The 452512-nt window shown below is 71.5% G+C and carries 422 protein-coding genes, 2 tRNA genes, 3 rRNA genes, 2 other RNA genes and 2 pseudogenes (2 of these 431 only partly in view); 253 read left to right on the forward strand and 178 right to left on the reverse strand.

The features are described from left to right. Positions 1–271, forward strand: partial view of an ATP-binding protein gene (locus ACFPLC_RS19450; RefSeq protein WP_378195008.1) — the final stretch only. 1013 nt of this gene lie to the left of the window's left edge; only the last 271 of its 1284 coding nucleotides appear in the window; the start codon falls outside the window, past its left edge; the stop codon is at positions 269–271. Here ACFPLC_RS19450 and ACFPLC_RS19455 read toward each other — a convergent pair. From ACFPLC_RS19455 to ACFPLC_RS19480, 6 genes are all read right to left on the reverse strand, one after another. Next, positions 268–891, reverse strand: a complete 624-nt coding sequence (locus tag ACFPLC_RS19455; RefSeq protein WP_378195011.1) for a helix-turn-helix transcriptional regulator — start codon at positions 889–891, stop codon at positions 268–270. The genes ACFPLC_RS19450 and ACFPLC_RS19455 overlap by 4 nt on opposite strands. 94 nt (positions 892–985) lie before the next feature. Continuing rightward, positions 986–1630 (reverse strand): response regulator, encoded by a 645-nt coding sequence (locus ACFPLC_RS19460; protein ID WP_378195014.1) that lies wholly within the window; start codon positions 1628–1630, stop codon positions 986–988. Between the two features lie 19 nt (positions 1631–1649). After that, positions 1650–2498, reverse strand: a complete 849-nt coding sequence (locus ACFPLC_RS19465) for an NAD(P)H-binding protein (RefSeq protein WP_378195017.1) — start codon at positions 2496–2498, stop codon at positions 1650–1652. A 10-nt stretch (positions 2499–2508) separates the two neighbouring features. After that, positions 2509–3798, reverse strand: a complete 1290-nt coding sequence (locus ACFPLC_RS19470) for an MFS transporter (RefSeq protein ID WP_378195020.1) — start codon at positions 3796–3798, stop codon at positions 2509–2511. 232 nt (positions 3799–4030) lie between these two features. Then, positions 4031–4558 carry a GtrA family protein gene (locus ACFPLC_RS19475; RefSeq protein WP_191312006.1) on the reverse strand — a complete coding sequence of 176 codons (528 nt, stop codon included), beginning with the start codon at positions 4556–4558 and terminating at the stop codon, positions 4031–4033. 84 nt (positions 4559–4642) lie between these two features. Beyond that, the gene (locus ACFPLC_RS19480) at positions 4643–6883 is read right to left on the reverse strand and encodes a sigma-70 family RNA polymerase sigma factor (protein ID WP_378195023.1); all 2241 of its coding nucleotides are present in this window, start codon (positions 6881–6883) and stop codon (positions 4643–4645) included. Positions 6884–7154: 271 nt separating this feature from the next. Between ACFPLC_RS19480 and ACFPLC_RS19485 the strand changes: the two genes are divergently transcribed. The 5 genes from ACFPLC_RS19485 to purE all read left to right on the forward strand — a co-directional run bounded on the left by ACFPLC_RS19485 (position 7155) and on the right by purE (position 12316). Next, positions 7155–8000 carry a GGDEF domain-containing protein gene (locus tag ACFPLC_RS19485; RefSeq protein ID WP_378195026.1) on the forward strand — a complete coding sequence of 282 codons (846 nt, stop codon included), beginning with the start codon at positions 7155–7157 and terminating at the stop codon, positions 7998–8000. A gap of 71 nt (positions 8001–8071) precedes the next feature. Further along, positions 8072–9421, forward strand: coding sequence for a glycosyltransferase 87 family protein (locus tag ACFPLC_RS19490; protein WP_378195029.1), 1350 nt, complete (start codon positions 8072–8074; stop codon positions 9419–9421). Then, a complete protein-coding gene (locus tag ACFPLC_RS19495; RefSeq protein ID WP_378195032.1) occupies positions 9396–10610 on the forward strand; it encodes a glycosyltransferase 87 family protein in 1215 nt (404 codons plus the stop codon). Before ACFPLC_RS19490 ends, ACFPLC_RS19495 begins: the two co-directional genes overlap by 26 nt. Positions 10611–10623: 13 nt before the next feature. Then, entirely contained in the window at positions 10624–11808 is a 1185-nt protein-coding gene (locus ACFPLC_RS19500; protein ID WP_378195035.1) for a 5-(carboxyamino)imidazole ribonucleotide synthase, read from the forward strand. A 10-nt stretch (positions 11809–11818) separates the two neighbouring features. Continuing rightward, positions 11819–12316 (forward strand): 5-(carboxyamino)imidazole ribonucleotide mutase, encoded by a 498-nt coding sequence (gene purE, locus ACFPLC_RS19505; RefSeq protein ID WP_191316420.1) that lies wholly within the window; start codon positions 11819–11821, stop codon positions 12314–12316. A 49-nt stretch (positions 12317–12365) separates the two neighbouring features. Here the strand turns inward: purE and ACFPLC_RS19510 are convergent, their stop codons facing one another. Beyond that, positions 12366–14039 carry a class I adenylate-forming enzyme family protein gene (locus ACFPLC_RS19510; RefSeq protein WP_378195038.1) on the reverse strand — a complete coding sequence of 558 codons (1674 nt, stop codon included), beginning with the start codon at positions 14037–14039 and terminating at the stop codon, positions 12366–12368. Positions 14040–14144: 105 nt separating this feature from the next. Between ACFPLC_RS19510 and ACFPLC_RS19515 the strand changes: the two genes are divergently transcribed. Beyond that, positions 14145–15302: an acyl-CoA dehydrogenase family protein gene (locus ACFPLC_RS19515; protein ID WP_378195041.1), complete on the forward strand. Its 1158-nt coding sequence runs from the start codon at positions 14145–14147 to the stop codon at positions 15300–15302. 30 nt (positions 15303–15332) lie between these two features. Here the strand turns inward: ACFPLC_RS19515 and ACFPLC_RS19520 are convergent. Further along, positions 15333–16369: pseudogene (locus ACFPLC_RS19520) on the reverse strand (helix-turn-helix domain-containing protein). On the opposite strand from ACFPLC_RS19520, the gene ACFPLC_RS19525 reads away from it, so the two are divergent. From ACFPLC_RS19525 to ACFPLC_RS19535, 3 genes are all read left to right on the forward strand, one after another. Continuing rightward, positions 16332–17249: an alpha/beta hydrolase gene (locus ACFPLC_RS19525; protein ID WP_378195044.1), complete on the forward strand. Its 918-nt coding sequence runs from the start codon at positions 16332–16334 to the stop codon at positions 17247–17249. The pseudogene ACFPLC_RS19520 and the gene ACFPLC_RS19525 overlap by 38 nt on opposite strands. 87 nt (positions 17250–17336) lie before the next feature. Next, a complete protein-coding gene (locus ACFPLC_RS19530; protein ID WP_378195047.1) occupies positions 17337–18266 on the forward strand; it encodes an esterase/lipase family protein in 930 nt (309 codons plus the stop codon). A gap of 68 nt (positions 18267–18334) precedes the next feature. After that, positions 18335–18760, forward strand: coding sequence for a hypothetical protein (locus ACFPLC_RS19535; protein ID WP_086844791.1), 426 nt, complete (start codon positions 18335–18337; stop codon positions 18758–18760). Here the strand turns inward: ACFPLC_RS19535 and ACFPLC_RS19540 are convergent. Then, a complete protein-coding gene (locus tag ACFPLC_RS19540; RefSeq protein WP_378195051.1) occupies positions 18757–19152 on the reverse strand; it encodes a hypothetical protein in 396 nt (131 codons plus the stop codon). The two genes, ACFPLC_RS19535 and ACFPLC_RS19540, sit on opposite strands and share 4 nt — an antisense overlap. 82 nt (positions 19153–19234) lie before the next feature. On the opposite strand from ACFPLC_RS19540, the gene ACFPLC_RS19545 reads away from it, so the two are divergent. Further along, positions 19235–20050, forward strand: a complete 816-nt coding sequence (locus tag ACFPLC_RS19545) for a DUF1206 domain-containing protein (RefSeq protein ID WP_378195053.1) — start codon at positions 19235–19237, stop codon at positions 20048–20050. Between the two features lie 113 nt (positions 20051–20163). After that, positions 20164–20604, forward strand: a complete 441-nt coding sequence (locus ACFPLC_RS19550) for a DoxX family protein (protein ID WP_378195056.1) — start codon at positions 20164–20166, stop codon at positions 20602–20604. Positions 20605–20687: 83 nt separating this feature from the next. Here the strand turns inward: ACFPLC_RS19550 and ACFPLC_RS19555 are convergent, their stop codons facing one another. Continuing rightward, on the reverse strand, positions 20688–21392 hold the full coding sequence (locus ACFPLC_RS19555) for a TIGR03089 family protein (protein ID WP_378195059.1): 705 nt from the start codon (positions 21390–21392) through the stop codon (positions 20688–20690). Positions 21393–21498: 106 nt separating this feature from the next. Between ACFPLC_RS19555 and ACFPLC_RS19560 the strand changes: the two genes are divergently transcribed. Then, the gene (locus tag ACFPLC_RS19560) at positions 21499–22335 is read left to right on the forward strand and encodes an NAD(P)H-binding protein (RefSeq protein WP_378195062.1); all 837 of its coding nucleotides are present in this window, start codon (positions 21499–21501) and stop codon (positions 22333–22335) included. 40 nt (positions 22336–22375) lie between these two features. Here the strand turns inward: ACFPLC_RS19560 and ACFPLC_RS19565 are convergent, their stop codons facing one another. Both ACFPLC_RS19565 and ACFPLC_RS19570 read right to left on the reverse strand, forming a co-directional pair. After that, positions 22376–23632, reverse strand: coding sequence for an LCP family protein (locus ACFPLC_RS19565; protein ID WP_378195065.1), 1257 nt, complete (start codon positions 23630–23632; stop codon positions 22376–22378). A gap of 37 nt (positions 23633–23669) precedes the next feature. Then, positions 23670–25187, reverse strand: a complete 1518-nt coding sequence (locus ACFPLC_RS19570) for an LCP family protein (RefSeq protein ID WP_378195068.1) — start codon at positions 25185–25187, stop codon at positions 23670–23672. 136 nt (positions 25188–25323) lie between these two features. Between ACFPLC_RS19570 and rfbB the strand changes: the two genes are divergently transcribed. Beyond that, positions 25324–26313: a dTDP-glucose 4,6-dehydratase gene (gene rfbB / locus ACFPLC_RS19575; protein ID WP_378195071.1), complete on the forward strand. Its 990-nt coding sequence runs from the start codon at positions 25324–25326 to the stop codon at positions 26311–26313. Between the two features lie 11 nt (positions 26314–26324). Continuing rightward, entirely contained in the window at positions 26325–27212 is an 888-nt protein-coding gene (gene rfbD / locus ACFPLC_RS19580) for a dTDP-4-dehydrorhamnose reductase (RefSeq protein ID WP_378195074.1), read from the forward strand. Between the two features lie 49 nt (positions 27213–27261). On the opposite strand, the gene ACFPLC_RS19585 is transcribed toward rfbD, so the two are convergent. From ACFPLC_RS19585 to ACFPLC_RS19595, 3 genes are read right to left on the reverse strand one after another with little or no spacing between them, the layout of a single operon-like run. Next, a complete protein-coding gene (locus tag ACFPLC_RS19585; protein WP_378195077.1) occupies positions 27262–28347 on the reverse strand; it encodes a glycosyltransferase family 4 protein in 1086 nt (361 codons plus the stop codon). Then, entirely contained in the window at positions 28340–30910 is a 2571-nt protein-coding gene (locus tag ACFPLC_RS19590) for a glycosyltransferase (protein ID WP_378195080.1), read from the reverse strand. The genes ACFPLC_RS19585 and ACFPLC_RS19590 overlap by 8 nt, the downstream gene beginning before the upstream one ends. 33 nt (positions 30911–30943) lie before the next feature. Continuing rightward, complete coding sequence (locus tag ACFPLC_RS19595; RefSeq protein ID WP_378195083.1) at positions 30944–31879, reverse strand: glycosyltransferase family 2 protein; 936 nt, start codon at positions 31877–31879, stop codon at positions 30944–30946. A 9-nt stretch (positions 31880–31888) separates the two neighbouring features. On the opposite strand from ACFPLC_RS19595, the gene ACFPLC_RS19600 reads away from it, so the two are divergent. The 3 genes from ACFPLC_RS19600 (at position 31889) to ACFPLC_RS19610 (ending at position 35235) form a co-directional block, all read left to right on the forward strand. Then, positions 31889–32965 (forward strand): glycosyltransferase family 4 protein, encoded by a 1077-nt coding sequence (locus ACFPLC_RS19600; protein WP_378195085.1) that lies wholly within the window; start codon positions 31889–31891, stop codon positions 32963–32965. Between the two features lie 84 nt (positions 32966–33049). Then, positions 33050–34180 carry a glycosyltransferase family 4 protein gene (locus ACFPLC_RS19605; RefSeq protein WP_378195464.1) on the forward strand — a complete coding sequence of 377 codons (1131 nt, stop codon included), beginning with the start codon at positions 33050–33052 and terminating at the stop codon, positions 34178–34180. A gap of 197 nt (positions 34181–34377) precedes the next feature. Continuing rightward, positions 34378–35235: a glycosyltransferase family 2 protein gene (locus ACFPLC_RS19610; RefSeq protein WP_378195088.1), complete on the forward strand. Its 858-nt coding sequence runs from the start codon at positions 34378–34380 to the stop codon at positions 35233–35235. On the opposite strand, the gene ACFPLC_RS19615 is transcribed toward ACFPLC_RS19610, so the two are convergent. Next, positions 35232–35684, reverse strand: a complete 453-nt coding sequence (locus ACFPLC_RS19615; RefSeq protein WP_378195090.1) for a hypothetical protein — start codon at positions 35682–35684, stop codon at positions 35232–35234. The two genes, ACFPLC_RS19610 and ACFPLC_RS19615, sit on opposite strands and share 4 nt — an antisense overlap. Before the next feature lie 141 nt (positions 35685–35825). On the opposite strand from ACFPLC_RS19615, the gene manB reads away from it, so the two are divergent. Then, positions 35826–36914, forward strand: a complete 1089-nt coding sequence (manB, locus tag ACFPLC_RS19620; protein WP_191316442.1) for a mannose-1-phosphate guanylyltransferase — start codon at positions 35826–35828, stop codon at positions 36912–36914. A gap of 4 nt (positions 36915–36918) precedes the next feature. Next, complete coding sequence (locus tag ACFPLC_RS19625) at positions 36919–37815, forward strand: DNA-3-methyladenine glycosylase family protein (RefSeq protein ID WP_378195093.1); 897 nt, start codon at positions 36919–36921, stop codon at positions 37813–37815. Between the two features lie 112 nt (positions 37816–37927). On the opposite strand, the gene ACFPLC_RS19630 is transcribed toward ACFPLC_RS19625, so the two are convergent. From ACFPLC_RS19630 to ACFPLC_RS19660, 7 genes are read right to left on the reverse strand one after another with little or no spacing between them, the layout of a single operon-like run. Next, positions 37928–38269: a hypothetical protein gene (locus tag ACFPLC_RS19630; RefSeq protein WP_378195096.1), complete on the reverse strand. Its 342-nt coding sequence runs from the start codon at positions 38267–38269 to the stop codon at positions 37928–37930. Further along, positions 38269–38634: a GntR family transcriptional regulator gene (locus ACFPLC_RS19635; RefSeq protein WP_191316445.1), complete on the reverse strand. Its 366-nt coding sequence runs from the start codon at positions 38632–38634 to the stop codon at positions 38269–38271. Before ACFPLC_RS19635 ends, ACFPLC_RS19630 begins: the two co-directional genes overlap by 1 nt. Beyond that, positions 38631–39089, reverse strand: a complete 459-nt coding sequence (locus ACFPLC_RS19640) for a hypothetical protein (RefSeq protein WP_378195099.1) — start codon at positions 39087–39089, stop codon at positions 38631–38633. Before ACFPLC_RS19640 ends, ACFPLC_RS19635 begins: the two co-directional genes overlap by 4 nt. Before the next feature lie 27 nt (positions 39090–39116). After that, complete coding sequence (locus ACFPLC_RS19645) at positions 39117–39662, reverse strand: NUDIX hydrolase (protein ID WP_378195102.1); 546 nt, start codon at positions 39660–39662, stop codon at positions 39117–39119. Beyond that, positions 39659–41053 carry a coenzyme F420-0:L-glutamate ligase gene (locus tag ACFPLC_RS19650; RefSeq protein WP_378195105.1) on the reverse strand — a complete coding sequence of 465 codons (1395 nt, stop codon included), beginning with the start codon at positions 41051–41053 and terminating at the stop codon, positions 39659–39661. Before ACFPLC_RS19650 ends, ACFPLC_RS19645 begins: the two co-directional genes overlap by 4 nt. Next, a complete protein-coding gene (gene cofD / locus ACFPLC_RS19655) occupies positions 40989–41978 on the reverse strand; it encodes a 2-phospho-L-lactate transferase (RefSeq protein WP_191316449.1) in 990 nt (329 codons plus the stop codon). Before cofD ends, ACFPLC_RS19650 begins: the two co-directional genes overlap by 65 nt. Next, positions 41975–42799, reverse strand: a complete 825-nt coding sequence (locus ACFPLC_RS19660; RefSeq protein WP_378195108.1) for a GNAT family N-acetyltransferase — start codon at positions 42797–42799, stop codon at positions 41975–41977. The genes cofD and ACFPLC_RS19660 overlap by 4 nt, the downstream gene beginning before the upstream one ends. A 60-nt stretch (positions 42800–42859) precedes the next feature. Between ACFPLC_RS19660 and ACFPLC_RS19665 the strand changes: the two genes are divergently transcribed. The 3 genes from ACFPLC_RS19665 (at position 42860) to dapC (ending at position 44560) form a co-directional block, all read left to right on the forward strand. Then, on the forward strand, positions 42860–43042 hold the full coding sequence (locus tag ACFPLC_RS19665) for a hypothetical protein (protein ID WP_378195111.1): 183 nt from the start codon (positions 42860–42862) through the stop codon (positions 43040–43042). A 109-nt stretch (positions 43043–43151) separates the two neighbouring features. Continuing rightward, the gene (gene fdxA / locus ACFPLC_RS19670) at positions 43152–43472 is read left to right on the forward strand and encodes a ferredoxin (protein WP_003083029.1); all 321 of its coding nucleotides are present in this window, start codon (positions 43152–43154) and stop codon (positions 43470–43472) included. Then, positions 43469–44560, forward strand: coding sequence for a succinyldiaminopimelate transaminase (dapC, locus tag ACFPLC_RS19675; RefSeq protein WP_378195116.1), 1092 nt, complete (start codon positions 43469–43471; stop codon positions 44558–44560). Before fdxA ends, dapC begins: the two co-directional genes overlap by 4 nt. On the opposite strand, the gene ACFPLC_RS19680 is transcribed toward dapC, so the two are convergent. Continuing rightward, positions 44554–45177 (reverse strand): TetR/AcrR family transcriptional regulator, encoded by a 624-nt coding sequence (locus ACFPLC_RS19680; protein ID WP_378195119.1) that lies wholly within the window; start codon positions 45175–45177, stop codon positions 44554–44556. The two genes, dapC and ACFPLC_RS19680, sit on opposite strands and share 7 nt — an antisense overlap. An 81-nt stretch (positions 45178–45258) precedes the next feature. Between ACFPLC_RS19680 and ACFPLC_RS19685 the strand changes: the two genes are divergently transcribed. After that, entirely contained in the window at positions 45259–46665 is a 1407-nt protein-coding gene (locus tag ACFPLC_RS19685) for an FAD-dependent monooxygenase (protein ID WP_378195122.1), read from the forward strand. An 83-nt stretch (positions 46666–46748) separates the two neighbouring features. Here ACFPLC_RS19685 and dapD read toward each other — a convergent pair whose 3' ends face one another. Both dapD and ACFPLC_RS19695 read right to left on the reverse strand, forming a co-directional pair. Further along, entirely contained in the window at positions 46749–47732 is a 984-nt protein-coding gene (dapD, locus tag ACFPLC_RS19690; RefSeq protein WP_378195125.1) for a 2,3,4,5-tetrahydropyridine-2,6-dicarboxylate N-succinyltransferase, read from the reverse strand. Positions 47733–47760: 28 nt separating this feature from the next. Next, complete coding sequence (locus ACFPLC_RS19695) at positions 47761–48171, reverse strand: hypothetical protein (protein ID WP_378195467.1); 411 nt, start codon at positions 48169–48171, stop codon at positions 47761–47763. Positions 48172–48215: 44 nt separating this feature from the next. On the opposite strand from ACFPLC_RS19695, the gene dapE reads away from it, so the two are divergent. From dapE to ACFPLC_RS19710, 3 genes are all read left to right on the forward strand, one after another. After that, entirely contained in the window at positions 48216–49286 is a 1071-nt protein-coding gene (gene dapE, locus ACFPLC_RS19700; RefSeq protein WP_378195127.1) for a succinyl-diaminopimelate desuccinylase, read from the forward strand. A gap of 150 nt (positions 49287–49436) precedes the next feature. After that, entirely contained in the window at positions 49437–50234 is a 798-nt protein-coding gene (locus ACFPLC_RS19705; protein WP_378195129.1) for a DUF3152 domain-containing protein, read from the forward strand. 21 nt (positions 50235–50255) lie between these two features. After that, positions 50256–51359, forward strand: coding sequence for an NADAR family protein (locus tag ACFPLC_RS19710; protein ID WP_378195132.1), 1104 nt, complete (start codon positions 50256–50258; stop codon positions 51357–51359). A gap of 39 nt (positions 51360–51398) precedes the next feature. Here the strand turns inward: ACFPLC_RS19710 and ACFPLC_RS19715 are convergent, their stop codons facing one another. From ACFPLC_RS19715 to ACFPLC_RS19740, 6 genes are all read right to left on the reverse strand, one after another. Next, positions 51399–52442 (reverse strand): chitinase, encoded by a 1044-nt coding sequence (locus ACFPLC_RS19715; RefSeq protein WP_378195135.1) that lies wholly within the window; start codon positions 52440–52442, stop codon positions 51399–51401. 137 nt (positions 52443–52579) lie between these two features. Then, positions 52580–54184 (reverse strand): M28 family peptidase, encoded by a 1605-nt coding sequence (locus ACFPLC_RS19720; RefSeq protein ID WP_378195137.1) that lies wholly within the window; start codon positions 54182–54184, stop codon positions 52580–52582. A 122-nt stretch (positions 54185–54306) separates the two neighbouring features. After that, a complete protein-coding gene (locus ACFPLC_RS19725; protein WP_378195140.1) occupies positions 54307–56571 on the reverse strand; it encodes a M4 family metallopeptidase in 2265 nt (754 codons plus the stop codon). 308 nt (positions 56572–56879) lie between these two features. Beyond that, positions 56880–58145 carry a helix-turn-helix domain-containing protein gene (locus ACFPLC_RS19730; protein WP_378195143.1) on the reverse strand — a complete coding sequence of 422 codons (1266 nt, stop codon included), beginning with the start codon at positions 58143–58145 and terminating at the stop codon, positions 56880–56882. 71 nt (positions 58146–58216) lie between these two features. Then, on the reverse strand, positions 58217–60235 hold the full coding sequence (locus tag ACFPLC_RS19735; RefSeq protein WP_378195146.1) for a M4 family metallopeptidase: 2019 nt from the start codon (positions 60233–60235) through the stop codon (positions 58217–58219). A gap of 305 nt (positions 60236–60540) precedes the next feature. Further along, positions 60541–61824 (reverse strand): helix-turn-helix domain-containing protein, encoded by a 1284-nt coding sequence (locus tag ACFPLC_RS19740; RefSeq protein WP_378195149.1) that lies wholly within the window; start codon positions 61822–61824, stop codon positions 60541–60543. Between the two features lie 120 nt (positions 61825–61944). Between ACFPLC_RS19740 and ACFPLC_RS19745 the strand changes: the two genes are divergently transcribed. The 8 genes from ACFPLC_RS19745 (at position 61945) to ACFPLC_RS19780 (ending at position 72520) form a co-directional block, all read left to right on the forward strand. Beyond that, positions 61945–63780 carry a glycoside hydrolase family 9 protein gene (locus ACFPLC_RS19745; protein WP_378195152.1) on the forward strand — a complete coding sequence of 612 codons (1836 nt, stop codon included), beginning with the start codon at positions 61945–61947 and terminating at the stop codon, positions 63778–63780. A 9-nt stretch (positions 63781–63789) separates the two neighbouring features. After that, the gene (locus tag ACFPLC_RS19750) at positions 63790–64575 is read left to right on the forward strand and encodes an LOG family protein (protein ID WP_191314151.1); all 786 of its coding nucleotides are present in this window, start codon (positions 63790–63792) and stop codon (positions 64573–64575) included. Next, positions 64575–65159: an LOG family protein gene (locus ACFPLC_RS19755; RefSeq protein ID WP_191314150.1), complete on the forward strand. Its 585-nt coding sequence runs from the start codon at positions 64575–64577 to the stop codon at positions 65157–65159. The genes ACFPLC_RS19750 and ACFPLC_RS19755 overlap by 1 nt, the downstream gene beginning before the upstream one ends. Before the next feature lie 554 nt (positions 65160–65713). After that, positions 65714–67348: a glycosyltransferase family 4 protein gene (locus tag ACFPLC_RS19760; RefSeq protein WP_378195156.1), complete on the forward strand. Its 1635-nt coding sequence runs from the start codon at positions 65714–65716 to the stop codon at positions 67346–67348. Continuing rightward, complete coding sequence (locus ACFPLC_RS19765) at positions 67336–68244, forward strand: glycosyltransferase family 2 protein (RefSeq protein WP_378195159.1); 909 nt, start codon at positions 67336–67338, stop codon at positions 68242–68244. The genes ACFPLC_RS19760 and ACFPLC_RS19765 overlap by 13 nt, the downstream gene beginning before the upstream one ends. Positions 68245–68308: 64 nt before the next feature. Next, entirely contained in the window at positions 68309–70243 is a 1935-nt protein-coding gene (locus ACFPLC_RS19770) for a hypothetical protein (protein ID WP_378195162.1), read from the forward strand. A 43-nt stretch (positions 70244–70286) separates the two neighbouring features. Beyond that, positions 70287–71615 carry an acyltransferase family protein gene (locus tag ACFPLC_RS19775; protein WP_378195165.1) on the forward strand — a complete coding sequence of 443 codons (1329 nt, stop codon included), beginning with the start codon at positions 70287–70289 and terminating at the stop codon, positions 71613–71615. A 41-nt stretch (positions 71616–71656) separates the two neighbouring features. After that, positions 71657–72520, forward strand: a complete 864-nt coding sequence (locus tag ACFPLC_RS19780) for a class I SAM-dependent methyltransferase (protein WP_378195168.1) — start codon at positions 71657–71659, stop codon at positions 72518–72520. Between the two features lies 1 nt (position 72521). Here ACFPLC_RS19780 and ACFPLC_RS19785 read toward each other — a convergent pair whose 3' ends face one another. Next, positions 72522–73196: a lysophospholipid acyltransferase family protein gene (locus tag ACFPLC_RS19785; RefSeq protein ID WP_378195171.1), complete on the reverse strand. Its 675-nt coding sequence runs from the start codon at positions 73194–73196 to the stop codon at positions 72522–72524. 51 nt (positions 73197–73247) lie between these two features. On the opposite strand from ACFPLC_RS19785, the gene ACFPLC_RS19790 reads away from it, so the two are divergent. After that, positions 73248–74150: a glucosyl-3-phosphoglycerate synthase gene (locus ACFPLC_RS19790; RefSeq protein WP_378195174.1), complete on the forward strand. Its 903-nt coding sequence runs from the start codon at positions 73248–73250 to the stop codon at positions 74148–74150. On the opposite strand, the gene cydC is transcribed toward ACFPLC_RS19790, so the two are convergent. The 4 genes from cydC to ACFPLC_RS19810 all read right to left on the reverse strand — a co-directional run bounded on the left by cydC (position 74086) and on the right by ACFPLC_RS19810 (position 79448). Beyond that, complete coding sequence (cydC, locus tag ACFPLC_RS19795; protein WP_378195470.1) at positions 74086–75678, reverse strand: thiol reductant ABC exporter subunit CydC; 1593 nt, start codon at positions 75676–75678, stop codon at positions 74086–74088. The two genes, ACFPLC_RS19790 and cydC, sit on opposite strands and share 65 nt — an antisense overlap. A gap of 62 nt (positions 75679–75740) precedes the next feature. Continuing rightward, positions 75741–77306 (reverse strand): thiol reductant ABC exporter subunit CydD, encoded by a 1566-nt coding sequence (gene cydD / locus ACFPLC_RS19800; RefSeq protein ID WP_378195177.1) that lies wholly within the window; start codon positions 77304–77306, stop codon positions 75741–75743. Positions 77307–77315: 9 nt separating this feature from the next. Continuing rightward, positions 77316–78284: a cytochrome d ubiquinol oxidase subunit II gene (locus ACFPLC_RS19805; RefSeq protein WP_378195180.1), complete on the reverse strand. Its 969-nt coding sequence runs from the start codon at positions 78282–78284 to the stop codon at positions 77316–77318. Positions 78285–78287: 3 nt separating this feature from the next. Next, the gene (locus ACFPLC_RS19810) at positions 78288–79448 is read right to left on the reverse strand and encodes a cytochrome ubiquinol oxidase subunit I (RefSeq protein ID WP_378195183.1); all 1161 of its coding nucleotides are present in this window, start codon (positions 79446–79448) and stop codon (positions 78288–78290) included. A gap of 60 nt (positions 79449–79508) precedes the next feature. Between ACFPLC_RS19810 and ACFPLC_RS19815 the strand changes: the two genes are divergently transcribed. The 5 genes from ACFPLC_RS19815 to ACFPLC_RS19835 are packed head-to-tail and all read left to right on the forward strand — an operon-like array spanning position 79509 to position 81822. Then, positions 79509–79826: a helix-turn-helix transcriptional regulator gene (locus ACFPLC_RS19815; RefSeq protein ID WP_091304396.1), complete on the forward strand. Its 318-nt coding sequence runs from the start codon at positions 79509–79511 to the stop codon at positions 79824–79826. Beyond that, entirely contained in the window at positions 79823–80491 is a 669-nt protein-coding gene (locus ACFPLC_RS19820) for a permease prefix domain 1-containing protein (protein ID WP_191314141.1), read from the forward strand. The genes ACFPLC_RS19815 and ACFPLC_RS19820 overlap by 4 nt, the downstream gene beginning before the upstream one ends. After that, on the forward strand, positions 80488–80811 hold the full coding sequence (locus ACFPLC_RS19825) for a DivIVA domain-containing protein (RefSeq protein WP_191314140.1): 324 nt from the start codon (positions 80488–80490) through the stop codon (positions 80809–80811). The genes ACFPLC_RS19820 and ACFPLC_RS19825 overlap by 4 nt, the downstream gene beginning before the upstream one ends. Continuing rightward, on the forward strand, positions 80808–81266 hold the full coding sequence (locus tag ACFPLC_RS19830; protein ID WP_378195188.1) for an SRPBCC family protein: 459 nt from the start codon (positions 80808–80810) through the stop codon (positions 81264–81266). Before ACFPLC_RS19825 ends, ACFPLC_RS19830 begins: the two co-directional genes overlap by 4 nt. Next, complete coding sequence (locus ACFPLC_RS19835) at positions 81259–81822, forward strand: DNA-3-methyladenine glycosylase I (protein ID WP_378195191.1); 564 nt, start codon at positions 81259–81261, stop codon at positions 81820–81822. The genes ACFPLC_RS19830 and ACFPLC_RS19835 overlap by 8 nt, the downstream gene beginning before the upstream one ends. 56 nt (positions 81823–81878) lie before the next feature. Here the strand turns inward: ACFPLC_RS19835 and ACFPLC_RS19840 are convergent, their stop codons facing one another. Next, positions 81879–82673, reverse strand: a complete 795-nt coding sequence (locus tag ACFPLC_RS19840) for an enoyl-CoA hydratase-related protein (protein ID WP_378195193.1) — start codon at positions 82671–82673, stop codon at positions 81879–81881. Between the two features lie 199 nt (positions 82674–82872). Between ACFPLC_RS19840 and ACFPLC_RS19845 the strand changes: the two genes are divergently transcribed. Next, the gene (locus tag ACFPLC_RS19845; protein ID WP_013222969.1) at positions 82873–83040 is read left to right on the forward strand and encodes a DUF3117 domain-containing protein; all 168 of its coding nucleotides are present in this window, start codon (positions 82873–82875) and stop codon (positions 83038–83040) included. A gap of 90 nt (positions 83041–83130) precedes the next feature. Continuing rightward, positions 83131–84582: a leucyl aminopeptidase family protein gene (locus tag ACFPLC_RS19850; RefSeq protein ID WP_378195196.1), complete on the forward strand. Its 1452-nt coding sequence runs from the start codon at positions 83131–83133 to the stop codon at positions 84580–84582. Between the two features lie 397 nt (positions 84583–84979). Here ACFPLC_RS19850 and ACFPLC_RS19855 read toward each other — a convergent pair whose 3' ends face one another. After that, positions 84980–85876 (reverse strand): LysR family transcriptional regulator, encoded by an 897-nt coding sequence (locus tag ACFPLC_RS19855; protein ID WP_378195473.1) that lies wholly within the window; start codon positions 85874–85876, stop codon positions 84980–84982. 65 nt (positions 85877–85941) lie between these two features. Here ACFPLC_RS19855 and ACFPLC_RS19860 point away from each other — a divergent pair, with 65 nt between their 5' ends. Next, positions 85942–87120 carry an MFS transporter gene (locus tag ACFPLC_RS19860; RefSeq protein WP_378195199.1) on the forward strand — a complete coding sequence of 393 codons (1179 nt, stop codon included), beginning with the start codon at positions 85942–85944 and terminating at the stop codon, positions 87118–87120. 36 nt (positions 87121–87156) lie between these two features. Here the strand turns inward: ACFPLC_RS19860 and ACFPLC_RS19865 are convergent, their stop codons facing one another. Beyond that, complete coding sequence (locus tag ACFPLC_RS19865) at positions 87157–87801, reverse strand: O-methyltransferase (protein ID WP_191314133.1); 645 nt, start codon at positions 87799–87801, stop codon at positions 87157–87159. 190 nt (positions 87802–87991) lie between these two features. On the opposite strand from ACFPLC_RS19865, the gene sigE reads away from it, so the two are divergent. Beyond that, a complete protein-coding gene (sigE, locus tag ACFPLC_RS19870; protein ID WP_191314132.1) occupies positions 87992–88603 on the forward strand; it encodes an RNA polymerase sigma factor SigE in 612 nt (203 codons plus the stop codon). Continuing rightward, entirely contained in the window at positions 88600–89253 is a 654-nt protein-coding gene (locus ACFPLC_RS19875; RefSeq protein WP_378195203.1) for an anti-sigma factor family protein, read from the forward strand. The genes sigE and ACFPLC_RS19875 overlap by 4 nt, the downstream gene beginning before the upstream one ends. Positions 89254–89661: 408 nt before the next feature. Here ACFPLC_RS19875 and ACFPLC_RS19880 read toward each other — a convergent pair whose 3' ends face one another. Continuing rightward, complete coding sequence (locus ACFPLC_RS19880) at positions 89662–89811, reverse strand: hypothetical protein (RefSeq protein ID WP_378235878.1); 150 nt, start codon at positions 89809–89811, stop codon at positions 89662–89664. A gap of 239 nt (positions 89812–90050) precedes the next feature. Between ACFPLC_RS19880 and ACFPLC_RS19885 the strand changes: the two genes are divergently transcribed. The 4 genes from ACFPLC_RS19885 to ACFPLC_RS19900 all read left to right on the forward strand — a co-directional run bounded on the left by ACFPLC_RS19885 (position 90051) and on the right by ACFPLC_RS19900 (position 94106). Further along, a complete protein-coding gene (locus ACFPLC_RS19885; RefSeq protein ID WP_378195206.1) occupies positions 90051–91568 on the forward strand; it encodes a S1C family serine protease in 1518 nt (505 codons plus the stop codon). 77 nt (positions 91569–91645) lie between these two features. Further along, complete coding sequence (gene tatB / locus ACFPLC_RS19890; RefSeq protein WP_191314129.1) at positions 91646–92059, forward strand: Sec-independent protein translocase protein TatB; 414 nt, start codon at positions 91646–91648, stop codon at positions 92057–92059. Between the two features lie 109 nt (positions 92060–92168). Beyond that, complete coding sequence (locus ACFPLC_RS19895) at positions 92169–92504, forward strand: GNAT family N-acetyltransferase (protein ID WP_378195210.1); 336 nt, start codon at positions 92169–92171, stop codon at positions 92502–92504. Between the two features lie 549 nt (positions 92505–93053). After that, positions 93054–94106, forward strand: a complete 1053-nt coding sequence (locus tag ACFPLC_RS19900; protein WP_378195213.1) for a hypothetical protein — start codon at positions 93054–93056, stop codon at positions 94104–94106. A 6-nt stretch (positions 94107–94112) separates the two neighbouring features. On the opposite strand, the gene ACFPLC_RS19905 is transcribed toward ACFPLC_RS19900, so the two are convergent. From ACFPLC_RS19905 to ACFPLC_RS19920, 4 genes are read right to left on the reverse strand one after another with little or no spacing between them, the layout of a single operon-like run. Further along, positions 94113–95258, reverse strand: a complete 1146-nt coding sequence (locus ACFPLC_RS19905; RefSeq protein WP_191314127.1) for an Mrp/NBP35 family ATP-binding protein — start codon at positions 95256–95258, stop codon at positions 94113–94115. Between the two features lie 10 nt (positions 95259–95268). Continuing rightward, the gene (locus tag ACFPLC_RS19910; protein WP_378195216.1) at positions 95269–95769 is read right to left on the reverse strand and encodes a DUF1003 domain-containing protein; all 501 of its coding nucleotides are present in this window, start codon (positions 95767–95769) and stop codon (positions 95269–95271) included. Beyond that, positions 95762–97039: a magnesium transporter MgtE N-terminal domain-containing protein gene (locus ACFPLC_RS19915; protein ID WP_378195218.1), complete on the reverse strand. Its 1278-nt coding sequence runs from the start codon at positions 97037–97039 to the stop codon at positions 95762–95764. Before ACFPLC_RS19915 ends, ACFPLC_RS19910 begins: the two co-directional genes overlap by 8 nt. 10 nt (positions 97040–97049) lie before the next feature. Beyond that, on the reverse strand, positions 97050–97961 hold the full coding sequence (locus ACFPLC_RS19920; protein WP_378195221.1) for an aminoglycoside phosphotransferase family protein: 912 nt from the start codon (positions 97959–97961) through the stop codon (positions 97050–97052). Positions 97962–98054: 93 nt separating this feature from the next. Between ACFPLC_RS19920 and ACFPLC_RS19925 the strand changes: the two genes are divergently transcribed. Beyond that, positions 98055–98930, forward strand: coding sequence for a slipin family protein (locus ACFPLC_RS19925; RefSeq protein WP_378195224.1), 876 nt, complete (start codon positions 98055–98057; stop codon positions 98928–98930). Between the two features lie 4 nt (positions 98931–98934). Here the strand turns inward: ACFPLC_RS19925 and ACFPLC_RS19930 are convergent, their stop codons facing one another. Further along, positions 98935–99594, reverse strand: a complete 660-nt coding sequence (locus ACFPLC_RS19930; protein ID WP_378195227.1) for a DUF4190 domain-containing protein — start codon at positions 99592–99594, stop codon at positions 98935–98937. A 165-nt stretch (positions 99595–99759) separates the two neighbouring features. Between ACFPLC_RS19930 and ACFPLC_RS19935 the strand changes: the two genes are divergently transcribed. From ACFPLC_RS19935 to ACFPLC_RS19960, 6 genes are all read left to right on the forward strand, one after another. Then, complete coding sequence (locus tag ACFPLC_RS19935) at positions 99760–100956, forward strand: acyl-CoA dehydrogenase family protein (protein WP_176172957.1); 1197 nt, start codon at positions 99760–99762, stop codon at positions 100954–100956. 180 nt (positions 100957–101136) lie between these two features. Further along, positions 101137–101661, forward strand: coding sequence for a YflT domain-containing protein (locus ACFPLC_RS19940; RefSeq protein ID WP_167455155.1), 525 nt, complete (start codon positions 101137–101139; stop codon positions 101659–101661). Between the two features lie 244 nt (positions 101662–101905). Continuing rightward, a complete protein-coding gene (locus tag ACFPLC_RS19945; protein ID WP_378195232.1) occupies positions 101906–103228 on the forward strand; it encodes an ABC transporter substrate-binding protein in 1323 nt (440 codons plus the stop codon). After that, positions 103225–104196: a carbohydrate ABC transporter permease gene (locus ACFPLC_RS19950; RefSeq protein WP_378195236.1), complete on the forward strand. Its 972-nt coding sequence runs from the start codon at positions 103225–103227 to the stop codon at positions 104194–104196. The genes ACFPLC_RS19945 and ACFPLC_RS19950 overlap by 4 nt, the downstream gene beginning before the upstream one ends. Next, the gene (locus ACFPLC_RS19955) at positions 104196–105035 is read left to right on the forward strand and encodes a carbohydrate ABC transporter permease (RefSeq protein WP_191314118.1); all 840 of its coding nucleotides are present in this window, start codon (positions 104196–104198) and stop codon (positions 105033–105035) included. The genes ACFPLC_RS19950 and ACFPLC_RS19955 overlap by 1 nt, the downstream gene beginning before the upstream one ends. A 4-nt stretch (positions 105036–105039) precedes the next feature. Further along, positions 105040–106221, forward strand: coding sequence for an ABC transporter ATP-binding protein (locus ACFPLC_RS19960; RefSeq protein ID WP_378195240.1), 1182 nt, complete (start codon positions 105040–105042; stop codon positions 106219–106221). Positions 106222–106283: 62 nt separating this feature from the next. On the opposite strand, the gene ACFPLC_RS19965 is transcribed toward ACFPLC_RS19960, so the two are convergent. Continuing rightward, positions 106284–107129: a hypothetical protein gene (locus tag ACFPLC_RS19965; protein WP_378195476.1), complete on the reverse strand. Its 846-nt coding sequence runs from the start codon at positions 107127–107129 to the stop codon at positions 106284–106286. A gap of 287 nt (positions 107130–107416) precedes the next feature. On the opposite strand from ACFPLC_RS19965, the gene ACFPLC_RS19970 reads away from it, so the two are divergent. From ACFPLC_RS19970 to ACFPLC_RS19980, 3 genes are all read left to right on the forward strand, one after another. Continuing rightward, the gene (locus tag ACFPLC_RS19970) at positions 107417–107611 is read left to right on the forward strand and encodes a PspC domain-containing protein (protein WP_191314116.1); all 195 of its coding nucleotides are present in this window, start codon (positions 107417–107419) and stop codon (positions 107609–107611) included. A 182-nt stretch (positions 107612–107793) separates the two neighbouring features. After that, a complete protein-coding gene (locus ACFPLC_RS19975) occupies positions 107794–107943 on the forward strand; it encodes a hypothetical protein (protein WP_378195243.1) in 150 nt (49 codons plus the stop codon). A gap of 85 nt (positions 107944–108028) precedes the next feature. Further along, positions 108029–108304, forward strand: coding sequence for a hypothetical protein (locus tag ACFPLC_RS19980; RefSeq protein WP_378195246.1), 276 nt, complete (start codon positions 108029–108031; stop codon positions 108302–108304). Positions 108305–108365: 61 nt separating this feature from the next. On the opposite strand, the gene ACFPLC_RS19985 is transcribed toward ACFPLC_RS19980, so the two are convergent. Continuing rightward, a complete protein-coding gene (locus tag ACFPLC_RS19985; protein ID WP_378195249.1) occupies positions 108366–109031 on the reverse strand; it encodes a TetR/AcrR family transcriptional regulator in 666 nt (221 codons plus the stop codon). A gap of 119 nt (positions 109032–109150) precedes the next feature. Here ACFPLC_RS19985 and ACFPLC_RS19990 point away from each other — a divergent pair, with 119 nt between their 5' ends. Further along, positions 109151–110650 (forward strand): MFS transporter, encoded by a 1500-nt coding sequence (locus ACFPLC_RS19990; RefSeq protein WP_378195252.1) that lies wholly within the window; start codon positions 109151–109153, stop codon positions 110648–110650. Between the two features lie 31 nt (positions 110651–110681). Here the strand turns inward: ACFPLC_RS19990 and ACFPLC_RS19995 are convergent, their stop codons facing one another. Genes ACFPLC_RS19995 through ACFPLC_RS20005 form a run of 3 tightly spaced genes read right to left on the reverse strand, consistent with a single transcriptional unit; the run spans position 110682 to position 113304 of the window. Further along, positions 110682–111341 (reverse strand): response regulator, encoded by a 660-nt coding sequence (locus ACFPLC_RS19995; protein WP_378195255.1) that lies wholly within the window; start codon positions 111339–111341, stop codon positions 110682–110684. Continuing rightward, a complete protein-coding gene (locus tag ACFPLC_RS20000) occupies positions 111338–112474 on the reverse strand; it encodes a sensor histidine kinase (RefSeq protein WP_378195258.1) in 1137 nt (378 codons plus the stop codon). Before ACFPLC_RS20000 ends, ACFPLC_RS19995 begins: the two co-directional genes overlap by 4 nt. Further along, the gene (locus ACFPLC_RS20005) at positions 112471–113304 is read right to left on the reverse strand and encodes a CPBP family glutamic-type intramembrane protease (RefSeq protein WP_378195261.1); all 834 of its coding nucleotides are present in this window, start codon (positions 113302–113304) and stop codon (positions 112471–112473) included. The genes ACFPLC_RS20000 and ACFPLC_RS20005 overlap by 4 nt, the downstream gene beginning before the upstream one ends. A 157-nt stretch (positions 113305–113461) precedes the next feature. On the opposite strand from ACFPLC_RS20005, the gene ACFPLC_RS20010 reads away from it, so the two are divergent. Further along, the gene (locus tag ACFPLC_RS20010) at positions 113462–113950 is read left to right on the forward strand and encodes a SigE family RNA polymerase sigma factor (protein WP_378195264.1); all 489 of its coding nucleotides are present in this window, start codon (positions 113462–113464) and stop codon (positions 113948–113950) included. Further along, complete coding sequence (locus ACFPLC_RS20015; protein ID WP_378195267.1) at positions 113950–114660, forward strand: hypothetical protein; 711 nt, start codon at positions 113950–113952, stop codon at positions 114658–114660. Before ACFPLC_RS20010 ends, ACFPLC_RS20015 begins: the two co-directional genes overlap by 1 nt. On the opposite strand, the gene ACFPLC_RS20020 is transcribed toward ACFPLC_RS20015, so the two are convergent. Then, positions 114657–115703: a zinc-binding dehydrogenase gene (locus ACFPLC_RS20020; RefSeq protein ID WP_378195269.1), complete on the reverse strand. Its 1047-nt coding sequence runs from the start codon at positions 115701–115703 to the stop codon at positions 114657–114659. The two genes, ACFPLC_RS20015 and ACFPLC_RS20020, sit on opposite strands and share 4 nt — an antisense overlap. A gap of 68 nt (positions 115704–115771) precedes the next feature. Here ACFPLC_RS20020 and ACFPLC_RS20025 point away from each other — a divergent pair, with 68 nt between their 5' ends. After that, complete coding sequence (locus tag ACFPLC_RS20025) at positions 115772–116533, forward strand: helix-turn-helix transcriptional regulator (RefSeq protein WP_378195272.1); 762 nt, start codon at positions 115772–115774, stop codon at positions 116531–116533. On the opposite strand, the gene ACFPLC_RS20030 is transcribed toward ACFPLC_RS20025, so the two are convergent. From ACFPLC_RS20030 to corA, 3 genes are all read right to left on the reverse strand, one after another. Then, positions 116519–117358: a chromosome partitioning protein ParB gene (locus ACFPLC_RS20030; RefSeq protein WP_378195275.1), complete on the reverse strand. Its 840-nt coding sequence runs from the start codon at positions 117356–117358 to the stop codon at positions 116519–116521. The genes ACFPLC_RS20025 and ACFPLC_RS20030 overlap by 15 nt on opposite strands. Continuing rightward, positions 117358–118005, reverse strand: coding sequence for a metallophosphoesterase family protein (locus tag ACFPLC_RS20035; protein ID WP_378195278.1), 648 nt, complete (start codon positions 118003–118005; stop codon positions 117358–117360). The genes ACFPLC_RS20030 and ACFPLC_RS20035 overlap by 1 nt, the downstream gene beginning before the upstream one ends. 182 nt (positions 118006–118187) lie before the next feature. Further along, a complete protein-coding gene (gene corA / locus ACFPLC_RS20040) occupies positions 118188–119270 on the reverse strand; it encodes a magnesium/cobalt transporter CorA (RefSeq protein ID WP_378195281.1) in 1083 nt (360 codons plus the stop codon). Positions 119271–119590: 320 nt separating this feature from the next. Here corA and ACFPLC_RS20045 point away from each other — a divergent pair, with 320 nt between their 5' ends. After that, positions 119591–120094, forward strand: a complete 504-nt coding sequence (locus tag ACFPLC_RS20045; RefSeq protein WP_378195284.1) for a MaoC family dehydratase — start codon at positions 119591–119593, stop codon at positions 120092–120094. A gap of 7 nt (positions 120095–120101) precedes the next feature. Next, positions 120102–121196, forward strand: a complete 1095-nt coding sequence (locus tag ACFPLC_RS20050) for a DUF2332 domain-containing protein (protein ID WP_378195287.1) — start codon at positions 120102–120104, stop codon at positions 121194–121196. On the opposite strand, the gene ACFPLC_RS20055 is transcribed toward ACFPLC_RS20050, so the two are convergent. Next, positions 121197–121610 (reverse strand): NUDIX hydrolase, encoded by a 414-nt coding sequence (locus tag ACFPLC_RS20055; RefSeq protein ID WP_378195290.1) that lies wholly within the window; start codon positions 121608–121610, stop codon positions 121197–121199. Between the two features lie 186 nt (positions 121611–121796). On the opposite strand from ACFPLC_RS20055, the gene ACFPLC_RS20060 reads away from it, so the two are divergent. The 7 genes from ACFPLC_RS20060 (at position 121797) to ACFPLC_RS20090 (ending at position 128129) form a co-directional block, all read left to right on the forward strand. Further along, entirely contained in the window at positions 121797–121961 is a 165-nt protein-coding gene (locus ACFPLC_RS20060; RefSeq protein WP_167379843.1) for a hypothetical protein, read from the forward strand. A 21-nt stretch (positions 121962–121982) separates the two neighbouring features. Continuing rightward, the gene (locus ACFPLC_RS20065) at positions 121983–122543 is read left to right on the forward strand and encodes a PH domain-containing protein (RefSeq protein ID WP_003095467.1); all 561 of its coding nucleotides are present in this window, start codon (positions 121983–121985) and stop codon (positions 122541–122543) included. A gap of 53 nt (positions 122544–122596) precedes the next feature. Beyond that, entirely contained in the window at positions 122597–123460 is an 864-nt protein-coding gene (locus tag ACFPLC_RS20070; protein WP_373309118.1) for a PHP domain-containing protein, read from the forward strand. A 1-nt stretch (position 123461) separates the two neighbouring features. After that, positions 123462–124082 (forward strand): MarC family protein, encoded by a 621-nt coding sequence (locus ACFPLC_RS20075; protein ID WP_191314099.1) that lies wholly within the window; start codon positions 123462–123464, stop codon positions 124080–124082. 125 nt (positions 124083–124207) lie between these two features. After that, a complete protein-coding gene (locus tag ACFPLC_RS20080; RefSeq protein ID WP_378195294.1) occupies positions 124208–126670 on the forward strand; it encodes an alpha-L-rhamnosidase-related protein in 2463 nt (820 codons plus the stop codon). Between the two features lie 82 nt (positions 126671–126752). Further along, positions 126753–127604, forward strand: coding sequence for a RecB family exonuclease (locus ACFPLC_RS20085; RefSeq protein ID WP_191314161.1), 852 nt, complete (start codon positions 126753–126755; stop codon positions 127602–127604). 12 nt (positions 127605–127616) lie between these two features. After that, positions 127617–128129: a hypothetical protein gene (locus tag ACFPLC_RS20090; RefSeq protein WP_378195296.1), complete on the forward strand. Its 513-nt coding sequence runs from the start codon at positions 127617–127619 to the stop codon at positions 128127–128129. A 421-nt stretch (positions 128130–128550) separates the two neighbouring features. On the opposite strand, the gene ACFPLC_RS20095 is transcribed toward ACFPLC_RS20090, so the two are convergent. Both ACFPLC_RS20095 and ACFPLC_RS20100 read right to left on the reverse strand, forming a co-directional pair. Next, positions 128551–129894 carry an Rv3212 family protein gene (locus ACFPLC_RS20095; RefSeq protein ID WP_378195299.1) on the reverse strand — a complete coding sequence of 448 codons (1344 nt, stop codon included), beginning with the start codon at positions 129892–129894 and terminating at the stop codon, positions 128551–128553. A 24-nt stretch (positions 129895–129918) separates the two neighbouring features. After that, a complete protein-coding gene (locus ACFPLC_RS20100) occupies positions 129919–131385 on the reverse strand; it encodes a DEAD/DEAH box helicase (RefSeq protein ID WP_378195302.1) in 1467 nt (488 codons plus the stop codon). Positions 131386–131939: 554 nt separating this feature from the next. Between ACFPLC_RS20100 and ACFPLC_RS20105 the strand changes: the two genes are divergently transcribed. Beyond that, a complete protein-coding gene (locus tag ACFPLC_RS20105) occupies positions 131940–132593 on the forward strand; it encodes a ferritin-like fold-containing protein (RefSeq protein ID WP_378195305.1) in 654 nt (217 codons plus the stop codon). Between the two features lie 119 nt (positions 132594–132712). Beyond that, a complete protein-coding gene (locus ACFPLC_RS20110; protein WP_013223016.1) occupies positions 132713–132943 on the forward strand; it encodes a DUF3107 domain-containing protein in 231 nt (76 codons plus the stop codon). Between the two features lie 49 nt (positions 132944–132992). Here ACFPLC_RS20110 and ACFPLC_RS20115 read toward each other — a convergent pair whose 3' ends face one another. Next, the gene (locus ACFPLC_RS20115) at positions 132993–133349 is read right to left on the reverse strand and encodes a YybH family protein (protein WP_378195308.1); all 357 of its coding nucleotides are present in this window, start codon (positions 133347–133349) and stop codon (positions 132993–132995) included. Between the two features lie 24 nt (positions 133350–133373). Here ACFPLC_RS20115 and ACFPLC_RS20120 point away from each other — a divergent pair, with 24 nt between their 5' ends. Beyond that, a complete protein-coding gene (locus ACFPLC_RS20120; protein ID WP_378195311.1) occupies positions 133374–133748 on the forward strand; it encodes a winged helix-turn-helix transcriptional regulator in 375 nt (124 codons plus the stop codon). Here the strand turns inward: ACFPLC_RS20120 and ACFPLC_RS20125 are convergent. Both ACFPLC_RS20125 and ACFPLC_RS20130 read right to left on the reverse strand, forming a co-directional pair. Continuing rightward, positions 133738–134055, reverse strand: coding sequence for a DUF4873 domain-containing protein (locus tag ACFPLC_RS20125; RefSeq protein WP_378195314.1), 318 nt, complete (start codon positions 134053–134055; stop codon positions 133738–133740). The two genes, ACFPLC_RS20120 and ACFPLC_RS20125, sit on opposite strands and share 11 nt — an antisense overlap. Further along, positions 134052–134822, reverse strand: coding sequence for a TetR/AcrR family transcriptional regulator (locus tag ACFPLC_RS20130; RefSeq protein ID WP_191314093.1), 771 nt, complete (start codon positions 134820–134822; stop codon positions 134052–134054). The genes ACFPLC_RS20125 and ACFPLC_RS20130 overlap by 4 nt, the downstream gene beginning before the upstream one ends. A gap of 55 nt (positions 134823–134877) precedes the next feature. Here ACFPLC_RS20130 and ACFPLC_RS20135 point away from each other — a divergent pair, with 55 nt between their 5' ends. Continuing rightward, positions 134878–135786, forward strand: a complete 909-nt coding sequence (locus ACFPLC_RS20135) for an AurF N-oxygenase family protein (RefSeq protein WP_378195318.1) — start codon at positions 134878–134880, stop codon at positions 135784–135786. Further along, a complete protein-coding gene (locus ACFPLC_RS20140; RefSeq protein ID WP_378195321.1) occupies positions 135783–136673 on the forward strand; it encodes an alpha/beta fold hydrolase in 891 nt (296 codons plus the stop codon). The genes ACFPLC_RS20135 and ACFPLC_RS20140 overlap by 4 nt, the downstream gene beginning before the upstream one ends. 63 nt (positions 136674–136736) lie before the next feature. Here ACFPLC_RS20140 and ACFPLC_RS20145 read toward each other — a convergent pair whose 3' ends face one another. Continuing rightward, positions 136737–137363 carry a TetR/AcrR family transcriptional regulator gene (locus tag ACFPLC_RS20145; RefSeq protein ID WP_003095505.1) on the reverse strand — a complete coding sequence of 209 codons (627 nt, stop codon included), beginning with the start codon at positions 137361–137363 and terminating at the stop codon, positions 136737–136739. A 113-nt stretch (positions 137364–137476) separates the two neighbouring features. Between ACFPLC_RS20145 and ACFPLC_RS20150 the strand changes: the two genes are divergently transcribed. The 12 genes from ACFPLC_RS20150 to ACFPLC_RS20205 all read left to right on the forward strand — a co-directional run bounded on the left by ACFPLC_RS20150 (position 137477) and on the right by ACFPLC_RS20205 (position 152107). After that, on the forward strand, positions 137477–138454 hold the full coding sequence (locus ACFPLC_RS20150) for an alpha/beta fold hydrolase (RefSeq protein ID WP_378195324.1): 978 nt from the start codon (positions 137477–137479) through the stop codon (positions 138452–138454). An 81-nt stretch (positions 138455–138535) separates the two neighbouring features. Beyond that, positions 138536–139702 (forward strand): DUF3152 domain-containing protein, encoded by a 1167-nt coding sequence (locus ACFPLC_RS20155; protein ID WP_378195327.1) that lies wholly within the window; start codon positions 138536–138538, stop codon positions 139700–139702. A 94-nt stretch (positions 139703–139796) separates the two neighbouring features. Beyond that, the gene (gene moeZ, locus ACFPLC_RS20160; protein ID WP_378195330.1) at positions 139797–140972 is read left to right on the forward strand and encodes an adenylyltransferase/sulfurtransferase MoeZ; all 1176 of its coding nucleotides are present in this window, start codon (positions 139797–139799) and stop codon (positions 140970–140972) included. Positions 140973–141059: 87 nt separating this feature from the next. After that, positions 141060–141857, forward strand: a complete 798-nt coding sequence (locus ACFPLC_RS20165) for a TIGR02569 family protein (RefSeq protein WP_378195332.1) — start codon at positions 141060–141062, stop codon at positions 141855–141857. A 51-nt stretch (positions 141858–141908) separates the two neighbouring features. Next, positions 141909–142334, forward strand: coding sequence for a hypothetical protein (locus ACFPLC_RS20170; RefSeq protein WP_378195335.1), 426 nt, complete (start codon positions 141909–141911; stop codon positions 142332–142334). Between the two features lie 195 nt (positions 142335–142529). Then, entirely contained in the window at positions 142530–144578 is a 2049-nt protein-coding gene (locus ACFPLC_RS20175; RefSeq protein ID WP_378195338.1) for a molybdopterin oxidoreductase family protein, read from the forward strand. Further along, positions 144575–146002 (forward strand): FAD-dependent oxidoreductase, encoded by a 1428-nt coding sequence (locus tag ACFPLC_RS20180; protein WP_378195340.1) that lies wholly within the window; start codon positions 144575–144577, stop codon positions 146000–146002. Before ACFPLC_RS20175 ends, ACFPLC_RS20180 begins: the two co-directional genes overlap by 4 nt. After that, entirely contained in the window at positions 145999–147393 is a 1395-nt protein-coding gene (locus ACFPLC_RS20185; RefSeq protein WP_378195343.1) for a nitrate/nitrite transporter, read from the forward strand. Before ACFPLC_RS20180 ends, ACFPLC_RS20185 begins: the two co-directional genes overlap by 4 nt. 1 nt (position 147394) lies before the next feature. Beyond that, positions 147395–149902 (forward strand): nitrite reductase large subunit NirB, encoded by a 2508-nt coding sequence (gene nirB / locus ACFPLC_RS20190; protein ID WP_378195346.1) that lies wholly within the window; start codon positions 147395–147397, stop codon positions 149900–149902. Continuing rightward, positions 149899–150243 (forward strand): nitrite reductase small subunit NirD, encoded by a 345-nt coding sequence (gene nirD / locus ACFPLC_RS20195; protein ID WP_191314081.1) that lies wholly within the window; start codon positions 149899–149901, stop codon positions 150241–150243. Before nirB ends, nirD begins: the two co-directional genes overlap by 4 nt. After that, entirely contained in the window at positions 150240–151343 is a 1104-nt protein-coding gene (locus ACFPLC_RS20200; protein WP_378195350.1) for a uroporphyrinogen-III synthase, read from the forward strand. Before nirD ends, ACFPLC_RS20200 begins: the two co-directional genes overlap by 4 nt. A 101-nt stretch (positions 151344–151444) precedes the next feature. Next, the gene (locus ACFPLC_RS20205) at positions 151445–152107 is read left to right on the forward strand and encodes a DUF4097 family beta strand repeat-containing protein (protein WP_378195353.1); all 663 of its coding nucleotides are present in this window, start codon (positions 151445–151447) and stop codon (positions 152105–152107) included. A gap of 410 nt (positions 152108–152517) precedes the next feature. Here the strand turns inward: ACFPLC_RS20205 and ACFPLC_RS20210 are convergent, their stop codons facing one another. Both ACFPLC_RS20210 and ACFPLC_RS20215 read right to left on the reverse strand, forming a co-directional pair. Then, positions 152518–153612, reverse strand: coding sequence for a DNA glycosylase AlkZ-like family protein (locus ACFPLC_RS20210; protein WP_378195356.1), 1095 nt, complete (start codon positions 153610–153612; stop codon positions 152518–152520). Between the two features lie 9 nt (positions 153613–153621). Further along, the gene (locus ACFPLC_RS20215) at positions 153622–154020 is read right to left on the reverse strand and encodes a DUF3224 domain-containing protein (protein WP_191314075.1); all 399 of its coding nucleotides are present in this window, start codon (positions 154018–154020) and stop codon (positions 153622–153624) included. Between the two features lie 63 nt (positions 154021–154083). On the opposite strand from ACFPLC_RS20215, the gene ACFPLC_RS20220 reads away from it, so the two are divergent. Beyond that, on the forward strand, positions 154084–155052 hold the full coding sequence (locus ACFPLC_RS20220; protein WP_378195359.1) for a helix-turn-helix transcriptional regulator: 969 nt from the start codon (positions 154084–154086) through the stop codon (positions 155050–155052). After that, on the forward strand, positions 155045–155854 hold the full coding sequence (locus ACFPLC_RS20225; protein WP_378195362.1) for a uroporphyrinogen-III synthase: 810 nt from the start codon (positions 155045–155047) through the stop codon (positions 155852–155854). The genes ACFPLC_RS20220 and ACFPLC_RS20225 overlap by 8 nt, the downstream gene beginning before the upstream one ends. A 22-nt stretch (positions 155855–155876) precedes the next feature. Here ACFPLC_RS20225 and ACFPLC_RS20230 read toward each other — a convergent pair whose 3' ends face one another. Beyond that, a complete protein-coding gene (locus ACFPLC_RS20230) occupies positions 155877–156725 on the reverse strand; it encodes a siderophore-interacting protein (RefSeq protein ID WP_378195365.1) in 849 nt (282 codons plus the stop codon). A gap of 28 nt (positions 156726–156753) precedes the next feature. After that, entirely contained in the window at positions 156754–157077 is a 324-nt protein-coding gene (locus ACFPLC_RS20235) for an MGMT family protein (protein ID WP_360183937.1), read from the reverse strand. A 162-nt stretch (positions 157078–157239) separates the two neighbouring features. Between ACFPLC_RS20235 and ACFPLC_RS20240 the strand changes: the two genes are divergently transcribed. Together ACFPLC_RS20240 and ACFPLC_RS20245 are read left to right on the forward strand one after the other, a co-directional pair. Beyond that, on the forward strand, positions 157240–160413 hold the full coding sequence (locus tag ACFPLC_RS20240; protein ID WP_378195479.1) for an ATP-dependent helicase: 3174 nt from the start codon (positions 157240–157242) through the stop codon (positions 160411–160413). A gap of 133 nt (positions 160414–160546) precedes the next feature. After that, entirely contained in the window at positions 160547–163786 is a 3240-nt protein-coding gene (locus ACFPLC_RS20245) for an ATP-dependent helicase (RefSeq protein WP_378195368.1), read from the forward strand. A 166-nt stretch (positions 163787–163952) separates the two neighbouring features. Here ACFPLC_RS20245 and ACFPLC_RS20250 read toward each other — a convergent pair whose 3' ends face one another. After that, positions 163953–164315 carry a DoxX family protein gene (locus tag ACFPLC_RS20250; RefSeq protein ID WP_378195371.1) on the reverse strand — a complete coding sequence of 121 codons (363 nt, stop codon included), beginning with the start codon at positions 164313–164315 and terminating at the stop codon, positions 163953–163955. Between the two features lie 79 nt (positions 164316–164394). Between ACFPLC_RS20250 and ACFPLC_RS20255 the strand changes: the two genes are divergently transcribed. Further along, on the forward strand, positions 164395–165474 hold the full coding sequence (locus ACFPLC_RS20255) for a potassium channel family protein (protein WP_378195374.1): 1080 nt from the start codon (positions 164395–164397) through the stop codon (positions 165472–165474). Positions 165475–165555: 81 nt separating this feature from the next. Continuing rightward, positions 165556–165975 (forward strand): hypothetical protein, encoded by a 420-nt coding sequence (locus ACFPLC_RS20260; protein WP_378195482.1) that lies wholly within the window; start codon positions 165556–165558, stop codon positions 165973–165975. Here the strand turns inward: ACFPLC_RS20260 and ACFPLC_RS20265 are convergent. Then, complete coding sequence (locus ACFPLC_RS20265) at positions 165968–166990, reverse strand: neutral zinc metallopeptidase (protein WP_378195485.1); 1023 nt, start codon at positions 166988–166990, stop codon at positions 165968–165970. The two genes, ACFPLC_RS20260 and ACFPLC_RS20265, sit on opposite strands and share 8 nt — an antisense overlap. Positions 166991–167240: 250 nt before the next feature. On the opposite strand from ACFPLC_RS20265, the gene ACFPLC_RS20270 reads away from it, so the two are divergent. The 5 genes from ACFPLC_RS20270 to ACFPLC_RS20290 are packed head-to-tail and all read left to right on the forward strand — an operon-like array spanning position 167241 to position 172458. Next, positions 167241–168431 carry a hypothetical protein gene (locus tag ACFPLC_RS20270; protein ID WP_378195377.1) on the forward strand — a complete coding sequence of 397 codons (1191 nt, stop codon included), beginning with the start codon at positions 167241–167243 and terminating at the stop codon, positions 168429–168431. After that, a complete protein-coding gene (locus tag ACFPLC_RS20275; protein ID WP_378195379.1) occupies positions 168425–169066 on the forward strand; it encodes a DUF4129 domain-containing protein in 642 nt (213 codons plus the stop codon). Before ACFPLC_RS20270 ends, ACFPLC_RS20275 begins: the two co-directional genes overlap by 7 nt. After that, positions 169063–170202, forward strand: a complete 1140-nt coding sequence (locus ACFPLC_RS20280; RefSeq protein WP_378195382.1) for a DUF4350 domain-containing protein — start codon at positions 169063–169065, stop codon at positions 170200–170202. Before ACFPLC_RS20275 ends, ACFPLC_RS20280 begins: the two co-directional genes overlap by 4 nt. After that, on the forward strand, positions 170199–171164 hold the full coding sequence (locus ACFPLC_RS20285) for an AAA family ATPase (protein ID WP_191314064.1): 966 nt from the start codon (positions 170199–170201) through the stop codon (positions 171162–171164). The genes ACFPLC_RS20280 and ACFPLC_RS20285 overlap by 4 nt, the downstream gene beginning before the upstream one ends. A 1-nt stretch (position 171165) precedes the next feature. Continuing rightward, entirely contained in the window at positions 171166–172458 is a 1293-nt protein-coding gene (locus ACFPLC_RS20290) for a DUF58 domain-containing protein (RefSeq protein ID WP_378195385.1), read from the forward strand. Here ACFPLC_RS20290 and ACFPLC_RS20295 read toward each other — a convergent pair. After that, positions 172455–173462, reverse strand: a complete 1008-nt coding sequence (locus ACFPLC_RS20295; RefSeq protein WP_378195388.1) for a stage II sporulation protein M — start codon at positions 173460–173462, stop codon at positions 172455–172457. The genes ACFPLC_RS20290 and ACFPLC_RS20295 overlap by 4 nt on opposite strands. Before the next feature lie 34 nt (positions 173463–173496). On the opposite strand from ACFPLC_RS20295, the gene ACFPLC_RS20300 reads away from it, so the two are divergent. Next, on the forward strand, positions 173497–174408 hold the full coding sequence (locus tag ACFPLC_RS20300; RefSeq protein WP_378195391.1) for an RDD family protein: 912 nt from the start codon (positions 173497–173499) through the stop codon (positions 174406–174408). Between the two features lie 6 nt (positions 174409–174414). Here the strand turns inward: ACFPLC_RS20300 and ACFPLC_RS20305 are convergent, their stop codons facing one another. Then, entirely contained in the window at positions 174415–175887 is a 1473-nt protein-coding gene (locus ACFPLC_RS20305) for a neutral zinc metallopeptidase (RefSeq protein ID WP_378235879.1), read from the reverse strand. A gap of 110 nt (positions 175888–175997) precedes the next feature. Here ACFPLC_RS20305 and ACFPLC_RS20310 point away from each other — a divergent pair, with 110 nt between their 5' ends. The 6 genes from ACFPLC_RS20310 to ACFPLC_RS20335 all read left to right on the forward strand — a co-directional run bounded on the left by ACFPLC_RS20310 (position 175998) and on the right by ACFPLC_RS20335 (position 184290). Further along, positions 175998–177704 (forward strand): DUF2207 family protein, encoded by a 1707-nt coding sequence (locus ACFPLC_RS20310; protein ID WP_378195396.1) that lies wholly within the window; start codon positions 175998–176000, stop codon positions 177702–177704. A 2-nt stretch (positions 177705–177706) separates the two neighbouring features. Further along, the gene (locus tag ACFPLC_RS20315; protein ID WP_378195399.1) at positions 177707–179227 is read left to right on the forward strand and encodes a DUF2207 family protein; all 1521 of its coding nucleotides are present in this window, start codon (positions 177707–177709) and stop codon (positions 179225–179227) included. Positions 179228–179290: 63 nt separating this feature from the next. Beyond that, positions 179291–180583 carry a M16 family metallopeptidase gene (locus tag ACFPLC_RS20320; protein ID WP_378205286.1) on the forward strand — a complete coding sequence of 431 codons (1293 nt, stop codon included), beginning with the start codon at positions 179291–179293 and terminating at the stop codon, positions 180581–180583. Beyond that, positions 180580–181959 (forward strand): M16 family metallopeptidase, encoded by a 1380-nt coding sequence (locus ACFPLC_RS20325; protein WP_378205283.1) that lies wholly within the window; start codon positions 180580–180582, stop codon positions 181957–181959. The genes ACFPLC_RS20320 and ACFPLC_RS20325 overlap by 4 nt, the downstream gene beginning before the upstream one ends. Next, entirely contained in the window at positions 181959–182975 is a 1017-nt protein-coding gene (nudC, locus tag ACFPLC_RS20330; protein WP_378205280.1) for an NAD(+) diphosphatase, read from the forward strand. Before ACFPLC_RS20325 ends, nudC begins: the two co-directional genes overlap by 1 nt. Positions 182976–183195: 220 nt before the next feature. Then, positions 183196–184290 (forward strand): hypothetical protein, encoded by a 1095-nt coding sequence (locus ACFPLC_RS20335; protein ID WP_378205276.1) that lies wholly within the window; start codon positions 183196–183198, stop codon positions 184288–184290. Between the two features lie 71 nt (positions 184291–184361). On the opposite strand, the gene ACFPLC_RS20340 is transcribed toward ACFPLC_RS20335, so the two are convergent. Next, positions 184362–184784: a DUF7660 family protein gene (locus ACFPLC_RS20340; protein WP_378205273.1), complete on the reverse strand. Its 423-nt coding sequence runs from the start codon at positions 184782–184784 to the stop codon at positions 184362–184364. A 33-nt stretch (positions 184785–184817) separates the two neighbouring features. Beyond that, positions 184818–185300: a hypothetical protein gene (locus tag ACFPLC_RS20345; RefSeq protein WP_378235880.1), complete on the reverse strand. Its 483-nt coding sequence runs from the start codon at positions 185298–185300 to the stop codon at positions 184818–184820. 212 nt (positions 185301–185512) lie between these two features. On the opposite strand from ACFPLC_RS20345, the gene ACFPLC_RS20350 reads away from it, so the two are divergent. From ACFPLC_RS20350 to ACFPLC_RS20375, 6 genes are read left to right on the forward strand one after another with little or no spacing between them, the layout of a single operon-like run. Next, positions 185513–186724, forward strand: coding sequence for an ROK family transcriptional regulator (locus ACFPLC_RS20350; protein ID WP_378205289.1), 1212 nt, complete (start codon positions 185513–185515; stop codon positions 186722–186724). Positions 186725–186735: 11 nt separating this feature from the next. Then, positions 186736–188094 (forward strand): extracellular solute-binding protein, encoded by a 1359-nt coding sequence (locus ACFPLC_RS20355; protein ID WP_378205267.1) that lies wholly within the window; start codon positions 186736–186738, stop codon positions 188092–188094. Next, complete coding sequence (locus tag ACFPLC_RS20360) at positions 188091–189077, forward strand: carbohydrate ABC transporter permease (RefSeq protein WP_378205264.1); 987 nt, start codon at positions 188091–188093, stop codon at positions 189075–189077. The genes ACFPLC_RS20355 and ACFPLC_RS20360 overlap by 4 nt, the downstream gene beginning before the upstream one ends. Next, positions 189074–189964 carry a carbohydrate ABC transporter permease gene (locus ACFPLC_RS20365; RefSeq protein WP_378205261.1) on the forward strand — a complete coding sequence of 297 codons (891 nt, stop codon included), beginning with the start codon at positions 189074–189076 and terminating at the stop codon, positions 189962–189964. The genes ACFPLC_RS20360 and ACFPLC_RS20365 overlap by 4 nt, the downstream gene beginning before the upstream one ends. After that, the gene (locus ACFPLC_RS20370) at positions 189961–191226 is read left to right on the forward strand and encodes a 6-phospho-beta-glucosidase (protein ID WP_378205259.1); all 1266 of its coding nucleotides are present in this window, start codon (positions 189961–189963) and stop codon (positions 191224–191226) included. The genes ACFPLC_RS20365 and ACFPLC_RS20370 overlap by 4 nt, the downstream gene beginning before the upstream one ends. Continuing rightward, entirely contained in the window at positions 191223–192191 is a 969-nt protein-coding gene (locus ACFPLC_RS20375; protein ID WP_378205256.1) for an N-acetylglucosamine kinase, read from the forward strand. The genes ACFPLC_RS20370 and ACFPLC_RS20375 overlap by 4 nt, the downstream gene beginning before the upstream one ends. Before the next feature lie 52 nt (positions 192192–192243). Here ACFPLC_RS20375 and ACFPLC_RS20380 read toward each other — a convergent pair whose 3' ends face one another. The 4 genes from ACFPLC_RS20380 to ACFPLC_RS20395 form a co-directional block, all read right to left on the reverse strand. Next, a complete protein-coding gene (locus ACFPLC_RS20380) occupies positions 192244–192756 on the reverse strand; it encodes an SRPBCC domain-containing protein (protein ID WP_378205253.1) in 513 nt (170 codons plus the stop codon). Beyond that, positions 192753–193076 carry an ArsR/SmtB family transcription factor gene (locus ACFPLC_RS20385; RefSeq protein WP_003092533.1) on the reverse strand — a complete coding sequence of 108 codons (324 nt, stop codon included), beginning with the start codon at positions 193074–193076 and terminating at the stop codon, positions 192753–192755. The genes ACFPLC_RS20380 and ACFPLC_RS20385 overlap by 4 nt, the downstream gene beginning before the upstream one ends. Positions 193077–193195: 119 nt before the next feature. After that, positions 193196–194563: a GntT/GntP/DsdX family permease gene (locus tag ACFPLC_RS20390; protein WP_378205250.1), complete on the reverse strand. Its 1368-nt coding sequence runs from the start codon at positions 194561–194563 to the stop codon at positions 193196–193198. Next, positions 194560–195057, reverse strand: coding sequence for a gluconokinase (locus ACFPLC_RS20395; RefSeq protein WP_378205247.1), 498 nt, complete (start codon positions 195055–195057; stop codon positions 194560–194562). Before ACFPLC_RS20395 ends, ACFPLC_RS20390 begins: the two co-directional genes overlap by 4 nt. A gap of 102 nt (positions 195058–195159) precedes the next feature. On the opposite strand from ACFPLC_RS20395, the gene ACFPLC_RS20400 reads away from it, so the two are divergent. Further along, the gene (locus ACFPLC_RS20400) at positions 195160–195864 is read left to right on the forward strand and encodes a FadR/GntR family transcriptional regulator (RefSeq protein ID WP_378205244.1); all 705 of its coding nucleotides are present in this window, start codon (positions 195160–195162) and stop codon (positions 195862–195864) included. 42 nt (positions 195865–195906) lie between these two features. Next, complete coding sequence (locus tag ACFPLC_RS20405) at positions 195907–196791, forward strand: cobalamin biosynthesis protein CobD/CbiB (RefSeq protein ID WP_378205241.1); 885 nt, start codon at positions 195907–195909, stop codon at positions 196789–196791. A 155-nt stretch (positions 196792–196946) separates the two neighbouring features. Here ACFPLC_RS20405 and ACFPLC_RS20410 read toward each other — a convergent pair whose 3' ends face one another. From ACFPLC_RS20410 to ACFPLC_RS20425, 4 genes are all read right to left on the reverse strand, one after another. Beyond that, complete coding sequence (locus tag ACFPLC_RS20410; protein ID WP_378205238.1) at positions 196947–197567, reverse strand: FMN-binding negative transcriptional regulator; 621 nt, start codon at positions 197565–197567, stop codon at positions 196947–196949. Positions 197568–197617: 50 nt separating this feature from the next. Next, a complete protein-coding gene (locus ACFPLC_RS20415; protein WP_378205235.1) occupies positions 197618–198448 on the reverse strand; it encodes an SURF1 family cytochrome oxidase biogenesis protein in 831 nt (276 codons plus the stop codon). Between the two features lie 49 nt (positions 198449–198497). Then, the gene (locus ACFPLC_RS20420; RefSeq protein ID WP_378205232.1) at positions 198498–198959 is read right to left on the reverse strand and encodes a low molecular weight protein-tyrosine-phosphatase; all 462 of its coding nucleotides are present in this window, start codon (positions 198957–198959) and stop codon (positions 198498–198500) included. Between the two features lie 471 nt (positions 198960–199430). Next, positions 199431–199991: a chorismate mutase gene (locus ACFPLC_RS20425; RefSeq protein ID WP_378205229.1), complete on the reverse strand. Its 561-nt coding sequence runs from the start codon at positions 199989–199991 to the stop codon at positions 199431–199433. A gap of 31 nt (positions 199992–200022) precedes the next feature. Between ACFPLC_RS20425 and ACFPLC_RS20430 the strand changes: the two genes are divergently transcribed. The 5 genes from ACFPLC_RS20430 to ACFPLC_RS20450 all read left to right on the forward strand — a co-directional run bounded on the left by ACFPLC_RS20430 (position 200023) and on the right by ACFPLC_RS20450 (position 206177). After that, positions 200023–200844: a Nif3-like dinuclear metal center hexameric protein gene (locus tag ACFPLC_RS20430; protein WP_378205226.1), complete on the forward strand. Its 822-nt coding sequence runs from the start codon at positions 200023–200025 to the stop codon at positions 200842–200844. 10 nt (positions 200845–200854) lie between these two features. Then, positions 200855–201592 (forward strand): zinc ribbon domain-containing protein, encoded by a 738-nt coding sequence (locus ACFPLC_RS20435; RefSeq protein WP_378205223.1) that lies wholly within the window; start codon positions 200855–200857, stop codon positions 201590–201592. Further along, entirely contained in the window at positions 201589–202797 is a 1209-nt protein-coding gene (locus tag ACFPLC_RS20440) for a bifunctional RNase H/acid phosphatase (protein WP_378205221.1), read from the forward strand. Before ACFPLC_RS20435 ends, ACFPLC_RS20440 begins: the two co-directional genes overlap by 4 nt. Before the next feature lie 184 nt (positions 202798–202981). Continuing rightward, a complete protein-coding gene (locus ACFPLC_RS20445) occupies positions 202982–204724 on the forward strand; it encodes a hypothetical protein (protein ID WP_378205218.1) in 1743 nt (580 codons plus the stop codon). Between the two features lie 211 nt (positions 204725–204935). After that, complete coding sequence (locus ACFPLC_RS20450) at positions 204936–206177, forward strand: SLC13 family permease (RefSeq protein ID WP_378205215.1); 1242 nt, start codon at positions 204936–204938, stop codon at positions 206175–206177. Positions 206178–206179: 2 nt separating this feature from the next. Here the strand turns inward: ACFPLC_RS20450 and ACFPLC_RS20455 are convergent, their stop codons facing one another. From ACFPLC_RS20455 to ACFPLC_RS20465, 3 genes are read right to left on the reverse strand one after another with little or no spacing between them, the layout of a single operon-like run. Further along, positions 206180–208972, reverse strand: a complete 2793-nt coding sequence (locus ACFPLC_RS20455; RefSeq protein WP_378205213.1) for an AAA family ATPase — start codon at positions 208970–208972, stop codon at positions 206180–206182. 31 nt (positions 208973–209003) lie between these two features. Beyond that, on the reverse strand, positions 209004–209459 hold the full coding sequence (locus tag ACFPLC_RS20460) for a hypothetical protein (protein WP_378205210.1): 456 nt from the start codon (positions 209457–209459) through the stop codon (positions 209004–209006). Beyond that, on the reverse strand, positions 209456–210034 hold the full coding sequence (locus tag ACFPLC_RS20465; RefSeq protein ID WP_378205207.1) for a sigma-70 family RNA polymerase sigma factor: 579 nt from the start codon (positions 210032–210034) through the stop codon (positions 209456–209458). The genes ACFPLC_RS20460 and ACFPLC_RS20465 overlap by 4 nt, the downstream gene beginning before the upstream one ends. A gap of 248 nt (positions 210035–210282) precedes the next feature. On the opposite strand from ACFPLC_RS20465, the gene ACFPLC_RS20470 reads away from it, so the two are divergent. From ACFPLC_RS20470 to ACFPLC_RS20520, 11 genes are all read left to right on the forward strand, one after another. Further along, a complete protein-coding gene (locus tag ACFPLC_RS20470) occupies positions 210283–210951 on the forward strand; it encodes a DUF4142 domain-containing protein (RefSeq protein WP_378205204.1) in 669 nt (222 codons plus the stop codon). Between the two features lie 7 nt (positions 210952–210958). Then, complete coding sequence (locus ACFPLC_RS20475) at positions 210959–211771, forward strand: ferredoxin (protein WP_378205201.1); 813 nt, start codon at positions 210959–210961, stop codon at positions 211769–211771. Then, positions 211768–213003: an NAD(P)/FAD-dependent oxidoreductase gene (locus ACFPLC_RS20480; protein ID WP_378205198.1), complete on the forward strand. Its 1236-nt coding sequence runs from the start codon at positions 211768–211770 to the stop codon at positions 213001–213003. The genes ACFPLC_RS20475 and ACFPLC_RS20480 overlap by 4 nt, the downstream gene beginning before the upstream one ends. Positions 213004–213023: 20 nt before the next feature. Beyond that, positions 213024–213416: RNase P RNA component class A (gene rnpB / locus ACFPLC_RS20485), an RNA gene on the forward strand. A 304-nt stretch (positions 213417–213720) separates the two neighbouring features. Continuing rightward, positions 213721–214575 (forward strand): SCO6745 family protein, encoded by an 855-nt coding sequence (locus ACFPLC_RS20490; protein ID WP_378205195.1) that lies wholly within the window; start codon positions 213721–213723, stop codon positions 214573–214575. Positions 214576–215029: 454 nt separating this feature from the next. Then, positions 215030–215299, forward strand: a complete 270-nt coding sequence (locus ACFPLC_RS20495) for a hypothetical protein (protein WP_191315119.1) — start codon at positions 215030–215032, stop codon at positions 215297–215299. 10 nt (positions 215300–215309) lie between these two features. After that, on the forward strand, positions 215310–215795 hold the full coding sequence (locus tag ACFPLC_RS20500; protein WP_191315118.1) for a hypothetical protein: 486 nt from the start codon (positions 215310–215312) through the stop codon (positions 215793–215795). Between the two features lie 3 nt (positions 215796–215798). Next, positions 215799–218750: an ATP-binding protein gene (locus ACFPLC_RS20505; protein WP_378205191.1), complete on the forward strand. Its 2952-nt coding sequence runs from the start codon at positions 215799–215801 to the stop codon at positions 218748–218750. A 109-nt stretch (positions 218751–218859) separates the two neighbouring features. Next, positions 218860–220929, forward strand: a complete 2070-nt coding sequence (locus ACFPLC_RS20510; protein WP_378205189.1) for a magnesium transporter — start codon at positions 218860–218862, stop codon at positions 220927–220929. A gap of 3 nt (positions 220930–220932) precedes the next feature. Next, positions 220933–221535 (forward strand): hypothetical protein, encoded by a 603-nt coding sequence (locus ACFPLC_RS20515; RefSeq protein WP_378205186.1) that lies wholly within the window; start codon positions 220933–220935, stop codon positions 221533–221535. A 17-nt stretch (positions 221536–221552) separates the two neighbouring features. After that, the gene (locus ACFPLC_RS20520; protein WP_417281640.1) at positions 221553–222539 is read left to right on the forward strand and encodes a C40 family peptidase; all 987 of its coding nucleotides are present in this window, start codon (positions 221553–221555) and stop codon (positions 222537–222539) included. A 1867-nt stretch (positions 222540–224406) separates the two neighbouring features. On the opposite strand, the gene ACFPLC_RS20525 is transcribed toward ACFPLC_RS20520, so the two are convergent. Continuing rightward, positions 224407–224844, reverse strand: a complete 438-nt coding sequence (locus tag ACFPLC_RS20525) for a hypothetical protein (protein ID WP_378235881.1) — start codon at positions 224842–224844, stop codon at positions 224407–224409. A 313-nt stretch (positions 224845–225157) separates the two neighbouring features. Then, the gene (locus ACFPLC_RS20530; protein ID WP_378235882.1) at positions 225158–225535 is read right to left on the reverse strand and encodes a hypothetical protein; all 378 of its coding nucleotides are present in this window, start codon (positions 225533–225535) and stop codon (positions 225158–225160) included. Between the two features lie 366 nt (positions 225536–225901). Here ACFPLC_RS20530 and ACFPLC_RS20535 point away from each other — a divergent pair, with 366 nt between their 5' ends. Continuing rightward, complete coding sequence (locus ACFPLC_RS20535) at positions 225902–226099, forward strand: hypothetical protein (protein ID WP_191315113.1); 198 nt, start codon at positions 225902–225904, stop codon at positions 226097–226099. Here the strand turns inward: ACFPLC_RS20535 and ACFPLC_RS20540 are convergent. Next, a complete protein-coding gene (locus ACFPLC_RS20540; RefSeq protein WP_378205181.1) occupies positions 226096–227040 on the reverse strand; it encodes an ATP-binding protein in 945 nt (314 codons plus the stop codon). The two genes, ACFPLC_RS20535 and ACFPLC_RS20540, sit on opposite strands and share 4 nt — an antisense overlap. 130 nt (positions 227041–227170) lie before the next feature. Here ACFPLC_RS20540 and ACFPLC_RS20545 point away from each other — a divergent pair, with 130 nt between their 5' ends. Both ACFPLC_RS20545 and ACFPLC_RS20550 read left to right on the forward strand, forming a co-directional pair. Next, entirely contained in the window at positions 227171–228577 is a 1407-nt protein-coding gene (locus ACFPLC_RS20545) for an RNB domain-containing ribonuclease (protein ID WP_378205178.1), read from the forward strand. Continuing rightward, positions 228574–229347: a helical backbone metal receptor gene (locus ACFPLC_RS20550; protein ID WP_378205175.1), complete on the forward strand. Its 774-nt coding sequence runs from the start codon at positions 228574–228576 to the stop codon at positions 229345–229347. The genes ACFPLC_RS20545 and ACFPLC_RS20550 overlap by 4 nt, the downstream gene beginning before the upstream one ends. Here the strand turns inward: ACFPLC_RS20550 and ACFPLC_RS20555 are convergent. The 4 genes from ACFPLC_RS20555 to gabT are packed head-to-tail and all read right to left on the reverse strand — an operon-like array spanning position 229322 to position 232943. After that, a complete protein-coding gene (locus ACFPLC_RS20555; RefSeq protein ID WP_378205173.1) occupies positions 229322–229606 on the reverse strand; it encodes a hypothetical protein in 285 nt (94 codons plus the stop codon). The two genes, ACFPLC_RS20550 and ACFPLC_RS20555, sit on opposite strands and share 26 nt — an antisense overlap. 42 nt (positions 229607–229648) lie before the next feature. Then, on the reverse strand, positions 229649–230158 hold the full coding sequence (locus ACFPLC_RS20560) for an HAD domain-containing protein (RefSeq protein ID WP_378205170.1): 510 nt from the start codon (positions 230156–230158) through the stop codon (positions 229649–229651). Between the two features lie 5 nt (positions 230159–230163). Further along, positions 230164–231591, reverse strand: a complete 1428-nt coding sequence (locus tag ACFPLC_RS20565; protein WP_378205168.1) for an aldehyde dehydrogenase family protein — start codon at positions 231589–231591, stop codon at positions 230164–230166. After that, positions 231588–232943, reverse strand: coding sequence for a 4-aminobutyrate--2-oxoglutarate transaminase (gene gabT, locus ACFPLC_RS20570; RefSeq protein ID WP_378205165.1), 1356 nt, complete (start codon positions 232941–232943; stop codon positions 231588–231590). The genes ACFPLC_RS20565 and gabT overlap by 4 nt, the downstream gene beginning before the upstream one ends. Positions 232944–233042: 99 nt before the next feature. On the opposite strand from gabT, the gene ACFPLC_RS20575 reads away from it, so the two are divergent. Further along, entirely contained in the window at positions 233043–234488 is a 1446-nt protein-coding gene (locus ACFPLC_RS20575) for a PucR family transcriptional regulator (protein WP_378205162.1), read from the forward strand. Positions 234489–234513: 25 nt separating this feature from the next. Continuing rightward, complete coding sequence (locus ACFPLC_RS20580; protein WP_378205159.1) at positions 234514–234888, forward strand: hypothetical protein; 375 nt, start codon at positions 234514–234516, stop codon at positions 234886–234888. Here the strand turns inward: ACFPLC_RS20580 and ACFPLC_RS20585 are convergent. Together ACFPLC_RS20585 and ACFPLC_RS20590 are read right to left on the reverse strand one after the other, a co-directional pair. Beyond that, complete coding sequence (locus ACFPLC_RS20585) at positions 234885–235595, reverse strand: cache domain-containing protein (RefSeq protein WP_191315104.1); 711 nt, start codon at positions 235593–235595, stop codon at positions 234885–234887. The genes ACFPLC_RS20580 and ACFPLC_RS20585 overlap by 4 nt on opposite strands. Before the next feature lie 33 nt (positions 235596–235628). Further along, positions 235629–236363, reverse strand: coding sequence for a FadR/GntR family transcriptional regulator (locus tag ACFPLC_RS20590; protein WP_378205156.1), 735 nt, complete (start codon positions 236361–236363; stop codon positions 235629–235631). 110 nt (positions 236364–236473) lie between these two features. Here ACFPLC_RS20590 and ACFPLC_RS20595 point away from each other — a divergent pair, with 110 nt between their 5' ends. The 6 genes from ACFPLC_RS20595 to ACFPLC_RS20620 all read left to right on the forward strand — a co-directional run bounded on the left by ACFPLC_RS20595 (position 236474) and on the right by ACFPLC_RS20620 (position 242933). Then, a complete protein-coding gene (locus tag ACFPLC_RS20595; RefSeq protein ID WP_378205153.1) occupies positions 236474–237895 on the forward strand; it encodes a gamma-aminobutyraldehyde dehydrogenase in 1422 nt (473 codons plus the stop codon). Next, the gene (locus tag ACFPLC_RS20600) at positions 237892–238971 is read left to right on the forward strand and encodes an ABC transporter ATP-binding protein (protein ID WP_378205150.1); all 1080 of its coding nucleotides are present in this window, start codon (positions 237892–237894) and stop codon (positions 238969–238971) included. Before ACFPLC_RS20595 ends, ACFPLC_RS20600 begins: the two co-directional genes overlap by 4 nt. 18 nt (positions 238972–238989) lie before the next feature. Beyond that, positions 238990–240192, forward strand: a complete 1203-nt coding sequence (locus ACFPLC_RS20605; RefSeq protein ID WP_378205147.1) for an ABC transporter substrate-binding protein — start codon at positions 238990–238992, stop codon at positions 240190–240192. Positions 240193–240267: 75 nt separating this feature from the next. Then, positions 240268–241107, forward strand: coding sequence for an ABC transporter permease (locus tag ACFPLC_RS20610; RefSeq protein ID WP_378205145.1), 840 nt, complete (start codon positions 240268–240270; stop codon positions 241105–241107). 8 nt (positions 241108–241115) lie between these two features. Beyond that, positions 241116–241904, forward strand: coding sequence for an ABC transporter permease (locus tag ACFPLC_RS20615; RefSeq protein WP_191315098.1), 789 nt, complete (start codon positions 241116–241118; stop codon positions 241902–241904). A gap of 148 nt (positions 241905–242052) precedes the next feature. Then, a protein-coding gene (locus tag ACFPLC_RS20620) for an IS5 family transposase (protein WP_417281639.1) occupies positions 242053–242933 on the forward strand; the annotation gives its coding sequence in 2 pieces (ribosomal slippage) (positions 242053–242446 and positions 242446–242933; 882 coding nt in all). Between the two features lie 18 nt (positions 242934–242951). Here ACFPLC_RS20620 and ACFPLC_RS20625 read toward each other — a convergent pair. Next, entirely contained in the window at positions 242952–243731 is a 780-nt protein-coding gene (locus tag ACFPLC_RS20625; protein WP_378207745.1) for an SDR family NAD(P)-dependent oxidoreductase, read from the reverse strand. 59 nt (positions 243732–243790) lie between these two features. Between ACFPLC_RS20625 and ACFPLC_RS20630 the strand changes: the two genes are divergently transcribed. Next, positions 243791–244342: a TetR/AcrR family transcriptional regulator gene (locus tag ACFPLC_RS20630; protein WP_378207742.1), complete on the forward strand. Its 552-nt coding sequence runs from the start codon at positions 243791–243793 to the stop codon at positions 244340–244342. Here the strand turns inward: ACFPLC_RS20630 and pip are convergent. Then, positions 244328–245272, reverse strand: coding sequence for a prolyl aminopeptidase (gene pip / locus ACFPLC_RS20635; RefSeq protein WP_378207739.1), 945 nt, complete (start codon positions 245270–245272; stop codon positions 244328–244330). The two genes, ACFPLC_RS20630 and pip, sit on opposite strands and share 15 nt — an antisense overlap. A 370-nt stretch (positions 245273–245642) precedes the next feature. On the opposite strand from pip, the gene ACFPLC_RS20640 reads away from it, so the two are divergent. Then, entirely contained in the window at positions 245643–246569 is a 927-nt protein-coding gene (locus tag ACFPLC_RS20640; protein WP_378207738.1) for an undecaprenyl-diphosphate phosphatase, read from the forward strand. Between the two features lies 1 nt (position 246570). Beyond that, positions 246571–247419 (forward strand): cytochrome c oxidase assembly protein, encoded by an 849-nt coding sequence (locus ACFPLC_RS20645; protein WP_378207736.1) that lies wholly within the window; start codon positions 246571–246573, stop codon positions 247417–247419. Between the two features lie 14 nt (positions 247420–247433). Here ACFPLC_RS20645 and panB read toward each other — a convergent pair whose 3' ends face one another. After that, positions 247434–248297, reverse strand: a complete 864-nt coding sequence (gene panB, locus ACFPLC_RS20650) for a 3-methyl-2-oxobutanoate hydroxymethyltransferase (protein ID WP_191315094.1) — start codon at positions 248295–248297, stop codon at positions 247434–247436. Positions 248298–248535: 238 nt separating this feature from the next. Here panB and lysX point away from each other — a divergent pair, with 238 nt between their 5' ends. The 3 genes from lysX (at position 248536) to ACFPLC_RS20665 (ending at position 253147) form a co-directional block, all read left to right on the forward strand. Then, on the forward strand, positions 248536–251859 hold the full coding sequence (gene lysX / locus ACFPLC_RS20655) for a bifunctional lysylphosphatidylglycerol synthetase/lysine--tRNA ligase LysX (protein ID WP_378207751.1): 3324 nt from the start codon (positions 248536–248538) through the stop codon (positions 251857–251859). Positions 251860–251922: 63 nt separating this feature from the next. Beyond that, a complete protein-coding gene (locus tag ACFPLC_RS20660) occupies positions 251923–252489 on the forward strand; it encodes a hypothetical protein (protein WP_378207733.1) in 567 nt (188 codons plus the stop codon). A 73-nt stretch (positions 252490–252562) separates the two neighbouring features. Continuing rightward, a complete protein-coding gene (locus tag ACFPLC_RS20665; RefSeq protein ID WP_378207731.1) occupies positions 252563–253147 on the forward strand; it encodes a DinB family protein in 585 nt (194 codons plus the stop codon). Positions 253148–253370: 223 nt separating this feature from the next. Here the strand turns inward: ACFPLC_RS20665 and ACFPLC_RS20670 are convergent, their stop codons facing one another. Further along, a complete protein-coding gene (locus tag ACFPLC_RS20670; protein WP_378207728.1) occupies positions 253371–253904 on the reverse strand; it encodes a methylated-DNA--[protein]-cysteine S-methyltransferase in 534 nt (177 codons plus the stop codon). A gap of 84 nt (positions 253905–253988) precedes the next feature. Between ACFPLC_RS20670 and ACFPLC_RS20675 the strand changes: the two genes are divergently transcribed. Together ACFPLC_RS20675 and ACFPLC_RS20680 are read left to right on the forward strand one after the other, a co-directional pair. Beyond that, positions 253989–255326, forward strand: a complete 1338-nt coding sequence (locus ACFPLC_RS20675) for a S8 family peptidase (protein WP_378207725.1) — start codon at positions 253989–253991, stop codon at positions 255324–255326. Positions 255327–255333: 7 nt separating this feature from the next. After that, positions 255334–255948, forward strand: coding sequence for a VOC family protein (locus tag ACFPLC_RS20680; RefSeq protein WP_378207723.1), 615 nt, complete (start codon positions 255334–255336; stop codon positions 255946–255948). Here ACFPLC_RS20680 and ACFPLC_RS20685 read toward each other — a convergent pair. Further along, on the reverse strand, positions 255945–257666 hold the full coding sequence (locus tag ACFPLC_RS20685; protein ID WP_378207720.1) for an NAD+ synthase: 1722 nt from the start codon (positions 257664–257666) through the stop codon (positions 255945–255947). The two genes, ACFPLC_RS20680 and ACFPLC_RS20685, sit on opposite strands and share 4 nt — an antisense overlap. A 100-nt stretch (positions 257667–257766) precedes the next feature. After that, complete coding sequence (gene secA2, locus ACFPLC_RS20690) at positions 257767–260106, reverse strand: accessory Sec system translocase SecA2 (protein ID WP_378207718.1); 2340 nt, start codon at positions 260104–260106, stop codon at positions 257767–257769. Positions 260107–260261: 155 nt separating this feature from the next. Here secA2 and ACFPLC_RS20695 point away from each other — a divergent pair, with 155 nt between their 5' ends. Then, positions 260262–261818 carry an alpha/beta hydrolase gene (locus tag ACFPLC_RS20695; RefSeq protein ID WP_378207748.1) on the forward strand — a complete coding sequence of 519 codons (1557 nt, stop codon included), beginning with the start codon at positions 260262–260264 and terminating at the stop codon, positions 261816–261818. Here ACFPLC_RS20695 and ACFPLC_RS20700 read toward each other — a convergent pair whose 3' ends face one another. After that, positions 261819–262439, reverse strand: a complete 621-nt coding sequence (locus ACFPLC_RS20700) for an LppX_LprAFG lipoprotein (protein WP_378207715.1) — start codon at positions 262437–262439, stop codon at positions 261819–261821. Positions 262440–262526: 87 nt separating this feature from the next. On the opposite strand from ACFPLC_RS20700, the gene ACFPLC_RS20705 reads away from it, so the two are divergent. The 6 genes from ACFPLC_RS20705 to rrf all read left to right on the forward strand — a co-directional run bounded on the left by ACFPLC_RS20705 (position 262527) and on the right by rrf (position 272346). Further along, positions 262527–263807 carry an MFS transporter gene (locus ACFPLC_RS20705; RefSeq protein WP_378207713.1) on the forward strand — a complete coding sequence of 427 codons (1281 nt, stop codon included), beginning with the start codon at positions 262527–262529 and terminating at the stop codon, positions 263805–263807. A gap of 61 nt (positions 263808–263868) precedes the next feature. Beyond that, the gene (glnA, locus tag ACFPLC_RS20710) at positions 263869–265212 is read left to right on the forward strand and encodes a type I glutamate--ammonia ligase (protein WP_086676528.1); all 1344 of its coding nucleotides are present in this window, start codon (positions 263869–263871) and stop codon (positions 265210–265212) included. After that, complete coding sequence (locus tag ACFPLC_RS20715; protein ID WP_378207710.1) at positions 265212–266768, forward strand: amidase; 1557 nt, start codon at positions 265212–265214, stop codon at positions 266766–266768. The genes glnA (ACFPLC_RS20710) and ACFPLC_RS20715 overlap by 1 nt, the downstream gene beginning before the upstream one ends. A 436-nt stretch (positions 266769–267204) precedes the next feature. Beyond that, positions 267205–268725, forward strand: a 16S ribosomal RNA gene (locus ACFPLC_RS20720). A gap of 310 nt (positions 268726–269035) precedes the next feature. Then, a 23S ribosomal RNA gene (locus tag ACFPLC_RS20725) occupies positions 269036–272156 on the forward strand. A gap of 73 nt (positions 272157–272229) precedes the next feature. Beyond that, a 5S ribosomal RNA gene (rrf, locus tag ACFPLC_RS20730) occupies positions 272230–272346 on the forward strand. The 16S, 23S and 5S rRNA genes sit together here, the layout of an rRNA operon. Positions 272347–272485: 139 nt before the next feature. On the opposite strand, the gene ACFPLC_RS20735 is transcribed toward rrf, so the two are convergent. Continuing rightward, positions 272486–272938, reverse strand: a complete 453-nt coding sequence (locus tag ACFPLC_RS20735; RefSeq protein ID WP_378200843.1) for an Lrp/AsnC family transcriptional regulator — start codon at positions 272936–272938, stop codon at positions 272486–272488. A gap of 111 nt (positions 272939–273049) precedes the next feature. On the opposite strand from ACFPLC_RS20735, the gene ACFPLC_RS20740 reads away from it, so the two are divergent. The 5 genes from ACFPLC_RS20740 (at position 273050) to ACFPLC_RS20760 (ending at position 278910) form a co-directional block, all read left to right on the forward strand. After that, on the forward strand, positions 273050–273472 hold the full coding sequence (locus ACFPLC_RS20740) for a rhodanese-like domain-containing protein (RefSeq protein WP_378200840.1): 423 nt from the start codon (positions 273050–273052) through the stop codon (positions 273470–273472). Between the two features lie 15 nt (positions 273473–273487). After that, positions 273488–274234 (forward strand): type 1 glutamine amidotransferase, encoded by a 747-nt coding sequence (locus ACFPLC_RS20745; RefSeq protein WP_378200837.1) that lies wholly within the window; start codon positions 273488–273490, stop codon positions 274232–274234. 94 nt (positions 274235–274328) lie between these two features. After that, a complete protein-coding gene (locus ACFPLC_RS20750; protein WP_378200834.1) occupies positions 274329–275462 on the forward strand; it encodes an inorganic phosphate transporter in 1134 nt (377 codons plus the stop codon). A gap of 29 nt (positions 275463–275491) precedes the next feature. Then, entirely contained in the window at positions 275492–278467 is a 2976-nt protein-coding gene (locus tag ACFPLC_RS20755) for a bifunctional [glutamine synthetase] adenylyltransferase/[glutamine synthetase]-adenylyl-L-tyrosine phosphorylase (protein WP_378200831.1), read from the forward strand. Between the two features lie 14 nt (positions 278468–278481). Further along, the gene (locus ACFPLC_RS20760) at positions 278482–278910 is read left to right on the forward strand and encodes an acyl-CoA thioesterase (RefSeq protein ID WP_378200828.1); all 429 of its coding nucleotides are present in this window, start codon (positions 278482–278484) and stop codon (positions 278908–278910) included. A gap of 13 nt (positions 278911–278923) precedes the next feature. Here ACFPLC_RS20760 and ACFPLC_RS20765 read toward each other — a convergent pair whose 3' ends face one another. Further along, positions 278924–279505 carry a hypothetical protein gene (locus ACFPLC_RS20765; protein WP_378200825.1) on the reverse strand — a complete coding sequence of 194 codons (582 nt, stop codon included), beginning with the start codon at positions 279503–279505 and terminating at the stop codon, positions 278924–278926. Positions 279506–279662: 157 nt separating this feature from the next. Then, complete coding sequence (glnA, locus tag ACFPLC_RS20770; RefSeq protein WP_191315410.1) at positions 279663–281087, reverse strand: type I glutamate--ammonia ligase; 1425 nt, start codon at positions 281085–281087, stop codon at positions 279663–279665. A 269-nt stretch (positions 281088–281356) separates the two neighbouring features. On the opposite strand from glnA (ACFPLC_RS20770), the gene ACFPLC_RS20775 reads away from it, so the two are divergent. Next, positions 281357–281746 carry an RDD family protein gene (locus tag ACFPLC_RS20775; protein WP_191315464.1) on the forward strand — a complete coding sequence of 130 codons (390 nt, stop codon included), beginning with the start codon at positions 281357–281359 and terminating at the stop codon, positions 281744–281746. A 166-nt stretch (positions 281747–281912) separates the two neighbouring features. On the opposite strand, the gene ACFPLC_RS20780 is transcribed toward ACFPLC_RS20775, so the two are convergent. Beyond that, positions 281913–282641, reverse strand: coding sequence for a DUF4191 domain-containing protein (locus ACFPLC_RS20780; RefSeq protein WP_378200822.1), 729 nt, complete (start codon positions 282639–282641; stop codon positions 281913–281915). A gap of 56 nt (positions 282642–282697) precedes the next feature. On the opposite strand from ACFPLC_RS20780, the gene ACFPLC_RS20785 reads away from it, so the two are divergent. From ACFPLC_RS20785 to ACFPLC_RS20815, 7 genes are all read left to right on the forward strand, one after another. Beyond that, positions 282698–284794, forward strand: a complete 2097-nt coding sequence (locus ACFPLC_RS20785; RefSeq protein ID WP_378235883.1) for an ATP-dependent DNA helicase UvrD2 — start codon at positions 282698–282700, stop codon at positions 284792–284794. 207 nt (positions 284795–285001) lie between these two features. Further along, a complete protein-coding gene (locus tag ACFPLC_RS20790; RefSeq protein WP_378200816.1) occupies positions 285002–285268 on the forward strand; it encodes a hypothetical protein in 267 nt (88 codons plus the stop codon). A 151-nt stretch (positions 285269–285419) separates the two neighbouring features. After that, entirely contained in the window at positions 285420–285776 is a 357-nt protein-coding gene (locus ACFPLC_RS20795) for a WhiB family transcriptional regulator (protein WP_229903048.1), read from the forward strand. Next, positions 285773–286027: a hypothetical protein gene (locus tag ACFPLC_RS20800; RefSeq protein ID WP_378200813.1), complete on the forward strand. Its 255-nt coding sequence runs from the start codon at positions 285773–285775 to the stop codon at positions 286025–286027. Before ACFPLC_RS20795 ends, ACFPLC_RS20800 begins: the two co-directional genes overlap by 4 nt. Before the next feature lie 132 nt (positions 286028–286159). Then, positions 286160–286429, forward strand: coding sequence for a hypothetical protein (locus ACFPLC_RS20805; RefSeq protein ID WP_378235884.1), 270 nt, complete (start codon positions 286160–286162; stop codon positions 286427–286429). 8 nt (positions 286430–286437) lie between these two features. Then, entirely contained in the window at positions 286438–287304 is an 867-nt protein-coding gene (locus ACFPLC_RS20810; RefSeq protein ID WP_378200811.1) for a class I SAM-dependent methyltransferase, read from the forward strand. Further along, positions 287301–287486: a hypothetical protein gene (locus ACFPLC_RS20815; protein WP_378200808.1), complete on the forward strand. Its 186-nt coding sequence runs from the start codon at positions 287301–287303 to the stop codon at positions 287484–287486. The genes ACFPLC_RS20810 and ACFPLC_RS20815 overlap by 4 nt, the downstream gene beginning before the upstream one ends. A 32-nt stretch (positions 287487–287518) precedes the next feature. Here the strand turns inward: ACFPLC_RS20815 and ACFPLC_RS20820 are convergent, their stop codons facing one another. The 3 genes and pseudogenes from ACFPLC_RS20820 to ACFPLC_RS20830 all read right to left on the reverse strand — a co-directional run bounded on the left by ACFPLC_RS20820 (position 287519) and on the right by ACFPLC_RS20830 (position 291015). After that, positions 287519–288406: a hypothetical protein gene (locus ACFPLC_RS20820; protein WP_378200858.1), complete on the reverse strand. Its 888-nt coding sequence runs from the start codon at positions 288404–288406 to the stop codon at positions 287519–287521. A gap of 162 nt (positions 288407–288568) precedes the next feature. Then, positions 288569–289909, reverse strand: a complete 1341-nt coding sequence (locus ACFPLC_RS20825; protein WP_378200805.1) for an ABC1 kinase family protein — start codon at positions 289907–289909, stop codon at positions 288569–288571. Between the two features lie 60 nt (positions 289910–289969). Next, positions 289970–291015 (reverse strand): annotated as a pseudogene (locus ACFPLC_RS20830) (ThiF family adenylyltransferase). A gap of 230 nt (positions 291016–291245) precedes the next feature. On the opposite strand from ACFPLC_RS20830, the gene ACFPLC_RS20835 reads away from it, so the two are divergent. Next, positions 291246–291755, forward strand: coding sequence for a M48 metallopeptidase family protein (locus tag ACFPLC_RS20835; RefSeq protein WP_013223146.1), 510 nt, complete (start codon positions 291246–291248; stop codon positions 291753–291755). A gap of 345 nt (positions 291756–292100) precedes the next feature. On the opposite strand, the gene ACFPLC_RS20840 is transcribed toward ACFPLC_RS20835, so the two are convergent. Beyond that, complete coding sequence (locus ACFPLC_RS20840) at positions 292101–293462, reverse strand: zinc-dependent metalloprotease (RefSeq protein ID WP_378200802.1); 1362 nt, start codon at positions 293460–293462, stop codon at positions 292101–292103. A gap of 191 nt (positions 293463–293653) precedes the next feature. Between ACFPLC_RS20840 and ACFPLC_RS20845 the strand changes: the two genes are divergently transcribed. Further along, positions 293654–294658, forward strand: coding sequence for a YlbL family protein (locus ACFPLC_RS20845; RefSeq protein WP_378200855.1), 1005 nt, complete (start codon positions 293654–293656; stop codon positions 294656–294658). Here the strand turns inward: ACFPLC_RS20845 and ACFPLC_RS20850 are convergent. Beyond that, entirely contained in the window at positions 294655–295194 is a 540-nt protein-coding gene (locus tag ACFPLC_RS20850) for a PPA1309 family protein (RefSeq protein ID WP_191315420.1), read from the reverse strand. The two genes, ACFPLC_RS20845 and ACFPLC_RS20850, sit on opposite strands and share 4 nt — an antisense overlap. 149 nt (positions 295195–295343) lie before the next feature. On the opposite strand from ACFPLC_RS20850, the gene ACFPLC_RS20855 reads away from it, so the two are divergent. Both ACFPLC_RS20855 and ACFPLC_RS20860 read left to right on the forward strand, forming a co-directional pair. Next, the gene (locus tag ACFPLC_RS20855; RefSeq protein ID WP_378200799.1) at positions 295344–298340 is read left to right on the forward strand and encodes a UPF0182 family protein; all 2997 of its coding nucleotides are present in this window, start codon (positions 295344–295346) and stop codon (positions 298338–298340) included. A gap of 67 nt (positions 298341–298407) precedes the next feature. Next, a tRNA-Met gene (locus ACFPLC_RS20860) sits at positions 298408–298481 on the forward strand. Between the two features lie 132 nt (positions 298482–298613). Here the strand turns inward: ACFPLC_RS20860 and ACFPLC_RS20865 are convergent. Beyond that, positions 298614–300032, reverse strand: a complete 1419-nt coding sequence (locus ACFPLC_RS20865; RefSeq protein ID WP_378200796.1) for an FAD-dependent monooxygenase — start codon at positions 300030–300032, stop codon at positions 298614–298616. A gap of 97 nt (positions 300033–300129) precedes the next feature. Here ACFPLC_RS20865 and ACFPLC_RS20870 point away from each other — a divergent pair, with 97 nt between their 5' ends. The 8 genes from ACFPLC_RS20870 (at position 300130) to ACFPLC_RS20905 (ending at position 306082) form a co-directional block, all read left to right on the forward strand. Beyond that, a complete protein-coding gene (locus ACFPLC_RS20870) occupies positions 300130–300714 on the forward strand; it encodes a TetR/AcrR family transcriptional regulator C-terminal domain-containing protein (protein WP_378200793.1) in 585 nt (194 codons plus the stop codon). Positions 300715–300791: 77 nt separating this feature from the next. Then, positions 300792–300868 (forward strand) — tRNA-Met (locus ACFPLC_RS20875). A 379-nt stretch (positions 300869–301247) separates the two neighbouring features. Next, complete coding sequence (locus ACFPLC_RS20880) at positions 301248–301748, forward strand: PadR family transcriptional regulator (protein WP_191315423.1); 501 nt, start codon at positions 301248–301250, stop codon at positions 301746–301748. Between the two features lie 63 nt (positions 301749–301811). Continuing rightward, positions 301812–302909 carry a peptide chain release factor 2 gene (gene prfB / locus ACFPLC_RS20885; protein WP_378200790.1) on the forward strand — a complete coding sequence of 366 codons (1098 nt, stop codon included), beginning with the start codon at positions 301812–301814 and terminating at the stop codon, positions 302907–302909. 112 nt (positions 302910–303021) lie between these two features. Then, positions 303022–303711, forward strand: a complete 690-nt coding sequence (ftsE, locus tag ACFPLC_RS20890; protein ID WP_003082104.1) for a cell division ATP-binding protein FtsE — start codon at positions 303022–303024, stop codon at positions 303709–303711. A gap of 48 nt (positions 303712–303759) precedes the next feature. Then, positions 303760–304653: a permease-like cell division protein FtsX gene (gene ftsX, locus ACFPLC_RS20895; RefSeq protein ID WP_378200785.1), complete on the forward strand. Its 894-nt coding sequence runs from the start codon at positions 303760–303762 to the stop codon at positions 304651–304653. A 44-nt stretch (positions 304654–304697) separates the two neighbouring features. Next, the gene (gene smpB, locus ACFPLC_RS20900; protein WP_191315426.1) at positions 304698–305180 is read left to right on the forward strand and encodes an SsrA-binding protein SmpB; all 483 of its coding nucleotides are present in this window, start codon (positions 304698–304700) and stop codon (positions 305178–305180) included. Next, positions 305177–306082 (forward strand): amidohydrolase family protein, encoded by a 906-nt coding sequence (locus ACFPLC_RS20905; RefSeq protein WP_378200782.1) that lies wholly within the window; start codon positions 305177–305179, stop codon positions 306080–306082. The genes smpB and ACFPLC_RS20905 overlap by 4 nt, the downstream gene beginning before the upstream one ends. 24 nt (positions 306083–306106) lie before the next feature. On the opposite strand, the gene ACFPLC_RS20910 is transcribed toward ACFPLC_RS20905, so the two are convergent. The 5 genes from ACFPLC_RS20910 to ACFPLC_RS20930 form a co-directional block, all read right to left on the reverse strand. Then, positions 306107–307411 carry an acyltransferase family protein gene (locus ACFPLC_RS20910; protein ID WP_378200779.1) on the reverse strand — a complete coding sequence of 435 codons (1305 nt, stop codon included), beginning with the start codon at positions 307409–307411 and terminating at the stop codon, positions 306107–306109. Between the two features lie 97 nt (positions 307412–307508). Continuing rightward, positions 307509–307733, reverse strand: coding sequence for a hypothetical protein (locus tag ACFPLC_RS20915; protein WP_191315429.1), 225 nt, complete (start codon positions 307731–307733; stop codon positions 307509–307511). A 115-nt stretch (positions 307734–307848) separates the two neighbouring features. Beyond that, positions 307849–308490: a response regulator transcription factor gene (locus ACFPLC_RS20920; protein ID WP_191315430.1), complete on the reverse strand. Its 642-nt coding sequence runs from the start codon at positions 308488–308490 to the stop codon at positions 307849–307851. A gap of 39 nt (positions 308491–308529) precedes the next feature. Then, positions 308530–309663: a sensor histidine kinase gene (locus ACFPLC_RS20925; protein ID WP_378200776.1), complete on the reverse strand. Its 1134-nt coding sequence runs from the start codon at positions 309661–309663 to the stop codon at positions 308530–308532. Beyond that, positions 309660–310334: a sensor domain-containing protein gene (locus ACFPLC_RS20930; protein ID WP_378200773.1), complete on the reverse strand. Its 675-nt coding sequence runs from the start codon at positions 310332–310334 to the stop codon at positions 309660–309662. The genes ACFPLC_RS20925 and ACFPLC_RS20930 overlap by 4 nt, the downstream gene beginning before the upstream one ends. A 152-nt stretch (positions 310335–310486) precedes the next feature. Between ACFPLC_RS20930 and ssrA the strand changes: the two genes are divergently transcribed. From ssrA to ACFPLC_RS20945, 3 genes are all read left to right on the forward strand, one after another. Further along, positions 310487–310854: a transfer-messenger RNA gene (gene ssrA, locus ACFPLC_RS20935) on the forward strand. Between the two features lie 134 nt (positions 310855–310988). Further along, positions 310989–311228: a hypothetical protein gene (locus ACFPLC_RS20940; RefSeq protein ID WP_378235885.1), complete on the forward strand. Its 240-nt coding sequence runs from the start codon at positions 310989–310991 to the stop codon at positions 311226–311228. 605 nt (positions 311229–311833) lie between these two features. Beyond that, positions 311834–312046, forward strand: coding sequence for a hypothetical protein (locus tag ACFPLC_RS20945; protein WP_378200771.1), 213 nt, complete (start codon positions 311834–311836; stop codon positions 312044–312046). Here the strand turns inward: ACFPLC_RS20945 and ACFPLC_RS20950 are convergent, their stop codons facing one another. From ACFPLC_RS20950 to ACFPLC_RS20960, 3 genes are all read right to left on the reverse strand, one after another. Further along, complete coding sequence (locus tag ACFPLC_RS20950; protein ID WP_378200768.1) at positions 312047–313285, reverse strand: GGDEF domain-containing protein; 1239 nt, start codon at positions 313283–313285, stop codon at positions 312047–312049. Positions 313286–313424: 139 nt separating this feature from the next. Continuing rightward, entirely contained in the window at positions 313425–314642 is a 1218-nt protein-coding gene (locus ACFPLC_RS20955; RefSeq protein ID WP_378200765.1) for an MFS transporter, read from the reverse strand. Between the two features lie 121 nt (positions 314643–314763). Beyond that, positions 314764–315546: an IclR family transcriptional regulator gene (locus ACFPLC_RS20960; protein ID WP_378200762.1), complete on the reverse strand. Its 783-nt coding sequence runs from the start codon at positions 315544–315546 to the stop codon at positions 314764–314766. Between the two features lie 83 nt (positions 315547–315629). Here ACFPLC_RS20960 and hutH point away from each other — a divergent pair, with 83 nt between their 5' ends. From hutH to hutI, 5 genes are all read left to right on the forward strand, one after another. After that, entirely contained in the window at positions 315630–317153 is a 1524-nt protein-coding gene (gene hutH, locus ACFPLC_RS20965; RefSeq protein ID WP_378200759.1) for a histidine ammonia-lyase, read from the forward strand. A gap of 57 nt (positions 317154–317210) precedes the next feature. Next, entirely contained in the window at positions 317211–318863 is a 1653-nt protein-coding gene (hutU, locus tag ACFPLC_RS20970) for a urocanate hydratase (protein WP_378200756.1), read from the forward strand. Next, positions 318860–320056: an allantoate amidohydrolase gene (locus ACFPLC_RS20975; protein ID WP_378200753.1), complete on the forward strand. Its 1197-nt coding sequence runs from the start codon at positions 318860–318862 to the stop codon at positions 320054–320056. The genes hutU and ACFPLC_RS20975 overlap by 4 nt, the downstream gene beginning before the upstream one ends. Before the next feature lie 113 nt (positions 320057–320169). Then, a complete protein-coding gene (locus tag ACFPLC_RS20980; protein ID WP_378200750.1) occupies positions 320170–321402 on the forward strand; it encodes a formimidoylglutamate deiminase in 1233 nt (410 codons plus the stop codon). After that, positions 321390–322538 carry an imidazolonepropionase gene (gene hutI / locus ACFPLC_RS20985; RefSeq protein WP_378200747.1) on the forward strand — a complete coding sequence of 383 codons (1149 nt, stop codon included), beginning with the start codon at positions 321390–321392 and terminating at the stop codon, positions 322536–322538. Before ACFPLC_RS20980 ends, hutI begins: the two co-directional genes overlap by 13 nt. On the opposite strand, the gene ACFPLC_RS20990 is transcribed toward hutI, so the two are convergent. After that, positions 322522–323388 carry an esterase/lipase family protein gene (locus ACFPLC_RS20990; RefSeq protein WP_378200744.1) on the reverse strand — a complete coding sequence of 289 codons (867 nt, stop codon included), beginning with the start codon at positions 323386–323388 and terminating at the stop codon, positions 322522–322524. The two genes, hutI and ACFPLC_RS20990, sit on opposite strands and share 17 nt — an antisense overlap. An 81-nt stretch (positions 323389–323469) precedes the next feature. Beyond that, on the reverse strand, positions 323470–324888 hold the full coding sequence (locus ACFPLC_RS20995; protein ID WP_378200741.1) for a nitrilase-related carbon-nitrogen hydrolase: 1419 nt from the start codon (positions 324886–324888) through the stop codon (positions 323470–323472). 193 nt (positions 324889–325081) lie between these two features. Between ACFPLC_RS20995 and ACFPLC_RS21000 the strand changes: the two genes are divergently transcribed. Continuing rightward, the gene (locus ACFPLC_RS21000) at positions 325082–326209 is read left to right on the forward strand and encodes an inorganic phosphate transporter (protein WP_378200738.1); all 1128 of its coding nucleotides are present in this window, start codon (positions 325082–325084) and stop codon (positions 326207–326209) included. Positions 326210–326217: 8 nt separating this feature from the next. After that, positions 326218–326439: a hypothetical protein gene (locus ACFPLC_RS21005; protein ID WP_191315444.1), complete on the forward strand. Its 222-nt coding sequence runs from the start codon at positions 326218–326220 to the stop codon at positions 326437–326439. On the opposite strand, the gene ACFPLC_RS21010 is transcribed toward ACFPLC_RS21005, so the two are convergent. Continuing rightward, on the reverse strand, positions 326421–327167 hold the full coding sequence (locus ACFPLC_RS21010) for a hypothetical protein (RefSeq protein WP_378200734.1): 747 nt from the start codon (positions 327165–327167) through the stop codon (positions 326421–326423). The two genes, ACFPLC_RS21005 and ACFPLC_RS21010, sit on opposite strands and share 19 nt — an antisense overlap. Further along, positions 327164–327373 carry a hypothetical protein gene (locus ACFPLC_RS21015; protein ID WP_003082038.1) on the reverse strand — a complete coding sequence of 70 codons (210 nt, stop codon included), beginning with the start codon at positions 327371–327373 and terminating at the stop codon, positions 327164–327166. Before ACFPLC_RS21015 ends, ACFPLC_RS21010 begins: the two co-directional genes overlap by 4 nt. Before the next feature lie 110 nt (positions 327374–327483). Here ACFPLC_RS21015 and ACFPLC_RS21020 point away from each other — a divergent pair, with 110 nt between their 5' ends. Continuing rightward, positions 327484–329052: a sensor histidine kinase gene (locus ACFPLC_RS21020; RefSeq protein ID WP_378200730.1), complete on the forward strand. Its 1569-nt coding sequence runs from the start codon at positions 327484–327486 to the stop codon at positions 329050–329052. Further along, a complete protein-coding gene (locus tag ACFPLC_RS21025) occupies positions 329049–329723 on the forward strand; it encodes a response regulator transcription factor (protein ID WP_378200727.1) in 675 nt (224 codons plus the stop codon). The genes ACFPLC_RS21020 and ACFPLC_RS21025 overlap by 4 nt, the downstream gene beginning before the upstream one ends. Here the strand turns inward: ACFPLC_RS21025 and ACFPLC_RS21030 are convergent. After that, positions 329668–330801, reverse strand: coding sequence for an FAD-dependent monooxygenase (locus tag ACFPLC_RS21030; RefSeq protein WP_378200724.1), 1134 nt, complete (start codon positions 330799–330801; stop codon positions 329668–329670). The two genes, ACFPLC_RS21025 and ACFPLC_RS21030, sit on opposite strands and share 56 nt — an antisense overlap. A 60-nt stretch (positions 330802–330861) precedes the next feature. On the opposite strand from ACFPLC_RS21030, the gene ACFPLC_RS21035 reads away from it, so the two are divergent. Further along, entirely contained in the window at positions 330862–331395 is a 534-nt protein-coding gene (locus tag ACFPLC_RS21035) for a TetR/AcrR family transcriptional regulator (RefSeq protein WP_378200852.1), read from the forward strand. An 82-nt stretch (positions 331396–331477) separates the two neighbouring features. Here ACFPLC_RS21035 and ACFPLC_RS21040 read toward each other — a convergent pair whose 3' ends face one another. The 8 genes from ACFPLC_RS21040 to ACFPLC_RS21075 all read right to left on the reverse strand — a co-directional run bounded on the left by ACFPLC_RS21040 (position 331478) and on the right by ACFPLC_RS21075 (position 343348). Beyond that, positions 331478–332263, reverse strand: a complete 786-nt coding sequence (locus ACFPLC_RS21040) for an ABC transporter permease (RefSeq protein WP_378200721.1) — start codon at positions 332261–332263, stop codon at positions 331478–331480. Then, positions 332260–333174: an ATP-binding cassette domain-containing protein gene (locus ACFPLC_RS21045; protein WP_378200718.1), complete on the reverse strand. Its 915-nt coding sequence runs from the start codon at positions 333172–333174 to the stop codon at positions 332260–332262. The genes ACFPLC_RS21040 and ACFPLC_RS21045 overlap by 4 nt, the downstream gene beginning before the upstream one ends. A 78-nt stretch (positions 333175–333252) precedes the next feature. Continuing rightward, positions 333253–333678 carry a DUF4231 domain-containing protein gene (locus tag ACFPLC_RS21050; RefSeq protein ID WP_378200715.1) on the reverse strand — a complete coding sequence of 142 codons (426 nt, stop codon included), beginning with the start codon at positions 333676–333678 and terminating at the stop codon, positions 333253–333255. 13 nt (positions 333679–333691) lie between these two features. After that, the gene (locus ACFPLC_RS21055; protein ID WP_378200712.1) at positions 333692–335161 is read right to left on the reverse strand and encodes a radical SAM protein; all 1470 of its coding nucleotides are present in this window, start codon (positions 335159–335161) and stop codon (positions 333692–333694) included. Between the two features lie 73 nt (positions 335162–335234). Further along, the gene (locus ACFPLC_RS21060) at positions 335235–338087 is read right to left on the reverse strand and encodes a tetratricopeptide repeat protein (protein WP_378200710.1); all 2853 of its coding nucleotides are present in this window, start codon (positions 338085–338087) and stop codon (positions 335235–335237) included. Continuing rightward, positions 338087–339940, reverse strand: a complete 1854-nt coding sequence (locus tag ACFPLC_RS21065) for a TIR domain-containing protein (RefSeq protein ID WP_378200707.1) — start codon at positions 339938–339940, stop codon at positions 338087–338089. Before ACFPLC_RS21065 ends, ACFPLC_RS21060 begins: the two co-directional genes overlap by 1 nt. Before the next feature lie 196 nt (positions 339941–340136). Further along, the gene (hrpB, locus tag ACFPLC_RS21070; RefSeq protein ID WP_378200705.1) at positions 340137–342521 is read right to left on the reverse strand and encodes an ATP-dependent helicase HrpB; all 2385 of its coding nucleotides are present in this window, start codon (positions 342519–342521) and stop codon (positions 340137–340139) included. Next, a complete protein-coding gene (locus ACFPLC_RS21075) occupies positions 342518–343348 on the reverse strand; it encodes a glutamate ABC transporter substrate-binding protein (RefSeq protein ID WP_378200702.1) in 831 nt (276 codons plus the stop codon). The genes hrpB and ACFPLC_RS21075 overlap by 4 nt, the downstream gene beginning before the upstream one ends. 87 nt (positions 343349–343435) lie before the next feature. Here ACFPLC_RS21075 and ACFPLC_RS21080 point away from each other — a divergent pair, with 87 nt between their 5' ends. The 9 genes from ACFPLC_RS21080 (at position 343436) to ACFPLC_RS21120 (ending at position 350785) form a co-directional block, all read left to right on the forward strand. Continuing rightward, complete coding sequence (locus ACFPLC_RS21080; RefSeq protein ID WP_191315472.1) at positions 343436–343942, forward strand: MauE/DoxX family redox-associated membrane protein; 507 nt, start codon at positions 343436–343438, stop codon at positions 343940–343942. A 66-nt stretch (positions 343943–344008) separates the two neighbouring features. Beyond that, positions 344009–344755 (forward strand): DsbA family protein, encoded by a 747-nt coding sequence (locus tag ACFPLC_RS21085; RefSeq protein ID WP_378200849.1) that lies wholly within the window; start codon positions 344009–344011, stop codon positions 344753–344755. Between the two features lie 109 nt (positions 344756–344864). Beyond that, positions 344865–345194, forward strand: coding sequence for a hypothetical protein (locus tag ACFPLC_RS21090; protein WP_378200700.1), 330 nt, complete (start codon positions 344865–344867; stop codon positions 345192–345194). Beyond that, positions 345191–346321, forward strand: a complete 1131-nt coding sequence (locus ACFPLC_RS21095; RefSeq protein ID WP_378200697.1) for a C40 family peptidase — start codon at positions 345191–345193, stop codon at positions 346319–346321. The genes ACFPLC_RS21090 and ACFPLC_RS21095 overlap by 4 nt, the downstream gene beginning before the upstream one ends. A 3-nt stretch (positions 346322–346324) precedes the next feature. Then, complete coding sequence (locus tag ACFPLC_RS21100; protein ID WP_378200694.1) at positions 346325–346708, forward strand: YbaB/EbfC family DNA-binding protein; 384 nt, start codon at positions 346325–346327, stop codon at positions 346706–346708. Further along, a complete protein-coding gene (locus ACFPLC_RS21105) occupies positions 346705–347208 on the forward strand; it encodes a YbaB/EbfC family nucleoid-associated protein (protein ID WP_378200691.1) in 504 nt (167 codons plus the stop codon). Before ACFPLC_RS21100 ends, ACFPLC_RS21105 begins: the two co-directional genes overlap by 4 nt. Positions 347209–347324: 116 nt before the next feature. Next, on the forward strand, positions 347325–349151 hold the full coding sequence (locus ACFPLC_RS21110; RefSeq protein WP_378200688.1) for a glycoside hydrolase family 3 protein: 1827 nt from the start codon (positions 347325–347327) through the stop codon (positions 349149–349151). A 29-nt stretch (positions 349152–349180) separates the two neighbouring features. Continuing rightward, complete coding sequence (locus ACFPLC_RS21115) at positions 349181–350449, forward strand: ThuA domain-containing protein (RefSeq protein WP_378200686.1); 1269 nt, start codon at positions 349181–349183, stop codon at positions 350447–350449. 96 nt (positions 350450–350545) lie between these two features. Next, positions 350546–350785: a hypothetical protein gene (locus ACFPLC_RS21120; protein ID WP_378200683.1), complete on the forward strand. Its 240-nt coding sequence runs from the start codon at positions 350546–350548 to the stop codon at positions 350783–350785. A gap of 21 nt (positions 350786–350806) precedes the next feature. Here ACFPLC_RS21120 and ACFPLC_RS21125 read toward each other — a convergent pair whose 3' ends face one another. The 3 genes from ACFPLC_RS21125 to ACFPLC_RS21135 all read right to left on the reverse strand — a co-directional run bounded on the left by ACFPLC_RS21125 (position 350807) and on the right by ACFPLC_RS21135 (position 356986). Continuing rightward, on the reverse strand, positions 350807–353293 hold the full coding sequence (locus tag ACFPLC_RS21125; protein WP_191315462.1) for a DNA gyrase/topoisomerase IV subunit A: 2487 nt from the start codon (positions 353291–353293) through the stop codon (positions 350807–350809). Positions 353294–353321: 28 nt separating this feature from the next. Then, on the reverse strand, positions 353322–355373 hold the full coding sequence (locus tag ACFPLC_RS21130; RefSeq protein WP_378200680.1) for a DNA gyrase/topoisomerase IV subunit B: 2052 nt from the start codon (positions 355371–355373) through the stop codon (positions 353322–353324). Between the two features lie 134 nt (positions 355374–355507). Further along, positions 355508–356986, reverse strand: a complete 1479-nt coding sequence (locus ACFPLC_RS21135) for a phospholipase D-like domain-containing protein (RefSeq protein ID WP_378200678.1) — start codon at positions 356984–356986, stop codon at positions 355508–355510. Positions 356987–357093: 107 nt separating this feature from the next. On the opposite strand from ACFPLC_RS21135, the gene ACFPLC_RS21140 reads away from it, so the two are divergent. Beyond that, a complete protein-coding gene (locus tag ACFPLC_RS21140; protein WP_378200675.1) occupies positions 357094–358182 on the forward strand; it encodes an LLM class flavin-dependent oxidoreductase in 1089 nt (362 codons plus the stop codon). After that, on the forward strand, positions 358179–358766 hold the full coding sequence (locus tag ACFPLC_RS21145; protein ID WP_378200672.1) for an FMN reductase: 588 nt from the start codon (positions 358179–358181) through the stop codon (positions 358764–358766). The genes ACFPLC_RS21140 and ACFPLC_RS21145 overlap by 4 nt, the downstream gene beginning before the upstream one ends. A 733-nt stretch (positions 358767–359499) precedes the next feature. On the opposite strand, the gene ACFPLC_RS21150 is transcribed toward ACFPLC_RS21145, so the two are convergent. Next, positions 359500–360735 carry an HNH endonuclease signature motif containing protein gene (locus ACFPLC_RS21150; RefSeq protein WP_378200669.1) on the reverse strand — a complete coding sequence of 412 codons (1236 nt, stop codon included), beginning with the start codon at positions 360733–360735 and terminating at the stop codon, positions 359500–359502. Positions 360736–360812: 77 nt separating this feature from the next. Between ACFPLC_RS21150 and ACFPLC_RS21155 the strand changes: the two genes are divergently transcribed. From ACFPLC_RS21155 to ACFPLC_RS21170, 4 genes are all read left to right on the forward strand, one after another. Then, complete coding sequence (locus tag ACFPLC_RS21155) at positions 360813–361220, forward strand: hypothetical protein (protein WP_378235886.1); 408 nt, start codon at positions 360813–360815, stop codon at positions 361218–361220. Between the two features lie 147 nt (positions 361221–361367). Beyond that, positions 361368–362795, forward strand: coding sequence for a serine hydrolase domain-containing protein (locus tag ACFPLC_RS21160; RefSeq protein WP_378200663.1), 1428 nt, complete (start codon positions 361368–361370; stop codon positions 362793–362795). Then, entirely contained in the window at positions 362762–363190 is a 429-nt protein-coding gene (locus tag ACFPLC_RS21165; protein ID WP_378200660.1) for a PGPGW domain-containing protein, read from the forward strand. The genes ACFPLC_RS21160 and ACFPLC_RS21165 overlap by 34 nt, the downstream gene beginning before the upstream one ends. Positions 363191–363200: 10 nt before the next feature. Next, the gene (locus ACFPLC_RS21170; protein WP_378200657.1) at positions 363201–363851 is read left to right on the forward strand and encodes a TetR/AcrR family transcriptional regulator; all 651 of its coding nucleotides are present in this window, start codon (positions 363201–363203) and stop codon (positions 363849–363851) included. Between the two features lie 79 nt (positions 363852–363930). Here the strand turns inward: ACFPLC_RS21170 and ACFPLC_RS21175 are convergent, their stop codons facing one another. The 5 genes from ACFPLC_RS21175 to ACFPLC_RS21195 are packed head-to-tail and all read right to left on the reverse strand — an operon-like array spanning position 363931 to position 370984. Continuing rightward, positions 363931–366390 carry a LamG-like jellyroll fold domain-containing protein gene (locus ACFPLC_RS21175; RefSeq protein WP_378200654.1) on the reverse strand — a complete coding sequence of 820 codons (2460 nt, stop codon included), beginning with the start codon at positions 366388–366390 and terminating at the stop codon, positions 363931–363933. 29 nt (positions 366391–366419) lie between these two features. Beyond that, positions 366420–367394: an ABC transporter permease gene (locus ACFPLC_RS21180; protein WP_378200651.1), complete on the reverse strand. Its 975-nt coding sequence runs from the start codon at positions 367392–367394 to the stop codon at positions 366420–366422. After that, complete coding sequence (locus ACFPLC_RS21185) at positions 367391–368341, reverse strand: ABC transporter permease (RefSeq protein ID WP_378200648.1); 951 nt, start codon at positions 368339–368341, stop codon at positions 367391–367393. The genes ACFPLC_RS21180 and ACFPLC_RS21185 overlap by 4 nt, the downstream gene beginning before the upstream one ends. Then, the gene (locus ACFPLC_RS21190; RefSeq protein ID WP_378235887.1) at positions 368322–369914 is read right to left on the reverse strand and encodes a sugar ABC transporter ATP-binding protein; all 1593 of its coding nucleotides are present in this window, start codon (positions 369912–369914) and stop codon (positions 368322–368324) included. The genes ACFPLC_RS21185 and ACFPLC_RS21190 overlap by 20 nt, the downstream gene beginning before the upstream one ends. Then, positions 369911–370984, reverse strand: coding sequence for an ABC transporter substrate-binding protein (locus ACFPLC_RS21195; RefSeq protein ID WP_378200642.1), 1074 nt, complete (start codon positions 370982–370984; stop codon positions 369911–369913). Before ACFPLC_RS21195 ends, ACFPLC_RS21190 begins: the two co-directional genes overlap by 4 nt. Positions 370985–371137: 153 nt before the next feature. On the opposite strand from ACFPLC_RS21195, the gene ACFPLC_RS21200 reads away from it, so the two are divergent. Beyond that, a complete protein-coding gene (locus ACFPLC_RS21200) occupies positions 371138–372142 on the forward strand; it encodes a LacI family DNA-binding transcriptional regulator (protein ID WP_378200639.1) in 1005 nt (334 codons plus the stop codon). A gap of 18 nt (positions 372143–372160) precedes the next feature. Here ACFPLC_RS21200 and ACFPLC_RS21205 read toward each other — a convergent pair whose 3' ends face one another. Both ACFPLC_RS21205 and ACFPLC_RS21210 read right to left on the reverse strand, forming a co-directional pair. Further along, complete coding sequence (locus tag ACFPLC_RS21205) at positions 372161–372961, reverse strand: SDR family NAD(P)-dependent oxidoreductase (RefSeq protein ID WP_378200636.1); 801 nt, start codon at positions 372959–372961, stop codon at positions 372161–372163. A 15-nt stretch (positions 372962–372976) separates the two neighbouring features. Beyond that, the gene (locus ACFPLC_RS21210; protein ID WP_378200633.1) at positions 372977–373699 is read right to left on the reverse strand and encodes an SDR family NAD(P)-dependent oxidoreductase; all 723 of its coding nucleotides are present in this window, start codon (positions 373697–373699) and stop codon (positions 372977–372979) included. Between the two features lie 154 nt (positions 373700–373853). Here ACFPLC_RS21210 and ACFPLC_RS21215 point away from each other — a divergent pair, with 154 nt between their 5' ends. Further along, positions 373854–374867: a sigma-70 family RNA polymerase sigma factor gene (locus tag ACFPLC_RS21215; RefSeq protein ID WP_378200630.1), complete on the forward strand. Its 1014-nt coding sequence runs from the start codon at positions 373854–373856 to the stop codon at positions 374865–374867. A 10-nt stretch (positions 374868–374877) separates the two neighbouring features. Here the strand turns inward: ACFPLC_RS21215 and ACFPLC_RS21220 are convergent, their stop codons facing one another. Further along, on the reverse strand, positions 374878–376038 hold the full coding sequence (locus ACFPLC_RS21220; protein WP_378200627.1) for an AAA family ATPase: 1161 nt from the start codon (positions 376036–376038) through the stop codon (positions 374878–374880). A gap of 53 nt (positions 376039–376091) precedes the next feature. Next, complete coding sequence (locus ACFPLC_RS21225) at positions 376092–376577, reverse strand: winged helix-turn-helix transcriptional regulator (RefSeq protein WP_378200624.1); 486 nt, start codon at positions 376575–376577, stop codon at positions 376092–376094. Positions 376578–376678: 101 nt separating this feature from the next. On the opposite strand from ACFPLC_RS21225, the gene ACFPLC_RS21230 reads away from it, so the two are divergent. Both ACFPLC_RS21230 and ACFPLC_RS21235 read left to right on the forward strand, forming a co-directional pair. Further along, positions 376679–377383, forward strand: coding sequence for an SDR family oxidoreductase (locus ACFPLC_RS21230; protein WP_378200621.1), 705 nt, complete (start codon positions 376679–376681; stop codon positions 377381–377383). 82 nt (positions 377384–377465) lie between these two features. Next, complete coding sequence (locus ACFPLC_RS21235; protein WP_378235888.1) at positions 377466–378068, forward strand: TetR/AcrR family transcriptional regulator; 603 nt, start codon at positions 377466–377468, stop codon at positions 378066–378068. Here ACFPLC_RS21235 and ACFPLC_RS21240 read toward each other — a convergent pair. The 4 genes from ACFPLC_RS21240 to ACFPLC_RS21255 all read right to left on the reverse strand — a co-directional run bounded on the left by ACFPLC_RS21240 (position 378061) and on the right by ACFPLC_RS21255 (position 382552). Next, the gene (locus ACFPLC_RS21240) at positions 378061–378546 is read right to left on the reverse strand and encodes a GNAT family N-acetyltransferase (protein WP_378200615.1); all 486 of its coding nucleotides are present in this window, start codon (positions 378544–378546) and stop codon (positions 378061–378063) included. The genes ACFPLC_RS21235 and ACFPLC_RS21240 overlap by 8 nt on opposite strands. Positions 378547–378607: 61 nt before the next feature. After that, entirely contained in the window at positions 378608–379480 is an 873-nt protein-coding gene (locus tag ACFPLC_RS21245) for a phosphotransferase (protein WP_378200612.1), read from the reverse strand. A 67-nt stretch (positions 379481–379547) separates the two neighbouring features. Beyond that, positions 379548–380282, reverse strand: a complete 735-nt coding sequence (locus ACFPLC_RS21250) for a siderophore-interacting protein (RefSeq protein WP_378200609.1) — start codon at positions 380280–380282, stop codon at positions 379548–379550. Next, positions 380279–382552 carry an ATP-binding cassette domain-containing protein gene (locus tag ACFPLC_RS21255; RefSeq protein WP_378200606.1) on the reverse strand — a complete coding sequence of 758 codons (2274 nt, stop codon included), beginning with the start codon at positions 382550–382552 and terminating at the stop codon, positions 380279–380281. Before ACFPLC_RS21255 ends, ACFPLC_RS21250 begins: the two co-directional genes overlap by 4 nt. A 76-nt stretch (positions 382553–382628) precedes the next feature. On the opposite strand from ACFPLC_RS21255, the gene ACFPLC_RS21260 reads away from it, so the two are divergent. Continuing rightward, positions 382629–383423, forward strand: a complete 795-nt coding sequence (locus tag ACFPLC_RS21260) for a TetR/AcrR family transcriptional regulator (RefSeq protein WP_378200603.1) — start codon at positions 382629–382631, stop codon at positions 383421–383423. Here ACFPLC_RS21260 and ACFPLC_RS21265 read toward each other — a convergent pair. Genes ACFPLC_RS21265 through ACFPLC_RS21295 form a run of 7 tightly spaced genes read right to left on the reverse strand, consistent with a single transcriptional unit; the run spans position 383401 to position 390285 of the window. Then, on the reverse strand, positions 383401–384141 hold the full coding sequence (locus tag ACFPLC_RS21265) for a methyltransferase domain-containing protein (RefSeq protein WP_378200600.1): 741 nt from the start codon (positions 384139–384141) through the stop codon (positions 383401–383403). The two genes, ACFPLC_RS21260 and ACFPLC_RS21265, sit on opposite strands and share 23 nt — an antisense overlap. Before the next feature lie 10 nt (positions 384142–384151). Continuing rightward, entirely contained in the window at positions 384152–384382 is a 231-nt protein-coding gene (locus ACFPLC_RS21270; RefSeq protein ID WP_378200597.1) for a putative acetyltransferase, read from the reverse strand. Continuing rightward, positions 384379–384609 (reverse strand): glutaredoxin domain-containing protein, encoded by a 231-nt coding sequence (locus ACFPLC_RS21275; protein ID WP_378200594.1) that lies wholly within the window; start codon positions 384607–384609, stop codon positions 384379–384381. The genes ACFPLC_RS21270 and ACFPLC_RS21275 overlap by 4 nt, the downstream gene beginning before the upstream one ends. Continuing rightward, on the reverse strand, positions 384606–386711 hold the full coding sequence (locus ACFPLC_RS21280; protein ID WP_378200591.1) for a phage holin family protein: 2106 nt from the start codon (positions 386709–386711) through the stop codon (positions 384606–384608). The genes ACFPLC_RS21275 and ACFPLC_RS21280 overlap by 4 nt, the downstream gene beginning before the upstream one ends. Beyond that, positions 386708–387289 (reverse strand): DedA family protein, encoded by a 582-nt coding sequence (locus tag ACFPLC_RS21285; protein WP_378235890.1) that lies wholly within the window; start codon positions 387287–387289, stop codon positions 386708–386710. The genes ACFPLC_RS21280 and ACFPLC_RS21285 overlap by 4 nt, the downstream gene beginning before the upstream one ends. Beyond that, positions 387286–388068: an MBL fold metallo-hydrolase gene (locus tag ACFPLC_RS21290; RefSeq protein WP_378200586.1), complete on the reverse strand. Its 783-nt coding sequence runs from the start codon at positions 388066–388068 to the stop codon at positions 387286–387288. Before ACFPLC_RS21290 ends, ACFPLC_RS21285 begins: the two co-directional genes overlap by 4 nt. 60 nt (positions 388069–388128) lie before the next feature. Continuing rightward, positions 388129–390285 carry a terpene synthase family protein gene (locus tag ACFPLC_RS21295; RefSeq protein WP_378200846.1) on the reverse strand — a complete coding sequence of 719 codons (2157 nt, stop codon included), beginning with the start codon at positions 390283–390285 and terminating at the stop codon, positions 388129–388131. A gap of 202 nt (positions 390286–390487) precedes the next feature. Between ACFPLC_RS21295 and ACFPLC_RS21300 the strand changes: the two genes are divergently transcribed. Both ACFPLC_RS21300 and ACFPLC_RS21305 read left to right on the forward strand, forming a co-directional pair. Further along, positions 390488–390784 carry a GNAT family N-acetyltransferase gene (locus tag ACFPLC_RS21300; protein ID WP_378200583.1) on the forward strand — a complete coding sequence of 99 codons (297 nt, stop codon included), beginning with the start codon at positions 390488–390490 and terminating at the stop codon, positions 390782–390784. A gap of 152 nt (positions 390785–390936) precedes the next feature. Next, entirely contained in the window at positions 390937–391953 is a 1017-nt protein-coding gene (locus ACFPLC_RS21305) for a S1 family peptidase (protein WP_378200580.1), read from the forward strand. Positions 391954–392054: 101 nt separating this feature from the next. On the opposite strand, the gene ACFPLC_RS21310 is transcribed toward ACFPLC_RS21305, so the two are convergent. Then, positions 392055–392678 carry a class I SAM-dependent methyltransferase gene (locus tag ACFPLC_RS21310; RefSeq protein ID WP_378200577.1) on the reverse strand — a complete coding sequence of 208 codons (624 nt, stop codon included), beginning with the start codon at positions 392676–392678 and terminating at the stop codon, positions 392055–392057. A gap of 76 nt (positions 392679–392754) precedes the next feature. Further along, entirely contained in the window at positions 392755–394326 is a 1572-nt protein-coding gene (locus ACFPLC_RS21315; protein WP_378200575.1) for a discoidin domain-containing protein, read from the reverse strand. A gap of 170 nt (positions 394327–394496) precedes the next feature. Between ACFPLC_RS21315 and ACFPLC_RS21320 the strand changes: the two genes are divergently transcribed. From ACFPLC_RS21320 to ACFPLC_RS21335, 4 genes are all read left to right on the forward strand, one after another. Further along, complete coding sequence (locus tag ACFPLC_RS21320; RefSeq protein ID WP_378200572.1) at positions 394497–395225, forward strand: SDR family oxidoreductase; 729 nt, start codon at positions 394497–394499, stop codon at positions 395223–395225. A 97-nt stretch (positions 395226–395322) separates the two neighbouring features. Next, the gene (locus ACFPLC_RS21325; protein WP_378200569.1) at positions 395323–396522 is read left to right on the forward strand and encodes a cytochrome P450; all 1200 of its coding nucleotides are present in this window, start codon (positions 395323–395325) and stop codon (positions 396520–396522) included. 72 nt (positions 396523–396594) lie between these two features. Beyond that, the gene (locus ACFPLC_RS21330; protein WP_378200566.1) at positions 396595–397422 is read left to right on the forward strand and encodes an SCO6745 family protein; all 828 of its coding nucleotides are present in this window, start codon (positions 396595–396597) and stop codon (positions 397420–397422) included. A 62-nt stretch (positions 397423–397484) separates the two neighbouring features. Beyond that, entirely contained in the window at positions 397485–398240 is a 756-nt protein-coding gene (locus ACFPLC_RS21335; protein WP_378200563.1) for an SDR family NAD(P)-dependent oxidoreductase, read from the forward strand. A gap of 87 nt (positions 398241–398327) precedes the next feature. On the opposite strand, the gene ACFPLC_RS21340 is transcribed toward ACFPLC_RS21335, so the two are convergent. After that, positions 398328–399191, reverse strand: a complete 864-nt coding sequence (locus ACFPLC_RS21340) for an IS5 family transposase (protein WP_378235762.1) — start codon at positions 399189–399191, stop codon at positions 398328–398330. Between the two features lie 131 nt (positions 399192–399322). Continuing rightward, positions 399323–399877: a CGNR zinc finger domain-containing protein gene (locus ACFPLC_RS21345; protein ID WP_378203990.1), complete on the reverse strand. Its 555-nt coding sequence runs from the start codon at positions 399875–399877 to the stop codon at positions 399323–399325. Between the two features lie 97 nt (positions 399878–399974). On the opposite strand from ACFPLC_RS21345, the gene ACFPLC_RS21350 reads away from it, so the two are divergent. Together ACFPLC_RS21350 and ACFPLC_RS21355 are read left to right on the forward strand one after the other, a co-directional pair. Further along, positions 399975–400829 (forward strand): alpha/beta fold hydrolase, encoded by an 855-nt coding sequence (locus tag ACFPLC_RS21350; RefSeq protein ID WP_378204002.1) that lies wholly within the window; start codon positions 399975–399977, stop codon positions 400827–400829. Between the two features lie 122 nt (positions 400830–400951). Then, positions 400952–403009: a PQQ-dependent sugar dehydrogenase gene (locus tag ACFPLC_RS21355; RefSeq protein WP_378203987.1), complete on the forward strand. Its 2058-nt coding sequence runs from the start codon at positions 400952–400954 to the stop codon at positions 403007–403009. A 35-nt stretch (positions 403010–403044) separates the two neighbouring features. Here the strand turns inward: ACFPLC_RS21355 and ACFPLC_RS21360 are convergent, their stop codons facing one another. Beyond that, positions 403045–404070, reverse strand: a complete 1026-nt coding sequence (locus ACFPLC_RS21360) for a carbohydrate kinase family protein (protein WP_378203984.1) — start codon at positions 404068–404070, stop codon at positions 403045–403047. A 159-nt stretch (positions 404071–404229) separates the two neighbouring features. Here ACFPLC_RS21360 and ACFPLC_RS21365 point away from each other — a divergent pair, with 159 nt between their 5' ends. Further along, the gene (locus ACFPLC_RS21365) at positions 404230–405510 is read left to right on the forward strand and encodes a 6-phospho-beta-glucosidase (protein ID WP_378203981.1); all 1281 of its coding nucleotides are present in this window, start codon (positions 404230–404232) and stop codon (positions 405508–405510) included. Here ACFPLC_RS21365 and ACFPLC_RS21370 read toward each other — a convergent pair. Together ACFPLC_RS21370 and ACFPLC_RS21375 are read right to left on the reverse strand one after the other, a co-directional pair. Next, a complete protein-coding gene (locus tag ACFPLC_RS21370) occupies positions 405507–405917 on the reverse strand; it encodes a RidA family protein (protein WP_378203978.1) in 411 nt (136 codons plus the stop codon). The two genes, ACFPLC_RS21365 and ACFPLC_RS21370, sit on opposite strands and share 4 nt — an antisense overlap. A gap of 55 nt (positions 405918–405972) precedes the next feature. After that, positions 405973–406674 carry an SDR family NAD(P)-dependent oxidoreductase gene (locus ACFPLC_RS21375; protein ID WP_378203999.1) on the reverse strand — a complete coding sequence of 234 codons (702 nt, stop codon included), beginning with the start codon at positions 406672–406674 and terminating at the stop codon, positions 405973–405975. A gap of 196 nt (positions 406675–406870) precedes the next feature. On the opposite strand from ACFPLC_RS21375, the gene ACFPLC_RS21380 reads away from it, so the two are divergent. Together ACFPLC_RS21380 and kstD are read left to right on the forward strand one after the other, a co-directional pair. Next, a complete protein-coding gene (locus tag ACFPLC_RS21380; protein WP_378203974.1) occupies positions 406871–408061 on the forward strand; it encodes a cytochrome P450 family protein in 1191 nt (396 codons plus the stop codon). 269 nt (positions 408062–408330) lie between these two features. Further along, on the forward strand, positions 408331–410055 hold the full coding sequence (gene kstD, locus ACFPLC_RS21385; protein WP_378203971.1) for a 3-oxosteroid 1-dehydrogenase: 1725 nt from the start codon (positions 408331–408333) through the stop codon (positions 410053–410055). Here kstD and ACFPLC_RS21390 read toward each other — a convergent pair. From ACFPLC_RS21390 to ACFPLC_RS21400, 3 genes are all read right to left on the reverse strand, one after another. Beyond that, on the reverse strand, positions 410052–411074 hold the full coding sequence (locus ACFPLC_RS21390) for an LLM class flavin-dependent oxidoreductase (protein WP_378203968.1): 1023 nt from the start codon (positions 411072–411074) through the stop codon (positions 410052–410054). The genes kstD and ACFPLC_RS21390 overlap by 4 nt on opposite strands. Before the next feature lie 11 nt (positions 411075–411085). Beyond that, complete coding sequence (locus tag ACFPLC_RS21395; RefSeq protein ID WP_378203965.1) at positions 411086–412225, reverse strand: Glu/Leu/Phe/Val dehydrogenase dimerization domain-containing protein; 1140 nt, start codon at positions 412223–412225, stop codon at positions 411086–411088. A gap of 565 nt (positions 412226–412790) precedes the next feature. Then, positions 412791–414497: a TIGR03086 family metal-binding protein gene (locus tag ACFPLC_RS21400; protein WP_378203962.1), complete on the reverse strand. Its 1707-nt coding sequence runs from the start codon at positions 414495–414497 to the stop codon at positions 412791–412793. Between the two features lie 86 nt (positions 414498–414583). Here ACFPLC_RS21400 and ACFPLC_RS21405 point away from each other — a divergent pair, with 86 nt between their 5' ends. Both ACFPLC_RS21405 and ACFPLC_RS21410 read left to right on the forward strand, forming a co-directional pair. Next, a complete protein-coding gene (locus tag ACFPLC_RS21405) occupies positions 414584–415228 on the forward strand; it encodes a TetR/AcrR family transcriptional regulator (RefSeq protein ID WP_378203959.1) in 645 nt (214 codons plus the stop codon). A gap of 178 nt (positions 415229–415406) precedes the next feature. Next, positions 415407–416234: a hypothetical protein gene (locus tag ACFPLC_RS21410; RefSeq protein WP_378203996.1), complete on the forward strand. Its 828-nt coding sequence runs from the start codon at positions 415407–415409 to the stop codon at positions 416232–416234. A gap of 73 nt (positions 416235–416307) precedes the next feature. On the opposite strand, the gene ACFPLC_RS21415 is transcribed toward ACFPLC_RS21410, so the two are convergent. Further along, on the reverse strand, positions 416308–417081 hold the full coding sequence (locus ACFPLC_RS21415) for a trypsin-like serine peptidase (RefSeq protein ID WP_378203956.1): 774 nt from the start codon (positions 417079–417081) through the stop codon (positions 416308–416310). A 108-nt stretch (positions 417082–417189) separates the two neighbouring features. Continuing rightward, on the reverse strand, positions 417190–417837 hold the full coding sequence (locus tag ACFPLC_RS21420; protein WP_378203953.1) for a rhomboid family intramembrane serine protease: 648 nt from the start codon (positions 417835–417837) through the stop codon (positions 417190–417192). A 96-nt stretch (positions 417838–417933) separates the two neighbouring features. On the opposite strand from ACFPLC_RS21420, the gene folP reads away from it, so the two are divergent. Further along, positions 417934–418803 (forward strand): dihydropteroate synthase, encoded by an 870-nt coding sequence (folP, locus tag ACFPLC_RS21425; protein WP_378203950.1) that lies wholly within the window; start codon positions 417934–417936, stop codon positions 418801–418803. Between the two features lie 293 nt (positions 418804–419096). Here folP and ACFPLC_RS21430 read toward each other — a convergent pair whose 3' ends face one another. Continuing rightward, complete coding sequence (locus tag ACFPLC_RS21430; RefSeq protein WP_378203947.1) at positions 419097–420158, reverse strand: methyltransferase; 1062 nt, start codon at positions 420156–420158, stop codon at positions 419097–419099. Between the two features lie 171 nt (positions 420159–420329). On the opposite strand from ACFPLC_RS21430, the gene ACFPLC_RS21435 reads away from it, so the two are divergent. The 3 genes from ACFPLC_RS21435 to ACFPLC_RS21445 are packed head-to-tail and all read left to right on the forward strand — an operon-like array spanning position 420330 to position 423204. Beyond that, positions 420330–421457 (forward strand): hypothetical protein, encoded by a 1128-nt coding sequence (locus ACFPLC_RS21435; RefSeq protein WP_378203944.1) that lies wholly within the window; start codon positions 420330–420332, stop codon positions 421455–421457. Further along, complete coding sequence (locus tag ACFPLC_RS21440) at positions 421454–422365, forward strand: ABC transporter ATP-binding protein (RefSeq protein ID WP_378203941.1); 912 nt, start codon at positions 421454–421456, stop codon at positions 422363–422365. The genes ACFPLC_RS21435 and ACFPLC_RS21440 overlap by 4 nt, the downstream gene beginning before the upstream one ends. After that, a complete protein-coding gene (locus tag ACFPLC_RS21445) occupies positions 422362–423204 on the forward strand; it encodes an ABC transporter permease (RefSeq protein ID WP_378203938.1) in 843 nt (280 codons plus the stop codon). The genes ACFPLC_RS21440 and ACFPLC_RS21445 overlap by 4 nt, the downstream gene beginning before the upstream one ends. On the opposite strand, the gene ACFPLC_RS21450 is transcribed toward ACFPLC_RS21445, so the two are convergent. After that, positions 423194–424000 (reverse strand): lipase family alpha/beta hydrolase, encoded by an 807-nt coding sequence (locus ACFPLC_RS21450; RefSeq protein WP_378203935.1) that lies wholly within the window; start codon positions 423998–424000, stop codon positions 423194–423196. The genes ACFPLC_RS21445 and ACFPLC_RS21450 overlap by 11 nt on opposite strands. 293 nt (positions 424001–424293) lie before the next feature. On the opposite strand from ACFPLC_RS21450, the gene ACFPLC_RS21455 reads away from it, so the two are divergent. Beyond that, positions 424294–424458, forward strand: a complete 165-nt coding sequence (locus ACFPLC_RS21455; protein ID WP_229903222.1) for a hypothetical protein — start codon at positions 424294–424296, stop codon at positions 424456–424458. Here ACFPLC_RS21455 and ACFPLC_RS21460 read toward each other — a convergent pair. Further along, on the reverse strand, positions 424455–425639 hold the full coding sequence (locus ACFPLC_RS21460; protein WP_378203932.1) for a glycoside hydrolase family 64 protein: 1185 nt from the start codon (positions 425637–425639) through the stop codon (positions 424455–424457). The two genes, ACFPLC_RS21455 and ACFPLC_RS21460, sit on opposite strands and share 4 nt — an antisense overlap. 37 nt (positions 425640–425676) lie before the next feature. Further along, the gene (locus ACFPLC_RS21465; protein ID WP_378203929.1) at positions 425677–426591 is read right to left on the reverse strand and encodes an EamA family transporter; all 915 of its coding nucleotides are present in this window, start codon (positions 426589–426591) and stop codon (positions 425677–425679) included. Positions 426592–426667: 76 nt separating this feature from the next. On the opposite strand from ACFPLC_RS21465, the gene ACFPLC_RS21470 reads away from it, so the two are divergent. Further along, the gene (locus ACFPLC_RS21470; RefSeq protein ID WP_191317083.1) at positions 426668–427165 is read left to right on the forward strand and encodes a MarR family winged helix-turn-helix transcriptional regulator; all 498 of its coding nucleotides are present in this window, start codon (positions 426668–426670) and stop codon (positions 427163–427165) included. Here ACFPLC_RS21470 and ACFPLC_RS21475 read toward each other — a convergent pair. After that, positions 427162–428106 (reverse strand): MBL fold metallo-hydrolase, encoded by a 945-nt coding sequence (locus tag ACFPLC_RS21475; RefSeq protein WP_378203926.1) that lies wholly within the window; start codon positions 428104–428106, stop codon positions 427162–427164. The genes ACFPLC_RS21470 and ACFPLC_RS21475 overlap by 4 nt on opposite strands. 338 nt (positions 428107–428444) lie before the next feature. On the opposite strand from ACFPLC_RS21475, the gene ACFPLC_RS21480 reads away from it, so the two are divergent. Genes ACFPLC_RS21480 through ACFPLC_RS21495 form a run of 4 tightly spaced genes read left to right on the forward strand, consistent with a single transcriptional unit; the run spans position 428445 to position 432258 of the window. Beyond that, positions 428445–428921 carry a PTS sugar transporter subunit IIB gene (locus tag ACFPLC_RS21480; protein ID WP_378203923.1) on the forward strand — a complete coding sequence of 159 codons (477 nt, stop codon included), beginning with the start codon at positions 428445–428447 and terminating at the stop codon, positions 428919–428921. 18 nt (positions 428922–428939) lie between these two features. Further along, positions 428940–430550, forward strand: coding sequence for a PTS system mannose/fructose/sorbose family transporter subunit IID (locus ACFPLC_RS21485; RefSeq protein ID WP_378203920.1), 1611 nt, complete (start codon positions 428940–428942; stop codon positions 430548–430550). Between the two features lie 11 nt (positions 430551–430561). Continuing rightward, complete coding sequence (locus ACFPLC_RS21490; RefSeq protein WP_378203917.1) at positions 430562–430951, forward strand: PTS sugar transporter subunit IIA; 390 nt, start codon at positions 430562–430564, stop codon at positions 430949–430951. Beyond that, positions 430948–432258 carry a hypothetical protein gene (locus ACFPLC_RS21495; protein WP_378203914.1) on the forward strand — a complete coding sequence of 437 codons (1311 nt, stop codon included), beginning with the start codon at positions 430948–430950 and terminating at the stop codon, positions 432256–432258. The genes ACFPLC_RS21490 and ACFPLC_RS21495 overlap by 4 nt, the downstream gene beginning before the upstream one ends. Before the next feature lie 8 nt (positions 432259–432266). On the opposite strand, the gene ACFPLC_RS21500 is transcribed toward ACFPLC_RS21495, so the two are convergent. Beyond that, the gene (locus ACFPLC_RS21500; RefSeq protein WP_191317077.1) at positions 432267–433037 is read right to left on the reverse strand and encodes a GntR family transcriptional regulator; all 771 of its coding nucleotides are present in this window, start codon (positions 433035–433037) and stop codon (positions 432267–432269) included. 126 nt (positions 433038–433163) lie between these two features. Continuing rightward, the gene (locus tag ACFPLC_RS21505; RefSeq protein WP_378203911.1) at positions 433164–436235 is read right to left on the reverse strand and encodes an AfsR/SARP family transcriptional regulator; all 3072 of its coding nucleotides are present in this window, start codon (positions 436233–436235) and stop codon (positions 433164–433166) included. A gap of 87 nt (positions 436236–436322) precedes the next feature. Between ACFPLC_RS21505 and ACFPLC_RS21510 the strand changes: the two genes are divergently transcribed. The 11 genes from ACFPLC_RS21510 to ACFPLC_RS21560 all read left to right on the forward strand — a co-directional run bounded on the left by ACFPLC_RS21510 (position 436323) and on the right by ACFPLC_RS21560 (position 447504). Next, positions 436323–436931 (forward strand): thioesterase II family protein, encoded by a 609-nt coding sequence (locus tag ACFPLC_RS21510; protein ID WP_378203908.1) that lies wholly within the window; start codon positions 436323–436325, stop codon positions 436929–436931. A gap of 527 nt (positions 436932–437458) precedes the next feature. After that, positions 437459–438703 carry an MFS transporter gene (locus ACFPLC_RS21515; protein ID WP_378203905.1) on the forward strand — a complete coding sequence of 415 codons (1245 nt, stop codon included), beginning with the start codon at positions 437459–437461 and terminating at the stop codon, positions 438701–438703. Positions 438704–439193: 490 nt separating this feature from the next. Next, entirely contained in the window at positions 439194–440174 is a 981-nt protein-coding gene (locus tag ACFPLC_RS21520) for an ABC transporter substrate-binding protein (RefSeq protein WP_378203902.1), read from the forward strand. 235 nt (positions 440175–440409) lie between these two features. Continuing rightward, entirely contained in the window at positions 440410–441216 is an 807-nt protein-coding gene (locus ACFPLC_RS21525) for an ABC transporter ATP-binding protein (RefSeq protein ID WP_378203899.1), read from the forward strand. Beyond that, entirely contained in the window at positions 441209–441916 is a 708-nt protein-coding gene (locus tag ACFPLC_RS21530) for an ABC transporter ATP-binding protein (protein ID WP_191314551.1), read from the forward strand. Before ACFPLC_RS21525 ends, ACFPLC_RS21530 begins: the two co-directional genes overlap by 8 nt. A gap of 28 nt (positions 441917–441944) precedes the next feature. Next, positions 441945–442796 (forward strand): branched-chain amino acid ABC transporter permease, encoded by an 852-nt coding sequence (locus tag ACFPLC_RS21535; RefSeq protein WP_103336336.1) that lies wholly within the window; start codon positions 441945–441947, stop codon positions 442794–442796. Then, on the forward strand, positions 442793–443863 hold the full coding sequence (locus ACFPLC_RS21540; RefSeq protein WP_378203894.1) for a branched-chain amino acid ABC transporter permease: 1071 nt from the start codon (positions 442793–442795) through the stop codon (positions 443861–443863). The genes ACFPLC_RS21535 and ACFPLC_RS21540 overlap by 4 nt, the downstream gene beginning before the upstream one ends. Next, positions 443850–445163 carry an ABC transporter substrate-binding protein gene (locus ACFPLC_RS21545; RefSeq protein WP_378203891.1) on the forward strand — a complete coding sequence of 438 codons (1314 nt, stop codon included), beginning with the start codon at positions 443850–443852 and terminating at the stop codon, positions 445161–445163. Before ACFPLC_RS21540 ends, ACFPLC_RS21545 begins: the two co-directional genes overlap by 14 nt. A gap of 59 nt (positions 445164–445222) precedes the next feature. Next, positions 445223–445789 carry a TetR/AcrR family transcriptional regulator gene (locus ACFPLC_RS21550; RefSeq protein WP_191314555.1) on the forward strand — a complete coding sequence of 189 codons (567 nt, stop codon included), beginning with the start codon at positions 445223–445225 and terminating at the stop codon, positions 445787–445789. Further along, complete coding sequence (locus ACFPLC_RS21555; protein ID WP_378203888.1) at positions 445789–446265, forward strand: HPF/RaiA family ribosome-associated protein; 477 nt, start codon at positions 445789–445791, stop codon at positions 446263–446265. Before ACFPLC_RS21550 ends, ACFPLC_RS21555 begins: the two co-directional genes overlap by 1 nt. 126 nt (positions 446266–446391) lie before the next feature. Further along, positions 446392–447504, forward strand: a complete 1113-nt coding sequence (locus ACFPLC_RS21560) for an MFS transporter (protein ID WP_378203993.1) — start codon at positions 446392–446394, stop codon at positions 447502–447504. A 15-nt stretch (positions 447505–447519) separates the two neighbouring features. Here ACFPLC_RS21560 and ACFPLC_RS21565 read toward each other — a convergent pair whose 3' ends face one another. Both ACFPLC_RS21565 and ACFPLC_RS21570 read right to left on the reverse strand, forming a co-directional pair. Then, a complete protein-coding gene (locus tag ACFPLC_RS21565; RefSeq protein WP_378236310.1) occupies positions 447520–447762 on the reverse strand; it encodes a hypothetical protein in 243 nt (80 codons plus the stop codon). Beyond that, complete coding sequence (locus ACFPLC_RS21570; protein ID WP_378203885.1) at positions 447707–448852, reverse strand: MFS transporter; 1146 nt, start codon at positions 448850–448852, stop codon at positions 447707–447709. The genes ACFPLC_RS21565 and ACFPLC_RS21570 overlap by 56 nt, the downstream gene beginning before the upstream one ends. 81 nt (positions 448853–448933) lie before the next feature. On the opposite strand from ACFPLC_RS21570, the gene ACFPLC_RS21575 reads away from it, so the two are divergent. Further along, complete coding sequence (locus ACFPLC_RS21575; protein WP_378203881.1) at positions 448934–449353, forward strand: MarR family winged helix-turn-helix transcriptional regulator; 420 nt, start codon at positions 448934–448936, stop codon at positions 449351–449353. Here the strand turns inward: ACFPLC_RS21575 and ACFPLC_RS21580 are convergent. From ACFPLC_RS21580 to ACFPLC_RS21590, 3 genes are all read right to left on the reverse strand, one after another. Continuing rightward, complete coding sequence (locus ACFPLC_RS21580; protein ID WP_378203878.1) at positions 449350–449544, reverse strand: hypothetical protein; 195 nt, start codon at positions 449542–449544, stop codon at positions 449350–449352. The two genes, ACFPLC_RS21575 and ACFPLC_RS21580, sit on opposite strands and share 4 nt — an antisense overlap. A 71-nt stretch (positions 449545–449615) precedes the next feature. After that, positions 449616–450272, reverse strand: coding sequence for a response regulator (locus tag ACFPLC_RS21585; protein ID WP_378203875.1), 657 nt, complete (start codon positions 450270–450272; stop codon positions 449616–449618). Next, entirely contained in the window at positions 450260–451459 is a 1200-nt protein-coding gene (locus ACFPLC_RS21590) for a sensor histidine kinase (RefSeq protein WP_378203873.1), read from the reverse strand. The genes ACFPLC_RS21585 and ACFPLC_RS21590 overlap by 13 nt, the downstream gene beginning before the upstream one ends. A gap of 124 nt (positions 451460–451583) precedes the next feature. Between ACFPLC_RS21590 and ACFPLC_RS21595 the strand changes: the two genes are divergently transcribed. Together ACFPLC_RS21595 and ACFPLC_RS21600 are read left to right on the forward strand one after the other, a co-directional pair. Then, a complete protein-coding gene (locus ACFPLC_RS21595; RefSeq protein ID WP_191314560.1) occupies positions 451584–452318 on the forward strand; it encodes an ABC transporter ATP-binding protein in 735 nt (244 codons plus the stop codon). Next, on the forward strand, positions 452312–452512 hold the beginning of the coding sequence (locus ACFPLC_RS21600; protein WP_378203868.1) for an ABC transporter permease. It continues 2340 nt past the right edge of the window; only the first 201 of its 2541 coding nucleotides appear in the window; it begins with the start codon at positions 452312–452314; its stop codon lies beyond the right edge, outside the window. Before ACFPLC_RS21595 ends, ACFPLC_RS21600 begins: the two co-directional genes overlap by 7 nt.

The following is a 452512-nucleotide window of genomic DNA, read 5'->3' on the forward strand; positions in this document are numbered from 1 at the left end:
CGGCGACGCCGAGGGCACGGTGGTGATCGAGGTGAGCGACACCGGCCCCGGCGTCCCGGACGAGCTGGCTCCGCACATCTTCGAGCGCGGCTTCTCCGGCGGCGGCTCGACGGGCGTGGGCCTGGCGCTGGCGCGGGCCCTGGTCGAGGCCGACGGTGGCCGCCTCGAACTGTCGAACCGCCGTCCGGCGGTGTTCAGCCTGTTCCTCAAGGTGCCGCGGCCGAGCGACGTCCCCGAGGTGCGCTGGCCCGCCGAGCGCGTCCCGCGTTAGATCAGCCCCTCCCGCAGGGCGTAAGCGACCGCGTGCGACCGGTTCCGCAGCTGGAACCGGTTGGTGACGTCGTGGAGGATGCTCTTCACCGTGCGCTGCGAGTAGCACAGCTCGTCGGCGATCTCCTGCGTCGAATACCCCGCCGCGACGAGCCGGAGCACGTCCGTCTCCCGGTCACTCATGCCGCCCAGGCGCAGCCCGCGAGGCTGGAGCACCTGGCGCTGCAGGCGCGAAACCCGGTTCAGCAACCGGCCGAGCAGGTCGGGCGGCAACGCGCCTTCCCCCGCCGCCGCGGCCTTGACGAGGCGGACGAGGACGTCGGGCCCCGCGTCGGCGCGGCGGGCGACCGCGCAGACGCCGTGTTCGACCGCGTTGAGGATCTCGTTGTCGTCGACTTCGCCCGCGATGAGCACGATGCGGGTGAAGCCCTGGTGGTGCAGCGCGGACAGCTGCTGGGTCATCGTCTCGTCGATCCGGTCGGCGACCAGCAGGGCGACCAGTGCCGTGCCGTCGTCCACCACCCGGACGTCGTCGCGCGAGCGCAGCGCCATGCAGACGCCGTCGTGCAGGATCGGATCGGTGGCGCGGACCACCACCGGGGTCCGGTCGGGTGCGGACATCGTTCCCCATTCCCCTCGAACGGTGCAGGCTGCCCAGCCTGCCCGCCCGCGTGTCCCGGGCGCATGGGACCGGGGTCCCGAAGTTGCCCGGCCTTCAGGACCGGCCGAGGCCCGCGTCCCTGGCCCGGACGATCGCCTCGGCCCGGTCGGCCACGTGGAGCTTGGCGAAAACGTTCGAGATGTGGTTGCGCACGGTTTTCGGGCTCAGGCACAGCGTGCTCGCGATGAGGCTGTTGCTGTGCCCGGCCGCGATCAGCGCCAGCACCTCGCGCTCGCGGCCGGTCAGCTCGGGGAACACCGGTTCGCTGGCCGGCGGCCGGCTGAAGTAGGCGAGCACGCGGTTGGCGATGTCCGGGCCGAAGATCGCCTCGCGCCGGGCGACCGCCTGGACGGCGCGGATGATCTCGTCCGGCTCGGCGTCCTTGAGCAGGTAGCCGCGGGCACCGGCGCGCATCGCCGCGAAGACCGACTCGCTTTCGTCGGCCATCGTCAGCATCAGCACGCCGGTGCCGGGGTTCGCCGCCACGATGTGCCGGGTCGCCTGGATCCCGGACAGGTCGGGCAGGTGCAGGTCCATCACGACGACGTCCGGCCGCAGAGCGGCGGCGGCGGTGACCGCGTCGGCTCCGCCGGCGGCCTCGCCGACGACCTCGATCCCGGGTTCGGCGGCGAGCAGCGTGCCCACGCCGATCCGGAACAGGGGATGGTCGTCCACGACGAGGACACGCAGGTCGCCCATCCGCCTCACCTCGCCCTCGTCACTTTTGGTGATGGTACGCGGACGCGTTCTCCCGTGCCCAGGTCACGAAGGTCCGCGGCGGCCGGCCGAGCAGCCGCTCGACCGTGTCGAAGACGACGCGTTCGTGCGGGGCGGACTCGCGCTTGAGCGCGAAGAGGCCGTCGATGGCCTTCGCGGGCCAGCCGTACATCCGGATCAGGCGGTCCTTCGCGGCGCTTTCGGTCTCTTCGACGTACTTCAGCGGACGGCCGATGGCTTCGGCCAGGATGGCAACCTGCTGCTCGGCGGTGAGGGCTTCGCCGCCGGTGAGCCCGTAGGTCGCGCCTTCGTGCCCGGACGTCGTCAGCACGAGCGTCGCGACCTCGGCGATGTCGCGGACGTGGATCAGCGCGGACGGCGGGTCGGTGTCCGGCACGTACACGGCGTTCTCCGCGCGGATCGAGCCGATCCAGGCGAACCGGTTGTCCATGAAGGCCCCGGGCCGCAGGATCGTCCAGGCCGGTCCGGCTTCGCGGATCGCCTGCTCGGCTTCGGCGTGAGCGCGGGAAATCGCGTCCTTCTGCCCGAAGTGGACACCCGTGGTGGACAGCTTGACGAGGTGGGTGACGCCGACCTCGGCGGCGGCCCGCGCGACCGCCGCCTCGCGGTCGGCGTTGTGGCCCTGGGTCAGCACGAACACGCGGTCCGCGCCATCGAGCAGGGCGGGCAGGTCCGACGTGTCGAGGTCACCGCGGACCACTTCGGCGCGCGGGTCGATCCGGGCCTTCGCCGGGTCGCGGGTCAGCGCGCGGACGGGCGCGCCGGCGTCGAGCAGGGCGGGGACGAGGTGGCGGCCGACCTTGCCGGTGGCGCCGAGGACGAAGATCATCGTGGTTCTCCTAGCGGGAAAGCGGGACGTGGGGGAGCGCGAACGCCGTGACGAGGGCGAGCGCGAGGACCGGCAGCAGCGCGAGAAACACGCTGTGGGTGCCGGCTTGGTAGGCGAAGTCGAGCGCGACCGGGCCGAGGGCCGAGCCGAGCGCGCGGGCGAGGTTGACGCCGGCGGCGACCGCACCGCGGTCCGCGGCGGGGGCGGTGTTCTGCGTGGCCATGGCCAGGACCTGCAGGTTCAGCCCGGCCGCGACGCCGAAGACGACCAGGCAGCCGAGGATGGCGGGCAGGCCGTGCAGGGTGAGTAGGCCGAGCACCGCCAGCAGGCCGAGCGCCATGCTCAGCCGCGGCGCCCACCGGTAGTGGCCGGTGCGGGCGATGACCTTGCTCGTGACGAGGGAGGCGGCGGCCACGGCGAGCGTCATGGGCACCAGCCGCAGCCCGCCTTCCGCCGGTCCGGCGTCGGCCTGCAGCAGAACCGCGATGTAGTTGACCGAGCCGAGGAAAGCGAACCCGGCGAGCACGCTGAGCAGCACGGACACGCTGAACGTCCGGTCACGGAACAACCGCAGCGGCAGCACGGGAGCTTCGGCTCGGCGTTCGACGAAGACGAACGCGACGGCGGAAGCCGCGCCGAGGGCGACCGACCACGGCGTGAGCAGGGTGAACCCGGTGATCGCCGTGCCGAGCAGGAACACGCCGACGAAGTCGAACGGCGCTTCCCGGTGTCGTGTCGACAGGTCGAGCGTCTTGAGGCACGCCAGGGCGACGAGCCCGAGCGGCAGGTTGACCAGGAAGATCGACCGCCATCCGGCGAGCCCGGTGAGCAGGCCGCCTACGACCGGTCCGGCGAGCGAAGCGACGGCGAAGCAGATCGAGAACCAGCCGAAGTACTTCGCGCCTTCGCGAGGCGAGAACATCTCGCCGAGCGAAGCGCCGACGGAGACGAACAGGCCACCGGAACCGGCGCCCTGCAACACGCGCCCGGTGATCAGCAACGCGGCCGACGGCGCCAGGCCGCAGGCGAGCGAGCCGAGCAGGAACAGGGCGAGTGCGCCCAGGAGCACACGTTTGCGGCCGAAGACGTCACCGAGCTTGCCGTACAGCGGCGCGGTGGCGCTGCCGGCGAGCAGGTAGGCGGTGGTGACCCAGGCGTAGGCGCCGGTCCCGCCGAACTCGGCGGCGATCCGGGGCAGCGCGGTGGCGACGACCTGTGCGTCGAGCATCGCGAGGAAAACGGACAGGAACAGGCCCGTGAGGGCAGGTTTGAGGGCGCGCTGAGGCGCGATCGTGCTCAAGAGAAAACCCTTGTTTCGTCAGAAGGGACGAGAGATGCGGACGCGCGAGAAACGCGTCCCGTCGAGTCGGGAAAAGGCTCCATCGTCATCCGCGAACGGATGCGACCTCTTCGCGCTCGGAAACCACCTCGAATCGTCCCGCTCGCCCGGCCGAACCCGGACGGCGTCCTCTACGCAGGAACACTGACGAAGATGACTATATACAATTACATGTCGGTAGACAAGTAGTTTCTCAGGGCAGGCGGCTGACCTGGTCGGTGTCCCGCCGCCGCTCGCCCAGCTCGTCCGGGAACACCCACTTCTTGAAGCCCCAGAACCGGAAGAACATGGCCAGCAGCATGCCGATGATCGAGCCGCTCGCGAAGTCCGCGATCTCCTGGACCAGGAACGTCACGTGCGGGACCTCGAGGTCGAGCACGTACCGCGAGACGATCAGCGGGATCAGGTTGACGCCCACCGCGATGCCGCTGATGACGAAGAACAGCGCGGCTTCGTGGTGCCGCTCGCGTCCGCCGCGGGTCCGGAAGGACCACTCGCGGTTGAGGATGTAGGACACGATGGTCGCGACGATGATCGCGATCGCCTTCGCCGTCGTCGGTTTCGGCTCCAGCACCGTCAGCTTCAGCGTGTACCAGACGCCGTTGTCGACCAGGAACGTCGTGCCGCCCACGATCGCGAACTTCAGCAGCTCCCGGTGCTTGATCAGCACCGAACGCAGTGGCTCCGGCGTGCGCTTGAGCACGGTTTCCACAACGGTCACACCACGCAGTCTAGGAGAACATCGCGGTCACCCGTGGTGCAGGCGGCTCAGCTGTCGTGAATGTCCGGATATCGAGTGGGCTCGTCAGCCGGTCAACCAGCCGAAGAGTTTCTCGGGGGTGACGGTCGGCGGCTTGGCCCCGGGTTTCCCGCCGGACCGCGGCGGTGCGCTCGTCGTGGTCGAGGACACCGGCGGCTCGCTCGACGGCTCCTCCGTCGTCGTCACCGGTGGTTCCGACGTCGGCTTGGTCGGCGTCGGCTTCGGCTTGGACGGGGTCGGCTTCGGGATCGACGGCGTCGTCGGGGGCACCGGGTCCTTGCCGCACCAGTGGCGCCAGCAGCCGAAGTCCACCGTCACCGGCGGGGCCATCGCCCGGCCGAGCTGGGCGTTGATCGTCACCCGGCCGTCGTTGGGACGGCCCTTCAGCCGCACCCACAGGTTCACGTGCTGGCCCGGCGCCACCGCGCTCTTCGTCGTACAGCTCGCGGCGACGTCGGTCGTCGTGCAGGGGAAGCCGCGCAGGCTCCACCACTGCAGGAGCGGGGCGTCGAAGGTGACCGTGACCGGCTTGGTCGTCTCGCCGGTGTTGCGGACGCGCACGTAGACCAGCGGGTGGTGGTTCCAGGGGAACGCCGAGAGCCCGTCGCCCTGGGCTTCCAGGACCACGGCGTCCGGCGGGACCTTCACGGTGACCTTGACGCTCACGTCGACGGAGATCTGCACGCCGGCCGTGACCGACCCGGTCACCGTGCCGCCTTCGGCGTCTTCGTCGGCCTGCAGGCGGAAGTTCAGCGTCGCGCTCTGGCCAGGCTGCAGACCGGCGCCGGTCATGCAGGTGACCGTGCCCTCGCCGCCGGGGCAGTTCACCGAAACCGGGCCGGGGACCTGCGCGCGGGCCGCCGGCGCGCCGCCACCGCCGGTGCCGACCGCGCGCACGCCGCGCGGCAGCTTCAGCGCGACGGCCACCGGCTCGGACACGCTGCCGCCGTCGTTGCGCACGGTGATCGGCAGGTTGGTCGCGGTACCCGGGCTGAGCTCGACGCCGCCGGGCGGGGTCGTCGCGGACATCGACGGCGGCGCCGGTGCGGGCGGGGCCGGCGGGGCCGGCGGTGCGGGCGGGGCCGGGGCCGGCGGGGCGACCGGCGGGGGCGCGGGCTCGACGGACGGCGCCGGGGGCGGGACGACGGGTTCCGGAGCTGGAGCCGGAGCCGGGGGCTGGGGCTGCGGCTGTTCCGGTGCGGGCGGCGCCGGGGGCTGCGGCTTCGGGGCCGGCGGTTCGACCTGCTGGGCCGGCGGCGGCTGCTGGACGGCGACCGGGATCTCCTGCGCGCCGCCGCCCGCGGTGAGCGCGATGACGACGGCCGCGACGATTGCCGTGCCCGAGGCGGCGACCCCGGCGAACTGGCGGGGTCCCGCGGCCGCGGCACCCGCGGACGCGCCGGCCTTGCCTGCGGCCGCCGCGGTGCCGGCGGCGGCCGCACCCGCGGTGGCGGCCGTGGCGGCGCTGGCCTTCGCGGCGCCGATGGTGGCGAGGTAGCCCAGCGCGGCGCCGCCCAGGACGATCGGGGCGATGATCGCGCGCAGGCCGCCGTTGACGTCGGCCAGTTCGGCGGCCAGCGCCCGGCACCGGTCGCACTCGTCGAGGTGGCTTTCCACCTGGGCGCGTTCGCGTTTGGACAGCCCGTCGCGGGTCCACGCACCGAGCCGCTCGGCGCAGGCGCGGCAGCGTTCCTCGGCGTTTTCCTGCAGGTGGACCTGCAAGTACGCCTGCCGGAGCCCTTCGCGGGCGCGGTAGGCGAGCGCGGAGACGCCGTTCGCGGTCAGGCCCAGCAGCGGCGCGACCTCGGCCGGGCTCTGCTGCTCGATCTCGGTGTGCCAGAGCACCGCCTGCCAGCGTTCCGGCAGCCGCGCGAACGCCTTCGCGGCCATCGTCCGCTCGAGCCCGGCGACCGCGGTGTCGGAGAACGGCACGGTCAGCGCCTCGGCCGCGGCGCCACCGACCTCGGTCATGTCCTCGTTGAGGTCGACCCGGCGTTCCTTGCGAGTGCGGTCGTACGCGGTGTGACGCAGAGCGGTCAGCAGGTACGCCCGGAAGGCTGTGTTCGGACCCTTGCCGCCACGCAGCGTGTCGAGCACCTTGGCGAACGCCTCGGACACGAGATCGTCGGCTTCGGAGCTGGAGCGGGCCAGCTGACGGGCCAGATTCCGGGCCGCGCCGGTGTGCCGTTCGTAAAGCGTCCCGTACGACTCGAGCTGCCCGGAGCGGACCTCCGCGATCAGCTCGGCGTCACTCTTTCCGCTGAGATCGGCGGGAACGGTGGACACGGCACTCCTCGGTCGGCTAGAGCCAGGACCTGCCATTACAGGCCGATCCGGGACGCGAGACCAGTGTGACTGACCCACCTCCGGCGGTCACGTCGTGGTGGGGGTGATGACTCCGTCGGCGGAGCAAAATCACCCACCCCCGGGCCGGGCCGGGGAAAAGGTCCACGACAAAAACCTGGTCAGTACGCGTCACGGGGTACCCCGGGGTACGTCCTCATCGTGAAGCACTGGACAAGATCGTTGCGAACCGGACGAAAGGGGCGGGTGGCCCGTGGATGTTCCGGCTGCGCGTCCCGGCTCCGGTGACACCCCGCCCACGCAGGCCGAGCGAGACGCCTCCCTGCGTGCGCTGCGGGCTCGCTGGCGCACGGCCAGCCTCGCCGCGGGCTGGCGGTTCCCGAGCGACTGGGCCCTGCCCGAGGTCGACGCCGTCTGCGCGGCGGTGATGGCGAAGGGCCGCGTCGAAGCCGCCGAGACCGCGCTGGCCGGCCTGGCCAGGGCCCGGGCGGCGGCCGGTGCGGGGCTCGCGGAGACCCTCGCCGACCTCGCCGCGCTGCACGCCGTGCTCGGCCACAGCGGCGACGGGTTCGTCTCGCCGGACGTCGACGCCACGCCGGCGCGGCTGCTCCGGACCACCGCGCTGGCCTGGGCGGACGTCGCGACCGACCAGCTCGTGCACACCGAGGTCACCGACCCGCTGACCGGCCTGCCCACGGCCGCCTACCTGCGCACGCGGCTCGCCGAGGTCTACCGCGCGGCCGAGGCGCGCGAGCGGCCGGCCGCCGAGGACCACGTGCTGCTCGTCGTCTCGCTCGACCTCGCTGCGGTCGCCGGCTTCGCGCGGCTGACCGGGATGATCCTGGTCGCGGACGCGCTGCGGACGGTGTTCGACAGCGGGCAGAGTGTGGCTTCGCTGGGGCCGTCCGTCGTCGCGGCCCTGGTCCCGAAGGACGAGCGGGTCGCTTCGCACGGCGTCGCGCTGCGAAGAGCGTTGCACGAGCGGCTGTCGGTCGACGCCCAGCTCGCGGACGTGGGCAGGCCCCGCGTCTCGGCGGTGCGGCTGCCCGCCACCCACGAACTCGCCTGCGACCTGCTGGCCCAGCTGGCGCGCGCGTAGAACACCCGAAAAGCCCGCTTTCGCCAGGACCCTTCGGACCACGACCGGGCCGGTCATGATTTCCTGGTGCGGTGACCCGGACCGTATCCACCGACGTCGACGGCGAAGTCGCGGCCAGACCCCAGCACCGGCTGGCCCTGCGGAAGTCACTCGCCCGCCTGTCCGTCCGACCGCGGTCGATCCTGATCCTCGCGGTGATCCCGCTGGTCGCGATCGGGTACGGCATCTACGGCTGGCAGCACGACTGGGTGCTCGGCGTCGACAGCGCGGTCTACCGGGCCGGCGCGCTGACGCTGCTGAACGGCGACTCGCTCTACGACGCCAACACCCTGCCCAACGAGCCGTGGTGGGCGCTGCTGCCCTTCACCTACCCGCCGACGGCCGCGCTGATCTTCATCCCGCTCGCCGCGTTCCCGACGCAGATCTCCTGGGGCCTGATCACCGCGGTTTCGCTGGGCGCGATGGCGCTGTCGATCCGGATCGCGATCGGCGCGCTGCCGCGGCCCGCCGCCGACGGACCGCGCTGGTGGGCCTCGCCCGCCCGCTCGACCATCGTGTTCTTCCTGGTCTTCCTCGCCCTCGAGCCGGTGTGGCGGACGATCTTCCTCGGCCAGATCAACCTGATCCTGATGGCCATGATCCTGCTGGACATGCTGGTCATCGGGGCGCGGGGGAGCCGCTGGGGCGGCGTCCTGGTCGGCGTCGCGGCGGCGATCAAGCTGACGCCGCTGGTGTTCCTCGGGCACCTGTTCATCACCGGCCGCCGAATGGACGCCCTCCGCGGGTTCGCGACGTTCCTGCTGCTCCAGGGCCTGATGTTCCTGATCAACTCCCACGACGCCGCGAAGTACTGGACGGTCACGCTGCCGGACACCGGCCGGATCGGGCCGGTGCACTGGGCGGGCAACCAGTCGCTGAACGCGCTGATGAACCGGGCCACCGACCTGGCGCCGTGGGCGTCGAAGGCGGCGATGGGCATCGGGTTCCTGCTCGCGATCCCGGCGCTGTGGCTGCTGCTGCGCTTCCACCGCAAGGGCCAGGCGCTGGCCGCGCTGCTCGTCACCGCGTTCTGGACGCTGCTGATGTCGCCGATTTCGTGGACCCACCACTGGGTGTGGGTGATCCCGCTGATCGTGCTGCTGGTCTCGCGGCTGCCGAAGACGACCCCGAAGACGGCGTGGCGGCGCTGGGTCGGGACCGGCCTGGTCGCGTTCGTGTTCGTCAGCTGCGTGCTGCTGATCCTGCCGAACGGCCGCAACGTCGAGCTGCACTGGAAGGTGTGGCAGAACGTCCTCGGGGACGCCTACATCCTGATGCCGGTCGTGCTGGCCGTGGCGCTGATCCTGCGCTGGGGCCTCCTCCGCCGAGCGCGGAACCGGACCGCATCGGACGAGCATGTCGAGCTCAAGTCCGGCGTCTGAGGCGCGCACCGGCCGCTTTCTCGCCGGGGGGATCGCGCTTCTCGTCCTCGCTTTCGGGGTGGTCGGCTGGCTGGCCGGGTGGCACCTGGGCGCGGACAGCGCCGTGTACCGCGCGGGGGCGTTGACGCTGCTGCACGGGGACCCGCTCTACACGCGGGACGTGCTGAGCGCGCTGCCGGACTGGGTGCGGCTGCCGTTCACCTACACCCCGGCCGCCGCGCCGCTGTTCCTGCCGCTCGCCCTGGTGCCGTCCGGCCTGGTCTGGGGCGTGATCGCTTTTTTGTCGGTGGTGGGTCTTATCGTCGTCATCACGGTGGTTTCGTCCCCGCCGGGGGGCTCATCGCTTCTGGGAAGAAGCTGGTGGGCGCTGCCGGCGGGAACGGCCGTCGCGCTGGCGCTGGAACCGGTGTGGAAGACACTGTTCCTGGGCCAGATCAACTTGATACTGATGGCGTTCGTGGTGCTGGACGTGCTGGTGCTGTCTCTTCGCGGGTCGCGCTGGGCGGGCGTGCTGATCGGCGTGGCGGCGGCGATCAAGCTGACCCCGCTGATCTTCGTGCCGCACCTGTTCTTCACGGGCCGGTGGAAGGACGGGCTGCGGGCCCTGGGCACGTTCGCGGCGCTCGAAGCGGTGATGTTCGCGGTCATCCCGGTCGACGCGGTGCGGTTCTGGCGGGATTCGGCGACCGACCCGAGCCGGGTCGGGTCGGTGCACTGGATCTTCAATCAGTCGCTCAACGGGCTGGTCAACCGGGCTTCGGCGCTGGCGCCCTGGTCGCTGGCGGTGGCGGTGGCGGTCGGGGTGGCGGCGGTGCTCGCGGTGCCCGCGGTGTGGCTGGTCGTGCGGCTGCACCGGCGGGGCGAAGACGCGGCCGCGCTGCTCGTGACGGCGTTCTACGGGTTGCTGCTGTCGCCGGTGTCGTGGTCGCACCACTGGGTCTGGTGCGTGCCGTTGATCACGGTGCTGCTGGTGAAGGCCCGCTGGTGGGCCGCGGCGGCGGTCACGGCGCTGTTCGTGTCGCAGGTCGTCATGCTCGTGCCCAACGGTGGGGACGCCGAGTTCCGCTGGGGCCTGGGCTGGTCGGTGCTCGGCAACGGCTACGTGCTCGCGGCGGTGGCCGGGATCCTCGGGCTGGCGGCGCGTGAGCTTCGCCTGGTCCGGCGGTCACCCCAGGTCGTGACCGTTTAGGCTGACTGGCGCTATGGACAAACACACCGGTCTGCCCGTCGTGGGCATGGTGGGCGGCGGCCAGCTCGCCCGGATGACCCACCAGGCGGCGATCTCCCTCGGTCAGTCCCTGCGCGTGCTCGCCGTGGGCGAGAACGAAGCCGCGGGGCTCGTCGTCGGCGACGTCATGCTGGGTCACCACACCGACCTCGACGCGCTGCGGAAGTTCGCGGCATCGGTCGACGTGCTCACCTTCGACCACGAGCACGTGCCGGGCGAGCACCTGCTCACGCTGGCGATGGAGGGCCACGTCATCCGGCCGGCGGCGACCGCGCTGGGATTCGCGCAGAACAAGCTCGTGATGCGCGAGATGATGGCGGGCCTCGGCGTGCCGGGCCCGGCGTTCGCCGAGGTGTCCTCTGTGGACGACGTCGTGGCGTTCGGCGGCGAGCACGGCTGGCCGGTGGTGCTCAAGGCGGCGACCGGCGGGTACGACGGCCGCGGCGTCTGGATGCTCGACACCGCGCAGCACGCGCGGGAGACCGTGCCGGAACTGCTGGCCGCGGGCACCTCGCTGCTGGTCGAGGCGAAGGTGGCGATGCGGCGGGAGCTGTCCGCGCTCGTCGCCCGCTCGCCCTTCGGCCAGGGCGCGGCGTACCCCGTGGTCGAGACGGTGCAGACCGGCGGCATCAACACCGAGGTCCTCGCCCCGGCGCCGGGGCTCGACGACTCGCGGGTGCACGAGGCCCAGGACCTGGCGCTGCGGATTGCGGCGACGCTGGACGTCACCGGGCTGCTCGCGGTCGAGCTGTTCGAGACCGACACCGGGCTGCTGGTGAACGAGCTGGCCATGCGCCCGCACAACTCCGGGCACTGGACCATGGACGGCGCGCGCACGTCGCAGTTCGAGCAGCACCTGCGGGCGGTGCTCGACTACCCGCTGGGCCGGACGGACCTGGTCGCGCCCGCGTGCGTGTCGGCGAACGTGCTGGGTGCCCCGGAGCTGCCCGAGATGGGGCCGGACGAGCGGCTGCACCACCTGTTCGCGCGGTACCCGGAGGCGCGGGTGCACCTGTACGGCAAGCAGGAGCGGCCGGGTCGCAAGCTCGGGCACGTCAACTTCACCGGCGAGCGCATGGAGGACCTGCGCAACCGCGCGCTGCTGTCGGCGCACTGGCTGTCCCACGCCGTCTGGCTCGACGGCCACGAAATCCACTAGGAGATCAGCTATGGCGCCGCAGGTGGGCGTGATCATGGGCAGCGACTCGGACTGGCCGACGCTGGAGGCGGCGGGCGCGGCGCTGGACGAGTTCGGTGTCGAGTACGAGGTCGGCGTCTACTCGGCGCACCGCACGCCGCAGCGCATGCTGGACTACGCGACGTCGGCGGCGTCCCGCGGCCTTCGCGTGATCATCGCCGGGGCGGGCGGCGCGGCCCACCTGCCCGGCATGGTGGCGTCGGCGACGGTGCTGCCGGTGATCGGCGTCCCGGTCCCGTTGAAGTACCTGGACGGGATGGACTCGCTGCTGTCGATCGTCCAGATGCCGGCGGGTGTCCCGGTGGCCACGGTCTCGGTGGGCGGCGCGCGCAACGCGGGCCTGCTGGCGGTCCGCATCCTGGCGGCGTCCGACGAAGGCCTGCGCGCGAAGATGGCGAAGTTCCAGGCGGACCTGGAGAAGCTGGTCCTCGACAAGGACGCGGCGCTGCGCGAGAAGACCGGCCACTGACGGCTCCGGCCGGTCTGGTCCCGCCGCGGGGCGGCCCGGCCCGGCGGCGCTAGTCCAGGTCGCCGGTGAGCTGCTGCCTCAGCTCGCGCTTCAGCACCTTCCCGGCCGCGGACACCGGTATCTGCTCGACCACGTGCACTTCCCGGAGCCGCTTGTACGGCAGCACCTTCTCGTTGACCGCGGCCATCAGCCCGTCGGCGTCCAGGTCGCCCCGGGGCACCACGAACGCCACCGGCAGCTCGCCGACCTCGGTGTCCGGCCGTCCGACCACCGCGGCCGCCGCGACGCCCGGCATGGTGATGAGCAGCTCCTCGAGCTCGCGGGGGAAGACGTTGTAGCCCTTGTACAGCAGCATGTCCTTCTTGCGATCCACAATGGACAGGTAGCCGTCCTCGTCGAGGATGCCGATGTCGCCGGTGTGGAGCCAGCCGTCCACCAGGGCGGCCGCCGTCTCCTCGGGGCGGTTGCGGTAGCCGAGCATGATCTGCGGCCCGCGCAGGCAGACCTCGCCGCGCTCGCCCGGCGGTAGGGGGTCTTCGCCGCCTTCGGCCGGGACGACCTTCACCTCCGTGTCGAAGATCGGCACGCCCACCGAGCCGACCTTGCGCACGCCCGAGCGGTACGTCGGCGAGATCACCGCGCCCATCGTCGCCTCGGTGAGGCCGTAGCCCTCGGTGACCACCACGTCCGGGAACCGCTCGCGCAGTGCGTTGATCATCGCGTGGTTCATCGGCGCCGCCCCGGAGCCGATCGAGCGGACCGAAGACAGGTCGGCGGTGTGGAACGACGGCGTCGCGAGCAGGGCCGCGAACAGCGCCGGCGCGCCGCCGATCCCCGTGATGCGGAGCCGCTCGGCGTCGGCGACGTACGCCGCCGGGTCGAAGCGCGTGTGCAGGACCATCGTCGTCCCGGCGAGCACCGCCGCGTTGAGGCCGCCGATGATGCCCATCGCGTGAAACCACGGCGTCAGGTTGATCGCGACGCCGGTGCCCAGGCGCGACGGCCACTCGTCCTCGCTGCCGATCTGGTCGATCGTGACGTCGCCGCGCGCGTCGAGCGCCGGGACCGAGCCGGTGCCCCAGCAGGCGTGCTGGAGCGTGTTGACCACGACGTTGCGGTGCGACAGCCGCACGCCCTTGGACCGGCCGGTGGTGCCGCCGGTGTAGGCGAGGTGGGCGAGGTCCCGGTGGATGTCGACGTCGACGGGCGGGGGCGTCTCCGGCTGGGCGGCGTGGAACGCCTGGAACTCGACCGCGCCCTCGGGCAGGCCGTCGACCGGCTGGACGACGACGGTGAGCCGCGCCGGGATCCGGTCGGCGACGCTCGCCAGCGCGCCCGCGACCGGGCCGAACGTCACCACGGCGGCGGCTTCGCAGTCGGTGAGCTGGAAGGCGAGGTCGTCCGGCGGGAGCAGCGGGTTCGCCGGGCTGAAGGTGGCCCCGGCCAGCAGTGTTCCGTAGTAGGCGACCGGGAAGGCCAGGCAGTTCGGCAGGTGCAGCGCCACGACGTCGCCGCGGCCGATGCCGCGTTCGCGCAGCGCGTTGGCGAACCGGCAGGCGGCGCGATGGGTTTCGGCGAAGGTGAGGCTGTGGCCGTCGTGGGCGAAGGCCGTCCGGTCGCCCCAGCGCGCGGCACCCGCCGCCAGGATCGAACCGACGGGGACTTCGGGGTAGTCGAGGGTGGCAGGCAGACCGGGCGGCGGCGTCGGCGCGGTGATCGGCATCACCCGACCATACGAACGGTGCGGTCAACGCCACAAGGACGACGCAGGTGAACGAGCGCTAACATCGACAGATCCCTCCCGACGTCGTAGAGAAGGTGACCGGAAGTGACCGACGGCCTGTACCAGCTTGCCGAGGAGCACGAGGAGCTGCGGGCCGCGGTCCGGGCCCTGGCCGAGAAGGAGATCGCGCCGTACGCGGCGGAGGTCGACGAGAACGAGCGGTACCCCATCGAGGCGTACAACGCGCTGGTCAAGTCGGGCTTCAACGCCGTGCACATCGGTGAGGAGTACGACGGCCAGGGTGCCGACGCCGTCGGCGCGTGCATCGTGATCGAAGAGGTCGCGCGGGTCGACGCGTCCGCGTCGCTCATCCCGGCGGTCAACAAGCTGGGCACCCAGCCGATCATCCTGTCGGCTTCGGAGAGCCTGAAGAAGCTGGTGCTGCCCTCGATCGCCTCGGGGGAGGCTTCGGCGTCGTACGCGCTTTCGGAGCGCGAGGCCGGCTCGGACACCGCGTCCATGCGGACCCGGGCCAGGCTGGACGGTGACCACTGGGTGCTCAACGGCACCAAGGCGTGGATCACCAATGCGGGGGAGTCGTCCTGGTACACCGTGATGGCCGTGACCGACCCCGAAGCGGAGAAGAAGGCCAACGGGATTTCCGCGTTCGTCGTGCACAAGGACGACCCCGGGTTCTCGGTGGGGCCGAAGGAGAAGAAGCTCGGCATCAAGGGGTCGCCCACCCGGGAGATCTACTTCGAGAACTGCACCATTCCCGAGGACCGGATCATCGGTGAGCCGGGCACGGGGCTGAAGACCGCTCTGCGGACGCTGGACCACACCCGGCCGACGATCGGCGCGCAGGCTCTCGGCATTGCCCAGGGTGCTTTGGATGCTGCCGTCGCTTACGTGAAGGACCGCAAGCAGTTCGGCAAGTCGATCGCCGAGTTCCAGGGCGTGCAGTTCATGCTGGCCGACATGGGGACGAAGATCGAGGCCGCGCGTCACCTGGTGTACGCCTCGGCTGCCGCTTCCGAGCGGGGGGACAAGCGGGCCGGGTTCATGGCTTCCGCGGCGAAGGCTTACGCGTCCGACATCGCCATGGAGGTGACCACGGATGCCGTTCAGCTCTTCGGTGGGGCCGGGTATACGCGGGACTTCCCGGTTGAGCGGATGATGCGGGACGCCAAGATCACGCAGATTTACGAGGGAACCAACCAGATCCAGAAGGTGGTTATGGCGCGGGCTCTGCTGAAGGGCTGAATCTCCGGGTTCCGGTGTGGCCGAGTCCGGCTATCGGGTGCGGTTCGTGTTCTCTTCCGCAGCCCACGCGGTAAGGATCAGGAGGGCGTCGTGGTCCGGCGTGCCCGGTTCGGCCGTCAGGACCATCAGGCGCTGGCCTGAGCCGTCCGGGCTGGCCCACGTGTCGCAGTCCAGGGTCATGCTTCCCGTCAGCGGGTGGCGGTAGCGCTTGGTTCCGTACGTGGCGCTGTTCACCTGGTGCTCGGCCCACCACCTGCGGAAGTCCGGGTCCTGGACGGACAGGTCACCGACCAGGCGGGCCAGGTCGGGGTCCGTGGTGTCGGCCGCCGCTTCCATGCGCAGGGCCGCCACCGCTTCGCGGGCGTCGTGCGGCCAGTTCTCGTGCATCGTGCGGACCTGCTCGTCGGTGAAGAGCAGGCGCAGGTAATTGCGCCGGTTCGGGGGATGGCCTCGAAGTCCGTGAAGAGGGCCGTGGCCGCGGGGTTCCAGGCCAGGATGTCCAGGCGCCTGCCCAGTACCAGCGCCGGGGTTCCGGTGAGCTGGGCCAGCAGCCTGCGCATCGCCGGACGTACGCGCTGCTGCGGACCGCGCCTGCGGGGAAGGTCGTCGGCCCGGCCGGCCAGCTCGTACAGGTAGCGCTGCTGGTCTTCGTCCAAGCGCAACGCCCGGGCCAGGGTGATCAGCACCGGCGCCGACGCCCGGACGCGGCCCTGCTCCAGGCGCGTGTAGTAGTCCACGCTGATCGACGCCAGCAGGGCCACCTCCTCGCGGCGGAGACCGGCCACCCGGCGAGCGGACTCCGGCTCGGGGAGGCCGCAGTCCCGCGGGGTCAGCTGGGCGCGGCGGGCCTTGAGGTACGCGCCCAGCGCCCGGGGATCGGAATCCGGCGTCATGCTCTCCAGTGTCCCTGCGCCCGGACGGCTGAAGGGGGGCAGGTTCTTTCCCAGGCAGAAACCTGTCTCTCCCGCCCCCGAGGAATCCGGCGGACTGTGGTGGAGCACCAGCCACCACATCCCGAGGAGCGCCCCGATGGCCATGACCACCGTCCGGTTCGACAGCGCCGGCATTCCGCTCGCCGCCCACCTTCACACGCCGGACTCGGCCGGGCCGTGGCCCGCGCTGGTCGTGGGGCACCCCGGGACCGGGGTCAAGGAGCAGACTGCCGGGACCTACGCCCGGCTGATGGCCGAACGCGGCTTCGTCACGCTCGCCTTCGACGCCGCCTACCAGGGGGAGTCCGGTGGGCTGCCCCGCGGGCTGGAAGACCCCGCCCAGCGCGTCGAGGACTTCAAGGCCGCCGTGTCCTTCCTCAGCACCCGTCCGGACGTCGATGCGGACCGGATCGGGCTGCTCGGCATCTGCGCCTCCGGTGGCTACTCGCTCGCCGCCGCCGGGGGTGATCCGCGCGTGCGGGCCGTCGCCACCGTTTCCGGGGTCGACGTCGCCCGTCAGTTCCGCTTCGGGGCCGACGGGACCCAGGACCCCGCCGTCTTCCAGGGCCTGCTCGGGCTCGCCGCGCAGGCCCGGACCGCCGCCGCGCGCGGGGAGGATCCCGGTGTCATGACCATGTTCCCCGAGACCGCCGAACAGGCCGGGGCGCTCGGTGGGCAGCACGGGATCGAGGGGTTCGAGTACTACTGCACCCCGCGCGGCGAACACGAACGGTCCGCGAAGTTCCTCGCCTGGCCGAGTGTCGACAAGCTGGCCTCGTTCGACGCCTTCCACGCCGTCCCGCTCACCGCGCCGCGTCCGCTGCTGCAGATCGTCGGCAGCCGGGCCGTCACGTCGTGGATGGCCGTCGAGGTGCACCACCGGGCTGCCGGGCCCAAGGAGCTCCACTGGATCGAGGGCGCCAGCCACGTCGACCTCTACGACAAGAAGGAGTTCGTCGACGCCGCCGTTGAGAAGCTCGACGAGTTCTTCTGCGCCGCCTTGGACCGGAAATAACCCACCCGGGTGAAGTCTGCGCAAGCTACTCGCGCGTTAAACCTGCGGTGACGCAGGTCACCATCGGTTCACAGAGAGGTGAAACGGATGGGCGCAACGACGCGCAGGTGGCTCACGGCCGCCGCGGCCACGATGGCGGTGCTCCTGCTGGGGGCCGGCACCGGTCAAGCAGCCGAGCGGGAACCGACCGGGCCGGTGCAGCCCACCATCCTCACCGCGGCCGTCTACTCGCTCGCGGCGCCCACCATCGCGCCGCCGGGGGCGAACGACTGGAACTGCCGGCCCAGCGCGCAGCACCCCAACCCCGTGCTGCTCTCCAACGGGACCACCGCCAACGCCTACGAAAACTGGGCGAACCTCTCGAAGAAGCTGGCGAACGCCGGTTACTGCGTCTTCGCCGGCAACTTCGGCGGTGCGCCCGGCGCCTTCCTGCAGACCGTCGGGCCCGTCGCCGACACCGCGAAAGCGCTTGCCGCCTTCGGGGACCGGATCCTCGCGGCCACCGGGGCGGCCAAGCTCGACGTCGTCGGGCACTCGCAGGGCGGGATGAACATCCGCTACTGGATCAAGTACCTCGGGGGCGCGGACAAGATCAGCCGGCTCGTCGGATTGTCGCCGTCCAACCACGGCACGGACCTCTTCGGGCTGCTGAGCACCCTCGAAATGATCCCCGGTGTCCCGCCCGCGCTCGGGACCGTCTGCCAGGCCTGCAACGACCAGGCCGTCGGCTCGGACTTCCTCACCGACCTCAACGCCGGCGGGGAAACCGTGCCCGGCATCCAGTACACCGTGATCCAGACCTGCTACGACGACGTCGTGACGCCGTACACCAGCGCCTTCCTCGAAACCGCTCCCAACGTCAGGAACATCCTGCTGCAGAACGTCTGCGGGCTCGACTTCACCGACCACCTCGGCATCACCTACGACCCCGTCGCGCAGGGGCTGGTGCTCAACGCGCTCGACCCCGCGCACGCCAAGACGCCGCCGTGTGTCTTTGTGCCGCCCGTCATCTCCTGAATTTCGCCACATGAGACATAACCCACCGGCGGGGCGGTTTTCCGCTCCGCCGGTGTCACCCTCGAAGCATGTATTGGCCGGTTCCGGCGTCTTGGACGCCCCACGACGAAGCCGAGCTGGTCGCCGGCTGGCGGCTGTGGCTCGAGCTGTCCGATCGCGCCTGGCCGACCGCCGCCTGGGACGGGACCCCGGCCGGCGCCGTCCGCCAGCTGCGTGACCTGCTCGCCGCGTGCGACGAGATCGAGACGGCCTACCGCGCGGCCGCCGACGAGCCGTCGCCCGGGTTCCTGAGCCTGACCCAGGGGCTCGCCGTGACGGCCGGTTCGGCCATCTCGCTGTGGTTCGACGACTTCGACCAGCTCGACGGCGAGCGCGCGGCCCTGCTGCACGAGGACCTCGCGCGGTTCGCCGAACAGGCGGAACAGGTGCTGACGCTGCTCGCGGTCAACGGCGGCTGGGCCGGCCTCGACGAGGTGCGGCGCCGGCCCGCTTAACCGGCGTCCGTCGGATCGGTGCCGCCGTTCGCGACGGGCCGGAAGCGCGTGCCGCAGAGGGAGGCCAGCGGGCGGGCCAAGGTCAGTTCCGAGTTCGGTTCGATCGCCCAGCCGACCTCGACGACGCTGTCGGCGTCCTCCCGGTACTCGACGTGGTGCGTGACGTCCCCCTCGGCCACCGACCACTCGCCGCCGACGGTCAGGTGCAGCCGGACGGCCAGCACCCCCGGCGCCGGGACGTGCCAGCGGAACCGGTGGACGAGGAACTCCTTGCTCCAGCTCGCCCAGTACATCCAGCCCGAACCGTCCGGGCGGAAGCCCAGGTCGGCGTACTCGGGCGAGCCCGGGTAGACCTCCTGCTCCGACCAGTAACCGACCAGTGGCGCACTCACGAGCGCGATCGTCCCAGGTACAGCAAGTGATTAGGCCGCTTGGCCCAGCGGATCCGGTTCGGATTTGGGTACTACAGCAGGCATGAACCGGACAGAGGCCACCGCCGAACGAGGCGAGAAGAGCAACACCGCGCAAGTGCTCGGCCGCGCCGGCATGGCGTGCTACGGGGTCGTGCACCTGGTCATCGCGTACCTCGCCCTGCAGGTCGCCTTCGGCGACAGCGAGCAGGCGGACCAGAAGGGTGCCCTGCAGCAGATCGGTTCGACGGCGTTCGGGCAGGTCCTGCTCTGGATCGTCGCCGTCGGCCTGATCCTGTTCGGGCTCTGGCAGTTCCTGATGGCGGCCACCGGGTACGAGTGGGTCAGCGGGGGCAAGCGGACGCGCAAGCGGATCGGCGCGGCCGCGCGCGGGGTCGTCGTGATCCTGCTCGGCATCACCGCCATCCGCATCGCCACCGGCAGCGGGGGCGGTGGGTCCAGCAACCAGAAGCAGCAGGAGTTCACCGCAGAGCTGCTCAAGCTGCCGGCCGGGCCCGCGCTGGTCGTGATCGCGGCCGCGGCCGTTCTCGGCGTCGCCATCGCGGCGGCCGTCAAGGGTGCGAAGAAGAAGTTCCTCCAGGACCTGAACACGTCGGAGCTGCCGGGGAAAGCCCAGCGCTGGATCGGCACGATCGGGACCATCGGCTACCTCGCCAAGGGTGTCGTCCTGGCCATCGTGGCGATCCTGGTGGCCATCGCCGGGTTCACCGCCGACCCGAACAAGGCCGGCGGCCTCGACGCCGCGCTCAAGACGCTCTCCGCCCAGCCCTTCGGCACCGTGCTGCTGATCGTCGTGGCCCTCGGCCTCGCCGCGTTCGGCGTGTACTGCTTCGGTGCGGCCCGGGCGCACAAGCGCTGAGAGGTGCCTGTCGGTTTCCTGTCGATCACCGTCCGGAGCTTCGGGTTCGGGTGCCGGGTGCCCTACTTTGGGTCGGGTCAGTTGAAATTTCACCTACCCGGGAGCTGAAACCGATGTTCGGACGATTCAAGGACGTGGCCCTGTTGCTGGGGAGGATCGGCGTCGCGGTCGTCTTCCTCGCACACGGGCTCCAGAAGTGGAACAACGGCATCGACGGCACGGCGAAGTTCTTCGAGATGACGGGCATCCCGCTGCCCACGGCCGCCGCGGTCTTCGCGATGACCGTGGAGATCCTCGGCTCGGTCGCCTTCATCGTCGGCTTCCTGCTGCCGCTCGTCGGCATCGGGTACGTCGTCATCTCGGTCGGCGCGCTGCTTTCGGTGCACATCGACAACGGCCTGACCGGCCAGGGCGGCTACGAGCTGGTCCTGGTGCTGGCCCTCGCCGGGCTCGCGCTCGGCTTCAACGGCGGCCGGCTCTCGCTCGACCACCTGCTGTGGGGCCGCAAGCGCGCCCGCCGCGACACCGAGGTCGGCGAACTGCAGAACGCCTGAGTCCCCACCCTGCCGCGGCTGGTCGTGAGTGAGAAACAGGGTTAGAACACTGTTTCTCACTCACGAGGGCTGCGGCAGGGTGTTCAGGCGGGGAGGTCCGCCGTGGTGCGTTCGGCTTCGCGGCGGGCGTCCAGCTTGGCCGGGTCCGCGTTGCTGATGTGGACCAGGTGGGCGCCCGCGGCCAGGGGGACGAGCAAGCCGTCGAGGATGCCCTCAGGTCCGCTCCAGTCCCGGGTGGACAGCACCCGGTCGGCCGAGCTGAGGCCGAGCTTCGCCGCGCGGGCCCTGGCTTCGGCCAGCAGCTCGTCCACAGTGGACTCGAAGAGGGCGGCCGTGTCGCCGGGGATCGGGAACAGTGGGCGGAACTGGTCGCCCGCCAGCCGGGCCTCGGACAGGTAGTCGAACGCGCCGCCGCCCGGCGGCTCGGCGAGGCCGCGGCCCATCGGGTCCAGCGTCACGACGGCGGTGGCCGCCGCGCCGGTCGGTTCCGGGTCGTCCGGCCCGACGAACGCCACCCGCGCGCCGGCGCCCTCGCTCACCACGCGTGCCCCGCACCACCACGCCCCGAGCAGCACGCCGACGGTCTGCCAGTGTGCCGGGAGCTGCACCGCCACGGCGTCGCCCGGCTCGATGTCGAACTCCTCGGTCAGCCAGTTGGCCGTCTTCGCCGCCCAGTTGGCGGTGGTCGCCACGGACAGCTCGACGCGGCTGCCCAGCTGGTCGTCGTAGTGGGTGATCAACGGTTGGGCGGCCGGCAGCGGGCGCAGCAGCTCGTCGGTCAGGCTCATGGGGACAAGGCTAAAGCGCGGACCGCGCGCGGCGCCGGTTGACACCGGAAGAGCGTCCTCAGTACGTTTGCTTTAAAAGCAAACGCATCTCGGAAGCTGGGGAACCATGACCATTCTCGTCACCGGAGCCACCGGTCACGTCGGGCGCGCGGTGGTCGACGCGCTCGTCGCCGCAGGTCAGGACGTCCGGGCCTCGAGCCGTAACGCCGCGAAGCTCGACGTGCCGGACGGTGTCGCGAAGGTGAGCGCGGACCTGGAGGACGCCTCGACGCTGGAGCCCGCGCTCGACGGCGTCTCCGCGGCCTTCCTGTACACGCGGCCGCACGGCATCGAAGGCTTCGTGAAGGCGGCGGAAGCGGCCGGGGTCCGGCACGTCGTCCTGCTGTCGTCGGCCGCGACGCTCCAGCCGGACGCCGCGCAGAGCCGGATCGCGGGGCTGCACCGCGCGGTCGAGCAGGCCCTGGCCGCCGGGTCGTTCGCTTCGACGGCGCTGAACCCGGGCGCCTTCGCGACGAACGTGCTGGGGTGGCGCGAGGACGTCGCGGAGGGCGTGGTCCGCACGGCGTACCCGGATTCGCGGATCGGGGCGATCCACGAGCGGGACATCGCCGACGTCGCGGCCCGGATCCTGATCGACGGCTCGCACGACGGGGAGTCGCTCGCGCTGACGGGTCCGGAGCCGATTTCGTTCCGGGAGCAGGCCGCGGTGCTCGCCGACGTCCTCGGCCGGCCGCTGCGGGTCGAGGAGCTGACGAAGGAGCAGGCGATCGAACGCATGCTGGCGCTGGGCTGGCCGTCGGACGTGCCGGCGTCAATCCTCGGGGCCTGGGCGCGGACGGTGGAGGAGCCGTCGCCGGTGACGGACCTGGTCCGCGAGGTGACCGGCCACGCGCCGCGGACGTTCCGCCACTGGGCCGAGGAGCACCGCGCCGACTTCGCCTGACGAGAAGCGGCACTTTCGTAGGGAAAGTGCCGCCTCCGGGTCAGTTGACGCAGGGCACCCCGGGGGAGTCTCGGAGCAGCGGCGCCGCGGCGGGGGCGGCGCCGCTGCCCGAGCCGCCACCTCCCGACGCCTGCGGGGCCGGGCGGCCCGCCAGGTTCGCCACGAACTCGCGGACCGCCTTCAGGTCGACCTGCACGATGCTCTGCCCGTCCGGACTCCGCCCGTTCGCCGTCACCACCGGGATCGTCGCGAACGTCAGGTCGCCCGACGCGATCCCCTTCGCCTGCTGCGCGAACTGCAGCAAATCGAGGCCCGGGTCCAGGGTCAGCGACCGGTGCACCGCGTCCATCAGGTCGTTCAGCGTACCCGGGCTGGTCAGCGTGCCCGCCGAGAGCAGCTGGTGCAGGGCCGAGGACAGGAACGCCTGCTGCCGCACGATCCGGTCGAGGTCGCCGCGCGGCAGGTTCTTGCGTTGCCGGACGAACGAAAGCGCTTCGCCGCCCGAAACCGTCTGCTCGCCGCGGCGGAAGTTCGCGCCCGAATCCTTGTCCTCGGTCGCGTGGTTCAGGCACACCTTGACCCCGCCGAGCGCCTCGGTCAGCAGGTAGAAGCCCAGCAGGTTGATCTCCGCGTAGTGGTCGATCCGCACCTGCGTCAGGTCCTGCAGCGCCTGGACCAGCACCCGGCGGCCCTCGGTGTCCGAGTCGCGCTCGATCTTCGCCTGGTCGCGCTCGCCCTGCGCGCGCAGCGCCTGCGCCGCGTGCGCCTTCGCCACGCCGTACGCCGAGTTGATCTTCGCCTCGCCGCGGCCCGGGATCGCCGTCCAGGTGTCACGCGGGATCGAGACCGCCGACGGCTTGCCGCCGTTCTTGGGGATCCGCAGCACGATCATCGTGTCCGTGTTCACCGCGCCGTCGTTGGCTTCGGTGCGCAGCTGCCGGAGCACCCGCGTCGGCAGCGCGTTGCCCTGGGCGTCCGTGCGCGCGTCGCTGCCGACGAGCAGGATGTCCTCCGCGCCGTCGTCCGCGGGCGGCGGCGCGGGCTCGCCGGCGCGCGGGGTGAGCGCGTCGGTCGTCGGGACCGTGCTCTGCAGCTGGTCCTTGGTGACGTAGACGTACCCGCTGGCCCCGAGCGCGAGCAGCGACACCAGGCCGACCGCCACCCGGCGTGTCACCCGGCCCACGCGACGGATCCGCGACGGCGCCGGTGCCTGCCGCGGGAACGGCGACGGCTTCCAGTCGTCGCTGTGCGTCACCGGGTCGGCTGTCTTCTCCGGTTCTTCCTGGTCTTCTGCCACGCTGGCTTTCCTCCCCCGAACACCCTGCGTACCCAGTCTAGTTGACGCAGGGCACGTCGCCCGCCGTGATCGGCGGTGCGGCGGGGGTGGCCGGAGCCGCCGGCGGCTTGGCGGCCGTCGACGTCGGCGCGCCACCCGGGCCGGCGGCGGAGTTCCGGAGGTCCTTGCCCAGCAGGACGCGCACGTGCCCGGCCGGGACGTCCCGGTCCGGCTCGGCCTGCACGACGGCGCCCAGCGCCTGCTTGACCAGGCCAAGCGCGGTGTCGTCGGCCGGGTTGTACCGGACGACCGTGGTGGTGCGGGCGCTCAGCCGCTGGTCGGCGGCGAGCGTGAAGCCCTTGCCCTCCAGCATCGCGTGCGTCTGGGCGGCCACCGACGGCGAGCCCGAGCCGTCGAACAGCTCGACCGTGACGGCCTTCGCGCCGGGTAGCTGCGTCGACGTCGGGGCCGCCGGGGTGTCGCCGTCCGACGTCAGCCGCGCCACCTCCGCCGCGACCTGGGCCGGGTCGACGCGCAGCACGTCGGCGCCGCCGATGGTGGCGTTGCCCAGCGTCGGGATGGTGTGGAACTCGATGTTGCCGCCGGTCAGGCCGCGCATCTGGGCGGCGAACTCGGTCAGGTCCCAGCCCTGCGACAGCACGACGGACTTCTTCACCGCCGCCACCAGGTCGGCGATCTTGCCCGGGCTGGTGAGCACGTCGGTCGAGAGCACCTTGCGGGCCAGCCCGGACAGGAACGCCTGCTGCCGCGCGATCCGGTCGAGGTCGTAGTTCGGCAGGCCGTAGCGCTGGCGGACGAAGGCGAGCGCCTGCACGCCTTCGATCGTCTGGCGCCCGCCCGGCAGGTCGACGCCGGACTTCGTCTCCTTGACCGGTCCCTTGAGGCAGACCTCGACGCCGCCGATCGACTTGGTGATCTCGTAGAAGCTCGCCAGGTTCACCTCGGCGTAGCGGTCGATCATGCCCGGCTTGCCGATGAACTTCTCGAGCGTGGCGATGAGGTTCTTGCGCCCGGCGACCTTCGCTTCCTGGTCGGCCTGCTTCAGGTCGGTCATGCCCTGGCGCTGCAACGCCCGGTAAGTGTCCGTGTACGCGTAGACGAACGCGCTGTTGAGCTTGTGCTTGCCGAAGCCGCCGGTCAGTTCCACCCACGAGTCGCGGGGGAACGAGATCGCGATCGCGTGCTTCCCGTTCTGGGGGATGTGCACGAGGATCATCGTGTCGGTGTTCAGCTCGCCGTCGGAGACGCCGGCGTGCAGCATGTCCAGCACCTCGCGCGGCAGCGGGTTGCCCTGCGCGTCGGTGCGGCTGTCCTGGCCGACCAGGAGGATGTCGACCGCGCCGTCGAGCGGCTTCGCGTGCGCCTCGGTGTCGGCGAAGACGTTCGTGGTGGTCAGGCCGGTGTTCGGGTCGCCGATGAAGTGCCAGCCGTAGAAGGTCAGGGCCAGGACGGCTACCGACAGCAGGGAAACCACGACCTTGCCGCCGCGGCGGGCGAAGACCGCGACGCCGTGGTCACGGCGCGCCGGGATGATCGGCGCAGCCTGTTCGGTCACGCGCTTCCTCCCCTGTGACCCCGTACTTCCCCCAGGGCACCAGCGTGCCTCCACCGAGACTCTACTGAGGGTGTTGTAGGACCTCCGTAGGCTGGGGGCGGATTGCCCCTCCGGGGCGCGAGGGAAAGGCGGGAAGATGCGGGTCCTGGTCACCGGTGGTGCCGGCTTCATCGGGTCGCACTACGTCCGGCAGGTGCTGACCGGCGCCTACCCGGCGTTGCGCGACGCCGAGGTGGTGGTGCTGGACAAACTCACCTACGCGGGCAACGAGGCCAACCTCGCCCCGGTCGCCGCCGACCCGCGGCTCGAGTTCGTCCGCGGTGACATCTGCGACACGGCCCTGGTCGCCGAGGCGATGACCGGCGTCGACCTCGTCGTGCACTTCGCCGCGGAGTCCCATGTGGACCGCTCGATCCTCGGCGCCGCCGACTTCGTGCTGACGAACGTGCTCGGCACGCAGAACCTGCTGCAGGCGGCGCTGCACGCCGGCGTCGGCAAGTTCGTGCACGTGTCGACCGACGAGGTGTACGGCTCGATCGAGCACGGGTCGTGGACCGAAGACCACCTGCTGGAGCCGAACTCGCCGTATTCGGCGTCGAAGGCGTCGTCCGACCTGGTGGCGCGGTCGTTCTTCACGACCCACGGGCTGCCGGTGTGCATCACCCGGTGTTCCAACAACTACGGTCCGTACCAGTTCCCGGAGAAGGTCATCCCGCTGTTCGTCACCAACCTGCTCGACGGGCGGAAGGTGCCGCTCTACGGCGACGGGCTCAACGTCCGTGACTGGCTGCACGTGGACGACCACTGCCACGGCATCCAGCTGGTCGCCGACGGCGGGCGGCCGGGCGAGATCTACAACATCGGCGGCGGCACCGAGCTGACGAACCGGGCGCTGACGGAGAAGCTGCTGGCGGCGGTCGGCGCGGGCTGGGACAGCGTCGAGCCGGTCGAGGACCGCAAGGGTCACGACCGCCGGTATTCGGTGGACATCACGAAGATCGGCGACGAGCTGGGGTACGCTCCGCGCGTGTCCTTCGAGGACGGTCTGGCCGAGACGGTGGCGTGGTACCGGGACAATCGTGCGTGGTGGGAACCGCTGGCCGAGCGGGCCGCGCTGAAGAAGTAGGGGAAGTTTCTGTGCCGCTGACGGTGCTTGTGCCCGGGGGTTCCGGGCAGCTCGGCCGGGATCTCGCCGCACTGGCGTCCGCTTCGGTGGACGTCGTGGCCCCGGGGTCGGCCGAACTGGATGTGACGGCGACGGGCCAGGTGCTGGCCGCGGTCGGCGCGCTGGCCGAGCGGGCCCGGGAAGCGGGCTCGGCGCCGGTGGTGATCAACGCGGCGGCGTACACGGCGGTCGACGCGGCGGAGACCGACGAGGAGCGCGCGTTCGCGGTGAACGCGGACGGCCCGCGCGTGCTCGCGGCGGCCTGCGCGTCCCGGCGGGTGCCGCTGATCCACGTGTCGACGGACTACGTGTTCCCGGGCGACGCTTCCGCGCCGTACGAGCCCGCGGACGAGCTGGGGCCGCGGTCGGCGTACGGCCGCACGAAGGCGGCGGGCGAGGACGCGGTGCTCGGGTCCGGGGCGTCGTCGTGGGTGGTGCGGACCGCGTGGCTCTACGGGCGGTCCGGCTCGAACTTCGTGAAGACCATGGCACGGCTGGAGTCCTCCCGCCCGGAGTTGTCCGTTGTGGACGATCAGGTCGGCGGTCCTACGTGGACTCTGGACCTGGCCGGCGGGCTGCTGGAGCTGGCGTCGCGGGTGGCGTCGGGCGACGGGCCGCCGCAGCGGATCCTGCACTGCTCGAACGCGGGCGCGGTGAGCTGGTGCGGGTTCGCGCAGGCGATCTTCAAGCACCTGGGTGCGGACCCGTCGCGCGTCCGTCCGTGCACGTCGGCGGAGTACCCGCAGGCGGCGACCCGGCCGGGGTATTCGGTGCTGTCGCCGAAGTCGTGGCTGGACGCCGGGTTGACCCCGATGCGGTCGTGGGAAGACGCGCTGGACGCCTACTTCGCGGCTGAGTAGGCCCGGACTCAAGCGCCCCAAGGTGGCCTTGGGGCGCTTGGGGCCCGGGTCAGTGGCGTCCTGAGGCGAGCCGGTACGCGCCCACCGTCAGCTCCGCGCACGTGCGCCACGTGAAGTTCGCCGCGTGTGCGCGCCTCGATGCCGACGTGGCCACCGCGTGCGGGTCCGTCACCGCCATCCGCAGGGCCTCGGCCAAGCCGTCCACATCGCCGTACGGGACCAGGCTGGCGCACTCGCCCGCCACCTCGCGCAGCGCCGGGATGTCCGTGCAGACCACCGGGACGTCCGAGGCCATCGCCTCCAGCACCGGCAGCCCGAACCCCTCGTCGCGCGAGGGCAGCACCAGGGCCGACGCGCCCGCCACCACCGTCCGCAGGTCCACATCGGACAGATAGCCCGTCTGGAACCGGCGGGCACCCCGCGGGAACGGGCCCGGGCCCGCGAACACCAGGTCGGGCAGGTCCGGTGCGGCCTCGTGGGCCCGGGTCAGCCAGTCCAGGCCCTTCCGCGGCCCGGCGGCCCCGGCGAACAGCAGATACCGCGACGGCAGCCCGAGGCGGGCCCGGCGCTCGTCGTCCGGGGGACGCGCGGTGAACCACGCCGGGTTCACGCCCAGCGGCGTCACCACGATCTTGTCGCGCGAGACGTCGAGACGCTCCGCCACCGCGTCCGCCACCGCCGCCGTCGGGGTGCAGATGACGTTCGCGCGGCGGGCCCCGCGGCGGACCAGGTCCGGCAGGCCGCGGTCGCTCGGGGCGAGCTCCGCGGGATTGTCCAAAAAGGCCAGGTCGTGGATCGTCACCACGCCGGCCGCGCGGAAGCGGCCCGGCAGCACGAAGTTCGTGCCGTGCACCACGTCCGTCGGGCCGGCGAACAGCTCCACCGGCGGGAAGTCCGACCGCAGCCACGCCGCCCGCAGCAGCCGCGCCGCCACCGGCATCCCGCGGGCGCGGGCGCCGTACGGGAGCACGTGGCGCAGCCGCCGCCAGCCGCGGAGGGTGAACGCCACCGCGCGCGTGTCGACCTCCGGGATCGACACGAGTTCTTCGCTCAGCGCGGCCGTGTACCGGCCGATCCCGGTGCGCGCGCCGAGCAGCGGGGTGCCGTCGAGGAGGACGCTCAGTGACCTAGCCACGCGGTGACCTCCGGGGCCGAGCCCCGGACCCCAGCCGGGGGACAAGCCCCCCTGGACCCCCCGACAAGCGTTGGCGCGCGACCTTCACCGCGCGACCACCCACGCGGCGGGCCAGCTCCGCGGGGCCGCCGGCGTCGAGGTACTCGCGGATCAGGTCCAGATCCCGCCGCAGCATCGCGCGGCCGCGCACCGGCGGCGTCGTCACCAGGTCCGCCGAACCGGGCAGCCGGTCGGCCGCCGGGCGCGGGTCGCGGCAGAACTCCACCAGCGGCTTCAGCGCCTCGGGCCACGCGAACCGGTGCGCGACGACGGCGAGCCGTTCGACGCAGCCCGCCGCGAACTCCTCGTCGTACAACGCCTTTTCCAGCGCGTCGGCCAGCGCCTCGTCGTCCTCGGCCGGGACGACGACGCCCAGCCGTTCCGCCCGGATCAGGTCGGCGAAACTGTCGCCGTCGGTGGTGACGATCGGCAGCCCCGCCCACAGGTAGTCCAGCACGCGGGTGCGGAACGCGAACGTCGTCTCGACGTGCTCGTAGTGCGTGGTGACGCCGCAGTTCGCGTCGAGCAGCCAGTTCTGGCGCTCGTGGTAGGGCACCCACTGCTCGTTGAAGTAGACGTGCTTGCCGGTCAGCCCCAGCGAATCGGCCAGCCGGATCGTCCGCGTGCCGATGTCCATCTCGGCGACTTCGGGGTTCGGGTGCTTCATGCCGAGGAACACGAGCCGGACGTCGCCGCGGCGGCGGCGCAGCTTGTCGATCGCGCGCACCAGGGTCAGCGGGTCGAACCAGCTGTACACCCCGCCCGCCCACAACACGACGTGGTCGGTGCCGCCGATGCCCAGCGCCGAGCGCAGGCCCGGCCCGGTGCGCACCGGCGGCTCCGGCGACAGGCCGAAGGGGACGACCGCGAGCAGCGACTGCGTGGTCGGGTCGGCGTCGTAGAGCCGCGGCGAAAGCCGGCCCAGCGCGGCGAGGTGGCCCAGCCAGAAGTGCCGCTGCCGCTCGGACGCGCAGAGGAAGAAGTCGCCGCGCTCGAGCTGGGCGTCGAGGACGCGGGTGACGCCGGCGAGGTCGGCCGCGCGCTGGTCGTCGGGGATGCCCTTGCCCTGCTCCAGCAGCTCCAGGTGCATCGGGTCGTACAGGTCGGCGACGACGATCTTGCCGCTGTGCTGCTTCTTGAGCGACGGCGCCAGCTCCAGCACGTGCCCCTGCAGGACGACGACGTCGGCCCAGGCGATCGGCGCGTCGAGCTCGCGGTGCTTGCCCGCGCTGACCCGGAACGGCGACGGCGGCGGCGTCGCCAGGGGGTTGGTGGTGGTGAGGTGGACGTCGTGCTCGGCGGCGAGCGCGAGGGCGATGTTCCAGGCGCGGATCGCCGGGCCCGCCATCCGCTCGGTGAGCGCGTCGCCGGTGAGCACCAGGATCTTCCGGCGCTGCCCGAACGCCTTCTCGATGCCGAACGCCTCGACGAGGATGTCGTGCGCGGCCAGATAGCGCGGCAGCGGGTAGGCGGGTTCGAGGGCCTTGCGCAGCAAGGGAAGCAGATCGGCGTCGGTGCGGACGCGGGCGGCCTGCTCGGCCGCCCGGGATTCGGCGAGCGAGGGCAGCTGCTCGACGAACTGGTCGATGGCCAGCAGCCCGGCGAGCGTGGTGCGGGGGATGCTGACGTCGGCGGACTCGATCGGGGCGACGCCGTGTTCGAGGTCCAGCTGCGTGGCGTCGAGCTCGCCGCGGGCGGTGGCCCGGCGCACGGCCAGTGCGAGCGCCGCGGGCAACGCGCGGGCCAGCGTCTCGTCGGAGAGGTTCTTGTAGAGCGCGGCCAGGGCGTTGCGCTCCAGCAGGAACGTCTCGCGGCCGGTTTCGGGGGTGTCGACCGAAGCCATCGTGGCGTGGTGGCGGTGGTAGGTGAGCGACTCCGGCACGTACCGGACGCGCCAGCCGCGCAGGTTGAGCCGCCAGCCGAGGTCGACGTCCTCGTAGAACATGAAGAACCGCTCGTCGAAGCCGCCGAGCTCGGCGAACACGCTCGCCCGGACGAACAGCGCCGAGCCGGTGCCGAACAGGACGTCCTTCGCGACCTCGTGCTCGGCCGCCGGGACGTCCGCCAGTGGCGTGCCGGCGTGGCGCTTGTAGCCCATGCCGAACCAGGTCAGGCCGCCGTCGACGAAGTCGGTGCCGGTGCCGTCCCAGTCGAGGACCTTGCTGGCCACGGCGGCGACACCCGGCTGCGCGCGCAGCTCGGCGACGGCGGCGGAGACCCAGCCGGGCGCCGGGCGGGCGTCGTTGTTGAGGAAGGCGAGGACGGTGCCCTTCGCGTGTTTCGCCCCGAGGTTGCAGCCGCCCGCGAAGCCGGTGTTGCGCCCGGCCTCGACGAGCTGGACCTGGGGGACGGCCTCGCTGATGCGGGCGGCTTCGGCGCTGTCGGCCGAGTTGTCGACGCAGATCAGCTCGAGCTCGGGGTAGTCGTGCTCGGCGAGCGCGCGCAGGCAGGTGATCGTGTCGTCGGCGCCGTGGTAGTTGACCACGATCACCGAGACGAGCGGTTGCGGATCCCCCTGCGCCAAAGCCAGCTCCTCGTCGTCGATCCTGGCGCAAGCTTAAAGGCCTGCCCATGCCTCCCAGACCGCGCCTCGGCCGAGCGCCGCGCGGCGGGTGATCTTGCGCCGGGTCCGCAACGTCGCTGGTAGCCGCACGGCCACCTCGGCCAGCACCCGGCAGCGCAGGCCGAACCGGAAGTTCGCCGCCGCCGGGCGTCCGGGACGCAGCGGCAGCACCGCTGTCAACACGGCGAACCGGAGCAGCTGGTTCACCGCGACTCCCCGGGGCGCGCAGCGCAGCAGCATGAGCAGCCGGTTGCGCTCGTTCCAGCGGTGGAACTGCGGCGAGCCGAGCTCGCTGCTGACGCCGTGGGCGTGCTGGACGCGGGCGCCCGGCGCCGCGACGACGTCCCACCCGGCCAGCCGCAGCCGCCACGCCGTGTCGGTGTCCTCGTAATAACAGAAGAATTCCGCCGGGACGCCGTGCACGTCCTTCAGCGCGTCGGTGCGCAGCAGGGCCGCGCCGCCGCAGAAGCCGAAGACCTCGCCGGCGGGCTCGGTGACGTCGGTGCCGTGGCCGTCGGCGGTCAGCCGGACCCCGGCGGACTGCGTGGTGCCGTCGGGACGCACGAGCAGGGACGTCGCCGCGGCGGCCAGCGGCGCCTTCTCGAGGGTGTCCTCGAGCGTGGCGAGCCAGTCCGGCGCGGGTTCGGCGTCGTCGTTCAGCCACGCCATGAGCGGGGTCTGGACCTTTTCGAGGGCGGCGGCGAGCGCGCCCGCGTAGCCGGTGTTGCGCGGAAGGCGGAGCACCTCCGGGCGGGACGGGTGGGCCGCGAGCAGGGCGGCGGTGCCGTCGGCGGAGGCGTTGTCGACCACGAGCGTCCGATGTGGACGCGTCTGCGCGGCCAGTGCGTCGAGGCAGGCCGTGATGTGCCCGGCACCCCGCCAGGTCACGACTACCACCGTGGTGGCGGGATTCGCGGTCACGTCCCGCACAATAGCCGCGTGCCCGAACTGGTCGTGCTCGCCGAGCAGCTCCTCGCGCCCGTGCCCGGTGGCACCGGGCGCTACACGGCCGAGCTGATCCCCGCGCTCGCGAAGACCGCGCCACCGGGCTGGACGGTGTCCAGCGTGGTCGCGCGGCACGCCGACGTCGACGCGGCCCGGCTGGACGGCGTCGAGGGCCCGCGCGTGCTGCGGATCCCCCCGCGGGCGCTGGTCGCCGCCTGGCAGCTGGGCCTGCGCTGGTGGCCGGGCGGTGACGCGGTGCACGCGCCGACGCCGTTCGCGCCGCCCCGCGCCCCGGCCGGGAAGTCGCTGAGCGTGACCGTGCACGACACCGTGCCGTGGACCCACCCGGAGACGCTGACCGCACGCGGGGTCAGCTGGCACCGGTCGATGATCGCGCGAGCCGCGCGGCGGGCGTCCGGGCTGGTCGTGCCGACCCGGGCGGTCGCCGACGAGCTCGCGGTGCTCATCGACGTCGACGTCCCGGTGCGCGTGGTGCCGCACGGCGTGCGGGTGCCGTCGGGCTCGGCCGAGCTCGACCTGCCCGCGCAGTACGTGCTGGCCGTCGGCACGATCGAGCCGCGCAAGGGCATCGACGTGCTGGTCGACGCGGTCGCGGCGCTGGAGGGCACGGTGCTCGTGCTGGCCGGCCAGCCCGGCTGGGGCGGCGTCGACCCGGTGGCGCTGGCCCGGGAACGCGGCCTGCCCGCGGAGCGGCTGCGGGTGCTCGGGAAGGTGTCGGACGCCGAACTGGCGAGCGCGTTGCGGCACGCGAGCGTGCTGGCGGTGCCGAGCCTCGCCGAGGGGTTCGGGCTGGGCCTGCTGGAGGCGATGGCGGCCGGGGTCCCGGTGGTGCACACCGACGTCCCGGCGCTGGCCGAGGTCGCGGGCGGGGCCGGGCTGATGGTGCCCCGCGGGGACGCGACGGCGCTGGCGGCCGCGCTGCGGGAAGTGCTCGGTTCACCCGCGCGGGCGGCCGAGCTGACCCGGGCGGGGCGGGACCGGGCGCGGACCTTCACCTGGCGTCGCGCGGCGGAAGCCGTGTGGGCGATCCACCGCCGCGCGCACGACTGAGGCGCTCACCTGCCCGGTTTGCCAGTTCCTCACCATGGCGCGGGGGTGCCGCCGTACCCTGCAGGGGTGAGCGAAGACCCCCGGGTGCTGATCGACGCGACCGCGGTTCCCGCGGACCGCGGCGGCGTCGGCCGGTACGTGGATTCGCTCGTCGCCGCCCTCGACGCGGACGGGGCCCGGCTCACCGTCGTCTGCCAGCCCCGCGACCTGCAGCTTTACGACGAGCTGGCGCCGCGTTCCCGCGTCGTGCCCGCTTCGCCGGCCACGACCACCCGCACGGCCCGCCTGACCTGGGAACAAGCGACCCTGCCGCGACTGGCGCGCCGCCTCGGCGCCGACGTCGTCCACTCGCCGCACTACACGATGCCGCTCGCGACTTCAGCCGCCTCGGTGGTCACGCTGCACGACGCGACCTTCTTCACCGACGCCGTCCTGCACTCGTCGGTGAAGGCCCGCTTCTTCCGCGCTTGGACGGCGACGGCGCTTCGCCGCGCGACGCTGTGCGTGGTGCCTTCGGCGGCAACGGCCATCGAGCTGGCCCGCGTCGGCCCGGTGCGGCACGCTTCCCTGGAAGTGATTCACCACGGCGTCGACAGCGAGCGCTTCCACCCGCCGTCCCCCGAGGAGGTCGCGGCGGCCCGCGCGGCCGTCGGCCTGGGGCGGACGCCGTACGTGGCGTTCCTCGGGGCGCTGGAGCCGCGGAAGAACGTGCCCGCGTTGATCCGCGGGTTCGCGCGGGCGGTGGCCGGGCGTGCCGACGCGCCGGCGTTGGTGCTGGCGGGGCAGCCGGGCTGGGACACCCAGGTGGAGCGGGCGCTGGACGCCGTCCCGCACCGCCTGCGCGTGATCCGGGCGGGCTACCTGCCGTTCGGCACGCTGGCGGGGTTCCTGGGCGGGGCGGAGCTGGTGGCGTACCCGTCGCTGGGCGAGGGGTTCGGGCTCCCGGTCCTGGAGGCGATGGCGTGCGGCGCGTGCGTCCTGACCACCCGCCGGCTGTCACTCCCGGAGGTCGGCGGCGACGCGGTGGCGTACTGCGGCGTCGGCGCGGGCGACGTCGCGGCGGCGTTGGGCGAGCTACTGGCCGACCCGGGACGCCGGGCCGAGCTGGCCACGGCCGCGCAGCAGCGCGCGAAGGAGTTCTCCTGGGCCACGACGGCGGAGCGGCACCGGGAGGCGTACGCCAAGGCCTGGTCCCGCCACCTCCGCACCCGCTGAACCGTGATCCGACGGTCGACTCGCGTGATTGAAGGGCCGACACGCGTGATTGAAGGGTCGACACGGCAGCGGCAGCCTCGCGCGGCGTGTCGTCCCCGCAATCACGCGTGTCGGCTTCCTGATCACGCGAGTCGGCTCTTCCGTCACGGGCTTCGGGGTGGCGGGGTTGCGCTGGGTGACGAGTGGACAATGGCCGGGTGACTGAGGCATCCCGCTACGGCGACGAACTCGGCGTCGTGACCGTGACGTACTTCTCCGGCGACACCCTCGAGCGCTTCCTCGACACCCTCGAGAAGGCCACCGAGCGGCCGGTCCAGGTGGTCGTGGCCGACACCGTCTCCACCGACGGTGCTCCCGAGAAGGCCGCGAAGCGCGCGAACGTGCACCTGCTCAGCATCGGCGAGAACGTCGGCTACGGGACCGGCTGCAACCGCGGTGTCGCCGAACTGGACGACTCCTACGGCTGGATCGTCATCGCCAACCCCGACCTCGAATGGGAGCCCGGCTCGCTCGACGGGCTGCTCGAGGCGGCCAAGCGGTGGCCGCGCGGGGGCGCCTTCGGGCCGCTGATCCACGAGCTCGACGGGACCGTCTACCCCTCCGCGCGGGAGCTGCCCTCGTTCGGCCGCGGCATCGGGCACGCCGCCTTCGGCAAGGTCTGGCCCGGGAACCCGTGGACGCGGCAGTACCGGCAGGAGACCGGCACGCCCGTCGAGCGCGTCGCGGGCTGGCTGTCCGGCTCGTGCCTGCTGCTGCGCCGGGAGGCGTTCGAGTCGGTCGGCGGCTTCGACTCGCGGTACTTCATGTACTTCGAGGACGTCGACCTCGGCGACCGGCTGGGCAAGGCGGGCTGGCTGAACGTCTACGTGCCCTCGGTCGGTGTCATGCACCTCGGCGGGCACTCGACGTCGCAGGCGTCGAAGAAGATGCTCGCCGCGCACCACGCCAGCGCCTACCGCTACCTCGCCGACCGCCACCAGGGGCTCGCCTGGAAGCCGGTGCTGGCCGCCGTGAAGCTCGGCCTCGCGCTGCGGCTGAAGCTGGAAACCCGCTAGATCCCGTCGAGCCGGCGCGAAAGGTCGGACTTGCCGATGTTCTGCGTCACCGTCGGCACCAGGCCGGTGTCCTCCGGGTCCGGCTCCTTCAGCGGGCTCGTGATCTGCTCGGCCTGGGGCCGGCGGGACAGCGGGGTCGGCATCGGCGTCGTCGGCGACGGCGTGCTCAGCGGCGTCGTCGGCTGCGTGCGGCGGCCGCCCTGGGCCTCCATCCGCCGGGTCGGCGCCGAGCCGGCCAGCGGGTGGTCGTTCTCCTCGATCAGCGACGCCGGGAGCTGTGTGGTCGTGTCCGGGTCGCGGCTGCGGTCGAGCCCGTCGATCTGCGCGCGCGGGATCTGCTGGGTGTTCGCCGAGTCCATCGGTGACGTCGCGCTGTCGGGTGTCACGACGAACACTCCGCGCGCCTGGGCTCGTGCGAGCAGGGCGTCCGCCCGATCGCGGGGGTCCATTCCCTCGGCCTCCCGACTGACCCGGGGCCCTCTGGGGAAAGGCCCGCCTGTTTCCTGTCTAGGGTAGGCCCTCCGGGCGACCTCCGTCAGGGTTTCCCGCGGCTTGTCGCTCAGCGGTGCGTGATAAAAGAGGAGATTTCCGTGACGTCCGAGGTCCGAACCGACGCCGTCGACGCCGTCGTGCTGGTCGGGGGCAAGGGCACGCGCCTCCGGCCATTGACGCTGTCGGCGCCGAAGCCGATGCTCCCCACGGCCGGGACGCCGTACCTGAGCCACCTGTTCTCGCGCATCCGCGAGGCCGGCATCCGGCACGTCGTGCTGGGCACGAGCTACCGTGCGGAGGTGTTCGAGGAGTACTTCGGCGACGGCCAGTCGATCGGCCTTGACCTGGAGTACGTGGTCGAGGAGGAGCCGCTCGACACCGCGGGCGCGATCCGCAACGTGTACGACAAGCTGCGCGCCGACCACGTGATCGTCTTCAACGGCGACATCATCTCCGGCTCGGACCTCGGCGAGCAGCTGCGCGTCCACCGCGAATCCGAGGCCGACGTCACCCTGCACCTGCAGCGCGTGCCGGACCCCAGCCGGTTCGGCTCGGTGCCGACCGACGAGACCGGCCGCGTCCAGGCGTTCCTCGAGAAGACGCCGAACCCGCCGACCGACCAGATCAACGCCGGGTGCTACGTGTTCCGCCGTCCGGTGATCGAGGCCATCCCGACCGGGCGGCGGGTGTCGGTCGAGCGCGAGACGTTCCCGCAGCTGCTGGAGCAGGGCGCGCACATCCAGGGCTTCGTCGACGAGTCGTACTGGCTGGACGTCGGGACGCCCGAGGCGTTCGTGCGCGGCTCGGCCGACCTCGTGCGCGGCCTGGCGCCGACGTCGGCGCTGCCGGGCCGTCCCGGTGACTTCCTGGTGCTCGACGGCGCGTCGGTGGCCGAGGACGCCCAGCTGTCCGGTGGGTCGACGATCGGTGTCGCCGCCGTGGTCGGCTCGGGCGCGAAGATCGACGGATCGGTGCTGTTCGACGGCGCGGCGGTCTCCGAGGGCGCGATCGTCGAGCGTTCGGTGCTCGGGCACGGCGCCCGCGTCGGCGCCGGCGCGGTGCTGCGCGGCGTGGTGCTGGGTGACGGCGTGTCCGTCGGGGCCGGCTGCGAGCTCCTGGACGGCGCGCGCGTCTGGCCGGACGTGGTGCTGCCCGACGGGTCCGTCCGCTTTTCGAGCGACGCGTAGCCCGATGTTCTGGCGTCCCGCGTTCGAAGTCGACCTGGACCGGGTCCTGCGTCCGCTGAAGCGTGGGCGCGGGTCGCTCAACATCCTCACCGACGAGCGCGGCATCACCTGGCTCACCTCGAATACGCCGGACGGCCCCGGCACGCTGGCGTTGCGGCGGCATTCCGACGGCCGGATCGAGGCCGCGGCCTGGGGTTCCTCGAAGGACCGGCTGCTCGCCGGCGTGCCCGCTTTGCTGGGGGCCGACGACGACGATTCGGGGTTCGTCGCGCACCACGACGTCGTCGCGCGGGCCCGGCGGGCGAATCCCGGTCTGCGGCTCGGGGCGACCGGGGTCGTGTGGGACTGGCTGGTGCTCGCCGTGCTGGAGCAGAAGGTGGCGGGCAAGGAGGCGATCCGGTCGTGGGCGGAGCTGTGCCGCCGGTTCGGCACGCCCGCCCCCGGCCCGGGTCCCGAGCGGCTGCGCGTGCCCCCGGGGCCGTCGGCACTGCTGGCGCTGCCGGACTGGCACTGGCACCGGGCGGGCGTCGACATCAAGCGCCGGACGGCCCTGGTGAACGCGGCCCGGATCGCCGGTCATCTGGAGCGCGCGGTGGAGCTGGGCGGGCTCGAGGGACGGCACTGGCTGCGCCAGGTCCCGGGCATCGGGGTGTGGACGGCGGCGGAGATCGCCCAGCGCGCCTGGGGCGACCCGGACGCGGTGAGCTTCGGCGACTACAACATCCCGTCGATGGTGGGCCACGCGGTGCTGGGCACGAAACTCGACGACGCGGGGATGGCCGAGGTGCTGAAGCCGTACGCACCGCAGCGGCAGCGGGCCGTGCGGTACCTGGAGGCGGCCGGGCACACGCGGCCGCGGTTCGGGCCGCGGATCGAGTTGCGCGACTACCGCGCGATGTAGGGGCGCCTTCCGGACGTCATGAATGAGTCATTCACGGCTTGTGGCGCCATGAATGAGTCATTCAAGACTCGCGGGGGCGGCGGCGACCGCGGAAGTCCTTGAAGGCCGCGAACTACTGCTGCGGGGGATAACCACCCGGCGGGGGCGGGTACGGCGGTTGCTGGCCCGGGAAACCCGGCGGTTGCTGGCCGGGGAAGCCCGGTGGCTGCTGGCCCGGGTAACCCTGCTGGCCGGGATACCCCTGCTGCGGCGGGTAACCCGGCGGCTGCTGCCCCGGAAAGCCCTGACCCGGGAAGCCTTGCTGCGGCGGATATCCCGGCTGCTGCTGGTACCCCGGGTACTGCGGCGGGTACGGCGGCTGCTTCGGCTTGTTCCCGTTCACGACGAGCAGCACCACGCCGACGACGCCGGCGATCACCAGCAGGATGATCAGCAGCATCAGGACGCTCACCATCAGCCGTTCCCCTCGTCGAGTGCCGCGCGGACGATCGACAGCGCCTCGGCGTCGTCGAGGCCGAGCTTACGGGTCGTCTTCGCGTACTCCGCCGCCGCCTGCTGGGCTCGGCGGCGGGTCTGGTCGCCCGCGGCCGCGACGAAGCTGCCCGCGCGGCCGCGGGTCTCGATCAGGCCCGCTTCCTCCAGCTCGCGGTACGCGCGCGCCACGGTGTTCGGGGCGATGCCGAGGTCGGCCGCGAGCTGCCGGACCGTGGGCAGCTTCGTGCCCACGGCCAGGCTCCGGTCGTTGATCCGCGCCGCGAGCCCGCTCCGGACCTGCTCGAACGGCGGGACCGGCGAACTGCTGTCGAAGGGGACGATCACCAGCTCTGCGGACCCGCTCCCGGGCCCGGCAGCTGCTGCTGCGGGAATGACGGCCCCTGCGGCGCGTACTGCTGCGGCGCCGGCGGATATCCCGGCTGCTGCGGGAACCCCTGCTGCGGCGAAGGCGGCGGGTACCCCGGCGCGAACCCGGGTGGCTGCGCGAATCCCGGCGGCGGACCCGCGGGGGCGAAACCCTGCGTCTGAGCTTGACCCGCCGGCGCCGGGAAGCCCGGCTGCGCGAACCCCTGCTGCGGCGGGAAACCCGGGTTGGGCGGGAACGGCCCGCCGTTCTTCATCGCCTCTTCGCGCCGCATCTTCGACACCCGGACGATCACCGCGATGACGAACACGATGACGCCCAGGATGATCAGCCCGAGCACGATGTACCCGAACACGCCGGTGTCGCCGCCACCGCCGGAGTGGTAGTGCACCCGCTCCGGGAACTGTGTAGCCATGTGGTCCCTCCCTGTCCGCGGACCAGGTTATCGCCCGGCACCGACAGGAACGGCGGCTTTCACCAGATCGGCGAGATCCTCCGACCCCGCGGGCAGCGCGTCCGCCGGCCACCACCGCAGGTCGTCGGACTCGTCGCTGCGCACCGGCGCGGCGCCCGGCGGGGCGTGCACCGCGAACCGGACGTCGAAGTGCCGGGTCGGCACCCCGAGCGAGCAGGTGATCGGGTGGACGTCCAGGTGCACCGGCTCCGCGGAGATCCGCAGCCCGGCCATCCCCGACTCCTCGGTGGCCTCCCGCAGCGCCGCGCCGGCCAGTGACTCGTCCGACGGCTCGCAGTGGCCACCGAGCTGCAGCCACCGCCCGACGCGCGGGTGCAGCGTCAGCAGCACCTGCGTGCCGGTGTGGTCCAGCACCACCGCCGACGCCGTCAGGTGCCCGGCCGCGCAGGAGCGCTGACACGCATCGTCACGCGCGGCCAGGAAGCCGAGGAAGGCCTGGCGCAGCGACTCCTGGGCCGCCACGGCAGGCCGCCACGACGAAAGCGTCGCGACGGCGTCCGCGTGCAGGCTCACAGCTCCAGCAGCCCTTCCCCGGCCAGTGCCGGTCCCCGCGGCGCCGGCTCGGTGAGCGGCACGCCGATGGCGACCGAGCCCAGCGGCTGCCAGCGTTCGTCCAGGCCGAGGACCTCGCGGACGACGTCGGCGGCGAAGATCGTCGAGCCGATCCAGCACGAGCCGAGGCCCTCGGCCGCCAGCGCGACCAGCAGGCCCTGGACCGCGGCGCCCCCGGCCACGGTGAACATCGTCTTCTCGCAGTCGTTGCGGCGGTCGTCGCGGTAGGTGTGCGCGCCGTCCGGCACCAGGAACGGGATGACGACTTCCGGGGCCCGGTACAGGATGTCGCCCCGGCTGAGCCGCTTCGCGATCTGCTCCTGCGTGAACTCGTCGGACTCGAGGTCGGCCCGCCACGACTCGCGCATCGCGTCCAGCAGCTTCTGCCGCAGCCCGGGATCCCGCAGCCAGACGAACCGCACCGGGTGCGTGTGGTGCGGCGCGGGCGCGGTCAGCGCGGAACCCACCGCCCGCCGGATGGAGGTGGGGGAGACCGGCTCGTCCGCGAACTGCCGCACCGACCGCCGGGCCGGGACGGCCTCCCGACGGCCCTGGGCGACGGCTTCGTTGACGCCCAGCCGGAAGAGGTCCTCCTCCAGCGGGCGGATCAGGTCACGCGCGGACGAGCCGTCGTCCTCGATCGAAAGCCCGCGCACGACCGCGACCGGCGTCCCGCCCAGCTTGCCCTTGACCAGGTCGGCGGCCGCGGCGAGCTCGTCGGCGACGGCCACCTCGGTGACGGCCAGCTCGTTGCCCTGCCCGTCGACCTGCCCGCGGTAGGCGTGCAGCACGCGCAGCCCGGACGAGCCGATCGCGGCGTCGGTCTGCCCGACCCGCCAGGCGCGGCCCATGGTGTCGGTGACGACGACGGCGACCTCGACGCCGAGCCGTTCCCGCAGCCCGTTGCGCAACGCCAGCGCCGACGCGTCCGGGTCCGCGGGCAGCAGCGCCACCTCGTCACCGGCCACATTGGACGCGTCGATACCGGACGCGGCCTGCACGATCCCCAGGTGGTTCTGGGTGATCACGGTGCGCGCGATCCGCGCGACGACCCGCACGGCCTCCTGCTCGACGAGCTTCCGGCGTTCGGCGTCGCGGGCTTCGGGGTCCGACGGCACGCGCACGAGCCTGCCCTCGGCCTTCGAGACGATCTTGCTGGTCACGACCAGGACGTCGCCGGAGCGCAGCCAGGGCGCGGCCTCGACGATCGCGCCGGTCAGGTCGTCGCCCGGGCGGAACTCGGGCAGCCCGGTGACGGGCAGGATCTCCAGCTTGGGCGAGGCATGGTCAGACAACGGGGGCTCCAGCCAGGTCGAGGGCGGCGCGGGCCATCGCCGCGGTCGCGTCCACATCGGACATCAGCAGCGGCACGTCGCGGACGGTCACACCCGGCACGTCCGCGGTCTCGCCTTCGGCGATCAGCCAGCCGTCCAGCACGCCGCCGTCCTTGCGCGAGCCGTAGTGCCGGCCCACCGCCTCCGCCGACGTCTCGACGCCGATCGCGGTCAGGCACGCGTCGGCCATCCCGCGCAGCGCCTTGCCGCCGATGATCGGCGACACCCCGACGACGCCCGCGGACGTCTTGCGCAGCGCGTCCCGGACCCCGGGCACGCCCAGCACGGTGCCCACCGAGACGACCGGGTTCGACGGCGCGAACAGCACGGCGTCGGCGTCCTTCAGCGCCTCCAGCACCCCCGGTGCGGGCTTGGCCTCGTCGTTGCCGACCGCGACGATCGAGTGCGCCTTCGGCTCGGCGCGGTAGCGCACCCACCACTCCTGGAAGTGCACGGCCTTCTGCTGCCCGTCCTGCTCCGGGTCGTCGATGACGACGTGCGTCTCGACCCGGTCGTCGGACATCGGCAGCAGCCGGACGCCGGGCTGCCAGCGGTCGCACAGGGCCTCGGTGACGGCCGAGAGCGGGTAGCCCGCGCGCAGCATCCGCGACCGGATCAGGTGGGTGGCGATGTCCTTGTCGCCGAGGCCGAACCAGGTCGGCTCGGCGCCGTAGGCCGCCAGCTCCTCCTTGACCACCCAGGTCTCGCCCGAGTGCCCCCAGCCGCGTTCTTTGTCGATCCCGCCGCCGAGGGTGTACATGCAGGTGTCCAGGTCGGGGCAGATCCGCAGCCCGTGCATCCAGACGTCGTCGCCGGTGTTCACCAGCGCCGTCACCTCGTGCTCCGACTCGGACGCACCCTCCGGGGACATGCCCAGGGCCGCCTTGACACCCAGCAGGAAGCGGGCCCCGCCCACTCCGCCGACCACTACCACGATCTTCACGACGTCGAATCCTCGCACGAGCCGGGTGCGGGCACCCAGTACCGGTATCTGTGGTGCGGGGCGTAGCCGAGCCCCGCGTAGAGCGCGAGCGCGCCCGAATTCCCCTCCGCGACCTGCAACACCGCGTGGTCCGCTCCGTGTTCCACGCCCCACGCCTGCACCGCGCCCATCAGCGCCGACGCCAGCCCGCGGCGGCGGAAGGCCGGGGCGACCTCGAGGCGGCCGACGTGCAGCCAGCCGTCGACCAGGGCCCCGCGAACGACGCCGGCGACACCGCCCTCGGCCGTCGCGACGCCGTAGCCGACCTTCCCGGAGGTCAGGACCTGCCGCGCGGCCGCCGAGTCCTCCCCCGGTCGCATCACCAGCTCCCACCACCCGGGCGGCGGCTCATCGGTCACTTTCACGTGAAAGCTCCGCTCCGGAGACGTCACTTTCATAGGGAAAGTGGCGTCCGGAGGGCCCGAGGCGTCACTTTCGTAGGGAAAGTTGCGTTTCGGGGTCAGGGGTGCGGTGAGGACGACGACCTCGTGGCCGGCGCCGTGGCCGGTGGCCGGCACCCACCCGGCCGCGGCGATCGCGTGCTCGTTCGGGCTGTCCCGGACCACCTGCACCATGGGGGTGATCGCCCGGTCGTGGGCGAAATCACACACCGCGCGCAGGGCCTCGCCGAGAGGACGGCCGGGGTCGCCGACGGCGAGTGCGCTGTTGGCCCGCCCGGTGAAACCGTCCGCCCAGCGCAGGCGCCAGTCGCCCAAGGGATCCTCGACCAGCGGCGGCCATGCTCTGCTGCAGGTGATTTCGAGCTTCTCGCGGGCGTTCACCGCTAGATTGTGACGGAGACGGTGAAAGTCACGGGAGCGGATTTCCGCAGGAGGTGAGCCGTGGGTATCCAGCGCAAGGACGAGCGGCACAACGAGAAGCTCGTCGACGAGATCGCCGAAGGGTTCAACCGAGCCGTGGGGGAGAAGAAGCCCGAAAGTGACACAGGCGAGGCACCCACGCCCCGCTTCGTCATCACCGGTGACGCCCGGGCCACCCCGCCCCCGCGCCGCCGTCAGAGGTGAGTGCCATACCCGGGGTATGGCTAAGGCTTGCCTCACCAACCGAACGGGTGCCGACGCCGCGTAATGTCGGCACGGACTGGCTGTTTGCAGAGAAAAGCAGGAGTGCGCAGTGACCTACGTGATCGCCGAGCCCTGCGTCGACGTGCTCGACAAGGCGTGTATCGACGAGTGCCCCGTGGACTGCATCTACGAGGGCGAGCGGATGCTGTACATCCACCCCGACGAGTGCGTCGACTGCGGCGCCTGCGAGCCGGTCTGCCCGGTCGAGGCGATCTACTACGAGGACGACGTCCCGGACAACTGGTCGGACTACACCAAGGCCAACGTCGACTTCTTCGACGAGCTGGGCTCGCCCGGCGGCGCGTCCAAGGTGGGCAAGACCGCGCACGACCCGGCTTTCATCAAGGCGCTGCCCCCGCAGGGCGAATGAACCGGATCGCGCTGCCCGACTTCCCCTGGGATTCGCTCGCCGAGGTCAAGGCCACGGCGCAGGCGCATCCCGGCGGGGTCGTCGACCTCTCCATCGGCACGCCGGTCGACCCGGTCCCGGACGGCATCCGCGAGGCCCTCGCGTCGGTCTCGGCGATCCCCGGGTACCCGACGACCCACGGCATCCCGGCCCTCCGGGACGCCGCGCGGGGAGCGCTGGCGCGGCGGCACGGCGTCGACGGCATCGAGCCGGACGCCGTCCTGCCGACGATCGGGTCCAAGGAGGCCGTGGCCTGGCTGCCGCGGCTGCTCGGCTTCGGCCCCGGCGACGTCGTCGTCATCCCGGAGCTGGCCTACCCGACGTACGAGGTCGGGGTGCTGCTGGCGGGCGCTTCGGTCCTGCGTGCCGACAGCACGGTCGCGCTCGGGCCGCAGAAACCGGCGATGATCTGGCTGAACTCGCCGTCCAACCCGACCGGCCAGGTGCTGCCGGCCGAGCACCTGCGCAAGGTCGTCGAGTGGGCGCGCGAGCGGGACGTCGTCGTGGTCTCCGACGAGTGCTACCTGGCGCTGGGCTGGGAGTCCGACCCGCTGTCGATCCTGCACCCGGACGTCTGCGACGGCCGGACCGACGGGCTGATCGCGGTGCACTCGCTGTCGAAGTCGGCGAACCTGGCCAGCTACCGCGCCGGGTTCCTGACCGGTGACCCCCGCCTGATCAAGCAGCTCCTGGAAGTCCGCAAGCACGCCGGCATGATCGTGCCGCGCCCGGTCCAGGAGGCGATGGTCGCCGCCCTGACCGACGACGAGGCACTGGCGACCCAGCGCGAGCGCTACGCCCGGCGCCGGCTCGTCCTGCGGAAGGCGTTGCTGGACAACGGCTTCCGCATCGACCACTCCGAAGCGGGGCTCTACCTCTGGGCCACCCGCGACGAAGACGCCGCCGCGACGGTCCGGTGGCTGGCCGAGCGCGGGATCCTGGTCGCGCCCGGGACGTTCTACGGCCCGAAGGGCGGCAAGCACGTCCGCGTCGCGCTGACCGCGACGGACGAGCGCGTCGACGCCGCCGTGGAGCGGCTGACTCAGTAGTCGCGGCCGGTGAGGCCCCGGTAGACGAACCGGGTGAGCAGTTCGATCGCCTCTTCGTCGGTCGGCGGTGTCCAGCCCGCCGGCGCCGGTGCACCGTGCAGCCAGGTCGCCGCGAAGGCGTCGACCAAGTTGTAGATCAGCATGCCGCAGCGGTCCGGGTCCGTCGGCAGCCGCATTCCGGCGCGGGTGATGTACGCGAGGTGGTCGTCGAGGTCGGCCGCCTGGGACGCGCCGAACTGCGCCACCGTGCGCGCGAACGACTCGCTGACCATCGCCGCCTGGCGCAGGGCCAGCATGGTCGCCGCGTTGTCCCGGTAGAAGTCCCAGTACTGCTTGACGTGCCAGCGCACGGCGGCGGGGTTGCTGAAGTCGGCCAGGTGGTCTTCGCTGTCGGCGCTCTCGTCGCCTGAGGCCGCGATGTCGGCCATGAGCGCTTCCAGCAGCTCTTCCTTGCCCGCGAAGTGGTTGTAGAACGAACCCGCGGCCCGGCCCGCTTCGGCCGTGATGTCGGTGATCTTCGTGTTCAGGTAGCCCTTCCGGGCGAAGACGCGCTTGGCCGCGGCCTTGAGCGCGGCCTCGGTCTCCGCGGCCTTTTCCTTGCGGCTCGTCGCCGTCATCGCCACCTCCCTTGACACGGAACGCTAGCAGCGCCATTCTGAATTCAGATTCACTGAAATCAAATTCACTGGGAGGGTGACATGGACACTCGGGTGCTGATCGCCGGAGCGGGGCCGACCGGGCTGACGCTGGCCATCGAGCTGGCGCGGCGGGACGTCGCCGTGCGGATCATCGATAAGGCTTCGGAGTACTTCGTCGGCTCGCGCGGCGACGGGATGCAGCCGCGCACGCTGGAGGTGTTCGAGGACCTGGGCGTGCTCGACGCGGTGCTGGCCGCGGGCATGGCCCCCGTGCCGATGCAGATCCACCTCGGCGGCGAGGTCGTCGGCGAGCGGATGATGTTCGACCCGGTCGAGCCGACGCCGTCGCGGCCGTACCCGACCGGCTGGTTCCTCGGCCAGTCGCAGACGGAGGGGATCCTGCGCGACCGGCTGGCCGAGTTCGGCGTGCGCGTGGAGCTCGCGACCGTGCTGACCGGCTTCGAACAGGACACCGACGGTGTCACGGCGACCTTGAGCACGGGGGAGACGGTCCGCGCGGAGTACCTGGTCGGCGCCGACGGCGGCAAGAGCTTCGTCCGCAAGACGCTGGGGATCGCGTTCGAGGGCACCACCGACGAGTCGATCCGGATGCTGCTCGGCGACGTCGTGGCCGAGGGGCTCGACCGGAACTACGGCCACTGGTTCGCGACGCCGGACGAGCCGATGAGCGGCATGATGTTCAGCCCGCTGCCGGGTACCCCGCACTTCCAGTTCGGGGCGGCGCTGGGTGAGGGCGAGACCGACGTCGAGACGGCGTTGCCCGCGGTCCAGGCCCGGCTCGACGCGCTGAGCGGCGGCACGGTCAAGCTGTCCGGCCTGGCCTGGTCGACGGTGTGGCGGCCGAACATCCGCCTGGCGGCCCGCTTCCGCGACGGCCGGGTGTTCCTGGCCGGCGACGCGGCGCACGTCCACCCGCCGACGGGCGGGCAGGGGCTGAACACCGGCGTCCAGGACGGCTACAACCTGGGCTGGAAGCTCGCCGACGGGTCACCGGAGCTGCTGGACAGCTACGAGATCGAGCGGCGCACGGTCGCGGCCCGGGTGCTGGGGGTCTCGGCGGGCCTGCTGCAGAAGTACGTCGACGGCGACGAGGACGCCCACCGGCGCGGGGAGGACACGCAGCAGCTGGACATCACCTACCGCGGCGGCCCGCTGTCCCCGGCGGGGACCGGCGAGCTGCGGCCGGGCGACCGGGCGCCGGACGCGCCGCTGGTGGACGCGAACGGAAAGCGGGTGCGGCTGTTCGAGCTGTTCCGCGGCCCGCACGCGACGGAGCTGATTTTCGGGGACGGTCCTGGTTCCGGCTACCGGATCCTGCCGGCGGGGAGTGTGGCGACCGGAGCGGACCTGGTCGACGAGGGTGGCCACGCGTACGCGGCCTACGAGGCCACGAACGGCCGCCGGGTGCTGATCAGGCCGGACGGGTACGTCTGGTCGATCTCCTGAGGGGGCGGCCGGAACGCAGTGAATGACTCATTCCTGGCGTCGGATGCCAGGAATGAGTCATTCAAGACGTTCGGCGCGGGGGCTCAGTCGTTGGCGTGCAGCGCGGCGTTCAGCTCGACGCCGGCGCCGGTGCGCGGCACGACCTCGACCGCGCCGGTGGCCGAGTTGCGGCGGAACACCGCGCCCGAAATGCCGTTGAGCTCGCGGGCCTTGACGACCTTGCCCTCGACGACGACCTTCGTGCCCGCCGTCACGTACAGGCCCGCCTCGACGACCGTGTCGTCGCCGAGCGAGATGCCGACGCCGCCGTTCGCGCCGATCAGGCAGCGCTCGCCGAGGGAGATCGTCTCCTTGCCGCCGCCGGAAAGCGTGCCCATGATCGAGGCGCCGCCGCCGACGTCCGAGCCGTCGCCGACGACCACGCCCGCCGAAATCCGGCCCTCGACCATCGACGCGCCGAGCGTGCCGGCGTTGAAGTTGACGAAGCCCTCGTGCATCACGGTCGTGCCGGACGCCAGGTGCGCGCCGAGCCGGACGCGATCCGCGTCACCGATCCGGACACCGGACGGCATGACGTAGTCGACCATCCGCGGGAACTTGTCGACGCTGTAGACGGTCACCGTGCCGCGCGAGCGCAGCCGCAGCCGGGTCGTCTCGAAGCCCTCGACCGGGCACGGGCCGTGGTTGGTCCACACGACGTTGGCCAGCAGGCCGAACATGCCGTCGAGGTTCTGGCCGTGCGGGCGGACCAGCCGGTGCGAGAGCAGGTGCAGCCGCAGGTACATGTCGTGGGTGTCCGCGGGCGCGTCGGCGAGCCTGCCGATCGTGGTGCGCACGGCGACCACCTCGACCCCGCGGTCGGTGTCCGGGCCGAGCAGCGCCGCGGCGGCGTCGCCGAGCAGCTCGGTGGCCTCTTCGGCGCCGAGGCGTTCCGTGCCGGGGGTGCCGCTCTCGACCAGCTTGGGGTGCGGGTACCAGGTGTCGAGGACCGTCCCGTCGGTCGTGACGGTGGCCAGCCCGACGCCGCTGGCGCCGGTCGTTTCGGGGTTCGGGCTCTGCTCGCTCACGCCCGACACGGTAGCCGAGTGACGGCGATCAACCACTCGTGGGCCGCGCGTCTACCTGCTTCTTCAGGCCCGAAAGGGCGGCGGCGATGTCGACCAGCGCCTGCGAGCAGGGCCCGCCCGCGGCCGGGACGGTCGTGCAGCCCGCGCTCCGGAACTCCCCGACCGCCTGGTCCAGCTTGGTGGCCTCGGCGGTCAGCTGCGGGTCGCGGTCGTCCGCGCGCTTGCGGGCCGCGCCCGGCACGTTGCCGACCTCGGTGACGTACTTCTCACAGCCCTTCGGCAGCTGGGTGCGCGGGCTGGCGTAGCACTGGTCGACGGTCAGCGCGTCGAGCTTGGTCGGCAGCGCGTCCGGACCGGGCTCGCCGCCCCGGCGCGGGGGCGTGGGCCCGGCCTCGTTCCCGCAGCCCGACAGGACCAGGACCAGCAACGCGCCGCCCACGGCGACTCCGAACCTGCGCACACCCCCACGGTAGCGTGCGGGGCATGAGCCTCGACCTGCACGCCGACCCCGTGGACCTGACCGCAGCGCTGGTGGACATCTTCAGCGTGTCCGGCGCCGAGGCCGAGATCGCGACGGCGGTGCAGGAAGCGCTGCAAACCCAGGCCCCGCACCTCGAGGTCGTCCGCAACGGCGACGCCGTCCTCGCGCGGACCGACCTCGGCCGCGGGTCGCGGGTCGTGCTCGCCGGGCACCTGGACACCGTGCCGGAAAACGGCAACCTGCCTTCGCGGCGTGAAGGCACCGGCGACGAGGAGATCCTGCACGGTCTCGGCACGGTCGACATGAAGGGCGGCGACGCGGTCTTCCTGCACCTCGCGGCGACGCTGCCGTCACCTCGGCACGACGTCACCTTCGTCTTCTACGACAACGAAGAGGTCGAGGCGGTCAAGAACGGGCTGGGCCGGATCGAGCGCGAGCTGCCCGAGTGGCTGGCGGGCGACCTGGCGATCGTCGGCGAGCCGTCGAACGGCGTGATCGAGGCCGGCTGCCAGGGCACCATGCGCGTCGAGCTGCGGCTGGCGGGGAAGCGGGCGCACACCGCGCGGGCGTGGATGGGCGAGAACGCGATCCACGCGCTGGCCGAGCCGCTGCGGCGGCTGGGGGAGTACACGCCGCGGATCGTCGACATCGACGGCCTGACCTACCGGGAGGGCCTCCAGGCGACGTCGATCAGCGGCGGCGTGGCGGGCAACGTGGTCCCGGACGCGGCGGTGCTGACGGTGAACCACCGCTTCGCCCCGGACCGCGACGCGGCGGCGGCCGAACGCCACCTGCGCGAGGTTTTCGACGGTTTCGAACTGTCCGTTGTGGACATGTCGCCGGGCGCGCTGCCGGGCCTGTCCGCCCCCGCGGCGGCGGAACTGGTGGCGGCGGCGGGCGGCCGCGCGGCGGCCAAGCTCGGCTGGACGGACGTGGCCCGCTTCGCGGCGCGCGGCATGCCGGCGGTGAACTTCGGCCCGGGCAACCCGACTTTGGCGCACACGAAGCAGGAAAACGTCCGGACGGCGGAGATCCGGCAGGTCACCGAGGTGCTGCGCAAGTTCCTGGCCTGAACCCGCTGCACCGAACGTCGCAGCGGTGCTGTGGTCGTCGTCACACTCAGGGGCCTGAGCTGCGGTGACGCTGCGCAACCGCAGGTCACCGCAACTTTTCCCGGCCGCGGCCCGTATGTCCTTCTGAAGCCGCGCACCCCGGGAGGACCCATGCCGAAAACCGCACGACGAGCCGCGGCGGTGGCCGTGCTCGCCCTGGCGGTGGCCGGCTGTGGCGGGGAGCGGCAGCCGATCGCCGCGCCCGCGGCCGGGCCGGTCCTCACCGCGATCGGCGAGGCCACCTCGATCCCGCCGCCGCCCGCCGAGCGCGAGCCGGTGACGCAGAGCGCGCCCGTCGAAGCCGCCATCAGCTTCCCGCGGACGGGGTCCGGCCAGTGGATGTTCACCCCGGGCAGCGACGAGGTCGCCGGGAAGTCGGGCCGGCTGATGCGCTACCGGATCGCCATCGAGACCGACATCGACGGCGTCGGGTCCGCCGAGTTCGCCAAGGACATCCGCGCCATCCTCGGGGACCCGCGCGGCTGGACCGCCGGCGGGCAGTGGCGGCTGCAGCAGGTCGGCCCGGCCGACATGGCCGACTTCACCCTCTACCTCGCGACGCCGGCCAGCCGCGACAAGCTGTGCGGCGGCACACCGGACAGCTACACCTCTTGCCGCAACGGCAGCAACGTCGTGCTCAACGTCGCCCGCTGGGCCAACGCCGTCCCGAACTACGGTGCCCCGCTCGACGTCTACCGCCAGTACATGGTCACGCACGAGACCGGGCACCGGCTCGGCCAGGGCCACGAGCTGTGCCCCGGCCCGGGCAAGCCGGCGCCGGTGATGGAGCAGCAGACGCTCGGGCTGCACGGCTGCGTCCCCAACCCGTGGCCGTTCCCGGACGGCGCCCGCGAGTACGCCGGCCCGCCGGGCGAGTACAACGACCCGATCCCGGCGGGCGACTCCTGATCCCCGGCTAGGCTCGCCGGCATGCCGGACAGCACCCCGACGTCGCGCGTGGTCGGCGGCGATGTCGTCGGAGGGCGGCAACGCCTCGTTTTCGTCCGCCACAGCAGCTACTACGTGCTCGACACGCTCGCCGTCTTCGCGGACGGCGCCGTCCTCTGGAACTACGAAGCGACCGATTTCGACGGTCTCCGCGCCGCGTTCGACGACGGCACGCTGACCCTGACCCCGCCCGAGGGCGTGCCACTCGTCATCACCGGCGCGGCCAAGGGAACCGTGCCGGCGCTGGAGTCGTGGCTGACTCCGGAGCTGCTGATCGGCGAGCTCGCCGACGAGGTCGACAAGCTCAACGACCGGCCGGATTCCTCCCGGCGCTGCTGGGACGCCTCGGTGGCGTACGCCGCGGATCCGACCGGGGCCAACCTCGAGCTCGTCCGCGAGGCCTACCACGCGGTACCCGAGCACCGTCGGATCTACCTGCTCGGCGACATGGACCAGAACGACGTCCCGGTGCGGATCCTGCTCGCCGAGGTGGGCGAGACGATCCCGGCCCGGGACGAAGGCCGGACGCTCACGGTGACCCCGGAGCTCCGGGAGTGGGCCCTCGGCTACTTCCGCCGGAGCGAGGCCGGGGTCGCCGGAGAACAGGCGCGACGGGTCGCGGACGGACCGGAGACGACCGTCCCGCTGGTGGTGGGCGGGCGCGTGTACCCGAGTGGCTGGCCCGATCCAGCGGGTCCGGAGGTCCTGCAGATCGACTACCCGGCGGCGGTGACCCACGGCGGCCGGGAGTACGCGAGCGTCATGCACGCCTACTGGGCGCTGTCCACCGACGACGCCGGTTGGCGCGACCGGATCGCCGCGGCCGCCCGGGGCATCGACGCGCGGAGCCTCGGCGAGGAGGCGCCCCGGCGGGCGGGCTGGCCGGCGGCCCGGCTGGGCGTGATGGCCGCGCTGCTGCGGGACAAGTTCGAGCGCCACCCGGCCATGGCGGCGACGCTGCTGGACACGGGCGACGCCCGCCTGCTCTACAGCGACTGGGCTTCGAAGTACTGGAGTGCCGGCGGCGCCAACTGGCTGGGCCGGCTCCTGGAACTCACCCGCTCCGAGCTGGCGGCTCGTGAGTGAGAAACAGTGTTCTAACACTGTTTCTCACTCACGAGGGTGTCAGCGGCCCTGGAGGGACTTGACGTTGTCGCCGAACGTCCAGCCCTTCGAGCCGTCCCAGTTGATCGACCAGTCCATCAGGCCCTTCAGGCCCGGAACCGACCGCCACGCCTGGGAAACCAGGCTCGGCGACAGGTACCCGCCGCCCGCGCCCGGCTGGGCGGGCAGGCCCGGGACCTGCTTGTCGTAGGGCACCCGGATCGTCGTGCCCTGCACGACCAGGCCGTTGTTCAGGCACTGCGTCTGCACGGTGAAGCCCTGCACGGTCCCGGCCTGGTACGAATCGCCGGAGCAGCCGTACATGGAGCCGTTGTAGTACTGCATGTTCAGCCACCACAGCCGGCCGTTGTCCGCGTACTTCTTGATGATCGGCAGGTACGCACCCCAGATCGAGCCGTAGGTGATGCTGCCGCCGGTCACGTACGCGGTCTCCGGCGCCATCGTCAGCCCGAAGCCCGCCGGCATCTGGGCGAGCACGCCGTCGATGATCCGGATCAGGTTGGACTGCGACGCCGAGAGCGTCTTGATGTTCCCGCTGCCGGTCAGCCCGGTCTCGATGTCGATGTCGATCCCGTCGAAGTTGTACTGCTTCAGGATCGGCACGACCGTGGCGACGAACCGGTCGGCCACCGCCGAGGACGACAGGTCGATCCCGGCGGCCGCGCCGCCGATGGACAGCAGGATCGTCGCGCCCGCGGCCTTGGCGGCACACATCTCGGCGGGCGTCGACACCTTGACCCCGGCGTCCATCCCGTTCTCCCACAGCACGGTGCCGTCGGAGCGGATCACCGGGAAGGCGGCGTTGATGACGTTGTAGCCGTGCTGGGCCATCCGGCTGTCGGTGATCGGGATCCAGCCCATGCCGGGGTGGACGCCGTTCGCGGCGCCGTCCCAGTTTTCCCAGTACCCCTGCAGGACCTTGCCCGCGGGGCGTGGTTTCACCGCGCACGTGTCGGCCTGCACCGCCCCCTGCGCGGGGGCCGACACGAACAGCGGGACGGCCAATACCGTGGCCAGCAGGGTGGCGAAGAAGCGACCGGACATCCCGGCTCCCATCGTCATTGAAGGGTGGACGCGGCGTGTCCGCCCAACATAAGCGCCGCGGGGAACCGGTGACTACCTACGAACGGGTGGTCTAGACAACTCGGGGGCGCCCGCGAAGGACGCCCCCGAGCGGCCGGTCAGACGGTCAGCGTCCAGGAGGACAGGTAACCGGTGTCCGCAGGGCCGACGTCCCGCAGCCGCAGCTGCCAGGCGCCGTTCGCGGCTTCCGAAGAGGCGTTGACGGTGTAGGTCGTGTCGAGGTTCGGCGTCGAGTCGCTGCTGGAGTTCTTCAGCCGGTACGCCGTGCCGTCCGGGGCGACGAGGTCGATGACCAGGTCACCGCGGTAGGTGTGGGTGATGTGCACCTCGACCTTCGTGGTGCCGGACGCGTTGCGCGCGCAGCCCGCCACGTTCGCGGTGCTGTTCACCGCCGCACCCGGGTAGTCCGGGATGTCGAGCCGCGTCGAGTTGGTCACCGGCGCGCACGACGAGCTGCCGACGCCGAGGGAGAACGTCGCCGTGTGGTCGGCGTTCGCGCCGTCCGCGGTCACCGTGATGGGGAAGGTGCCGGTCGGGGTCGACGCGGACGTCGTGATGGTCAGCGTCGAGCTGCCGCCGGACTGGACGGTGGCCGGGCTGAAGGACGCCGTGGCGCCCGCGGGCAGGCCGGAAGCGGACAGCGCGATCGACTGCGCCGAGCCGGACGTCGTCGCGGTGTTCACGGCCACCTGCAGCGACTGTCCTGGTTGGACCGTGCCGGAAGTGGGGTTCAGCGAGACGGAGAAGTCGTTGCCCTGCGTCGGGGCGACGGCCAGCTTCCACAGCGCGTACGCGATGGCGTCGCTGTTCTTCTCCAGCGGCGGGTCCGGGATGTTGGATGTCGTGTCGCAGGCGCGGTGGTAGCAGTTGTCGAACGGCGAACCCGCCGTGCCGCCCCACTTCTGCGCCTGTGCCGAGCTCTTGATGTCGCCTGCCCCGGTGGCCAGGCCGCCGACCGGGATGCCCGCGCTCTTGAAGGACGCGTGGTCGGATCGGCCGTCGCCTTCGCTGTCGCCCTCGGTCTGGATGCCGATCGAGGCGAAGTACTCGTCGAAGATCGCCTTGATCGAAGCGACGTCGTCGTAGACGAAGTAGCCCCAGTTCTTCGAGCCGATCATGTCGAAGTTGAGGTAGGTCTTGATCTTCGTGCGCTCGCTGCTCGGCAGGTTGTTGACGTAGTACTTCGAGCCGACCAGGCCGGACTCCTCGTCGGCCCACCAGCCGAACCGGACGCGCTTGGCCATTGCCGGGTTCGTGCGGGCCAGCGTCAGCGCGACCTCGAGGATCGACGCGCTGCCCGAGCCGTTGTCGTTGATGCCGGGGCCGGCGCTCACGCTGTCGAGGTGTGCGCCGAGCATGATGACCTGGCTCGCGTCGCCCTGCGGCCACTCGGCGATCAGGTTCTGCGACTGCCCGAGGCAGCTGGTGCAGGTCTGCCGGGTGGTCGTGTAGCCGGCGTTCTTCAGCAGGTTTTCCACATAGGACACCGAGGCCGCGTACCCGCCGCCGCGGGCCGATCGGGTGCCGCCGTTGTTGTTGGCGATGGCCTGCAGCTGGTTGAGGTGGCCCTTGATGTTGGCCAGCGAGATGTCCGGCGCGGCGAGCGCCGCGGCGGGCGCGGCGGTGGCCGCTGGCGCCGATACGACGCCCAGCACGGCGGCGAGGGCGGTGACCCCGGCGCCGAGTCGTGTCTTCCACTTCATGGCGGTGAATTCCTTCGGTGGGGGTTGGGGAGAACGCCGAAGGCGTCACTTTCCTAGGGAAAGTGACGCTTCTGCGGCCCGAGAGCGGCACTTTCCCTACGAAAGTGCCGCTCTCGGGGGTGTTAGACGGTCAGCGTCCAGGAGGACAGGTAACCGGTGTCGGCGGGGCCGACGTCTCGGATGCGGAGCTGCCACGCGCCGTTCGCGGCCTCGGAGGAGGCGTTGACGGTGTAGGTGGTGTCGATGTTCGGGGTGGCGTCGCTGCTGGAGTTCTTCAGCCGGTACGCCGTGCCGTCCGGGGCGACGAGGTCGAGGACCAGGTCACCGCGGTACGTGTGGACGATGTGCACCTCGACCTTGGTGGTACCCGACGCGTTGCGGGCACAGCCGCTGACGGTGTTGGTGCTGTTGACCGCGCTCGCCGGGTAGTCCGGGATGTCCAAGCGGGTCGAGTTGGTCACCGCGGCGCACGACCCGGTGGTGCCGACGGACAGCGTGTACGTCGCGGTGTGGTCGGTGCTGGCGCCGTCGGCGGTGATGGTGACGGGGTAACTGCCGGTCGGGGTCGACGCCAGAGTCGCGATGGTCAGCGTCGAAGAGCCACCGGACTGAATCGTGGCCGGGTTGAACGTCGCGGTCGCGCCGGCCGGCAGGCCCGAGGCGGACAGCGTGATCGACTGCGCCGCGCCCGAGGTGATCGCGGTGCTGATCGTGGTGGTCGCCGAGGCACCCGGCTGCACCGAACCCGAAGCCGGGTTCAGCGCGACCGAGAAGTCCGGCCCGCCGCCGCTGCACGAGGTGGGCTCACCGCTGACGGTGGTGACGGAGACGGCGTCCCACGCGGCCTTGGTGGCGTTGTACTCGGTGCAGCTGCCCGGGAAGAGCGCGATCGCGGCTTCGAGGGTCGCCTTGCGGGCGGCCTTGTGGTTCCACGACGAGGTCTTCTTCAGCAGGCCGTTGTAGAAGATCTTGCCGGCCTTCTGGATGCCGACGCCGGTGACCGACGAGTTGTTGCAGGTCGGGCTGGACGGCTTGCCGCCACCCGGGTTCGAGCCCTCGGCCAGCAGGTAGAACCAGTGGTTCTGCGGGCCGGCGGCCGCGTGCACCTCGGTGCTCGGGATCGACGACGAGTAGCAGTTCGGGTCGCCCACCTTGGACGGCTGGTACATGTAGCGGATCGGGCCCTGGCCGACGAGGTTGACGCCCTCGCCGACCTCGTAGTCCGGGGTGTCCTTGGCGTTGTTCGCGTACGCCTCGGTCAGCGCGCCGAAGATGTCACCGGTCGACTCGTTCATGCCGCCGTTCTCGTTGCCGAAACCGGCGCCGCCCGGGGTGAACTGGAAGATGCCGTGGCCGAACTCGTGGCCGACGACGTCCATCGACGTGGCCTGGCGCTGGTTGTCCTGCGAGTGGCCGAAGTGCGTCGAGGAGCCGTTCCAGTACGCGTTGACGTCGTTGAGGCCGACGGACGCCGGGTAGCCGGTGCCGCTGCCGTTGATGCCGTTGCGGCCGAGCCAGTCGGCGAGCATCTTCCACTCGGTCTGGACGCTGTAGAGGACGTCGACGCAGCCGGTCTCGAGGTCGGTGCCGGAGCCGTTGCCCCAATTGTTGTCCGGTCCACTGTAGACGGATCCGCCCTCGCGGCCGCAGCTGATGCCGGTGCGGCCCGGGTCGCGCAGCGTGTAGGTGCTGCCGGACTGCGTCGTGTCGATGGACACGTTCCCGACGTAGTAGCTGTTGCCGGTGCCGGCCACGTTCACCGTCGCGGGCTGGGCCTGGGTGCGAGCGCCCGAGGCGAACGTCTTCACGTCGTCCCGCTTGTCGAGCACCGCGCCGGTCGCCGCGTCGACGAACACGTGCAGGTTGCTCGGCGCCGTGGCGGTGCGCCCGGCGACGACGACCTCGTAGGCCAGCTTCGGGCTCGCCCCGGCCAGCACCACCTTCTCCGGCGTGCTCACACTGTCCACAGTGGGCAGTTGAGCGCGTGCCGTGGCGGCCGCCTTGGCTGCGTCAACCAGCGCCTGGGTCCCGACCGTGATGGCGGCGGTTTCCGCGGCGCTGGTGCCGCGGACGCGCCCGGCACCGTCCGCGACGACGACCGCGTCCCCGCCCACGACCCGCAGGCCCTGGTAGGTGCGCTGGTAGGCGCCGTAGAAGAGGCCACCGCCCCCGGCGGTCAGGCCGATGCGCTGGAACGATTCGGCCGGGCCGCGGCGCAGGGCGTCGAGGCCGCTGGCGGCCGCCTGGTCGGCGGCGCGAGCGGCGGCCACCTCCGGAGCGGCGGGCTGGGCTGAAGGCGCTGCGCTCGCCGGGGTCACCGGTAACGCGAGCGTCATGGCGAGCCCGGCGGCGGCCGCCAAGCCCGTGCTGAACCCACGATGGGTCATCGAGGTCTTCCTTCCATGAAGGCAGAATCGAGGTCCGGTAAGGGAAAGGGGAGAGGTGTCCAGGCGGCTAACTGCAGGTATGCGTCCGGACGCATCCGAGTAAAGGATCAGCGGATCGGGGCGTCAATGCGCCGAACGGGCCAACGGTGCGTTCCGGATTATCGAATCAATTCGTACAAACCCCGCCGCAGCAGGGGATTCTCCCCGCGTTCCGTCCCGGAACGACTTTCGTAGGGATTGTCGGCGACACCATCCGAACGCCGGACGATCTCGATCATCGGGATTCGTTAGTACTGCTCAGAAAAGGGTTACCCGTCTTCCGCGCCCAGCGCGATCAGCCCGTTCCGCAGCACGTCCGCGGCCTCCGTCTTCTTCCCGGTCTCGCCGAGCAGCTCGCTCAACGGCCGCAGCGCGCGGACCAGGACTCCGCGCGCGCCGAGGCCGGTGGCGAGCTCGACGGCGGCCCGCAGGTCCTCGGCCGCGCGCCGGGCGTCGCCGCGGGCCCGGGCCAGCGAGCCCAGCTGCAGCCGCAGTTCCGCGGCCAGCGGCGTGCCCGCCACGACGGCCGGGCGGACCTGGTCGAGCAGCGCCGCCGCCGTCTCGAGCCGGCCCGCCGCGAGGTACTCCGCGGCGAGCTCGACGGTGATCGCCGGGACGTCGTCCGGCCACGCCGTCTCCCGCGCGGCGGCGAGGTCGGCCAGCGCGCCCTCGGCGTCGCCCGACCGGCCGCGGACCCGCGCCCTGGCCAGCAGGCAGTACGCCATCGCCGGGTGCAGCGCCCGTTCCTGCATCAGGTCGTAGGCCGCGGCGACCGACGCGGCCGCGTCGGCGAACCGGTCCGCGGCCAGGTGGCTGCGGCAGACCTCGACGTGGCTGCGGGTCAGCTCGGCGAGCACCGCCGGGGCGCCCCGGGTGAGCCGCAGCGCCGAATCCGCGTACTCGGCCGCCCGCTCCAGGTCGCCCTGGCGCAGGTGCCGCTCGGCCAGGCAGGCCCGCAGCGTCAGCAGCATCGACGGCTGCGGGTAGCCGTCGCGCAGCAGTTCGGCGTGGCAGGTTTCCAGCAGGTGTATCGAATACTGCACCTCGCCCCAGCCGGTCAGCACGGCCGCGCGCAGCGGCACGACCATCGCCCGCACCGGCGGCGGCTCGCTCGAGAGGGCCGTTTCGGCGTCCGCGACGTACTTCGTGCGGATGTCGCCGGTCGAGTACCCGGCCAGCCACAGCAGCGCGATCCCGGCCTGCCGCGGCCGGTCGAGGCGCTCGGCGCGCCGCCGGATCCGCTGCATCCGCGGGGTCGCGCGGCGGGCGTCGCCGGCGAGGAACCGCTCCGCCGTTTCGATGAGCTCGAGGTCGAGCTCGATCAGCTCCCGCGGGGACCGGCCGCCGAGCAGTTCGTCGGGGTCGATGCCGAGCTGCTGGGCGAAGAACCGCAGCGCGTCCCCCGACGGCGTCCGCGCGCCGGTCTCGACCGACGACACGTACGCCGCGGAGTACTGCGGCCCGGCGAGTTCGCGCTGCGTCAGCCCGCGTTCGATGCGCAGCTCACGCAGGCGTTCGCCGACGCTCTCGCTCACACAGGCCGCCTTTCCACCGGTTCAGGGTAAGCCGCGCGGTGGCGGGGTCCGCCACCGCGCGGCACGGGTTTTCAGCAGGCGCCGCCGTCACTCCAGACGGCCCAGGAGCCGGGCGCGCCGGGCTCAGCGCCGGTGGAGTACCACAGCGAGGTCCACTTGTGACCGTTGTGGCCGACGACGTCGTTGGGCACGTACGCCTTGGCGGAGTCCCACTCGGCGAGCCCGTCACAGCCGGTCGGCGGGGTGCCGGTGCCGACGGTGAGCGAGAACTGCGCGGTGTGGTCGGCGTCGGTGCCGTCGCCGGTGACCGTCACCTGGCTGGTGCCCTCCGGCGTGGTCGCCGACGTGGTGATGGTCAGCGTCGCGGTGCCGCCGGACTGGACGCTCGCCGGGCTGAAGGTCGCCTTCGCGCCTTCCGGCAGGCCGGTGGCCTGCAGCTGCACGGTCTGGGCGTTGCCGGAGGTGATCCGGGTGGTCACCGTGGTGGTCGCCGTCTGTCCGGGCTGGACGGACGCCGACGTCGGCGACAGCGTCAGCGAGTAGTCGTTGCCGGCCGGCGGCTGGCCGGTGCACGTCGGCTCACCGCTGACCGCGGGCACGCTCACCGCGTCCCACGCGGCCTTGGTGGCGGCGAATTCGGTGCAGCTGCCCGGGAACAGCGCGACCGCGGCTTCCAGCGTGGCCTTGCGGGCCGCGCGGTGGTTCCACGACGACGTCTTCTTCAGCAGGCCGTTGTAGAAGATCTTGCCGGCCTTCTGGATGCCGACGCCGGTGACACTCGAGTTGTTGCACGTCGGGCTGCCCGCACTGCCCTGGGACAGCAGGTAGAACCAGTGGTTCTGCGGACCCGCGGCGGCGTGCACCTCGGTGCTCGGGATCGAACTCGAGTAGCAGTTCGGGTCGCCGACCTTCGACGGGTTGTCCATGTAGCGGATCGGGCCGTTGCCGACGAGGTTGACGCCTTCGCCGACGATGAAGTCCGGGGTGTCCTTCGGGTTGTTGGCGTAGAACTCGGTCAGCGCGCCGAAGATGTCACCGGTGGACTCGTTGAGCCCGCCGTTCTCGTTGCCCGACCCCGCGCCGCCCGGCGTGGTCTGGAAGATCGCGTGGCCGAACTCGTGGCCCACGACGTCCATCGGCGTCGCCTGGCGGCGGTTGTCCTGAGAGTGCCCGAAGTGCGTCGAGGAGCCGTCCCAGTAGGCGTTGACGTCGTTGAGGCCGACACTGGCGCGGAACCCGCCGCCTGCCCCGTCGATGCCGTTGCGGCCGAGCCAGTCGTTGAGCATCTTCCACTCGGTCTGGACGCTGTAGAGGACGTCGACGCAGCCGGTCTCGAGGTCGGTGCCCGAGCCGTTGCCCCAGGTGTTGCTGCTCTTCGTGAAGATCGAGCCGCCTTCGCGGCCGCAGGCGATGCCGCGGCGGCCCGGGTCGGTCATCGAGTAGGAGCTGCCGGAGCCGGAGGTGTCGATCGAGACGGTGCCGGCGTAGTAGGAGTTGCCGGTGCCGGCCTCGCGGACGTCGTCCCGCTTGTCGAGGACCTTCCCGGTCGCGCTGTCGACGAAGACGTGCAGCCGGGTGGGCTTGCCGTTCGTGCGGCCGCTGACGACCACCTCGTAGGCGAGCTTCGGGGCGTCCCCGGCCAGCACGACCAGCTTCGGTGTCCCGGTGCTGTCCACTGTGGAGACTTCGGACCTGGCGATCTTCGTGGCCTGGTCGGCCTTCAGGGCGGCCTGCGTGCCGACGGTGATCGGCGCGGTGGGCGCGGCTTCGGTGCCGCGGACGTGCCCGGCGCCGTCGGCGACGACCACCGCGTCGCCGCCGATGACCGGCAGGCCCTGGTAGGTGCGCTGGTAGGAGGCGTAGTAGAGCCCGCCGCCACCCGGGGTGACTCCGGTGCGGACGAAGGCCTCCCCCGCGCCCTTCGCGAGCCGATCGACGCCGCTGAGGGCGGCCTGGTCGGCGGCGCGGGCGGCGAGCGCCTCGGGCGGGGTGGCGGCGGGAGGTGCGGAAGCGGCGGCGGCCGGGATCGCCGGCACCGCGAAGGTGAGGGCCAGGCCGGCGATCGCCGCCAGCCCACGTGGGGATCTCATGGGGAACCTTTCCGGGGACCGGGGAGGAGTGTGCCCGGGTGAATAACTGCTGTTATTGCGCCGGACGCGTCCGAGTAAAGGTTCCGCCCGCTGGCGGGTCAATGGGCCGAACGGAGCAGCGCCCCTCGCCAGCGATCGCCCGTTCCTTGGCAAATCCGCAGGTCGGGCTGCGGTGCTGGACTGGTCTGAACCAATTCACAGACTTTCGTAGGAAAGTTTGCTTTGGTTCGGACCACCAAGCCCACTGGTCCGTACTCGAAGGGTCGGCTTGTGTACACCGACCCTCTGAGTACGGGGCGACGCGGTCAGGTGTCGGTGGCGGCGGAGTCGAGGCCGCGGCGGTAGGCCTCGATGGCCTCGTCGAGATGACCACGTTGTCGGAGCGTGTCGCCGAGCCGCAGGGCCGTCGAAACCGCCGCGCCGTGCAGGGAGGCCGCCGTCTGGATCTCGAAGGCCTCGCGCAGCAGGCGGGTGGCCGCCTCGACGTCTCCCTGGGCCTCCGCGATCTGGCCGCGCAGCCCCGTTGCTTCGCCGAGGGCCTCCACATCGCGCGCCAGCAACGGCCACACCGACGAAACGAGCGCCGCCGCTTCCGAGGGCGCGCCCTGGCGGAGGCGGACCTCGGCCAGCTCGAGCGTCGCCCCGGCGACGCCCTCGTCCGCGCCGATCGCCGCCAGCTGGTCGCGGGCCACCGTCAGCTCCGCGCGGGCCTCGTCGAGACGGCCCAGGTGACGCAGCAGGTAGCCGCGGGCCCAGCGGCAGCGGGCCGCGTCGCGGTCGAACCCGACCGACGCGAACAGCCGGCACGCTTCGGTCAGGTCCTCGTCCGCCCGGTCCGCGCGGCCGGTCGCCTGCCACACCTGCGACGCCTGCCGGTGGAACCGCGCGACGAAGTCCGGCCGGGTCGCCGCCCGCGCCAGCCGCCGCCCGTCCTCGGCCGCGCGGCGGGCCCGGTGCAGGCCGCCCATCTCCATCAAGGGGTGGATCAACGCCGTGAGCAGGCACAACTCGGCGTCCGGGTCCGACGGCCGGGCCGCCAGCTCGGCCTCGATCCGCGCGATCGCCGGGCCGGGGTCGCCGCTCTGGAACCGGCACCCCGCCCACCGGTGCACGATCATCGCCCGCAGCCACGGCGGTGCCGCGCCGGCCAGCTCGTCCGCGTGCTCCAGCGCCTGCTGCGCCCCTGAGACGTCGAAGAGCTGCCACTTCACCTCGGCCCGGCAGAAGCGCGCGTAGCACTCGACGTCGTCGAGGTGGTAGCCCGCGGCCCGCTTGCCCACGGCGGCGAACCGCTCCTCCGCGGCCGCGATCCGGCCCTGCTCCAGATCGCGGTAGCCCTCGTCCAGCGCCGCGCGCAGCTCCTCGGCGACACCGGGCGGGCGGCCGAACCGCAGCTCGTCGACGGTCAGCCCGAGCCGCCCGGCCAGGTAGGCCAGCATTTCCTCGGACGGCGGGCGGCTGCCGGTCTCGACCTTCGCCAGGAAGCCCCGGTCGTAGCCCGGCTCGGCCAGCTCGCGCTGGGTCCAGCCGCGGCCGGTGCGCAGCCGCCGGATCCGCGCTCCGAGCGGTTCGGCGGGGGCGCTGGTCATCTCCCCACGGTAGGTCATCGGGGCGGCCGCCGCGGAAACGGACATATTGACGCCTCCGGCGGCACCGGGATAGCGTTCTCCCCTAGATAGGAAACTTTCCTAACAAAGTGGAGGCCGATCATGCGCCTGCTTCCCCTCGCGACGGCGGCCGCGCTTGCCGTGCCCCTCGCCGCCGCCCCGGCCGAGGCCGCGACCGCCCCGGCGGAGGTGCGGGTCGACCAAGTCGGCTACGCGCTGGGTGAGGCGAAGCACGCGTACCTGCTGGGCGGCGCGGCGGGGAAGTTCGCCGTCGTCGACGAACGCGGCCGCACCGTCCGCGAAGGCCGCACCGGCGCGAGCCTCGGCGCCTGGAACGCCCGCTACCCGGCGGTGTTCGACCTGGATCTGTCCGTTGTGGACAGACCGGGCGTCTACCGGGTCAAGGCGGCGGGCGCGACGTCGCCACCCTTCCGGATCGACACCGCGCGCCGCCTGTTCCGCCCGCTCGTCCGCGCCACCACCGAGTTCTTCCAAGCCCAGCGCGACGGCCACGACGTCGTCCCCGGCCGGCTCGGCCGCAAGCCGTCCCACCTGGCCGACCGGACGGCGACCGTCTACGCGGAGCCGAAGTTCGAGGGCGAAGGCGGCGACGAGATCGTCGAACCCCTGAAGCCGCAGGGCGGTCCGGTCGACGTCGAAGGCGGCTGGGTCGACGCCGGCGACTTCGTCAAGTTCACGTCCAACACCGCGTATTCGCTCGCCGAGCTGGGTTTCGTGCTGCGCGAGGACCCGGATGCGGTGCTGGCGAAGGAAGTCCGCTTCGGTCTCGACTGGCTCGATAAGGTCTGGGACGGCCGGACCGGGACGCTCTACGCCCAGGTCGGCATCGGCACGGGCAGCGAGGAGTTCGGCTTCCTCGGCGACCACGACGTCTGGCGCACCCCGCAGGACGACGACGCGCTCGACGTCAAGCCGGGCGATCCGGCCTACTTCGTCAAGTACCGCCCGGTGTTCCCCGCGGCCCCGGCGGGCGCGCCGCTGTCGCCGAACCTGGCCGGCCGCGTCGCCGCGGCGTTCGCGCTGGGCGCGCAGGTGCACGCCCACCGCGACCCGCGGCTCGCCCGCCACTACCTGGCCGAGGCCGCGGCCGTCTTCGCGCAGGCCAAGACGACCGGCGTCGGCGAACTCGTCACCGCGTTCCCGCACGCCTATTACCCGGAATTCTCGTGGGAGGACGACCTGGAGCTGGGCGCGACCCAGCTCGCCTTGGCCGCGCGGGCGCTCCACGACCCCCGCGCCGACGGCTGGGCCCGCGACGCGGCCAAGTGGGCGAAGGCCTACATCGGCAGCGGCGACACGAGCACGCTGAACCTCTACGACACCAGCGCGCTCGCCCACGCCGACCTGGCCGGCCTCCTCCGCACCGGCGTCCCGGGCGCGGCGCTCGGCGTCCGGGACCTCGCCGCCGACCTGCGCCGCCAGCTGGACTCCGGCGTCGCCGCGGCGAAGACGAGTCCATTCCGGACCGCCGTGGACATCACCGGCTTCGACGCGGCCAGCAAGAGCTTCGGCTTCGCCGCGACCGCCCGGCTCTACCAGCGCGTCACCGGTGACCGGCGGTACGCCGCCTTCGGCGCGCAGCAACGGAACTTCACCCTCGGCGCCAACGCCTGGGGCGTCTCGCTCGTGGTCGGCGTCGGCACCACGTTCCCGCAGTGCCCGCACCACCAGGCCGCGAACCTCGCCGGACCTTCGAAAGTGCTGTATGGCGCGGTGGTGAACGGCCCCAACGGCGCGGGCAACTTCGCCGATCTGCCGTTCCCGGCCGGAGCCCAGGAGTGCACTCGTCCGTATGAATCCTTCGACGGGCAAGGAAGCCGCTACGCCGACGACTTGAGTTCATGGCCCAGTAACGAGCCCGCCATCGACTTCACCTCCACCGCGCTTCTCGCATTCTCGCTGGCGGCGAGGCCGTAGCATGGCGTAGTGAGTGAACAGTCTGAATGGCCGGACGGCCAGTACCCCGAACGCCCGGTGGAGCGGCACAAGGGCCCGGTCGTGCTGCGCCGCGACCGCCGCGAGCAGGGCAGCACCACCGACCAGCGGCTCCTGGACTCGCGCGGCCCGAGCGACTGGGTGCACACCGACCCGTGGCGCGTGCTGCGGATCCAGGCCGAGTTCGTCGAGGGCTTCGGCGCGCTCGCCGAGGTCCCGCGCGCGGTCACCGTGTTCGGCTCGGCCCGCACCAAGCGCGACAACCCGGAGTACGAGCTCGGCCGCAAGATCGGCGGGGCGCTGGCCAACGCCGGTTTCGCGGTGATGACCGGCGGTGGGCCCGGCGCGATGGAGGCGGTCAACCGCGGCGCGGCCGAGGCCGGCGGCTTCTCCGTCGGCCTCGGCATCGAGCTGCCATTCGAGCAGGGCCTGAACCCGTGGGTCGACCTCGGCGTCAACTTCCGCTACTTCTTCGCCCGCAAGACGATGTTCATCAAGTATTCGCAGGCCTTCATCTGCCTGCCCGGCGGCTTCGGCACGCTCGACGAGCTGTTCGAAGCGCTGACCCTGGTGCAGACGAAGAAGGTCACGAAGTTCCCGGTGGTGCTGTTCGGCAGCGACTACTGGGGCGGCCTCTACGACTGGATCAAGAACTCGGTGATGGCCGAGGGCAAGATCAGCCCGGGCGACCTGGACCTGCTGCACCTCACCGACGACATCGACGACGCCGTCCGCGTGGTCCAGGAGTCCTACAAGGCGTGGGAGGACACCCACTGATGCGCCGGATCTGTGTGTTCTGCGGCTCGTCGATGGGGTTTTCGCCCCGGTACGCGGAGCAGGCGGCGGCGCTCGGGAAGCTGCTGGCCCAGCGCGGCATCGGGTTGGTCTACGGCGGGGCGAGCGTCGGCACGATGGGCGTGGTCGCCGACGCCGCGCTGGCCGCGGGCGGCGAGGTGATCGGCGTGATCCCGGAGGCGCTCTCCAGCGTCGAGATCGCCCACGCCGGGCTGACCGAGCTGCACGTCGTCGCGGACATGCACGAGCGCAAGGCCAAGATGGCGGCCCTGTCCGACGGCTTCGTCGCGCTGCCGGGCGGCGCGGGCACCCTCGAAGAGCTGTTCGAGGTCTGGACCTGGGCCCAGCTCGGCCTGCACGGCAAGCCGATCGGCCTGGTCGACGTCGACGGGTACTACGCGCCCCTGATGACCTTCGCCGACCACATGGTCACCGAGGGCTTCCTCAAGGACGGCTACCGGCAGCTCCTGCTCACCGACGCCGACCCGGCCGCGCTGCTCGACCGGTTCGAGACGTACGAGCCGCCCGCGCCGCCGAAGTGGGCGAAGGAAGCGCCGGGGATCTGACCGCCGTGGCCGGGGTCACGGACCGGGGCCGGAACGTCGGTTCCGGTCCGGGGGACTGCGGTCGATGATTCGGCGAGGTTGCCGCCGTGTTTCAGTAACGCTGTTGTGCAATTCGTGCACGGCAAATCCGCGTGAGTTGTCCGGCGGCAACAAAGTTTCCGCGACTCCGGCCGGGCCGGGAGCCGCGGCGAGTCGGCCGTCAGTGTGTCCGGTCCCGGCGCCCGGCCCCGCGAGCAGGCCGGTCACGGCGGCGGACGTCCAGGTCGGGGCCTCGGGGAGGGCGTGCTCCCGCGCCCGGAAACGGGCCGCGAGTCCATTCGGGTAGCATCCCTGGTGGTTTGGTGAGCCGAATCCTCCTGTCACCCTGTGCAACGGGAACCCGCGTGCAGATGGGTGACTTTTGACCCCTATAGTGTGGTTCTGCGTAGCGTCGTCGGGGGTCAGTTCGGCGCTTGCCCGAAGCCGGGGAACCGATTTCGACCAGCTTCGTGGAGCAGCAATGTTTCATGGTTGGTCAGAGCTTTCCGAAAGGGAAACAGACTGATGGGGCGGGCGTGAGTACCGATTTGCTGGCTGAGACGTTCGAAGTTGTCGACGACCGTGGCGTCGGTCTCGTCGGGGACGGTGCCCTCGACGAGCGCGAGCGTCGGCTGGTCATCGGCGCGGCCAACTACCACTCCCTGGTGCGGCGCGGCGCGACCCTGCGCCTGACCGTCGTCCGGGCGCTGCACCACGGCTACCCGTCGCTGACCGACGAGCGCTGCCTGCACATCGGCTGGACCCAGGACCGCGAGTCGGTCGGTTCGGTGGTCGTGCGCAGCCTGGTCGCTCCCGAACCCGGGGCGTCGGCTCCGGGCGGGTTCGTCGACCTGGTCATCGACGTCGGCGGCAAGCCGATCGTGCAGAACAGCTACCAGCAGCTCAACGGCCCGATCGGCAAGGCCAAGAAGCTGGTCCGGTCGCGGGTCCCGTTCCAGTACGACCACCTGCGCCAGCTGCGGACCGACGTCGTCGAGCGGCGCATGCGGTCCACGCAGCTGCCGCGGCGGCTGCCGGTCGCCGGCAACACGAACTACCACCGCGCGGCCACCACCGCCCGGCCCGCCATCCTGTTCGGCCTGCACTGGCTCGAGCTCGGCGGCGCGGAGCGCTGGGCGCTGGACTGCATCCAGCTGGCCAAGGAAGCCGGGTTCGTCCCGATCGTCGTCACCGATCGCGACTCGGCCCACCCGTGGATCACCCGGCCCGAGTTCGACGACACGGTGTTCATCCCGATCACCCACCCGATCAAGCTCGGCACCGATTCCGCGTTGTTCAACGGGCTGTTCTCCGCCTTCGACATCCGCGGCATCCACGTGCACCACAACACCTGGCTCTACGACCGGCTGTCCTGGGTGAAGTCGGTCTGGCCGGACGTCCCGGTGGTCGACTCGCAGCACGTCCTGGAGTGGCGGACCGGCGGTTTCGTCGACCACGCCGTCCAGGTGTCGGCGATGATCGACCAGCACCACGTGATCTCCCCGCAGCTGCGCGACTACCTCGTCCACCGGCAGAGCATCCCGGCGGACAAGGTCGTCCTCGCCACCCTCGCGAACGCCACCACCGCCGGGATCACCCCGGACACCGCCGCCGCCGAGGCGAAGTCCACGCCGTTCACGGTGACCTTCATCGGGCGCTTCCACCAGCAGAAGCGTCCGCACGTGTTCCTGAAGCTCGCCGCCGAGCTCAAGAAGTCGTCGCCGGCCCCGGTGCGGTTCATCATCCAGGGTGACGGCCCGCTCGCGGACGAGGTGCACGCCCTGCGCGGCCGGCTCGGCCTGACCGACGTGCTCGAGGTCCGCGCGGCGGACCACCCGGTCAAGGAGACACTGGCCGAGTCCGACGTCCTGGTCGTCACCTCGGAGAACGAGGGCCTGACCCTGACGACCTTCGAGGCGACCGCCGCCGGCGTCCCGGTGGTCTCGTCCGACGTGGGCTCGCAGGCCTCGGTGGTCCCCGAAGGACTGCTGTGCCCGCGGCACCCGTACGCTTTCGTGCGGCAGGCGGCCGAGAAGATCCGGACCATGATGTCTTCGCCGGACCAGCGCAAGCGCTGGTTCGAGGAGCAGGCCGCCAAGAACGAAGCCTTCGCCAAACTGCCCAAGGCCAGCGCCTGGGCCAAGGAGCTGTACCAAGGGTGGAAGCAGTGAACAAGGTCGCCGCGGTCGTCGTCACCTACAACCGCAAGGACAAGCTCCGTAAGGTGCTCGACCACATCCTGGCCCAGAGCCTGGCCCCCGAGTGGGTCGTGGTCGTCGACAACGCGTCCACCGACGGCACCGAAGAGGTGCTCGCGTCGTACCAGACCGACCCCCGGGTCACCGTGCTGCGCCTGTCCGAGAACACCGGCGGTGCCGGCGGCTTCTCGGCGGGCATGGCCAAGGGCTACGAGCTGGGTGCCGACTTCCTCTGGATCATGGACGACGACTGCTACGCGCAGCCGGACGCGCTCGAGGAGATGGTCAACGGCCTCGACAAGGCCGAACAGACCCTCGGCCACCAGATGCCCTTCGCCTGCTCGCTGGTGAAGTGGACCGACGGCGGCATCTGCGAGATGAACAACCCCGGCACGACCTGGGACTGGGGGCGGCTGATCTCGCTGGGCCAGCAGGCGGTGCTCGTCAACCACTGCTCGTTCGTGTCCGTGCTGATCCCGCGCTGGACGCTGACCCGCTTCGGGCTGCCGCTGACCGACTACTTCATCTGGTTCGACGACATGGAGTACACCCTGCGCGTGGCACAGGCCGCGCCCGGGCTCCAGGTGCTGACCAGCGTCGTCGTGCACGACCTCCCGGAGAACCGGGGCGTCAACTTCGGCATGATCAACCACCAGAACGTGTGGAAGTACGAGTACGGCGCCCGCAACGAGCTCTCGTACCGGCTGCACCACGAAAGCCCGTTCGCCGCCCTCGGGTTCGCCATGCGCGTGCTCCGGGGCATGGCGCAGGGGCACGTTTCCCGGTCCCTGCGGCTGCGCATCGTGAAGGCCATGGCGCGCGGGGTGAAGTTCGACCCGAAGCCGAAGTTCCCGCGCTCGGTGCTCTGACACCCGCTCCGATCCGCCACCGCGGCCGGTGCCGCGAGTCGTGCCGTCGTTCAGGAGAACCACGATGAAAGACCTGGTCAAGGACCCGACGCCGGTGACCGGCCAGGACGCCGAGCCGGCCGGTGCCGAACCGGCGGGCCCCACCGGGCCGCGCCGGCTCGGTGACCGGTTCCGCGCCTGGCGGCTCGTGGCCGAGGCCCCCTCGCGGGCGACGCTCCTGCTCAGCGGCCTGCTCACCATCCTCACCTGGCAGGTGCCGGCGTTCTCGCCCATCGAACCCAAGGGCGACTACGACTACGGCCTGCTGATCGCGATGGCCCGGCACTTCGGCCTGAGCTTCGGCGACCGGATCGCGACGACCTACGGGCCGCTGTACTTCCTGGCGATCCCGTCGACCACCGTCCGGGCCGAGGTGCTCGTCGGCTTCCTCTTCTGGTTCGTGTTCACCACCGGCTGCATCGCCGCCTGCTTCCAGGCGTTCCGCGGCCGGATCGGCACCGGGTGGGCCTGGGCCGCCTGCGTGGCGATCGCGGTGAGCTTCAGCATCGTGCCGCTGACCAGCGTCATCACCGCCACGCCCGGCTTCGTCGTGGTGCTGGCCGTCTGCCACGCCCTCGGCGTGCTGCCGAAGTGGGCGGAACGCTCGTTCCCGGTGGTCATGGGCCTGCTGGTGGCCGCCATGCTGCTGACCAAGTTCTCGGTCGGGCTGATGTGCGGCCCCATCGTGCTGGGCGCGGTGCTCGTCCGGCCCGGCAGGCGGCTGCGGGAGTTCGCCGAGTTCGCGGTCTCCGGCCTGGTCGGCCTGGTCCTGCTCTGGATCGTCGCGGGGCAGCCGCCGACGCAGGTGGTGCAGTACGTCGTCCGCGCGCTTTCGGTCGGCAGCGGGCACGCGCAGTCGATGGGCCTGGAACCGACGAACGCGGCGTGGGAGTACCTGGTCGCCGCCGCGGTGACGATCGTGCTGGCCGTCGCGCTGGCCCGGATCAAGATGGACGGCCCGCGCTGGCCGCTGTGGCTGGGCCTGCTGGCCGGGACCTGGCTGCTGTTCAAGCAGGGGTTCGTGCGGCACGACTCGCACTCCGCGCAGTACTTCGCCGTGCTGTTCGCGCTCGCCGTCCTGGTCGCCGTGCTGCGGCGCAGCGCGGTGCTGGCCGTGGTCGCGGGCATCTCGCTGCTGGCCCAGGCGGCCAGCTTCGGCGGCGGCCTGTGGGTGATCGACCCGGCGCGTTCCCTGCACACCTTCGCCGACGGCGCCACCGTCGTCGTCTCCGGCTCCCACCGGGACGCCGTCCAGGAGGAAGCGCGGGCGGAGCTGCGCAAGCGCACCGACATCCCGCAGCGCTTCCTGGCCCGGATCGGCACGCAGTCGGTCCGCTCCGAACCGTTCGACCAGGCCATCGAGTGGACCTACGGCCTGAACGCGGCCATCCCTCCGACGCTGCTGAACTACGGCGCCTACACCGAGCTGCTCGACAAGATGAACGAGTCGTGGATCGCCGACGACGCCGAGGCGCCCCGGTTCATCATCCGCGAGAACACCCGGACGACGCTCGACGGCCGGTTCGCGCTCTGGGACCCGCCCCGCACGGAGCTCGCCGAGACCTGCCGGTACAGCCTGGTCGACTCCACGGACCACTGGCAGCTGCTCGAGCGCGGCCCGAACCGGTGCGGTGCCGAGCGGGAGCTGTCCAGCACGCAGGTGGCCGCCGGGCAGTCCGTCCCGGTGCCCACGGCCGCCGACGGCGTGGTCGTCGCCCGGGTGTACCCGGAGCAGTCGCTGGCCGAGCGCGCCTGGGGATTCCTGTTCAAGCCGGACGAGCTGCACGCCAGCCTCGACGGCGAGGCGTTCCGGCTGCCCTGGACGCACAGTGACGCGCCGCTGATGGTCGCCGCGCCGCAGGAACCGTCGGTCGCGCTGGCCGGACGGCCGCTGCAAGCACGGACCCTGTCGATGAGCGCGCCGGGACGTGTGGTTTTCTCCGTGGTCAGCCGGCACTGACCCGGCCCCAGATCGAACACCGGAACGCGGAGGAAGTCCGACGATGGACGCAGAGAACGGCCGTGTGCTGACGGCGCCCCCGGCCGGGGCGCCGGCGGTGGCCGTCGCCGCCGACGGGGCCGCCACGCCGAAGACCGAGGCGAAACCGGCCAAGTCCGCCAAGCCGGGTGCGCACATCGGCCAGCTCACCGGCATCCGCGCGGTGGCCGCGCTGTGGGTGCTCGCCTTCCACTTCCGGCCGGAACTGCTGAAGTCGTTCGGCTTCCTGTACCCGCTGGTCCCGCTGTTCAACGTGGGTTACCTCGGGGTGGACCTGTTCTTCGTGCTCAGCGGGTTCATCCTGACCTTCACCCACCTCGACCGGATGGCCGAGGGCTGGGGACCGAAGAAGATGGCCGGGTTCCTCTGGCTGCGGCTGTCCCGGATCTGGCCGGTGCTGTTCTTCATGCTGCTCGTGTGGGGGGCCTACCACGCCTTCTCGCTGGAGGCGAACAACGACGGGCGGCTGCAGGCGGCGCTCGACCCGTCCCGCTTCCTCTCGCACGTGTTCCTGGTGCACGCCTGGAGCACCGCACACCACGACTGGAACCCGGTCGACTGGTCGCTGAGCGCCGAATGGCTGGCCTACCTGGCCTTCACCGTGCTCGTGGTGGTGCTGGCCCGGATGCTCGTCCACGTCAGCAGCCGCGCGCTGCTGGTGACCGCGGGGATCCTCGTGGTGCCGATGGTGGTGATCGGCATGGGGTTCCAGGACGGCAGCGACCTGCTGTGGAACGGCGACACGATCGTCGCGGGGATCGTCCCGTTGCGGGTGCTCACCGAGTTCTTCGCGGGCGCGGTGGTCGCCCTGCTGGTGATGCGGCACGGCGCAACCGTGAAGCTGCCGTGGTTCCTGAAGCCGTCCGCGATCCTGGTGGCGATCGTCGTGGTCGTCTACGCCGTGCAGCGGTGGGACCCGGCGCCGCGGTTCCGCTTCGACCAGGACTGGCGGATCAACGGCCACCTCATGTGGGGTTCGACCGAGACCGTGGTCGTGGTGCCGCTGTTCCTGCTGCTGATCGGCTCGCTGGCGGTGAGCCGCCGGGACCCGGCGACGAAGGTGCTGGCCAGCCGGGTGCTGGTGTGGGGCGGGAAGATCTCGTTCGCCCTGTATATGGTGCACTGGTTGTTCCTCGACCTGGCGCGCAAGGTGATTTCGACGAAGTTCGTCATCCCCGACGAGCTCTCCGGCTGGCAGAGCTGGCCGTACCGGCTTACCGTGCTCGTGGCGATCGGGCTGGCGGTGCTGAGTGCCCACCTGGTGTACCGGTTCGTCGAAGAGCCCTGCCGCCGGATCATGCGGACCCTGCTGCCCTCCTCGATGAGGGTGTGAGCGCAGGCCGCGGCCTGGACGTGAATCGGAAGGACATTGCCATGCGCGACCTCATCCGCCGGAGCCTGCGGGCCGACCGGCTTCGGCGTTCCCTGCGCGACAAGGTCGCGCGGGCGGTCGAAGAAGCGGTCGGCCGGCACTTCGCGGAGCAGTCCGCCAAGCTGGACGACCTGAGCCGGGAGGTCGCCGAGCTGCGGCGGCAGGTGCCCGCGGAAGCCGGCGTCCAGACCGAGCGGGTCGTCGAGCGGGTGATCGAGCACATCAGCCACGTCGAGCACCGCGTCCGCCGGGACCTGGAGTTCGCGGGGGAAGCCGAAGCCGCGTCCCGCAGTGCCGCGTTCGTCCGGGACCACATGAAGGCCGCCCGTCCGTTCCCCTCGCCGCACAGCACGCTGGAGTACGGCCTGTCGCTCGCCCCCGCGGGCGGCCTGGCGCTCGAGTTCGGCGTGTACTCGGGGACCACGCTGAAGATCATCGCCAACGCCCGCGGCGGCGAGTCGGTGTACGGCTTCGACTCGTTCGAGGGCCTGCCGGAGACCTGGCGCTCGGGTTACCCCGCCGGGACGTTCGACATGGACAGCCTGCCCGACGTGCCGGGCGCCGAACTGGTCGTCGGCTGGTTCGACGACGTGCTCCCCGGCTTCCTCGAGGAGCACCCCGGGCCGGTGGACCTGCTGCACGTGGACTGCGACCTGTACTCCTCGACGAAGACCGTCCTCGAACTCGTCGGCCCCCGCCTCCGGCCGGGGTCGATCGTGGTGTTCGACGAGTACTTCAACTACTCCGGCTGGCAGGAGCACGAGCACCGGGCGTGGCTGGAGTACGTCGAGCAGGCCGGGATCAAGTTCGAGTACCTGGCCTACACGGTCGACCACGAGCAGGTCGTCGTGAAGGTGCTCGGCTGACTCAGGCCGCGCCTTCGCTCGGCCGCTTGTGGTAGGTGTCGACGTACTCCTGGCCCGAGATGTCCAGGATCGCGTACATCACCTCGTCGGTGACCGACCGGCGGATGGCCGGCGCGTAGTCCTGGCCTTCGTAGCGCGAAAAGTCCAGCGGCTTGCCGAACGTGATGGCGATCTTCGCCAGACGCGGGATCTTCGCACCCTTCGGCTGGAGGTTTTCGGTGCCGGTCAACGCGACCGGCACCACCTTCGCGCCGGTCGCCAGCGCCAGCGCCGCGACACCGGTGTGGCCGCGGTGCAGGCGGCCGTCCAGGGAGCGGGTGCCCTCGGGGTAGATCGCGAAGACGCCGCCAGCGTCGAGCACCTTGCGGGCCGCCTCCAGGGCGGCGAGCCCGGCCTGGGCGTTGCCGCGCTCGACCGGGACGTACCCGAGGCCGCCGAGGAACGCGGCCAGCGCCTTGCCCTTGAGGCCCTTGCCGGCGAAGTACTCGGCCTTGCCGAGGAACTTGACCTGCCGCGGGGTCGCGAAGGTGATCACGCCGGTGTCGAGGGCGGCCCGGTGGTTGGCCGCCAGGAGCACCGGGCCGCTGAGCGGCACGTTCTCCACGCCGTGCACTTCGGGCCGGTACACCGCCCGGACGAGCGGGCCCAGCACGAACCGGACAAGCAGCGCGATCAAGTGATCCTCCTCCTCGGTGGCGACGCCCCCAGCATGGCACGATCGCTACTCGTGAGTTGGTTCGAGCGGCGTACGTGGCAGGAGCCCGGTTGGACGCCCGAAGACATCCTGGCCGCGAAGGGTGACCGGACGGTTTCGGTCGTGCTACCGGCCCTGGACGAAGAGCGGACCGTGGGTGAGGTCGTGGCCTCGGTCCGCCCGCTGGTCGGCTCGGTCGTCGACGAGCTGGTCGTCATGGACTCGGGTTCCACGGACGCGACCGCCGAAACCGCCTCGGCCGCGGGAGCGCGGGTCGTGCGGCGCGAAGACCTCCTGCCGGACCTGCCGCCGGTCCCCGGCAAGGGCGAGGTGCTCTGGCGGTCGCTGGCCGCGACCAGCGGCGACTTCGTCGTCTTCCTCGACTCCGACCTGGTCGACCCGGACCCGGCGTTCGTGCCGTCGCTGCTCGGTCCGCTGGTCACCGGAAGCGGCGTCCACCTGGTCAAGGGCTTCTACCGCCGCCCGCTGCGGCTGGAGAGCAGCGGCGGCGGGCGCGTCACCGAGCTGCTGGCGCGGCCGGTGCTCTCGGCGCTGCGTCCCGCCCTCGGCGGGCTGATCCAGCCCCTCGGCGGCGAGTACGCGGGCACGCGCGAGTTCCTCGAGTCGGTGCCGTTCGCCGCGGGCTACGGCGTCGAGATCGGGCTGGTGCTCGACGCCGAAGCGCGGTACGGCCTCGACGCGCTCGCCCAGGTCAACCTGGGCGTCCGCAAGCACCGGAACCGCTCGCTGCACCAGCTGGGCGCGATGTCCCGGCAGATCCTCGGCACGGCACTGGACCGCTGCGGTGTCCCGGCCGCGGACGCGCCGTTCACGCAGTTCGTGCAGGTGGACGAGGAGTGGCTGCCGGACGTCACGGACGTCCGCGTCGCCGATCGGCCGCCGATGCGGGAAGTGCTCGCCCGTCCTCGAGGGTGAGGACCTCGTCGAAGCCGTCGAGGTGTTCGGGGCGGTGGGTGACGAGGACCACGCTGCCGGTCGCCTGCGCGAGGACCCGGTTCAGGACGGCGTCGCCGTGCGCCGGGTCGAGCCCTTCGACGGGTTCGTCGAGCACGAGGACGTCCGGCGCGGCCAGGACGGCCCGGGCGAGGATCAGCCGCTGCCGCTGACCGCCGGACAGCGATTCGCCGTCCGGGCCGGTGTCGCGGTCGAGGTCCAGGTCGAGCCCGGCGGTCTCGCAGGCGTGTCCGAGTTCTTCTTCGGTCGCGTCCGGCTTGGCGAGCAGGAGGTTCTCGCGGACGGTCGTGTGGAAGACGTGGGCGTCGGCCTCGGCGCCCGAGATGACCGCCGGCAGGCCGGTGTACTCGCCGAGCGGGTGGCCGTCGAGGGTGACCCGGCCGTCGGTGGGGGACTGGCTGCCGAGCAGGAGGCGGAGGAGGGTGGTCTTCCCGGCGCCGCTGGGGCCGAGGATCCCGACGCGCTTGCCGGGCGACAGGTCGAGATCGACGTCCTTGAGGGCCGGTGGCCGCCCCGGATGGCGGACGCCGGCTTTCTCGAGCCGGAAATGGCCTTCCCCCGGGGTGCGGGTCCCGGCCGGGACGGCGGGTTCGCTCAACACGGCGCGCACCCGGGAGGCGGCGGCCCGGATCTCGGGCACCCGCCGCGCGGCCCCGATCAGCGGGAGCACGACCTCGAAGGTGCTCACGGTGCCCAGGGTGAGGGCGGCGGTCCACGGCACGGAGGCGTGGCAGAGCACCCCGACGGCGACGGCGGTGACCAGCTGGACGAGCACCCCGGCGGCGGTGAGCAGGGCGGTCTTGCCGGAGGCCGCCCGCTCGTTCCCGGCGATGTCGTCGACGACCCGGGTGGCGGCACGCCGGTGTTCGTCGAGCGCCCCGGCGGCGACGAGTTCCCGCCGCCCGGTGACGAGCTCGACGGCCCGTTCGGCGAGTTCGGCCCGCTGCGGGGCACTTTCCCGCGCGGCGGCCGTGGTGAGCCGGACGACCAGCCACGGAAGAAGGACCCCGGCCACGACCAGCCCGCCGCCGAGCACTCCGGCGGCGGGCGGCGACGCGGTGGCCGTGACGACGACGGCGAACGAGCCCACGATCCCGGCCACCCCCGCGGGCAGCAGCCACCGCAGGACGGCGTCCTGCAGCGCGTCCACATCGGACACGAGCCGGGTGACGAGATCGCCGCCGGAGTACCGGGTGCCGGGGACGAGGGCCTGGTAGACGCGAGTCCGCAGCTCGCCGAGCCACCGGAGGACGACGTCGTGCCCGGCAAGCCGTTCGGCGTACCGCAGACCACCGCGCAGCAGGGCGAGGGTCCGGACGGTAACAATGGCAAGGGTGAGCGCGGCGAGCGGCGGTCGTTCGGCGGCGCGGAGCAGCAACCAGGCGGCGGTGGCCATGAGCGCCAAGGCGGCGAGCTCGGCCGCGGCTCCGAGGAGGGCGGCGCGGAGGAGGCGGAAGAGATCCTTTGTGGACACGGCCCAGAGGCTCAAGGCGGCTCGTCGGGGCGTCATGAATGACTCTTTCCTGACATCAGACGCAATGAATGAGTCATTCATTGCACTATCGGCTCGACGCACTCGCGTACCCGGCCGCCGCGAAGCTCGATCACCCGGTCCGCCAGCGACACCATCGCCGGGCGGTGGGCCACCAGTACCGCCGTCCGTCCCGGCAGCAACCGCCGGGTGGCCGACAGCACCGCCTCCTCCGTCCGGGAGTCCAGCCGCGCCGTCGGCTCGTCCAGCAGCACCAGCCCCGCCGATGTCCGCGCCAGCGCCCGTGCCAACCCCACCCGCTGCCGCTGCCCGGCCGACAACACCTCGCCCAGCTCACCCACCGGCGTCTCGTACCCCGCCGGTAGCCCCGCGGCCACCGAATCGAGCGCCGCCGCCCGGGCCGCCGAACGAACGTCGGCCGCAGGGAGGCCGAGGCGGATGTTCGAGGCCAGTGATCCCCGGAACAACGTCGGCCGCTGCGGGACCCACGCCACCTCGGCCAGCCAGTCCGGCGAAGACAGCGAGCGCAGGTCCACGCCGTCCACCAGCACCCGCCCCGACGAAGGCAGCACGAACCCCAGCAGCACCGCCAGCACCGTGCTCTTCCCCGACCCGCTGGGCCCGATCAGCGTCACCCGCGCGCCGGACGGCACCGAAAAGTCCACATCGGACAATGCCGGAACCCCGTCGTACGCCACCGACACCCGCTCGAAGACCACCGAAGGCGCGCCCCGCCGCCGGGTGAGAACGGCCGACCGCGCACGAACGACCGGCACGGAGAGGGCCTCCCGCAACGCCGCCAGTCCCTCCGCCGCCGCGTGGAACTTCGCGCCCGCCGACCGCAGCGGCAGGTATGCCTCGGGCGTCAGCAACAGGATCAGCAACGCCGTTCGCGCGTCCAGCCCACCCGACAGCAACCTGAATCCGATCGGGACCGCGACCAGCGCGACGGACAGTGTCGCCACCAGTTCCAGCACCAGCGCCGAAAGGAACGCCACCCGCAGCGTCTTCATCGTCGCGTCGGCGTGGGCGGCGGCCATCGAACGCACCGTCGCCGCCTGGGCCGCCGCCCGGCCGAACACCTTCAACGTCCCGAGGCCGCGGACGACGTCCAGGAAGTGCCCGCCCAGCTTGGTCAGCAGCTCCCACTGGACCGCCGCCTTCGCCTGCTTCCCGACCAGGATCGCGAACACCGGGATCAGCGGCAGTGTGAGCGCCACGACGAGCGCGGACGCCAGGTCCGCCACGAACAGCCGCACGACCACCGCGGCCGGCACCACCACCGACACGACCAGCGACGGCAGGTACCCGGTCAGGTAGCTGTCCGTGGCGTCGACACCGCGCGTGACCTGCGTCGCGACCACCCCGGCGCGGTCCGAAGTGGACCCGAGCAGGCGAAGCCGCAGCGCACCCCGCACCGACGCCGCAAACCGTCCACTGAGGACGCCGTGACCGCAGGAAAGCCCCACCCGCGCCGCGATGGCCACGACCAGGGCCAAGGAAATCCCGCCACCGGTGAGCAGCGTGGCCAGCCCCTCGGCTTGGAGGAGCACCGAACCGGCGGTGAACACGCCGAGCAGGCTCAAGAAGAACAGATACCGCCGGAGTCCGGGCAGCGCAGGCACGGCGTCCCCCTAGAAGTGCAGCAGCGAACGCTGGTCGACGGGACGGCGGTGCGCCCGCCAGGTCAGCCACTGCACGACCAGCAGTACCACCAGGGCCGGGGCCGCGAACCAGGCCAGCACCGCGAACGTCTCCGGCGCCGTCGCCGCCTCCGTCACGTCGAGCGGGCCGGCCGGAGTCACCACGACGGTGGGGAACCGCAGGAGGCCGACGAGCAGCGCCGGGCACGCCGACAGCACCATCGACCCGACGAGCGCCACCCGGTGGCGGCCGGTCCGGAGCCCCAGCCACGTGCCGCCCCAAGCCAGGAAGGCCAGCGCCGAGACTCCGGCACCGAAGGCCGTGACGCCGCGCAAAGCGAAGAATCCCCAGCCCGCGGCGATCACCAGGAAAGCCAACGCGGGCGCGGTGAACGCCCGGGCCAGGCGCACCGCCCGGCCGGTCAGCTCGGCCGGCGCGCGCACCGCGAGGAAAGCCGCACCCTGCAGGCAGAACAACGCGACGAACCCGAGTCCCCACAGCGCGGCATACGGGTTGAAGAGCGCGAGCACATTGGCGACCGGCGGCAGCCCGATGACGAGGTTGCCCAGGAACAGGCCCCACGACAACGCCGTCACCAGCGCGCCGCCGACGATGCCCGCCGTCCAGGCGCCGCGGCGCGCGTCCGGGCGGCGGCTGCGCAGCTGCATCGACGCCGTGAACGTCACCAGGCCGAGCAGCAGCGTCACGACCAGGACGTACGCCCCGGCGAACACCTTGCCCTCCAGGTGCGGGAACGCGCCGAACAGCAGCCCGACGGCGGCCACCAGCCACACCTCGTTCGCCAGGAAGAACGGCCCCAGCGCGCCGAGCGTCTGGCGCCGCCGCCGCTCGTCGGCCTCGAACGCGGGCAGCAGCATGCCGACGCCGTAGTCGTAGCCCGCGAGCGCGAAGTAGCCGCAGGTCAGCAGGCCCAGGACGCACCACCAGAAGGTCGTCATCGGTCAGACTCCGCTCAGGACGGGCAGTTCGGCGGGCGCTTCGACCGGCTCCGGGCCGCGCTTGGCGACGCGCGCCATGAGCACCCAGTCGGCCACCGCGAGCGCGGCGAACAGCAGCGTGAAAGCGATGAAGGAGAACAGGATCTGGCCGGCCGGGACGTCCGCGATCGCGTCGGCGGTGCGCAGCTTCCCCCAGACCAGCCACGGCTGACGGCCGAGCTCGCGCACCAGCCAGCCCATGATCGCCGCGACGAACGGAAGCGGGATCGCCGCGACCATCAGGTAGTGCAGGAACCGCGCCTTGGTGAGCCAGTTCCGGATCAGCAGCAGCGCACCCAGCAACGCGCACAGGAACATGACGAACCCGAGCATGATCATCAGGCCCAGCGGCAGCCCGACGCCGGTTTCCTTCAGCTTGTCCGGCTGGTACTTCGCCAGTTCGCCGAACTGCGCGAAACCCTGGTTGACCACGAAGATCGAGCCGACGAGCGCCGCGACGACACCGATCCGCATCGAGCGGCGGAAGAACTCGACCTCGCCGGTGCGCTTGAGGAAGTGCCACGCGCTGACGCCGACGACGAAGAACCCGCCGGTCACCAGGGCGGCGCTGAGCACGTGCGGCAAGGACGCGGCCAGCGCCGGATTGGCGAACAGCGCGCCGAAGTCGTCGAGGCGCAGCCTGCCGTTCTCGACGCGGCTGCCGACCGGGTTCTGCAGGAACGAGTTGGCCAGCATGATGAACAGCGCCGACGCGTACGCGGTCAGCGTGACCAGCCAGAGCAGCGTCAGGTGCAGCCACTTGTTCAGCCGCCCGAAGCCGAAGATCCACAGGCCGAGGAACGTCGACTCGAGGAAGAACGCGACCAGCGTCTCGATGGCCAGCGGTGCGCCGAAGACGTCGCCGGCGAAGGCGGACAGGCCGGTCCAGGTCAGCCCGAACTGGAACTCCATCACGATGCCGGTGACGATGCCGAGCGCGTAGTTGATCACGTACAGGCGGCCCCAGAACCGCGTCATCCGCAGGAGCTCCGGCTTGCCGCCGAGCGTCCAGCGCGTCTGCATCACGGCCACCAGCGTGACCAACCCCAGCGTGAGCAGCACGAACAGGAAGTGCAGCGATGTCGTCGTCGCGAACTGGAGTCTCGCGACCGGGAGTGCGTTCATGTAGCCAGGCTACACATAGCCTGCCTACATGTAGCAAGGCGACGTGTAGACTGCGTACTCATGAAGGCGGACACCCTGCGCGGGCACCTCGACGCGTTGCTGCTGGCCGTGCTCGACGGCCGGAAACTGCACGGCTACGCGATCATCGAGGCGCTCCAGCTGCGCAGCGACGGTGCGCTCGACCTGCCCACCGGCACCGTCTACCCGGCGCTGCGCCGGCTCGAGCGGGCCGGCTGGCTGGCCAGCGAATGGGACGTCGTGTCCGGCCGCAAGCGCCGCACGTACCGGCTCACGCGCTCCGGGGAGCAGGCCCTGGCGGCGGAACGCGCCGAGTGGCGGGAGTTCACCACGGTCATCGGGGGAGTGCTGGGAACGTGATCGACGCCTACCTGGGGGAGCTGGACCGCAGGCTGCACGGCTGCGGGCGGTTCAAGGCCGACTTGCTGGAAGAGGCCCGCGACGGGCTGCACGACGCCGCGGAGGCCTACCGGGCGGGCGGCTGGACCGACGAGGAGGCCGAACGCCGAGCCGTGGCCGACTTCGGCCCGGCGGCGGTCGTCGCCCGCGACTACCAGGCCGAGCTGGGCATGCTCAGCGGCGTCCGCACCTTGTGGAAGCTCGTCATCGGCGTCCCGGCCATGCAAATGCTCTGGGACTACGCGCGCATCCTCACCTTCGGCGAATGGACGAAGCTGTCGACGCCGACCCCCGGGTGGTACAAGGTCGTCGCGCACGTCTCCCACGGCGCGGTGTTCGTCGTGCCGGTGATCGGCGTGCTCGCGCTGCTCGGCATCCGCTGGCTGAGCCGCCGTCTCGACGGCACCGGCCTCGCCCGGTTCTGCGGGGTCCTCATCGCGCTCGCGGTCGGCGTCAACCTCGCATCCGTCGGCCTGCTGATCGCGGCGACCGGCGTCGTCGACGTCTCGAGGCTGTTCCTCAGCGTCCCGTGCGCGCTGCTGATGCTCGCCTGGGTGGCGCTTTCCGTCCGGCTCGTCGTGCTCGCGAGACGTTCCTGGGGTGGGTATGCCACGATCGTCGCGTGACGACCGCGCTGATCTACCTCGTAGTCATGCTGCTGGTGGCCGCCGTGGTGTTCCTGCTCGCCGCGGTGGTGTTCGGCCGGGGTGAGGAGCTCGCCCCGCTGCCGCCGGGCAGCTCGCCCACGCGGCTGCCCGCCGAGGACATCACCGGCGAGGACCTGGCCGACGTCCGCTTCCAGCTGGTGTTCCGCGGCTACAAGATGTCCGAAGTGGACTGGGTGGTGCGGCGGCTCGGTGTCGAGATCGACGAGCTGCGCGCCCGCGTCGCCGAATTGGAGCAGCGCGAACGCGAGCGGGAGAGCTCGCCAGAGGCTTCCCCGTGACGGATCTGATCCTCTCGGTCGACGTCCGCGCCCCGGCGGGGACGACCTGGCTGGCGCTGACGGACTGGGCGCGCCAGGGCGAGTGGATGCTCGGCACCGAGGTCGAGGTGGTCGAGGGCAACGGCCGCAGCGTCGGTTCGCGGCTGTCGGCGTTCACCGGCGTGGCCGGCCTCGGCTTCACCGACACGATGGAGATCACCAGCTGGGAGCCGCCGGTGCGGTGCGGGGTCCGGCACCTCGGCAGCTTCGTCCAGGGCACCGGCGTGTTCCAGGTCGTCCCGAAGGGCGCGGCGCGGTCGACGTTCGTCTGGGCCGAGCACCTGCGGCTGCCGTTCGGGCCGGTGGGGCGGCTCGGCTGGCCGGTCGTGCGGCCGGCGTTCGCGCTGGGGGTGCGCCTGTCGCTGCGGCGGTTCGCGCGGTTCGCGGAGAACTATTCGGTGGGTGGGGATGAGTGAGCTGATCGGCGCCGACGGCGTCGCCCGGTGCAGCTGGGGCAATTCGACCCCGGACTACGCCGCGTACCACGACGAGGAGTGGGGCACGCCGCTGCACGGGCAGGACGAGCTGTACGAGCGGCTGTGCCTGGAGTCGTTCCAGTCGGGCCTGTCGTGGATCACGATCCTGCGCAAGCGCGAGGGCTTCCGGAAGGCGTTCAAGCAGTTCAAGCCGGCGAAGGTGGCGAAGTTCGGGGACGCCGACGTCGAGCGGCTGATGCAGGACGCGTCGATCGTGCGGAACCGCGCGAAGATCCTGGCCGCGATCAAGAACGCGCAAGCGATCGCGGCCTTGGACACGCCGCTGGACGACCTCCTGTGGTCGTTCGCGCCCGCTTCGCACCCGCGCCCGGCGACCATGGCGGACGTCCCGGCCATCACCGACGAGTCCAAGGCGATGGCCAAGGAGCTGAAGAAGCGCGGCTTCGTCTTCCTCGGCCCGACGACCTGCTACGCCCTGATGCAGGCCACCGGCATGGTCGACGACCACGTCCAGGGCTGCTTCCGCGCCTCGTGAGTGTTTAGGCGGGTTAGAACCCGCCTAAACACTCACGACCAGCTGCGGCAGACCGCTTACTTGCCCTGGAAGGACGGCTTGCGCTTGCCGACGAAGGCCTCGACGGCCTCGGTGTGGTCGGCCGTCGCGCCCAGCGCCGTCTGGGCGGCGTCTTCGGCGTCGAGGGCTTCCTCGAACGTCGACTGCGCGGCCAGGTTGAGCACGCCCTTGATCTTCGCGTAGGCGACGGTCGGGCCGGCCGCCAGCTTCGCCGCGACCTTCTGGGCGCGGGCGGCGAGCTCGTCGTCCGGCACGACCTCGCCGACCAGGCCGAGCCGCAGCGCCTCGGCCGCGTCGACGGTGCGGGCCAGCAGCATCAGCTCGGCAGCGCGGCCGTAACCGACCAGCCGCTGCAGCGTCCAGGACGCGCCCGAGTCCGGGCCCAGCCCGACGTTGGCGAACGCCATCAGGAACGACGACGACTCGGCGGCGATCCGCAGGTCACTGGCGTAGGCGAAGGCGGCCCCGGCGCCGGCGGCGGTGCCGTTGACCGCCGCGATCACCGGCTTCGGCATGGCCACGATCGCCTTGACGATCGGGTTGTAATGCTCTTTCACGGTGTGTAGCGGGGCGGGGTCACCCGCTTGCAGCAGCCCCACGTGTTCCTTCAGGTCCTGCCCGGCGCAGAACGCCTTGCCCGAACCGGTGAGGACGACCGCGCGGACTCCCTCGTCGTCCGCCGCCTCGCGCAGCGCCGCGAGCAGTGCTTCCTTCAGCTCCACGGTCAGCGAGTTGTACGCCTGCGGCCGGTTGAGGGTGAGGGTGCGCACCCCGTCGGCATCGGCGGTCAACAGGACGTCGGATGTGGTCACGTCTTCTCCTTGCGCGGAAAACTTCGGTCGGCCGAGAGTCTTTCACCTCGCGCGGGCCGCATACCAGCACCGATACGGCGGCAAAAGATCCCCTCCGCTGATGCGCCCGGCCGCTGATGAGGGACAATGGACAGCAGACCCGGCTGGCTTTCACGCGAGCGCGACCCGGGCGCGCCGGTTGAGACGGAGGGAGCACGCTATGGCGGCCATGAAGCCCCGGACCGGAGATGGTCCCCTCGAAGTGACTAAGGAGGGGCGGGGCCTCGTGATGCGCGTACCGCTCGAGGGTGGTGGGCGACTCGTCGTCGAACTCTCCGCGGAAGAAGCGAAGGACCTCGGCGCCGCACTGGCGGAGGTCACCGGCTGAGCCTGCCTTCCCGATCCGTCCTTCCGTCGCACCCCGGTCTCCCTTCGGAGGCCGGGGTCGCGGTTCCTCTGCGCCCGAAGGTTGCTCACTGTGCGTAATCCGCTACCGCCCGTTCCGGCTACGCTGCTCGACCTCGAGGTCGCGGGACAGCTCCGCCGCGGCGTCCCGACGGCCCGGCTGGTGGCCGCGCCCGACAACGATGACGTCGAGCCCTTGGAGATCGAGGGCGTCCGGATCACCGGCAAGGCAGGCGACGTCCAGACGGTGCCGGGCGACGGACCGCGCTGGGTCGCGGGCCTCGGCGGCGGTGAGCCGAAGGAGTACCGCAAGACCGGCGCGGCGCTGGTCCGCGCGGTGAACGCGGCGCTGGCCGAGGACGTCGAACACGGCGGCAAGGCGTTCCGCGCGGTGCAGCTGGAGCTGCCCGAAGAGGCCTCGGGGGAGCACGTCACCGAGCTGGCGCTGGGCCTCCTGCTGGGCGGCTACCGGTACAAGGTGACCGGTGCGGACCCTTCGCCGTCCGTGCGGACGGTCCGGCTGGTGGGCGACGACCCCGCGCTGCCGTCGCTGGTCGAGCGCGCTTCGGCACTGGCGGCGGCGACGGCGCTCACGCGTGACCTGGCGAACACGCCGTCGAACGTGAAGACACCCGCTTGGCTGGCGGAGACGGCGGCGCGCGTCGCCGGCCCGCGCGTCGAGGTGACGGTGCGGGACGAGAAGTGGCTCGCGGCGGAGGGCTTCGGCGGTGTCCTGGCGGTCGGCGGCGGTTCCGCGCGCCCGCCGCGGCTGATCGAGATGGCGTACAAGCCGTCGGGGGCGTCGTCGCACCTGCTCCTGGTCGGCAAGGGCATCACGTTCGACACGGGCGGCCTGTCGATCAAGCCGGCCGACGGGATGCACCTGATGCGCACGGACATGGCGGGCGGCGCGGCGGTGATCGCGGCGATCCGCGGCATCGCGGCACTGGGCCTGCCGGTGCGGGTGACGGCGCTGGTCCCGTGCGCGGAGAACCACGTGTCGGGCTCGTCGTACCGCCCGGGCGACATCGTCCGCCACTACGGCGGCAAGACGACCGAGGTGGGCAACACGGACGCGGAGGGCCGGATGGTCCTGGCGGACGCGCTGGTCTACGGGATCAAGCGGTTCACGCCGGACTTCGTGGTCGACGCCGCGACGTTGACGGGCGCAATGAAGGTCTCGCTGGGCCTGCGCACGGGCGGGTTGTTCGCCTCGGACTCGGCGCTGGCGGCAGCGGTGATTTCGGCGGGCGAGCGCGTGGGCGAAGCGTGGTGGCGCATGCCGCTGGTGGAGGACTACGCGGAGAACGTCCGCGGCGAGTTCGGCGACGTCCGCCAGACCCCGGGCGGCCCGGGCGGCATCACGGCGGCGCTGTTCCTGCGGGAGTTCACGTCGGGGTTGCCGTGGGCGCACCTGGACATCGCGGGGCCGGCGCGGTCGGAGAAGAACTACGACGAAGTGGTCCCGGGAGCGACGGGGTTCGCGGCGCGGACGCTGGTGGAGCTGGCGGCTTCGCTGGCTTGAGTCCGGGGTTGTCCACAGTGCGGCTGAGCTGTAGACAAGTCGCTGGTCAGGGCGGTTTTGTCGGTGGGGGCCGGTAGACTGGAACTGGGGACGCCCCCCGTGGAGGGCGGGGGAGTTTCCGGGGCTGCGCGGCGGCCTCACCTGGCCCGCAAGGCCGGCTGATAGCCGAACCTGCACCCCGCCCAGACCTCCCCCACCGCCCCGATCCGAAGCCGTAGTCACAATCGCGGCTTCGGGGTGGTGGGCACCCGCTGTCAGGCAGCCAAAGCGACCCGGCTCGCCGCCCGAGGCGACCTGACATCACCCCAGTCGTACCTTCGGAAGGAGCCCGACCGGCAGACCCCCGGGTTTCCACTACGGAACACCGCAACAGCGACCGAATTTGCTGGCAGAGCCGTCAGCTCTTGGCGGTCGCCAACACGTGGTCCCGGAACCCCGTCACCGCCGGCGTCATCGGTTCCTCCGCCCGCCACACCAGCCCGATCGTCCGGAACGGCGGCGGCGACAGCGGCACCTCTGCCACCCCGGCCGGCGTGCCCGGCCCGAACCGCGGCAGCAGCGCCACCCCCAGCCCCGCCGCCACCAGCCCGCGCACGGTGTCGGACTCCTGGCCCTCGAAGGCGATCCGCGGCGTGAAGCCCGCCGCCGCGCAGAGCTCGTCCGTCAGCGTCCGGACGCCGTAGCCCTGCTCGAGCAGCACGAACTCCTCGTCCGCCAGTTCCGCCACCCGCACTTCGCGGCGCCCCGCCAGCCGGTGGCCCGCCGGGACCGACAGCAGGATCTCCTCGTCCACCAGCCCCGCGCAGGCCAGCGCCGGGACGTCGGGCAGTGGCGCCACCAGCGCCAGGTCCAGCTCACCGGCCGCCAGCCGGTCGACCATGTCCTGCCGTGAGCCCTGCACCAGCGTGAACCGCACACCGGGGTAGCGCGCCCGGTACCCGCGCAGCAGCGAAGGCACCAGCGACCGTCCGAGCAGGTGCAGGAACCCCAGCACGACGTGCCCCGACTCCGGCGACACCTCCTCGCGCGCCAGCCGGACGCCCGTGTCGAGCGCCGCCAGCCCGCGTTCCGCTGCCTCGGCGAGGAGTTCCGCCGCGCGCGTCAGCCGGATGCCGCGGCCGGCCGGGACGGTCAGCGGCGCACCCAGCGCGTCCGCCAGCGCCGCGAGACGGCGGCTGACGGTCGGCTGCGGGACGCCCAGCAGTTCGGCCGCGCGTGTGACGTTCCTCGTCTCCCGGAGCGCGGCGAGCAACGGCAGGTGCGGCGCGACCTGCGCGGACAGCGAATCATGCATCACTGGATCAATTCTGCCACCCAAGTGCATTAGACGTATTGATTAGGGCTGCTTACTTTCAGGACGTGACCTCCACCCGCCGAGTCAAGACGGCCGTCGCCGCAGCCGGGATTTCCTCGTTCGCGCTGCTCTACGCGCCGCAGCCGGTGCTCCCGCAGCTGGCGGCGCAGTACCACCTCGATCCCGGCGGCGCGGCGCTCGCGGTCAGCGTCGCGACCGGCGCGCTCGCCATCGCGGTCCTCCCGATCGCGGCGCTGTCCGAAGTGGTCGGCCGCCGTCCGGTGATCCTGACGTCGGTCGTCGCGTCGGTCGTGCTCGGCCTGCTCCTGCCGCTGATGCCGACGTACCCGGCGCTGCTCGTCCTGCGCGCGCTGCAGGGCGTCGCGATCGCCGGGTTCCCGGGGGTGGCGGCCGCCTACCTGGCCGAACGCCTCGGCCGGGCGGGCGTCGCGGCGGCGGTCGGCGCGATGATCGCGGGCAACACGGTCGGCGGCATGCTCGGCAGGTTGGCCAGCGGCTTCACGGCAGGCCCCCTCGGCTGGCGCGGCGCGCTGCTGGTCGTCGCGGGCGTGGGGGCGGTGTGCTCGGCGATCACGGTCGTGACGCTGCCACCGGGCGTGCGCCCTGGCCGCGTCGGGGGCGTCGGACGCGGGCTGCTCACGGCGCTGAGCAAGCCCGTCCTGCTGGCGCAGTACGCGGTGGCGCTGCTGGCGATGGGCTCGTTCGTCGCCCTCTACAACGCGGCGGGCTTCCGGCTGACCGGTTCGCCGTTGAACCTGTCACCGGCGGTGGCATCCCTGGTCTTCTTGGCTTACGCGACGGGCTCGGTGTCGTCCGCGGCGGCGGGGCGGCTCGTGGCGCGGGTGGGCCGCCGCCGGGCGTTGATCGGGGCGCTGCTGCTGACGGCGACGGGCGCGGCGCTGACACTGCCGGACTCGTTACCGCTGGTGATCACCGGGTTTTTGGTGCTGACCTGCGCGTTCTTTGCGGCACACGCGGTGGCGAACGGCTGGGCGGCGGCCGACGCGCCGGAGACCGCCCGCGGCCAGGTGGGCGGGATGTACACGGCGACGTACTACCTGGGCAGCAGCGTCGGCGGGGCTGCTGGGGCTTGGGTGTACGGGCATGCGGGCTGGTCGTGGCTGATCGCGGTGGTGGCGGTGTGGCTGCTGCTGGCGGTGGTTGCGGTGAGGGTGGGGACTCGGGTTCGGGGTGAGCGGCTGGAGCTGGTGAAGGCCGGGTGAGCCGCCGGGGGGCGTGGTGGTCCTGCCCGGCCTCGGTCAGGTAGCGGCCCCGACCAGCAGGCCGCCACCCACTGGCAGGAGCGCCGGGACCAGGCGTTCGTCCTCACGGAATGCCCGCGCCACCTCGCGCAGGGCCATCGTCTCGGGATCCCGGTGGGCCGGGTCGATCACCCGGCCGCCGGCCAGCACGTTGTGGAACGCGATGATCCCGCCGCGCCGCAGCAGCGACACGCCCAGCTCGTAGCACCCCGGGTACTCGATGTGCGCGGAATCGACGAACACCAGGTCGTAGCCACCCGGCGTGAGGCGCTGCAGCACGTCCAGCGCGCGGCCGATGATCAGCCGCGTGCGGCCCGGCGCGAAGCCGGCTTCGCGGAACGTCGCCCGCGCCGCTCGCTGGTACTCCGGCTCCACGTCGATCGAGGTCAGGACGCCGTCGGGGGCCATGCCGCGCAGGAGGCTGAGCCCGCTCACCCCCGCGCCGGTGCCGACCTCGACGACGGCCTTCGCGCACAGCGTCGCGGCCAGGAAACGCAGCGTCGCGCCCGCACCCGCGCTGAGCGGGGTGCAGCCCAGGTCCTCGGCCCGTGCCCGCGCCGAAGACAGCACCTCGTCGTCGGGCAGGTACCCGTCGACGAACCCGGAATCGGCCGGTGCGGCCGCAGGGGTGGGCGTGTTCACGCACGGAGGTTAGCGTTGGTTGTCGATAAATCCGCGCAGGCTCCCTGGTAAGCACCCGGGAAGAAGTTCTCAGCCTGCTCTCAGTCCAGTCTCACTAGAACCATAAGGAGTCCGGAGAGACTGAAATCCGAACACACGGGAACACCGTGACGAGGACCCGCGTTGGGTGGAGCAGACAGGAGAAACGCTGATGGAGGTGCCTGCTCCCGCGATGCAGAACGCCGTTGCCGACGCCGGGGCCCAGCCCGTGACCCTGGACGAAGCGGCCTGGACGCCGCCGTCCTGGGACGAGGTCGTCCGTGAACACGGCGACCGGGTCTACCGGCTCGCCTACCGCCTGACCGGCAACACCCACGACGCCGAGGACCTCACGCAGGAGACCTTCATCCGGGTGTTCCGCTCGCTGGCGTCCTACAAGCCCGGCACGTTCGAGGGCTGGCTGCACCGGATCACCACCAACCTCTTCCTGGACATGGCCCGCCGCCGCTCGCGCGTGCGGATGGAAGGCCTCCCCGAGGACACCGACCGCATCGTGGGCGACGACCCGAGCCCCGAGCAGGTCTACTCGGATACCCACCTGGACCCGGACCTGCAGGCGGCGCTCGACGAGCTGCCCCCGGAGTTCCGCGCCGCCGTGGTGCTGTGCGACGTCGAAGGGCTGTCGTACGAGGAGATCGGCGCCACGCTGGGTGTCAAGCTGGGCACTGTCCGCAGCCGCATCCACCGTGGGCGTCAAGCGCTGCGCGCGTCGCTGGAGCGTCGTCGCGCTCACGCACCGCAGTCTGCGAAGGTGACGGTATGACCGCACCGCGAGGCTGGGCACTCCCCGAGTCGCACCTGCTGCCGGACGTCGTGGTGGCGTTCGTCGACGGCGAGCTGTCCCACGGCGCCCGCGACCGGGCGGCGTCGCACATCACCCGCTGCACCGCGTGCGCGGCCGAGGTGCGCGCGCAGCGTCAGACGGTCGAGGCGATCCGCCGCGCGGGGGCGCCGTCGATGTCGGCCGGGTTCCTGGCGAGCCTGCAGTCGATCCCGCAGCACACGGAGCTGCCGAGCACGCCGGACAACCTGGCGATCACCGCGGACGGCCAGCTGGTCGCGGTCCAGCGCCCCGACCGGGTCGCGGGTCTGCGTGATTCGGGGGTGCTGGGTGGTGTGGCGCCGTTGGGATCATCGGCCCCGCTGGGCCAGTCCCCGAACGTCCTCGGCGGCGGCCGGTTCAAGCGCCGCGCCGCGCAGGGGGCGGGCGTGGTGGTGTCGGGTCTGGTGCTGAGCGCACTGGCCCTGGTGGGCACGTCGGCGGACGGAGACGGCGCACCTGAGACGGGCGGCGGAGCGCCGCAGCCGGCGAACCTCCTGCCGGCCCAGATGGCGGTGCCCCAGCAACCGGTGGCCCCGGCCTCGACACCGGTGAGCACGACCCCGGTGGCGGTTCCGGCGGGCATCCGCTGAGTGGACTTTGAAGGCCGCTGCGAATCTGTTCGCGGCGGCCTTCGGTGTGTGCTGGGTCGGGTGAGTTCGACGGGAACACCGGGCTCTCCATGAATGACTCATTCATGGCATCCGACGCCATGAATGAGTCATTACTAGCCAGGCCCACACCCACCCCAGACCGGTTTGTCCGATTCGACGGCGCTTCGTGTCGTGCCATGACCACGGCTGCATCCGCCCATGAGCAGCGACGCCGCCGGAAACTCTCCGAGCCCGCTACGCCCGCCTCGTCGGCGTGAACGAAAGCTCACGGCTTGACTTGCACCCCCATCCAGACCTGCCCACCGCCCCGATCCGAAGCCAACACACGGCCGGTAGTGCCGGGTCAAGGCACGCTTTCCCGCCTTGACCCGGTGCTGCCGGTCGTAGTCACAATTGCGGCTTCGGGGTGGTGGGCACCGAGCTGCCAGTCGGCGAGGACGCCCCGGCTCGCCGGCCGAGGGAATCTGGCAGCACCCAGGTCAGCCGCACCTTCGGACCGAGCCCGGCCGGCAGACCCTCGCTTCCACCACCCAGCACCGCGACAGCGACCGACTTTGCGCAGCCCCCGCCCTCTCCGGGGGCGTCCCCAAGTCCAGTCTATCGGCGGTGGCCGACAAAACCGCCGTTCAAGGCGCCGCAGGGCCGTCTTGTCCACACCTGCCCCACCTTGTGGACAAGCGGCTCAAGAAACAGCCACTTCACCCGTGGACCGGCAGACTCGGAGCACCGGGCTTGGGTATCGTCACGCCCAGCCACCTGATCTTCTGCACCGGGGAATGATGACCGAGCCGAACGTGAATCCCGAGCAGCCCGACGCGCGCGAAGCCGACCGGCTGGGCCCGCGGCCGCTCGCGCGGCCGGCCGTCGATCCGGCGCAGGCCGCCGTGTTCGGCAGGCCGCAGGGGGTCGATGGGGCGTTCGACAAGCTCTACTCGCCGCAGAAGACCAACGGCGTCAACCTCGCCCCGCCCGCGCCCGAGTCGCTCGCCGAGGCGTTCCGGCGGCCGCCCGGGGCCGAAGGGGTGCTGCTTGAACGGCCTCGGGAAGCCACCGGTGACGCGCCGGAGGTCGAACCGCCCCTGTGGACCGGCACCCGTGACCCGTGGCGTGATCCCGGGGCCGCCGCGGTGCTCGCCGGGCCCGCCGTGCCCGCCGAAGACGAAGAAAAGCCCGCCAAACGGCCGCCCGGCGCGCTGCTCAGCCTGCCCGAGGTGCTCTTCGGACGCCGCGTGCAGCCGAAGGCGCTCGTCCTGCTCGGCGTCGTCGCGCTGCTCGTCGGCGCCGCCGGCGGCTTCGTCGGCTGGTGGGTCGGCGACACCGGTAACGAGCTCACCGGCTCCGCCACCATCGCCGAAGCCGAGGCCGGCAAGGAACGCCCCGCCGGGTCCGTCGCCGAAATCGCCAAGCGCGTCGCACCCGCCGTCGTTTCGCTCGAGGTGTTCAAGCCCGGCGCCGAATCCGGCGAGCAGGGCTCCGGCGTCATGATCGATCCGCAGGGCTACATCCTCACCAACGAACACGTCATCGCCTCCGCCGCCGCGGACCCGGGCGTCAAGATCACCTCCGTCTTCATCGACGGCACCCGCACCGAGGCCAAGCTCGTCGGCGCCGACCAGAAGACCGACCTCGCCGTCGTGAAGATCAACGTCACCAACCCGACCGTGCTGCAGGTGGGCAAGTCGGCGGACCTGCAGGTCGGCGACACCGTCATGGCGATCGGCTCGCCGCTGGCGCTGCAGAACTCGGTGACCGCCGGCATCGTCAGCGCGCTGAACCGGCCGATCACCGCGGGCGGCGACAACGGCGCCCCGCCGGTCACCTACGAGGCCATCCAGACCGACGCCGCGATCAACCACGGCAACTCGGGCGGCGCGCTCGTCGACTCCACCGGCGCGCTGGTCGGGATCAACTCGTCGATCCGGTCGGCGGGCGCGGACGGCGGCAGCATCGGCATCGGCTTCGCCATCCCGAGCGACTACGCGATCAAGATCGCCAAGGCGCTGATCAAGGACGGCAAGGTCCAGCACGCCGACATCGGCATCAACGCGTCGTCGACGGTCGCCGGCTCGTCCACGATGGGTGCCCAGGTGAAGAACGTCGCGCCCGGCGGCCCGGCCGCGAACGCGGGCATCAAGGAGGGCGACGTGATCACGAAGATCGGCAACCGGCTCGTCCGCGACTCCGCGGAACTGACGGTCGCGGTCCGCGCGCACGACGTCGGCGAAGTGGTCCCGGTGTCGCTGGCCCGCGACGGCGCGAGCTTCGTCGTGGACGTAACCCTGGCTTCCGACTGAGTTCCCGCTTTCGGCCTGCCGGAGCGCGGCGGGGGGCGGGTACCCTGGGCGGGTAGGTTCCGAGTGGAGGTAGACGGGTGTTCGACAGTGTCGGATGGGGGGAGATCCTCGTCCTCATCATCGCCGGTCTGTTCATCCTCGGCCCGGAACGGCTGCCCGAGGCGGCGTCCTGGCTCGCGAAGAGCGTGAAGAAGGTCCGCGACTTCGCGACCGGCGCGCGTGAACAGCTCCGCGAGGAGATGGGCCCCGAGTTCGACCAGCTGCGCAAGCCGCTGGAAGACCTCCGCGGACTGCGGAACTTCGACCCGAAGCGCGTGGTGACGCAGCACCTGTTCGACGGTGACGCCGACCCGCTCGGCCTGAAGGGCATCACGAACGGCAGCAGCACGCCGTCGAACGGGACCAACGGCTACCTGGCCGGCCAGACCCAGTCCGCGCCGGAGCCGCTCAAGCCGGGCGAGCGCCCGCCGATCGACCCGGACGCGACATAGTCGACATCGGGTTTCTCACCGAGTCCGACCGCGCCCGCTGGGAGGAACTGGCCCGCGGCAAGGACGCGTACTTCGCGGTCGAGCGCCCCGACGACGCGTACGAGCGGACGTGCGGCGCCTCCTCGACGACGACCGGATCCGCGGAATCGCCGCCCGGCTGGACGGCCGCATGATCGGCACGGCGCACTATCTGTTCCACGCGAGCATCTGGTACGCGGGAAAGTGCTACCTCGCGGACCTGTTCGTGGACGGCGAAGTCCGGCGGCAGGGCGTGGCGACGGCGATGATCGAATGGGTGGCGCGCGACGCGGAGGAGCAGGGATTTCCCAGCCTGTACTGGAACACGCTGGAGAACGCCCCGGCCCGCGCGCTGTACGACAAGGTGGGCAAGTTCCACGAGGGCTTCATCCACTACAGCTACCGCCGATCCACAACGCGGCGGTGATGTGGACAGCTGCCCGGGGGAGCGGCTTTCCGGCGGGTTTTGTCACCCGCCGCCGATAGACTGGACTTGGGGACGCCCCCCTGGGAGGGCGGGGGAGTTTTTCCGGGCCGCTGGCTGTGTTCCCCGCAGGTGCCCCACTCGGCGTGGACGGGACGTTGACGCCCAACCCGCACCCCACCCAGACCCCTCCCTGCACCCCGATACGAAGCCAGAACACAGTCGGCAGTGCCGGGTCAAGGCACGCTTTCCCGCCTTGACGCGGTGCTGCCGGCCGTAGTCACAATTGCGGCTTCGGGGTGGTGGGCACCAAGCTCGTCGGCCAAGACGCCCGACATCCCCCAGCCGCGCCTTCGGATTGCAGACCCCGGCTCCCCACGCCAACACCGCAACAGCGACCACCTTCGCCAAACCCGGCAGGGGAGGGCAAGCGCTGTCCGTTTCCGGTGGTTTCCCTAGACCCCACTCACCACCCCCGCCCAGCCGATCGCTTCCTCCCTACGGTCGACCCGGGGACGGCTGCCCGCCGTCCGCAGTCGAAGGGGGAGAACCGTGAAACTCAAATCGCTGGGCTGCGCCCTCCTCACTCTGGCCCTGCTGACGCTGAGCCAAACCGCCGAAGCCGCCACAACCGCCGCCTGTAGCTGGACCTCCACCGCTCTGGGGGCCGGGAGCAACGTCAGCGCCAAGGTGACCGCCACCGATGGGCGGGGCGGCTTCGCCGGCTGGGCCCTTCCCACCGACCGGCTCGGCGAGACCGTCCGGGCCGCCGCCTGGCGGAACGGGACCTACACCGACCTCGGGACCGCCGGGACCAACGGGGCCGGGGTCACCGCCGAGAACCGCTCCGGCGCCGTCGCCGGGACCGCCTTCCGTTCCATCACCGGGGTCGTCATCGAGAAGGCCTTCAAGAGCTCCGGCGGGACACTCGTGCAGCTGCCCTTCCCGACGTCGAGCCAGCTGCCCGCCGGCTACACGCGCTCCGCCGCCGTCGGGATCACCGACTCCGGGGACGTCATCGGCGTCGTGCGGAAGCAGGACGGGTCCGGGGTGATCGCCGTCCGGTGGGCCGCCGACCGGCCGGACGCCGTGACGCTGCTGACCGGGGCGCCCTCGTCCGGCATCGGCCCGGTCGCCGTCGACAGCGATGGCTCGATCCTGCTGAACAGCTCCGAAATCTGGCGCGACGGCACGCTGATCCGGCTCGGCACCCTGCCCGGCCTGAAGTACGCCTGGCCCGAAGCCATCAAGAACGGCCACGTCGTCGGCTACGGCGTCTACAACGGCAAGAGCGTCGGCGTCTACTGGGACCAGCAGCACGCGGCCCACGTCCTGCCGAACTCCAGCTACAACCTGTCCAACGGCAACCCGCAGTTCTCCGTCAACGCGAGCGGCCTGATCACCGGACGGCTCGACGAGGCGAACGGCGGCAACGACCTGGCGGGCACCGGCTACGGCCTCTGGGACCGGGGCACCTTCGTCGCGAAGTTCGGTGACCTCAAGGCCGACCTGCCGGTCGTCGTCGGCGACGACGGCTCCGTGGGCGGCTACCGCTACGACTCCGCCACGCGGCACTCGACCGCCTACGTCTGGCGCTGCTCCTAGGACCGCTCAGCGGCCGGCCGGGGTGACGTTCAGCATCATCCCGGCCAGCCCACGGGCTCGCACCGTCAGCTTCTTGGCCGCTTCCTGCAGGACGACCGACGCCGGCGCCTCCGGAGCCGCCAGCACCAGCGGCTCGCCGGCGTCACCCTGCGAGACCATCCGCGGGTCCATCGGCACCTGCCCGAGCAGCGGCACCTCCGAGCCGATCGACTTCGACAGCGACGAAGCCACCGCCTGGCCGCCGCCCGAGCCGAACAGCTCCAGGCGGGAGCCGTCCGGCTGCTCCAGCCACGACATGTTCTCGATGACGCCGGCCACGCGCTGACGCGTCTGCAGCGCGATCGCTCCCGCCCGCTCGGCCACCTCGGCCGCCGCCTGCTGGGGGGTGGTCACCACCAGGATTTCGGCGTTCGGGATCAGCTGGGCCACCGAGATCGCGATGTCACCGGTGCCCGGCGGCAGGTCCAGCAGGAGGATGTCCAGGTCACCCCAGAACACGTCGGCCAGGAACTGCTGCAGCGCGCGGTGCAGCATCGGGCCGCGCCACACCACCGGCGTGTTGCCCGGGGTGAACATGCCGATCGAGATCACCTTCACGCCGTGGGACTGCGGCGGCATGATCATCGTGTCGACCTTGGTCGGCTTCTCGCGCGCGCCCAGCATGCGGGGGATCGAGTGGCCGTAGATGTCCGCGTCCACGACACCCACCGACAGCCCGCGCGCGGCCATCGCCGCCGCCAGGTTGACCGTCACCGACGACTTGCCGACGCCGCCCTTGCCCGAGGCCACGCAGTACACCCGGGTCATCGAGCCCGGCTGCGCGAACGGGATCACCGGCTCCGCCGCGTCGCCGCGCAGGGACTTGCGCAGTTCGGAACGCTGCTCGTCACTCATGACGTCCAGCTCCACGCGAACGTCCACGACGCCCGGGAGCTTCGAAACGGCGTCGCGGGTGTCGTTGGTCAGCGTCGCCTTCAGGGGGCAGCCCGCCACCGTCAGGTAGATCCCGACCGTGACGACGCCGTCGTCGCCGACGACCACGTCCTTGACCATCCCTAGGTCCGTGATGGGTTTCCGGATCTCGGGGTCTTGCACGCTCTTCAGCGCGCTGCGGACGTCGTCGACGCTGGGGAGCTGCTGCGTACTGGTCACCCAGTCCATGTTACGAGCCGGTAGGAGTGCGGGACTTCCTGGGCTGGATGGACAGGTCCTCCCGGAGCCGGTCCAGCTCGGTGCGGAGGTAGTCGCGCGTGGCCACTTCGCCGATCGCCAGCCGCAGCGCCGCCAGCTCCCTGGCCAGGTATTCCGTGTCCGCCTTCGTCTGCGCCGCGCGGTTCCGGTCCTCTTCCAGGGAGACGCGGTCGCGGTCGTCCTGCCGGTTCTGCGCCAGCAGGATCAGCGGCGCCGCGTACGCCGCCTGCGTCGAAAACGCCAGGTTGAGCAGGATGAACGGGTACGGGTCCCACTGCAGCGACACCGCCGTGATGTTCAGCACGATCCACACCACGACGATCAGCGTCTGCCAGAACAGGTACTTCCCGGTGCCCAGGAACCGCGCGATCCGCTCGGTGAACCGCCCGAACGAATCCGGGTCGATGTTCAGCCTGAACCGGTTCTGGCCGCGGGGCTGGTCGAGCCGCCGTCCCGAAGTCAGTTCAGGCACGGTCTTCCTCCAAGGTGTCGTGCAGCCCGGTCTCCCGCCAGTCCTCCGGCAGCAGGTGGTCGAGGACGTCGTCAACGGTCACCGCGCCGATCAGGTGGTCCTCGGTGTCGACGACCGGCCCGCAGGTCAGGTTGTAGGCCGCGAAGTACCGCGTGACCTCGGCCAGCGACGCCCCGGGCTTCAGCGGCGGCAGCCCGGTGTCCACGGCGCTGGCCACCAGCTCGGCCGGCGGCTCCCGCAGGAGGCGCTGGAAGTGGACGACGCCGACGTAGCGCCCGGTCGGCGTCGCGGTCGGCGGGCGGCAGACGAACACCATGCTCGCCAGCGCCGGCGGCAGCTCGGCGTTGCGGATGTGGGCCAGGGCCTCGGCGATCGTCGTGTCCGGGGTCAGCACCACCGGCTCCGGCGTCATCAGGCCGCCCGCGGTGTCCGACGAGTACTCCAGCAGCCGCCTGACCGGCGCGGATTCCTCCGGCTCCATCAGCTCCAGCAGGCGGCTCTGGTCGGCCGGGGCCAGCTCGGCCAGCAGGTCGGCGGCGTCGTCGGGGTTCATCGCCTCCAGGACGTCGGCCGCGCGCTCCTCGGCCAGGTAGGCCAGCAGCTCCTTCTGGTCGTCGTCCGGCAGCTCCTCGATGACGTCGGCGAGGCGCTCGTCGTCCATCGCGTCGGCGACCTCGTGCCGCCGCTTGAGCGGCAGGTCGCGCACGGTCGCGGCGATGTCGGCCGGCCGCATGGTGTCGAACAGCATGAGCAGCTGCCCGGCCCCCTGCGGCTGGCGGGCGAGGTCGGCGAGGCCGAGCCCGGCCACCTCCGACCACGGCAGCACCTGCATGGCCGAGCGGCGGCGGCCCAGCCCGAGCCGCCGCTCGCGGATGGCGAGCTTCGCCAGCACCCAGTCGCGGGTGCGAGTCGGCTCCATCCCGGCGTCGACGACGGTGATCCGGGTGTCCGAGCCGGCCAGCGTGGCGTGCGCGTCGAGCAGCTGGCCGAGCACCAGGACCTCGTTGGGCCGCTGGTTGAACTGGCGCATGTTGACCGAGCCGGTGGCCAGGGTCACGGCGGACGGCTCGATCGAGGTGACGCGCAGCATCGGGACGAAGACGCGCCGCCGGGTGCTCAGCTCGACGACCAGGCCGAGGATCCGCGGCGGCTGGGCGTCCAGGCGCAGCCCGGCGACCAGGTCGCGGACGCGGCCGATCGACTCGCCGTCCGGGCCGAATACCGGCAACCCGGACAGCTGAGCTGCGAAAACCCTGTTGACCGCGGCCATGCTGCTGACACTATCGGCTGGCTGCCCAGGGAGCGATTTCCGCCACTGTGACGAAGGCCGGGTCGTCGCTGTCTTCGCCGGTCTCTTCGTACTCTTCGAGCATCCAGATCCAGTTCTGCACCGCGCGCACAAGCGTCCACGCCCGCGCCTTCTCGGCGTCCAGCTCCTGCGAAGCGACGATCAGCGCGAACCGTTCGTCCAGAGTGGACTCGGTGAAGCGGTTCCAGAACAGCGGGATGACACCCCACTCGAGGTCGCCGGCCAGTGGCTTGGGGTCGATCACCAGCCACGGCTCGCGCGTGCCGGCCAGGACGTTCTCGAAGTGCAGGTCCTCGTTCACGAGCAGTTCACCGGCCGACGGCCCGAGTTCGCGGCAGATCGCGACGGCGTCGTCGACGAGCCCCTTCTCGAACGGCTCGCCGAGTTCGGCCCAGCGGCGGGGAAGTTCTTCGGTCAGCCGCGCCGCCTCGGACTGCAGCCGCCGCCGCATCGACACCGGTGCGGGGACGGCCAAGCGCCGCGCCAGGCCGCCGATGAGCGGGATCGCCGAGCGCAGCGGGAGGTCGTCGAGGGTGCGGTCGGGGTCGAGCCGTTCGAGCAGCAGGACGCCGTCGTCCGGCGCGGACTCCAGCAGCAGCACCGCACCCCGGCCGGCCCATGTGGACAGTGCGAGCGGCTCGTCCGCGGACTCCTCGTCGCGCCAGCCCAGCTTCAGCACCACGGGTGTGCCGTCGGCCAGGCGCGCGGGCTGCACTACGCCGACGTAGCCGTGCATCGCCTCACCTTCGAAGGTCAGGCCCCACTTCCGGGTGTACTCCGCGGCGAGCTCGGGCAGGGCAGCGAGCCACGGGACGGCCTCCGGCCCGAGCACCTTCGGCGCGCGGGCGGCGAACAGCGGGGGAACGCGAAGATCGGTCACCACCCCATCCTGGCCGCCGCGTCCAGCGCATTTCGTCAGCTGCCAGGCGGGCGTACGCTGGGCTTTCGAGGGGAAACGCAACCCCCGGGAGCAGCCATGGTGGTGGAGATCCTCAGCGCCGTCGTCCTCGCGGGCGGAGTCTGGCTCGCGTCGAGCGTGCGCGTCGTAAAGCAGTACGAACGCGGGCTCATCTACCGGTTCGGGCGGGTGCGGTCCCGCGTCCGCGAACCCGGGCTGGCGGTGCTCGTGCCGTTCGCCGACCGGCTCCAGAAGGTCAACATGCAGATCGTGACCATGCCGATCCCGGCCCAGGACGGCATCACCCGCGACAACGTCACGGTCCGCGTCGACGCCGTCGTCTACTTCAAGGTGATCGACCCGGTCGTCGCAGCGGTCAACGTGCAGGACTACCGGTCGGCGGTCGGCCAGGTCGCGCAGACGTCGCTGCGCTCGATCATCGGCAAGAGCGAGCTCGACGACCTGCTGTCCAACCGCGAGCGCCTCAACGAGGGCCTGGAGCTGATGATCGACAGCCCGGCGCTGGACTGGGGCATCCACATCGACCGCGTGGAGATCAAGGACGTCGCGCTGCCGGAGGCGATGAAGCGCTCGATGTCGCGGCAGGCCGAGGCGGAGCGGGAACGGCGCGCGCGGGTCATCTCCGCCGACGGTGAGCTGCAGGCGTCGCACAAGCTCGCGCAGGCCGCGGCGACGATGGCCGACACGCCATCGGCGCTGCAGCTGCGGCTGCTGGAGACCGTGGTGCAGGTGTCGTCGGAGAAGAACTCGACGCTGGTGCTGCCGTTCCCGGTGGAGCTGCTGCGATTCCTCGACGCGCAGACGCCGAAGCGGGCCCCGGCCGCCGAGCCGGAGCCCCAGCCGGAGGTGGCCGAGGCGAAGCCGGAGGTGAACGGCCACGCGGCGCCGTCGCCGCGCAGCCCCGGCGACGCCGTGCTGCCGTCCGCGGACTGACCGCTCAGGGGGCCGTCGTGCTCAGGATGATCAGGGTCGTGAGGAACCCGACCCACAACGCGATCACGACGTAGCCGACGATCACCGCGGCCGTGGCCAGCCCGCGGCCGCCCGCCTCGCCGCGGTTGGTCTTGCTCAGCGCGATGTGGCCCATGACGAGCCCGGCGATCGCGGTGATCCCGGAGCAGAAGCCCAGGATCGAGCACACGAGAGCGCCGATGGCCAGCGCGTTGTCCTTCGTGCGCGGGGCCGCGTACGGCGAGCCGTACGGGAGGGGCTGCGCGTACGGCGCCGAGTACGGCTGTCCGTAGGCGGGCGGGTACTGCTGCTGCGGGTAGGGCTGGCCCGGAGTCGTGTAGGGCGTGCCGGGGATGTACGCGGCCGGCGTCTCGTACGCGCCGGGCGGCAGCTGACCGGTCTGCTCGGGGGCGACGGGCTGCTCGGCGGCGGCAGGCGGGACGTCCGCCGCGGTGGTGGTGTCGGCAGGAGGGGCGTCCGCGGTGGCGGTCGTGCCCGTCGCGGACGCGTCGGCGCCGGTGGCGTCGCCGGCCGGCGGGTCGTAGTTCTCCGGCTCGTACGGCGCCGGGTCCGCCGTCGGCGGCGGGTCGTACGCCGCGGTCGGGTCGGTGGCCGGACGGTCCTTTTCCCCGGACGGGTCGGTCATGGCGGGTCCCCTCGTGCGTGTGGGGACCACGTTAGCCGGGGACGTCCCGGCCCGGTTCGGTTCCCCGGAGCGTGAGCGCCCTCATAGCAGGGTTTCGGCTTTCGGGTCATACTCACCGGTAACCCAGCGCCGGGAGCGGCGTCGTACTCCGGAAAGGGAGCCGTGATGGCCCGTCTCGCCCAGACCGCCGGCCTGACCGACGTGCAGTCGGAGATCCTCGCGACCGTCCGCCAGTTCGTGGACAAGGAGGTCATCCCGCACGCCCAGGAGCTCGAGCACGCCGACACCTACCCCGCCGACATCGTCGCGGGCATGAAGGAGATGGGCCTGTTCGGGATCACCATCCCGGAGGAGTACGGCGGGCTCGGCGAGTCGCTGCTGACCTACGCGCTGGTCGTCGAGGAGATCGCGCGGGGCTGGATGAGCGTGTCCGGCGTGATCAACACCCACTTCATCGTGGCGCACATGATCTCCCGCCACGGCACCGAGGCGCAGAAGCAGCACTTCCTGCCGCGGATGGCCACCGGCGAGGTCCGCGGCTCCTTCTCGATGTCGGAACCCGACCTCGGGTCGGACGTCGCGGCCATCAAGACCAAGGCGAAGAAGACCGATGACGGCTACGTCATCGACGGCTCGAAGATGTGGCTGACCAACGGCGGGTCGTCCAACCTGATCGCGCTGCTGGTGAAGACCGACGAAGGCGCCGAGAAACCCCACCAGAACCTGACGACGTTCCTGGTCGAGAAGCCGGAGGGCTTCGGCGAGGTGGCGCCCGGGCTGACCATCCCCGGCAAGATCGACAAGATGGGCTACAAGGGCGTCGACACAACCGAAGCGGTCTTCGACGGCTACCGGATCGGTGCCGACATGGTGCTCGGCGAGGCGCCGGGCAAGGGCTTCGCGTACATGATGGACGGTGTCGAGGTCGGCCGCGTCAACGTGGCCGCACGCGCCTGCGGCATCGCGATCCGGGCGTTCGAGCTCGCCGTGGAGTACGCCCAGCAGCGCAAAACGTTCGGCAAGGCGATCGCCGAGCACCAGGCCGTCGCGTTCAAGCTGGCCGAGATGGCGACCAAGGTCGAGGCGGCGCACCTGATGATGGTGAACGCGGCCCGCCTCAAGGACTCCGGCGCGCGCAACGACGTCGAAGCCGGGATGGCGAAGCTGATCGCGTCCGAGTACTGCGCGGAGGTCACGCAGGACGCGTTCCGCATCCACGGTGGCTACGGGTACTCCAAGGAGTACGAGATCGAGCGGCTCATGCGCGAGGCGCCGTTCCTGCTCATCGGCGAGGGCACCAGCGAGATCCAGAAGACCATCATCAGCCGCGGCCTGCTGCGGGAGTACAAGTCCCGCTCCTGAACCCGCCACTTTCACGGGGAAAGTGGCGCCTCGGGAGCTCGAGGTGGAGCTTTCATAGGGAAAGTGATAAGCGACTTGTCGCTCTGTCGACATATTGCGCCCGGCCTTTCGGGGTAAGCGGCTCGCACCGCCGGTGGGTTCTTGACAAGATGGACGCCCAGGACCACGAGTGCGCAGGTGATGATGGTGAGTAGTCCCTTTGGCGGGGGGCGGGCGCCCGGTGGCCTGCCGCGGCTGCCGACCCCGCCGACCGGCTGGCCGATCGGGTCGTACGCGACCTACGGCGAGGCGCAGAAGGCGGTCGACTTCCTCGCCGACAGCGAGTTCGCCGTCGGCGACGTCACGATCGTGGGCGTCGACCTGATGCTCGTCGAGCGGGTGATCGGCAAGCTCAGCTGGGGCCGCGTGCTCGGCACCGGCGCGGTGTCCGGGGCCTGGTTCGGCCTGTTCGCGGGGCTGCTGCTGGGGTTGTTCGTCAACCAGGGGTTCGCGCTGCAGGTGCTCACCGGGCTGGTGCTCGGCGTGCTGTCCGGGCTGATGTTCGCCGCGATCGGGTACAGCATGTCGCGGGGCCGCCGGGACTTCTCCTCGGCGAGCCAGCTCGTCGCCGGCCGCTACGACGTCCTGTGCCAGCCGCGCTCGGCGGAACAGGGCCGGGAACTGCTCGCCAAGCTGGCGCTGAAACCGCCGTCCGCGAACCCCTGAAAAACCCGGGCTTTAGCACGGGAAAATCACGATTCGGCGCGCGGTGCGCTGAATCGTTACCGATACTGCTTGCGGGGTGTGATCGCCCGGCATAAGTTGGCCGACACCAGTCGGGCGGCCCCGCCCTGCAGCGCGGCGGCCCGAGCACTAGCACGTCGGGGTGCTGGCGCGGTTTCGCCTCATCGCGTCGCGGTGCCCACCGGGGTTCCGCGGTAACCGGCGTGCACGCGGGTGAGGAGGCCTTATGGGGAAGAGGATCGGCGCGGGCAAACGAGGACGGTCGCCCGGCCGCACCGCCGTCCTGCTGGGGGCAGGGGCATTGGTGACCGGCATGCTCGCCGGTTGCGCGACGAGTTCCGGGCTCAAGATCAACATCTACATGTCGCCCGAGGACAACTTCCAGAAAGTGGTCGACGGCTGCAACGTGAAGGCCGCCGGCCGGTACGAAATCGTCTACAACAAGCTCCCCCGTGGAGCGGACGACCAGCGGCTGCAGATGGCACGCCGGCTGGCGGCGGGTGACACCGCCATGGACATCCTGGGCCTCGACGTCACGTGGGTCTCGGAGTTCGCCGAAGCCGGCTGGGCCGAGGAATGGACCGGCGAGAACAAGGCCGAGGCGTCGCAGGGTGTGCTGCAGGGGCCGCTGGACACCGCGACCCACAACGGGAAGCTGTACGCGGCCACGAAGAACACCAACGTCCAGCTGCTCTGGTACGACGACCGGGTGACGCCGAAGCCACCGGCCACCTGGGACGAGATGATGCAGAAGTCCCAGGAGCTCAAGGGGCAGGGCAAGCCCTACGAGATCGTGTTCACCGGCGCGCAGTACGAAGGCCTGGTCGTCTTCTACAACACGCTGGTGGCCTCGATGGGCGGGCACATCCTGTCCGACGACGGCAAGTCCGTGGTGATGGACGAAGGCGCCGTGAAGGCGCTGGAGCTGCTCAAGAAGGTCTCGACCTCGGGGCTCACCGACCCGTCGCTGAGCAACATGAAGGAAGACGACATCCGGCAGGCGTTCCAGCGCGGCCAGGCCGCCTTCCAGCTCAACTGGCCGTACGTCTACGCCGCCTACGCCAAGGACAAGAAGGCAGACCTGCCGCACTTCAAGTGGGCGGTCTACCCCGCGGCGCAGGCCGGGATGCCGGCCAAGACCACCATCGGCGGGTTCGACCTGGCGGTGAGCACGTATTCGCAGCACAAGCCGGAAGCCTTCGAGGCGGCGCTGTGCCTGCGCAGCCCGGAGAGCCAGAAGATCTCCGCGATCAACGACGGGGTGCCGCCGAGCATCGAATCGGTGTACCACAACGACGTTCCGCTCGACCCGGGCAAGCCGGCTTCGGCCGACAACCCGAACATGGCGATCCAGTACCCGATGCGCGACGCCATCCTCGCCGCGCTGAAGACCGCCGCGGTGCGCCCGCTGACCCCGGCGTACCAGAACGCCTCGACGGTCATCTCGAAGGTGCTTTCGCCGCCGTCGGACATCGACCCGCAGGCCACCGCGGCCAAGCTGCGCGAGCAGCTCGGTGACGCGCTCCAGTCGAAGGGAGTGATCCCGTGACCGTCCAGGACTCGACCCCGGCCGGGACCGCCGGGGCCCCGGTCGCCGAAGGGGCGACGGCCCACAAGCAGGGCAAACCCGCCCTCTCCGAAGGGAAGAAGGCCGAGCGGCGGCTCGGGCTGTGGCTGTGCGCGCCCGCGTTCATCGTGATGATCGCGGTCACCGGCTACCCGATCCTCTACTCGATCTGGCTGTCGCTGCAGCGGTACGACCTGCGCTTCCCGGCGCAGCAGCAGTTCGTCGGCTTCGACAACTACGCCGCCGTGCTGTCCAGTTCGTACTGGTGGACGGCGTTCGGCACCACGATGTTCCTGACCGTCGTGTCGGTGGCGATCGAGTTCGTGCTCGGCATGGCGCTGGCGCTGATCATGCACCGGACGCTCGTCGGCCGCGGCCTGGTCCGCACCGTCGCGCTGATCCCGTACGGCATCGTCACGGTCGTCGCGGCGTTCTCGTGGTACTACGCGTGGACGCCGAAGACCGGCTACCTGGCGAACATGCTCGCCTCGGACGCGGCCCCGCTCACCGAGCAGTGGCCGTCGCTGTTCATCATCATCGGCGCCGAGGTGTGGAAGACCACGCCGTTCATGGCGCTGCTGCTGATGGCCGGCCTGGCGCTGGTGCCCGACGACCTGCTCAAGGCCGCGGCGATGGACGGCGCGAGCGCGTGGCAGCGGTTCACGAAGGTGATGCTGCCGGTGATGAAGCCGGCGATCCTGGTGGCGCTGCTGTTCCGCACGCTCGACGCGTTCCGCATCTTCGACAACATCTACGTGCTCACCAACGGCGCGCAGGACACCGGGTCGGTGTCCATGCAGACCTACGACAACCTGGTCAAGGGCCTCAACCTGGGCATCGGGTCGACGATGGCGGTGCTGATCTTCATCACGGTGGCGATCATCGCGTTCATCTTCATCAAGGTGTTCGGCACGGCCGCACCGGGTTCGGACAACGGGGGTAAGCGCTGATGGCGATGGGAACCGTCACGACGGGCCGCAAGGTCAGGTGGGGCCTGGTCGACATCCTCGTGCTGGTGTTCGCGCTGGTGCCGGTGCTCTGGGTGGTTTCGCTGTCGTTCAAGACCAAGGACACGATCACCGACGGGTCGTTCATCCCGCAGTCGTGGACCTGGCAGAACTACGCGGACATCTTCCAGACGTCGGAATTCCTGCTGGCGCTGGTCAACTCGATCGGCATCGCGATCATCTCGACCGTGATCGCGGTGGTGCTGGGCACGATGGCCGCGTACGCGGTCGCCCGGCTGGACTTCCCCGGCAAGCAGGTGCTCGTCGGGCTGTCGCTGCTGATCGCGATGTTCCCGCAGGTGTCGCTGGTGACGCCGCTGTTCAACATCGAGCGGAACATCGGGCTGTTCGACACGTGGCCGGGGCTGATCCTGCCCTACATCACGTTCGCGCTGCCGCTGTCGATCTACACGCTGTCGGCGTTCTTCCGGGAGATCCCGTGGGAGCTGGAGAAGGCGGCGAAGATGGACGGCGCGACGCCGGCACAGGCGTTCCGCCGGGTGATCGCGCCGCTGGCCGCGCCGGGCGTGTTCACCACGGCGATCCTGGTGTTCATCTTCTGCTGGAACGACTTCCTGTTCGCCATCTCGCTGACGTCGACCACGGCGTCGCGCACGGTGCCGGCGGCGCTGTCGTTCTTCACCGGGTCCTCGCAGTTCGAGGACCCGACCGGGCAGGTGTGCGCGGCCGCGGTCGTGATCACCGTCCCGATCATTGTGTTCGTGTTGTTCTTCCAGCGTCGCATCGTGGCGGGGCTGACCTCCGGTGCGGTGAAGGGGTAGCGCTATGGCAGAGATCGTGCTCGACAAGGTGTCGAAGAAGTACCCCGACGGCGCTCTCGCCGTGTCCGAAGTGGACATCACCATCGCCGACGGCGAGTTCATCATCCTGGTCGGCCCGTCCGGCTGCGGGAAGTCGACGACGCTGAACATGGTGGCCGGCCTGGAGGACATCTCCTCCGGCGAGCTGCGCATCGACGGCCAGCGCGTCAACGAGAAGGCCCCGAAGGACCGGGACATCGCCATGGTGTTCCAGTCCTACGCGCTCTACCCGCACATGAGCGTCCGGGAGAACATGGCCTTCCCGCTGCGGCTGGCCAAGGTCGACGACAAGACGGTGCGGGCGAAGGTCGAAGAGGCGGCCAAGATCCTCGACCTGACCGCGCACCTGGACCGCAAGCCGGCCAACCTCTCCGGTGGCCAGCGCCAGCGCGTCGCGATGGGCCGGGCGATCGTCCGCAGCCCCAAGGCGTTCCTGATGGACGAGCCGCTGTCCAACCTGGACGCCAAGCTGCGCGGCCAGATGCGCACGTCGGTGTCGAAGATCCAGAAGCAGCTCGGCACGACCACGCTGTACGTGACGCACGACCAGACCGAGGCCATGACCCTGGGCGACCGGGTCGTGGTGCTACGGGCCGGATACGTGCAGCAGATCGGCTCGCCGCAGTTCCTCTACGACAACCCGGCGAACCTGTTCGTGGCCGGGTTCATCGGCTCGCCGTCGATGAACTTCGTCCCGGCGACGTTGGAGAACAACGAGCTGCGCAGTGCCCTGGGCACGACGCCGCTGACCGACCGCGTCCGGCAGCTGGTGGAGCGGGCGAACGCGCCCCGCGACGTGCTGGTCGGCATCCGGCCGGAGCACTTCGAGGACGCGGCGCTGGTCGAGGCCGGGCAGAAGACGGGCGGCGGCACGTTCACCGCGCACATCGACGTGCTCGAGTCGATGGGCTCGGAGAAGTTCGCCCACTTCACGCTGGAAGGCGAGACGGCGACGTCCGAGGAGCTGGCGGAACTGGCCGCGGACAGCGGTTCGTCCGACGTCCCGGGCGCGGAGTCCCAGATCGTGGCCCGGTTGTCGGCGGAGTCGTCGGCGAAGGAGAACGCGGACCTCGAAGTCTGGTACGACGCGGACAAGATCAAGGTGTTCGACCCGTCGAACGGCAAGAACCTCACCTACGAGGACTGACTCTGCCGCCGCCCTCGTGAGTGGGAAACAGGGTTAGAACACTGTTTCCCACTCACGAGGCGTCAGGGGAGGCGGGGGAGGATCGCGTTGGCCGCGCTGCGGGCGAGGGCGCAGGTGGCGTCGCCCGCGGTGCCGGCCGTCTCGACCACGCTGATCTCGGCCAGTTCGCGGCGGCCCGGCAGGCCCGGGGCCGGCTGGGTCGTGTCGACCAGGCAGAACGCACCCGAGAGCCGGACGCGGGCGTCGCGGCCGCCGAGCTTTTCGGACGGCCCGTCCGGCTCCGCCGTCTCCACCGTCAGCTTGAAGCTCACCTTGCCGCGGATGCAGCTGTGCCCGGACAGGCCGATCGTCGGCTGGCTGTTCGGGCCCGCGGCGGCGTCGAGGTCGTGGTTGTCGAGCGGGACGCACGGCGCCACCCGGCCCCACGAGCCCTCCGGGAAGGTCAGCCGCCCGACCCGGTGCGCGGTGATGGCCGCCAGCGCCGAGCCGACCGCGGCGTCCGCGACGTCGCAGCGGGCCGCCTGGTCGCCGGTGTCGTCGGTGACCGAAAGGTCCAGCCGGGTGCCGTCGGCGAAGGTGACGGCGCGGGTGCACGCGCTGCGGTCGTTGAACATCGACTGCTGGATCGCGACGCCCTCGGGTACCGGCCCGGCGTAGTCGTAGGGCTTGATGTTCGGGTCGGAGTCGAAGGCCAGCGGCCCGACGACGATCGTGCGCCGGCCGGCCGTGGCGTGGCAATCCTCGAACGTCGGGACGGCTTCCGCGCCGGGCACCTTCAGCAGGCTGCAGTAGTCGATGCTGCCGAAGTCGCCGAGCGCGTCGGCGGCGGTCAGCGGCGTGGGCCCGGAATCCGGCTCGGGCGCGGCCTGGGTGGTGGTGCAGCCACCGGTGAGGAGGGCGCAGAGCATCGCGACGGCCAAGCTTTTCGGACGCGGGTACACGGGGTGCAAGTATCACCACATCGCGCGGAAAAACCAGCCCTGACGGGGACATCTCTCAATCTTTTCCACGGTCGCCGGGACAAACGGGCAGCTCACGGGAGTTTCGCGGGCAGCGGCGGGGATTCCGCCGCCGTTATGAAGCTTTTTCGGTTTTGCCGTCCCCTAAGGGAGCGATCCACCCCGCGAGCGATGCGGAAGTGGGTACTCCGGTGGTGAAGTGGTGGTATCGGAACTTCGAGGAAAGGGAAACGACGATGAGCGCACCGGTCACTCAGAGGCTGTCTCGTCCGCGCCACGGCCGCATGATCGGCGGCGTCTGCGCGGGCCTGGCCCGGCGCTACGGCATGAAGCCCGGCACTGTGCGGCTCCTGGCCGTGCTGTCCTGCCTGCTGCCCGGGCCGCAATTCGTGGCCTACCTGATCATGTGGGCGGTCATCCCGTCCGAGTAAGCCGTTGGTGGGCAAGTGAAAGCTCGTTAGGGTGCGCTGGTGGTGCAGTGGGGGGAAGAGCGGAAGTCCTGGGACGCCGCGCTCCGCGAGCTGGTCGAAGGGGAACCGCTCATGGGGTTCCTCAAGCTGGCCGGCGCACTGCGGATGGAACCGGGGAGTGGCTCCCGGAGGCCTCCGACGCGGTGCCCGAAGCGCTGCGGTATGTCGAAGACCAGCGCGCCCCGGAGCGCGACCGGGTGGTCTACGTCATCGAGCTGGTGGCGGGCGCTGCCCGGGCGGCGACGGTGGACGAACGCTGGCCGGCCGTCTGGGGGACGCTGCCCGGCGGCTGATCGCCCTGCTGGACGACCCCGCCGACGCGGTCCGCGTCGGGCTCGTGGTCGCGATCGGCGAGCTGGGTGGTGAAAGCGTGCTGCCGTGGCTGGCCGAGCGCACGGAGGAAGCCTCGCGCTCGTTCCGGTGTTCGGCCGGTTGCTGGAGACGTCCGAGCGGGGCTTGGCCGCGGTCCGGCTCGCGGACCTCGCACCGGCTTCGGCCGGGTACGCCGATCGGCTGTTCGCGTTGATCGAAGACACGGCCCCGGCGGAGAAACGGCCCTTCATCGGCTCGGGTCGGCTCTCGAATCCGCCGGGTGAGGTGCCCTCCGCGTGGTCGGCGTCGCGGACGAGCCGGTGCCGGCCGCGCTCGCCGTAGGGACCTGCCGCGGGCTGCCCGCCAGGCCGCCGGGACCGCGTTCGCCGTTCTCCGGCCTGAGTCAGGGGCGCCAGCAGGACATTGCTTCGTCCACCTCGTCCACCTCCAGCGGCGGGCGGGGCAGCTTCGACGGCTTGCCGGGCTGGGCGCGCAGGCCGTCCAGCAGCATCGCCAGGCAGCGGCGCCACAGGTCCGGCTCCACCGCGGACGTGAACTCGATCACCGAGCCGATCATCATGTGCAGGAGCGGGGTGTCCGTCGGGGAGAAGTCGGCACGCAGGCCGCCCGCCCGCTGGGCGCGTTCGACGAGCTGTGTGATCAACGGCACCAAGCGCGCTTTTCCCTCGGCCACGTGCTCGTGGCCGAACTGGTTCGACAGCATGATCTCGCGCAGCCCGCGGTCGCCCGAGTGGAGCTCGATCGACTTCCAGGTGAAGTCGACGAACGCCTGCCAGGCGTCCTCGGCCTTCAGCGCCTCCTCGGCGAGGTCGCCGATCTCGTCCATCCGCTCGGCGAACATGGCCTCGACCAGGTGTTCCTTGCTGGGGAAGCGGCGGTAGACCGTGCCGACGCCGAGGCCGGCGTGGTGGGCGATGTCGTCCAGCGTGGCTTCGAGCCCGCGCCGGCCGAACACTTCGCGGGCCGACGCGAGGATGCGACGGCGGTTGAGTTCAGCGTCACGCCGCAGCGGCCGCGCCGGTGCGGCGGGACCAGCGTCCCGTGCCATGCCCTCCAGTCTAGCTCGTGAAGTAGAGGCGGCATCTCCAGTTCTTGTGTACCTTGGGTCGCGTAAGGGGAGGTACCTACTCCACATAGTCTTGTGATCACGATCTGTGAGGGACATCCATGTCCGAATCCACACTCGCCGTCGCGCCGTCGGGGGACACGCGCGCCGTCGAAAACCCCCACCACGCCAGACGCTGGCTGATCCTGGTGATGATCGGCATCGCGCAGCTGATGGTCGTGCTGGACGCGACCGTCGTGAACATCGCGCTGCCGTCCGCCCAGGTCGACCTGGGCTTTTCCAACGACGCCCGGCAGTGGGTCGTCACGGCCTACGCGCTCGCGTTCGGCAGCCTGCTGCTGCTCGGCGGGCGGCTCGCGGACCTCTTCGGCCGCAAGAACGCCCTCCTCGTCGGCCTGGCCGGCTTCGCCGCGGTGTCCGCGCTCGGGGGCGCGGCGACCAACATCGAGATGCTGCTGGTCGCCCGGGCGGCACAGGGCGTGTTCGGCGCGCTGCTCGCCCCCGCTACGCTTTCGCTGCTGACCACGACGTTCACCGACCCGAAGGAGCGCGGCCGCGCGTTCGGTGTGTTCGGTGCCATCGGCGGTGGCGGCGCGGCGGTCGGGCTGCTGCTCGGCGGCGTGCTCACCGAATACCTCGACTGGCGCTGGTGCATGTTCGTCAACATCGTCTTCGCCGTCATCGCGTTCGCCGGCAGCTCGGTGCTGCTGCGCAACCAGAAGGACGCCGGCCCGCGGCCGAAGCTCGACCTGCCGGGCACGGTGACCGCGTCGGCCGGGCTGTTCGCGCTGGTCTACGGCTTCGCGAACGCCGAGTCGGACTCATGGTCGTCGGTGTCGGTCTGGGGCTTCCTGGCCGCCGGCGTGGTCCTGCTGGGCGTGTTCGTCTGGCTGCAGCAGCGCGTGGAGCACCCGCTGCTGCCGCTGCGCGTGCTGCTCGACCGGGATCGCGGCGGCTCGTACCTGGCGATGTTCCTGCTCGCCATCGGGATGTTCGCGATCTTCCTGTTCCTGACGTTCTACGTGCAGCAGAACCTGCAGTTCACGCCGATCCAGAGCGGTGTCGGGTTCCTGCCGATGGTGGCGACGCTGATGCTGTCGGCCACCACGGCGACGGCCGTGCTGCTGCCGCGGTTCGGCCCGCGGCCGCTGGTGCCGACCGGCATGGCGATCGCGGCCGCGGGCCTGTTCTGGCTGAGCGGCATCGGTCTCGAGAGCACGTACGTCTCCGGTGTCCTCGGCCCGCTGCTGGTGATGGGCTTCGGCATCGGGCTGGCGATGGCGCCGGCGATGAGCGTCGCGACCTTCGGCGTCGAGGCGCACGACGCGGGCGTCGCCTCGGCGGCGGTGAACACGATGCAGCAGGTCGGCGGTTCGATCGGCACGGCGCTGCTGTCGACGCTGGCCGGCAACGCGGCCGCGGACTACATCGCGGGCAAGGCCCCGACGCCGCAGCTGGCGGCCGAGGCGGCCATCGAGAGCTACACGACGGCGTTCACCTGGGCCGCGGTGATCTACGTGGCGGGTGCGGTACTCAGCGGCCTGCTGCTGCGCCCGGGCGTCCCGAAGGGTGAAGCGGCGCCGGGCGCCGTGCACCTGTAGCGATTTCCGGTGACGTGACCGGGCTTCCCGGTCACGTCACCAGGCCGTGCCGGTAGGCGTAGACGACCGCCTGGACGCGGTCGCGCAGGTCCAGCTTGGTCAGGATGCGCGACACGAACGTCTTCACCGTTTCCTGGCTGATGAACAGCCGTTCCGCGATCTCGCTGTTCGACAGGCCGTCCGCGAGCAGGCGCAGCACTTCCAGTTCACGCGGGGTCAGCGGGACCTCCGGCGCGGCGTCCGCGGCCGGCCGGATCCGGGCGCCGTACCGGCCGACCAGCCGGCGCGTGACGTCCGGGTCCAGCAGGGCCGCGCCCGTGGCCACCGTGCGGATCCCGTGCAGCAGCCGGTCCGGCGGCGCGTCCTTGAGCAGGAACCCGCTCGCGCCCGCGCGCAGGGCCTCGTAGACGTACTCGTCGAGGTTGAACGTCGTCAGCACGAGCACCTTGACCGGGTGTGGCACCCCGGCCCCGGCCAGCAGGCGGGTGGCCTCGATGCCGTCGAGCACCGGCATGCGGACGTCCATCACGACGACGTCCGGGTGCAGCCGGGCGGCGAGATCGACCGCGGCCCGCCCGTCGCCGCACTCGCCCACCACCTCGAACCCGGGCTGGGCGCCGATGATCGTCACCAGGCCGGTGCGGATCAGCATCTGGTCGTCGCAGACCAGGACCCGGATCGGCGCGGTCACGACGGGTTTCCCGTGGGAATCCGGGCGCACACGGCGAAACCGGCGCCGTCGCGGCCAGCGCTGAAGTCGCCGCCCAGCACGCCGACGCGCTCCCGGAGCCCGGCGAGCCCGCGGCCGCTCCCGCCGGGGGACACGCTCCCGGAACCGGCCGTGCGCACCGCCACGGTGATTTCCCGGTCGCCGTGGCGCACCTCGACCGAGGTGCGGCTGCCGCGGGCGTGCTTGAGGGCGTTCGTCAGTCCTTCTTGGACGACCCGGTAGGCCACCAGGTCGGCGCTGCCGGCGGACTCCGCGGGCGGGCCCTCCTCGGTGAACTCCACCGGCTGCCCGGCCTGACGGGCCTGCTCCACCAGGGCGAGGAGGCCGCCGTCGGCCGGTGCCTCGGCTTCGTGCCCGGGGTTGAGCAGGTCGAGCAGGTGCCGCAGGTCGGTGATGGCCCGCCGGCCGGTGTCGGTGATCGCCGTCAGGGTCCGGTCCAGCCGGTCGGGAGCGGCCGTCAGGTACCGGCCGGCCTCGGCCTGCACGACCATCGCCGTGACGTGGTGGGTGACGACGTCGTGGAGCTCGCGGGCGATGGTGGCGCGCTCGGCGGCCCGGGTGTCCTCGGCGACGCGGCGGCGGTGCGCGGCCTCCGCGGCGCGGGTGGTCCGCAGCCAGGCCCCGATGCCCCAGGCGAACACCAGCAGCAGGAAGAACGTCACGAACTCCGACGGCGGTTCCGAACCGAAGTGGGCGAGGGCGATCGCCAACCCCACGTACGCCACGGAGAACAGGCCGGCGGTGAGGCCCCGGCGCCGTTCCAGGTGGGCTCCGGCGCTGACCAGCGCGAAACCGAGTGCGGTGCCCGCGACCGAGTGGTAGCCGCGGAGCTGGTCGACGGCGAAGCCGAGCGCCACCAGCGTCAGGCACACCGCCGGCCACCGCCGCCGCACGGCGAGCGGGAGGCTTTCGACGGCGACCACCACGACGGCCAGCGCGTCGAACGGCCGTTCCGGCACGCCGCCGACCTGCGTCCCGTGGCTCTGCAGCACCGGCACGAACGCGCTCGCCAGGAACAGCAGCCCGAGCGGGAGGTCACGGACCACGACGTCGAGCCGGCGCCACCACGCCACGGCCGGCCGGTGATCGATCACCGGGAAAGTGTAGTGACGTCGCCGGTCCGCTCGGCGCGGCGGCGCGGCACCAGGCGGCCGCGGCGGTGGGCCAGCCACAGGAACGCGCTGGTCGCCAGGACGCAGAACAGCACGGAGTAGAGCGAGCCCTCCGGGCCGAAGTCGCCACCGGTGATGAGCGACGGCCCCGACGTCACGGCGTCGAGCAGGCCCTGGGGCGTGCCGTTGCCGGAGACCTCCGTGCTGAAGATCCCGGCGGCGGCGAAGTTCCAGCCGAAGTGCACGCCGATCGGCAGCCACAGCTTGCGAGTCGCGATGTACGCGCCGGTCAGCAGGCCGCCGGCCTCGATGGCGATGGCGAGCGCGCCCCACAGGGTCGCGTGCTCGTTGAACAGGTGCGTGAGGCCGAAGAGCACGCCGGTGGCGACCAGGGCGATCCAGGTGCCGGTCCACTTTTCGACGAACCGGAACAGGACGCCGCGGAAGAGCAGCTCTTCCGTCACCGCGGCGGCGGCCATGAACCCGACGAGCCCGAGCGCGCCGGGCAGCGTGCCCCAGCCTCGCACCTCGTAGTCCCCGAGGAGGGCGATGTTGGCGATGACGGCCGCGAAGAGCGTGAGCCCGATCAGTGCACCCCGGCCGACCGTGAGCCCGGCGCCCGGTCCGCCCAGCTCGGTGACCGGGCGGTGTTCGGTCTTGCCCACCACCCACCGGTAGGCCACCACGGCCAGCACGGCGGTGAGCGCGCCGAACACCAGCGTGAGCCACGGATTCCCGTCCACCGCGGACACCGCCAGCTGCCCGACGAACGCGACTGCGGCCACCGCCAGCAGCTGCCAGACGACCTTCATGACGACCCCTTCGTTCCCTCCGCGGCCCGTTCCCGCGGCTCTTCGGCGAACGTTAGGGATCCGGCGCGCGGGAATCGTCACCGTCGGGTGGACACCTGCGCGTAGCTCGCACGGGGGACGCTTGAACCTCCCGGAGGCCTCGCGCACTAATAGGGGTGTGTCGAGAGACGTCGATTTCAGCGAGTACTTCGCCGCGCGGGTCCAGCGCTTCCGCCGGGTGGCGTTCGCGCTCAGCGGGGACTGGCACGCGGCGGAAGACCTGGTCCAGGCCATGTTCGTGCAGCTGTACCGGCGCTGGCGCCGGGTCCGGCCGGGCACGGCCGACGCGTACGCGCGCCGCATCCTGCTGAACCTGTTCCTGGCCGGCCGCCGGGTCTCCGGGCGCGAGTACGTGACGTCGTCGGTGCCGGAGCGCGAGTCGCCACCGGGCCGGGACACGTCCCTGCGCCTCGACGTCGAGCGCGCGCTGGCCGGGTTGACGCCCCGGCAGCGGGCGATGGTGGTGTTGCGGTTCCTCGAAGATCTCCCGGTGCGCGAGGTGGCGGCGCTGCTGGGCGTCGCGGAAGGAACGGTCAAGTCCCAGACGGCCCGCGGGGTCGAGGCGTTGCGCACGGCTCTGCCGGCGCCGGCGACGGAGGAGTCGTGATGGAGGACGTCCGGTCGGCCTTGACGGCCTACGTGACGGAAGGCGAGCCCCCGCTCGGCCTGTGCGGCGAGGCGGTGCTGACGGCGGCTCGCCGGTCCCGCCGTCAGCACCTGCTCACGGGGGCGGTGGCGGTGTGCGTGGTCGTGCTGGCGCTCGGGCTGGCGGTGGTGGTGCTGCCGAGCCGGACTCTCGTGGCGGGGCCGACCTGTCCGCCCGGGTCGACCCGCGAGGCTTTGGCGGAGCGCTTGAGCTGTGTGCTGGAACACGCGCTGCGCCCGCTGCTGTCACCGGACGCGCGGCTTTCGCCGGGCTCGTTCGCCGTGGTCGCGGACCCGGTGGGCACCGCGCCCCGGGAAGCGGATTTCCGCACGGACATCCGGGTGACGGACGCGCGGGGGACGGGTTCGGTGTCGGTGGTGCTGTACCCGACACCGAACTCGGCGACGCCGTCCTGCGTTGAGGGCGAGTGGATCTCGTGCTCGGTGGAGCGGCTGCCGGAGGGAGTCCTGCAGCTGACGACGGACCAGTCGACCGGGGCGCTCGTCCACCGGGCGGCGTTGTCGGCGCCCTGGGGGTACGTGGCGGTCTCCTCGAGCGACAGCGGGGAGCCGGAGCGGAAAGACCTGCAGACGCCGTCGCAGCGGCCGGAGCCGGTGCTGACGCTGGAGCAGGTCCGGAAAGTCGTGTTGACACCGGGGCTGGCCTTCTAGGGAACGAGGGCGACGAAGCCGAGGCCGGTCGTGCGCTCGGCCAGGCCGAGCGCGGCCGCCGGGTCGTCCAGGCCGGCGGTCACCAGCTCGACGGCCGAAAGGTCCAGCGCCCCGGACCGGACCAGCTGCCAGACCGTCGTCACCGTCCGCTCGTCGCTCATCCAGGAGCCGCGCAGGGTGAGGCGGCGGTGCATCAGGTCGCCGTACGGGATCGCCAGGTCGTGGCGCACGCCGCCGACGAGCACCAGGGTGCCGCGCACCCGCAGGCTGTCGTAGGCGGCCATGGTCGCGGCCGCCGACGGCGTGGCGCCGAGCGTGTCGAGAGCCACGTCGACCGGACCGATCGCCGTCGCGTCCGTCGCGCGGTCGCCGGTCAGCCGGTGGGTGCGCACGCGCGGGCCGAGCGCGGCCAGCCGGGCGAGTGCCTCCTCGTTGCGGCCCACGGCCGTCACGGTCGCCGCGCCTTCCGCCAGGGCTGTCAGCACCGCCGCGCCGCCCAGCTGGCCGGTCGCGCCGATGACGGCGATGTCGCGGCCGGCCACCGGGCCCGCCGCGTGCAGGCCGGTGGCGGCGATGCAGAGCCACGGCAGGAACGCCAGGCGGGCCGGGTCCGGGTAGGTTTCCGCGCCCGGCAGCTTGACCAGGGTTTCCTTGGCGCACAAGGCTTTCTCCGCGAAGACGCCGTCACGCCACACCGCGCGCATGCGGTCGGTGCGCGCGCTGCCGGCGCCGGAGCCGCCGAGGCCGACCCAGCCCACCAGGACCTCGTCGCCGCCGCCCGCGTCGAGCAGCGCGGTGTCCAGCACGATGTCGCCCGGCTCGACGTGGAAGACGTCCGGCGCGACGGCGAGCACGCGGCCGACGCAGGACGGTCCCAGGACCAGGGGAACCGGCAGGCCACCGCGGTTTCCCCGCACCACGGCGTTCGTGTACGCCGGGACGTGCGCGGCGAGCACCTCCACCAGCACGCCACCGCCCTTGAGCGTCGGCTCCGGCACATCGGAGAGGCGTACGTCTTGTTCGGTCGCGATCCAAGCTTGCATGGGTCCAGCCTCGCTCGGCGCTAAGCTGGTATCCAGAATCGCGTTGTTCTGGTACTGGAGGTTCCAGGGTGGGCACCGAACTGGGCGCGTTCCTGCGCAGCCGCCGGGAGAGGCTGGCCCCGGAAGACGCGGGCCTGCCCGCCACCGGGCGCCGTCGCACCCCCGGGCTGCGCCGCGAAGAACTCGCCCTGCTGGCCGGCATCAGCGCCACCTGGCTCACCTACCTCGAACAGGGCCGCGACGTGCGCCCCTCCGGCCAGGTGCTCGACGCCCTGGCCCGGGCCCTGCGGCTCTCCGGCGCCGAGCAGGAGCACCTGCACCGCCTGGCCGGCGGCGGGGCGGCCCCCGGCGAGAGCGTGGACGAAGAAGCCGCGCCCGAGGTCGCGGGCGTTCCGGCGTTGCTGGGCGAAAACCCCGCGTACGTCACCGGCATCTGCTACGACGTTCTCGCGTCCAACGCCGCCGCCGAGGAGCTGTTCCGGGGCATCGGGCGCGGGGGCAACGTCGTGCGCTGGCTCTTCACCGAAGCGGCCGCGCGCGAGGTGCTGGTCGACTGGGAGCAGGAAGCGCGCGGCGTGCTGGCCCGGCTGCGGGCGATCGCCGGACGGCACCCGGGCCACCCGCGCGTCACCCGGCTCGTGGCCGAGCTGACCGAAGCCAGCCCCGAGGTGCGCGAGTGGTGGCCGCACTACGACATCCAGTTCAGCCACGCCGGCCACAAGCGCCTCCGGCACCCCCGGCTGGGCCTGATCACCGTGCCGCACGCCGCGTTCCACGTCGCCGAGCGGCCCGAGCAGACGCTGGTGGTCTACCACCTAGTGACGCCGTGACCGCAGTGCCTCGATGACGTCGTCGTCCCAGCGGTGGGTGCGGATCAGCCGGTACCGCTCCGCCGCCACCCACATGTACGCCTCGGCGTCCGTCCGGTCGCCGATCAGCCCCGCCTGCCGGAGCATCCCCACCACCGGCACGAACTCCTCCTCGAACCAGCGCTGCGCCACGCTCGCCCGGTCGCAGAACTTCCCTTCGTCCTGCATCAACCGGAAGCCCCACGCCTCCACGTGCTCGCCCAGCCGCGCGTAGTCCCACGGGTCCGACACGATCACCGACGCCCGCGCGTGGCCGGTCAGCGGGACGCGCTCCAGGAACAGCCTGCGGTAGTCCTTGACGATCAGGTCGCCGCGGTGGCGGATGCCGCCCGGGTCCAGCTTGGTGCGCACGACCGTCACCGCTGCCTCTATTGTGGACAGTCCTTGCGCGATCGCCACCGAAACCCGGTGGTGGCCGTCGATGATGAAGTGCAGCTCGCCGACGCGGTAGACCTCGATCGGCGGGATCTCCTCGCCGCGGCGGGCGGCCAGGGCCAGGCGTTCCCAGCGCTCGCGGACGCGGGCCGACGTCGGGCGGAAGCGGCGGTCGAAGTCGCGGCTGCGGTCGACCGTGCCGACGATCGACTCCAGCTTGATCACCCGCAGCCCGATCCGGTGCTCGCCGAGGTAGCCCAGCGCCTCCACCACCTCGTGGAACGGCAGCATGATGTTGACGTCGTCGGGCTCGCGGCGCAGCCACGTGGAAAGCCGCGAGAGCACCTGGCCGCGGCGCGCGCGGAGAAAGTCGTTCTCCGCGTCGGCGCGGGGGAATCCCGTCTCTTTCATCAGAACTCCATGATCCGGTGGCCCACCACGTTGCGGATCCGCGTCGAGCCGACGACCCGGTCCGGCACCGGCTCGCCGTGGGGGTGGATGTGCCCGTGCAGCAGCCACTTCGGGCGCAGCACCTCGATCGTGCGGTGCAGGCAGGCGAACCCGCGGTGCGGCGGATCCGCGCGGTCGCCCAGGTCCAGCGGCGGCGAATGCGTCAGCAGGACGTCGACGCCGCGCCCGTCGCGCCACCGCCGGAAGCGGGCGCGCCGGACCAGCCCGCGGGCCCGCCGCGCCTGCTGGCGCTGCGTCCACTGGTTCGGGCCGTCGTTGTAGCGAATCGAGCCGCCGAGCCCGGCGAACCGCAGGCCGGCGACGTCGACGAGCCGTCCGTCGGCGTTGATGCCGCCCGCCGGGCCGGGCCAGACCGTGGGGAAACCGTCCTTCATGGACAGCCCGCCGTAGCGCGTGTAGCCGCTCAGGTCCGGGTCGTGGTTGCCGGGCACGAACACGCACGGCACGTCGAGCGCGCTCGCCAGGAACGCCAGGTAGTCGTAGGGCAGGTCGCCGGCGCCGATGACCAGGTCGACGGAGTGGCTGCGGACCGCGTCGGTCCACAACCGCTCGTCGACCTCGTCGGAGACGACCAGCGCTTTCGGCATGCGCCCAGGGTACGACCCGCGGGCGTCATTTCATCCCGTGCGCGAACCCGGGGTCGGCGACGATGACGAAAGTGATGATGACGATCCAGAGCACGCTGAGCGCGAGCGCCCAGAACTTGAGGTTGGACAGCATCCTGGACATGACAGTTCTCCGAAGGAATCCGGTGGGGAAAGAAGGGGACCTAGAGCCAGCCGTTCTTCCGGAATATTCGGTACAGCAACAGGCAGATTGCCAGGATCACGGTGATGACCAGCGGGTACCCGAACTTCCAGTGCAGTTCGGGCAGGTAGTCGAAGTTCATCCCGTAGATGCCCGCGATCATCGTCGGCACGGTGATGATCGCCGCCCACGACGTGATCTTGCGCATATCGGTGTTCTGCTGCAGGGAAATCTTGGCGACGGTCGCGTCGACCAGGGTGGACAGCAGTTCGTCGAACGCCGCCACGCGTTCGGACACGGTCGTGAGGTGGTCGGCGACGTCGCGGAAGTACGAGCGGACGTCGTCCGGCACCAGCCGCGTGTAGCCCTCGGCCAGGCGCTGGATCGGCGTGGCCAGCGGCATCACCGCGCGGCGCAGCTCGAGGACTTCCCGCTTCATCAGGTAGATCTGCTCGGCGCTGACCTGCGAGCGGGGCGCGAAGACCTGCGCCTCCATCACGTCGATGTCGTTCTCGATCCGGCCCGTGACGTCGAGGTAGTGGTCGACGACGTGGTCGGCGATCGCGTGCACGACCGCGGACGGGCCCAGCTGCAGCCGCTCCGGGTCCTCGTCGAGCTCGCGGCGCAGCCGCGCCAGCCCCGAGTGGTTCCCGTGGCGCACGGTGATCACGAAGTCCCGGCCGAGGAACACCATCAGCTCGCCGGTCTCGACGATCTCGTTCGCCGTGGTGGGGGACTCGTGTTCGACGTACCGGACGGTCTTGACCACAAGGAAGAGCGTGTCGTCGTAGCGCTCCAGCTTCGGCCGCTGGTGCGCTTCGAGCGCGTCCTCGACCGCCAGCTCGTGCAGCCCGAACGTGTCCGCGACGCCCTGGATCTGCTGGGCGTCCGGCTCGTGCAGCCCGATCCAGACGAAGCCTTCGTGCCGCTTCCGGACCTCCTTGATCGCCTCGGAGTGGGTCCAGCGGCCGGGCAGGCGTTCACCGCCGACGTAGACCGCGCAGTCGACGACGTACGCGGACAGCGGCACCGGGATCGGGCGCACCGGAACGGTGCCCTTGTTGCCGCGGCCGCGGAGGCCGCCGAGCGAGGGAATGGCAGGCATGGGATCTCCTGGTGTCGTGCGTGGTCGTGCGAGACGACGGACCAGGGGCGGAAGATTCGTCCGCCCGGCGACACACCAGCGTTCCCGGGGTGAGAAGGCCTACCAGGAGATGAGCCGGAAGGCCGGTGAGGTGGGAACGCTGGGACTACTAGGGAGCGGACTATCGCCACTACTCATCGAGTTCCTCACCTCCTTCGGGCCGACGGCAACAGTGGTGGGGCTCGCGTTGACGCGCGAACACCGATGGTTGAGGGTACTCCTCACTACGGATGCGTGTCGTACCAGGCTCACGCGGTGTTACGCGGGACGGGAGAAGACGAGTGCAGTTCGGCCGGTACTACGAGGAGTTCGAGGTCGGTGCGGTCTACAAGCACTGGCCGGGCAAAACGGTCACCGAATACGACGACCACCTGTTCTGCCTGATCACCATGAACCACCACCCGCTGCACATGGACGCGCACTACGCCGAAGAAACCACCGATTTCGGCAAGAACGTCGTGGTCGGGAACTACATCTACTCGCTGCTGCTGGGGATGTCGGTGCCCGACGTCTCCGGCAAGGCCATCGCGAACCTCGAGGTCGAGTCGCTGAAGCACGTCAAGCCGACCTTCCACGGCGACACGATCTACGGCGAGACCGAGGTGCTCGACAAGACGCCGTCGAAGTCCAAGGACGACCGCGGCGTCGTGTACGTCGAGACGCGCGGCTACAAGCAGGACGGCCTGATCGTGTGCACCTTCCGGCGGAAGGTGATGGTGCCGAAGCGCTCGTACGGGGAAACTCGGGGCGGCGAGCAGCCGGGCCGTCCGGTGCCGCACGAATGAGGCGCTGATGGACCTGGACGCGATCAAGGGGATACTCCGCACGTTCGCGGAAGTCGAGGCCCGCGGGGTCTCGCCGCTGTACGAGCACCTGGCGCTGCAGGCGGCCGAGGACGACGACGTTGCCGGGCTGCTGGCGTCGGCCCGCGACGGCGAGGTGCGCGGGACGCTGCTGATGGCGGTCGCGCACCGGCTCGTGCAGGCCGACCCGATCCACCCGCTCTCGCGGTACTACCCGTCGCTCGGCGGCTTCGACGGCGTCGACTCCGACACGTGGCCGCTGTTCCGGTCGTTCCTGCTGGAGCGGGCGCCGAAGGCGCGTGAGCTGATCGCCTCGCGGTACACGCAGACGAACGAGGTCCGCCGGGCCGCGTTGCTGTATCCCGGCGTGGCGCGGGCGGCGCGCGAAGCGGGCGGGAAGGTTTCGCTGCTGGAGGTCGGCTGCAGCGCGGGCCTGCTGCTGGGCCTGGACCGGTTCGGCTACCGCTACCAGTGCGACGGCGGTGACCAGCTGACGGCGGGGCCGGCCAAGGCGGCCGTCGGGCTGCACTGCGCGCTGGACCTGGCGCCGGGGGCGGTGGTGCCGAAGCTGCCGAAGAAGCTCGCGCTGCTCGACCGGGCGGGTCTCGACCGGGCCCCGGTGGACCTGTCGGACGAGGACGAGCTGGCCTGGCTGGAGGCGTGCGTCTGGGCGGACCAGCCGGACCGCATCCGGCTGCTGCGGACGGCGGCGGCCGAGCAGGCCAAGCACCGGCCGCGGTTGATCACCGGGGACGGGGTCGACGGCCTGGCCGCGGCGGCGGCGTCCCTGGAGGGGCCGCTGGTGGTGCTGACGAGCCACGCGCTGGCGTACTTCCCGGCGGATCGGCGTGCGGCGTTCCTCGAAGCGCTGGCGGGGCTGGCGGCCTCGCGGCCGGTGTGGTGGGTCTCGGAGGAGTTCTACGGCGCCGGGCTGGAGCTGGTGCTGCCCGGCCGCGACGACCTTTCGGGCGCGGACGGGCTCGCGACGCTGGGCGTCGTGCGGTGGGAGGACGGGAAGGCCGAGGCGCACGCCTTGGCGCGGACCGCGCCGCACGGGCAGCGGATGACCTGGTTGCCGCTGTAATCAGGTCCGAGGCAGGGCGTTCCACTCACGCAGCGTCACGAAAAGGAGGTCCACCAGCGCTCCGGCCGCCTCGAGCTCGGCAAGGTCTGCCGCATCGGACCAACGCACGTCCGAGGCGTCGTCACCCGCCGTGAGAACGCCGCCCTGGACTTCGCAGGCGTAGTCGAAAATCTCGTACGGCCTCCGCCGCACCGAGCCGACCAGTGTGCCCGGAATCACGTCCAGCCCTGTCTCCTCGGACAGCTCCCGGATCACGGCCTCTTTGTCCGTTTCGCCCGGTTCGACTCGGCCACCCGGCAGCGACCATTGCCCCGAACCGGGGTCGTTGCGGCGTCGGATGAGCAGCAAACGGCCCTGTGGGTCGAACGCGATCCCGCCGACGCAGCGGATCGTGGTGCTGGTCAGGCCCTCCATGTCCCGAAGGGTAGACGTAACCGAAGTGAAAACGGCTGTCCTGTACACGGAGAGTAGCCATACGGTACACTTCGGACGGCGTGCTGACCCAAGCGCGGGACTTCCCTCCCCTGCGCCTGTTCGGTGCGGTACAACATAAAAGCTGCTGTTGTCCGGTGTCACCGTAAGAGACGGGATTTGATCGCGGTGAACGTGAAGAAGATTGCGGGCCTCGCCGGTATCGCGTTGGTGCTGTTCTTCGTCATTGCCCAGCCGGGCCAGGCCGCGGGCCTTGTCGGCAACATCGTCGACTTCCTGCGCAGCTCGGCCGAATCGGTGATCACCTTCGTCAGCAACGTGTTCAAGGGCTGATCGCCGGGTTACCCTCGGACCATGTTCGCGCCACGCGACCCCGACGAGTACCTCCTCGACACCGAGCGGCGGGTGATCCGGATCCGCCGTCACTGGGCGGTGCTGCTGTGGGACACCTTCGAGGCGGCCGCGCTGCTGGCCGTCTGCGTGCTGGTGTCCTACCTGCTGCCGCCGGCGCTGTACATCGGCCAGAACATCCTCTGGTACGTCGCGCTGCTCGTCGTCCTGCGGTTCGCCTACGTGGTGATGGAGTGGTGGGTCGAGCGCCTGGTGGTCACCGACAAGCGGTTCGTCATGACCACCGGGGTGTTCACCACCAAGGTGCTGATGATGCCGATCAGCAAGGTCACCGACCTCAGCTACGTCCGCACCGCCACCGGCCGCATGATGGGCTACGGCACGATGGTCGTCGAGTCCGCCGGTCAGATCCAGGCGCTCAACAAGATCGACTTCCTGCCGCGGCCCGAAGAGTTCTACGACACGATCTCGGAGCTGGTCTTCGGCGACAAGCAGAAGCAGGCCGAACGCTTCTCCATGATCAAGGCCCAGCGCGCCGCCCGGGGGAAGAAGCCGGTCGGCTGAGACTGGCGGTCCCGCCGCGCGTGTGACGCAGCGCATCGTCGACAATGGACACGATGCGCATCGACCTGCACGCCCACTCCACCGCTTCCGACGGCACCGACTCGCCGGCCGGGCTCGTCGCCGCGGCCGCGAAAGCCGGGCTCGACGTCGTCGCGATCACCGACCACGACACCACCGCGGGCTGGGCGCCCGCCTCCGAAGCGGTGTCACCCGGCCTCACGCTGGTCCCCGGGGCCGAGCTCTCCACGGTCTCCATCGACCCCGAGACGGGCCGCCAGATCAGCGTCCACCTGCTGGCCTACCTCTTCGACCCCACGTCGGAGCCCGTCGTCACCGAGCAGACCCGGCTGCGGCTCGAGCGCCGCACGCGGCTGCGGCGGATGGCCGAGCGGATGGCCGCCGACGGCCTCCCGATCGACATCGACGAGATCTTCGGCCTGCTGCCCGAGGACTCCCCGCCCGGGCGGCCGCACCTGGCCCAGGCGCTGGTCCGGGCCGGCCTGGTCGAGTCCGTCGACGAGGCCTTCGCCGACTACCTCAGCCCGCGCCGCGGCTACTACGTCGCCCGCCGGGACACGCCGGTCGAAGAGGCCATCGACATGATCGCCGCGGCCGGCGGCGTCACGGTCATCGCGCACCCGTTCGCCTTCAGCCGCGGCGCCACCATCAGCGAGGACACCCTCGCCGGGCTGGCCGCGCGCGGGCTCACCGGCGTCGAGGCCGACCACCCCAACCACGACGCGCCGACGCGGGCCCGCGTTCGCGAACTGGCCGCCGAGCTCGGGCTCGTCTTCACCGGATCCAGTGACTACCACGGCACGAACAAGACGATCGCGCTCGGCGAGTGCACCACCGACCCCGGGCAGTTCGAGGAACTCGCTTCGCGGGCGACGGGGTTCCAGGTCGTGAAGGGCTGACATGGCGCTCTTCGACGCGAAACTGTTCATGAGCGCGACGATCACCCTGATCGTCATCATGGACCCGCCCGGCACCGTGCCGGTGTTCCTCAGCCTCGTCGGCCGCAAGCCGATGGCGACCCGGGCGCGCGCCGCGCGGCAGGCCGTCCTGGTGTCACTGCTGGTCATCAGCCTGTTCGCGGTCGCGGGCCAGGCGATCCTCGCTTACCTCGGCATCGGCATCCCGGCGCTGCAGGGCGCGGGCGGGCTGCTGCTCCTGCTGATCGCACTGCAGCTGCTCACCAGCAACGGCCACGAGCCCGAGGCGGCGGCCGACGACGTCAACGTCGCCCTCGTGCCGCTCGGCACGCCGCTGCTGGCCGGGCCCGGCGCGATCGCCGCGACCATCGTGTTCGTCCGGCAGGCCGACGGGCACGTCGGCGCGTACATCGCACTGGCGCTCGCGATCGTCACCGTGCACCTCGTGATCTACCTCTGCATGCGCTACTCCGGCCTGGTCATCCGGCTGATCAAGGAAAGCGGCATCACGCTGCTGGCCAAGGTGGCCGGCCTGCTGCTCGCGGCCATCGCCGTGGAGCTCGTCGCGAACTCCGTGCGCGGGTTCATCTCCGGCGCCGGCTGACGCGGCCACCCGGGTTGTCCTGCCGGACAGGATGCCCCCGGAGCGTTGACATCGTTGGCAGCCCTCCCGCAGCCTGAAGCTCGGCTCACTGGTTGAAACGATTCAACTCCTTGCGGGAGGCCTCGATGAAGTGGCTCAGAGCAGTCCTGCCGGTGACGGTGCTGGTGGCGAGCGGTGTGGTGGCCGCGCCCGCCGACGCGGCACCGGGCTGGCAGAAGTACGTCGTCGCACCGGCGAGCCGGGACGTCCGGCCCGTGCGGGTGCTGTCCACCACCGGGGACGTCACAAACCCGAACGGCCTGCTCGGACGCGGGGTGGCGACGTTCAAGCGGCAGGCACCGCCGCCGAAGCCGGCGTGGCCCGCGGGCACCTCCGCGGCCGCGTCGTCGTTCCACGCGCCGAACAACGGCGGGAACGGGCAGCCCCGGACCTACGACCCCGGCAACGCCGTCGACGGCAACCCCGGGACGTTCTGGAACGACGACACGATCGGCGCCTACCCCGACGTCCTGACGATCACCGCGGGCGCGCCGGTCGCGCTGCCCGGCGTCACCGTCCTGTCCAATGTGGACGGCGTGCCGCAGGACTTCACGGTCGAGGTGCTCGACGCGGGTGCGTGGCGGGTGGCCGCGTCCGTGACCGGCAACACGGCCGTGCAGCGCGCGGTCGCCTTCGACCGGCCGGTGACGACCGCGCAGGTGCGGATCACCGTGACCAAGGACCAGAACACCCCGTCCGGCGAGTTCAGCCGGGTCGCCGAGGTGTGGCCGGGCGTGGTCGCCGATCCGCCGGTGCCGACCGCCGTCGTCGACTTCGGCAAGGTCGTCGCCGGGTACCCGAAGATCGCCTTCGCGGGCGCGTCGGCGAACCGGCCGGGCGTCCGGCTGGCGTTCTCGGAAACCCTGCAGTACCTGGGCGAACGCTCCGACTTCACCCGCTCGGACTTCTCCGGCGGGCCGGGCACCGACCAGTTCGCCGTGCCCGCGACGCCGACGGTGTGGCGCGACACCAAGGGCTGCGCTGCGGGGACGCAGGTGTGCGCGGACGGCCTGCACGGCTTCCGCTACCTGCGGATCAGCCTGGACGCGCTGGCCTCCGACGCGCCGTTGGCCCAGCCGTCCGGTGAGGTGCGCATCAGCGGCGTCTCGCTCGACTTCACGCCGTTCCTCGGCACGCCGTCGACCTACCGCGGCTGGTTCGAGTCGTCCGACGACGAGCTGAATCGCTACTGGTACGCGGCGTCCTACACGAACGAGCTGGGCATGGACACCTTCCGCGAGTCCGATGTGGACCCGCGGGGTGCCTTCTCGCCGTCGCTGGACGGGAAGCTGGTGCTGCACGACGGCGCGAAGCGCGACCGGGCCCCGTACGTCGGCGACGTCGCCGTCTCGGGCCTGACGCAGTACCTCACGCACCAGGACGGCACGGCGGCTCGGAACGTTCTCGCCGACCTGGCCGACCACCAGCGCGCGGACGGCTGGATCCCGCCCGCGTCGATCAACGACTACACGCTGCCGCTGTTCGACTATCCGCTCTGGTGGGTGACCTCGAGCTGGGACTACGTGCTCTACACGGGCGACACCGCGTACGCGACTTCGTACTACACGCACCTCGTGAAGACGCTCGACAGCTGGTACCCGTCGGTCACCGATTCGCGCGGGTTGCTCGCGAAGGGGCTCAACGGCACCGGTGGCTACGGCGACTACGCATTCCTGCCGCGTACGGGCGAAGTGACGTACTACAACGCCTTGTACGTCCGGGCGCTTCAGGGCGCGGCCGGTCTCGCGCGCGCGACGGGGCATCCGGCCGACGCGGAGCGGTGGCTCTCGCGTGCTTCGGCCGTCTCGGCGGCGGTGAATCAGTATCTGTGGGACCCGGCGGCCGGGGCGTACCTCGACTCGGCGACGGGCGCGGTGCGGCACGGCCAGGACGGCAACAGCCACGCCATTCTCGCCGGAATCGCTTCGCCCGCGCAGGCCACTTCGGCGCTGGCGCGGCTTGCGGCGGGCGCGCTGCCGTACGGGAACCCGTTCATGGACAACGACACTTTGGTGGGCGACGGCACGAAGCGCGTGTACGCGTTCACGTCGTTTCCCGAGTTGCAGGCGCGGTTCCGGAGCGGGCAGACGGCGTCCGCGATCGACCAGATCAAGCGGATGTACGGCTGGATGGCCGCGCACGACCCGGGCATCACGGCGTGGGAGGGCATCGGCGAGGGCGGCTCGCACTACGAGCAGGGGTACACCTCGGCCGCGCACGGCTGGTCGACCGGGGTCGTGCCGGCGCTGACGAACGAGCTGTTGGGCGTCTCGCCTGCTTCGCCGGGCTTCGCGACCTGGACGGTTGCGCCGCACCCGGGTTCGGTTTCGTGGGCGCGCGGGGCCGTGCCGACGCCAAAGGGCGAGTTGTCGGCTTCGTGGTCTCAGCAGGGTTCGGTGTTCTCGCTGACGGTTTCGGCGCCGCGGGGGACGTCGGGGTCGCTGGTGGTGCCTTCGGGTCGGCTGGTGTTGCTGGACGGGCGTCCGCTGCGCCCGGCGGGTGCGTTGACGGTTTCCGGTGGTACGCACACGGTCCTGGTCGTGCGTTAGCCGGGCTTTCCGCGCGGGGCGGGTTCGCCCCGCGCGGAAAGTGTCGGTGGTGGTGCGTAGCGTGGGCAACGTGAAGGAGCAGATGGGCTTCGACTTCGGCGTCGCGCAACCGGTGCGGCTCACGAAGGTCTCGCCGGCGCGGCTGGCGACCTTCGACGACTGCCCGCGCCGGTACCGCCTCGCGTACCTGCAGCGGCCGACCCCGCAGCGCACCGGGCCGTGGGCGCACAGCACGCTGGGCGCGGTGGTGCACAACGCGCTGCGGGCGCTGTTCGACCTGCCGGTGCTCAAGCGCGTGCCGCAGCGGGCGGTGGCGCTGGTGGCCGAGTTCTGGAAGGACGCGGGCTTCGAGAGCGAGGAGCAGGCGGCGCGGTACCGGGCGCGGGCCAAGGGGTGGGTGGCGGAGTACGTCGAGGACAACGACGTCTCGCACGACCCGGTCGGGCTGGAGCGCTGGGTGTCGGCGCCGGTCAGCGGCACGCCGGGGGAGCGGCCGTCGATGATCATCGAGGGCCGCGCGGACCGGATCGACGCTCGTGACGGATCGCTGGTGATCGTCGACTACAAGACGGGCCGCCGCCCGCCGGACGAGTACGAGGCCCGCGCGTCGCAAGCGCTTGCGCTGTACGCGGTGGCGGCGGCGCGGACGTTGCGCATGCCGTGCACGGCGGTCGAGCTGCACCACCTGCCGACGGGCACGATCGCGGCGGCCGACCACACGCCGGAGAGCCTGCAGCGGCACCTGCAGCGCGCCGAAGAGACCGCCGCGGACCTGCGCCTGGCCACGGATACCCTGGACGCGGGCGGCGACGGGGACGTGCTGTTCCCGCCCCGCCCGGACCGGCGCTGCGCTTGGTGCGACTTCCGGCCCAGCTGCGCGGCGGGCCAAGAAGCGGCCCCGCAGGCGCAGCCGTGGGACCTGCTCGCGCCCTGAACGGGAGGGAACTTGGCTTCACCGGACACCGACGAACTGGCGACCGTCCCGTTGCCGACCGGGAGCCCGGAGGGCGGAAAGGCCGCTTCCGGCACCGGCCCGGAGGGGGCGGCCCAGCCCCAGACCACTCCGGCTTCGGCTGTACCGGCGGCCGAGGAGCAGAATGGTCCGGCCCGGCCGGAGGCGCCGACGGCGGAGCCCGAGCGGGTCGAGCCCGCGGAGGCGTCCCCGGAAGCGGCCTCGGCTGCCCGGCCGGGCGGGCGCTGGTGGCGCGGACTCACCGGCTCGCTGGCCGCCGGTCTCACGGTCCTGGCGATCGGCGTGCTCGCGGTGGCGGGCATCTGCCTGTTCACGGGCGCACCCGGCCCCAGCGCGACCCTCCTGATCGGGCACCCGATCGCGGCCGCCCTGGCCCTGCTGGCCCAGCGAGTCGCCGACCGCCGCAACGGACCCCCGGCCGTAGGAGCAGGCCTAGCAGTGGTCCTGTTCACGGTGTCGGCACTAACCCTCTTCTGGCTCACCTGACCCAGCCCCGCCCCAATCACGCCAGTCCCGGCTTCGCGCACGTGATGCCCGCCCAAGCACGCGAGATGCCCGCCGGATCACGCGAGATGCCCCGCGGATCACGCGAGATGCCTCCTGAAGCACGCGAGATGCCCGGCAGATCTCGAAAGTCTCACTTTTTCGCCGCGTGATCGGGGCGGAACTCGGGCGATCCGAGCCGAAACTCGCGTGCCGGAGGCGAACTCCGTGATCCGCGCCGGAATTCGCGTGATCCGGGCCGGATCTCGCGTGATTGGAGGCGGAACTCGCGTGATTGGAGGCGGAACTCGCGTGATTGGAGGCGGAACTCGCGTGATCAGGCGGGTATCTCGCGTGACTGGAGGGGAATCTCGCGTGATTGGCGGGGCATCTTGCGTGACTGGAGGGGCATCACGGGGCCCGCTTACTTCAGGGCTGTGAGGGTGGGGCCGCGCTGCTCGAGGAGGACCGGACCGGCCGCGGCGAGGCGGACCGGGCCCGGGTAGCCGCGGCGCTCGACGCCCACCGTGCGGATCGTCGAGCCGTCGTTCTCGTTGAGCACCGCCAGGCCGCCCTTGATCGGGACCACCAGCTGCTGGGCGAACGTGGCTCCCGGGCCCAGCGCACTGCTCAGCGTCCAGCGCGGCGACAGGTCGTCGCGCGACAGGGCCACCACCTTCGACCCGCTGAACCAGTACATGTTCGCCGCCGTCTGGGTGGTCGCCTCGACGCCCGTCGGCGGGTCGGCCGCCAGGTCGCCCGGCGGGACGTCCAGGGGGTACGCCGCGCGCTGGGTGCCGTCGCCGTTGAACGTCACCAGGAGCTTCTGGTCCGGCAACACCACCGCCGTCAGGTCACCCGACATCGCGATCACGCGGGCTCGCTTGCCCGCGAGCACCGAACTGAAGCTGACCTGCGGCTCGTCGTCCTTCTCCGGGGCCGCCTTGTACACCGTCAGGCGGTCCGCCGGGTCGCCCGGGCAGCGCTCGATCACGCCGACCTTGCCCGACGCCGCCGCCACCGTTCCGTACGTGCAGCCCGTCCGGGGCTGCTTGCCCGCGTTGACCAGCGCCGGGACCTGGCCGTACTCGGCGCTCTGCACCAGGTCGTCGCGCCAGGTGGTGAGGAGCTGCTTGCCCGTCGCCGTGACGTGGGAGCCGTCGTCGATCAGCTGGGTGCCCAACTCCGCGTTGCCGTTGCGCTGGGCGGTGATGCGACCCGTCGCCGGATCGAGCTGGGTGACTTCGCTGCAGTTGCGGCTCTTGTGGTAGACGGCGTTCAGCCGCCCCCACACCGAGTCCAGGGTGCACAACGGCAGGTCACGCGTGTAGTGCCAGCGGATCTGACCGGTCAGCGGGTCGCGGGCGGCCACCTCGCCGCCGTCCGCGGTGGCCACCGAGTCGCCGGCCACGACCGGGATCGGCGTCGAGCCGCTGGCGGCGCTCCAGATCTCGGCGAGCGATCCCGGCACCTTGTCCGGGGCCGCCGGCAACGCCGGGGGCGGCCCCGCCTGGGTGTGATCGGTGGCCGCGCTGTCGCTCGTCGTGCCGATGACCAGCGCGACGGCGAGCACGACCACCGCGATCAGCGCGGCGATCACCCGGTCCCGCCCGCGGTTCCACGGCGAACGACGCGCTTTGACCCGCGGGGCGGGCGGAGGGGGAGCAACGTCGTCCAGGACGTCCTCCGAGCCGTACTCGGGGGCCGGTTCTGCCGCGGGCGTGACCTCTTCAGGCGCGCTTTCGGGCGCCTTCTCGTCTTCGCTCACTTACCCGACCCCCGTGCGTAGGCCTCAGTCTGCCGACGCAGGTGTATCAGACGTCGCGGCCGGGCGGCGACGGCGGCGCCGCCGAGCCGGCCGTTCGGCGTTCTCGCCGGCCTCCTTCTCGACGGCCGGACCGGTCGCTTCCGGGGCGTTGCCGCTGCGGGTGCGGCGGCGGGTCCGGGTGCGGCCCTCCGACGCCGGAGCGGAGGCCTCGTCCGAAGGCGCGGCAGCGGCGGCGTTGTCCGCGGCCTCGATCGCCTCGGCCGCTCGCGAGCCACCGCGGGTCCGCTTGCGCGGGGCCCGGGTGCGCTTGCGCGGCGCCTCTTCCGCATCGGGCTCGCCACGGCGACGGCCGCGCTTCTTGCCGCCCAGGTCTTCTTCCTCCTCGGCGGCCAGGCCGGCGCGGGTCCGCTTGGCCAGCGGCAGCCGCCCGGTGGTGCCCTCCGGGATGCCCAGGTCCTCGAACAGGTGCTTGGACGACGAGTACGTCTCCACCGGCTCCGGCTTGTCCAGGCCGAGCGTGTCCGAAATCAGCTTCCAGCGCGCCTCTTCGTCCCAGTCGACCAGAGTGACCGCGACGCCGGTGCGCCCGGCGCGGCCGGTGCGGCCGATCCGGTGGACGTAGGTCTTCTCGTCCTCCGGGCACTGGTAGTTGATCACGTGCGTGACGTCGTCGATGTCGATGCCGCGGGCGGCCACGTCGGTGGCGACCAGCACGTCGACCTTGCCGGAGCGGAACGCGCGCAGCGCCTGCTCGCGGGCGCCCTGGCCCAGGTCACCGTGCACGGCCGCAGCCGCGAAGCCGCGCTCGACCAGGTCGTCGGCCACCTTCTGCGCGGTGCGCTTGGTGCGGCTGAAGATCATCGTCAAGCCGCGGTCGGCCGCCTGCAGGATCCGGGCGACGACCTCCGGCTTGTCCATCGAGTGCGCCCGGTAGACGAACTGGGTGGTGCGCTCGTGCACCGCGCCGGCGTCGTTCTCCTCGGCGCGGATGTGCGTCGGCTGGCGCAGGAAGGTGCGGGCCAGCGTGATGATCGGGCCGGGCATGGTGGCCGAGAACAGCATGGTCTGCCGCTCGTCCGGCACCATCCGGAGGATGCGCTCGATGTCGGGCAGGAAGCCCAGGTCGAGCATCTCGTCGGCCTCGTCGAGCACCAGGCCGCGGACCTTGCCGAGCACCAGGTGCTGCTGCTCGGCCAGGTCGAGCAGGCGGCCCGGGGTGCCGATCACGACGTCGACGCCCTTGCGCAGCGCCTCGATCTGCGGCTCGTACGGGCGGCCGCCGTAGATGGCCAGTGTCCGGATGCCCAGGTGCTTGCCGGCGCCCTTGAGGTCGTTGGCGACCTGGATGCACAGCTCGCGGGTCGGGACCACGACGAGCACCTGCGGGGTGCCGTCGCCGGGGACCTGCACGCGGTGCAGCAGGGGGACGCCGAAGCCCAGCGTCTTGCCCATGCCGGTGCGGGCCTGGCCGATGAGGTCGTCGCCGGCCATGGCCAGCGGCAGGGTGAGCGCCTGGATGGCGAACGTCCGCTCGATGCCGGCCTCGCCGAGCGCCTTGACGATCTCCGGCTTGACGCCGAAGGACGCGAAGGTCGGGGCCTCCGGCTCGACCTCGACGCCCGCCTGCAGCGGGTGCGAGGTGTCGAGCGCGGCCGGGCCGGTCTCGCTGTGTTCCAGCGCGACGGCGGGGGGCTGTTCGGTTGTGGGAATTTCTGCGGTCAGGGTGATCGCCTCTCTCGTGACCAGCGCGCACAGCCCTGGGTCCGCTCGACACTCGACCGGGAGTAAACCCTGGTCCCTGGCGCTGATCTGGAGCGCGGAACCGGTCCGTCCCGGGAATGCCGGAAGAGGCGTGCACGCACATTGCAGTACGTCGGCAGGCCACCTGACCTGCCTGTTTCCCGACGCCGGTATGGCGTACGGAAGCTTGTTGTCGGACGCCAGTGTACCTGGTCAGCGGTTTTTCGACAGTACCCGGCGCGCCGGAACCAGTGTGATCGGTCTCGTCCCGACACGTCCGGGTGCTTCGGCGATACCCTGCCCCCGTGACCGAGCCGAAAGAGATCAGCGAAGGCGTAGTCGACCTTCTCGGTGTGATCGCCTATGGCGAACTGTCCGCGTTCGACCGGCTGGCGGAGGACTCGCGCAGCGCCCCCACCCTGGCCGGGCGGGCCGCGCTGGCGGCGATGGCGGCCGCCGAAATCGGTCACTACGGCCAGCTCGCCAAGCACGTGGCCGCGAACGGCATCAAGATCGAAGACGCGATGGCGCCGTTCGTGCACCACATCGACGCCTGGCACGCGTCGACGCCGCCGAAGTCGTACCTGGAGTCGCTGGTCAAGGCCTACGTCGGCGACGGGCTGGCCGCCGACCTGTACCGGGAGATCGCCAGCTGGCTCGACCCGGAGACCCAGGACCTGGTGCTGACCGTGCTGGCCGACACCGGCCACTCGGCCTTCGCCGAACGCGAGGTCGCGGCCGGCATCGAAGCCGACCCGAAGACCCGCGACAAGCTCGCCCTGTGGGGCCGCCGCCTGCTCGGCGAGGCCCTGACCCAGGCCCAGTACGTCGTCGCCGAGCGCGACGGGCTGGCCGAGCTCATCATCAGCGGCTCGGGTGACCTCTCCGGAATTGCGGCGCTGTTCCGGCGGTTGCAACAGGGGCACACGAAGCGCATGCAGGCGCTCGGCCTGGGCTGAACCCGATGGAGTACCCGGAAGTGACGACGCGGTCGGGCGCGGACATGCGCCACCGGAACGAGCCGGTTCGGTTAGCCTTGGCCGGCACATCCCTTACGAATTTCCAGCGGAGGTCCCACGTGGAGGTCAAGATCGGCATCAAGGACACGCCGCGCGAGCTGGTGGTGTCCAGTGGCCAGTCTCCCGAAGAGGTGGAGAAGCTGGTCGCCGAGGCCCTGACGGCCGGTGACGGGCTCTTCCGCATCAACGACGAGAAGGGGCGCAAGTACATCGTCCCCTCCGACCGCATCGCGTACGTCGAGATCGCCCCCTCGGACGTCCGCAAGGTCGGCTTCGGCGTCGGCGACTGAACTCGGTTCGACCGGTGAAGGCCACCCTGCGGGGTGGCCTTCACCGGTTTCAGGCGACCCCGAAGGGGTTGTCGATCACGTAGCGCCACTTCCCGTCCGCGCCTCGGCGGGCCACGTCGGTGGCGGTGCCGCGGGGGCCGGCGTCGATGCTCCAGTCGACGACGAGCAGGGCCAGGTCGCCGGCGACGTAGACGTGCCGCGGCCGGACGTCGATCGGACGGCCGAGCTGCTGCAGCGCGCCGTTGGCGGCCCGCCGCCGCGCCCCGGTGACCGGCTCGCCCGGCCGCGCGACGAGGACCGCGTGGTCTTCGTAGACCCGGTCGAGTGAACCCGGGTCGCCGCTGTTGAACGCCCTGGCGAACACGGCCGGATGCAGCGCGGCGTCGGTGGTGAGTGCGATGTCCATGCGGCCAGCGAACCGGAGGCGCGAGTGGCTCACCAAACGGTAAGGACCTGGGACGCGGACCTGGTGCCGTCCCCGGCGGGCCGCACGGACCGCCCGGACCCCGGCTGCCCCGTCGAGACGGCGCTGGCGGCGATCACCGGCCGCTGGACGACGCTGGTCCTGCGCGACCTGATGCACGGCCCGCTCACCTACAGCGCCCTGCGGGCGTCGCTACCGCAGATCAGCGACAAGGTGCTGACCGAGCGCCTGGCCGTGCTGCGGGACCGCGGCCTGGTGCGCCGGGACCGGCGGCCCGGCTTCCCCTCGCAGGTGACCTACGCCCTGACCGACGCGGGAGAGCAGCTCCGGCCGTTGCTGATCGAGCTGTACCGCACCGGCGAGCGGCTGCTCAGGCGTTGAGCTCTTCCAGCGTCGTGGGGACGTGGAACGGCGGCGTGCTCGTGCCCGTGATGCGGTAGCGGCCCCACGGGTCCGGGTCCGAGAGTTCCCCGGTGGCCGAGTGCGAGCCCGCCCGGATGGAGACGGCCTTCTTCTTGCCGCCCGCCAGGCGGGTCAGCTCCTCGTTCACCGCCACCCGGCCGTACCAGCGGTAATAGCCGTCGATCGGCTGGAAGTAGCCGCGCAGCTCGACCGTCACCGGCAGCGAAACGCCGTCGACCTCCAGGGTCGCTTCACCGCTGTAGCCGTCTTCGTCGTGCTCGCTCATGAGGTTTCCTCCAACGACTCCGAAGTGCGGCCCAGCTGGACCACCTTGTTGGCTTCCAGGGGCAGGTTCGGGTCGATGACCACGCCGTTCTGGCGGGTCAGCCCGTCGATGGCCGCCCAGATGATCTGGGTCAGGTACTCCACGACCGCGTCGCGGCTCATCGAGCGGCGGTCCAGCCACCACTCGCCGGTGTTCTGGACCATGCCGACGATGCCGTGCGCCCACGGCTCGGCCGCGCCGGAGTCCATGTTGAACATCCGCATGTAGTCGCCGAGCAGGGCGGTCAGCGCCGTCGCGATCAGTTCCTTGTCCTCGGCCACGACGTCCGACGACACCGGCTTCTCCGGCCGCCCGTGGGCGAGCAGCCGGTAAAGGTTGGGGTGCTCCTCGATGACCGTGAAGAACGCGTCGAGGGCCATCCGGATCCGGGGCACCGGCGCCAGCTCGGCGTTGATCGCCGGGATCAGCCGCTCGAAGAGGATTTCCGTGCCGCGCTGGCCGAGCGCCACGTAGAGGTCGGCCTTGTCGTCGAAGTGCCGGTACAGCACCGGTTTCGTGACGCCGGCTTCGGCGGCGACGTCCTCCATGCCCAGGTCCGGGCCGTGCGTGTCGAGCGCCCGCAGCGCGGCCTCGACGAACTCCTTGCGCCGGGCGATGCGGTGCTTGCGCCACCGGTCGCGCCGGGCGTCGCCGGTCGCCTCCTCGCCGCGCGAGGACTTGCCGGCCTGCTTGCTGGAGCGCTTGACACGTTCGATCACGAGGGTCATGCTACGCACAGGTAACTGTTACCTCAAGTTACACTTCTCGGAAGGGGTGTCGGCAATGACGCGGACGCTGAAGGAACCGGATCGCGAAAAGACCGCGGACCGCCTGCTGAAGTCGTCGGCGAACAAGTTCTACGACCCCGACGTCGACATCGACTGGACCGCGCCGCTGGTGGAGGGCAAACGGTTCATCCTCGAAGAGCGGTCTTCGCTCTACGGCACCGAACTCTGGGACAAGCTGACCCCCGAGCAGCGCATCGAGCTGGGCAAGCACGAGGTCGCGAGCGTCGCGACCACCGGGCTGTGGTTCGAAATCCTCCTCATGCAGATGCTGCTCAAGGAGGTCTACGAGCAGGACCCGACGTCCGCGCACGCCCAGTTCGCGCTCACCGAAATCGCCGACGAATGCCGCCACTCGACGATGTTCGCGCGGATGGCGTCGCGGATCGGCTGCCCGGCGTACGGCCCGGTGCCGTGGCTGCGGCGCCTGGCCAAGCTGATGCCGACGATTTCCTACGGCCCGGCGCGCTACGGCGCGATCCTGGTCGCCGAGGAGGTCCTGGACCGGCTGCAGCGCGAGCAGATGAACGACGAAGGCGTCCAGCCGCTGGTCCGGATGGTCAACCGGATCCACGTCCTGGAAGAGGCCCGGCACGTCACCTTCGCCCGCGAAGAGGTCACGCGCGGGATGGCGAAGCTGTCGAAGGCCGAGATCGCCTACCAGCAGTTCATCATCGCGGTCATTTCGTACTTCGTGACGCGGGCGTTCATCAACCCGGACGTCTACAAGGCGGTCGGCATCCGCCCGCGCGACGGCGTCGAGGCGGCGCTGAACAACCCGCACTGGCAGGGGACGATCGCCTGGGCCGGGGAAAAGATCATGCCGTTCCTGCAGGAGTCCGGCCTGGTCGGACTGCCGGGGAAGTACTTCTGGCGCAAGTCGTTCCTGCTCCCGGCGGCCCGATGACGACCGTCCTGTCGCCCGAGCAGTTCGTCACGAGCGACGGCGCTTCGCTGAACGTCGTGACGTCGGGGCCCGCGGACTCCGCCCTCACGCTGGTGCTGGTGCACGGCTGGACGCAGGACCACCGGACGTGGGACTTCGTGCTGCCGCACCTCGATCCCGGTCTGCGCGTGCTGCGCTACGACCTGCGCGGCCACGGCGGCTCGGCGCCCGCCCGGCCCGGTGGTGCCACGATCGCCCGGCTCGCCGACGACCTGGCCGAACTGATCGCCGACCGCGTCCCGGACGGGCCGCTGGTGCTGGCCGGGCACTCGATGGGCGGCATGACGCTGATGGTGCTCGCCGAGCGGCACCCGGCCCTGGTCCGGGAGCGGCTGGCGGGCGCGGCGTTCGTCGCGACGTCGTCGGGTGACATGGACCAGCTGACGCTCGGGTTCCCGGGCCTGGTCGGCCGGAGCGTGACGCGCTTCGAGCCGCGGGTGGCCCGGCTGCTGGCCCGGTTGCGGTCGGACACGCTGCGACTGCGGCCGGGGCTGGTGCGTTCGGGTGCCCGGCGGCTGGTGTTCGGCGTCCGGCCGGGGCGGGCGCAGGTGGACAGCGTCGTCGAGCAGCTGCTGCGCGCGCACCCGGCGAGCGCGGGGATGTTCCTGGACGCGATCGCGGCCCACCGCGGGGTCGGCGGGCTGGGCGCGCTGTGCGACGTGCCGTCGGTGGTGCTGGCGGGGGAGAGGGACCGGCTGTGCCCGCTGCCGCACGCGAAGGTGATCGCGGACGAGCTGCCGCACGCGGAGTTCGTCCGGTTCCCGGGTGCGGGGCACATGCTGCCGCAGGAACGGCCCTTCGAGGTCGCTCGCCGGATTTCCGCCCTGGTGCGGGTCGCCGCCCGCTGAAGATGCAGTGAATGACTCATTCCTGGCGTCTGACGCCAGGAATGAGTCATTCACTGCATCCGGTCAGGAGTCCTTGAGCGGGAAGCCGCCGCCGATGCCGCGCCAGGCGAGGTTGGCCGTCAGGGCCACCGCTTCCTCGCGGCTCATCGACTGGTGGTGGGCCAGCCAGAACCGCGCGCTGACCTGGCTCATCCCGACCAGCCCGACCGCCAGCAGCCGCGCCTTGTCCTCGTCGAGACCCGCGTCCGCCGTGATCGTCTCGGTGATCGCGTCCACGCTCGCCGACGTCGCCCGGTCGACCGCTTCCTGGACCGCCGGCTCGCCACGCAGGTCGGACTCGAACACCATCCGGAACGCGCCCGCGTCGTTGCTGACGAAGTCGAAGAACGCGCCGACCGTCGCCGGGACGCGCTGCTTGTTCTCCGTCGTCGAGTCCAGCGCGTTCTGGACGCGCTTGACCAGCTCGTCGACGTGGCTTTCCAGCAGCGCGATGTACAGGTCCAGCTTGCCGGGGAAGTGCTGGTACAGCACCGGCTTCGAGACGCCCGCGACCTCGGCGATCTCGTCCATCGCGGCGGCGTGGTAACCGTTCTCGGCGAAGACCCGCTGCGCCGCGGCGAGGAGCTGGGCCCGGCGCTCGGTCCGGGGCAGCCGCACCCCACGTTGCTGCAGCCGCGTCATCTCCGTCATGCTCGTCCTCCCGTCATCGCTTCTTCGACGGGCGGGGTCGCCACCGCGTGAAGTCGCCCTGAAGATTACTCGCCGGTACGTGTGCCGCGCCAAGGGTCGGGCATTCTGGACTCGTGGACACCCCCGTGCAGGCCCGGTCGCCGCTGACCCACGTGCCGCTCTCGACCAGGGCCTTGCCGTCGCTCGACCCGCTCCCGGCGCCCTGGCCGGCGGCCTTCGAAGAGGTCGGCACAGCCCGCCTGCACGTCCGCCGCACGCCGGGCCCGGACGGCGTGCCCGCGGTCTACGTCCACGGTCTCGGCGGCTCGTCGACGAACTGGACCGACCTGGCCGCGCTGCTCGCGCCGGTCGCCGGCGGCACGGCGATCGACCTGCCCGGGTTCGGCAACTCCGAGCCGGAAAAGGGCTTCGACTTCACGCTCCAGGCGCACGCGGACGTCGTCACGAAGCACATCGAGGCGGTCGGTGGGCCGGTGCACCTGTTCGGCAACTCCATGGGCGGCGCGATCGCCCTGCTGGTCGCGGCGCAGAAGCCGGAGCTGGTCAAGACGCTGACCCTGATCTCGCCCGCGGTGCCGGACCTGCGCCTCGACCCGCGGCGGCTGTCGGACCCGCGGATGGCGCTCGCCTACCTGCCGCTGGTCGGTGCCCGCGTGCGGGCCCAGCTGGCCGCGCTCGGGCCGCGGGAACGCGCCGCGCAGGTCATCAAGCTGTGCTTCGCCGACCCGTCGCGGTTCCCCGAAAGCCGCCTGGACGAGCTGACCGAGGAACACGGCGCCCGCGCCGGGTTCGCCTGGGCCGCGCCCGCGATGGCACGCAGCACGTTCGCCATCTTCCGGGCCTGGTCGACGCTGGGGAAGGCGTCGCTGTGGTCGGTCGCGCCGCTCGTCAAGGCGCCGACGCTGGTGGTCTGGGGCCGCGAGGACCGCGTCATCTCGGTGAAACGCGCCGTGCGGACCGCCCGGGCGATCCCGCGGGCCCGCCTGCTCGTGCTCCCGCGCACCGGGCACGTGGCCCAGATGGAGCGTCCGGTCGTGGTCGCGAAGGCCGTGCTGGGCATGTGGGAGCACGTCGAAGCGGGCACCTGGTAGCCCGATCGGGCGACGCCGAGTTCACTCGATGATCCGCCAGTCGGCGCGAGCGGTGCCGCGCCGCTGTGGCACCCTGGTGCGGTGGACCGGGTGAAGCAGGACGCGCGAGGCGAAGATCGCCGGCCGCCCCACCGCGCGTCGGCCCGCCGGACGCCGGACGCCGAGGACCACCCCCGCACCGGGCAGTACCGCCCGTCGAAAGCGGCGGCCCAGCGCCTCGAGGAGGACCGCTACCGCCCCGGCGGGCGGCGGACCAGTGCCGAGCCGCTGAGCGCCTCGTGGAAGCCGCACGTCGAGGTCAAGGCCGAGAAGAAGGTCGAAGAACCGCCGAAGTCGGGCATCGCGAAGCTGACGAAGACCTACGGCTGGCGCGTCTACGCCCTGCCGATCCTGGTCGTGCTGACCGTGCTCGTCGTGGTCAACACGGCCACCAGCCCGGCCCAGCCGATCGCCGAGCAGGGCGCGGGCGCCGCCGGGTCCGGTGTCGAGTCCGCGGGCGGCGACAGCTCCGGCGGCGCGATCGACGGCAACGGCGAGCAGGCCATCCCGGAGAACCCGGCCACTCCGGTCGACCTCAAGGTGCCGACCGCGGACCTGCCCGAGGGCATCCCGTTCACCCAGGCCGGCGCCGGCAAGTGGCACGTCGTCCCGGGCAGCGGCCCGAAGATCGGCAACGGGAAGCTGTACACCTACACCGTCGAGGTCGAGGACGGGATCGACCCGTCGAGCTACGCCGGCGACGACGCCTTCGCCGCGGCCGTCCAGGGCACCCTGTCGAACCCGACCCAGGGCTGGACCTGGGACGGCAAGATCGCGTTCCAGCGGGTGGACGGCAGCTTCCCGAACCCGTCGTTCAAGGTGAGCCTCACCACGCCGGAGACCACCCACCGGCCGGACGCCTGCGGCTTCCAGATCAAGTTCGAGGCCTCCTGCTACCGCAAGAGCCTCGGCCGCGTGCTGATCAACCTGGCCCGCTGGGTGCGCGGCGCCAAGGCGTTCAACGCGGACATGACCGGCTACCGGCAGTACGCCATCAACCACGAGGTCGGGCACGCCCTGGGCAACCAGCACGTCGGCTGCGGCGGCGAAGGCCAGCCCGCGCCGGTGATGATGCAGCAGTCCTTCGGGGTCTCCGACGACTACGTCTCGATGCTCAACGACATCCCCGGCGGCGACAAGGGCAAGGTGGCCAAGGACGGCCGCACCTGCCTGCCCAACGCGTGGCCGAACCCCAAGCCCGCCGCCTGAAGTTCTCCCAGCATGTGGACGCGGGAAGACGTATTTGCCCGCGCGCGTTGTGCGTAGTGGGATGGACGCGATACGCGCGCGAGATGGAGGACCCATGTCAGCACTGCCGCCGCTCGTCGAGCCGGCTGCCGAGCTCACCAAGGAAGAGGTGGCCCGCTACAGCCGTCACCTGATCATCCCGGACGTCGGGATGGACGGGCAGAAGCGGCTGAAGAACGCCAAGGTCCTGGTGATCGGGGCCGGCGGCCTCGGCAGCCCCGCGCTGCTGTACCTGGCCGCCGCCGGGGTCGGCACGCTCGGCATCGTCGACTTCGACGTCGTGGACGAGTCGAATCTGCAGCGCCAGGTCATCCACGGCCAGTCCGACGTCGGCAAGCTCAAGGCCGCGTCCGCGCAGGAGTCGATCGCGGAGATCAACCCGCTGGTCAAGGTGCACCTGCACACCGACCGGCTGGACTCGTCGAACGCGCTGGAGATCTTCGGGCAGTACGACCTGATCGTCGACGGCACCGACAACTTCGCGACGCGCTACCTGGTCAACGACGCCGCCGTGCTCCTCGGCAAGCCGTACGTCTGGGGTTCGATCTTCCGGTTCGAGGGCCAGGTGAGCGTGTTCTGGGAAGACGCGCCGAACGGCAAGGGCCTCAACTACCGCGACCTCTACCCCGAGCCGCCGCCTCCGGGCATGGTCCCCTCCTGCGCCGAGGGTGGCGTGCTGGGCGTGCTGTGCGCGTCCATCGGCTCGATCATGGTCACCGAGGCGATCAAGCTCATCACCGGCATCGGCGAGCCGCTGCTCGGCCGCCTGATCAGCTACGACGCGCTGGAGATGAAGTACCGCGAGGTCAAGATCCGCAAGGACCCGGACACGCCGAAGATCACCGAGCTGATCGACTACGAGGCGTTCTGCGGGGTCGTTTCGGACGAAGCCGCTTCGGCCGCTTCGGGGAGCACCATCACCCCGGCCGAGCTCAAGGCCAAGTTCGACAGCGGCGAGAACTTCGCGCTGATCGACGTCCGCGAGCCGCACGAGTACGAGATCGTCAACATCAAGGGCGCGACGCTGATCCCGAAGGACCGGATCCTTTCGGGCGAGGCGCTGGCCGAGCTGCCGCAGGACAAGCCGATCGTCCTGCACTGCAAGTCGGGTGCCCGGTCCGCCGAGGCCCTCGCCGCCCTGCACGCGGCCGGCTTCAAGGACGCGACGCACCTCGGCGGCGGCGTGCTCGCCTGGGCCAAGCAGATCGACCCGAGCCTGCCGACCTACTGACAGTGTGTGTTTTGCCCGGCCGGGAAACCGTGTGTGAGCAGCGCGTCTTCTCATTCGTGGTCCACCCGGCCGGGTAACGTCACGGCCGTGCGGTCAACCCTCGAACGTCCCCCGGCGCACGTCTGCGCGGCCTTCGGCGGCCCCGCCGACGCCGCCGAACGCCTGCCGGATTCGACGGCGTGGCGCTGCGGCGACCTCGTGTTCAAGCCGGTCACTGACAAGGTCCGGACGCTGTGGACCGCGCACGCGCTCGACTACGTCCGCGAGCCGGGCCTGCGGGTCGGCAAGCCGGTCCGGTCGACGGACGGCCGCTGGATCGTCGGCGGCTGGACGGCGTCCCGGTTCCTGTCCGGCACGCACGAGCACCGCGGCGACGCCTCGGTGCTGGCGGCGGTGAAACTGCACCGCGCGACGATCGGCCTGCCCCGCCCCGACTTCCTCGACAGCCGCACCGACGTCGATGCGGTCGCCGACCGCGTGGCGTGGGAGGAACTCGAGGTTCCCCTGGAGGAGACGAAGGGCGGCCGCTGGTTCGAGGTCCTGGCGCCCGCCCGCCGCCCGATCGGGTTGCCGCTGCAGGTGGCCCACGGAGAGTTGCTGGCCGGGTTGCTGTTCGACGGCGATGCCAGCCCCGGCCTGGTCGACTTCGTGCCGTACTACCGGCCCGGTGAGTACGGCGCGGCGATCGTCGCGGTGGACGCGCTGGCGTGGGGCGGCGCGGGCCGTGACCTGCTCGAACGCTGGGCCCACCTGCCGGAGTGGCCGCAGCTGCTGCTGCGCGCGGTGCTGTTCCGGCTGGCGGCCAACGCGCTGAACCCCAAATCGACGCAGGCAGCACTGGACGGCCTGCGCGCCGCGGCCCGCGAGGTGTCCGGGGTCTTGTGACTTACGCGGCCGTCCGGGATGATGGCCGGGTGATCACCTACCGAAAGGGCCATGCCGCGTAGGCGCCCTGGAAGCCTGCGCCGCCGCCGCCGACTCGACGTCGCGGGACCGCCGCCGGCCAAGATCCCTTACCTCTCCCGCCGCGAGCAGCGGCAGCTCGCTTTCGCCGAAGCGGACGCCGGCCTGGTGCCGGGTACCGTCGCCGGTGCGCTCCGACGCTGGCAGAACCGGACTCGGCCACCCAGCCGGCTCTCGCAACGGGACTGCCCGCGCCCCGCTTGCGAACCGCGGCAGGACCGGCTCGAGCTCGCGCAGGTGCTGAGCGCGCTGCCGCGCCGCGAGCGGGCGCTGATCGGTGCGGAACTGGCCAAGGCCGACCGCCGATACCTGGCGCAGACGCTGCCCGATCCGTTCGGCACCTCGCCCTGGTGGTTCACGTGCCGGATCATCGACCAGAACGGCTGGGGTCGCTTGTGACCGAGGTCGCAAGATCCGGCGTCACCTCCGGTAAAGCCGCGCTGACCTCCGGACTCCCGGCACGTGGACGGAGATCTCACCGGCCGGGCGCCGGAAACACCGCCGCAATGTCAACTGCCTGAAACATTCGGTCGAATCCGGTTAACACGGCCTCCTTAGCGTCAGGGCACGCCCGAAACGCCAAGGAGGTGCCCGATGCCGCAGGTCGACACCCACTGCCCGTACTGCGCCCTGCAGTGCGGGATGAGCCTCGACGGCGCCCGCGTGACGCCGCGGGACTTCCCGGTCAACGCCGGCGGTCTGTGCCAGAAGGGCTGGACCGCCGGCTCCCTCCTGACGAGCCCGAAGCGGCTGACCACGCCGATGCTGCGCGTGAACGGTGTGCTCGAGCCGGTGAGCTGGGACTTCGCCCTCGACTTCGTCGCCCGGAAGCTCGAAGCGATCCGAACCGAACACGGCCCGGACGGCGTCGCGATCTTCGGCGGCGGCGGGCTGACCAACGAAAAGGCGTACCTGCTCGGCAAGTTCGCCCGCGTCGCGCTCGGCACCTCGCAGATCGACTACAACGGCCGGTGGTGCATGTCCTCGGCCGCCGCCGCGGGGATCAAGGCCTTCGGAGCCGACCGCGGGATGCCGTTTCCCGTCACCGACCTCAAGAACGCCGACGTCGTGCTGCTCGCCGGGGCGAACCCGGCCGAGACCATGCCGCCGTTCACGCAGCACCTGCGGGGCACCGACCTCATCGTCGTCGACCCGCGGCGCACCCCGACCGCCGAACTCGCGAGCCTGCACCTGGCGCCCGCGCCCGGCACGGATCTCGCGCTGGCCCTGGGCATCCTGCACGCCGTCGTCGAAGGCGGGCACCTCGATCAGTCCTATGTGGACGATCGAACCAGCGGGTTCGCCGAACTGTGGCGGATCGCCGCGAGCTGGTGGCCGGAACGCGCCGAGCGCGTCACCGGCGTCTCGGCCGCCGACATGCGCCTCGCCGCCGAAAAGCTCGCAGGAGCCCGCAACGCCTACGTCCTCACCGCGCGCGGCACCGAGCAGCACGCCACCGGGACCGCGACCGTCGGCGCCTGGATCAACCTCGCGCTCAGCCTCGGCCTGCCCGGCCGGAACGGCTCCGGGTACGGCTGCCTCACCGGTCAGGGCAACGGCCAAGGCGGCCGCGAGCACGGCCAGAAGGCCGACCAGCTCCCGGGCTACCGCAAGCTCGACGACTCGGCCGCGCGCGAGTACGTCGCCGGCGTCTGGGGTGTCGACGCCGCGAGCCTGCCCGGTCCCGGCCGCTCGGCCACCGAACTGCTCGAAGCGCTCGGCCAGGAGAACGGCCCGAAGGCGCTGATGGTGTTCGGCAGCAACGTGGTCGTCTCCGCCCCGCGCTCGCAGCGCGTCCAGGACCGGCTGGCGTCGCTGGACTTCCTGGTGGTCGCCGACTTCGTGCTGTCGGAGACGGCGGCGCTGGCCGACGTCGTCCTGCCGGTCACCCAGTGGGCCGAAGAGGACGGCACGCTCACCAACCTCGAGGGCCGGATCCTGCTGCGCCGCAAGGCGTTGACTCCGCCGCCCGGCGTCCGGTCCGACCTCGACGTCCTGAACGGCCTCGCACAACGGCTGGGCCAGCCGGAAAACCGGTTCCCCGCCGATGCCGAGACGGTGTTCGAGGAGCTGCGGATCGCGTCGAAGGGCGGCATCGCCGACTACTCCGGCGTCAGCTACGACCGGCTGCGCGCGGGGGAAGCCCTGCACTGGCCCGTCCCGGCGGACGACCACCCCGGGACGCCGCGGATGTTCCTCGACGCCTTCGCGCACCCGGACGGCCGCGCGCGGTTCGTGCCGGTCGAGCACACCGGCCCGGCCGAGCTGCCCGACGACGAGTTTCCCTTGCAGGCCACCACCGGCCGCGTCCTGCAGCACTACCAGTCGGGTGCCCAGACGCGGCTGATCGACGAACTCACCGAGGTCGTGCCGGAGGCGTTCGTCGAGGTCCACCCGGACACCGCCAAGCGGGCCGGACTCGAAGAAGGCGACCGGGCGCTGGTCCGGTCGCGGCGCGGCGAGACGGTCGCGCGAGTGCGGTTCGCCCAGTCGTTGAAGCCCGACCTGGTCTTCCTGCCGTTCCACTTCCCCGGTGAGCAACGCGCCAACTTGTTCACCAATCCGGCGCTCGACCCGGTTTCCCGGATGCCGGAGTTCAAGGTGTGTGCCGTGTCCTTGTCTACCGTGGATGGTGCCGCGTGAGCCCTCGTGAAGTCGTCATCGTCGGGTACGGCATGGCCGGCGCCCGGCTCGCGGACGAGATCCGCCGCCGGGACCCGATCGCCGAACGGGTCCGGCTGACCGTCCTCGGTGCCGAACAGCACGCGGCCTACAACCGGGTGCTGCTGTCCGCGGTCGTGGCCGGCGGGATGAGCGCCGACAGCGTCCGCCTGCACGACGACGAGTGGGCCCAGCGCCACAACATCGACCTGCGGCTCGGCGTCGACGTCGAACGCATCGACCGCGAGAAGCGCTGCGTCGAGCTGGCCGACGGCTCCTCCGTCGACTACGACGCCCTGGTTCTCGCCACCGGCGCGAACCCGTGGATCCCGCCGGTGGAAGGCCTCGAAGCCGGGCCCGGCGTGGTCGCCTTCCGCAGCCTCGACGACTGCGCCAAGATCCTCGACGCCGCCCGCTTCGGCGCGCCGGTCGCGGTGCTCGGCGGTGGCCTGCTCGGCCTCGAAGCCGCCCGCGGCCTGGCCGGGCGCGGCAACCAGGTGACCGTCGTGCACCCGCTGGGCCACGTCATGGAACGCCAGCTCGACCCGGCCGCCGGCCACGTGCTGGCCCGGCAGCTGACCGACATGGGCGTGACGTTCAAGTTCGGCGCCACCGCCGCCCGCTACCTGCCCGGCGACGGCTTGAAGCTGGACGACGGCAGCCTCGTCCCGGCCGACCTGGTCGTCGTCGCCGCGGGGGTCCGCGCCGAGACGCGCCTGGCCGCCGAAGCCGGTCTCGACGTCGACATGGGCATCCTCGTGGACGACGTGCTGCGCACCAGCGACGGCCGCATCCACGCCCTCGGCGACTGCGCCCGCCACCCCGGCGCCCCGGCCGGGCTGATCCAGCCCGCCTGGGAGCAGGCAGAAGTCCTCGCCGACGTCCTGACCGGGACGAACGCGGCGGCCCGCTACCGCGGCACCACGGCCGTCACCCGGCTCAAGGCCCGCGGCATCGACCTCGCCGCCCTCGGCGAGACCCAGCTCGAAGCATCCGACAACGGCGCCGAGGTGCTCACCTTCAACGACCCCACCGGTGGCCGGTACGGCAAGCTCGTCGTCCGCGAAAACCGTGTCACCGGGGCGATCCTGCTCGGCCTGCCCGACGCGGCCGCGACCATCACCCAGTTCCACGACCGCGGGACGCCGCTGCCGGAAGACCGGCTCGCCGTCCTGCTCGGCCGCGCGCTGCCCACCGGCAGCACGCCCGCGGCCAGCCCCGCCGACCTGCCCGCCGCGGCGGTGATCTGCCGCTGCAACAACGTCACCAAGGGCCGGCTGATCGAAGCCTGGAAGGCCGGGGCCACCGACACCCCCGCACTGGCGCGGGCCACGCGAGCGACGACGGGATGCGGCGGGTGCACGGACACCGTCGGCGGCATCGCGAACTGGCTCGCCGCGCAATGACCACCTCGAACCGCCGCACGAAGGAGCACGCCGTGGCCCACCAAGGAAAGCACTGGATCGAGCACTGGGAACCCGAGAACGAAGAATTCTGGGAGTCCACCGGCAAGAAGGTCGCCCGCCGCAACCTGTGGTTCTCCGTCTTCGCCGAGCACATCGGCTTCTCGATCTGGACCCTCTGGTCGGTCATCGTCCTGTTCATGGGCAAGGACTACGGCTTCTCCGCCGCCGACAAGTTCCTGCTCGTCTCGACGCCGACGCTGATCGGCGGCCTGATGCGGCTGCCCTACACCTTCGCCGTGGCGAAGTTCGGCGGCCGCAACTGGACGGTCGTCAGCGCGGTGCTGCTGCTGATCCCGACCACGCTGGCCGCGATCGTGCTGCACCCCGGCACGTCGCTCGGCACCTTCCTGCTCGTCGCCGCCCTCGGCGGGGTGGGCGGCGGCAACTTCGCGTCGTCGATGACGAACATCAACGCCTTCTACCCGGAGAAGCACAAGGGCTGGGCGCTGGGCCTCAACGCCGGCGGCGGCAACCTCGGCGTCGCGGCGATCCAGCTGGTCGGGCTGCTGGTGATCGGCACGGCGGGAGCGACCGCGCCCCGGCTGGTGCTGTTCGTCTACCTGCCGCTGATCGTGGTCGCCGCGCTGTGCGCGTACTTCTTCATGGACAACCTCGCCACCATGAAGGGCGACACGAAGGCGATGCGCGAGGTCGTCAAGGACCCGCACACGTGGGTGATGTCGTTCCTCTACGTCGGCACGTTCGGCTCGTTCATCGGCTACAGCTTCGCGTTCGGCCTGGTGCTGCAGAACCAGTTCGGCCGCACCCCGCTGCAGGCGGCCGCGGTGACCTTCCTCGGCCCGCTGCTCGGCTCGCTGTCCCGGCCCACCGGCGGCTGGCTCGCCGACCGCGTCGGCGGCGGTAAGATCACCTTCTTCACGTTCATCGGGATGGCCCTGGCCACGGTCGTGCTGATCCTGGCCTCGACCTCGAAGTCGCTGGTGCTGTTCACGGTCGCGTTCGTGGTGCTGTTCGTGCTCACCGGCATCGGCAACGGCTCGACCTACAAGATGATCCCGGCCATCTTCCGCGCCAAGGCCAAGGTCGCCATCGCGAACGGTGCCGGAGAAGCGGCCGAGCTGCTCAAGGCGCGGCGCCTGTCCGGTGCCCTGATCGGCCTGGCCGGCGCGATCGGCGCCGAGGGCGGCCTGTTCATCAACCTGGCCTTCCGGCAGTCGTTCGCCGACGCGAAGAGCGGCGTGCCCGCCTTCATCGGATTCCTCGTCTTCTACGGGCTCTGCTTCGCCGTCACCTGGGCGGTCTACCTGCGGAAGCCCGCCGAACAGCCCACGAGTGAGCGCGGTCTGGCGCTCGCGGGAGCGGAGGTCTGAGATGCCCACCCTGGTCGTCGCCGGACACGGCATGGTCGCCCACCGGCTCGTGGAGGCGGTGCGCGCGGAAGACCCTTCGGGGAACTGGCACATCGTCGTCCTGTCCGAGGAGCCGCGCCCGGCGTACGACCGGGTGGCCCTCACGTCCTATGTGGACACGTGGGACCCGGCCACCCTGGCCCTGCCCGGCTCGGACTACGCGGGCGACTCCCACGTCGACCTCCGGCTCGGTGAGCTGGCGGTTTCGGTGGACCGCTCCGCGAAGACAGTCACCACGGCCTCCGGCGACGTCGTTGCCTACGACGCCCTGGTGCTGGCCACCGGCTCGCGGCCGTTCGTGCCGCCGGTGCCCGGGCACGACCTGGACGGCTGCTTCGTCTACCGGACCATCGAGGACCTCGACCGCATCCGCGCCGCGGCGATCGACAAGCCGGGCCGCGGACGGCGCTCGGCCGTCGTCATCGGCGGTGGCCTGCTCGGCTTGGAGGCCGCGAAGGCGTTGCGGGACATGGGCCTCTCGCCGCACGTCGTCGAGATGGCGCCGCGGCTGATGCCGCTGCAGGTCGACGAGGGCGGCGGGTCGCTGCTGCGGCGGCTGATCACCAACCTGGACGTCACCGTCCACACGGGAACCTCCACCGACGCGATCGAGGCCGACGGCTCGCGGCTGCTGGCCAAGCTGGGCAACGGCACCGAGCTGGACGTCGACCTGGTCGTGTTCTCGGCCGGTGTCCGGCCGCGCGACGACCTCGCCCGGCAGTCCGGCCTGGACCTGGGCCCGCGCGGCGGTGTGCTGACGGATGCCTCCTGCCGCACCAGCGACCCGGCGATCTACGCGATCGGCGAGTGCGCTGCGGTCGAGGGCCGCGTGTACGGCATCGTTGCGCCCGGGTACGCGATGGCGGAGATCGTCGCCGCGCAGCTCACCGGCGGGGCCGGGACGTTCCCGGAGCCGGACACGTCCACGAAACTGAAGCTGATGGGTGTCGACGTCGCTTCCTTCGGGGACGCCCACGCGACGACCGAAGGTGCGCTGGAAGTCGCCGTCAACGACGCCGTGGCCGGGACGTACAAGAAGCTGGTGGTCACCGACGACGGCAAGACCCTCCTGGGTGGCGTGCTCGTCGGCGACGCGACCGAGTACAACACGCTGCGCGCGCTGGTCGGCCGTCCGCTGCCGGCCGAGCCGGGCGCGATCCTCGCCCCGGCGGGCGGTGGTGCCGCGGTCGGTGTCGACGCGCTGCCGGACGCGGCCCAGATCTGCTCGTGCAACGCGGTGTCCAAGGGCGCGATCACGAACGCCATCCACGAAGACGGCTGCGACACCGTCCCGAAGCTCAAAGCGTGCACCCGGGCGGGCACGGCCTGCGGTTCGTGCGTCCCGCTGCTGAGCAAGCTGCTCAGCGCGGCCGGCGTCGAGCAGTCGAAGGCCGTCTGCGAGCACTTCCCGCAGTCGCGCGCGGAGCTGTTCGAGATCATCCAGGCCACCCGGATCACCACGTTCAGCGAGCTGATCGCCCGGTACGGCTCGGGCAGCGGCTGCGCGATCTGCAAGCCGGCGGTGGCGTCGATCCTGGCCACCCTCGGCAACGGGCACGTGCTCGGCGGCGAGCAGATGACGCTGCAGGACACCAACGACCGGTACCTGGCGAACCTGCAGCGCAACGGCACGTACTCGGTGGTCCCGCGGATCCCCGGCGGCGAGATCACGCCGGACAAGCTGATCGTGATCGGCGAAGTGGCGCGTGACTTCGGGCTGTACACGAAGATCACCGGCGGCCAGCGGATCGACCTGTTCGGGGCCACGGTGGACCAGTTGCCGCTGATCTGGCGGCGGCTCGTCGACGCCGGGTTCGAGTCCGGGCACGCCTACGGCAAGGCGCTGCGGACGGTCAAGTCGTGCGTCGGCTCGACGTGGTGCCGCTACGGCGTCCAGGACAGCGTCGGGCTGGCGATCGAGCTGGAGCTGCGCTACCGCGGGCTGCGCTCGCCGCACAAGCTGAAGTCGGCGGTCTCGGGTTGTGCCCGGGAGTGCGCGGAGGCGCGGAGCAAGGACTTCGGCATCATCGCCACGGAGAACGGCTGGAACCTCTACGTCGGCGGCAACGGCGGCACCACCCCGCGCCACGCCGACCTGCTCGTGTCCGATGTAGACACCGCGACGCTGATCCGCACGATCGACCGGTTCCTGATGTTCTACGTGCGCACCGCCGACCGGCTGCAGCGGACCGCGCCGTGGATCGAGGAGCTGGAAGGCGGCCTCGACCACCTGCGGGCGGTGATCGTCGACGACTCGCTCGGCATCTGCGAAGACCTCGACGCGGCGATGGCCAAGCACGTCGACAACTACGCCGACGAGTGGAAGGGCGTCCTGGAGGACCCGGAGAAACTGGCCCGGTTCTCCTCGTTCGTCAACGCGCCGGGCGCGCCCGACCCGGCGATCTCGTTCCGCGAGGAGCGGGACCAGAAAGTGCCCGTGATGCTGGGAGTTCCGGAGGTGCGGCGATGACCACGTCGATCGAACGGACCTGGACGGCGGTGTGCCCCGTCGGCGCGGTGCCCGAGTACGCCGGGGTGGCGGCGCTGCTCGACGGCGGCGTGCAGGTGGCGATCTTCCGGCTGCCGGGCGACCGGTGGTACGCGCTGTCCAACTGGGACCCGTGCAGCGGCGCGGCGGTGCTCTCTCGCGGCATCGTCGGCGACACCGGCGGCGTGCCGGTGGTCGCTTCGCCGGTCTACAAGGAGCGGTTCGCTCTCGACAGCGGCGAGTGCCTGGACGCTCCGGGCGTCTCGGTGCCGGTGTACGAGGTGCGCGTGCGGGAAGGCGTCGTCGAAGTGGAGAGCCCGTGAGCGATGTGCTCCCACTGGCCGGTTTCGTGATCGGCATCACCGCGGCGCGCCGGGCTGACGAGCTCGGCGCGCTGCTGGTGCGCAAGGGGGCGAGCGTCCGGTACGGCCCGGCGATCCGGATCGTGCCGCTGACGGACGACCGGGAGCTGCACGCGGCGACCACCGCGTTGCTGGCCTCGCCGGTGGACGCGGTCGTCGCGACCACCGGCATCGGCTTCCGCGGCTGGCTCGAGGCGGCCGAGGGCTGGGGGCTGGGGGACACCCTGCTGGATCGGCTGTCGTCGGCGACGCTGTTGGCGCGGGGCCCGAAGGTGACCGGGGCGCTGCGGGCGGCCGGGCTGTCGGAGTCGTATTCGCCGGCGTCGGAGAGCAACGCGGAGCTGCTGCAGCACCTGCTCTCGTCGGGGGTCGACGGGCTGCGGATCGCGGTGCAGCTGCACGGGGAGCCGCTGCCGTACTTCGTGGACACGCTGCGCGCGGCGGGTGCGGAAGTCATCGAAATCCCGGTGTACCGCTGGGTCGGCCCGGTCGACCCGGGCCCGGTGGACCGGCTCCTCGACGGCGTCCTGGACGGCTCGATCCACGCACTGCCCTTCACCAGCGCGCCGGCGGCGGCGTCGCTCATCGCCCTGGCCCGGCGCACGGGCCGGCTGCCGGGGCTCGTCACGGCGCTGTCCGGCCCGGTGGTGGCCGCGTGCGTCGGACCCATTACGGCTGGACCGTTGGCGGCTTTGGGGGTGCCGACGGTCCAGCCGCACCGCGCGCGGATCGGCGCACTGGCCCGCACGGTGGCGGAGACCCTGGTCGCGCGTTCGCCGCGGTTGCGGGCGGGAGGGCGGTCGATCGAACTGCGTGGCCAGGCGGCCATCGTGGACGGCGAGTGGCGCGAAGTGGCCCCGGCGCCGATGGCGCTGCTGCGGGCGCTGGCGGCGTCACCGGGCCGGGTGGTGTCGCGGCGCGAGCTGATCTCGGCGTTGCCCGGGGGCGGCGAGGAGCACGCGGTGGAGACGGCGATCGGGCGGCTGCGGACGTCGCTGGGCGGCGGGAAGGTGGTCCAGACGGTGGTGAAGCGGGGGTACCGGCTGGCGGTCGACGTCTGACCTCCGTGTCAGCGGACGTGTCAGTGCGGTGGCTCCCCGGTGTCAGCGGGGGCGGCGAAGGTGGTCTCACACCAGCTACTTCGCTACTCGAGGAGAATCCGATGCAGAAGTTCACCACCCCCGCCCCGATCGCCACCGAGCTTTCGATCCCCGCCGGCCGGGTCCGGTTCGACGCTTCCCTTCGTTCCGACACGGTCGTCCAGGTCCTGCCCGCCGACCCGGCGAAGAGCCGCGACGTGAAGGCGGCTGCGGAGGCGGCAGTGTCGTTTGACGACGGCGTCCTGCGGGTCACGCTCGAGGCCAAGAACCAGTACTTCGGCCCGTCCGGAGCGGTCGACGTGACGGTTACGCTGCCCGAGGGCTCCTCGGTGGAAGCCAAGGCCGCGGCGGTGGAGCTGCGGGGCGTCGGCCGCCTGGGTGACGTCACGGTCTCGGGCGCCCACGGCGAGGTGGTCTTCGACGAGGCCGCGAGCCTCCGCTTGACGGCCCACGCGGGCGACGTCTCGGTGGCCCGCCTGACGGGCCCGGCGGAGATCACGACGGGCAAGGGCGACATCCGCATCGCCGAGGCAACGGGCGGCAACCTGGTCCTGAGCACCCAGGCAGGCGACATCACGGTCGGCGCGGCGGCGGGTGTCTCGGCGTCCCTGGACGCGGGGACGACGTACGGGCGGATCCGGAACGCGCTGAAGAACGAGGGCCAGGCGGGGTTGTCGATCCAGGCGACCACGGCTTACGGCGACATCGACGCCCACAGCCTGTGAGGCGGGTCCGGAAGCGCCCCGATGTGGTTTCGCAGCCGCGGCAACCACGTTGGGGCGCTTGGGACCGACCGAAACTGTCGGTGCCTGCCGGTAATGTGGAAAACGGGGGGCGCCCCCGCGAGCCCGGAGTGGTTCCGGAAAGTCGTAGCACCCCGGACGCGAACGCAAGCCGGCGGCATGACCGGAACACCCACCCAGACCTCCCCCTGCCACCCCGATCCGAAGCCAGAACACGGACGGTGGTGCCGGGTCAAGGCACGCTTTCCCGCCTTGACGCGGCACCACCGTCCGTCGTCACAATCGGGCTTCGGGGTGGTAGGCCACCGACCCGGCTCCCGGCTTCTCGGCGACCGGAATTGTCGGTGCCCGCTGATAGCGTGAAATTTGGGGGGCGCCCCCACGGGCAGGGATCAGCCGGCCCAGGTGACCGCGTGCTTCTCGAATCCCCGCGCCACCGCCACCCGAGCCGCCTCGGCTTCCGCTTCCTCGCGGGCCGCCGGGCGCAGCGGGTCAAAAGCCGTCAACGTCACCGTCAGCTTCGCTCCAGAACCCTCCGCGCGCCAAATCCCCGCGATGTCGCCATCAGCCACCAGCACCCCCGGGTTGCCCAGCATCTTCCACACTTCCTTGCGCCGCAGGGGATCCGGGACCAGCAACGCCTTGTCGCGCGCCTGGATGAACGGATCCAGCGGGGGCAGCAGCCGCACCAGGTCGGGCTCCGGCGGATTCTCCAGAGCGGCCAGCCGGGACGACGGCAGGAACCGGGTCTTGCCCTCGACCTGCACCGAAACCAGGTCCGCCGGCCACGTCCGGTCGACCACCGCGCGAGCCGTGCCCGCGAACTCCGCCGCTTCGCCCGGGGACGCCGGGCCGTTGAGCCGCAGGTACCGCTCGATCACCGCCGTCGCCGCGGCCGGGTCCGGCGTCTTCCGCAGGCGGCCGCGGCCCTCCAGCGGCGCCAAGGTCGCCGGGGACGCGCCGGACACCAAGCGGATGCCGCCCAACGGCGCCGCGATGCGCATCAGCTGCTCCTGGATGTGCGTCGCGTTGCAGCCGCGGCACCACCGCGAGAACGACGGCGGCAGCACCTTCGTGACCGCCGCCGAAACCGCGCCCTTCGTCATCGGCTTCGTGACGATCTTCCGGAGCGCCGCGGCCGCGGTGAAGACCACCTCGGTCGCGGCCAGCCCGGTCGCCGCCATTTCCTTGCGCTGCCACAACATCCGGGCCTGCGCGTCCGCGTCGTCCAGCGGGACCAGCGCCCGGATCACCTCCGGCAGGTCCGAGCGCACGTGGTAGTGCGGCGCACCCCGCAACGTCCAGGCCAGGACGAGCTCATCGAAAGACACCGGCCCGTCGAGCCGGGCCACCAGGGCGAGCAGCGCGGTGTCGCGCATGCTGTCCTGAAGCCCGGCCCGGACCACGGCGAGGTCGGCGACGTCCTGCGCCGAGCGGTGCAGGCCGTGCTCGGCGATGCGGTAGGCGAGTACCTGACGGCGGTCCACGGGCAGCTCCTAGAACGCGTACTCGAAGGTGTAGCCCACCTTGTCCTCGCCCATGGCGCCGCCGGCGGTGCCGCGGCCGGTGATCCCGGCCAGCTCGCCGGTGCCCGAGCCGGGGACGACAGTGAACGTCGAGGCGATGCCCTTCGCGTCGAAGGTGTACTCGTGGCGCACGATGAACGTCCCTTCGCGACCGTCGACCTTGCCTTCGAAGCGCTCGAAGCACGGCGACGTCGTCTCGCCGCTTTCGTACCCTTCGCCCGCGTAGTACAGCAGAAGGTCGCAGACCGACTCACCCTCGATGACACCTTCGTACGCGAAGGTGGCGTGCGCGTAGGCCACCCGCGGCCCGCTGCCCTCGGTGCCGCTGACGATCTTCTCTTCCCAGTTCTTCGTGGTGAAAGCGTTCATGGGGACCACTCTGCCGGGCATACCTGTCAGCTCGTGTCAGGTATTTCTGCGAGAATCGCCGTCATGCGCGCGAGCCGTCTCCTGTCCGTTCTCCTGCTGCTGCAGAACCGCGGCCGGATGACGGCCGAGGAGCTGGCCGAGGAGCTCGAAGTCTCGGTGCGGACGGTCTACCGGGACATCGACGCGCTCTCGGCGTCCGGCGTCCCGGTGTACGCCGACCGCGGCCGGACCGGCGGCTACCGGCTCGTCGACGGCTACCGCACCCGGCTCACCGGGATGACCGAGGAAGAGGCCCAGTCGCTGTCGCTGGCCGGCCTGCCCGTGGCGGCGGCAGAGCTGGGGCTCGGCACGGTGCTCACGGCGGCGCAGCTCAAGCTGTACGCCGCGTTGCCCGCCGAGCTGCGCGACCGCGCCGGACGCGTCGCCGAGCGGTTCTACCTGGACGTCCCGGGCTGGCACCGGGGCATCGAGAGCCTGCCGGCGCTGTCGGCGATCGCCGACGCCGTGTGGTCGTCGCACCGGATCCGGATCCGCTACGAACGCTGGGGGCAGCGGGTCGTCGAACGGGAGCTGGAGCCGCTGGGGCTGATCCTCAAGGCGGGCAACTGGTACCTCGCGGGCCGCTGCGACGGCACCGACCGCACCTACCGCGTCTCCCGGGTGCTGGAGCTGGAAGACCTGGGCGAGGTGTTCGAGCGCCCGGACGGCTTCGACCTCGCGCGGTACTGGCAGGAGTGGTCAGAGCAGTTCGAACGCCGGATGTACCCGCGCGTCGCGGTGGTGCGGCTTTCGCCACGGGCGCAGGCTCTCGTACCGTTCTACGGAGGTTCCGTCGGCGCCCGCGCCCTGCGCGACTGCCCGAACGAGCCCGGCGCGGACGGCTGGCTCACCGTGGAGCTGCCGGTGGAGCCGGGCGAACCGGCCATCGGGGAGCTGCTGCGCTTCGGGCCGCACCTGGAGGTCCTGGCACCGGCGGACCTGCGGGCGGAGCTGGCCGAAGCGATCGAGGAGATGGGCGCGTTCTATGGGTGAGCTGAGCGGCATCGCCATCGGGGTCACGGCCGAGCGGCGAGCGGGCGAATTCATCGCGGCCCTCGAACGCTCCGGCGCCGAGGTCCGCCACGCGCCGACGATCACCATCGTGCCCCTGGACAGCGACCCCGAACTGCGCGCGGGCACCGAGGCGGTGCTGGCGGCCCCGGTCGGGTTCACGGTGGTCACGACGGGCGCGGGCTTCCGCGGCTGGCTCGACGCGGCCGAGGGGTGGGGCCTGCGCGAGGGACTCCTGGCGGCGCTGGGGGAGTCCCGGATCTACGCCCGCGGCCCGAAGGCGGTGGGCGCGGTCCGCGGCGCCGGCCTGCGCGAGTCCTTTTCGGCCGCTTCGGAGTCGAACGCCGAGCTGTTCGGGGCGCTGGCCGCGGCCGGGGTCGGTGGAGAGCGGGTGGCCGTCCAGCTGCACGGCACGCCCTTGCCGGAGCTCACCGATCCGCTGGTGCACGCCGGTGCGTCCCTGGTGCAGGTGCAGCCCTACCGCTGGCATTCGCCGCCGGACGTCACGCCGGTGTACGACCTGATCGACGCGGCCGTGGCGGGCGAGCTGGACGCGCTGGCCTTCACGAGCGCCCCGGCCGCGGCGAACTTCCTGACGCTGGCGCGCACGTCCGGGCACTACGACGAGCTGGTGGCGGCCCTGCGCGGCCCGCTGGTGGTGGCGTGCGTCGGCCCGGTGACGGCCGCCCCGCTGGAGGCGGCGGGCATCGGGACGCTGCAGCCGGAGCGCCAGCGCCTGGGCGCGCTGGTGAAGCTGCTGGTCACCACGCTCGGAAAGGCCTAGGTTCGGCCGGCGATTCCACGTGTCAGTCGTTGCCGGCCGGCACTTCGCCCGCCTCCGCCGCCCGGACCGCCTCCCGGCCCGCGGCCTCCTCGCTCATCCCGAGCCGCCAGTAGCCCGTGAAGCAGATCAGCCGCTTGTCCACCTCGCGCTCCCGCACCAGGTGGCGCCGCACCGCCTTCACCACTCCGGCCTCGCCGGACACCCACGCGTACGGCGTCCCGCCCGGGAACGCCGCCGCGCGCAGCGACTCCAGCAGCGCCTCTCCCCGCGGCCGCGTACCGCGCAGCACCCAGTGGATCTCCACCGCTCCGCGCGTCTCGAACGCCTGCCGCTCCGCGCGGTCCGCCAGCTCGACGAACACCGAAGCCCGCGCGCCCGGCGGGAGCTGCTCAATGATCGCGCCGATCGCCGGCAGCGCCGTCTCGTCGCCGACCAGCAGCTGCCACGCGCAGCCGTCTGGTGGCGCGTACAGCCCGTACGGCCCGGTGAACGTCACCCGGTCGCCCCGTGCCGCCCGCGACGCCCAGGCCGAGGCCGGCCCCGTATCGCCGTGCAGCACGAAGTCGACGTCGATCTCCGCCGCCTGCGGGCGATGGGCCCGGACCGTGTACGTGCGCATCGGCGGGCGGACGTCGTCCGGCATCGCCAGGTACGTCCGGTACCAGGACATGACGTCGGAGCCGGTCTCCGGCAGCACCGGCGCGTCCTGTCCCCGCAGCGGGAAGAACACCTTGACGTACTGGTCGGGCGCCCCGGCCGGGACGTCGCGGAAGCTGTCCGCGGCGAACGTCACGCGCACCATGTGCGGCGTGACCGGCCGGATCGCGCTCACCCGGGCACGGTGGTAGGTCAGCGCCTCCGTCGTGGTCATTAGGCGAGGCTAACCTAAGAATATGGAGTTAGAACAGCCCCTCGGGTCCGGTTTCCTCCTCTCCGTCCGGCTTCCACCGGTACTTCCGCAGGTCGACGCGCTGGCCGTCGGCCAGGACACCCTCCGCGCGCAGGCGCTCCAGCTGGTCGTGGACCAGGTGCGGTGCCGGGGTGCCGTTCGCGCGCAGGATCCGGTGCCACGGCAGGTCGTGCCCGTCCTCGGCCAGGATGGCGCCCACCATCCGCGGCGACGGCGCTCCCGCGAGAGCCGCGATGTCGCCGTACGTCGCCACCGTGCCGGCCGGCACCGACTCGATGATCTCCCGCACGCGCTCGTGCAGAACGTCGTCCATACCGACACTCTGCCGTAGGGGTACGACACTTTCGGCAACCATCCACCGCACCCGCGGTGGCCTTCACCGCCTTCGAGCGTGCCGGTGCGCCACCCGGGGGACCGGGCGTGGTTCCATCGCGGGGTGAACGGGAGGCGAACGGCGCAGGCGGACGCGCGGCTGGTGCGCGCGCCGGTCACCGCCACACCCTCGTTCACCTGGGACGAAGGCGCCCGTCGCGTGCTCTCCGCACCCGGCGGGTTCCTCCGCGTGCTCGGCGGTCCCGGCACCGGCAAGACGGCGCTGCTGGCCTCGGCCGCCACCCGCCGCATCGCCGAGGGCGCCGACCCGGAGAGCGTGCTCGTGCTGACCACGTCCCGCCGGTCCGCCGACGCGCTGCGCGCGGACATCACGCGCCGGCTCACCGCCGACCCCGACCTGGCGCGGCCGCTGCCCCGGACCGTCCGCGAACCCCTGGTCCGCACGGTCCACTCCTACGCCTACTCGCTGCTGCGGCTGGAAGCGATGGCCGAAGAACTCCCGCCCCCGCGGCTGCTCGCCGGCGCCGAGCAGGACGTCGTCGTCCGGGAACTGCTGGCCGGTGACCTCGACGAAGAGGCCGAGTACTGGCCCGAGCAGCTGCGGCCCGCCCTGATGGTCCCCGGCTTCGCCGAGGAGCTGCGCGACCTGCTGATGCGGGCCGCCGAGCGCGGGCTCGGCCCCGAGGACCTCGCCGAGCTGGGCCGCCGCCGCGGGCGCGAGGAGTGGATCGCCGCCGGGCAGTTCTGGTCGCAGTACGAAGAGGTCACGCAGCTGCAGGGCGCGGGCGGCAACGCACTCGGCGTGGCGAGCGCGCCCGCGCTGGACGCCGCCGAGCTCGTCACCTCCGCCCTGCTCGCCCTGGAGGACGACGACGAGCTGCGCGAACGCGAGCGCACCCGCGTCCGGCACCTGTTCGTCGACGACGCCCACCACCTCGACCCGCTGCAGACCAGCCTGGTCCGGGTGATCGGGCACACCGCGGCCGAGTTCGTCGTGGCCGGCGACCCCGACCAGAACGTGTTCTCCTTCCGGGGCGCCGACGCGCGGCTGTTCGCCGACGCCGACCCGGACGGCAGCCGGACCGTCACGCTCACCACGGCCCACCGGCTCGCCCCGGCCGTGCGGCTCGCGGTGGCCAAGATCGGCGCGACGCTGCCGGGCGCGTCGCCGCACCGCAAGATCGTGCCTCCCAAGGGGGCTTCCGGCGGGAACGTGCGGGTCCGGGTGATGCCGACGCCCGCCGCGGAGGCGAGCTGGATCGCCGACCAGCTCCGCCGCGCGCACCTCGTCGACGGCGTGCCGTGGTCGGAGATCGCGGTGCTCGTCCGGTCGCCCGCGCGGACTTTCCTGGTGCTGCAACGAGCGTTGCGCGCCGCCGGCGTCCCGATCGGGTCGGCGACCGAGGAGCTGCCGCTGGCCAAGCAGCCCGCGGTGCGGCCGCTGCTGGCCGTGCTGAAGCTCGCGCCGTCGCCCGAACTCCTCGACGTCGACCTCGCGGAAATGCTGCTGTCGTCGTCGCTCGGCGGCGCGGATCCGTTGGCGCTGCGGCGGTTGCGGCGCGGTCTGCGCCGGCTCGAACTGGCCGGTGGCGGCCAGCGGTCGAGCGACGAACTGCTCGTGGAAGCGTTGCGCGGCGGGGACATCCTAGCCGGGCTGGCCGACGCCGAAGCCGAGCCGGTGCGGCGCGTCGGCGGGCTGCTGCGCGTCACGCACCAGGCCGTCGCGCGCGGCGAGGGTGTCGAGCAGGTGCTGTGGGAGCTGTGGCGGGAAAGCGGGCTGCAGGACAAGCTGCTGAAGCAGGTCGAACGCGGCGGGTCGCTGGGCGCGCAGGCCGATCGCGACCTCGACGCCGTCGTCGCGTTGTTCGACGCCGCGGGCCGATATGTCGACCGGCTGCCCCGCGCGAGTGTCGCCTCCTTCGCCGATTACCTTGGCGCGCAACGGATCGCGGGTGACACGCTGGCGCCGGCGGCCGTCCCGTCCGACGGCGTCTCGCTGCTCACCGCGCATGCCGCCGCTGGTCGCGAGTGGACGGTCGTCGCCGTCGCCGGTGTCCAGGAGGGCGCGTGGCCGGACCTGCGGCTGCGGGGATCGGTGCTGGGCGTGGAGCGGCTCAAGGACCTGATGGCCGGGGTCGACGACGACGCCGTCTCCCAGACCGCGCCGATCCTCGCCGAAGAGCGGCGCCTGTTCTACCTCGCGATGAGCCGGGCGAAGCAGACGCTGCTGGTCACCGCCGTCTCGGGCGAGGACGAGCAACCGTCCCGGTTCCTCGACGACCTGGAGGAGAACGGCGCCGACGACGGCGGGCTCGACTCGCGGATGAAGCCGCCGGGCCGGTCGCTGGTGCTCGCCGAGCTGGTGGGGGAGCTGCGCGAGGTCGTCTGCGACGACAAGGCCGATCCCGCCCGGCGGCGCCGGGCGGCGAAGCAGCTGGCCCGGCTGGCCGACGCGCGCGTGCCCGGCGCGCACCCGTCGACGTGGTACGGGCTGCTGCCGGCGTCCAGCGACGAGCCGGTGCACCCGCCGGGCGACCTGATCCGGATCTCACCGTCCACAGTGGAGATCCTGACGAAGTGCCCGCTGCGCTGGATGATCGAGCGTCACGGCGGCAGCGACCCGGCCCAGCTGGCGGCGGTGACCGGGACGCTGGTGCACGGGCTCGCGCAGGCGGTCGCTTCGGGGAGCACGGACGCGGAGCTGCAGGCCGCGCTGGACGAGGCGTGGGTGCGCGTCGACGCGGGGGCGCCGTGGTTCTCGCGGCGGGAGCGGCGGCGCGTCGAGCAGATGTTGCGGAACTTCACGACGTGGCTGGAGCGGAGCCGGGCGGAGCTCAAGGAAGCCGGGGTCGAGCAGGACATCGAGGTCGAGCTGCCGTCCGGGGGCGACGACGAGGTCCGGGTGCTGCTGCGCGGGCGGGTCGACCGGGTGGAGCTCGATTCCGAGGGCCGCCCGGTGATCGTGGACATCAAGACGGGCAAGGTCCCGGTGTCGGGCGCGGAGGCCGAGGCGCACCCCCAGCTGGCGGCGTACCAGCTGGCGGTGCTGCTGGGCGCGATCGAGGGCCGGACCGAGGCGGGCGGCGCGCGGCTGGTGTACGTCGCCAAGGCGAACAACAAGACGGGGGCGACGGAGCGGTCCCAGCCGCCGCTCGACGAGGTCGGCGGCAAGCAGTGGCTGGAGCTGGTGCAGAAGGCGGCGGCTTCGGCGGCCGGGCCGGATTATCAGGCCCAGGAAAACCCGGACTGCGACCGGTGTCCGGCGCGGGGGTGCTGCCCGCTGCGCCCCGAGGGGCGGCAGGTGCCGGGCCCGTGAACGGTCTGAGCCGCCGCCCCGGTGCAGTGAATGACTCATTCCTGGCGCGGGATGCAGTGAATGACTCATTCCTGACGTCCGGTGACATGAATGAGTCATTCACTGCAGAGCCGAGCCGCGGTGGAGGGCGCCCGTGAGCCCGCTCCTCATCGCCAACCCCGTCGAGCCCGCCGAACTCGCCGACGCGCTCGGGCTGCACCGGCCCACGCCCGAGCAGGCCACCGTCATCGCCGCGCCCGTCGAACCTTCCCTCGTCGTCGCCGGCGCCGGGGCCGGGAAGACCGAAACCATGGCCGCGCGGGTCGTCTGGCTCGTCGCCAACGGCATCGTCAGCCCCGACCGCGTCCTCGGTCTCACCTTCACCCGCAAAGCCGCGCGCCAGCTCGGCGAACGCGTCCGCGCCCGGCTGCGCCGCCTCGCTGGATCCGGCCTTCTCGACCGCCTGGACCCGACCGGCGGCCTGCGGTCCACCGTCGTCGCCGGCGAACCCACCGTGCTCACCTACCACGCCTACGCCGGGCGCCTGCTGTCCGAACACGGCCTGCGCCTCCCGGTCCAGCCCGGCGTCCGGCTGCTCTCCGAAACGTCGTCGTGGCAGATTGCGCACCGGGTCGTGTCCACTTGGGACAACGAGCTCGACACCGACCGCGTCCCGCCCACCGTGACCGCCGACCTCTTGGCCCTGGCCGGTGAGCTGGGCGAGCACCTGATCTCCACTGAGCAGCTCGCCGAGTACACGACGTGGCTGTGCCGCGTCATCGAGAACGCCCCGCGCGCCAAGGGCCAGCGGGCCGCCCTGCCGCAGAAGCTCACCGAAATCATGGCGGCGCAGCACTTCCGGCTCGCGCTGCTGCCGCTGGTCGACGACTACCACCGCCGCAAGCGCAACGAAGGCGCGCTCGACTTCGCCGACCAGATGTCCCTCGCCGCCCAGCTGGCCGGCGGGTACCCGTCGGTCGTGCGCGGCGAGCGGGAGCGCTACGGCGCCGTCCTCCTCGACGAATACCAGGACACCGGACACGCCCAGCGCGTGCTGCTGCGGGCGCTGTTCGGCGGCGTCGAGAACCCGCCGATGCCGGTCACCGCCGTCGGCGACCCCGCACAGGCCATCTACGGCTGGCGCGGCGCCAGCGCGGCCAACCTGCCCCGGTTCACCACGGACTTCCCGCGCTTCGACGGCGAACGGCTCGTCCCCGCGCACGAATTCGGCCTGCTGACCAGTTTCCGCAACCCGCCCGAGATCCTGGAGCTCGCGAACGCGATCGCCGAACCGCTGCGCGCCCGCGGCCTCGGCGTCGAACGGCTGCGGGCGCGCGAAGGCGCCGGCCCCGCGGACATCGCGTGCGCGCTGCTGCCGGACATCCGCGCCGAACGCGCGTGGGTCGCCGACGCCCTCGCCCGGCGCTGGTACGCCCACCAGGAAGAGGCCGGCAAGCCGCCGACCGCCGCGGTGCTGGTGCGGCGGCGCGCCGACATGGCCCCGATCGCCGCCGAACTTCGGGCGCGCGGGCTGCCGGTCGAGGTCGTCGGGCTCGGCGGGCTGCTGGACGAACCCGAGGTCGCGGACCTCGTTTCGACGCTGAAGGTTCTCGCCGACCCGCTGTCCGGCAGCGCTGCGGCCCGGCTGCTGACCGGGGCGCGCTGGCGGCTCTCGGCCGCCGACGTCGCCGCGCTGTGGCGGCGGGCCGGGGAGCTGTCCAGCCCGGAGAAGCCGGACACGCCGGAGCTGGTCGTCGAGCGCGTCGAGCAGGCCGGGCTGATCGACGCCATCGACGAGCCGGGTGACCCGGCGCGGTACTCCGAGGAGGGCTTCAAGCGGATCCGGCGGATCGGGTGGGAGCTGGCCGCGCTGCGGCGGCGGCTCGACCAGTCGCTGCCGGAGCTCGTCGCCGACGTCGAACGCACCATGCTGCTGGACGTGGAGTCGTTGGCGCGTCCCGGATCCGCGGGGCGGGCGCACCTGGACGCGTTCGCCGAAGTCGTCGCCGACTACGCCGAGACGGCACCGACGGCGACCCTTCTGTCCTTTGTGGACTACCTGAACACCGCCGCGCACGCCGAGGACGGGCTCACCCCGGGCGAGGTCGAGGTCGTCCCGGACCAGGTGCAGGTGCTGACCGTGCACTCGGCGAAGGGCCTCGAGTGGGAAGTCGTCGCCGTGCCGCACCTGGTGCGCGAGGTGTTCCCCGGACGCCGTCGGTCGTCGTCGTGGCTGCGGACGGCGACGTCGCTGCCGGCCAAGCTGCGCGGTGACGCCGAGGACCTGCCGACGCTGGACATCGCCGAGGGGTACGACCGCAAGGAAGTCCAAGAAGGACTGGAGCTGCACGAAGCCGGGTTCGTCGAGCGGGAGCAGGCGGAGGAACGGCGGCTCTGCTACGTCGCCTTGACGCGGTCCGAGCACGCGCTGATCGTCTCCGGGCACTGGTGGAACGAAAGCAGCAGCCGGGCGAAGGGGCCTTCGGAGTTCCTGACCGAGATCGCCGACGTCGTCCGTGAGACCGGCGCCGGGCAGCTCGCGGAATGGGCTCCGGAACCCACCGAGGAAGACGAGAACCCGCTGGTCACGGACTCGCGGGCGGCGCGCTGGCCGGTCGACCCCCTCGCCGACCGCCGCACCGGCGTGCAGACCGGCGTGGAACTGGTGTCCGAGGCACTCGCGTCACTGCCGGACGAGGGAGCGTCCGAAGAGGACGATCCGGACGGCTGGCTGACCGACACCGACGTCCTGCTGGAGGAGTGGGCGCGCAAGGACGACCACGTGCACCGGGTGCCGTTGCCTTCGCGGCTTTCGGTGAGCCAGCTGGTCGCACTGGCCGACGACGCCGCCCGGCTGGCGGCGGACCTGCGCCGTCCGCTCCCGGTGGAACCCAACAGCTTCGCCCGCCGCGGCACGGAGTTCCACAGCTGGCTGGAACGCCGTTTCGCGGGCGACCAGCTCATCGAGATCGACGACCTCCCCGGCGCGGCCGACTTCGGCGAGGCCCCGGACGCGGACTTCGAGGAACTGCAGACGGAGTTCGAGAAGAGCGAATGGGCGTCCCGGGTCCCGGTGGCGGTGGAGGTGACGTTCTCGGCCGACGTCGAGGGCATCACCCTGCGCGGCCGCATGGACGCGGTCTTCGCCGACCCGGACGGCGGCTGGACGGTGGTCGACTGGAAGACCGGCGCGGTCCCGCCGGAGTCCCGCATCCCGGCCCTGTCGGTCCAGCTGGCGGCCTACCGGATGGCCTGGGCGGCACTGAAGAACGTCCCGGTGGAGCGGGTCCGCGCGGCATTCCACTACGTCCGCGCCAACCGCACGATCCGCCCGGCCGACCTGCTGCCCCCGGACGCCCTGCGCGGCCTCCTCCGCGACCTCCCCGAGGCGTGATCAGCGGGGCATCACGCGTGATCGGAGGGGCATCTCGCGTGATCGGAGGGGCATCTCGCGTGATTGGAGGGGCATCTCGCGTGATTGGAGGGGCATCGCGGTGATGCCCGCCCAGACACGCGTGATGCCCCTCCAGACACGCGTGATGCCCGGGGAATCACGCGGGTTACGCGTTGTCGCGGACCTTGAGGGCCCAGGCGATCAGGGGCCACTGGAGGGGGAGGCGGGCCCAGGCGATCGTTCGCTGGGGGGTGGAGCGCGCGTCCATCGCCATCTTGACGTTGCCCGGGAAGACGCCCAGGAACAACAGGGCGGCCGCCAGGCCGCCGAGACGGCGGGTGCGGGGTGCCGCCACCGCGGCCGCGACCGCCAGCTCGGCCACGCCGGAACCGTACGTCCACGCCCGGCGCGACCCCGGCAGGGACCGCGGGATCAGGCCGTCGAACGGCTTCGGCACCGCGAAGTGCAGGACGCCCATGAAGCCCAGCGCGCCCGCCAACAGGTGCGCGGGCCGTTGCGAGGTTGCCATGAACTCATCGTTTCACGCGGCGGCGCGGTGTCCGGTTCGGCTATCCTCCGGGCGTGAGTGACGCTCGACACGAGCCAGCATGAAGGCCCTCAAGCGGTTGCCGCTGGGCAGTCTCACCGATCGGCCCGACCACGAGCTCGTCGGCGTCCTGCGGATGCCGGAGCTGACGGTCAGCCCGCTCCGCTCGATCGTCAAGCGGATCATCGGTGCGACGCTGGCGCTGCTGCTGACCGTGATCATCGTGTACCTCGACCGCGACGGCTACCGCGACGCCAACGGCGACGGCCTGTCCCTGCTGGACAGCCTGTACTACGCCACCGTCTCGCTGTCGACGACCGGCTACGGCGACATCGCGCCGGCCACGTCGTCCGCCCGGCTGGTCAACGTCCTGGTGATCACCCCGCTGCGGGTGCTCTTCCTCATCGTCCTGGTCGGGACCACCCTGGAAGTGCTCACCGAGCGCTCCCGCCAGGCGTTCAAGATCCAGAAGTGGAGGACCAAGGTGCGCGACCACACGGTCGTCGTCGGGTTCGGCACCAAGGGCCGGTCCGCCGTCAACGCGCTGCTCGGCGACGAGGACGTCGCCCCGGAGCAGATCGTCGTCGTCGACACCGACCAGCAGGCCCTCGACGCGGCGAGCGCGCTCGGCCTCGTCGCCGTGCACGGCTCGGCCACCCGGGCGGACGTCCTGCGCGTGGCCGCGGTGCAGCACGCGCGCGCGGTCGTGGTCGCCCCGAACCGCGACGACACGGCGGTGCTCGTCACGCTCACCGCCCGCGAGCTGGCGCCCAAGGCGCACATCGTCGCGTCGGTGCGGGAGGCGGAGAACGTCCACCTGCTCAAGCAGTCGGGCGCCAACCAGGTCGTCGTCTCCAGCGAGACGGCCGGGCGGCTGCTCGGCATGGCGACGTCGACGCCGCTGGTCGTGGACATCATGGAGGACCTGCTGACGCCCGAATCGGGACTGGCGATCGCCGAGCGGGCGGTCGAACCGTCCGAAGAGGGCGGTTCGCCGCGGCACCTGGCCGACCTCGTGCTCGGCCTGGTCCGCGACGGCGTCCTGTACCGCGTCGACGCCCCGCAGGCCGACGCCATCGAGCCGGGCGACAAGCTGCTGTACGTCAAGAAGGTGACGCAGGCGGAGAAGATCGAGCGCTGACCAGGGCACCTGGGTTTTGCCCGCGGGATCTGGAACCATGACCGGGTGCCCCCGCGACCCCTCGCCCTCACGTGGCCCACGGTGGCGATCCCCGCCGCGGCGGGCGTGCTCGTCGTGCTGCTCGCCTGGCTGGCCGGGCCCGGGCTGCTCGGCATCGGCAACGACGTCCTCGGCGCGCCGGTGCAGGCAGAGGTGACCAAGCCGGCGCCGTGCGACCGCGCGGACGCGAAGGAAACCGTGAAGTTCACCGTCGCCGGGAAGGCCCACGAAGGCACGCTCGACGGCTGCGGGCACGGTCAGGGCGAACGCGTCGAGGTCGCCGTCCCGGACGTGCTGCCGGACCAGGGCCCGGCCGTCGTCCACGCCGCCGACACGTCGATGGGCGCGTCCGACGCCCGCCGCCCGCTCGGGCTGGCGCTGCTGGTGTTCGCGTGCTTCTCCGGCGGGATGTTCGTCTACCTCTGGCTGAGCATCCCCCTGCGCCCGAGAACCGCTAGCTGACCTCGGACGACGGCGCCGCGAAGGTGTTGCAGTCGGCGATCCGGTTGCTCGTCGCGCCCGCCCGCCACCAGGACGCGTAGTGCGCGTTGGTCCCGTGGTCGTGGCTGCGGGAGGTGTTGTCGCCGCGGGTCTCCTGGTCGTTCCAGGCCTTGTTGTACATGTCGCGGCTGATCGTGCCGCCCTGGTCGACGTGCGCGCCGAGGAACATCCCCGAGAAGCACTGGGCCTGCAGTTCCTTGCGCCGCGACATCTCGAGCCCGGCCGGGCTGTTCTGGCCGGCCTCGTAGATCTTCTGCCAGGCCGCGTCCATCAGCCCGGCGACCTCCTGCACGTGGTGGCCGTACTCGTGGGCGAACAGGGCCAGGTAGACGCCCGGGTTGTTGCCGTATTGGTCGGTCTGCAGCCCGCGGAACGGGACGTACAGGTTGTTTTCGCAGTAGTACGCGGCGGTCGCGATGCCGACCTGGATGGTGCCGCACTCGGTCTCGAAGCTCGCGCCCGTCGGGAAGTGCAGCGACGGCGAGGTGAACGGCAGGTGGTAGGCCTCGAGGAACGGGCCCCACGCCGCGTCGAGGCACTTGCTGGCCGCGGTGAAGAACGCTTCCGCGCCCGCCTGCGTGCTCTGCCAGGCCGGCAGCGTGCAGACGCGGTTCTGCAGACCGGCGTTGGGGTCCTGCAGGATCGGGTGGTCGGCCAGCTTGAGGATCTTCTGCGGGCCGGTCGGGCTGGGCGCCGGCTCCTCGGTCGCCGGGCTGGACGCCGACGCCGGGGCACCCGCGCCGCCGGGGGGCAGTTGCTGCGGGGGGACGTCCTGCGACGACGGGACGTCACGGAGGTTCGGGTTGGCCAGTGGCGTGTCGTCGCGGTTGAGGGCCACGATCGCGACCAGCCCGAGCACCAGCACGGCCACCGCGCCGAGGCAGACGCCGATCACGGCCGCCGCGGACCGGCGCTTCGGTGCGGACACGGTGTGGGGGCGGCCCAGCCACGGGAGATCCGGTTGCGCATCCGGCACCGGCGGCGGCTGGACGGTTCCGCGGGGCGGTACCTGGCCGGGGGGCGGTTGCGTCACTAGGCAGTCCCGAAGGGTCTCGGTACGGATCGGGGGTACCCGATCCCGCCATTCAGCATATCGGGGGAATGGGCCGTCCCGCACCCGTCCGTGCGCGAGCGGTCACGGCGCACCGACGTCACCCCAGGTCTGGCCGGGTGTAACCGGCTCTGGAAGAGTGTCGGCAAGCAGGTACTGCAGGCGAGGGGCTTCGATGACAGACACCGGTGGCGCGCCCGGCGGCGAGGGCGCCGACACGCCGACTCCGAGCCAGGGCGTCCCCCAGGCTTCCGCCCCCGGATCGGGTGAGAGTAAGCGGCCCGAAGATCACGCGGCGTCACCGGCGACGCCGCCGCGCGGCTGGCAGGCGCCGGACGCGCCGCCGACCCCGCCGCCGGGGTGGCAGCACGGGCCGTCCCACCGGCCGGACGCGCCCTACGCCGGGCAGCAGCCGCCGCCGCAGTATCCGCCGTACCAGCAGTACCAGCCGCCGCGCTGGAACCCGAACGGGCTGGGCAAGCCCGGCGTGATCGCGTTGCGGCCGCTCAACATCGGCGACATCCTCGACGGCGCGATCACCGCGATCCGCCGGCACGCGCTGCTCGTGCTCGGCATCGGCGCGGTGATGGCGGTGATCACCGCCGCGATCACGTTCGTCGTGCAGAAGTACGCGCTGGCGAACCTGGCCGGCTTCGCCTCGACGGTCCAGCTCGGCCCCGCCGCGACCGAAGAAGAGCTCCGCAACGCCGTCTTCGGCACGTTCGGCGACACCTTCCTCGTGCTGATCTCCTCGTCGCTGCTCACGTCGTTCCTGCTGACCGTCACCGCGGGCCTGATGGCGGCGGTGATGAGCCGCGCCGCGCTGGGCCGCGAGGTCACCTTCGGCATCGCCTGGGGCGAGGTGCAGCCGCGGCTGCTGCCGCTGCTCGGCGTGGCGTTCGTCTACGCGCTCCTCAGCACCATCGGCGTCCTGCTCTGCATCGTCCCCGGTGTGCTGGCCTGGGTGTTCTGGGCGCTGGCCGCGCCGGCGCTGGTGCTCGAGCGCGGTACCTTCCGGGACGCGTTCGCCCGGTCGGTGAAGCTGGTCAGCGGGGCGTTCTGGCGGGTGCTCGGCGTGCTGCTGCTGGCCCGGATCATCGAGTCGTTCTTCGAAAGCATCATCCAGCTGCCGTTCACCCTCGGCAGCGGCGTGTTCAGCCAGATGTTCAACCCGGCCAAGGTGACCGTGCCGGGCACCGGTGACCTGCTGCTGGCCTCGGCCGGGCAGATCATCGCCGGCACCATCGCGATCCCGTTCGTCTCGCTGGTCACCGTGATCGTCTACCTCGACCAGCGGATGCGCCGCGAAGGCATGGACATCGAGCTGGCTCGTGCCGCCGGGGTGCAGCCGCCCCCGGCATGGTGACCTCGCGGCTCGCAGACGTCCCGGTCGACATCGACCGGGACACGGCCCGCCGCGCGGCCGAACAGGAGCTGACGGACCCGAAGTACCGGGACGCGCGGCCGGGCCTGCTCCAGGAGATCGGCCAGTGGCTCGGGGAGCAGCTGGAAAAGCTGCTGAACAGCCTGTCCACGGGCGTCCCCGGCGGGATCTTCGGCGTGCTCCTGATCGTCGCGCTGCTGATCGTGCTCGTCGTGGTGATCCGCTTGCGCACCGGCAAGATCGCGCGATCGGCGCGGGCCGATCGCGTGGTCTTCGGCAGCCTGCGCAAGAGCGCCGCCGACTACCGCCGGTCGGCCGCGGAAGCCGCCGCCGCGGGCCGGTTCGACGACGCCGTGCGCGACCGGTTCCGCGCCGTCGTGCGGGCGCTGGAAGAACGCGCGCTGCTCGACACCCGCTCCGGCCGGACGGCGGACGAGGCCGCCGCCGAGGCCGGGCAGCTGCTGCCGAACGTCGCGGACGAGCTGCGGCAGGGCGCGCGGCTCTTCGACGACGTCCACTACGGCGGCCGCGAAGGCACCGAAGCGGCGTACCGGACCTTGACCGAGCTGGACGAACGCTGCCGCCGTGAGCGGCCGGTCGCCCTGGCGGCCCCGTGAGCACCTCGGTCTCCCCGGACCTGCGCCGGATCTGGCACGGCGCCCGGATTCCCCTCGCCATCCTCGTCCTGATCTTCGTCGCCGGCGCCCTGCTCTTGCTCGGGCGCGGCGAGCAGGCCTACGGCGCCCTCGAACCCGGCTCGTACGAACCCGGCGGCGCGCACGCCCTGGTGAAGCTGCTGACGGACCAGGGCGTCGACGTCCGGACCGCGCGCACGATCGCCGAAGCGGACGCCGAGGTCGGCGAAGACGCGACACTGCTGGTCACCGCCCCGGACCTGGCCCCGGCCAAGCGGTTCGACGCGTTGCGCGAGCGCGCCGCCGACGTCGTCCTGGTGACGCCGGGGGAACCGACCCTGCGTGATTCGCTGCCGCTGGTGCACGCGGCCGGGCGCAGCGACGTCGGGACGTTGGCGCCGCAGTGCACGGTCGCCGCGGCGGTCGCCGCGGGCGAGGCCACCCTCGGCGGGATCGGCTACGCCTCGCCCGGCGCCCGCTCGTGCTACCCCGGCGAGGACGGCGGCGGCACGCTGCTGCAGCTCGCCGAGGGGAACCGCACGACGACGCTGCTCGGCACGCCGGCCCCCCTGACCAACGCGCGGCTCGCCGACCAGGGCAACGCGGCACTGGGACTGCGCCTGCTCGGCGCGCACCCGAAGCTGGTCTGGTACCTGCCGAGCGCGTCCGACCCGGCGCTGGACGTCTCTCGCCGGTCGATCTCCGACCTGATCCCGGACGGCTGGTACTTCGGGGCCGCGCAGGCGTTCGTCGCCGTGGCCCTGCTGGCGTTGTGGCGGGCCCGCCGGCTCGGGCCGGTGGTCACCGAGCCGCTGCTGATCGTCGTCCGCGCGGCCGAAACGGCCGAGGGCCGCGCCCGGCTGTACCGGCGGGCGAAGGCGGCCGGGCACGCGGGGGAGACGCTGCGGGACGCGGCGCGGCACCGGCTGCGGACGGCGCTGGGCCTGCCGCGCGACGCCGATCCGGCGGCGCTGGTGGAGTCGGTGAGCACGCGGACCGGCCGGCCGCCGAACGACGTCGGCGCCGTCCTCTACGGCCCGCCGGTGCCGGACGACCCGGCGCTGGTGCGGCTGGCCGACGAACTGGACCGGGTGGAACGAGAGGTGGGGCGAACTTGACCAGCGAGAACGCGACGGGAGCCCGTGACGCGCTGATCGCGTTGCGCGCCGAGGTCGGCAAGGCCGTCGTCGGCAACGAAGCCGCCGTCACCGGGCTGATCCTGGCGCTGCTGTGCCGGGGGCACGTGCTGCTCGAAGGCGTCCCGGGCGTGGCGAAAACGCTGCTGGTGCGGGCCCTGGCCGCGGCGCTGGACCTGGAGACCACGCGCGTGCAGTTCACCCCGGACCTGATGCCCGGCGACGTCACCGGCTCGATCGTCTACGACGCGCACAGCGGCGAATTCTCCTTCCGCGAGGGGCCGGTGTTCACGAACCTGCTGCTCGCCGACGAAATCAACCGGACCCCGCCGAAGACGCAGTCGTCGCTGCTGGAGGCGATGGAGGAGCGGCAGGTCTCGATCGACGGCAAGTCGCGGCCGCTGCCGGACCCGTTCATCGTGATCGCCACCCAGAACCCGGTGGAGTACGAAGGCACCTACCCGCTGCCGGAGGCGCAGCTGGACCGGTTCCTGCTCAAGCTGACCATGCCCGCGCCCTCGCGCGAGGACGAGATCGGCATCCTGTGGCGGCACGCGCAGGGCTTCGACCCGCGCAACCTGGCCGCGGCGGGCCTGCGCTCGGTGGCCGGTGCGCCCGAGCTGGCCGCCGCGCGGGAAGCCGTCGCGAAGGTGACGATCGGGCCCGAGGTGATCGGGTACGTCGTCGACCTGTGCCGGGCGACGCGGTCGCTGCCGTCGGTGCGGATCGGCGTTTCCCCGCGTGGCGCCACGGCGTTGCTCGCGGTGACCCGCGCCTGGGCGTGGCTGGCCGGCCGCGACTACGCGACCCCCGACGACGTCAAGGCTCTCGCCCGGCCCGCGTTGCGGCACCGCCTGGACGTGCGGCCGGAGGCCGAGCTCGAAGGCGTCACCGCGGACGGCGTGCTGGACCGCGTGCTCGCGTCCGTGCCCGTGCCGCGCTGACATGGCCGTCACCGGAAGGCTCGGGCTGCTGGCGCTCTTCGGCGCGCTGGTGGTCGGGCTGCTGCTGCCGTCGGCCGCCGGGATGCTGGCGGTCGCCGCGGTGCTGCTGGTGGTCGTCGTCGCCGACCTCGTGCTGGCGGGCAGCGTGCGGTCGCTGACGTTCGCGCGCTCGGGCGACACTTCGGTGCGGCTCGGCGAGCCGTGCGAGGTGACGCTGGTGGTCGCCAATCCCGGCGGGCGGACCGTGCGCGGGCAGCTGCGCGACGCGTGGCCGCCTTCGGCCGGGGCGGCGGACCGGCACGCGCTGCGCGTCCCGGCGGGGGAGCGGCGGGCGCTGGTGACCCCGTTGCGGCCGACGCGGCGGGGCGACCGGACGGCGGCGCGCGTGACGGTCCGCTCCGTCGGGCCGCTGGGGCTGGCGGCGCGGCAGGGTTCGCACGCGGTGCCGTGGACGGTCCGGGTGCTGCCGCCGTTCCACAGCCGCAAGCACCTGCCCTCGCGGCTGGCGCGGCTGCAGCAGCTCGACGGCCGCAACGCGGTGCTGATCCGGGGCCAGGGCACGGAATTCGACTCGCTGCGCGAGTACGTCATCGGCGACGACGTCCGGTCGATCGACTGGCGCGCGACCGCGCGGGCGGCCGACGTCATGGTCCGGACGTGGCGTCCCGAGCGCGACCGGCACGTGGTGCTGGTCCTCGACACGGGCCGGGTTTCGGCGGGCCGGGTGGGCGACGCGCCCCGGCTGGACGCGGCGATGGACGCGGCGTTGCTGCTGGCGGCCTTGGCCTCCCGCGCCGGCGACCGCGTCGACCTGATCGCCTACGACCGCCGCCTGCGGGCCGCGGTGCAGGGCTCGTCGGGAGCTTCGCTGCTGACGTCGCTGGTGAACGCGATGGCACCGCTCGAGCCGTCGCTGGTCGAAACGGACGCGCGCGGCATGGTCGCGGAGGTGCTCCGGCGGACCCGCCGCCGGGCGCTGGTCGTGCTGCTGACCGGGCTGGACGCGGCGCCGCTGGAGGAGGGCCTGTTCCCGGTGCTGAGCTCGCTGACCGGGCGGCACGAGCTGGTGCTGGCCTCGGTGGCGGACCCCCGGGTGGCGGAGATGCTGGCGGCCCGCGGCGACGCGGCGGCGGTCTACGACGCGGCGGCGGCGGCGCGCACGACGGCCGAGCGCCTGCGGGTGACCGAACGGCTGGTGCGGCACGGGGTGAGCGTGGTGGACGCGGTCCCGGAGGAGCTGCCGCCGGCGTTGGCCGACCGCTACCTGGCCCTCAAAGCGGCGGGACGGCTCTAGGCCGCTTCCGGCAGCGCGTCCCCGGCGTCACGGGCGTCGAGGTCGCCGACCTCGCCGTCCTTCGCCGCGCGGCGGCCGAGGGTGAAAACGTAGACCAGGAAAGCGATTTCGACCGCCGCGCCGATGCCGACGCGCAGCCACGTCGGCCAGCCCGACGGGGTCACGAACGCCTCGATGACCCCGGACACGAACAGCACGCACGTCAGCCCGAGCGCGATCACGACCACCGACCGGCCCTGCTCGGCGAGCGCCGCCGTGCGGGAGCGGCGGCCCGGGTCGATCACCGTCCAGCCGAGGCGCAGCCCGGTGCCCGCCGCGACGAACACCGCCGTCAGCTCCAGGAGGCCGTGGGGGAGCAGGAGGCCGATCATCACGTCGCCGCGGCCGGCCGCGCTCATCGCGCCGATGATCGCGCCGGCGTTGAGCGAGTTCAGCCAGAGCGCGGCGATCACCGGCAGACCCAGCGCGATGCCGAGGAACAGGCAGGTCGCCGCCACCCAGGCGTTGTTCGTCCACACGTGCGCCGCGAAGGACGCCGCCGGGCCGGTGGAGTAGTAGCTTTCGGCCTCGCCGCCGGGCTTGGTCAGCTCGCTCAGCTGGTCCGGGGTGCCCAGTGACGCGCGGACGAGCGGGTCGCGCACGACCCAGACGGCGATCACCGCCATCACCGCGATCGACACCAGCGCGGCCGGGATCCACCAGCGCCGCGACAGGTAGACCGCGGCGGGGAACCGGCGGGTGAAGAACAGGCCGACCTCGCGCCAGGCCGGGCTGTGCGACCCGGAGACCGCCGACCGGCCGCGGGCCACGAGATCGGACAGCCTGCCGAGCAGGGCCGGGTCCGGCGCGACCGACCGCACGATCGACAGGTGCGTCGCGGTCCGCTGGTAGAGCGTCACCAGCTCGTCGGCTTCCGGACCGGTCAGCTTGTTGCCGGGCCGGACCAGCTCGCCGAGCCGGTTCCACTCCGCCGCGTGCGCAGCGACGAAGACGTCCACATCCACGCCGACCACCCTATCCGTCGATACGCTGGACAGCGTGCACGAGGAATCGGAGCTGGTCACCGGCGAAGCGGTCGTTCTGGACCTGCGCGTGGCCAAGCTCGCCAGCCGCGCGCTGGCGATGGCGCTCGACGTGCTGGTGCAGTTCGCGCTGCTGCTGACCGCGGCGATGGTGTTCACGTTCGCGGTGCCGGTCGGCGACGAGTCGCTGTTCCTGGCGCTGCTGCTGGTGCTGGTGGTGCTGATCATGGTCGGCTACCCGGTCGTGTTCGAGACGCTCTCGCGCGGCCGCTCGCTGGGCAAGATGGCGGTGGGGTTGCGCGTGGTGCGCGTCGACGGCGGCCCGATCCGCTTCCGGCACGCGCTGGTGCGCGGGCTCGCCGGCTTCGTCGTGGACTTCTGGGCGCTCGGGCTGTTCGGCGCGGTCGCGGTGATCGTGTCGCTGTGCTCGTCGAACGGCCGCCGCGTCGGCGACTTCCTGGCCGGGACGCTGGTGGTCCGCGAACGGGCCCCGGCCGGCGCCCTGCACGCGGCGATCGCCATGCCCCCGGGCCTCGAGGGCTGGGCGGCCCAGCTCGACCTGACCCGGCTGCCGGACGCCCTCGCGCTGGCGAGCCGCCAGTTCTTGGCCCGGTTCCAGGAGCTGAGCCCGGAGGCCTCGCACGCGCTCGGCTGGGGACTCGCGCAGCAGGTGGGGAACGCGCTGGGCACGCCGGTGCCGCCCGGGGTGCCGCCGTGGGCGTTCCTGGCGGCGGTGCTGGCGGAGCGGCGCAACCGCGACCACGCCCGCGCGTTCCAGGCGTATGCGGCGCAGGCGCAGGCTCAGCCGATGGCGGCCCCTTGGCCGGGGGCGCAGCCGCAGCCCGGTCCGGTGGCGGGGCCGCCGCCGGACCCGCCGACGCCGCCGTCCGGGACCCCCGTGGCGAACCCGTTCACCCCGCCGAGCTGACCGGCGTCACGAGACGTCACCCGACGGCGAAAGCCACGTGTTGCACTGCTGGTTGCGGTTCTTCGTGGCACCGTGCTGCCACCAGCTGATGTTGTGCCGGGCGCTGCCGTGGTCGCGTTTGCCGTTGCGGGCGTAGTCGTCGCCACGGTCCTGGGCGTTCCAGGCTTCGTTGTAGACGTTCTTGTCCACCGAGCCGCCGGAGACCGACGCCGAGCCGAGGAACATGCCGGAGAAGCACTGGGCCTCGAGTTCCATGCGCCGCGACAGTTCCAGGCCGGTGGCCGAGTCGGCGCCCGCGTCGTACCGCTGGTTGCCGTACGCCTCGGAGATGCCGGACAGGTTCTGCACGTGGTGGCCGTATTCGTGGGCCAGGATCGACAGGTACGGGCCCGGGTGGTTGCCCCACACGTCCAGCTCGATCCGGTCCATCGGCATGTAGATCGTGTTGTTCGACGGGCAGTAGAAGGGGGTGACCCCGGTGGTCGTGCCGCCGCTGCCGCACGGCGTCGAGGATTCCGCCAGCGACCGCGGCACCGACAGGTTCGGCGTCCGGAACGGCAGATCGACGGCGCCGAGCATGCGTGACCACATCGCGTCGAGGCAGCCGATGCCGGACTGGAAGAAGCGGGTGACGCTGTTCTGGTCGCCCGCCCAGCGGCTCAGCGAGCACGAGATGTTCTGCAGCCCGTAGTCCGGGCTGCCGAACAGCGGGTTGTTCCCGGTGGCCGCGACCGAGCGGGGGCCGGAGGGGGTCTGCGACGTCGGGGTCCGGCGCTCGGTCGTGCGGGTGGTCGTCGTTTCCTCGGCGGAAGTGGTGGCCGACGTGGTCGAGGTGGTCGCCTCGGTGGTGGTTTCCGCGGTGGTGCTCGGGTAGGTGCTGGAGTACCCGGCGTCGGCGACGTGTCGCTTGTGGTTCCCGGACAGCGCAACGGCGGCCACGAGCCCGCCCGCGACGGCGACGATCGCGAAGATCGCCACGGCGACGATCACGCCGGTGTTCGACTTCTTGGCGACGTAGGGGACGTTGCCGGGCGCGAACCGCGGCCCGAAGGCGGGCGGCCCGGCCGGGCCCGGGAGGAAGACGGGCGGAGCAACAGCCGGCGGCGGCAGGGGAGCCCGCGCGGGCGGCGGGAGCGGGTGGCCGTACGGGCCGGTCGGCGGACCGTAGGGCGCCTGGCCGGGGAACGGCCCGCGGGGACCCGGGGCTCCGAAGGGATTCGCCGGTCCGGGAGTGTGGGGCGCTGCGGGCGGCCCGGCCGGTCCGGGGCCAGCGCCGGGACCGGGTGCGCCGCCGGGACCGGGTTGCTGCCCCGGCGCACCGAACCGGCTCGGCGGGCCGCCTTGCCCCGGCAGCGGCCGCACCCCCGGCGGCGGCAGCGGCCGCGCTCCCGGTGGCGGCACCGGCCGCCGCGGGTCGTGCGGACCAGGACCAGCACCAGGACCAGGACCAACCCCGGGACCCTGCGGGCCGTGCGTCATCGAGTGGAACCCCCCGTGCGTTTTCCCCGTCGGAAGCGGCGTACCTGCGGTGATCGCGCCGTTCCGGGCGTCAGCATAGATCGAGTGCTCTAGGGTGTGGTGCTGTGTCGATGAAATGGGGGGCCGCCGCCGCGGTCGCCGTCGCGGCCGTGCTGGGCGCCGCCGGGCCCGCCGCCGCGCAGGGGCCGTCGGCCGGGCCCGTCCTGCCGAACCTGCCCGACGACCAGTCCAAGAAACCCCAGCTGCTCACCGGGCAGGGCGTCCAGCCGCCCGAGGGGGCCACCGCCGACGTCGCCCTCAAGGTCCTGCGCGACGGCACCCTCTCCGTCACCGAGCACGTCACCGTCCCCGGCGGCCAGCAGCTCGTCTCGCGCGTCCCCCTCAAGGTGCCGTCGAGCGACGACCAGGACCGCGTCTTCGCCGTCCGCGACGTCCACGCCGAAGGCGCCACGGCCGAGCTCACCGGCGACCAGCTAGTCCTCACCTTCCCCGCCGGCACCGGCAGCGCCACGTTCACCGTCGACGGCGCCATCGCCGACCAGAACGGCCGCCAGCAGGCCCGCTGGCAGGTCGCGAGCGGCTTCGACCGCCCGCTGGCCAAGCTCACGGCCTCGCTGCTCGCCCCGAGCACCCAGCTGTCCCCTGTGGACTGTTTCGCCGGCCCGGTCGGCTCGAGCCAGCGCTGCACCCTCGCCGAGCTCGACCACACCGGCGTCGTGCGGCTCGAGCAGAACGACGTCCGCCTCGGCGACCGCGTCGACCTCCTCGTCGGCCTGCCCGCGGGCACCACCCCGGCGAACGCGAAGTTCGCCGCCGTCGGCCTGTTCGCCACCGCCTTCGCGCTGACGCCGCTGACCGGGATCGCCTTCGCCGTCCTGTTCGCCTTTCTCGTCGCCGCCGCCGTTTTCGTCTGGCGCCGCCGCAGGCAGGACGCCGGGGCACTGCACACCGCCACCGGCCCGGTCGAGGTCCTCCTGCGCGACGGCGGCCGCGTCTCCTTCGCCAGCCCCGACGGCGTGCTGCCCGGCCAGGTCGGCACGGTCGTCGACGAGACCGTCGACGTCGTCGACATCAGCGCCACCGTCGTCGACCTCGCCGTCCGCAATTACCTGTGGCTGGCCGAGGTCCCCGGCAACGACTGGCAGATCGCCCGCCGCAACCCGCCGGACGAGCACCTCCACGACTTCGAGCGCGCCGTCTGCGAAACGCTGCTGCCGCCGGGCACCGACAGCGTGCTCGTGTCGCAGCTGCGCGCCCGCGGCGGGCTCGACCTGCGCCGGATCAGCGACGCGATGTACGCCGACGTCGTCAGCAAGCGCTGGTTCTCCCGCCGCCCGGACACCGCCCGCGGCCGGCTGACCTGGCTCGGCGCCGGGATCTTCACGCTCGGCCTGGTCGCCACCGCGGTGCTCACCTTCACCGCCGGGTACGCGCTGCTCGGCGTCGCCGTCGCGCTGGCCGGGCTCGCCGTCGTCGCGGTGGCCGCGCTGCTGCCGTCCCGCACCGCCCGCGGCCGGGCGCTGGTGGGGCAGGTCCGCGGCCTGCTCGGCTACCTGCACACCGCGAAGGCCGAGGACATCCCGCCCGCCGACCGCGAACTCGTGTTCTCCCGCTCGCTGCCGTACGCGGTCGTCCTGGGCGACACGGAACGCTGGCTCGGGGCCTTCGCCGCGCTCAACCCGTCGGCCGACGGCTCGGCCGGGCTGTACTGGTACGGCGGCATGGAGGCCGAATCCGACCTGCGCCGGTTCGGCGCGCACTTCCCGTCCTTCCTGACCGCGCTCGACGGCGTCCTCACCGCCGCCGCGGCCCGCTGACCGTGCTCGCCGGGGCGGTCCTGGCGCTCGCACTGGCCGCCGGCCCCGCGGACCAGCCGCCGCTGCCCACCGTGCCCCAGAGCGCCGAGATCCAGCTCAAGGTCCAGCGCGACGGGTCGCTGTCGGTCGTCGAAGCGATCTCGGTCCCCGACGGCGTCGCCATGGACCGCCGGGTCGCCCTGCGGGTCCCGGCGCCCCACCACCGCGACCGCGTCTACGGCGTCCGCGACGTCGTCCTCGAAGGCAGCGGGACGGCGAGCGTGGACCACGACGCGTTCACCATCCACCTCACCCCCGGCACGTCGATCGTCCGGTACACAGTGGACGGTGCGGTGGCCGGCGACCGGGTCACCTGGGAGCTGGCCGGCGGCTGGACCGCCGAGCTGAAGTTCCTCCGCGCGTCCTTCGCCGCGCCGAAGATCCCGGCCGCCGTCGACTGCCTCGTCGGCGACCTCCCCTGCGCGGCCGCGCAGATCGACCACGCCGGGCTGACCCGGTTCAGCCAGCAGAACCTCGCCGCGGGGCAGCGGATGACGGCGACCGTCGAGCTGCCCGCGGGCACGGTCCCCGCCAACGAGGTCCTGGTCCCGGCGAAGACGATCGCCGGCGCCTTCGTGCTCACCGCCCCGGTCGCCTGGGCCTGGGCGGCCTTCGTCGCCCTCCTGCTGCTCCTGACGGCCTGGGTCCTCTTCGCCCGCAGGGGGCAATCTCACGTGAAAGTGCCCCCAGGTCGTCACTTCCCCGTGAAAGCGACGGGGGAGTTCGCGTCGCCGGAAGGGGTGCTGCCGGGGCACGCCGGCCTTCTCCTGCGCGGGCGGGCCGGGCCGCTCGACCTGGCCGCGACCGTGCTGGACCTCGCCGTCCGCAACTACCTCTGGGTGAGCGACGGCCCCACGCTGGCCCGGCGCAATCCGCCCGACGAGCACCTGACCGCCTTCGAACGTGCGGTGTACGAGGCCGTCGTGCCGGACGAGCCGGTGACCCTCGCCGAACTGCGGCAGCGGCACGTCGAGGTCCCCCGTACCGAGCTGGCCGCCGACGTCGCCCGGCGCGGCTGGCTCGCGACGCGGCGGCTCCGCCGGACCGGGATCCGGATCTTCTGCTACGGCGTGTTCCTCACCGTCCTGCTGGCCTTGACCGTCGGCTACGCCCAGCTCGGCGTCATCCTCGCGCTGGCCGGGTTCGCCGCCGCCGTGACGTCGGCGGCGCTGCCCGCGCGCCGCCGAGCGGGGGACGACGTCGCGCGCCGGCTCCTGGGCGTCGCCGAGATCCGGGTCAAGGACCTGGACAAGCCGCAGCGCGAGCTGGTCTTCTCCCGCGGCCTGCCGTACGCGCTCGCTCTGGGCGAACTGGGCCCCTGGGTGGCCGCGTTCGACGGCCTCAAGCACCCGCCGCCGGTCTATTGGCACGCCGGCGACGTCACCCCTGACCAGGCCGGATCCTTCGCGACGGCACTCGCGGGCACCTTCGCCGCCACCCGCCGCGCCCACCTCCAGGACCTCGTGAGTGGTAAGGCGGGTTAGAACCCGCCTTACCACTCACGAGCCGGGACGCCGGGAACCGCGGGGTCGTCGTAGGGTGGGGCCATGGCCGATCCCGAGCTCGTCCGATACACCCTCGACAACGGTCTGCGCGTGGTTCTCGCCCCCGACGCGACCGCGCCGGTGGTCGGCGTCAGCGTGCACTACGACGTGGGTTTCCGCTCCGAGCCGGAGGGGCGCACCGGTTTCGCGCACCTCTTCGAGCACCTGATGTTCCAGGGCTCCGAGAGCCTGGAGAAACTCGCGCACTTCCGGCACGTGCAGTCCAGCGGCGGGACCTTCAACGGGTCCACCCACCCGGACTACACCGACTACTTCGAGGTGCTCCCGAGCGCCGCGCTCGAGCGGGCGCTGTTCCTCGAAGCCGACCGGATGCGCGCGCCCAAGCTGACCGCGGAGAACCTGGCGAACCAGATCGACGTCGTCAAGGAGGAGATCCGGCTCAACGTGCTGAACCGGCCCTACGGTGGGTTCCCGTGGATCACCCTGCCGCCGGTGCTGTACTCGACCTTCCCCAACGCGCACAACGGCTACGGCGGCTTCGAGGACCTCGAGAGCGCCACGGTCGACGACTGCGCGGCCTTCTTCGACACCTACTACTCCCCGGCGAACGCCGTGCTCACGGTGGCGGGCGACTTCGAGGTCGACAGCGCCAAGAAGCTGATCGAGGACCACTTCGGCGACGTCCCGCACCGGCCGGCGCCGCAGCGGCCGTCGTTCGCCGAGCCGCTCCCGACCACCGAGCTGCGCGGCGAGATCGAAGACGCGCACGCCCCGCTGCCCGCGCTCGGCATCGGCTACCGGATGCCGGACCCGATCAACGACGTCGACAGCTACCTGGCCTACCTCGTGCTGGCCGGCGTGCTCACCGACGGCGACGGCTCCCGCCTGCAGCAGCGGCTGGTGCACAAGGAGCCCTTGGTCGTCGACATCGGCGCCGGTGCCGGGCTGTTCGGCCCGTTCGAGGCCCGTGACCCGGACACGTTCACCATCACCCTGATCCACCCGCACGAGGTGGCCCGCGAGCGTGTGCTCGCCGCGCTCGACGACGAACTCGAGAAACTCGCCGAGACCCCGCCGAGCGAGGAAGAGCTGCGCAAGGTCACCGCCCGCTGGACGGCGAGCCTGCACTCGGAGCACGACAGGCTGGTGTCGCGGACCCTGGCCCTCGGCTCGTTCGAGCTGCTCTACGGCGACGCGTCGCTGGTGTACCGGCTCGCGGACCGGATGTCCGCCGTCACCGCGGAGGCCGTGTCGGCGGCGGCGAAGGCGCTGCGCCCGGACGCGCGCGCCGTGCTGGTGGTCAAGCCCGCTTCGGAAGGGAACAACGAGCAGTGACTTCAGCAACGCACCGCAGCGCGGAGGAGATCGGCCGCACCGCGCGGGGGCCGCGGCCGCTGCCGCCGCTCGGCGAGCAGCGGGCCGCCGCCGACCTGTCCCATGTGGACACCGTGTTGGGCAACGGCCTGCGCGTGCTGGCCGTGCGCAAGGCGACCGTGCCGATGGTCGAGGCGCGGCTGTGGATCCCGTTCGCGGGCGAAGACGCGCTGCACCCGGCCACGGCCGAGGTGCTCGCCGAGACGATCCTGACCGGCACGGCCCGCCGCAACCGCATCGAGATCGACGCCGAGCTGGCCCTCATCGGCGGCGACATCGGCGCCGGCGTCGACCCGGAGCGCCTGGTGCTCACCGGGTCCGCGCTGGCCGACAAGCTGCCGACGTTCCTTGACGTCCTCGGCGACGTCCTCACCGGGGCGACCTACGCCGACGAGGAGATCGCGCGCGAGAAGGAGCGGCTCGTCGAGCGGATCGCCGTCTCGCGCACGCAGCCGCGCACGATCGCGCGGGAGGCGCTGCAGAAGCACCGCTACGGCGACCACCCGGCCACGCGCGAGGTCCCGCGCGCCGAAGACGTCGCGGTCGTGACGCCGGAGCAGGTGCGGGCGCTGCACCAGGCGTCGGTGCTGCCGCGCGGCTCGGTCATGGTGCTGGTCGGCGACCTCGACCCGGACGGCGTCATCGGGGACCTCGAGAAGGTGCTCGGCGGCTGGGCGTCGGACCGCTCCGCCGTCCGGCTGCCGCCGCTGCCGGACCTGACCGGGCCGAACGTGCTGCTGGTGCCGCGCGCGGGTGCGGTGCAGTCGCAGATCCGGCTGTCGGCGCAGACGATTCCGCGCACCGACCCGGGGTACGCGGCGCTGCAGCTGGCGAACCTGGCCTACGGCGGGTACTTCTCGTCGCGGCTGGTGGAGAACATCCGCGAGAACAAGGGGTACACGTACTCCGCGCACTCCGGTTTCGAGTTCACCGACGGCACGGCGGTGGTCAACGTCGACGCGGACACCGCGACCGACGCGACGGCCCCGGCGCTGCTGGAGACCCGCTACGAGCTGGGCCGCCTCGGCCAGGTCCCGCCGTCCGGCGACGAGCTGGAGTCGGTGCGGCAGTACGCGATCGGCTCGCTGCTGACCTCGACGTCGTCGCAGGCCGGGCTGGCCGGGCAGGTGCTGGCGCTGGCCTCGACCGGGCTGGGCCTGGAGTGGCTGAACGAGCACCCGGCGCGGGTGGCCGCGGTGACGGCGGACGAGGTGGCCGAGGCGGCGCTGAAGTACTTCGCGCCCAAGCGGTTCACCGGAGTGGTGGTCGGCGACGCGGCGGTGCTGGAGCGCAAGCTGCTGGCGCTCGGCGACGTCGTCGTGGGTGAGCCGGCCTGATGTCCGTCCCGTTCACCCTCGGTGCGCTGCCGACCCTGTCCCGGTCCACAGTGGACCGCCAGGAGGACTTGCGCACCAACCCGGCGCGGCTGGTGTCGCGCTGGGCCGACGCCCGGGTCGTCCTCCTGGACGACGCCGGGCGCACCCCGGTCGCCGAGGGCGCCTCGGCACTGGCGTTCCGGAAGGCGATCGACTTCGGCGAGGCGCCGCCCGCGGACGCGGTGTTCCTCGGCGAGTGGCAGGACGTCGACTACTGGTCGCTGCCGGGTGGCCCATCGGGTTCGGCGGACACGGTCAAGATGGCGGGCAGCTGGGGTTTCGTGGAGGAGGTCCCCCGCGCGGACGGCGAGGTCTGGGTCGAGCTGCGCGGCTACGGAGACCTCCTGGACGACACGTCGGCCGGCCTGTTCACGACGGCCCAGGCGTTGCGCTTCTGGCGGCGTCAGGCGAAGTTCTGCACGCGGTGCGGAAGCGCGACGGAGCTGATCCAGTTCGGCTGGGCGAGCAAGTGCACCGGCTGTGGCCGCGAGGAGTACCCCCGCACGGACCCGGCGGTGATCTGCCTGGTCCACTCGCTGGAGGGCGTCAACGGATCGCACGTCCTGCTGGCCCGCCAGCCGATCTGGCCGGCGGGGCGGTATTCGGTGCTGGCGGGGTTCGTCGAGGCGGGGGAGTCGCTCGAGGCGTGCGTGGTCCGGGAGATCCGCGAAGAGGTGGGCGCTTCCGTGTCCGACGTGCGGTACCTCGGGAGCCAGCCGTGGCCGTTCCCGCGGTCGATCATGCTGGGGTTCACGGCCCGGGCGGATCGCGCGCTGCCGTTGGTGCCGGCGGACGGGGAGATCGAAGAGGCGCTGTGGGTGTCGCGGGCGGAGGTGCGCGCGGCGTTCGAGAACAGCTCTCGCGCTGAGGGATCGAAGCCGACGCCGATCGCGGATGGCGCGGCGGAGATCATCCTGCCGGGGAACTCGTCGATCGCCCGGGTGATGCTCAAGGCCTGGGCGGACGCGGAGGAGTGATTTCGGGGTGAGGGCGGGCATTACCGGCTTGCTCTCACCACCGGATTCACCCGATTGCCGCCGCCAACTGGCCACTCCTGCGGCTGTAGTGGCGACCGGGATTTGTGAGACCGAAGTTCCTCACTATTGGTGACCCCTGGACTACCAGCGTGGCGGTGTTGTCCGCGCGAACCCGCTCGGAAGATCGACCGCGGAGGGTTGTCGAGCGAGGGGTCAGCCGATGGCAGCGACCAGGAAGCATCCCGAGAACTGCGAGAAAGCGACAAGGCCCGGCTGCAAATGCGGCAACTGCAGTGGCACACTCCACGGCTGGAGCAACTGGGTCGAGATTGCGCGCGAACCGGAGCCGGTGCGCGCGGAGAAACGCAATTCGATCATTGACCTGCTGAAGGGTTGGTGGTCGGCGAAGCACGGGGCGAAGCCGAAGCCGAAGACGAAGATCCACCCCAAGGAAGCAACCATCGACTTGGTGCGGATCGACTGCGCCGGCTGGCTCGCGCGGAGCGCCACCGGTTCCGCTCCCGATTCCGCCCCGGCACCTCGCAACGAGTCTCGGACCGAAGCCGAGGAAGCGGTCTCCGGCCGGCCGGCTACGGCCGAGCAAGCCGGTGAACGGGCAGCTGCCGCCGAACCCGCCGGCTTGGCCGCCCGAGTTGAGAGTGCGCCGGTTCCTCACGAGCCCGGCTCGGATCGGCCGGACGAGGTCGAGCAGGTCGCCACCTTCGCCCAGACAATGGCGAAGGACATCTGGCAGGAAGTGCTCGAGGAACTCGACGGTAGTCCGGAGGAAGTCAAAGCGCTCTGCCTCCAGATGGCCCACCACGCCTGGTGCGACCTCTTCATCGGATTCGCGCAGGCTCTCGAGGCGTTCGGCAAGGTGATCGAGAAGGTCCCGGACAAGGCCAAGGAGGTCATCACCGAAGCCATCTGCGGATCCAGTAAGCAGAAGAAGCGGTCGGAACTGACCGAGCGCGTCGTGGGCATGGTCGTGGACAAGGCGTGGTCGGCGTTCAAAGCCGCCACCATCGCCCACTCGCCGTTGTTCGCTCTACTCAGCAGTGAAGAACTGCTGAGGAACCTCCGTATCATCGCAATCTTCATCTGCCCTGCACCGAACAACCACCGGGAAGTGCAGGAGCACGCCATTGATCCGCTGCTGCGAGACGCGCGCGACTACATTTCGGACGAAACGAAACAGTGGCTGGCGACCCAGTTCAAGCAGTGGGCGGATGGGGTGGCGAGACCGGAAGTGCCTGGCAGCCGCGAGGGGGTCGGCCGCAGCGAAGTGGCACCGCCGAAGCAGCCTCCGGAATGAGGGAAGCTCAAAGCATGGCGAGTGCAGAGGAGTGAGGCCGGTCCGCTGAAGGTCGCCCGCTGCGGCGACCTTCAGCGCTGCTCGTAGATCGTCGCGGCTCGCATCGCGTCCGCGACGACCTCCCAGCCGCTCCATTTGGTCGAAGCACCCGCGATCGTGTAGTCACCGCCGGTGTCTTGCAACCACGCGGCCAGTGCCTCGAGGTACCGCGGCAGCGTGCCGTTCTCCCAGCTGGCCGGCACCCCGTCCGAGCAGTCCGCGGCCAGCGCCGCGACGACGGTCACCAGCTGCTCCCGGTGCCGCGCCGCCGGGCCGGACGGGCAGTTCAGCAGGCCGCAGTCCACGTCGGGGTCGTTGTCCGGCACGCCCGAACGGTGTTCGAACTCGTAGTGGAAGCACACGAAGTGCATTCGCTCGAAGGTCTCGTAGTTGTCCCGGAGCAGTCGCACCGGGTAGCCGCAGCGCCGGCAGAGCTGCTTGTCGTCTTCGGGCACCCGTCGGATCCTTCCCCCTGTTGATGGCGACCGTCAGCGCAGGTCGCCGAGTTCGGTGACCGAGCGGGTCGGCTTGCCCGTGAAGTCCGCCCGGCCCCCGTACGCCAGGTTCAGCGTCTCCAGCCGATAGCTCCAGTCGCTGCCGCACGAGCAGACCGGGCCGAAGCGCTGGTTGATCTGCCAGCGCAGCCACTCACCGCGTTCCAGCCGGACCGGCGAGCGCGGCCAGTTCCGCTTCGGCATCCCCCGCGGCGATGGCGTGACCAGCACCGACAGCACGCCGTCCGCTTCCCGGAGCACGACACCGTCCAGCTCACCCAGGGGCCGCGCCGCGAACCGCGGCGAGAAGCCGGTCGACTCGTCGACATCCACCTCGTGGAGCGCCACACCCGGAGGCAGCGGGAACGCGATCGGCACCCGGTTGCGCACCGCGGCCGACGGGCCACCCCGGGACCGCTTGGTCCAGGTGGTCCGCACCCGCTGCGCCACGACGTCCACAACGACCAGCATGCCCACCGCCGCAAGCCGAAATCCGCCGACCAGCCCCCGACGGTCGGCGCAACTCGTTCACCGGTACGCCGTCCACCTGGTCCAACACCCCCAAGCGTTACCTCCCCGTTTCACCAGACCGTTGACGGCTGTGCCCCGGCTCACTACAGTCCCCGGAAACCGTCTGTAAAGTATCCTAATTAAGTCCGGAGGAACGAGTGCGAGCCGGTAGCCCGCGGATGCTGCGCGAGATCAACGATCGCGCCGCCATCGAGGTCCTCCTGCGGGAGGGGCCGCTCACGCGGGCCGAACTCGAGCTCGCCATCGGGCTGTCCAAGCCCGCCACCGCGCAGCTGCTCACCCGGCTCGAGCAGGACAACCTCGTCACGAAGGCCGGCGTACGAGGGGGCGGCCGGGGACCCCGCGCCCAGCTCTGGGCGGCCAACGGCGGCCTCGCCTTCGTCGCCGCCGTCGACCTCACGCCGCACGTTGCCGACTTCGTCGTCGCCGATGTGGCCGGGGTCGTGCTCGCCGAGTACCGCACTCCGCTGCCCGTGCACGCCGGGGCCGACGTCGTCGGGACCTTCGGCGAAGCACTCCAAAAGGTCGCCGAAGAAGCCGGGATCAAACGGGAAGACCTGGCCCACGTCGTGATCGGCGCGCAGGGGGCGTTCGATCCGCGGACCGGCCTGCTCTCCTCCGCGCCGCACATCCCCGGCTGGCTCGGCTTCGACGTCCCGCAGAAGCTCAGCGACGAACTCGGGGTCGACGTCCTCATCGAGAACGACGTCAACCTCGTCGCCGTCGAGGAGATGACCGTCGGGATGGCCCAGGACGTCGACGACTTCGTCATGGTCTGGCTGTCCGAAGGTGTCGGCGGTGCCGTCGTGATCGGGCGGCGGCTGCTGCGCGGCGCCACCGGCGGCGGTGGCGAGATCGACTGGATGCGCGTGCCCGATCCGGCCACTGTGGACACCGGGGACGCCTGGCCCGCGGCCGGCGCGCGGTTCGGCAACCTGGTCGACTCGCCCGCCATCTGCCGGCTCGCCGCCGCCCACGGCATCCAGGCCGACACCGCCTGGGACGCCGTGGCGAAGACCGGACCGGACCATCCCTTCCGGCACGATCTCGCCAAGCGGGTCGCCGGGGGCGTCGCGAACCTCGTCGCCGTCGCCGACCCGCAGCTCGTGCTCCTCTGCGGCGACACCAGCCGGGCCGGCGGCGAGGAGTTCGCCGCGCTCGTGCAGGAGAAGCTGCACGAACTCGTCCTGCCGCGCACGCCCGTCGGCTGCGCTTCGGTGCAGGGCAACGCCGTTCGCGCGGGCGCGCTGCAGTCGGCGCTCGCCACCACCCGTGAGGACGTCTTCGGCGTCGTCACCCCCACGCTCCTCGGGTCGCGCAGGCCCGAGGGCGACAGCACCCGTCCCCGACCGACCAGCCCCAACCGATGAGGAGGAGGGCCATGCCCCCGACCACCCGGACCCGCCGTGGCGCCCTGCTGGTGGCCGCCGCCGCGGCGTCCGTCCTGCTGACCAGCGCCTGTTCCGGCGCCGCCGCACCGTCCACCAAGGACGCCGCGGCTGCCCCCGGCAAGGACGACAAGCTCACGATCACCGTGTACTCCAAGTTCACCGACCGCGAGTACGGCGTGGTCACCGCGGGCCTCAACAAGCTCAAGGCGAAGTTCCCGAACATCGAGATCAAGCACGAGGGCAACCAGGACGACGACAAGCTCACCCAGTCGATCCGCGGCGGCAACCCACCCGACGTCGCGATCTCCTTCTACACCGACAACCTCGGCGCCTGGTGCTCCACCGGCAGCTTCCAGGACCTCAAGCCCTACATCGAGCGCGACAAGATCGACCTGACCCAGATCCCGGACGCGGTCCGCAACTACACCGAGTACCAGGGCAAGCGGTGCGCGATGCCCATGCTCGCCGACGTCTACGGGCTCTACTACAACAAGGACATGTTCGCGGCGAAGGGCATCACCTCGCCGCCGAAGACCACGTCGGAGCTGTTCGAGGCGACCAAGAAGCTGACCGAGTTCAACCCGGACGGCTCGATCAAGGTCGCCGGCTTCCTGCCCTCGATGCCGTTCTACGCCAACCAGGCCCAGTACTGGGCGCCGAACTTCGGCGCGCCCTTCCTCGGCCCGGACGGCAAGTCCGACCTCGCCACCAACCCCGGCTGGAAGGCGATGTTCGAGTTCCAGAAGCAGCTGATCGACTTCTACGGCGGGCACGAGAAGGTCGAGCAGTTCAAGGCCGGCCTCGGTGACGAGTACTCCGCCGACCACGGCTTCCACAAGGGCAAGCTGGCGATGATCTACGACGGCGAGTTCCGCACCGCGTTCCTCAAGGACCAGGCGCCGAACGTCAACTACGGCACCGCGCCCGCCCCGGTGCTCGACAGCATGGCCGACCACTACGGCGGCGGCTTCACCACCGGCACCATCATCGCCATCCCCAAGGGCGCCAAGAACCCCGGCGCCGCGTGGGAGCTCATCAAGCAGGTCACCCTGGACACCGACACGCTGGTGGACATGGCCAACGGCCTGAAGAACGTGCCCAGCACCAAGGCGTCGCTGACCTCGCCGAAGCTGGACCTGCAGCCGCAGTTCAAGACGTTCCTCGACATCTACGACAGCGGCAAGCTGGTCGCCAACCAGACCACCCCGATCGGCGACGCGCACCTCAAGGCGGTCAACGACTTCGCCGAGAAGTGGCAGGCCGGTTCGGTGCCCGACCTGACCGAAGGCCTCAAGAAGGTCGACGCGCAGATCGACGACGAGCTCAAGCAGAAGGGCGCGGGCGGATGACGTCCACCCTCGCGGAAAAGGCCTCCCCGTCCGCGCCGGCAACGGCGCGGGCGGGGGCCCGCCGGGCCAAGCGCCGCCGGACCGTCCTGTTCTTCATGGCCCCGGCGTTCATCGGGTTCCTGATCTTCTTCGGCTACCCGCTGATCGCCACGGTCTACTACTCCTTCACCCGCTACGACCTGATCAACCCGCCGGAGTTCATCGGCTTCGACAACTACATCCGGATGTTCACCACCGAGCCCCTGGTGGGCACGGCCGCGTACAACACGCTGTGGCTGGTGGTCGTCCTGACGGTCTGCCGCGTGGTGTTCTCCCTCGGTATCGCGTCGGTGATCGCGCGGCTCAAGTCGGGCGTCGGCCTGGTCCGGACGCTGTGCTACCTGCCGACCCTCGCCCCGCCCGCGGCCGCCACCCTGGCGTTCGTCTTCGTGTTCAACCCGGAGTTCGGGCCGGTCAACCGGTTCCTGCGGCTCGTCGGCATCGACGGCGGCCTGTGGTTCAACAGCCCGGAGATGTCGAAGCCCGCACTGACGCTGCTGGCGCTGTGGGGCTCCGGCGAGCTGATGATCATCATCCTGGCCGCGCTGCTGGACGTCCCCGCCGAGCAGTACGAAGCCGCCGAACTCGACGGCGCCGGCCCGGTCCGCCGGTTCTGGCACGTCACGCTCCCGTCGATCTCGCCGGTGTTGCTGTTCGGCGTGGTCAACTCGATCATCTACGCGCTGCAGTTCTTCACCCAGGCGATCGTGGCGTCGTCCGCCAGTGCGGGCACCGCCGACGTCGCGGGCAACTCGAAACTCATCGGGGCGCCGCAGAACTCGACGCTGACCTACCCGATCTGGCTGTACGTGCAGGGCTTCCGTTACTTCAACATGGGCTACGCGGCAGCGATGGCCGTGCTGCTGTTCATCGTGTCGTCGGGGTTCACGTGGATTCTCGTGCGACAGCTGCGGAAGTCCCAGCACCAGGAGGAGGGGGCATGACCGCGCTGGCCGAAGCGCCGCAGAAAACGGCGGGCGTGCCGCCGAGGACCAAGTTCAAGCGGAACTGGGACAAGCGGCTGGCCTTCATCGCCACCCACGCGATCGGGATCGCGCTCGGCGTGATCTTCATGCTGCCGATCCTGTTCGTCTTCCTCACCGCGGTGATGAAGAGCGACCAGGCGATGACGGCGAGCCTGTGGCCGAGCGAATGGCACTTCGAGAACTTCGTCAAGGTGTTCCAGAAGGCGCCGCTGCTCGAATACTTCGGCAACAGCCTGCTGTATTCGGCGTTGGCGACGGCGGGCGCGCTGCTGTCGGCGATTCCGGCGGCGTACGCGCTGGCGAAGCTCAAGTGGCGCGGGCAGAACCTGTTCTTCATGCTGACCGTGGCGGCGATGCTGCTGCCCCCGCAGGTCACCGTCGTGCCGCTGTACGACCTGTGGGTCCGGATGGGCCTCACCGGCACGCTGGTGCCGCTGATCGTGCCGTACTTCTTCTTCGACGCGTTTTCGATCTTCCTGCTCCGGCAGTTCTTCCTCACCATTCCGAAGGACTACCTCGAAGCGGCGAAGATCGACGGCTGCAACGAGTTCCAGGCGATGTACCGCGTGCTCATCCCGATGGCCAAACCCGGGATCGCGGCCACCGCCATGTTCTGCTTCCTGTTCACCTGGAACGACTACTTCGGGCCGCTGCTCTACACCGGCGAGAACCAGGACCACTGGCCGCTTTCGCTGGCCATCGCCTCTTTCCGCGGCATGCACCACGTCGAGTGGAACATGACGATGGCGGCGACCGCGCTGATCATGGCGCCGGTGATCGTGCTGTTCGTGTTCGCGCAGAAGTCGTTCGTCAAGGGCATCACATTCACGGGGGTCAAGGGATGAAGCTGGCAGTCGTCGGTGGCGGGTCCACCTACACGCCGGAGCTGATCGACGGGATCGCCGGCCGCCGGTCCACTTTGGACGTCGACGAGATCGTGCTGGTCGACCCGGACACCTACCGCGTGGAGGCGGTCGGCGGGTTCAGCCAGCGGCTGCTCGACCACGCCGGCCACCCGGCGCGGATCAAGACCACGCAGTCGCTGGAGGAGGGCGTCGACGGCGCTTCCGCGGTGCTGATCCAGCTGCGCGTCGGCGGCCAGCGGGCGCGGCGCTCCGACGAGACGTTCCCGCACGCCTGCGGCTGCGTCGGCCAGGAGACGACCGGCGCCGGCGGCCTGGCGAAGGCGCTGCGCACGGTCCCGGTGGTCCTGGACATCGCCGACCGCGTCCGCAAGATCGCCGGTGACGACACGTGGATCGTCAACTTCACCAACCCGGTCGGCATCGTCACGCGCGCGCTGCTCAACGAGGGCCACCGCGCGGTCGGCCTGTGCAACGTGGCCATCAACCTGCAGCGGCAGTTCGGGCGGCTGCTCGGGGTCGGCGCGGACGACGTCAAGCTCGTCCACACCGGGCTCAACCACCTGAGCTGGGAGCGCGGCGCGCTCGTCGACGGCGTCGACCGGCTGCCGGAGCTGCTGGAGAATCACTTGGACTACCTGTCCAACGAGGTCAGCGTGCCCGAGAAGTGGCTGCGGCGGATGAACGTCGTGCCGTCGTACTACCTGAAGTACTTCTACGCGCACGACGAACAGGTCACCAAGCAGCGCACCGAACGTCCGCGCGCGGACGTCGTTTCCGACGTCGAGGAAGAGTTGCTGAAGATCTACCTGGACCCGGACCAGAACACCAAGCCGGAGTCCCTCGAAAAGCGCGGCGGGGCGTACTACTCGGAGGCGGCCGTGCAGCTGGTGCACGCGCTGACCGCGGGCGGCCCGGCCGAGGAGCACGTGGTGAACGTCCGCAACGACGGCACCTTCCCGTTCCTCCCGGACGACGCCGTCATCGAGGCACGGTCCACTGTGGATTCGCAGGGCGCGACGCCGATCCCGCAGCCGCCGGTCGAGCAGCGGTTCGCCGGGCTCATCGCGGCGACGACGTCCTACGAGTTCCTGGCTTTGGAAGCGGCGCTGAAGGGCGGTCGCGACCGCGTGGCGGACGCGTTGCTGGCGCACCCGCTGGTCGGCCAGTACTCGAAGGCGGACACGCTGGCCGATTCGCTGGTCCAGATCAACCGCGAGTACCTGCCCTGGGCCCGCGGATGAAGCCTGCAGTCATCGCGATCGACGGCGGCAACAGCAAGACCGAGGTCCTGGTGATCTCGGAAGACGGCGTGGTGCTGGGCAAGTCCCGCGGCCCCGGCGCGTCGCCGCAGAACATCGGCGTCGCGGCCTGTGTCGCGGCGCTGGAAGAACTGGTGCTGGAGGCGTACCCGAGCTTCGGAGAGAAGCCGTTCGCCGTGCACACCTCCGCGTACCTGGCCGGGCTCGACTTCCCCCGGGAGGAAGAGGCGCTGCACGCGGCTCTCGCGGCCCGCGGCTGGAGCGACACCCTGACCGTCGGGAACGACACCCTCGCGCTGCTGCGGGCGGGCAGCGCGGGGGTGGGGGTCGCGGTCGTGTGCGGTGCCGGGATCAACGGCGCCGGGGTCGGCCCGGACGGCCGCGTGCACCGCTTTCCCGCGCTGGGCAAGATCTCCGGCGACTGGGGCGGCGGCTACCGGCTCGGCGAAGAGGCCCTGTGGTGGGCCGTGCGCGCCGAAGACGGCCGTGGTCCGCGCACCGCGCTGATGCCGGCGGTGGCGGCCTACTTCGAGAAGCCGACGCTGTTGGACGTCGTGCAGGGCCTGCACTTCGAGGAAATCGACCCCGTGTCGATCCACGGCCTGTGCCCGCTGCTGTTCGAGGTCGCGGCGGCCGGGGACGAGGTCGCGCAGGACATCGTGACGCGGTTCGTCGAGGAGGTCAGCGTGTTCGCCGCGGTGATCCTCCGCGAGCTGGACCTCACCGAGGACGCCCCGGAGATCGTGCTCGGCGGCGGCGTGCTGACCGGGGTCGGCGCGCCGGTGATCGCGGAGATCGAGAAGCGGTGCCTGAAGGTGGCACCGCGCGCGGTGGTCCGTGTCGTCGACGTGAACCCGGTGGTGGGCGCGGCGCTGTTCGGACTCGACACGCTGGGCGCTTCCGAGGCCGCGAAGGCGGCGCTCAAGGCGGCGACCCAGCGCGTCTGAAGACTCTGGTGGCCTGCCTCGAAGCGGCGCGAGACAGGCCACCAGACCCACCTCACGGCGCGGGGACGATGGTGTCGCCGGTCTCCAGCAGCGTCTTGAGGTCGGAGAGGATCCAGGCCCAGCCACCGCCGGCGTTCTCGTTCGGCGGCGCGTCGAGCCGCTCGTAGGCGCCGCTGACCATCCCGGCGATCGTGGGCGCGCCGGTGACGTCGTGGGTCACGGTCAGCCGGGTGCCGGCGGTCTTGGACTCCTCGATCTCGTAGGTGAGCGTCGTGTAGGGCTCCTCGCTCACGTCCCCGGGCGCCATCAGCAGCTTCCAGGTGAGCACCAGCTTCCGCGGCGGGTCGACTTCGAGGACCTCGCCGTCGACGAGGTCGCCGGTCATCCCGGCGTCGATGAACGCCTGCGTCGGATGGGTGCGGTGCTTGCCGCCGGGCCGCAGGTCGAAGTCGACCAGGCCGGTGTAGCCGTACTTCGCCGTCCACTCGGGCTTCGTGATGGCGTCCCAGATGCGCTCCGGCGACGCCTTGATGTAGACGCGGTAGACCTGCACGGTGTCGGTCATGGTTCTTCGCCTTCCAGCTCGTTCTTGAGGTCGAGGAGCGCGGTGACGTGCCGCTCGGTGTACTTGTCGATCCACCGGTCGTGGATCTGGCGGATCGGGACGGGGTTGAGGAAGTGCCGCTTCTCGCGGCCTTCCTTGCGTGCGACGACGAGCCCGGCTTCTTCCAGGAGCTTCAGGTGCTTCATGACGCCGAAGCGGGTCATCTCCACCTGGGTCTCCAGCTCGGTGAGCGTGCGGCCGTCACGTTCGAAGAGCAGGTCGAGCAGGAACCGGCGGGTCGGATCCGCCAGCGCCTTGAACACCAGGTCGTCGTCGGGCACGTGAGCGAGAATAGGTGACCAAATGGTCACATGTCAACGCCCGCCACTCCGCACTTTCCCTATGAAAGTGCCGCCGGAGGCAACCTCCGACGGCACTTTCATAGGGAAAGTTGCGTTGTCTAGACCACGAGGGACAGGGGGAGGATCAGCGCGATCGCCACCACGGAGATCAGCGTCTCCATCACCGACCAGCTCTTCAGCGTCTGGCCGACCGAGAGTCCGAAGTACTCCTTGACCAGCCAGAACCCGGCGTCGTTGACGTGCGAGAAGAACAGCGACCCGGCGCCGATCGCCAGCACCAGCAGCGCGCTGTGCGACGGGTCCATGGTCGCGGCCAGCGGTGCCACGATGCCCGCCGCCGAGACGGTCGCGACCGTGGCCGAGCCCGTCGCCAGGCGGATCGCCACCGCGACCAGCCAGCCGAGCAGCAGTGGCGAGAGGTGCGCGTCCTTGGCCAGCCCGGTGATGACGTCGCCGACACCGGCGTCGACCAGGGTCTGCTTGAAGCCGCCGCCCGCGCCGACGATCAGGATGATCCCGGCGATCGGGCCGAGTGACTCGGCGAGCACAGTGGACAGCCGGGCGCGGTCGAGGCCCGCCGGGCGGCCGAGCAGCACCATGCCCACGAGCACCGCGGCCAGCAGCGCGATCAGCGGGTCGCCGACGAAGTCGAGGATCTTGCGCGCCTGGTTGTCCTTGGCCAGCAGGATGTCCGAGAGGGCTTTCGCCAGCATGAGGACGACCGGCAGGAGCACCGTCGTGAGCGTCGCGGCGAAGCTCGGCCGCGGCTTGTCCGTGTCGGGGCGTTCCGGGATCAGGCGCTCCGGCGGCTGCGCGTCCGGCACCAGCTTCGCGGCGAAGCGACCGAACAGTGGGCCCGTGACGACCAGCGTCGGGATGCCGACGAGCAGACCGAACGCCAGTGTGACGCCGACGTTCGCGTTCAACGCCCCCGCCGCGGCGAGCGGCCCGGGGTGCGGCGGAACGAGCCCGTGCAGCACCGACAGCCCGGCCACGGCCGGAATTCCGAGCAGCATCAACGGTTTCCCGGTGCGCTTGGCCGCGAGCAGCACGACCGGGATCAACATGACGAGCCCGATCTCGAAGAACATCGGCAGCCCGATCAAGGCCGCCACCAGCGCCATCGCCCACGGCAGCGCGGCGCCGCGGGCCTTGCCGAGCACGGTGTCGACGATCTGGTCGGCGCCGCCGGAGTCGGCCAGCAGCTTGCCGAGCATCGCGCCGAGCGCGATGAGGATGCCGACGGACGCGACCGTGCTGCCGACGCCGTTCGTGAAGCTCTTGAGCAGCTTGTCCACCGGCATCCCGGCGGTCAGGCCGAGCACCAGCGAACCGAGCACCAGCGACAGGAACGGGTGCAGCTTCACCTTCGTGATCAGCACGACGATGACGGCGATCGCGACGACGGTCGCGATGATCAGGCGGGTGTCGTGGCCGGTCCAGCCGGCGGCGAGGACGGCGTTCACGCGTGCTCCCGGAAGGCGGTCAGTGCGGCTTCGGTGACCTCTTCCGGAGTGCCGCTGGAGTTGTCGAGGACGACGCCGGCCTCGTCCGGCTCGAGCGGTTCGAGGTCGGCGAGCTGCGAGTCCAGCAGCGACACCGGCATGAAGTGGCCCTTCCGGGTCTTCATCCGTTCGGCCAGCTGCGCGCGGTCGACCTGCAGGTGGACGAACCAGACGTCGCCGCCGGTGCGCAGGACGTCGCGGTACCGGCGCTTGAGCGCGGACGACGTCACGACGCCGCCGGTGTCCTGGTGCTCGCGGATCCAGCCGGCGATGGCTTCGAGCCAGGGCGCGCGGTCTTCGTCCGTCAGCGCCGTGCCGGCGGTCATCTTGTCGATGTTGGCCTTCGGATGGAACGTGTCCGCTTCCGCGTACTCGACGCCCAGGGCCCCGGCGAGCGCCGTGCCGATCGTCGTCTTCCCGGAGCCTGACACCCCCATCACCACGATGACGGTCATCCGCACCTCCCACTTCGTTGTGCCCAGGTGAGTCAAACTCAAAAGTACTACTTATTCAAGATGAAGTACTACTTAATCGAATCAGACGGCTAAGTTGACCGGGTGAGACACGAGCAGGTCCTGGATGCCCTCGGCGCGGCGATCGCGAACGGATCCCTGGTCCCGGGCACCGTGCTGCGCTCGGAAGACCTTCAAGAACGCTTCGGTGCTTCGCGGACCGTGGCCCGCGAAGTCGTCCGCGTGCTGGAGACGATGCAGCTGACCAGCAGCAAGCGCCGGGTCGGCGTGATCGTCCGCGATCCGGCGGAGTGGAACCACTACGACCCGCGCCTGATCCGCTGGCAGCTCGACGGCCCCGCCCGCCCGGCGGCGCTGGCCACGCTGAACGAGCTCCGGTCGGCGATCGAGCCGTGCGCGGCCCGGTACGCGGCCCTGCGCGCGACGCCGGAGGAGCGCGGCCGCCTGGGCGCGCTGGGGGAGCGGCTGGCGCGGACGGCCCGGGCCCGCGACCTCTCGGCGTTCCTCGGGTTCGACATCGCCTTCCACGACCTGCTGCTGACCGCGTCCCGCAACCCGATGTTCGGGCAGCTGTCGGAGGTCGTCGCGGAGGTGCTCACCGGGCGCACCGGGCACGGCCTGATGCCGCCGGAGCCGCAGCCCGAAGCGGTGGCGCTGCATGTGGCGGTGGCCGCGGCGGTGGCCGCCGGGGACGCGGACCGGGCGGAGCGGGCGATGCGCGACATCGTCGTCCAGGCGCGCGACGAGATCGCCGCCCTGGTGGCGGACGGCGCTCCCGAGAGCGAGTAGCCTCCTGTCGAAACTGGAGTTTCTTCCGCCGGGGGGGCACGGGTGAGCGCGGCGCGCGCGATCGGACTGGTGTTGGGCGTGGCGGCTGACGGCGCTCTCGGCGACCCCCGCCGTCGCCTCCCGGTGACGGCGTTCCGCGGGCTCCCGCACCGTTCGGGCGTCCTGGCCGCCGCCGCGGCGGTGGCCGCTGGGGCGCTGCTGGAGCGAGCGAGCCGGGGCCGCCCCCTGCTGCAGGCCTCGGCGACGGCGGTGACGACGTGGGCCGTCCTCGGTGCGGCGGGCCTGGCCCAGCAGGGCACGGAACTGGCCCGCGACCTGGAGGAGTGCCGCTTCGAGCCGGCGCGCGCCACACTGTCCGAACTGGACCCCCGGGTGGCGGACGGCCTGGGCGCGATCGCGCTGTCCCGGGCTTCGGTGGAAACGCTGGCGGAGAACACGTCGGATGCGGTGGTGGCCCCGCTGGTGTGGGGAGCGCTGGCGGGCGTCCCGGGGCTGCTGGGAGCGCGGGCGGTGAGCTTGCTGCGCCGATCACGCGCGGGCCGCCGCGGTCACTGGGCGGTGGACCGCGCGGACGAGCTGGTCCACCTGCTGCCCACCCGCGTGGCGGCGGCGCTGACGGTGGTGGCGGCCCCGGTGGTCGGCGGCTCGGCGGGCGGCGCGTGGCGGGCGTGGCACCGCGACACGATCGCCCACCCCAGCCCGAACGCGGGCCGCGTGGAGGCGGCCTTCGCCGGAGCGCTGGAAGTCCGCGTCGGCGGCCGGACGGTGTACCCGCACGGGGTGCTGGAGCTGCCGGTGCTGGGCGTGGGCCGGAACCCGGACGCCGGACACGTCACGCGCGCGGTGGAGCTGTCCCGGGTGGTGGGCTGGCTGGCGGGGGCGACCTCGGTGGTGGTTGCGGTGGTTTCGGGGTTCGGGCGCCGCTGACTTTCGCGGGGGTGCTCGGTGGCGCAGTGAATGACTCATTCACTGCGTGGGACGCCAGGAATGAGTCATTCACGGCGTTCACGCCGGTGTGGCACCTGAAAGGGCGCGGCGACTTTGCCCAAACCTGCCGAGAAAGGGAGGGAGCCTGCCCCCTCTCAGCCCCGCCGCCGCAGCTGGGCCAAAGCCTCCTCATCCAACGGCCCACCCCGCTCCGCCAACCGCGCCCCGATCCGCTCCCTCTCCTCCGCCGACCGGTTCCCGCCGAACTTGAACTTCGCCCGAACTCCCGTGATCGTGAACTCGATTCCGCGAATCCCCGGCAGCGACCGCCGATCCGGCGCGTCGCGAGCCGCGCTCACCGGGGCCCGGGCCCCGTCCGGCTCGAAGTGCCGCAGCTGCCTGTCGAGCAGCTCCGCCTTCTCCTCCGGATCGTCGACCAGCCGCACGTCCCCCTCGACCTGCACCGTCGCGTAGTACGACGTCGGTACGCCGTACGCCGGGTCCGCCGTCGCGTTCCAGTCCGCGCGGATGTACGTGTAGTCGCCGATCACCGTCACCAGGGCCCGCGGGTGCTCCTCCAGCAGCGGCCAGATCGGGTTCGGCCGGGCCAGGTGGGTGACGATCGTCCGGTCGCCGTCGAACGCGAAGTGCGCCGGGGTCACCACCGGGAGGTCGCGGCCGCGGCCGCCGGCGATCAGCTGGCCGAAGTCGCGGGTGGACAGCCATTCGCGCCACTCCCGGTCGGAGGCGGACGCGTCCCACGGGTGGATCAACATCACCCGAGTATCACGATCCCAAGTGGCCTCATCACAGGGCCATTTCCGGCCTACTTCTGATGGCCACTTTCGGCCAGTTCGTCTTCCGCGAGGATCTCCGCGACGGACTTCCGGCGCGAAGGCGCCGCGGACGCGTCCAGCGCCCCGCCGGGCTTCAGCTCGCGGACCGTGAAGTACAGCCAGCCGAGCAGCGCCATCGCGCCGAACGCGATCCACTGCAGCGCGTACGACAGGAACGGCCCCGAGTCCGTCTGCGGCAGCGGCAGGGCGCCGAGCACGCCGGGCTGGCCGACGTCGAGCTGGAAGTAGCCCGGCCGGATGTCGAGCCCGCCCGCCCGCGCCACCACGCGGGAGTCGACGACGTAGCTCTGCAGCCGCCCGCCGGTCGAGGCGTCGGCGAAGGCGTCGCGGTTCTTCGGGTCGGTCTCGTCCGCGCGCACCCGGGCCGTCACCGTGACCGTCCCGGGCGGCGGCGGGGCGAACGGCAGCGCGGCCGACTTGCTGTCCAGCCGGACGTAGCCGCGGTCGATCAGCACGACCGTGCCGTCGGTGGTCCGCATCGGCGTCAGCACCTCGAACGCGCCTTCGCCCTGGACCGTCCGCAGCCGCGCGACGACCTCCTTGTCCGGCAGGTACTGGCCGGTGATCGAGACGAGGTGCCACTCGGTGCGCTGACCGGGCACGCTCCCCGGCGGCAGCAGCTGCGCCAGCGGCACCGGCGCGGCGGTGAACGACGTCTCCAGCGCGGCGTTCTGCTGCTCGCGCTCGCTGTTGCGGCTGAACTGCCACGGCGAGAGCAGCGTGAAGCAGCAGACGGCGAAGGTGAACACCACCGCCGTCAGAGCCAGCCACCCGGGCCGGAGCAGGAACCGCAACCGCACCCCACCACGGTAGCCCGTGCCGCCCGCCTGCCTGCGCGGGCTGTGACCTCTACCCCCGCGAACGCACCCAATCCAGCAAACCGGGCACCGCGCGCTCGATCATGCCGAGGACGTCCTCGAAGCCGTCGTCGCCGCCGTAATAGGGGTCCGGGACCTCGGCGCCCTCGGGGGCCGACGGGTCGAACGACCGCAGCAACCGCACCTTCGCAGGGTCCTCGACCCGCGCCCGCAGGAACTCGAGGTGCCCCTCGTCCGCGGCCAGCAGCAGATCGGCGGCCAGGTCCTCGCCGGACACCTCGGACGCGACGTGCGTGGTCGGGTAGCCGTGCGCCTTGAGCGTCGCGCGGGCGCGCTTGTCGGCGGGCTCCCCGGCGTGCCACGGGCCGGTGCCCGCGCTCGTCACGCGGACAGCGTCGTCGAGGCCGGCGTCGGCGAGATGGGCCCGGAACACCAGCTCGGCCATCGGAGAGCGGCAGATGTTGCCGGAGCAGACGAAGACGATGTGCGTCACATCCGCGAGCGTAACCGCCGGGTTCACCCGGTCCCCCGCCCGCTCGATGGCCATCGTGATCAGCGGGGCATCACACGTGATCGGGCAGGCATCAGCCGTGATCGGGCGGGCATCACGCGTGATTGAGCGGGCATCAGCGCGATGCCCCTCCAGTCACGGGTGATGCCCCTCCAGTCACGGGTGATGCCCCGCCAGTCACGGGTGATGCCTCGCTGAGCACGCGTGATGCCGCTTGGCGCACGCGGCGGGAGGCCGGTGCGTAACCGCCGGGTTCACCCGGTCACCCGCCCGCTCGGCGGTATCCGCGGCCCGCGGGGCGCACTTAGCGTCGATCGGGCGAGGACGCGAACCGGAAGGAGAGCGATCATGCACGGGTGCTGCTCGAAGTGCACCGGCCAGGGCTGCGGCTGCTGCGGCAACTGCAACTGAGCCGACCCGGCGCCACGGCGGCCTGCCGCCGCCGGGGCGCCCCTATTCCGAACAGGTCGCCGACGTCGCTTCGCCCAGAGCCTGCGCGTGCAGGACGTCGAACCGGTGGACGAGGTCCGCCACGTCCGCCGCCACCCGCTGCCGGACCGGACACGACCGCGAAGCACGGACGGCGGTCGTCGCCGCCAGCTCCGTCAGCAGGTTCGTGTTCAGCCCGTCGATCACCGGGCGGATCTGCCCGAGGTCCGGGCGGGTCGTGGGCGCCTCCGCGGGATGCGCGTCCCAGCGTGCGTAGAGGCCGCGCTGCACCAGCTTGTTCGCCTCGATCTGGGCGCGGAAGAACCGCACCGCGTCCGCCGGGTCGAGGCCGAGGCCCGGGGCGCGCGAGGCCACCGAGTCGTAGATCTGCTGCTCCCGCACCGGGTCGTCGATCGGCGACGGCGTGCCGTACTTGGCCGCCGCCACCTGGTCGGCGATCGCGACGCGCCGGGCCGCCAGGTCGGTGAGCCGCCACAGCGACTCCGAAGCCGATGCGGGCGCTGCGAAGAGCACGGATGCGGCGAGCGCCGCCGTCACCGTGCCGAGCAAGGACCGAAGGCGCATGGCCCGCGAGGGTACATGCGAAAATCACCGCGTGCGCGCCATTTCCGAAGTCATCTCCGTGCTGGAACGGGCGTACCCGCCGGCGCTCGCCGAGTCGTGGGACGCCGTCGGCCTCGTCTGCGGTGACCCCGCCGAGCCCGTGCGCCGCGTGCTGTTTTGCGTCGACCCGGTCGCCGAGACCGTCGACGAAGCCGTCGAGCTCGGCGCGCAGCTGATCGTCGCGCACCACCCGCTGCTGCTGCGCGGTGTGCACGGCGTGCCCGCCGACACCGCCAAAGGCGCGCTGGTCCACCGGATGATCCGCGAGGGCATCGCGCTCTACTGCGCGCACACCAACGCCGACTCCGCCGACCCCGGCGTCTCGGACGCGCTCGCCCAGGCGATCGGGCTCCGCGTCACCGGACCCCTGGAGCCGAAGGCCGACGGCGTCACCGGCATCGGCCGGATCGGCGAACTGCCCGAGCCCGAGCCGTTCTCGGCCTTCGTGCAGCGCGTCGCCGACGCCCTGCCCGCGACCGTGCCCGGCGTGCTCGGCGCGGGCGACGCCGACCGCTCGATCCGCACCGTCGCCGTGTCCGGCGGCGCCGGGGACTCCTACCTGAAGCAGGCCACCGAGGCTCGTGTCGACGCCTTCGTCACCGCCGACCTGCGGCATCACCCCGCCGGCGAGCACCTCGCGGGCCGCGGCCCGGTGCCCGCGCTGGTCGGGCTGACCCACTGGGCCAGCGAGTGGCCCTGGTGCGGGCAAGCCTCGGCGCTCGTGGCGCAGGCGTTTGCGGGTAACGTCGACGTTCACGTGTCCACGCGGTGCACCGACCCGTGGACCGTCCGCGCCGAGCGCACATCTAGCTAAGAGGAGCACCGTGAAGGCCGAACCCGCCGTGCAGCGCCAGTTGCTCGAGCTCGCCAAGGTGGACGCCGAGCTCTCGCGCACCGCGCACCGCCGCCGCACCCTGCCCGAGCTGGCCGAGATCGACGCGGGGGAGAAGACCGTCCGCGAGCGCCGCGACGCGCTCGTCTCGGTGGAGACCGCCGCCTCCGACCTCGACCGCGAGATCGCCCGGCAGGAGAAGGAGATCGAGTCGGTGCGCGCCCGCGAGGACCGCGACCGCAAGCTCCTGGCGTCGGGCTCGGTCAACTCGAAGCAGATGACCGACATCGAGCACGAGCTGCAGTCACTGGAGCGCCGCCAGAGCGCGCTCGAGGACGACCTGCTGGAGCTGATGGAGCAGCGCGAGGCCCTCGGCCTGGACGCGCAGCGCACCGGCGCCGAGGTCGACAAGGCCGAGGCCGAGGTCGCCGCCGCGATCGCCCGCCGTGACGAGGCGTTCAAGGACCTCGACACCACTCGCGCGCGCCGCGCCGAAGACCGCGAGAAGCTGGTGCCGCGCTTCCCGGAGCCGCTGCTCAAGCTCTACGAGCGCGTCCGCGAGCACAAGGGCATCGGGGCCGCGCTGCTGCGGGCCCGCCGCTGCGGTGCCTGCCAGCTCGAGCTCGACCGCAACACCGTCAACGAAATCAAGGCCGCGCCGGAGGACGACGTCATCCAGTGCGAGAACTGCGGCGCGATCCTGGTCCGGACCCTGGAGTCGGGTCTGTGACCTCGCACGTCATCGTCGAAGCCGACGGCGGCTCCCGGGGCAATCCGGGCCCGGCCGGCTACGGCGCGGTGGTCCGTGACGCCGCGACCGGCGACGTCCTCGCCGAGCGCAAGGAAAGCCTCGGCGTGGTCACCAACAACGTCGCCGAGTACAGCGGCCTGATCGCCGGGCTGACCGCCGCGGCCGAGCTTGGCGCGTCCACTGTGGACGTCCGGATGGACTCCAAGCTGGTCGTCGAGCAGATGTCCGGGCGCTGGAAGATCAAGCACCCGGACATGCAGCCGCTGGCCGAGCGGGCCAAGGCGCTGGCCGCGGGCTTCTCCCGGGTCAAGTACGAGTGGATCCCGCGGGCGCAGAACTCCCACGCCGACCGGCTGGCCAACGAGGCCATGGACGCGGCCACCGGCAGGCCCGCCGCCGGCCGCCCCGGCCCGACGGGAAGGACCGCGGCCGCCGCGAAGACCGGCGCAGCCGTGGACCCCGGCACCGGCGCCCCCGCCGACCCGGCCGCCAAGCCGAAGCTCCCGACCCGCAAGCCCGACCGCACGGCCGTGGCCTGGACCGGCGCCCAGGGCACCCCGACCCGGCTGCTCCTGCTCCGCCACGGTCAGACCGAGATGTCGGCGCTGCGGCGCTACTCCGGCCGCGGCGACGTCCCGCTGACCGAGCTGGGCCGGACGCAGGCCGCCGCGGCGGCGAAGCGCCTGGCCGCGACGGACGGCCTGGTGGTCGACGGCGAGGCCGTCCCGATCATTTCCTCGCCGCTCACCCGCACGAAGCAGACCGCGCAGGCCGTCGCCGACGCGCTCGGCGGCCGCGTCGAGACCCACCCCGGCCTGATCGAGACCGACTTCGGCGAGTGGGAAGGCCTGACCTTCGCCGAGGCGGCCGACCGCGACCCGGAGCTGCACCGGTCCTGGCTGGGCGACAGCTCGGTGCCGCCGCCCGGCGGGGAGAGCTTCGACGTCGTCCACCGGCGCGTCCGCAAGGCCCGCGACGAGCTCATCGCCGAGCACGGTGGCAAGACGTTGGTGCTGGTCAGCCACGTGACGCCGATCAAGACCCTCCTCCGGATGGGCCTCGACGCCGGTCCGCAGCTGCTGTTCCGGCTGCACCTGGACCTGGCGTCGCTGTCGATCGTCGAGTTCTACCCGGACGGGAACGCTTCGGTCCGCCTCGTCAACGACACCTCGCACCTGGTCTGACCGGCGAAAATGTGGGTTGGATCACGCTCAACCCCGACGCGTGGCGGACCCCGGATGGGGTATTGGCTACAGTGTCTCGACCGCGTCGCCGCGGTGGCGGGTCGGCAGGATCGACCCAGTCAGGGGGCGCCAGCTCGCGCGTATCCCACCGGCAGAAGCCTGCGGGCGGAACAGTGACGAGGACATGACGGCTAGCGCACTCACCGAGACCTCCCCGAGCGACGTCCCCGAGGACCCGGCCGCCACCACGGCCACCCGCGGCTGGGGCGCGCGGCTGGCACCGGTGCTGGCGGTGCTCGCCGGCGTCGCGGCCGTCGCCGTCCACGCGACCCGCTACGGCCACTGGATCGTCGACGACGCCGCCATCACCTTCTCCTACGCCCGCAGCTTCGCCGACGGCCTCGGCCCGGTGCTGCAGCCGGGCGCCCCGCCGGTCGAGGGCTTCTCCGACCCGACGTGGATGGTGCTGCTCGGCCTCGGCAAGCTCGTCGGCCTCTTCGACCACGGCGCGCTCTTCGGCATCCCGGACTACGTGCTGTTCCCGAAGGCACTGGGCCTGCTGTTCACCGGCGGCGTCCTGACGGCCTGCTACATCGCCGCGAAGCAGATCTTCACCCGCTTCGCGTGGCTGGCCACCCTGGTCGTCGGCCTCACGCTGGCGACGATCCCGTCGTACGTCATCTGGGTCGTCTCCGGCCTGGAGAACTCGCTGTTCGCGTTCGCCGTCGTCACGCTGGGCGTGACGCTGTTCGTGTCGGTGCAGCGCGACAAGCTGCTGACGCCGAAGGTCGCGCTGTGGGCCGGGGTCATGGTGGCGTTCGCGGCGCTGACCCGCCCGGAAGGCCTGATCTACGCGGGCGCGTACCCGCTGGCGGCGCTGTTCCTGCTGCGGTCGGGGCTGTTCTGGAAGAGCTTCCGCCTCGCGCTGCTGTCGGTGGCGGCGTTCGCCGTGCCGTTCGGCGCGTACGTCGTGTGGCGGCACTCGGAGTTCGGGCGGCTGCTGGCCAACCCGTCGGTGGCCAAGCAGCAGGGCCTGCCCGGGATCGACGCGGTGAAGCGGCCGTTCGAGCTGGTCGGCTACGCGGGCTGGGCCGGTGTCGTCGCGCTCGCGCTGGTGATCGTGTTCGCGCTGGTCAAGGCGCCGTGGCGGCGTCCGCTGATCGCGCTGCTGGTGCCGCTGGGGCTCGGGATCGTCGCGTACGGCGTGATGGTCGCCGACTGGATGTACCAGCACCGGTTCGCCAGCCCGATCTGGCCGCTGGCGGTCATCGCGGGCACGCTGTCGGCCGGTGAGCTGCTGCGCCACCGGCAGGCGCTGCTGCGCGTCGGCGTCGTCGTGGTGCTGGTGGGCGCGTTCGTCCCGTCGGCGGTCGGGTTCGCGGCCGCGGCGGACAAGTTCGCGAAGAACCCGAACATCACGGCGTGCCTGGTGGCCGACCGCTTCGGCCGCGGCTTCAACACCTACGCCGACATCCTCGGCCTGCAGAAGGCGTCGCTGCTGCTGCCGGACCTCGGCGGTTCGTCGATGACCAGCCGGCTCGAGCTGGTCGACATGGCGGGCCTGGTCAACAAGCCGATCGCCGACCTGGTGCACGACAACGACCTGGCCGGCCTGCGCAACTACGTGTTCGACACGGTCAAGCCGACGTTCATCCACTCGTGGGGCCCCTGGGCGGCGGGCAACGGCATCGCGCTGGACCCGCGCTTGGACCGCGACTACGTGCTGATCTACTCGTCGCCGATCGAGGGCCTCCGCAACGGCGACTGGGTCCGCCGCGACGCGGTGACGGACCCGGCCAAGCTGAAGGCGACCCAGGACTACGCGGCGAAGACGATCCCGGCCGTGGCGGCCGACCGCTTCGGCGGCCCGCTCGACGACTGCGGCGCGACGATGAAGCCGGGCCAGACGATCACGATGCCCAGCTGACCGACCCCGGAACCGGCGTGACCGGGGCCGAATCCGTGAGATCCGGCCTCGACCACGTGAGTTGCGGCCTGATCACGTGAGGTCCGGCTCTGGTCACGCGGCGGCGTTTTCGCCCGCGAAGTCCACTTCGGACTCCGGCCCGCGGGGGCGCCCCCCGGTTCCACGCTACCCGGTGGCACCGACAGAAACCGGGCGCAGTTAGCGTGAACGCGTGAACCTCCTCGCGGGCGGGGCCGGCCTGCTGCTCCTGGCCGGTGTGCTCGTCTTCGCCATCGTCCGGCCGCGGGGGTGGCCGGAAGCCGTCGCCGCTGTTCCGGCCGCCGGCGTTGCCCTTCTTCTCGGGCTCGTGCACCCGGCCGCCGCCGGGGAGCGGGCCGTGGAAATCCTGCCCACCCTGGGCTTTCTGGCCGCCATTCTCCTTCTGTCCTTTTTGGCCAGTGTCGACGGCGTCTTCAGCTGGCTCGGCAACCGGCTCGCCGAGGCGTGCCACGGGCGTCCGCGGCGGCTGCTCGTCCTCACCTTCGCCGCCGCGGCGGGGGTCACCGCGATCCTCAGCCTGGACGCCACCGTCGTCCTGCTCACGCCGGTCGTCCTCGCCACCGCCACCAGCCTCGAACTCCCCGCGCGGCCGCACGTCTACGCCTGCGCGCACCTGGCCAACTCGGCGTCGACGCTGCTACCCGTCTCCAACCTGACGAACCTGCTCGCCTTCGCCGCGTCCGGGCTGACCTTCGCCGGGTTCACCGCGCTGATGGCCCTGCCGTGGCTGGTCACCATCGGCCTCGAGCTGGCCGTTTTCCTGTGGTTCTTCAAGGCCGACCTGCGCCCGCGCGAGACGCCGGAACCGCGGCAGCACCTCGAGACGCCGACCTTCGCCCTGGTCGTCCTCGGGCTGACGCTCGCCGGGTTCGCCGTCGGGCAGCTCGGGCACGTCGAGCCGGTGTGGATCGCCGCGCTAGCCGCTTTGATCCTCGGCGTGCGTGCCGTTGCGCAGGGCAAGATCCGGCCGTGGCAGCTGGTCACCGAGGCCGCGCCGCAGCTGTGCCTGTTCGTGCTGGGCCTGGCCGTCGTGGTCGAAGCCGTGTCGGAGCACGTGCTCGGCGGGGTGCTGCGCGATCTCCTGCCGACGTCGACGGGCCTGGTCGACCTGCTGGTCGCGGCCGGGGTGGCCGCCTTGCTGGCCAACCTGGTCAACAACCTCCCGGCCACGCTCATCCTGCTGTCGGTGCTGGGCCCGCACCCGGCGCCGGGCGTGCTGCTGGCGGTGCTGCTCGGCGTCAACATCGGCCCGAACGCGAGCTACCTCGGCTCACTCGCGACGCTGCTGTGGCGCCGGACGCTCCCGAAGCCGCCCTCCTTCAAGACCTTCCACGCCCTGGGTGCGCTCACCACCCCGCTGTGCCTGGCCGCGGCGACCGTCGCGCTCTGGCTGGGCCTCGGTCTCGCGGGCTGACCTCAGCGACCGTCCGCCCGCTGCGAAGACTTCGCCAGCGCCCCGCCCAGCTCGGCCCGCCCGGGAATCCCCAGCTTCCGGTACGCCCCGGACAAGTGCAGCTCCACCGTCCGCCGGGTCAGGTGCAGTGCCGTCGCGATCTCGCGGTTGGTCAGCCCCTGGGCCGCCATCACCGCGATGCGGTTCTCCTGCCGGGTCAGCCCGTGTTCGTTGTCCTTCGCCGGCGTCAACGCCCGCCGCGACGAGCGCAGTTCCTCCGCCGCGCGGCGGGCCAGCGGACGGGCCCCGCACTGCTCGCTCAGCTCCACCGCCTGCCGCAGCGTCTCGATCGCCTTCTCCGACTGCCCGTGCCGCGCCTGGAGCGTGCCGAGCTCGGTCAGCGCCGTCGCCAGCTGCAGGCGGGACGGCGACGCCCTCAGCGTCGCGATCGCCTTCTGCAGCGCCCGCTCGGCTTCGTCGTCCTCGCGGACCAGCCCGAGCGTCGTCAGTGCCGTGCCCAGCGGCCGGGCCGCGCCCCAGCGGGCCGACGCGTTGATGTCCTCTTCGGCCAGGCGGGCCGCGTCGTCGGTCTGGCCGAGGGCCAGCGCCGCGCGCGCCGCGTGCGCACGCCACGGCACGAACCCCGGGAACCGCATGCCGTGGTGCGCCAGCCGCCGCCCGCAGCTGAGCAGGTCCTCGAACCCGAAGCGCGTGTACCCCGTCGCGACGCGCAGGCGGCCGCGCGCGTACAGGAGGTACGTGTGGGTGAACAGGCCCTGGCTGGCGACGAAGTCCATCCGGTCCAGCAGCGACGTCGCCGCCTCGAAGCGGCCCAGGTCCACCCAGCATTCGACGAGCTTCGCCGCGCACAGCACGCCGACCGGGCAGGTCGTCGTCCCGCCGCGCTCGTCGAAGCGGCGCAGCAGTGATTCGAAGTGGACGCTCGCGCGCTGCAGGTCGCCGCTGGCCTGCAGGGCGATCCCGCGGGCCAGGGTGGGCAGCGCGCCGTGCGGCACGTGCACGTCCCATGGCTCGCGCTCGACGTCGAGGACCCGGCACAGCCGGTCGACGTGCGCGGGCTCGTCCGCGAGCACCGCGGTGGCCAGCGTGAAGAAGTAGTGCTGTTCGAACAGGTCGCCGTCGTCGCCGGTCAGCGCGTCGGCGAAGTGCCCGACGGCCTCCTGCGCCGACTCGCCGCTGCGGACGGCGTCCAGCGCCAGCAGCGCCGAGCGGCTCCGCTGGGCCGCCGGGTCGGTCAGCGGCGCCCACTGCTCCTCGAAGTCGCGGAACTCCGGGGGCGGCCCGAGCCTGCTGCCGGCCTCGGCGAGGTAGGTCATGCACAGTAGCGGCCACACCGCGTCCGGGCCGCCCGCGTCGAGCCGCGCCGCGATCTGGCCCGCCGCGCTGATCCCGAGCCGGGCGTCCTGGCCGCCGCAGAGCGACAGCAGCATCGCGGTGGCGATGTACGCGGCCGTCTCGCGGTTGCCGACCGTGTCGACGGCCTCCCGCACCCGCTTGGCCGCGGCGGGCGGGTCGAACTGGAACTCCGCGTGCGCGAGCTGCAGCAGCACGGCCATCCGGCGCCCGGACGTCAACCGCTCTTCCAGCGCCCGCCGCAGGTGCCGGGCGGCCAGCTCGGCCCGCCCGGAGAACACGGCGTCGCGCGCGCTCAGCCGCAGCACGTCCACCGCCCACGGGATCCGGATCGACGTCGCTTCCAGCAGGTGGGCGGCCACGCGCTCGGGTGGCGCCCCCGCCTCCGTCAGCAGCTTCGCCGCCCGGGAGTGGTTGACCGCCCGCGTGGTCTGCGGCATGTCCTTCAGCAGCGAGTTGCGGACGAACGAGTAGGTCAGCGCCGGCTGGTCGCTGTTGTTGAGCACGTGCAGCCGGACCAGGGTGTCGATCGCCTGCAGCGCGTCGAGCTCGTCGACGCCGGCCAGCCGGGCCAGCAGGTCGAAGCCGGCGTCCTCGCCGAGGATCGCCGCCGCGTGCAGGATGGCCGGCGCGTGCGGGAACTCCTGCACCCTCGTGGTGAGCACCTGGCCGATCAGCGACGAGCCGAGCTCGTGCGGGTCCGCGCCGGGCAGGAGCCGCGGCCGCAGCGCCTGCAGCAGCACCGGGTTGCCGCCGGTCGCCTCGCGGCAGGTGGTGGCCAGGTCCCCGGGGGCGAGGCCGAGGATCTCCGCCGCGGCCGCGTCGCCGAGGCCGTTCAGCGTGATCGTGACCGGCGTGCTCCCCACCATGTCCAGCAGCGCGACCTCGCGGTGCGGCGGGTAGCCGACGACCGACGTCAGGAGGATCAGCACCGGCAGGTCGAGCACGCGGCTGCGGAGGTAGGCCAGGCACCGCATGGACCAGGCATCGGCCAGGTGGATGTTGTCGATGCCGAGGAGCAGCGGACCCCGCTCGGTCGCGTCGCGGACGATCCGGAAGAAGAGGTCGAGGGCTTCGCTCTCACCGGCCGCCCCGCACAGCTCGGCGACGGGCGGGCGCGGCGGCGAGCCCGGTTCCTCGAGCGCGTCGGCCAGCTGACGGACGACCCCGCCGGCCAGGTGGCTCTCCAGCCGCGATCCGGTGGCCATCGCGACGGTGAAGCCCGCGTCCGCGGCCAGCGCCGCGGTGGTCCGCAGGAGGGCGCTCTTGCCCATGCCGAACTCGCCGGCCAGCACCGCGCTGGCGGCCGTGCCGTCCAGCACGACCGGGAAGAGACCGGTCAGGCGGCCGAGCTCGGGCTCGCGGCCGGGGAGCCGCGGGGCGGGACGCTTCGGTACCGAAGCCCCGCTGGCGGGGTGCTCGGGATTTACTTCGGTATCCACCGTAAGGACTTTCATGTTGGGTTGGGGCAGACTACTGGAAACCGGCCGACCACGGGAGTGACCGAGGTCCGCTGCCGGTACCGGCAACGACCTGACCAGGGGAGACGATGGACGCAGCGGTTGCGAACCGGATCTTCCCGACAGCCGGCCGGTGCCCGCAGAAGGCCGTGACATCCGCGGCCGGGGGCTCCGCCACCCGGACCCCCGCAAGAGTCGTTGTGGCCACGCCCAGCGCGAGCAGCAGGAGCGGGCCGGCCGCGGGACCCCGCAGGGCCGCCGCCCCGGCCGACTTCCGGCGCCGGGCCGCCCCGTCGCCCGGCGGCAGGTAGCCGAGCCGCACCGCCTCGGCCAGCGCGCCGACCACCGGAGTGAACCCGGCGACCCGGCCCCGGCAGCGGGCGCAGCCCCGCAGGTGGGCTTCGAACTCCTCCGGATCGTCGTGGACGCCGAGCCCGTAGGCCGCGGCGTCCCCCTTCCGCCCGCTCATCGGATCGTCACTTCCCCGAGCGCCTTCCGCAATTGCCGCATCGCCGTGTACAACCGCGATTTGACGGTTCCCTCCGGAATTCCGAGAATTTCCGCAGCCTGTCGAACGGTGTTTCCCGCGAGATACGTCTCGTAGATGACCGACTGATATTTGGCGTCCAGTTCTCGCAATGCCCGAGTAATCGTTAGCGCGGCTAACGAGCTGTCCGTGCGGTCCGTGGACTCGGCGTTTTCCGGGATCTCCAGAGCGACCTCCTGCGGGCGGACGCGGCGATTCCTCCAGCCGTCGATGACGATCCGCCGGGCCACGGTGAGCAGCCATCCGCGCAGCATTCCGGGCTCGCGTTCGAGCGTGTCGGAGTGCTGCCAGGCGCGGATCATGGTCTCCTGCACCACGTCCTCGGTCCACTGCCGGTCATGGTTGGTCAGGCTCAGGACCTGCGCAAACAGGGTGGCACGGAAGTCCTTGTAGAGCAGTGGGACGAGATCGTCTCCGGTGGCGGGGCCGGTGTCGACCGCGGTGGCGGACGACGCGTAGCCGACGGGGCCGCGACCTTCTCTTCCCAGTGCTTCCATAAAGCTTGCAACCTCACCTGACTGGCGGACCGTGGGGTCATCGGAGCGTAGCGCAAAAACACTTAATAGGCCATATGCATTAGTTTCCCGACTTAATTCGACGATGCCTCCGCGCGGGTGGCCGCGGACCGGTTCACAATGCGTCTTGTGATGCACGTCACAGGTCACTAAAAGGTGACGACGAGAACCGGGTCGCGCCTTCTCCCCGTACCAGGAGATGAGGACTTCTTCGCGAAGGGACAACGGGGATGCCGCTCCGATTGGTGGCGTTGCTGGCCGCCGCGACCGCGCTGGTGCTGGGCTGTGCCGTGCCGGCGTCAGCCGGGGAACTGCAGCAGACCGACCGCGCCCTGCTGACCCGGCTCAAGCAGCACACGCTGTGGGCCGTGCCGTCGAGCAGGCTCGCCGTCGACCGGGCCACCAACCGGCGCGTGCGTGCCGTCGCCGTCCGCATCGCCGACGACCAAGCCCGTCTCGACGTCGCCCTGCGCGCGGTCGCCGACCGGCTCGCGGTCACCCTGCCGGGGGAGCCCACCGACCAGGAGCGCGGCTGGGCCGACGAGATCGCCGCCGACTCCGGCGACGCGTTCGACCGCGCCTACGTCAACCGCCTCCGCGCCGAGTACGGGACGCTCTTCGGGCTCGCCTCCGACGTCCGCGCGGGCACCCGCGACGACGACGTCCGCGCGTTCGCCCAGACCGCCGTCGACACCTCGCTCGGGCACCTGACGCTCCTGGAGAGCACCGGGCTCGCCGAGACCACGTCCCTGCTCGTCTCCGCCACCGAGGACGACACCCTCGGCGGCGGGGCCATCGCCGCCGGCGCCGTTCTCGTGGCCCTCGCCGCCGTCGCCACGTTCGGCCTGCTCCGCCTGCTCGGAACCCCCGGCAGGCCCCAGCCGCGCACCCGGAGGTAGCCGCCCCATGTCCCCGTCCGCCGCGCTGATCCCGGTGTCGCCGCACGACACCGGGATCGCCGAGGCCGCCGCGCTCTCCGGCCGCCTCACCTACCTCTGCATGTGCCTGACGCTGTGCTGGGGCGTCCTGGCCGCCACCGGCTGGGTCCGCCGGTTCAGCGGCCAGGACGCGATCCGCACCGGGCACGTCGTGCTCGCCGCGTTCACCCTGGCCACCGGCACCCTGCACGGGCTGACCTTCCTCTTCCTGGAGGACGACCCGTTCGGCGTCGCCGACCTGCTCCTGCCGTTCTACGACGGCACCCCGCGGCACGCGCTGGGCATCGCGGGCCTCGAGCTCGTCATCGCGGTGTCCGTGACGGCGGGGTTGCGCCGCGGCGCCGGGCCGGGCCGCTGGCTGCGCTTCCACCAGGTGGGCTACCTCGCCATCGGCCTGCTCGCCGCGCACGCCTGGCTCGGCGCCATCTCCAGCGGGCACCTCGCCGTCGTCTGGCTCGCCGGCCTCACGCTGCTCGCTCCGCCGGTCCTGCTGTCGGTCCTGCGCGTGCTGCCCGCCGCGGTGCTGGCCCGCGCGGGGCTCGTCTCGCCGCCGCCGCCCGGCGACGGCCCGGAGCCGGCCACCGTGCGCGTCGACGTCGACAGCCAGCGCTGCCACGCCTACGGGGTCTGCCAGTCCGAGGCGCCCCAGGTCTTCCAGCTCGGCCAGGACGGGCAGCTCGCCTACGAGAAGCGCCCGGGCGCCCAGCTCGTCCCGCACGTCCAGGCCGCCGCGCGCGCCTGCCCCATGAGAGCCATCCACCTGTTGGGAGCCACCCGATGAGCGAACGCATCGTCATCGCCGGAGCCGGCCTGGCCGGCCTGCGCGCGGCCGAACGGCTGCGCGAACTCGGGTTCGACGGCGAAGTCGTCGTCCTCGGCGCCGAACCCGACATCGCCTACCACCGCCCGGCGCTGTCCAAGCAGCTGCTCACCGGCGCGGTCAGCCGCGCCGACACGCTGCTCGCCGACCCGCTCGAAGTCGACGCCGAATGGCGGTTCGGCACGCCGGTCACCGGGCTCTCGCCGAACCGGCAGGTCGTGCACCTGCGCGACGAGGAACTCCACTACGACGGCCTGATCATCGCCACCGGCGTCGAACCGCGCCGGCTGCCGGGCGCGCCGCACGGCCACCCGCGCGTGGTCGTCGTCCGCACCCTCGCCGACACGATCGCCCTCCAGCGCGCCCTCGGCACCAACCCCGGCCCGGTCGCCGTCATCGGCGACGGCTTCATCGGCTGCGAAGTCGCCTCCAGCCTGCGCGAGATGAACCGCGAGGTGGTCCTCTTCGGACGGGAGAGGTCGCTGCTCGCCGACGTCCTCGGGCCCGACATCGGCGACTGGCTCACGGCGCTGCACACGGCCCGGGGCGTCCACCTCGAACTCGGCACCACGATCCGCCGCTGGCGGCCCGCGCGCACGCACGTCGGCCTGGAGTTCGCCGACGGCCGCGCCCTCGAGGTCGCCTGCGTGGTCGTCGCCGTCGGCAGCGTCCCGGCGGTGTCCTGGCTGCGCGGCGCCAAACTGCCGCTCGACGACGGTGTCGTCTGCGGACCCACCTGCCACGTCGTCGGCTCGTCGACGATCGTCGCGGCCGGCGACGTCGCCCGCTGGCCCAACCTCCGGTTCGACCCCACGCCGCAGCGGGAAGAGCACTGGCTCAACGCCGTCGAGATGAGCCGGGCCGCCGCCCAGAACCTGCTCACCGGCCCCCAGGGTTCGCCGGCCTACACGCCGGTGCCGCGCTACTGGTCCGAGCAGCACGGCGTCCGGATCCAGGTCGCCGGCCGCCCGGCACTGGCCACCGACACCGTGCTGCTGGAGTCGCCGGTCCCGGGCACCCGGCCGATCACCGGCTTCGTCCGCCAGGGCCGGCTCGTCGGCCTGATCGGTCTCGACAGCCCCGCCGCCGTCCTCCACTGGACCGCGGAGCTGGCCCGCCAGCACCCGGCGCCGGCCGAGCCACCGCCGGAGGTCCGGCCGCGCCACCGCACCGGGGCGGTGGCCGGTCACTGAGCTACGATCCAGCCTGCGGACGAGCTGGCAGGGCGGTCGCGAGCCGGGTGACCGGCTCGAGGAAAGTCCGGACTCCGCAGGGCAGGGTGGTTGCTAACGGCAACCCGGGGTGACCCGCGGGAAAGTGCCACAGAAAACAGACCGCCCCCGCTTCCGGCGGGGGTAAGGGTGAAACGGTGGTGTAAGAGACCACCAGCGTCCCGGGTGACCGGGACGGCTAGGTAAACCCCACCCGGAGCAAGGCCAAGAGGGAGCCCCCGGGCTCCTGCGCAGGCGTTCGAGGACGGCCCGTCCGAGCCTGCGGGTAGGCCGCTGGAGCCTGCCGGCGACGGCAGGCCGAGATGGATGGCCGCCGCCCCGCGAGCCGCAAGGCGACCGGGGAACAGGATCCGGCTTACATGCCGGCTCGTCCGCCCACCCCGTGCCCGGGGAGGCATCACGCGTGCCCGAAGAGGCATCACGCGTGATCCCCGGGGCATCACGCGTGATCGAGCGGGCATCGACGTGATGCCCGCCCAGTCACGCCCGATGCCCCTGCAATCACGCGTGATGCCTCCCGGATCACGCGTGATGCCCCCTCCTGCACGCCAACCGACCCTCCAGGTACGCGGGCCGACCCTCCAGGTACGCAAGCCGACCCTCCAGGTACGCGGGCCGACCCTCAGGGGTCCGCGATTGTGGTTCCGCCGGGTGGTTACCCGGTAGTAGGGTGCGGGGATGGCGGGTGACGAGCAGCGGTTCAAGTCGGCTTTCGATTCCTTGCACGCCTTCGTGTACTTCGCGCCCGAAGTCGACGCCGCGCTCACCGGCGCCGGGCTCCGGCCGGGGCGGATGCCGTACTTCGCGGGCCGGGCCGCGGCCATGGGGGCCGTCGGGCCCGAGGTCGTCGCGGCCACCTTCTACAACTTCAATCCCGAGGTCGTCGCCCGCACGATCCCGCGCGCCTGGACCCTCGCCACGCCCGAGCAGGTCCTCGACGCCCGCCTCGACGGCACCGGCAAGGCGCTGACCCGCCTGCTCGGCGACCACGTCAAGAGCGACGAAGTCGCCGAAGCCGCCGAGCTCGCGCGGGAAGCCACGGCCGGGTGCCGTGGGGAAGGCCGTCTGCTCTACGCCGGACACGCCGGGCTGCCCTGGCCGGGCGAGCCGCACCTCGTGCTCTGGCACGCCGTCACCCTGCTCCGCGAGTACCGGGGTGACGGGCACATCGCCGCGCTCGTCCTGGAAGGGCTCAGCGGGCTCGAAGCCCTCCTCACCCACAGCGCGACCGGACGCGGGTTCAACCTCGCCGCCGCCAAGCTCACCCGCGGCTGGAGCGACGAGCAGTGGGCCGCCGCCGAGACCCGGCTGACCGACCGCGGCATCCTCGGCGCCGACGGCGGGCTGACCGACGCGGGTGTCGCGCTGCGCGAACGCCTCGAGGTGGCCACCGAATCGGCCGCGCGGGCGCCGTGGGACCACCTGGGCCCCGAGCGGACCGCCCGGCTCGAGGAGCTGTGCCGCGGCCTCAGCCGGCGTCTCATCGAGGCCGGCGCTTTCCCGGACGGTGTTTTCGCGCTCGGGCGGCCGTGAACCGCTCAAGATCACGCTATGTAGTGAAAAAGTTGTGAAGTATCGGACACCCCGTGACGGACAGCGCTCGCGGTCAAGATCGACATGGCCGCCGACCGGCCGACCGCCGTCACAGAGCGGACTCGCGGGCGGCGGCCGTTCGTGTCATGCAACACTGTTCCAGGCCGCACGACGGCCACAGTGTCAGTACCCACAGTGAGCAAATCCCGAGCAATGGGGTGAGTTCGTCAGCACACTGAGAAGTATGGGTGGCCGGGGTTCAACCCGAGGGCCCTTGCCGCGATGATGGTGGGCGTGGAGTTTTCGCGTGCCATCCGCACCACGCCGGTTGACAAGCCAGCCGGCCTCTACGCTGCGCACTTTGACCACTACCCCTCGTAGCCCCCATGATGTTGTTCGAAGCACCGCCTGAGCCAGAGCCGCGCGGCCCCCACCGCGCACCGGGAGTATCGCGATGATGACCTTGACCACCCTCGACACGCTGGCCGCCGGCGGCGAACTGGGCACGGGCAACGTGCGCCAGTGGCTGCTCGACAACATCATCCCCCTCGTGCTGCTGGCCGTCGCACTCCTGCTCCTTTGGCTCGGCGGCGGCAAGGGCGACAACGCCGGTGTCATGCGGCGGCTCGCCGGCGTGGTCATCGCGCTCGCCATCATCGGCCTCGCGGTCAGCGGTGCGGGTGTGGACGTCGGCAAGTGGCTCGCCGGCCTGTTCACGGGCTGAGGCGGACGGCGTGCGCATCAGGACTGATGACGAGGTCTACCGGGTCGACGCCGTGTGGCTCGGCCCGCCGAAAGCGACTTTTCCCTGGAGAGCCCGGTACGTCGCCTGGCTCGTCGGCATCCCGACGTTCTTCGTCGTGCTCGGCATCGAACGCTGGGTGGGGTGGAGCTTCGGGTTCTTCTCGACGGCGTGGGCGTTCGTCGCCACCATCGTGATCACCCGGCTGCTCACGTCCAAGATCAGCCACGAGCGCCCGCTGGGCACCGTGGTCGCGATGGCCGGGCGCGAACTGAACACCCCCAGAGAGGTGACCACGGGCACCGGGGGCGCGGTCAGCGCCAGCCGCGTCCGGGTACGGGCCGAGCGCCCGCTGCCGAAGCACAAGCGGAGGCGGCAGTACCAGCACCACGGTGGCCCGCCGGGTGCCGCCGCTTTCACCCAGGGAGCACCACGAGCGCGCCGGAGCCGGGGCAACTCGGCTCGGGCCGGGAGGTAGTCGTTGTTCGGTCGCGGCGGTAGCCGAGGTAAACGGGGTCGGGACACGCACTCGGGCGCGTGGCAACCGCCCGAGCAGGTCCGCGCCTCGCGGAACGGCTCGGGGAACAAGGCGCGCCTGCCGGGTGAGCAGGCGATTCCCGCGTACACCCCGTCGATCGCGGTGCGCAGCATCGACGGGCACCTGGTCCGCACCGGCGTCGAGATCTACGCCTGGTACCGGCTGGCGCCGCAGCGCTGGTCGTTCCGCTCGGACTCCCAGCGGCGCGACCTGATCGCGGCCATCGCCGGCCAGTACGCCGAGCTGCAGGGCCGCTGGCTGCACCTGCGCGTGACGAACCGGCCGTACCCGATCCGGATGTGGGCCGAGGCGCACGTCTACAACGCCCACGGGCGCCCGGCCGACGTCCCGGGCGCGCTGTCCTTCGACGACTACCTGATCGGCGAGCAGCAGCAGCTGATGGGCCGCTCGATGGCCGAAAAAGAGGTCTACCTGGGTGTCCAGGTGCAGACCCGTCGCATGGTCGACCGCGCGGTCGAGCGGGCCGCGCCGGTGCTGCGCAAGATCCTGCCCGAGGCCGTCGACGCCGAGCTGGCCGCGCTGGACTCCGAGGTCGAGCACCTCGACCAGGTCATCGGCAGTGCCGGGCTGGAAGGCCGTCCGGTGCACGCCGAGGAAATGTCCTGGCTGATGCACCGGTCCTGCTCGCTGGGCCTGCCCGCGCCGCGGAACATGCCCGCCGTGCCGGGCGCGGCCTGGGAGCCCGAAGACCTGGCCAGCTTCACCGACGCCGCCGACTTCTACGCCGACCCGTACGCGCCGACGGTGACCGTCCGCGGCCGCACCGGCTCCAACGCCGGCGTCTCGCGGCATCTGGCCGTCCTGACCGTCGGGCAGATGCACGGCCTGCAGATCCCTGAGGTCGACGACCCGTGGATCCAGCACGCCGACCGCCTGCCCGCCGCGGTCGAGGTGTCCGCGCGCATCTACGTCCGGCGCCCCGAAGAGGTGGCCGGCGAGCTGCAGCGGCAGATGAACAAGGTGCGCTCGCAGGTCAAGCACTACACCGACGAGCACGAGCTCGAGCCGCCGCAGTCGCTGTCCCGGCAGGCCGGCCGCGTGCTGGAGATCGACGACGAGATGACGTCGGGCTTCACCGCGCTCGCCACCCGCGTGCGCTCCTGGTGGCGGCTGGCGGTGTCCGGCCCGACCGAGCGCGACGCGCTGCGCCTGGCCCAGCAGCTGCTCGACCTGTACAAGCCGAAGATCGCCATCGAGCACCCCGAGGCCCAGTACGCGATGGCCCGGGAGTTCATCCCGGGCGAGCCGCTGGCCTCGGCGGCGTACATGCGCCGCGGCTCGGTGGTCTGGGCGTCCTCGGCGGTCCCGACGGCGACCGCGGAGGTCGGCGACCGCCGCGGCATCCTGCTCGGCGAGACGTGCACGGCGACCCGGCGCCCGGTGGCTTGGGACCCGTGGATGGCCCAGGAGATCCGCGACGGCTCCGGCCTGACGGCCATGGTGGCGGGCCTGGGTGGTGGTAAGTCGTTCCTCGGCGGCGGCATCGTCTACAAGACCCTGCGCGCGGGGGCGAACTGGACGATCCTCGACCCGTCCGGCCCGCTGTCGCGGCTGTGCGACCTGCCGGAGCTGCGCCCGTACGCGCGGCCGATCAACCTGCTCAACGCCCAGCCGGGGATTCTGAACCCGTACCGCGTGGTCGCCGAGCCGCTGATCGAGCACTTCATGGACGAGGACGACCCCGAGCGTTCCTGGCGCCGCGAGAAAGCCCTTGCGGGCGCGACCCGGCGGCGGCTGGTGCTGGACGTCCTGACGGGTGTCCTGCCGTACGAGGTGTCCCGGATGGCGCAGACCCGGATCGTGCTGCTGCGCGCGGTGCGAGCCGTCGGCGGCCGCTTCGACGCGGATCCCGGGCAGGTAATCGATGCCTTGCGCCGGGATTCGTCGGAGCACCACGAGCACGCGGGCGTCGTGGCGGACTTCCTCGACGAGATGCGCGAGCGGATGGCGCTGCTCATCCCGGAGACGGACGCGGACCCGTACTCGGAGACCCGCGACGACCGCCTGACGGTCCTGACGATGGCCGGGCTGACCCTGCCGAAGGACGGCGTCCCCCGCGAGTACTGGACCGACGCGGAGTCCCTCGGCGTCGAGATGCTGAACCTGGCGGCGTGGCTGACCCAGCGCTCGGTGTACGAGAAGCCGAAGGAGATGCGCAAGGGCGTCTGGATCGACGAGGCGTTCTTCCTGTCCGAGGTCCCGACCGGGCGCGTGCTGATGAACCGCTTCGCGCGTGACTCGCGCAAGTGGAACGTCCGCGTGCTGCTGTCGTCCCAGATCCCGGCGGACTTCCTGAAGATCCAGGGTTTCGTGGCCCTGCTGGACTCGGTGTTCGTCGGCCGTCTCGACGACGACGACGCCCAGGCGGATGCTCTTCGTCTGCTGAAGGTCCCGGTGGGCGTCGGGTACGAGCAGGTGGTGGCGGCGCTGGGCCGTCGTCCCGGCACACAGCGCGGCTTGGAGCGGGACGTCGAGCCCCGCCAGTTCATCTTCGGCGACGGCGCGGGCGGAGTGGAGCGCATCCGCGTCGACTTCTCGGGCCCGCACCTGGACCACCTCCGTGCGGTCATGGACACGACACCGGGCTCGAAGGACGCGGCCCCGTCGCGCCGACCGGGCAACGAGCTGGCGCTGCCGGCGGAGGAGAAGAAGCCGTACGTCGCCGTGCCCCCGGAGGACGACATCGAGCTGGAGCAGGACTTCGAGCTGGCGGCGGAACTGGAGGTCGGCCTCGCCGACGAGAACCTCCTGGGCGCGCCGGACCCGCTGGCGTCCGAGACGGGCGAGGTGGAGGGCGGGGTCCAGCCGTCCAACGGGCAGCAGCAACCCGCCCGCTCAGGCGGAAAGGGCGGCACCGGCCGGGACGCCGCATGAACGCGGCCCGGGAACGAGGCGTGCGCGCGGATCGGGGCGCGAGCCCCGGCCGCCGGGCCGCGGGCCACCGCCCCGAGGCCGGTCCCGTCGCGGCCGCGGGAGGTGCGGCATGAACACCCTGCTGACGTTGGCGGTGCTGCTGACGCTGGCCGCCGGGTGGCACGCCGTCAAACGCCGCATCAAGGAAGGCGGCCCGGCCCGGCGCGTGCCGAGCCGCAAGGCGACCATGTTCGCCGTCATGCTGGTCCTCGGCCTGCAGGCCATCGCCACGGCTCCCGCGGCCAGCGCGGCGGCGTGCGGCGAGGCGCCGAACCCGGAACGCCCGGGCGCCGGGATGGTCGGCGCAATCGACCCGCCGGAGGGCCACGGCGAGCCGAACAGCGCCTACATCGACTACGGCTACGCGGGCATGGTGTGGAACACCTTCGAGACCAACTGCTCGGCGGTCAGCCTCACCCCACCGGGGTCCACTTTGGACACCTGGGGCGGCAACCAGCTCTTCAACCTGGGCAAGAACATCGTCGGCGCGACCAACTCGCTGCACTACACGGTGCTCGAGGGCGGCCTCCTGAACCCGATCTATAACGCGGTGAAGTCCGGCGCCGAGAAGGTCTACAACAACATCTACGCCCAGCTGTTCGGCCTGGTCGCGCTGATCCTGTCGATCATGCTCTTCCGCAACATCTGGCGCGGCGACCTCGCGGCGGTCAGCAAACGGGCGCTCTACGCGCTGGCCGGGGTGTGGCTGGCGGCGTCGTCACTGGCGATGCTGCGCTACTTCGACCCGGTCGACAAAGCGATCGTCCAGACCACCACGAACATCCAGGCGGGCTTCGTCGACGACAGCGGCGACCGGATCATCCGCGACATCCTGCCCACCCAGCTCCACACGCAGATCGTCTACAACAACTGGCTGCGCGGGGAGTTCGGCACGCCCACGGCGCCGCAGGCCGAGCAGTACGGCAAGCCGCTGCTCGACGCCCAGGCGTTCACCCGCAACCAGCTGGTCAACGGCGACGACGGCAACCAGTCGGTCATCGACGGCAAGAAGAACGCCTACAAGGACATCTCCACCAAGCTCGGCCCCGCCACCGGCTACTTCACCGGCGAGGCAGGCGGCCGCACCGGCGCGGGCTTCCTGTCCCTCGGCCAGGCCCTCGTCTACTCCCTCTTCCAGCTCCTGGCGAAAGCGAGTGTCCTCCTCGCCCAGGTCCTCATCCGCCTCTTCGCGCTCACCGCGCCGCTGATCGGCCTCGTCGCCCTGCTGCACCCGGAGATCCTGCGCCGCGTGCTCAAGGTCGCCGGCGGTGTCGCCTTCAACCTCGTCGTGCTCTCCGTGCTCGCCGGGGTGCACGCCCTGCTGCTGCAGGCCATCTTCGACGCCGGCAACTCGCTGAACATGCTCACGCAGATGGTGCTCGCCGGGCTCATCACCGTGCTGCTGTTCATGGTCGGGCGGCCGGTGCGGCGGCTGTGGCAGATGGTCGAGATGTCGGTCAGCATGGTCGGCGCCGCCGTGCCGTCGCCCGGGGGCGGGATCTTCTCGCGGTTCCGGCGCAACAAGAGCGGCCCGACCCCGCAGGACGAGTTCTGGCAGCACGTCCGCGACACCGACGACGTCGTCGACGGCGAGCAGCGCGGCCCGCTCGGGGCCACCGCCGGCGGCGGCCGGTTCCGGCCGGAAGCCACCATCTTCGCCAACGCCCAGCGCCTCGACAACGCCTCCGGCGCCTCCCGCCCGGCCGCCGCCTGGTCCGGTGCGTGGCCGGGGGCCGTCGGAGGCGGCGGCTCCGCGGGCGCGCTGCCCGCGGGCGGTCGTCCCGGCGCGCCGGTGTTCGGCCAGTACAACCCGGCCAACGGCGACGGCGGCGAGTACGTCGTCGTCGGGGCCGGTGGCCGCCCGACGACGCGGGAGGAGAGCCGGCGCGTCGACACCTCGCCGGTCGCCGACCGGCGCTGGAGCGACGAACCCGAGCCCGTCGTCGTGCCGTCCGATCTGCGCCCGCCCGAGTCGAGCTTCAGCGACTACACGCCGCGCACCCCGGGCGTGCGCGCCCAGCCGCGGCGGGTTGACCCCGAGGTCGTCGCGGGTAAGCCGGTCTTCGTGCTCTACCGGCCGTCGCGGGGCATCGAGGTCCGCGAGGAACCGCGCGACACCGACCACGTCATGGGGCGGTGACCGATGCCGATCCGCACCAACCGCGGCCGCACCGCGGTCTACCGGCGCCTGTGGGGCTGGCCGCTGCGCTCGCCCCGGCACCTGATGGGGACGCTGGTGTTCCTGGCGATCCTGGTCACCGCGCTCGGCGTCGTGCTGCCGAAGGTGGTCGGGAAACCGCAGGCCAAGGCGGCGCCGCCGGGCCCGGAGACGACCACCTCGGCGACGGCGACCGCGCCGGGCATCGCCGCACCGGGCCCGACGTCGAACCTGCCGACCCGGCTCACCACGCCGCTGGCCACCCCGACGCCGACGACGCCGAACGCCGACGCGCTGCGCGTCGCCAAGGAATGGGCCGCGGCCTGGGTGGACCACCCGGCCGGCATCACCTCCGACCAGTGGCTCGCGAAGCTGAAGCCGTTCACCACCGACGAGTACCTGCCGGTGATGGCGACGGTCGACCCGGCGAACATCCCGGCGACGAAGGTCACCGGTGAGCCGGTCGCCGGCACGGCGTACCCCAAGTCGGTGCAGGTGACGATCCCGACCGACGGGCCGAAGCTGGCCATCACGGTGGTGAGCACCAACGCCGGCTGGCGGGTGGCCGACTACGACCAGGCGAGCTGACCGTGCGGCGCCTGGGGTTGTGGCTGGGGCTGGTCGTGTTCCTCGCGATCGGTGCCCTGGTCGTGACCGCGGTCGCCGCGAAGGTCGTCATCGACAACCAGCAGGCGCAGGCCCGGGGCGTGTCCCTGATGAGCTGCGACGCGTCGGTCGGGCCCACCCAGCCCGGCCAGGGCGACCGCGGCACGGTCGACGCGTCGAAGCTGGACGACGAGCAGCGCGGCATCGTCGCGCTGATCATCTCGATCGGCAAGCAGCGGTCGCTGGCGCCGCGCGCGTGGCAGGTCGCGATCCAGGCCGGGATGACCGAGTCCGGGCTGCACAACCTCAGTTACGGCGACCGCGACTCCCAGGGCATCTTCCAGATGCGGCCGTCGATGGGCTGGGGCTCGATCGCCGAGGTCACCAACCCGACGTACGCGGTCAACAAGTTCTACAACGTGCTGCTGGCGGTGCCGGACTGGGAGAACAAGCGCCCGGGTGACGCGGCCCAGGCGGTGGAGCGCTCGGGCTTCCCGGACCGCTACCACAAGTGGGAGCCGATGGCGGCGACGCTGGTGGAGTCGGTCGGCCAGGTCGTCGACGTCGTCGCCTGCGGCACCGGCCTGGGGGCGCTGCTGCCGCCCAGCCAGGCCGCCGGGAAGGCGATCAGTTTCGCGCTGGGCGAGCAGGGGAAGCCCTATGTGTGGGGCGCCACGGGCCCGAATTCGTACGACTGTTCGGGGCTGATGCTGCGCGCGTACGAGTCGGCGGGGATCATCCTGCCGCGCGTCTCGCGTGACCAGTACCACGCCGGCGCGTACCTGCCGGTGCGGGACGCGCAGCCCGGTGACCTGCTGTTCCTCGCCACTGACCCCGCCGACCCGTCCTCCATCCACCACGTGATGATGTACCTGGGGGACAACAAGATCGTCGAGGCGCAGCAGACCGGCGTCCCGGTGCACACCCGGGACTTCTCGTTCGACGAGCGCGAACTCGTGCCGCAGGCGGTCCGCCCCGGCGTTTAGCATGGGTCGCGAGGGCCTGGACAGGATCGCACCGATTCACCCGACGTCGCGGCGCTTGCCACGAGCAGGTGGCCGCGCACTGGCAGAGGATGAGCACGTGGGACGCAAATTCGGCAGGCGGGGCAAGCCCGCGGAGCCCCGGGACCCGGCGGCGCTGTTCGGCGCGCCTCAGCCGCCCCGGCAGAGTGCCCGCCCAGCGTCCAGCACCCCCCTCGCCGACCAGCTCGGCCAGGGCTACCCGGGGGTGGACGCGGGGTACGTCGTGCTGCCCCGGTCGCTGGCCGAGGGAATGTCGCTGCCCTGGCAGCACCAGATGGCGGCCCTGCTGGCCCAGTTCCACGCGGAGCACGCCGGGTTGGCGTGGCCGATCTACCGGGTGGTTCCTTCGCGCTACGAAAAGCTGGCGGACCTCGACGAGGAGCAGCTCGCGGAGGCGGGCTACCTGGTCGAGATGGACGCGGACGGCGAGATGGTCTACCGCGAGCGCAGCGGCCGGAAGGTTCCGGACCCGGAGAACACATCTGTCCTGGTGTCGTGCCTGGACCCGATCCCCAAGCCGGCGGCCCGCCCGGCACCCCCGGCAGCCTCCCCACCCGGAGCCCAGCCGCCGGCAGCGGCGCCGGCCCCGATGAACATCGGCCCGGCCCCGGTGTGGCGAACGGTGCCCCACCCCCCGCCGGCGCAGTCGGTGCCGGGGACGCCGGAGCAGCACGTATGGGGTCGCTCCGGCCCGGAGGAGGCTTCTCGTGAGCCGGGTCCGCCGGCGGAGCCGCAGTGGTCGGTGACGGCGGAGTCGGACCTGCCGGGGCCGGTGAGGGCGCCGTCGTCGCCTTGGCACGCGGCACCGGTTTCGCAGGCGGATGTGCAGGGGGCGGTCGAGCCGTCGGGGCGGCCGGGGTTTGCTGCGGAGCCCGCGGCGGCGGTGGGTGAGGCGGTTGCTCGGCCTGAGGTGGAGCGTCCGTCGGCGCCGACTGGTGAAGCGGTTATTCGGCCGGAGGTGGAGCGTCCGTCGGCGCCGGTTGGCGAGGCGGCTGCTCGGCTGGAGGTGGAGCGTCCGTCGGTGCCGGTTGGTGAAGCGGTCGTTCGGCCGGAGGTTGCTGGAGCGGAACGCCCGTCGGCGCCGGTCGAGCCCCCTGCGGCCGCGGTTTCCCCGTCGGCCGAAGCGTTGTCCGAGACACCGCAGCCCGAGAGTTCGGCGCCCGATGTTGCTTCGCCGCCGCTTCAGCCCGAGCAGCCGGTGGCTTCCGAGCCCGCTCAGGAGTCTCGTCCGGAGAGTCTCGGCTCGCCTTCGGCTGACCGGCAAGACGTTGCTGCACAGGCATCGGCCGAACCGCCACTCCAGAAATCCGACCAGCCGGAAGCTGCGCCAGCAGCGGCCGAACCGGCCCCACCGGAGACGGATCGGCCCGAGGACGCTGCGGCGGAAGCGGCCGAATCGAACCTGCAGCCGGGCGACCGGCCGGAGAGCGCGGCCTCGGCACCGAGTGAACCGGCCCCGCGGGAGGCGGACCGCCCTGGTGTTGTGCCCGCCGTGAGCGAATCGGCGCCCCAGAACGCTGACCCGGCTGAAGTTGCGGCACCGGCTGAATCGGCGCGGCGGGACACTGACCAAGCAGAGCTCACGGCCTCAGGTGAATCGGCGCTGCGGGAGGCTGACCTGTCGGAGGTTGCGGCGTCAGGTGAATCGGCGGCGCGGGATTCTGACCAGGCAGAGCTTGCGGCACCGGCCGAATCGGCGCTGCGGGAAGCTGACCAGGCAAAGCTTGCGGCGCCGGCGAGCGGATCAGCGCCGGGGGATGCGGATCAGGCGGCGGAAGCTGGATCGGGGCCCGGGGAAGCTGCCCGCGCCGGGGCGGGTGAACCTGAATCAGGGCCGTCGAACGAGCCGCAGGCCGAGGTCGCGCCCGCACCTGTCGAGGCCCCGGCGAGCGAACCGGGCCAGGCCGAGTCGATCGTGCCCAGCTCGGAGGCACAGAGGCCGATCCACCCGGTTGAGCCGGATTACCAGTCGGGGCCGCCTACCGCGCGGCAGGAAGTGCGGTCGGCTGTTCCGCAGCCGCAGCCGCAGCCGCAGCCGCAGCCGCAGCCGCAGCCGCAGCCGCAGCCGGGCGGCGGGCACCTGCCTGCCGAACCACCGACGGGACCGGATGCCGTTCCCCAGCCGGCCACTGCCTCGGACGAGGCATCCCGGCCTGCCTCCCCGGAGGTGCAGGCGCCGATCACCGGTTCCCAGCTGCCCCAGCCGCCCTGGGGACCCGCCGGACTGCCGGCCTCCGGTATCGATCCGCGCTCTGCTCCCGTGCACGGCAGCCAACCGGCCGCTGCGTCGGCTCCGGGCATCGGACCGGTGCCCGCTGCCGCCCAAGGTCCCCACTTGGCGCCCGGCCATGGCGCTGCGCCGGGGCCCGGCTTGCACTCGGTTTCCGGCCCGGCCCCACTGCCCGGCACCGCACAAAGTCCCCACCCGGCGCCTGCCCCGGGTGCTACTGCATCCGTCCCCGGCGCGCCCTCGGCTCCCGCCGTCGCCCCGCTGCCAGTCGCCTTGCCTGAGGTGACCCATCAGCCGGGCATCGCGCCCCCGCAAGGCGCTGGCCCCGCTTCGCCAATGGCTCCCAGCACTAGCCCGGTGCCAGGCCCGGCGGCCTCGAGTGCTGCTCCGGGACAAGGCGTGACCGGTTCCCCGGCGGCGCCCGGCGCTGCCCCCGCACAAAGCCCGGCCAGTTCCCAGATGGCTCCTGGCGCTGCTCCGGTGCCAGGCCCGGCGGCTCCCAGCACCGGTCCGGTGCCAGACTCGGCAACTCCTGGCGTTGCCCCAGCACAAAGCCCGGCCAGTTCCGCGGCGGCTCCCGGCACCGGCTCTGCGCAGAGCCCGGCCGGCCCCACGGCAGCTCACGGCACCGCCTCGGCACAAGGCCTGCCCGGTTCCCCGGTGGCACCGGGTGCTGCTCCGGTGCCAGGCCCAGCCGGTTCCCCGGCGGCTCCCGGCGCCAACGCACCCCAGAGCCCCACCCAACGCCCCAAGCCGGTCTTTCCGGGCCCGGAATCCACCCCCCAGCCGTTCCCCGCCCGGCACGCGGCTCCCGCGCGTCCCGTCTTTCCCGGCCCCGGGACCATGCCTCCCGTCCCGCCCCCGGCTCCGAACGCCCGCCCCGTCTTTCCCGGCCGGGACACCCCGCTGCCGCAGCCCTCGCGCCAAGAGCCCGAAACCCCGCCCCGCGGTACCGCCCGGGGCTGGTTCGACGAGTTCACCGAAACCAAAGAGCCCGAAGAACCGCAGGACTTCGGCCCCACCGGGCAGCCGACCGAAATCCCCTACCGGTACAAGCGCTGAAAAACCGGCCCGAGGGTGCGAACCTAGGACCATGTCCAAAGACCCGAACCCGGACCAGGGGTGGTACTACAACACCCGCACGCACCAGGTCGAGCACCTCGAACGCAGCCGCAGCGTCGATCTGCTCGGCCCGTACCCCGACGAGGCCACCGCCCGGCGCGCCCTCGACATCGCCAAGGAACGCACCCGGCAGGCCGACGCCGCCGACGCCAAGTGGAACGACGACTAGACCTTCACTTCCGGGCTCAGCACGAACTCCGGGTCCACCTGCGCGGCGAGGTCGGCGCCCGCCCAGGCCGCCGCGTTGCGCAGGTGGAACTCGACCGCCTGACGCTGGTAGCGCGCCCAGTCGCGCTGCTCCGCGTCGACCGTCGACCGCATCGAGGCCAGCGTCGACAGGTTGACCGGCTCGAGCTCCGCGATCGGCCGGGCCGTGCCGCGCTCGGCCGCGCGCACGTGCCCTGACGCCGACAGCCACCCCAGCAACGCCGAGCCGACCTGCTCCTGCAGGAACTCGACGTCCTCCACGTCCGTCACCTTGTTGCCGACCACCACGAGCCGCACGCCGAAGTCGCGGGCGTAGTCCGCGTATTGCCGGTACACGCCGACGCTCCGGACCGTCGGCTCGCACACCAGGAACGTCACGTCGAACCGGGTGAACAGCCCCGACGCGAACGCGTCCGCCCCCGCCGTCATGTCCATCACGACGTACTCGCCGTCGACGTCGACCATGTGGTTGAGCAGCAGCTCCGCGGCTCCCACCTTCGAGTGGTAGCACTTGACGCCGAGGTCGTCCTCGTCGAACTGGCCGGTGACGCCGAGCCGCACGCCGCCCAGCTGCCGGAAGCACGCCGCGAACACCGGGTTGTCCTCGAACGGCCGGACCAGCCGCGAGCCGCGGCCCGGCGGGGTGGTCTTGATCATCGACGCCGCGTCGGGGATCCGCGGGTTGTCGCCGCGCAGGTACTCCTTGATCAGCGCCATGTTGTCGCCCAGCGTCGGCCAGGCGAGCGCTTCCTCCTCGGTCGCGCCGAGCGCCACCGCGAGGTGCTGGTTGATGTCGGCGTCGATGGCCAGCACCGGCAGCCCGGCGTCGGCGAGGTAGGCCACGAACAGCGACGACAGCGTGGTCTTGCCGCTGCCGCCCTTGCCGACGAACGCGATCTTCACGGTCGGGGTCCCCTTCTGGCAATGATGACGGTTTTCATTATTACCCCGGCAACGTACACCCGACTGGCCCGCGCCCGATCGGGCGATCTCCGGGCCGGAACCGGGTTAGGGTTGGGGGGTGCCTCCCCTCGTGATCAGGACACACTCGGCGGGCGGGGACTTCGGCCCCCTGCGTGCCGAGTTTTCGCTGCCGGAGTCGTTCGGGCCCGAGGTGCTCGCCGAGGCGGAGGCGGCCGTCCTCGACCCCCTGGCCAGCGCCGGGCCCCGGGAGGACGCGACGGACCTGCCGCTGGTCACCATCGACCCGCCCGGCGCCAAGGACCTCGACCAGGCGATGGTCGTCGAGAAGACCGCGCACGGCTTCCGCGTCCACTACGCCATCGCCGACCTCGCCGCGTTCGTCCCGCCCGGCGGCGCGCTCGACCGCGAGTCGCGCCTGCGCGGGCAGACGCTCTACCTGCCCGACGGGAACGTCCCGCTGCACCCGCCGGTGCTCTCCGAAGGCGCGGCGAGCCTGCTGCCCGGCGAGGTCCGGCCCGCGGTGCTCTGGACCATCGAGACCGACGACGCGGGCGAGCCGACGGCCACCCGGGTCCGCCGCGCGCTGGTCCGGTCCACCGAGCAGTTCGACTACGAGACGGTGCAGGCCGCGCTCGACGCCGGGAACCCGCACCCGTCGGTGGCCGCGCTGCCCGAGCTGGGCCGGCGGCGCCGCGAGCTGGCCGTCCGGCGCGGCGCGGTCGAACTGCAGCTGCCGGAGCAGGAGATCACCGGCGACCCGGACGGCGGCTGGGTGCTCGCCCGCCGCCCGCGCACCGCCGTCGACGCCTGGAACGCCGAAATCTCGCTGCTCACCGGCATGGCCGCGGCGCGGATCATGCTCGACGCGCGGATCGGCGTGCTGCGCACGCTGCCCGACCCGGAGCCCGAGGCCGTCGACTGGCTGCGCCGCTCGGCGGAGGCGCTGGGCATCCCGTGGGCGCCGGAGACGACCGTTTCGGAGTTCCTGTCCCGATTGGACCCCGGCCAGCCGGCGTCGATGGCGCTCTACGCCGACACGACACGGCTCCTGCGCGGCGCGGGCTACACGGCGTTCGACGGCGAGGTGCCGTCGCTAACGACCCACGCGGGCATCGGCGGCGCGTACGCGCACGTCACCGCGCCGATCCGGCGGCTGGTCGACCGGTTCGCCACGGAGATCTGCCTCGCCGTCTCGGCCGGGCGCGAGGTCCCGGAGTGGGTGCGCGCGGCGCTGGCCGACGTCCCGGAGCGGATGAGCGCGTCGGACACGCTCGCCGCGAAGGTCGAGCGGGCGTGCATCGACCAGGTCGAGGCGTGGGTGCTGGCCGAGCACGTCGGCGGCGAGTTCAGCGCGGTGGTGCTGCGCGCGGACGAGAACAAGGCGGAGATCCTGGTCGAGGACCCGACGGTGATGGCGAAGTGCGCGGGGGAGAAGCTGACCGCGGGGGAGCGGATCGCGGTCCGGCTGACCGCGGTCGACGTCGACAAGCGGAAGGTGTCGTTCGAACGCGCATGACGTACCTGGTCGACGATCTCGGTGAGCCGGTCCCGCTGTCCGGACCGGCCTCACGCGTGGTGTCGCTCGTGCCGTCGCTGACCGAAGCGGTCGAGGTCAGCGCGCCCGGACGCCTGGCCGGCGCGACGGACTACTGCACGCACCCGTCCACTTTGGACGTTCCGCGGGTGGGTGGGTCGAAGTACCCGAAGCTGGACCGGGTGCTCGACCTGGCGCCGGACCTGGTGCTGGCCAACGCGGAGGAGAACCGCCAGGAGGACGTGGAACGCCTGCGCGCCAACGGGATCCCGGTGTGGGTGATGGCCGCGGCGGCGTCGGTGCCGGCCGCGCTGGGCTCCCTGCGGCGGATCCTGACCCAGGCGTACGAGCTGGCCGAGCCGGAGTGGCTGGTGGCGGCGGAGGAAGCCTGGCGCGAGGTCCGGCCGGTGCTCTTCCACGCGGTGGTCCCGGTGTGGCGCAAGCCGTGGATCGTCCTGGGCCGTGACACGTTCGCGGGGGACGTCCTGCGCCGGGTGGGCGTGGCGAACGTGTATGCGACGGCGGAGGAGCGCTACCCGCGGCCGGACGTGGAGGAGCTGCGGGCCCACCTGAGCGCGGACGCGGATCTGCTGGTGCTGCCGGACGAGCCGTACCTGTTCACCGAGGAGGACGGCCCGGACCACTTCCCGGACGCGCGGTACGTCCTGGTGTCGGGCCGCCACCTCACCTGGTACGGGCCTTCGCTGGTCGAGGCGCACGAGGCACTCACGGCTGTGCTGGCCGGGCTCTGAAGCCGAAGCCGGCGGCCACCGCCGCACGAACGGCCGCGGCGACTTCGGCGGGGCGGACGGGCTCGGTGGTGAGGTGAAGCCAGTTGTCCGGCCGCGGCCGCCCGGTGTCCACGACGAGGGTGGCACCGGGCCCCTCGGCGAGTTCGACGGCGAAGGTCATCGTGGCGCCGAGCCCCTGCGAATAGGTCGGCTTGCGGCGGACCGCCCAGCGGTATTCGGTGCCGTCCACGGTGATGAGCCGCGAACCCTTGCGAGGCACGTCATGAGCTTCCTCCCGGGCCCAAGCTACGCCGAGGCCGGGTCACGGCTGATCGATTTTCCGCAGCCAGGCTTCGAGGCGCTCGAAGTGCTCGCCCGTCAGGCCGGTGTGCGCGTCGACCGGGATCAGTTCCGTCTCCAGGCCCGCGCGGCGCTCGACGAACGCGCGCCGGGCCTCGGGGAACAGGTCGAAGTCGTCGTCGAACCAGGCCAGGGGGCGGCCCGCGGCGAAGCGGGCCACCGGGCCGAACTTCCACGACGGCTGCGGGCCGGCGAACTCGATCACCGGCAGCGGCGGCAGGCCGATCGCCGGGCCCACCTGGCGGTTCGCCCGGTGCTCCCAGCTGGTCGCCCAGGCCAGTTCCGCTTTCGCGGGGCTGGCCAGGGCGAGCAGCGTGGGGCCGTGTGCCGGGTTCAGCCAGATCCGCAGCCGCCGGCGGCTCCAGCGGGAGAGCCGCAGCGACTGCTCGACGTAGCCGGCGGGCTTCGCGTGGCGCGGGGCGGCCCACGGGCTCAGCGGGCCGTCGACGTCGAGCAGGATCAGCGGTCTCACACGGCTTACAGCGTCAAGCCGGTCAAGACCGTTACCCGCTCCTCCGTGAAGTCCGCCATCGCCGCCGCCGGGCCTTCGCGGCCCACGCCCGAGTCCTTCATGCCGCCGTACGGCATCTGGTCGGCCCGGAAGCTCGGCACGTCACCGACGATCACGCCACCCACGCGAAGAGCCGCCGACACCGAGAACGCCGTCGGGACATCGCGGGTGAACACCCCCGCCTGCAGCCCGAACCGGGACGCGTTGATCCGCGAAACCCCCTCCTCGACCGACGACACCCGGACCAGCGAGACCACCGGCCCGAACACCTCTTCGGCCATCACCGGCGCGTCCTCCGGGACGTCCGCGAGCACCGTCGGCTCGACCGTCGCCCCCGACCGGCCGCCGCCGGTCAGCAGGCGGGCACCCTCGGACACCGCCGAAGAGATCCACGACGAAACCCGGGAAGCGGCGTCGAGGTTGATCAGCGGGCCGACGTCGACTCCTTCGGCACGCGGATCTCCGGTCCGCAACGCGCGCACCTGCGAAACCACCTTCGAGGCCAGCGCGTCGAAAACCGAGTCGTGCGCATACACCCGCTGCACCGAGATGCACGACTGCCCCGCCTGGTACATCGCGAAGGTCGCGATCCGCTGCGCCGCGAAGTCCAGATCAGTCCAATCGGGACAGACCAGCACCGCGCCGTTGCCGCCCAGTTCCAGCGCGACGTGTTTGCGCGGCACGCGGTCGCGGATCGCCCAGCCCACCGGGACCGAGCCGGTAAACGACACCACCGGCAGCCGCGGGTCATCGACCAGCTTCGACGACGTCTCGTTGTCCACCGGCAGGATCGACCACGAGCCCGCCGGCAGGTCCGCCGAAGCCAGGATTTCGCCGAGCAGCAACGCCGTCAGCGGGGTCGACGGCGCGGGCTTGAGTACGATCGGCGCGCCCACCGCGAGCGCCGGAGCCACCTTGTGCGCCACCAGGTTCAGCGGGAAGTTGAACGGCGTGATGCCGAGCACCGGCCCGCGCGGCACCCGCCGCACCAGGGCCAGCCGGCCGGTGCCGCCCGGGTCCGTGTCGAGGCGCTGCAGCTCGCCCGAGAACCGGCGGGCCTCCTCCGCCGCCCAGCGGAACGTCGACACCGCGCGCCCGACCTCGCCGCGGGCCCACTTCAGGGGCTTGCCCGCCTCCGCCGTGATCAGCGCGGCGATCTCTTCGGACCGCTCACCCAGCGAACGGGACACGTGGTCCAACGCCCCCGCGCGGACGTGCGCGGGCAGCGTCGCGAACTCGTCGGCGACGTCGGCCGCGGCCTGCACCGCGGCCTCGACGTCCGCCTCCGACGGCACGAAGTGGGACCCCGCCGAAGTACCGTCGTACGGGTGCTCGACCGAGGCGGTCGCACCGGCGGTCACCGGCTTCCCGGCGACCCAGAACGGGAACGTCACGCGCGGGCCTCCGTCCGGACGGCGTGTTCGAGCACCGAAAGGCCCTCGTCGAGCAGGTCGTCCGCCAGCGACAGCGGCGGCAGCAGCCGGACGACGTTCCCGTAGGTCCCGCAGGTCAGCACCACGACCCCGGCGCGGTGACAAGCCCCCGCGACCCGCTTGGTCAGGTCGGCGTCGGGCTCCGAAGTGCCTGGCCGGACGAACTCCGCGGCCAGCATCGCGCCGCGCCCGCGGACGTCGCCGATGACGCCGGTCTCGTCGGCCAGCGCGCGCAGCCGCGGCAGGACGACGCCTTCGATGCGCTTGGCCGACGCGGCGAGGTCCTCGGTCTTCATCGTCTCGATCGAGCCGAGTGCCGCGGCGCAGGCGATCGGGTTGCCGCCGTACGTGCCGCCGAGGCCGCCCGGCGGGACCGCGTCGAGCAGCTCGGCCCGGCCGGTGACGGCGGACAGCGGCAGGCCGCCCGCGATGCCCTTGGCCGTGGCGATCAGGTCCGGCACCACGTCCTCGTCGGTGGACGCGAACCACGAACCGGTGCGGCAGAAGCCCGTCTGGACCTCGTCGGCGACGTACACGACGCCGTTTTCGCGGCACCAGGCCGCGATCGCGGGCAGGAAGCCGCGCGCGGGCTCGATGAAGCCGCCTTCGCCCTGGATCGGCTCCAAAACCACGGCGGCCACCTGGTCGCCGCCGATCTGCTTCTCGATCCGGTCGATGGCCAGCGCGGCCGCTTCAGGACCGGACAGGCCGTCGCGGAACGGGTACGAGCCCGGCACGCGGTAGATCTCGGGCGCGAACGGGCCGAAACCGTGCTTGTACGGCACGGACTTCGCGGTCATGCCCATCGTCAGGTTGGTGCGGCCGTGGTAGGCGTGGTCGAACACGACGACGGCCTGGCGCCCGGTCGCCGTGCGCGCGATCTTCACGGCGTTCTCGACGGCTTCGGCGCCCGAGTTGAACAGAACCGACTTCTTCGCGTGGTCGCCCGGCGTCAGCTCGGCCAGCGCTTCGCAGACCTCGACGTACCCCTCGTACGGCGTGACCATGAAGCAGGTGTGGGTGAACCAGCACGCCTGCTTGCGGACGCGGTCGACGACGGCCGGCGCGGAGTGCCCGACGTTGGTCACCGCGATGCCGGAGCCGAAGTCGATCAGCACGTTGCCGTCGGCGTCGGTGAGCAGGCCGCCGCTGGCGGAGGTGACGTAGACCGGCAGCACCGAGCTGACCCCGGCGGCGACGGCGCCGGCGCGCCGCTGCTGCAGCTCGCGCGAGAGGGGGCCGGGGATTTCGGTCTGCAGCCTGCGCTGGCGGGGCGCCGGGGCCTGCGGCGCGGCGGTGGTGCTTGCGGTCACGGCGTGCTCCTGGAAGTCGGGGACGTCCTCAGGATGAGTGCCGCACCGGGCGCCGTCAGCTGGCCATTCTGTCCAACTAGGCGCGTACGATTGGCCGTTATGGCACTCACGCTGGCCGGCCTCGCCGCCGAGCGCCCGCTCGGCCTGCGGGTGCTGACCGGGGAAGACGTCCTGGACCGCCCGATCGGCTGGGTCCACCCGACGGAGCTGACCGAACCACAGGCGTTCCTCGAGGGCGGCGAGCTGCTGCTCACCACCGGGCTGGCCCTGGACGAAACGACCTCTCCGGCCTACGTCCGCCGCCTGGTCGACGCCGGGGTGGCGGGACTCGGGTTCGGCGTCGGGCTCAGCCACGAGTCGGTGCCGCGCTCGCTGGTGGCGACGGCGGCGTCCGTGGGACTTCCGGTGCTGGAGGTGCCGCGGAAGACGCCGTTCATCGCGATCACCCGCGCGGTTTCGCGCGCGGTGGCGGCCGACGAGTACGCGGCGACGGTCCGCGTCGGCCGCGCGCAGCAGGAACTGACCCGCACGGCCGTCGGCCAGGGCGGCCCGGCAGGGGTGCTGCGCAGGCTGGCGAAGCTGGTCGACGGCTGGGTGCTGCTCTTCGACCGCACGACCGTCACCGAAGCGGCTCCGGCGAGTGCCCGCGCGTACGGCCCTTCGTTGCGCGAAGAGCTGGAGCGGCTTCGCACCGGCACCCGGGTCTTCGCGCTCGACGGGCAGGAAGTCGTGCTGCAGACCCTGGACACGAGCGCGCGCCGGGTGCTCGCCGTCGGGGCGTCGCTCGACACCGCGGGACGGCACATCGTCAACACGGCGGTGTCGGTGCTTTCCCTGGCCCTGGAACAGGATCGCGCCCAGGCGGCGGCGCGGCAGGCCTTGCGGACCGGGCTGCTCGAGCTCTTGGCGGGCGGCCAGGCCGAGCTGGCGCTGCGGGTGCTGGCGGCCACCGGGGGCGAGCCGCCGCGGGCGCCGTGGTCGGTGCTGGTGTTCCTCGGCCCGCCCGCGGCCCGGCGCAAGCTGCTCGACGCGCTGGAGGGCGAGGTGTTCGCGGCGCGTTCCGGCGCCTCGGTGGCGGTTGTCGGGGCCGGCACGGTCGTCGACGCGGTGGCCGAGGCGGCGCTGCGGATCGGCGGCCTGCACGGCGGCGTCGCCGGCCCGGTCTCCGCCGCCGGCTTCGCGGCCGGGCTGGAGCAGGCGGAGCTGGCCGCCCGCGCCGCGGAGGCCGAAGGCAAGATCCTCGTCTCGGCGGCCGAGCACACGGGCCGCGGCCTGCTGTCGCTCATCGAGCCGGTGGTGGCGCAGGCGTTCGCCCACGGTGTGCTGGCCCCGCTGCGCCGCCACGACGAAACCGGCCGCGGCGACCTGGTCGAGTCGTTGCGCTGCTGGCTGGAACACCACGGCCACTGGGACGTCGCCGCCGCCCGGCTGGGCGTGCACCGGCACACGCTGCGGAACCGGATCACCAAGGCGCAGGAGCTGCTGGGCCGCGACCTGGACTCGCCGGGCGTCCGCGCGGAACTTTGGGTGGCGCTGCAAACCTGAGCACCACGACGGGCGTCTCCGGTGCATGAGCTGGAAACGCGCGGTCGCCGGGGCGGTGGTCGTCGTGCTGCTCGCGGCCGGGGCGGCCTTCCTGCCGTGGACGGCCAACCACTTCGGCTACGCCCTCCCGGGCGAAGACGGGCTCCCGTACCGCATCCACCACGCCGGTCGCGACTACCACAGCTCCGCGACCTGCGCCGGAGCCGGCTGGTGCGAGACGGCGCCCTGCGTACCTCGGGACGAACCGTCCCTGACCCAGGTCGGCGAGGTGGCCACGTTGTTCGGGGCGGCGCACCCGGTGTTCACGGCACGGCCGGTGCCAGAGGGGACGCCGTTGACGGTTCTCGTGCGAGCCGGTCCGGGGTGTTTCGTGGGATACGCGCTGATGGGCGGGTCTTAAGCCCCGGTCACCAGGATGATCGGCGCGTCCCCGCACCGCCGCAGTCCCGGACCGGGCACCGCTCCCGCCGACCACCACGCCGGGACGTCGGCTTCGCGGACCAGTGACCCCGTCGGCCGGCGGACGCTGTTCGACACGATCACCCGCCCCTGGGCGTTCAGCAGCGCCGCTCCTCGTCCGAGCGAACGCAGCCGCGGCCGCACCGCCCGCTCGAACTCGCGCACGTACACGTCCGCCCCGACCACGCCCGCGAAGGCACCGGACCGGAACACCGGGACCGTGAACGTCAGCGTGTACTCGTCGGTGCACAGGTAATCCACGTACGGGCCGTTGATGTGCCGCCGCCCGGTGTCGCGGGGGACCGTGAACCAGGACTGGCGGGTGTAGTCCAGGAAGTTCTCGCTCGCCGGGTCGAGGCTGATGAACAGCTGGGACGGCTCCGAAGCCGAGCCCGTCCACCACTCGAACCCGAATTCCGAATCGGCCAGCACGTGCGGGGCGCTGACGAAACCGGCGCCGATGATGAGCCCGCCCAGCGCCTCGGTGACCTGCGGGCGGATCCGGTGCAGCGCCGCCGCGGCCGGGGCGTCCGCCAGTACCGACTCGGCCGCGGCCAGCAGGGGCTTGAGCCGCTCGAAAACCCCTTCCACCAACGCGGAAACCTGCTCGACGACCTCGTCGCCGGCCAGCGTGCGGGTGTCGTTCACGGTGCTCACCTCGATGCGCGGAGTAGCGGAAGTTTACGGGGCGAGCAGGCCGAGGTGCACGTCCGCGAGCCGGTCGAGCGCGGCCAGCAGGTGCTCTTCCGTCAGCTTGCGGGCCAGTTCGCCGTCCGCGGCGGAAATCGCCGCGGTGATTGCGGCGTGTTCCTCGCACGAGGGCGCCGCGGGCCCGAGCGGCAGCCACAGCAGTCCACCCAGCTCGCTCTGCAGGTGGACCTCCTCGTGCGTGAGCCGCGGCGACTGCGCGGCCGCGGCGACCTCCAGGTGGAACTGCCGCTCGGCCCGCGTGAAGTCGAGGCCGTGGGCCGTGCGGAGGTCGTCGGTCGCCAGCCGCAGCCGGGCGACGTCTTCGGGGGAGCTGCGCTCGGCGGCGAGCTTGGCGGCCGCCCCGGCGATGGCGAGGTAGTGGTCGCCGACGTCGCGGAGGTCGGACAGCGACACCTCGCTCAACCGGGAGCGCCAGGCGTCCGGCGGCGGGTTGGCCGGCGCGCGGACGAAACTGCCGCCGCTGCGCCCTCGCCGCGTCTCGACCAGTCCCTGCTGCCGCAGGGCCACGAGCGCTTCCCGGACCGTCACGGTCGAGACGCCGAACTGGGCGGCCAGGTCGGCCTCGCTGGGCAGCTGTTCCTGGTCGGCGAGCAGGCCGAGCGTGATGGCGTCGACCAGCCGCGCCGCCACCGCTTCCGCCCGACCGACCTGGCCGAGCGGGGCGAACATGGCGGATCGCGCGCTGTGCGACATGCCCTTGCGCATCGTGATCCTTCGGCCGTCGAGTACCCGTTCGCACCAATCTTGCCCCATCCCCTTGTCCTATTACATATGAAGTCATATGTTTTAGCTCCCGTCGGCACCGAGGAGTGAGCGTGCAGGAGCTGAAGCACTACGTCGGCGGCGCGTACGTCGAGTCCAAGTCGGGCCGGACAGCCGAGATCGTCGACCCCGTCACCGGACGTCCCTACTGCACCGCCCCGATCGCCGGACCCGAAGACGTCGACAACGCGCTGCAGGTCGCTGCGACCGCATTCGAAACCTGGAGGACGACGACCCCCGCCCAGCGCCAGCTCGCGCTGCTCAAGCTCGCCGACGCCCTCGAAGCCCGCGCCGGGGACCTGGTCGAGGCCGAGTCCGCGAACACCGGCAAGCCGGTCGCCCTGACCATGGCCGAGGAAATCCCGATGATCCTCGATCAGGTCCGCTTCTTCGCCGGGGCCGCACGCGTGCTCGAGGGCCGCGCGGCGGGCGAGTACCTGGAAGGCCACACGTCGTTCGTCCGCCGGGAGCCCGTCGGCGTCTGCGCGCAGGTCACGCCGTGGAACTACCCGCTGCTGATGGCCATCTGGAAGATCGCGCCCGCGCTCGCCGCCGGGAACACCGTCGTGCTCAAGCCGTCCGACACGACTCCCGCGTCGACGCTGCTGCTCGCCGAGATCGCCGGCGAGTTCTTCCCGCCCGGCGTGTTCAACGTGCTCTGCGGCGACCGCGACACCGGCCGCGCGCTGGTCGAGCACGACATCCCGGCCATGGTGTCGATCACCGGCTCGGTCCGGGCGGGCATCGAGGTCGCCCGCAGTGCCGCGAACGACGTCAAGCGCGTGCACCTGGAACTCGGCGGCAAGGCGCCGGTCATCGTCTTCGGCGACGCCGACCTCGAAGCGGCCGCCGAGGCCATCGCGCTCGCCGGGTACTTCAACGCGGGCCAGGACTGCACCGCCGCCACGCGCGTGCTCGTCGCCGACGACGTGCACGACACCTTCGTCGCCGCGCTCACCCGGCAGGCCGAGCAGACCAGGACCGGCAAGCCGGACGACGAAGACGTCGCCTACGGCCCGCTCAACAACGCCGCCCAGCTGGAGAAGGTGGCCGGGTTCGTCGACCGGCTGCCGGAGCACGCCACCGTCCACTGTGGAGGTCATCGGCTCGGCGACGAAGGCTACTTCTACGAAGCGACCGTGGTCTCCGGCGTCCGCCAGGACGACGAAATCAGCCAGAACGAGATCTTCGGCCCGGTCATCACCGTCCAGCGGTTCGCCGACGAAGCCGAGGCGCTGAAGGCCGCGAACGCCGTGCAGTACGGCCTCGCGTCGTCGGTCTGGACCCGCGACCACCAGCGCGCGATGCGGGCCGCCGCGCAGCTCGACTTCGGCTGCGTCTGGATCAACACGCACATCCCGCTGGTCGCCGAGATGCCGCACGGCGGGTTCAAGAAGTCCGGCTACGGCAAGGACCTGTCCCTCTACGGACTCGAGGACTACACGCGCGTCAAGCACGTGATGAGCGCACTGTGAGGGTCGCCGTGCCGAACCAAGCACCCACCACCGAGACCCGGGAAGAGCCCGCGGCGCCGGAAAGCACCGGCCCGGCCATCCGGCTTTCCGGGCTGCGCAAGCACTTCGGGGACGTCCACGCGGTCGACGGCGTCGACCTCGACATCCCGCCCGGCGAGTTCTTCTCGATGCTCGGCCCGTCCGGCTCCGGCAAGACGACGGTGCTGCGCATGATCGCCGGGTTCGAGCTGCCCACCGAGGGCACGATCGAGCTCGACGGCCACGACGTCAGCAGGCTGGCGCCGTTCGAGCGGGACGTCAACACGGTGTTCCAGGACTACGCGCTGTTCCCGCACATGAGCGTGCAGCAGAACGTCGAATACGGCCTGCGCGTCAAGCGCGTCCCGAAGCAGCAACGCCGGGAGCGCGCGCTCGAGGCGCTGAAGACCGTGCGGCTGGAGGACTACGGCTCGCGCAAGCCCGCGCAGCTGTCCGGCGGCCAGCGCCAGCGCGTCGCACTGGCCCGCGCCCTGGTCAACCGGCCCAAGGTGCTGCTGCTGGACGAACCCCTCGGCGCGCTCGACCTCAAGCTGCGGCAGGCCATGCAGCTGGAGCTCAAGCAGATCCAGCGGGACGTCGGCATCACGTTCGTCTTCGTCACCCACGACCAGGACGAAGCTCTCACCATGAGCGACCGCATCGCGGTGTTCAACGACGGGAAGATCGAGCAGGTCGGGCCGCCGGAAGAGATCTACGAACGGCCCGCGAGCGCGTTCGTCGCCGGGTTCGTCGGCACGTCCAACCTGCTGGGCGGCCGCGGTGCCGAGAGCGTCATCGGCCGGCCGGGGCTGTTCAGCATCCGGCCGGAGAAGATCCGCATCGACGACGACCTGTCCGAACCCGCCGCGGCCGGGCACACCAGCGCCACCGGCACGGTCACCGACGTCGTCTACGCCGGGGCCACCGTCCGGTACTCGGTCGCGCTCGACGCCGGCGGCCAGCTTTCGGTCGTCCGGCAGAACGTCGATGACGCGACGTTCGCCGACGGGCGCGTCCGGCTCAGCTGGCGCGATGAACACAGCTTCCAGGTCCAGTAGTTCCTCAGAAGGGTTGCCATGAAGAACAGGAAGACGCGGCTTGCCGGAATCCTCGGCGCCAGCCTGCTGTTGGCTGCATGTGGCACGTCCGGTTCGAACTCCGCCGCGCCGCCGGGCGCGCAGGGCTTCACGCCGCCGAAGCTGGAGGCGCTGAAGGCGCTCGGGCAGCCGGAAGGCCAGCTGAACGTGCTGGCCTGGCCCGGGTACGCCGAAAACGGCTCCAACGACCCGAAGGTCGACTGGGTCACGCCGTTCGAGCAGCAGACCGGCTGCAAGGTCAACGTCAAGCCGTTCGGGACCTCCGACGAGGCCGTCACGCTGATGAAGACCGGCCAGTACGACGTCGTGTCCGCCTCCGGTGACGCGTCGCTGCGGCTCGTCGCGTCCGGGGACGCCGAGCCGGTCAACACCGACCTCGTACCGAACTACCAAGACGTCCAGCCGTTCCTCAAGAACAAGTCGTGGAACAGCGTGGGCGCCGCGGCCTACGGCATCCCGCACGGCTGGGGCGCGAACCTGCTGACCTGGCGCACCGACAAGGTGACGCCGGCACCGACGTCGTGGTCGGTCCTGTTCGACGCGAACTCGCCCTACAAGGGCAAGGTGATCGCCTACGACTCGCCGATCTACATCGCCGACGCCGCGCTGTACCTGATGGCGCACCAGCCGGACCTCGGCATCAAGAACCCGTACGCCCTCGACGACAAGCAGTTCACCGCGGCGGTGAACCTGCTCAAGCAGCAACGGCCGCTGGTGTCCGAGTACTGGTCGGACTACCTCAAGGAGTCGCAGGCGCTGAAGAACGCCGACGCCGTCGTCGGGACCGCCTGGCAGGTGACGGTCAACCTGACCAAGGGCGAGGGCGCGCCGCTCGAAGCCGCCGTGCCGAGCGAGGGCGCCACCGGGTGGTCGGACACCTGGATGGTCGCGGCGAAGTCGGCGCACAAGACGTGTGCGTACAAGTGGCTCGACTACATCATCAGCCCGAAGGTCAACGCCCAGGTCGCCGAGTACTTCGGCGAAGCGCCGGCGAACACGAAGGCGTGCGCGGAGATGACGGACAAGACGCTCTGCGACACCTACCACGCCAATGACGCGGCGTACGCGGCGAAGATCGCGTACTGGACGACGCCGATCCCGCAGTGCCTCGACGGCCGCACGGACGTCAAGTGCAAGGACTACGGCGAGTGGACGAAGGCCTGGACCGAGATCAAGGGCTGACCCCGAACTCCGGGAGCGGCGGGCTGTGTCCCCCCACTCCGCCCGCCGCTCCCGGACCCATTCCTGCGAGGCACGATGACCGCCGTATCCGCCTTCTTCTACCGGAAACCCAAGCTGCGGCTGGGTTTCCTGCTGTCGGCCCCGCTGCTGTGGCTCGGCCTGGCCTACCTGGGCGCGCTCGCCGCGCTGTTCGTCACGGCCTTCTGGCACACCGACGCCTTCACCGGCCAGGTCGTCATCGAGTGGTCGCTGGACAACTTCACGACGCTGTTCACCGACGCGGTCTACCGCACGATCACCTTCCGCACGGTCGGGATCGCGGCGCTGGTCACGGTGATCGACGCCGTCATCGCGTTCCCGATGGCGTACGCGATGGCCAAGCTCGCATCGCCGCGGGCGCAGCGGATCCTGTTGATCGCGGTGATGACCCCGCTGTGGGCGAGCTACCTGGTGAAGGCGTACGCATGGCGCTCGATGCTGTCCGGCAACGGCGCCCTGAGCGCGATTTCGCCCGGGTACGGCGTCACCGCCACCATCATGACGCTGTCGTACCTGTGGCTGCCGTACATGATCCTGCCGATCTACGCGGGCCTCGACCGGCTGCCGAATTCGCTGGTCGACGCTTCGGGTGACCTCGGGGCCCGCTCGCTGAGGACGTTCCGGTCGGTGATCCTGCCCCTGACGTTCCCGGCGATCGTGGCGGGCTCGATCTTCACGTTCTCGCTGTCCCTGGGCGACTACATCGCGGTGAAGATCGTCGGCGGCACGTCGCAGATGCTCGGCAACGTCGTCTACGACAACATCGGCGCGGCCAACAACCTCCCGTTCGCGGCCACGGTGGCGACCGTGCCGGTCGTGATCATGCTCGTGTACCTGGCCGCCGTGCGCCGCACCGGCGCGCTCGACAACCTCTAGGAGCTCTCGTGCGCAAGCTGCTGTGGACCGCACTGGGGCTCGGGCTGGCGGTGATCTACTTCCCGCTGGTCGTGGTGCTGCTCAACTCGTTCAACGCGGACACCACGTTCGGCTTCCCGCCGACCCGGTTCACCGTGGAGTGGTGGAGCCGGGCGGCGTCCAACGAAGGCGCGCTGCACGCGTTGTGGACGAGCGTCGAGGCGGGTCTCGCGGCGACGGCGATCGCGCTGGTGCTCGGCACGATGGCGGCGTTCGCCCTGCAGCGCTACCGGTTCTTCGGCCGCAACCCGGTGTCGCTGCTGATCATCCTGCCGATCGCGCTGCCCGGGATCGTCACCGGCATCGCGCTGAACAACGCGTTCAGGACGATTCTGGGCATCGACCTCGGCCTGCTGACGGCGATCATCGCGCACGCGACCTTCTGCATCGTGGTGGTGTTCAACAACGTCGTCGCCCGGCTCCGCCGGATGGGCGGCAACCTCGAGGAAGCGTCGATGGACCTCGGCGCCACCGGCCTCACGACGTTCCGGCTGGTGACGTTCCCGATGCTGCGCTCGGCGCTTTTGGCGGGCGGATTGCTGGCCTTCGCGCTGTCGTTCGACGAGATCATCGTGACGACGTTCACCCTGGGCACCGGCATGGAGACGCTGCCGATCTGGATCTACAACAACCTGTTCCGGCCCAACCAGGCGCCGATCGTGAACGTGGTGGCGGCGGTCCTGATCGTCGTTTCGACGGTCCCGGTGTACCTGGCCCAGCGGCTGTCCGGCGACACCGCGTCGGGTGGCCGGCTCTAGGGCCTGTATCGAAGTCGGCTCGGGCAGTTGAGCTGGAGTCGGCTGGGTTGGGCGTGTTGGTGACCGGAAATGGGTGAGGTCTCCGGTAGTTGGTTCGTCGACCAAGAAGAACCTAAGTACTACCGGAGACCTCGTGGACACCTTAGCGGTGGCGGGGCGGTTCGACCTGACTGACGAGCAGTGGGCGGTGCTGGAGCCGTTGCTGCCGGTGCCGTCGCGGCCGGGTCGGCCGTCGTTGTGGAGCAGACGGCAGTTGATCGATGGGATCCGGTGGCGGGTGCGCACCGGTGCGCCGTGGCGGGACATGCCCGAGGTTTATGGGTCGTGGGCGGCGGTTTATGGGTTGTTTCGGCGGTGGCAGCGGGCGGGGGTCTGGCAGCGGATTTTGACCGCGTTGCAGGCTCTGGCCGAAGCCCAGGGGCGGATCACGTGGGATGTCAGCGTGGATTCCACGATCGCGCGGGCTCATCAGCATGCCGCGGGGGCGCGGAAAAGGGGGATCTGCAGGTCGAGCCGCCGGGCGGGGTCACCGTCGAGCCGGAGGATCATGCGTTGGGCCGGTCTCGCGGTGGCCTGACCACGAAGCTGCATCTGGGCTGTGAGCAGGGCCAGAAGCCGTTGTCGATCGTGCTGACCGCCGGGCAGCGCGGCGACAGCCCGCAGTTCATCCCCGTCCTGGCCGGGATCCGGGTGCCTCGGCTGACCGGTGGTGGGCGGCCGCGGACGCGTCCGGACCGGGTCCTGGCGGACAAGGCTTACACCTCGAAAGCCAACCGGGCTCACCTGCGCGGACGTGGGATCAAGGCGACCATTCCGAGCAAGGCTGATCAGGACGCGCACCGCAAGGCCAAGGGGTCGAAGGGCGGCCGGCCACCGGCCTTCGACCCCGAAACCTACAAACAGCGGCACGCCGTGGAATGCGGCATCAACCGGCTCAAACGCCACCGTGGCGTGGCCACCCGCTACGACAAACTCGCCGTCCGCTACGAAGCCACCGTGCACGTCGCCGCGATCAACGAATGGCTCTGACCCACTTCGATACAGGCCCTAGTGCACCGACCGGATCGTGCCGCCGTCCACGCGGATCGTCGCGCCGCTCACGTAGGCCGCCGCCGGGCTCACCAGGTAGCCGACCGCGGCCGCGATCTCCTCGGGGCGGCCCAGGCGGCCGATGTCGTTGGGAACGAGGTCGCGGGCCGCGGCACGTTCGATCTCCTCCCACGACGTACCCCACCCGTGCGCCGGGGCGATTTCCGTGAGCAGGTCGCGCACCGAGCCGACCAGGATCGCGCCGGGGGAGACCACGTTCGACGTCACGCCGGTGCCGGCGAGCTCGCGGGCGAGTGACACCGCCAGGTTGTGCCGCGCGGCCAGCGTCGCCGTGTAGTGCGGCTGCATGGCCAGTGGCTGGATCGCCAGGCCGCCGCCGATCTGGACCACCCGGCCCCAGCCGCGCTCGCGCATGGTCGGCACGCACCGGTGGATCATCCGGACCGCCGAGACGACGTTCGCCTCGTACATCGCGGTCCAGTCCTTCGGCGTCGAGTCGGCCCACCCGAGGTGGTCGTACGCGCCGGCGTTGTTGACCAGGATGTCGACGTCCCCGGCCGCCTCGGCGACGGCGTCCGCCCCGGCGTCGGTCGACAAATCGCCCAGGGCCACCCCGGCCGCGCCGATCGCCGTCGCCACCTTCTCCGCCCGGGCCGCGTCCCGGCCGTGCACCACGACCGCACCGCCTTCCGCCGCCAGCAACCGCGCGATCGCCTCGCCGAGACCCGCGCTCGAACCGGTGACGAGAGCCCGTTTACCGGCGATTCCGAGATCCATGAAGCACCTTTTCCTGAGGTATACACCTGTAGACTTAGCTCAAGTCTACACTCGTATACATGAGACCTCGCAACGCCGCCGCAACCCGGGAAGCGATCCTGGTGTCCGCGCTCGAAGCGTTCACCCGGGCGGGCTACGACGGGGTCGGCGTGCGCGAGATCGCCGAGTCCGCCGGCGTCACCGCGATGCTCGTCAACCGCTACTTCGGCTCGAAGGAAGGCCTCTTCGCCGAGGTTGTCGAAGCGGCGATGGCCGAGCGGACCGTGCTCACCGGCGATCCGGCGACGCTCGCCGCGGATCTTGCGGCTTCGCTCGTGCGCCGGACGGCTCCGGACGCCGCGCGGCTCGACCCGTTCCTGCTGATGCTGCGGTCCGCCCCCAACCCGCGAGCCGCGGAAATCCTCCGGGTGGGCATCGAACGGCACGTCGAGCAGCATCTGGCCGACCTGCTTCCGGGGCGGGAGCAGCCGGGCCCGGCGCTGGCCCTGTCCGTGATCGCCGGGTTCTGGGTGATGCGCACGCTCCTCGGGAGCACCGCGCTCGCGCACGCCGACGAAGCCGTCCTCGTGGCGAAGCTGGAGAAGGTGTTCGAGGTGCTACTCGCGGAATGAGTCCGTCGCCGCGCGCAACGCGGCCAGCACGCCCGGGTCGGTCACCGCGTGACCGGCGCCCTCGAGCAGCTTCAGCTCCGAACCCGGCCACGCCCGGTGCAGCTCGTACGCCGTGACCGGCGGGCACACCGTGTCGTAGCGGCCCTGGACGATCACGCCCGGGATCCCGGCCAGTTTGCCCGCGTCGCGGATCAGCTGGCCGTCGTCGAGCCAGGCGCCCCGGGTGAAGTAGTGGACGGCGAGCCGGGCGAACGTCAGCGCGAACGCCGGGTCGGCGTACTGGCGGACGAACGCCTCCTGCGGCAGCACCGAAACCGTCGCGCCCTCCCAGGTGCTCCACGCCACCGCCGCGCGGTGCCGGACGTCTTCGGCCGGGTCGTCGAGCAGCGCCGCGTACCCGGAGAGGGGGTCGTCGCGCAGGGAGGCGGGCAACGGCGCCAGGAACGCTTCCCACTCGCGGGGGAACAGGTGGGCCGCCCCGCCGCGGTAGATCCAGTCCAGCTCGCTCTGCCGGACGGTGAACACGCCCCGCAGGATGATCTCGCTGACGCGCGAAGGGTGCGTCTCGGCGTAGGCCAGTGCGAGCGTCGCGCCCCAGGAGCCGCCGAAAAGCTGCCAGCGCTCGATGCCGAGGCGTTCGCGCAACAGTTCCATGTCGGCGACCAGGTGCCACAGGGTGTTCGCGGTGAGGTCGCCCGCGTCGGGCGTCGACTGCCCCGAGCCGCGCTGGTCGAACAGGATGATCCGGTAGGCCGAGGGATCGAAGTGCCGCCGGGCCATCGGGGCGATCCCGCTGCCGGGGCCGCCGTGCAGCACCACGACCGGCTTCCCGGCCGGGTTGCCCGCCTCCTGGCACCGGATCCGGTGCCCGTCGCCGGTTTCCAGGAACCCTTCGGCGCGCGGGGCGATCGGCGGGTACAGCTCGTCCATGCGGGTCACTGTGCCGCAGAGCCTTGGCCGTCGCCCCGACGCCCCGCCGCCGGGTGCCGGGACGACGGCCAAGAAAGGTGGGGACCCGCCCCCGCCGCCGGGCTGAGCGGGTCCCCGGTTCGAGGGGCGTCAGCCGGGACGGGTAGTCCGCTCACGCATTCCGATCCTCCTCGTCGAGGGTGCGAAGTTCGTCGTGGCGGCGACGGGCTAAACGCTAAGCCACAAGTCGAACACCAGTCAAGAACATGATTGAAGTTCATATATGTGAACGTCCGCTGTGATGACGCTGAGTGTGGCCGTCCCCCTTGCCTCGCGCTTGCTAAAGAGCCGGTACTTTCCGGTGTCGGGATTCGGCAAAAAGGGGTACGGAATGTCTGCGGTGACCTATTTCGAGGCGATTGTCGTCGGGGCACTGCAAGGGGTGTCGGAATTGTTTCCGGTGTCCAGTCTCGGCCACAGCATCCTGCTGCCGGCCTGGCTCGGCGGGTCCTGGCAGCGGGACCTGAGCATCGGGAAGGACTCGCCGTACCTCGCGGTGCTGGTGGCGATGCACGTCGCCACCGCGCTCGCGCTCGTCCTGTTCTTCCGCAAGGACTGGGTGCGGATCATCGGCGGCCTGTGGACGTCGATCCGCCACCGCGAGGTCCGCACCCCCGACCAGCGGCTCGCGTGGCTGCTCGTGCTCGCCACCATCCCGGTCGGCCTGGCCGGGCTGCTCCTGGAAGGCCTGCTGCGCGACTTCCTCGGCAAGCCGGTGCCGTCGGCGATCTTCCTCGCGCTCAACGGCGGTGTGCTCTACGCCGCCGAAAAGTTCTCCCGGCGCAAGCCAGCGGAGGAAGCGGACACTGTGGACTTCTCGGCCGAAGACACGCTGGTCATGCGGGCGGTCTCGGTCGAGGAGGCGACCGACGTCCGGCTGGCCAAGCTGCGGGTCGGGGAGGCGGTGCTGATCGGCGCCGCGCAGATCCTCGCGCTGCTGCCGGGCATCAGCCGCTCGGGCATCACGATGGTCGCCGGCCTGCGCCGCGGGCTCGGGCACGAGGACGCGGCGCGGTTCGCGTTCCTGCTCGCCACGCCGGTGATCCTCGCCGCGGGCGTGCTCAAGATGCCGACGCTGTTCGCGCCCGAAAACCACGCCTCGCTCGGTCCCGCGCTCGTCGGCAGCGTCATCGCCGGGGTCGCTTCGTACATTTCTGTCCGGTTCCTCACCGGATACTTCGAAACGCGCACTCTGACCCCGTTCGCCATTTACTGCGTGGTCGCCGGAATCGGCAGCCTGATCTTCTTCGCGGTGTGAGATGCCGCTGACGTTCGACGCCCCGGCCGTCTTCGGCGTGCTCGTCGCGGGCACGCTCTACGTCCGCGCGGTCCGCCGCCGCGGCTGGCCGCCGGGCCGCACGACGGCGTTCCTCGCCGGGCTGGCGACGATCCTGGTGGTCACCTGCTCACCGCTGGCGGTCTACGACACGACGTTCTTCTGGGTCCGCGCGGTCCAGACGGTCACGCTGCTGATGATCACTCCGCTGCTGCTCGCGCTGGGCGCCCCGATCCGGCTGCTCCTGGACAGCGTCCCGGCCCGGTGGCTGCGGCGGCACGGCCGCGGCCCGCTCGCCCGCGCGCTGACGTTCCCGCCCGTCGTCACGGTCGTCCTGATCGCGCCGGTACTGGTGCTGTACCTGACGCCGCTCTACGACCTCACGCTGCGCTCGCCGCTCGTCGACGGCCTGGTCCGGCTGGTGCTGGTCGGCGCCGGTTTCACGTACTTCTGGACGCGCCTGGGCCTCGACCCGACGCCGCGCGAGGACCCGCACCTGGTGTCGGTGTGGATCGCCTTCGCCGAGGTGATCTTCGACGGTGCGCTCGGCCTGGTGTTGTGGCTCGGCCCGCTGCTCGCGCCGGCCCACTACGCGGCCGCGCACCCGGGCTGGGGGCCCGATTTGCGCACCGACCAGATCATCGGCGCGGGCGTGCTGTGGATCGGCGGCGACGTCGCCGGCCTGCCGTTCGTCGTCGCGTTGTTCGTGCGGTGGGCCCGCGACGACGAACGGCGGGCGAAGCAGCTCGACGTCCAGCTGGACGAAGCCCCGCCGACCGGCCTGTGGTGGGAGAACGACCCGGCCCTCGCGGAACGGTTCAAGCGGCGGTGAGCCCGGGGCGGGGGTCAGTCGTGGAACGCGTGCTCCGGTGCCGGGAACTCCCCGCGCCGGACGTCCTCGGCGAACGCCGTGGCCGCGTCCTGCAGCACCGTCGCGACGTCGGCGTAGCGCTTGACGAACCGCGGTGCCTTGCCGCGCCGCAGCCCGGCCATGTCCTGCCAGACGAGCACCTGCGCGTCGCAGTCCGGGCCCGCGCCGATGCCGACGGTCGGGATCTTCAGCTCCGCCGTGACGCGCTTGGCGGCCTCGGCGGGCACCATCTCCATCACCACCGCGAACGCCCCGGCCTCCTGCAGCGCCAGCGCGTCGGCGAGCAGCACGTCCGCCGCTTCGCCGCGCCCCTGCACCCGGTAGCCGCCGAGGTTGTGTTCACTCTGCGGGGTGAAGCCGATGTGGCCCATCACCGGCACGCCCGCCGACGTCAGCGCTTCGACGTGCGCGGCGAACCGCCGCCCGCCTTCGAGCTTGACGGCGTGCGCGCGGCCCTCTTTCATGAACCGGACCGAGGTTTCCAGCGCTTGCTGCGGCGAGAGCTGGTAGGAGCCGAACGGCAGGTCGGCGACCACGAGAGCCCTCTTGACCGACCGGGTGACCGCCCGGACCAGCGGCAGCAGCTCGTCGACCGTCACCGGCAGCGAGGTGTCGTAGCCGAACACGTTGTTGGCCGCGGAGTCGCCGACGAGCAGCACCGGGATCCCGGCCTCGTCGAACAGGGCGGCCGTGTACATGTCGTAGGCGGTGAGCATGGGCCACGGTTCGCCGCGTTCCTTCAGCTCGCGCAGGTGGTGGACGCGGACCTTCCGGCCCGGCGACGGCTTGGGGGCCGATCCGGTGCCGTAGGGGGCGGGTTCTTCGGCGGTGGCAGACATCGTCGTCGACCGTCCTTCCCTCGAGGCCTCGGTGAGGTCCCCGGGTCGTGGAGCAGAGGCGTCTCAAAGCGTGACACGCGCCCGGACCGCCGCAGGCGACCTGCGACAAGCTTCACACCCCCGAGGACGACCGGCCGTCAGCCTTCAGGTTGATGCCGGCGGACAACCGATGCGGGTTCACTCACGTCAAGAGGACGGCATGACCACCGACCGGCCGCGAAAGGCGACGAAACCACCCATGGGAAACCTCGCGAGCTCGCGCCCTCGCCTCCCCGCCTGGAAGGCCAAGGCGGGCGGCATCGTCGCGACCGTGGTCCAGCTGGCCGCGGTGTTCTCGGTGATCCTGCTCTTCGCCGGCGGCGCGCACGGCCGCCTGCTCAACGGCATCGACATGGCCTTCTCCGGCCTGAGCGTGCCCACCAGCGAGAGCCTGATCATGGTGCTGCTGCTGGTGGTGCTCGGAGGCGCCCTGCGCCGCCGCAAGAAGGCCGCGCTGTACACGCTGGTGCTGTTCCAGGTCGGCGGCCTGCTGCTCACCCTGGTCCTCCAGGCGACGCTGCTGTGGTCACCCGAACTGCTGACCCTCGGCCCGAAGCAGGTCCGGCACATCCCCGCGCAGCTGTGGGTGCTGACCGTCGCCGACGTCGTCTCGATCGGGCTGATCGTGTTCCTGCTCGCGCTGCGCCCGGCGTTCCCGGCCCGGCTCGCGCCGAGCGCCTGGCGCGACGGCCTGAGCATGCTGTTCGGCGGTTTCGCCGTGGTCATCCTGGTCGGCTGGGGCCTGGCCGAGACCTTCCCCGGCCACCTCGGCGACACGTGGGAGCGCTTCGCCTGGGTCGTCAACCACGCCACCGGTGAGAACCTCCAGTTGCGCCGGATCGGCGTCGGCGAGGGGCCCGCCTGGCTGGACCTCTTCCTCGACCTCAGCGCGACCGCGGTCGCCACCGCGGCGCTGTACCTGCTCTTCCGCGGGGTGCGCAGCCGGGCCCTGCGGACCGACGAAGACGAGCTGCGCCTGCGCCGGCTGCTCGCCGAACACGGCGAGGACGACTCCCTCGGCTACTTCGCCACCCGGCGTGACAAGAGCGTCGTCTTCGCGCCGAACGGCCGCGCGGCGGTGACCTACCGCGTCCTCGGCGGCACCAGCGTCGCCAGCGCCGACCCGGTCGGCGACCCGGAGGCGTGGCCCGACGCGGTCCGAGCGTGGCTCGACGAGACGCGCACGTACGGCTGGACCCCCGGCGTGCTGGGGGCGAGCGAACGCGGCGCGAAGGCGTACACCGGCGCGGGCCTGCGGGCGCTGGAGATCGGCGACGAAGCCGTGCTCGACGTCCGCGAGTTCAGCCTGGCCGGGCCGGAGCGTCGCTCGGTGCGCCAGGCCGTCAAGCGCATCCAGCGGGCCGGGTACACCTCCCGCGTCCGCCGCCACGGCGAGATCCCCCAGGCCGAGATGACCGAGCTGCTCGCGCGGGCGCAGGCCTGGCGCGGCGCCGAGACCGAGCGCGGCTTCTCGATGGCGCTGGGGCGGCTCGGGGACCCCAGCGACGGCCGCAGCGTGATGGTCGAGGCCTACGACGGCCACGGCGAGCTGCGCGGGCTGCTGTCGTTCGTCCCGTGGGGCCGCCGCGGGCTTTCGCTGGACCTCATGCGCCGCGACCGTGACGCCGAGAACGGCCTCAACGAGTACATGATCGCCGAGGTCGTCGCGGCCGCCCAGCACCTCGGCGCGCAGCGGATCTCGCTCAACTTCGCGATGTTCCGCGCGGTGTTCTCCGAGGGCGAGCGGATCGGCGCGGGCCCGGTGCTGCGGGCCTGGCGCGGGATCCTGAGCGTGTTCTCGCGGTTCTTCCAGCTGGAGTCGCTGTACCGGTCCAACGCCAAGTACGGGCCGGACTGGGAGCCGCGGTTCCTCTGCTACTCCTCGGCCCGGCGGCTGCCGCGGGTCGGGATCGTGGCGGGCGCGCTCGAAGGGTTCGTCCCGACCGGACGGTCGCGGTCGCTGCGGCTGGAGACGGTCAGCGACGACTTCGTCGCGCGCGTCAAGGAGATCGAGGAGTCGGCGGCGGCACCGGCGCCGAAGACCGTGCGGCGGCCGGAACAGGTCCGCGTCCGCATCGCGAAGCTCGACAAGCTGCGCGAGGCCGGCATCGACCCGTACCCGGTCGGGTTCCGCCGCGACGACCACATCGGGGACGTCGTGGCGAAGTACGGCGGGCTGGCCCCCGGCACCAGCACCGGTCACCGGGTCCGGATCGCCGGGCGCGTGCTGAACCTGCGCATCCTCGGCGGCTTGTGCTTCGCCCGCGTCAAGGACTTCAGCGGCGAGATCCAGCTGATGCTGGAGGCCGGCGAGCTGGACCTCACCCGCTGGCGGACCGGCGTCGACCTCGGCGACCACGTCGGCGTCAGCGGCCAGGTCGTGACGTCGAAGCGGGGCGAGCTCTCGGTGCTCGTCGACGAGTGGACGGTCACCGCGAAGTGCCTGCACCCGCTGCCCGACAAGCGCAAGGGCCTCACCGACCCGGAGACGCGGGTCCGGCAGCGCTACCTCGACCTCGCCGTCAACCCGGACTCGACGAACATGCTGCGGCTGCGGTCCACTGTGGTCCGCGCGGTGCGCGACCGGCTGCACCACGCCGACTACCTCGAGGTCGAGACGCCGATGCTGCAGACGGTCCACGGCGGCGCCAACGCCCGGCCGTTCGTCACCCACATCAACGCCTACGACATGCGGATGTACCTGCGGATCGCCCCGGAGCTGTACCTCAAGCGGCTGTGCGTGGCCGGCGTCGAGCGCGTCTTCGAGCTCAACCGCAACTTCCGCAACGAAGGCGTCGACGCGACGCACAACCCCGAGTTCACGATGCTCGAGGCGTACCAGGCGTACGCGGACTACGACACGATGAGGACGCTGACGCGCGAGCTCGTCCAGCACGCGGCCGAAGCGGCGTACGGCGCCCAGGTCGTGCGGCGGCCCGATGCCGACGGCAAGCTCGTCGAGTACGACATCTCCGGCGACTGGCCCGTCGTGCCGGTCCACGAGGCCGTCTCGGCGGTCTTCGGCGAGCGGGTCGACTCGGGGACGCCGGTGGCCGAACTGCGCCGCCTGTGCGTGGCCGCCGGGGTGCCGGTGGGGGAGGACCCGAGCCACGGCGACCTCGTGCTCAAGGCGTTCGAGCACCTCGTCGAGGGCGCGACCGTGCTGCCGACCTTCTACACCGACTACCCGACCGACGTCTCGCCGCTGACCCGCCAGCACCGCGCGGACCCGCGGCTGGCCGAGCGGTGGGACCTGATCGCGTTTGGCTCCGAGGTCGGCACGGCCTACACCGAGCTGACCGACCCGATCGAGCAGCGGCGGCGGCTCGAAGGGCAGTCGCTGCGCGCGGCCAGCGGCGACGTCGAGGCGATGGAGCTGGACGAGGACTTCCTGCTCGCCCTGGAGCACGGCATGCCGCCGACCGGCGGCCTCGGCTTGGGTGTCGACCGGCTGCTGATGATGCTCACCGGGGCGTCGATCCGCCAGACAGTCCTGTTCCCCTTCGTCCGACCGCAGGCATAACGACTCGGTGGACCTGGTCACGGCGACGGGCCGGGACGCCGCCGGTCGCTTACGCTCTGCCTCGTGCGCACGGCTCGGATCGCCTCGGCTCTCCTGATGGGGGTGGCCGTCCTCGCGTATTCGGGCTGGCTCCTGGAGTTCTTCCTGAGCACCGGCGTCTCCCCGGTGCACGACCCGGCGTCGGCGCTGCTGGCCGGGCCGCCGGTGTTCCGCGTCCTGCTCGCCGTGTCGGGGGTGGCGTTCGTGCTCGCCGGGCCCCCGCTGCACCGGCTCGGGCCGGTCCAGTGGTCGGCGCGGCTCAGTTCGATCTCGGTGAGCGCGTTCGGCGTGCTCGTGCTGCTGCAGGCCGCCTACCCCGAGCGCAGCGACCTGCTGTCGTCGCTGCTCAGCGTCGTGCTGGTCGCCGGGGTGATCAGCCTGATCCTGTGGTGGCCGCCGGGCTGGCGCGCGCTCGCGGTCGCGGGCCTGGCGCTGGTGCTGGCGACGTGGGCGGCCGTCGTGCTCGCCCGGCAGCTGGACGCCTACGAGGGCGTCTTCACCCGCGTCCAGCTGGTGGTCCGCGCGGCGCTGTACGGCACCGGCGGGGTGTACGCCTTCGTCAAGCCGGCGCCGCGGCACGCGCACCGATAGCGGAACCCCGCCCGAAAATGTCGGTGCCGGGTGGCACGATCACCGGCAGGTATCTCTTGGCGGAAGGATCGACATGGCGGGAAACGTGCGCCCGGTGGCCGACGAGCGCGACGGGCTGCTCAGCTTCTTGGAGCAGCAGCGGTACGTGCTCAGACTGGCGGCCCACGGGCTGACCGACGATCAGGCGAGACTCGCCTCGACGAAGAGCACGCTGACGGTGGGCGGCCTGATCAAGCACGTCGCGAGCACCGAGAACGGCTGGATGGACACGGTGCTGCAGGTGCCGCAGAAGCCGTTCGGCGAGGCGATGGCGGAGTACGAGGACGCGCACCGCCTGCGCGAAGACGAGACCCTGGCGGGCGTGCTGGCCCGCTACGACGAGGTGGCCGCCCGCACGGCGGAGGTCATCGCGGGCATCGACGACCTCGGCCAGGCGGTGCCGGTGCCGAAGGGCGTGCCCTGGTTCCCGCAGGACGTCGACGCGTGGTCGGTCCGCTGGGTCCTGCTCCACCTGATCCAGGAGACGGCCCGCCACGCGGGCCACGCGGACATCATCCGCGAGCACATCGACGGCGGCACGGCCTTCCCCCTGATGGCCGCGGCCGAAGGCTGGCCGGAGTCCCCCTGGATCAAGCCCTGGACCCCCGAACCCGCCTGACCCCGGCCCGGCTCGCGCCCACCCGCGAGCCGCCCCCGGCCACACAACCCAACCCCCAGCTACGCAACCCGACCCCCCAGGTACGCAGGCCGACCCTCTAGGTACGCAAGCCGACCGCCCGGGTACGCGAGATGCCCCTTCAATCACGCGTGATGCCCCGCCAATCACGCGTGATGCCTCCCCAGTCACGCGTGATGCCCTTCCGGGCACACCGCGGAAGGGCTCAGAACAGCGTCGGCTCGTCCGCCAGCGCGCCCTCGATCACGAGCATCCGGCGTTTCGTCCCGACGCCGCCCCGCGCCGAGAACCCGCCGTCCTTGCCGCCCGCCGCCAGTACCCGGTGGCACGGCACGATGATCGGGAACGGGTTCTGCCCCATCGCTTGCCCGACGGCCTGCGCCGATCCCGGCTGCCCGAGCCGGTGGGCGATGTCGCCGTACGTCAGCGTCTTGCCCGGCGGGATCGTCCGCGCGACCTCGTACGCGCGCCGGTTGAACGTCGGCACGCCCGAGAAGTCCAGCGCCACCGAAGCCAGATCCTGACGCACACCACCGAGCAGCGCCACGATCCCGTCCACCGCCTCCCGCACCGGCGCCGGCGGCGGCCCCTCGACGGCGTCCGGGAACCGCCGCACCAGCCAGGCCCGGGTCCGCGCGGCACTCCCTTCGGGCAGCGACGTCCCGATCACGACGTCGTCGCGCCAGGCGAGCCCGCACACGCCGATCGCCGTGTCGAACACCGTGAACCCCGTCGTCATGTCGCTCAGCCTACGACTGAAGAGGGGTACCGCCCCGCCCTGAATGATCGCTAAGTTCGGTTTGGGCGAATTCGAGGAGGACGCGTGCGGCGAATCATTCTGGCCACCGCGCTCATGCTGGGCCTGATCGCGACCCCGGCGGCCGCCGACCCCCTGGTCATGCCGCACGTCGTCGTCACGCACCACACCGGCTGGGCCGAGCTCGTCATCAGAAAGGCCGGCGGCACGGTCGTCGCGAGCTACCCCCAGATCGGCGTCGTCGTCGCGTACACGGCGAAGGACGACTTCGCCGCGAAGCTCCGGAAAACTCCGGGCATCGACGCCGTAGGCGCCACGCGCACCGCGAAGATCCCGAAGGAGTTTTTCGCGCCCCGCAAGGACCTCCGCTACACCGGCCCGAACTCGCCGAACTCCGGCCAGGTCCCGCCCGAGGGCACCGCCTGGGACGTCCCGGCCCTGCACCTCCCGGAAGCCCACCAGGTCACCGACGGCAGCAAGCGCACGGTCGTCGGCGTCCTCGACGTCGGCGTCGACGACACCCACCCCGACCTGAAACCAGCGTTCGACCGGAGAGGCTCCGTCTCCTGCCTCTCCGGCTGGCCCGACCGCGGCGCCGGAGCCTGGCGGCCCACCCTCGACGGCCACGGCACGCACGTCGCGGGCACGATCGCCGCGGCCCGCAACGGCTCCGGCGTCGTCGGCGTCGCGCCGGGGGTCAGGATCGCCGCCGTCAAGCTCGCCGAACTCGACGACACCGAGACGGCCGAGAGCATGGTCTGCGGGTTCGTCTGGGCCGCCGAGCACGGCTTCGCCGTGGCCAGCAACAGCTACCGCTCGATCCCGTGGCGCTACAACTGCGACGACCAGCCGGACCAGGCCGCCGCGAAGCTCGCCGTCGGCCGGGCGGTCGCGTACGCGCAACGCCGGAACGTCCTCGTCGTCGCCTCCGCCGGCAACGCCGGGATCAACCTGGACACTCGCTCGGTGGACAAGGAGAGCCCGGCCGACAGCACGCCGGTGGAGCGCCGGATCGACCCGACCTGCACCCGGCTGCCGCACGAGCTTCCCGGCGTCGTCGGCACCGGCGCCCTCGACGAAAAGCTCGTCAAGGCGAGCTTCTCCAACTACTCGGCGTCCCGGATCAGCGTCGCCGCGCCCGGCGCGCGTGTCTGGTCGACCTGGCCGAACGGCGAGTACCGGTCCGCGAGCGGCACGTCGATGGCCGCCCCGCACGCCAGTGGCGTCGCCGCCCTGATCGCGAGCGAGCACCCGCACTGGAGCGCCGAGCGGATCAAGCGCGCCCTCTTCGCCGCGGCGACGCCGCTGCCCTGCCCGGACACCACCTGCACGCCCACGAAGGACGGAACGACCTACTACGGCCACGGGATGGTCGATGCGGCGAGGGCCGTCAGCGCGGGATGATGGCCTCGTGCTCGATCACCTCGTCTACGCCGGCCCGGACCTCGCCGACGCCGTCGCCCGGGTCGCCGCCCTCACCGGCGTCACGCCCGCGCCCGGCGGCCGCCACGTCGGCGTCGGCACCGCCAACCACCTCGCCGACCTCGGCGCGGGCGCGTACCTGGAGGTCATCGGCCCGGACCCGGAGCAGCCCGGCCCCGGGGTGCCCCGGCCGTTCGGCATCGACGACCTGACCGAGCCGGCGCTGGTCGCCTGGGCGGTCCGCACGACGGATATCGACGTGACGGTCGCCAAAGCCCGCGCCCACGGCTTCGACCCGGGCGACCCGAGGGAGATGTCTCGCGAAACCGGCGACGGCGAAACGCTGCGCTGGCGCCTGACCCCACCCAGTACTCCGGGAACCCTGCACCCGTTCCTCATCGACTGGGGCAGCACCCCGCACCCGACGACCAGGGACCTGCCGTCCCTGCCGCTGCTGATGGTCACCGGCACCCACCCGGACCCGGATTCGGTGCTCGCGGTCACCGACGCGCTCGGCCTCGAACTGCTGGTCCGCCTTGCGGAGAACGCTGGCCTGACGGCGGCCCTCCGCACCCCGGAAGGCCGCCAGGTCGCCCTCAGTTAGGCCTTGCCCTCGCGCCACAGGTTGGTCATCGGGAGCCGCCGGTCGCGGCCGAACGCCTTGAACGTGATCTTCGTGCCCGGCGGGTACTGGCGGCGCTTGTACTCGGCCTTGTCGACCATCCGCACCACGCGGTCGATGGTCTCCGGGTCGAAGCCCGCGGACACCAGGTCGGCGTACCCGCGGTCGCCCTCGACGTAGTCGTCGAGGATGTCGTCGAGCAGCTCGTAGTCCGGCAGCGAGTCGGTGTCCACCTGGCCCGGCCGCAGCTCGGCCGACGGCGGCTTGGTGATGGAGTTCTCCGGGATCGGCGGGGTTTCGCCGTTCTTCACCGCTTCGGCGTTGCGCCAGCGGGCCAGCTGCCACACGTGCGTCTTGAAGACGTCCTTGATCGGGGCGAACGCGCCGACCGCGTCACCGTAGATCGTCGAATACCCGACGGCGAGCTCGGTCTTGTTGCCGGTGGCCAGCACCAGATGACCGTCCAGATTGGACAGAGCCATCAGCAGCATGCCCCGCGTGCGCGCCTGGATGTTCTCTTCCGCCAGTCCCGTCAGGGAGAGCTGGTCGACGTACACCCGGACCATGTCCTCGACCGGCTCGACCCGGTAGTGCGCGCCGATCCGCCGCGCGAGGTCGGCGGCGTCGTCCTTCGAGTGCCCCGACGAGTACTTCGACGGCATCGAGACGCCGTAGACGTTGTCGCCGCCCAGCGCGTCCGCCGCCAGCGCGGCGCAGACCGCCGAGTCGATCCCGCCGGAGAACCCGAAGGTCACCGACGAGAACCCGTTCTTGTGCACGTAGTCCCGCAGCCCGACGACCAGCGCGTGCCACACCTCGGCCTCGTCGGACAGCGGCTCGCTGATCACCGGCGTGGCCGTCGGCTCGTACGCGGGCAGCGGGTCCTCGCTGAGCACCCGGCGCCGGACGGCCAGGCCCTCGTACGAACCGTCGCCCGCGTACCCGGTCTTCGGCAGGTCCATGTCCAGCACGAGCAGGTGCTCGACGAACTGCGGCGCGCGGGCCAGCAGCGTGCCGTCCGCGCCGACGACGAGCGAGTCGCCGTCGAAGACGAGGTCGTCCTGCCCGCCGATCTGGTTGGTGTAGACCAGCGGCGCCCCGGCTTCGGCGGCGCGCCGGGCGATGAGCGGCAGCCGCTGCTCGTCCTTCGACCGCTCGTACGGCGACGCGTTCGGCGCCACGACGAGGTCGACGCCGGCCCGGCCCAGCGCCGAGATCGGCCCGCCGTCCTGCCAGATGTCCTCGCAGATGACCATGCCGATGTCGAGCCCGTGGAACCGGACGACGTCGAGCGTGGTGCCCGCCTTGTACCAGCGGTGCTCGTCGAAGACGCCGTAGTTGGGCAGGTGATGCTTGAACTGCCGGGCGACGACCTCGCCGCGGTAGAGCGCCGCGGCGGCGTCACGCGGGCCGATGTCGTCGAGGTCGAGGTAGCCGATGTAGGTGAGCACCTCGCCGCACCCGGCGTCGTCGAGCCGGCGCGCCAGCGACTCGACGCCCTCGCGGGAGGCGGCGGCGAAGGTCTTGCGGAGGGAGAGGTCCTCGATGGGGTAGCCGGTCAGGGACATCTCGGGGAAGACGACGACGTGCGCGCCGGCTTCGGCGGCCCGCCGCGTCCATTCGACGTGCAGCTCGGCGTTGCCGTCGAGGTCGCCGACGGTGGGGTTGACCTGGGCGAGCGCGATGCGCAGTTGCGGCATGCCGCCATTCTGGCTCACCGTCACCCGGAAGGCCGAGCGAATGTGGGGGAAATCGAAAGGCCCCGCCCGGCGAACCGGACGGGGCCTCCCGAGCAAAGGGCTACTTGCGCTTGATCATGCTCCGGACCTTCTTGATGGTCTGCTCGAAGTCCGAATCGAACGGGTTGTCGTGGACCAGGTACGTCCACGTCGTGTTCGCGCGCCGGACCCCGGCGTCACCGAGGTCGATGCCCTCGTCGGTCAGCTCCGCCTCTTCGAGGGTCTTCGCGGCCCGCGTGTCGGCCTCGCCGATGATCTTGTGGAACTCCGGGATGGCCGCGCGGTGGAACTCGTCCAGCGGCGTCTCCCGGGCCAGCGCGCGCAGGTGGATGCTCTCGCGGACGTCGGTCAGGTACGCCAGGTGGTCCGACCAGAGCTGGTCGATGTGGAACAGCAGCACCTCGCGGCACATCTGCTCCAGCTTGTCCTGGTCGTCGAGCTTCTCCTTCAGCTCGCCGAACTTCTCCGGGTGCGCCTTCTCCAGCACCTCCGCCGCGTACGCGGTGCGAAGCACCTTGTCGCGGTGCACCAGCAGGTCGCGCCGCTGTCGCTCGATCAGCCGCGTGTAGCGCCAGGTGTTGCGGTGGATCTCCAGGTCGACGCCCTCGGCGACGCGCTGGGCGTGGTTGATCTGCCGCAGGGCCGCGGCATCCTTGATCTCGCCGGTCTCCTCGTCGTCGACGATGCCCTCGGGCACGTCCGGCGCGTTCGACAGCACGAGCTCGTCGTTCAGGCTCGCGAAGAAGATCGCGCTGCCCGGGTCGCCCTGGCGGCCGGACCGGCCGCGCAGCTGGCCGTCGAGCCGGCTCGACGGGTACCGCGCCGTGCCGATGACGTGCAGCCCGCCCAGCTCGACGACCTCGTCGCGGTCGGCGCCGTCGGTGCCGCCCAGCCGGATGTCGGTACCGCGGCCCGCCATCTGCGTGGACACGGTGACCGCGCCCTTCTTCCCGGCCTCGGCGATGATCGCGGCCTCTTCGGCGTCGTTGCGCGCGTTGAGCACGACGCACTCGAGGTCGACCTTCGCCAGCTTCTCGGCCAGCTCTTCGGACTCGGCGACGTCCTGGGTGCCGACGAGGATCGGCCGCCCGGTCTCGTGCACCGTGCGGATCTCCTCTTCGATCGCCCGCAGCTTCTGCGACGGCGAAGCGAAGATCCGGTCTTCGAGGTCCTCGCGGATGTTCGGCGTGTTCGGCGGGATGACCGCGACCTCGAGCTCGTAGAACTCGCGCAGCTGCTCGGCGACGGCGACCGCGGTACCGGTCATGCCGGCGACCTCCGGGTAGCGCGCGAGCAGCGCCTGGACGGTGATCGAGTCGAGGATCTCGCCGCGGTCGGTCGCGGTGACCTGCTCCTTCGCCTCGACGGCGGCCTGGAGGCCGTCCGGCCAGCGCTGCAGCTCGGCGACCCGGCCGCGGGCGGCGTTGATCAGCTGCACCTTGCCGTCGCGGACCAGGTAGTCGACGTCGCGGGTGAGCAGCGCGTGGGCGTGCAGGGCGACGTTGACCGCGGCCAGCCGGTCCGACGCCTGCTCGTTGAACAGGTCGTCGACCTCGATGCCGAGCGACTTCGCGACGACGGACGAGCCGGCGTCGGTCAGCCAGGCGTTGCGGCCTTCGCTGTCGGTTTCGTAGTGCAGGTTGAGCCGCAGCCGCCGGACGATCTTCGCGACCTCCTCGTCGGCGTCGCTGCGGTCGATCGAGCCGGCCATCACCAGCGGGACGCGGGCCTCGTCGACCAGCACCGAGTCCGCCTCGTCGACGATCGCCACCTCGGGGTCGGGCTGGACCAGGTCGTCGACCTTCGTGACCAAGCGGTCGCGAAGCACGTCGAAGCCGATCTCGGCGACCGCGCCGTACGTGACGTCCTTCGCGTACGCCTCGCGACGCTCCTCGCGCGAGTGCGACGGCTCGACCCAGCCGACCGACACGCCGAGCAGCGCGTACACCGGGCCCATCCACTCCGCGTCGCGGCGGGCCAGGTAGTCGTTGACCGTGACGACGTGAACGCGCTTTCCGCGGATGGCGTACCCGGCCGCGGCCAGCGCACCCGCGAGGGTCTTGCCCTCACCGGTCTCCATCTGCACGACGTGCTTGGTGAGCAGGCCCATCGTGCCCAGGACCTGCACGTCGAACGCCCGCTCGCCCAGCGCGCGCTTGGCGGCCTCGCGGCCCAGCGCGCACACCTCGATCAGCTGGTCGTCGCCGAACGCGGTGTCCTTCAGCGTCTCGCGGAGCTTGCCCGCCCGCTCGGTCAGCTCCTCGTCGGAGAGCTTTTCGAGCTCGGGTTCGAGCTTCTCGACCGCGGGCAGCAGTGCTTCGTAGCGGGTCAGCTCGACGCTGCCCGGCCGCTGGATGATCCGGCGGAGCTTCTTGCCCACCCGGCTGATCAGTGCTGCCACCCCTGGTCTCCCGTTCTCTCTCGCTCGACCGGCCTCCACCACCCAACGCGACGGTGGTGCGTTCGAGTTCCGCGGCCGGATGGGACGATCCAACCGTGTTCCCACATCCCAGCGCCAGGTCCCATCGTCGCCGGATCACCGCGATCGCGACGTCCGTGCTGCTCGCGGCCTCGCTGGCCGCGTGCACGTCCTCCGGCAAGACCGAGCCGCCCGCGCCGACGACCGAGTCGCACCCGCCGTCCGGGCCGGTGCCCGCCGGGCTGGAGCGGTTCTACGGCCAGAGCCTGACCTGGGCCGACTGCGCACCTTACGCGACATCGGAAGACGCGCGATCGGCGTTCCAGGCGAAGGACATCCAGTGCGCGCGGCTGACCGTGCCGCTGGACTACGCGAAGCCGGCGGGGGACACGATCACCCTGGGCCTGCTCCGCCGCAAGGCCACCGGTGACCGGATCGGGTCACTCGTGGTCAACCCGGGCGGCCCGGGCGCGTCGGGCATGGTCGCGGCCGCCGGGCTGATCAAGCCGGTGACCAGCACCGGCCTTGGCAAGCGCTTCGACCTGGTCGGATTCGACCCGCGGGGGATCGGGGCGAGCCAGCCGGCCATCCACTGCCTCACCGATCAGGAGCGGGACGCCGACCGCGCCGACGACAGCGAAACCGACGGCTCGCCGGCCGGCGTGCTCAAGCAGGAATCGCAGGAAAAGGACTTCGCCGCCAAGTGCGCCCAGCGCACCGACGACGGCACCGCGATGCTGGCCAACGTCGGCACCCGCGACGTCGCGAAGGACCTGGACGTCCTCCGCTCGGTCCTCGGCGACCAAAAGCTCACCTATTTGGGCTACTCCTACGGCACCCGGATCGGGGCGGCCTACGCCGAGGCGTTCCCGCAGAACGTCCGCGCGATGGTCCTGGACGGTGCGGTCGACCCCGAGCAGGACGCGGTCGAGTCGCTCGTCGCGCAGGGACAGGGGTTCGGCACGGCGTTCACGCAGTTCGCGAAGTGGTGCGCGGCCCAGCAGGACTGCGCGCTCGGCGCGGACGCCGGCGGCGCGGTCCAGGCGTTCCAGGCCCTCACCCGGCCGCTGATCGACTTCCCGGTGCCGGTCGGCGACGGCCGCAAGCTCTCCTACGAGGACGCCACCACCGGCGTCATCCAGGCGCTCTACCAGGAAAGCCTCTGGGACACCCTGAACACCGGCCTCAACGAGCTGAAGCAGCAGCGCGGCGCGACGCTGGAGAAGCTCGCCGACATCTACAACGAGCGCGACTCCGACGGCAGGTACGGCACCACCCAGGACGCCTTCACCGCCGTCCGCTGCGTCGACGACCCGCGCGTCACGGACCCGGCCGTCATCCTCAAGGCGCAGGAGGAGTACGTGAAGGTGGCGCCGTTCCTCGACGACGGCCGCCCGGCTTCGGCGGCGCGGGACGCGTGCGCGTTCTGGCCGGTGCCGAACACGTCCGAGCCGCACGTGCCGAACGTCGAAGGTCTGGCGAAGACGCTGGTCATCTCGACGACCAACGACCCGGCGACCCCGTACCAGGCCGGCGTCAACCTCGCGAAGGGCCTGAAGGGCGCCCTGCTCACCTTCGAGGGCACCCAGCACACGGTGTTCCTACAGGGCGTGAAGTGCGTGGACGAGGCGGGCACGGACTACCTGGTCGACGGCACCGTGCCGCCGGACGGCAAGCGGTGCACGGGCCAGTAGTCACCGCTGCTTGGTGAGCGACAGCTCGATCATCACCGGGCTGAGGTGGTTGTCCGGCGGCGGGATCTGCACCCACAGCCGCGCGAAGCGCCGCGGGCCGCCGTCGGTGCCGTTATCGGACACCCACACCTTGACGTTGAGGTCGGCGTCGACCGGCGCGAGCACGCTGTGCGCGACCGCGGCCGCCACCCGTCCGGCCACCCGCAGCGCGGGCGCGCCGTCGACGTTCTCGCGGCCTTCGGTTTCGGCGTCGGTCACCCCGTCGAGCAGCCGCTTCAGCCCGCCGCGCGGGCCGAGGAACGCGTTGACGGGGTACGGCGGCTTCTGGCCGTCACGCACGTCGAAGGGGAACTTGGTGTGCCCGTCACCGTCCTGGACGTCGACCGTACCGGTCGCGCGGCCGCCGTCGTCCAGGGTCGCGTCGCCCTCCATCTGCCGCAGCGGGAAGCCCGGCAGCACGCCGTTGACGCCCGCGGCGAAGTGCACGCTCCGCACCGAAGCGAACGACGTGGCGGCCTCGCGCACCAGGTCGGCGCCCGCCGGGAAGGGGCCTCGCGTATCGGGCGAGCCCGTGCAACCGGCCGTCAGGAGGAGCGCGAGCAGCAGCGCGAGGCGGGGCATGGCGTGAGCCTACTGTTGGCCTGAATCTTGCGGATGATGTCCTTCCGGCCACTTCCGCCGCCTCGCGCGCGCGGTGAAACTGCCTGGGTGACTGTTGAGACCCGTCCCGCCCCGAAGCTGCACCGCGCGTGGCTGATCGCCGGCGCCGCCTTCGTCGCGCTGCTCGCCTCCGCCGGCTTCCGCGCCGCCCCCGGCGTCCTGATCGACCCGCTGCACGAAGAGTTCGGCTGGTCCCGCACCACCATCAGCTCCGCCGTCTCGGTCAACCTGGTGCTCTTCGGCCTCTTCGCGCCCTTCGCGGCCGCCCTGATGGAGCGCTTCGGCATCCGGCGCGTTTCGGCGACGGCGTTGACCGTCATCGCCCTCGGCGCGGGCGGCACGGTGTTCATGACCGCGAGCTGGCAGCTCGTGCTGTGCTGGGGCGTGCTGGTGGGGCTGGGCACCGGCTCGATGGCCATGGGGTTCGCCGCGATGGTCGCGACGCGGTGGTTCGTCCGCAGCCGCGGCGTGGTCACCGGCGTCCTGACCGCGGCGGGCGCCACCGGCCAGCTGATCTTCCTGCCGCTCATCGCGAACCTCGCGGTGAGCTCCGGCTGGCGGACGGCGTCGCTGGTGATCGCCATCGCCGCGCTCGCCGTCGTCCCGGTGGTCCTGCTGGTGATCCGCGACCACCCCGCCGACGTCGGCACCACGGCCTACGGCGCACCCGCCGACGCCGAGGTCGCGCGCCCGGCCGCGAAGACCGGCTCGGTCCGCCGCGCGCTCTCCGTGCTGGCCCAGGCCGCCCGCACCCGGACGTTCTGGCTGCTCGCCGTCGGCTTCGCGATCTGCGGCGCGACGACCAACGGCCTGGTCGGCACCCACTTCGTCCCGGCCGCGCACGACCACGGCATGCCGCAGACGACCGCGGCGAGCCTGCTGGCCCTGGTCGGCGTGTTCGACGTCGTCGGCACGATCTTCTCCGGCTGGCTCACCGACCGGATCGACCCGCGGATCCTGCTCGGCGTCTACTACGCCCTGCGCGGGCTCTCGCTGGCGCTGCTGCCGCAGCTGTTCACCGACTCCGTGCAGCCGAGCATGTGGGCGTTCATCCTGTTCTACGGCCTCGACTGGGTGGCCACGGTCCCGCCGACGGTCGCGCTCTGCGTCCGGGCCTTCGGCGACGCCGGCCCGATCGTGTTCGGCTGGGTCTTCGCCTCCCACCAGCTCGGGGCCGCGTTCGCCGCGTCGGCCGCCGGCCTGGTCCGCGACCAGCTCGGGAACTACACCCTGGCCTGGTACTCGGCGGCGGTGCTGGCCGTGATCGCGTCGGCCGCTTCGCTGGCCATCTCGCGGGCGAAGAAACCCGTTGCGGTGCTCGCGACGTGACTTAGGCAGCGTCGGCGCGTCGCGAAACATGCCGTTAACACGCTGTGGTTAGGGTGCGGCCATGGATCGCCAGCAGGAATTCGTGCTCCGCACGCTCGAGGAGCGCGACATCCGTTTCGTCCGTCTCTGGTTCACCGATGTGCTGGGGTTCCTCAAGTCCGTCGCCGTCGCGCCGGCCGAGCTCGAGGGCGCTTTCAACGACGGGATCGGCTTCGACGGCTCGGCCATCGAGGGGTTCGCGCGCGTCTACGAATCGGACATGGTCGCCAAGCCCGACCCGGCCACGTTCCAGGTCCTGCCGTGGGAAACCCCCGACGGTGGCCCCTACTCGGCCCGCATGTTCTGCGACATCGCGATGCCCGATGGCTCGCCGTCGTGGGCGGACCCGCGGCACGTGCTGCGCCGCCAGCTGTCGAAGGCCGCCGAAGCGGGCTTCACCTGCTACGTCCACCCCGAGATCGAGTTCTTCCTGCTCTCGACCATGCCCGACGACGGCAGCGAGCCGGAGCCCGCGGACAACGGCGGCTACTTCGACCAGGCCAGCCACGCCACCGCGACGCACTTCCGCCGGCACGCCATCGAGACCCTCGAGGCGATGGGCATCTCGGTGGAGTTCAGTCACCACGAAGGGGCACCGGGCCAGCAGGAGATCGACCTCCGTTACGCCGATGCGCTGACGATGGCCGACAACGTGATGACGTTCCGCTACGTCGTCAAGGAGGTCGCGCTGACCCAGGGGGTGCGGGCGACGTTCATGCCGAAGCCGTTCACCGACCAGCCCGGCTCGGGGATGCACACGCACGTCAGCCTGTTCGAAGGCGACCGCAACGCCTTCTACGACGCCGAGGACCCGCACGAGCTGTCGGAGACCGGCAAGGCCTTCGTCGCCGGCGTGCTGCACCACGCCAAGGAGATCTCCGCGGTCACCAATCAGTGGGTGAACTCCTACAAACGCCTGATCAGCGGCAGTGAGGCCCCGACGACCGTCTCGTGGGGCCGGGCCAACCGCTCCGCGCTCGTCCGCGTCCCGATGTATTCACCCGGAAAGGCGTCATCCCGCCGGGTGGAAATCCGTACCCTGGACTCGGCGTGCAACCCGTACCTGGCGTACTCGGTCATCCTGGCCGCCGGGCTCAAGGGGATCGAGAAGGGCTACGAGCTGCCGCCACCCGCCGAGGACAACATCTGGCAGCTGAGCGACGCCGAGCGGCGCGCCGCGGGGTACGCGCAGCTGCCGCAGAACCTGGGAGAAGCCCTGGCCGAGATGGAGAAGTCCGAACTGCTGCCGGAAGCGCTCGGCGAGCACGTCTACGACTTCTTCCTCCGGAACAAGCGCGTGGAGTGGGACAACTACCGCAGCGCGGTCACCCCGTACGAACTCCGAACGCTCCTCCCGGTGCTCTGATGGGGCGGCGGCCGGTGTTCCTCGCGATCCTGGCCGCCGCACTCGTGCTCGCGCCCGCCGCGCCGGTGGCTGCGGCCGCCGCGCGCTTCGACCTCGACTCCGCCGACATCCCGGCGCTGCAGGCGCGGATGGCGTCCGGCCGGCTCACCGCGGTGGGCCTGACCAGCACTTATCTGGACCGGATTCACCGGATCGACGGTAAGGTCAACGCCGTCCTGGCGCTCAACCCGGCGGCTCTCTCGCAGGCTTCGGCCAGTGATGCGCGACGGCGGACTCACCGTCTGCGCGGACCGCTCGACGGCATCCCGGTGCTGGTCAAGGACAACGTCGACACTCGAGACCAGTGGACGACGGCCGGGTCGCGGGCGTTGCGGAGTTATCCGGCGAAGGACGCCACGCTGATCACCCGCCTGCGTGACGCCGGCGCGGTGATCCTCGGCAAGGCGAACCTGTCCGAGTGGGCGAACTTCCGCGCCGCGAAGCCGACGTCCGGCTGGTCGGGCGTGGGTGGGCAGACGAACAACCCGTACGTGCTGGATCGCAACCCGTGCGGGTCGTCCGCCGGGTCGGCGGCCGGCGTGGCGGCGACGCTGGCCCAGGTCGCGATCGGCTCGGAGACCGACGGCTCGATCGTGTGCCCGGCCGGGATGACCGCGACCGTCGGGCACAAACCCAGCCTCGGCCTGATCAGCCGCACCGGCGTGGTGCCGATCTCCGCCGAGCAGGACACCGCGGGCCCGATCGCCCGCAACGTCGTCGACGTGGCACTCACGCTCTCGGTCCTGCAGGGGCGTGACCGATCGGACCCGGCCACGCTCACGTACCCGCGCACCCAGCCGAGGGACTACGCGAAGTTCCTCCGCCCGGGTGTCCTGCGCGGCGCCCGGATCGGCCTCTGGCGGCTCCCGGTCCTCGGCCCGGAGACCGACGCGATCATGACGTCGGCGCGGAACTCGCTGGTCAAGGCGGGGGCGACGGTCGTCGAAGTGACGTTGCCGTACCAAGCCCGGCTGGGGGAGCTGGAGTTCCCGGCGCTGCTCACGGAGTTCCACCGGGACATCGACGCCTACCTGGCGACTCGCCCGACCGGGCCGCGCAACCTGGCCGAGCTGATCGCCTACAACCGCGCGGACCCTCTCGAGCGGACGTGCTTCGCCGGGCAAGAGCTGTTCGAGCAGGCGCTGGCCGCGCCGCCGCCCACGGACCCGGGTTACCTGGCCGGCCGGGCGGAGTTGTCGGACCTGGCTCGGCGCTCTTTGGACGAGACGCTGGCCGCGTACCGCCTGGACGCGATCGCGTCGCCGACCAACCCGCCGGCGTGGAAGACCGATTGCGCGGTGGGCGACAACGACGTGATCCCGTCCTCGACCCCGGCCGCGGTCGCGGGCTACCCCGACGTGACGGTCCCGGCCGGGTTTGCCGGACCCCTCCCGGTGGGTATCTCGTTCATGGGCGCCCGGTGGTCGGACGCCCGGATGCTCGCCTTGGCGGCGGACTTCGAACGGGTCGCGCCGGCGCGGGTCCCGCCCCGGTACCTGCCGACGGTGGGGTCGTAGCCCTCTGTAAGCACTCTGACCAGCGGAAATGGCGTTAAGTGACCCCCCTGTTTTGGGGCGGTTCGGGGGCATGTAATCTTCTCTTCGTCGCCAGGAACACCGGGTCACACCGGGGCCGCAAGCCCCAAGAGACCAGGCCGGGACGAGCGGGTTGACACCGCGGATCGGACCGGGTAATGTTCAGCGTCGGCCCACGAGCGGCCGCCGACCCCCTACGACTAAACCCGTAGGCTGAGGCATGCTCGACCAAAAGCTTGTGAATATCGCTTGGAACAACTGCCGAGGATATAGCCGCTGATAAGGCGGTGAGTCCGGAGTGTGTTGCTTGAGAACTCAACAGTGTGCTAGTGAACTAAGCCAGTAGAGCTTATATGAAACCCCCTCGTCGGGGTTTCCTTTGAGAGCAATACATTTGCCTCGATTGAATTCGAAGACATTGTTGGAGAGTTTGATCCTGGCTCAGGACGAACGCTGGCGGCGTGCTTAACACATGCAAGTCGAACGCTGAACCACTTTCGGGTGGGGATGAGTGGCGAACGGGTGAGTAACACGTGGGTAATCTGCCCTGCACTCTGGGATAAGCCTTGGAAACGAGGTCTAATACCGGATATCACCACATCAGGCATCTGGAGTGGTTGAAAGTTCTGGCGGTGCAGGATGAACCCGCGGCCTATCAGCTTGTTGGTGGGGTAGTGGCCTACCAAGGCGACGACGGGTAGCCGGCCTGAGAGGGTGACCGGCCACACTGGGACTGAGACACGGCCCAGACTCCTACGGGAGGCAGCAGTGGGGAATATTGCACAATGGGCGCAAGCCTGATGCAGCGACGCCGCGTGAGGGATGACGGCCTTCGGGTTGTAAACCTCTTTCGCCAGGGACGAAGCGCAAGTGACGGTACCTGGATAAGAAGCACCGGCTAACTACGTGCCAGCAGCCGCGGTAATACGTAGGGTGCGAGCGTTGTCCGGATTTATTGGGCGTAAAGAGCTCGTAGGCGGTTTGTCGCGTCGGCCGTGAAATCTCCACGCTTAACGTGGAGCGTGCGGTCGATACGGGCAGACTTGAGTTCGGTAGGGGAGACTGGAATTCCTGGTGTAGCGGTGAAATGCGCAGATATCAGGAGGAACACCGGTGGCGAAGGCGGGTCTCTGGGCCGATACTGACGCTGAGGAGCGAAAGCGTGGGGAGCGAACAGGATTAGATACCCTGGTAGTCCACGCTGTAAACGTTGGGCGCTAGGTGTGGGCGACATCCACGTTGTCCGTGCCGTAGCTAACGCATTAAGCGCCCCGCCTGGGGAGTACGGCCGCAAGGCTAAAACTCAAAGGAATTGACGGGGGCCCGCACAAGCGGCGGAGCATGTGGATTAATTCGATGCAACGCGAAGAACCTTACCTGGGCTTGACATGCGCCAGACATCCCCAGAGATGGGGCTTCCCTTGTGGTTGGTGTACAGGTGGTGCATGGCTGTCGTCAGCTCGTGTCGTGAGATGTTGGGTTAAGTCCCGCAACGAGCGCAACCCTTATCCTACGTTGCCAGCGCGTTATGGCGGGGACTCGTGGGAGACTGCCGGGGTCAACTCGGAGGAAGGTGGGGATGACGTCAAGTCATCATGCCCCTTATGTCCAGGGCTTCACACATGCTACAATGGCTGGTACAGAGGGCTGCGATACCGCGAGGTGGAGCGAATCCCTTAAAGCCGGTCTCAGTTCGGATCGCAGTCTGCAACTCGACTGCGTGAAGTCGGAGTCGCTAGTAATCGCAGATCAGCAACGCTGCGGTGAATACGTTCCCGGGCCTTGTACACACCGCCCGTCACGTCATGAAAGTCGGTAACACCCGAAGCCCATGGCCCAACCCCGTAAGGGGAGGGAGTGGTCGAAGGTGGGACTGGCGATTGGGACGAAGTCGTAACAAGGTAGCCGTACCGGAAGGTGCGGCTGGATCACCTCCTTTCTAAGGAGCACAACACATCCAGTGAGCTTCGGCTTACTGGAGTGGCCATCACTTAGCAGTCGAATGTACTGCTGCGATGGTTGCTCAAGGAATTGTGGAACTACTGGTTTATGTGAATTCTGTGGTGGCGCTGCCGCCGGCTAGTACTGATCGCTTGCGATCGTGGAACGTTGGCTTGCGGGCTGGGCGGGGTTCATGTTTCTGGCACACTGTTGGGTCCTGAGGCAACACGCCGAGGGGCTAGCCCCCTAGGGACGTTTGTTTCTGGTGTGGTGTTTGAGAACTGTAGAGTGGATGCGAGCATCTTTGTGGTCAAGTTGTTAAGGGCACATGGTGGATGTCTTGGCTTCAGGAGCCGATGAAGGACGTAGGAGGCTGCGATAAGCCTCGGGGAGCTGTCAACCGAGCTGTGATCCGAGGATTTCCGAATGGGGAAACCCAGCACCAGTGATGTGGTGTTACCCGCACCTGAATATATAGGGTGTGTGGAGGGAACGCGGGGAAGTGAAACATCTCAGTACCCGCAGGAAGAGAAAACAACCGTGATTCCGTGAGTAGTGGCGAGCGAAAGCGGAAGAGGCTAAACCGTTTGCATGTCAAGCTGTCAGGCGTTGTGCAGACGGTGTTGTGGGACCCGCCTTGAAGGGACTGACATTCCTTCGGATTTGCGCAGTGGTTAGTGGAACGCCTTGGGATGGGCGGCCGGAGTGGGTGAGAGCCCCGTACGCGAAAACTGCTGTTGTTGGTCTTGGTGGTGTTCCCGAGTAGCAGCGAGCTCGTGGAATTTGCTGTGAATCTGCCGGGACCACCCGGTAAGCCTAAATACTTCCTGAAGACCGATAGCGGACGAGTACCGTGAGGGAAAGATGAAAAGTACCCCGGGAGGGGAGTGAAAGAGTACCTGAAACCGTGTGCCTACAAGCCGTCAGAGCCTACTTGTTGGGTGATGGCGTGCCTTTTGAAGAATGAGCCTGCGAGTTAGTGCTGCGTGGCGAGGTTAACCCGTGTGGGGTAGCCGTAGCGAAAGCGAGTCTGAATAGGGCGATTGAGTCGCGTGGTCTAGACCCGAAGCGGAGTGATCTACCCATGGCCAGGGTGAAGCGACGGTAAGACGTCGTGGAGGCCCGAACCCACTTAGGTTGAAAACTGAGGGGATGAGCTGTGGGTAGGGGTGAAAGGCCAATCAAACTCCGTGATAGCTGGTTCTCCCCGAAATGCATTTAGGTGCAGCGTCACGTGTTTCTTGCCGGGGGTAGAGCTACTGGATGGTCTAGGGGCCTTACCGGGTTACCGAAATCAACCAAACTCCGAATACCGGTTAGTGAGAGCGTGGCAGTGAGACGGCGGGGGATAAGCTTCGTCGTCGAGAGGGAAACAGCCCAGAACACCAGCTAAGGCCCCTAAGTGTGTGCTCAGTGGGAAAGGATGTGGGATTGCCCAGACAACCAGGAGGTTGGCTTAGAAGCAGCCACCCTTGAAAGAGTGCGTAATAGCTCACTGGTCAAGTGGTCCTGCGCCGACAATGTAGCGGGGCTTAAGCACACCGCCGAAGCTGTGTCATTCACACAATACATCGGCTCAACTCCTTGAGGGTTGTGTCTAGTGGTGTGGATGGGTAGGGGAGCGTCCTGCATCCAGGGAAGCGGCGGCGGAAGCCAGTCGTGGAGGGTGTGGGAGTGAGAATGCAGGCATGAGTAGCGAATGCAGAGTGAGAAACTCTGCCGCCGGATGACCAAGGGTTCCTGGGCCAGGCTAATCCGCCCAGGGTAAGTCGGGACCTAAGGCGAGGCCGACAGGCGTAGTCGATGGACAACGGGTTGATATTCCCGTACCCGAGCATGTGCGCCCATGACGAGGCGTTTGATACTAACCACCCAAAGCCATCGGCCAATGTCTTCGGACGGAGGTTGGTGTGTGGAGCGTGGGACCTGATTTCGTAGTAGTCAAGCGATGGGGTGACGCAGGAAGGTAGCTCCGCCAGGCGATGGTTGTCCTGGTATAAGCGTGTAGGCCGTCATGTAGGCAAATCCGCATGGCAATAGGCTGAGACGTGATGTGTAGCCGTTTGAGGCGAAGTAGAGTGATCCTATGCTGCCGAGAAAAGCCTCTAGTGAGTGCATGCACGGCCCGTACCCCAAACCAACACAGGTGGTCAGGTAGAGAATACCAAGGCGATCGGGTGAACTGTGGTTAAGGAACTCGGCAAAATGCCCCCGTAACTTCGGGAGAAGGGGGGCCAAACATCCTGAAGCTCTTCTCGAGCTAGGGGTGGGTGGCCGCAGAGACCAGCGGAAAGCGACTGTTTACTAAAAACACAGGTCCATGCGAAGTCGCAAGACGATGTATATGGACTGACGCCTGCCCGGTGCTGGAACGTTAAGAGGACCGGTTAGCCTTTCGGGGCGAAGCTGAGAATTTAAGCGCCAGTAAACGGCGGTGGTAACTATAACCATCCTAAGGTAGCGAAATTCCTTGTCGGGTAAGTTCCGACCTGCACGAATGGCGTAACGACTTTCCGGCTGTCTCAACCACAGGCCCGGCGAAATTGCACTACGAGTAAAGATGCTCGTTACGCGCGGCAGGACGGAAAGACCCCGGGACCTTTACTATAGTTTGGTATTGGTTTTCGGTTCGGCTTGTGTAGGATAGGTGGGAGACTGTGAAGCTGCAACGCTAGTTGTGGTGGAGTCGTTGTTGAAATACCACTCTGGTCGAATTGGGAATCTGAACCTCGGGCCATGATCTGGTTCAGGGACAGTGCCTGATGGGTAGTTTAACTGGGGCGGTTGCCTCCTAAAGGGTAACGGAGGCGCCCAAAGGTTCCCTCAGCCTGGTTGGCAATCAGGTGTTGAGTGCAAGTGCACAAGGGAGCTTGACTGTGAGACAGACATGTCGAGCAGGGACGAAAGTCGGGACTAGTGATCCGGCACCTCCTGGTGGAAGGGGTGTCGCTCAACGGATAAAAGGTACCCCGGGGATAACAGGCTGATCTTGCCCAAGAGTCCATATCGACGGCATGGTTTGGCACCTCGATGTCGGCTCGTCGCATCCTGGGGCCGGAGTAGGTCCCAAGGGTTGGGCTGTTCGCCCATTAAAGCGGCACGCGAGCTGGGTTTAGAACGTCGTGAGACAGTTCGGTCCCTATCCGCCGCGCGCGTAGGATACTTGAGGAAGGCTGTCCCTAGTACGAGAGGACCGGGACGGACGAACCTCTGGTGTGCCAGTTGTTCTGCCAAGGGCATGGCTGGTTGGCCACGTTCGGAAGGGATAACCGCTGAAGGCATCTAAGCGGGAAGCCTGTTCCAAGATGAGGTATCCCACCCCATGTGGGTTAAGGCCCCCAACAGACCATTGGGTTGATAGGCCAGAAATGGAAGCACAGTAATGTGTTGTCGAGTTGACTGGTACTAATAGGCCGAGGACTTGCCTACGAAGATGTTACGCATCCACTCTACGGTTCTGAAACACCACACGAGAAGTATCGTGTGTGTTGTTTCGGAGTGTTTCGGTGGTTATTGCGTCAGGGAAACGCCCGGTCCCATTCCGAACCCGGAAGCTAAGCCTGACAGCGCCGATGGTACTGCAACCGAAGGGTTGTGGGAGAGTAGGACACCGCCGAACTTACTTTGAGGAAGGGCCTGGGCCCGGTCGAGACTATGTCTCCCGGCCCAGGCCCTTTTTCATGTCCGCCCGCCGACTTGGCCGGCGCCGTGATGCCCCTCCAGACACGCATGAAGCCTCCCGGATCACGCGTGATGCCTCAAACCGACCCCGGCCGAGCCACCGGCCTCCTCCGCAACGGCGACGACAACACCAGCGACGTGCTCGTCTCCCCGTACCGCTGCACCTTCTCCAGCAACTCCTCGAGCTCCGCCGTGTCCCGGCACAGCACCCGCAGGACCCAGCACTCCTCACCCGTCACGTGGTCGGCCGCCACCACCTGCGGCAGCGGCAACACCGCCGTCCGGAACCGGGGCGTGTCCAGACTGCGGACCCGGGCCCGCACCAGCGCCTCGATCGGCAACCCCAGCTTCGTCGTATCGATACTCGCCGCGTAGCCCGTGATCACCCCGCGCTCCTCGAGACGGCGGACTCGCTCCGTCACCGCCGAGCCCGACAGCGATACCCGGCGCCCCAGCTCCGTGAAGCTCAGCCGGCCGTCGGCCTGCAGGAGCTCCAGCAGGCGCCAGTCGACGTCGTCGAGGTGGTCCACCGCAACTCTCCCGGGTTCGCAGGGCCAGAACAGGGAAATCCCCGGCCGTCCCGGGCTTCCACCCCGATTCTGCCCTGTCCGGAAACCGCCTGTCCCAGCAGGATTTACCCCATGACACGCACGCTCGCCTTCCCCGCCGCGGCCCCGGAAGCCGCCGTCGAATACTTCGGTGCCGAACTCGGCTTCGAGGTCGATCCCGACGATCTCGTCCAGGACCTCGAAGCCGGCCGCACCGAGGGGTACGTCGTCGTCGAGACCCGGGCGCCCGAAGCCTTCGCTCACGCCCGCATCCCCGGCGCCATCAACCTGCCGTACCGGGACATGACACCGGCCAGTACGCAGCACCTCGACCGGGACCTCGTGTACGTCTGCTACTGCGAAAGCACCGTCTGCAACGCCGCCACCAAGGGCGCCCTCAAGCTCGCCGAACTCGGCTTCAAGGTGAAACGGCTCTCCGGCGGCATCACCGCCTGGATCGCCGCCGGGTACCCCGTCGAAGGCGACAAAGCCGGAGGAATTCGCTGTGCCTGCTGACCTACCCTGGAAAGCGTGACCCGAATCCTGATCATCCAGCCGGACGCGTCGGACCCGCTGGGCCCCCTCGGCGACTGGCTGACCGAGGCCGGCGCGGAACTCGACGTCCGCCTGCAGCCGGAGCAAGGCCTCCCCGACCTCGACGGCTACCAGGCCGTCGTCTGCCTCGGCGGCGGCATGGCTGCCGAAGACGACGCCAAGCACTCGTGGCTCGCCGACGTCCGGCGGCTGCTGGCCAAGGCGGCGGCGAAGAACCTGCCCACCCTGGGCATCTGCCTCGGCGCGCAGCTGCTGGCCGTCGCCACCGGCGGCCGGGTCGAGGTCGGCCCCGACGGGCCCGAAGTCGGTCCGCACCTCGTCAACAAGAAGGACGCGGCGTGGACCGACCCGCTGTTCGCCGACCTGCCGCTCCTGCAGGACGTCCTGCAGTTCCACACCGACGCGATCACCCGGCTCCCGCCCGGCGCCGAGCTGCTCGCGTCCTCCCCGCGCTACGCGCACCAGGCCTACCGGGTCGGGCGTTGTGTCTACGGTGTCCAGTTCCACATCGAGACGACGCCCGAAGTCGTCGAGAGCTGGGCCGCGGAATGCCCCGAGGAGGCCGAATTCGCCCGGCCCGGCGCACTCGAGCACGAAAAGCTGGTCACCGTGCACGCCGACATCGAGGAAACCTGGCGCCCCTTCGCGCACCGGTTCGTCAAGCTGGCGGCCGGAGAACTGCAACCCGCGGTGGCCGGTCAACGCACCTTGCCGCTGGCTTAACGACGGAGGTCACAACCAGCAACATCCTGTTAACGCCAGGCGTACCCGTCAGGTACCTTGCGGGAGGAGTCCCCACAAGGGTGCGGAGGTCGGGGTGCAACCCTCGTTGCTGGTCGTGGTCGTCGTCGTCACGGCCCTCATTTTCGATTTCACGAACGGGTTCCACGACACCGCGAACTCGATGGCGACGTCGATCGCCACCGGTGCACTCCGGCCCCGCGTGGCCGTCGCGATTTCGGCGGTGTTGAACCTCGTCGGCGCGTTCCTGTCGGTCGAGGTCGCCAAGACGATCTCCAGCGGACTGGTGGACGACACGAAGATCGGCCCGGCGGTCGTCTTCGGCGGGCTGATCGGCGCCATCGTCTGGAACCTCGTGACGTGGTTCGTCGGCCTGCCGTCGAGTTCGTCGCACGCGTTGTTCGGCGGCCTGATCGGCGCCACCTGGATCTCCGCCGGCGCCGACTCCGTCCACTTCGGAAAGATCGTCGAAAAGGTCCTGGTGCCCGCCGCGGCCAGCCCGGTCATCGCCGGGCTCGTCGCGATGCTCGCCACCTACCTGGTCTACCGCTTCCTGGTGCGCGGCCGCCCGGCCACGCGCGGGTTCAAGGTCGGCCAGATCGTCTCGGCCTCCCTCGTCTCGCTCGCGCACGGCACCAACGACGCGCAGAAGACGATGGGCGTCATCACGCTCACGCTCGTCACGGCCGGCAGCCTCCCGGCGGGCGCGTCGCCGCCCGTCTGGGTGATCGTCAGCGCCGCGTGCGCGCTCGCCCTCGGCACCTACCTCGGCGGCTGGCGCATCACCCACACCCTCGGCAAGGGCCTGACCGACATCGAGGGCCCGCAGGGCTTCGCCGCCCAGACGAGCTCGGCGCTGGTCATCCTGGTCTCGTCGCGGCTGGGCTTCCCGCTGTCGACCACGCACGTCTGCTCCGGCGGGATCGTCGGCTCCGGCGTCGGCCGCCGGGACGCGCCGGTCCGCTGGCGGATGGCGGGCCGGATGGTCGTCGCCTGGCTGTTCACGCTGCCCGCGGCCGCGATCGTCGGCGCGATCTCCGGCAAGATCGCCTCGCTCGGCAACGCGGGCACCATCGCCGTCGGTGTCGCCGGGGCCGGGGTCGGCCTCGGCATTTACCTCCTCTCCCGACGTCATCCCGTCACCGCGCACAGCTTCCAGGTGCCCGAGCCGACACCCGCCGGGACCGAGCCGGGCCGGCTCGCCGCCTGAGCCGCGTTCCCCGGCTACGGTTGCAGGTGATGGCAGACCGCGCGCGAACGACCGCTTCGGCGGCGAGGTACGGCTTCACCGACTCCCGTGCCGAGGGTCAGTTGCGCGCGGCCGGCTGGTGGGCCGACGCCGGCCCGGCCGAGGCGGCCGCCGACGTGCTCGCGGCGCTGTCCCGTACCGCTGACCCGGACCTCGCCCTGCTCGGCCTCGACCGGATCCGCGAGGCCGACGCCGCCGAGTGGACCGACCTCGAAGCGCAGCTCCGCACCCACCGGACGTTCCGCGGCCGCTTCCTCAGCGTGCTGGGGACGTCGAGCGCGCTCGCCGACTTCCTCGCCGCCAACCCGGACCAGTGGCGCTCGCTCACCGGGGACAAGTGCACCGATTCCGCCTGCTACCGCGAAGCTCTGCGCACAGCTCTCCTGGCCGACGACTGCTCGGTCCTCACCGGGCTCAAAGCCGAGCAGGCCCTCAAGGTCGCCTACCGCGGTCAGCTGCTCGGCATCGCCGCCGCCGACCTCGGGCACGTCGTCGAGGCCGGGCTCGAGCACCCGCGCTACGCGGAGGTCGCGGCGCAGCTGACCGAGCTCGCGGAAGCCGCGCTCGCCGCCGGGCTGGTCGTCGCCGAGGCCGAAGCCGGCGCGTCCGCCGAAGGCACCTTGGCCGTCATCGCGATGGGCAAGTGCGGCGGCCGGGAGCTCAACTACGTCAGCGACGTCGACGTCATCTTCGTCGGCGAGGGCGACCTCGGCCTCGCGACGCGGCTGGCGAGCACGATGATGCGCGTCGTCGACCGGGCGTGCTTCGAGGTCGACGCGGCGCTGCGCCCCGAAGGCAAGGCCGGCGCGCTCGTCCGCACGCTCGACGGCCACCACGGCTACTACCAGAAGTGGGCCAAGACCTGGGAGTTCCAGGCGCTGCTCAAGGCGCGGCCGGTGGCGGGCGACGCCGAGCTCGGCCGCCAGTACGCCGAGATGGTCGCGCCGCTGGTGTGGTCGGCGGCCGACCGCGAGAACTTCGTCGCCGAGGTGCAGCAGATGCGCCGCCGGGTCGAGGGGCACGTGCCGTCCGAGCACGCCGAACGCGAGCTGAAGCTGGGCCGTGGCGGCCTGCGTGACGTCGAGTTCGCGGTGCAGCTGCTGCAGCTCGTGCACGGCCGGGTCGACGCGGACCTGCGGTCACCGTCCACGATGGACGCGCTCGAGGCACTCGGCGAAGGCGGTTACGTCGGTCGCCAGGACGCCGCCGAGCTGGGCGCGTCGTACGAGTTCCTGCGGATGATCGAGCACCGGCTCCAGCTGCGGCGGCTGCGCCGGACGCACCTGTTCCCGGCGCCGGCGGACACCGACGAGCTGCGCATCCTCGCCAGGGCGAGCGGGATCAAGGCGACCGGCGGCAAGACCCAGGGCGAGGCGCTGCTCGCGGAGTTCCGGCGGCACGGCAAGGGCATCCGGCGCCTGCACGAGAAGATTTTCTACCGGCCGCTGCTGCAGTCGGTCGCGAACGTGCCGGCCGAGGCGCTGCGCCTGACCACCAAGCAGGCCGCCAGCCGGCTGGCCGCGCTCGGCTACACCGCCCCCGACGGCGCCCTCCAGCACATCAAGACCCTGACCGCGGGTGTTTCGCGGCGCGCGGCGATCCAGCAGGCGCTGCTGCCGGTCCTGCTCGACCTCTTCGCCGACACGCCGGACCCTGACGGCGGCCTGTTGTCCTACCGGAAGGTGTCCGAGGCGCTCGAAGACACTCCGTGGTACCTGCGGGTGCTGCGCGACGAAGGCACGGTCGTGGAGAACCTGGCCTTCCTGCTTGGTACGTCCCGGCTGGTGCCCGACCTGCTGGTCCGCGCGCCGGAAGTGCTGCAGCTGCTCGGCGACCCGGCCCGGCTGCTGGGCCGCACGCCCGCCGAGGTGGCGACGTCGCTGCGGGCCGCCGTCCGGCGTCAGCCCGGGGTGAACGCCGCCATCGCGGCCGCGCGTTCACTGCGGCGGCACGAACTCCTGCGCGTCGCCTGCGCGGATCTGCTCGGGCTGCTCGACGTGCGCGCGGTCTGCGAAGCGCTGTCTTCGGTGTGGGTCGCGGTGCTGCAGGGCGCGCTGGCCGCGGCGTTCCGCCAGCGGCAGGCCGAACTCGGCCGGACGCCGGCCCGCATCGCCGTGATCGGGATGGGCCGGCTCGGCGGCGCGGAACTCGGCTACGGCTCCGACGCGGACGTGCTCTTCGTCTGCGAGCCGTCCGAAGGGGTTTCGGACGCCGACGCGGTGAAGTTCGCTTCGTCGGTCGCGGAGACGGTCCGGAAGATGCTGGGCGCGCCGAGTTCGGACCCGGCTCTGGAGGTCGACGCCGACCTGCGGCCGGAGGGGCGGAGCGGGCCGCTGGTCCGGACGATCGAGTCCTACCGCGCCTACTACGCGCGGTGGGGCGAGGTATGGGAGGCGCAGGCGCTGCTGCGGGCCCGGTTCGTCGCCGGCGACGACGACCTCGGCGAGCGCTTCATCGCGATGATCGACCCGATCCGCTACCCCGAAAGCGGTCTGGACGCGACGAAGGCCCGCGAAATCCGCCGCATCAAGGCCCGCGTCGAGACGGAGCGGATGCCGCGCGGCGCCGACGCGACGCTGCACACGAAGCTCGGCCGCGGCGGCCTCGCCGACGTCGAGTGGACGGTGCAGCTGCTGCAGCTCCAGCACGCCCACGAGGTCGAGGGCCTGCGGACGACGTCGACGCTCGACGCGCTGGCGGTGCTCCCGGAAGCAGGCCTGGCCGAGCAGCCCGAAGCGGACTCGCTGGCCGAGGCGTGGCTCCTGGCGACGCGCGTGCGCAACGCGGGGATGCTGGTGCGCGGCAAGGCGGTCGACCAGGTGCCAGGTTCCGGCCGCGACCTGGCCGCGGTGGCCCGCGTCCTCGGCCAGTCGGCCGGCGACGACCCGGGTGAGTTCCTCGACACGTACCGCCGCATCACCCGGCGGGCGCACGCGGTGGTGGAGCACCTGTTCTACGAAGCCTGACCTACAGTGGGCCGGTGACCGATCGCGAGCCCTTCCGGACCCGGATCAAGGTCCGGCACTACGAGCTGGACACCCTGGGCCACCTCAACCACGCCGTCTACCACTCCTACGGGGAAGTATCCCGCCTGGAGCTCCTCGAAGCGTCGGGCGCGCTGAAGGGGCTTCAGGGCGTTGCCGCGGTGCTGCTGGAGACGCACGTCGTGTTCCGCCGCGAGCTGCGCGCGGGCGACGAGGTCGAAGTGACGTGCGAGGCGAAGTTCGGCACCGGCAAGACGTTCAAGATGGATTCGAACATCATCAAGCTCGACGGAACGCTGGCCGCGGAGATCACCTGCACGCTGGGGCTGATGGACCTGGAGGCCCGCAGGCTGGTGGCCGATCCGCGCGGCCGCTTCGAGGCGGCCGGCGCGGACCTGAAGCTGATGTCCACCTCGGACGACTGAGCGCGCCTCCGGATCACCGCGTCCAGAGGACGGGCTTGTCCTGGTAGTCGCGCCCTTCGGCGTATTTGGCCCCCGTGACCTTGTCGTCGGCCGCGGCGGCGTCCAGCCGGCAGGTGTCGAACTTGGCGCCGACGGTCGTGAAGGTCTTCGGGGTCAGCTTGCTCGAGCAGGCGTCCACGGAGCCGGTGATGAACGTGCCGGTGCCGCTGCCGTCGGCGAGCACGGCGCGCACGAGCGGCGGGTTCTTGGTCGAAAGGTCGGTGCCGCCCAGGTTTTCCAGCGTCAGGCGGATGTAGTACGGCGTCATCCCGTCGGCGTTCGACCCGAACTTCTGCCGGAAGCTCGCGACGTCCCCGGGTTCGACGGCGGTCACGGTGATCCCGATGTAGCCGTCCTGCCACGGCACGACCGCCTGCTGGCCGAGCTTCAGCTCGGCACCGGCGGCGGCGATCCCGGTGGGAACGACCGTGCTGGGCGACGCCGTGCTGGTGGACGCCGGAGTGGTCCGGTCCTTGTCATCGCTTCCCGAAGGGCTACCGCAGGCGACGAGGCAACCGGCGGTCCCGGCCGCGATGATGGCGTGCTTGATCCGCATGACAATCCGTCCTTCCCCAGTTGATCACCGCGATTCTGGACCAACCGGACGGCGGCCGGTCACCGGGGGTGATCTTGCGGCGGACGGAAAAGAGAAACGCCGGCGGCGAGGGCTGTTCGCTCCTCGCCACCGGCGTGTCCGGGGGCGTCTCAGCCGATCACACGTCGTAGTACAGGGCGAACTCGTACGGGTGCGGGCGCAGGCGCAGCGGGTCGATCTCGTTCTCGCGCTTGTACGAGATCCACGTCTCGATCACGTCGGGGGTGAACACGCCGCCCTCGAGGAGGTAGTCGTGGTCCGCTTCCAGCGTGTCCAGCACCGTGCCGAGGTCGCCCGGGACGAGCTTGACGTCCTTGGCCTCCTCCGGCGGGAGCTCGTAGAGGTCCTTGTCGATCGGCTCCGGCGGCTCGATCTTGTTCCGGATGCCGTCGAGGCCCGCCATCATCATCGCCGAGAACGCCAGGTACGGGTTGCCCGAGGAGTCCGGGCAGCGGAACTCGGCGCGCTTGGCCTTCGGGTTGTTGCCCGTGATCGGGATCCGGACGCAGGCCGAACGGTTGCGCTGCGAGTACACCAGCGAAACCGGGGCCTCGAAGCCCGGGACCAGGCGGTGGTAGGAGTTCACCGTCGGGTTCGTGAAGGCCAGCAGGCTCGGGGCGTGCTTGAGCAGGCCGCCGATGTAGTGGCGCGCGGTGTCCGACAGGCCGGCGTAGCCCGACTCGTCGTGGAACAGCGGCTGACCGTCCTTCCACAGCGACTGGTGGCAGTGCATGCCCGAGCCGTTGTCGCCGGCGAGGGGCTTCGGCATGAACGTCGCCGTCTTGCCCGCCGCGAACACCGTGTTCTTCACGATGTACTTGAACAGCTGCAGGTCGTCGGCCGCGTGCAGCAGCGTGTTGAACTTGTAGTTGATCTCGGTCTGGCCGGCGGTGCCCACCTCGTGGTGCGCGCGCTCGATCTCGAAACCGGTGTTCGTCAGGTTGCGGACGATCTCGTCGCGCAGGTCGGCGAAGTGGTCGACCGGCGGGACCGGGAAGTAGCCGCCCTTGAACTTCGTCTTGTAGCCCTGGTTGCCGCCCACCTCGTCGGCGCCGGTGTTCCACCAGCCCTCGACGGAGTCGATCTCGTGGAAGGAGGCGTGCTCGGCGGAGTCGAAGCGGATCGAGTCGAAGATGTAGAACTCGGCTTCGGGACCGAAGTAGACGTTGTCGGCGACGCCGTACTCGGAGATGTACTGCTCGGCCTTGCGCGCGATGTTGCGCGGGTCGCGGCTGTACGCCTCACGGGTGAAGGGGTCGTGCACGAAGAAGTTGAGGGCCAGCGTCTTCGCCTTGCGGAACGGGTCGATCCGCGCGGTCGCCGCGTCCGGCAGCAGCAGCATGTCGGACTCGTGGATGGACTGGAAGCCGCGCACCGAGGAGCCGTCGAACGCGAGACCTTCTTCGAAGGCCTCTTCGGTGAAGGCCTTCGCGGGGACCGTGAAGTGCTGCATCACGCCGGGCAGGTCGCAGAACTGGACGTCGATGACCTCGACGTCCTCGTCGGCGATGAGGCGCTGGATGTCGTCTGGAGTAGTGGGCACCCTCGGTGACTCCTTCTCGTTCGAGCTCGTACGGCAGTGCTCTCTTCGGCTCACGCTAAAAGTGCGGTGTTGCCCGACCGTCACCCGTATGTTTCGCCGGTGTTAACGGGTGGTCGATATCGGGTATCCGACCAGGTCGGATGTGCTCCACGCCACCGGCATACCCTGGACGGGTGGCGAGATGGACCGGTGAATGGCTCCCCGGCACCGGCGACGGCGGTCAGGGCACTGATCAGCACGGCTCGCGGTGGCCGGGCGAGAAGTTCGGTTTGCCCGAATCGGGCGTCGGCTCGGCGGCGAGCGGGGGCGCGCGGCTGCTCGGGCTGATCGTCGACCTCGTGGTCGCGGCCCTGGTCACGGCGATCTTCCTGCACCCCAGCCTGCAGGACCCGGCCGCGATGCAGCAGTTCAACCTCTGGTCCGGCGGCGTGTGGGCGATCATCTCGGTCATCTCGGCCGGGTTCTTCGGCTTCACCCCGGGGATGGCCGCGGTCGGCATCCGCGTCGCGCGCTTGGACGGCGCCGCGCTGGTCGGCCCGCTGCGCGCGCTGGTCCGGGCCGCGCTGACGTTCGTGCTCATCCCGGCGGCGGTCCGCAACGCCGACGGCCGCAGCTGGCTCGACCGGCTCACCGGAACGGTGGTCATCCGGATGCGCTGAGGGCCGCCGGTGGTGAGGGCCGCTGCCGGTTGCGTGCGTGGCTTGGTCCGGCGCTGCTCGTGGGCGCCGGTTGCCTGTGTGGCCCGCCGGTGGCTGCCGCTTGGCGGCGGTGAGCGTGAAAAGGCCCCCACCCGGGATCCGGGCGAGGGCCTTTCTCGTGCGGGGGTCAGCGGCGGCGGATCGTCCGCTGGACGTTGCGCATCTTCGCGCCGGCCGGCATCGGGCCCTTGGGCAGCGCCGCGCCGCGGTTGCCGAGGGCGGCCAGCTTCGCTTCGAGCGCGTCGACCTGGGCCGGCTTGAGGTTGCGGGGCAGCTTCATCAGGTAGCCCTGGAGCTTCTTCAGCGGGAGCTGGCCCTCGCCGTGGCCGATCGTCACGTCGTAGATCGGCGTGTCGCCGATCAGGCGGGAGACACGCTTCTTCTCCTGGGCGAGCAGCGTCTTCACCCGGTGCGGCGCGCCTTCGGCGACCAGCACCACACCCGGCCCGCCGAGGACCCGGTGCACCGCGTCGAGCTGGGTGGTCGCCGCGACGGTCGGTGTCACCTTCCAGCGGCCGCGCAGGTTCTCCAGCGCCCACGCCGCCGCGCCGGGCTGGCCGTCGGCCTTCGAATAGACGGTCTTCTGGACGCGCCGGCCGAAGATGATCATGGCGACCAGGCCGCCCAGGATCAGGCCCAGCGGCAGCAGCACCCACTGCATGTCGAAGAAGAACCCGATCCCGAACAGGACGCCGGCCACGACGATGATCGCGCCGACCATCCACGGGATGAGCCAAGGGTCTTCCTTGCGCTGCATCTTGAAGGCCTCGAAGAGCTGGCCACGGCGTGCCTTGCTCGCCGCGCGCTTCTCCTTCTTGGCCTGCTTGGCCGCTTCCTTGTCCTGCTTACCCGCCATATGACCAGGATACGGCCGCGTGCCCCTGCCCCGTTTCCCCGTCCCCCTCTGCGAGGATGCCGGACGTGACCGGCGTACTTTCACCCCAGAGCCTGAACCGACTGCTCGACGGTCTCGACCCCGAGCAGCGCGCCGCCGCCAGCGCCCCCCGGGGGCCGGTCTGCGTGCTCGCCGGAGCCGGCACGGGCAAGACCCGCACGATCACCCACCGGATCGCCCACCTCGTCCGGTCCGGGCACGTTTCCGCCGGTCAGGTCCTTGCCGTCACGTTCACGACGCGGGCCGCAGGCGAGATGCGGACGCGGCTGCGCGGCCTCGGCGTCGAGGCGGCGCAGGCGCTGACCTTCCACGCCGCCGCCCGCCGCCAGCTGCGCTACTTCTGGCCGCGCGTGGTCGGCGACCGGCCGTGGGACCTGCTGGAGAACAAGCTGCGGTACGTCGGCCAGGCCGCGAACCGGGCCAAGCTCGGCACCGAGGTCGAGGTCCTGCGCGACCTGGCGAGCGAGATCGAGTGGGCGAAGGCGTCGCTGATCAGCCCGGACGACTACCCCGCCGTCACCGCGCGCGCCCAGCGGGACATCCCGGCCCCGGCGGCGCAGGTCGCCGAGGTCTACCGGACGTACGAAGAGCTGAAGAACGCCGCGCAGGTGCTCGACTTCGACGACCTTCTGCTGCACACGACGGCGGTGCTCGAGGAGCACGGCACCGTCGCCGAGGAGTTCCGGGACCGCTACCGCTGCTTCGTCGTCGACGAGTACCAGGACGTCACGCCGCTGCAGCAGCGCCTGCTCGACGCGTGGCTCGGCGGCCGCGACGACCTGACCGTCGTCGGCGACGCCAACCAGACCATCTACTCCTTCGGTGGCGCGTCGCCGCGGCCGCTGCTGGAGTTCACGCGGCGCTACCCCGACGCCACCGTCGTCCGCCTCGAGCGCGACTACCGGTCGACGCCCGAGGTCGTCGCGCTGGCCAACCGGGTGATCGGCGCGGCAAGGGGCCGGCCGGCGGGCTCGCGGCTGAAGCTGATCGGCCAGCGCCCGCCGGGGCCGGAGCCGCGCTTCGCCGAGTTCGACGACGAGGCGGTCGAGGCCGGCGCGGTCGCGCGCCGGGTGCGCGAGCTGCTCGACGGCGGCGTCTCGGCGAGCGAGATCGCGATCCTCTACCGGATCAACGCCCAGTCCGAGGCCTACGAGTCGGCGCTGGCCGACGCCGGCATCCCGTACCTGGTCCGCGGCGGTGAGCGGTTCTTCAACCGGACGGAGGTCCGGCAGGCGATGTCCGCGCTGCGGGCGGCGAGCGGCGACGGCAGCTCCGACCTGGTCACGACGGTGCGTTCGGTGCTCGCGCGGGTCGGCCTCACCGAGTCGCCGCCGGCCGGTGGCGCGGCCAAGGAACGCTGGGACGCGCTCCTGGCCATCGTCGAGTTGGCCGAGGAGCTGGCTTCGACCGTGGCCGACGCCGACCTGCCGCGGTTCTGCGCCGAGCTCGACCAGCGCGCCGCGGCCCAGCACCCGCCGACGGTCGAGGGCGTCACGCTGGCGTCGCTGCACGCGGCGAAGGGCCTCGAGTGGGACGCGGTGTTCCTCGTCGGCCTCTCCGAGGGCACGATGCCGATCCTGCACGCCGACGGCGACGAAGCGGCGATCGAGGAGGAGCGGCGGCTGTTCTACGTCGGCGTCACCCGGGCCCGCGAGCACCTGTGGCTGTCCTGGGCGCTGGCCCGCACGCCGGGCGCGCGGCGCAACCGGCGGCGCAGCCGGTTCCTCTACGGCCTGGTGCCGGAGGACCACCCGGCCGCCAGGGTGGCCCGGTCGGCCCAGCAGAAGGCGGCTCCGGTGAAGGCGGCGCGCTGCCGGCTCTGCGGCGGGCCGCTGCTGGAAACCCTCGACATCAAGCTGGGCCGCTGCGGGCGCTGCCCGTCCACAGTGGATGAGGGCTTGCTGGAGCGCCTGAAGTCGTGGCGCGCCGACCGGGCGCGCGAGCTCAAGGTGCCGGCGTTCGTGGTCTTCACGGACGCGACGCTGATGGCCATCGCCGAGCAGCGCCCGGCCGACGAGGCGGCACTGGTGTCGATCTCCGGCATCGGCGCGACGAAGCTCGAGCGCTTCGGCGCCGGGATCCTCGGCGTGGTCCGGGCCTCGACGGGGTCTTGACCGCGTCCGAACCATGATCGACGCGGCGAACCCGCTGCTCAGGGGCGATCTTCGTAACTTCGAGGATTTTCCCGTTAATTGAGTTGCCTCGGTGTGGTGCGGAGCAATAACCTGCCAGTACCGAGCCCGAAGGGCTCGACTGGGGATCTACTGAGAAGCGCCGCTCGGCGGCCGCGTGTGCAGAGTACAGAAGGAGGTGCCGGTGAAATGACCATCAACATGACGCTCACGAACCCGGGCACCCGTCTGTCCTGCGCCGCGGAAGTTGCGGCTGCTCAGCGCCCGGGCACCGGTGTGTTCGCCGGCTCCGTGAGCGCTCACGAGATCCGTGGCATGCGGCGCGTCTCGCGTCGTTGGGCCACCGGTGTCGTCGTCTTCGGGACGCAGGGCGTTCTCGCCGCGTACCCGCAGGCCGATCTGCCGACCATCAAGAAGTTCCGTGTTCCGTTGTCGATACGGGAGCGAAGTTCCTGACCTAGTCAGGACTCAAGGCTCACGAAGGCCGCGGAACCGGATAACCCGGATCCGCGGCCTTCGTGTTTTTGGCTGCACAACCCAAGAGGAACCAGCGTTGCCCAGCTCCAGCACCCAACCGAAAACCCGTACGGCACAAGGAGGAACCACCATGTCTTCGGCCATCGCCTACACCTCGGGTGAGGCAATATTCGCCGACCTGCTCGACCCGATCGACGTCCCCGACGTCGCGCTGCCCTGCCGTTCGGGCGACGCGGACCTCTGGTTCGCGGAGTCCCCGGCCGAGCTCGAGCGCGCCAAGGCGCAGTGCGCCGACTGCCCGGTCCGCGAGGCCTGCCTGGCCGGCGCCCTGGCCCGTCGCGAGCCCTGGGGTGTTTGGGGCGGCGAGATCTTCGAGCGCGGCGCGGTGATCGCGCGCAAGCGGCCCCGTGGCCGCCCGCGCAAGAACGCAGCCGTCGAGCCCGCCGCGGCCAAGGCCGCCGGCGATCACCGGAGCGCCGCCGCATGAGCGTCGAACCGGTCACCACGAGGGACTACGAAGCCCACCCCCGCAGCGAACAGCTGCAGTTGACCAAGACCGAGATCGAGGAGATCAGCGAGATGTTGCTTTACGAAGAACTGTCCAGGGCCCGAATACGGGACCTGGAAGAGGGGGTCCGCGCGCAGCGGGCCCGAGGTAGCGCGCGTGCCGTGCGCCGCTGGTCGCGAGTAGCCCGCTGGGCCACTCGCCGGGCGGAGCGGTACCAGGACCAGAACTGAGCGCAGGCCCCTGCCGCCCGTTTGGGTGGCGGGGGCTTCGCGCTTTGCCGGGTCGGCCCGGGGTGGCGCTGTGCGGTGCGGGCGCGTGGGCCGGGGGCGCTCTGTGGTGCGGCCGAGGTGGCGGGTCGATCCGTGAGGTGCCGCGGTAGGCGGCCGCTGTGGCGGACCGCGGTCGCGGCCCGGCTGCGCGGGACCGAGGCACGCCGTGACGACACCGTGCTGCTGCGGCGATCGGTCGCGTCGGGCGATGCGGCGGCCTGTGCCGTCGCGGTGCCGTCGGGCAGGCAGGCGTGCTCGGCTGCTCCGCGCGGGTGCGGCCTGCGCCTTGCGGGCGCTTCGTGGTTGGGCCTCCTTCGGGTGGTCTCGTTGCGTGGCGCTGCGGGGGCGGGGCGCTGGTGTTGAATGGGGTGATGTCCGGACACAGCCACGGTGACATCGACTGGGCGGACCGCCTGGCCCAGCTGCGCATGGCCGACGCCCTCGATGCCGAGGCGCTGGCGCCCGTCGCCCGGCGGCTGCTCGGCCTGATTGGCGAGCGGCCGGCCGTTGTCGATGTCGGGTGCGGGGCCGGGGGCATGAGCGTGCTGTTCGCGCGCGAACTCGCCCGCCGCGGTGGGGGCACCCTTGTTCTCTTCGACGCCACGCCGAAGCTGCTGGTCGAGGCGGAACGGGCCGTGGCCGAGGTGGCCGGCGAGTCCGTCGAGGTCGTCAGCCTGCTCGGGGACCTGACCGATCCGGCGGTGGCCGTTCCCGCCGCCGATCTCGTCTGGGCGTCCGGCGTGGTGCACCACGTCGGCGATCAGCAGGCCGCGCTGCGCACGCTCGCCGGGCTGGTGCGGCCGGGTGGCGTGCTGGCCATCTCCGAAGGCGGGCTCGAGATGCGGTGCCTCCCGTGGGAACTGGGCGTCGGACGGCCCGGGCTGGAGCAGCGGCTGCACGCCGCTCGCGCCTCGTGGTTCGAGGCGATGCGGGCCGGGATTCCGGGCAGCGTCGCCATGCCCTACGGCTGGCCGCGCGCGCTTCGCGAAGCCGGCCTCCAGGACGTGGAGTCGTTCGGGGCGCTCATCGACCACCCGATGCCGGGTTCGGACCTCCTTCGTGAGTACGTGGTGCAGCGCGTCGGGTGGTTCGCGGAGTCGGCCGGGGAATGGCTCGACGCCGACGACCGGGCCGCGACCGCCACCTTGACCGACCCGCAGAGCCCGCACTTCCTCGGCCGCCGGGACGATCTCTACCTGTTCGGCGCCAAGGCGATCCACTGTGGACGGTTGCGGTGAGCGCGCCGGAACCGGTCGTGTGCACGCGCTGCGGCCGGACGCGCACCGCCGCCGACGACCCCGCTACGGCGCTCGCATGGGTTTCCACCCGTGAGCGCGGCGCGCTGCGGTGGCTTTGCCCGGACTGCGCGCGCCAGCACGTGCGGGACATCGAAGGCAAGCTGCCGGACGAGTACTGGTGATCAAGTCGACCTCCTGAGCGTGACGGCGGATATCAGGCGGCGTCTCCCATGGGCCTTTGCGGGAACGCTCGCACCTTCGGGCGGGGTGTCCTGGATGCAGCGCCATACGCCTTGGCCAGCTCCCGGGCCACCTCTTGCGGCACTTGGCGCAGCTGGCCGACCGTGCAGCGGACCAGGACGATGCCCGTCGCCGCCAGGGCCAGGTGGCTGAAGCCGCTGCCCACGCCCGGCGTGCAGCGGTACTGCCAGGCCAGGCCGAGCTCGTCCCACCAGGTGTCCGCCTCGCCGAGACGGCGGCCGCGGCGGTCGCAGATCGTCTGGTCCCAGCTCGGCGGAGGGACGGGCACCAGGTCCAGGACCCGGGCGGCCAGGCCGTGCGCCTGGATCGGCCCCTCGTCGAGCCTGCGCAGCACCTTGCGGACCACTGCCGTGCCGCGCTGGGAACCCGCCTCGAGCTCCGCCAGCAGCTCCCGGCGGTCGCACAGGCCCCAGTAGAGCGGCAACGTCAGCAAATACCGGATGCGGTCCGGGTCGGGTTCGGACCGGGCCATGTCCAGCGTCGCCCGGGCCGGCGGGGCGAACGGGAGCCCGTCGACCTGGACGGGCTCCGGTAATCGGGCCGTGCGCGCCAGGCGGACCCCCTCGTCGGCCACCACCCGGCAGTGGTGGGGCACCAACAGGCGGATCTCGCTCTCCACCGGGCACTTCACGCCGTGGGCCCGCAGGGCGTCGGCGCCGGTGATCACCACCCCGGGCCCGTAGCGCACGAGCGCGGCCTGCAGCAGCTGCTGCCGCGTCGGGGCGGTGTTACGCAGCAGGACGACACCGGGGTGCAGGCGGCGCCACGGCCCTCCGGGACCGCAGAGCCGCCGGACTCTTCGATCGGACACCCCCGCCCGGCGCAACTGTTCGAGGTTCATCACCTCGCAGGCGCCGGGATCACGAAGGGCGAGCGGATCGGTGCATTGAGTAGCAGTCATGTTCCGAGCATGACGGCTCGGCCAACCGGGTGGAACCCCGTCCACCGCAGCTGTGGACAACTCGGCCGAATCCGTCCGTTCGGGGCCCCACCTGTGGACAACTCAGGAGGCGAACCCCGGTTGCCAGCGCTCCACGATGCCGCGGGCCGGGATTTCCGCGTCGAGCTGGCAGAGGATGCCCGTCGACCCCGCCGTCACCCGGTGGATCATCAGGTACTCGGGCGGCAGGTTGAGCGAACGCCCGACCCGGAAGTCGTTGCCGCGGCTGTCGCCGACCCGCCCGGCCTGCTTCTGCATCCAGCGACGCGTGAAGTGGAACGTCGGCGCCGCCAGCGGCTCGGTGAACGGCGCGAGGTAGGCGAGCACCTCCTCCGCGGTCAGGTCGCTGTCCGGCCGGATGAACCGGTTCTCGCGCAGCAGGCGCATCAGCTCGGCGGACTCGCCGTCGAGCGCCAGGCGCGTCATCTCGCCCAGGTGGCGGGGGATGCCGTCGGGCAGCCGGGCGACACCGCCGAAGTCGATGACGACCAGCCTGTCGTCGTCGGTGATCATGAAGTTGCCCGGGTGCGGGTCCGAGTGCAGCAGGTGGACTCGCTCCGGCGACGAGTAGTGGAACTCCGCCAGCAGCCGGCCCGCCAGGTTCCGGGTCTCGCGGTCGCCGTCCGCGATCACCTTCGACAACGGCGTGCCGCTCGCCCATTCCGTCACGACGACCTTCGGCGCGCTGGCCACCACCCGCGGCACCAGGATGCCGGGATCGCCGTCGAACGCCTTCGCGAAGGCGCGCTGGTGCTGGGCCTCGGCCTGGTAGTCGAGCTCCTCGTTCATCCGCTCGGCGAGCTCGGCCAGCAGCGGCTTGACCTCGGTGCCGGGCACGAACGCCTGGAACAGCCTGCTGAACCGCTGCAGCTGCCGCAGGTCGCTGCGCAGCGCCTCGTCGGCGCCCGGGTACTGCACCTTGACCGCCACCGCCCGGCCGTCGTGCCAGACCGCGCGGTGCACCTGGCCGATGCTCGCGGACGCCGCCGGTTCGTCGTCGAACGAGGCGAACCGGCTGGTCCAGGTGCGGCCCAGCTGCTCGGCGAGCACCCGGTGGGTCTGCCGGACCGGCATCGGCGGCGCGGCGGCCTGCAGCTTCGTCAGCGCTTCGCGGTACGGCTTCGCCATGTCGTCCGGCACCGCCGCCTCGAACACGCTCAGCGCCTGGCCGAACTTCATCGCCCCGCCCTTGAGCGTGCCGAGCACCTCGAACAGCTGCTCGGCGGCCTTGGCCGACAGCGTCGCGTTCACCTGTTCCGCGCTCTGGCCCGCGAGCCTCTTGCCCCAGCCGCCGACCGCCCGGCCGGCGATGCCGAGCGGGAGACTGGCGAGCTTGGCGGTACGGGCGGCACCCTTGCGCGGCATCGCGGTGTCACGATCGGCTGGGTCGCGGAAGTCGGTCACACCGGCGATTCTGCCCTGCGGCGTCGGCGGCGCGCAGCCTGCGAGCGACGTCTTCGTGGGCTACGTCTCCAGGATCACCTCCTGGGCGCCGCAGCGGCACCGCGGGTGCGGCGGCCAGCGCCGGTGGCGGATGCGGCCGTCGAAGGCGTCGATCTCGAGCGTCGCGTTCCACGCCGGTGGGGCCGGCGTGCTGGGGGAGAGCAGCCGCATCGCCTGGGCGACGGCCAGCGACGCGCAGGACTGGACCGCGCCGAGGTCGGGCCGCTGGTGCCGGCCGGCGAGCTGCCCGGCGACGCGCGGCCAGCACGGGTCGAGGTCGGTGCGGTGCAGGCCGGCGCAGCGCAGGCACGAGCTGCGGCCCGGCACGACCAGCGGCCCGACGATGCCCGTGCCGTCGCGGACGCGCGCCGCCAGGTGCGGGACGCCGTCGCCCATCAGCTCGGCGACGAGCTCGGGAGCCGGCACGACGGCGTCGGTGAGCAGGGCGAGGTCCGGGTAGCGGTCGTGCAGGCGGGTGACCCGGACGTGGGGATCGACCCGGCGGACCAGGTCGGCGAGGGCGTGCCGCCGGGACCGGCCGAGGTCCGCGGCGGAGAAGCCGGAACCGAGGTCGTGTTCGGTCACCGTGCCGGACAGCTGCAGCTCGACGTGCCCGATGCCGGCGTTGGCCAGCAGCACGGCGACCGCCACCGCCACCCGGCCTTCGCCGTGCACCGAGACCGCGGCGGCGCGGCGGCGGTCGGCCATGGCCGGCTGGTGGTGGCGGGCTCGCAGCGACCAGAGCCCGGGCTCGCCGCGGAAGCCCGGGCCGTCGGGCCGGCCGGCGTCGGTGACCAGGCGAGCGCGGTCAGCTGCCGCAGCAGCGTCCGCAGCTGATCGCGGTGTTCGCTCTCCGCGAGCAGGAGCCGGTCGACGGGTTTGCTGCCGTCGAGTGCGCGCAGCTTGGCGACGAGGTGCGGGGAGAGGTTTTCGACGATCACGCCGTGGCGCGGATCGAGGCCGATCTGGATCTCGCGGGGGCCGCGTTCGAGCACGGTGAGGCCCGGGAGCAGGGCAGGGTGGGCCGGCAGGAGGACCGGGGGCATGTCCGCGGTGTCGAGGATCATGTTCGCAGGATCGCACCCGGCGGTGACCGGGAAGCGTCGGAAGACGCCGGATCGGCCGAGTTGTCCACAAGTGGAACCGGCTGTGGACAACTCGGGTCTGTGACCTCAAGGCGCTCGGAGTTGTCGGTGCCTGGCCTTACCGTTGTCGGGTGGTCGAAGCACGGATGCCCTCACTGAGAGGCCGGGGGGAAACGAACCCCTCGTCGGACACACCCGGACACAAGGTCGAAGTGCGGCGCAGCCAGCGCCGGCACCGGACGGTCACCGCGTATTGGAACGACGACACGCTCGTCGTGCTCATCCCCGCGCGGATGACCAGGGCGGAGGAGAAACACTGGGTCGCCGAGATGGAGCGCAAGCTGCAGCGCTCGGAGCCACGTCGGCCGGCGTCCCCGAAGACGTCGGACGAAGCCCTGCTCGCGCGCTGCGCGCTGCTGTCGGGCAAGTACCTGGGCGGCACCGCGGTGCCGGCGAGCGTCCGCTGGGTGCCGCCGATGCGCACGCGGTGGGCCTCCTGCACGCCGGTCGACGCGACCATCCGGGTCAGCGAACGGCTGCGGAAGGTGCCTCCGTGGGTGCTGGACTACGTGCTGGTGCACGAGCTGGCGCACCTGCGGGAGCCCGGGCACGACGCGGCTTTCTGGGCGTTGGTGCAGCGGTATCCGAAGACGGAACGGGCGATCGGGTACCTGGAGGGGCTGTCGGCCGCTGCCGGGTGGGGGATCTCCACGGAGGATTGAGGGGGTGAGGTGGCCGGGGTGGCCTGCTTTTGGGCGGGTTGCCCCGGCTGGTTCGCTCGCCCGGGCTGCGGGCTGCGGGCTGCGGGCTGCGGGGCTGCGGGCCGGGGGCCGGGAGAGGAGGAGGCGCTGGGACCGGGGGTGGGCCGGGCTGGGAGGAGAGGAGGCGCTGGGTCGAGAGCTGGGACGGGGCGCTGGGGACCGCGGCGGGCCAGGAGAGATGTGGTGGGAGGTCGTTGCTTGACGGTGGCGCGGGCTGGACGGCAGAAGGCCGGTGACCCGTCCACCGCAGCGGGGAGGGGCACCGGCCTTCCGAGGTTCCGGAGCTCCGAGAGCGAGCAACTCAGCTCAGGACTGCTTGCCGCCCTCTCCCGAAGGAGGCTCGTCCTTCTTCTCGTCCTTCTCCGCGCGTTCCGCCTTCTCCGTGCGCTCCAGCTCGGCGATCGGGTCCAAGTCGTCGATCGAGCCCGCCGACCCCACTCGGTCGGCGAAGTCGATCGGCTCGTCCAGGTCCTCGGCCGTCGGCATGAGGTCCGGGTGGGACCAGAGGCCGTCGCGCTTCTCGGTGCCGTGGCGGTCGCCCACCAGCTTCCAGAGGTTCGACGCGTCCCTCATGCGGCGGGGGCGCAGCTCCAAGCCGACCAGGGTGGCGAACGTCTGCTCGGCCGGGCCGCCCGTTGCGCGGCGGCGGCGCAGCGTCTCGCGCAGGGCGTCCGCTCCCGGCAGGCGATCGCCCACCGCTTCGGCCACCACCACGTCGACCCAGCCCTCGACCAGGGCCAGCAGCGTCTCCAGGCGCCTCAGCGCCGCCTTCTGCTCCTCGGTCGTCTGGGGCTCCAGCAGCCCCGACGACATCGCCTCTTCGATGCTCGCCGGGTTCGCCGGGTCGATGCGGCCGGCCAGGGACTCCAGCGCGGACGTGTCCACCGAAATCCCGTGGGCGAACTCCTCGACCGTCGCCAGCAGGCGCTGCCGCAGCCACGGCACGTGCGTGAACAGGCGCTGGTGCGCGGCCTCGCGGGCGGCCAGGAACACCAGGATCTCGCTGTTCGGCAGCTCCAGGCCCTCGGCGAACTTCTCGATGTTCGCCGGCAACAGAGCCGACGTGCCGGCCGGGGCCAGTGGCAGGCCGATCTCCGTCGAGGTCAGCATCTCCGAGGCCAGCTGGGCCAGCGCGTTGCCGAGCTGGGAGCCGAAGGCCATGCCGCCCATCTGCCCCATCATCTGCAGCAACGGGCCCGCGGCCTGCTTGGCCTCCTCGGGCAGCGCCTCCATCCAGGCGCCCGAGACCTGCCGGGCGACCGGGTCGCACAGGCGCTGCCACGTCGGGAGCGTCTTCTCCACCCAGGACCGCGGCGACCAGGCGACCGTCGACGTCGCCCCGGCCGGGAACACCGTCGCCGCGTCGAGCCAGAGCTCGGCCAGGTGGGCCGCGTCGCGGACCGCCGCGTTCGCGTCGTCTCCGCCGCGGAAGCCCAATTTGCTCTCGCCGGTGTTGCCGGCGCTGCCCAGGGTCTGCAGGGCGATCTGCTTGGCGAGGTCGTAGTTCACCGGCCCGCTGGAGCTGCCGGCCTGGCTGAGCATCTGGCCCAGCTGGCTCAGCATCTGCCCGAGCTGGTTGAAGGCCTCGGCGCCGGAGGGCTCCGAGGGGTCGTTCTCACCTCGTTTGTCGGGATCGGAAGGTCCGAAGCCGAACGGGGGTTTGCTCATGTGTCCACCGTACGCGGGTCGAGGCCCGCCCAGCGCGTCAACCGCGGCCTTCACCGGGAAGCGAACGCGGTCACCGTACGCTGTCGGTCGTGACCAAGTCCTCCAAGGAGACCGCCCCCGCGAAGCGCGCCCCGGAACCGGCGCCGGAGCCGGCCGGCGAGGCCCGCCGGATGACCCGCCGTGGCTGGACACTGGTGGTCAGCGGCTCGCTGTTCCTGATCTTCGTGGTGCTCGGCTCGGTCGTGCCGGTGCCGTTCGTGGCCATCAGCCCCGGGCCGACCTACGACACGCTGGGTCGCGACGCGGCGGGCAACCCGGTCATCCAGGTCACCGGGCACGAGACCCACCCGACCACCGGCGAGCTGCGGATGACCACCGTCTCCCTGCACGACGGCGTCACCCTCTTCCAAGGGCTCGGCTTCTGGGCGAGCGGCCGGTACGCGCTGGCCCCGCGCGAGGAGTACTTCAAGCCCGGCGAGACGAACGAGCAGGTCAAGCAGGAGAACATCCAGCAGCTGCAGGACTCCCAGACGAACGCCCAGGTCGCCGCCCTGCGCAAGCTCGGCTACCCGATCAAGGTGCTGGCGAAGCAGATCGTCTCCGGCAGCCCGGCCGACCACGTGCTCTCGCCCGGCGACAAGCTGATCACCGTCAACGGCAAGAAGATCGTCGAGGCCGCCGACGTGCGGGCCGCGCTCACCGGCACCCTGCCCGGCCAGACCGTGCAGATCACCTTCCAGTCCGACGGCCAGCCCGAGCGGACCGTGCCGCTCACCCTCGCCGCGCGCCCCGACCGCAAGGAGGGCTTCATCGGCCTCACCGCGGTCGACCGCGCCGACGCGCCGTTCACCGTCAACATCTCCCTGCAGGACGTCGGCGGGCCGTCGGCCGGCCTGATGTTCACCCTCGCCATCATCGACCGTCTGCAGCCCGGCGACCTCGCGGGCGGACGGCACATCGCCGGCACCGGCGAGATCACCGAAACCGGCGAGGTCGACCCGATCGGGGGGATCTCGTTCAAGGTCGTCGGGGCCCGCGAAGCCGGCGCCACCGACTTCCTGGTGCCCGCGCACAACTGCCCCGAGGCCAAGACCACGGCGCCCACCGGGCTCAACCTCATCAAGGTGTCCACACTGGACGACGCACTCGCCCAGCTGGCCAACCTGAAGGCGGGGCGGCCGACGGCGTCCTGCTAGGGCAGCAGCGTGGCCTTCAGCGCCTCGACCAGGTTCGGCGCCAGGTCGGGGCTTTCCACGACCTCGTCCATGGACTCCTCCGTGCCCATCCCGCGCAGCCGCATCACGCACGCGCCTTCCCCGTCGCGCAGGACGGCCGCGACCAGGCGCGCCTCCGTGCGCTGCGGGTGGTCGGCGGCCGCGCGGCGGAGGCTCTCCGCGTCCGCCTCGGCGACGTCCGGCAGCTCCGATTCCGAACCCGGCGGCAGCACGATGATCTCCTGCGCCAGCGCGCAGCCGATGACCAGATCCGGCCAGGCGATCCGGCCCAGCGCCTCGGCCAGGTCGCCCTCGGGCAGCGCCTCCTGGGCCACCGGCGTCAGCGGGTTCGCCCGGTCGAGCTGGCCGGCCAGCTCCGGCTGCTCGTCCAGCAGCGCCGCCGTCGGCACCAGCGCGAACAGCTGGGGCGGCTGGTCCCAGCCGCCCGCGGCCATGAACTCCTCGATCTCACGGGCGAGCGCGGCCACGCCGGCCTGTCGCGCTTCGTTCGCTGCCATGCGCACATCGTGTCAGGTCGGCCGGCGCCGCGACGCCGCGAGTCCGGTTTGGGCGGGTCCCGGGAACTTCACCGGGCATCCGTAGAGTTAGGGAATCAGGGGGCGCACGCGCCCCTGCTCGAGTATTGACGAAGACAGGAGCGTGTGCCGTGGCGACTCGGCCCCCGGTGAGCCTGCCGAAGCTGTCCCGGCGGAGCCGGATCCTCCTCATCATCGCCGCGGTGATCGTGCTGGCGCTGTTGCTCGGGGCCCGCCTCCTCGACACGTACGTCGACTGGCTGTGGTTCGGCGAAGTCGGCGCGCGGTCGGTGTTCACCACCCAGCTGGTGACCCGGATCATCCTCTTCTTCGCGGTCGGGTTGCTCGTCGGCGGCGCGCTGGCGATCAGCCTGATGATCGCCTACCGGACCCGCCCGGTGTTCGTGCCGATCTCCGGCGCCGACGACCCGCTGGCGCGCTACCGCTCCGCGATCGTCGCCCGCATCCGCCTCTTCGGCGTCGGCATCCCGGTGCTCACCGGCCTCATCGCCGGCCTGTCCGCCCAGGGCGACTGGCAGGTCGTGCAGCTGTTCCTCAACGGCACCTCGTTCGGCCAGACCGACCCCGAGTTCGGCAACGACGTCGGCTTCTACGCCTTCGACCTGCCGTTCATCAACTGGCTGCTCGGCTGGCTGTTCATCACCGTCGTCATCTCCTTCTTCGGCGCGCTGATCTCCCACTACGTCTTCGGCGGCATCCGCCTGGCCGGCAAGGGCGGCCAGCTCGCCGGCCCGACCCGCGCGCAGCTCGCCATCACCGTCGGCCTCTTCGTGCTGCTGAAGGCGGTCGAGTACTTCTTCGACCGGTACAACCTGCTGCTGTCCGACCGCGGGATGCCGCTGTTCGTCGGCGCCACCTACACCGACCTCAACGCGGTGCTGCCCGCCAAGCTGATCCTGCTGTGCATCTCGGTGATCTGCGCGATCGCGTTCTTCGCCGGTGCCTTCCTGCGCAACCTGCAGCTCCCGGCCATCGCACTGGTGCTGCTGATCCTGTCGAGCATCCTCGTCGGCGTCGCCTGGCCCGCCATCCTCGACCAGTTCTCGGTCAAGCCCAACGCGAACGAGAAGGAAGCGACGTCCATCCAGCGCAACATGGACGCCACCCGCCGCGCGTACGGCCTCACCGAGGTCAAGTACCAGCCCTACACCGGCAAGTCGGACGCCACCCCGGACCAGATCAAGGCCGACACCGGGACGATGTCGAACATCCGGCTGCTGGACCCGAACATCCTCTCCGACACCTTCACCCAGCGCGTCGGCCGCGAGAACTTCTACGGCTTCCCGGCCAAGCTGGACATCGACCGCTACACCGTCGGCGGCGTGACGCAGGACTACATCGTCGCCGCCAAGGAGATCAAGACCGAGGGCCTCACCGGCAACCAGACCAGCTGGATCAACAAGCACCTCGTCTACACCCACGGCAACGGCTTCGTCGTCGCCCCGGCCAACACGATCGACCGCGCCGTCAAGGACGCCAACTCCGACGGCGGCTACCCGATCGCGACGACCAGCGACACGCAGAACCCGGCGGGCGCCGGCTCGGCCGGCTCCGGCCAGCCCGGCATCGAGGTCAAGGAACCCCGCATCTACTACGGCGAGCTGTCCGCCGCCGAGTCCGACTACGCCATCGTCGGCGGGAACGGCGCGCCCGGCGAGTACGACACCGCCACCGACCGCTACAGCTACAAGGGCACCGGCGGCGTCTCGGTCGACAACTGGTTCAACCGCCTCGCCTTCGCGGCCGAGTACGGCGAGCGCAACATCCTGTTCTCCGACGCCATCGGCGACGGCTCCCGGATCATGTACAACCGCGACCCGCGCGACCGCGTCAGCAAGATCGCCCCGTGGCTGACCCTCGACGGCGACCCGTACCCGGCGGTCGTCGACGGCAAGATCCAGTGGATCATCGACGGCTACACCACCCTCAACAACTTCCCGTACGCCCAGCAGACCCAGCTCGGCGCGGCCACGAACGACTCCCTCAACGGCGTCGCCCGGCAGGCCAACAGCTCCATCAACTACATCCGCAACTCGGTCAAGGCCACCGTCGACGCCTTCAACGGCACCGTGACGCTGTACTCGATCGACGACAAGGAACCGGTCCTCAACGCCTGGGAGAAGGTCTTCCCCGGGCTCGTGAAGCCCAGCTCCGAGATCTCCCCGGACCTGCGGTCCCACTTCCGCTACCCCGAGGACCTGTTCAAGATTCAGCGTGAACTGCTGTCCCGCTACCACGTCAGCAACCCGCAGGAGTTCTACTCGCAGCAGGCCTTCTGGAGCGTCCCGCAGGACCCGACCGCCGAAGGCGGCTCCAACCCGGCCGCGGCCGGCGCGGCCAACCAGCCCGGCTACTACGTCCTCGCCGACACCCCCGGCCAGTCCAAGCCGACGTTCCAGCTGACCAGCTCCCTCACCGGTCTCCAGCGGCAGTACCTCGCCTCCTGGATGTCGGTGTCCTCCGACCCGACCGACTACGGGACGATCCGGGTGCTCCAGCTACCCAGCGCGGCCACCGGAGCCACCCAGGTCGACGGGCCCGTCCAGGTCCAGAACCGGTTCCAGAGCGACTCCCGCGTCGCCCAGGACCGCACCCTCTTCAACAACCCCAACGTCACCCCCATCTACGGCAACCTGATCACGCTGCCGGTCGCCGACGGCTTCCTCTACGTCGAACCCGTCTACATTCGGCAGCGCAACCAGAACAGCTACCCGCAGCTGGCCCGCGTCCTCGTCTCCTACGGACCCAAGGTCGGCTACGGCGCCACCCTCCAGGAAGCTCTCGACCAGGTCTTCGGCGCCGGCACCGGCGAAGCCACCACCACGCCACCCCAAGCCGGCCAGCCGACCACCACACCGCCCTCATCCACCAACCCGACCACCACCCCGCCCGCCAACAACGGCGGCGGCAACGCGGCCCTCGACCGGGCCGTCGCCGACATCCAGTCGGCCCTCGCCAAACTGAAAGCCGCCCAGCAATCCGGCAACTTCACCGACCAAGGCGCGGCACTGGCTGCCCTCGACGCGGCCGCCCGGGCCTACGAAGCAGCCAAGACCGCAGCCCCCGGGACCAGCACCCCACCGTCCAGCACCCAGCCCGGAGGGTGACGTCGGTAACGCGAACGGCACCTGCTTTGCACCCCCGCGAAACGAGGGCGTAAGGTAGGTGCCACGACGCGGGGTGGAGCAGCTCGGTAGCTCGCTGGGCTCATAACCCAGAGGTCGCAGGTTCAAATCCTGTCCCCGCTACAGAGGTTGGGAGGGGCGTGCTCGCCAAGGTCGGCGAGCCGCCCCTCTTTCGCATTTGTTCTGGGGGTCGAACCCCCAGACCCCCGCCAGGGGGGCTTCGCCGCCCCTGGCCCCCCGGTGTGTGGTTGCGTGTCAGGTTAGCCAGGTTTTTGTTTCTCCTGTTGTGTTTGCTATGTAGCCGTCTGGGCGGACCAGGAGCTTCTCTGCGTTGGGGTAGGGGAGGTTGGGGGTTTGGGCTACGAGTACCTCTGGGTGGGGTGCCGGGGTCGGGGTTTTTGTTAGGAGGACCCAGTTTCCTTTGTGGAATAGGGTGCTCGCGTAGCCCTGGGGTGTCTGGAAGTCCGGGAGGCGGGTGCCCGCCGCCGGGTGGGACTCCGTGGTCGCGTAGTGGATGGCGAGGCCGGAGACCAAGCCGGATAGGTGGTGCTGGACCTGGTCCAGGGCTGCCAAGTCTCGGAAGAGGGCTCGTAGGGCCAGCTGGTTGGGGGTTGTCGGGATCAGGGCGTTTTGGGCCGCCACGTTGTGCAGGACGTCTGCGGCCACCTGGCGGCGCTCTTGTTCGTACGTGTCCAGTAGGCCTGGTGCTGCGCGGTTGCGGAGTTCTGCCGCCAGCTTCCAGCCCAGGTTCATGGCGTCCTGGATGCCCAAATTGAGGCCCTGGCCTCCGGCCGGGAAGTGGATGTGGGCCGCGTCGCCCGCCAACAGCACCCGACCCACCTTGTAGTTCGCGGCCAGGCGGCTGTCGTCCGAGAAACGGGACGCCCAGCGGACCTCCGCTATCTGCGCCTCAGGACCGAAACGTTCGGCGACCGCTCGCTCCACTTCTTCGCTGGTGACCTCCGCGTGCAGGTTTTCGGGGCGGTTCAGGCGATCTCCGAAACTGATCCGGTACAGGTTCGGCTCGGCCAGCGGGATCACCCCGACGAACTTGCCCGGGCTCTGCGAGGTCACCATGTTCGTCATCGAACGCCACTGCGTCGGCGCACCCGGGGGAGTTGCTTTGAACAGCACATCCGCCGACACGCCGTGGCCCTGGCCTTCGATACCCTCGAACGGCATGTTCAAGGCCTTGCGCACCGTGCTACGGCCGCCGTCGCAGCCCACCAGGTACTTCGCCCGGATGCGCAGCTCTCCTGCCGTGATCGTGACGCCGTCGGCGTCCTGCACGAAGCTCGTCAGCTCGTGCCCCCGCCTGACCCGCACCCCCTGCTCCGCCAGGCGCTCCTCCAACGCCGCTTCCACCTCCGCCTGCGGGATGCCCAGCTGGTACGGGTGGCGCGTGTCCCAGCCCGCGTAGCTCACCGGGATCACCGCGAAGTGTCCGTCCGCGACAGTCGCGAACGAGCGATCCTTCGCGCGCGGCAGCAAACCCCGCAGATCCAGCACTTCCGCCGTGCGCGGCTGAAAGTTCAGGGCCTTCGACAGACCCGTTCGCGCGTGCATCCGCTCGAGCACCGAGGTGTCCACTCCGGCCAGTGCCAGTTCGTTCGCCAGCATCAGGCCCGTCGGGCCCGCGCCGGCCACGACCACCTCCGTGGTCAGCTCTTCCATCTCCCCAGCTCCTTAACAACGTTAAATTGACCTGCCGCGAGGATGCCCTTAACATCGTTAAACTGTCAAGCGATGATCGTGAGGAGCAGTGCACAAGATGGGCCTGACCAGGGAAAACATTGCCCGGTCCGGGCTGAAGCTGCTCAACGAGGTGGGGCTCAACGGGCTCACGCTGCGGCTGATCGCCGCCGACCTGGGGGTCAAGGCTCCGGCGCTGTACTGGCACATGAAGAACAAGCAGGAGCTGCTCGACGAGATGGCGACCCAGATGTACCGCGATTCCGTGGCCGATCGGCGGCCGCCGGCGTCGGCGGGGGAGTGGGAAGGTGTCGCGCACGGCGCTCGCGCGCTGCGGCGGATGATGCTCGCCTATCGCGACGGCGGAAAGGTTTTCGCTGGTACGTACCTCGGTGACACGAGTTTGGTCGGCGAGCACCCGCTGCGCCGGAGCATCGACGCCGGGCTCGATGCGGGCCGGGCGAGCCGGGCGACCTTCACCGTCTACTGCTTCGTCATCGGGTACGTGATCGAGGAGCAGGCCGTGCGGCCCATGCCCGGCGAGTTCGACGAGCGTTATCGCGAGTCGGCGGGGGAGGCGGTGCTGGGGGACGCGGACGCGCGGTTCGAGGACGGGCTGGCCATGGTCCTCAGTGGAGCCCGTCAGTGGCTGGAGACCGCGTAAGGGCAGGTCAGGGCGTTTCGGGACCCCGGTGAAAACCCGGTGGCGACCCCGTGTAATCTATTCAAGTACCACAACGGCGCGGGGTGGAGCAGCTCGGTAGCTCGCTGGGCTCATAACCCAGAGGTCGCAGGTTCAAATCCTGTCCCCGCTACCACCAAGAGGCACGTTTCCGGGAAATCCGGGAACGTGCCTCTTTTGTCATGCCGGAACGGCTTTCGCTGCCGACTTTTCCGTCCGGTGCGCGGAAAACTGCGGATCCCACGATGTGGGCGGGCTCGCCGGGTGGTTGCGGTGAGTGTCCGGAGTCGGCCAAGCCGGGGATCGCCGCCCGCCGAACTCACCTGTGTGGACGCGCCGAGGCGGCCCGGGTGCGTCTGGTTGGACCAAAATTCCCTGGGAGCGGTTGCAGAGCGTATTCACGTCCACAGTGGACCTGCTCGCATTGGGCCGAACGAGGGGATCTGTCTAGCCACAATGGACAGATCTGCTGACCACTGTGGACACAGCGGCCGATAAGTGGGAATCTAGGGGGCGTGTCCGAATTGAATGCAACAGCCGCCGCCCTGCTCGGTCTGCTCCACGACGGTCCCGCCACCGGCGGGCAGCTCGTCGCCGGAGCCGGAGAGCGGTTCGGTGCCTTCTTCAGCGTCACCCGCAGCCAGGTGTACCGGGAGCTCCCGGCGCTGTCCAAGGAAGGCCTCGTCCGGCTCGGCAAGCAGGGCCCGCGCTCCAGCCAGCAGTACCTGATCACCGCCGCCGGCAAGAAGGCCTTCAAGGCCTGGCTGACCTCCGAAGCCGGCCCCGACCACCTGCGCAGCCCGCTCATCCTGCGGCTCGTGCACGCCGGGTCGCTGACCGCGAAGCAGCGGCAGTCGCTGCTCGAGTCGGCCCGGACGAGCTATAGCCAGCAGCTCGACGAGGCCAGGGCGGCCACCAAGGCGGCCGAGGGGCCGTACGAGAAGGCCGTCGCCGAGTTCGCCCAGGCCCAGGCCAAGGCCGCGCTGAAGCTGCTCGACGCCATCCCCGCGGCCTGAGGTTCGCGCGCCCGCGACCGGTCCTCGCAACCGGTCGCGGGTTTTGCCGTAACCTTGACAAACGTGAGTGATGAGTTCGACGCGGCACTGAAGGACCTGGCCGGCAAGCTGACGCAGATCGAGTCGGTGATGGACCTGGATGCGCTGCGTGCCCAGGTGGCCGACCTGGAGCAGCAGGCCTCGAGCCCGACCCTCTGGGACGACCCGGAGGCGGCGCAGAAGGTCACCAGCCAGCTGTCCCACCGGCAGGGCGAGCTGCGCCGGGTCTCCGACCTGCGCCAGCGGCTCGACGACCTCGGCGTGCTGTACGAGCTCGCCGAGGCCGAAGGCGACTCCGGCAGCATGGGCGAGGCCGAGACCGAGCTCGCCGACCTCGGCAAGGCCATCGACCGCCTCGAGGTCCGCACCCTGCTCTCGGGCGAGTACGACGACCGCAACGCCGTCGTCACCATCCGCTCCGAGGCCGGTGGCGTCGACGCCGCCGACTTCGCCGAGATGCTGCTGCGCATGTACCTGCGCTGGGCGGAGCGCCACGGCTACCCGACCGACGTCTACGACATCTCCTACGCCGAAGAGGCGGGCATCAAGTCGGCGACGTTCAAGGTCAGCGCCCCCTACGTCTACGGCACCCTCTCGGTCGAGCAGGGCACCCACCGGCTCGTCCGGATCTCGCCGTTCGACAACCAGAGCCGCCGCCAGACGTCGTTCGCGCACGTGGAGGTGCTGCCCGAGGTCGAAGAGGTCGACCACGTCGACATCCCGGAAAAGGACATCCGGGTCGACGTGTACCGCTCGTCGGGCCCCGGTGGGCAGAGCGTGAACACGACCGACTCCGCGGTGCGCATCACGCACATCCCGACGAACATCGTCGTCTCCTGCCAGAACGAGAAGTCGCAGCTGCAGAACAAGGCGGCCGCGATGAAGGTCCTCCAGGCGCGGCTGCTGCAGCGCAAGAAGGAAGAAGAGCGCAAGGAGATGGACGCGCTCAAGGACGGCGGCTCGAGCTGGGGCAACCAGATGCGCTCCTACGTGCTGCACCCGTACCAGATGGTCAAGGACCTGCGGACCGAGTTCGAGGTCGGCAACCCGTCGGCGGTGCTCGACGGCGACATCGACGGCTTCCTCGACGCCGGCATCCGCTGGCGGAAGCAGAGCGCCTGATCGGCGCAGCGGGTGTCGGGGTGACCGCTCACCGTACGCAAACACCCGCTGCTCCACCCGGGTGCACCGGGCAACCGGGGCTTCACGAGACCGGTGGGTAGTATGCCGAATCGTGATCCGGCTCGAAGAGGTTTCCAAGGTCTACAAGACCTCGACGCGGCCCGCGCTCGAGCGGGTGTCCGTCGACATCGAAAAGGGTGAGTTCGTCTTCCTCATCGGTCCCTCGGGATCGGGGAAGTCGACCTTCCTCCGGCTGCTGCTGCGCGAAGAGACGCCCAGCAAGGGCCGCGTGATGGTGTCCAACTTCGACGTCGCCAAGCTGGCCCGCCGCAGGGTCCCGCGCCTGCGGCAGACCATCGGCTGCGTCTTCCAGGACTTCCGGCTGCTGGCGAACAAGACCGTCGCCGAAAACGTGGCGTTCGCCCTCGAGGTCATCGGCAAGCCGGGGCCGACCATCAAGAAGGTCGTCCCCGAGGTGCTGGAGCTCGTCGGCCTCGACGGCAAGGCCGACCGGCTCCCCAACGAGCTCTCCGGCGGTGAGCAGCAGCGCGTCGCGATCGCGCGCGCGTTCGTGAACCGCCCGCTGGTGCTGCTCGCCGACGAACCGACGGGCAACCTGGACCCCGACACCAGCCAGGACATCATGCTGCTGCTGGAGCGGATCAACCGCACCGGCACCACCGTCCTGATGGCCACCCACGATCACTCCATCGTGGACTCCATGCGGCGCCGCGTGGTCGAGCTGCAGCTCGGCCGGGTGATCCGCGACGACGCCCGCGGCGTCTACGGCATCGGTCGCTGAGACCCGTCCACCCCGCACCGACCCCGACCCCAAGGACCTGCACCCGCCATGCGCGCCAGTTTCGTCTTCAGTGAGGTAGTCACCGGCCTGCGCCGGAACGTCACGATGACCATCGCGATGATGCTGACCACGGCCTTGTCGCTCGCCATGCTCGGCGGCGGCCTGCTCGCCGTGCGGACCATCGACAAGATGAAGTCCAACTTCCTCGCCGACGTCGAGGTCTCGGTCTACCTCACCGACGACATCAGCGCGACCGACAAGAACTGCACCCAGGCGCTGTGCCAGTCGCTGAGGACCTCGCTGCAGAGCAACAACGGTGTCGAGTCGGTCGTGTTCGAGAACCGCGAACAGGCCTTCGACCGGTTCAAGAAGATCTTCGAGAGCCAGCCCGAGCTGATCGCGCTCACCGGCCCCGAGTCGCTGCCCGCGTCGCTGCACGTGAAGCTGAAGGACCCGGACCGCAGCGACGCGATCGTGCAGGAGTACGCCGGCAAGCCGGGCGTGCGGAAGGTCGACGACCAGAAGAAGTTCCTCGACCGCTTCTTCACCGCTTTCAACGGCGTCCGCAACATCGCCTTCGTCGCCGCGCTCATCATGGCCGTCGCCGCGCTGCTGCTGATCGCCAACACGATCCAGGTGTCCGCGTTCACCCGCCGCACCGAGGTCGGCATCATGCGGCTGGTCGGCGCGACGCGGTGGTACACGCAGCTGCCGTTCCTCCTGGAGGCGGTGGTCGCCGGCGTGGTCGGTGCGGTCCTGGGGATCGTCCTGCTGGTGTTGACCAAGGTGAGCTTCCTCGACGCGTTGTTCACCGGCGACGTCTTCCCGAAGATCACCACGCTGGAACTGCTGTTCCCGGTCGCGCCCATCCTGCTCGGGGTGTCCGTGCTGATCTCCGCCGTCACCGGTTACGTCACGCTGCGGCTGTACGTCCGGCACTAGATAACCGGCTGCTCGTCACCGTCGGAATCACGTAGAGTGGTCGTATGCCCAAGGAACGTGGCCAGAAGGTGATCGTGTCGAACCGCAAGGCGCGGCACGATTACTCCATCCTCGACACCTACGAGTGCGGTCTCGTGCTCGTCGGCACCGAGGTCAAGAGCCTGCGCGAGGGCAAGGCGTCCCTGGCGGACGCGTTCGCGACGGTCGACGACGGCGAAGTGTGGCTGCGCAACGTGCACATCCCGGAGTACACGCAGGGCACGTGGACCAACCACATGCCGCGGCGCACCCGGAAGCTGCTGCTGCACAAGCGGGAGATCGAGAAGCTGATCGGCAAGACCAAGGAGAGCGGGCTCTCCTTGGTCCCGCTGTCGATGTACTTCAAGGACGGCAAGGTCAAGGTCGAAATCGCGCTGGCCCAGGGCAAGAAGGCCTACGACAAGCGGCAGTCGCTCGCCAAGCGCGACGCGGAGCGCGACATCAGGAAGGCGATGGGCCGCGCGCTGAAGGGCCGGTTCACGGAGTGACGCACGGCCCGGCAACCGATGCGGAGGTCGCGCGCTGGACGGCGTCGCTGGGCCTGCCGGGCCTGGTCGACCTGCACGTCCACTTTCTGCCGAAGCCGGTGATGGACAAGGTCTGGGCGTACTTCGACGCGGCCTCGACGCACTACGGCACCGAATGGCCGGTGTTCTACCGGACGTCCGAAGAGGAGCGTCTGGAGACGCTGCGCGCGCTCGGTGTCGCGCGATTCGCGCCGCTGGTCTACCCGCACAAGCCGGGGATGGCCGAGTGGCTGACGGAGTGGGCGCTCGAGTTCGCGGCGCGGGTCCCGGACGCCGTGCCGACCGGGACGTTTTACCCCGAGCCCGGCGCCGGGTCCGCTGTGGACAGTGCGCTGCGGGCCGGCGCCCGGGTGTTCAAGGCGCACGTGCAGGTGGGTGCGTACGACCCGCGCGACGACCTGCTGAAGCCCGTGTGGGGTTCCCTGGCCGACGCCGGTGTCCCGGTCGTCGTCCACTGTGGACACGGTCCGTTGCGGGGCGACTTCACCGGGTTGTCGGTGTTCGAGGAGGTCCTGGCCCGGCACCCGCGGCTCACGGCGGTGCTCGCGCACGCGGCGATGCCGGAGTACGGGACGGCGTTCGAGCTCATGGCGAAGTACCCGCGCGTGCACCTGGACACCACGATGGTGGGGGTGCCGTTCGCCGAGGCGATGGCGCCGCTGCCCGCCGACTGGACGGCCCGGCTGGCCGAGGTTGCCGACCGGGTCGTGCTCGGCACGGACTTCCCGAACATCCCCTACTCCTACGCGACGCAGCTGCAGGCGATCGCCGGCTGGGCGGCCGACGATCGCCTGGGGGAGCCGTTCCTGCGCGCGGTCCTGCACGACACGCCCTCGCGCCTCGTGAGTGGTAAGGCGGGTTAGAACCCGCCTTACCACTCACGAGGGTCAACGCTTGATCATTGCTCGCTCGGTGACGACCACCGCGCGGCCAAGCAGGTCGACCACCGGGAGCTGCTTGCCGGCCAGGAGGAAGCCGGTCGTGGCGAGGACCACCCAGGGGACCGGGCCGTGGGCGATGCCGTCCGAGAGCGGGGCGAACCCGTGGGCCGCCAGGCCGAGCAGGCCACCCGAGACCAGGAGCCCGGCCACGACCAGCTGCGGCGTCCTGGCCGTGAGTTCGCCGGTGTCGCGCTGCATTTCGAAGTGGGCGAACAGCCGCAGCAGGCCGAGCAGCACCATCCCGCACGCCGCGAACCACGCCGGCGCCATGATCAGCCAGAACACCGTGCCCGGGGCGGGGGTCTGGTAGCCGAGGCCGTACACCGTCACGCCCGCCACCACGACCAGCGCCGGCATGTGCCAGAGGTAGACGCTCATGAACCGCGCGCCGAGCCAGCCGAGGGCGTCGCCGATGCCCGGACGCGCCGCGAGGGCGTTGAGCTGCGGGCGGAAGGCGAGCAGCAGGCCGATCTGGCCGACGGCGAGGAAGGCCAGCAGCACGGTCGGCGGGCTCATGTTCGACACCGGCGCGCCCGGCATCCCGATCATGCTGCCCGGGTACGGCCCGAACGCGACCATCAGCGCCGTGACGCCGAACCCGGCGGCCGACAGCGTCAGCGCGCCGCGGCGGGTGAGCGAGCCGAGGCGGCCTTCGACGTAGTGGAAGCCCAGCTGGTGCACGGCGACCCAGACGAAGATCGCGTTGGCGTACCCGATGTAGCCGAAGTCGTTGAAGCGCGCGACGTCGACGAGGATGCCCGCCGCGCCCATGACGAGCGGCACCTTCAGGCCCCAGCGCCGGTGCGCGGCCACCATGAGCGGCGTGAGCAGCACGACGAGCACGTACACCGCGAGGAACCACAGCAGCTGCGCGGCGATCGCGCTGGCGACCTGCACCGGCTGCGGCGGGACGCCCAGGCCGCGCAGGAAATCCGGCACGACCAGCCAGACCGCCATCAGCGGCAGCACCGGCACCATCAGGCGCTTGATGCGCCCGGCGAGCCACTGCCGCGTGGACGCGGCGCGGCGGAACGAGATCAGGTTCGCCGCGCCGCCGGCGAAGAAGACCAGGGGCATGACCTGGCTGAGCCAGGTGACGACCCACCAGCCGGGCGTCGCCAGCGCGTTGCCGGTGGCGAGGTGCCCGTCGGAGTAGGAGAGCACCGGCATGATCCAGTGCTGGGCGATGACGGCGAGGATGGCCCCCGCCCGGACGACGTCGAGGAACCTGTCCCGGCCCGCTGTCTGCATGCGGTTCAGCCTGGCCGGTTCGACCAGCGGAAACAGCGGTGCTGACCGCCCTCTTGGAGGTCCTGTTCACCCCCGGTGGACACGGGGGTTCTCCCTACTACCGCAAACCGTCGGGCTCGGGTTCGTGCTGCGCGGCGGCGAGGCGGTACTCCCAGCCGTGCTCGGTGAGGCCGAGCTCGTAGCGGGTCTCGATCTTCGGGCCGCCGTGCAGGTGGATGTGCCGGATGACGGTGCCGGGAATGGGCTCGGCGTCCCCGAGCTCCTGGACGCGGCCGTCGAGCGGGCCGCCGAAGAAGCGGACGCAGCGGATCTCGTCGGACATCTGCGCGCTCCTCTCGATGGGTCCGCTCATGGTAGGTGAGCGCTCACACGGGTGCCGCCCGCGGAACGGGTGACGCGTTGTCCACCCTACGGGACCTCCGGTCACCGTCCGTCGCTCAGCGGCCCAGGTAGGTCAACACCGCACGGACGCGGCGGTGTTCCTCGGCGCTGGCTTCGAGCCCGAGCTTCGAGAAGATGTTCCCGATGTGCTTCTCCACGGCGCCGTGCGAAACCACCAGGGAGTTCGCGATCGCCGTGTTGGACAGGCCCTGCGCCATCAGGCCAAGGACCTCGGACTCGCGGGCGGTCAGCGCGTCCAGCGGGTTGCGGCGGCCGCGGGCCATCAGCTGGGCGATCACGTCCGGGTCGATCGCCGTGCCGCCGCCCGCCACCCGGCGGACCGCGTCCAGGAAGTCCGCCACGTCCGCCACGCGCTCCTTCAGCAGGTAGCCGACGCCGCCGGCGCCGCCCGAGAGCAGCTCCACCGCGTACGACTCCTCGACGTACTGCGACAGCACCAGCACCGGCAACCCGGGGATCTCCTTGCGCGCCGCCAGTGCCGCGCGCAGGCCCTCGTCGGTGAACGTCGGCGGCATCCGGACGTCGACGATCGCCAGGTCGGGACGGTGTTCCTTGACCGCGCCGAGGAGGTCGTCCCCGTTGTCGACGGCCGCGGCCGTCTCGATGCCCTCGTCGGCGAGCAGGCGGGTCACCCCGGCCCGCAGCAGCACGGCGTCCTCGGCGATGACTACCCGCATCCGGCCCCCAGGTTCGTGGATGAACGGGGTCCAGACTATTCACCACTGGCAGGGCAGGTCCGCCCGGATCACGGTCGGCCCGCCGACCGGGCTGACCACGGTGATCACGCCGTCGATCGTCGCGGCGCGGTCGGCCAGGCCGGCCAGCCCGCCGCCGGGACGCACCTCCGCGCCGCCGTGACCGTTGTCGGTGATCTCGACGACGACGTGGTCGTCGGTCCGCCACACCTTCACGCCCGCTTCGGTCGCCCCGGAGTGCTTCGCGATGTTCGTCAGCGTCTCGCCGACGATGAAGTACGCCGTCGTCTCCACCGCGGCCGGCGGGCGCGGGTCGACGTCCACCGAGACGTCCACCGGGATCGGCGACTTCGCCGCCTGCGCCGACAGCGCCGCGTCCAGCCCCCGGTCGCCCAGAACCGCCGGGTAGATGCCGCGCGCCAGGTCCCGCAGCTCCGACACGGCGAGCTTCGCGTCCAGGTGCGCCTCGTCGATCAGGTCCCGCACCGCCTGCGGATCCTGGTCGAACTTCGACTTCGCCCGCCCCAAGCTCATCGCGACGGCCACCAGCCGCTGCTGCGCGCCATCGTGCAGGTCACGCTCGATGCGGCGGCGTTCGGCTTCGGCCGCGTCGACCCCGCGGGCCCGCGACGCCTGCAGCCGCTGCGCCTTCTGCTCCAGCCGTTTCGTGCGGTCCGGCCCCAGCAGCGCCAGCGCCAGCTCACCGTGCAGCCAGCCCAGCCACGGCGTCACCCAGATCGCCATCGGCAGCAGCACGATCGACGCCAGCGCGATCCCGAGCTCCAGGCAGGCCAGCGGGAACGCCGCCATGAGGTACGCCAGGTCCCGCCACGTCGTCGGATCGCTCAGCCGGGTGACCCACCGGCGCAGCAGCGGCTGCCCCTCTTCGTACGGCCGCCGCTGCACCGGCGGCAGCGGCACGTTCAGCATCCGGGCCGCCCAGCCCCGCTCGCGGTCGCCGGACCAGCGGACGAAGCTCGTCGTCGCCAGCAGGATCGGGAACCCGACCCAGATCACCGCCGTCGAGACCCCCACCGCGATGCCGACCACGATCAGCACGAACTGCACGAGCCGGAAGACGAAGCTGACGATCATGTAGAGGATCGTCCGGGCCGGGTGCGGCCGCGGGTGGTCCAGCTGCTGAGCCTCGGTCATCCCGCCACCAGGTTCTTCTCTTCCGCGTCTTCCCACCAGCGCTCCATCCGGCGGCGCTGCGCCACCGTCGGCGCCAGCAGCGCGTCCGCCAGCCGGGCGTGCGCGCCCGCCAGCGCCTTGGTCAGCGCCACCGACAACGCGACGAACAACACCCCGAGCGCCGCCCACGGTAGCGCCTCGACGGTGGAGTCCACGGTCAGCCACGGCACGTCCCACGACGGGAAGCGGTACTCCCCGCCCGGCAGCCACCGGAAGTACACCGGCAGGCCCACCAGCGCCAGGCTCGTCGCCCAGAACGTCGTCACCAGCACGAACTCGACCAGGCCCACCGGGAACAGCAGCGCGAAGTAGGTCAGGTCCCGCCAGGTTGACGGGTCCTTCAGCCGCCCCTTCCACCGCGCGGCCTGCTTGCCGGCGGGCAGCGGCAGGTACGGGAGGTCGATGTGGCGGTCCAGCAGCGCGTAGACCCGCGCCCGCTCCAGCCGCCCGGCCCCCCGCACGGCGAGCACGACGAAGGCGAGCAGGCCCACCCCGACCCACACCACGGCGGTCCCCGCACCGGCCGAGACGAACGCCGTGAGAAAGACGAACGCCAGCACCCCCAGTGGCAGGTTCATCAGCAAGAACACCGCCGAACCGCCGAACGGCGGATCCCGCCTCTCGCTCACCATGACCGCACTCCTTTCCACGGCTCCCAGCATCGCGGCTCGCCGCTTCGCGGGACATGGTGCGGGCGGGCATCCCGGCGGTAGGGCTGGCCCCACCCCACCCGGACTAAAGCAGTGGCGCCGGGCGTTATGATGAACAGGTTGTGTCCCGACAAGGGGGTGAACGGTTTCGACTTTGGACGTTGAGTCAGGGGAAGCGTGCCGGTGCAGGCGAGAGACCACCGTAAGCGTCATCGCAAACCAATAAGCGCCGACTCCAGTCAGCGCGAGTTCGCCCTCGCCGCCTGAGCGAGTGCGACTCTGTCGGCCCGGGTTCGCCTCCGGCCCGGGTACCGGCATCAGCTAGGAGGCTCAGCGGCTGTCCCGGCCACGGGGAACAGTCGTGAAGCAAACAGTGGCTGGGCTCGTCACCTCAGCTTGTTCGCGTGATTGAGGGAGCCAAGTAGAGACGCAGCGGACTGCGCACGGAGAAGCCCTGTCGAGACGCCAGAGGACCCGGGTTCAATTCCCGGCACCTCCACTTCACTTCGCGGAAGGCCCACGCCCCTTCGGGGCTGGGCCTTCCTTCGTTTCGCCGTGTCTTTTGGGGGTCGAACCCCCAAACCCCCGCCAAGGGGGCTTCGCCCCCCTGGACCCCCCGGGTGGTTGCGTTCGCGGGTGAGCCAGACGGGGGTTGCTACCGGGCTTGCTGATCTCTGCCCGGCCCGGCCCGGCTGGGCCCGGCCCGGCTGGGCCCGGCCCGGCTGGGCCCGGCCCGGCCCGGCCCGGCTGGGCCCGGCCCGGCTGGCCGGGCCCGGCTCGGCTCGGCCGAGCAGATTTGGCTTGGTCAGTTCATGCCAGGGCGTAGCCCGCTTTTCAGGCCCCGGGCGTAACGGCAGCCTGCAGGCCGACGGTTGACCTGCACTCCGCCCAGACCTCCCCCCACCCCGATCAGAAGCCACCACACGGCCGGCAGTGCCGGGTCAAGGCACGCTTTCCCGCCTTGACGCGGTACTGCCGGCCGTAGTCACAATCGGGCTTCGGGGTGGTGGGCCCCGAGGTGACTGCCCGCCGAGGCGCCTCGGCGCTGCCCAGGCCACCCACCCAGACCACCCACCCAGACCACCCACCCAGACCACCCACCCAGACCACCCACCCAGGTCAACCACCCAGGTCAACCACCCAGGTCAACCACCCAGGTCAACCACCCAGGTCAACCACCCAGGTCAACCACCCAGACCAGCCGCATCCTCCGAAGGAGGCCGGTCGCGGACCGCGCTTCCACCACGGCACACCGCACCGGCAATCGAGTCCGCCGGACCCCCCTTAGCCGGACCCCCGGGTGGTTGCGTCGGGGTGAGCGGACGGGGTGTTCATCCCTGGTGGTGCCGGGGTCCTCAGCTGGGGGTTAGAGCTCTGCTCCGGCTGGTGATGGGGGCCACTTGTGGGTGAAATTCTTGTGAGTGTCATGCTGGAGGTCCGACCATGGCCCCGCACCCGTGGGGCCGGAAGTAGGTGGCCAGATGACCTGGGCCCAACGCAGTGGCAGCTCCCTTGCCAACGACGAAGACAGCCGGATGGGTGTGATCCGGGCTGAAGAAGCCGTCCGGCTCGGTGAACAGAACGATCGGGCCGTCCTCACCGTCGCCGGGCACTCGTCCGACTCGCGGGAATGTGCCGAACTGCTCGCCATGCTCGGGCTCGACGCCGGACGGCGGCGGCACAAGACCGCCTGATCACACCAGGTCCGCCACGTGGACCACCTTGTTCCGGCCGGTCGCTTTCGCGTGGTAGAGCGCGGTGTCCGCCGCGTCCAGCAGACGCTGCACTGACGTCCCGGCCGTCGGGTAGACCGCGATGCCGATCGAGACCGTCAGGCCCGTGATCGACAGCCCGCCCGCCGGGACCTGCAGCGCGCTGATCGCCCGGCGGATGCGCTCGGCCACCGCTCCGATGTCCGGCTGGGTGATGCCCGGCAGCAGGACCACGAACTCTTCGCCGCCGAAGCGGCCCACCGCGTCGCCGCGGCCGCGGACCGCCGAGATGATCGACTGGGCCACCGCCTTCAGGACCGCGTCGCCCGCCAGGTGGCCGTACGTGTCGTTCACCTGCTTGAAGTGGTCGAGGTCCAGCATCAACAGCCCGAACGTGCCGCCCTGGCGGGCGGTGGCCGCCAACGTGCGCTTCGCCAGCGCGTGCCAGCCGCTCGTGTTGTACAGGCCCGTCTTCTCGTCGCGGTGGGCCGCCACCTCCAGCTGCCTCACCAGCACCGTGCGGTGCAGCAGCAGCAACGGCGGGAACACCAGCCCCACCAGGCCCGGCAGCGTCGCCAGCGCCATCGCGTTCAAGGCGCCCAGGCAGAGCGTCGCCACCTCGAGGCCGTTGTCCGACCACGTGCCGAAGAGGGCCTCCGGCGTCCGGCCGACTTCGCGGCGGGCCGGGAGGACCAGGAGGGCGTTCACCGCGAAGAACGTCACTCCCGCGGCCGTGATCGCGAACGTGCCCGCCCAGCTGTGGCTCAGCGCCACGCGAACGTCGGGGAAACCCGAAACCCGCAGCACCGACTGGGCCGCGTAACACGACAGCACGATGATCGCCGCGTTGCTGACCGTGCGGGAGACCGGGACCCGCTGCAGGCGGTACCAGCTGCGGACCGCCAGGTGCGCGTACAGGCCGGCGACCAGGACCGCCAGCAGGAGCGGCGGCAACAGCAGGACGCCGGCGAACGTCCAGACCGACGTCATGTTGATGTGCGGGGTCCCCGACACGCGACGGCGGATGCGCTCCACGCGCCGTCCCGTCTCCGACTGCACCACCCCGAGCACCAGCAGCACCACCAGGATCGACAGCGTCCGGCGGTCCACCGGGATCGGCGACGGGCGCAGCGTCAGCACCACCGCCACCACTTCGCTGGCCAGGCAGTAGACGATCACCCGCGGCCCCTGCCGCCACAGCACCCAGTGCCGCGGTGCCACGAGGACGTCACGAATATGCGGCCCAGTGCGCGGAATGCCGCCGCCGGTCCGCATACTCATGGTGTCCGGCCGGTGACGGAACCGGTGCGGCCCGAGGTCGTGAAGGGAGGCGCACCATGTGCGGACGCGACAACTGAGGTCATCGGTCCTCCACCCCGACCCGGCGCCACGCCCTCGCGATCGGCACGGCCACCGCGGCACCCGCCGCCCCGGCCACGGCGATGGTGTGCGCCGGGCCCAGCACGTCGGCCAGCCCGCCCGCCGCGGCCGCCCCGACCCCCTGCACGGTGATCAGGCCCGCCGAATTCACCCCGGCGCACTGCGCGCGGTGCTCGTCGGGCACTCGCCGCATGAACGACACCGTCCCGGTGATGTTGTAGCCCGTCGCCAGCAGGCCGGACGCCGCCAGCAGCACCACCGACGTCACCAAGCCCGGGTGGCAGGCGAACACCACCAGCGGCAGGCCCGCCGCGATCCCGAGCCAGGCCAGGATGCGTAGCTGCACGCGCTCCGGGATCCACTTGCCGAACACGACGCCGCCGAGCACGCTGCCCGCCGGGTCCGCCGCCATCAACAGTCCCACCAGGGTCGCGCCCGCGCCGATCCCGGCCGCGTACGGCGCGGCCAGCGCCTCCGGGACGACGTAGAACCCGGCCAGCCAGTTGAGCGCCACCAGCGTCCGCAGGGCCGGGTCGCGCCAGATCAGCCGGATGCCAGCGCCGGTCGTGGCCAGCCAGGCGGGCCGGACCGCCTGGGCGATCGCCGCCCGCCGCCGGACGCCGGTGACCAGGAACAACGCCGAAAGCAGGAAGGTCGCCGCGTCCAGCGCCAGTGCCGCGGACGGGGTGAGCGCGGCGATCAGCGCGCCGCCGCCGGCGAACCCGGCCAGCTGCGCGGCCTGCATCGTCACGTTCCGCAGGGCCATCCCGACCAGGTACCGCTCGCCTTCGAGGACCGACGGCAGCAGCGCCTGCTGCGCCGCCTTGAACGGCCCGCCGAGCGCCGTCATCACCGCGACCAGCACGCACAGCACCCACAGCGGGACGCCGGGGATCGCGATGCCCGCGACCAGCGCGGCCCGCGTCAGATCGGCGGCGACCATCACGTCCCGCCGCGGCCACCGGTCGCCCGCGCCGGCCAGCAGGATGCCGCCGAGCAGCGAGGGAACGTACGTCAAGGCGTAGGTCAGGCCGGTCAGCGCGGCCGACGACGTGCGCTGGAAGACGAGGACCGCGAGCGCGACACGGGCGAGCTGGTCGCCGCAGACCGATAGCAGCTCGGCGGTCCACATCGCCCGGAACTCGGCGACGGCGAGCACCGCGCCGAAACCGACCTTCTCCACGCGTGCGTCATCCATCGGTGCCCCTCGAAACCGCAGCTCCAGCCACGGTAATCACCCACCGGAGTGGAATCGAGCCGTTCGGTGACAGTTGCCCCGTTCGCAGCAGCCGCGGCGCCCGGACGGACCGCGACGGCCGTCAGGCCGGGTGGCCGCCGATGCGGGTGGTCAGCTCGGCCGCCGTCGCCGCCACTTCGGCGGCGAGGTCCGGCCACGTCTCCGCGCACGGCTCGGCCGCGCAGTGGTGGCGCAGGGTGACGCTGATCGCGGCCAGCGGGCGGGCGCCGTGGTCGAAGACCGGGCAGGCCACGGACGCGAAGCCGTCGGTGACGTGGCCGTCCTCGACCGCCCAGCCGAGCCGGCGTTCCGCGGTAAGGGTGCGGCGCAGCTCGGCCAGCGTGCGCGGGCCGCGCCCGGTGCGGAGCACGAACGCCGCCGTCGAGGGGAACAGCGCGCGGACGTGCGGGGCGGGCAGGTGCCGCAGGATCGCCCGGCCGGACGCGGTCAGCTGCGCCGGCAGCCGGACGCCGACCTCGGTCACCAGCGTCTCCGGCCGGGCCGGGCGTTCCTTGATCAGGTACAGCGACTCGTTGCCGTGCAGGACACCGAGGTGGGCGGTGTGCCCGACGCGGTCGACGAGCTTGCGCAGCAACGGCCCGGCCAGCCGTTCCAGCGGGTCGTGGCGCAGGTAGGCCGAACCCAGCTCGAAGGCGGCGATGCCCAGGCCGTAGCGGCGTTCCGCGGGCAGGTGCACGACGAAACCGGCCGCTTCGAGCTCGTTGAGCAGGTGGTAGGTGGTCGAGCGGGGGAGGTGCGCCTCACGCGCGATGGCCGCCGCGGTGACCGGGCCCGGGCGCGTGGCCAGCAGGCGCAGCACCGCCAGCCCGCGGCGCAGCGCGGGAACCTCGCTGCTGTCGCCCATGCCCCGAGCTTACGTCTGGGATACCAGACAGAACCACCCGTTGAGGCATCCCACCAGCGATTCCGAAGGGGTCCAATGAGCCCATGCCGGAAAAAGTGCTCCTGGGCCCGGAACCACTGACCGCCGCCCAGGTCGTCGACGTCGTCCGCGGGTACGCGCCCGTCGAGCTGACGGACGCCGCCGAGAAGAACCTCGCCGCGACCCGCCAGCACATCGAGAACCTCGCCCACGCCGTCACGCCCACCTACGGCGTTTCGACCGGCTTCGGCGCGCTCGCCACCCGGCACATCCCGGTCGAGAGCCGGACCGCGCTGCAGCGGAGCCTGATCCGCTCGCACGCCGCCGGCGCGGGGCCCGCCGTCGAGCCCGAGGTCGTCCGCGCGCTGATGCTGCTGCGCCTGCGGACGCTGGCCAGCGGCTACACCGGCGTCCGGCCGGGCACCGCGCAAACGCTTGCGGCCCTGCTCAACGCCGACATCACCCCGGTCGTGCACGAGTACGGCTCGCTGGGCTGCTCCGGCGATCTCGCGCCCCTGGCCGCCGTCGCGCTCGCGCTCATGGGCGAGGGCGAAGTGACGTACCGCGGCGAAGTCATGAACGCGGCGGAAGCGCTAAAGCACGCTGGGATCGAGCCGGTCGTCCTCGCCGAGAAGGAAGGCCTCGCGCTCACCAACGGCACCGACGGCATGCTCGGGATGCTCCTGCTCGCCGCCGCGGACCTGCACAAGCTGTTCGACATCGCGGACCTCACTGCCGCGATGAGCGTCGAGGCCCTGCTCGGCACCGACCGGGCGTTCGCCGCCGACCTCCAGGCCCTGCGCCCGCACCCCGGGCAGGCGAAGTCCGCGGCCCGGATGTGGCAGGCGCTGCAGGGTTCGAAGATCGTCGAAAGCCACCGCGGCCCGGACTGCAACCGCGTCCAGGACGCCTATTCGCTGCGCTGCGCCCCGCAGGTGCACGGCGCCGCGCGCGACAGCCTGGCCCACGCCGAACTCGTCGGCGAGCGCGAGCTGATGTCCGCCGTGGACAACCCCGTCGTCCTCGCCGACGGCCGGGTCGAGTCCAACGGCAACTTCCACGGGGCACCCGTCGCCTACGTCCTCGACTTCCTGGCCATCCCGATCGCCGACGTCGCCAGCATCGCCGAGCGCCGCACCGACCGGATGCTCGACAAGGCACGCTCGCACGGCCTGCCGCCGTTCCTCGCCGACGACCCCGGCGTCGACTCCGGCCACATGATCGCCCAGTACACCCAGGCCGCCTTGGTCAGCGAGCTCAAGCGGCTCGCGGTCCCGGCGTCGGTCGACTCGATCCCGAGCAGCGCGATGCAGGAGGACCACGTCTCCATGGGCTGGTCGGCCGCGCGGAAGCTGCGCAAGGCCGTCGACGGCCTGACCACCGTCCTCGCCATCGAGCTGCTGACGGCGGCCCGGGCGCTGGACTTCCGGGCGCCGCTGGAGCCGTCGCCGGTCACCGGCCGCGTCCGGGATCTGCTGCGTACCAAGGTGAACGGCCCCGGTCCCGACCGCCACCTGGCGCCGGAGATCGCGGCCGCCGAAGAACTCGTCCGCTCCGGCGCCGTCCTCGACGCCGCCCGCCTGTCGTGAGTGGTAAGGCGGGTTAGAACCCGCCTTACCACTCACGACCGCCTACCTGGAGGTCTGATGTCCCGCGTCGTCCGTGCCGCCCGCGGCACCCAGCTCACCGCCAAGTCGTGGCAGACCGAAGCCGCGCTGCGGATGTTCCACAACAACCTCGACCCCGACGTGGCCGAGCGTCCCGAAGACCTGGTCGTCTACGGCGGCACCGGCAAGGCCGCCCGCAACTGGGCCAGCTTCGACGCGATCACCCGTGAACTGACCACCTTGGACGTCGACGAGACGCTGCTGGTGCAGTCGGGCAAGCCGGTCGGCGTGTTCCGCACGCACGAGTGGGCGCCGCGCGTGCTGATCGCCAACTCGAACCTGGTCGGCGACTGGGCGACCTGGCCGGAGTTCCGCCGCCTCGAGCAGCAAGGCCTGACCATGTACGGCCAGATGACCGCGGGCTCTTGGATCTACATCGGCACCCAGGGCATCCTCCAGGGCACGTACGAGACCTTCGCCGCCGTCGCGAAGAAGAAGTTCGGCGGATCCCTTCGCGGGACGCTCACCGTGACCGCGGGCCTCGGCGGCATGGGCGGCGCGCAGCCTCTCGCGGTGACCATGAACGACGGCGTCGCGCTGGTCGTCGAGTGCGACCCGCAGCGCGCGCACCGCCGCGTCGAGACCCGCTACCTGGACGAGGTCGCCGACGACCTCGACGACGCCATCGCCCGCGTGACCAAGGCCAAGCAGGAGAAGCGGCCGCTGTCGGTCGGTGTGGTCGGCAACGCCGCCGAGGTGCTGCCGGAGCTGCTGCGCCGGAACGTCGAAGTCGACATCGTCACCGACCAGACGTCGGCGCACGACCCGCTGTCGTACCTGCCCAAGGGCGTCGGCGTCGACGACTGGCACGACTACGCGGCCAAGAAGCCCGACGAGTTCACCGACCGCTCGCGCGAGTCGATGGCCGACCACGTCGACGCCATGCTCGGCTTCCTCGACCGCGGCGCCGAGGTCTTCGACTACGGCAACTCCCTGCGCGGCGAAGCCAAGCTCGGCGGCTGCGAGCGCGCGTTCGACTTCCCCGGCTTCGTGCCCGCCTACATCCGGCCGCTGTTCTGCGAGGGCAACGGCCCGTTCCGCTGGGCCGCGCTCTCCGGTGACCCCGAGGACATCGCGGCCACCGACCGCGCGATGCTGGAACTGTTCCCGGAGAACGAATCCCTCGCCCGCTGGATCCGCCTCGCCGGGGAACGCGTGGCGTTCCAAGGGCTTCCGGCGCGGATCTGCTGGCTCGGCTACGGCGAACGCCACCTGGCCGGCCTGCGGTTCAACGAAATGGTGGCCAGCGGTGAACTGAAGGCGCCGGTCGTCATCGGCCGCGACCACCTCGACTCCGGCAGCGTCGCCTCGCCGTACCGCGAAACCGAGGGCATGGCCGACGGCTCCGACGCGATCGCCGACTGGCCGCTGCTCAACGCCCTGGTCAACACGTCCTCGGGCGCCAGCTGGGTGTCGATCCACCACGGCGGCGGTGTCGGCATGGGCCGGTCCATCCACGCTGGCCAGGTCAGCGTGGCCGACGGGACCCCGCTGGCCGCGCAGAAGCTGGAACGCGTGCTCACCAACGACCCGGGCATGGGGGTCATCCGGCACGTCGACGCCGGCTACGACCGCGCCGCCGATGTCGCCGACGAGCGTGGTGTCCGCGTCCCGATGCGGGAGCAGGCGTGACGGCTTCGAGCCTGCTGGGCGAGATCGACGGCGTCGGGCGCGACCCGAAGCGCGGCGGATACTCGCGGCACGCCTTCGACGGACCCGAGCACGACCTGCGCGAGTGGTTCGTCGAACGCGCACTGGGGCTCGGGCTCGACGTCGAGACCGACCGCAACGGCAACATCTGGGCGTGGTGGGGGCCGCTGGGACGCAACGCCGTGGTCACCGGCAGCCACCTCGACTCGGTGCCGGGCGGTGGCGCGTTCGACGGCCCGCTGGGCGTGGTGAGCGCGCTGGCCGCCGTCGAAGCGTTGCAGGCCAAGGGGTTCCGGCCGAGGCGACCGCTCGCCGTCGTGGTGTTCGCCGAGGAGGAGGGCGGCCGGTTCGGCGTTCCGTGCCTGGGTTCGCGGCTGCTCACCGGCACGATCGACGCCGACAGGGCACGCGGCCTGCGGGACGCCGACGGCGTGACGTTCGCCGAGGCGGCCGCGAAGGCGGGCGTCGACCCCGAGCGGATCGGGCCGGACACCGAGCGGCTCGACCGGATCGGGCAGTTCGTCGAACTGCACGTCGAGCAGGGCCGCGGGCTGATCGACCTCGGGGCGCCGGTGGCCGTCGGCAGCACGGTGATCGCGCACGGGCGGTGGCGGTTTTCTTTTTCGGGACAGGGGAACCACGCGGGAGCGACGTTGCTCACCGACCGCGCGGACCCGATGTTGCCCGCCGCAGAAACGGTCACGGCCGTCCGTCGGCTGGCTGCGAAGGTGCCGGACGCGCGGGCGACCGTCGGCCGGCTCGTGCCGACCCCCGGCGGGACCAACGTCATCGCGTCCACAGTGGACCTTTGGCTCGACGCGCGGGTGCCCGGCGAGGGAACGCCGGGGCTGGTCGCCGAGATCAGCCGGGCCGCCTCGGAGGCGGCCGCGGCGGAGGGCTGCCGGGTCGCGGTGACGCGCGAGTCCTATTCGGACGACGTCGTGTTCGACGACGGCCTGCGCCGCGACCTGGGCGAGTGGCTCGGCGGCCCGCCGGAGCTGCCGACCGGCGCCGGGCACGACGCGGCCATCCTCGCCGGGTTCGTCCCGGCCGGGATGCTCTACGTGCGCAACCCGACCGGCATCAGCCACTCGCCGGAGGAGTTCGCCGAGGCCGAGGACGTCGAAGCCGGTGCCACGGCGCTGGCCACGGTGCTGGAACGGCTGGCGCAGTGACCCCCAAGCCGACCCCCGGCCCGCGGGGGCGCCCCCCGGTTCCAGCGTATCGCGCGGCACCGACAGTTTTCTGGTGCGAGCAGGCCTGGCTGCCCGGCGGGATCGCCTCCGGCGTGCGGATCGACGTCGAGGGCGGCCGGATCATCGCGGTGACGGCGGATTCGCCGCGCACGGGCACGATCCTCGCCGGGCTGACGCTGCCCGGCTTCGCGAACGGGCATTCGCACGCCTTCCACCGGGCCCTGCGAGGCCGGACGCACCACGAGCGCGGCACGTTCTGGACCTGGCGCGAGCGGATGTACGCCCTGGCGGCACGGCTCGATCCGGACACCTATTACCGGCTGGCCCGCGGTGTCTACGCCGAGATGGTGCTCGGCGGGTACACGAGCGTGGGCGAGTTCCACTACCTGCACCACGCGCCCGGCGGCAAGCCGTACGCCGACCCGAACGCGATGGGGGAGGCGCTGCGGCAGGCCGCGGCCGACGCCGGGATCCGGCTGACGCTCCTGGACACGTGCTACCTGGCGGGCGGGATCGGCGTGGAACCCGACGAGGTCCAGCAGCGGTTCTCGGACGGCTCGGCTTCGGCCTGGGCTTCGCGGGTCGCCGCGATCGAGGAAGGCGAACTCTTCCGGGTCGGCTCGGCCATCCATTCGGTGCGGGCGGTCCCGGCCGACCAGCTGTCGCTGGTGGACAGCAAGCGGGTCGTGCACGTCCACCTCTCGGAGCAGCGGGCCGAAAACGAGCAGTGCCAGGCGGCCTACGGTCGCACGCCCACCGAGCTGCTGGACGATCGCGGGGTCCTGACCGAGCGCCTGGTCGCCGTGCACGCCACGCACCTGACGACGTCGGACATCGACCGGCTGAGCGGGGCGCGGGCGTGCTTCTGCCCGACCACCGAACGCGACCTCGGCGACGGCATCGGCCCCGCCCGCGCCCTGCGGGACGCCGGGGTGCGGCTGAGCGTCGGCAGCGACAGCAACGCCGTCGTCGACGCGTTCGAAGAGACCCGCGCGCTGGAGCTGGACGACCGGCTGGCCAGCGAGGAACGCGGCCGGTTCAGCGCCGAGGAGCTCCTCGAAGCGGGCACCGACCACGCGGCGATCGGGTGGGACGAGGTCGGCGCGCTCGCCGAGGGGGCGGGCGCGGACTTCGTCACGGTGGCCCTGGATTCGGTGCGGACGGCCGGGATCGAGCCGTCGGGGGTCGTCTTCGCGGCGTCCGGCTCGGATGTCCGGCACGTCGTCGTCGCCGGCCGCGAGGTCGTCCGCGACGGAACGCACCTGCTCGTCGACCGACCGGAAACCGTTCTGGCGAAGGAGATCGAGGCACTGTGGCCGTCCTGATCACGGGCATCGGGGAGCTCACCACCAACGACCCGGCGCTGGGCCGTATTCCGGACGCCGCACTCGTCCTGGACGGCTCGCGCGTCGCCTGGGCAGGCCCGGCGGCGAGCGCACCGGCGGCCGACGAACGCGTGGACGTCGAAGGGCGCGCGGTGCTGCCCGGCTGGGTGGACAGCCACACGCATCTGGTCTACGCGGGCGACCGCACCGCCGAGTTCGAGGCGCGGATGGCGGGAAAGCCCTACACCGCAGGCGGAATCGCGATCACCGTCGGCGCGACGCGGGAGGCGTCCGACGAGCAGCTGGCGGCGAACCTGCGGCGCCACGTCGACGAGGCGGCCCGGCAGGGGACGACCTGCCTGGAGACCAAGACCGGCTACGGGCTCACGGTCGCGGACGAAGCCCGCAGCGCCCGGATCGCCGGCGAGGTGGTCGACGAGGTGACGTTCCTCGGCGCGCACCTGGTGCCGCCGGGCGCCGACGCCGAGTCCTATGTGGACCTGGTGTGCGGCAAAATGCTGGACGCGGTGGCGGAAAGCGTGCGCTGGGCGGACGTGTTCTGCGAGACGGGGGCGTTCGACGAGGCTCAATCGGCGCGGGTGCTCAAGGCCGCCGCCGAGCGCGGGCTCGGCCTGCGGGTGCACGGCAACCAGCTCGGCGAAGGCCCCGGCGTGCGGCTGGCGGTGGAACTCGGCGCGGCGAGCGTCGACCACTGCACGTATTTGAGCGACGCCGACGTCGAGGCGCTGGCGTCCTCCGAGACCGTGGCGACCCTGCTGCCCGCGTGCGACCTGTCGACCCGCCAGCCCCTGCCCCCGGCGCGGCGGCTGCTCGACGCGGGCGCGACGGTGGCGCTGGCCAGCAACGCCAACCCGGGCAGCTCGTACACGACGTCGATGGCGTTCTGCGTCGCCACGGCGGTGCTGCAGATGCGCATGACGATCGAGGAAGCGGTCTGGGCGGCGACGGCGGGCGGGGCCAAAGCGCTGCGGCGCGAGGACGTGGGCGTCCTGCGGCCCGGTTCGCGGGCGGACGTCCACGTCCTCGACGCGCCTTCGGTGACGCACCTGGCCTACCGGCCGGGCGTGCCGCTGACCGGAGCGGTGTGGCGGGCCGGGGTCAGAGTGGCAGGGTGAACGCCGTGCAGGACGGTACGTAGGACGCGTCGAGGGCGTGCAGGATCAGGCCGGTGACGTTCGGGTCGGCCGCCTGGCTCAGGTGACCCGACGCGTCGGACGGGCAGAAATCCTGCAGCACGATGTCGGTCGTGCCCGGTTCGCCGAGGATCCCGCTCGTGTACGGCGTCACGACTTCGTCGTACTTGCTGACGATGCTCGTGTACGTCGGCCCCGGCACGTGCACGCCGCCGCGGGCGAGGTCGTCCAGGAACGCCGAGGGCGCCAGGTACTCGGTGCACGCGCCGCACGCCGTGCGCAGGATCGCGCCGAGGCCGGGCACGGACGTGAGCAGGGCCTTGGCCAGCGCGTCGAGGCCGCCGAGGGTCGTCCCGCGGTAGTTGGCGCCGAAGCCGACGAAGTGGGCGACCTCGGCCGCACCGCCGCCGTACTTCAGGTAGTACGCGGGCATCGTGCTGCCCTCGGAATGGCCGACGATGTCGACCTTCGCCGCGCCGGTCGTGGACCGGACCCGGTCGACGAACCGGCCGAGCTGCGCCGCGCTGTCGCGCATGGAGGCGAGCCCGCCGACGCCGGGCCCGAGGATCCCCGTGCCGTAGGTCAGGGAGAAGACGCAGTAGCCCTCGGCGGCGATCTTCGGCGCGTGGAAGAACCAGTTGACGCTGTCGTTCGCGCCGAGGCCGTGCACGAGCACGACGGGCTCCGGGTGCGCGGCCGACGGACGGCAGCCCCAGTCGTTCCAGCCGCTGCGCGGTGCCGCTTCCGCGACCGCCGGCGCGAGCACGCCGAAGGTGAGCGCCGCGGCGAGCACGGCCAGGGTTCGCTTGGCACCGCCGTTGGTGACCCGCATTCCGTTGCCTCCAGTTACCCGTCAGTACGTGACGCAGATCATGATCGGTCACAGACTGCTGGAGGCGACCTGGGAAAACGCTCAGAGTTGCCCGGCGTTCGTTGTGACGGGTGACAACGACGGCCGACGGAGTCCGACGGCGAGCCCGGTCAGCGCGATCAGCCCGCAGAGCCACGCGAACCAGTCGCCGAAGCGCGCGTACGGTGTCTTGCCCGGCCCGATCGGGACGTCGGCGACGACCACCGTGAACGGACGGCCGCCGGTGTGGGCTTCGGCCAGCACGTGACCGCGTGCGTCGGCCAGCATCGGCGTCCCGCGGGTCGCGCTCCACGCCACCGAGAAGCCGTTCTCGACGCCGCGGATCAACGCCGTGCGGCTGTGCGCCCAGCCGTCGACGTCTTCGTCGGACGCCGGGATGAGGACCAGGCCCGTGCCGGCTTGGCCGTATTCGCCGCTGGGGTCGGCGAAGTTGACGTCCATGCACACCATCAGCCCGGTTCCCCCGAAGTGCGCGAGTTGCGTGCCGGAGGCCATGTTCGGCGAATCTCCGTTGTGCCACTTGCGGTACTCCACCGGCGTGCCGGACGGCGGGATCGCGAGCGCGGCGTTGAAGCGGCCCTCCGGGGTCGTCTCGATGACGCCGGTGACGACGGTGAGCTTCCGCGTGCGGGCGACCTCCGAGAAGGCTTCGACGAGCCGCGGACGGCTGGTCTGGTCCACCGCGAAGGCGGCTTCGGGCAACACGACCGCTTGGACGCCGTCCGGCAGCCGACCCAGCTGGTCCACAAAGGACCGCAAGAGCGGCTGGCCGTCCGGGGTGGCGACGTCGGCCGCCCAGCGGCTCTGCCCGGGCGCGACCAGCGCGACCCGCGTCGAAGGCCCGGTCAGGGGTGGGGTGGTCCAGTACACGAGCCCACCGGCGATGGCGGCCAGTGCGAGCACCGGGACGAGCCGGGAGCGGCCGCGCAGGCCGGGCGCGAGCGCGGCGGCGACGGCGGCCGGGACGAACAGCACCAGGAACTCGACGCCCCAGCCGCCGGTCACGGTGGCGAGGTGCAGCACGGTCGGCCGGTCGGCCTGGGTCGTCATCAGCGTGTCCATCACGCCGGTCGGGTTGAGCAGCGATACGCCGTAGAGCACCACCGTCCACAACGCCGGTGCGGCGAGCGCCGCCGTCAAGCCGTGTCCGCGGCGGACCAGCAGCCGGAACAGCCCCGTGGACAGGGCGAACACCAGGGCACTGCCACCGAGGATCCCGAGCGCCGCGGGGCGGGGGATCGACAGCGAATGCCAGAAGTAGCTCCAGCTGCCGGCGCTGCCCGCCAAGTAGGCGAGGAACGCGCTCGTCATCGCCGCCGCGCCGGGAACGCGGGGCGCGAGCAGCAAGATCGGCAGCGGCGCCACCCAGGCTAGCTCCGGCACCGGATCCAAGCCGGTGCCGAAGAAGAACAACACCGCCGACACCGCTGTCGCGGCGGCCGCCCACCCCAGCTTGGTCATCGTGGCCCCTTTCGCCGGTTCCGAGGGTTCCAGGCGCGACCGGCGGGCACAGTGGGTCAAACCACCCAGTCCGGGTGGGGTTTACCCCACCCCGGTTCATGCAGAGTTCAGTAAGCCGTCACGCGACAGGGATCGGAGCGGCCGAAGTGGATCAGTAGCGTTGCCAACGAACAGCTACGAAAGTGGGCCGCCGATGGACTTCTCGCTGATCGTGCTGGTGGTGATCGTGGCCGCGCTGGCCTTCGACTTCACCAACGGCTTCCACGACACCGCCAACGCGATGGCCACCTCCATCGCCACCGGGGCGCTCAAACCGAAGGTCGCCGTCGCCGTTTCCGCCGTGCTGAACCTCGTCGGCGCGTTCCTCTCGGTCGAGGTCGCCAAGACGATCTCCGGCGGGATCGTCGACGACACGAAGGTGACGCCGGTGATCATCTTCGCCGGGCTCGTCGGCGCGATCGTGTGGAACCTGGTGACCTGGCTGATCGGGCTGCCGTCCAGCTCGTCGCACGCGCTGTTCGGCGGGCTGATCGGCGCGACCTGGATCGCCTCCGGCTCCGACGCCGTCCACTTCGGGAAGGTCGTCGAGAAGGTGCTGATCCCGGCGCTCGCCTCGCCGATCGTCGCCGGGATCGTCGCCACGCTGGGCACCTTCCTCGTCTACCGGATCACCGCACGGGCGAAGCGGGACACGGTCGGCCGGACGTTCAAGGCCGGCCAGATCGCTTCGGCGTCGCTGGTGTCGCTCGCGCACGGCACGAACGACGCGCAGAAGACCATGGGCGTCATCACGCTGACGCTGATCGCCTCCGGCTCGCTCGCGCCGAACTCGGGGCCGCCGTTCTGGGTGATCCTGACCGCGGGCTCCGCGATCGCGCTCGGCACCTACCTGGGCGGCTGGCGGATCATCCAGACGATGGGCAAGAAGCTCACCGAAATCCAGACGCCGCAGGGGTTCGCGGCGGAAACCAGCGCCGCGGCGGTCATCCTCACCTCGGCGCACCTCGGGTTCGCGCTGTCCACCACGCACGTCTGCTCGGGCGGCATCATCGGCTCGGGGCTCGGCCGCAAGCTCGCCGAAGTCCGCTGGGGCGTCGCGGGCCGGATGGTGCTGGCCTGGGCGCTGACGCTGCCCGCCGCCGCGATCGTCGGCGCGCTCGCCGCCGAGGTCTCGACGCTCGGGACGTGGGGCACCGTACTGGTCGGCCTGGCCGGCGTCGTCGTCGCGCTGGGCATCTACCTCGCGTCGAAGCGGAACCCGGTCAACGCGAACTCCATCCACGAGCCCGAGCCCGGCGTCACGCAGCCGGCCAACGCCTGAGGAGCGCCGTGCACATCAATTGGGGTTCCCTCGGTCTGGTCTTCGTCGTCGCCCTCGCGTCGGTGGTGGTGCTGACGAGCCTCTTCTCCTTCGGGGTGGTGGGGCTCTCCCAGCGCGACGCGGCCCGCGAGTCGGGTGCCTCGGGCACCGGGCCGCTGGCCGGCGCGGTCGTCTGCTTCGCCGCCTGCGCGGCGATCATCGGCTACGGCATCTACTTGATCGTGGCCTGAACGCGCTCCCGGAACCCGTCGGGCAGGCCGGCGAGCAACGGTTTCAGCGTGGCTCGCCGCGCGTCGCTCAGGTGGGACAGCAGGCCGAGCGCCGGCGTCCAGAGGTCTTCGTCGGCGCTCGCCGCGGTGACCAGCCGGCCGAGCCGGTGGGCCGGGAGCAGGCCGACGACGTGGTCGACGCGGCGCTTGTCGTCGAGCACGAAGGCGATCCGCAGCAGCGCCGGGTCGTCGATCCGGTCCAGGGCCCGCCGCACGGTGAGGTCCGGCAGGTGCCCGACGAACCGGCCGAGGGTGATCCAGTCCTCCTTGCGCGCCAGTTCGCCGGCGACGGCGAGGACGGTGTCCAGGGGGATCCGGCTGATGATCGCGCTCGCGCGCCGCGGGTCGAGCTCCGCGGCCACGTCGGCGAGGAACCGCGGGCTGAGCCGCTTGGCGACGTCGACGCCGCGCGCGACGTCGACCAGCCCGGCGATCCGCGCGCACAGCAGCGGGCCGAACACCTTTTCGGCGATCTTGGCGAGCACCCCGACGGGCACGATCCGCGCCGCCAGGGCCATCCGCTGCAGCACGGCCGCGTTGGCGTCGAACAGCGTGTCGGTGACCTGCTCGCGGAAGGCCTGCAGGTCGTCGGCGTCGACGCGGGCGAGGTACGCCAGGCGGTCTGGCTCGACGTCGAGGACGCGGGCCAGCTTCAGGATCTCCGCCTCGGCGGCGTAGTTCTCCGTCACAGGCCCACTGCTTTCCGGACCGCTCCGCGCAGCAGCGCGGGGACGTACCGGAGTCCTTCTTCGCCCGCTTCGGCCAGCGCTTTCGCCTGGCGGCGGCGCGCGTCGCGGAGGGCATCGGCGAGGTCCTGCCGCTCGTGCTCTTCGAGGGCCTCGATGCCTTCGGGGAGGTAGCCGCCCAACTGGTCGGCGAGTGTGCGCTCGGCCATGGTGGATCATCATGCAACACCACGGGCGGTGTCGTGCGGATATGCGCGTCGCGGGAAGGGTGACTTTCGGCAGTGGCCCGGTCGCGGTCACGCCTTGTAGCTTCGAACCCGTGCGGACGGTGACGAAGCGCAGGTGGCAGGTGGCGCTCGACGTCGCCCTCGGGGTGTTCCTCGCGTTCATCGTCGTCGTGGGCACGCTGGGCACCCGGTCGTACTGGGAGCTCGCCGGCGGTCTCGCGGTCGTGGCCGGCTCGGTGGTGACCGCCCGGCGGTACCCGGCCGTCTCGCTCGGCATCGCGCTGGCCGGGACGCTGGCCGTGCCGTTCCCCCTCGGCGACCACGTGCCCGCGTGGGTGATCTTCGTGCTGGTCGCGATGAGCTACCAGGCCGGGCTGCGGATGCCGCGGGCCCGTCCCGGGATCCTGACCGGCGTGGCCTGCACGGTCCTGGGGCTTCCGCTCTCGCTCGCGTTCGGCCCGGACGGCCTGGGGGACTGGGCGCAGATGGTCGCGATGCTCGTCTTCGCCGGGCTGTCGCCGTGGCTGCTCGGCCGGTACATCCGGGTCCGCGGCGAGCTCGCCCGCACCGGCTGGCGCCGGGCCGAGGAGATGGAGAGCAGGCAGCGGCTGGTCGCCGAGCAGGCCCGGCTGCGCGAGCGCGCGCGGATCGCCAGCGACATGCACGACTCGCTGGGGCACGAGCTGAGCCTGATCGCCGTCCGCGCGGCCGCCCTGGAGGTCGCGAGCGGGCTCGACGACGCCCAGCGCGACGCCGCCGCGCAGCTGCGGACCAGCGCCGCGACCGCGACCGAGCGGCTGCGCGAGATCATCGGCGTGCTGCGGGAGGACGCCGCGCCGGTGGAACCGGTGCAGGGCGACCTCGGCGAGCTGATCGCCAGGGCGCGGGCGTCCGGGTTGCTGATCGAGTCCACGGTGGACACGGCCGACGTGCCCCCGATGGTCGCCCGCGCCGCATACCGGGTGGTGCAGGAAGCCCTGACGAACGTGGCGAAGCACGCGCCGGGCGCCGCTGTCACCGTCCGCGTGGCCAGTACCGGTGCGCGGACCGACGTCAGCGTGGTCAACGCGCCGCCGCCCGCCGGGCCGCTGCCCGGTGCCGCGTCCGGGCACGTCGGGCTGATCGGCCTGCGCGAGCGCGTCCGGCTCGTCGGCGGCACGCTGCGGGCCGGCCCCGACGCCGGTGGGTTCGCCGTCACCGCGACGCTGCCGCACGGGGCAGGCCCGGCCGAGCCGGATGCCGCGGCGGACGACGAGGACGGGCGGTCGACGTCGGCGCGGGCGCTCGAACTCGCCCGGCGGGACGTGCGCCGCAGCCTGATCCAGGCGGTCGCCGTCCCGCTCGGGCTGTTCGCGGTGGTGCTCGCGATCGCCGGGATCGCGTTCCTCTACCAGTGGAACTCGTCGGAGCTGCCGTCCGGCGTCTACGACCGGCTGCGGATCGGGCAGCCGCGGGCCGAGGTGGCGCCGCAGCTGCCGGACAACCAGCGCGTCGCGCGGCCGGTGCGGGGTGAGCCGCCGCTGCCGGCCGTGCCCGGTGCCGTCTGCGAGTACTACGGCACGGGAAGATCGTGGCTCGACAACGACTACGCCGCCTACCGGCTGTGTTTCGCCGATGGGAGACTGGTCGCCAAGGACAGGTTCGCCGAGGGGGCATCGTGATCAGGGTCGTGCTGGCCGACGACGAAGCGATGATGCGGGCGGGGGTGGCGGCGATCCTCGCCGCGGACTCCGGGATCGAGGTCGTCGCCGAAGCCGCCGACGGCCGGGAAGCGGTCTCGCAGGTCCTCGCCACGCACCCCGACGTCGTGCTGCTGGACATCCGCATGCCCGGCCTGGACGGCTTGGGCGCGGCCGCCGAGATCCGGCGGCTGCGGCCCGCGACCGGCGTGATCATGCTGACCACGTTCGGCGAGGACGACTACATCGAGCGCGCCCTCGGCCTCGGCGCCGGCGGCTTCCTGCTGAAGTCGGGCGACCCGCGCGAGCTGCTGGCCGGCATCCACGCCGTCGCCGGCGGGGCCGCGTTCCTCTCGCCGAAGGTGGCGCAGCGGGTGATCGCCCGGCTCTCCGGCGGGCAGCTGGCGCGCGCCGCCGCGGCCCGCGAGCGGATCAGCGCGCTGACCCCGCGCGAGCGCGAAGTGCTGACCCTGCTGGGTTCCGGACTGTCCAATGCGGACATCGCGGCGAAGATGTTCGTGGTCGAGGGCACGGTGAAGGCGCACGTGAGCACCATCCTGACCCGGCTCGGCGCGAAGAACCGGGTGCAGGCGGCGATCACGGCGTACGAGGCGGGACTGGTCGGGGGAGACGCGGCGGCGTCCACCCCGTGATCCCCACGCCGACGCGGGCGGTGGCCGTGGCCGGCAGGCACCGCAGCACGGCCGTGCGCACGGTGGTGGCGACCGGGTTGGCCAGCTGCGGCCCGAGCTTGCCCAGCCGGACCGACTCCCGGACGACCCGCTGGCTGCGAGGCCGTCGCTGCCGGTCGTAGCTCGAGAGGGCGGTGTCCACGTCCTGTGTGGACACCACGTGAGCGAGCACGACGGCGTCCTCGATGGCCTGGCAGCCGCCTTGCCCGAGGAACGGTGGCATGGCGTGGGCGGCGTCGCCGAGCAGCGCGATCCGGCCGCGCGTGTAGGCCGGCAGCGGCGTGCCGAGGTAGTGGAGGTCGTGGTGCAGCACGGCTTCCGGCGGGGTGGCGGCCAGGAGCGCCGGGATCGGGTCGTGCCAGTTCTCGAAGGCGTGGCGCAGGTCGGCTCGGCGGGTGCCGGGGGCGGCGAGGGTGGAGATCCACCAGTAGACGTCGCCGCCGGTCAGCGGCAGGACACCGACCTCGGTGCCGCGGTCGAAGCTGGTGCTCAGGCGGGTGCCGGGCAGGTGCGCGACACCGCGGAACGCCGTGCTGCCCGAGTACACCGGTTCCGGATGCCGCGGGAAGAGCGCGTGGCGGACCGGGCTGTGGATGCCGTCAGCCGCGACGACGAGGTCGGCACGCAGTTCTTCGCGGTCTGTGCGGACCAGGCCGTCTTCGCGGACTTCGGTGACTTCTTCGCCGGTGCGCAGGCTTTCGGCGGGAATCGCGTCGCGGAGGGCGGCGATGAGGTCCCGCCGGTGGATCGCGCCGAGCGGCCGCCCGTGCCGTCGTTCGAACTCGGCGGCGTCGAAGCGGGTGATCCGGCGGCCGCGCCGGTCGCGGAAACCGCCTTCGGTCTGCACGGCCAGGCGGTCCCCGAGGTCGACGCCGAGTTCGTCGAGGCTGCGCAGGGCGTTCGGCCAGAGTGAGATCCCGGCGCCGACGTCGCCGAACTCGGGTGCTTTCTCCAGGACGGTGACCGTCCAGCCGACCCGGTGCAGCCCCGCGGCCGCCGCCAGTCCGCCGATACCGCCGCCGATCACGGTCGCGTGCATGACGTCCTCCCCTACAGGTGTAGAGGACTCTACACCTGTAGGGTGCGGGCCGTGGAGCGGATGGATGTGATCGCCGACGCAGCGATCTCGGTGATCGCGACCGACGGCATGCGCGGGCTGACCCACCGGGCGGTGGACCGGGCGGCGGGCCTGCCGGTGGGATCGACGTCGTACTACGCGCGCACGCGGGCGGCGCTGCTGGAGCTCACGATCGCCCGGATCGTGGCCCTCGACCAGCCGGTTTCGCGACCGTCGGCGTCGCTGGCGGAGTTCGTGGCGGGGTATGCGTACGAAGCGATCACTTCGGGCCGGACGCGGATGCTGGCGCGGTACGAGTTCGCGCTGGAGGCGACGCGGCGCCCGGAGCTGCGCGCGGTGTACGACGAGGGGGGTCTGCAGATCCGCCGCCTCGCGGCTTCGGCGCTGGAGGCGGCGGGGTCGTCAGCTCCCGAGCGGCACGCGAGGATCGTGGTGGACTGGATGGAGGGGACGATCTTCGGGGCGCTGGCCGGGACCGGATCGCTGGCGCCGCCCGGCTTGGAGGAGCTGGTCGAGAGCGCCGGGGAGATCCTCGCGGGGATCGGCGTGGCGTGATTCGGGCCGACCCCCGCGGGGGCGCCCCCCGTTTTCCACGCTACCGGAGGGCACCGACAATTCCGGATTTCCCGCTGGGGGCTCAGGCGTCGCGGCGGCGCAGGACCGCCGTCCCCGCCAGCAGTGCCCCCGCTGCCCAAGCCGCACAGATCAGCAGCCCCACCCAAGGGGCATACGGCGCCGCCGTCATCGTGATCGGGTTGGGCTGGCCCGCCTCGACCATGGCGTTCACCCCCGCGATGCCCGGGAAGTACGGCATCGCCTCCGGCAGGCCCAGCGAGGCCACAATCAGCGGCAGCGGGACCAGCAGCACGATCACCGACACCAGCGTCCCGGCCGCGCTGCGCAGCGCCCAGCCGATTCCCGTGCACAGCAAGCCCAGCAGCGCGAAGTAGCCGCCCATGCCGGACGCGGTCGTGAAGCCCGCCTCGAACGACGTCGGCAGGCCGTGGCCGTTCATCACCGCGGTCGCCAGGGCCATTCCGGCGCACGACAGGAGCACGCCGTACGCAAAGAGGACCGGGGCCAGCACCGCCGCCTTCGCCAGGACCACCCGGGAGCGGACCGGAGTCCACAGCAGCGTCGACCGGATGCCCCCGCCCGCGTATTCGCTCGTCACGAACAGCGTGGCCAGCGCGATCACCGCGAACTGGGTCAGGTAGAAGCCGCCGCCCAGTGCGATCGTGTGGGCGCCCTGCGGCTGGTCGCCGATGCGCTGGGCGATCGCCGACAGCGTTCCGTAGAACAGCATCAGGGCCGTTCCCGCCACCAGGCACCACCAGGTCGCCCGGACCGACCAGAACTTCGTCCACTCGGACGCCACCGCGCCCGGCAGGCCGCCGCCGCGCGCTTCCACCGTCGCCGTCATGCCGAAACCCCGTATTCCACCGAAGAAGCCGTCAGTTCCATGTACGCCTGCTCGAGCGACGCCGTCCGCTCGGCGAGCCCGTGCACGCGGATCCCGAGCTCGTGCACGAGGTCGCCGACACGGGTGACGGCGACGCCGTCCACCACCAGTTCGCCCGGCTCGCCCGGGTGCGTCAGGCCGCCTTCGGCACGCAGCCGCGCGTCCAGCGCGTGGCGCTCGCCGTCGGCCGGGACGCGGACCGAAACCGTCGTGCGGGAATGGCCCGCGATGAACTCCGCCACCGGGGCGTCGGCCAGCAGCTTGCCCTTGCCGATCACCACCAGGTGGTCGGCGGTCAGCTGCATCTCGCTCATCAGGTGGCTGGAGACGAACACCGTCCGCCCCTCGGCCGCCAGCGACCGCATCAGCTGCCGCACCCAGCGGACGCCGTCCGGGTCGAGGCCGTTGACCGGCTCGTCGAACAGCAACACCCCCGGGTCACCCAGCAGCGCGCCCGCGATGCCCAGCCGCTGTCCCATGCCGAGGGAGAACTGGCCGGCCCGTTTGCCGGCGACGTCGGACAGCCCGACCGTCGCCAGGACCTCCTCGACGCGGCTCGCCGCGATGCCGTTGCTGCGGGCCATGGCCAGCAGGTGCTTCCCGGCGCTGCGGCCCGGGTGCAGCGCCTTGGCGTCGAGCAGCGCCCCCACCTCGCGCAGCGGGTGCCGCAGCTCGGCGTACCGCTTCCCGCCGACCAGGACTTCACCCGCCTGCGGGTGGTCGAGCCCGACGGTCATCCGCATGGTCGTCGACTTCCCGGCCCCGTTGGGACCGAGGAAGCCGGTCACCTGGCCGGGCGCGACGTCGCAGGTGAGCGCGTCGACGACGGTTTTCTCCCCGTAGCGCTTGGTGAGTCCCCTGAGTGTGATCATGCCCCGAAGTCTGCGGCCCGCGGGGGTGCGCGGGCATCGGACGACGGTCGCGGGCCGCCCCCGACTTTCGGCAGGGTTTCAGGTCCGGGGCTTCTCCGCGGCCAGTTTCACCCAGCTGTTCATCTCGCCCTGCTCGATGCGCGTGACCGCGCGGACGAGGGCTTCTTCGCGGGTCGCCGGATCGGCGTACGGTTCCGCGCCGATGTGGTAGAGCCGCCGCTCGGCGTCGATCGCTTCGCGGGCGGCGCTGTACCGGAGGTAGTTGTCCTGCCAGTGGAACACCGACCGCAGGCCCGAACCGACGACGAGCACCGCGCCGATGACGGCCAGCACCACCGTGCTCGCCGGGTTGATCGCGGCGATCACGGGAATGCTGGCGGACAGCGCGATCATCGCCACCTCGGTCGCCTTGTACCACCGCCGCGAGCGGATGGCGTGCGACCGGTACCAGTCGTAGGAGGCGTCGGCCAGCGCCAGTCCCGGCCCGGGAACCCCCTCGCCCATCGGGACCTCCCTGTCAGCGGGCCGCGTACTTCAGCAGCCGCAATCCTTCCAGACGCACGGCTTGCGGGTAAATGGTCCGGTAGATGGCGCAGTTCGGCGAGCGGACGTCGAACCGGCCGGTCGCCCGGAAGGTGGCCGCCGCGCACCCTCCGGAACACCAGTGGCGCCACGTGCAGTCGCGGCAGCCCTGCTTGTCCTCGACGAGCAGGTTCCGGATCCCGCGCGGGTCGGTGCGGACGGCCAGCACCGGGTCGGTGGTCCGGACGTCGCCGATGGTGTCGGAGATTTCCATGTGGCACTTCGCGATCTGCCCGCGCTGGTCGATCACGACGTAGTCGTCGCCGACGCCGCAGGCGCGGCGGCGGGGCGCGAGCAGCTGGCCCCGGTCCAGCACGCAGCCGAGGACGCTCCACCGCGGCAGGTTCTCTTCGATCTCCGCGAACGCCGATTCCAGGCCGGCGAGCATCGCCTGCTCTTCGTAGTGGAGGTCGGCCACGGCGGCCGAGCAGTCGTTGTCCCGGAAGAAGTTGAAGCTGAACGTGAGGTCCCGTTCGAGCGCGAACCGGACGACCGGGCCGATCGCGTCGACGTTCCGGCTCGTGATGGTGATCGAGATGTGCGGCCGCACCCCGGCTTCGAGCAGCCGTCCGATCGTGCGGACCACGAGGTGCGACGAGCGGTGCCCGCCCACCGTGGGGCGCTGGGCGTCGTGCGCCTCCCCGATGCCGTCGAGGGAGATCATCACCCCGATGCCGTGCTCGGTGAGGGCGGCCGCCAGGCGCCGGTTGATCGCGACGCCGTTGCTGAGCAGCACCGCGCTCAGCGTCAACCCGGCCGCGTCGCACCGATCCCGGGCGTACTGGTGCAGATCCAGCAGGACGTCGGCGTTGAGGCTCGCCTCGCCGCCCGCGTATTTGAGGCGCAGCGCGGAAAAACCGTTCCGGACCGCCGAGCGGACGAGCGCGTCCACGGAATCCCGCCCGGTGTCCCGGGTCATGCCTTCGTCGGACTTGCTGACGTAGCAGTAGGGGCACTTGAGGTTGCACTTGTTCGTGACGTGCAGCCAGGCGGTCAGCTGCCGGCTTTCGGCGAACCGGGGATCCGGCGGCGCACCCGCCGGGTGCAGCAGATCGTGCGAGAAAAGGTGACGCGCGGCCGCTTCCGCCGATTCGTCCGCCGCGAGCGCGCCGATCTCCCGAGGGGAGGAGAAAAGCTCGAGAAGGGCGTGGGCGGCCCGGTTGACGATCAGCACCCCGCCGTTCCCGTCCGGGTTGAACAATGCGGTGTGCTCGCCGTCGACCGGGCATTCCACGATCTCCCGCGCGCGCACCAGCGGGACGGCGGGCAAGCCGGCCGCCGTCCGGACGGCACTCCCGCCGCTCGGCGGGCAGGCGCAGTCCTCGCAGCTGTGGACGAGCAGCTCGTGCGCTCCCGGAACGTCCGAACCGGACAGTGCCACAGCGCGCTGGTCGCTGGAATGCATCGCGGATCCCTCTCACTGGCCGGACGGCACCGAACACGCGGGTGGCTTTTGTGCCGCCGGGAGGCGGCGGAGCTTAGTACAGTTGCTCCAGCCGAGCCAGTAAGGACGTCGAACGGCTCTTCGTCGACCAGTCCTCCCGCAATCTTGCGTACCACTGCGCCTGCGTTTCGGTGCTGAGCCGGGAGAACAACTGGTGGAATCTTTCGAACTCGCTGGCGATCGCGGCGGCACCGTGCGATCCCACGCGGCGGTCCGCCAGGGTGCGGAAGCCGAGGGAATAGTGCGTCAGCGCGACGTCGAGCGTCTCCGAGGTGTCACCGTCGAGGTTGTCGTGCAGGATCAGGTGGCCCTGGAGCAGATCCCAGCGCGCCTCGAGATCGGTGTAGTCGTATTCCTCGATCGCCCGCTCGATGTCCGCCACGCGCGATTTGATCAGGGCACGGTAGCGCGGCTCCCGGGTGCGGGTCCAGAGCTGGTACACCAGTTCCAGGTATTCGATGAGGCTGGCCGAGACGAACCAGCCGTCGGCGACCTTCGTGGCCTCGGCGATCGACTTGTCCAGGTAGTCGAGGCCCACGTCGGGGTCGTCGTCGCCGAAGATCCGCCCGGCCCGGTTGAGCGCGGAGGGAAACCACCTGATCGCGTAGTCGCGGCAGATCTCCAGTGAGCGCAGGATGATCTGCTTGGCCTGGGTGACGGCGTCGGGCAGCAGCTCGTAGCCGGATTCGTGGGCCTGGAAGAGGCAGATGGCCTGTTCCTGGAGAATCATCCCGATCCACGGCCAGTTACGCAGCGTCGAAAAACAGGTCTCCGCCTGGGCGTACGATTCCCACGCCAGGGTGAACTTGCGTTCGTAGCGGTAGATTTCGCCCGAGACGCTGTGGGAGACCGCGAGCTGGTGGTCCGAGCCCAGCCGCCGCCGCACGGCGATCGCGCTTTCGATGAGGTTGCGGGCGTCGTCGTACTGGCCGTGCAGCGCCTTGAGGTACGCCCAGTTCGCCTGGATGGAGGCGAGCTCCTCCCGGTCGGCGCTCGGACGGCCCGGCCCGACGACCGCGGCGATCACCTCGTAGGCCCGCTGGTAGTACTCGTCGGCCTGCTTCCACCGGCCGAGGTTCCTGGTGTAGTACCCGAGTTCCTTGTACGCCTGGGCCTGCCGGTGCTCGCGTTCCGGTGAGGGCAGCTCGCCCGCGTGCCGCAGCGCCAGGTCGAAGTGGTGCTTGGCCACCTCGACCTGCCCGGGGATGCCCATCCAGGCGTTGCCGCGCTCGTTGGCCAGCCGGTACCGCAGGTCGGGGTCGGCCTGCCCCTCCGGCAGCCGGTCGAGCAGCGACAGCGCGGCCCTGGACTGCGCGTTGTTGGTGAGGAACTGCGCGATCCTGATCCCGATGTCGAGGTACCGCAGCGGCATCGTGGCCAGCCAGGCGCGGAACCGCTCGACGACGACCCCGACCGCGTCCTCCAGCGGCGCCGTTTCCGACGACGGCGGCAGGAACCGTTCGAGCTCGTGGCACGCCAGCTCCTGGAAGTGCAGGTCGTGCTGGGCGGCGGCGCTGCTGAACGCGCCGAGGAACAGCTCGGTGCCGGACTCGAAGTCGCTCAGCAGCCGGTAGTAGAGCGCGGCGGTGCGCAGCTGGTCGAACTCGCGTTTCCGGATGTCCAGCTCGGCGACCCGGCGGAACACGGCGTGGTCGGGCTCGTCACCGGTGTCGAACACGGTGGACAGCTCGCCGACCACGGCCTCGTACTCTTCGCCGACGAGGCTCTCGTAGGCGGCGAAGGCCTTGCGCCACATCAGGTGGCGCCACGTCTCGTCCTGGTCGTGCAGCGGGACCAGCCGCAGGCACAGCTCTTCGGCGAGGGCGTCGTGCAGGGTGACGTACCGGGCGTTGGCCCGGCGGCGGATCCACGGACGCCGGCACAGCTGCTGCCACGCCTGGTCCCAGTCTTCGGCGCCGTCGGGCAGGTCCTGGTCGTCCATCAGGAGCCGCCACACCCGCTGGTCGATGCTGTGGCGGACGACCGCGAGCCGTTTGATGGCCTCCGACCAGAAGTCGGCGCTGCGGTAGGGCGTGACCAGCCGGCGCCGGAAGGCCTCGCGCAGGGGGCCGTCGCACGGCCGGCCGTCGGCCATCTCCGGGGGCGGGTCGCGTTTCTGCAGGTAGTCGACGGCGAGCGCGAGCCAGAGCGGGTGGCCCGCGGTCAGGTCGGCCAGCCGTTCCTTCTGCTCGGCGGTGAGAGCGCCCCCGAGCACGCTCGCGTCGAGGAACCCGATGGCGTCGTCGTGGCTGAAGCCGCGAAGCTCCCGCTGGACCACCGGGAGCGGGTTGCCGGGGTCGTCGAGGAGTTCGCGGATGGGGTCACGCCCGTCCCAGCCGGTCGCGGGCCGCCCCGACAGCACGAAGAGGGTGGCCGGGAGACGGCGCATCCACTGGGTGAGCGTGATCAGCAGGTAGGTGCTGCGGATCGTCTCGACCGTGTCCAAGGTGATCACCACGGTCGCGCCGGTCTGTTCGACGAAGCCGGTGTAGCACTGCACGAACAGCTCGCGCATGCGCCGGTGGTGGCTGGCGATGGTGTCCCGGCCGATCCGGCGGGCCGAGTACTGCGGCAGCTGGGACAGGTAGGTGAGGAAGGGGCCGAAGAACTCCAGGCCGGGGTCCAGCTCCTCGGCGACCACCCGCTGCAGGTTCTCCAGCAGCCAGAACTCCGAGTCGTCGATGTCGATCGGGGTGATCCAGTGCGTGCGGCGGTCCGGTCCGCCGAGCGCGGCCAGCGCCCGGACCATCCGGGTCTTGCCCACCCCGCCGACCCCGTAGACCAGCAGGACGCTGCTGCGGCGGCTGGAGCGGACCAAGTCCACCTGGTCCAGGAGCTCCCGCTCCTCCCGGCGCGGCACGTAGTCGGTGACGGGCGTCGGCTGCATCAGCCACCTCCGGAGACGGTTTCGCCGAGCGTGCGGACAACGTCGTCGAACAGGCCTTCGTACGGGCGCAGGAGCGAGGCGAACTCGAAGTCGGCACCGAGCTTCTGCATGACGTAGCGGCTGAACTCCGCGGGGCTGAACCGCTCCGGCCTGCGGAAAGCCGTCGCCAGCTCGACCGTGGCGGCCAGGAGCTTCGGCCGCAGGTCCTGGTGCTCCTCCAGGCGGAGCTTCGTGGTTTCGTGCCACAGGCACTCGATCAGCACGACGCCCTGTTCGACACCGGCGGGGGTCACCGCCCACTTCTCGTAGAAGTCCCGTGCCGCCACGTGCGCCCGGAGCCGCGCCGGCGTGTCCGGGTGGTAGTACCGGTACAGCAGCCGCCGGATCGGCGGGTTGAGCACCTGCCACAGCTCTTCGGACGGGCTCGCCAGCAGCGCGGTCCGGCTCATCGCCTCCCACAGCCCGGTTTCGTCCCACCCCGCCGCCCGCAGCGCGTCCGCGAGCTCGGCGTCGTGCTCGATGTGGTGACGCAGGTGCGACTGCGTGAAGATGCGGTAGGGCACGATCGCCCGCAACGTCAGCTCGAGGGCCGTCTTGCGGTCGGAGAGCCGGTCGCCGCCGAAGGGCAGGAGGCTGTCCGCGGCGAGCAGGTCTTCGCTGATGTACGGGCGGGCGACCGTGTCGAAGACACCCTGGTGGCCGTTCTCGCAGTCGGTGAGCCGCATGAACGCGGTCTCCTCCGCCCACCGGAGGCCCTTGACCAGCAGGGCGGGCAGGCCCTCGCTGAGCTGGTGGAGCCCTTCGGCCCAGCGGTTCAGCCGGTCGGCGCCGAAGCTGCGCTTGAACTCGTGCAGGGCCTGCCGGACGACGCTCACCGTGAACTCGGTCAGCGGGAGGGACTGGAAGAGCACCGAGGAACCACCCGAACTGCGGAAACCCTGCCATTCGTCCTGGCGGCGCGTGCCGACCACCACGCTCATCCGCGTGTTCTCGTTGCCGCTGTCGCCGACGAGCTCGTAGATCTCCGTCAGCTCCCGGCGCAGCTGGTGCGCGGCCGGCTGTTCCAGCAGCTCGGCGCTGTCGAGCAGGAAGAGCTGGCGGCACGAGCGGTTGCTGACGGCCGCCGCGGCCCGGTAGCGGTCCTCTTCGGTGAAGGGACCGGCGGGTTCGGCCACGTCCAGGAGCTGGCACAGCACCTTGGCCCAGTCGGCGCGGTGGCCGGCCGGGAGGTTGCGCAGGTCGATCAGCCGGGCCCGCCAGTCGCCTTCCTTGAGCTCCCACAGCAGCCGGTGGAGGAACCACGACTTCCCCATGCGCGGCGGCGAAACGACGAGCCAGAAGTCGTCCGTTCCGGTGGTGCCCAGCGTGGTGCGGATGCGCGTGAGCTCGTCCGTGCGGTTGCGGAACACGTTGGGCGGCGTGCCGTTGGTGCCGCTTTCGGCGGGCGCCGGCCGGTCCCGTTCCAGCACGGCCAGCGCCCGGCCCAGCTTGCCCTCGTCGACCGGCTCCTTCAGGTCGGCCCAGGCGTAGGTCCGCAGGAACCCGGTCCCGTCGATCTTCGTCGGGGCGACTTCGAAGACGTAAACGAATTGCCGCTTCAGCTGTTCTTCGCGGTGGAAAGCCACATCGCGTTCCCGGGCGCACCACGTCGAAGCGAGACCGGCCGGGGAAATCAGGGCGACGAAGATGTCGGCGATTTCGATTTCGGTCTGGAGCCGCTCGACGAACCGTTCGGCCTGGTTTTCGGGATCCTCCCAGCGGAAGACTTCGAGACCCGAGGCACGCAACCGGTCGGCGACCCGTCCGGCGACCGCGGCGTCCGCCTCGGTGTAGCTGAGGAAGACACGGGTCACCGGCTGCCCCCGGCCGTCTGGTCGCCCGCCTTCGCCGTCGCCACCGTACCTCCCTCTTCGCGGGTGACCCACGCCCGCGCCGCCCCACGAAGTCGCGCGCGGGGTGTTCCACGTTACCGAAGGGAACCGTTTCGATACAGAGCGGGAATGCAGCCGAAGTCCGCGAAGATCATTTGTGGTCGGGCCCTTCCGGGGATCAGCCGCGGCGGCGGGTGTGCCGGGTCGGGACGGCGGCGGCCGGGTCCTCCGGCCAGGGGTGCTTCGGGTAGCGGCCGCGCAGGTCGGCCCGCACGGCCGGGTAGCCGGACGTCCAGAAGGACGCGAGGTCGGCGGTGATCGCGGCCGGGCGGCCGGCGGGGGAGAGCAGGTGCAGCACCACCGGGACGCCGGCGAGCACCGGGGTTTCGGTCCAGCCGAAGGTCTCCTGGAGCTTGACGGCCAGGACGGGCTGGTCGCCGCGGTAGTCGACGCGGATGTGCGACCCCGACGGCACTTCGAGGCGGTCCGGGGCGAGGTCGTCGAGGTTCGCCGCTTCCGGCCAGGGGAGCAGGGCCTTCAGGGCGGTGCCCGCGTTGATCGCCGCCAGGTCGGCTCTCCGGCGGGCGGTCCCGAGGTCCAGCCAGCTGTCCACATCGGACAGCAGGGCGGCGTCGTCGACCGGGGGCCACGGCGGGCCGAGGACGCGGTGCAGGAACGCCATCCGTTCGCGCAGGCGGGTCGCGTCCTGGCTCCACTTGAGCAGGCCGAGTCCCTCGGATTTCAGGCCGGCGACGAGGGCGTCGCGGACGTCGGCTTCGCGCAGCGGTTTCTCGGACAGGACGATGGCGCCGAGCTTGCGGACCCGCCGGGCGACGACATCGCCGTCCCAGGTGACTTCGTCCACTTCGGACACTGTGCCGGCGCGGACCGCGAGGGCTTCGTCGGCGGCCGCGGCGAGGCGGATGGTGCCGTGGACGCGGCCGGGATCGCGGGTGGCTTCGGCGACGGCCAGCCACTCGGCGTCGAGGCCGCTGCCGGGCGGCAGTTCGGCGGCGGTGCCGCCGGCCATGAGGTAGACGGGCGCGCCACCGGGCCGCCGTCTGGCGAGCCGCTCGGGGTGCGCGAGGGCGACGACCAGGGCGGGATCGGGCTTTCCCGTACCGGTGACGAGCTTGGCGAGGCGGTCGGCCTCCCGCTTCCAGCGGCGCGCGCCCTCGTCGCCGGCCGAGCGCAGGCGGCGCAGCTCCGCGGCCACGTCCGTCAGCGTTCCGCCGGCATCGAGCAGTGCCACCACTTCGGCGGCGTTCCGCGCGCCCACTTCCGAAGCCCCGTCCAGCAACGCCCGCGCCAGCCGGGGGTGCAGGCCGAGCTCGGCCATCCGGCGCCCGCGCGGGGTCACCGCTCCCGCGGGGTCCGTCGCGCCCAGCGTCACCAGCAGCGCCCGGGCCGCCGCCAGCGCGCCTTCACCGGGCGGGTCCCACCAGGCCAGCCCGCTGCCGTCCGGCGTCGACCAGCAGGCCAGCTCCAGTGCCAGCCGGGCCAGCTCGGCCGTGCGGATCTCCGGCTCCGGGTACGCCGGGAGCGTCGCCTGCTCGTGCTCGGCCCAGCAGCGGTACGCCCGCCCCGGCGCCTCGCGCCCCGCGCGGCCGGACCGCTGCGCGGCCACCGCGGCCGAAACCCGCACCGTCGCCAGCCCCGGCAGGCCGCGCCGGTGGTCGACCCGGGGCACGCGCGCCAGGCCCGAGTCCACCACCGCGCGCACGCCCGGCACCGTCAGGCTCGACTCCGCCACCGCCGTCGCCAGCACCACCCGGCGCCGGTCGCGCGGCCGCAGCGCGTCGTCCTGGTGCGCCGCGGACAAGCGGCCGTGCAGCGGCAGGACGTCCACAGTGTCCAATCCGGACTGCCGCAGCAGTCCCGCAGTGCGGGCGATCTCCGCGGCGCCGGGCAGGAAGGCCAGCACATCGCCGTCGCCGTCGGACAACGCCGTCCGCACCGCCCGCGCGACACAGGCCTCGACGCGCTCGCCGCGCGCGGGCGGGACGTACGAGAACTCCACCGGGTAGGTCCGGGCCGTCGCCGTCACCACCGGGGCGTCGCCGAGCAGGGCCGCGAGCCGCCCGGACGCGACCGTCGCCGACGTCGCCAGCAGCCGCAGGTCTTCACGCAGCCCGGCCCGGACGTCCAGGAGCAGCGCGAGCAGCAGGTCCGCGTCCAGGTGCCGCTCGTGGCACTCGTCGAGCAGCACCGTCGAGACGCCCGGCAGCTCCGGGTCGCCCTGCACGCGCCGCACCAGCAGCCCCGACGTCACGACCTCGATGCGGGTCCGCGCGGACACCTTCCGGTCGCCGCGCACGGCGTACCCGACGGTCTCGCCGACCGGTTCGCCCAGCAGCGCGGCCATCCGCGCCGCCGCCGCGCGGGCCGCCAGCCGCCGCGGCTCGGCCACCACGACCCGGCCGCCGTCCGCCGCCAGTGCCAGCGGGACCAGCGTCGTCTTCCCCGTGCCGGGCGGCGCCACGAGCACCGCGGCACCGCGGGCGTCCAGCGCGGCGACGACGTCGGGCAGCACGGACCGGACCGGCAGGTCGGGCAGCTTCACTTCGGCGTGACCTCGGGGGGCGGGGGCAGCGGGTAGCCGGACGGGCCGATGTTCGCGTTGAGCGAGCGCAGCCATTCTCCGGAGGAGATCATCTTCCGGATCGCGTCGTCGACCGCGGACACCCCCTGCGTGTCGTCCTTGCGCAGGCCGATGCCGTAGTTCTCCTTCGAGAACGGCTTCCCGACGATCTTCAGCAGCTCCGGGTCGCGGGCGACGTAGCCGGCCAGGATCACCGCGTCGGTGGTCACCGCGTCGATCTGCCCGGCGAGCAGGGCGGTCACGCAGTCGGAGTACCGCGGGTACTCGACCAGCTGGACGGCCTGGGCGTACTTGTCCTTCACCTGCTGCGCCGGCGTCGACCCGGTGACCGAGCACAGCCGTCGGCCGTTGAGCGCCTCCGGCCCGGCGATGTCGGCCGACGTCCGCCGCACCAGCAGGTCCTGGCCGGTGGTGAAGTACGGGCCGGCGAACGACACGACCTGCTTGCGCTTGTCGGTGATCGAATAGCTCGCCACGACCAGGTCGACGGCGCCGGAGGTGAGGTCCGTCTCCCGCGTCGCCGACGTCGTCTCGCGCCAGGTGATGTCCTTCTTGGCCACGCCGAGCTCACTCGCGACGAAAGTCGCGACATCGACGTCGAACCCGACGAACCGGCCGTCGACGGTGTGCTCCGAGAGCCCCGGCGCGTCGAACCGGATGCCGATGGTCAGGTGATCCGTGGCACTCGCCCGGGTGACGAGCGAGTCGCTCGGCGACACGTGCTTCGGACCGCAGGCCGACGCGGTGACCAGCAGCAACGCCGAGCCGAGGAGCGTGCGCCACCGCATCCGGCCGCTCCCTCCGCTGCTGTCCTGCCTCACGTTGTTCTCAGGTCCCCCCGTTAGCCTAAGTGCGTGGTGCGACCGTCCCAACCCGTGCTGAACACCGTCGGCACGCTCGCCCGGCTCGGGCTGGCGGCCGTCTGGCTGGTTTCCGGTGCGCTCAAGCTGGCGGATCCCGGCCAGACGCTGATCGCCGTGCAGGCGTACGAGGTGCTGCCGGACGCACTCGAAAACGTGGTGGCCATCGCGCTGCCGCTCGTCGAACTCGTGCTCGGGCTGCTGCTGCTCGCGGGCCTGGCGACCCGGTGGGCCGCCGCGGCCGCGCTGGGGCTGCTGCTCGTGCTCATCGCCGGGATCGCCCAATCGTGGGCGCGCGGCCTGAGCATCGACTGCGGGTGCTTCGGCGGCGGCGGGCACGTGGCGGCGGGGCAGACCGAGTACCCGCAGGAGATCCTCCGCGACACGGGGTTCGCGCTGCTGGCCGTGTGGCTGCTGGCGCGCCCGCGCACCTGGCTGTCCCTCGACGGCTGGCTGGCGCGAGGTCGCGGGAACTCGGGCGAACCCGGGCACGACTACTCGGGTATCGCGGAAGGGAACTGATACACAGTGGGTGGAGCTGAGCGGACCGCTCGGAAGCGCCGTCAGGCGGCGCAGGCCGGTTCGAACGTGGTCGCGCAGGCCAGGGGGGCCTCCGACGACCGGCGGAAGTGGATCATCGGGATCGGGGCCGTGGTCGTCGTGGTCCTGCTCGTGATCGGCGGGGTGATCTGGACGATCTCGGACCGGAACAAGACCGAGGGCCAGACCATCGACGCCGGCAAGTCGTCGAGCGCGCTGGCGGGCGACGTCACGCAGAAGCGCGACGGCGTGGTCGTCACCGTCGGCAAGGCCGGCGCCAAGGCCACGATCGACGTCTACGCGGACTTCCTCTGCCCGATCTGCGGCGAGTTCGAGAAGCAGTACAAGGGCCAGATCGAGCAGGCGATCAACGACGGCAAGCTGCAGGTGCGCTACCACATGGTGCCGCTGCTCAACCAGCGTTCCAGCCCGCCGGGCTACTCGCTCGACTCGGCGAACGCGGCGCTGGCCGCGGCCGACGCCGGCAAGTTCCTCCAGTTCCACGACGCGCTGTTCGCCAACCAGCCCGAGGAGGGCAAGCGCGGCTACGACAAGGCGCAGCTGATCGAGCTCGGCAAGAACGTCGGGATCACCGATCCGGCGTTCGCGCAGACCGTCGACGCCGGCACCTACGACCAGCAGCTGAACACGGCGTTCCAGCAGATCGAGAACGACCCGAAGCTGGCGCAGGACTTCGGCGGCGGCCAGACCGGGTTCGGCACGCCGACGGTCACCGCGAACGGCTCGATCGTGTCCTGGCAGGACCCGTCCTGGCTCGCCAAGGTCACCGGCTGACTCCGGGCAATTCGCCCACCCGGGTGCGGACTCTGGACTAGGCTGATCCCGCACCAGGGGAACCGGGGGTGCCGCGTGCGCGTCGCACCTCCGGTGACAGGGAGGGCCAGTGGACGGTTCGGGTTTTCACGTCGATGACGGCGCGTACACGCGGTACGCGCGCGAAGTCGACCCGCTCGGGGACGACGTCAAGGGCGCGGCCGACAAGCACGTCGGGCCGCACGTGACGCTCGGCGGCCACGGCTTCTCCGAGATGGGCGGCGAGTCCGGCTTCTCCGGCGCCTACAGCGGCCGGATGCGCGCGCTGCAGGAGAAGATGCACCGCGTCGGCGGCGGCTGGCGCCAGGTCGGCGAGGCCGCCCGGCAGACCGACCGCAACTACGCGGCGGTCGAGGGCGAACACAACGACGTCATCCGACGGCTGGGCGGCGATTCGTGACCGAGCACACCGACCAGCTCGTCCGGCACCACCTGGACACGACGAACCAGTTCGCGCAGAAGCTGCGCCACGACCCGGCCGCCATCAGCGGCGCCCGTGACGCGCACTACGCCTTACAGACGTCCGTGGGGCGCACGCGCGATGTCGCCTCGGAGCAGCGCGTCAACCTGGCTTCGGCCACCTCCGGCTCGACGACCGACCGCGCCACGGCGACGTCGCAAAGCCTGGAGAAGGAGGTCCAGGACCTCCTCGACGAGAGCGCCGAGATCGAAAAGGCCGTCGCGGAGGCGGCCGAGACGCTGCACGTCGGCGAGATCAAGAACGACCAGGTCCGCGACCAGATCATCAAGGAGATCGCGGCGTCGATGAAGGCGCTGGAAGCGGTGAAGACCATCCAGCCGCCCGAGAGCCGCGGCGCCGCTTCGCGCGACATCCTGATGAAGCTGCAGACCAAGATCAGCCAGCTCACCGGCCAGGCCGCGACGTTCAGCGAGCAGACGATCAACGACCTGACCGCCATCGGCACCCGGCTCGGTGGCGAAGAGCAGTCGACGTCGGCTTCTTCGGCGTCTTCGACGAAGGTCGGTTCGTCGTTCAACAGCAACAGCGGCTACTCCGGCGGTTCGGACGGCGGAGGCGGCGGCGGTGGGGGCGGCGGCGGTGGTGGTGGAGGCGGCGGCGCCGTCCACAAACCGCGGCTGCCGGTGGCGATCCCGCCGCAGCCCGGCAGCGGCGTCGCGATCAACCTGCCCGGCGGCAAGCAGGTCATGGCGCCGAACGAAACCGCGGCCAAGGCCGTGCGCAACGCGCTTTCGCAGCTCGGCGTGCCGTACGTGTGGGGCGGCACCGCGCGGGGCGTCGGCCTCGACTGCAGCGGGCTGACCATGACGTCGTACCAGGACGCGGGCCTGCAGCTGCCGCGCACCGCGGCGCAGCAGACGGTGGGGGCCGAGGTGCCCTCGATCGACCAGCTGCTGCCCGGCGACCTCGTCGTGTGGTCCGGGCACGTGGCGATGGTGATCGGCGACGGCCAGATGATCGAGGCGGGCGACCCGGTGCAGATCAGCAAGATCCGCACCACGAACGCGGGACAGTCGTTCATCGGCTTCTACCGGCCCACGGGGTGAGCTGTGGCTGAATTCGACGTCGACCTGGCGTCCGCGCGGATCGCCGAGCAGGCGGCGCGGGCGGGCGCCGAGGTGTCCGCCCGCCTCGAGCGCTCGGGTCCGGTGGTGGGCAAGGCCGCGGCCGACGGCATCGAGGTCCAGGTGGCACCGGGCGGATTGCTGACAGGCCTGTCGATCCACCGCTCGGCGCTGCGGCAGGGGTCGGCGGTGCTCGCCGACCGGATCTTCGAGCTGGCCCAGCGCGCGACCCGGCGGGCGGGCGACCGGATGTACCACGCGCTGTCCGCCGCCGTCGATCGCGAGCAGCTGGAAACCCTGGGCTACGAACCGATCCCCGACGACGACCCGGACGCCGAGACGTATTCGTACGGAGAGGGAGCGCGGTGATCACGACCCGCCAGCTGATCGCCCAGGCCCGGGCCCGCGAAGAGGCGATGGCCCGGGTGGAGGAGCTCCTGGCTTCGGCTTCCGGCACGGCGCACGACCGCGACGGGCAGGTCGAGGTGACGGTGGACGCCCGCGGCAAGCTGCTGCGGTTGTGGCTGGCCCCCTCGGCGGTGGAGCTGGGCGAGCGGCTGGGGCCGTTGGTGGTCGAGATCGCGCAGGCGGCCATGCGCGAGGCGACGCAGGACGGCTACAACAAGGTGGCCTTGCTGCTCGGCGAGGACATGACGTTCATGATCGAGCAGATGACGGGCCTGCCCGCGCCGGCCCGCGCGGAGGACGACGACCCGGGGATGACGGTCGAGGAGTTCCAGCGGCTGCGGGCCGAGCGGCTGGGTTCCGCACCGTCTGCGGAGCCTGCGGTGGCTCCGGCCCGGAGTGCCGAGGACGAGGACGCTTACTGGGAGTCCTTCGACCCGGCTTCGCTGCGCTCGGATCGCTGAGCAGCCCGCGGTCCCGGTGAGCGGTAACCGAGTTCGTTGAGAGGTCTGGACCAGCCGCCTGCCGCTGTGTCTTAATCCAAGGCGTGAATTTTGGTCTCTCGACGAGGAGGACCCGGATGCGCCTCGGACGCAGGCTGGGCATCGGCGCGCTGGCCCTGGGATTGCTGGTGGCGTCGGAAACGCCCGCGCTCGCCGGGAACGGCCCGGCCTACAAGGACTCCTGGCGGCCGGTCAAGGTGCGGGTGGCCGACCTGCTGGGGCGGATGACCCTCGACGACAAGCTCGGCCAGATGATGCAGGCCGAACGGCTGGGGGTGAAGAGCCCCGCCGACGTCACCACCGGACGGCTCGGGTCGCTGCTCTCCGGGGGCAGCTCGCAGCCCACCCCGAACACGCCCGTCACCTGGGCCGACATGTACGACGGCTTCCAGAAGGCCGCGCTGGCCACGCCGCTCGGTATCCCGCTCGTCTACGGTGTCGACGCCGTCCACGGCCACAACGGCCTGTACGGCGCCACCGTCTTCCCGCACAACATCGGCCTCGGCGCGACGCGCGATCCGCGGCTGGTCGAGAAGATCGGCCGCGCCACCGCGGAAGAGGTCTCCGGCACCGGGATCGACTGGGACTTCGCGCCCTGCCTGTGCGTCGCCCGCAACGACCGCTGGGGCCGGACCTACGAGTCCTTCGGCGAGGTGCCCCAGCTCGCCACGCAGATGACGTCGATCATCACCGGGCTGCAGGGCCGCGAGCTCGACCGGCCCGGCTCGGTCATGGCCACCGCCAAGCACTACGTCGGCGACGGCGGCACCACCGGCGGCGTCAACGAGGGCAACACCGAGATCAGCGAGCAAGAGCTGCGCGCGATCCACCTCCCGCCGTTCCAGGCCGCGATCCGCCGCGGGGTCGGCTCGGTGATGATCAGCTACAGCAGCTGGAACAGCGTGAAGCTGCACGCGAACTCGTACCTGATCAACGACGTCCTGAAGAAGGAACTCGGCTTCAAGGGCATCGTCGTCTCGGACTACAACGGCGTCGACAAGATCGACGGCAAGAGCGGGTTCACCCCGGAAGAGGTCGAGGCCTCGATCAACGCCGGCATCGACATGGTGATGGTGCCCTACGAGTGGCAGAAGTTCATCGACACGCTGCGCACGCTCGTCGAGCAGGGCCGCGTGCCGATGGCCCGGATCGACGACGCCAACCGCCGCATCCTCACCAAGAAGTTCGAGCTCGGCCTGTTCGAGCACCCGCTGACCGACCGGCGGTTCCTGAACACGATCGGCAGCAAGCCGCACCGCGACCTCGCCCGCCAGGCCGTGCGGGAGTCGCAGGTGCTGCTGAAGAACGAGAACCACGTCCTGCCGCTTTCGAAGCGGGGCAAGATCTTCGTGGCCGGCAAGAACGCCGACGACCTCGGCAACCAGTCCGGCGGCTGGACGGTCGGCTGGCAGGGCACCAGCGGCCCGGTCATCCCGGGCACCACCATCCTGCAGGGCCTGCGGCAGAAGTCCGCGAACGTCACCTTCGCCAAGGACGGCACGGGGATCGACTCCAGCTACGACGTCGCCGTCGCGGTCGTGGGGGAGACGCCGTACGCGGAAGGCAAGGGCGACCGTCCACAAGGAATGGGACTGGACGCCACCGACCTCGCCACGCTGCAGAAGCTGAAGGAATCCGGCGTGCCGACGGTGGTCGTGCTCGTGTCCGGGCGGCCGCTCGACATCGCCGCGCAGCTGCCGGACTGGGCCGGGCTCGTCGAGTCGTGGCTGCCGGGCAGCGAAGGCCAAGGCGTCGCCGACGTCCTCTTCGGCGACTACAACCCGACCGGCAAGCTGCCGGTGACCTGGATGCGCAGCGCCGACCAGCAGCCGATCAACGCCGGCGACGGCAAGCCCGCGCTGTTCCCCCTCGGCTACGGCCTGCACTACCCGCGCCACTGGTGATCCCCGTCCCCCACCGGAAAGGTTCACGCATGCCCCGCCGTCCCCTGCTCAGGATTCTCGCCTTCTTCGCCGCCTGCCTAGGACTCTCGCTGGGTGCCCCGCCCGTGCAGGCCGCGACGCCGTTCAAGGTGCTGGCCTTCTACAGCGGCAACTACGACGCCGCGCACATCAGCTTCGAGAAGGAAGCCAACGTCTGGTTCCCGCAGCAGGCGGCGGCCAACGGGTTCACCTACACCGCCACGACCGACTGGAACCGGCTCACCAGCCTCACCAAGGCCACCGCCGACGTCGTCCTGTTCCTCGACGACCAGCCGCAGTCGGCCGCGCAGTTCCAGGGCTTCCAGAACTACATGCAGAACGGGGGCGGGTTCTTCGGCTTCCACGTCACCGCCTACAACGACAGCTCGACGCCGTCGTACGCGAACTGGTTCCACAACGACTTCCTCGGTACCGGCCGGTTCACGTCCAACACGTGGGGCCCGACGCCGGAAACGCTGCGGATCGAGAACCGCACGCACCCGTCGACGGCGAACCTGCCCGCGACGATCCGGTCGTCGACGTCGGAGTGGTACGCGTGGCAGAACGACCTGCGGCAGAACCCGAACATTTCGATCCTGGCGTCGATGGACCAGTCCACGTTCCCGATCGGCACCGACCCGAACCAGACCTGGTACAGCGGCTACTACCCGATCGCGTGGACGAACAAGAACTACAAGATGCTCTACGCGAACTTCGGCCACAACGCGATGAACTACGAGACGAACACCGCGCTGTCGTCGACGTTCGAGAGCGCGGACCAGAACCGGTTCGTGCTCGACGGCCTCAAGTGGCTCGGCGGCGGTTCGACCGTCCCGACCGACCCGGGCACGATCGACTCCGCGGCCTGGTACGCCGTGACGAACAAGGCGTCCGGCAAGTGCATCGACGCCCGCGCCGCGGGGAGTGCGAACGGCACGGTGATCCAGCAGTACACGTGCAACGGCACGACGGCCCAGCAGTACCAGTTCGCCCCGACCAGCGGCGGCTACGACCGGATCAACAACCGCACGAACGCGGCGGAGGTCATCGACGTCACGGACGTCTCGACGGCGGACAACGCGGGCCTGCAGCTGTGGTCCTACAGCGGCGGCGGCAACCAGCAGTGGCAGCCGGTCTCCGAGGGCGGCGGCTACTACCACTTCGTCGCCCGCCACAGCGGCAAGTGCCTGACCGTGCCGGGATCGTCCACCGCGGACAGTGTCCAGCTGGTCCAGGCGGCCTGCAGCGGCAGCGCCGCCCAGTCGTTCAAGGTCGCCTGACCGGGTCGTGAGTGGTAAGGCGGGTTCTAACCCGCTTTACCACTCACGAGGCTCGGGGACGATGATGGAGGGCATGGGGACGCGAGGGGAACCGGTGTGAGGATCGACGCCGAAAAGATCAAGCGGCGCGGCTACCTGCGGACCTTGCTGTGGTGGCCGTTTCTCCTGCTGCTCGTTATCGCGTTCGGCGTCGACCTGCTTACGAAGGCCGGTCTCCACCGGTGGGACTTCACCACGGAGTACCTGGTCGGCGCGGCGGTCCGGGCGGTGCTGGCCTGGCTGTTCTTCGCGGGCCTCTGGCTTTGGCTGCTCCGGCGGGAGCGGAAGCGTCGGTGACGCTTCCGCTCCCGGCCGGCGTCAGTCGCGCTCGATGAGGTGACCCACCACGTCCGGGCCGGGGTGGGCGTGGCCCGAGCCGTCGCGGCGGACGTCGATCTCGGGCAGCTCCACCGGGTCGCCGTTCCGCGCCGCTCCGGCCGGGCGGGGGCCGATCCAGGCCACGCGCAACGCCGTCTCGCCCTTGAGGAACCGCTGGGCCCGGACGCCGCCGGTCGCGCGGCCCTTCGCCGGGTACTCGCTGAACGGCGTCACCTTCACGCTCTGGCCCGTCGCGGTGATCACCAGGGGCTCGCCGTGCTCGTCGTCGTCCGTGCGGACCGCGCCGAAGAACACCACCGACGCTCCCGACGGCAGGTTCATGCCCGCCATGCCGCCGCCCTTCAGACCCTGCGGGCGGACCAGGGACGCCGCGTACTTCAGCAGGGACGCCTCCGACGACACGAACGCCAGGGTCTCCGAGCCGTCCGTCAGCCAGGTCGCGCCGACGACCTCGTCGCCGTCCTTGAGGCTGATCACCTCGAACTCGTCCGAGCGGACCGGCCACTCCGGCGAGCAGATCTTCACGACACCGCCCCGGGTGCCGAGCGCCAGGCCCGGTGAGCCCGCCGCCTGCTCGCCCAGCGGCGCGATCCCGACGACCGTCTCGCCCTTCTCCAGCGGCACCAGCTCCTTCGCCGCCATGCCGCCGCGCAGGGAGACCGTGCCCGCCTGCTCGGGCAGCACCGGCAGCGGCAGCACGTCCGTCTTGAACGCCCGGCCGCGGCTGGTCACCAGCAGGACCTGGCCACGCGCGGTGGTGTGCACCAGCGCCGCCACCGCGTCGTGCTTCACGCGGCCGTTGCGGCGACGCGTCTCCGTCGCCTCCTCGGACTCGGCGGCGGTACGCGCCACGAGGCCGGTCGCCGACAGGATCACCTGGCACGGGTCGTCCGCGACTTCGAGGGGCCCGGACGGCTTCGACGCGGCCAGGACCTCCTTCAGGTCGCCGTCGATCAGCGCGGTGCGGCGCTCGGTCGGGAAGTCCTTCGCGATCTTCGCCAGCTCGGAGGAGACGAGCTTCTTCAGCACCGACTCGTCGTCGAGGATCTTGGTCAGCTCGGCGATCTCCTCGCGCAGCCGCTCCTGCTCGGACTCGAGCTCGAGGCGGTCGTACTTCGTGAGCCGGCGCAGCGGCGTGTCCAGGATGTACGTGGCCTGGATCTCCGACAGCTTGAAGCGCGTCATCAGGCCGTCCTTCGCGGCCTGCGCGTTCTCGCTTTCGCGGATGAGCTTGATCACCTTGTCGATGTTCAGCAGCGCGATCAGCAGGCCGTCGACCAGGTGCAGGCGCTCTTCGCGCTTGCGGCGCCGGTACTTCGTGCGCCGCGTGACGACGTCGTAGCGGTGCCGCAGGAAGACCTCGAGGAGTTCCTTGAGGCCGAGGGTCTGCGGCTGGCCGTCGACGAGCACCAGGTTGTTGATGCCGAACGACTGCTCCAGCGGCGTCAGCCGGTACAGGTCGGCCAGCAGGGCCTGCGGGTTGACGCCGACCTTGCACTCGATGACCAGCCGCGTGCCGTTCTCGCGGTCGGTGAGGTCCTTGACGTCGGCGATGCCGGTGAGCCGCTTGGACTTGTTGACCTCGTCGGTGATCTTCTCGATCACCTTCTCCGGCCCGACGCCGTACGGCAGCTCGGTGACGGTGATCGCCTGCCGGCCGCGGCTGCCTTCCAGGGGGCCGGTCTCGACGTTCGCGCGCATCCGGACCACGCCGCGGCCGGTCTCGTACGCGCGGCGCACCTCGTCGAGGCCGAGCAGCTTGCCACCGGTCGGCAGGTCGGGGCCGGGCACGAACTCCATCAGCTTGTCGAGCGTCGCGGACGGGTGGGTGATCAGCCACCGCGCCGCGGCGATGACCTCGCCGAGGTTGTGCGGGATCATGTTGGTCGCCATCCCGACCGCGATCCCGGACGTGCCGTTGACCAGCAGGTTCGGGAACGCCGCGGGCAGTACGGACGGCTCTTCGAGCGAGCCGTCGTAGTTCGGCCGGAAGTCGACGGTGTCCTCGCCGAGCTCGCCGACCAGCTGCATCGCTTCGGGCGACATCCGCGCTTCGGTGTACCGCGAGGCGGCCGGGCCGTCGTCCGGGCTGCCGAAGTTGCCGTGGCCGTCGATCAGCGGGACGTTCAGCGAGAAGTCCTGCGCCAGCCGCACCATCGCGTCGTAGATCGCGACGTCACCGTGCGGGTGGTACTTGCCCATCACGTCGCCGACCACGCGCGACGACTTCACGTACGCGTGCGTCGGCCGGTAGCCGTTCTCGTTCATCGAGTAGAGGATCCGGCGGTGCACCGGCTTCAGCCCGTCGCGCGCGTCCGGCAGGGCGCGCGAGTGGATGACCGAGTACGCGTACTCCAGGTAGGAGTCTTCGATCTCGGTCTTGAGCGAGTTGTCGAAGACGTGCGCACCGGGGGAGTCGAACGCGCTGGGATCGACCTTGGTGGTGGTGCCCTTGCGGCGTGCCACGGCAGAACTCCTTGGTAGCTACGAAAAATCAGGCGTCGATGGCTTCGCGGTCGACCCGGTCGGACGAGGCGACCAGCCAGTTCCGCCGGGGCTCGACCTTCTCGCCCATCAGCAGTTCCAGCGCCGCCTCCGCGGCCTCGGCGTCGTCCATGGTGATGCGGCGCACCGAACGCGTCGCCGGGTTCATCGTGGTCTCCCACAGCTCGTCGGCGTCCATCTCGCCGAGACCCTTGAACCGCGGCACCGGGGTGACGATGTTCTTGCCCGCCCGTTCCAGCTCGGCGAACTTCTGCTCCATCTCGCGCTGGGTGAAGGTGAAGTGCGTCTCCGGGTTGCGGCCCTTCGTGACGAGCTTGTGCAGCGGCGGCATCGCCGCGTACAGCCGGCCGTCCTCGATCACCGGGCGCATGTACTTCGCGAACAGCGTGATCAGCAGGGTGCGGATGTGCGAACCGTCGACGTCGGCGTCGGCCATCAGGATCACCCGGCCGTAGCGCATGGTCGACAGGTCGAACGTGCGCCCGGTGCCCGCGCCGAGCACCTGGACGATCGAGGCGATCTCGGCGTTCTTCAGCGTGTCGCCCAGCGACGCCTTCTGGACGTTCAGGATCTTGCCCCGCAGCGGCAGCAGCGCTTGGTACTCCGAGACGCGCGCCATCCGCGCCGACCCGAGCGCGCTGTCGCCCTCGACCAGGAACAGCTCGCTGCGGGAGACGCCCGTGGTGCGGCAGTCGACCAGCTTCGGCGGCATCGCCGCGCCTTCGAGCGCGGTCTTGCGCCGGGCGGCGTCCTTCTGCTGCTTCTGGGTGAGCCGGACGCGGGAGGCGTCGACCACCTTCTGCAGCACGACCTTGGCCTCGGACTTGGTCTTGCGATCCTCGGTCCAGGCCTTGACGTGCTTGTCGACGATGCCCTGCAGCACGCGGGTGATCCCGGCGGTGGACAGCTCGTCCTTGGTCTGCGACGTGAACTGTGGCTCCGGCAGCCGGACGTGGATCACGGCCGTCATGCCCTCGAGGACGTCCTCGATCGTCGGCATGTCCTCCTTGGGCTTGAGCAGCCCGCGGGTCTTGGAGATCGCCTCCTGCAAGGCCTTCGCCATCGCGCGGTCGAAGCCGCGGCGGTGGGTGCCGCCGTGGACGTTGCGGATCGTGTTGGTGAAGCACTCGACCGTGCGCTCGTAGCCGGTGCCCCAGCGCAGCGCGACCTCGACCTCGGCGTGGCGCTCCACATTGGACTGCATGACGCCCGCGGCGTCGGCCGCGTTCTCCTTGTACGTGCCTTCGCCGGTGATCAGCAGCGTGCCGCACACCGGCTTCTCGCCCGAGGGCGTGAGGAAGTCGACCATGTCGACCAGGCCGTTCGGGAAGTGGAACGTTTCTTCGTTGATCGTGTCTTCGATCGCGGTGCGCAGCACGTACGTGACGCCCGGGACGAGGAAGGCGGTGTTGCGCAGCTTCGTCCGCACGCCTTCGACGTCGAGCGCGGCACCGGACTCGAAGTAGCGCGCGTCGTACCAGTAGCGGATCGACGTGCCGCTGCGCTCGCCGCGCTTCATCTTGCCGACGACGTTCAGCCCGGACCGGCGGGTGAACTTCGCCTTCGGGCCCGGTGCGTCGAACGTGCCCGGGACGCCGTGCTTGAACGACATCTGGTGGACCTTGCCGTCCTGCTTCACCGTGACGTCGAACCGGTGCGACAGCGCGTTGACGGCCGAAGCGCCGACGCCGTGCAGGCCGCCGGAGGTCTTGTAGCCGGAGCCACCGAACTTGCCGCCGGCGTGCAGCCGGGTCAGCACCAGCTCGACGCCGGACAAACCGGACTTGGCGTGGGTGCCGGTCGGGATGCCGCGGCCGTCGTCGTCGACCTGGACGCTGCCGTCGGCGTGCAGCGTGACGACGATCTTCGTCGCGTGGCCGGCGACACCCTCGTCCGTGGAGTTGTCGACCACCTCCGAGAAGAGGTGGTTGATGCCCCGGCTGTCGGTGGAGCCGATGTACATCCCGGGTCGTTTGCGGACGGCTTCGAGACCCTCGAGATGCGTCAGGTCGTCGGCCCCGTACAAGGTCTCGGCAGTCACAGGGTCGTTCTCCCGGATCGTGGCTCGCGAAAGTGCTGGTGGTGGTGCGGACTCGCCTGCACCGTAGTGCAGGATATCCGCCACCCCCGACAACTTTCGCGCGCGCACCGTCCCCGGAGTGGCGTGCGCCGCCGTCAGCGGGGGTCGTAGCCCAGGTCGGGCCACAGGCCCAGCAGGGCTTCGATCTTCCGCGGGACCTGGAAGCTGTTCCGGAAGTTCGGCTTTTCGCCGATCGCCGCGAGGGCCTTGCGGAGGTCGCCGAAGGCCGGCTTCGCGGCCGACTGCCGGGTCAGCACGTAGCAGTACGTTCGGCGCGGGTAGGCGAATTCGTCGATGTGGGCCTGCAGGACGAGACCGGGGGCCTCGATCCGCGACCCGACGAGGGGGCGCCCCTGCTTCTGGCTGTAGACGGGGATCACGTGCACCCCCGCGCGCAGCGTGCGCGGCGGGTCCTGGCCCTGGCCGTCGTCGGCCCAGAGCAGCTCGACCCGGAACGGCGATTCGCCGTCTTCGCCGGGGTGGTTGTACTCGCGCTGCAGCTCTTCGAGCCGGTACTCGGCTTCGGCGGACGGTTCGCCGCCTTCGACGAGGCTGACCAGGTAGAGCTCGGCCGGCCGCGGCCAGGCCGGGCGGGGCACGTCGGTGGCTTCGGTGGCTTCAGGGGCTTCCGGCTCGGCCGCAACCGGTTCCGCGGCGGACGTGGTGGCCGGGTCCGTGCCGGCTTGCGCGGCCTCGGCGGGGTGGTCCTGGGCGCCCGGAACGGCACTGCTGCCGGTGGGCGACGGCGCCGGGGATCCGGTGGCCGGGGTGCCCGGCGCGGCGGGGGTGCCGCCCGGCGCGGTCGCCGGGGTGGCGGGTGCGGTTGCCGGGCGGACCGGGGAACCGGTGGCCGGGGATCCGGCTGCGGTCGCCGAGGTTCCGGCTGCGGAGGTGCCCGGCGCCGGGCGGACCGGCGACGGCGCGGGAGCCGCGGGGCGGACCGGCGAGGGCGGCGGCGTCACGGCCGCGGGGCGGACGGGTGTCGCCGGGCGGCTGGTCACCACCGGCCGCGCGGGCGCGGCGGCGGGCCGGGTGGCCGTGGCGGGGCGGGCCGTGACCGGCTTGCCGGCGCCGTACTGCTCCAGCAGCGGCTCCAGGTCACCGGCGGTCAGCGAGGGGCCCGCGAGGTCGCACCACTCGAGCCAGGCCTCCTGGGCCTCCTCGACGGTGTGCCGCTCGTGGGAGAGCGTGACGGCCTCGAACAGCTGCCGCGGGCCGGCGGCGGTGACGTCGGCCGAGCCGACCACGACGAAGGACGGGTCGTCCTCGGCGATCACCAGCTTCGCGTTCAGCCCCCGCAGCGAGTGCACGATCACGCCCGCCTTGACCCAGTGCAGCAGCGCGTGCGGGCTCGTCGCGCCGGACAGCACGGTGTCCAGGCTCGCGTCCGTGATCAGCGTGTCGCCGGGTTGCAAGGGCAGCAGGGCCGCCGCGCCGGGCCCGACGTGGCCGAAGGCGGCCACCAGGTTCCGGCGCGGGGCGAGCAAGGGGGTGATCGAGGCCCAGATGTCGCGACCGGCGAGTAGTCGTACCGAACGTTCTGCCAAACCCAGCCGAGCGAGCTCCGCGTCCATGCCCCCGACTTTAGCCGGTGCCCTTCCGGGCCTTGACGGCCGGAATATCTCTTGCTTGGAAGTAGTTGAACGCGCATGTAAGATGGTGCTCGCGAAGGGAGCAGGTCATGCAGTTCGGAATCTTCACGGTGGGCGACGTCACGACCGATCCCACGAACGGAACGACCCCGACGGAGCACGAGCGGATCAAGGCGATGGTCCGCATCGCGCTCAAGGCGGAGGAGGTCGGCCTCGACGTCTTCGCGACCGGCGAGCACCACAACCCGCCGTTCGTCCCGTCGTCGCCCACGACGATGCTGGGCCACATCGCGGCGCAGACGTCCAAGCTGATCCTGTCGACGTCGACGACGCTGATCACCACGAACGACCCGGTGAAGATCGCCGAGGACTTCGCGATGCTGCAGCACCTCGCCGACGGCCGCGTCGACCTCATGATGGGCCGTGGCAACACGGGCCCGGTCTACCCGTGGTTCGGCCAGGACATCCGCCAGGGCATCCCCCTGGCGATCGAGAACTACGCGCTGCTGCGCCGGCTCTGGCGCGAGGACGTCGTCGACTGGGAAGGCAAGTTCCGCACCCCGCTGCAGGGTTTCACGTCGACCCCGCGGCCCCTGGACGGCGTGCCCCCGTTCGTCTGGCACGGGTCCATCCGCAGCCCGGAGATCGCCGAGCAGGCGGCGTACTACGGTGACGGCTTCTTCGCCAACCACATCTTCTGGCCGACTTCGCACTTCCAGCAGCTGATCAGGTTTTATCGTCAGCGTTTCGAGCACTACGGCCACGGATCGGCGGACCAGGCGATCGTCGGCCTGGGCGGCCAGGCGTTCATCCGGCCCAAGTCCCAGGACGCGTGGAACGAGTTCCGGCCGTACTTCGACAACGCGCCGGTGTACGGGCACGGGCCGTCGCTGGAGGAGTTCACGGAGCAGACGCCGCTGACGGTGGGCAGTCCGCAGGAGGTCATCGACAAGACGCTGACGTTCCGGGAGCACTTCGGTGACTACCAGCGTCAGCTGTTCCTGATGGACCACGCGGGCCTGCCGCTGAAGACGGTTCTGGAGCAGCTCGATCTGCTCGGGGAGCACGTGATTCCGGTGCTGCGCAAGGAGTTAGATGCTCTGCGTCCCGCGCATGTTCCGGATGCGCCGACGCACGAGTCCCTGAAGGCCGCGGCGCTGGTCGGGAGCGAGGCATGAAGCTCGCAGTGGTGACGGCGGGTCTGTCGGTGCCTTCGTCGACCCGCCTGCTGGCCGACCGCCTGGCCGCGGCGACGGTCGCCGCGGCCGGGGAGCCGGTGTCGGTGACCGTGGTGGAGCTGCGGGACATCGCGTTGGACATCACGAAGAACCTGTTGACGGGCTTCCCGAGCCCCCAGCTGCGCACGGCGATCGAGACGGTGACCGGCGCGGACGCGCTGATCGCGGTGACACCGGTGTTCACGGCGGGGTACAGCGGGTTGTTCAAGTCGTTCTTCGACGTGCTCGACGCGGATTCGCTGGTGAGCAAGCCGGTCCTGCTCGCGGCCACGGGCGGAACGGAACGCCATTCCCTGGTCCTCGACTACCAGCTGCGGCCGTTGTTCGGGTATTTGAAGGCGGATCCGGTGGCCACGGGTGTGTATGCGGCTTCGTCGGACTGGGGTAGTGGGGAGGCTGCCGGGGCGTTGCAGCGGCGGATCGAGAAGGCGGGGGCGGAGCTGGCTTCGCTGACGGCGGGGCCGCCTGCCGGGGCGGGGGAGCCGGAGTTCGTTCCGTTCGAGCAGCTGCTGGCGGCTGAGTGAGACGGTCGGCGTGGTGAGCGAATCACCTGGTGGCGGGTGATGTGAGACACCGCTTCGCCGGGCCGGGCCGGGCCGAACTGGCTGGGCTGGCCGGGTGGGACGGGCCGCGCCGAGCCGGGTGGATCTGGCTTAGGCCGGGCTGGCCTGGCAGGGCGAGGATCGCGGCGGCGGGTGAGCCGCGCCGAGCAGGGGCGCGAGCTGCCTCGGGTAGGGCAGGCGCTGCTCTGGGCTGGGCCGGACAGGGCTGAGCGAGTCGGGCCAGGCTGAGCACGGCACGGCAGACCGGGGCGGATCTGCCGGGCCGGGCTGGGCGCGGCGAGCCGCGCCGGGCTGGCCGAGAGGGACGGGGCCGGGCTGGGCCTGATAGGGGCGAGTCGCGCCGGGCACGGCAGTAAAGACATGGCAGGCAAAGCTTGTGGACCCGGTCAGGCTGGGCGCGGCGAGCGCGCCGGGGAGAGGCAAGTCGGGCCGGGGCGCGTTTGGCTTGGCTATGTCTGGCAAGCGGGAGACCCGTGCCGGTTCTTGGTGGGCTTGGCGGGGGCGAGGGAGCTGCGCCGGAGAAGGCAATGCAGGCAAGGTAAGGCCAAGCTGGTGCGGCGGGGGGCGAGCCGCCACGGTAAGGCAGGGTGGGCTGGCCGGGCCTGGTACGGGCGCAGCGCAAGGCAATGGCACGTGGGGTGAGTTGGGCGTGGGTGTGGGCCCGTAGCCGTGTGGCTGCGGGCCTTTCCCATGTTCAGGCTGCGAAGGGCAGCGGTTCGTGGAGGTTGTTGCGTCGGGGTTTTCGGCGGCGGTCGATGAATTCTGGTGGGAGGAATTCGGGGAGGCCGTCGGTGGCGATGCGGACTTCCCAGCCGGAGCGGTGCAGCAAGCGGTGGTGGTGGGCGCACATCAGGACCAGGTTGTTCAGGTTGGTGGGGCCGCCGTCGGCCCAGTGTTGGATGTGGTGGCCTTGGCAGTGGCGGGGTGGGCGGTGGCAGCCGGGGAATGCGCAGCCTCGGTCGCGGAGGAACAGGGCGCGGCGGAGTCCCGCGGAGATCAGGCGGCGGAGGCGGCCGAGGTTGAGAGGTTCGCTCTTCGCTCCGAGGACTGCGGGGATGATCATGGCGTCGCAGGCGTGTACCCGGGCTTCGGCGGCTGAAAGGGTGCCGGTGTCGCCGAGGGTTGCTGTGCCGACGCCGGTCTTCAGGTCGTCGAGGGAGACCGCGACCATGACGTGGGCTCGTTCCCCGGCCTGCATGGGGAGGTCCGGGGAGTTCAAAGCCAGGTCGACTGCGTCGGAGAAGGCGTCGCCGTATCGTTGGGGCAGGGTTCGGAGGTCGGGGCCGTCGTCGCCGTTGCGGCGTTCGGCCAGGGCGTCCAATAAGGCGCTGGCGCGGGTGCCGGTCTCGTCGTCGAACCTTCCGCTTAATTCCCAGAACCCGGATCTTTTGCGCCGCAGGAACAGTTCCCGGGTCGGTGCCACTGGTTCGGTGTCGACGGGTTCCTGACCGTCGGGGGCAACGTGGGCGAGGATGCGGGCGCCGAGGGCGGCGACCTGCTTGTGTCCGGCCTCGGCAGCAAAAGAAACGAGGTGGGTCTCGGCGCTTTCCCGGTGCTCGCAGGGAACATCGGCGAGCACGCCGGTGATCACATCGATCATCGGGTTGCTCAACTGCCCAGCCAGGGCAGCGGCTCCGGTGGCGGGTGCCAAAGCAGGGATGGGGCTGCCGTCAAGGTTGCGGCCCGGGTTCAACGTGCGGGCCCGTTTCACCACACGTTCAGCAGCAGCCTTGGGGATATCGGCAAGCTGTTCCAGCAATCGAGCCACAGAGCGGTAACCGAACAGCTCCATCACTCCGCGCTGCTCGATTTCCACCAGTAGCGCACCGAGCCCCGCTTCAGCCGACCGCATGCACGCGAGAAACTCGCCGACGCGGTCGGCAAGAGCCAGGGCCTCGGGAGAAGAACACACAGTCGCGTTGTCGGACATAACCCAAGATTACCGAGATTCGAACACAAGTCATCACTCGATCAGGTGGATCAACGGTAGTGCACCCGATACCGTAGATGCGTAACCCGTTGCTCCACAACGACTTCCACCTGCTCCAGTTCCGCATCCGCAGTCATGGCACCGAAGTACCGCACGCCTTCGCCGAGCAGCGCCGGCACCAGGTCGATCCGCAGCTCGTCGAGCAACCGCAAGTTCAAGCACTGCTGGGCGATCGACGGTCCGGACACGCCCACCGTTCCGTCTCCCGCCGCCTTGCTCGCTCGATCGCCGTCTCGACGTCTGCGCAGAACGGTGGGCGGTGCGTCACGACGAACGCCGCGCCTCCGCCCGGGGGATGGCCGCCCCAGGCGTGGGTGTGCTCGAACACGCGGCGGCCGCAGACGAAGGCGCTGTGGCGCATCGAATCGAGGAATGTTCTCAGGTACTCCGCGCTGGCCGGCGCCACCCGGAACGTCATCGGGTAGCCGACCATCGGCACCTCGACCGCTCCGGCCTGGTAGCGACATGCAGAACCTCGCGACCCCGCTCGTCAAGGAGCTGCCGAAAGTAGGGGGTCGGCCCGGCCGTCCGGCAGCAGCGTCCACCACCCCGCGCTGCCTACCTTCACCGTCATGACAAGGCTTCTTCTCGTCCTCGCCGTCCTGATGCTGGCGACGGCGACCCCGGCCGGCGCGACCCCGCCCCAGGACGTCGACGGCTACGTCCGTGCCTACCTCGACCACACCGGCCTGCCCGGCGCGGCGGTCGCCGTCACCCACGGTGACGACGTCGTCCGCGTCGCCGGCTATGGCCACGATGCCGCGGGTGCTCCCCTCACCGCGTCGAGCCGGCTGCCGGTCGCGTCGCTGAGCAAGTCCATGACGGCCTTCGCCGTCCTCCAGCTGGCCGAAGCGGGACGGCTGAGACTGGACGAGCCGGTGACGCGGTACCTGCCGGACTTCCGGCTCGCCGATCCGCGCGGCACGAAGATCACCGTCCGGATGCTGCTGGACCAGACGTCCGGGATGGCCGACTCGGCGTTCCCCGACCTCGCGCTGCCGCAGCCGCACACGCTCGCCGAGGCCGTCACCCGGTTGCGGGACGCGGAACTCGCCGACGAGCCCGGCATGCGGTTCCACTACCACAACCCGAACTACGAGGTCGCCGCCCGGATCGTCGAGGTCGTCGCCGGGCAGCCGTTCGCCGACTACCTGAGGACGAAGCTGTTCGCGCCGCTCGGCATGACCGCGAGCACTTCCGTGGACACGCCGCCGCCCGGGACCGAGGGGCACGTCCGGGCCTTCGGAATCGAGGTCGCCGTGTCCGAACCGGACTGGTTCACCGGCGGCAGCCACGGCGTGTTGACCACCGCCGAGGACCTGGCCAAGTGGCTGCGGGCGCAGCAGGACGGCGGCGGCGTGCTGTCCCCGGCGTCCGTCCGGCTGGCGCACACGCCCGCACCGGGACGGGACTACGCGCTGGGCTGGCGGGCCCGGGACGGCCGCGTGTCCCACACCGGCGAGTGGTTCACCCACACCGCGGCGCAGGTGCTGCTGCCCGGTGGGTACGGCGTCGCCGTGGTGGCGAACACCGGGATGGCGCTGGACAACGAGGCGGAGCTGCTGGCCGACGGCCTCGCGAGCCTGCTCGAGGGCGGGGCGCCGGAGCCCGCGACGCCGGCCGGGGTGGTCGCCGACCGGGTGCTCGGGGCGCTGGCCCTGGTCGCGGTGGCGCTCGCGGTCCTCGGCGTCCGGCGGGCCGGGCGGAAGCCCCGGTGGTGGCGGCTGGTGCCGCCGCTGCTGCCGCTGCTGCCCCTGGTGTTCCTGCCGGAGCTGCTCGGGTGGGTATTCGCCGGACGGCGGGGTACCTACGCCCAGGTGCTCTACGTCTGGCCGGGGCTGGTGGTCGCGCTCGGCGTGGCCGCACTGGCGGGCCTGACCGTGGCCGTGGCCAGGGCACGGGCCCTCGTGAGTGGCACGCGAGGCCACGACCAGGAAGAATCGGACGAGACGAGGGGAGACGCCCAGTGGGCATCGGCAAGCAGGCGAAGCGGGTCCTGATCATCGTGGCGGGTGGCGTGCTGCTGGTGGTCGGGGTGCTGCTGCTCGTGCTGCCCGGCCCCGGGCTGCTGCTGGTGCTCGCCGGGTTGCTGCTGCTGGCGTCGGAGTTCCCGGCGCTGGAGAAGTACGTCGACCCGGTGCGTGACCGGGCGATGAAGGCGGCCGAGGACAGCGTGTCGTCACCGCTGCGCATCGCCGGCTCGGTGCTGGCCGGGCTGGCGCTGCTGGCGGCGGGGATCGTCTGGGGAACGGTGAAGTCGCTGCCGTTCAGCGGGTGGAGCACCGGGTCGAGCCTGATCCTGTCGTCGGTGATCCTGTTCGCGCTGCTGGGCTGGAGCTACCACCGGGTCAACGCGCGCCGCGAGGCCGGGACCAAGGCGTCGACCGACCGGTAGCCTCGGCGCCATGAGCGCCGGATTCCAGCGCGCCCGCCGGCCCGAGCAGATCGAGGCGCGCCGGCGGGTCATCCTCGCCGTCGCGAGGGAGCTGCTCGCCGAGCGGCCGGTCGCCGACATCAGCCTGCGCGAACTCAGCTGCCGGGTCGGGCTGGCGAAGTCCAATGTGCTCCGGTACTTCGACAGCCGCGAAGCGATCTTCCTGGAGGTCCTCGACAGCGCGTGGACGGCTTGGCTCGACGACCTGGAGGAGGCCCTCGGGACACCGGGCCCGGCGGAACCCGGCTTCGCCCGCGAAGAGCGGATCGCCGGCACGCTCGCGGCGACGCTCGCCGCGCGGCCGGTGCTGTGCGAGCTGCTGAGTGCCATGGCGCCGGTGCTGGAGCGCAACATCCCGGTGGAGTTCGCCCGCAGCTTCAAACGCCGGGCCGCCGCGAACACCGAGCGGCTGGGCGAGCTGGTGCGGGTCCGGGTGCCGGAGCTGCCGCCGGACGCGGCCCGGCACTTCGCCCGCGGGGTGGTGGTCCTCGTGTCGGGCACGTGGCCCGCCGCCCACCCGACGGCGGCCGTGGCGGCCGCCGAGCAGGGCGGGCCGCCGGTGTTCGGGCTGGCGGAGGGCCTCACGAACCTGCTGGCCGGTCTGGTCGCCCGGCGGCGGTGACGAGCCGCCGTCCCCCTGGAACGCGAGGGCCCGGGGACCGCGATCGCGGTCCCCGGACCCGATACGCACCGGCGGTTGCCTACTTCCCGCTCGAGTACAGCGCGCTCACGTCCGCGTCGGACAGCGCCCGGTCGTAGACGTGGACCTGGTCGACCGCCCCGTTGAGGAAGTCGACCGGGCCGCCGCCGTACTTGCCGCGGCCGATCACCGTGTGGCCGGTCGACGCGTCGCCGAGGCAGACGCTCTTCGTGGCCGCCAGCTGACCGTCGACGTACAGCTTCAGCGTGCCCGAAGCCGCGTCACGGACGCCGACCACGTGGTACCAGCGGTTCGCTTCCGGAGCCGTGGGCGCCAGGGCCCGCGTGCCCACGAAGCTCATCGCGAGCCGGTGGTCCGCACCCGAGTACTGCAGGAAGAACGCGCTGTTGCTGTCGCCGTCCTGGCTCACGATCGTCTGGAAGCCATCGCCGACCGCGTTGAAGCGGACCCACGCCGCCGCGCTGTAGCTGCCTTCGGTGTTCACCAGTGCGGCACCCGTGTCGGCGTACTGGCCCGACCCGTTCACCGCCAGCGCCGAACCGCTCTTGCCCGCAGTCCAGGACGCGCCGCCGACCAGCGTGGCGTCGTGGCTGCCGACGACGTCCTCGGCCACCGTGCCCACGTTCTCGTCGAACGGGTAGGCGGCGATGCCGTCGATCCCGGGCGTCCCGGCGGGAACGGACGGGCCGGATACCGGGGCGCCGGTGGCTCCCTTGATCACCGCCAGGTTCGCCGCGCGGACCGCCGCGAAGTCCATCTTCTTCACCTGCCGGTCGTAGGTGAAGAAGCCGTTGACCTCCTTCTCGACGTCGGTGGTCTGCGTGTAGACCCCCGCGGACACCCCGCACCGCTGGGCCACCAGCAGCAGGCGCTGCTGGAGCTCGCCGTAGCGCCGGGTCAGCGTCGCGCTGTCGGGCTCCATCTCGTAGGCGAAGCTGCCCGCCGCGTCGAACTCGTGCCCGGCGACCTTGAGGCCGAGGCCGCCGTACTCGCCGTCGACCGCCGCGCGCGTGCCGGTCTGCATCGGGGTGCCCGGGCCGGTGTAGCTGTGGTCGTCGTAGATGTCACCGCGGCCGCTGTCCGGTTCGGACCGGCAGCAGTTGACGCCGGATTCGGCGTTCACCAGCCGCGTGGGGTCCCAGGACTTGACCAGGTCGGCGATGCGGCCGACCTCGTAGTCGCCCCAGCCCTCGTTGAACGGCACCCAGCTGACGATCGACGGGAAGCTGCGGTGCTGGTCGATCATCCGCTTCATCTCGGACTCGAAGGTGACCCGCGAAGCCGCGGACGGCTCGACGTCGTCCTTCATCGCCGGCATGTCCTGCCACACCATCAGCCCGAGCTTGTCGGCGTAGTAGTACCAGCGGTCCGGCTCGACCTTGATGTGCTTGCGCACCATGTTGAAGCCGAGCGCCTTCTCCTGCTCCAGGTCGAACTTCAGCGCCGCGTCGGTCGGCGCGGTGTAGATGCCGTCCGGCCAGAAGCCCTGGTCGAGCGGGCCGACCTGCATGACGAACTTGCCGTTGAGCAGCATCCGCTGCTTGCCGTCGGCGGTCTTGCCGAGGCCGACCGTGCGCAGCCCGAAGTACGAGCCGACCTCGTCGCCCGACGGGACGAGCTTCACCCGCAGGTCGTAGAGGAACGGGTCGTCCGGCGACCACAGGTGCGGCCGGTCCACCGTGAGCTTCAACGGCTTGTTCGCGTCGCCGGACACGCGCCCGACCGGGCGGCCGTGGTCGTAGGCGACGGCTTCGACGCGCTGCTTCACCGGCCCGCCGACGACGGCGTTCACCGTCACGGACCCGAGGTCCGGCGTGATGTCCAGGCGGTCGATGCGCGAGGCCGCCACCGGCTCCATCCAGACGGTCTGCCAGATGCCCGACGACGGCGTGTAGAAGATGCCGTCACCGGGTTGGCGCTGCTTGCCCAGCGGCTGCCCGCCGGCGTCGTTCGGATCCGCGACGCCGACGATCAGTTCCTGGTCGCGCGCGGTGGTGAGGGCGTCGGTGACGTCGACCGAGAACGCGTCGTAGCCCCCGGTGTGCCGGGAGACGGTCTTGCCGTTGACGATGACCGTCGTGTCGTAGTCGACGGCCTGGAAGTGCAGCAGGATCCGCTGTCCCCGCCAGTCGCGGGGCAGCTGGAACGTCCGCCGGTACCACATGTTCGTCTCGTGGCGCATGATCCCGGACAGCGCGGACTCGACCGGGTACGGCACGAGGATGCGCTCGCCCAGCGTCTTGCCCACCGGCGCGGCCTCCCCGGGCTTGGCCGAGGAGAACTCCCAGACGCCGTTGAGGTTCTGCCACTTCGAGCGGGTCAGCTGCGGTCTCGGGTAGTCCGGCAATGCGTTCGCCGGCGAGACGTCGTTGGTCCACGGCGTGGACAGCGGCGGGGTGAGCCGCTGCCACTGCGGGGGAGACGCGGCGTGCGCGGCGGGGACCGCGAATCCGGTCAGGGCCAGCGCCAGCACGGCGGCCAGTCGGGCGGGGCGGAACATCGGTGAACCTCCTGGTAGGGGACGAGGGTTCAGCGGGTACGGGAGCGCGCGAGCAGGCGCTGGATCACCACGACGACGAGCAGGAAGGCCCCGCTCACCACCGTCTGGTAGTTGGAATCGAGCGTGCCGATCTGGTTGATGACGTTCTGGATCAGCGTGCGCAGCAGCACGCCGACGAGCGTGCCGATGATCGTCCCGGCGCCGCCGGTGAGCAGCGTGCCGCCGATGACGACGACGGAGATCGCGTCGAGTTCGGTGCCGACGCCGATCACCGTGACGCCGGACTGCAGGTACGCGGCGGTGAGGATGCCCGCGACCCCGGCGAGCGCGCCGCTGAGCGTGTAGAGGCTGATCTTGGTGCGGGCCACCGGAAGGCCCATCAGCAACGCCGACTGCTCGGCGCCGCCGATGGCGAACACCGACTGGCCGAACCGCGTCCGGCGCAGCAGGAGCCCGCCGAGAGCGAACAGGACCAGCGTCAGGTAGACCGGGACGCCGACGCCGAAGATCGTGCCCTGGCCCAGCCAGAGGAACGCCGAGCCGGCGTCCACTTTGTACGTCGTCGCGCCTTCGGACGTCAGTGCCAGCAGGAGCCCCCTGGCGAACAGCAGCGACGCCAGCGTCACGATGAACGGCGCCATCCCGGTGCGGGCGATGAGCAGGCCGTTGACCAGCCCGATCAGCGAGCACACCGCCAGGGGCAGCAGGATCGCCACGACCAGCCCGTATTGGGCGCCGTACGCGGCGAGGACGCCGCCCAGCGCGTAGTTCGAGCCGACCGACAGGTCGATGCCGCCGGAGATGATCACGAACGTCATGCCGAGCGCGATGACCGCGAGGAACGAGCTCTGCAGCGCGAGGTCGCGCAGGTTGTCGGGGGAGCCGAAGCGGGGGAAGGCGAACCACGCGGCGGCGATGCCGAGCACGAGCACGACGGCCGCGCCCTGGCGTTGGAGGACTCCGGCGAGCGCGGCGTTGCGCTCGGCGGTTGGGGTGGCAGTCATCGGCTGCTCCGCTCGCGGGCGACGTAGACCGCGACGACGATGATGGCCGCCTGGACCATCTGCGCGGTCGAGTCCGGCAGGTTGTGCTTGATCAGGGTGGCGTGCACGAGCTGCATGAGCAGCGCGCCGAACACGGTGCCGAGCACGCGGACCCGGCCGCCGGTCAGCGGCGTGCCGCCGACCACGACCGCGGTGATCGCGGACAGCTCCATCAGCAGTCCCAGGTCGTTCGGGTCGCTGGCGCCCAGCCTCGACGTCGCCAGCACGCCGGCCACCGCGGCCAGCGCCCCGGAGATGACGTAGACGCCGACGAGCACGCGTTTCACCGGCAGGCCGGCCAGGGTGCTCGCGGCCCGGTTGCCGCCGATGGCGACCAGGTGCCGCCCGAACGTGGTGCGCTGCACGACCAGCCCCGCCAGCACGGAGAGCACGCCCGCGACGACGACCATGATCGGGACGCCGAGCACGTCACCGGTGCCGAGCTCCAGGAAGTCGCGGTTGTGCAGCTGGACGAGCTGGCCGTGGGCGATGACCAGGGCGAGCCCGCGGCCGCCGACGAGCAGGGCGAGGGTCGCGATGATCGGCTGGATGCCCAGGTAGGCCACCAGGTAGCCGCTGAACAGGCCCGAGACGATCCCGGCGATGACGGCGACGATGATCGCCGTCAGCGGGCCCGCGCCCAGGTAGAGCGGGATGAGCGCGGCGGCGATCGACATCACCGAGCCGACCGAGAGGTCGATGCCCTCGGTGCCGATCACCAGCGCCATGCCGAGCGCGACGATGCAGACCGGCGCCGCCTGCACCAGCTGGGTGCGGAAGTTGGCCGCGGACAGGAAGTTCTCGGTGAACACGACGTTGAACAGCACCAGCACGACGACGGCGAGGTAGACGCCGTAGTTCTGCAGCCACGCGGTGACCTTCGCGCGCTCAAGGGTGGCGGTGGACATCGTTGTCACCCCCGGTGCTTTCCGCCGCGATGGCCGTCAGGACGTTCTCCTCGGTGATGCGGTCGCCGGTCAGCTCGCCGGCGACCGCGCCGTCGCGCAGGACGACCACCCGGTCGGACCCGTCGATCAGTTCCTCCAGTTCGGACGAGATGAGCAGCACGCCGAGCCCTTCCTGCGCGAGTTCGTCGATCAGCGCCTGGACCTCGGCCTTGGCGCCGACGTCGATGCCGCGGGTCGGCTCGTCGAGCAGCAGGATCTTCGGGCCGGTGGCGAGCCAGCGGGCCAGCAGCACCTTCTGCTGGTTGCCGCCGGACAGCTCCGACACCTTCTGCTCGGGCCCGGCCGCCTTGATCCGCAGGCGTTCCATGAAGATCTTGACGATCTTGTCCTGCCTGGCCTTGCTGACCAGGCCGAACGGCGAGAGCGTCGGCAGGGCGGCGAGCACGATGTTCTCCCGGACCGACAGGTTCGGGATGATGCCGTCGGTCTTGCGGTCCTCGGCCAGCAACGCGATCCCGGCCCGCACGGCTTGGGCGATCTTGCCCTTCTTCAGCGGTTTCCCGGCCAGCAGCACGCTGCCGCCGTCGAGGGGGAACGCGCCGACGATGGCCCGCGCGGTCTCGCTGCGGCCGGAGCCGAGCAGCCCGGCCAGGCCGACGACCTCGCCGGGCCGGATGCTCACCGAGACGTCGTGCAGCTTCCGCATGCCGGAAAGGTTTTCGGCCTTGAGCAGCGGCTCGCGCTCGACGTCGTGCTCTTCGCCGAACGCCGTGACGCCCTCTTCGCGGATCTGCTTGATCTCCCGGCCGAGCATCTTCGACACGAGCTCGATGCGCGGCAGCGGCTTGAGTGGTCCACTGTGGACGACCCGGCCGTCGCGCAGCACGGTGACGCTGTCGCACACCCGGTACAGCTCGTCCATCCGGTGGCTGACGTAGACGATCGCGATGCCTTGGGCGTGCAGCCGGTTCAGCACCTCGAACAGCGTCTCGACCTCGCGAGGCTCGAGCGACGACGTCGGCTCGTCCATGATGACGACCTTGGCGTCGGTCGAGACCGCGCGGGCGAGCGCGACCATCTGCTGCGCGCCGACACCGAGGGTGTGCAGCGGCCGCTTGACGTCGTCGTCGATGCCGTAGCCCTTGAGCAGCTCGCGGGCGTCGGCGTACATTTTCGACCAGTCGACGAGACCGGTCTTCGTGCGCGGTTCGCGGCCGAGGAAGACGTTGCCGGCGATGCTCATCAGCGGGACGAGGTTGACCTCCTGGTAGATCGTGGAGATCCCGGCGCGCTGCGCGTCGATCGGCCGCTTGAAGGTCACCGGCTCGCCGAGGTGGCGCACCTCGCCCTCGTCGGGCTGGTAGACGCCGGTGAGCACCTTGATCAGCGTGGACTTGCCGGCGCCGTTCTCGCCGACCAGCGCGTGCACCTCGCCCGGCCGCAGCGCGAAGCTGACGTCGTCGAGCGCGAGGGTGCCGGGGAACCGCTTGGTCACCCCGGTCACCTCGAGCACCGGTGCGGTCGTCATGGCGGCGTCCTCTTCAGCAGCGTCCTCTTCGGTGGCGGCCGTCATTTGTAGGAGTTCCCGACCTTCTGCGCGGCGTTGGTTTCGTCGTACTGGTCGTCGGAGATGACGATGCTCGCCGGGATCGGCTCGCCGGTCTCGAACTTCTGCAGCGTCTGGAAGGCCAGCGGGCCGAAGCGCGGGTTGGACTCGATCACGGCGTTGTAGCTGCCGTCGACGATGAGCTGCACGGCGTTGCGGGTGCCGTCGATGGAGACGATCTTGACGTCCTTGCCCGGGGTCTTGCCCGCGGTCTTGAGCGCGTTCACCGCGCCGACGCCCATCTCGTCGTTTTCGGCGTAGACCGCGGTGATGTCCGGGTGGCTCTGGATGAGCTGCTCCATCACGGCCTGGCCCTTGGACCGGTCGAACTCGCCGGTCTGCTCGGCGACCACGGACAGGCCGGGCGTCTTCGCCAGCTCGTCCTTGAACCCCTTGGTGCGGTCGGTGGTGACGTTGTTGCCGGACGAGCCGAGCAGGATCGCGACCTTGCCGGTGCCGCCGGTCGACTTCACCATCGCCTGCGCCGCGCGCTGGCCCTGTTCGACGAAGTTGGAGCCGATGAAGGTCAGGTAGTCGGTGCACGGCTGGGACGTCACCTTGCGGTCGATGGTGACGACCGGGACCTTCTTGGCCTTCGCCGCGTCGAGGGCGGGCTGGAGGCCGTCGGAGTTCAGTGGTGCGACGATCAGCAGCTGGGCGCCCCGGTCGAGCATCGACTTGATGTCGCTGATCTGCCGGTTGAGGTCGCTCTGGGCGTTGGTGACCAGCAGGTTGCCGATGCCCAGCTTCGCGGCTTCGTCGCGGATGGACTGCGTCTCGGTGATCCGGAAGGGGTTGGCCTCCTTTTCGGACTGTGAGAAACCGACCACCGCCGTCTTCAGGTCGACCTTGGGGTAACCGGTCTTCTGCAGCGTGCAGCCGTCGGCGGACGGCGCGGCGGACTGGGCGCTCGCGGCCGGCCCGCCGCCGCTGGACGGCGCCGCGGGGGTTTCTTCCCTGCTGGTGCAGGAGGTGAGGGTCAGCGCGGCGGCGGCCGCGGTGACCAGGACCAGTCGGGGACGGGAGGACAAGAGCACGGCGACTCCTCGGGCAGCGTCGTTGGTGGCCCGCTCGCCGGGGTGATCGGGGTCACCGCGGGAGCCTTGAGGTACTTTTTACATCGTTGGAACAACGTTGTAAACCGGCAGCGGCTCGCTACACTTCGTGCTCACTCTCTGAAGGGACCGCCCGTGACCGTGACGCTCAAGGACGTCGCCACGCTCGCCGGAGTTTCGGTGAAGACGGTGTCGAACGTCGTGAACGGCTACGCCTTCGTCAAGCCGGAGAACCGGCGGCGCGTCGAGGAGGCGCTGGCGGCGACCGGGTACCGGCCGAACGTCGGGGCGCGCAACCTCCGCCGCGGCCGCACCGGCTTCCTGGCGCTGATGGTGCCGGAGCTGTCGATCCCGTACTTCGGCGAGCTGGCCGGCCTGGTCATCACGGCGGCGCAGAAGCGCGGCTGGAGCGTCCTGATCGAACAGACGCAGGGAACGCGGTCGCGGGAGCGGGAGACGCTCTCGTCGCTCGGGCCGCACCTGGTCGACGGGGCCCTGGTGCACCCGGAAGCCCTGCAGGCGGCGGACTTCCCGGCCGACCCGGGCGGCATCCCGCTGGTCATGCTGGGCGAGCACGCGGTGGACATGCCGATCGACCACGTGGCGATCGACAACGTCCTGGCCGCGCGCACGGCGGTGTCCCATTTGGCTTCACTGGGGCGAACGCGGATCGCGGCGATCGGGCGCAACCCGGACCGCGGGACGTCGTCGCAGCGGCTGGCCGGCTACCGCGCGGGGCTGTCGGCGGCCGGTTTGCCCTATTCGGACGCTTTGGTGGCCCCGGCCGAGAAGTGGCACCGGTCGGTGGGCGCGGCGGCGATGAAGTCGTTGCTGGCGCTGCCTTCCCCGCCGGACGCGGTGTTCTGCTTCAACGACCTGCTGGCCGTCGGCGCGCTGCGCGCGGTGGCCGAGCTGGGCCTGCGGGTGCCCGAGGACGTGGCGATCGTGGGTTTCGACAACAACGAAGAGAGCGCATTCTCCCTGCCGTCGCTGACGACGATCGCGCCGGACAAAACGGCCCTGGCCGAGGCGGCGGTGGACCTCGTGCACCGGCGCATCACCGGGGACAAGACGTCCCCACCGCAGGACATCCAGACCCCGTTCGCCCTGGAGATCCGCGAAAGCACCCGCGGCCGCTGACGTCCGGCAAACCCGTCTCTAGCCGGGGATGGCTCCGAGACTCATGTCGGCCATGGTTCCGGCGATACCGGTGGCCCGGTCCGAGGCGATGAACGTGACGACCTCGGCCAGTTCGCCGAGGCTCGGCAGGCGGTTGCGGTGTGTCCGCTCGGCCACCATGGCCTGGAACTGCTCGGGGGCGATTCCGTGGGCCTTGGCGTGGATGCCGAACACCTCTTCGATCGTGCCGCTGTCGGGCATGCCCTGGGTCCGGACGCCGGCCACGCGTACGCCGTGCGGCGCGAGTTCGACGGAGAGGTCCCTGATCAGGGCTTCCTCGGCCGCCATGGCCACGGCCACGCCACCGAGGAGCGGAGTGGCGAGCCGGGCGGGAATCGAGGTCACGGTCATGATCACGCCCGCGCCGGTGGCGGCCATGTGCCGGCCGGCCAGGCGTGCGGTCACGAAGTTGGCGCGTACGTGCTCGTTGACGGGTCGCATGAACTCCTCGACGCCGAGGTCGACGAGCGGCACGCCTTGCAGCGTGGTGTTGCGGAGCCCGACGGCGTTGAACGAGATGTCGACGCCGCCTGCCTTCCCGATCACCGTGTCGAGGTGCTCGGCCACGGCGTTCTCGTCGAGCGCGTCGACCTGCGCGGCCTCGGCGACGCCGCCGTCGGCGAGGATCTCCTTGGCCAGTACCGCCACCTTCGACAGGGTGCGCCCGGTCAGGAAGAGGCGTGCCCCCTCGCGCGCGAATGTTCTGGCGACGGCGTGCCCGATGGCGCCGCCGGCTCCGTAGATCACGGCCGTCTTGTCCTGCAGCAGACTCGTGTTCATGGGTAAGCCCTTCCGCTACTGGTTTCCGGCCGCGGTGAGGAGCGCCGCGTTCCGGCGTTCGAGCGTCTTGACCGCCCCGCTGTTCCAGCTGTCGGCAAGCGCCCGGGAGAAGGGATCGGGGAAGATTTCGTCCGCTCCCTTGGCCAGCCCGTCGAGGACGGCCGCGGCCACCGACCGCGGTGACGCCTTCGGGATCTCGAGGTCGCGCACCATGTCGGTGTCCACGGGACCGGGCAGCACGGCGTGGACGTCCACGCCCTGGCCGGCGAGGGTGGCACGCAGGGACTGCGTCCACGAGAAGGCAGCCGCCTTGGAGATCGAGTACGCCGGGCTGATGGGCACGGCCGCCACCGCGGCCAGGGACAGCACGTTGACGATCGCGCCTCGCGACTCGACGAGCCGGGGCAGGAAGGCCTGCGTGACGGCGTGCGGTCCGAAGAGGTTGACCGCGAGATGCCGCTCGAGGGCGGCTCGATCGGCCAGCCCTTCATAGCCGTAGACGCCCGCGTTGTTGATCAGGACATCGAGCGAATCGACGGTCTCGGCGGCGAGGTCGATCCGGGCGGGGTCCGTCAGGTCCAGGACCAGGGACGTGACGCGCTCGTCGGCCGGGTTCAGGGCCTGCCGGGTGGCGGCGTAGACCCGTTCGGCGCCCCGGTTCAGCGCCTCCTCGACCAGCGCCTTTCCGATGCCGCGGCCGGCCCCGGTGACCAGGACTGTCTTGCCCGTGAGTGTCATGGGTGCTCCTCGTGAGGTGGAATCGAACTGTCGAGGGTGCAGACACGACGCGGTGGCGGAATTGGGCGGCCGTGGTGCGCCCAGTTCCCGGCCGGCCCGGTGTCTGAACCGGAGAAGGGCCGGCGAAAACCGAAACCAGGTGGGGTGATGAGACGTGACAGCGAGCGAGCTGATCGCGAGCGCGCAGGCCGGCGACGGCGAGGCGTTCCGGCAGCTGACCGAGCCGCATCGCCGGGAGCTGCACCTGCACTGCTACCGGCTGCTGGGCTCGTTCCAGGACGCCGAGGACGCTTTGCAGGACACGCTGCTCGCGGCGTGGCGGGCACTCGACCGGTTCGAGGGGCGTGCCTCGATCCGCACCTGGCTGTACCGGATCGCCACGAACCAGTGCCTCAACGCGATTCGCTCGGCCGGCCGTCGCCCGGCGAAGGCGTGGGATGTGCCCGAGATCGAACCGCCCGAGCCGAGCCGGCTGGGCGAAGTCGTGTGGCTGGAGCCGTACCCGGACGCTCTCCTCGACGGCGGGCTCGCCGCGCCGCTCGGACCGGAAGCGCGCTACGAGCGGAAAGAGGCCATCTCGCTGGCGTTCGTCACCGCGCTGCAGATCCTGCCGGCCCGCCAGCGTGCCGTCCTGATCCTGCGCGAGGTGCTCGGCTACCCGGCGGCCGAGGTCGCCGACCTGCTCGGCTCCTCCGTCGATTCGGTCACCAGCGCACTCAAACGCGCTCGCGCCACGCTGGAACGGCGAATCCGGCCGAGCGGGATGGACGATTCACCACCCGCGCCCGCCTCGCCGGCCGAAGAGGCACTGGTGGCGAAGTTCGCCCACGCCTACGAGTCCGGCGACGTCGACGTCCTGATCGGCCTGCTCACCGACGACGCTCGCGTCTCGATGCCGCCGATGCCGCTCGAATACCTCGGCCGCGACGCCGTCTCCGGGTTCTACACCGCTCTCATGCGCGCCGACCGGAACTACCACCTGGTGCCCACGCGCGCGAACGGGCAACCGGCGTTCGGTACCTATGTGCGCTCGGGCCGCGATGGCATCCGGCGGGGGACCGGGCTCGTGGTCCTCACCTTGGCCGGCGACCGGGTCAGCGCCGTGACCCGGTTCGACAACAGCGTCCTTCCGTGGTTCGGGCTCCCGCGGTCCTTGCCCGGCAACTGACCTCCTCGCGTCAGCGGGCGGGCCAGTGCCAGGACGGGCGGTCCAGGCGGCCCTGGCCGGACACCTTCGTCTCGCCGTACTCCTTCTCCAGCTCGACCGTGCCCACGTCCGTGATCTCCTCGAGCGCGCGGATCAGGGGCCGGGCGTGGGAGACCACCACCAGCTGGGTTTCCTTCGCCGCCGTCGCGATCAGGGTCGCCAAGGCCGGGAGGAGGTCCGGATGGAGGCTCGTCTCCGGCTCGTTCAGCACCAGCAGTTCCGGCGGGCGCGGGGTCAGCAGGGCCGCCACCCACAGCAGGAACCGCAGCGTGCCGTCCGACAGCTCCGCCGCCGACAGCGGCCGCAGCAGGCCGTGCTGGCGGAACTCGACCGACAGCAGGCCGTCGTCGGAGCGTCGCACCTCCACGGTCGAGCCCGGGAAGGCCGCGTCGACCACTTCCGCGAGCTCCGCGGCCCGGCCCACCTCGATGATCGTCTGCAGGGCGGCCGCGAGGTCCGCGCCGTCGTGGGACAGCACCGGGGTGCGGGTGCCGATGCGGGACTGGCGGGCCGGGGCGCCGGCGTCGGTGCGGAAGTGGTCGTAGAACCGCCACGACCGGATCCGTTCCCGCAGCACCAGCAGCTCCGGGCAGGCCCGTGGATCGGCGAACTCGCTCAGCATGCTGTCGGTCAACCGGATCTTGAACCGTTCGTCGCCCCACGCCCCGGAAGCCACGCGGGTGCGCACGGACGGGCCGGCCCGGTCGGCGAGCAACGCCGCCGGCCGCAGGTACGGCCCCGTCCACACCGCTTCCCTCTTGAACTCCGGGTCGAGGTTGAACAACGTCTTCTTGCCCGGCACCGGCAATCCCAGGTCGAGGGCGTAGCCGAACTCGTCGCCCGCGAAGCCGAGCCGCAGCCCGACGGCCTTCGTGTGCACCTTGCCCTCGACGCGCGTGGTTCCCCGGCGCACGCCGTTCTCCGGGCCGGCCCACAGCGTCGACGGCAGCCCGCCCTCCCGGGCGAGCGCCGCCACGGCGCCGTTGCGCGACGCGTCCGCCAGCAGCCGCAGTGCCCGGTACAGGCTCGACTTGCCGCTGCCGTTCGGCCCGGTGACGACGGTCAGGCCGGACAGCGGCACCACCAGGTCACGCAGCGAGCGGTAGTTCTCGACGGCCAGCGTGGTCAGCATCCCCAGAACCTAGCCGCGACCCCAGCAGGTCGTGCGGCTCGGGGCCGTGCGGCTCAGCCGACCGGGTCGGCCAGCGGGATGTCCTCCTCGCCGAGCCACGATCCGCGCCACGCCAGATCGCCTCTGGCCAGGGGCTTTCCGCAGGCGTCGCACTTCGGGCCCGGCCGGGTGGCCTGCCCGCAGCGGGTGTGGACGAGCGTCGTCGGCCCGGCTTCGGAGGACGTGTGGGTGTGCCCCCACGTGCCGAGGGCGTGCAGCACCGGCAGGGCGTCCGAGCCGGCCTGGGTGAGGCGGTACTCGTGGCGGGTGCGGCCGCCGTCGCGGTAGGGGAGCTTCGTCAGCAGGCCGCGGTCGACGAGCTTGACCAGCCGGGTGGTCAGCACGTTGTCGGCGATGCCGAGCTGGGCGCGGAAGTCCTCGAACCGGGTGGTGCCCGCGGTGGCGTTGCGCAGGATCAGCAGCGTCCACGGCTCGCCGAGGACGTCGGCGGCGCGGGCGATCGGGCAGGCGGCGTCGGCCCAGGTGATGCGACGGCTCATCGTGTGATCCCTTCGACCTGACTTGCTTGGAGCAAGTCTACGTCGTAGTGTCGTCCCCAGCTAGCTTGCAACGAGCAAGTCAGGTGTGAGAGGAGTTCGTCATGGAGATCGCGGGTGCGGTGGCGCTGGTGACCGGAGCCAACCGGGGACTCGGCCGGCGGTTCGCCGCGGAGCTGCTGGAGCGGGGAGCCGCCAAGGTGTACGCGGCCGCGCGGAACCCCGAGTCGATCGATCTGCCGGGGGTGGTCCCGCTGCGCCTCGACGTGACCGACCCGGCGTCGATCCGGGACGCCGCCGCGGTGGCGAGCGACGTCACGCTGCTGGTGAACAACGCCGGTTCGTTCACGCAGGCGTCGCTGCTCAAGGGGTCCATCGAGGACATCCGGCTGGAGATGGACACGCACTACTTCGGCACCCTCGCCGTGACGCGCGAGTTCGCGCCGGTCCTCGAGCGCAACGGCGGCGGCGCGGTGCTCAACGTGCTGTCGGTGCTTTCCTGGTTCACCGCACCGCAGGTGGCGGCGTACTCCGCGGCGAAGTCCGCGGCCTGGTCGCTGACCAACGCGCTGCGCCTGGAACTGGCGCCGCAGAAGACGCAGGTGACGGCGCTGCACGTCGGGTACATGGACACCGACATGGCCCAGCACGTCGACGGCCCGAAGGTCGACCCGGCGGTCGTGGCGGGCCTGGCCTTGGACGGCGTCGAGGAAGGCCGGTTCGAGGTGCTCGCCGACGACGTCAGCCGGAACGTGCGCGCCGGGCTCGCCGGCGATCTCTCCGTGCTGTACCCCGCACTGGTTTCCTGAAGGCGTTTTCCCGACCCCGGAATACGGGCGTGCCCGCCGCGGGCGTATGAATAGGCGGGTGGCGGAACGCGTCGAAACGGGAATGGGACGGACGAGAAACCGCTGGGGGGAAGGCGAACGGTTGCGCGGCGAGATCCTGGCCGCGGCCGGCCGGTTGCTCGCCGAGCTCGGCGGCGAGGACGGGCTGACGATCCGCGGCGTCGCCCGCGCCGTCGGCATCGCCCCGGCGAGCATCTACCAGCATTTCTCCGATCGTGCGGAATTGGTCCGCGGATTGCTCGACCACGAATACGCCCGGCTGCGGGATTCGATGCGCGCGGCCGAGGCGGCAATCGGCGAATCCGACCCCGTCGGCCGCGTCCGGGCGCAGATTCACGCGTACTGCGCGTTCGCGATGGAGAACCCGGGCCATTACCGGTTGATGCTGGCGAACGGGGCTTCCCGGCCGGACCCGGACGGCCGCGCGGAGGGCCCGCTGCTGGACGTGATCGACCGGCTGGCGGCGGGCTTCGAGCGCTGCGTCGAGGCGGGCCACCCGCTGCGGGTGACCCCGGGCCGCGCGGCGGCGGTGGTGTTCGTGGGCGCGCACGGGCGGGTGGCGTTGTTCCACAGCGTGCTCCACCGGACCGGGGCGGAGCTGGTGGAGCCGTTCGTGGACGAGCTGGTGTCGCTGGTGTTCAAGTGAGCGGCTTCCGCATGAGGACGCAGGTGGTCTCGTAACGGCGGATCGAGCCGTCGGGCGCCAGTTCGTCCCAGCCGTCGGGTTCACTGCCGTAGGCGGCATAGCCGAGCCGCTCGTACAACGCGCGCGCACGCGGATTTCCGGCTTCGACACCCAGCTCGGAGCGGGCCAGGCCGCGCGCCCGCATCCGCTCTTCGGCGGCGAGTACCAGCGCGGTCCCGATCCCGCACGACTGCAGGACCGGGTGCACGGCGAGCTGCCCGATGGTGCCCGCTCCGGCGATCTTGCGGTAGTCGATCAGTCCTTTGCCGACGGGCAGCCCCGACGGCGCCGCGCAGGCGACGAGGTATTCGGCGTCGTCCCGGCGGAGCTCCCGCGCCACGTGTTCGAGGTGCAGGCGCGAGCCCGACCAGCCGCACCCGGGCAGGTCGGCTTCGGTGAGGTCGCGGATGACCAGGGGAACCACGATTTCGGAGCGCACGGCTGCACGGTAGCGAGCTTCCCGGGGAAGGGAATCCGAATTTCAGCCGGTCGCGACGTCATCAGATCGCGCGCTGGGCCGCGTCCAGGTTCTCCGCCAGCCAGGCCGACACGAACCGCTCCCGGTCCGCGTTCGTGTCGTTCCGCGGCACCATCTCCGCCAGCATGATCAAGCCCAGGTACACCCGGTACAACGTCAGCCGGCGGCCGGCCGGGGCGTCGAAACCGGCCCGGCCGTAGCCCTCCATCAGTGGCTCGTCCAAGTCGTGGAACAACGTCAGGGACACGAACTCCGCCACCGGGTCGCCCCAGAACGCGCGCTCGGCGTCGACGATGCCCGACACGTGGCCGTCCTGGACCAGGATGTTGCCCTGCCACAGGTCGAAGTGGACCAGCACCGGCGTCGTGACCAGCTCCAGCAGCGGCTCGTGGCGGCGCACCAGGTGCGCGATCTCCGCCGCCGGGCGGGGCAGGCGGACGCCGTAGCGGACGGCGTCCGCGAGGATCGCGTCGACCATCGCGGTGAACGCCGAAGCCCACGTCGGGTGCAGCGGGTCCTGGAGGTAGCCGAACCCCTCGCCGGTCGTCCGGTGCAGGCGCGCCACGATCGCGCCCAGTTCGGCACGCAGGTGCGGGCCGGTGCCGGGCGTCCGGTTCCACGGCTCGCCCGGCACCTCCGTCATCAGCAGGAACCCCGGCCCGGCGCCCACCACCGACGGCAGCGGCCCGGACGCCAGGCGGTAGTACTCCGCCTCCGTCGCCAGCAGGTCGTGTTCGTAGGTCAGGCCCGAGGCCGACGGCGCGATCTTGAGCACCAGCCGTCGGCCGTCCGCCAGCCGCAGCCGCACCGCCCGGTTGTACGTTCCGCCGCCGAGGTCCTCGGCCGCCACCACCGAAGCCGGGTCGATGCCCGCCGCCGTCAGCTGCCCTTCCACTCCGCCGAGTCTCCCAGCTTTTCCGCCGCGTCGGCCAGGTCCTCGGTGGTCGGGGCGTCGTCCTGGGTCAGGCTGCGCCGCCAGTAGCCGGTGAACTCGATCGCGCTCTTGTCCCAGCCGCGCTCGCCGACGAGGTGGCGCCGCAGCGCGCGCGGACCGTCGAAGCCTCCCCGGCCAGCCACGCCGCCGCTCCCGCCGGCAGTGTCGCCGTGCGCACCGCCTCCAGGAGACGGCGGCCGTGCTCGGCGCCGTCGCGGTGCAGCCAGTGGACCTCGCCGGGCAGCGGCTGCTCCTCGGCGGCGTCCGCGACCTCGAGGAACACCACCGCGTTGTCCACTTCGGACAGAATGGAGGCGACGGCGGGGATCGCCGTCTCGTCGCCCGCGCACAGCAGGGTGCCCGCTGTGGGCAGGGGACGGCGGTAGGCCGGATCCGGTCCGTACCGGCCGAGGACCTCCCCCACCGCCGCCTGGGCGGCCCAGGCGGTGGCCGGTCCGGCCGAACCGGAGTGCAGCACGAAGTCGACGTCGATCGTGTCGCCGTCCCGCGAGCGCACCGTGTAGCTGCGCATCACCGGGCGTTCCTCCGCCGGGATCGCCAGGTACGCCTGGTACCACCGCATGACGTCGTCGTCCGCCGACGGCAGCCGGACTGGGTGACCCGGTGGCGGGAAGAGGAGCTTGAGCTGCTGGTCCGGCCACGGCTCCATGCCCTCCAGGCCGGAGCCGGTGAAGGTGATGCGCACGACCCGCGGCGTCACCCGGCGGACCGCCGTCACTTCGAGCAGACCGGTCGGCTTCACGGCTTCTCCAGGTATTCGCGCAGGTGGCGGGCGGTCAGCGTCGAGGCGTCCGCGACGAGCGAAGCCGGCGTGCCTTCGAAGACGACCCGGCCGCCGTCGTGGCCGGCGCCGGGGCCGAGGTCGATCAGCCAGTCGGCGTGGGCCATCACGGCCTGGTGGTGCTCGATGACGATCACCGTGTTGCCCGCGTCGACGATCCGGTCGAGCAACGCCAGCAGCTGGTCGACGTCGGCGAGGTGCAGGCCGGTCGTCGGCTCGTCGAGGATGTAGGTCGAGCCCTTCTCGGCCATCCGGATCGCCAGCTTGAGCCGCTGCCGCTCGCCGCCGGACAGCGTGGTCAGCGGCTGCCCGAGCGTCAGGTAGCCGAGGCCGACGTCGGCGAGGCGGTCGAGGACCGTCCGCGCGGTGCCGCCGTCGAAGAACTCGCGGGCCTCGGCGACGGACATGGCCAGCACCTCGCTGATGTTCTTGCCGCGCAGCTCGTAGGTGAGCACCTTCGGCGTGAACCGCCGGCCCTCGCACTCTTCGCAGACCGACGCGACCCCGGCCATCATCGCCAGGTCCGTGTAGATCACGCCGAGGCCCTTGCACTTCGGGCAGGCGCCTTCGGAGTTGGCGCTGAACAGGCTCGCCTTGACCCCGTTGGCCTTGGCGAAGGCCGCGCGGATGGGGTCGAGCAGGCCGGTGTAGGTCGCCGGGTTGGACCGCCGGGAGCCGCGGATCGCCGACTGGTCGACCACGACGACGTCGTCGCGCCTGCCCAGCGAGCCGTGGATCAGCGACGACTTCCCGGATCCGGCCACGCCGGTGACCACGGTCAGCACGCCGAGCGGGACGTCGACGCTGACGTCCCGCAGGTTGTGCAGCCTGGCCCCGGTGATCGAGACGTGCCCGGTCGGCGTGCGCACCGAAGGGCGCAGCGTGACGCGGTGGTCGAGGTGCCGGCCGGTGAGCGTGCCGGACGCGCGCAGGCCGTCGACGCTGCCGGTGTAGCAGAGCCGGCCGCCGTCGGTGCCCGCGCCGGGGCCGAGGTCGACGACGTGGTCGGCGATCCGGATGGTCTCCGGCTTGTGCTCGACGACCAGGATCGTGTTCCCTTTGTCCCGCAGGCACAACAACAGGTTGTTCATCCGTTCGATGTCGTGCGGGTGCAGCCCGACGGTCGGTTCGTCGAAGACGTAGGTGACGTCGGTGAGGCTGGAGCCCAGGTGCCGCACCATCTTCACGCGCTGCGCCTCGCCGCCCGAGAGCGTCGCGGATTCGCGGTCGAGGGAGAGGTAGCCGAGGCCGATCTCGACGAGTGAGTCCAGGGTGTCGCGCAGGTTGCCCAGCAGTGGCCGGATCGACGGCGCGTCGAGGTTCCGGACGAACTCCGCGAGGTCGCTGATCTGCATGGCGGCGCAGTCGGCGATGTTCCGGCCGTCGATCTTCGCCGACAGCGCGGCTTGGTTGAGCCGGGCGCCGCCGCACTCGCCGCAGGTGGCGAAGGCCGCCGCCTTCTCGATGAACGCCCGCAGCTTCGGCTGCAGCGATTCGACGTCCTTGTGCAGGTAGAGCCGCCGGACCTTCACCGCGAGGCCCTCGTAGGTGACGTTGGTCTTGCCGACCTTCACCTTGCAGGAATCCTTGTGCAGCAGGGCGTCGAGCTGCTCCGGCGTGAAGTCGCGGATCTTCGTGTCGGGGTCGTAGAAGCCGGAGGAGAGGTAGGTCTGCACGTACCAGGTGTCCGGCGTGAAGCCCGGCACCTGGATCGCGCCCTCGTTGAGGGAGAGGTCGAAGTCGAGCAGGGCGTCGACGTCGAGGTCGGACACCCGGCCGAGACCTTCGCAGGCCGGGCACATGCCCTCGGGCAGGTTGAAGCTGAACGCGCCGGACGTGCCGACGTACGGTTCGCCGAGCCGGGAGAAGGCGATCCGCAGCATGGCGTAGGCGTCGGTCGCGGTGCCGACCGTGGAGCGCGAGTTGGCGCCCATCCGCTCCTGGTCGACGACGATGGCCGCGCTGAGGTTTTCCAGCAGGTCGACGTCCGGGCGCGAGAGGCTCGGCATGAACGACTGGAGGAAGGCGCTGTAGGTCTCGTTGATCAGCCGCTGGGACTCGGCCGCGATGGTGCCGAAGACCAGGGACGACTTGCCGGAGCCGGAGACGCCCGTGAACACCGTGAGCCGGCGCTTCGGGATGTCCAGGTCGATGCCGGTCAGGTTGTTCTCCCGGGCCCCCCGGACCTCGATCACGTCGTGGGTGTCGGCGGCCCGCCTGGGTGAAGTCATACCGTCCTTCTTGATACTTTAGGCTGTAAAGTGATCTGCCAGCGTACAATACTTTAGGGTGTAAGGAGTCGGCAAGGTGGTCGTCTTCGCGGGTCAGGGCGACGCCCGGCGGTCCATGGAGCTGCTCTGGGGGCCGCGGGTGGTGGCCCCCCGCACCGGCCCGGGACCGAAACCGGGCCTGTCCGTCGAGGCGATCGTCGCGACGGCGATCGAAATCGCGGACGCCGAGGGCATGGCGGCGCTGTCGATGCGGTCGGTCGGGGAACGCCTCGGCCGCACGGCGATGGCGCTGTACACGTACGTGCCGGGCAAGACCGAGCTGGTCGACCTCATGTACGACCGGACGCTGGGCGAGCTGCCGTCGTTGTTCTCCTCGTCGGCCGGGTGGCGCCCGGCCGCGCTGGCCCTGGCCGGCGCGCTGTGGGACCTGCACCTGCGGCACCCGTGGCTGTTGCAGGTCTCGCCGGCGCGGCCGGTGCTGGGCCCGGGGGAGTTCCACGTGCAGGAGACGCTGCTGTCCGTCCTGGCCGCGACCGGGCTGCCGCTGACCCGGGTCCGCTGGGTGGTGGCGGCGCTGTTCAACATCGTGCGGGGGTCGGTGCAGGCGGCGGCGGAGTCGCGCCAGGCGGCCCGCGAGACGGGACAGTCCGAAGAGGACTGGTGGCACGCGCGGTCGGCGTTGCTGGGCGAGCTGGCACCGGACCTGACGACCCGCTTCCCGACCGTGGCCCGCCTCGGCGAGGAGGGGGCTTTCGAGCCGTCCGACGAGCCTTACCTGGAGCGCGAGGCGCGGCTGTCGTTCGAGGCGGGGCTGGAGCTGCTGCTGGACGGCGTCGAGGCGGCGATCGTCAAGGCTTCCGGGCCTCGATGAGGAACCTCGTCGTGTGGGCCGCGAACGACCCGTCGCGCTCGATGCGTTCGTGCAGTTCCCGCAGCTTGTCCCGGTACTGCCCGACCGTGAAGCCCGGCACCATCCAGATCACCTTGCGCAGGAAGTAGACCACCGCGCCGATGTCGAAGAACTCCGTGCGCAGCGACTCCGAGCGCAGGTCGATCACCTCCAGGCCCGCCGCTTCGGCTGCCCGCACCGCCCGGTCGGGGTGGCGGCTGGTGCGTGCCTCCTCGGGTTGCGGGCCGAGGAAGAACTCGACCAGCTCGAACACGCTCGCCGGGCCGACCTGCTGGGAGAAGTACGTTCCCCCGGGTCGCAGGACGCGGGCGATCTCGCGCCAGCCGGTCGTCACCGGGTGGCGGCTGCTGACGAGGTCGAACACGGCGTCGCGGAAGGGGAAGCCCGCCGTGGCCACGACGTCGACCCCGCGCGGCCGGAGCCGGGCCGAGGCCTTGGCGATGTTCGGCGGCCAGGACTCGGTCGCGACCATCAGGGGCGGCAGCGACGGGCAGCCGTCCAGGACTTCGCCGCCGCCGGTTTCCAGGTCGAGCGCCGCCCGGGCCGAAGCCAGGCGGGCACCCAGGAGGCGCTGGTAACCCCACGACGGGCGGGCTTCGGTGGCGCGGCCGTCGAGCCAGGAGAAGTCCCAGCCTTCGACGGACACCGCTTCGGCCTCGGCCACCAAGTCCTCGAACACACCCCGATGGTCACAAAGCGGGCGGCGGGCCGCCACCCGATTTCCGGACCGGCGGCGGGGGCACCGGCTTGGCGAGCGTCACCGCGGAGAACGCCACCACGACCGGGCCGCGCCGGGTCTCGACCGTGCACGTCGTCTCGTCCCGGGCGACGAGGTTCCCGAGCGCGTCCGTGAAGCCGCCTTCGATGCGGTAGCGCACCACGACCCTCGTCCCGAGCGGCAGTTCGCGCAGCAGTTTCACAGCCGGGCGCTCAGCTCCGCGTCCGAAGGCTCGACCAGGAACGACCCGTCCTCGAAGACGATCGTCGGGATCCGGCAGGCGCCGTCCTGCAGCTCGCGGACCCGCCGCTCGGCCGCCGCGTCCGCCTCGACGTCCACATAGGAGTATTCGACGCCTTCGCGGTCGAGCAGCGCGCGGCTGCGCTTCACGTCCGGGCACCAGCTCGCGCCGTAGACCGTCAGTTTCACGAAACTACCTCCGTAGCAGCGATTTCCACCGGGGCGTGGCCCAACTCTGCCAGCCAGCCGCGGAACACCCGGTGCAGGGCCTCCGCCCCGACGACCTCGTCCGGGAACGACAGCTCGCGGGGGTGCACCACGAAGCCGTGCTGCTGCGGCCCACCCAGCCCGCCGTGCGAGCCCACGTGCGTTTCGAACGGCGACGCCTGGTCCGACTCCGGGTCGTACCGGCTGTTGATCATTACGTCCGCGCAGTGCGGGAAGGTGTCCACCCGGGCGATCAGGTCCGCCGCGTGCGGGCCGTACGGCGTCAACGGGTCCTCACCGATGACGACACCGGTGGCCAGCCGGTGCAGGCCGTCACGGCCCAGCACCACCGGGCCGAATTCGCGGCTGCGGACCAGCAGGAACCCCACCCCGGGGTGGTCCACCAAGGCCGGCAGCAGGTCCGGGAACTCGCGCTCGATCGTCTCCAGCTCGACCCGGCCCGCGTGCTCGGTGAACGAAACCATCGCCAGGTGCCCGGACACGACGACCACCACGCCGGGCGCCACGCGGGTGACCGCGCCGGGCGAGCCGGACGTCGTGCGCGGCCGGTCCTCGGCGCACTCCGCGTCCTCCACCCGGGCGCGCAGCCGGCGCGCGATCAGGCCGCCGCTCTTCGTCGCCTCCGCCAGGGCCGCGTTGATCTGCCAGCTCTCGGCCTGCCGGCGCTTGCCTGCCGACGGCGACGGCGCACCACCGCACAGCCGGCCGACGTACGCCTCGATCGTCTCGCCGAACCGCTGCGAGAACGCCTGACCCTGGGTCTGGCCGTGGTCCGACAGCGCCACCACGTGGTAGCGGCGTGGAGCGAGCCGCGAAGCCCGGTGCAGCCGCGCGATCTGCTGGTCGATCGAGCGCAGCACCGACAGCGTGTCGAACCGCTCGATGCCGGAGTGGTGCGCGACCTCGTCGTAGCCGAGGAAGTCCGCGTACACCACCGGCCGCCCGGCCAGCATGTCGCCGAGGATCGCCGACACGACGACGTCCCGCGCGATCACCGTGGTGCCCGGCCGGGCGAGGGGGTACCAGCCGCCGCGCGGGATCCGGGGCACCACGCCGGCCCGGCGCTGGCGCACCGACGCGCTGATTTCCCGGAAGACGTCGACGAGTGCGACGGCGAACGTGCGCAGCGCGTTGACCGGGTTCGCGAAGTAGGCGTAGTAGCCCGCGCCGAGACGGTCGCGGTGGTGGCGCAGCAGCTTCTTCGGCACCAGCACCGGGATCGAGCTCATCGTGAGGCTGACGTGGGCGGCGTCGCCGGAGAACAGGTTGCCGCGGCTCGCGCCGTCGCCGGCCAGCAGGCCGCGGCCGTCGGAGTGACGCCGTTCGATCTCGGCCGCGTCCGCCGGGTGCGCGCACGCCATCACGTGGTCGCGGTCCTTTTCGTACCAGCGGAACCCGAGGATGTCGTGGTTGGAGCCGTGCAGGATGCCGCAGACACTCGCCCCGGTCTGCGAGCTCCAGTCGGTGTGCCACCGGTTCAGCGTGTGGCTGTCCTCGGCGAGCCACGCGGCGAACGTCGGCATGTCGCCGTCGCGGATCGCACGGCGGACGGTGTCGTACCCGAGGCCGTCGATCTGCAGGAACAGCACGCCGGGCGGTTGTTCCGCGGCGCCGGGTTCGTGGTGGTGGCGACGGCGGCGCCGGGCGGCGCGGCGGAAGAAGATCTCGTCCTCGTCGACGGCGAGCAGGCTGGAGATGAGCGCGCCGACGGCGGCCATGCCGAGCGTGACGAGCACCGCCGTCCGGAAGCCCGCGACCTCGACGCCGGGCACGGTCCGGAAGACGGCGAGGGTGCCGGCGCCGAGCAGCAGGAACCCGAAGCCGCCGAAGGTGACGAACGCCAGCGGGTAGGCGATCCGCATGACCAGCGGCCAGACGACGGCGGTGAGCAGGGCGAGCAGCAGCGCGCAGACCGTCGGCTGCCACCAGTGCGTCATCCGGAAGCCGGGCAGGAGCACGTCGAGGAGGCGCAGCGCGCCGGTCACCGCGATCCAGACGCCCACCGCGCGGGCGACGGCCCGGCCGCCGCGCAGCAGCCTGCCTTTCGGGGCGGCCGTCGTCACACCGGCTCCTTGGTCCGGCGCCGCCACCGGGCGATCAGGTTGGCCAGCACGGTGACCAGCAGGACGAGCACCGTGGCCAGCAGCGTCGCGACGAGGGGCGAGTCGAAGAGGCCGCCGCTGAGGATGCCGAGCAGGGCGTACGCGGTCGCCCAGAGCACGCACGCGCCGAGCGCCGCGGGCAGCAGGCGCCGCCACGGGTAACTCAGCGCGGCCGCCGCGAGCAGCACCGGGATGCGCCCGGCCGGGACGAGCCTGCCGATCACCACGAGCTGCCAGCCGCGGCGGGCGAACTGCTCGCGGGCCTTGTCGAGGCGTTCGGCGGGCTGGCGGCGGCTGATCCAGCGGAACGCGGCTTCGCTGCCCAGACGCGGGATCCCGAACGTCACGACGTCGCCGACGTACGCACCGAGGGTGGCGAGGACGATCACGAGCGGCAGGGACAGGTGGCCGGTGGTCGTCGCGACGGCGGCCGCGGCGCCGACCACCGCGCCGGTCGGCACGACCGGGACGATCGAGCCGAGCAGCACGCCGCCGAACACCGCGGGGTAGCCGATGGCGGCGGGGTCGGTCCAGTTCACGCGCGGTCCCGCGGGGCGGGCAGGACGACGTCGGCGCCCGGCTGCGTGAAGAGCACTTCGGTCCGGCCTCGCGCTTCGGCGGCGAACACGCGCGGCGGGTCGGCGAGCAGGCGTCGCATCCGGGCGGTGCGCCGGACCCCGGGGAGGGCGAGCGTGCCCCAGTGCACGGGGACGGCCGCGCGGGCCTGGACCAGCGCGGCGGCCTGCGCGGCGCGGGCGGGGTCGAGGTGGCCGGGGCCGAGGTTCGGTCCCCAGCCCCAGACGGGCAGCAGGGCGACGTCGACCGGGCCGAGGTCGCGCATGCCGTCGAAGAGGTCGGTGTCGCCGGCGTTGTAGATCTTCCGGCCGTCGCCTTCGATCAGGTGGCCGAGTGCGGGGCTTTGCGGGCCGTGGGTCAGGCGCGGTCCCCACCGGTGTCCGGAGTGGACGGCTTCGGTGGCGGTGACGGTCAGGCCGCCGTCGGTGAGCGTCTCGCCGGGCGCGATCTCCTCGACGTTCCGGAAGCCCTTTTTGGTGAGCCAGCCGGCGGCGCCGCGGGGGACGACGATCCGGGCGCCGGGGCCGAGCAGCTTGAGCGACGGCAGGTGCAGGTGGTCGCCGTGCAGGTGGGACAGCAGGACGAGGTCGACATCCGCGTAGCTCGCCGGTGGCGGCGGGGGAACGACCCGAACGAGCCCGCCGACGCGCGCGGTGAGCACGGGATCGGTCAGCACGACCCGGTCGCCGAGTGCCAGGCGGACGGTCGAATGGCCGAGGAAGCGCAGGCTGAAGCCGCTCACGCCCCGAGTATCACCTCCGCCGCCGTCGAATGCCCGGCGGAGTGGCCAGGGCAACGCCGTTCAGTGACCCGCGGGCAGCAGGGACGAGATGCGCAGTGACGACGTGCCGATGCCGGTGGGACCGCCGAACACCGCGCCTGACACCGGGACCGCCGCCGGGTGGTAGCCCAGCTCCGGTTCCGTGTAGCGGGGTGCGTTCTCGTGCCAGTGGACCATCCCGGCCATCCAGTCGCGCAGCTCGCGGACGAAACCGAGCAGGATCTCCTCGGTGGTGTCGTCGCGGAACAGGGCGGGCAGCTCAGTCGCCGCCGCGTGGTCGAACTCCGCCAAGCGGGCGTGGACCAGGTCGGTCACCACTTCGGCCGCGCGCTCCTCCGTGCAGTCCAGGAAGGTGCGCACCACCAGCACCGCGTTGTGCAGCTCGCCTTCGTACTGGATTTCCTTGCGGTAGGAGTACAGGTCGTTGACCAGGCCCGCCACGTCCGCCGCCGCGTGTTCGAGCGTCTGCACCGGACGGGCGCGGTGCAGCTCCGGTGGCACCGCGCGGCCGCGCGCGAGGCTCATCGTGAGGTCCGCGCCGAACGTGCGGCGCCGCATCTCGACGTAGTCGATCGGGTCGGGGATGCGGTTCTGGGCCTGGTTCGCCAGCTCCCACAGCCAGCTCGACGTCATCGCCTCGACGGCCCGGCGCGCGGTGGGCCTGCTCTCCGCCGCGGTTCGCGGCCAGAGGTCGGCCAGGCCCGCTTCCAGCGGCGTCGTCGGCGTCGGCATCGGCGCGCCGTTCGCCGGCATGAACGCCGGCAGGCGCCGGGTGGCCGCCTTCGCGCCGGCGAGATCGCGGGTCGCGCCGAACACCATCGGGTAGTGGTCGTCGGCGTAGGCGCGCCAGGTCAGCCAGTCGCTCGTGACGTCGAGGGTGTCGGCCGTCGCGTCCGGGTGGATGCCCGCCGCGCACAGCGGCAGGTCGGCGGCCCGCAGCTTCCGCTCGTCCCACACCACGCCGTCGAGCAGGCCGGTGCGCCGCGCCCAGTCGACGTTGCGGGCGCGGGCCTCGGACAGGTGCGGGCTGAGCCGCGGCGGCACCGGCAGGTCGAGCGACGGCCGCGGCAGGCCGGCCGCGGAAAACGGTGCCGAGCGGTAGGCCCGCAGCCGCTGCGGCGCGGTGGCGAGCACCGACGCGAAGATGCGGGCCGCGGAGGTGCCGAGGCCGCCTGCGCCGCCGAGGTCGGGGCCGCCGCGGCCGTCCAGGGCGCCTTCGTTCATGTACCGGCTGGAGCGCAGGTGCCATTCGTGCCCGCCGGACTGCCAGTCCTGCAGGCCCTTGACGTAGGCGAACGTCGCCGCGCGCGCGGCCGGGTCGACGCAGTGGTCGTCGAACAGGGCGGGCACCTCGGTGAGCGCGGTGTGCTCGAACTGGTGCAGCCGGGAGGTGATCAGGTCGTTGACCGCTTCGGCCGCCTCCTGGGTGCCCAGCCCGAGGAACTTCTCGAACACGAGCACGCCGTTGGACAGCTCGCCTTCGTCCTGCACCTCGCGCTGGTAGGAGAACAGGTCGTTGCGGAGGTGGACGCTGTCGGCGAAGCAGTCGCGCAGGACCTCCATCGGCCGCGACGCGGCGATCGCGTCCGGCACCTCGGCGTGCACCGAGTGCTCGACCAGGTTCGCCGACCACGGTGCGCCGCCGACCTTCCGCCGCATCTCGACGTACTCGATCGGGTTGGCGAGCCGGCCTTCGTTGATGTTGGCCAGCTCCCACAGCGACTCGTCCAGCAGCGCCTTCGTGCTCGCGACGAACCGGCGCCGCCAGCCGGCCGACCGGTGCGGGACCGTCCGGTTCCACAGGTCGGTGAGGCCGCGCTCGACCGGGTTCTCCGGCGTCGCGGTGATCTCGCCCTCGGCGGGCATGAACAGTTCAAGGCGGTCGAGGTAGCCGCGGGCGCTGTCGATGTCGCCGGTGCGCTTGTACAGCTCGAGGAAGTGGTCGTCGAAGTAGAAGACCCAGACGTACCAGTCGGTGATCAGGTCGAGCTCTTCGGCGCCGGCGTCGGGGTGGGTGTACGCGCAGAGCAGGGCGTAGTCGTGGGCGTCGAGGTCGCGCTCGGTCCAGATCACCGTGCCGTGCTGGGGCACGTCGATCATGTCCAGCTCGCGCGCCCACGCCTTGCTGTGCTCGCGCGCCCGGTCGAGGTGCGGGTTCAGCCGCGCCGGGTAGGGCATGTAGAACTCGGGGAGGACGAACGGCTGATCGGGCACACCGCGAGGCAACCAGCCGGTCGCGGTGTCCGCCAAGAGGAACAGTCGCGAAGCACCCGAACGGGACGGGCGCTTCCCCCGGCCGGCCCAGCGGCCTTCCCGGCCCGATCGGCGTGCCGTGGCGGGCCGTCGCACCATGGGGGTGTCCGGCGAACGAGGAGAGCAGATGACCGACGAAAACCGGGTGGTCGACAACCCGGACGAAAACCGCTACGAGCTGTGGCAGGGCGAGAAGCTGGCGGGGATCGCGCAGTACGACCGCCGCGGCGACCTCACCGTGTTCACCCACACCGAGATCGACGACGCCTTCTCCGGCCAGGGGCTGGGCAAGGTCCTGGCGGCGGGCGCGCTCGACGACGTCGTCGCCCAGGGCCGGACGATCGTGCCGGTCTGCCCGTTCATCGCCGGGTATCTGAAGAAGAATCCCGGGTACGAGGACCACGTCCGCTGGCCGCGCGAGTAGGCCGGACGGGGACGTCTGTTACGCCGTTCGGGGCGGTCTGAGAGGTATGTCCGGTTCCCTTGGTTATTAACCAACCTTCGTCGGTAGTGCGTTGGTTGCCCGGCAACGAAAGTGTCGGCACCGGCTTCGAACGCCCACCCTGGAGGAAGTTGATGACTCCCCGGAAGACCGCCCTCAAGGCCCTCGCCGTCTTGTCGGCCGCCGCGCTGACCAGCGGCGTTTGCGCTTCGGCGGCTACCGCGTCCCCCCTGGCCTTCGCCGAGCTGCAGGCTCGGGCGATCACCGGCGCCACCCAGGTGGCCGACGCGCTCGGTGCCGCCTCGGGCGGCGTCTACCTGGAAAACGGCAAGGCCGTCGTGAACGTCGTCGACGACGCCGCGCTGCGGCAGGTGCAGGCCGCCGGCTTCACCGCGAAGAAGGTCAAGCACACTTTCGCCGCGCTCACCGGCGTGAAGAACCAGCTCGACGCGGTGAAGAACGTGCCGCAGACCGCGTGGGGCATCGACACGAAGACCAACCAGGTCGTGGTGAAGATCTACGACGCGGCCAGCCAGGAGACCGCCGGCAAGGTCGCCGCGGCCGCCGCGAAGTACGGCGACAGCGTCCGCGTCGAGCACCGCACCGGCAAGCTGTCGCTGTACATCGCCGATGGCGACGCGATCCAGAACAGCCAGGGCCGCTGCTCCCTGGGCTTCAACGTGACGCGCGGCGGCTCGCCGTTCCTGCTCACCGCGGGCCACTGCACCAACCTCGGCGGCACCTGGTCCGGCGGTGACGTCTCCGGCGCGCAGGTCGTCGAAAGCGACTGCCCCGGCGCCGACTCCGGCCTGCTGACCCGCCCGAACGGCACCGGTCCCGGCGAGGTCAACACCGGCCAGCCGATCACGTCGGCGGCCGCGCCGACCGTCGGCGAGCAGATGCAGAAGCAGGGCTCGACCACCGGCGGCGGCAGCGGCGAGGTGACTTCGGTCGACGAGTCGGTCAACTTCGACGTCGGCGTGCTCAACCACGAGTTCGGCACCACCGCGCACACCGACCACGGCGACTCCGGCGGCCCGGCCTACGACGGCTCAACGGGCCTCGGCACGCTGTCCGGCGGCGACACGGTGACCAGCTACTTCTACCCGCTCACCCTCGAGCTGCAGGCGTACGGCCTCGAGCTCGCCTGACCCGGTGCAGTGAATGACTCATTCCTGGCGTCCGACGCCAGGAATGAGTCATTCACTGCGTCGCCGCCCGCTCACCTTCCGTCGGGGGAGGTGAGCGGGCTTCAGGCTTCGAGGCGGCGGGCGCGGTAGACGGCGTCGGTGTGGTGGCCCTCGCCGCGCGTCTCGCACGTCTCGACCACCCACTGCCACGGGTCGCCGAGGTAGCCGGTGATCTCCTCCGGCTCGAAGTACAGCTCCTCCGGCGGCTTCTGGCCGTCGAACTGCCGCATCGCCTTCGGCGAGTGCCCGACGACCAGCAGCGAACCGCCCGGCCGGATGGCCGCCGCGGCCGCGGTGAACACCTTGCGGCGCAGGTCGGGCGGCAGGTGCATGTACTGCGCCGAAACCAGGTCGTACTCCGCTTCCGGCTGCCATTCGACGATGTTGCGGTGCAGCCAGTTCACCGTCACGCCCGCCTCGGCGCCGGCTTCCGCCGCGCGGGCCAGTGCGGTGGTCGAGATGTCGACACCGTCGACCGTCCAGCCCTGCTTCGCGAGCCAGATCGCATCGCCGCCCTCGCCGCTGCCGAGGTCGAGCGCGTGCCCGGGTTTAAGCCCTTCGACCTCGGTGCGCAGGTTGGCGTTGACGTTCCCGCTCCAGATCCGGTGCTCGTCACGCTGGTACATCGCTTCCCAGAAGTCCTGCTTCAGCATGGCTTCGACGGTCATCGGGTGCTCGTGGGGCATGGTTCCTCCTCAAGGACGTCCCCCGAGCATGCGGAAGACGTCCCCGAGAAGGCAAACTCCGTTGCCGGAATGGCAACTAACTCCCGTACACCTGCAGCTCGTACAGCGAGTAGCCGTACGACGTTCCCCGCGTGACGCCGTTCATCCGCACGTACCGGCCGCTGCCGGTCAGGCCGGTGAGGTCGTCCGTGCCGCCGTTGCCGGTCGTGGTGCTGTAGATCGTCTGCCAGGTCGTGCCGTCGGCCGAGGTCTGGATGCTGTACGCCTTCCCGTACGCGGCTTCCCAGGTCAGCTTGACGTGCGACACGGACTTCGTGGCGCCGAGGTCGACGCGCAGCCACTCCGCGTTGCTGCCCTCCTTGGACGCCCACCGCGTGCTCGTCAGGTTGCCGTCGAAGGCCGCGCTCGCCGGGTACGACGACGATTCGGTCGAGGACGCCGTCGCGGCTTTGCCCTGCGACAGCAGCGTTTCCGACCCGCCGCCGGTCACCGTGACGCCGAGCGAAGCCGTCTTCGTGCCGCCGGTGACGGTGATCGTCGCCGAGCCGGGGGACGCGGTGGCCGCGGCGGCGACCGTGACGGTCGACGTCCCGCCGGCCGGCACCGACGCGGGGGCGAAGGAGACGGTCACGCCCGCCGGGGCGCCGCTCGCGGAGAGCGTCACGGCGTCGGCGGAGGTCACGGTGGCCGTCGCCGACGCACCCGGCGCGACCGACACCGACGACGGCGTCACGCTGAGGCCGGACGCACTCGCCGCGGTGAACGTCCAGCGGGCGGCGGTGCCGGAGCAGCTGCCCGCGGTGAGCGTGCTGCCCGAGGCGCGGAAGCACTTGCTGCTGGACTGGATGTCCGAGATGGTGCCGTCCGGGTTGATCGACCACTGCTGGGCCGGGCCGCCGGTGCAGGTCTGGAGCACGATCGAGCTGCCGGAGATGCCCGCGCACTTGTCGTTGATCACCAGGAAGGCGCCGTGGAAGGTGAACCGCTGCTCGGCCGTTCCGGTGCAGGCGGCCACCTTCAGCGTGGTGCCGCTGCTCGGAGCGGCCAGGCAGGTGCCGGTGGAGTCGTTGCGGTACTGGCCGACCGTGGTGTTCGGCTGCGCGCCGCCCCAGCACTCACCGGTGCCGGTGTCGAAGATCGGTGTGGCGTCGTAGGGCTCGTTCGACGGCGGGTCGACGACGACCGGTTCCATGACCGGCGTGTTGTCGGGGTTGTAGTGCGTGAGCGCGTCTTCGCAGTCGATCGCGTCGAAGGCGCTGCCGCCCTGGCCGCCGAGCCAGAGGTCGATGTGCCGCAGGCCGGGTCCGCCGTTCGGGCCGTGGCCGTTCCAGTCGTCGGAACACTCGTCGCAGCCGTCCTCCATGATGAAGTACTTCTTCACCCGCGGAACCCAGACCCTGGTGCCGGGCTTGAGCTCGTTGCTGCTGGTGGCGAAGGTGATCGGGTCGGCGTAGGTGCCCTTGCCGCCCGCGGTGTCGTGGATCTGCGGGTAGGAGATGTCCCCGCCGGGCGGGGTGTTGTCCCACCAGCCGTAGAAGGTGAGGAAGGTCGGCTGGGTGGTGGCCGCGCTCGCCGCGGGAGCGCCGGTCAGCGCGGTGGCCAGGGCGAGGACCAGGGTCACGACGAGCACGAGCGCGCGCCGGGTCATGCTGCCTCCGAGGGGGCTGGGCGGACGATGACTGCGGCGTGGCTCCAGGTTCGCGGGGCTGCGGGCCGCCGTCAAGACCTATTCGTAAAGTTTCCTAACGAACTGGGTTTCGTGTTCCGCTCGCCGGGAAAACCCGGCGCCCACCGGGCTTTCCCGGCGAAGATGGCGGTATGAGCGAACAGCGGGAAATCGTGATCACCGGGGGCGGCACCGGCATCGGGCTGGCGATCGCCGCCCGGTTCGCGGCGGCGGGGGAGCGGGTGACGGTCACCGGGCGGCGCAAGGACGTCCTCGAAGCGGCGGCGGAGCGGATCGGCGCGCGGGCGGTGTCCTTCGACGCGAGCGACCCGGCGGCCGTGCAGGCCGCGCTGGCGGACCTGCCCGAGCGGGTGGACGTCCTGGTCAACAACGCCGGCGGCAACACCGACCGGGTCCGGGAGGCGCCCGCGGCCGGCGACCTCAAGGGCCTCGCTGACGCGTGGCAGGCGAACTTCGAAGCCAACGTGCTTTCCGCCGTGCTCGTCACCGCGGCACTGAAGCCGCGCTTCGCCGACAACGTCCGCGTCGTGACTCTCGGCTCCATCGCGGCGAAGCAGGGCTCGGGCTCGTACGGCGCGGCGAAGGCGGCAATCGAGGCGTGGAACACCGACCTCGCCCGGCAGCTGGGTGCCGGGGGAACGGCCAACGTCGTCGCGCCGGGCGTGGTCCTGGACACCGAGTTCTTCCACGGCACGGTGACCGAAGAATGGCTGGACGCGCGGACTTCCGTGGCGTTCAACCGGCGGGCCGGCCGTCCGGAGGAAATCGCCGACACGGTGCGGTTCCTGGCCGCGCCGGAAGCCGCGCACCTCACCGGCCAGGTCGTGCACGTGAACGGCGGCGCCTACGGCGCCCGCTAGGCCATCCGGGTCGCAAGTGCGGCCGGCGTCCCACGGCGGCCGCCGTCCTCTCCATGGTGGAGGTGTTGACACCACTGGAAGAGAGAGGTGATCCGTCGTGACGGCCGCTCCCGCAACCCCGGACCTCCCGGCGACCCGGCCCGCAGGGTGCCCGTTCGACCCGCCCGCGGAGTACGCCACCCGCCGGGAGTCCGCGCCCACGGCGAAGGTGCGGTGCCCGGCGGGCATGGAAGCGTTCCTGGTGACGCGCTACGCCGACGTCCGCGCGGTGCTCGCCGACCGCACGATGAGCTCGCGCGGCGCGTCTTCGGTGCACGTGAACCCGAACGCCGACCCGGACGAGGAAATCAGCCCGGGTTCGATCATCCAGCTCGACGGCGCCGCGCACGCGCGGCTGCGGAAGAAGGTGATCGCGGAGTTCACCGTGCGGCGGGTGGCGGCCCTGCGCGGGTACGTCCGGCAGCTGGTCGACAGCCACCTCGACGCGATGCTCGCGCACGGCTCGCCCGCCGATCTGGTGCAGCACTTCGCGTTGCCGATCCCGTCGCTGGTGATCTGCGAGCTGCTCGGCGTCCCGTACGCCGACCGCGAGCGCTTCCAGCGGCAGAGCGCGACGATGGTCAGCACCGACGCCACGCGGGAAGAAGGCGAGCAGGCGTACCACGAACTTTCCGGTTACCTGGCCGGGTTGTTCACCGAAAAGCAGCGGAATCCCCAGGACGATCTGTTCAGCAGGCTGTCGTCCGCCGGTGCCGACGACCCGCTGACGATGGAAGAGCTGGTCGTGCTCGGGCTGAGCCTGCTGGTGGCCGGCCACGAGACGACGGCCAACATGATCGCGCTGAGCACGGTGGTGCTGCTGGAGCACCCCGGTGCGCGGGAGGCGGTGCTCGCCGAGCCGGAGCGGGCGGTGGAGGAGCTGCTGCGGTACCTGTCGGTGGTGCAGTGGGGGGTGCTGCGGTACGCGACCGAGGACGTCCAGGTGGGGTCCCGGCCGGTGCGGGCGGGGGAGTGGCTGGTGGCCGCGTTGAACTCGGCCAACCGCGACGAGTCGGTGTTCGCGGGCGCGGACAAGCTGGACTTCGAGCGCGAGTCGCCGCGGACGCACGTGGCGTTCGGGTTCGGGGCGCACCAGTGCGTCGGCCAGCAGCTGGCGCGGGTGGAGCTGCAGGAGGCGTTGACGGGGTTGTTCCGGCGGGTCCCCGATCTGCGGGTGGCGGTGCCGCGGGAGGAGCTGGAGTACAAGCACAACACGCTCGTGTACGGGCTCCGGGAGCTGCCGGTCGCCTGGGGCTGATTCCCGGGGGTGGCTGCGCGATCGGTCTGGGACGCTGGACCGCGCGAACGTCCGATCCCGTGAGGAGTGGCCATGACAGCTCGGCGTCTCTGGGCGGCCGTGGAACCGTTGCACGCCGTCGTCTACTTCGCGCCCGAGACGGCCGAAGCGGCGAAGGTGGTCGGCCTGCGCGGCTACTGGATGGGCTACTTCGCCGGGCGGCTGGCGCCCCTGGGCCCGATCGGCCCCGGACCGGCGACGGCGGTGCTGTTCGGCTTCGCGCCCTCGATGGTGGCCCGGGCGTTGCCGGACGCGTGGTCGTTCGCCTCGCCCGAGGCCGTCGTCGGCTCCCGGATGGAGGCGGTGGCCTCGGCGTTGCGCCCGGTCGCGGCCGACGTCTCGGAGCTGAGCGCGCTGCTGTGGCGGGCGGTGGACGCGTGCGAGTTCGACGGCCGCCCGCTCGCGGCGGCGTGGGCCGCGGTGCCGGAGCCGGCGGACCCCCTGTCCCGGCTGTGGCTGGCGGCGACGATCCTGCGCGAGCACCGCGGCGACGGCCACGTCCTGGCGGCGGTGCACGCCGGGCTGGGCGGCCTGGAGACCACGCTCACCCACATCGGTGACGGCGTGCTCGGCCGCGCGAACATCCAGCCCCATCGAGGCTGGTCGGACGCCCAGTGGGACGCGGCGGTGGACCGGCTGCGCGCCCGCGGCATCCTCGACGCGGACGGCGTCCTGACCGACGACGGCCGGGCGCTGCGCCGCCGGATCGAGGAGGACACGGACCGCCTGGCGGCCGCGCCGGTCGAGGCACTGGGCGCCGACGTCGAGCGGCTGCTGGAGCTGGCCGTGCCGCTGAGCCGGGCGGTGATCGACACCGGCGTGGTGCCGGTGCCGAACCCGATGGGCGTGCCGCGGCCCTGAGGCGTCGATTCCGGGTGCCCCCATTCGACGCAGGGGCAGAACCGGACACTCGGGAGGACTCCATGACGTTGCTCGACGGCAAGAACGCGATCGTCTACGGCGCCGCGGGGCGGATCGGCACCGCCGTCGCCACCGCGTTCGCCGGGGAAGGGGCGCGGGTGTTCCTCGCCGGCCGGACCCGCGCCCGGCTGGAGGAGGTGGCCGCCCGGATCCGCGAGGACGGCGGCCGGGCCGAGACGGCGGTCGTCGACGCCCTCGACGAGCGAGCGGTGGACGAGCACGCCGCCGCGGTCGCCGCCGAGGGCGGGATCGACGTTTCGGTCAACCTCATCCCCCACGGCGACGTCCAGGGAACACCGCTGGTGGACATGGCGCTCGCGGACTACGAGCGCCCGGTGGTGACGGCTGTGCGTACCCAGTTCCTGACCGCCCGCGCGGCGGCCCGCCACATGATCGCGCGGCGGTCCGGGGCGATCCTGTTCTTCGGGGGCGCGGCCGAGCCGCTCCGCGAGTTCGAGGTCGGCGGGCTGCAGGTGGCGTTCCACGCGGTGGAGGCGATGCGCCGCCAGCTCGCGGCCGAGCTGGGCCCGCACGGAATCCGCACGGTGACCCTCCGCACGGGCGGCATCCCGGAGACGCTCCCGGAGGATTTCGCGGGCCGCGCGGAGCTGACGGAGAACATCGCGGGCAAGACCATGCTAGGCCGCGCGGCCACCCTGGCCGACGTGGGCGCGGTGGCGGCCTTCGTGGCCTCGGACCGGGCGGCCTCGATGACGGCGGCAACGGTGAACATCAGCTGTGGCGCCCTGGTCGACTAGAGCCGATATCGAACCCGCCTGCTGGTCGCGCCCTCCCGCAGGTCGTGAGTGAGAAACAGTGTTCTAAGAGCCTGTCTTGGATCTTGGTTAGGTGGTCCTGGCCCGCTGTTTCTGGCGGGTCAGGCGCCTGGTCATGATAGTGATCATGGAGAGGTTGATGAAGGCTGCGGAGTGCTCGGGCAGGCGTTCGTAGTCGCGGACGTTGCGGCGGGCTTGGGTGATCCAGGAAAAGGTGCGTTCGACCACCCAGCGCCGGGGCAGGATGACGAAGGTTTTCTGACCGACGATTTTCTTGACGATGTCGAGTGTCATCCGCAGGGTTTTCCTGGCCCAGTCGACGAGGTCGGCGCTGGTGTAGCCGCCGTCGGCCCACACCCATCGCACGCCGCGGTGGGCGGCGTGCAGCGCGGGCAGCAGCAACCGGGCGGCAGTGCGGTCTTGCAGGTTGGCCGCGGTGACCAGCACGACCAGCAGCAATCCTTGGGTGTCGGTGGCGATGTGGCGTTTGCGGCCGTCGATCTTCTTCCCGCCGTCATAACCCCGGCCGGCGCGGGCGACGGTCTCGGCGGCCTTGACCGACTGGGAGTCGATCACCGCCGCGCTCGGGGCGGGATTGCGTCCCGCTTTCACCCGGATCCTCTCCCGCAGCCGGTCCCGGATCCGCTCGAACACCCCGGCCTTGGACCAGCGGGTGAAGAACCCATGCACCGTCTGCCACGGCGGGAAGTCCGGCGGCAACGCCCGCCATTTGATGCCGTTGTCGGTGACATAACGCAAGGCGTCGACGATCGCGCGGCGGGGATGTTTCTCCGGACGGCCACCTGCCGCGGTCTCGCACGCGGGCGTGGGCAGCAGCGACTCCAGCAGCGCCCACTCGGCATCGCTGGTGTCGGAGGGGTAGCGACGCGGACGACAGCCCGCTGACGTGGCCTTACCGGCGGCAGGGTACAAAGAAGACCGGGCCTCTGCTGGTCGTGATCATGATGTGGTGTCAAGATCATTAGCAGAGGCCCGACCCATACCCACAGACGGCATCAAAAACAGGCTCTAACCCTGTTTCTCACTCACGACCCCGGCGGGTCTTACCGGGAGCCGTCGCGTTGTTCCACCAGGAGCCGCTGGTGGCGGGCCGCGCGGACCCGGTCGCCGCAGGTCGTCGAGCACCAGCGGCGGCGGGCGTGCTCGCGGACGTAATACCTGATGCAGCCGTGGGCCTCGCACGGCCGCAGCAGCGGCCCCAGCTCCCCGCTCACCACCTCGATCGCGTCCCGCGCCACCGCCGCCACCGCCGCGTCGAGGCTGCCCGGGCGGGTGCTGACCCACTCGCGGACCGGTCCTGCACCCCAGGTCAGCGAAAGGGCGGCCCCGTCCGCGCCGGCCGCCGCGTTCACCGCCGACACCGCCGCCGTCTCCGGCGCCCGGCCTTCCGCCAAGGCCGCCAGCAGCTCTCGGACCGCCGCGCGCAACTCCGTCAACCGGCCCAGCGAAGCCTCGTCCGGCACAGCCGCCGCCAGCTCGTGCGACGTCAGCCACGAAGCAGCGAGTGCGGGCGTGGCGAGGTCGTCTCCCGTCACGCGCGCGGTGTTGACCAGTGCCAATGCCGGCGAGCGCTCCTCGCCGGGTGCCGCCGTGACCATGTCCGCCTCCCGAAGTCCGTCCCCGAAGTGTCCCCGACCGTTGACAGCCTACGCCGTCTCATGGATAAATAAAGCAATAAACATGAGAGGACGTGCCATGGTCACCGTGCACCACCGCTACGCCACCGTCGACGGGCACCGGCTGTTCTACCGGGAGGCCGGTCCCGCCGACGCCCCCACGATCGTGCTGCTCCACGGCTTCCCGACGAGCTCGCACATGTTCCGGCACCTCATCCCGGCGCTGGCCGACCGCTACCACGTCGTCGCGCCGGACTACCTCGGCGCCGGTGCGTCCGACGCGCCGCCCACCGGCGAATTCACCTACACCTTCGACGCGCTCGCCGAACTCACCCTCGCCCTGTTCGACCAGCTCGGCCTCGGCCGCTTCGCGCTCTACATCCAGGACTTCGGCGCGCCGGTGGGCCTGCGCATCGCGGCCGCGAACCCGGACCGGGTGACCGCGATCGTCACGCAGAACGGCAACGCCTACGTCGACGGCCTGGGCGCCGGGCTGCCGCAGAAGCTGGCCGCCGGCACGCTGTCCGAGGACGATCTGCAGGGCATGGTCACCCTCGAAGCCACCAAGGCGCAGTACCTCGACGGCGTTCCCGACCCGTCGCTGGTCAGCCCGGACGTCTGGATCCACGATCAGGCGCTGCTGGACCGGCCTGGCGCCGCGGCGATCCAGCAGGCGCTGCTTGCCGATTACCACCACAACATCGCCCTCTACCCGAAGTTCCACGAATACTTCCGGGCCAGCCGGGTGCCGCTGCTGGCCGTCTGGGGCGGGAACGATGAAATTTTCATCGCCGACGGCGCCCGCGCCTACGCCCGGGATCTGCCCGACGCCGAAATCCACCTGCTCGATTCCGGCCATTTCGCACTGGAAACGCACTTGGACGCCATTGCCGGGTACATCCGGGGTTTCCTCGGGCGGGTGCTGCCGGGCTGAATCCGCTTTCCGCCGAGCGGGATGACGGTTGCCACCCGGGCCGTTCACTCCTAGGGTCGCTGACGAGATCGCCTTGCGCGATCCGGGAGCGCTCCGCCGTCATTCACCAGATGGAGGACGGAATGAGCAGACGGATTCGGGTGGGGGCGATCGCTCTTGCGCTCGCCGCCGCGACGGTGACAGCGGGGCCGGCGGAGGCCGCCGACCCGTTGCTTTCACAGGGAAAGCCGGTGACGGTCTCGTCCTCGGGCGGGTGCTGCCCGGCGGCGAACGCGGTCGACGGGAACTCGAGGACCCGCTGGGCGAGCGCGTCCGGCGTCGATCCACAGTGGATATACGTCGACCTGGGCGCGGCCGTGCACGTCAGCCGCGTCCGGCTGCAGTGGGACGCTTCCTGTGCCACCGCCTACGAAATCGACACCTCGGCCGACCGCGTCACGTGGACGAAGATCTACGCGACGACCGCGGGCAAGGGCGGTGTCGAGGACCTGACCTCCCTCGACGGCACCGGCCGGTACGTCCGCGTCTACGGCACGAAACGCTGCCGCACCGACGCGTCGAGGGGCTATTCGCTGCAGGAATTCGGTGTCTACGGCTCGGCCGGTGACGTCCAGCCGCCGTCGCCGCCGGGCACGCCGTCGCTCGTCGGGGTCACGTCCACCAGCGCCACGATCGAGTGGACCGCGGCCACCGACGACGTCGGCGTCACGGGCTACGACGTCTACCGCGACGGCCAGCTCTGCGCGAGCACGACCGGCGCGCTCACCGCGACCTGCGGCAACCTGGGCCCGAACGGCAGCTACGGCTTCTACGTCAACGCGCGGGACGCGGCCGGGAACGTCTCGCAGGCCAGCGGAACGCTCGTGGTGAAGACGCCGCCGTCCGACGACCACACGCCGCCGTCCGCGCCGTCGAACGTGCACACCACCGCGGTGAACAGCACGTCGATCGGCCTCGCGTGGACGGCGTCCACCGACGACGTGGGCGTCACCGGGTACCGCATCTACGACGGCGGCACGCAGATCGGGACGTCGGACACGGCGAGCACCACGCTCGGCGGCCTGACCCCGGCCACGGCGTACCACCTGCAGGTGCGGGCCGTGGACCGCAACGGCAACCTCAGCGCGCCGAGCACCCCGGTCCTGGACGTCACCACCACCGGCGGGTCGAGCTGCTCGCCGTCGCAGGGCGTCTGCGGTGCCACGCAGATCACCACGGACGACGACGTCGTGTGGGGCCTGACGACCCTGCCGGACGGCACCGTCCTCTACACCCAGCGCGACGTGCACGACATCGTCCACCTGAACCCCGCGACCGGGGCGAAGACGACGATCGGCACCGTGCCGGGGGTGGACGACACCGACGGCGAGGGCGGCCTGCTGGGCGTGGAGATCAACCCGGTGTCGTTCGCCACCGACCACTGGCTCTACCTCTTCCACACCTCGGCGAGCGACAACCGGATCGTGCGGGTCAAGTACGACCCGGCCGCGGACTCGCTCGACCTGAGCTCCGAGCAGGTCCTGCTGACCGGTATCGCGCGCAACAAGTACCACAACGGCGGCCGCCTGCGGTTCAGCCCGGACGGCCGGTACCTGTTCGCAGGCACGGGTGACGCGCAGAACACCGCCACCGCGCCGAACACGAGCAGCCTCAACGGGAAGGTGCTGCGGATCAACCCGGACGGCTCGATCCCGGCGGACAACCCGTTCCGCAACGCGGTGTGGAGCTACGGGCACCGCAACATCCAGGGCCTGGCGTTCGACGCCCAGGGCCGGCTGTGGGAGCAGGAGTTCGGCAACAACGTCATGGACGAGACGAACCTGATCGTGAAGGGCGGCAACTACGGCTGGCCTTCGTGCGAAGGGACGTCGGGTTCGTGTGACGGCTTCGTCGCCCCGAAGCGCACTTACCCGGTGGCGCAGGCTTCGTGCAGCGGAATCGCGATCGTCAACGGCGCGCTGTACGTGGCGTGCGAGCGCGGCACGCGGCTCTACCGGGCGGTGATCAGCGGCGACACGCTGACGAACGTCCAGTCGTTCTTCACCGGCACCTACGGCCGGTTGCGGACGGTCGAGCCCGCGCCGGGCAGCCAGCTGTGGCTGGCGACCAGTGTGGACGGTGACAAGGACGGCATCCCGCACAACAGCCACAACCAGATCCTGCGGGTGTCGGTGGGGTGAGACGGCGGTGCTGACCGGGACCGGCCCGGTCCCGGTCAGCGCCAGCTGTCGTCGCCGAACCCGAGGGTCACCGGGCCGCGGCGGATGCCGGCCACGGTTTCCGACGGCAGCACCTCGTCCAGGAACGCGTACTCCGGGCTGCGGGTCCGCGCGTGCCACTGCGCGATCTCGTGCCAGCCCGGGGCCGCCAGCGCGCCGCCGAAGTGCTGGACCGACAGGCTCGCCGTGAGGCACGCGAACCGGAGGCGCTCGACCAGCGGCCAGCCGGTCAGCGTCGCGGCCACGAACCCGGCGCCGAACACGTCGCCCGCGCCCGTGGCGTCGAGCACGTCCACCGGGAGCGCCGGGATCGCCGCCGTCTCGCCGGTCGTCCCGTCGACCGCCAGCACGCCCTCGCCGCCGCGGGTGATCACCGCGATCGGGACCAGCTCCGCGAGCCGCGACAGCGCCGCTTCGGGCGTGTCCGTGCGGGTGTAGCGCATCGCCTCGATCTCGTTCGGCAGGAACGCGTGGCAGCACGCCAGCTGCTCCAGCAGCGCGGGCGACCAGGCCTCGGACGGGTCCCAGCCGACGTCGGCGAACACCAGGCTGCCGTTCTGGTGCGCGGCGTGGACCCACTCGGCCGTGTCGAGCCCGATGTGCGCCACCGTCGCGCGGCTCGGCGGCGGCGAACCGGCGAGCTCGGCGACCGGCACGGGCGGCGGGTGGCCGTGGGTGACCATCGCGCGGTCGCCCGCGTAGGCCAGCGAGACCGTCACCGGCGAGTGCCACTCCGGGAACCGTCGCGACCGCGACAGGTCGATGTGCTCCTGCCGGGCCAGCACGTCCCAGCAGTACCGCCCGTAGACGTCGGTGCCGAACGCCGCCGCCAGCGACGTCCGCAGGCCGAGCCGGCTCAGCGCGACCGCGAAGTTCGCGATCCCGCCCGGTCCCGAGCCCATGCCGCCCGTCCACACCTCGGTGCCCGGGGCCGGCGGGTGCTCGAGCCCGGTGAAGACCAGGTCGAAGAACAGCAGGCCGGACAGGAAGACATCGGTTTCGGGTGCGGGCTCAGCCGGCACGGGCGCCTCCGGGGGATCACGCAGCGGTCGGCCCGAGCCTGCGTCAGCGGCGCGAGATTCGCAAGGGCTGGACCGTTTCGGCCACGGATTGCGCGCTTCGGGCTGCTAGGGTCGGCGGATGCGGCTTGGGTGTCACTCGGTCGAGGGAAGTGCCCCGCGATGAGGCTGGCGATCCTCGGCGGCGGCGGGTTCCGCGTGCCGCTGGTGCACGGGGCCCTGCTCGACGGCGGCGAGATCGCCGAACTCGTCCTGCACGACGTCGACGCCGGGCGGCTGGCGGCGATCGAACGGGTCCTGGCCGAACAGGCCGCCGGCGCGGCGAACGCGCCGCGAGTGCGCACCACCACCGACCTGGCCGCCGCGGTGTCCGATGTGGACTTCGTGTTCTCGGCCGTCCGCGTCGGCGGCCTGCGCGGGCGGCGGCTGGACGAGCGGATCGCGCACGCGGAAGGCGTGCTGGGTCAGGAAACCGTCGGCGCGGGCGGGATCGCCTACGGGCTGCGGACGGTCCCGGTGGCGGTCGCCCTCGCCCGGCTGATCGGCGAACTGGCGCCGCGCGCGTGGGTGGTCAACTTCACCAACCCCGCCGGGCTGGTCACCGAAGCGATGGCCGCGCACCTCGGCGGCCGGGTGATCGGCATCTGCGACTCCCCGGTGGGGTTGTGCCGCCGGGTCGCCCGGGCCCTCGGGGTCGACGCGGCGGCGGCGAAGTTCGACTACGCGGGGCTCAACCACCTCGGCTGGCTGCGCTCGGTCCGCGTCGGCGGTGAGGACGTCCTGCCGCGGCTGCTCGCCGACACCGCCGCGTGCGAGTCGTTCGAGGAGGGCAGGCTCTTCGGCGCGGATTGGCTGCGCACGCTCGGCGCGATCCCCAACGAATACCTGCACTACTTCTACTTCGCGCGCGAGACCGCCGATTCGGCGTCGCGCGGCGCGTTCCTGCTGGAGCAGCAACGCGGTTTCTACGCGAACCCCTCGCTGGCGTCGTGGGAACGCACGCGCCTGGAACGCGAAGCCACGTACATGGCCGAGACGCGCGAAGGGGAGCGTGACGACCTCGAAGGCGGCGGCTACGAGAAGGTCGCGCTGGCTTTGATGCGCGCGCTCGCGCACGGCGAGCGCACGACGCTGATCCTCAACGTCCGCAACGGTTCCGCGCTCCCCGGGGTGCCGGGCGACGCGGTCGTCGAGGTCCCGTGCACCGTCGACGCGGGTGGGGCCCGCCCGCTCGCCACCGGGCCCCTGCCCGACCACGCACTGGGCCTGGTGACGACGGTCAAGGCCGTCGAGCGGGCGGTGATCGAGGCGGCGACGACGGGTTCGCGCGCGGCGGCGCTGCGGGCCTTCGCGCTGCACCCGCTGGTCGGCTCGGTGCCGGTCGCCCGGCGGCTGCTCGACGCCTACGCCGCCGCGCACCCGGAACTCGCCTACCTCGCCTAGCCCGGCACGGCGGCGACCGCCTCGACCTCCACGGCGAACTCCGGCCGCGCCAGCCCCGCCACGACCGCGAGGGTCTGTGCCGGGTAGTCGCCGTCCGGGAACCACGCCGCGAAGGTTTCGGCCTGCGCGGCGCGGTAGCCGTCGAGGTGCTCGGTCCCCGCGACCAGCGTCAGCAGCTTGACGAGGTGCTCCGGCCCGGCGCCTTCGGCCGCGAGGAGCGCACCGAGGTTGGCGAAGAGCTGATGGGCCTGCGCTTCGGCGCCGGGACCGGCGAGCGTGCCGTCCGGTCCGACGCCGAGCTGTCCGGCGAGGAAGACCAGCCGGTGCCCGGCGGGGACCTCGGCGAGGTGGCTGTACCGCCCGAGCGGAGGGGCGACGGTGTCGGGGTTCCAGCGGCGTGGCTTCACCGCGTGATGATCGCAGATCGGGCTCCCCGCGCGGACCGCTACGCCAAACGCGCCCCTAGACCGCCGCCATCGCGTTGAACTCCGCTTCGGCTTCCCGCTCGGTGCGGAGCTTCCACGCCTCCTCGGCGATGTCGTCCGGATCGAGCGTTCCCACCGTGAAGCCGTGGTCCCGGGCGGTGAACACGCGGTGGATGTCGCCGCGCTCGATGAGGCCGCCGATGGTCAGGATGCCGGCGTGCACGCCCTTTTCCCGCAGGGCCGCGTGCAGCGTGAGCACGTACATCCGCAGCGCCGCCGACGCCGGGGCGAGGCTGCCGAGCATCGGCATCGGGTACTTGCCGCTCAGGCCACCGGCGAACAGCAGCGAGCCCGAGCCACGGGCGAGGAAGCCCGGCAGCACGGCTTCGACGAGGTTCGCCGCCGGGAGCACCATGGCGTCGAACGACCCGCGCAGCGTGCCGGCGCCGGCTTCGGTGAGCGGGGTGATGCCCGGGCCGGCCGTGGCGTCGGCCGGCCCGAAGTACACCGTGTCGATCTCGCCGGCGTCGGCCGTGATGCGGACGAGCACGTCCTGGAGCTGGGCTTTGTCGGTGACGTCGGCCGTGTAGGTGAGGGCGTTGACGCCGGGGAGCGACTCGCGGTAGGCCGCGTGCCGGGTGTCGGTGCGGGAAACCAGCGCCGTGGTGAAGCCTTCGCGGCCGAAGCGGCGGGCGATCGACAGGCCGAGCCCGGGACCGACGCCCAGGACGGCGAGCACTTTCGGCAAGGGAAACCTCCTCAAGTTGAGTATGTCCTCAACTTAGCCGTAAGTTGAGAGTGTCGTCAACTTGCCCGCGTGTCCATAAAGGACGGGCACGCGGGTGAGGCCGTCCGGGCGGTTTCCGGCGTCCGGACGGGTTCCGGCGTGGTCGCTTGCCTTCCGCGACCCGGGAGCGGCGCTCATCATCGGCGCCATGACCGCTGTCTATCCCGCCGAGAAGGACCACCCCGCCGTCCCGATGGGGGCCATCTACGCCGGGCACCCGCCGGTGTCCCGGATCGCGTTCCCCAGCGGGCACGAAGGCTGGCTGGTGACGCGCTACGACGACGTCCGCACGGTCTTCTCCGATCCGCGGTTCAGCCGCAACCTGCTGTACCCGGGCGCGCCCTGCCTGATCGAGCCGGGTGACTTCTCGACCGGCGAGCACAGCATCCTCAACATGGACCCGCCCGACCACACGCGCCTGAGGCGGCTGTCGGCGCAGGCGTTCACCGTCCGCCGGATCGCCGCGCTGCGGCCCCGGATCCAGGAGATCGCCGACGGGCTCCTCGACGCGATGATCGCGCACGGCCCGACGGCGAACCTGGTCGAGGAGTTCGCGTTCCCGCTGCCGACCCTGGTCATGTGCGAGCTGCTCGGCGTCCCGTTCGCCGGCCGCGAGCGGTTCCGGCAGTGGTCGCGGGTGATCGTGACGCCGATGCAGCACGCCCCCGCCGACGTCGAGCAGGCCCGCCGTGACGGCGCCGAGGACATGGCCGCGCTGGTGGCGGAGAAGCGGGCGAGGCCGGCGGACGACTTCCTGAGCGCTCTGGTGCACGCCCGCGACGAGGACGGCGACCGGCTCACCGAGCCGGAGCTGATCGACCTGGCCACGCAGCTGCTGCTGGCGGGCCACGAGACGACGGTCAGCCTTATCGGCTGCGGGATCGTGCTGCTGTGCCGGCACCCGGAGCAGCTGGCGGCGTTGCGCGACGATCCCGCGCTGACGTCCGGGGCGGTCGAGGAGATCATGCGCTACGACGGGCCGGTGGACTCGTCGCTGCTGCGCGTGGCGCTCGAGGACGTGTGGCTGAGCGGGGTGCTGGTGCGCCGCGGCGAGGCGGTCCTGGCGCACGTGGGGGCGGCCAACCGGGACGAGAACGCGTTCCCGTCGGCGACGGAGTTCGACATCCGCCGGAAGGACGCCCAGCAGCTCGGCTTCGGCCACGGCATCCACTTCTGCCTCGGTGCGGCGCTGGCCCGGCTGGAGGGGGAGATAGCGCTCCGGGCCCTGGTGGACCGGCTGCCGGGGCTGGCGCTGGCGGTCCCGTGGGAGACGATCACCTGGCGGCCGCCGCTGTCGGTGCGCGGGCCCGAGGAGGTCCCGGTGACCTGGACAACCTGAGTCACAGGGCGGCAGCGCCCGATCAGGCTCGCCGCGGCGACGGCCCGAGCGCAGTGAATGACTCATTCCTGGCGTCCGGCGTCAGGAATGAGTCATTCACTGCATCAGGACAGGCGCCCGGTGGCCACCTGCGCTGAATGCCCGTTCCCATTGGCGCCACCGGCCCAGCCGGGGCGGGCGGTGCTGCTCCACTCGGGTAGAACCTGTTCCAGTTTCGGAGTTGTTGCGTAGACCATGACCTTCGCCGTTCCCGCGAGCGAGGAGTCGCCATGGATGCCGATCTGACCCGCCGTCAGCTCCTCCGCGGCGGTGCCGCCGGGGTGGGCCTCGCCGTCACCGCCGGGCTCGCCACGCCTGCCGCGGCCGCGCCGCTGGGCGAGTACGACGTCGTCGTGGTCGGCTCCGGTGCGGCGGGCATGACCGCGGCGCTGACCGCCGCCAAACGCGGCCTCAGCGTCGTCGTGCTCGAGAAGGCGCCGACGTTCGGCGGGTCCGCCGCCCGGTCCGGGGCCGGGATCTGGATCCCCAACAACCCGGTGCTGCTCGCCGCCGGGGTGCCGGACACGCCCGCGAAAGCCGCGCAATACCTCGCCGCCGTCGTCGGACCGGACGTCCCCGCCGCGCGTCAGGAGGCCTTCCTGCGCAACGGCCCGGCGATGATCTCGTTCGTCATGGCCAACAGCCCGCTGCGGTTCCGCTTCATGGAGGGCTACAGCGACTACTACCCGGAGCTGCCGGGCGGGCTGCCGAACGGCCGGTCGATCGAGCCGGACCAGTTCGACGGGAAGCTGCTGGGCGCCGAGCTCGCGAACCTGAACCCGCCCTACCTCGCCACACCGCCCGGGCTGGTCGTCTTCAGTGCCGACTACAAGTGGCTGAACCTCGCCCTGGTGAACGCCAAGGGCGCCGCGGTCGCCGCCGAATGCCTCGCCCGCGGCACGGCCGCCGCGCTCGCCGGGCAGAAGCCGCTCACCATGGGGCAGTCGCTCGCCGCCGGGCTGCGCGTGGGCCTGCAGCGGGCCGGCGTCCCGGTGCTGCTCAACACCCCGCTCGTCGACCTGAACGTCGAAAACGGCGCGGTGACCGGGGTTGTGACGCCGAACGGGCTGGTGCGGGCCCGGCGCGGCGTGATCGTCGGCTCCGGCGGGTTCGAGCACAACGCCGCGATGCGCGCGCAGTATCAGCGGCAGCCGATCGGCACCGACTGGACGGTCGGCGCGAAGGAGAACACCGGCGACGGCCACCGCGCCGGGCAGCGCGCCGGCGCCGCCCTCGACCTGATGGACGACGCCTGGTGGGGCCCGGCCATCCCGACCCCCGGCGACCCGTACTTCTGCCTGGCCGAACGCACCCTGCCGGGCGGCCTGATCGTGAACCAGGCCGGGCAGCGGTTCGTCAACGAAGCCGCGCCCTACAGCGACGTCGTGCACACCATGTACGACAAGAACCCGGTGGCGCCGGACATCCCGGCGTGGCTGATCGTCGACCAGAACTACCGCAACCGGTACCTGTTCCGCGACATCGCGCCGCTGCTGCCGTTCCCGGACGCCTGGTACGCCGCCGGCGCGGTCTTCAAGGCGTCGACCGTCCAGGACCTCGGCGCGCAGATCGGCGTGCCGCCGGCCACCTTGAAGTCCACTGTGGACCGGTTCAACGGGTTCGCCCGGTCAGGGGTGGACACCGAGTTCCGCCGCGGCGCGAGCGCGTACGACCACTACTACACGGACCCGGCGGTGACGCCGAACTCCTGCCTGGCACCGCTGTGGGCGGCGCCGTACTACGCGCTGCGGCTGGTCCCCGGCGACCTCGGCACGAAGGGCGGGATGCGCACGGACGCCCGGGCGCGGGTGCTGCGCCCGGACGGCTCGGTGATCCGCGGCCTGTACGCGGCCGGCAACGCGAGCGCGGCGGTGATGGGCCACAGCTACGCCGGCGCGGGGTCGACGATCGGCCCCGCGATGACGTTCGGCTACATCGCCGCGAACGACGTCTAGAACTCCTTCTCCACCAGGGGAAGCACCTCGGTGCCGAGGAGTTCGATGGCCCGCATGACCTCGGCGTGCGGGACGCCGGACCAGTCCATCTGCATCGCGTACCGGTCCGCGCCGGTGAGCTTGCCGACCGCGATGAGCCGTTCGGCGATCTCCTGGGGGCTGCCGACGAACAGCGCGTTCGCGTCACGCGTGTACTCGTCGTACTCCGCGCGGGTCGGGACCGCCCAGCCGCGCGCGCGGGCGCCGTACTTCATCGTCTCGAGCCAGTACGGGTAGAAGGTTTCCTTGGCGTCCTGCGACTTCTCGGCGATGAAGCCGATCGCGCCCATGGTGACGTGCAGGTCCTGCTGCTCGCCCGCTTCCCCGGCCTGGCGGTAGAGGTCGACGAGCGGGGCGAAGCGTTCGGGCTGCCCGCCGATCACCGCGTACACCACGGGCAGGCCGAGCAGGCCGGCGCGGATCGACGACTCCGGGTTGCCGCCGGTGCCGACCGAGATGCGCAGGCGCCTGCCGTACGGCCGGGGCAGGATCCGCGCGTTCTCCAGTGGCGGGCGGAACCGGCCGGACCAGGTCAGCGGGTCTTCACGGTCGATGCGCAGGAGCAGGGCGAGCTTCTCCTCGAAGAGCTCGTCGTAGTCGCCGAGGTCGTTGCCGAACAGCGGGAACGACTCGGTGAACGACCCGCGCCCGGCGAGCAGCTCGGCGCGGCCGTGGCTGAGCTGGTCGAGCGTGGTGAACTGCTGGTAGACGCGGACCGGGTCCTCGGTGCTCAGCACGGTGACGGCGGAACTGAGGGTGATCTGGTTCGTGACGCTCGCGGCGGCCGCCAGTACCGTGCCCGGGTTCGAGATCGCGTACTGGTCGAGGTGGTGCTCGCCGAGGCCGTAGAAGCCGAGGCCCAGCTCGTCGGCGAGCTTGATCCGCTCGAGGGTGTTGGCCAGCGTCTGCGCGACGGTGGGCTGCTCGCCGGTGCGCGGGTCCGGCGCGCGGTCGCCGAAGCTGTAGATGCCGAGTTTCATACAACGCTCAACTACTTTGGGGGCGGATTCGTTCCCTGTGGCTCTGACCCGAACCGGGCCTGGATGGCCTCGAGGTTCTTCTCCGACAGCTGCAGCGCGGCCGCGCGCAGGCTTAGCCCGTCCAGGGTGGCGACCTCGAACATGCTGGTCACCAGGGCCCGCATCCGGGTGCGAACCTTGCCGAAGGCTTCCTCGGCGTCCGCGCCGACGTCGCCGAACAACGTCCACCACCACCACGAGCTGGTCGCCGAGTTGGCGACGAAGTCCGGCACCACGGGGATGCCGCGCGCGTCCAGGAGCTCTTCGGCGTCCGGGGTGACCGGCAGGTTCGCGGCCTCGACGATCAGTTTCGCGCCGATCTTGGCCTGGTTGTCGGCGTCGACGCAGTAGGAGATCGCGGCCGGCACCAGCACCTCGGCCGGCACGTCCAGCCAGGCTTCCGGCGGCAGGAGCTCGTCGCCGGGCTTGAGGTTGTCGCGGTCGATGCCGCCGAAGCGGTCGCGGTGCCGCAGCAGGTTTTCGACGTCGAGCCCGTCCGGGTTGGCCACGACCCCGCGGACGTCCGAGACGCCGACCACGCGCAGCCCGGCGTCGGCGAGGAAGCGGGCGGTGGCGCCGCCCAGCGCGCCGAACCCCTGCAGCACGACGCGGTTGGGTTCGTTTTCGAGGCCGAGCATCTCGAGCCCGGTGAGCGTGGCCTGCGCGACGCCGAGGCCGCCGACCAGCTCGTCGAGCCCCAGGCCGCCGACCTCCATCCGCAGCGCGTCCGCCAGCCGGGCCGTGGCTTCTTCCCGGTCTTCGAGCAGCGGGTAGACGGCCTGGACGGGGCTGACCAGGCCGATTTCGGCGATGACGCCGTCGATGACGTCCTGCCGCAGGCCCAGGTCCTCGCCCATGGTCCAGTACTGCTCGATGAGCGGCCGCATGGCGCGCAGGTACCGGGCGACGACGTCCCGGGCGCGCTCGTCGTGGGGGTCGAAGTCGATGCCGCCCTTGGCGCCGCCGAGGGGGATGTAGCGGCCGTCGGGGTCGTAGTTGAGGCCTTCCTTGAGCGTCATGCCCCGGGCCAGGCCGCGGACCTCGAACAGCGAGCAGCCGCGGCGCATCCGCAGGCCGCCGCTGGCGACCCCGCGCACGAGCCGGTCGATCACCAGGTACCCGCAGGTCGGGGCCGGGAGGGCTGGGGCAGGTTGGGGCAGGCGGGGCGGGGCGGGCCGGGGCAGGTTGGGGCCGGGCGGGCCGGGGCAAGGCGGCCCGGAGCAAGGCGGGCCGGGGCAGGGCGGCCCGGAGCAAGGCAGGTCGGGGCAGGGCGGGCTGAGGCAGGTTGGGGCAGGCCGGGGCAGGGCAGGCCTTGGAGCAAGGCAGGCCGGGCAGGGTGGGCCGGGGCAGGGCAGGGCAGGGCAGGTCGGGGCGCGGCGGAGCAGGGCGTGCCGGGGCAGGGTGGGGCAGCGCGGGCCGGAGCAAGGCAGGCCGGGGCGGGCCGGGCCGGGGCGCGGCGGAGCAGGGCGGGCCGGAGCACGGCAGGCCGGAGCAGGCCGGGGCGGAGCAGGGCAGGGCAGGCCGGAGCAGGGCAGGCCGGGGCACGCGGGCCGGGCGAGGCCGGGGCGGAGAGGGCGGGGCGGGCAGGGCAGGGCGGGGTGGGCGGGCGGCGCCGTGCGTGCGGGAGTGCCGGGGGCCGCAAGCGGCTCCCGGCTCCCGGCACTCGTGGCCGCCGGCTCAGGCGGTCCACTCCGGGTTGCGGCCCAGGTAGCGGAGCAGCGTCGCTGCCGCGTCGTCGCCAGGTGCCTCCTCCAGGGCCGGGGCGTACGCGAAGCCTCGCAACGGCTCGGCCAGCCGTCGGGCCACCGGGAGCAGCTGCTCGGCCAGCTCCGGCGTCAGCGGGGACTGCTGGCCCGATGCCCGGGCGATGTCCCAGGCGTGGACCGCCGCGTCCAGGGCTGCCGCTCCCACGGCCACCTTGGCCGGGAGGGCTCCCTGCGGCAGGGGTGTCGGGACCGCCTCCGCATCGTGCGCCACCGTGGCGAACGCTGCCGCCGCGGCGGCCAGCGTTGGCTCCAGGTACTCCGGCGCCGGGGCCGGGAGGGTGCCCGAGGGGGCGAACGGGTTGAAGTCCGGGCCGCCCGTTCCGGTGATCTGCGCCGCGTAGCCCAGCTGGTCGCCCGCTGCGTGCTGGAGGACCTGGGTCACGTTCCACTCCGCGCAGGGTGTCGGGGCCGACCAGTCCGTCACGCCCGCGATCGCCGACCGCAGCGCCTCGTGCGCCGCCTCCAGGATCGGCCAGGACGTTCCGCCCGTCAGGCTCGCGAAGAACCGGCGGATGTCCGCCACCAGGACGTCCGTGGCTTCGTGCGCCGCGTAGTGACCCGCCGCGTCGCGGGGGCCGCCGCCGGTCGCGGTCACGTCGTAGCTGTTCCAGCTGACGATGTTCGCGTGGTCGCGCTCGGCGAAGCGGCGGATCGACTGGAAGTCGCCCTTGAACATCGCCAGTGCCGTCGGGACCGTCGTCGGGCCCTCCGGGTGGGACGTGGTGTGCGCGTTCTCGTAGTAGAAGCGGATCGACGAGCCGCCGGTGCGGGTCAGCCAGTACAGCGCCACGTTCGCCACCACGAACTCCGGGTCCAGGTGCTCGCCGAACAGCTGCGCGTTCCACGCCAGCAGGCCCAGCGGCGAGTCCGTCAGCGCGAACGCCAGCGTGTGCGGCTGCTGGCTGTGCAGGATGTTGAACGAGAACATGTTCTCCGAGAACCACTGCAGGTGCGCCAGCGCGGCCTGGTCGGCTTCGCTCAGGTCCGCCATCTCGGCCGGGTCGCCGGAGGGGAACGAGAACAGCTGCGTGACGTGCACGCCGACGACCTTCTCCGGGGCGAGCCGCCCGATCTCCGGCGAGATCATCGACCCGCCGTCGTTGCCCACCGCGCCGTACTTCTCGTAGCCCAGCCGGCTCATCAGCTCGGCCCACGCCGCCGCCGTGCGGTGGGTCTCCCAGCCCGCCGACCGGGTCGGGCCCGAGAAGCCGAAGCCCGGCAGGGACGGGATGACCAGGTGGAACGCCGGCTCCTCGGCCGAGGCCGGCTCGGTCAGCGGGCCGATCACGTCGAGGTACTCCACGATCGAGCCCGGCCAGCCGTGCGTGAGCACCAGCGGCGTCGCGTCCTCCCGCGACGAGCGGACGTGCAGGAAGTGGATGCTCTCGCCGTCGATCTCGGTCACGAACTGCGGATACGCGTTGAGCCGCGCCTCGAACGCCCGCCAGTCGAACTTCTCCAGCCAGTACTCCGCCAGCGCGCGGACCCGCTCGTTCGTGACGCCGTACTCGGCGGGCAGCTCGTCCGGCCACAGCGCCCCGCGCAGGCGGTTCTCCAGGTCCGCGAGGGCGGCCTGCGGGATCTCGACGCGGAACGGGCGGAGGGCGGGGACCGTCATGGTGAACTCCTCGAGAGGCGGAACGGAATGCTTCGTTCCGAACTGTAGCAGACCGGAACGATCCGTTCCAGTGGTAATCTCGGCGCATGCCCGAGACAGCCACGCCCGAGACAGCCCTGCCCGGCCGCCGCGGCCAGGCCGCCCGCAACAACATCCTGATCCTCGACGCCGCCCGGCACGTCTTCCTCGGCGATCCGAAGGCGCCGATCTCGCAGGTCGCCGAACGCGCCGGCGTCGGGATCAGCGCGCTCTACCGGCGCTACCCGAGCAAGGAGGTCCTGCTCCGCCACATCTGCCACGACGGGCTTCTCCTCTACATCGGCGAGGCGGAAGTCGCCGCGGAGGAGCCGGACGGCTGGGCGGCGCTGACCGGGTTCCTCGGCCGGGTCGTCGAAGCCGACGTGCACTCGCTGACCGTCCACCTCGCCGGCACGTTCACCCCGACCCCCGAGATGGGCCGGGACGCGCGCCGCGCCGGCGAGCTGACGAAGCAGCTGGTCGAGCGAGCGCGCAAAACCGGGCGCCTCCGCCCCGACGCCGTCCCGGAAGACATCGGCATGATCCTCGAGTGCTGCGCTGCCATCCGCGTCGACGGCGACCCGGACCGCACGCTGGAGCTGCGCAACCGGTACCTCGCACTGCTCATCGAGGGGTTGTCGGCGAAAGGGCCGGATTTGCCGGGGCCGCCGCCGCGGCCCGGTGAGATGAACGGCCGCTGGCGTCCCTCCTGACGGCCGTGCCGGGGCGCGTCCGGATGGCGGTAACGAATTCCGGGAGTGCGACGACTGATCAGCGTCGGCCGTCCAAAAAAGACCTACGGAACATCTGTCAGAGCGGCATTCCCCGGACTGGAACAGCGAGATGACGACTATGCACAGAAGCTGGCGACGGGCCACGATCCTGTCTTCGGTGGCCGCACTGGCCACGGCGTTCATCGCAATCGCCCCCGCCGCTCAGGCGGACACGCCCACCAGTTCCGTCGATGTCAGTCCCACCACCGTGCTGCCGGGACAGACATTCACGGTCACGCAAACCATTCACAACCCCACCGATTTCACGGTGACTTTCGCGAAGGGCGCGCTTTACGGCACGCCGACCCCGATCACCGATGTCGTCGACGTCGTCAACTGCACCAACACGACGGCGGTCGGCTGCTTCCAGGCCGGCAGCAGCTACCGCGCCGCGTTCGGCGACCTCGAAGCGGGCGGCACGAAGACCACGGTGTGGACGCTGCGCGTCAAGGACACCGCGGCGCCCGGCCAGTTCACGCTGCAGCACCAGTTCGTCGGCGACAACTACGCCTTCGAAATCCTCGACGGGCCGGTGATCACCATCGCCGAGCCGTCCACGCAGGCCGACGTCAAGGTCGCGCTGGGCGCCACCGGGCACGGCGGGCTGAACGCGCGCATCGACTACGCCGTGACCGTGACGAACAACGGCCCCTCCACGGCGACCGGAATCCGGGTCGTGGCCACGTATCCGGCGGGCCTTTCGTTCGGCAGCGGCACCGGGTGCACCCCGGTCAGCGGCACGCGGACGGTGAACTGTGACGTCGCTTCGCTGGCCAACGGTGCTTCCGCGACGCCGAAGTTCTCCGTGAACGGCGGCCTGCTCGCGCTCGGTTCGTACACCGCGACGGCGAAGCGGACGGCGAGCTCGCCCGCGGATCCCAATCCCGCCAACGACAGCGCGGCGAAGACGTGCTCGGCGCTCACCGGGCTCATCGTGACCTGCTGAGGGTTGCGAGAGGTGAACCGGGCTCGTGTCCTCCGCCAGGGACACGGGCCCGTTTCGCGTTCCGCCGGAAAAGTCAGCCGGTGACCGACGCGTACAGCTTCGCGATGTCGTCGTCGAAATACGCGCTGTAGGAAACGTCCGGGGTGTCGCCGCCGAGCTGGTAACCGCCGATCACGCCGATGACCGCGCCCTCGGTCACCCACGGCCCGCCGCTGGTTCCGTCGGGAAAACCGGGGCACGCCACGCGCAGCTGATATGTGTCCGACCGCGTGGTGTTCCCTTCGCAGACCACCGGGGAATCGGTCGTGTCGGGGTAGCCCGTGAGGGTGATCCGGTGCTCGAATCCGCGATTCGTCCCGAGCACGTTCGCGCCGGTGAGGCTTTCCAGCGAGGCCGGGTTTCCGGCCTGCCGGACGGTGAGGAACGCGAAATCCAGGTCCGGGTCCGCCGAGGACTTCCAGCCGTCGGCGACGGCGGTCGAGGTCACCGTCCACATCCCGAACGGCGCGACGCCGTCGTGGTAGCCCGGCGCGAAGGTCATGTCGCCCCGGACGCAATGCGCGGCGGTCAGGACGAGGTCGCCGGTGCCGGAGTGCACGACGCTCGCCGAGCAGAAGTGGCTCCCGCCCGCGAACAGCGCCCCGACCGAGGAAGCGGCGGGCTGAGCAGGAGCGGCCGGAGCCGCCGAGGTGGTGACGGGAGTCGGAACCGGCGTGGTGACCGGGGCCGGCGCGCCCGCGGCGTAGGCGTCGTCGGCGGTCGTGCCGGTGCCGAGGACCAGCCCGGCCCCCAGGACCAGCAACGACGCCGCGGCCGTCAGCGCGGTGCGGGGAAACTTGATCGCCACGACTCCAGATCACCACAGCGGCGCCGGATCCGCAGCGTGCGCGGCCCGATGCACAGCGACCTCATAGCGCCCGCACAGCACGGCACAGGCTGCCCGAGCGCGAGCCGCCTAGCTCAGGCCCTTGGGGAGCAGGGTGGTCGCCGCGTCCGGCGCGGCGGCCGCCTTGGGCCGCCGGTCGCGGAACAGCCAGCCGCCGACGATGCCGCCGACGAACCCGAACAGGTGCCCCTGCCAGCTGACCCCCTCGTCGGTGGGCAGCAGGGAGACGAACGTGTAGGCGAAGCACAGCGCCATCACGAGCCCGATCACGATGTCGATCGGGTGCCGGTCGAACAGCCCGCGCACGATGATGTAGCCGAAGTAGCCGAACAGCAGGCCGCTGGCGCCGACGGTGACCGTGTGCGACGGCGTGATGAACCAGACGCCCAGCCCGCTGGCGACGATGATCAGCAGGCTCACGCCGAGCCACTTCTTCACCCCGCGGTAGGCGGCGAGGAAGCCGAACACGAACAGCGGCCCCGAGTTGGCCTCGATGTGCATCCAGCTGGCGTGCATGAACGGCGAGGTCAGGATGTCCGGCAGCGACCCCGGGTCCCGCGGCTCGATGCCGAACTCGCGGCTCAGGTCGTAGCTCTCGACGGCGTTGACGATCTGCACGAGCCACATCACCGCCAGCAGGCTGACCATCGCCCACAGGGCCTTCTTGGCCTCGGCGATCATCAGCTCGGCGTCGCTGCGGACCGGTTCCTCGTTCATGTCGTCCCCCTGCTCGGTTGGCGGCCCGAGGATAACCCGGCGCACGGCCCGGACGCGGCGTTCCGGACCCAGCCGTGACCTGGCAGGGTTGGGCGCATGACGTCACACCGGCCGGAGATGGTCTTCCGGGGCCGTCGCATGCCCGGCGACCGCGCCCTGGTCATGGCCATCGTGAACCGCACGCCCGACTCGTTCTACGACAAGGGCGCCACCTTCGCCGACACCGCGGCCGTCGAAGCGGTGGACAGAGCGGTCGCCGCGGGCGCCGACATCGTGGACATCGGCGGCGTGAAGGCGGGCGAGGGCCCCGAGGTCGACGTCGACGAGGAGAGCCGGCGGGTGGTGCCGTTCGTCGCCGAGGTCCGCCGCCGCCACCCCGAACTGGTGATCAGCGTCGACACCTGGCGCCACGAAGTCGGCCGCCAGGTCTGCGAAGCGGGCGCCGACCTCCTCAACGACACGTGGGCGGGCGCCGACCCCAAGCTGGTCGAGGTGGCCGCGGAGTTCGGCGCGGGTTACGTGTGCTCGCACGTCGGAGGCATGCCGCTCCGCACGGACCCGTACCCGGCGCCGACCCCGGAGAGGCCCTTCTGGCCCCGCTACGACGACGTCGTGGCGGACGTGTTGGCGGAGTTGACGACGGCGGCGGCGCGCACCCTCGCCGCGGGCGTCCCCCGCGGCGGCATCTTGATCGACCCGACGTTCGACTTCGGCAAGAGCACCCGCCACGGCCTCGAACTCCTCAGGCACTTCGACCGCCTGGTGGACACGGGCTGGCCGGTGCTGGTGGCGCTGTCGAACAAGGACCTCATCGGAGAAACGCTGGACGTGGAAGCCCACGACCGCTTGGCGGGAACACTGGCCGCAACGGCAATAGCGGCTTACGCGGGCGCGGCGGTCTTCAGAGCACACAATGTCCGCGAGACAAGGGAAGCAGTGGAGGCGGTAGCGGGTCTTGACCCATAGGAGGAGCTGGGTGGTCCTCCCGTCGCCTGAGGCCGTGAAATCACTTTGAGCCGGGCCCGCAACCCACAGGTCAACGCGGGAGAACAGCGCAAGCTTGCGGGCCCGGCTCAAAGTGATAGGCCTCGTTCAGGCGACGGGATGACCACCCTGCGGCCCATCTCGGGAAGGTGAGGGGGCAGCGGGGAGGTGGGGTCATCCCGGAGCCTGCCCGTCCGGCGAGGACAGGTCTTTTCTCTCAGCCACGGCAGACTGCCGCGGCAGCGGTGGTCACCCTGCGCCGCCGACCACCGATCTCACCCCCGGCTGAGCCGCCAAAGCGACGTCACTTCCGCGGCCCGCGCCCGGTGCAGCGGACCCCCCGGATCCACCGCCCGCGGGTGCCGGGGCACAGCTTCAGTCCGCCCCACCACCCGCAGTCCCGCCGCAGCGATCCACCCCAGCAGCTCGCCGCGCGAGCGCAGCCCCAGGTGCTCCGCCAAATCCGACAGCACCAACCAAGCCTCGCCGTCCGGCGTCAGGTGCCTGCGTGCCCGATCGAGGAACCCTCGCAGCATGCGGCTGCCCGGGTCGTATACCGCGTGGTCGAGTGGCCCTCGCGGGCGGCCCGGGAGCCACGGCGGATTGGCCACCACCAGTGGTGCCCTTCCGCGGGGGAACAGATCCGACGTCACCACCTGAACGCGCCCGGCCAAGCCGAGCCGGGTCAGGTTCTCCCTGGCGCACGTGACCGCCCGGGGCGAGGTGTCCGTTGCCACCACACGGTCCACCCCGCGGTGGGCGAGGACTGCGGCGAGCACGCCCGTTCCGGTTCCGATGTCGAAGGCCAGCTCCGTGGTCGGCAGCGGGGCTTCCGCGATCAGGTCGACGTACTCCTGCCGGACCGGGGCGAACACGCCGTAGTGCGGGTGGATGCGGGCTCCGAGGGCCGGGACTTCGACACCTCGGCGACGCCATTCCGCCGCGCCCAGGACGCCGAGCAGCTCCCGCAGCGGTACCGCCGCGGGCTCGTGCAGCGGTCCGTAGACCGCGGCGCACGCGGCCCGCACGTCCGGTGCCCGGCGCAGGGGGATGACGTGGCCGGGATCGAGGGGGACATACAACAGGGAGAGCAGGCGGGCGCGGTCGGTGCGGTAGCGGGGGTAGTCGTCCGGCGGGGGTGGGGGGATTCGGCGGTCGATGGCGGTGAGGAGGCTGCGGGCGGCCGGGTAGGCGCCCTGCCAGAGGAGGGCGGTGCCGTCGGACATCGTGCGGAGGGCGGTGTCGGCGGAGACGTCTTCTCCGGCGGTGCGGGCGGGGCGGGAAGGCGGGGAGAAGAGCCGGCGATCGGGTTCTCCGGGCAGGACGAGATGCGCCACGGTAAGGGGTTTCCGTTCTTGCTGCGGGCACGACGAAGCACCCGCGAGACGTGCGGGGTGTGCGAAGGACCGGAGCGGGAACTAGCTCAGGACAGCAGCATGAACGGGAGTCACTCGTCGAGCCTAGGACGCGCGGCCATGGCGTACAAAGGACGGGAGAGGTGATGCCGGATGACGCCCTCGGTGGTGCGGCACGAGAAGCGGCGCCGGTGGGCGGTCGTCGCCGCCGTGGCCGCGGTGCTCGTTTCCGCGCCGTCGGTCGTCGCCGCGCTCGCGCCGGCCGGTGCCGCGACCGATCCGGAGAAACTGCGGGCTCTGGTGCTGGATTCCGCCGGGAAGCCGTACCAGGGTTACGCCGAAAGCACCGGTTCGCTGGCCGTTCCGGAGCTGCCGAACCTCGCCGCCGTCACCGCTCTCTTCTCCATGCGCACGCCGATGCGGGCCTGGTACGCCGGGCCCGATCGCTACCGCGTCGACATCCTCGGCACCGCCGGCGAGCACGACGTCTACCGGCTTCCGGACGGCGAATACACCTGGGACTACGGGGACAACACGCTGACCGAGCTGATCGGTGACCCCGGGCTGCGGCTGCCGCGGGCCGGGGACCTGCTGCCGCCCGAACTCGCCCGGCGGATCCTGCGCGCCGCGCAGGGCGACCGGGTGAGCGCGCTGCCGGGGCGGAACGTCGCCGGGGTCGCCGCGTCCGGCCTGCGGCTCGTGCCCGGCGATCCGGACACGACCATCGGCGAGGTCGACGTCTGGGCGGACCCGGTCACCGGGGTCGCCGTGCGGGTCGAACTGACCGCGCGCGGGCAGTACGCCCCGCTCCTGGTCACCGAGTTCCAGCAGCTCGAACAGACGACGCCGGTCGTCGAGGCGCCGCGGCCGGTGCTCGGGTCCGGGTTCACCGTGACCAGCGCCCCGGACGTCGCCGACACGCTGGGTGCGCTCGGCGAGGTCCCGCTGCCGTCCTCGCTCGCCGGACGTCCGCTGGTGTCGTCGACCTTCGGCGGCGTGCAGGGCGCGGCGCTCTACGGCCGCGGGCTGGCCGCGCTCGCCGTGATCGCCGTGCCGCGAACGGTGGCCAACGCGGCGCGGGACGCCGCCGGGAAAGCCGGTGCGGTGCAGGTCAGGCTGGCCACGGGCAGCGTCGTGCAGCTGTCGATCACCCCGCTGTCCCTGGGCATCGTGCAGGCGTCGGTCTCCCGGCGCTCCTTCCTGCTGGCCGGGACCGTGACGCAGGGCGTCCTGATGTCGGTGGCGGAAGAGCTGACCCGGCTGCGCCGGAGCGGCCCGTGATCGTCACGCACGCATTGACCAAGCGCTACGGCCGCACGGTGGCCGTCGACGCGGTCGGCCTCGCCGTCCGCGAAGGCGACCGCTACGGCTTCCTCGGCCCGAACGGCTCGGGCAAGACCACCCTGGTCCGGATGCTGCTCGGCCTGGTCTACGCGACCGCCGGGGAGATCGAGGTGCTCGGGAAACCGATGCCGAAGCGGGTCGCCGAGGTGCTGCCGGAGGTCGGCGCGCTCGTCGAGGGCCCGGCCGCGTACCCGCACCTGTCCGGGCGCCGGAACCTGGCGCTGCTCGACGCCGCCGGCCGCGGCGGTGGCCGTCGCACGCGGCGCCGTCGCATCGACGAAGCCCTCGAACAGGTCGGGCTGGGCGGGGTCGACCAGCGGCCGGTCAAGGCGTACTCGCTCGGGATGCGGCAACGGCTCGGGCTCGCCGGCGCGCTGCTGCGACGGCCGCGGCTGCTGATCCTCGACGAGCCGACCAACGGGCTCGACCCGCAGGGCATCAAGGAGATCCGCGAGCTGCTCGTCGAGCTGAACGCGGGTGGCACCACGGTGTTCCTCTCCAGCCACCTGCTGGCCGAGGTGGAGCAGCTGTGCACGCGCGTCGGCGTCGTCGACCGCGGCCGGCTCGTGCTGGAGGAGGACCTGGCCACGCTGCGGGCGGCGACCGGCCGGATCCTGGTCGGCACGCCGGACGCGGCCGAAGCGGCCGCGGTCCTCGACGGGCAGCTCGAAGCCCGCGACGGCGACCGGCTCGTCATCCGGCACGGCGATCCGGCGGCGCTGAACGCGCTGCTCGTCGAGGCGGGGGTGCGCGTGACGTCGATCCACGCCGAACAGCGAACGCTGGAACAGGTCGTCCTCGACGTGACGGGTCCGGGCTCGGACCGGTTCGGAGCGGCGGAATGATCGGTGTCGAACTGCGGAAGCTCGCGCTGCGGCCGCGGGTGTGGTTCAGCGTGCTGCTGCTGTGCCTGCTGCCCGCGATCGTCGGCGTCTTCCTGGCGACGGCCGACTTCGCGCCGCCGCCGGGGCAGGGCGGGGCGTTCCTCTCGGCGGTGGTGAACGACGGCGCGCTGTACCCCGCCGCCGCGCTCGCGCTGGTGCTGCCGCTGTTCCTGCCGATCGCGGTCGCCGTCGCCGCGGGCGACGCGATCGCGGGCGAGGCCGCCACCGGCACCCTGCGCTACCTGCTGGTGCGCCCGGTCGGCCGGACGCGGTTGCTGGGCGCGAAAATGGTAGCGTTGGCCGTGTACGTCACCGCGGCCATCGTCATCGTCGTGCTGACGTCGCTGGTGCTCGGCGTGATCCTGTTCGGCACCGGCGGCCACCCCGGCGTCGCCGGCCCGGGCGGGCAGCCGACCGGCGTGACGTCGTTGTCGGGGCAGTCGCTCAGCTCCTCGGCGCTGGGCCTGCGGCTGCTGGGCGCGGTTTCCTACATCGTCGTGTCGATGCTCGGCTTCGCGGCGATCACCGTGTTCCTGTCGACGGTGTCTGACTCGGCGCTGGGGGCCGCACTGGGCGGGCTGGCCGTGCTCATTACGAGCACGGTGCTGGAGACCCTGGACGCGGCCGCGTCCGTGCGGCCCTACCTGCCGACGCACTACTGGCTGTCCTGGATCGACTTCTTCCGCGATCCGGTGCTGTGGCGCAACATCGACCACGGGCTGCTCCTGCAGGCCGGCTACGTCGTGGTGTTCTTCGGGGCCGCCTGGGCGAACTTCGCGACAAAGGACGTCACGAGCTGAGGCACTCGGCGGGCGCTTCGAGCGGGGTGGTGCCGAGGGCCTGCAGGACGATCTCGGTGACGGCGGGGTCGGTCGGCAGGTCGCCGTGGCCGGCCGGGTTGCCGGGGCACACGTCCTGGAGCTCGACGTTGACGGCGCCGTCGAGCCGGGCCGAGTCCGGCGGGGTGACCGTCTCGTCGTTCTCCGTCCAGAGCGAAAGCCACGGCAGGCCCGGCGGAAGCGGCTGCTTGGCCAGCTCCTGCAGGAGGCTGCTGCCCGGCGCCAGCTGGACGCACGCGGTGGGACAGCCGCCCGGGACCAGCGCGCCGCCCGCAGTGGCCAAGCCGGTGCCGTGCATCGGCGCGCCGAGCGTCACGACCCGGCGGGCCTGGTGGTCGCCGCCCTCCCTGCCGACCCACAGCCGGGCCACGACTCCGCCCGCGGAGTACCCGACGACGTCGACCGAAGGCGCGCCCTGTTCGTAAGCCTTTTCGACGGCTTCGGCGAGGACGGCGGCCTGTTCGACGAGATCGCCGGTGCCGTCGCCGGCCGCGGTGAGCACCTCGGCGGACCGGCCGGTGGCCTGCCTGATCCGCTCGGCGAGGATCTCCAGCGCGCCGCGGCCACCGCCGTAGCCGGGGACGAGCAGCACCGGGCCGGGCTTGTCCTGGTCCGGCGTCCCGCTGTCGGGAGCGGCCTTCGCCCCGGAGGTCGCGATGACGGCGACCACCACCACGGCCACCACGGCGACGGCGACACTGCTCAGCATCAGCCGTCGCCGCGGGCTGAGCCCACCCCACCAAGCCGTGATCCGCACCCTCCCATGATGACCCGGCTCCCGCGTGACCGCCGTGATCCAGCGGGCATCACGCGTGACTGGAGAGGCATCACGCGTGACTGGAGAGGCATCACGCGTGACTGGAGAGGCATCACGCGTGATTGGGCGGGCATCGCGGTGATGCCCCGCCAGTCACGCATGATGCCCCGCCAATCACGGGTGATGCCTCTTTGCGCACGCGCTCGGCCGATCCGGTGACTTCCTGAACCGGCTCCGTGGTGGGTGCCGTGTGGGCGGTGGGAGTGGTGGAGATGGTTCGGGGTGAGCCGGTTGTGCGGGTTTTGGTGGTCGTCGTGCTGGTGGTGGAACTGGTGGCCTGCGGGCCGCCGGCGGTGGAGGTGAAGGGCCGGGCGGTGCCGGTGCCGGTGCGCACCGGCGCGCCCCCGGGCGAGCTGCTCGGGGACACGCCGGTGGCGCCGGTCGTGGTGAAGCTCTAGTTGAACGGGTCCAGCGTCAGGTAGGCCGTCGCCGGGTTGCCGTCGTTGACCAGGGACTCGTAGTGGCCGACGTCGTCGAACGCGAAGGCGTACGCCTTGCCGTCGGCCATCTGCGCGTGGATCTTGCGCGCGTAGTGGTTGGTGACGGCGTCCTGGTAGAAGCCCGCGGAGCTCGTGTCCGGCTGGTTCGCGTTCGTCAGCAGCGTCGAGCGGTTGAAGCCCGCGCAGAGCGTGCGCGAGATCTGGCCGCGGACGTCGTTCGGCGCGTCGAGGTTCTTGTAGCAGCCGAAAACGCTGTCGGAATCCGGTTTCTGGAACGCGGTCACGAACCCGCCGGAGGTGTTCGTGAAGTTCATGGCGGTGCCGGAAACCCGGCCGTAGTACTTGACGTTCGGCTGGTCGGCCACCGGGGTCACGGTCAGCGTCGACGAGCTGTACTTCGTCCAGACGCGGTTGATGTAGTCCTGCAGCACGGTCGCGGGCAGCGCGCCCGCCTCGATGCCGTGGCTCGGGGCCAGCGCCCGCAGGACCGTGCCGTCGGAGCGCGTCCGGATCAGGTTGGCCCAGCCGCCCGGCTGGCCGCGCAGCGCGGTGTAGAAACCGTTGTAACCGCCCGGTTTCAGGTGCCCGGTGCTCCGCGTCGTGCCGCCGACGGGCTGCACGCCGACCGCGTACGGCGCGGAGAACATGTCCACCTGGGTGCTGTTGATCCAGAGGCCGCCGTCGTTGAGCGTGTACTCCGACCAGTTGAAGAGGATGTCGGCGTTCGGGTCGGACGGGTTCTGGACCGCCGGCTGGACCAGGCCCCCGGTGGCGAGCTTGAACACCAGCTTCTGCCCGTAGGAGAAGTAGATCCGGCCGGAGAACTTCGGGATGCGGATGGTGATCGACTGGCCGTTGGCGGGCCCGGGGATCGACGCGTCGGGCGCCGGGATCGGCGGCACCGCGCCGCCGGGCCAGGCGTGGAACCCGCCGTTCGCGTCGGCCCAGCCCTGCTGCCCGGTGGCCAGGTTCGTGCCCAGGTCGTAGAGGTACACGGGATCGCCGCGGCCGGAGTTGTTGGTGATCTTCAACGGAATCGTGGCCGGCACCGCCTCGGCGGCGGGAGCGGTCGCGGCGACCACCGCGAGCGCCGCCCCCAGTACCGCAAGCCGTTTCCGGACGGACGTCTTCGTGCGCACGGGCGCCTCCTCGTCGAGGCCGATGATCGCAAGTTGTTCAGACCATTTCAGCGTCGGTGCCCGGGCGCGGGGTTGTCAAAGGCTGATAATTATCAGCCCCCGTCCGGACCAACGGCCGCCGTTGCGCGGCCACGACCGCGGCCAGCACGATCACGGCGCCCAGCAGCTGCCACGGCGTGAGCCGCTGGCCGAGCACGAGCCAGCCGAGCAGGGTGGCGACGACCGGGCTCAGCAGCCCGAGGAACGTCACGTGGGTCGCGGACAGGGCGCGGATCCCGCGGAACCACAGGGCGTAGGCGAACGCGGCCCCGATCAGCGCGAGGTAGGCGTAGCCCGCGAGGTTCGCCCCGGACAGCGACGAGGGCGGAGCGCCTTCGACGGCCAGCGCGACCGGCACGAGCACCAAGCCGCCCGCAACGAGCTGCCAGCCGGTGGTCGCCAGCAGGGGAGCGGGGGACGTCCAGCGCTTGCTCAGCACGACGCCGGTGGCCATCACGACCGCGCCGCCGGCCGCCGCGGCGACGCCGATCGCGTCGAGGCGCGCGCTGGACTGCAGGACCAGCAGGCTGACGCCGGCGACCCCGGCGATGCCCGCGAGCACGGTGCGCCGGGTCAGGCGTTCGCCGAGCAGGCCGGTGGACAGGCCGGCGACCAGCAGCGGCTGCAGGGCGCCGAGGGTGGCGGCGACCCCGCCGGGCAGCCGGTAGGCGGCGACGAACAGCAGGGCGAGGAACGCGCCGATGTTCAGCGTGCCGAGCACCAGCGACCGCCACCACCAGTCGCCCTTCGGCAGGCGGCGGGTGAGCGCGACCAGCAGCAGCCCGGCGGGCAGGGCCCGGATGACGGCGGCGAGCAGTGGGCGGTCGGGCGGCAGGAACTCGGTGGTGACGAGGTAGGTGGTGCCCCAAATGGCCGGGGCGAGGGCGGTGAGGAGAAGCTGTTTGTTTAGCACTAAGGTAGATTACCTCAGCACTAAGGTAAATCGCTACCCGTTCACTCACCGCTAAAGCATCGGTTACGCTGTGGCGATGGCCGACCACGTGGACCGGGTACTGGCGCAGTGGCACGCCGAGCGTCCCGACCTCGACGTTTCCCCGATGGCCGTGATCGGCAGGCTGTCCCGGCTCAGTGCGGTGGTGGACGCGGAACTGCGCCGCACGTTCGCCCGCCACGGCCTGGACCGCGCGACCTTCGACGTGCTGGCGACCCTGCGCCGCAGCGGGCCGCCCTACCGGCTGACCCCGACGGAACTGATGCGCTCGGCCATGGTGACGTCCGGGGCGATCACCCAGCGCCTCGACAAGATGGAGGCGCGCGGCCTGGTCGAGCGCACGCCGAACGAGGCGGACGGGCGCGGGGTCCGCGTGCAGCTGACCGAAGCCGGCGGGGAGCTGATCGACCGGGCGCTGCCGGAGCACGTCGAGACCGAGCACCGCATCCTGGCGGCGCTGGACGCCGGCGAGCGCGAAGAACTGGCGTCGACGCTCCGGACCCTGCTGGAGAGCCTCGGCGGCTCGGTCTCCTAGGAGATCCGCCGGACCGGTTCGCTGTCCAGCAGCGAGTCGAGGTCGATGCGGCCGCCCGCCGCGGCCAGGACCGCGTCGATCGCCAGGTCGACGTCGAGCTTGCGGCCGTGCTGGTCGGCGTACGCGCGCATCAGGTTGCCGATGTGCCGCTCCGGGTTGCGCCACGACGGCCACCGCAGGGAAGCCTGCTTCGCCAGCTTCGAGAAGTTCGACTGGCGCACCGTCGCCTCCAGGAGCCACTCCAGGTAGACGCGCATCGCGTGGAACGCCGTGTGCGCGGGCGTGGCCACCGGGCCGTGGCCGGGCACCAGGGTGCGCGGGCGGAACGTGTCCTGGAGCCAGTCCAGCGCGTCGAGCCAGCCGGGGATCGAGCCGTGCACCGCCATCGGCGTGTCGCCGATGAACACGAGGTCGCCGGTGAACAGCGTGCTCGAGCGCGGCTCGTGCACCACCAGGTCGCCCGCCGTGTGCGCGACCCCCGGCACGGCGACGACGTCGACCACCGCGCCGCCCAGGTCCAGCTCGTGCCAGCCGGTCACCGGCCGGACCGCGTCGGGCTCCGGCGGTTCCAGGACGCCCCAGCGGGTGTAGGTGAAGACGTTGCCGTAGGTCTGCGGCCCGGCCTTGACCAGGTCGAGGGCGCCGTGCGCGGCCAGCGCGGTCCCGCCGTCGCGCAGGGCGACACCGAGTCCGTTGTGGTGTTCGCCGTGCGCGTGCGTGATGACGACCGTGAGCTCCTGGTCGCCGGCGTACTTGCGGACGTCGCGCAGCAGTTCCAGGGTGGCCTGCTCGGTGCCGCAGGTGTCGATCAGCGCGACGCCCTCGGTGCCCTGGATCCAGCCGCTGTTGGCGACGAACCACTCGGCCGGGCTCTTCACGTACGCCACCACTCCGGGCCGCGCGTGCCGGAGCGGGACGATGTTCGATCTGACGGCCGGCATGCTTTCCTCCCCTGAACGGACGATGCGGTTAACGACGGTGACCGGGTGAGGTTGCGCGGTTTCCCGCGGAATGTTCCCGTCGATTTCGGTCGGCTGACCGGTCGAGAATTTTTCGGATTTCGCGGTGACCAGGGTCTTGACAGTCGATCACAACCGTCCATACTGGTATATACCTTTATGGGAGGGTCCGGGAGAAAAATCCAGGGGGACTTCGCGCTCGTGGGCCGACGGAAGGTCTGAGGGGTCCTTCCGTCGGCCGCGCGAAGGCCGGTCACCGGCAGTGTTGACACACATACTGGTACGAACCAGTATGTCTCCTGCCGTCCGGGAGGAGAAACATGACGGGGGCACACGTCCGGATCGACAACCGGCTGATCCACGGGCAGGTCACCCTCGCGTGGACCCGCCGCCTCGGGGTGCGCCGGCTGGTCGTCTGCAACGACGACGTCGCCGCCGACGAACTCCAGTGCATGCTGCTCCCGCAGGCCGCCCGCGGGCTGCCCGCCGACGTGCTGTCGGTCGAGGCCACGCTGGCCACCGAGGCCGGCGCGGACGTCATGATCATCGCCAAGCACCCCGGGGACGTCTTCCGCCTCGTCGAGGGCGGGCTGCGGCCCGAGGTCGTCAACGTCGGCAACGTGGCCCCCCGGCCGGGGGATTCCTACACCATGGTCACCCGCTCGGTCGCGGTCACCGCGGACGAGGCCGACGCCTACCGCAAGCTCGCCGCCGCGGGTGTCCCGCTGGTCACCCAGCTGCTCCCGCAGGACAAGCCCGCCGAATTCGTCCCGCTGCTCGACCGGAAAGGGCTCTAGCTCCGCATGCTCGTCGCGTTGGCCCTGACCCTTTGGGCGATCTACTGCACGTACGACGGTCTCGGGCCGTTCCTCATCTACGCCCAGCGCCCGCTCATCGCCGGCTCGGTGGCCGGGCTGATCACCGGACACCCGCTGCTCGGCCTGCTCATCGGCGCGACGCTGGAGCTGGCCGCGCTCGGCGTCTACACCTACGGCGGCGCGACCATCCCGGACTACCAGACCGGCGCGATCGTCGGCACCGCGCTGGCCGCGGGGGCCGCCGGCGCCCCGGCCGCGCAGGCCGCGATCGGCATCGGCGTCGGGCTGCCGGCCGCGATCCTGCTCTCGGCGCTGGACCCGGTCGGCAAGATGGTCACCACCGCGCTGGTGCACCGGGCCGACGGCTACGCCGCCGACGGCAACGCCCGCGGCTTGGCGATGATCCACTGGGTCAGCCTCGTCCCGTGGGTGGCCGTGCGCGCGATCCCGACGTTCCTCGCCGCGCTCGCCGCGTCCGGTGGGCTGGTCAAGGACATCACCGCGAGCATCCCGGCCGGGTTCGTCCAGGGCATGACGCTGGCCGGGTCGCTGCTGCCCGCGGTCGGGTTCGCGCTGCTGCTGGGCATGATGGAGCTGTCGCGGTACTGGTACCTGCTGCTCATCGGGTTCGTCGGGTTCGCCTACCTGAAGCTGCCGGTGCTGGGGATCGCGCTGATCGGTGTCGCGGTCGCGATGCTGTTCGTGACGCTCAAGCGCGACGAGCCGGTGCTCGCCGTCCCCGAGGCGCCCGCCGCCGAGGAGTCCACTGTGGACTCAAGGCTGACCAAACAGGACCTGCGGCGGGTGTTCCGCCGGTACTTCTGGTCGAGCCAGATCTCCTGGAACTACGAGCGGATGCAGGCGCTCGGCTTCGCGTACTCGATGGAGCCGGTGCTGCGCCGGCTCTACCCGGAGAAGGCCGACTACGTCGCCGGCCTGCAGCGGCACCTGCAGTTCTTCAACACCTCGGTGCTCGTCGGCGGCCCGCTGATCCTCGGCTCCAGCGTCGCGCTCGAAGAAGCCGGGACCCCGAAGTCGGCCGCGAGCACGAAGGTCGCGCTGATGGGGCCGATGGCCGGCATCGGCGACACCGTCGTCTTCGCGCTGTACAACAGCATCATCTTCACCATGGGCGCGTCGTGGGCACTGCAGGGCAACTGGCTCGGCCCCGCCTTCGCCGCCGTCATGGTGCTCGTGCCGTACGCGCTCATCCGGCGCTGGCAGTTCTCCTTCGCCTACCGCGAGGGCAAACGGCTGGCCGGGCACCTGGCCGCCGGGGCGCTCGCGCGTGTCGCGCAGGGGGCGACCGTGCTCGGGTTCGTCGTCCTCGGCGGGTTCATCCCGTCGATCGTCAAGGTCGTCACCACGCTGACCTACCGGCAGACCACCACGGTCCAGGGGCAGCCGGTGACGCAGTCGGTGGCGATCCAGGACCGGCTCGACGAGCTGCTGCCGTTCCTGCTCCCGGTGCTCGTGACCGCCGGGGTTTACCTGCTGACGGTCAAGGCGCGGCTGCGGCCGGTCTGGGTCATCGGCATCGTCGTCGTGGCCGGGGTCGTCCTGGGGTGGCTCGGCTGGTTCGCGCCATCGGCCCCGGCGAAGAGTTGAGGGAGTCCGCCATGACCGTCCCGATCATCGTCGCCGGCCACGGCCGGCTGCCGTCCGGCGTCGGGGAAGCCGCCGAGATGATCCTCGGCCCGCAGGCGCGGCTGAAGGTCTGCGAGCTGAGCCCGCGGGACAGCCCGGAGGAGTTCGGCGCCCGGCTGCTCGCGCTGGCCCACGACGCCGAGAGCGTGCTCGTGCTCGCCGACCTGCACGGCGGTTCGCCGTTCAACGCCGTCCGCACGCTCGCGGCCACGCACCCGCGGTTCCAGCTGGTCTCCGGGCTGAACCTGCCGATGCTGCTGGAAGTCCTGCTGCACACGACCGACGACGTCACCGAGCTGGCCGGGGTGGCGCGCGCCGCCGGCCGCAACGGCGTCGTCGACGTCCTGGAATCGACCTGGTGACCGCCGCGCTCCTGCTCGCCGCGCAAGACGTCCGGATCACGCCGGGGCCCGGGCACCCGCTCGGCGGCTACCTGGCCCGGCACGGGGTCGCGACCGGCACGCACGACGACCTCGAGGCGTCCCTGATCTGGCTGTCCACCGAGGACGACCCGGGTGTGGTGTGGGTGGCGCTGGACGCTCTCGCCGTCGACGCCGGCCTGACCCGGACCCTGGCCGACGCGGTCGCCGCGGCAGTGGGCATCGACCCGGACCGGGTGCTCGTCTGCGCGTCGCACACGCATTCCGGACCCGAGGGCTGGACCGGCCAGCTGCACCCCGGCCTGCCGGGGCGGCGCGACGCCGGGCTGGTCGGCGGCATGGCGGAGAAGGTCACCGGCGCCGCGCTGCGGCTGCGTGCCGGCCGCGGCCGGGTCCGGGCCCGCTGGCACGCGGGTTCGACCGAAGCCGTCGGCGGCAACCGCTACCGGCCGGACGGACCGCACGACACGTCGTTCGGCGTCCTCGAGCTGCGCCGCGACGACGGCACGCCGGCCGCGCTGCTGTTCGACTACGCCAGCCACCCCACGGTGCTCGGCCCGGACAACCTGGCCTGGTCGGCCGACTGGCCGGGTGCGACCCGCCGCGAGCTGGCCACCCTGGTCGGGCAGCCGGTCGCGGCCTTCCTGCAGGGCGCGGCGGGCGACGCCAGCTCCCGGTTCGTCCGCCGCGGCCGCGACCACGCCGAGGTCCGCGCGCTCGGCGGCCACCTGGCGACGTCGATCGCGCGCACGCTGGCGGCGGTGTCGTCCCCGCCCGCGACGGCCGGCCCGGTCCGGCTGACGCGGTCGACGCTCCACCTGCCCTACCGCGACATCCCGTCGCTCGAGGACAGCCTGGAGCTGCGGCAGACGGCGGAGGCGGAGTGGCAGCGCGAGCTGGCCTGCCACGGCGAGGACCACCCGGCGGTCCGCATCGCCCAGACCCGCTACGAGGGCTGCGCGATGCTGGCGACGATGGCGGCGAGCGGACGGCCGACGGGCTGCGCGGAGGTGCCGGTGAGCGTGGTGTCGCTGGGCGAGATCGCCTGGCTGCACACCCCGTTCGAGCTGTTCGCGTCCCTGGGCCTGCGCATCCGCCGCGGCAGCCCGTTCCGCCACACGCGGGTGATCGGCTACACGGACGGGTACCTCGGGTACCTGCCGGACGCGGACGGGCACCGCGACGGGATCTACGAGTCGTACGTGACGCTGTTCGGCCCGGAGGCCGCCGACCAGCTGGTGGACCACTGCCTGAAGGTACTGCGGAAGCACCAGGTCGGCTGCCGCTGAGCGGGGGCTCAGGTCGCCGGGCTGCGGCGCGCCTGCGTGAAGACCGTGTAGCGGTCGGCCCGGTATAGCGACCGGCCCGCTTCGATGACGCCGCCGCTCTGGTCGTGCAGCGTGCCCTCGATGATCAGGCACGGCTGGGTGGCTTCGATGCCGAGCAGGCCGGCGTCGTTGCTGTTCGGCAGGACCGCGGAGATCGCCGTGTCGTTCCACTCCGGGCGGACGCCCCAGCGTTCCTCGATCGTGCGGTGCAGGGACTGGGTTTCCCAGTCGAACAGCTCGATGCCGGGGAACCGGTCGACGGACAGGTTCGTGCGCTCGACCGCGAACGGCTCGTCTTCGACGTAGCGGAGGCGTTCGAGCCGGAACACCCGGGCGCCCGGCGGCACGTTCAGCCGTCCGGCGATGCGCGGGCCCGCGCTTTCGACTTCGGCGTGCAGCACCTTCGTCTTCGGCACGACCCCGCGGGCCTGCATGTCCTCGGTGAACGACGTCAGCATGTCGATGTGCGCGGCCTGCCGCTCGGCGGTGAAGGTCGCGGTGCCGTGCTGGCGGTACAGGACGCCGTCCGCGACGAGGCGGTTGACTTCCTGCCGCACGGTGCCGCGGGCGACCTGGAAGTGCTCGGCGAGGAACCGCTCGGACGGCATCAGCCGCCCCGGCCCGGCCTCCGTGGCGACGCTTTCCAGGATCTCGCGCAGCTGGTCGCCCTTCGGCCGCCCCGGCTGCAGCGCGTCCGGAAGGCGCAGATCGCTCGCGGCGACGTGTTTCGGACGGGGCATGCCTTCAGTATGTCGCGCGACGCCCGGCGAGGAACACCCGCGCGGCTCACCCGTCCCCCCGGGCTCGTGAGTGGTAAGGCGGGTTAGAACCCTCCTTACCACTCACGACCAGCTGCGGCAGGGTGCTCAGCCGGTGGCCTGGTCGCCGAGCCGGGCGAGGAACTGGCCCGCCAGTGCTTCTCCCGTCACGTGCCCGACCGCGCGGTACAGCGCCTCGGCTTCCCGGGCCGTCCCGCCGGCCAGGATCGACCGGCCCGCCGCCTCCTGGACCGCCGCCAGCCCCAGCAGCGCCTCCGCCTCGACCACGCGGAACCCGCCCGCCCGGGCCGCGTCCAGCGCCGTCCGCGCGTGTTCGCCCGCCTCACCGGGCCGTCCGTCGGCCGCCAGGACCCGGGCCAACGTCGCCGCCGCCTCCGCCAGCTGGCCGCGCAGCCCCGACTCCGCGGTCAGGGACCGGGCTTCGCGCAGGACCCGCTCCGCCGCCGCCAGGTCACCGCGGCTCTCTTCCGCCCGGCCCAGCGCGATCAGGGCCGCCGCCTCGACCTGGCGGTCGCCGTCGCGGCGGACGCACACCAGTGCCGTCTCCGCCGCGTCCGCCGCCGCCGAGGGGTCGCCGCGGGCGATCTGCAGGGCGCTCACCACGTTCAGCGCCGTGGCCTCGCCAAAGCTGGAGCCGACGTCGCGGAACGCCCGCAACGCCTGGTCGAGGGTCTCCCCGGCCTCGGCCAGCCGCCCGGTGGCCATGAGCACCCAGCCGAGGTCGGCGAGGTTGGCCGCCTCCCAGAACGCCAGGTCCTCCTTGCGGGCCAGCGCGATCGCCTCCACGAGGCAGTCCTCGGCCTGCTCCAGCCGCCCGAGCTGCCGGTAGTGGCAGCTCAGCGAGTTCAGCGCCAGTGCCTCGCCCGACCGGTTGGCCAGCTCGCGGAACAGCTGGATCGCGCGACGGCTGTGCTCGACGGCCTCCGACAGCCGTCCCGTCCACTCCAGCATCGACCCGAGGTTCGCCACCGCCGTCGCCTCGCACTGCCGCCAGCCGCACGCCCGGCTGGCCAGCACCGCCTTCTCCGTGTGCCGGATGCCCGCCTCGTGCTGGCCCTCGCGGAAGTACGCCCCGCCGATGGACAGCTGGACGAGCGCTTCGGCGGGCCGGGCGCCGTGGTCCTGCGCCGCGCGCAGCACGATCGGGGCCAGTTCGAGCCACTCCGCGCGACGGCCGTGGTCGTGGAAGAACCGCCGCAACGCGTCGGCGAGGTACCAGGCGCCCGGGTACGGCCCGCGTGCCGCGGCCTGCCGCAGCGCTGCCGACAGGTTGGGGACCTCGACGTCCAGCCAGGCCACCGCCGAGGCCGCGTCGGGGAAGGCCACCGGGCTCGGCGCCGACGGCGCGTCCTCGCGGGGGAGCACCACGATCCGCGCGCCGAGCAGGGCCACCGCGGCGTCCGCGGCCGCGCAGTAGCCGGTGAACAGCCGCTCCCACGCCGCCTCGCGCGCGGGCTCGTCCTCCTCGGCGCGGACGCACTGCTCGGCGTAGCGGCGGGCGAGGTCGTGGAACCGATAGCGGCGGGGTGCGTGCGCCTCGAGGAGGTTCGCCGCGATCAGCCCGCGCAGCCGCCGGGTCGCCTCCTCGACCGGCACCTCCAGCAGGGCCGACGCCGCGATCGCCGTGAAGTCGGTCCCCGGCACCAGCGCGAGCAGCCGGAACGCCTGACGCAACCCGGGTGCCAGTGCCTGGTAGGAGACCGAAAACGCCTTGGCGACGGCGCTTTCGCCGTCGAAGCCGAGGTGGGCCAGCGGATCGCCGCGCAGCTCGTCGACCAGCTCGCCGATGCTGGCGACGCCGGTGTTCGCCGCGGCGATCCGCAGCGCCAGCGGGTGGTGGCCGCACAGGCGGGCCAGCTCGGCCGCCGCTTCCGGCTCCGCGGCGGTCCGGTCGCCGAGCAGGGTGGTCAGCAGCGCCCGCGAGTCGGCCTCGCGCAGCTGCGTCAGGCCCAGCGAGCGTGCGCCGACGCGGGCGACCAGCTCGTCGAGCCGGTGGCGGCTGGTCACCAGCACCCGGCCCGACGACGGCAGCAGCGGCAGCACCTGTGCGGTGTCGCGGGCGTTGTCCAGCACCACCAGGGCCTGCCGGTCGGCCAGCAGCGACCGGTAGAGCTTGCTCTGGTCGTCGACGCCCGGCGGCACGTCCCGCAGGTCGACGCCGAGGGTTCGCAGCAGCTGCGCGAGCGCGGCGGCGGGCGTGAGCGGCTCGTCTTCGGCGTCGAAGCCGCGCAGGTTCACGTACAGCTGGCCGTCGGGGTAGCGCGCCCGCGCGGTGTGGGCCCAGTGCACGGCGAGCGCGGTCTTGCCGACACCGGCGGTGCCGGTGATCACCCAGACGTCCCCGGGTTCGTCGAGCGCGGCCAGCTCCGGCGCCCGGCCGGCGAACCCCCGCACGTCCAGCGGCAGTTCGGCGGGCCGCGGGACGGCCGGGGTGGCGCCGGGCTCGCCTTCGCCGCGCAGGATCCGCATCCGCAGGTCCTGGAGGGCCTGGCCCGGCTCGATGCCCAGCTCGTCGACCAGCAGCTCGTGCGCCCGCGTGTAGGTTTCCAGCGCTTCCGGGGTGCGGCCGCAGCGGTGCAGCGCGAGCATCAGCGCGGCCCGCAGGCGCTCCCGGAACGGGTGCTCGTCCACGAGCCGGCGCAGTTCCCCGGCCACTTCGCCGTGCCGTCCCGCGACGAGTTCCTGCTCGTACAGCTCCTCCAGCGCGACGAGCCGGCGTTCGGCGAGCGCCGGGACCTCGTACTCGGCCAGTGCCTCGCTGACCCCGCCGAGCGGATCGCCGTCCCACAGCGCCAGCGCGGCCCGCAGGTGCTTGACGGCGTCCGCGCCGGAGGTGGCCCTGGCCTTGGCGACCTCTTCGTCGAACACGTCGAGGTCGCGATCGCCGGGCGCGACCTCGATGACGTAACCGGGCGCGCGCCGCACGATGACGTCGCGGCCGAGCAGCTTCCGCAGTTCCGAGATGTGCACCTGCAGCCGCCCGCGGACGCTCGGCGGCGCGTTCTCGCCCCAGGTCAGGTCGATGAGCCGGTCCTCGGTGACGACGCGGTTCGCGTTGAGCAGGAGTGCGGCGAGCACGGACGTCTGCTTCTGGCCACCGGGACGGACCGGGCCCGTATCGCCGAGGACCGTGACCGGTCCGAGCAGGCGGTAGCGCACGTGATGCCCCCCCGGAAGACGGACCGAAGCGAAACGGAAGTGCTCTGGTCGACCCTATCCCCGGGCAGGCTGGATGGGAGGCCACGGGTGGACCGAGACGACGTGCAGCGTCTGTTGTTCGTCTGCTTCCCGGACGCCGGGGAAGCCGCCGGCCGCTACCGGGCCTGGCGCGATCCTCGGATCGCCGTGCAGGTCGTGGAGCTGCCCGGGCGGGGCGAACGCCGGGACGAGCACCCCTACCGGGACATGTGGCTGCTGGTCGAGGCACTGACCGGGGAACTGGCGGGGGTGCTCGAGAGCCCGCACGTGCTGTTCGGCGCGGGGCTCGGTGCCCTGGTCGCCTACCGGCTGGCCCAGCGCCGGGTGGCCGCGGGACTGGGGGTCCCGCGGGCACTCGTCGTGGCGCACCAGGCCCCCCCGGCCCGGGCCGCGCGGGCGGTCCCGGAGCAGGCGGGCCGCGCCGACGTCAGCCTGCTGGCCAGCGACGCCCACTTGCCGGTGGCGCCGCCGCTGCCGTGCCCGGTCCGGGGGTTCGGCGAGCCGCACGTGATGACCGGCTGGGGGGAGCACACGAGCGCCGGGTTCGTGCTCACGCCGGCGCGGGCGCAGGACAGTGCGGCGCTGCTGCGTGACGCGGTTCTTCGGTCGGCGCACCTGATCTCGGCGATGTCGGGGCCGGCGCCGAAGCTGGCTTAGGGCGGCGGGGGTTTTGTAGGTGTGCGGGATTGTGGACCGGTGGTCGGCAGCGTAAGGCGGCCAGCGATGTGGTCGCGGATCGGCGGCTGGGAGCGCAAGGCGACCAAGCCGTCGGCTGAAAATCCCACCGGAGGGGCGGGGGAGGTCGGACCCGCTCAGCCGCGGCAGAAATCAACCTAAGAGCCTCTGCCGCGGCAGAAATCAGCCTAAGAACCCTGCCGTGGCTGCAAAGAAAAAAGCTGTCCTCGCCGGACGGGCAGGCTCCGGGATGGCCCCCCTTCGCCGCTGTTTTCTCGCGTTCTCGAGGTGGGCCGCAGGGTGGTCATCCCGTCGCCTGAACGAGGCCTATCACTTTGAGCCGGGCCCGCAAGCTTGCGCTGCCACCTCACGCTGGCCTGTGGGTTGCGGGCCCGGCTCAAAGTGATTTCACGGCCTCAGGCGACGGGATGACCACCCAGCTCCTCCTATGGGGCAAGCCCCCGGATGACCACCGTCCCGAGATGCGTAAGCGCTGTTACAATCCTGCGATGTCCCTGACCCGCGCGCTCGTCGACCTCGCGCCGCTGCGGACCTCTCCGCCGTTCCGCCGGCTCTGGCTTGGCCGGGTCTGCTCCGGGTTCGGCTCTCAAATGACGCTCGTCGCCGTGATGTTCCAGGTGTGGGAACAGACTCGGAGTGCCGTGTGGACCGGCGCCGTCGGGCTTGCGCAAGCGCTTCCCGTTGTCGTGTTCGGACTGTTCGCCGGGTCGCTTGTGGACCGTGCTGACCGGCGGAAGGTTGCCCTGGCTGCCACGACCGGGCAGGCCGTCTGCTCGGTTTTCCTCGCCGTGCAAGGGTTTCTCGGGGATGTGCCGGTGGGTGCGGTGCTGGGACTGGTGGCCGTCCAGTCGTGTTTCGTCGCCTGTGGTGGGCCGGCCGCACGGACCTTCGTCCCGCGGCTGCTGCCGCCGGAACAACTGTCCGCCGGCCTGGCGCTGAACCGGATCGCCTTCCAGGGCGCGATGTTGCTCGGCCCGGCGCTCGGCGGGCTCGTCCTCGGCTGGTTCGGCGTCGGCGGGTGCTACCTCGTCGACGCGCTCACCTTCGGCCTGGCCTTCTATGGCGTCTTCGGCCTCCCGGCGATGCGGCCCGGCGGTGAGCCTTCGCGGCCCGGGCTGCACGGCGTGCTCGATGGGCTCGCCTTCCTCGCGCGGACGCCGGTCGTTCGGGGTGCGCTGCTCACCGATCTCGCCGCCACCGTGCTGTCCATGCCGATCAGCCTGTTCCCCCTGGTCAACGCCGAACGCTTCGCCGGCGACCCGCGTACGCTCGGCCTGTTCCTCTCGGCCGTCGCGGTCGGCGGGGTTGCGGCGTCGGTGTTCTCCGGGACGTTCACGCGGCGGTCGCGGCCGGGCCGGGTGATGCTCGCCGGCTCGGCGCTCTGGGGTGCCGCGCTGACCGGGTTCGGCCTGGCGCCGCAGCCGTGGCTCGGCCTGGCCTGTCTCGTTGTCGCCGGGGCGGCCGACACGGTGTCCGTGGTCTCGCGCAGCGCGCTGGTCCAGCTCGCCACCCCGGACGCCCTGCTCGGCCGGGTGGCGGCGGCCGAGCAGATCGTCGGTCAGGCGGGTCCGGACATCGGCAACCTGCGCGGCGGCGTCGTCGCGGAGGCGGTGTCGGGGACGTTCGCGTTGGTCAGCGGTGGGGTGCTGTGCGTGGTGGCGGTGGCGCTGGTCGGCGCGGTCACGCCCGGGCTGCGCCGCTTCACCACCCCTGCCGAGCCCGTGCCGCGTTAGCTGTCCGGTGACGGCACGGGCTGCGGGTACCGATCAGCACCGTCGCGAACGCGCGCCGGCATTCGACGCCGAGTTTCCTTGATGGTGAAGCCCACGGCCTTTCCTGGAGGATCTGCCGGAATTGGGCGTCCGCCTCGCCGATGCGTATTTTCCATTCTTCGACGGGGTCCGGATCGTCGGCGTGGGGGGTTACGCCAAGCAGTCGTGTCGCCACTCGCTGGCGTTACGACGATCAGCGCAACCCGAGGCCACTACCTGCGGTGGCAAGATCACGAAATCTGACCAGGTGAGGCAAGTTTCTTTCCGTCAACCCCGTCCGCCCTGTCAGTGGGTAACCCGTTCGGTCTTCTGTCACTCTTTCGCGTGAACGTGGCGTGACATATTTCTCGGCAACGCATTTGCGGCCCGGGAAATCGTCATCTACAGTCCCGCTGATCACGGCCGAACGAGCCGTATTCCGTGGTCCCCATAATCTTCTCCGAGGAGTGGCATGCTTCATCGCGCCTCGACCCGCCGGCTCGCCGTGCTCGCCCTAGCCTTCGTCGTCCTGCTGACCGGGTGCAGCCAGCTCAAGAGCCCCTCCGCTGCCGGCGGCGTCGAAAAGCCGTCGATCCGGGTCGCGATCCTCACCACCGTCGACCTCGCGCCGCTGTGGCTGGCGCAGGAGGGCGGATACTTCAAGGCCGAAGGTCTCGAGGTGCAGACCGACGTCGGCGCCAGCGGCCAGGAGACGCTGAGCCGGATGACCAGCGGCCAGGACGACCTGGCGCTGTCCACCTACACCCTGTTCTTCCTGGCCAAGAGCAGCGGCGGGGCCGACCTGAAGCTGGTGACCGACGGCACCTCGGCGAGCCCGCGCAGCAACGAGGTCGTCACCGTGCCGAACTCGCCGGTCAAGACGGTGAGCGACCTCCAGGGCAAGCGGATCGCCATCAGCTCGAAGAACGCCGCGTCGGACGTGCTGACCCGGTCGGTGATGCGCGACCACGGCGTCGACCCCGGCAAGGTGCAGTGGGTTCCGATGCCGCTGCCGGAAATGAGCAGCGCGCTGGCGCAGGGCCGGGTCGACGCGGCCTACCAGCCGGAACCGTTCCTCACCCAGGCGGCCAAGACCGCCGGCGCGTACCCCGTCATCGACGCCGCCAGTGGCAGCACCCAGAACTTCCCCCTCACCGGCTACGGTGCCACGGCCAAGTGGGTCCAGGACCACCCGAAGACGGTGCGGGCGTTCCAGCGCGCGATGCTCAACGCCACGCGCGCGGCGGTCGACCGGTCGCGGATCGAGCCGCTCGTCGTCCGCAACGCCAAGGTCGACCAGGACATCGCCAGCCTGATGGTGATGCCCGCCTTCGGGTCCACCCTGGACGCCCGCCGCATCCAGCGGGTGCCGGACCTGCTGCAGCAGCTGGGCGTGGTCCAGACGAAGATCGACGCCTCCTCGATGCTCGCCCCGCAGGCCGGCACCGGCTGAGTCGGCGGACTGATCGCCGAGGGCGGGTGCGCAGCGCGCACCCGCCCTTTTTCATGTCACAGTCCCCTCTCGTCAGGACTTCCCGCCGACGATGGGGAATTCGAAATTTTCAGACCGACGGCCCTCGCCCGGTTTCGGTGATTCGCACCTTGACACGACCGCCGCCGCAGCCCACCCTCTTCATACCGACCGCGCGGTACGACGTTGTCCACATGGTGGGATCGGAGAGTCATCGATGGCACTTCTCGGTGAGGCACAGACCGGCGAAGACCTGCTCGTGGTCGACGGCCTCACGGTGCGCTTCGGCGGCCTCACCGCCCTGCACGACGTCCACCTGAGCGTCGGCGCCGGCACCGTCGTCGGCGTCATCGGGCCCAACGGCGCGGGCAAGACGACGCTGTTCAACGTCGTCTGCGGGTTCGTCCGGCCCCAGGCCGGCCGCGTGCTGTGGCGCGGAAGCCCGCTCGTCCGGCACCGCCCCGAACACCTCGCGCGGCTCGGGATCGTCCGGACCCTGCAGGGTCTCGGGCTCTTCCCCGGGCTGACGGTCCTCGAGAACGTGATGGCCGGCGCGGGCCGTCACGCCCGGACCGGGGCGTTCCCGGCGCTCGTGGGCGCCGGCCGCTCGGCCCGCGACGAAGCCGATCTGGCCGGGCGGGCCCGGGACACCCTGGGCGAACTGGGGATCGCCGACCTCGCCGGCCGCCTGCCCGGCGTGCTGCCCTACGGCGTGCGGAAACGGGTGGCGCTCGCCAGGGCCCTGGTGGCCGAACCGGATCTGCTGCTGCTCGACGAACCCGCGAGCGGGTTGTCGGCCTCCGAGCTCGTCGAGCTCTCGACGTTGATCCTCTCGCTGCGGCGGCACATGGCGGTGGTGCTGGTGGAACACCACATGGACCTGGTGATGGAGGTCTGCGACCGCGTGGTGGTGCTGAACTTCGGCGAGGTGATCGCGGCGGGCAGCCCGGCCGAGATCCAGGCCGACCCGCGCGTGGCCGAGGCCTACCTCGGTGATCCCGCCGAGGAGGCGTCCGGTGCTTGAGATCGAAAACCTGTCCGTCTCCTACGGCGCGGTCCGCGCGCTCGACGGTGTCGGCATCACGGTCGAACGCGGCGGGATCACCGCCGTGCTCGGCGCGAACGGCGCCGGGAAGACCACCTTGCTGCGCACGATCAGCGGCCTCCACCCCGCCCGCGGCGGCCGGATCACCTGGGACGAGCGGGAACTCACCGGGCTGGCGCCGGACCGGATCGCGCGCGGCGGTGTCGCGCACGTGCCCGAAGGCGGCGGGGTCATCACCGAACTCACGGTCGACGAGAACCTCCGGCTGGGCGCGCTGTGGCGGCGTGACCGCGCCGACCGGGCCGCCGCGCGCCGGGAGATGTACGAACTTTTCCCGGCCCTGGAAGAACGTTCGGCGAAACCCGCTTCGACGCTCTCCGGCGGGGAACGGCAGATGCTCGCGATCGGTCGCGCCCTGATGAGCCGGCCGTCGCTGCTGCTGCTCGACGAACCGTCGCTGGGCCTCGCCCCGCTCATCACCGCCCGGATCATGGGCATCCTGCGCGACCTGCGGGCCTCGACCGGCCTCACCGTCGTGCTCGTCGAGCAGAACGCGCACTCCGCGCTGTCCATCGCCGACCGCGGGTACGTCCTCGCGCTCGGCCGGGTCGTGGCCGTCGACACCGCGGCGGAACTCCTGGCGGACGACGGCCTCCGCCACGCCTACCTCGGCTTCTGAGCGTCATCATGGAGGTGAACGGTCCGGTATGCAGGACTTCTTCGACCTGACCCTCGGCGGGATCTCGGCCGGCGCGGTGTACGCGGCGCTCGGGCTCGCCCTGGTCATCATCTACCGGGCCACCCGGGTGGTGAACTTCGCGCAACCCGCCCTCGCCCTGATCTCCACGTACCTCGCGTACTCGGTGACGAAGGCGACGGGCAGCTACTGGCTCGGGTTCGCCGTCGCGATCGTCGCCGGGACCGTGCTCGGCGTCGCCACCGAACGGCTGCTCATCCGGCCGCTGCGGCACCGCTCCGAGCTCAGCTCGATCATCGTCACGCTCGGGCTCCTGCTGGTGCTGCAGGCGGTCGCGGGCATGATCTGGTCCAACGAGCCGCTCGCGTTCCCGTACGCCTTCGACTTCCGCGGCCGGTTCTCGGCCAACGACCTGTTCGTCGTGCTCGTCGTCGTGGCCATCGCCGCGCTGGTGCTGGTGGTGTTCAAGTACACGCCGCTGGGCCTGCGGATGCGCGCGGCCGCGTTCGCCCCCGAAGTGGCGCGGACGCTCGGCGTGCGGGTCGGGCTGATGCTCACCGCCGGCTGGGGGCTGGCCGCGGCCGTCGGATCGCTGGCCGGGCTGCTCGCCACCCCGCCGTTCCTCTTCCCGAACGTGCTGGACGGCGTCTTCGTCTACGCGCTCACCGCGGCGGTGCTCGGCGGCCTCGACAACCCGCTGGGCACGATCGCCGGCGGGTTCGTTCTCGGCGTCGGACTGTCCTATGTGTCCGGCTACTTCGGACCGGAGATGGTGACGATCGCCGCGCTGGCCATCCTGGTCGTCGTGCTGACGCTGCGGCCCAGCGGGCTGTTCGGCCGGGCCAAGGTGAGGCGGGTATGACCGTGCGCACGAAACCGGCGGAAGCCACGGCCACGCCGGTGAAGCAGCGCCGCACGCTGCCGCCGTTGCTCGTCCACGCGCTCGCCGCGCTGGCCGCGCTCGTGGTGGTCGTGCTGCTGACCCTGGTCACCGACGAGTTCACCAACCTGCGCATCGCGACCATCGGGTACTACCTGATCGCGGTGGCCGGGCTGACTCTGCTGACCGGCCTCACCGGGCAGGTGTCGCTCGGCCATGGCGCCTTCATGTTCATCGGCGCCTACACGGTGGCCTTGCTGGTGAAGCACGTGCCGTCGTTGCCGTTGTGGGCCGACCTGCTGCTGGCCTCGGCGGCCGGCGGCCTCGCCGGGCTGCTCGCCGGCGCGGCGGCGGCCCGGCTGCGCGGCCCGTACCTCGCGGGGGCGACCCTCGCCCTGGCCGTCGGCCTGCCCGCGCTGACCCGCAAGTTCCCGGACTTCCTGGGCGGCAGCAACGGACTCAGCTTCACCGTCCACAGCAGACCGAACGGCGTCGGCGTCCCGGAACTGCGCTGGCAGACCTGGATCGTCTGGCTCAGCGTGCTGCTGGCGCTGGTACTGGTGGTGAACATCGTCCGCGGCCGGCTCGGCCGGGACTTCCGCGCGGTCCGCGACGACGAGGTCGCCGCCGCGCTGAGCGGGATCGCCGTCGGGCGCACAAAGATCCTCGCCTTCCTGGTCAGCGCGGTGTGCGGCGGGCTCGCCGGTGGCCTGCAGGCGTTCCTGCTCGGCACCGCCGCACCCGGCTCGTTCACGCCCGCGCTGTCGCTGAGCCTGCTGGCCGCGGTGGTGCTGGGCGGGCTCGGGTCCCTGTGGGGCGCGCTGTGGGGCGCCGTCGCGCTCGTGTACTTCCAGGCCTGGTCGGAAGACCTCGCCGACGTCCTGCACCTGAACACCGACGTGGCCAACAACCTCCCGCTCGCGGTGTACGGCGTGATCCTCATCGTCGTCGTGCTCGCCTTCCCGCGCGGCATCCAGGGCGGTTTCTCGAAGCTGCGCGGACTTCTCCGCCGACCCGCCGAAAAGAAGGAGAACCATGAGAACCACTAGGTACGGCGCGGGGTTGCTCGCCCTCGCCTTGACGTTGACCGCCTGCGGCGGCGCGGGGGAGAGCGACGGCGGCGGGCAGCAGGCCGCCGATTCGGCGGTCGGGGTCACGAAGGACACCGTCGTCATCGGCACGCACCAGCCGCTCACCGGCCCGGCCGCCCCCGGGTACAGCAAGATCTCCGTCGGCGCCCGCGCGGTGTACCAGGCGATCAACGACGGCGGCGGGATCAACGGGCGCAAGATCGACTACAAGGTGGAGGACGACGGCTACAACCCGACGAAAACCGTCGAGGTCGTCAAGAAGCTCGTCCTGCAGGACAAGGTCTTCGCGGTCGTCGGCGGCCTGGGGACGCCGACGCACTCGAAGGTCGTCGACTACCTGAACTCCGAAGGCGTCCCGGACCTGCTCGTGTCGTCGGGCGCGCTCGCCTGGGACAACCCGCAGAAGGCGCCGATGACCTTCGGGTACCAGGTGGACTACACCCGGGAAGGCAAGATCCAGGGCCAGTACGTCAAGGACACCTTCGCCGGCAAGAAGGTCGGCTACTTCACGCAGAACGACGACGTCGGCCGCGACACGCAGGCCGGGCTCGACCAGTTCGTCAAGGACCAGGTCGTCGTCCGCCAGGGCTACGACAGCGCCAACACCGACGTCACCCCGCAGCTGTCCGCGCTCAAGGCGGCCGGTGCCGAGGTCGTCGTCTGCGCGTGCATCCCGGCGTTCACGGCGCTGTCGATCCTGGCCGCGGCGAAGATCGGGTACAAACCGCAGTTCGTGGTCAGCAGCATCGGCGCGGACCCGGCGACGCTGTCCGGACTGCTGCAGGACTTCGCCAAGCGCGGCGGCGCCAGCGTCTCCAGCGGGCAGCTGCTGGCCGGCCTGATCGGCACCGGGTACCTGCCGGACGTCGCCCAGACGTCGGACCCGTGGATCGCCTACTTCAAGGGCCTCCACGACAAGTACATCCCGAAGGAGCCGTTCACCAACACGGTGCTGTTCGGCATGGTGCAGGCCTACACGTTCGGGCAGGCGCTCAAGGCGGCCGGGCCGGATCCGACGCGGCAGAAGGTCGTCGACGCGATGAGCTCCGGCGCGCTGAAGGGCCCGGGCCTGACCCCGTTCGGGTTCTCGAAGGACTCGCACGCCGGCTACACCGGCGCGTACGTCTTCAAGATCAACCCGGACGTCACGACGGCGGTGATCCAGCCACCGGCCGTCACCGACCGTGGCACGGGCGCGATCACGCCGTACTCCGGTGAGCGGGCCACTCCGGAGCAGGTCAACCTGGTGAGCAAGTGACGATCGGGCCGGCTCGTGGGCGACGCGGGCCGGCCCGTCCGCTCACATAGGGTGGCGACATGAGTGTCAGGGAGAAGGTCGTGCGGGCGGCCGTGCGGCTGTTCGCCGAGAAGGGCTTCGAGGCGACGACGGTCCGCGAGATCGTCGAGGAAGCCGGTGTCACCAAGGGCGGGCTGTACCACTACTTCGAGTCCAAGGACGACCTGCTCTTCGAGATCTACGCCGCGATGCTGCGGATGCAGACCCGGCGGATGGTGACGATCGCCGAGTCGGACCTGCCGCTGGCCGAGCGGCTGCACGCGATCATCGCCGACGTCGTGGTCACGAGCATCGCCGACCTCGACGCGGCGACCGTGTTCTTCCAGTCGTTCCCGTTGCTGGAGAAGTCCAAGCAGGTCCAGGTGCGCGCGGAACGGCGGACCTACCACGAACGGGTCCGCGATCTGGTCGCCGAAGGGCAGCGTTCCGGCGTGTTCCGCGCCGACGTCCCGGCCGACCTGGTGATCAACTACCACTTCGGCGCCATCCACCGGCTGGGCATGTGGTACCACGCGGAAGGGGAGCTGTCGGGGGAGCAAGTGGGGAAGCACTTCGCGGACCTGATGCTGCGCAGTCTCCGTCCTTAATGGACTGGTTTGACTTCGCCGCCTCCGTGGTACTGACCGGGATCATCGCTGTCTCGCTGAGGAGGGTGCTCGTGCAGATCCAGGTCAACACCGACCACAACATCCACGGTGGCGAAGGACTGGCCGGCTACGTGACCACCGACCTGGAGCAGAGCCTGTCGAGGTTCCGCGGGTGGCTGACCCGGGTGGAGGTGCACCTGAGCGAAGACGGCGGGTCCAAGCCGGAGGACAAGAAGTGCGTGATCGAGGCGCGGCCCGGCGGCAAGCAGCCGGTGGCGGTCACCCACCACGCGGCCAGTGTGGACGACGCCTACGCCGGCGCGGCGCACAAGCTGGGGCGGGTGCTGGATTCCCGGTACGGCCGCGCCCACGACCACAAGGGCAGTGACAGCATCCGCCACATGCCCGCTCCGGAAGACCCGGACGTGGTCGGCGTGCTCGAGGAATCGCGCGACACCACGCCGGACATGGGCTAACCTCGACACCGTGTCGAGCCCCGAAGCGTCCAGGACCGGGCTGCCGGTCTTCCCGGTGGCCCGATAACTCCCCGTTTCCCGGGTCACCGGGTGACCACGAAATCGTCCTTGCCGATCTCGTGATCCCTGGAGCTTCGTGTGCCCTTGTACCTGCTTGCCCTGGCCGTGTTCGCCATGGGCACGTCCGAATTCATGCTGGCCGGGCTGGTGCCCGGCATCGCCGCCGCCTTCGCCGTCTCGCCGGCGCAGGCGGGGTACCTCACCTCCGCCTTCGCCGCCGGGATGGTCGCCGGGGCGACGGTGATGGCCGCACTGGCGCGGTCGTGGCGGCGGCGGACCGCGCTCTTGTGCTTCCTCGCCGTCTTCGTCGCGATGCACGTGGCCGGTGGGCTGACGACCTCGTTCGGTGTCCTCGTCGGCACGCGGCTGGTGGCCGCCATCGCCAACGCCGGGTTCCTCGCCGTCGCGCTGATCGCCGCCACCGAGCTGGCGCGACCGGGCCGGGCGCTCGCCGTCCTGCTGGGTGGCTCGACCGTGGCGTGCGTCGTCGGCATCCCGGGTGGGGCGCTGCTCGGGTGGCGACCGGCGTTCTGGGCCGTCGCGGTGCTCTGCCTGCCCGCTTTCGCGGCGGTCCGGTGGATCCCCGACACCCCGGCCGGCCGCGAGCCGGGTGATCTGCGGGCCGAACTCGCCGTCCTGCGGCCGCTAGCAGGGGTGCTCCTGACCGGCGCGTTCGTCAACGCGGCCACGTTCGGCGTCTTCACCTCCCTGGCGCCGGTGGCCTCGGGCGTCGCCCCGGTGCCGGTGGTGCTCGGCGCGTTCGGCGTGGGGTGCTTCGCCGGGATCACCGCGGCCGGGCGGCTCGCCGACCGGTGGCCCGGCCGGGTCGTCGCCATCGGCGGTCCGCTGCTGCTCGCCGGGTGGGTCGCCGCGGCGCTGGCCGCGGCGAACCCGGCGGTGCTCGTGATTCTCGCCTTCACGCAGGGCGCGTTGTCCTTCGCCGTCGGCGGCACGGTGATCGCCCGCATCCTGCGGCTGGCCGAGGCCGCCCCGACGATGAAGGGCGCGTACGCGACCGCCGCGCTCAACGTCGGGGCCACGGCCGGCCCCGTCCTCACCGGGGCGGCGGGGAACCCGTTTTGGGTCGCCGCCGGGCTGGTCGCGGCGGCGTCGGTGCTCGCGGTCCTGGTGCCCGGGGTGTTCGCGAGGCCGCCGAGGGTGCGGACGTCGGCCGGGTAGATCGTGCGCGGGTGGTCACGCGGGCACTCGGCGATCCTGCCGCAGCGAGTGCCTGGCGATCGTGAGGCCGCCGAGGGGGAGGGCGGCGGCCGGGTGGGTCACCCGCGGGCCGCTGGCCACCGGTGGGCCGACCATGGCGGCTGTTTCCGCTGCGATGGCCTCGACGGTGGTGCCACGGCCGGGTCCGGTGTCGGCCGGGTGTTCACGCGGGTACCCGGCGATCCTGCCGCAGCGAGTACAGCGCGATCCCCAGGCCACCGAGGGTGAGCACGGCCGCGACCAGGTAGATCGCCCGCGGGCCGCCGGTGGTGTCGATGACGCCGCCGCCCAGCCAGCCGGCGACGGCCGCCGCCAGCTGGTAGCCGGAGGCGTTGACCGCCACTGCCAGCGTCGGCGCCTCGGCCGCCGCCGTGAGCACCCGGGTCTGCATGCCCGGCACGATCGCGAAGGCCAGCGCCCCCAGCACGACCGTCGACACCGCCGTCGCGACCGGGTGGCCGCCGCCGAACCAGGCCAGGGCGAGCACCCCGGCCAGCACGGCGAGCAACCCGGCCAGCGACGGCAGCAGGGCCCGGTCCGCCAGCCGCCCGCCGGCGACGTTGCCGAGGACCGCGCCGGCGCCGTAGCCGAGGAGGAGCACCGGCACGGCGCCGGCCGGGAAGCCGCCCACCTCCGTCAGCAGCGGCGCGAGGTAGGTGAAGACCATCAGGACGCCGACGTTGCCGGCCGCGGTCAGCGCGATCGCCAGCCGGACCCGGCGGTCGGCGAAGACGCGCAGTTCGCCGGTCACCGGGCCGGTCGTCGCGGACGGCCGGTCCGGGACGAACCGCAGTACCGCCAGCAGCGCCAGCGCGGCGGCGCCCGCGACCGACCAGAACGTCGCCCGCCAGCCGAGGTGCTGGCCGACGAAGGTGCCCAGCGGCGCGCCAAGGACGATGCCGAGGTTCAGGCCCAGCGCCACCTTCGCCACGGCGGAACCCTGCTTGCCCGGGCGGGCTTCCGCCGCCGCGGTGGCGATCGCGACGGCGAAGAAGGTCGCGATCACCAGGCCGGCGAGCACCCGCGAAACCAGCAGCAGCGGGTAGTTCGGGGCGACGGCGGAGGCGGCGTTCGCCAGCACGGCGGTGATAACCAGCCCGATCACCAGCGGTTTCCGCGAGACCCGCGCGGTCAGCAACGTGACGATCGGGCCACCGGCGATCATGCCGATCGCGTAGGCGGTCGTCAGCAGCCCGGCCGCCGAAAGCGGGATCGCCAGCCCGACGGCGACGTCCGGGAGGATGCCGGACACCACGAATTCGCCGGTCGTGAGGCTGAACACGACGAGCATGAGGGAAAAGACGGCCATCGAACTCCCCGGTTGGTTCGAGTTAGAATGATTCGAGCTAGAACTATCACAGTTCGAACCATGGGGTCTAGAGTTCGGGGCATGCCGAGCGAGGAGATCGACCGCGACGTCTGCAAGCTGGTCCACGGGCTCGCGCGCACCCTCGACGGCCACGTCCGCCGGGTCGCGGACGCCATGGGGCTCACCCCGAGCCAGGTGGTGGCCCTGCGCGAGCTGTCGGAACCGATCACCGCCCGCGAGCTGGCGGCGCGCATGGCGTGCGAAGCCTCGAACGCGACGTTCGTGCTCGACCGCCTCGAGGAACGCGGGCTGCTCAACCGCCACCCGCACCCGGGCGACCGGCGGGCCAAGCAGATCGTCCTCACCCCGGAGGGCGACCGCCGCCGGGCCGAGGCGGTGAAGCGGCTCGGGGAGAGCTCACCGCTGGGGTCGTTGCGCGCGGATCAGCAGGAGGCGCTGCGGAACCTGTTGCAGGCCTTGGCTTCCAGCGGCGAGCGCTAGGCCCGCCGCCGGCGGACGTAGTGGGTGATCAGCAGCGCGATCGCGCCGATCGCCACCGCGCCGGCCACCGTCCGCACCGGCAATCCCAACCCCACCAAGGGACCCGCGGCGTTGACCGCGGCACTGACCACCAGCACCAGCCACAGCAGCACCGGGCTCGAAGAACGCGTCGAAACGTTGTCGTTGTTCATGCCCTGAACGCTAAAGAACCACCGCGGCCACGAGAATGCTGCGCACACCCCGATCCGGGGTGGTGCCTGCGCTACCCCGCGTCCCGGCCGAGGTAGGCCAGCACCGCCAGCACCCGGCGGTGCCCGCCGCCTTCGTCGGACGGCAGGCCGAGCTTCGCGAAGATGTTCCTGATGTGCTTGAGCACCGCGCCGTCGCTGACGACGAGCAGCTCCGCGATCGTGCTGTTGTTGTAGCCCTCGGCCATCAGCCCCAGCACCTCGCGCTCGCGGGCGGTCAGCGCGTCCAAAGGATCCGCGGCGCGGCGGCGGGCCATCAGCCGGCCGATCACCTCCGGGTCCATCGCCGTGCCGCCCTTCGCGACGCGCTGCAGCGCCTCCAGGAACCGCTCGACCTTGCCGACGCGCTCCTTGAGCAGGTACCCCACGCCGCCGACGCCGTCGGCGAGCAGGTCGACCGCGTAGCTCGTCTCCACGTGCGCCGACAGCACCAGCACCGGCAGCGCCGGGTGGATCTCGCGGGCGCGGACGGCCGCGCGCAGGCCCTCGTCGCGGTGGGTCGGCGGCATCCGCACGTCCATCACCACCGCGTCGGGCCGCTCGCCCTCGATGAACGCCAGGAAGTCCTCGGCGTTGTCGAAGGTCGCCGCGACCTCGATGCCCGCCGTCTTCAGCAACAGGGCGAGGCCTTCGCGCAGCAACGCGTCGTCCTCGGCGATCACGACCCGCATGGCAGCTCCACTCGCAGCACGGTCGGCCCACCGGGTGGGCTGGTCAGGGTGAGGGTTCCGTCGAAGGCTTCCGCGCGGCGGCGGATGCCGGCCAGCCCGCTGCCGCGCGCCTCGTCGGCGCCGCCGCGGCCGTCGTCGCGGATTTCCAGGCACAGCAGCGACGCGGTGCCGCCGAGCGTGATGTCCACCCGGGACGCGTCGGCGTGCTTGGTGATGTTGGCCAGCGCCTCGGCGACGACGAAGTACGCGGCCGCCTCCACCGCGGCCGGGCGGCCGGTCTCGTACTCGACGTCGACGGCGGCCGGCACCGGGCTGCGCTCGGCGAGCGCGCGCACCGCCCCGGCCAGGCCGCGTTCGCTCAGCAGCGGCGGGTGGATGCTGCGGACGACCGTGCGCAGCTCGGCCAGCGCGTCGGTCGCGGTGTCCTGGGCCTTGACCAGCAGGTCGCGGGCCGTGGCCGGGTCCCGCTCGTAGAGCTGGTCGGCGATCCCGAGCTGCAGCACCACCGCCGCGATCCGCGCCTGCGTGCCGTCGTGCAGGTCACGCTCGATGCGCCGCAGCTCGGCGCCGTGCGCCTCCAGCGCCGCCGCCCGGGTCGCGGTCAGCTCGGCGACCCGGTCCGCCAGCTCGACACCGGGCGCGGGCCGCAGCAGCCGCTGCGCGAGCCGCGCCTTCCAGCGGGCGACGCGCGGCAGCAGCAGCGACAACGCCGCCATCGCCACCCCGGTGAGCACACTCAGCGCGGCCATCGGCCACGAGTTCACGACCAGACCGAACGAGCCTTCGATCCCGCCGGGCACCAGGGGCCAGAGGAAGGCGAAGACGACCTGCTCGACCGCGGCCACCGGCAGGCCGAACGCCAATGCGCCCATGATCATCCCGGTGGCGGCGTGGAGCGCGAGCCACGCGACGTCGCGGCGGGTCGCCGGGTCCTTCAGCGGGGAGCCGTCGCGGTAGGGCTCGGGGATCGGCTCGCCGAGGTGGCGCGCGGCCCGGCGGCGGTCGATCCCGACGGGCCACCGGGACAGCCGGATCATCGGGGCCAGCGACGGGATCCCGATGCCGAACGGGCACAGCAGCAGCACGGCGAACAGCCCGGTCAGGGCGAACATCGACAGCAGCGACGTGCCGGCGCCGATCACGAGGTAACGCACCGCCGACCAGCACTCGCGCAAGCGGGTCGTCACGGCCACAGTGTCCCACCCCACCTCCGGGGTAGTGCTGGCGCTACCCCGGATCCACCTCTCCACGGGATCGAAGACCCGGCTCCGCCGCCCTAGTTTTCCTTGGGAGAGAACGAAGGGGATCGAAATGACCACAGCGTATGCGCTGGAACTGACCGGGGTGCGGAAGGTGTACGGCTCCGGTGACGGCGCCGTCACCGCGCTGGACGGGGTGTCGGCGGGGGTGGCGCGGGGGACGTTCACCGCGGTGATGGGCCCGTCCGGCTCGGGCAAGAGCACCTTCCTGCACTGCGCGGCCGGCCTCGACCGGCCGACGTCGGGGCGGGTGCTGCTCGGCGGCAGCGAAATCGGCAGGCTGAAGGAACGCGAGCTGACCGAGCTGCGGCGCACCCGGATCGGGTTCGTCTTCCAGGCCTACAACCTCCTGCCGTCGCTGAACGTGCTGCAGAACATCACGCTCCCGCTGCGCCTGGCCGGGCGGAAGCCGGACCCGCAGTGGCTGCGGGAGGTCGTCGACGGCGTCGGGATCGCGAACCGGCTGGAGCACCGCCCGGCGGAACTGTCCGGCGGCCAGCAGCAGCGCGTCGCGATCGCGCGGGCGCTCGTCACCCGGCCCGAGGTGGTGCTGGCCGACGAGCCGACCGGCGCCCTCGACACCCGCACCGGGCGGCAGGTGCTGGACCTGCTTCGCGCGGTCGTCGAGCAGATGGGCCAGACCGTGCTGATGGTCACCCACGACCCGGTCGCGGCCTCGGCCGCGCACGGCGTCCTCTTCCTGGCCGACGGCAAGTTGGCCGGCCACCTCCCGCACCCCACCCCCGAGCGCGTGGCGGAGCGGATGACGCACCTCGGGGAGTGGTGAGCGTGCTCGACCTCGCCTGGCAGACCATCCGGACCCGGCTCGGCGGGTTCGCCGGCGCCTTCATCGCGATCCTGTGCGGCACCGCCCTGGTGGCCGCCTGCGGGATCCTCATGGAATCCGGCCTGCGGGCCGGCGTCCCCACCCAGCGCTACGCCGCCGCGGCCGTCGTCGTCGGCGGGGCGCAGAGCGTGCGC

It is taken from the genome of Amycolatopsis plumensis (assembly GCF_042652605.1).
Taxonomy (GTDB): Bacteria; Actinomycetota; Actinomycetes; order Mycobacteriales; family Pseudonocardiaceae; genus Amycolatopsis; species Amycolatopsis plumensis.

Excerpts from the sequence above, each read along its gene's own strand:
- ACFPLC_RS19455 (WP_378195011.1), bottom strand. The coding sequence starts at position 891 with ATGTCCGCACCCGACCGGACCCCGGTGGTGGTCCGCGCCACCGATCCG.
- ACFPLC_RS19460 (WP_378195014.1), bottom strand. The coding sequence starts at position 1,630 with ATGGGCGACCTGCGTGTCCTCGTCGTGGACGACCATCCCCTGTTCCGG.
- ACFPLC_RS19465 (WP_378195017.1), bottom strand. The coding sequence starts at position 2,498 with ATGATCTTCGTCCTCGGCGCCACCGGCAAGGTCGGCCGCCACCTCGTC.
- ACFPLC_RS19495 (WP_378195032.1), top strand. The coding sequence starts at position 9,396 with ATGTCGAGCTCAAGTCCGGCGTCTGAGGCGCGCACCGGCCGCTTTCTC.
- ACFPLC_RS19500 (WP_378195035.1), top strand. The coding sequence starts at position 10,624 with ATGGACAAACACACCGGTCTGCCCGTCGTGGGCATGGTGGGCGGCGGC.
- purE (WP_191316420.1), top strand. The coding sequence starts at position 11,819 with ATGGCGCCGCAGGTGGGCGTGATCATGGGCAGCGACTCGGACTGGCCG.
- ACFPLC_RS19510 (WP_378195038.1), bottom strand. The coding sequence starts at position 14,039 with ATGCCGATCACCGCGCCGACGCCGCCGCCCGGTCTGCCTGCCACCCTC.
- ACFPLC_RS19525 (WP_378195044.1), top strand. The coding sequence starts at position 16,332 with ATGGCCATGACCACCGTCCGGTTCGACAGCGCCGGCATTCCGCTCGCC.
- ACFPLC_RS19530 (WP_378195047.1), top strand. The coding sequence starts at position 17,337 with ATGGGCGCAACGACGCGCAGGTGGCTCACGGCCGCCGCGGCCACGATG.
- ACFPLC_RS19535 (WP_086844791.1), top strand. The coding sequence starts at position 18,335 with ATGTATTGGCCGGTTCCGGCGTCTTGGACGCCCCACGACGAAGCCGAG.
- ACFPLC_RS19545 (WP_378195053.1), top strand. The coding sequence starts at position 19,235 with ATGAACCGGACAGAGGCCACCGCCGAACGAGGCGAGAAGAGCAACACC.
- ACFPLC_RS19550 (WP_378195056.1), top strand. The coding sequence starts at position 20,164 with ATGTTCGGACGATTCAAGGACGTGGCCCTGTTGCTGGGGAGGATCGGC.
- ACFPLC_RS19555 (WP_378195059.1), bottom strand. The coding sequence starts at position 21,392 with ATGAGCCTGACCGACGAGCTGCTGCGCCCGCTGCCGGCCGCCCAACCG.
- ACFPLC_RS19560 (WP_378195062.1), top strand. The coding sequence starts at position 21,499 with ATGACCATTCTCGTCACCGGAGCCACCGGTCACGTCGGGCGCGCGGTG.
- rfbB (WP_378195071.1), top strand. The coding sequence starts at position 25,324 with ATGCGGGTCCTGGTCACCGGTGGTGCCGGCTTCATCGGGTCGCACTAC.
- ACFPLC_RS19615 (WP_378195090.1), bottom strand. The coding sequence starts at position 35,684 with ATGGACCCCCGCGATCGGGCGGACGCCCTGCTCGCACGAGCCCAGGCG.
- ACFPLC_RS19625 (WP_378195093.1), top strand. The coding sequence starts at position 36,919 with ATGTTCTGGCGTCCCGCGTTCGAAGTCGACCTGGACCGGGTCCTGCGT.
- ACFPLC_RS19630 (WP_378195096.1), bottom strand. The coding sequence starts at position 38,269 with ATGGTGAGCGTCCTGATGCTGCTGATCATCCTGCTGGTGATCGCCGGC.
- ACFPLC_RS19640 (WP_378195099.1), bottom strand. The coding sequence starts at position 39,089 with ATGGCTACACAGTTCCCGGAGCGGGTGCACTACCACTCCGGCGGTGGC.
- ACFPLC_RS19650 (WP_378195105.1), bottom strand. The coding sequence starts at position 41,053 with ATGTGGACGCGACCGCGGCGATGGCCCGCGCCGCCCTCGACCTGGCTG.
- dapC (WP_378195116.1), top strand. The coding sequence starts at position 43,469 with ATGAACCGGATCGCGCTGCCCGACTTCCCCTGGGATTCGCTCGCCGAG.
- ACFPLC_RS19680 (WP_378195119.1), bottom strand. The coding sequence starts at position 45,177 with ATGACGGCGACGAGCCGCAAGGAAAAGGCCGCGGAGACCGAGGCCGCG.
- ACFPLC_RS19685 (WP_378195122.1), top strand. The coding sequence starts at position 45,259 with ATGGACACTCGGGTGCTGATCGCCGGAGCGGGGCCGACCGGGCTGACG.
- dapE (WP_378195127.1), top strand. The coding sequence starts at position 48,216 with ATGAGCCTCGACCTGCACGCCGACCCCGTGGACCTGACCGCAGCGCTG.
- ACFPLC_RS19705 (WP_378195129.1), top strand. The coding sequence starts at position 49,437 with ATGCCGAAAACCGCACGACGAGCCGCGGCGGTGGCCGTGCTCGCCCTG.
- ACFPLC_RS19710 (WP_378195132.1), top strand. The coding sequence starts at position 50,256 with ATGCCGGACAGCACCCCGACGTCGCGCGTGGTCGGCGGCGATGTCGTC.
- ACFPLC_RS19715 (WP_378195135.1), bottom strand. The coding sequence starts at position 52,442 with ATGTCCGGTCGCTTCTTCGCCACCCTGCTGGCCACGGTATTGGCCGTC.
- ACFPLC_RS19720 (WP_378195137.1), bottom strand. The coding sequence starts at position 54,184 with ATGAAGTGGAAGACACGACTCGGCGCCGGGGTCACCGCCCTCGCCGCC.
- ACFPLC_RS19725 (WP_378195140.1), bottom strand. The coding sequence starts at position 56,571 with ATGACCCATCGTGGGTTCAGCACGGGCTTGGCGGCCGCCGCCGGGCTC.
- ACFPLC_RS19735 (WP_378195146.1), bottom strand. The coding sequence starts at position 60,235 with ATGAGATCCCCACGTGGGCTGGCGGCGATCGCCGGCCTGGCCCTCACC.
- ACFPLC_RS19740 (WP_378195149.1), bottom strand. The coding sequence starts at position 61,824 with ATGACCAGCGCCCCCGCCGAACCGCTCGGAGCGCGGATCCGGCGGCTG.
- ACFPLC_RS19745 (WP_378195152.1), top strand. The coding sequence starts at position 61,945 with ATGCGCCTGCTTCCCCTCGCGACGGCGGCCGCGCTTGCCGTGCCCCTC.
- ACFPLC_RS19755 (WP_191314150.1), top strand. The coding sequence starts at position 64,575 with ATGCGCCGGATCTGTGTGTTCTGCGGCTCGTCGATGGGGTTTTCGCCC.
- ACFPLC_RS19770 (WP_378195162.1), top strand. The coding sequence starts at position 68,309 with ATGAAAGACCTGGTCAAGGACCCGACGCCGGTGACCGGCCAGGACGCC.
- ACFPLC_RS19775 (WP_378195165.1), top strand. The coding sequence starts at position 70,287 with ATGGACGCAGAGAACGGCCGTGTGCTGACGGCGCCCCCGGCCGGGGCG.
- ACFPLC_RS19780 (WP_378195168.1), top strand. The coding sequence starts at position 71,657 with ATGCGCGACCTCATCCGCCGGAGCCTGCGGGCCGACCGGCTTCGGCGT.
- ACFPLC_RS19805 (WP_378195180.1), bottom strand. The coding sequence starts at position 78,284 with ATGACGACCTTCTGGTGGTGCGTCCTGGGCCTGCTGACCTGCGGCTAC.
- ACFPLC_RS19810 (WP_378195183.1), bottom strand. The coding sequence starts at position 79,448 with ATGAACGCACTCCCGGTCGCGAGACTCCAGTTCGCGACGACGACATCG.
- ACFPLC_RS19815 (WP_091304396.1), top strand. The coding sequence starts at position 79,509 with ATGAAGGCGGACACCCTGCGCGGGCACCTCGACGCGTTGCTGCTGGCC.
- ACFPLC_RS19835 (WP_378195191.1), top strand. The coding sequence starts at position 81,259 with ATGAGTGAGCTGATCGGCGCCGACGGCGTCGCCCGGTGCAGCTGGGGC.
- ACFPLC_RS19845 (WP_013222969.1), top strand. The coding sequence starts at position 82,873 with ATGGCGGCCATGAAGCCCCGGACCGGAGATGGTCCCCTCGAAGTGACT.
- ACFPLC_RS19855 (WP_378195473.1), bottom strand. The coding sequence starts at position 85,876 with ATGCATGATTCGCTGTCCGCGCAGGTCGCGCCGCACCTGCCGTTGCTC.
- sigE (WP_191314132.1), top strand. The coding sequence starts at position 87,992 with ATGGAGGTGCCTGCTCCCGCGATGCAGAACGCCGTTGCCGACGCCGGG.
- ACFPLC_RS19875 (WP_378195203.1), top strand. The coding sequence starts at position 88,600 with ATGACCGCACCGCGAGGCTGGGCACTCCCCGAGTCGCACCTGCTGCCG.
- ACFPLC_RS19885 (WP_378195206.1), top strand. The coding sequence starts at position 90,051 with ATGATGACCGAGCCGAACGTGAATCCCGAGCAGCCCGACGCGCGCGAA.
- ACFPLC_RS19915 (WP_378195218.1), bottom strand. The coding sequence starts at position 97,039 with ATGGCCGCGGTCAACAGGGTTTTCGCAGCTCAGCTGTCCGGGTTGCCG.
- ACFPLC_RS19925 (WP_378195224.1), top strand. The coding sequence starts at position 98,055 with ATGGTGGTGGAGATCCTCAGCGCCGTCGTCCTCGCGGGCGGAGTCTGG.
- ACFPLC_RS19930 (WP_378195227.1), bottom strand. The coding sequence starts at position 99,594 with ATGACCGACCCGTCCGGGGAAAAGGACCGTCCGGCCACCGACCCGACC.
- ACFPLC_RS19935 (WP_176172957.1), top strand. The coding sequence starts at position 99,760 with ATGGCCCGTCTCGCCCAGACCGCCGGCCTGACCGACGTGCAGTCGGAG.
- ACFPLC_RS19940 (WP_167455155.1), top strand. The coding sequence starts at position 101,137 with ATGATGGTGAGTAGTCCCTTTGGCGGGGGGCGGGCGCCCGGTGGCCTG.
- ACFPLC_RS19945 (WP_378195232.1), top strand. The coding sequence starts at position 101,906 with ATGGGGAAGAGGATCGGCGCGGGCAAACGAGGACGGTCGCCCGGCCGC.
- ACFPLC_RS19955 (WP_191314118.1), top strand. The coding sequence starts at position 104,196 with ATGGCGATGGGAACCGTCACGACGGGCCGCAAGGTCAGGTGGGGCCTG.
- ACFPLC_RS19960 (WP_378195240.1), top strand. The coding sequence starts at position 105,040 with ATGGCAGAGATCGTGCTCGACAAGGTGTCGAAGAAGTACCCCGACGGC.
- ACFPLC_RS19965 (WP_378195476.1), bottom strand. The coding sequence starts at position 107,129 with ATGCTCTGCGCCCTCCTCACCGGTGGCTGCACCACCACCCAGGCCGCG.
- ACFPLC_RS19970 (WP_191314116.1), top strand. The coding sequence starts at position 107,417 with ATGAGCGCACCGGTCACTCAGAGGCTGTCTCGTCCGCGCCACGGCCGC.
- ACFPLC_RS19985 (WP_378195249.1), bottom strand. The coding sequence starts at position 109,031 with ATGGCACGGGACGCTGGTCCCGCCGCACCGGCGCGGCCGCTGCGGCGT.
- ACFPLC_RS19990 (WP_378195252.1), top strand. The coding sequence starts at position 109,151 with ATGTCCGAATCCACACTCGCCGTCGCGCCGTCGGGGGACACGCGCGCC.
- ACFPLC_RS20005 (WP_378195261.1), bottom strand. The coding sequence starts at position 113,304 with ATGAAGGTCGTCTGGCAGCTGCTGGCGGTGGCCGCAGTCGCGTTCGTC.
- ACFPLC_RS20015 (WP_378195267.1), top strand. The coding sequence starts at position 113,950 with ATGGAGGACGTCCGGTCGGCCTTGACGGCCTACGTGACGGAAGGCGAG.
- ACFPLC_RS20020 (WP_378195269.1), bottom strand. The coding sequence starts at position 115,703 with ATGCAAGCTTGGATCGCGACCGAACAAGACGTACGCCTCTCCGATGTG.
- ACFPLC_RS20030 (WP_378195275.1), bottom strand. The coding sequence starts at position 117,358 with ATGAAAGAGACGGGATTCCCCCGCGCCGACGCGGAGAACGACTTTCTC.
- ACFPLC_RS20035 (WP_378195278.1), bottom strand. The coding sequence starts at position 118,005 with ATGCCGAAAGCGCTGGTCGTCTCCGACGAGGTCGACGAGCGGTTGTGG.
- corA (WP_378195281.1), bottom strand. The coding sequence starts at position 119,270 with ATGCCTGCCATTCCCTCGCTCGGCGGCCTCCGCGGCCGCGGCAACAAG.
- ACFPLC_RS20050 (WP_378195287.1), top strand. The coding sequence starts at position 120,102 with ATGGACCTGGACGCGATCAAGGGGATACTCCGCACGTTCGCGGAAGTC.
- ACFPLC_RS20055 (WP_378195290.1), bottom strand. The coding sequence starts at position 121,610 with ATGGAGGGCCTGACCAGCACCACGATCCGCTGCGTCGGCGGGATCGCG.
- ACFPLC_RS20065 (WP_003095467.1), top strand. The coding sequence starts at position 121,983 with ATGTTCGCGCCACGCGACCCCGACGAGTACCTCCTCGACACCGAGCGG.
- ACFPLC_RS20070 (WP_373309118.1), top strand. The coding sequence starts at position 122,597 with ATGCGCATCGACCTGCACGCCCACTCCACCGCTTCCGACGGCACCGAC.
- ACFPLC_RS20075 (WP_191314099.1), top strand. The coding sequence starts at position 123,462 with ATGGCGCTCTTCGACGCGAAACTGTTCATGAGCGCGACGATCACCCTG.
- ACFPLC_RS20080 (WP_378195294.1), top strand. The coding sequence starts at position 124,208 with ATGAAGTGGCTCAGAGCAGTCCTGCCGGTGACGGTGCTGGTGGCGAGC.
- ACFPLC_RS20085 (WP_191314161.1), top strand. The coding sequence starts at position 126,753 with ATGGGCTTCGACTTCGGCGTCGCGCAACCGGTGCGGCTCACGAAGGTC.
- ACFPLC_RS20100 (WP_378195302.1), bottom strand. The coding sequence starts at position 131,385 with ATGGCCGGCGACGACCTCATCGGCCAGGCCCGCACCGGCATGGGCAAG.
- ACFPLC_RS20115 (WP_378195308.1), bottom strand. The coding sequence starts at position 133,349 with ATGGACATCGCACTCACCACCGACGCCGCGCTGCATCCGGCCGTGTTC.
- ACFPLC_RS20125 (WP_378195314.1), bottom strand. The coding sequence starts at position 134,055 with ATGAGCGAGCACGACGAAGACGGCTACAGCGGTGAAGCGACCCTGGAG.
- ACFPLC_RS20130 (WP_191314093.1), bottom strand. The coding sequence starts at position 134,822 with ATGACCCTCGTGATCGAACGTGTCAAGCGCTCCAGCAAGCAGGCCGGC.
- ACFPLC_RS20135 (WP_378195318.1), top strand. The coding sequence starts at position 134,878 with ATGACGCGGACGCTGAAGGAACCGGATCGCGAAAAGACCGCGGACCGC.
- ACFPLC_RS20140 (WP_378195321.1), top strand. The coding sequence starts at position 135,783 with ATGACGACCGTCCTGTCGCCCGAGCAGTTCGTCACGAGCGACGGCGCT.
- ACFPLC_RS20145 (WP_003095505.1), bottom strand. The coding sequence starts at position 137,363 with ATGACGGAGATGACGCGGCTGCAGCAACGTGGGGTGCGGCTGCCCCGG.
- moeZ (WP_378195330.1), top strand. The coding sequence starts at position 139,797 with ATGTCAGCACTGCCGCCGCTCGTCGAGCCGGCTGCCGAGCTCACCAAG.
- ACFPLC_RS20170 (WP_378195335.1), top strand. The coding sequence starts at position 141,909 with ATGCCGCGTAGGCGCCCTGGAAGCCTGCGCCGCCGCCGCCGACTCGAC.
- ACFPLC_RS20175 (WP_378195338.1), top strand. The coding sequence starts at position 142,530 with ATGCCGCAGGTCGACACCCACTGCCCGTACTGCGCCCTGCAGTGCGGG.
- ACFPLC_RS20185 (WP_378195343.1), top strand. The coding sequence starts at position 145,999 with ATGACCACCTCGAACCGCCGCACGAAGGAGCACGCCGTGGCCCACCAA.
- nirB (WP_378195346.1), top strand. The coding sequence starts at position 147,395 with ATGCCCACCCTGGTCGTCGCCGGACACGGCATGGTCGCCCACCGGCTC.
- nirD (WP_191314081.1), top strand. The coding sequence starts at position 149,899 with ATGACCACGTCGATCGAACGGACCTGGACGGCGGTGTGCCCCGTCGGC.
- ACFPLC_RS20205 (WP_378195353.1), top strand. The coding sequence starts at position 151,445 with ATGCAGAAGTTCACCACCCCCGCCCCGATCGCCACCGAGCTTTCGATC.
- ACFPLC_RS20215 (WP_191314075.1), bottom strand. The coding sequence starts at position 154,020 with ATGAACGCTTTCACCACGAAGAACTGGGAAGAGAAGATCGTCAGCGGC.
- ACFPLC_RS20220 (WP_378195359.1), top strand. The coding sequence starts at position 154,084 with ATGCGCGCGAGCCGTCTCCTGTCCGTTCTCCTGCTGCTGCAGAACCGC.
- ACFPLC_RS20225 (WP_378195362.1), top strand. The coding sequence starts at position 155,045 with ATGGGTGAGCTGAGCGGCATCGCCATCGGGGTCACGGCCGAGCGGCGA.
- ACFPLC_RS20230 (WP_378195365.1), bottom strand. The coding sequence starts at position 156,725 with ATGACCACGACGGAGGCGCTGACCTACCACCGTGCCCGGGTGAGCGCG.
- ACFPLC_RS20235 (WP_360183937.1), bottom strand. The coding sequence starts at position 157,077 with ATGGACGACGTTCTGCACGAGCGCGTGCGGGAGATCATCGAGTCGGTG.
- ACFPLC_RS20250 (WP_378195371.1), bottom strand. The coding sequence starts at position 164,315 with ATGGCAACCTCGCAACGGCCCGCGCACCTGTTGGCGGGCGCGCTGGGC.
- ACFPLC_RS20255 (WP_378195374.1), top strand. The coding sequence starts at position 164,395 with ATGAAGGCCCTCAAGCGGTTGCCGCTGGGCAGTCTCACCGATCGGCCC.
- ACFPLC_RS20270 (WP_378195377.1), top strand. The coding sequence starts at position 167,241 with ATGACAGACACCGGTGGCGCGCCCGGCGGCGAGGGCGCCGACACGCCG.
- ACFPLC_RS20275 (WP_378195379.1), top strand. The coding sequence starts at position 168,425 with ATGGTGACCTCGCGGCTCGCAGACGTCCCGGTCGACATCGACCGGGAC.
- ACFPLC_RS20290 (WP_378195385.1), top strand. The coding sequence starts at position 171,166 with ATGGCCGTCACCGGAAGGCTCGGGCTGCTGGCGCTCTTCGGCGCGCTG.
- ACFPLC_RS20305 (WP_378235879.1), bottom strand. The coding sequence starts at position 175,887 with ATGACGCACGGCCCGCAGGGTCCCGGGGTTGGTCCTGGTCCTGGTGCT.
- ACFPLC_RS20310 (WP_378195396.1), top strand. The coding sequence starts at position 175,998 with ATGAAATGGGGGGCCGCCGCCGCGGTCGCCGTCGCGGCCGTGCTGGGC.
- ACFPLC_RS20320 (WP_378205286.1), top strand. The coding sequence starts at position 179,291 with ATGGCCGATCCCGAGCTCGTCCGATACACCCTCGACAACGGTCTGCGC.
- nudC (WP_378205280.1), top strand. The coding sequence starts at position 181,959 with ATGTCCGTCCCGTTCACCCTCGGTGCGCTGCCGACCCTGTCCCGGTCC.
- ACFPLC_RS20335 (WP_378205276.1), top strand. The coding sequence starts at position 183,196 with ATGGCAGCGACCAGGAAGCATCCCGAGAACTGCGAGAAAGCGACAAGG.
- ACFPLC_RS20350 (WP_378205289.1), top strand. The coding sequence starts at position 185,513 with ATGCTGCGCGAGATCAACGATCGCGCCGCCATCGAGGTCCTCCTGCGG.
- ACFPLC_RS20355 (WP_378205267.1), top strand. The coding sequence starts at position 186,736 with ATGCCCCCGACCACCCGGACCCGCCGTGGCGCCCTGCTGGTGGCCGCC.
- ACFPLC_RS20360 (WP_378205264.1), top strand. The coding sequence starts at position 188,091 with ATGACGTCCACCCTCGCGGAAAAGGCCTCCCCGTCCGCGCCGGCAACG.
- ACFPLC_RS20365 (WP_378205261.1), top strand. The coding sequence starts at position 189,074 with ATGACCGCGCTGGCCGAAGCGCCGCAGAAAACGGCGGGCGTGCCGCCG.
- ACFPLC_RS20370 (WP_378205259.1), top strand. The coding sequence starts at position 189,961 with ATGAAGCTGGCAGTCGTCGGTGGCGGGTCCACCTACACGCCGGAGCTG.
- ACFPLC_RS20375 (WP_378205256.1), top strand. The coding sequence starts at position 191,223 with ATGAAGCCTGCAGTCATCGCGATCGACGGCGGCAACAGCAAGACCGAG.
- ACFPLC_RS20380 (WP_378205253.1), bottom strand. The coding sequence starts at position 192,756 with ATGACCGACACCGTGCAGGTCTACCGCGTCTACATCAAGGCGTCGCCG.
- ACFPLC_RS20395 (WP_378205247.1), bottom strand. The coding sequence starts at position 195,057 with ATGACCGTCATCGTGGTGATGGGGGTGTCAGGCTCCGGGAAGACGACG.
- ACFPLC_RS20410 (WP_378205238.1), bottom strand. The coding sequence starts at position 197,567 with ATGTTGATCCACCCGTGGGACGCGTCCGCCTCCGACCGGGAGTGGCGC.
- ACFPLC_RS20425 (WP_378205229.1), bottom strand. The coding sequence starts at position 199,991 with ATGCGCCTTCGGTCCTTGCTCGGCACGGTGACGGCGGCGCTCGCCGCA.
- ACFPLC_RS20445 (WP_378205218.1), top strand. The coding sequence starts at position 202,982 with ATGACGGCTAGCGCACTCACCGAGACCTCCCCGAGCGACGTCCCCGAG.
- ACFPLC_RS20460 (WP_378205210.1), bottom strand. The coding sequence starts at position 209,459 with ATGAGCGGGCGGAAGGGGGACGCCGCGGCCTACGGGCTCGGCGTCCAC.
- ACFPLC_RS20465 (WP_378205207.1), bottom strand. The coding sequence starts at position 210,034 with ATGGAAGCACTGGGAAGAGAAGGTCGCGGCCCCGTCGGCTACGCGTCG.
- ACFPLC_RS20470 (WP_378205204.1), top strand. The coding sequence starts at position 210,283 with ATGCCGCTCCGATTGGTGGCGTTGCTGGCCGCCGCGACCGCGCTGGTG.
- ACFPLC_RS20475 (WP_378205201.1), top strand. The coding sequence starts at position 210,959 with ATGTCCCCGTCCGCCGCGCTGATCCCGGTGTCGCCGCACGACACCGGG.
- ACFPLC_RS20480 (WP_378205198.1), top strand. The coding sequence starts at position 211,768 with ATGAGCGAACGCATCGTCATCGCCGGAGCCGGCCTGGCCGGCCTGCGC.
- ACFPLC_RS20490 (WP_378205195.1), top strand. The coding sequence starts at position 213,721 with ATGGCGGGTGACGAGCAGCGGTTCAAGTCGGCTTTCGATTCCTTGCAC.
- ACFPLC_RS20495 (WP_191315119.1), top strand. The coding sequence starts at position 215,030 with ATGATGACCTTGACCACCCTCGACACGCTGGCCGCCGGCGGCGAACTG.
- ACFPLC_RS20510 (WP_378205189.1), top strand. The coding sequence starts at position 218,860 with ATGAACACCCTGCTGACGTTGGCGGTGCTGCTGACGCTGGCCGCCGGG.
- ACFPLC_RS20515 (WP_378205186.1), top strand. The coding sequence starts at position 220,933 with ATGCCGATCCGCACCAACCGCGGCCGCACCGCGGTCTACCGGCGCCTG.
- ACFPLC_RS20535 (WP_191315113.1), top strand. The coding sequence starts at position 225,902 with ATGTCCAAAGACCCGAACCCGGACCAGGGGTGGTACTACAACACCCGC.
- ACFPLC_RS20550 (WP_378205175.1), top strand. The coding sequence starts at position 228,574 with ATGACGTACCTGGTCGACGATCTCGGTGAGCCGGTCCCGCTGTCCGGA.
- ACFPLC_RS20575 (WP_378205162.1), top strand. The coding sequence starts at position 233,043 with ATGGCACTCACGCTGGCCGGCCTCGCCGCCGAGCGCCCGCTCGGCCTG.
- ACFPLC_RS20580 (WP_378205159.1), top strand. The coding sequence starts at position 234,514 with ATGAGCTGGAAACGCGCGGTCGCCGGGGCGGTGGTCGTCGTGCTGCTC.
- ACFPLC_RS20590 (WP_378205156.1), bottom strand. The coding sequence starts at position 236,363 with ATGCGCAAGGGCATGTCGCACAGCGCGCGATCCGCCATGTTCGCCCCG.
- ACFPLC_RS20605 (WP_378205147.1), top strand. The coding sequence starts at position 238,990 with ATGAAGAACAGGAAGACGCGGCTTGCCGGAATCCTCGGCGCCAGCCTG.
- ACFPLC_RS20610 (WP_378205145.1), top strand. The coding sequence starts at position 240,268 with ATGACCGCCGTATCCGCCTTCTTCTACCGGAAACCCAAGCTGCGGCTG.
- ACFPLC_RS20625 (WP_378207745.1), bottom strand. The coding sequence starts at position 243,731 with ATGGATCTCGGAATCGCCGGTAAACGGGCTCTCGTCACCGGTTCGAGC.
- ACFPLC_RS20630 (WP_378207742.1), top strand. The coding sequence starts at position 243,791 with ATGAGACCTCGCAACGCCGCCGCAACCCGGGAAGCGATCCTGGTGTCC.
- pip (WP_378207739.1), bottom strand. The coding sequence starts at position 245,272 with ATGGACGAGCTGTACCCGCCGATCGCCCCGCGCGCCGAAGGGTTCCTG.
- ACFPLC_RS20640 (WP_378207738.1), top strand. The coding sequence starts at position 245,643 with ATGTCTGCGGTGACCTATTTCGAGGCGATTGTCGTCGGGGCACTGCAA.
- ACFPLC_RS20645 (WP_378207736.1), top strand. The coding sequence starts at position 246,571 with ATGCCGCTGACGTTCGACGCCCCGGCCGTCTTCGGCGTGCTCGTCGCG.
- panB (WP_191315094.1), bottom strand. The coding sequence starts at position 248,297 with ATGTCTGCCACCGCCGAAGAACCCGCCCCCTACGGCACCGGATCGGCC.
- lysX (WP_378207751.1), top strand. The coding sequence starts at position 248,536 with ATGGGAAACCTCGCGAGCTCGCGCCCTCGCCTCCCCGCCTGGAAGGCC.
- ACFPLC_RS20665 (WP_378207731.1), top strand. The coding sequence starts at position 252,563 with ATGGCGGGAAACGTGCGCCCGGTGGCCGACGAGCGCGACGGGCTGCTC.
- ACFPLC_RS20670 (WP_378207728.1), bottom strand. The coding sequence starts at position 253,904 with ATGACGACGGGGTTCACGGTGTTCGACACGGCGATCGGCGTGTGCGGG.
- ACFPLC_RS20685 (WP_378207720.1), bottom strand. The coding sequence starts at position 257,666 with ATGCCGCAACTGCGCATCGCGCTCGCCCAGGTCAACCCCACCGTCGGC.
- ACFPLC_RS20700 (WP_378207715.1), bottom strand. The coding sequence starts at position 262,439 with ATGCCCCGCCTCGCGCTGCTGCTCGCGCTCCTCCTGACGGCCGGTTGC.
- glnA (WP_086676528.1), top strand. The coding sequence starts at position 263,869 with ATGGATCGCCAGCAGGAATTCGTGCTCCGCACGCTCGAGGAGCGCGAC.
- ACFPLC_RS20715 (WP_378207710.1), top strand. The coding sequence starts at position 265,212 with ATGGGGCGGCGGCCGGTGTTCCTCGCGATCCTGGCCGCCGCACTCGTG.
- ACFPLC_RS20740 (WP_378200840.1), top strand. The coding sequence starts at position 273,050 with ATGACACGCACGCTCGCCTTCCCCGCCGCGGCCCCGGAAGCCGCCGTC.
- ACFPLC_RS20755 (WP_378200831.1), top strand. The coding sequence starts at position 275,492 with ATGGCAGACCGCGCGCGAACGACCGCTTCGGCGGCGAGGTACGGCTTC.
- ACFPLC_RS20765 (WP_378200825.1), bottom strand. The coding sequence starts at position 279,505 with ATGCGGATCAAGCACGCCATCATCGCGGCCGGGACCGCCGGTTGCCTC.
- ACFPLC_RS20780 (WP_378200822.1), bottom strand. The coding sequence starts at position 282,641 with ATGGCGGGTAAGCAGGACAAGGAAGCGGCCAAGCAGGCCAAGAAGGAG.
- ACFPLC_RS20785 (WP_378235883.1), top strand. The coding sequence starts at position 282,698 with ATGCCGGACGTGACCGGCGTACTTTCACCCCAGAGCCTGAACCGACTG.
- ACFPLC_RS20790 (WP_378200816.1), top strand. The coding sequence starts at position 285,002 with ATGACCATCAACATGACGCTCACGAACCCGGGCACCCGTCTGTCCTGC.
- ACFPLC_RS20795 (WP_229903048.1), top strand. The coding sequence starts at position 285,420 with ATGTCTTCGGCCATCGCCTACACCTCGGGTGAGGCAATATTCGCCGAC.
- ACFPLC_RS20800 (WP_378200813.1), top strand. The coding sequence starts at position 285,773 with ATGAGCGTCGAACCGGTCACCACGAGGGACTACGAAGCCCACCCCCGC.
- ACFPLC_RS20810 (WP_378200811.1), top strand. The coding sequence starts at position 286,438 with ATGTCCGGACACAGCCACGGTGACATCGACTGGGCGGACCGCCTGGCC.
- ACFPLC_RS20820 (WP_378200858.1), bottom strand. The coding sequence starts at position 288,406 with ATGAACCTCGAACAGTTGCGCCGGGCGGGGGTGTCCGATCGAAGAGTC.
- ACFPLC_RS20840 (WP_378200802.1), bottom strand. The coding sequence starts at position 293,462 with ATGAGCAAACCCCCGTTCGGCTTCGGACCTTCCGATCCCGACAAACGA.
- ACFPLC_RS20850 (WP_191315420.1), bottom strand. The coding sequence starts at position 295,194 with ATGGCAGCGAACGAAGCGCGACAGGCCGGCGTGGCCGCGCTCGCCCGT.
- ACFPLC_RS20865 (WP_378200796.1), bottom strand. The coding sequence starts at position 300,032 with ATGGAAGAGCTGACCACGGAGGTGGTCGTGGCCGGCGCGGGCCCGACG.
- ACFPLC_RS20870 (WP_378200793.1), top strand. The coding sequence starts at position 300,130 with ATGGGCCTGACCAGGGAAAACATTGCCCGGTCCGGGCTGAAGCTGCTC.
- ftsX (WP_378200785.1), top strand. The coding sequence starts at position 303,760 with ATGCGCGCCAGTTTCGTCTTCAGTGAGGTAGTCACCGGCCTGCGCCGG.
- smpB (WP_191315426.1), top strand. The coding sequence starts at position 304,698 with ATGCCCAAGGAACGTGGCCAGAAGGTGATCGTGTCGAACCGCAAGGCG.
- ACFPLC_RS20910 (WP_378200779.1), bottom strand. The coding sequence starts at position 307,411 with ATGCAGACAGCGGGCCGGGACAGGTTCCTCGACGTCGTCCGGGCGGGG.
- ACFPLC_RS20915 (WP_191315429.1), bottom strand. The coding sequence starts at position 307,733 with ATGTCCGACGAGATCCGCTGCGTCCGCTTCTTCGGCGGCCCGCTCGAC.
- ACFPLC_RS20920 (WP_191315430.1), bottom strand. The coding sequence starts at position 308,490 with ATGCGGGTAGTCATCGCCGAGGACGCCGTGCTGCTGCGGGCCGGGGTG.
- ACFPLC_RS20925 (WP_378200776.1), bottom strand. The coding sequence starts at position 309,663 with ATGACCGAGGCTCAGCAGCTGGACCACCCGCGGCCGCACCCGGCCCGG.
- ACFPLC_RS20930 (WP_378200773.1), bottom strand. The coding sequence starts at position 310,334 with ATGGTGAGCGAGAGGCGGGATCCGCCGTTCGGCGGTTCGGCGGTGTTC.
- ACFPLC_RS20945 (WP_378200771.1), top strand. The coding sequence starts at position 311,834 with ATGACCTGGGCCCAACGCAGTGGCAGCTCCCTTGCCAACGACGAAGAC.
- ACFPLC_RS20955 (WP_378200765.1), bottom strand. The coding sequence starts at position 314,642 with ATGGATGACGCACGCGTGGAGAAGGTCGGTTTCGGCGCGGTGCTCGCC.
- ACFPLC_RS20960 (WP_378200762.1), bottom strand. The coding sequence starts at position 315,546 with ATGGGCGACAGCAGCGAGGTTCCCGCGCTGCGCCGCGGGCTGGCGGTG.
- hutH (WP_378200759.1), top strand. The coding sequence starts at position 315,630 with ATGCCGGAAAAAGTGCTCCTGGGCCCGGAACCACTGACCGCCGCCCAG.
- hutU (WP_378200756.1), top strand. The coding sequence starts at position 317,211 with ATGTCCCGCGTCGTCCGTGCCGCCCGCGGCACCCAGCTCACCGCCAAG.
- ACFPLC_RS20990 (WP_378200744.1), bottom strand. The coding sequence starts at position 323,388 with ATGCGGGTCACCAACGGCGGTGCCAAGCGAACCCTGGCCGTGCTCGCC.
- ACFPLC_RS20995 (WP_378200741.1), bottom strand. The coding sequence starts at position 324,888 with ATGACCAAGCTGGGGTGGGCGGCCGCCGCGACAGCGGTGTCGGCGGTG.
- ACFPLC_RS21000 (WP_378200738.1), top strand. The coding sequence starts at position 325,082 with ATGGACTTCTCGCTGATCGTGCTGGTGGTGATCGTGGCCGCGCTGGCC.
- ACFPLC_RS21015 (WP_003082038.1), bottom strand. The coding sequence starts at position 327,373 with ATGGCCGAGCGCACACTCGCCGACCAGTTGGGCGGCTACCTCCCCGAA.
- ACFPLC_RS21030 (WP_378200724.1), bottom strand. The coding sequence starts at position 330,801 with ATGCACGCGACCGTGATCGGCGGCGGTATCGGCGGACTGGCGGCGGCC.
- ACFPLC_RS21035 (WP_378200852.1), top strand. The coding sequence starts at position 330,862 with ATGGATGTGATCGCCGACGCAGCGATCTCGGTGATCGCGACCGACGGC.
- ACFPLC_RS21040 (WP_378200721.1), bottom strand. The coding sequence starts at position 332,263 with ATGACGGCGACGGTGGAAGCGCGCGGCGGCGGCCTGCCGGGCGCGGTG.
- ACFPLC_RS21045 (WP_378200718.1), bottom strand. The coding sequence starts at position 333,174 with ATGATCACACTCAGGGGACTCACCAAGCGCTACGGGGAGAAAACCGTC.
- ACFPLC_RS21050 (WP_378200715.1), bottom strand. The coding sequence starts at position 333,678 with ATGGGCGAGGGGGTTCCCGGGCCGGGACTGGCGCTGGCCGACGCCTCC.
- ACFPLC_RS21055 (WP_378200712.1), bottom strand. The coding sequence starts at position 335,161 with ATGCATTCCAGCGACCAGCGCGCTGTGGCACTGTCCGGTTCGGACGTT.
- ACFPLC_RS21060 (WP_378200710.1), bottom strand. The coding sequence starts at position 338,087 with ATGCAGCCGACGCCCGTCACCGACTACGTGCCGCGCCGGGAGGAGCGG.
- ACFPLC_RS21075 (WP_378200702.1), bottom strand. The coding sequence starts at position 343,348 with ATGCGGTGGCGCACGCTCCTCGGCTCGGCGTTGCTGCTGGTCACCGCG.
- ACFPLC_RS21110 (WP_378200688.1), top strand. The coding sequence starts at position 347,325 with ATGCGCCTCGGACGCAGGCTGGGCATCGGCGCGCTGGCCCTGGGATTG.
- ACFPLC_RS21115 (WP_378200686.1), top strand. The coding sequence starts at position 349,181 with ATGCCCCGCCGTCCCCTGCTCAGGATTCTCGCCTTCTTCGCCGCCTGC.
- ACFPLC_RS21135 (WP_378200678.1), bottom strand. The coding sequence starts at position 356,986 with ATGGACGCGGAGCTCGCTCGGCTGGGTTTGGCAGAACGTTCGGTACGA.
- ACFPLC_RS21140 (WP_378200675.1), top strand. The coding sequence starts at position 357,094 with ATGCAGTTCGGAATCTTCACGGTGGGCGACGTCACGACCGATCCCACG.
- ACFPLC_RS21145 (WP_378200672.1), top strand. The coding sequence starts at position 358,179 with ATGAAGCTCGCAGTGGTGACGGCGGGTCTGTCGGTGCCTTCGTCGACC.
- ACFPLC_RS21150 (WP_378200669.1), bottom strand. The coding sequence starts at position 360,735 with ATGTCCGACAACGCGACTGTGTGTTCTTCTCCCGAGGCCCTGGCTCTT.
- ACFPLC_RS21155 (WP_378235886.1), top strand. The coding sequence starts at position 360,813 with ATGCGTAACCCGTTGCTCCACAACGACTTCCACCTGCTCCAGTTCCGC.
- ACFPLC_RS21160 (WP_378200663.1), top strand. The coding sequence starts at position 361,368 with ATGACAAGGCTTCTTCTCGTCCTCGCCGTCCTGATGCTGGCGACGGCG.
- ACFPLC_RS21170 (WP_378200657.1), top strand. The coding sequence starts at position 363,201 with ATGAGCGCCGGATTCCAGCGCGCCCGCCGGCCCGAGCAGATCGAGGCG.
- ACFPLC_RS21175 (WP_378200654.1), bottom strand. The coding sequence starts at position 366,390 with ATGTTCCGCCCCGCCCGACTGGCCGCCGTGCTGGCGCTGGCCCTGACC.
- ACFPLC_RS21180 (WP_378200651.1), bottom strand. The coding sequence starts at position 367,394 with ATGACTGCCACCCCAACCGCCGAGCGCAACGCCGCGCTCGCCGGAGTC.
- ACFPLC_RS21185 (WP_378200648.1), bottom strand. The coding sequence starts at position 368,341 with ATGTCCACCGCCACCCTTGAGCGCGCGAAGGTCACCGCGTGGCTGCAG.
- ACFPLC_RS21190 (WP_378235887.1), bottom strand. The coding sequence starts at position 369,914 with ATGACGGCCGCCACCGAAGAGGACGCTGCTGAAGAGGACGCCGCCATG.
- ACFPLC_RS21205 (WP_378200636.1), bottom strand. The coding sequence starts at position 372,961 with ATGAACACGAGTCTGCTGCAGGACAAGACGGCCGTGATCTACGGAGCC.
- ACFPLC_RS21210 (WP_378200633.1), bottom strand. The coding sequence starts at position 373,699 with ATGACACTCACGGGCAAGACAGTCCTGGTCACCGGGGCCGGCCGCGGC.
- ACFPLC_RS21220 (WP_378200627.1), bottom strand. The coding sequence starts at position 376,038 with ATGCTGACCACGCTGGCCGTCGAGAACTACCGCTCGCTGCGTGACCTG.
- ACFPLC_RS21225 (WP_378200624.1), bottom strand. The coding sequence starts at position 376,577 with ATGAGCCGTCGCATCACCTGGGCCGACGCCGCCTGCCCGATCGCCCGC.
- ACFPLC_RS21230 (WP_378200621.1), top strand. The coding sequence starts at position 376,679 with ATGGAGATCGCGGGTGCGGTGGCGCTGGTGACCGGAGCCAACCGGGGA.
- ACFPLC_RS21235 (WP_378235888.1), top strand. The coding sequence starts at position 377,466 with ATGGGACGGACGAGAAACCGCTGGGGGGAAGGCGAACGGTTGCGCGGC.
- ACFPLC_RS21255 (WP_378200606.1), bottom strand. The coding sequence starts at position 382,552 with ATGACTTCACCCAGGCGGGCCGCCGACACCCACGACGTGATCGAGGTC.
- ACFPLC_RS21295 (WP_378200846.1), bottom strand. The coding sequence starts at position 390,285 with ATGCCCTACCCGGCGCGGCTGAACCCGCACCTCGACCGGGCGCGCGAG.
- ACFPLC_RS21300 (WP_378200583.1), top strand. The coding sequence starts at position 390,488 with ATGACCGACGAAAACCGGGTGGTCGACAACCCGGACGAAAACCGCTAC.
- ACFPLC_RS21305 (WP_378200580.1), top strand. The coding sequence starts at position 390,937 with ATGACTCCCCGGAAGACCGCCCTCAAGGCCCTCGCCGTCTTGTCGGCC.
- ACFPLC_RS21310 (WP_378200577.1), bottom strand. The coding sequence starts at position 392,678 with ATGCCCCACGAGCACCCGATGACCGTCGAAGCCATGCTGAAGCAGGAC.
- ACFPLC_RS21315 (WP_378200575.1), bottom strand. The coding sequence starts at position 394,326 with ATGACCCGGCGCGCGCTCGTGCTCGTCGTGACCCTGGTCCTCGCCCTG.
- ACFPLC_RS21320 (WP_378200572.1), top strand. The coding sequence starts at position 394,497 with ATGAGCGAACAGCGGGAAATCGTGATCACCGGGGGCGGCACCGGCATC.
- ACFPLC_RS21330 (WP_378200566.1), top strand. The coding sequence starts at position 396,595 with ATGACAGCTCGGCGTCTCTGGGCGGCCGTGGAACCGTTGCACGCCGTC.
- ACFPLC_RS21335 (WP_378200563.1), top strand. The coding sequence starts at position 397,485 with ATGACGTTGCTCGACGGCAAGAACGCGATCGTCTACGGCGCCGCGGGG.
- ACFPLC_RS21345 (WP_378203990.1), bottom strand. The coding sequence starts at position 399,877 with ATGGTCACGGCGGCACCCGGCGAGGAGCGCTCGCCGGCATTGGCACTG.
- ACFPLC_RS21350 (WP_378204002.1), top strand. The coding sequence starts at position 399,975 with ATGGTCACCGTGCACCACCGCTACGCCACCGTCGACGGGCACCGGCTG.
- ACFPLC_RS21355 (WP_378203987.1), top strand. The coding sequence starts at position 400,952 with ATGAGCAGACGGATTCGGGTGGGGGCGATCGCTCTTGCGCTCGCCGCC.
- ACFPLC_RS21365 (WP_378203981.1), top strand. The coding sequence starts at position 404,230 with ATGAGGCTGGCGATCCTCGGCGGCGGCGGGTTCCGCGTGCCGCTGGTG.
- ACFPLC_RS21380 (WP_378203974.1), top strand. The coding sequence starts at position 406,871 with ATGACCGCTGTCTATCCCGCCGAGAAGGACCACCCCGCCGTCCCGATG.
- kstD (WP_378203971.1), top strand. The coding sequence starts at position 408,331 with ATGGATGCCGATCTGACCCGCCGTCAGCTCCTCCGCGGCGGTGCCGCC.
- ACFPLC_RS21390 (WP_378203968.1), bottom strand. The coding sequence starts at position 411,074 with ATGAAACTCGGCATCTACAGCTTCGGCGACCGCGCGCCGGACCCGCGC.
- ACFPLC_RS21400 (WP_378203962.1), bottom strand. The coding sequence starts at position 414,497 with ATGACGGTCCCCGCCCTCCGCCCGTTCCGCGTCGAGATCCCGCAGGCC.
- ACFPLC_RS21405 (WP_378203959.1), top strand. The coding sequence starts at position 414,584 with ATGCCCGAGACAGCCACGCCCGAGACAGCCCTGCCCGGCCGCCGCGGC.
- ACFPLC_RS21420 (WP_378203953.1), bottom strand. The coding sequence starts at position 417,837 with ATGAACGAGGAACCGGTCCGCAGCGACGCCGAGCTGATGATCGCCGAG.
- folP (WP_378203950.1), top strand. The coding sequence starts at position 417,934 with ATGACGTCACACCGGCCGGAGATGGTCTTCCGGGGCCGTCGCATGCCC.
- ACFPLC_RS21435 (WP_378203944.1), top strand. The coding sequence starts at position 420,330 with ATGACGCCCTCGGTGGTGCGGCACGAGAAGCGGCGCCGGTGGGCGGTC.
- ACFPLC_RS21445 (WP_378203938.1), top strand. The coding sequence starts at position 422,362 with ATGATCGGTGTCGAACTGCGGAAGCTCGCGCTGCGGCCGCGGGTGTGG.
- ACFPLC_RS21470 (WP_191317083.1), top strand. The coding sequence starts at position 426,668 with ATGGCCGACCACGTGGACCGGGTACTGGCGCAGTGGCACGCCGAGCGT.
- ACFPLC_RS21475 (WP_378203926.1), bottom strand. The coding sequence starts at position 428,106 with ATGCCGGCCGTCAGATCGAACATCGTCCCGCTCCGGCACGCGCGGCCC.
- ACFPLC_RS21480 (WP_378203923.1), top strand. The coding sequence starts at position 428,445 with ATGACGGGGGCACACGTCCGGATCGACAACCGGCTGATCCACGGGCAG.
- ACFPLC_RS21490 (WP_378203917.1), top strand. The coding sequence starts at position 430,562 with ATGACCGTCCCGATCATCGTCGCCGGCCACGGCCGGCTGCCGTCCGGC.
- ACFPLC_RS21500 (WP_191317077.1), bottom strand. The coding sequence starts at position 433,037 with ATGCCCCGTCCGAAACACGTCGCCGCGAGCGATCTGCGCCTTCCGGAC.
- ACFPLC_RS21515 (WP_378203905.1), top strand. The coding sequence starts at position 437,459 with ATGTCCCTGACCCGCGCGCTCGTCGACCTCGCGCCGCTGCGGACCTCT.
- ACFPLC_RS21520 (WP_378203902.1), top strand. The coding sequence starts at position 439,194 with ATGCTTCATCGCGCCTCGACCCGCCGGCTCGCCGTGCTCGCCCTAGCC.
- ACFPLC_RS21525 (WP_378203899.1), top strand. The coding sequence starts at position 440,410 with ATGGCACTTCTCGGTGAGGCACAGACCGGCGAAGACCTGCTCGTGGTC.
- ACFPLC_RS21535 (WP_103336336.1), top strand. The coding sequence starts at position 441,945 with ATGCAGGACTTCTTCGACCTGACCCTCGGCGGGATCTCGGCCGGCGCG.
- ACFPLC_RS21540 (WP_378203894.1), top strand. The coding sequence starts at position 442,793 with ATGACCGTGCGCACGAAACCGGCGGAAGCCACGGCCACGCCGGTGAAG.
- ACFPLC_RS21545 (WP_378203891.1), top strand. The coding sequence starts at position 443,850 with ATGAGAACCACTAGGTACGGCGCGGGGTTGCTCGCCCTCGCCTTGACG.
- ACFPLC_RS21550 (WP_191314555.1), top strand. The coding sequence starts at position 445,223 with ATGAGTGTCAGGGAGAAGGTCGTGCGGGCGGCCGTGCGGCTGTTCGCC.
- ACFPLC_RS21555 (WP_378203888.1), top strand. The coding sequence starts at position 445,789 with ATGGACTGGTTTGACTTCGCCGCCTCCGTGGTACTGACCGGGATCATC.
- ACFPLC_RS21570 (WP_378203885.1), bottom strand. The coding sequence starts at position 448,852 with ATGGCCGTCTTTTCCCTCATGCTCGTCGTGTTCAGCCTCACGACCGGC.
- ACFPLC_RS21575 (WP_378203881.1), top strand. The coding sequence starts at position 448,934 with ATGCCGAGCGAGGAGATCGACCGCGACGTCTGCAAGCTGGTCCACGGG.
- ACFPLC_RS21580 (WP_378203878.1), bottom strand. The coding sequence starts at position 449,544 with ATGAACAACGACAACGTTTCGACGCGTTCTTCGAGCCCGGTGCTGCTG.
- ACFPLC_RS21585 (WP_378203875.1), bottom strand. The coding sequence starts at position 450,272 with ATGCGGGTCGTGATCGCCGAGGACGACGCGTTGCTGCGCGAAGGCCTC.
- ACFPLC_RS21595 (WP_191314560.1), top strand. The coding sequence starts at position 451,584 with ATGACCACAGCGTATGCGCTGGAACTGACCGGGGTGCGGAAGGTGTAC.